433 protein-coding genes, 3 tRNA genes, 1 other RNA gene, 2 pseudogenes and 1 riboswitch (2 of these 440 only partly in view) are annotated in these 451,823 nt (G+C 63.3%); of the genes and pseudogenes, 177 read left to right on the forward strand and 262 right to left on the reverse strand.

Going from position 1 to position 451,823, the window contains the following annotated elements; all coding sequences use genetic code 11:
• Positions 1-212, reverse strand: the 5' portion of a protein-coding gene (locus MESCI2_RS0113655; protein WP_027037085.1) for a peroxiredoxin-like family protein. The gene continues 463 nt to the left of window position 1, outside the view; only the first 212 of its 675 coding nucleotides appear in the window; its start codon is at positions 210-212; its stop codon lies off the left edge, out of view.
• Positions 213-388: 176 nt separating this feature from the next.
• Between MESCI2_RS0113655 and MESCI2_RS01000000134665 the strand changes: the two genes are divergently transcribed.
• A complete protein-coding gene (locus MESCI2_RS01000000134665) occupies positions 389-1,207 on the forward strand; it encodes a recombinase family protein (protein ID WP_081738728.1) in 819 nt (272 codons plus the stop codon).
• A complete protein-coding gene (locus MESCI2_RS0113665; RefSeq protein WP_027037086.1) occupies positions 1,201-1,596 on the forward strand; it encodes a hypothetical protein in 396 nt (131 codons plus the stop codon). The genes MESCI2_RS01000000134665 and MESCI2_RS0113665 overlap by 7 nt, the downstream gene beginning before the upstream one ends.
• A gap of 156 nt (positions 1,597-1,752) precedes the next feature.
• Here the strand turns inward: MESCI2_RS0113665 and MESCI2_RS01000000134670 are convergent, their stop codons facing one another.
• The 3 genes from MESCI2_RS01000000134670 to MESCI2_RS0113685 form a co-directional block, all read right to left on the reverse strand.
• Positions 1,753-2,115 carry a hypothetical protein gene (locus MESCI2_RS01000000134670; protein ID WP_050596558.1) on the reverse strand — a complete coding sequence of 121 codons (363 nt, stop codon included), beginning with the start codon at positions 2,113-2,115 and terminating at the stop codon, positions 1,753-1,755.
• Between the two features lie 486 nt (positions 2,116-2,601).
• Complete coding sequence (locus tag MESCI2_RS0113680; protein WP_027037087.1) at positions 2,602-2,991, reverse strand: hypothetical protein; 390 nt, start codon at positions 2,989-2,991, stop codon at positions 2,602-2,604.
• 177 nt (positions 2,992-3,168) lie between these two features.
• Positions 3,169-4,365, reverse strand: coding sequence for a phospholipase D family protein (locus tag MESCI2_RS0113685; RefSeq protein WP_027037088.1), 1,197 nt, complete (start codon positions 4,363-4,365; stop codon positions 3,169-3,171).
• A 615-nt stretch (positions 4,366-4,980) separates the two neighbouring features.
• Here MESCI2_RS0113685 and MESCI2_RS0113690 point away from each other — a divergent pair.
• The 4 genes from MESCI2_RS0113690 (at position 4,981) to MESCI2_RS1000000136805 (ending at position 12,351) form a co-directional block, all read left to right on the forward strand.
• A complete protein-coding gene (locus tag MESCI2_RS0113690; RefSeq protein WP_245270331.1) occupies positions 4,981-5,844 on the forward strand; it encodes a DUF3800 domain-containing protein in 864 nt (287 codons plus the stop codon).
• 658 nt (positions 5,845-6,502) lie between these two features.
• A complete protein-coding gene (locus MESCI2_RS0113700) occupies positions 6,503-11,023 on the forward strand; it encodes a hypothetical protein (RefSeq protein WP_155936612.1) in 4,521 nt (1,506 codons plus the stop codon).
• 336 nt (positions 11,024-11,359) lie between these two features.
• Positions 11,360-11,716, forward strand: a complete 357-nt coding sequence (locus MESCI2_RS0113705; RefSeq protein WP_027037092.1) for a hypothetical protein — start codon at positions 11,360-11,362, stop codon at positions 11,714-11,716.
• 143 nt (positions 11,717-11,859) lie between these two features.
• Entirely contained in the window at positions 11,860-12,351 is a 492-nt protein-coding gene (locus MESCI2_RS1000000136805) for a very short patch repair endonuclease (protein ID WP_245270355.1), read from the forward strand.
• Here the strand turns inward: MESCI2_RS1000000136805 and MESCI2_RS0113715 are convergent.
• From MESCI2_RS0113715 to MESCI2_RS0113765, 11 genes are all read right to left on the reverse strand, one after another.
• On the reverse strand, positions 12,244-18,102 hold the full coding sequence (locus tag MESCI2_RS0113715; RefSeq protein ID WP_027037094.1) for a DEAD/DEAH box helicase: 5,859 nt from the start codon (positions 18,100-18,102) through the stop codon (positions 12,244-12,246). The two genes, MESCI2_RS1000000136805 and MESCI2_RS0113715, sit on opposite strands and share 108 nt — an antisense overlap.
• A gap of 3 nt (positions 18,103-18,105) precedes the next feature.
• The gene (locus MESCI2_RS0113720; protein WP_027037095.1) at positions 18,106-20,175 is read right to left on the reverse strand and encodes a hypothetical protein; all 2,070 of its coding nucleotides are present in this window, start codon (positions 20,173-20,175) and stop codon (positions 18,106-18,108) included.
• Entirely contained in the window at positions 20,175-22,616 is a 2,442-nt protein-coding gene (locus tag MESCI2_RS0113725) for a hypothetical protein (RefSeq protein WP_027037096.1), read from the reverse strand. The genes MESCI2_RS0113720 and MESCI2_RS0113725 overlap by 1 nt, the downstream gene beginning before the upstream one ends.
• A 25-nt stretch (positions 22,617-22,641) precedes the next feature.
• Positions 22,642-24,489, reverse strand: coding sequence for a DNA cytosine methyltransferase (locus MESCI2_RS01000000134680; protein WP_081738730.1), 1,848 nt, complete (start codon positions 24,487-24,489; stop codon positions 22,642-22,644).
• A gap of 248 nt (positions 24,490-24,737) precedes the next feature.
• Positions 24,738-26,024, reverse strand: coding sequence for an AlbA family DNA-binding domain-containing protein (locus tag MESCI2_RS1000000136810; protein ID WP_081738731.1), 1,287 nt, complete (start codon positions 26,022-26,024; stop codon positions 24,738-24,740).
• Between the two features lie 55 nt (positions 26,025-26,079).
• Entirely contained in the window at positions 26,080-27,234 is a 1,155-nt protein-coding gene (locus MESCI2_RS0113735) for a PIN domain-containing protein (protein WP_027037097.1), read from the reverse strand.
• Positions 27,235-27,503: 269 nt separating this feature from the next.
• Positions 27,504-28,004, reverse strand: coding sequence for a hypothetical protein (locus MESCI2_RS0113740; protein ID WP_155936613.1), 501 nt, complete (start codon positions 28,002-28,004; stop codon positions 27,504-27,506).
• A gap of 310 nt (positions 28,005-28,314) precedes the next feature.
• Positions 28,315-28,737 (reverse strand): hypothetical protein, encoded by a 423-nt coding sequence (locus tag MESCI2_RS0113750; RefSeq protein WP_027037099.1) that lies wholly within the window; start codon positions 28,735-28,737, stop codon positions 28,315-28,317.
• A 291-nt stretch (positions 28,738-29,028) separates the two neighbouring features.
• Positions 29,029-29,103 (reverse strand) — tRNA-Glu (locus MESCI2_RS0113755).
• A 90-nt stretch (positions 29,104-29,193) separates the two neighbouring features.
• The gene (locus MESCI2_RS0113760; RefSeq protein ID WP_027037100.1) at positions 29,194-29,601 is read right to left on the reverse strand and encodes a VOC family protein; all 408 of its coding nucleotides are present in this window, start codon (positions 29,599-29,601) and stop codon (positions 29,194-29,196) included.
• Positions 29,602-29,649: 48 nt separating this feature from the next.
• Positions 29,650-30,033 (reverse strand): fimbrial protein, encoded by a 384-nt coding sequence (locus MESCI2_RS0113765; protein WP_013529257.1) that lies wholly within the window; start codon positions 30,031-30,033, stop codon positions 29,650-29,652.
• Between the two features lie 29 nt (positions 30,034-30,062).
• Here MESCI2_RS0113765 and MESCI2_RS0113770 point away from each other — a divergent pair, with 29 nt between their 5' ends.
• Both MESCI2_RS0113770 and rpoH read left to right on the forward strand, forming a co-directional pair.
• A complete protein-coding gene (locus MESCI2_RS0113770) occupies positions 30,063-31,103 on the forward strand; it encodes an RluA family pseudouridine synthase (RefSeq protein ID WP_027037101.1) in 1,041 nt (346 codons plus the stop codon).
• A gap of 200 nt (positions 31,104-31,303) precedes the next feature.
• Positions 31,304-32,215: an RNA polymerase sigma factor RpoH gene (rpoH, locus tag MESCI2_RS0113775; protein WP_013529255.1), complete on the forward strand. Its 912-nt coding sequence runs from the start codon at positions 31,304-31,306 to the stop codon at positions 32,213-32,215.
• 88 nt (positions 32,216-32,303) lie between these two features.
• Here rpoH and MESCI2_RS0113780 read toward each other — a convergent pair whose 3' ends face one another.
• The 4 genes from MESCI2_RS0113780 to MESCI2_RS0113795 all read right to left on the reverse strand — a co-directional run bounded on the left by MESCI2_RS0113780 (position 32,304) and on the right by MESCI2_RS0113795 (position 34,854).
• Positions 32,304-33,176 carry an MBL fold metallo-hydrolase gene (locus MESCI2_RS0113780; protein ID WP_027037102.1) on the reverse strand — a complete coding sequence of 291 codons (873 nt, stop codon included), beginning with the start codon at positions 33,174-33,176 and terminating at the stop codon, positions 32,304-32,306.
• A 143-nt stretch (positions 33,177-33,319) separates the two neighbouring features.
• The gene (locus MESCI2_RS0113785) at positions 33,320-33,979 is read right to left on the reverse strand and encodes a peroxiredoxin (protein WP_027037103.1); all 660 of its coding nucleotides are present in this window, start codon (positions 33,977-33,979) and stop codon (positions 33,320-33,322) included.
• Positions 33,980-34,204: 225 nt separating this feature from the next.
• On the reverse strand, positions 34,205-34,570 hold the full coding sequence (locus tag MESCI2_RS0113790; protein ID WP_027037104.1) for a cell division protein ZapA: 366 nt from the start codon (positions 34,568-34,570) through the stop codon (positions 34,205-34,207).
• Between the two features lie 11 nt (positions 34,571-34,581).
• Positions 34,582-34,854, reverse strand: a complete 273-nt coding sequence (locus tag MESCI2_RS0113795; protein WP_013529251.1) for a DUF4164 domain-containing protein — start codon at positions 34,852-34,854, stop codon at positions 34,582-34,584.
• 263 nt (positions 34,855-35,117) lie between these two features.
• Here MESCI2_RS0113795 and tkt point away from each other — a divergent pair, with 263 nt between their 5' ends.
• The 7 genes from tkt (at position 35,118) to MESCI2_RS0113830 (ending at position 44,562) form a co-directional block, all read left to right on the forward strand.
• Positions 35,118-37,109 (forward strand): transketolase, encoded by a 1,992-nt coding sequence (tkt, locus tag MESCI2_RS0113800; RefSeq protein ID WP_027037105.1) that lies wholly within the window; start codon positions 35,118-35,120, stop codon positions 37,107-37,109.
• Between the two features lie 151 nt (positions 37,110-37,260).
• On the forward strand, positions 37,261-38,271 hold the full coding sequence (gene gap / locus MESCI2_RS0113805; RefSeq protein WP_023810967.1) for a type I glyceraldehyde-3-phosphate dehydrogenase: 1,011 nt from the start codon (positions 37,261-37,263) through the stop codon (positions 38,269-38,271).
• Positions 38,272-38,489: 218 nt separating this feature from the next.
• The gene (locus MESCI2_RS0113810) at positions 38,490-40,379 is read left to right on the forward strand and encodes a potassium/proton antiporter (protein ID WP_027037106.1); all 1,890 of its coding nucleotides are present in this window, start codon (positions 38,490-38,492) and stop codon (positions 40,377-40,379) included.
• A 144-nt stretch (positions 40,380-40,523) separates the two neighbouring features.
• Positions 40,524-41,720: a phosphoglycerate kinase gene (locus MESCI2_RS0113815; RefSeq protein ID WP_027037107.1), complete on the forward strand. Its 1,197-nt coding sequence runs from the start codon at positions 40,524-40,526 to the stop codon at positions 41,718-41,720.
• 134 nt (positions 41,721-41,854) lie between these two features.
• Positions 41,855-42,880 carry a class I fructose-bisphosphate aldolase gene (locus tag MESCI2_RS0113820; RefSeq protein ID WP_027037108.1) on the forward strand — a complete coding sequence of 342 codons (1,026 nt, stop codon included), beginning with the start codon at positions 41,855-41,857 and terminating at the stop codon, positions 42,878-42,880.
• A gap of 165 nt (positions 42,881-43,045) precedes the next feature.
• A complete protein-coding gene (locus MESCI2_RS0113825; RefSeq protein WP_027037109.1) occupies positions 43,046-43,786 on the forward strand; it encodes a DUF899 domain-containing protein in 741 nt (246 codons plus the stop codon).
• Positions 43,787-43,848: 62 nt separating this feature from the next.
• A complete protein-coding gene (locus tag MESCI2_RS0113830) occupies positions 43,849-44,562 on the forward strand; it encodes an SGNH/GDSL hydrolase family protein (RefSeq protein WP_027037110.1) in 714 nt (237 codons plus the stop codon).
• A 21-nt stretch (positions 44,563-44,583) separates the two neighbouring features.
• On the opposite strand, the gene MESCI2_RS01000000134685 is transcribed toward MESCI2_RS0113830, so the two are convergent.
• Both MESCI2_RS01000000134685 and MESCI2_RS0113840 read right to left on the reverse strand, forming a co-directional pair.
• Positions 44,584-44,745 (reverse strand): hypothetical protein, encoded by a 162-nt coding sequence (locus MESCI2_RS01000000134685; RefSeq protein ID WP_023810961.1) that lies wholly within the window; start codon positions 44,743-44,745, stop codon positions 44,584-44,586.
• Between the two features lie 116 nt (positions 44,746-44,861).
• Positions 44,862-45,809, reverse strand: a complete 948-nt coding sequence (locus tag MESCI2_RS0113840; protein ID WP_027037111.1) for a ring-cleaving dioxygenase — start codon at positions 45,807-45,809, stop codon at positions 44,862-44,864.
• A 313-nt stretch (positions 45,810-46,122) separates the two neighbouring features.
• Here MESCI2_RS0113840 and MESCI2_RS1000000136815 point away from each other — a divergent pair, with 313 nt between their 5' ends.
• The 4 genes from MESCI2_RS1000000136815 (at position 46,123) to MESCI2_RS0113860 (ending at position 48,295) form a co-directional block, all read left to right on the forward strand.
• Positions 46,123-46,290, forward strand: a complete 168-nt coding sequence (locus MESCI2_RS1000000136815) for a hypothetical protein (RefSeq protein WP_081738732.1) — start codon at positions 46,123-46,125, stop codon at positions 46,288-46,290.
• 84 nt (positions 46,291-46,374) lie between these two features.
• A complete protein-coding gene (locus MESCI2_RS0113850; protein ID WP_027037112.1) occupies positions 46,375-46,965 on the forward strand; it encodes a DJ-1/PfpI family protein in 591 nt (196 codons plus the stop codon).
• A 75-nt stretch (positions 46,966-47,040) separates the two neighbouring features.
• Positions 47,041-47,448 carry a hypothetical protein gene (locus MESCI2_RS0113855; RefSeq protein WP_027037113.1) on the forward strand — a complete coding sequence of 136 codons (408 nt, stop codon included), beginning with the start codon at positions 47,041-47,043 and terminating at the stop codon, positions 47,446-47,448.
• A 127-nt stretch (positions 47,449-47,575) separates the two neighbouring features.
• The gene (locus MESCI2_RS0113860; RefSeq protein ID WP_013529238.1) at positions 47,576-48,295 is read left to right on the forward strand and encodes a helix-turn-helix transcriptional regulator; all 720 of its coding nucleotides are present in this window, start codon (positions 47,576-47,578) and stop codon (positions 48,293-48,295) included.
• A gap of 62 nt (positions 48,296-48,357) precedes the next feature.
• Here the strand turns inward: MESCI2_RS0113860 and MESCI2_RS0113865 are convergent, their stop codons facing one another.
• From MESCI2_RS0113865 to MESCI2_RS01000000134695, 4 genes are all read right to left on the reverse strand, one after another.
• Positions 48,358-49,053, reverse strand: coding sequence for a DUF1013 domain-containing protein (locus MESCI2_RS0113865; RefSeq protein ID WP_027037114.1), 696 nt, complete (start codon positions 49,051-49,053; stop codon positions 48,358-48,360).
• 309 nt (positions 49,054-49,362) lie between these two features.
• Complete coding sequence (locus tag MESCI2_RS0113870) at positions 49,363-49,998, reverse strand: hypothetical protein (protein WP_027037115.1); 636 nt, start codon at positions 49,996-49,998, stop codon at positions 49,363-49,365.
• A 791-nt stretch (positions 49,999-50,789) separates the two neighbouring features.
• Positions 50,790-51,464: a hypothetical protein gene (locus MESCI2_RS0113880; RefSeq protein ID WP_430981665.1), complete on the reverse strand. Its 675-nt coding sequence runs from the start codon at positions 51,462-51,464 to the stop codon at positions 50,790-50,792.
• A gap of 10 nt (positions 51,465-51,474) precedes the next feature.
• Entirely contained in the window at positions 51,475-52,314 is an 840-nt protein-coding gene (locus tag MESCI2_RS01000000134695) for a YadA-like family protein (RefSeq protein ID WP_050596559.1), read from the reverse strand.
• Positions 52,315-52,982: 668 nt separating this feature from the next.
• Here MESCI2_RS01000000134695 and MESCI2_RS0113890 point away from each other — a divergent pair.
• A complete protein-coding gene (locus tag MESCI2_RS0113890; protein WP_027037117.1) occupies positions 52,983-54,119 on the forward strand; it encodes a helix-turn-helix transcriptional regulator in 1,137 nt (378 codons plus the stop codon).
• 131 nt (positions 54,120-54,250) lie between these two features.
• Complete coding sequence (locus MESCI2_RS0113895) at positions 54,251-54,868, forward strand: LysE family transporter (RefSeq protein WP_027037118.1); 618 nt, start codon at positions 54,251-54,253, stop codon at positions 54,866-54,868.
• Positions 54,869-54,892: 24 nt separating this feature from the next.
• On the opposite strand, the gene MESCI2_RS0113900 is transcribed toward MESCI2_RS0113895, so the two are convergent.
• The 3 genes from MESCI2_RS0113900 to MESCI2_RS0113915 form a co-directional block, all read right to left on the reverse strand.
• Positions 54,893-56,005, reverse strand: coding sequence for a helix-turn-helix transcriptional regulator (locus MESCI2_RS0113900; RefSeq protein WP_027037119.1), 1,113 nt, complete (start codon positions 56,003-56,005; stop codon positions 54,893-54,895).
• Positions 56,006-56,272: 267 nt separating this feature from the next.
• Positions 56,273-56,413 carry a DUF1127 domain-containing protein gene (locus tag MESCI2_RS1000000136820; protein WP_013529236.1) on the reverse strand — a complete coding sequence of 47 codons (141 nt, stop codon included), beginning with the start codon at positions 56,411-56,413 and terminating at the stop codon, positions 56,273-56,275.
• 160 nt (positions 56,414-56,573) lie between these two features.
• Positions 56,574-57,584: an NAD(P)H-quinone oxidoreductase gene (locus MESCI2_RS0113915; RefSeq protein ID WP_032900797.1), complete on the reverse strand. Its 1,011-nt coding sequence runs from the start codon at positions 57,582-57,584 to the stop codon at positions 56,574-56,576.
• 123 nt (positions 57,585-57,707) lie between these two features.
• On the opposite strand from MESCI2_RS0113915, the gene MESCI2_RS0113920 reads away from it, so the two are divergent.
• From MESCI2_RS0113920 to MESCI2_RS0113930, 3 genes are all read left to right on the forward strand, one after another.
• On the forward strand, positions 57,708-57,902 hold the full coding sequence (locus tag MESCI2_RS0113920; RefSeq protein WP_023810953.1) for a DUF1192 domain-containing protein: 195 nt from the start codon (positions 57,708-57,710) through the stop codon (positions 57,900-57,902).
• A gap of 89 nt (positions 57,903-57,991) precedes the next feature.
• Positions 57,992-59,239 (forward strand): MFS transporter, encoded by a 1,248-nt coding sequence (locus tag MESCI2_RS0113925; RefSeq protein ID WP_027037121.1) that lies wholly within the window; start codon positions 57,992-57,994, stop codon positions 59,237-59,239.
• A 32-nt stretch (positions 59,240-59,271) separates the two neighbouring features.
• Complete coding sequence (locus MESCI2_RS0113930) at positions 59,272-59,535, forward strand: ArsR/SmtB family transcription factor (RefSeq protein ID WP_013529232.1); 264 nt, start codon at positions 59,272-59,274, stop codon at positions 59,533-59,535.
• Positions 59,536-59,541: 6 nt separating this feature from the next.
• Here MESCI2_RS0113930 and MESCI2_RS0113935 read toward each other — a convergent pair whose 3' ends face one another.
• Complete coding sequence (locus MESCI2_RS0113935; protein WP_027037122.1) at positions 59,542-60,198, reverse strand: glutathione S-transferase family protein; 657 nt, start codon at positions 60,196-60,198, stop codon at positions 59,542-59,544.
• Positions 60,199-60,293: 95 nt separating this feature from the next.
• Positions 60,294-61,130: an alpha/beta fold hydrolase gene (locus MESCI2_RS0113940; protein ID WP_027037123.1), complete on the reverse strand. Its 837-nt coding sequence runs from the start codon at positions 61,128-61,130 to the stop codon at positions 60,294-60,296.
• 99 nt (positions 61,131-61,229) lie between these two features.
• Between MESCI2_RS0113940 and MESCI2_RS0113945 the strand changes: the two genes are divergently transcribed.
• From MESCI2_RS0113945 to MESCI2_RS0113955, 3 genes are all read left to right on the forward strand, one after another.
• A complete protein-coding gene (locus tag MESCI2_RS0113945) occupies positions 61,230-61,751 on the forward strand; it encodes a winged helix-turn-helix transcriptional regulator (protein ID WP_027037124.1) in 522 nt (173 codons plus the stop codon).
• Between the two features lie 77 nt (positions 61,752-61,828).
• Positions 61,829-62,062: a hypothetical protein gene (locus MESCI2_RS0113950; protein WP_027037125.1), complete on the forward strand. Its 234-nt coding sequence runs from the start codon at positions 61,829-61,831 to the stop codon at positions 62,060-62,062.
• Between the two features lie 152 nt (positions 62,063-62,214).
• Positions 62,215-62,646: a GlcG/HbpS family heme-binding protein gene (locus MESCI2_RS0113955; protein ID WP_027037126.1), complete on the forward strand. Its 432-nt coding sequence runs from the start codon at positions 62,215-62,217 to the stop codon at positions 62,644-62,646.
• A 140-nt stretch (positions 62,647-62,786) separates the two neighbouring features.
• Here the strand turns inward: MESCI2_RS0113955 and MESCI2_RS0113960 are convergent, their stop codons facing one another.
• The 3 genes from MESCI2_RS0113960 to MESCI2_RS0113970 all read right to left on the reverse strand — a co-directional run bounded on the left by MESCI2_RS0113960 (position 62,787) and on the right by MESCI2_RS0113970 (position 64,518).
• On the reverse strand, positions 62,787-63,188 hold the full coding sequence (locus MESCI2_RS0113960; protein WP_023810946.1) for a hypothetical protein: 402 nt from the start codon (positions 63,186-63,188) through the stop codon (positions 62,787-62,789).
• Positions 63,189-63,433: 245 nt separating this feature from the next.
• Positions 63,434-63,616 (reverse strand): 50S ribosomal protein L32, encoded by a 183-nt coding sequence (gene rpmF / locus MESCI2_RS0113965; RefSeq protein WP_008834724.1) that lies wholly within the window; start codon positions 63,614-63,616, stop codon positions 63,434-63,436.
• A 140-nt stretch (positions 63,617-63,756) separates the two neighbouring features.
• Complete coding sequence (locus MESCI2_RS0113970) at positions 63,757-64,518, reverse strand: transglycosylase domain-containing protein (RefSeq protein ID WP_027037127.1); 762 nt, start codon at positions 64,516-64,518, stop codon at positions 63,757-63,759.
• 222 nt (positions 64,519-64,740) lie between these two features.
• Here MESCI2_RS0113970 and MESCI2_RS0113975 point away from each other — a divergent pair, with 222 nt between their 5' ends.
• From MESCI2_RS0113975 to MESCI2_RS0113985, 3 genes are all read left to right on the forward strand, one after another.
• The gene (locus tag MESCI2_RS0113975; protein WP_027037128.1) at positions 64,741-65,658 is read left to right on the forward strand and encodes a polyprenyl synthetase family protein; all 918 of its coding nucleotides are present in this window, start codon (positions 64,741-64,743) and stop codon (positions 65,656-65,658) included.
• 160 nt (positions 65,659-65,818) lie between these two features.
• The gene (locus MESCI2_RS0113980; RefSeq protein ID WP_027037129.1) at positions 65,819-66,625 is read left to right on the forward strand and encodes a class I SAM-dependent methyltransferase; all 807 of its coding nucleotides are present in this window, start codon (positions 65,819-65,821) and stop codon (positions 66,623-66,625) included.
• A gap of 114 nt (positions 66,626-66,739) precedes the next feature.
• The gene (locus MESCI2_RS0113985) at positions 66,740-69,079 is read left to right on the forward strand and encodes a response regulator (protein WP_027037130.1); all 2,340 of its coding nucleotides are present in this window, start codon (positions 66,740-66,742) and stop codon (positions 69,077-69,079) included.
• 13 nt (positions 69,080-69,092) lie between these two features.
• Here MESCI2_RS0113985 and MESCI2_RS0113990 read toward each other — a convergent pair whose 3' ends face one another.
• From MESCI2_RS0113990 to MESCI2_RS0114010, 5 genes are all read right to left on the reverse strand, one after another.
• Entirely contained in the window at positions 69,093-69,575 is a 483-nt protein-coding gene (locus MESCI2_RS0113990; RefSeq protein ID WP_027037131.1) for a GNAT family N-acetyltransferase, read from the reverse strand.
• A gap of 51 nt (positions 69,576-69,626) precedes the next feature.
• Entirely contained in the window at positions 69,627-70,379 is a 753-nt protein-coding gene (locus MESCI2_RS0113995; RefSeq protein ID WP_032900798.1) for a Stf0 family sulfotransferase, read from the reverse strand.
• 117 nt (positions 70,380-70,496) lie between these two features.
• Positions 70,497-71,351: a lytic transglycosylase domain-containing protein gene (locus MESCI2_RS0114000; RefSeq protein WP_027037133.1), complete on the reverse strand. Its 855-nt coding sequence runs from the start codon at positions 71,349-71,351 to the stop codon at positions 70,497-70,499.
• Positions 71,352-71,356: 5 nt separating this feature from the next.
• Positions 71,357-72,610 carry a flavodoxin-dependent (E)-4-hydroxy-3-methylbut-2-enyl-diphosphate synthase gene (ispG, locus tag MESCI2_RS0114005; protein ID WP_027037134.1) on the reverse strand — a complete coding sequence of 418 codons (1,254 nt, stop codon included), beginning with the start codon at positions 72,608-72,610 and terminating at the stop codon, positions 71,357-71,359.
• Positions 72,611-72,941: 331 nt separating this feature from the next.
• The gene (locus MESCI2_RS0114010) at positions 72,942-73,121 is read right to left on the reverse strand and encodes a YdcH family protein (RefSeq protein ID WP_013529217.1); all 180 of its coding nucleotides are present in this window, start codon (positions 73,119-73,121) and stop codon (positions 72,942-72,944) included.
• Positions 73,122-73,360: 239 nt separating this feature from the next.
• On the opposite strand from MESCI2_RS0114010, the gene MESCI2_RS0114015 reads away from it, so the two are divergent.
• From MESCI2_RS0114015 to MESCI2_RS0114025, 3 genes are all read left to right on the forward strand, one after another.
• Positions 73,361-73,564, forward strand: a complete 204-nt coding sequence (locus MESCI2_RS0114015) for a YdcH family protein (protein ID WP_013529216.1) — start codon at positions 73,361-73,363, stop codon at positions 73,562-73,564.
• Positions 73,565-73,704: 140 nt separating this feature from the next.
• Positions 73,705-74,202, forward strand: a complete 498-nt coding sequence (gene purE, locus MESCI2_RS0114020) for a 5-(carboxyamino)imidazole ribonucleotide mutase (protein ID WP_027037135.1) — start codon at positions 73,705-73,707, stop codon at positions 74,200-74,202.
• Positions 74,199-75,278 (forward strand): 5-(carboxyamino)imidazole ribonucleotide synthase, encoded by a 1,080-nt coding sequence (locus MESCI2_RS0114025; RefSeq protein ID WP_027037136.1) that lies wholly within the window; start codon positions 74,199-74,201, stop codon positions 75,276-75,278. Before purE ends, MESCI2_RS0114025 begins: the two co-directional genes overlap by 4 nt.
• Before the next feature lie 6 nt (positions 75,279-75,284).
• On the opposite strand, the gene MESCI2_RS0114030 is transcribed toward MESCI2_RS0114025, so the two are convergent.
• On the reverse strand, positions 75,285-75,707 hold the full coding sequence (locus tag MESCI2_RS0114030) for a lysozyme inhibitor LprI family protein (protein WP_027037137.1): 423 nt from the start codon (positions 75,705-75,707) through the stop codon (positions 75,285-75,287).
• Between the two features lie 241 nt (positions 75,708-75,948).
• Here MESCI2_RS0114030 and ykgO point away from each other — a divergent pair, with 241 nt between their 5' ends.
• From ykgO to MESCI2_RS0114045, 3 genes are all read left to right on the forward strand, one after another.
• A complete protein-coding gene (ykgO, locus tag MESCI2_RS0114035; protein WP_006327841.1) occupies positions 75,949-76,074 on the forward strand; it encodes a type B 50S ribosomal protein L36 in 126 nt (41 codons plus the stop codon).
• A 111-nt stretch (positions 76,075-76,185) separates the two neighbouring features.
• A complete protein-coding gene (locus MESCI2_RS0114040) occupies positions 76,186-76,791 on the forward strand; it encodes a tetratricopeptide repeat protein (protein WP_027037138.1) in 606 nt (201 codons plus the stop codon).
• A gap of 191 nt (positions 76,792-76,982) precedes the next feature.
• Positions 76,983-78,047, forward strand: a complete 1,065-nt coding sequence (locus tag MESCI2_RS0114045) for an alpha/beta fold hydrolase (protein ID WP_027037139.1) — start codon at positions 76,983-76,985, stop codon at positions 78,045-78,047.
• A 43-nt stretch (positions 78,048-78,090) separates the two neighbouring features.
• Here the strand turns inward: MESCI2_RS0114045 and pyk are convergent, their stop codons facing one another.
• On the reverse strand, positions 78,091-79,527 hold the full coding sequence (gene pyk, locus MESCI2_RS0114050) for a pyruvate kinase (protein WP_013529204.1): 1,437 nt from the start codon (positions 79,525-79,527) through the stop codon (positions 78,091-78,093).
• Positions 79,524-80,012, reverse strand: a complete 489-nt coding sequence (locus tag MESCI2_RS0114055; protein WP_032900800.1) for a DUF1036 domain-containing protein — start codon at positions 80,010-80,012, stop codon at positions 79,524-79,526. Before MESCI2_RS0114055 ends, pyk begins: the two co-directional genes overlap by 4 nt.
• 245 nt (positions 80,013-80,257) lie before the next feature.
• On the opposite strand from MESCI2_RS0114055, the gene MESCI2_RS0114060 reads away from it, so the two are divergent.
• From MESCI2_RS0114060 to MESCI2_RS0114070, 3 genes are all read left to right on the forward strand, one after another.
• Positions 80,258-81,055 carry an N-formylglutamate amidohydrolase gene (locus MESCI2_RS0114060; RefSeq protein WP_027037141.1) on the forward strand — a complete coding sequence of 266 codons (798 nt, stop codon included), beginning with the start codon at positions 80,258-80,260 and terminating at the stop codon, positions 81,053-81,055.
• Positions 81,056-81,066: 11 nt separating this feature from the next.
• A complete protein-coding gene (locus tag MESCI2_RS0114065; RefSeq protein WP_027037142.1) occupies positions 81,067-81,375 on the forward strand; it encodes a DUF1244 domain-containing protein in 309 nt (102 codons plus the stop codon).
• Between the two features lie 117 nt (positions 81,376-81,492).
• A complete protein-coding gene (locus tag MESCI2_RS0114070; RefSeq protein WP_027037143.1) occupies positions 81,493-82,668 on the forward strand; it encodes an MFS transporter in 1,176 nt (391 codons plus the stop codon).
• On the opposite strand, the gene MESCI2_RS0114075 is transcribed toward MESCI2_RS0114070, so the two are convergent.
• Positions 82,632-83,540 carry a LysR family transcriptional regulator gene (locus tag MESCI2_RS0114075; RefSeq protein ID WP_027037144.1) on the reverse strand — a complete coding sequence of 303 codons (909 nt, stop codon included), beginning with the start codon at positions 83,538-83,540 and terminating at the stop codon, positions 82,632-82,634. The genes MESCI2_RS0114070 and MESCI2_RS0114075 overlap by 37 nt on opposite strands.
• A gap of 114 nt (positions 83,541-83,654) precedes the next feature.
• Between MESCI2_RS0114075 and MESCI2_RS0114080 the strand changes: the two genes are divergently transcribed.
• On the forward strand, positions 83,655-83,864 hold the full coding sequence (locus tag MESCI2_RS0114080) for a DUF680 domain-containing protein (protein ID WP_027037145.1): 210 nt from the start codon (positions 83,655-83,657) through the stop codon (positions 83,862-83,864).
• Positions 83,865-83,978: 114 nt separating this feature from the next.
• Complete coding sequence (locus tag MESCI2_RS0114085) at positions 83,979-84,938, forward strand: SDR family oxidoreductase (protein ID WP_027037146.1); 960 nt, start codon at positions 83,979-83,981, stop codon at positions 84,936-84,938.
• Between the two features lie 60 nt (positions 84,939-84,998).
• Here MESCI2_RS0114085 and MESCI2_RS1000000136825 read toward each other — a convergent pair whose 3' ends face one another.
• The 6 genes from MESCI2_RS1000000136825 to MESCI2_RS0114115 all read right to left on the reverse strand — a co-directional run bounded on the left by MESCI2_RS1000000136825 (position 84,999) and on the right by MESCI2_RS0114115 (position 93,185).
• Positions 84,999-85,157, reverse strand: a complete 159-nt coding sequence (locus MESCI2_RS1000000136825) for a DUF3309 family protein (protein ID WP_032900802.1) — start codon at positions 85,155-85,157, stop codon at positions 84,999-85,001.
• 92 nt (positions 85,158-85,249) lie between these two features.
• Positions 85,250-88,429 (reverse strand): efflux RND transporter permease subunit, encoded by a 3,180-nt coding sequence (locus MESCI2_RS0114095; RefSeq protein ID WP_027037147.1) that lies wholly within the window; start codon positions 88,427-88,429, stop codon positions 85,250-85,252.
• A gap of 86 nt (positions 88,430-88,515) precedes the next feature.
• Entirely contained in the window at positions 88,516-89,688 is a 1,173-nt protein-coding gene (locus MESCI2_RS0114100) for an efflux RND transporter periplasmic adaptor subunit (protein ID WP_081738762.1), read from the reverse strand.
• A gap of 154 nt (positions 89,689-89,842) precedes the next feature.
• On the reverse strand, positions 89,843-90,433 hold the full coding sequence (locus tag MESCI2_RS0114105; RefSeq protein WP_245270333.1) for a hypothetical protein: 591 nt from the start codon (positions 90,431-90,433) through the stop codon (positions 89,843-89,845).
• 14 nt (positions 90,434-90,447) lie between these two features.
• On the reverse strand, positions 90,448-92,721 hold the full coding sequence (locus MESCI2_RS0114110) for a xanthine dehydrogenase family protein molybdopterin-binding subunit (RefSeq protein ID WP_027037150.1): 2,274 nt from the start codon (positions 92,719-92,721) through the stop codon (positions 90,448-90,450).
• A 2-nt stretch (positions 92,722-92,723) separates the two neighbouring features.
• Positions 92,724-93,185, reverse strand: coding sequence for a (2Fe-2S)-binding protein (locus MESCI2_RS0114115; protein WP_027037151.1), 462 nt, complete (start codon positions 93,183-93,185; stop codon positions 92,724-92,726).
• 111 nt (positions 93,186-93,296) lie between these two features.
• Between MESCI2_RS0114115 and MESCI2_RS0114120 the strand changes: the two genes are divergently transcribed.
• Complete coding sequence (locus MESCI2_RS0114120; protein WP_027037152.1) at positions 93,297-93,896, forward strand: TetR/AcrR family transcriptional regulator; 600 nt, start codon at positions 93,297-93,299, stop codon at positions 93,894-93,896.
• A 23-nt stretch (positions 93,897-93,919) separates the two neighbouring features.
• Here the strand turns inward: MESCI2_RS0114120 and MESCI2_RS0114125 are convergent, their stop codons facing one another.
• The 3 genes from MESCI2_RS0114125 to MESCI2_RS0114135 form a co-directional block, all read right to left on the reverse strand.
• On the reverse strand, positions 93,920-95,050 hold the full coding sequence (locus MESCI2_RS0114125) for a patatin-like phospholipase family protein (RefSeq protein WP_027037153.1): 1,131 nt from the start codon (positions 95,048-95,050) through the stop codon (positions 93,920-93,922).
• A gap of 49 nt (positions 95,051-95,099) precedes the next feature.
• Positions 95,100-95,882, reverse strand: a complete 783-nt coding sequence (locus MESCI2_RS0114130; protein ID WP_027037154.1) for a 3-hydroxybutyrate dehydrogenase — start codon at positions 95,880-95,882, stop codon at positions 95,100-95,102.
• Between the two features lie 186 nt (positions 95,883-96,068).
• Entirely contained in the window at positions 96,069-97,157 is a 1,089-nt protein-coding gene (locus MESCI2_RS0114135) for a citrate synthase/methylcitrate synthase (RefSeq protein ID WP_027037155.1), read from the reverse strand.
• Positions 97,158-97,250: 93 nt separating this feature from the next.
• Between MESCI2_RS0114135 and MESCI2_RS0114140 the strand changes: the two genes are divergently transcribed.
• Positions 97,251-98,390 carry a citrate synthase gene (locus MESCI2_RS0114140; protein ID WP_027037156.1) on the forward strand — a complete coding sequence of 380 codons (1,140 nt, stop codon included), beginning with the start codon at positions 97,251-97,253 and terminating at the stop codon, positions 98,388-98,390.
• Between the two features lie 19 nt (positions 98,391-98,409).
• On the opposite strand, the gene phaR is transcribed toward MESCI2_RS0114140, so the two are convergent.
• On the reverse strand, positions 98,410-99,021 hold the full coding sequence (phaR, locus tag MESCI2_RS0114145; protein WP_027037157.1) for a polyhydroxyalkanoate synthesis repressor PhaR: 612 nt from the start codon (positions 99,019-99,021) through the stop codon (positions 98,410-98,412).
• A gap of 301 nt (positions 99,022-99,322) precedes the next feature.
• Between phaR and MESCI2_RS0114150 the strand changes: the two genes are divergently transcribed.
• The 6 genes from MESCI2_RS0114150 to MESCI2_RS0114175 all read left to right on the forward strand — a co-directional run bounded on the left by MESCI2_RS0114150 (position 99,323) and on the right by MESCI2_RS0114175 (position 107,433).
• A complete protein-coding gene (locus tag MESCI2_RS0114150; RefSeq protein WP_027037158.1) occupies positions 99,323-100,501 on the forward strand; it encodes an acetyl-CoA C-acetyltransferase in 1,179 nt (392 codons plus the stop codon).
• Positions 100,502-100,628: 127 nt separating this feature from the next.
• Complete coding sequence (phbB, locus tag MESCI2_RS0114155) at positions 100,629-101,354, forward strand: acetoacetyl-CoA reductase (RefSeq protein ID WP_027037159.1); 726 nt, start codon at positions 100,629-100,631, stop codon at positions 101,352-101,354.
• 731 nt (positions 101,355-102,085) lie between these two features.
• On the forward strand, positions 102,086-105,508 hold the full coding sequence (locus MESCI2_RS0114160; protein WP_027037160.1) for a helicase-related protein: 3,423 nt from the start codon (positions 102,086-102,088) through the stop codon (positions 105,506-105,508).
• Positions 105,509-105,524: 16 nt separating this feature from the next.
• Positions 105,525-105,911 (forward strand): RNA-binding S4 domain-containing protein, encoded by a 387-nt coding sequence (locus MESCI2_RS0114165; RefSeq protein WP_027037161.1) that lies wholly within the window; start codon positions 105,525-105,527, stop codon positions 105,909-105,911.
• Between the two features lie 234 nt (positions 105,912-106,145).
• Positions 106,146-106,484, forward strand: a complete 339-nt coding sequence (gene fdxA / locus MESCI2_RS0114170; RefSeq protein WP_013529180.1) for a ferredoxin FdxA — start codon at positions 106,146-106,148, stop codon at positions 106,482-106,484.
• 367 nt (positions 106,485-106,851) lie between these two features.
• Positions 106,852-107,433 carry a CarD family transcriptional regulator gene (locus MESCI2_RS0114175; RefSeq protein WP_013529179.1) on the forward strand — a complete coding sequence of 194 codons (582 nt, stop codon included), beginning with the start codon at positions 106,852-106,854 and terminating at the stop codon, positions 107,431-107,433.
• 74 nt (positions 107,434-107,507) lie between these two features.
• On the opposite strand, the gene MESCI2_RS0114180 is transcribed toward MESCI2_RS0114175, so the two are convergent.
• From MESCI2_RS0114180 to MESCI2_RS0114190, 3 genes are all read right to left on the reverse strand, one after another.
• Positions 107,508-108,281, reverse strand: a complete 774-nt coding sequence (locus tag MESCI2_RS0114180; RefSeq protein WP_027037162.1) for an amino acid ABC transporter ATP-binding protein — start codon at positions 108,279-108,281, stop codon at positions 107,508-107,510.
• Positions 108,278-108,958 carry an amino acid ABC transporter permease gene (locus tag MESCI2_RS0114185; protein WP_027037163.1) on the reverse strand — a complete coding sequence of 227 codons (681 nt, stop codon included), beginning with the start codon at positions 108,956-108,958 and terminating at the stop codon, positions 108,278-108,280. Before MESCI2_RS0114185 ends, MESCI2_RS0114180 begins: the two co-directional genes overlap by 4 nt.
• Before the next feature lie 139 nt (positions 108,959-109,097).
• Positions 109,098-109,871, reverse strand: a complete 774-nt coding sequence (locus tag MESCI2_RS0114190; RefSeq protein WP_027037164.1) for an amino acid ABC transporter substrate-binding protein — start codon at positions 109,869-109,871, stop codon at positions 109,098-109,100.
• Between the two features lie 323 nt (positions 109,872-110,194).
• Between MESCI2_RS0114190 and MESCI2_RS0114195 the strand changes: the two genes are divergently transcribed.
• On the forward strand, positions 110,195-111,058 hold the full coding sequence (locus MESCI2_RS0114195) for an RNA polymerase factor sigma-32 (protein ID WP_027037165.1): 864 nt from the start codon (positions 110,195-110,197) through the stop codon (positions 111,056-111,058).
• Positions 111,059-111,082: 24 nt separating this feature from the next.
• Here the strand turns inward: MESCI2_RS0114195 and MESCI2_RS0114200 are convergent, their stop codons facing one another.
• The 4 genes from MESCI2_RS0114200 to thiB all read right to left on the reverse strand — a co-directional run bounded on the left by MESCI2_RS0114200 (position 111,083) and on the right by thiB (position 116,450).
• The gene (locus MESCI2_RS0114200; protein ID WP_027037166.1) at positions 111,083-112,552 is read right to left on the reverse strand and encodes a M48 family metalloprotease; all 1,470 of its coding nucleotides are present in this window, start codon (positions 112,550-112,552) and stop codon (positions 111,083-111,085) included.
• Positions 112,553-112,810: 258 nt separating this feature from the next.
• A complete protein-coding gene (gene thiQ, locus MESCI2_RS0114205; protein ID WP_027037167.1) occupies positions 112,811-113,590 on the reverse strand; it encodes a thiamine ABC transporter ATP-binding protein in 780 nt (259 codons plus the stop codon).
• Positions 113,583-115,205, reverse strand: a complete 1,623-nt coding sequence (gene thiP, locus MESCI2_RS0114210; RefSeq protein WP_027037168.1) for a thiamine/thiamine pyrophosphate ABC transporter permease — start codon at positions 115,203-115,205, stop codon at positions 113,583-113,585. Before thiP ends, thiQ begins: the two co-directional genes overlap by 8 nt.
• A gap of 246 nt (positions 115,206-115,451) precedes the next feature.
• Positions 115,452-116,450, reverse strand: coding sequence for a thiamine ABC transporter substrate binding subunit (thiB, locus tag MESCI2_RS0114215; RefSeq protein WP_027037169.1), 999 nt, complete (start codon positions 116,448-116,450; stop codon positions 115,452-115,454).
• Positions 116,451-116,493: 43 nt separating this feature from the next.
• Positions 116,494-116,608: riboswitch (TPP riboswitch) on the reverse strand.
• 87 nt (positions 116,609-116,695) lie between these two features.
• Between thiB and MESCI2_RS0114220 the strand changes: the two genes are divergently transcribed.
• The 3 genes from MESCI2_RS0114220 to MESCI2_RS0114230 are packed head-to-tail and all read left to right on the forward strand — an operon-like array spanning position 116,696 to position 119,476.
• Positions 116,696-117,358: a thiamine diphosphokinase gene (locus MESCI2_RS0114220; RefSeq protein WP_027037170.1), complete on the forward strand. Its 663-nt coding sequence runs from the start codon at positions 116,696-116,698 to the stop codon at positions 117,356-117,358.
• 1 nt (position 117,359) lies between these two features.
• The gene (locus tag MESCI2_RS0114225) at positions 117,360-119,180 is read left to right on the forward strand and encodes an ABC-F family ATP-binding cassette domain-containing protein (protein ID WP_027037171.1); all 1,821 of its coding nucleotides are present in this window, start codon (positions 117,360-117,362) and stop codon (positions 119,178-119,180) included.
• A 59-nt stretch (positions 119,181-119,239) separates the two neighbouring features.
• The gene (locus MESCI2_RS0114230; RefSeq protein ID WP_027037172.1) at positions 119,240-119,476 is read left to right on the forward strand and encodes a type II toxin-antitoxin system CcdA family antitoxin; all 237 of its coding nucleotides are present in this window, start codon (positions 119,240-119,242) and stop codon (positions 119,474-119,476) included.
• 74 nt (positions 119,477-119,550) lie between these two features.
• On the opposite strand, the gene MESCI2_RS0114235 is transcribed toward MESCI2_RS0114230, so the two are convergent.
• Both MESCI2_RS0114235 and MESCI2_RS0114240 read right to left on the reverse strand, forming a co-directional pair.
• Positions 119,551-121,209, reverse strand: a complete 1,659-nt coding sequence (locus MESCI2_RS0114235) for a hypothetical protein (protein ID WP_027037173.1) — start codon at positions 121,207-121,209, stop codon at positions 119,551-119,553.
• Positions 121,210-121,283: 74 nt separating this feature from the next.
• Positions 121,284-122,582: an adenylosuccinate synthase gene (locus MESCI2_RS0114240; RefSeq protein ID WP_027037174.1), complete on the reverse strand. Its 1,299-nt coding sequence runs from the start codon at positions 122,580-122,582 to the stop codon at positions 121,284-121,286.
• A gap of 208 nt (positions 122,583-122,790) precedes the next feature.
• Between MESCI2_RS0114240 and MESCI2_RS0114245 the strand changes: the two genes are divergently transcribed.
• Positions 122,791-123,702, forward strand: coding sequence for a DMT family transporter (locus tag MESCI2_RS0114245; protein ID WP_027037175.1), 912 nt, complete (start codon positions 122,791-122,793; stop codon positions 123,700-123,702).
• Between the two features lie 56 nt (positions 123,703-123,758).
• Here the strand turns inward: MESCI2_RS0114245 and serA are convergent, their stop codons facing one another.
• The 5 genes from serA to glmM form a co-directional block, all read right to left on the reverse strand.
• Complete coding sequence (gene serA, locus MESCI2_RS0114250; protein WP_027037176.1) at positions 123,759-125,360, reverse strand: phosphoglycerate dehydrogenase; 1,602 nt, start codon at positions 125,358-125,360, stop codon at positions 123,759-123,761.
• A 67-nt stretch (positions 125,361-125,427) separates the two neighbouring features.
• Complete coding sequence (locus MESCI2_RS0114255) at positions 125,428-126,603, reverse strand: phosphoserine transaminase (protein WP_027037177.1); 1,176 nt, start codon at positions 126,601-126,603, stop codon at positions 125,428-125,430.
• A gap of 201 nt (positions 126,604-126,804) precedes the next feature.
• The gene (locus MESCI2_RS0114260) at positions 126,805-127,578 is read right to left on the reverse strand and encodes an outer membrane protein (protein ID WP_027037178.1); all 774 of its coding nucleotides are present in this window, start codon (positions 127,576-127,578) and stop codon (positions 126,805-126,807) included.
• A 212-nt stretch (positions 127,579-127,790) separates the two neighbouring features.
• Positions 127,791-128,624 carry an outer membrane protein gene (locus MESCI2_RS0114265; protein ID WP_027037179.1) on the reverse strand — a complete coding sequence of 278 codons (834 nt, stop codon included), beginning with the start codon at positions 128,622-128,624 and terminating at the stop codon, positions 127,791-127,793.
• A 251-nt stretch (positions 128,625-128,875) separates the two neighbouring features.
• Complete coding sequence (glmM, locus tag MESCI2_RS0114270) at positions 128,876-130,228, reverse strand: phosphoglucosamine mutase (protein ID WP_027037180.1); 1,353 nt, start codon at positions 130,226-130,228, stop codon at positions 128,876-128,878.
• Between the two features lie 368 nt (positions 130,229-130,596).
• On the opposite strand from glmM, the gene MESCI2_RS0114275 reads away from it, so the two are divergent.
• Together MESCI2_RS0114275 and MESCI2_RS0114280 are read left to right on the forward strand one after the other, a co-directional pair.
• Entirely contained in the window at positions 130,597-131,454 is an 858-nt protein-coding gene (locus MESCI2_RS0114275; protein WP_027037181.1) for a hypothetical protein, read from the forward strand.
• 243 nt (positions 131,455-131,697) lie between these two features.
• A complete protein-coding gene (locus MESCI2_RS0114280) occupies positions 131,698-132,150 on the forward strand; it encodes a hypothetical protein (RefSeq protein ID WP_027037182.1) in 453 nt (150 codons plus the stop codon).
• A gap of 245 nt (positions 132,151-132,395) precedes the next feature.
• On the opposite strand, the gene ftsH is transcribed toward MESCI2_RS0114280, so the two are convergent.
• The 9 genes from ftsH to ybgC all read right to left on the reverse strand — a co-directional run bounded on the left by ftsH (position 132,396) and on the right by ybgC (position 142,416).
• A complete protein-coding gene (gene ftsH / locus MESCI2_RS0114285) occupies positions 132,396-134,324 on the reverse strand; it encodes an ATP-dependent zinc metalloprotease FtsH (RefSeq protein ID WP_027037183.1) in 1,929 nt (642 codons plus the stop codon).
• A gap of 125 nt (positions 134,325-134,449) precedes the next feature.
• Positions 134,450-135,820 (reverse strand): tRNA lysidine(34) synthetase TilS, encoded by a 1,371-nt coding sequence (gene tilS / locus MESCI2_RS0114290; RefSeq protein WP_027037184.1) that lies wholly within the window; start codon positions 135,818-135,820, stop codon positions 134,450-134,452.
• Between the two features lie 57 nt (positions 135,821-135,877).
• Positions 135,878-136,987: a tol-pal system protein YbgF gene (gene ybgF, locus MESCI2_RS0114295; protein ID WP_027037185.1), complete on the reverse strand. Its 1,110-nt coding sequence runs from the start codon at positions 136,985-136,987 to the stop codon at positions 135,878-135,880.
• Positions 136,988-137,212: 225 nt separating this feature from the next.
• On the reverse strand, positions 137,213-137,719 hold the full coding sequence (gene pal / locus MESCI2_RS0114300; protein ID WP_013529149.1) for a peptidoglycan-associated lipoprotein Pal: 507 nt from the start codon (positions 137,717-137,719) through the stop codon (positions 137,213-137,215).
• A gap of 249 nt (positions 137,720-137,968) precedes the next feature.
• A complete protein-coding gene (gene tolB, locus MESCI2_RS0114305) occupies positions 137,969-139,279 on the reverse strand; it encodes a Tol-Pal system beta propeller repeat protein TolB (protein ID WP_027037186.1) in 1,311 nt (436 codons plus the stop codon).
• Positions 139,280-139,322: 43 nt separating this feature from the next.
• Positions 139,323-140,480: an energy transducer TonB family protein gene (locus MESCI2_RS0114310; protein WP_027037187.1), complete on the reverse strand. Its 1,158-nt coding sequence runs from the start codon at positions 140,478-140,480 to the stop codon at positions 139,323-139,325.
• Between the two features lie 7 nt (positions 140,481-140,487).
• The gene (tolR, locus tag MESCI2_RS0114315; protein WP_023811855.1) at positions 140,488-140,940 is read right to left on the reverse strand and encodes a protein TolR; all 453 of its coding nucleotides are present in this window, start codon (positions 140,938-140,940) and stop codon (positions 140,488-140,490) included.
• A 10-nt stretch (positions 140,941-140,950) separates the two neighbouring features.
• Positions 140,951-141,661 (reverse strand): protein TolQ, encoded by a 711-nt coding sequence (tolQ, locus tag MESCI2_RS0114320; RefSeq protein WP_023811854.1) that lies wholly within the window; start codon positions 141,659-141,661, stop codon positions 140,951-140,953.
• A gap of 272 nt (positions 141,662-141,933) precedes the next feature.
• Positions 141,934-142,416 (reverse strand): tol-pal system-associated acyl-CoA thioesterase, encoded by a 483-nt coding sequence (gene ybgC / locus MESCI2_RS0114325; protein ID WP_027037188.1) that lies wholly within the window; start codon positions 142,414-142,416, stop codon positions 141,934-141,936.
• Positions 142,417-142,472: 56 nt separating this feature from the next.
• Between ybgC and MESCI2_RS0114330 the strand changes: the two genes are divergently transcribed.
• Entirely contained in the window at positions 142,473-143,723 is a 1,251-nt protein-coding gene (locus tag MESCI2_RS0114330; RefSeq protein WP_027037189.1) for a glycoside hydrolase family 5 protein, read from the forward strand.
• Positions 143,724-143,825: 102 nt separating this feature from the next.
• Here the strand turns inward: MESCI2_RS0114330 and ruvB are convergent, their stop codons facing one another.
• From ruvB to MESCI2_RS0114365, 7 genes are all read right to left on the reverse strand, one after another.
• The gene (gene ruvB / locus MESCI2_RS0114335; protein WP_023811851.1) at positions 143,826-144,863 is read right to left on the reverse strand and encodes a Holliday junction branch migration DNA helicase RuvB; all 1,038 of its coding nucleotides are present in this window, start codon (positions 144,861-144,863) and stop codon (positions 143,826-143,828) included.
• A gap of 43 nt (positions 144,864-144,906) precedes the next feature.
• Positions 144,907-145,527, reverse strand: a complete 621-nt coding sequence (gene ruvA / locus MESCI2_RS0114340; protein ID WP_027037190.1) for a Holliday junction branch migration protein RuvA — start codon at positions 145,525-145,527, stop codon at positions 144,907-144,909.
• Positions 145,528-145,542: 15 nt separating this feature from the next.
• On the reverse strand, positions 145,543-145,956 hold the full coding sequence (locus tag MESCI2_RS0114345) for a type II toxin-antitoxin system VapC family toxin (protein WP_027037191.1): 414 nt from the start codon (positions 145,954-145,956) through the stop codon (positions 145,543-145,545).
• A gap of 2 nt (positions 145,957-145,958) precedes the next feature.
• Positions 145,959-146,210 carry an AbrB/MazE/SpoVT family DNA-binding domain-containing protein gene (locus MESCI2_RS0114350; RefSeq protein WP_027037192.1) on the reverse strand — a complete coding sequence of 84 codons (252 nt, stop codon included), beginning with the start codon at positions 146,208-146,210 and terminating at the stop codon, positions 145,959-145,961.
• 62 nt (positions 146,211-146,272) lie between these two features.
• On the reverse strand, positions 146,273-146,782 hold the full coding sequence (gene ruvC / locus MESCI2_RS0114355) for a crossover junction endodeoxyribonuclease RuvC (protein ID WP_027037193.1): 510 nt from the start codon (positions 146,780-146,782) through the stop codon (positions 146,273-146,275).
• 74 nt (positions 146,783-146,856) lie between these two features.
• A complete protein-coding gene (locus tag MESCI2_RS0114360; protein ID WP_027037194.1) occupies positions 146,857-147,390 on the reverse strand; it encodes a DUF1465 family protein in 534 nt (177 codons plus the stop codon).
• A gap of 410 nt (positions 147,391-147,800) precedes the next feature.
• Positions 147,801-148,181: a hypothetical protein gene (locus MESCI2_RS0114365; protein WP_027037195.1), complete on the reverse strand. Its 381-nt coding sequence runs from the start codon at positions 148,179-148,181 to the stop codon at positions 147,801-147,803.
• Between the two features lie 325 nt (positions 148,182-148,506).
• On the opposite strand from MESCI2_RS0114365, the gene MESCI2_RS0114370 reads away from it, so the two are divergent.
• On the forward strand, positions 148,507-149,058 hold the full coding sequence (locus MESCI2_RS0114370; protein ID WP_027037196.1) for a DUF2269 family protein: 552 nt from the start codon (positions 148,507-148,509) through the stop codon (positions 149,056-149,058).
• 33 nt (positions 149,059-149,091) lie between these two features.
• Here the strand turns inward: MESCI2_RS0114370 and MESCI2_RS0114375 are convergent, their stop codons facing one another.
• The 3 genes from MESCI2_RS0114375 to MESCI2_RS0114385 all read right to left on the reverse strand — a co-directional run bounded on the left by MESCI2_RS0114375 (position 149,092) and on the right by MESCI2_RS0114385 (position 151,252).
• On the reverse strand, positions 149,092-149,862 hold the full coding sequence (locus MESCI2_RS0114375; RefSeq protein ID WP_013529133.1) for a sulfite exporter TauE/SafE family protein: 771 nt from the start codon (positions 149,860-149,862) through the stop codon (positions 149,092-149,094).
• A 118-nt stretch (positions 149,863-149,980) separates the two neighbouring features.
• Positions 149,981-150,709 carry a class I SAM-dependent methyltransferase gene (locus MESCI2_RS0114380; protein ID WP_027037197.1) on the reverse strand — a complete coding sequence of 243 codons (729 nt, stop codon included), beginning with the start codon at positions 150,707-150,709 and terminating at the stop codon, positions 149,981-149,983.
• 63 nt (positions 150,710-150,772) lie between these two features.
• Positions 150,773-151,252 (reverse strand): Lrp/AsnC family transcriptional regulator, encoded by a 480-nt coding sequence (locus tag MESCI2_RS0114385; protein ID WP_027037198.1) that lies wholly within the window; start codon positions 151,250-151,252, stop codon positions 150,773-150,775.
• A 131-nt stretch (positions 151,253-151,383) separates the two neighbouring features.
• Between MESCI2_RS0114385 and MESCI2_RS0114390 the strand changes: the two genes are divergently transcribed.
• From MESCI2_RS0114390 to MESCI2_RS0114430, 9 genes are all read left to right on the forward strand, one after another.
• Positions 151,384-152,289: a DMT family transporter gene (locus MESCI2_RS0114390; protein ID WP_027037199.1), complete on the forward strand. Its 906-nt coding sequence runs from the start codon at positions 151,384-151,386 to the stop codon at positions 152,287-152,289.
• 134 nt (positions 152,290-152,423) lie between these two features.
• The gene (locus tag MESCI2_RS0114395) at positions 152,424-153,071 is read left to right on the forward strand and encodes a thiamine phosphate synthase (RefSeq protein WP_027037200.1); all 648 of its coding nucleotides are present in this window, start codon (positions 152,424-152,426) and stop codon (positions 153,069-153,071) included.
• Position 153,072: 1 nt separating this feature from the next.
• The gene (locus MESCI2_RS0114400; RefSeq protein ID WP_027037201.1) at positions 153,073-154,113 is read left to right on the forward strand and encodes a tetratricopeptide repeat protein; all 1,041 of its coding nucleotides are present in this window, start codon (positions 153,073-153,075) and stop codon (positions 154,111-154,113) included.
• A gap of 174 nt (positions 154,114-154,287) precedes the next feature.
• Positions 154,288-154,854, forward strand: a complete 567-nt coding sequence (gene efp / locus MESCI2_RS0114405; RefSeq protein ID WP_013529127.1) for an elongation factor P — start codon at positions 154,288-154,290, stop codon at positions 154,852-154,854.
• An 85-nt stretch (positions 154,855-154,939) separates the two neighbouring features.
• Entirely contained in the window at positions 154,940-155,740 is an 801-nt protein-coding gene (locus MESCI2_RS0114410) for an inositol monophosphatase family protein (RefSeq protein WP_027037202.1), read from the forward strand.
• A 123-nt stretch (positions 155,741-155,863) separates the two neighbouring features.
• Positions 155,864-156,550: a PAQR family membrane homeostasis protein TrhA gene (gene trhA / locus MESCI2_RS0114415; protein ID WP_027037203.1), complete on the forward strand. Its 687-nt coding sequence runs from the start codon at positions 155,864-155,866 to the stop codon at positions 156,548-156,550.
• A 301-nt stretch (positions 156,551-156,851) separates the two neighbouring features.
• Positions 156,852-157,877, forward strand: a complete 1,026-nt coding sequence (locus MESCI2_RS0114420) for a MotA/TolQ/ExbB proton channel family protein (RefSeq protein WP_027037204.1) — start codon at positions 156,852-156,854, stop codon at positions 157,875-157,877.
• A 1-nt stretch (position 157,878) separates the two neighbouring features.
• On the forward strand, positions 157,879-158,910 hold the full coding sequence (locus tag MESCI2_RS0114425; RefSeq protein WP_027037205.1) for a peptidoglycan -binding protein: 1,032 nt from the start codon (positions 157,879-157,881) through the stop codon (positions 158,908-158,910).
• Between the two features lie 237 nt (positions 158,911-159,147).
• The gene (locus tag MESCI2_RS0114430) at positions 159,148-159,579 is read left to right on the forward strand and encodes a hypothetical protein (protein ID WP_027037206.1); all 432 of its coding nucleotides are present in this window, start codon (positions 159,148-159,150) and stop codon (positions 159,577-159,579) included.
• A 60-nt stretch (positions 159,580-159,639) separates the two neighbouring features.
• On the opposite strand, the gene MESCI2_RS0114435 is transcribed toward MESCI2_RS0114430, so the two are convergent.
• The gene (locus tag MESCI2_RS0114435; RefSeq protein WP_027037207.1) at positions 159,640-159,993 is read right to left on the reverse strand and encodes a DUF1304 domain-containing protein; all 354 of its coding nucleotides are present in this window, start codon (positions 159,991-159,993) and stop codon (positions 159,640-159,642) included.
• 141 nt (positions 159,994-160,134) lie between these two features.
• Between MESCI2_RS0114435 and MESCI2_RS0114440 the strand changes: the two genes are divergently transcribed.
• On the forward strand, positions 160,135-161,622 hold the full coding sequence (locus MESCI2_RS0114440) for a carboxypeptidase M32 (RefSeq protein WP_027037208.1): 1,488 nt from the start codon (positions 160,135-160,137) through the stop codon (positions 161,620-161,622).
• A 37-nt stretch (positions 161,623-161,659) separates the two neighbouring features.
• On the opposite strand, the gene MESCI2_RS0114445 is transcribed toward MESCI2_RS0114440, so the two are convergent.
• Entirely contained in the window at positions 161,660-163,459 is a 1,800-nt protein-coding gene (locus tag MESCI2_RS0114445; RefSeq protein ID WP_027037209.1) for an ABC transporter transmembrane domain-containing protein, read from the reverse strand.
• Between the two features lie 206 nt (positions 163,460-163,665).
• Here MESCI2_RS0114445 and rpmE point away from each other — a divergent pair, with 206 nt between their 5' ends.
• Positions 163,666-163,887 (forward strand): 50S ribosomal protein L31, encoded by a 222-nt coding sequence (rpmE, locus tag MESCI2_RS0114450; protein WP_023811830.1) that lies wholly within the window; start codon positions 163,666-163,668, stop codon positions 163,885-163,887.
• Between the two features lie 128 nt (positions 163,888-164,015).
• Here the strand turns inward: rpmE and MESCI2_RS0114455 are convergent, their stop codons facing one another.
• Positions 164,016-164,657, reverse strand: coding sequence for a TetR/AcrR family transcriptional regulator (locus MESCI2_RS0114455; RefSeq protein ID WP_027037210.1), 642 nt, complete (start codon positions 164,655-164,657; stop codon positions 164,016-164,018).
• Positions 164,658-164,783: 126 nt separating this feature from the next.
• On the opposite strand from MESCI2_RS0114455, the gene MESCI2_RS0114460 reads away from it, so the two are divergent.
• Together MESCI2_RS0114460 and MESCI2_RS1000000136830 are read left to right on the forward strand one after the other, a co-directional pair.
• Positions 164,784-165,263, forward strand: coding sequence for a DUF1772 domain-containing protein (locus MESCI2_RS0114460; protein ID WP_027037211.1), 480 nt, complete (start codon positions 164,784-164,786; stop codon positions 165,261-165,263).
• Positions 165,264-165,284: 21 nt separating this feature from the next.
• Positions 165,285-165,434 carry a hypothetical protein gene (locus MESCI2_RS1000000136830; protein WP_023811827.1) on the forward strand — a complete coding sequence of 50 codons (150 nt, stop codon included), beginning with the start codon at positions 165,285-165,287 and terminating at the stop codon, positions 165,432-165,434.
• Between the two features lie 18 nt (positions 165,435-165,452).
• Here MESCI2_RS1000000136830 and MESCI2_RS0114470 read toward each other — a convergent pair whose 3' ends face one another.
• The 3 genes from MESCI2_RS0114470 to MESCI2_RS0114480 all read right to left on the reverse strand — a co-directional run bounded on the left by MESCI2_RS0114470 (position 165,453) and on the right by MESCI2_RS0114480 (position 167,046).
• Complete coding sequence (locus MESCI2_RS0114470) at positions 165,453-165,749, reverse strand: SelT/SelW/SelH family protein (protein ID WP_127411823.1); 297 nt, start codon at positions 165,747-165,749, stop codon at positions 165,453-165,455.
• 17 nt (positions 165,750-165,766) lie between these two features.
• The gene (locus MESCI2_RS0114475; RefSeq protein ID WP_023811824.1) at positions 165,767-166,516 is read right to left on the reverse strand and encodes a YebC/PmpR family DNA-binding transcriptional regulator; all 750 of its coding nucleotides are present in this window, start codon (positions 166,514-166,516) and stop codon (positions 165,767-165,769) included.
• A gap of 206 nt (positions 166,517-166,722) precedes the next feature.
• Positions 166,723-167,046 carry an ArsR/SmtB family transcription factor gene (locus tag MESCI2_RS0114480; protein WP_023811823.1) on the reverse strand — a complete coding sequence of 108 codons (324 nt, stop codon included), beginning with the start codon at positions 167,044-167,046 and terminating at the stop codon, positions 166,723-166,725.
• Positions 167,047-167,098: 52 nt separating this feature from the next.
• Here MESCI2_RS0114480 and MESCI2_RS0114485 point away from each other — a divergent pair, with 52 nt between their 5' ends.
• Genes MESCI2_RS0114485 through MESCI2_RS0114500 form a run of 4 tightly spaced genes read left to right on the forward strand, consistent with a single transcriptional unit; the run spans position 167,099 to position 168,911 of the window.
• A complete protein-coding gene (locus MESCI2_RS0114485; protein ID WP_027037213.1) occupies positions 167,099-167,581 on the forward strand; it encodes an SRPBCC domain-containing protein in 483 nt (160 codons plus the stop codon).
• Between the two features lie 28 nt (positions 167,582-167,609).
• Positions 167,610-168,002: a VOC family protein gene (locus tag MESCI2_RS0114490; protein ID WP_027037214.1), complete on the forward strand. Its 393-nt coding sequence runs from the start codon at positions 167,610-167,612 to the stop codon at positions 168,000-168,002.
• A 53-nt stretch (positions 168,003-168,055) separates the two neighbouring features.
• A complete protein-coding gene (locus MESCI2_RS0114495; protein ID WP_027037215.1) occupies positions 168,056-168,418 on the forward strand; it encodes a VOC family protein in 363 nt (120 codons plus the stop codon).
• Positions 168,419-168,443: 25 nt separating this feature from the next.
• On the forward strand, positions 168,444-168,911 hold the full coding sequence (locus tag MESCI2_RS0114500) for an SRPBCC family protein (protein ID WP_027037216.1): 468 nt from the start codon (positions 168,444-168,446) through the stop codon (positions 168,909-168,911).
• Between the two features lie 20 nt (positions 168,912-168,931).
• Here MESCI2_RS0114500 and MESCI2_RS0114505 read toward each other — a convergent pair whose 3' ends face one another.
• From MESCI2_RS0114505 to MESCI2_RS0114520, 5 genes are all read right to left on the reverse strand, one after another.
• Complete coding sequence (locus MESCI2_RS0114505) at positions 168,932-169,699, reverse strand: TerC family protein (RefSeq protein ID WP_027037217.1); 768 nt, start codon at positions 169,697-169,699, stop codon at positions 168,932-168,934.
• Positions 169,700-169,773: 74 nt separating this feature from the next.
• Positions 169,774-170,598 (reverse strand): TIGR00282 family metallophosphoesterase, encoded by an 825-nt coding sequence (locus MESCI2_RS0114510; RefSeq protein ID WP_027037218.1) that lies wholly within the window; start codon positions 170,596-170,598, stop codon positions 169,774-169,776.
• 69 nt (positions 170,599-170,667) lie between these two features.
• On the reverse strand, positions 170,668-171,255 hold the full coding sequence (locus MESCI2_RS0114515; RefSeq protein WP_027037219.1) for a 5-formyltetrahydrofolate cyclo-ligase: 588 nt from the start codon (positions 171,253-171,255) through the stop codon (positions 170,668-170,670).
• A 96-nt stretch (positions 171,256-171,351) separates the two neighbouring features.
• A non-coding RNA gene (gene ssrS / locus MESCI2_RS1000000136835) (6S RNA) lies at positions 171,352-171,507 on the reverse strand.
• 25 nt (positions 171,508-171,532) lie between these two features.
• On the reverse strand, positions 171,533-171,958 hold the full coding sequence (locus tag MESCI2_RS0114520) for a DUF4345 domain-containing protein (protein WP_027037220.1): 426 nt from the start codon (positions 171,956-171,958) through the stop codon (positions 171,533-171,535).
• Between the two features lie 148 nt (positions 171,959-172,106).
• Between MESCI2_RS0114520 and MESCI2_RS0114525 the strand changes: the two genes are divergently transcribed.
• From MESCI2_RS0114525 to msrB, 5 genes are all read left to right on the forward strand, one after another.
• Positions 172,107-172,946 carry an AAA family ATPase gene (locus tag MESCI2_RS0114525; RefSeq protein ID WP_027037221.1) on the forward strand — a complete coding sequence of 280 codons (840 nt, stop codon included), beginning with the start codon at positions 172,107-172,109 and terminating at the stop codon, positions 172,944-172,946.
• Between the two features lie 86 nt (positions 172,947-173,032).
• Complete coding sequence (locus MESCI2_RS0114530) at positions 173,033-173,479, forward strand: GNAT family N-acetyltransferase (protein ID WP_027037222.1); 447 nt, start codon at positions 173,033-173,035, stop codon at positions 173,477-173,479.
• Between the two features lie 7 nt (positions 173,480-173,486).
• A complete protein-coding gene (locus tag MESCI2_RS0114535; RefSeq protein ID WP_027037223.1) occupies positions 173,487-174,677 on the forward strand; it encodes a vWA domain-containing protein in 1,191 nt (396 codons plus the stop codon).
• 19 nt (positions 174,678-174,696) lie between these two features.
• Positions 174,697-175,494, forward strand: coding sequence for an MBL fold metallo-hydrolase (locus tag MESCI2_RS0114540; protein ID WP_027037224.1), 798 nt, complete (start codon positions 174,697-174,699; stop codon positions 175,492-175,494).
• Positions 175,495-175,692: 198 nt separating this feature from the next.
• Positions 175,693-176,097: a peptide-methionine (R)-S-oxide reductase MsrB gene (gene msrB, locus MESCI2_RS0114545; protein ID WP_027037225.1), complete on the forward strand. Its 405-nt coding sequence runs from the start codon at positions 175,693-175,695 to the stop codon at positions 176,095-176,097.
• 102 nt (positions 176,098-176,199) lie between these two features.
• Here the strand turns inward: msrB and MESCI2_RS0114550 are convergent, their stop codons facing one another.
• From MESCI2_RS0114550 to MESCI2_RS0114610, 13 genes are all read right to left on the reverse strand, one after another.
• The gene (locus MESCI2_RS0114550) at positions 176,200-176,511 is read right to left on the reverse strand and encodes a hypothetical protein (RefSeq protein WP_027037226.1); all 312 of its coding nucleotides are present in this window, start codon (positions 176,509-176,511) and stop codon (positions 176,200-176,202) included.
• 7 nt (positions 176,512-176,518) lie between these two features.
• Positions 176,519-176,959: a hypothetical protein gene (locus MESCI2_RS0114555; protein WP_027037227.1), complete on the reverse strand. Its 441-nt coding sequence runs from the start codon at positions 176,957-176,959 to the stop codon at positions 176,519-176,521.
• A 174-nt stretch (positions 176,960-177,133) separates the two neighbouring features.
• The gene (locus tag MESCI2_RS0114560; protein WP_013529099.1) at positions 177,134-177,394 is read right to left on the reverse strand and encodes a DUF2312 domain-containing protein; all 261 of its coding nucleotides are present in this window, start codon (positions 177,392-177,394) and stop codon (positions 177,134-177,136) included.
• A 157-nt stretch (positions 177,395-177,551) separates the two neighbouring features.
• A complete protein-coding gene (pyc, locus tag MESCI2_RS0114565) occupies positions 177,552-181,010 on the reverse strand; it encodes a pyruvate carboxylase (RefSeq protein WP_027037228.1) in 3,459 nt (1,152 codons plus the stop codon).
• Between the two features lie 291 nt (positions 181,011-181,301).
• On the reverse strand, positions 181,302-182,420 hold the full coding sequence (locus MESCI2_RS0114570) for a branched-chain amino acid ABC transporter substrate-binding protein (RefSeq protein ID WP_027037229.1): 1,119 nt from the start codon (positions 182,418-182,420) through the stop codon (positions 181,302-181,304).
• Between the two features lie 137 nt (positions 182,421-182,557).
• Positions 182,558-182,905: a DUF6867 family protein gene (locus tag MESCI2_RS0114575; RefSeq protein WP_023811804.1), complete on the reverse strand. Its 348-nt coding sequence runs from the start codon at positions 182,903-182,905 to the stop codon at positions 182,558-182,560.
• 112 nt (positions 182,906-183,017) lie between these two features.
• On the reverse strand, positions 183,018-183,746 hold the full coding sequence (locus MESCI2_RS0114580; RefSeq protein ID WP_027037230.1) for an ABC transporter ATP-binding protein: 729 nt from the start codon (positions 183,744-183,746) through the stop codon (positions 183,018-183,020).
• Complete coding sequence (locus MESCI2_RS0114585; RefSeq protein WP_027037231.1) at positions 183,746-185,314, reverse strand: ATP-binding cassette domain-containing protein; 1,569 nt, start codon at positions 185,312-185,314, stop codon at positions 183,746-183,748. Before MESCI2_RS0114585 ends, MESCI2_RS0114580 begins: the two co-directional genes overlap by 1 nt.
• The gene (gene livM / locus MESCI2_RS0114590; protein ID WP_027037232.1) at positions 185,314-186,909 is read right to left on the reverse strand and encodes a high-affinity branched-chain amino acid ABC transporter permease LivM; all 1,596 of its coding nucleotides are present in this window, start codon (positions 186,907-186,909) and stop codon (positions 185,314-185,316) included. The genes MESCI2_RS0114585 and livM overlap by 1 nt, the downstream gene beginning before the upstream one ends.
• A 4-nt stretch (positions 186,910-186,913) precedes the next feature.
• Complete coding sequence (locus MESCI2_RS0114595; protein WP_027037233.1) at positions 186,914-187,816, reverse strand: branched-chain amino acid ABC transporter permease; 903 nt, start codon at positions 187,814-187,816, stop codon at positions 186,914-186,916.
• Positions 187,817-188,150: 334 nt separating this feature from the next.
• Positions 188,151-189,152 (reverse strand): 4-hydroxyproline epimerase, encoded by a 1,002-nt coding sequence (locus MESCI2_RS0114600; RefSeq protein ID WP_027037234.1) that lies wholly within the window; start codon positions 189,150-189,152, stop codon positions 188,151-188,153.
• A gap of 31 nt (positions 189,153-189,183) precedes the next feature.
• The gene (locus MESCI2_RS0114605; RefSeq protein ID WP_027037235.1) at positions 189,184-190,434 is read right to left on the reverse strand and encodes an NAD(P)/FAD-dependent oxidoreductase; all 1,251 of its coding nucleotides are present in this window, start codon (positions 190,432-190,434) and stop codon (positions 189,184-189,186) included.
• 190 nt (positions 190,435-190,624) lie between these two features.
• Positions 190,625-191,518 carry a dihydrodipicolinate synthase family protein gene (locus MESCI2_RS0114610; RefSeq protein WP_027037236.1) on the reverse strand — a complete coding sequence of 298 codons (894 nt, stop codon included), beginning with the start codon at positions 191,516-191,518 and terminating at the stop codon, positions 190,625-190,627.
• 111 nt (positions 191,519-191,629) lie between these two features.
• Here MESCI2_RS0114610 and MESCI2_RS0114615 point away from each other — a divergent pair, with 111 nt between their 5' ends.
• Complete coding sequence (locus MESCI2_RS0114615; RefSeq protein WP_032900807.1) at positions 191,630-192,280, forward strand: GntR family transcriptional regulator; 651 nt, start codon at positions 191,630-191,632, stop codon at positions 192,278-192,280.
• An 84-nt stretch (positions 192,281-192,364) separates the two neighbouring features.
• On the opposite strand, the gene MESCI2_RS0114620 is transcribed toward MESCI2_RS0114615, so the two are convergent.
• Positions 192,365-193,861, reverse strand: coding sequence for a CoA-acylating methylmalonate-semialdehyde dehydrogenase (locus MESCI2_RS0114620; RefSeq protein ID WP_023811796.1), 1,497 nt, complete (start codon positions 193,859-193,861; stop codon positions 192,365-192,367).
• A gap of 391 nt (positions 193,862-194,252) precedes the next feature.
• Here MESCI2_RS0114620 and MESCI2_RS0114625 point away from each other — a divergent pair, with 391 nt between their 5' ends.
• The 3 genes from MESCI2_RS0114625 (at position 194,253) to MESCI2_RS0114635 (ending at position 197,829) form a co-directional block, all read left to right on the forward strand.
• Entirely contained in the window at positions 194,253-195,134 is an 882-nt protein-coding gene (locus MESCI2_RS0114625) for a LysR family transcriptional regulator (RefSeq protein WP_027037238.1), read from the forward strand.
• A gap of 98 nt (positions 195,135-195,232) precedes the next feature.
• On the forward strand, positions 195,233-195,676 hold the full coding sequence (locus tag MESCI2_RS0114630) for a hypothetical protein (RefSeq protein ID WP_027037239.1): 444 nt from the start codon (positions 195,233-195,235) through the stop codon (positions 195,674-195,676).
• Positions 195,673-197,829: a phospholipase D-like domain-containing protein gene (locus MESCI2_RS0114635; RefSeq protein WP_027037240.1), complete on the forward strand. Its 2,157-nt coding sequence runs from the start codon at positions 195,673-195,675 to the stop codon at positions 197,827-197,829. Before MESCI2_RS0114630 ends, MESCI2_RS0114635 begins: the two co-directional genes overlap by 4 nt.
• A 4-nt stretch (positions 197,830-197,833) precedes the next feature.
• Here the strand turns inward: MESCI2_RS0114635 and MESCI2_RS0114640 are convergent, their stop codons facing one another.
• The 10 genes from MESCI2_RS0114640 to rsfS all read right to left on the reverse strand — a co-directional run bounded on the left by MESCI2_RS0114640 (position 197,834) and on the right by rsfS (position 207,305).
• Positions 197,834-199,090, reverse strand: a complete 1,257-nt coding sequence (locus MESCI2_RS0114640) for a D-amino acid dehydrogenase (protein ID WP_027037241.1) — start codon at positions 199,088-199,090, stop codon at positions 197,834-197,836.
• A 119-nt stretch (positions 199,091-199,209) separates the two neighbouring features.
• On the reverse strand, positions 199,210-199,764 hold the full coding sequence (locus tag MESCI2_RS0114645; protein WP_081738738.1) for a nucleoside-diphosphate kinase: 555 nt from the start codon (positions 199,762-199,764) through the stop codon (positions 199,210-199,212).
• A gap of 2 nt (positions 199,765-199,766) precedes the next feature.
• The gene (rnk, locus tag MESCI2_RS0114650) at positions 199,767-200,189 is read right to left on the reverse strand and encodes a nucleoside diphosphate kinase regulator (RefSeq protein ID WP_027037243.1); all 423 of its coding nucleotides are present in this window, start codon (positions 200,187-200,189) and stop codon (positions 199,767-199,769) included.
• A 274-nt stretch (positions 200,190-200,463) separates the two neighbouring features.
• Positions 200,464-201,603, reverse strand: coding sequence for an alanine racemase (gene alr / locus MESCI2_RS0114660; RefSeq protein ID WP_027037244.1), 1,140 nt, complete (start codon positions 201,601-201,603; stop codon positions 200,464-200,466).
• A gap of 76 nt (positions 201,604-201,679) precedes the next feature.
• Positions 201,680-202,201 carry an RNA pyrophosphohydrolase gene (locus MESCI2_RS0114665; protein ID WP_027037245.1) on the reverse strand — a complete coding sequence of 174 codons (522 nt, stop codon included), beginning with the start codon at positions 202,199-202,201 and terminating at the stop codon, positions 201,680-201,682.
• 30 nt (positions 202,202-202,231) lie between these two features.
• Positions 202,232-203,410: a divergent polysaccharide deacetylase family protein gene (locus MESCI2_RS0114670; protein WP_027037246.1), complete on the reverse strand. Its 1,179-nt coding sequence runs from the start codon at positions 203,408-203,410 to the stop codon at positions 202,232-202,234.
• Between the two features lie 213 nt (positions 203,411-203,623).
• Positions 203,624-204,955: a S41 family peptidase gene (locus tag MESCI2_RS0114675; RefSeq protein WP_023811786.1), complete on the reverse strand. Its 1,332-nt coding sequence runs from the start codon at positions 204,953-204,955 to the stop codon at positions 203,624-203,626.
• The gene (locus MESCI2_RS0114680) at positions 204,956-206,293 is read right to left on the reverse strand and encodes a murein hydrolase activator EnvC family protein (RefSeq protein ID WP_027037247.1); all 1,338 of its coding nucleotides are present in this window, start codon (positions 206,291-206,293) and stop codon (positions 204,956-204,958) included. It abuts the gene before it with no gap.
• A gap of 124 nt (positions 206,294-206,417) precedes the next feature.
• Positions 206,418-206,900 carry a 23S rRNA (pseudouridine(1915)-N(3))-methyltransferase RlmH gene (rlmH, locus tag MESCI2_RS0114685; protein ID WP_027037248.1) on the reverse strand — a complete coding sequence of 161 codons (483 nt, stop codon included), beginning with the start codon at positions 206,898-206,900 and terminating at the stop codon, positions 206,418-206,420.
• A 27-nt stretch (positions 206,901-206,927) separates the two neighbouring features.
• On the reverse strand, positions 206,928-207,305 hold the full coding sequence (gene rsfS, locus MESCI2_RS0114690) for a ribosome silencing factor (protein ID WP_013529073.1): 378 nt from the start codon (positions 207,303-207,305) through the stop codon (positions 206,928-206,930).
• Between the two features lie 242 nt (positions 207,306-207,547).
• Between rsfS and MESCI2_RS0114695 the strand changes: the two genes are divergently transcribed.
• Positions 207,548-208,399: a mechanosensitive ion channel family protein gene (locus tag MESCI2_RS0114695; RefSeq protein ID WP_027037249.1), complete on the forward strand. Its 852-nt coding sequence runs from the start codon at positions 207,548-207,550 to the stop codon at positions 208,397-208,399.
• Between the two features lie 9 nt (positions 208,400-208,408).
• On the opposite strand, the gene MESCI2_RS0114700 is transcribed toward MESCI2_RS0114695, so the two are convergent.
• The 5 genes from MESCI2_RS0114700 to obgE form a co-directional block, all read right to left on the reverse strand.
• Entirely contained in the window at positions 208,409-209,692 is a 1,284-nt protein-coding gene (locus MESCI2_RS0114700; protein ID WP_027037250.1) for an MFS transporter, read from the reverse strand.
• A gap of 68 nt (positions 209,693-209,760) precedes the next feature.
• Positions 209,761-210,348 (reverse strand): nicotinate-nucleotide adenylyltransferase, encoded by a 588-nt coding sequence (locus tag MESCI2_RS0114705; protein WP_027037251.1) that lies wholly within the window; start codon positions 210,346-210,348, stop codon positions 209,761-209,763.
• A 72-nt stretch (positions 210,349-210,420) separates the two neighbouring features.
• Positions 210,421-211,707 (reverse strand): glutamate-5-semialdehyde dehydrogenase, encoded by a 1,287-nt coding sequence (locus MESCI2_RS0114710; protein WP_027037252.1) that lies wholly within the window; start codon positions 211,705-211,707, stop codon positions 210,421-210,423.
• A gap of 3 nt (positions 211,708-211,710) precedes the next feature.
• Positions 211,711-212,883: a glutamate 5-kinase gene (gene proB / locus MESCI2_RS0114715; protein WP_027037253.1), complete on the reverse strand. Its 1,173-nt coding sequence runs from the start codon at positions 212,881-212,883 to the stop codon at positions 211,711-211,713.
• A gap of 4 nt (positions 212,884-212,887) precedes the next feature.
• Positions 212,888-213,919 (reverse strand): GTPase ObgE, encoded by a 1,032-nt coding sequence (gene obgE / locus MESCI2_RS0114720; RefSeq protein ID WP_027037254.1) that lies wholly within the window; start codon positions 213,917-213,919, stop codon positions 212,888-212,890.
• 134 nt (positions 213,920-214,053) lie between these two features.
• On the opposite strand from obgE, the gene MESCI2_RS0114725 reads away from it, so the two are divergent.
• Positions 214,054-214,923 carry an endonuclease/exonuclease/phosphatase family protein gene (locus MESCI2_RS0114725; RefSeq protein WP_027037255.1) on the forward strand — a complete coding sequence of 290 codons (870 nt, stop codon included), beginning with the start codon at positions 214,054-214,056 and terminating at the stop codon, positions 214,921-214,923.
• Positions 214,924-215,134: 211 nt separating this feature from the next.
• Here the strand turns inward: MESCI2_RS0114725 and MESCI2_RS0114730 are convergent, their stop codons facing one another.
• From MESCI2_RS0114730 to MESCI2_RS0114740, 3 genes are all read right to left on the reverse strand, one after another.
• Positions 215,135-215,722: a GNAT family N-acetyltransferase gene (locus MESCI2_RS0114730; protein WP_027037256.1), complete on the reverse strand. Its 588-nt coding sequence runs from the start codon at positions 215,720-215,722 to the stop codon at positions 215,135-215,137.
• Between the two features lie 119 nt (positions 215,723-215,841).
• Positions 215,842-216,111: a 50S ribosomal protein L27 gene (gene rpmA / locus MESCI2_RS0114735; RefSeq protein WP_013529063.1), complete on the reverse strand. Its 270-nt coding sequence runs from the start codon at positions 216,109-216,111 to the stop codon at positions 215,842-215,844.
• Positions 216,112-216,208: 97 nt separating this feature from the next.
• Positions 216,209-216,889 (reverse strand): 50S ribosomal protein L21, encoded by a 681-nt coding sequence (locus MESCI2_RS0114740; protein ID WP_027037257.1) that lies wholly within the window; start codon positions 216,887-216,889, stop codon positions 216,209-216,211.
• A gap of 404 nt (positions 216,890-217,293) precedes the next feature.
• Between MESCI2_RS0114740 and MESCI2_RS0114745 the strand changes: the two genes are divergently transcribed.
• Positions 217,294-217,383 (forward strand) — tRNA-Ser (locus MESCI2_RS0114745).
• Between the two features lie 642 nt (positions 217,384-218,025).
• Here the strand turns inward: MESCI2_RS0114745 and MESCI2_RS0114760 are convergent.
• On the reverse strand, positions 218,026-218,625 hold the full coding sequence (locus MESCI2_RS0114760; protein ID WP_027037258.1) for an NADPH-dependent F420 reductase: 600 nt from the start codon (positions 218,623-218,625) through the stop codon (positions 218,026-218,028).
• Between the two features lie 74 nt (positions 218,626-218,699).
• Positions 218,700-219,431 (reverse strand): SDR family NAD(P)-dependent oxidoreductase, encoded by a 732-nt coding sequence (locus MESCI2_RS0114765; RefSeq protein ID WP_027037259.1) that lies wholly within the window; start codon positions 219,429-219,431, stop codon positions 218,700-218,702.
• 275 nt (positions 219,432-219,706) lie between these two features.
• Between MESCI2_RS0114765 and MESCI2_RS0114770 the strand changes: the two genes are divergently transcribed.
• The gene (locus MESCI2_RS0114770; RefSeq protein WP_027037260.1) at positions 219,707-220,603 is read left to right on the forward strand and encodes a LysR family transcriptional regulator; all 897 of its coding nucleotides are present in this window, start codon (positions 219,707-219,709) and stop codon (positions 220,601-220,603) included.
• A 275-nt stretch (positions 220,604-220,878) separates the two neighbouring features.
• Here MESCI2_RS0114770 and recQ read toward each other — a convergent pair whose 3' ends face one another.
• Positions 220,879-222,720, reverse strand: a complete 1,842-nt coding sequence (gene recQ, locus MESCI2_RS0114775; RefSeq protein ID WP_027037261.1) for a DNA helicase RecQ — start codon at positions 222,718-222,720, stop codon at positions 220,879-220,881.
• Positions 222,720-223,481 carry a sulfotransferase family protein gene (locus MESCI2_RS0114780; protein WP_027037262.1) on the reverse strand — a complete coding sequence of 254 codons (762 nt, stop codon included), beginning with the start codon at positions 223,479-223,481 and terminating at the stop codon, positions 222,720-222,722. The genes recQ and MESCI2_RS0114780 overlap by 1 nt, the downstream gene beginning before the upstream one ends.
• 345 nt (positions 223,482-223,826) lie before the next feature.
• Between MESCI2_RS0114780 and MESCI2_RS0114785 the strand changes: the two genes are divergently transcribed.
• Positions 223,827-225,248 (forward strand): coniferyl aldehyde dehydrogenase, encoded by a 1,422-nt coding sequence (locus MESCI2_RS0114785; RefSeq protein WP_027037263.1) that lies wholly within the window; start codon positions 223,827-223,829, stop codon positions 225,246-225,248.
• 188 nt (positions 225,249-225,436) lie between these two features.
• Here MESCI2_RS0114785 and MESCI2_RS0114790 read toward each other — a convergent pair whose 3' ends face one another.
• From MESCI2_RS0114790 to uxaC, 8 genes are all read right to left on the reverse strand, one after another.
• On the reverse strand, positions 225,437-225,775 hold the full coding sequence (locus MESCI2_RS0114790; protein ID WP_027037264.1) for a cupin domain-containing protein: 339 nt from the start codon (positions 225,773-225,775) through the stop codon (positions 225,437-225,439).
• Between the two features lie 112 nt (positions 225,776-225,887).
• On the reverse strand, positions 225,888-226,646 hold the full coding sequence (gene kduD / locus MESCI2_RS0114795) for a 2-dehydro-3-deoxy-D-gluconate 5-dehydrogenase KduD (RefSeq protein ID WP_027037265.1): 759 nt from the start codon (positions 226,644-226,646) through the stop codon (positions 225,888-225,890).
• Positions 226,643-227,494: a 5-dehydro-4-deoxy-D-glucuronate isomerase gene (kduI, locus tag MESCI2_RS0114800; RefSeq protein ID WP_027037266.1), complete on the reverse strand. Its 852-nt coding sequence runs from the start codon at positions 227,492-227,494 to the stop codon at positions 226,643-226,645. Before kduI ends, kduD begins: the two co-directional genes overlap by 4 nt.
• Before the next feature lie 22 nt (positions 227,495-227,516).
• Positions 227,517-228,290 (reverse strand): FadR/GntR family transcriptional regulator, encoded by a 774-nt coding sequence (locus MESCI2_RS0114805; protein WP_027037267.1) that lies wholly within the window; start codon positions 228,288-228,290, stop codon positions 227,517-227,519.
• Between the two features lie 103 nt (positions 228,291-228,393).
• Positions 228,394-229,674 (reverse strand): TRAP transporter large permease, encoded by a 1,281-nt coding sequence (locus MESCI2_RS0114810; RefSeq protein WP_027037268.1) that lies wholly within the window; start codon positions 229,672-229,674, stop codon positions 228,394-228,396.
• Complete coding sequence (locus MESCI2_RS0114815) at positions 229,674-230,201, reverse strand: TRAP transporter small permease (RefSeq protein WP_027037269.1); 528 nt, start codon at positions 230,199-230,201, stop codon at positions 229,674-229,676. Before MESCI2_RS0114815 ends, MESCI2_RS0114810 begins: the two co-directional genes overlap by 1 nt.
• Before the next feature lie 58 nt (positions 230,202-230,259).
• Complete coding sequence (locus MESCI2_RS0114820; protein WP_027037270.1) at positions 230,260-231,237, reverse strand: TRAP transporter substrate-binding protein; 978 nt, start codon at positions 231,235-231,237, stop codon at positions 230,260-230,262.
• 32 nt (positions 231,238-231,269) lie between these two features.
• Positions 231,270-232,676: a glucuronate isomerase gene (gene uxaC / locus MESCI2_RS0114825; protein ID WP_027037271.1), complete on the reverse strand. Its 1,407-nt coding sequence runs from the start codon at positions 232,674-232,676 to the stop codon at positions 231,270-231,272.
• Positions 232,677-232,825: 149 nt separating this feature from the next.
• Here uxaC and MESCI2_RS0114830 point away from each other — a divergent pair, with 149 nt between their 5' ends.
• Positions 232,826-234,361 (forward strand): mannitol dehydrogenase family protein, encoded by a 1,536-nt coding sequence (locus MESCI2_RS0114830; protein WP_027037272.1) that lies wholly within the window; start codon positions 232,826-232,828, stop codon positions 234,359-234,361.
• Positions 234,362-234,629: 268 nt separating this feature from the next.
• Here the strand turns inward: MESCI2_RS0114830 and MESCI2_RS0114835 are convergent, their stop codons facing one another.
• The 8 genes from MESCI2_RS0114835 to MESCI2_RS0114870 form a co-directional block, all read right to left on the reverse strand.
• Positions 234,630-235,037 (reverse strand): F0F1 ATP synthase subunit epsilon, encoded by a 408-nt coding sequence (locus MESCI2_RS0114835; protein WP_027037273.1) that lies wholly within the window; start codon positions 235,035-235,037, stop codon positions 234,630-234,632.
• Positions 235,038-235,139: 102 nt separating this feature from the next.
• Complete coding sequence (atpD, locus tag MESCI2_RS0114840) at positions 235,140-236,735, reverse strand: F0F1 ATP synthase subunit beta (RefSeq protein ID WP_027037274.1); 1,596 nt, start codon at positions 236,733-236,735, stop codon at positions 235,140-235,142.
• Positions 236,736-236,805: 70 nt separating this feature from the next.
• A complete protein-coding gene (locus tag MESCI2_RS0114845; RefSeq protein WP_027037275.1) occupies positions 236,806-237,690 on the reverse strand; it encodes a F0F1 ATP synthase subunit gamma in 885 nt (294 codons plus the stop codon).
• Positions 237,691-237,736: 46 nt separating this feature from the next.
• Positions 237,737-239,266, reverse strand: coding sequence for a F0F1 ATP synthase subunit alpha (gene atpA / locus MESCI2_RS0114850; RefSeq protein ID WP_023811756.1), 1,530 nt, complete (start codon positions 239,264-239,266; stop codon positions 237,737-237,739).
• Positions 239,266-239,826 carry a F0F1 ATP synthase subunit delta gene (locus MESCI2_RS0114855; protein ID WP_023762496.1) on the reverse strand — a complete coding sequence of 187 codons (561 nt, stop codon included), beginning with the start codon at positions 239,824-239,826 and terminating at the stop codon, positions 239,266-239,268. The genes atpA and MESCI2_RS0114855 overlap by 1 nt, the downstream gene beginning before the upstream one ends.
• 246 nt (positions 239,827-240,072) lie before the next feature.
• The gene (locus MESCI2_RS0114860; RefSeq protein ID WP_027037276.1) at positions 240,073-240,468 is read right to left on the reverse strand and encodes a DUF4345 family protein; all 396 of its coding nucleotides are present in this window, start codon (positions 240,466-240,468) and stop codon (positions 240,073-240,075) included.
• A gap of 94 nt (positions 240,469-240,562) precedes the next feature.
• A complete protein-coding gene (locus tag MESCI2_RS0114865) occupies positions 240,563-241,258 on the reverse strand; it encodes an aspartate/glutamate racemase family protein (RefSeq protein WP_027037277.1) in 696 nt (231 codons plus the stop codon).
• A gap of 54 nt (positions 241,259-241,312) precedes the next feature.
• Positions 241,313-243,496 carry a primosomal protein N' gene (locus MESCI2_RS0114870; protein ID WP_027037278.1) on the reverse strand — a complete coding sequence of 728 codons (2,184 nt, stop codon included), beginning with the start codon at positions 243,494-243,496 and terminating at the stop codon, positions 241,313-241,315.
• A 90-nt stretch (positions 243,497-243,586) separates the two neighbouring features.
• Here MESCI2_RS0114870 and fsa point away from each other — a divergent pair, with 90 nt between their 5' ends.
• A complete protein-coding gene (fsa, locus tag MESCI2_RS0114875) occupies positions 243,587-244,243 on the forward strand; it encodes a fructose-6-phosphate aldolase (RefSeq protein WP_027037279.1) in 657 nt (218 codons plus the stop codon).
• 805 nt (positions 244,244-245,048) lie between these two features.
• Here fsa and MESCI2_RS0114890 read toward each other — a convergent pair.
• The 3 genes from MESCI2_RS0114890 to leuS form a co-directional block, all read right to left on the reverse strand.
• Positions 245,049-247,724 carry a DNA translocase FtsK gene (locus MESCI2_RS0114890; RefSeq protein WP_027037281.1) on the reverse strand — a complete coding sequence of 892 codons (2,676 nt, stop codon included), beginning with the start codon at positions 247,722-247,724 and terminating at the stop codon, positions 245,049-245,051.
• A gap of 300 nt (positions 247,725-248,024) precedes the next feature.
• Positions 248,025-248,603 (reverse strand): LPS assembly lipoprotein LptE, encoded by a 579-nt coding sequence (gene lptE / locus MESCI2_RS0114895; protein WP_023811749.1) that lies wholly within the window; start codon positions 248,601-248,603, stop codon positions 248,025-248,027.
• Positions 248,590-251,214 (reverse strand): leucine--tRNA ligase, encoded by a 2,625-nt coding sequence (gene leuS, locus MESCI2_RS0114900; protein WP_027037282.1) that lies wholly within the window; start codon positions 251,212-251,214, stop codon positions 248,590-248,592. The genes lptE and leuS overlap by 14 nt, the downstream gene beginning before the upstream one ends.
• Before the next feature lie 155 nt (positions 251,215-251,369).
• On the opposite strand from leuS, the gene MESCI2_RS0114905 reads away from it, so the two are divergent.
• Entirely contained in the window at positions 251,370-252,032 is a 663-nt protein-coding gene (locus tag MESCI2_RS0114905) for a YggS family pyridoxal phosphate-dependent enzyme (protein ID WP_027037283.1), read from the forward strand.
• Positions 252,033-252,142: 110 nt separating this feature from the next.
• Entirely contained in the window at positions 252,143-253,192 is a 1,050-nt protein-coding gene (locus tag MESCI2_RS0114910) for an aldo/keto reductase (protein WP_027037284.1), read from the forward strand.
• 45 nt (positions 253,193-253,237) lie between these two features.
• Here MESCI2_RS0114910 and MESCI2_RS0114915 read toward each other — a convergent pair whose 3' ends face one another.
• The gene (locus tag MESCI2_RS0114915) at positions 253,238-254,146 is read right to left on the reverse strand and encodes a LysR substrate-binding domain-containing protein (RefSeq protein WP_027037285.1); all 909 of its coding nucleotides are present in this window, start codon (positions 254,144-254,146) and stop codon (positions 253,238-253,240) included.
• A 119-nt stretch (positions 254,147-254,265) separates the two neighbouring features.
• Between MESCI2_RS0114915 and MESCI2_RS0114920 the strand changes: the two genes are divergently transcribed.
• Both MESCI2_RS0114920 and MESCI2_RS0114925 read left to right on the forward strand, forming a co-directional pair.
• Entirely contained in the window at positions 254,266-255,447 is a 1,182-nt protein-coding gene (locus tag MESCI2_RS0114920; protein ID WP_027037286.1) for an MFS transporter, read from the forward strand.
• A 58-nt stretch (positions 255,448-255,505) separates the two neighbouring features.
• Positions 255,506-256,540, forward strand: coding sequence for an aldo/keto reductase (locus tag MESCI2_RS0114925; RefSeq protein ID WP_027037287.1), 1,035 nt, complete (start codon positions 255,506-255,508; stop codon positions 256,538-256,540).
• Between the two features lie 178 nt (positions 256,541-256,718).
• Here MESCI2_RS0114925 and MESCI2_RS0114930 read toward each other — a convergent pair whose 3' ends face one another.
• Positions 256,719-256,991 (reverse strand): usg protein, encoded by a 273-nt coding sequence (locus tag MESCI2_RS0114930; protein WP_013529022.1) that lies wholly within the window; start codon positions 256,989-256,991, stop codon positions 256,719-256,721.
• Positions 256,992-257,292: 301 nt separating this feature from the next.
• Here MESCI2_RS0114930 and acs point away from each other — a divergent pair, with 301 nt between their 5' ends.
• Positions 257,293-259,248: an acetate--CoA ligase gene (acs, locus tag MESCI2_RS0114935; RefSeq protein WP_027037288.1), complete on the forward strand. Its 1,956-nt coding sequence runs from the start codon at positions 257,293-257,295 to the stop codon at positions 259,246-259,248.
• Positions 259,248-259,991, forward strand: a complete 744-nt coding sequence (locus MESCI2_RS0114940; protein ID WP_027037289.1) for an MOSC domain-containing protein — start codon at positions 259,248-259,250, stop codon at positions 259,989-259,991. The genes acs and MESCI2_RS0114940 overlap by 1 nt, the downstream gene beginning before the upstream one ends.
• Here the strand turns inward: MESCI2_RS0114940 and MESCI2_RS0114945 are convergent, their stop codons facing one another.
• From MESCI2_RS0114945 to MESCI2_RS0114955, 3 genes are all read right to left on the reverse strand, one after another.
• Entirely contained in the window at positions 259,992-261,260 is a 1,269-nt protein-coding gene (locus MESCI2_RS0114945; protein ID WP_027037290.1) for an SAM-dependent methyltransferase, read from the reverse strand.
• Positions 261,261-261,619: 359 nt separating this feature from the next.
• Complete coding sequence (locus tag MESCI2_RS0114950) at positions 261,620-263,095, reverse strand: TadE/TadG family type IV pilus assembly protein (protein ID WP_027037291.1); 1,476 nt, start codon at positions 263,093-263,095, stop codon at positions 261,620-261,622.
• A 298-nt stretch (positions 263,096-263,393) separates the two neighbouring features.
• Positions 263,394-264,263 (reverse strand): transglutaminase-like domain-containing protein, encoded by an 870-nt coding sequence (locus tag MESCI2_RS0114955; RefSeq protein WP_027037292.1) that lies wholly within the window; start codon positions 264,261-264,263, stop codon positions 263,394-263,396.
• Between the two features lie 169 nt (positions 264,264-264,432).
• Here MESCI2_RS0114955 and MESCI2_RS0114960 point away from each other — a divergent pair, with 169 nt between their 5' ends.
• Both MESCI2_RS0114960 and MESCI2_RS0114965 read left to right on the forward strand, forming a co-directional pair.
• The gene (locus tag MESCI2_RS0114960; protein ID WP_027037293.1) at positions 264,433-265,098 is read left to right on the forward strand and encodes an HAD-IA family hydrolase; all 666 of its coding nucleotides are present in this window, start codon (positions 264,433-264,435) and stop codon (positions 265,096-265,098) included.
• A gap of 35 nt (positions 265,099-265,133) precedes the next feature.
• Positions 265,134-265,598, forward strand: a complete 465-nt coding sequence (locus tag MESCI2_RS0114965; RefSeq protein WP_032900811.1) for a WapI family immunity protein — start codon at positions 265,134-265,136, stop codon at positions 265,596-265,598.
• A gap of 57 nt (positions 265,599-265,655) precedes the next feature.
• Here MESCI2_RS0114965 and MESCI2_RS0114970 read toward each other — a convergent pair whose 3' ends face one another.
• Positions 265,656-265,877: a DUF1674 domain-containing protein gene (locus tag MESCI2_RS0114970; protein WP_027037295.1), complete on the reverse strand. Its 222-nt coding sequence runs from the start codon at positions 265,875-265,877 to the stop codon at positions 265,656-265,658.
• 105 nt (positions 265,878-265,982) lie between these two features.
• Between MESCI2_RS0114970 and htpX the strand changes: the two genes are divergently transcribed.
• The 4 genes from htpX (at position 265,983) to purH (ending at position 271,952) form a co-directional block, all read left to right on the forward strand.
• Entirely contained in the window at positions 265,983-266,999 is a 1,017-nt protein-coding gene (htpX, locus tag MESCI2_RS0114975; protein ID WP_027037296.1) for a zinc metalloprotease HtpX, read from the forward strand.
• A complete protein-coding gene (locus MESCI2_RS0114980) occupies positions 266,996-268,378 on the forward strand; it encodes an RsmB/NOP family class I SAM-dependent RNA methyltransferase (RefSeq protein WP_032900856.1) in 1,383 nt (460 codons plus the stop codon). The genes htpX and MESCI2_RS0114980 overlap by 4 nt, the downstream gene beginning before the upstream one ends.
• A 147-nt stretch (positions 268,379-268,525) precedes the next feature.
• The gene (locus MESCI2_RS0114985) at positions 268,526-270,250 is read left to right on the forward strand and encodes a heparinase II/III family protein (RefSeq protein ID WP_027037298.1); all 1,725 of its coding nucleotides are present in this window, start codon (positions 268,526-268,528) and stop codon (positions 270,248-270,250) included.
• 85 nt (positions 270,251-270,335) lie between these two features.
• Positions 270,336-271,952, forward strand: coding sequence for a bifunctional phosphoribosylaminoimidazolecarboxamide formyltransferase/IMP cyclohydrolase (gene purH / locus MESCI2_RS0114990; protein ID WP_027037299.1), 1,617 nt, complete (start codon positions 270,336-270,338; stop codon positions 271,950-271,952).
• Positions 271,953-272,105: 153 nt separating this feature from the next.
• Here purH and MESCI2_RS0114995 read toward each other — a convergent pair whose 3' ends face one another.
• Positions 272,106-273,482, reverse strand: coding sequence for an MFS transporter (locus MESCI2_RS0114995; protein WP_027037300.1), 1,377 nt, complete (start codon positions 273,480-273,482; stop codon positions 272,106-272,108).
• A 355-nt stretch (positions 273,483-273,837) separates the two neighbouring features.
• Between MESCI2_RS0114995 and MESCI2_RS0115000 the strand changes: the two genes are divergently transcribed.
• The gene (locus MESCI2_RS0115000) at positions 273,838-275,982 is read left to right on the forward strand and encodes a TonB-dependent siderophore receptor (protein WP_027037301.1); all 2,145 of its coding nucleotides are present in this window, start codon (positions 273,838-273,840) and stop codon (positions 275,980-275,982) included.
• A gap of 84 nt (positions 275,983-276,066) precedes the next feature.
• Here MESCI2_RS0115000 and MESCI2_RS0115005 read toward each other — a convergent pair whose 3' ends face one another.
• Complete coding sequence (locus tag MESCI2_RS0115005) at positions 276,067-280,857, reverse strand: NAD-glutamate dehydrogenase (RefSeq protein ID WP_027037302.1); 4,791 nt, start codon at positions 280,855-280,857, stop codon at positions 276,067-276,069.
• 136 nt (positions 280,858-280,993) lie between these two features.
• Here MESCI2_RS0115005 and MESCI2_RS0115010 point away from each other — a divergent pair, with 136 nt between their 5' ends.
• Positions 280,994-281,557, forward strand: coding sequence for a peroxidase-related enzyme (locus MESCI2_RS0115010; protein WP_027037303.1), 564 nt, complete (start codon positions 280,994-280,996; stop codon positions 281,555-281,557).
• Positions 281,558-281,588: 31 nt separating this feature from the next.
• Here MESCI2_RS0115010 and MESCI2_RS0115015 read toward each other — a convergent pair whose 3' ends face one another.
• Together MESCI2_RS0115015 and MESCI2_RS0115020 are read right to left on the reverse strand one after the other, a co-directional pair.
• Positions 281,589-282,659, reverse strand: a complete 1,071-nt coding sequence (locus MESCI2_RS0115015) for an ISAs1 family transposase (RefSeq protein WP_245270338.1) — start codon at positions 282,657-282,659, stop codon at positions 281,589-281,591.
• A gap of 183 nt (positions 282,660-282,842) precedes the next feature.
• Positions 282,843-283,454 (reverse strand): LysE family translocator, encoded by a 612-nt coding sequence (locus MESCI2_RS0115020; protein ID WP_027037305.1) that lies wholly within the window; start codon positions 283,452-283,454, stop codon positions 282,843-282,845.
• A 392-nt stretch (positions 283,455-283,846) separates the two neighbouring features.
• Between MESCI2_RS0115020 and MESCI2_RS0115025 the strand changes: the two genes are divergently transcribed.
• A complete protein-coding gene (locus MESCI2_RS0115025; RefSeq protein WP_027037306.1) occupies positions 283,847-284,473 on the forward strand; it encodes a DUF1062 domain-containing protein in 627 nt (208 codons plus the stop codon).
• A gap of 60 nt (positions 284,474-284,533) precedes the next feature.
• On the opposite strand, the gene typA is transcribed toward MESCI2_RS0115025, so the two are convergent.
• Entirely contained in the window at positions 284,534-286,363 is a 1,830-nt protein-coding gene (gene typA / locus MESCI2_RS0115030) for a translational GTPase TypA (RefSeq protein ID WP_027037307.1), read from the reverse strand.
• 197 nt (positions 286,364-286,560) lie between these two features.
• On the opposite strand from typA, the gene MESCI2_RS0115035 reads away from it, so the two are divergent.
• The gene (locus MESCI2_RS0115035; protein ID WP_245270339.1) at positions 286,561-286,839 is read left to right on the forward strand and encodes a hypothetical protein; all 279 of its coding nucleotides are present in this window, start codon (positions 286,561-286,563) and stop codon (positions 286,837-286,839) included.
• An 85-nt stretch (positions 286,840-286,924) separates the two neighbouring features.
• Here the strand turns inward: MESCI2_RS0115035 and MESCI2_RS01000000134710 are convergent.
• A pseudogene (locus tag MESCI2_RS01000000134710) lies at positions 286,925-288,483 on the reverse strand (alkaline phosphatase D family protein).
• Between the two features lie 278 nt (positions 288,484-288,761).
• Positions 288,762-290,045: an MFS transporter gene (locus MESCI2_RS0115045; RefSeq protein WP_027037309.1), complete on the reverse strand. Its 1,284-nt coding sequence runs from the start codon at positions 290,043-290,045 to the stop codon at positions 288,762-288,764.
• Positions 290,046-290,119: 74 nt separating this feature from the next.
• On the opposite strand from MESCI2_RS0115045, the gene MESCI2_RS0115050 reads away from it, so the two are divergent.
• The gene (locus MESCI2_RS0115050) at positions 290,120-290,737 is read left to right on the forward strand and encodes a TetR/AcrR family transcriptional regulator (RefSeq protein ID WP_027037310.1); all 618 of its coding nucleotides are present in this window, start codon (positions 290,120-290,122) and stop codon (positions 290,735-290,737) included.
• A 44-nt stretch (positions 290,738-290,781) separates the two neighbouring features.
• A complete protein-coding gene (locus tag MESCI2_RS0115055; protein ID WP_027037311.1) occupies positions 290,782-291,375 on the forward strand; it encodes a hypothetical protein in 594 nt (197 codons plus the stop codon).
• A 9-nt stretch (positions 291,376-291,384) separates the two neighbouring features.
• On the opposite strand, the gene ppa is transcribed toward MESCI2_RS0115055, so the two are convergent.
• The 6 genes and pseudogenes from ppa to MESCI2_RS0115085 all read right to left on the reverse strand — a co-directional run bounded on the left by ppa (position 291,385) and on the right by MESCI2_RS0115085 (position 295,676).
• On the reverse strand, positions 291,385-291,918 hold the full coding sequence (ppa, locus tag MESCI2_RS0115060; RefSeq protein WP_027037312.1) for an inorganic diphosphatase: 534 nt from the start codon (positions 291,916-291,918) through the stop codon (positions 291,385-291,387).
• Positions 291,919-292,029: 111 nt separating this feature from the next.
• A complete protein-coding gene (locus tag MESCI2_RS0115065; RefSeq protein ID WP_013528996.1) occupies positions 292,030-292,536 on the reverse strand; it encodes a GNAT family N-acetyltransferase in 507 nt (168 codons plus the stop codon).
• Between the two features lie 119 nt (positions 292,537-292,655).
• A complete protein-coding gene (locus MESCI2_RS0115070) occupies positions 292,656-293,294 on the reverse strand; it encodes a TPM domain-containing protein (protein ID WP_027037313.1) in 639 nt (212 codons plus the stop codon).
• A gap of 8 nt (positions 293,295-293,302) precedes the next feature.
• The gene (locus MESCI2_RS0115075; RefSeq protein WP_027037314.1) at positions 293,303-294,181 is read right to left on the reverse strand and encodes a TPM domain-containing protein; all 879 of its coding nucleotides are present in this window, start codon (positions 294,179-294,181) and stop codon (positions 293,303-293,305) included.
• 4 nt (positions 294,182-294,185) lie between these two features.
• Positions 294,186-294,986: pseudogene (locus tag MESCI2_RS0115080) on the reverse strand (TPM domain-containing protein).
• Between the two features lie 51 nt (positions 294,987-295,037).
• Positions 295,038-295,676 carry a LemA family protein gene (locus MESCI2_RS0115085; protein WP_027037316.1) on the reverse strand — a complete coding sequence of 213 codons (639 nt, stop codon included), beginning with the start codon at positions 295,674-295,676 and terminating at the stop codon, positions 295,038-295,040.
• 163 nt (positions 295,677-295,839) lie between these two features.
• Between MESCI2_RS0115085 and MESCI2_RS0115090 the strand changes: the two genes are divergently transcribed.
• The 6 genes from MESCI2_RS0115090 to MESCI2_RS0115115 all read left to right on the forward strand — a co-directional run bounded on the left by MESCI2_RS0115090 (position 295,840) and on the right by MESCI2_RS0115115 (position 301,132).
• On the forward strand, positions 295,840-296,091 hold the full coding sequence (locus MESCI2_RS0115090; protein WP_027037317.1) for a hypothetical protein: 252 nt from the start codon (positions 295,840-295,842) through the stop codon (positions 296,089-296,091).
• Positions 296,092-296,104: 13 nt separating this feature from the next.
• Positions 296,105-296,989, forward strand: a complete 885-nt coding sequence (gene pdxY / locus MESCI2_RS0115095; protein ID WP_027037318.1) for a pyridoxal kinase PdxY — start codon at positions 296,105-296,107, stop codon at positions 296,987-296,989.
• Positions 296,986-297,756, forward strand: a complete 771-nt coding sequence (locus MESCI2_RS0115100) for a DUF429 domain-containing protein (protein WP_027037319.1) — start codon at positions 296,986-296,988, stop codon at positions 297,754-297,756. The genes pdxY and MESCI2_RS0115100 overlap by 4 nt, the downstream gene beginning before the upstream one ends.
• 148 nt (positions 297,757-297,904) lie before the next feature.
• Positions 297,905-298,549 (forward strand): carbonic anhydrase, encoded by a 645-nt coding sequence (locus tag MESCI2_RS0115105; RefSeq protein ID WP_027037320.1) that lies wholly within the window; start codon positions 297,905-297,907, stop codon positions 298,547-298,549.
• On the forward strand, positions 298,546-298,980 hold the full coding sequence (locus MESCI2_RS0115110; RefSeq protein WP_027037321.1) for a hypothetical protein: 435 nt from the start codon (positions 298,546-298,548) through the stop codon (positions 298,978-298,980). The genes MESCI2_RS0115105 and MESCI2_RS0115110 overlap by 4 nt, the downstream gene beginning before the upstream one ends.
• 97 nt (positions 298,981-299,077) lie before the next feature.
• Positions 299,078-301,132, forward strand: coding sequence for a M3 family metallopeptidase (locus tag MESCI2_RS0115115; RefSeq protein WP_027037322.1), 2,055 nt, complete (start codon positions 299,078-299,080; stop codon positions 301,130-301,132).
• 147 nt (positions 301,133-301,279) lie between these two features.
• Here the strand turns inward: MESCI2_RS0115115 and MESCI2_RS0115120 are convergent, their stop codons facing one another.
• The 4 genes from MESCI2_RS0115120 to MESCI2_RS0115135 form a co-directional block, all read right to left on the reverse strand.
• Positions 301,280-302,773: a M81 family metallopeptidase gene (locus MESCI2_RS0115120; protein ID WP_027037323.1), complete on the reverse strand. Its 1,494-nt coding sequence runs from the start codon at positions 302,771-302,773 to the stop codon at positions 301,280-301,282.
• 24 nt (positions 302,774-302,797) lie between these two features.
• Positions 302,798-303,622, reverse strand: coding sequence for a carbohydrate ABC transporter permease (locus MESCI2_RS0115125; RefSeq protein WP_013528984.1), 825 nt, complete (start codon positions 303,620-303,622; stop codon positions 302,798-302,800).
• On the reverse strand, positions 303,619-304,488 hold the full coding sequence (locus MESCI2_RS0115130) for a carbohydrate ABC transporter permease (RefSeq protein ID WP_023811708.1): 870 nt from the start codon (positions 304,486-304,488) through the stop codon (positions 303,619-303,621). The genes MESCI2_RS0115125 and MESCI2_RS0115130 overlap by 4 nt, the downstream gene beginning before the upstream one ends.
• A gap of 510 nt (positions 304,489-304,998) precedes the next feature.
• The gene (locus MESCI2_RS0115135) at positions 304,999-306,231 is read right to left on the reverse strand and encodes an ABC transporter substrate-binding protein (RefSeq protein ID WP_027037324.1); all 1,233 of its coding nucleotides are present in this window, start codon (positions 306,229-306,231) and stop codon (positions 304,999-305,001) included.
• 180 nt (positions 306,232-306,411) lie between these two features.
• Here MESCI2_RS0115135 and MESCI2_RS0115140 point away from each other — a divergent pair, with 180 nt between their 5' ends.
• Genes MESCI2_RS0115140 through MESCI2_RS0115150 form a run of 3 tightly spaced genes read left to right on the forward strand, consistent with a single transcriptional unit; the run spans position 306,412 to position 309,162 of the window.
• Positions 306,412-307,200: an SDR family oxidoreductase gene (locus MESCI2_RS0115140; RefSeq protein ID WP_027037325.1), complete on the forward strand. Its 789-nt coding sequence runs from the start codon at positions 306,412-306,414 to the stop codon at positions 307,198-307,200.
• Positions 307,201-307,202: 2 nt separating this feature from the next.
• The gene (locus tag MESCI2_RS0115145) at positions 307,203-308,270 is read left to right on the forward strand and encodes an ABC transporter ATP-binding protein (RefSeq protein WP_027037326.1); all 1,068 of its coding nucleotides are present in this window, start codon (positions 307,203-307,205) and stop codon (positions 308,268-308,270) included.
• A 10-nt stretch (positions 308,271-308,280) separates the two neighbouring features.
• Positions 308,281-309,162, forward strand: coding sequence for a MurR/RpiR family transcriptional regulator (locus tag MESCI2_RS0115150; RefSeq protein ID WP_027037327.1), 882 nt, complete (start codon positions 308,281-308,283; stop codon positions 309,160-309,162).
• A 189-nt stretch (positions 309,163-309,351) separates the two neighbouring features.
• Here MESCI2_RS0115150 and MESCI2_RS0115155 read toward each other — a convergent pair whose 3' ends face one another.
• Together MESCI2_RS0115155 and MESCI2_RS0115160 are read right to left on the reverse strand one after the other, a co-directional pair.
• Complete coding sequence (locus MESCI2_RS0115155; RefSeq protein ID WP_027037328.1) at positions 309,352-309,669, reverse strand: DUF167 domain-containing protein; 318 nt, start codon at positions 309,667-309,669, stop codon at positions 309,352-309,354.
• Positions 309,670-309,682: 13 nt separating this feature from the next.
• Complete coding sequence (locus MESCI2_RS0115160; RefSeq protein WP_023811703.1) at positions 309,683-309,973, reverse strand: YggT family protein; 291 nt, start codon at positions 309,971-309,973, stop codon at positions 309,683-309,685.
• A gap of 256 nt (positions 309,974-310,229) precedes the next feature.
• Here MESCI2_RS0115160 and MESCI2_RS0115165 point away from each other — a divergent pair.
• The 6 genes from MESCI2_RS0115165 (at position 310,230) to MESCI2_RS0115195 (ending at position 313,914) form a co-directional block, all read left to right on the forward strand.
• Positions 310,230-310,305: transfer RNA gene (locus tag MESCI2_RS0115165), tRNA-Ala, on the forward strand.
• Between the two features lie 328 nt (positions 310,306-310,633).
• Positions 310,634-311,383, forward strand: a complete 750-nt coding sequence (locus tag MESCI2_RS0115170) for a helix-turn-helix domain-containing protein (RefSeq protein ID WP_027037329.1) — start codon at positions 310,634-310,636, stop codon at positions 311,381-311,383.
• Positions 311,384-311,912: 529 nt separating this feature from the next.
• Positions 311,913-312,875, forward strand: a complete 963-nt coding sequence (locus MESCI2_RS0115180) for a SagB/ThcOx family dehydrogenase (protein ID WP_245270340.1) — start codon at positions 311,913-311,915, stop codon at positions 312,873-312,875.
• 68 nt (positions 312,876-312,943) lie between these two features.
• The gene (locus MESCI2_RS0115185) at positions 312,944-313,198 is read left to right on the forward strand and encodes a hypothetical protein (RefSeq protein WP_013528973.1); all 255 of its coding nucleotides are present in this window, start codon (positions 312,944-312,946) and stop codon (positions 313,196-313,198) included.
• 4 nt (positions 313,199-313,202) lie between these two features.
• Positions 313,203-313,463: a hypothetical protein gene (locus MESCI2_RS0115190; RefSeq protein WP_027037331.1), complete on the forward strand. Its 261-nt coding sequence runs from the start codon at positions 313,203-313,205 to the stop codon at positions 313,461-313,463.
• Positions 313,464-313,593: 130 nt separating this feature from the next.
• Complete coding sequence (locus MESCI2_RS0115195; RefSeq protein WP_027037332.1) at positions 313,594-313,914, forward strand: hypothetical protein; 321 nt, start codon at positions 313,594-313,596, stop codon at positions 313,912-313,914.
• A 24-nt stretch (positions 313,915-313,938) separates the two neighbouring features.
• On the opposite strand, the gene MESCI2_RS0115200 is transcribed toward MESCI2_RS0115195, so the two are convergent.
• From MESCI2_RS0115200 to MESCI2_RS0115215, 4 genes are all read right to left on the reverse strand, one after another.
• On the reverse strand, positions 313,939-314,898 hold the full coding sequence (locus MESCI2_RS0115200; RefSeq protein ID WP_027037333.1) for a TonB family protein: 960 nt from the start codon (positions 314,896-314,898) through the stop codon (positions 313,939-313,941).
• Positions 314,895-315,362, reverse strand: coding sequence for a TonB system transport protein ExbD (gene exbD / locus MESCI2_RS0115205; protein ID WP_027037334.1), 468 nt, complete (start codon positions 315,360-315,362; stop codon positions 314,895-314,897). Before exbD ends, MESCI2_RS0115200 begins: the two co-directional genes overlap by 4 nt.
• Before the next feature lie 4 nt (positions 315,363-315,366).
• Positions 315,367-316,338 carry a tonB-system energizer ExbB gene (exbB, locus tag MESCI2_RS0115210; RefSeq protein WP_027037335.1) on the reverse strand — a complete coding sequence of 324 codons (972 nt, stop codon included), beginning with the start codon at positions 316,336-316,338 and terminating at the stop codon, positions 315,367-315,369.
• A 64-nt stretch (positions 316,339-316,402) separates the two neighbouring features.
• Entirely contained in the window at positions 316,403-317,194 is a 792-nt protein-coding gene (locus MESCI2_RS0115215) for an ATP-binding cassette domain-containing protein (protein ID WP_027037336.1), read from the reverse strand.
• Between the two features lie 179 nt (positions 317,195-317,373).
• Here MESCI2_RS0115215 and MESCI2_RS0115220 point away from each other — a divergent pair, with 179 nt between their 5' ends.
• The 5 genes from MESCI2_RS0115220 to MESCI2_RS0115240 all read left to right on the forward strand — a co-directional run bounded on the left by MESCI2_RS0115220 (position 317,374) and on the right by MESCI2_RS0115240 (position 324,994).
• The gene (locus MESCI2_RS0115220; RefSeq protein WP_027037337.1) at positions 317,374-319,563 is read left to right on the forward strand and encodes a TonB-dependent siderophore receptor; all 2,190 of its coding nucleotides are present in this window, start codon (positions 317,374-317,376) and stop codon (positions 319,561-319,563) included.
• A 25-nt stretch (positions 319,564-319,588) separates the two neighbouring features.
• Positions 319,589-320,449: an ABC transporter substrate-binding protein gene (locus MESCI2_RS0115225; RefSeq protein ID WP_027037338.1), complete on the forward strand. Its 861-nt coding sequence runs from the start codon at positions 319,589-319,591 to the stop codon at positions 320,447-320,449.
• Positions 320,450-320,460: 11 nt separating this feature from the next.
• Positions 320,461-322,449, forward strand: coding sequence for a Fe(3+)-hydroxamate ABC transporter permease FhuB (gene fhuB, locus MESCI2_RS0115230; RefSeq protein WP_245270341.1), 1,989 nt, complete (start codon positions 320,461-320,463; stop codon positions 322,447-322,449).
• 109 nt (positions 322,450-322,558) lie between these two features.
• Positions 322,559-324,283 (forward strand): ABC transporter ATP-binding protein, encoded by a 1,725-nt coding sequence (locus MESCI2_RS0115235; RefSeq protein ID WP_027037340.1) that lies wholly within the window; start codon positions 322,559-322,561, stop codon positions 324,281-324,283.
• A 36-nt stretch (positions 324,284-324,319) separates the two neighbouring features.
• Positions 324,320-324,994 (forward strand): cysteine hydrolase family protein, encoded by a 675-nt coding sequence (locus tag MESCI2_RS0115240; protein ID WP_027037341.1) that lies wholly within the window; start codon positions 324,320-324,322, stop codon positions 324,992-324,994.
• 234 nt (positions 324,995-325,228) lie between these two features.
• Here the strand turns inward: MESCI2_RS0115240 and MESCI2_RS0115245 are convergent, their stop codons facing one another.
• Both MESCI2_RS0115245 and MESCI2_RS1000000136855 read right to left on the reverse strand, forming a co-directional pair.
• Positions 325,229-326,170 (reverse strand): LLM class flavin-dependent oxidoreductase, encoded by a 942-nt coding sequence (locus tag MESCI2_RS0115245; RefSeq protein ID WP_027037342.1) that lies wholly within the window; start codon positions 326,168-326,170, stop codon positions 325,229-325,231.
• 140 nt (positions 326,171-326,310) lie between these two features.
• Positions 326,311-326,466, reverse strand: a complete 156-nt coding sequence (locus MESCI2_RS1000000136855; RefSeq protein WP_081738744.1) for a hypothetical protein — start codon at positions 326,464-326,466, stop codon at positions 326,311-326,313.
• A gap of 290 nt (positions 326,467-326,756) precedes the next feature.
• Between MESCI2_RS1000000136855 and MESCI2_RS0115255 the strand changes: the two genes are divergently transcribed.
• Positions 326,757-327,524 (forward strand): SDR family NAD(P)-dependent oxidoreductase, encoded by a 768-nt coding sequence (locus MESCI2_RS0115255; protein ID WP_024504731.1) that lies wholly within the window; start codon positions 326,757-326,759, stop codon positions 327,522-327,524.
• 211 nt (positions 327,525-327,735) lie between these two features.
• Here the strand turns inward: MESCI2_RS0115255 and MESCI2_RS0115260 are convergent, their stop codons facing one another.
• The 7 genes from MESCI2_RS0115260 to MESCI2_RS0115290 form a co-directional block, all read right to left on the reverse strand.
• Positions 327,736-328,680, reverse strand: coding sequence for an ABC transporter permease (locus tag MESCI2_RS0115260; RefSeq protein WP_027037343.1), 945 nt, complete (start codon positions 328,678-328,680; stop codon positions 327,736-327,738).
• The gene (locus MESCI2_RS0115265; protein WP_027037344.1) at positions 328,677-329,732 is read right to left on the reverse strand and encodes an ABC transporter permease; all 1,056 of its coding nucleotides are present in this window, start codon (positions 329,730-329,732) and stop codon (positions 328,677-328,679) included. The genes MESCI2_RS0115260 and MESCI2_RS0115265 overlap by 4 nt, the downstream gene beginning before the upstream one ends.
• Positions 329,732-331,243: an ABC transporter ATP-binding protein gene (locus MESCI2_RS0115270; protein ID WP_027037345.1), complete on the reverse strand. Its 1,512-nt coding sequence runs from the start codon at positions 331,241-331,243 to the stop codon at positions 329,732-329,734. Before MESCI2_RS0115270 ends, MESCI2_RS0115265 begins: the two co-directional genes overlap by 1 nt.
• Positions 331,244-331,515: 272 nt before the next feature.
• Positions 331,516-332,547 carry a BMP family protein gene (locus MESCI2_RS0115275; protein ID WP_027037346.1) on the reverse strand — a complete coding sequence of 344 codons (1,032 nt, stop codon included), beginning with the start codon at positions 332,545-332,547 and terminating at the stop codon, positions 331,516-331,518.
• A 153-nt stretch (positions 332,548-332,700) separates the two neighbouring features.
• Positions 332,701-333,906: a 3-oxoadipyl-CoA thiolase gene (pcaF, locus tag MESCI2_RS0115280; protein ID WP_027037347.1), complete on the reverse strand. Its 1,206-nt coding sequence runs from the start codon at positions 333,904-333,906 to the stop codon at positions 332,701-332,703.
• 1 nt (position 333,907) lies between these two features.
• Positions 333,908-334,708, reverse strand: a complete 801-nt coding sequence (locus MESCI2_RS0115285) for a CoA-transferase subunit beta (RefSeq protein WP_027037348.1) — start codon at positions 334,706-334,708, stop codon at positions 333,908-333,910.
• Positions 334,705-335,562, reverse strand: coding sequence for a CoA transferase subunit A (locus MESCI2_RS0115290; protein ID WP_027037349.1), 858 nt, complete (start codon positions 335,560-335,562; stop codon positions 334,705-334,707). The genes MESCI2_RS0115285 and MESCI2_RS0115290 overlap by 4 nt, the downstream gene beginning before the upstream one ends.
• 119 nt (positions 335,563-335,681) lie before the next feature.
• Here MESCI2_RS0115290 and MESCI2_RS0115295 point away from each other — a divergent pair, with 119 nt between their 5' ends.
• Positions 335,682-336,452, forward strand: coding sequence for an IclR family transcriptional regulator domain-containing protein (locus MESCI2_RS0115295; protein WP_027037350.1), 771 nt, complete (start codon positions 335,682-335,684; stop codon positions 336,450-336,452).
• A gap of 202 nt (positions 336,453-336,654) precedes the next feature.
• Here the strand turns inward: MESCI2_RS0115295 and MESCI2_RS0115300 are convergent, their stop codons facing one another.
• From MESCI2_RS0115300 to MESCI2_RS0115315, 4 genes are read right to left on the reverse strand one after another with little or no spacing between them, the layout of a single operon-like run.
• Positions 336,655-337,956, reverse strand: coding sequence for an NAD(P)/FAD-dependent oxidoreductase (locus MESCI2_RS0115300; protein ID WP_027037351.1), 1,302 nt, complete (start codon positions 337,954-337,956; stop codon positions 336,655-336,657).
• Positions 337,957-337,958: 2 nt separating this feature from the next.
• On the reverse strand, positions 337,959-339,338 hold the full coding sequence (locus MESCI2_RS0115305; RefSeq protein WP_027037352.1) for a glutamine synthetase family protein: 1,380 nt from the start codon (positions 339,336-339,338) through the stop codon (positions 337,959-337,961).
• A gap of 5 nt (positions 339,339-339,343) precedes the next feature.
• Positions 339,344-340,627 carry a glycosyltransferase gene (locus MESCI2_RS0115310; protein WP_027037353.1) on the reverse strand — a complete coding sequence of 428 codons (1,284 nt, stop codon included), beginning with the start codon at positions 340,625-340,627 and terminating at the stop codon, positions 339,344-339,346.
• Between the two features lie 10 nt (positions 340,628-340,637).
• Positions 340,638-341,798, reverse strand: coding sequence for a GntR family transcriptional regulator (locus tag MESCI2_RS0115315; protein WP_245270343.1), 1,161 nt, complete (start codon positions 341,796-341,798; stop codon positions 340,638-340,640).
• 18 nt (positions 341,799-341,816) lie between these two features.
• Here MESCI2_RS0115315 and MESCI2_RS0115320 point away from each other — a divergent pair, with 18 nt between their 5' ends.
• The 9 genes from MESCI2_RS0115320 (at position 341,817) to MESCI2_RS0115360 (ending at position 350,034) form a co-directional block, all read left to right on the forward strand.
• The gene (locus MESCI2_RS0115320; protein ID WP_027037355.1) at positions 341,817-342,881 is read left to right on the forward strand and encodes a polyamine ABC transporter substrate-binding protein; all 1,065 of its coding nucleotides are present in this window, start codon (positions 341,817-341,819) and stop codon (positions 342,879-342,881) included.
• A 375-nt stretch (positions 342,882-343,256) separates the two neighbouring features.
• Positions 343,257-344,099 carry an ABC transporter permease gene (locus MESCI2_RS0115325; protein WP_032900816.1) on the forward strand — a complete coding sequence of 281 codons (843 nt, stop codon included), beginning with the start codon at positions 343,257-343,259 and terminating at the stop codon, positions 344,097-344,099.
• A 183-nt stretch (positions 344,100-344,282) separates the two neighbouring features.
• Positions 344,283-345,074, forward strand: coding sequence for an ABC transporter permease (locus MESCI2_RS0115330; protein ID WP_027037357.1), 792 nt, complete (start codon positions 344,283-344,285; stop codon positions 345,072-345,074).
• Complete coding sequence (locus MESCI2_RS0115335; RefSeq protein WP_027037358.1) at positions 345,071-346,144, forward strand: ABC transporter ATP-binding protein; 1,074 nt, start codon at positions 345,071-345,073, stop codon at positions 346,142-346,144. The genes MESCI2_RS0115330 and MESCI2_RS0115335 overlap by 4 nt, the downstream gene beginning before the upstream one ends.
• Before the next feature lie 13 nt (positions 346,145-346,157).
• Positions 346,158-347,432: a glycosyltransferase gene (locus tag MESCI2_RS0115340; RefSeq protein ID WP_027037359.1), complete on the forward strand. Its 1,275-nt coding sequence runs from the start codon at positions 346,158-346,160 to the stop codon at positions 347,430-347,432.
• A complete protein-coding gene (locus MESCI2_RS0115345) occupies positions 347,429-347,779 on the forward strand; it encodes a cupin domain-containing protein (RefSeq protein ID WP_027037360.1) in 351 nt (116 codons plus the stop codon). The genes MESCI2_RS0115340 and MESCI2_RS0115345 overlap by 4 nt, the downstream gene beginning before the upstream one ends.
• A gap of 17 nt (positions 347,780-347,796) precedes the next feature.
• Positions 347,797-348,138 carry a cupin domain-containing protein gene (locus MESCI2_RS0115350; protein ID WP_027037361.1) on the forward strand — a complete coding sequence of 114 codons (342 nt, stop codon included), beginning with the start codon at positions 347,797-347,799 and terminating at the stop codon, positions 348,136-348,138.
• Positions 348,139-348,160: 22 nt separating this feature from the next.
• On the forward strand, positions 348,161-348,505 hold the full coding sequence (locus MESCI2_RS0115355; protein ID WP_027037362.1) for a cupin domain-containing protein: 345 nt from the start codon (positions 348,161-348,163) through the stop codon (positions 348,503-348,505).
• A gap of 20 nt (positions 348,506-348,525) precedes the next feature.
• Positions 348,526-350,034 (forward strand): aldehyde dehydrogenase family protein, encoded by a 1,509-nt coding sequence (locus tag MESCI2_RS0115360; protein ID WP_027037363.1) that lies wholly within the window; start codon positions 348,526-348,528, stop codon positions 350,032-350,034.
• Between the two features lie 144 nt (positions 350,035-350,178).
• On the opposite strand, the gene MESCI2_RS0115365 is transcribed toward MESCI2_RS0115360, so the two are convergent.
• The 6 genes from MESCI2_RS0115365 to MESCI2_RS0115390 form a co-directional block, all read right to left on the reverse strand.
• On the reverse strand, positions 350,179-350,955 hold the full coding sequence (locus MESCI2_RS0115365) for a hypothetical protein (protein ID WP_027037364.1): 777 nt from the start codon (positions 350,953-350,955) through the stop codon (positions 350,179-350,181).
• A gap of 302 nt (positions 350,956-351,257) precedes the next feature.
• Positions 351,258-352,019 carry an SDR family NAD(P)-dependent oxidoreductase gene (locus MESCI2_RS0115370; protein ID WP_027037365.1) on the reverse strand — a complete coding sequence of 254 codons (762 nt, stop codon included), beginning with the start codon at positions 352,017-352,019 and terminating at the stop codon, positions 351,258-351,260.
• A 10-nt stretch (positions 352,020-352,029) separates the two neighbouring features.
• Positions 352,030-352,842, reverse strand: coding sequence for an ABC transporter permease (locus MESCI2_RS0115375; RefSeq protein WP_027037366.1), 813 nt, complete (start codon positions 352,840-352,842; stop codon positions 352,030-352,032).
• Entirely contained in the window at positions 352,842-353,705 is an 864-nt protein-coding gene (locus MESCI2_RS0115380; protein ID WP_027037367.1) for an ABC transporter permease, read from the reverse strand. The genes MESCI2_RS0115375 and MESCI2_RS0115380 overlap by 1 nt, the downstream gene beginning before the upstream one ends.
• A gap of 73 nt (positions 353,706-353,778) precedes the next feature.
• Positions 353,779-354,942, reverse strand: coding sequence for an ABC transporter substrate-binding protein (locus tag MESCI2_RS0115385; RefSeq protein ID WP_027037368.1), 1,164 nt, complete (start codon positions 354,940-354,942; stop codon positions 353,779-353,781).
• Positions 354,923-356,059 (reverse strand): ABC transporter ATP-binding protein, encoded by a 1,137-nt coding sequence (locus MESCI2_RS0115390; RefSeq protein ID WP_032900819.1) that lies wholly within the window; start codon positions 356,057-356,059, stop codon positions 354,923-354,925. Before MESCI2_RS0115390 ends, MESCI2_RS0115385 begins: the two co-directional genes overlap by 20 nt.
• Positions 356,060-356,173: 114 nt before the next feature.
• Between MESCI2_RS0115390 and MESCI2_RS0115395 the strand changes: the two genes are divergently transcribed.
• Positions 356,174-356,980 (forward strand): helix-turn-helix transcriptional regulator, encoded by an 807-nt coding sequence (locus MESCI2_RS0115395; protein WP_027037370.1) that lies wholly within the window; start codon positions 356,174-356,176, stop codon positions 356,978-356,980.
• A gap of 326 nt (positions 356,981-357,306) precedes the next feature.
• On the opposite strand, the gene MESCI2_RS0115400 is transcribed toward MESCI2_RS0115395, so the two are convergent.
• From MESCI2_RS0115400 to MESCI2_RS0115440, 9 genes are all read right to left on the reverse strand, one after another.
• Positions 357,307-359,379, reverse strand: a complete 2,073-nt coding sequence (locus tag MESCI2_RS0115400) for a 3-hydroxyacyl-CoA dehydrogenase NAD-binding domain-containing protein (RefSeq protein ID WP_027037371.1) — start codon at positions 359,377-359,379, stop codon at positions 357,307-357,309.
• Positions 359,380-359,509: 130 nt separating this feature from the next.
• The gene (locus MESCI2_RS0115405; RefSeq protein ID WP_027037372.1) at positions 359,510-360,457 is read right to left on the reverse strand and encodes an ABC transporter permease; all 948 of its coding nucleotides are present in this window, start codon (positions 360,455-360,457) and stop codon (positions 359,510-359,512) included.
• A 2-nt stretch (positions 360,458-360,459) separates the two neighbouring features.
• Complete coding sequence (locus MESCI2_RS0115410) at positions 360,460-361,440, reverse strand: ABC transporter permease (RefSeq protein WP_027037373.1); 981 nt, start codon at positions 361,438-361,440, stop codon at positions 360,460-360,462.
• Between the two features lies 1 nt (position 361,441).
• Complete coding sequence (locus MESCI2_RS0115415; RefSeq protein ID WP_027037374.1) at positions 361,442-362,911, reverse strand: sugar ABC transporter ATP-binding protein; 1,470 nt, start codon at positions 362,909-362,911, stop codon at positions 361,442-361,444.
• A 49-nt stretch (positions 362,912-362,960) separates the two neighbouring features.
• On the reverse strand, positions 362,961-363,974 hold the full coding sequence (locus tag MESCI2_RS0115420; protein ID WP_027037375.1) for an ABC transporter substrate-binding protein: 1,014 nt from the start codon (positions 363,972-363,974) through the stop codon (positions 362,961-362,963).
• Between the two features lie 96 nt (positions 363,975-364,070).
• On the reverse strand, positions 364,071-364,964 hold the full coding sequence (locus tag MESCI2_RS0115425) for an SMP-30/gluconolactonase/LRE family protein (protein WP_245270345.1): 894 nt from the start codon (positions 364,962-364,964) through the stop codon (positions 364,071-364,073).
• Between the two features lie 192 nt (positions 364,965-365,156).
• Positions 365,157-366,125: a YihY/virulence factor BrkB family protein gene (locus tag MESCI2_RS0115430; protein WP_245270347.1), complete on the reverse strand. Its 969-nt coding sequence runs from the start codon at positions 366,123-366,125 to the stop codon at positions 365,157-365,159.
• A gap of 114 nt (positions 366,126-366,239) precedes the next feature.
• A complete protein-coding gene (locus MESCI2_RS0115435) occupies positions 366,240-366,962 on the reverse strand; it encodes a response regulator transcription factor (protein WP_027037378.1) in 723 nt (240 codons plus the stop codon).
• A complete protein-coding gene (locus MESCI2_RS0115440; RefSeq protein ID WP_027037379.1) occupies positions 366,962-368,233 on the reverse strand; it encodes a GAF domain-containing sensor histidine kinase in 1,272 nt (423 codons plus the stop codon). The genes MESCI2_RS0115435 and MESCI2_RS0115440 overlap by 1 nt, the downstream gene beginning before the upstream one ends.
• 329 nt (positions 368,234-368,562) lie before the next feature.
• Between MESCI2_RS0115440 and MESCI2_RS0115445 the strand changes: the two genes are divergently transcribed.
• The 8 genes from MESCI2_RS0115445 (at position 368,563) to MESCI2_RS0115480 (ending at position 377,852) form a co-directional block, all read left to right on the forward strand.
• The gene (locus MESCI2_RS0115445; RefSeq protein ID WP_027037380.1) at positions 368,563-370,983 is read left to right on the forward strand and encodes a glucan 1,4-alpha-glucosidase; all 2,421 of its coding nucleotides are present in this window, start codon (positions 368,563-368,565) and stop codon (positions 370,981-370,983) included.
• A gap of 64 nt (positions 370,984-371,047) precedes the next feature.
• Positions 371,048-372,061 (forward strand): phosphogluconate dehydrogenase (NAD(+)-dependent, decarboxylating), encoded by a 1,014-nt coding sequence (gnd, locus tag MESCI2_RS0115450; protein WP_027037381.1) that lies wholly within the window; start codon positions 371,048-371,050, stop codon positions 372,059-372,061.
• 22 nt (positions 372,062-372,083) lie between these two features.
• Positions 372,084-373,460 (forward strand): glucose-6-phosphate dehydrogenase, encoded by a 1,377-nt coding sequence (gene zwf / locus MESCI2_RS0115455; protein ID WP_023811218.1) that lies wholly within the window; start codon positions 372,084-372,086, stop codon positions 373,458-373,460.
• A 12-nt stretch (positions 373,461-373,472) separates the two neighbouring features.
• A complete protein-coding gene (locus MESCI2_RS0115460) occupies positions 373,473-374,192 on the forward strand; it encodes an ROK family protein (RefSeq protein ID WP_027037382.1) in 720 nt (239 codons plus the stop codon).
• 215 nt (positions 374,193-374,407) lie between these two features.
• The gene (locus MESCI2_RS0115465; protein ID WP_027037383.1) at positions 374,408-374,869 is read left to right on the forward strand and encodes a MucR family transcriptional regulator; all 462 of its coding nucleotides are present in this window, start codon (positions 374,408-374,410) and stop codon (positions 374,867-374,869) included.
• Positions 374,870-374,990: 121 nt separating this feature from the next.
• Positions 374,991-376,091 (forward strand): pyridoxal phosphate-dependent aminotransferase, encoded by a 1,101-nt coding sequence (locus MESCI2_RS0115470; RefSeq protein ID WP_027037384.1) that lies wholly within the window; start codon positions 374,991-374,993, stop codon positions 376,089-376,091.
• 162 nt (positions 376,092-376,253) lie between these two features.
• On the forward strand, positions 376,254-377,492 hold the full coding sequence (locus MESCI2_RS0115475) for an MFS transporter (RefSeq protein ID WP_027037385.1): 1,239 nt from the start codon (positions 376,254-376,256) through the stop codon (positions 377,490-377,492).
• A 51-nt stretch (positions 377,493-377,543) separates the two neighbouring features.
• Positions 377,544-377,852, forward strand: a complete 309-nt coding sequence (locus tag MESCI2_RS0115480) for an NIPSNAP family protein (protein ID WP_027037386.1) — start codon at positions 377,544-377,546, stop codon at positions 377,850-377,852.
• Positions 377,853-377,955: 103 nt separating this feature from the next.
• On the opposite strand, the gene MESCI2_RS0115485 is transcribed toward MESCI2_RS0115480, so the two are convergent.
• From MESCI2_RS0115485 to hemC, 6 genes are all read right to left on the reverse strand, one after another.
• Positions 377,956-378,669 carry a glutamine amidotransferase gene (locus MESCI2_RS0115485; RefSeq protein ID WP_027037387.1) on the reverse strand — a complete coding sequence of 238 codons (714 nt, stop codon included), beginning with the start codon at positions 378,667-378,669 and terminating at the stop codon, positions 377,956-377,958.
• Between the two features lie 15 nt (positions 378,670-378,684).
• Positions 378,685-379,164: a TerB family tellurite resistance protein gene (locus MESCI2_RS0115490; protein WP_023811225.1), complete on the reverse strand. Its 480-nt coding sequence runs from the start codon at positions 379,162-379,164 to the stop codon at positions 378,685-378,687.
• 36 nt (positions 379,165-379,200) lie between these two features.
• The gene (locus tag MESCI2_RS0115495; RefSeq protein ID WP_027037388.1) at positions 379,201-380,805 is read right to left on the reverse strand and encodes a heme biosynthesis protein HemY; all 1,605 of its coding nucleotides are present in this window, start codon (positions 380,803-380,805) and stop codon (positions 379,201-379,203) included.
• A gap of 10 nt (positions 380,806-380,815) precedes the next feature.
• Complete coding sequence (locus tag MESCI2_RS0115500) at positions 380,816-382,312, reverse strand: COG4223 family protein (RefSeq protein WP_027037389.1); 1,497 nt, start codon at positions 382,310-382,312, stop codon at positions 380,816-380,818.
• A gap of 110 nt (positions 382,313-382,422) precedes the next feature.
• Positions 382,423-383,139, reverse strand: a complete 717-nt coding sequence (locus MESCI2_RS0115505) for a uroporphyrinogen-III synthase (protein ID WP_027037390.1) — start codon at positions 383,137-383,139, stop codon at positions 382,423-382,425.
• A gap of 1 nt (position 383,140) precedes the next feature.
• Positions 383,141-384,067 (reverse strand): hydroxymethylbilane synthase, encoded by a 927-nt coding sequence (gene hemC, locus MESCI2_RS0115510; protein ID WP_027037391.1) that lies wholly within the window; start codon positions 384,065-384,067, stop codon positions 383,141-383,143.
• A gap of 101 nt (positions 384,068-384,168) precedes the next feature.
• Here hemC and tsaD point away from each other — a divergent pair, with 101 nt between their 5' ends.
• The 6 genes from tsaD to MESCI2_RS0115540 are packed head-to-tail and all read left to right on the forward strand — an operon-like array spanning position 384,169 to position 388,187.
• Entirely contained in the window at positions 384,169-385,254 is a 1,086-nt protein-coding gene (tsaD, locus tag MESCI2_RS0115515; RefSeq protein ID WP_197031555.1) for a tRNA (adenosine(37)-N6)-threonylcarbamoyltransferase complex transferase subunit TsaD, read from the forward strand.
• Complete coding sequence (locus tag MESCI2_RS0115520; RefSeq protein WP_050596563.1) at positions 385,251-386,273, forward strand: NAD(P)H-dependent glycerol-3-phosphate dehydrogenase; 1,023 nt, start codon at positions 385,251-385,253, stop codon at positions 386,271-386,273. The genes tsaD and MESCI2_RS0115520 overlap by 4 nt, the downstream gene beginning before the upstream one ends.
• Positions 386,274-386,306: 33 nt before the next feature.
• Complete coding sequence (locus MESCI2_RS0115525) at positions 386,307-386,603, forward strand: YciI-like protein (RefSeq protein WP_027037394.1); 297 nt, start codon at positions 386,307-386,309, stop codon at positions 386,601-386,603.
• A gap of 38 nt (positions 386,604-386,641) precedes the next feature.
• Positions 386,642-387,067, forward strand: a complete 426-nt coding sequence (locus tag MESCI2_RS0115530) for an EVE domain-containing protein (RefSeq protein ID WP_027037395.1) — start codon at positions 386,642-386,644, stop codon at positions 387,065-387,067.
• Positions 387,064-387,720: a class I SAM-dependent methyltransferase gene (locus tag MESCI2_RS0115535; RefSeq protein WP_027037396.1), complete on the forward strand. Its 657-nt coding sequence runs from the start codon at positions 387,064-387,066 to the stop codon at positions 387,718-387,720. Before MESCI2_RS0115530 ends, MESCI2_RS0115535 begins: the two co-directional genes overlap by 4 nt.
• A 50-nt stretch (positions 387,721-387,770) precedes the next feature.
• A complete protein-coding gene (locus tag MESCI2_RS0115540; RefSeq protein ID WP_027037397.1) occupies positions 387,771-388,187 on the forward strand; it encodes a DUF1761 domain-containing protein in 417 nt (138 codons plus the stop codon).
• Positions 388,188-388,307: 120 nt separating this feature from the next.
• On the opposite strand, the gene gcvA is transcribed toward MESCI2_RS0115540, so the two are convergent.
• Positions 388,308-389,243, reverse strand: coding sequence for a transcriptional regulator GcvA (gcvA, locus tag MESCI2_RS0115545; RefSeq protein ID WP_027037398.1), 936 nt, complete (start codon positions 389,241-389,243; stop codon positions 388,308-388,310).
• A gap of 130 nt (positions 389,244-389,373) precedes the next feature.
• Here gcvA and MESCI2_RS0115550 point away from each other — a divergent pair, with 130 nt between their 5' ends.
• Positions 389,374-389,640, forward strand: a complete 267-nt coding sequence (locus MESCI2_RS0115550; protein WP_027037399.1) for a hypothetical protein — start codon at positions 389,374-389,376, stop codon at positions 389,638-389,640.
• A 103-nt stretch (positions 389,641-389,743) separates the two neighbouring features.
• Here the strand turns inward: MESCI2_RS0115550 and MESCI2_RS0115555 are convergent, their stop codons facing one another.
• Positions 389,744-390,280 (reverse strand): L,D-transpeptidase family protein, encoded by a 537-nt coding sequence (locus MESCI2_RS0115555; RefSeq protein WP_197031556.1) that lies wholly within the window; start codon positions 390,278-390,280, stop codon positions 389,744-389,746.
• Positions 390,281-390,424: 144 nt separating this feature from the next.
• Here MESCI2_RS0115555 and MESCI2_RS0115560 point away from each other — a divergent pair, with 144 nt between their 5' ends.
• The 4 genes from MESCI2_RS0115560 (at position 390,425) to MESCI2_RS1000000136130 (ending at position 393,776) form a co-directional block, all read left to right on the forward strand.
• The gene (locus MESCI2_RS0115560; protein WP_013528898.1) at positions 390,425-391,108 is read left to right on the forward strand and encodes a response regulator transcription factor; all 684 of its coding nucleotides are present in this window, start codon (positions 390,425-390,427) and stop codon (positions 391,106-391,108) included.
• Between the two features lie 120 nt (positions 391,109-391,228).
• A complete protein-coding gene (locus tag MESCI2_RS0115565) occupies positions 391,229-391,684 on the forward strand; it encodes a cyclic nucleotide-binding domain-containing protein (protein ID WP_023811239.1) in 456 nt (151 codons plus the stop codon).
• Positions 391,685-391,841: 157 nt separating this feature from the next.
• Entirely contained in the window at positions 391,842-392,924 is a 1,083-nt protein-coding gene (locus MESCI2_RS0115570) for a glycosyltransferase family 9 protein (RefSeq protein WP_081738746.1), read from the forward strand.
• Between the two features lie 177 nt (positions 392,925-393,101).
• Positions 393,102-393,776 carry a hypothetical protein gene (locus MESCI2_RS1000000136130; protein ID WP_081738765.1) on the forward strand — a complete coding sequence of 225 codons (675 nt, stop codon included), beginning with the start codon at positions 393,102-393,104 and terminating at the stop codon, positions 393,774-393,776.
• A 129-nt stretch (positions 393,777-393,905) separates the two neighbouring features.
• On the opposite strand, the gene MESCI2_RS0115580 is transcribed toward MESCI2_RS1000000136130, so the two are convergent.
• The 7 genes from MESCI2_RS0115580 to tesB all read right to left on the reverse strand — a co-directional run bounded on the left by MESCI2_RS0115580 (position 393,906) and on the right by tesB (position 402,058).
• Positions 393,906-394,712 carry an exodeoxyribonuclease III gene (locus MESCI2_RS0115580; protein WP_027037402.1) on the reverse strand — a complete coding sequence of 269 codons (807 nt, stop codon included), beginning with the start codon at positions 394,710-394,712 and terminating at the stop codon, positions 393,906-393,908.
• A gap of 167 nt (positions 394,713-394,879) precedes the next feature.
• The gene (locus MESCI2_RS0115585) at positions 394,880-395,563 is read right to left on the reverse strand and encodes an outer-membrane lipoprotein carrier protein LolA (protein WP_027037403.1); all 684 of its coding nucleotides are present in this window, start codon (positions 395,561-395,563) and stop codon (positions 394,880-394,882) included.
• Between the two features lie 151 nt (positions 395,564-395,714).
• Entirely contained in the window at positions 395,715-398,378 is a 2,664-nt protein-coding gene (locus MESCI2_RS0115590) for a DNA translocase FtsK (protein WP_027037404.1), read from the reverse strand.
• A 260-nt stretch (positions 398,379-398,638) separates the two neighbouring features.
• A complete protein-coding gene (locus MESCI2_RS0115595) occupies positions 398,639-398,914 on the reverse strand; it encodes a hypothetical protein (RefSeq protein WP_027037405.1) in 276 nt (91 codons plus the stop codon).
• A gap of 325 nt (positions 398,915-399,239) precedes the next feature.
• The gene (locus MESCI2_RS0115600) at positions 399,240-400,595 is read right to left on the reverse strand and encodes an ammonium transporter (protein ID WP_081738747.1); all 1,356 of its coding nucleotides are present in this window, start codon (positions 400,593-400,595) and stop codon (positions 399,240-399,242) included.
• A 31-nt stretch (positions 400,596-400,626) separates the two neighbouring features.
• Positions 400,627-400,965, reverse strand: coding sequence for a P-II family nitrogen regulator (locus MESCI2_RS0115605; RefSeq protein ID WP_013528889.1), 339 nt, complete (start codon positions 400,963-400,965; stop codon positions 400,627-400,629).
• A 217-nt stretch (positions 400,966-401,182) separates the two neighbouring features.
• Complete coding sequence (tesB, locus tag MESCI2_RS0115610) at positions 401,183-402,058, reverse strand: acyl-CoA thioesterase II (protein ID WP_027037407.1); 876 nt, start codon at positions 402,056-402,058, stop codon at positions 401,183-401,185.
• 98 nt (positions 402,059-402,156) lie between these two features.
• On the opposite strand from tesB, the gene MESCI2_RS0115615 reads away from it, so the two are divergent.
• Positions 402,157-403,434, forward strand: a complete 1,278-nt coding sequence (locus MESCI2_RS0115615) for a ubiquinone biosynthesis hydroxylase (protein ID WP_027037408.1) — start codon at positions 402,157-402,159, stop codon at positions 403,432-403,434.
• Positions 403,435-403,672: 238 nt separating this feature from the next.
• On the opposite strand, the gene MESCI2_RS0115620 is transcribed toward MESCI2_RS0115615, so the two are convergent.
• The 3 genes from MESCI2_RS0115620 to MESCI2_RS0115630 all read right to left on the reverse strand — a co-directional run bounded on the left by MESCI2_RS0115620 (position 403,673) and on the right by MESCI2_RS0115630 (position 404,915).
• Positions 403,673-404,200 (reverse strand): hypothetical protein, encoded by a 528-nt coding sequence (locus MESCI2_RS0115620; protein WP_027037409.1) that lies wholly within the window; start codon positions 404,198-404,200, stop codon positions 403,673-403,675.
• 140 nt (positions 404,201-404,340) lie between these two features.
• Positions 404,341-404,697 carry a YciI family protein gene (locus tag MESCI2_RS0115625; protein WP_027037410.1) on the reverse strand — a complete coding sequence of 119 codons (357 nt, stop codon included), beginning with the start codon at positions 404,695-404,697 and terminating at the stop codon, positions 404,341-404,343.
• On the reverse strand, positions 404,694-404,915 hold the full coding sequence (locus tag MESCI2_RS0115630; protein ID WP_027037411.1) for a hypothetical protein: 222 nt from the start codon (positions 404,913-404,915) through the stop codon (positions 404,694-404,696). Before MESCI2_RS0115630 ends, MESCI2_RS0115625 begins: the two co-directional genes overlap by 4 nt.
• Before the next feature lie 219 nt (positions 404,916-405,134).
• Between MESCI2_RS0115630 and MESCI2_RS0115635 the strand changes: the two genes are divergently transcribed.
• The gene (locus tag MESCI2_RS0115635; protein WP_013528883.1) at positions 405,135-405,560 is read left to right on the forward strand and encodes an OsmC family protein; all 426 of its coding nucleotides are present in this window, start codon (positions 405,135-405,137) and stop codon (positions 405,558-405,560) included.
• 56 nt (positions 405,561-405,616) lie between these two features.
• Here MESCI2_RS0115635 and MESCI2_RS0115640 read toward each other — a convergent pair whose 3' ends face one another.
• The 6 genes from MESCI2_RS0115640 to MESCI2_RS0115670 all read right to left on the reverse strand — a co-directional run bounded on the left by MESCI2_RS0115640 (position 405,617) and on the right by MESCI2_RS0115670 (position 410,617).
• Positions 405,617-406,246 carry a YceH family protein gene (locus tag MESCI2_RS0115640; protein ID WP_027037412.1) on the reverse strand — a complete coding sequence of 210 codons (630 nt, stop codon included), beginning with the start codon at positions 406,244-406,246 and terminating at the stop codon, positions 405,617-405,619.
• A 237-nt stretch (positions 406,247-406,483) separates the two neighbouring features.
• Positions 406,484-407,263, reverse strand: a complete 780-nt coding sequence (locus MESCI2_RS0115650) for a succinate dehydrogenase iron-sulfur subunit (protein WP_013528877.1) — start codon at positions 407,261-407,263, stop codon at positions 406,484-406,486.
• Positions 407,264-407,272: 9 nt separating this feature from the next.
• Positions 407,273-409,108 (reverse strand): succinate dehydrogenase flavoprotein subunit, encoded by a 1,836-nt coding sequence (gene sdhA / locus MESCI2_RS0115655; protein ID WP_027037413.1) that lies wholly within the window; start codon positions 409,106-409,108, stop codon positions 407,273-407,275.
• A 1-nt stretch (position 409,109) separates the two neighbouring features.
• On the reverse strand, positions 409,110-409,505 hold the full coding sequence (sdhD, locus tag MESCI2_RS0115660; RefSeq protein ID WP_027037414.1) for a succinate dehydrogenase, hydrophobic membrane anchor protein: 396 nt from the start codon (positions 409,503-409,505) through the stop codon (positions 409,110-409,112).
• 2 nt (positions 409,506-409,507) lie between these two features.
• Positions 409,508-409,927, reverse strand: coding sequence for a succinate dehydrogenase, cytochrome b556 subunit (gene sdhC / locus MESCI2_RS0115665; protein ID WP_032900823.1), 420 nt, complete (start codon positions 409,925-409,927; stop codon positions 409,508-409,510).
• Between the two features lie 261 nt (positions 409,928-410,188).
• Positions 410,189-410,617, reverse strand: a complete 429-nt coding sequence (locus MESCI2_RS0115670) for a hypothetical protein (protein ID WP_027037416.1) — start codon at positions 410,615-410,617, stop codon at positions 410,189-410,191.
• Positions 410,618-410,879: 262 nt separating this feature from the next.
• On the opposite strand from MESCI2_RS0115670, the gene MESCI2_RS0115675 reads away from it, so the two are divergent.
• Complete coding sequence (locus MESCI2_RS0115675) at positions 410,880-411,242, forward strand: hypothetical protein (RefSeq protein WP_027037417.1); 363 nt, start codon at positions 410,880-410,882, stop codon at positions 411,240-411,242.
• Here MESCI2_RS0115675 and MESCI2_RS0115680 read toward each other — a convergent pair.
• A complete protein-coding gene (locus MESCI2_RS0115680; protein ID WP_027037418.1) occupies positions 411,226-412,434 on the reverse strand; it encodes a GGDEF domain-containing protein in 1,209 nt (402 codons plus the stop codon). The two genes, MESCI2_RS0115675 and MESCI2_RS0115680, sit on opposite strands and share 17 nt — an antisense overlap.
• A 76-nt stretch (positions 412,435-412,510) precedes the next feature.
• Positions 412,511-413,707 carry a GGDEF domain-containing protein gene (locus MESCI2_RS0115685; protein ID WP_027037419.1) on the reverse strand — a complete coding sequence of 399 codons (1,197 nt, stop codon included), beginning with the start codon at positions 413,705-413,707 and terminating at the stop codon, positions 412,511-412,513.
• A 157-nt stretch (positions 413,708-413,864) separates the two neighbouring features.
• Here MESCI2_RS0115685 and MESCI2_RS0115690 point away from each other — a divergent pair, with 157 nt between their 5' ends.
• Positions 413,865-414,182 (forward strand): hypothetical protein, encoded by a 318-nt coding sequence (locus MESCI2_RS0115690; protein WP_023811261.1) that lies wholly within the window; start codon positions 413,865-413,867, stop codon positions 414,180-414,182.
• A 39-nt stretch (positions 414,183-414,221) separates the two neighbouring features.
• Here the strand turns inward: MESCI2_RS0115690 and leuC are convergent, their stop codons facing one another.
• The 7 genes from leuC to rplS all read right to left on the reverse strand — a co-directional run bounded on the left by leuC (position 414,222) and on the right by rplS (position 420,354).
• Complete coding sequence (gene leuC, locus MESCI2_RS0115695; protein ID WP_027037420.1) at positions 414,222-415,631, reverse strand: 3-isopropylmalate dehydratase large subunit; 1,410 nt, start codon at positions 415,629-415,631, stop codon at positions 414,222-414,224.
• A 410-nt stretch (positions 415,632-416,041) separates the two neighbouring features.
• Positions 416,042-416,677, reverse strand: coding sequence for a class I SAM-dependent DNA methyltransferase (locus tag MESCI2_RS0115705; protein ID WP_027037421.1), 636 nt, complete (start codon positions 416,675-416,677; stop codon positions 416,042-416,044).
• Between the two features lie 55 nt (positions 416,678-416,732).
• The gene (locus tag MESCI2_RS0115710) at positions 416,733-417,542 is read right to left on the reverse strand and encodes an amino acid ABC transporter permease (RefSeq protein WP_027037422.1); all 810 of its coding nucleotides are present in this window, start codon (positions 417,540-417,542) and stop codon (positions 416,733-416,735) included.
• Positions 417,543-417,751: 209 nt separating this feature from the next.
• Positions 417,752-418,549, reverse strand: coding sequence for a transporter substrate-binding domain-containing protein (locus MESCI2_RS0115715; protein ID WP_027037423.1), 798 nt, complete (start codon positions 418,547-418,549; stop codon positions 417,752-417,754).
• A gap of 178 nt (positions 418,550-418,727) precedes the next feature.
• Complete coding sequence (locus MESCI2_RS0115720) at positions 418,728-419,237, reverse strand: MarR family winged helix-turn-helix transcriptional regulator (protein WP_027037424.1); 510 nt, start codon at positions 419,235-419,237, stop codon at positions 418,728-418,730.
• Positions 419,234-419,647 carry an organic hydroperoxide resistance protein gene (locus MESCI2_RS0115725; protein WP_027037425.1) on the reverse strand — a complete coding sequence of 138 codons (414 nt, stop codon included), beginning with the start codon at positions 419,645-419,647 and terminating at the stop codon, positions 419,234-419,236. Before MESCI2_RS0115725 ends, MESCI2_RS0115720 begins: the two co-directional genes overlap by 4 nt.
• Before the next feature lie 155 nt (positions 419,648-419,802).
• Complete coding sequence (gene rplS, locus MESCI2_RS0115730; protein ID WP_013528861.1) at positions 419,803-420,354, reverse strand: 50S ribosomal protein L19; 552 nt, start codon at positions 420,352-420,354, stop codon at positions 419,803-419,805.
• A 327-nt stretch (positions 420,355-420,681) separates the two neighbouring features.
• Here rplS and MESCI2_RS0115735 point away from each other — a divergent pair, with 327 nt between their 5' ends.
• Positions 420,682-421,434, forward strand: a complete 753-nt coding sequence (locus tag MESCI2_RS0115735; protein ID WP_027037426.1) for a sulfite exporter TauE/SafE family protein — start codon at positions 420,682-420,684, stop codon at positions 421,432-421,434.
• Positions 421,435-421,484: 50 nt separating this feature from the next.
• On the opposite strand, the gene MESCI2_RS0115740 is transcribed toward MESCI2_RS0115735, so the two are convergent.
• The 3 genes from MESCI2_RS0115740 to rimM form a co-directional block, all read right to left on the reverse strand.
• Entirely contained in the window at positions 421,485-421,952 is a 468-nt protein-coding gene (locus MESCI2_RS0115740; protein ID WP_027037427.1) for a hypothetical protein, read from the reverse strand.
• 81 nt (positions 421,953-422,033) lie between these two features.
• Positions 422,034-422,735: a tRNA (guanosine(37)-N1)-methyltransferase TrmD gene (trmD, locus tag MESCI2_RS0115745; RefSeq protein ID WP_027037428.1), complete on the reverse strand. Its 702-nt coding sequence runs from the start codon at positions 422,733-422,735 to the stop codon at positions 422,034-422,036.
• Positions 422,732-423,331 (reverse strand): ribosome maturation factor RimM, encoded by a 600-nt coding sequence (rimM, locus tag MESCI2_RS0115750; RefSeq protein ID WP_027037429.1) that lies wholly within the window; start codon positions 423,329-423,331, stop codon positions 422,732-422,734. Before rimM ends, trmD begins: the two co-directional genes overlap by 4 nt.
• A gap of 399 nt (positions 423,332-423,730) precedes the next feature.
• Between rimM and MESCI2_RS0115755 the strand changes: the two genes are divergently transcribed.
• Entirely contained in the window at positions 423,731-424,669 is a 939-nt protein-coding gene (locus MESCI2_RS0115755) for a tyrosine recombinase XerC (RefSeq protein ID WP_027037430.1), read from the forward strand.
• Between the two features lie 387 nt (positions 424,670-425,056).
• The gene (locus MESCI2_RS0115760) at positions 425,057-426,127 is read left to right on the forward strand and encodes a TraB/GumN family protein (protein ID WP_027037431.1); all 1,071 of its coding nucleotides are present in this window, start codon (positions 425,057-425,059) and stop codon (positions 426,125-426,127) included.
• Positions 426,128-426,137: 10 nt separating this feature from the next.
• Here MESCI2_RS0115760 and MESCI2_RS0115765 read toward each other — a convergent pair whose 3' ends face one another.
• The gene (locus MESCI2_RS0115765; protein WP_027037432.1) at positions 426,138-426,617 is read right to left on the reverse strand and encodes a DUF2867 domain-containing protein; all 480 of its coding nucleotides are present in this window, start codon (positions 426,615-426,617) and stop codon (positions 426,138-426,140) included.
• Positions 426,618-426,808: 191 nt separating this feature from the next.
• On the opposite strand from MESCI2_RS0115765, the gene MESCI2_RS1000000138465 reads away from it, so the two are divergent.
• Positions 426,809-427,159, forward strand: coding sequence for a hypothetical protein (locus tag MESCI2_RS1000000138465; RefSeq protein ID WP_081738752.1), 351 nt, complete (start codon positions 426,809-426,811; stop codon positions 427,157-427,159).
• 69 nt (positions 427,160-427,228) lie between these two features.
• On the opposite strand, the gene lpdA is transcribed toward MESCI2_RS1000000138465, so the two are convergent.
• The 12 genes from lpdA to MESCI2_RS0115830 form a co-directional block, all read right to left on the reverse strand.
• The gene (gene lpdA, locus MESCI2_RS0115770) at positions 427,229-428,659 is read right to left on the reverse strand and encodes a dihydrolipoyl dehydrogenase (RefSeq protein WP_155936618.1); all 1,431 of its coding nucleotides are present in this window, start codon (positions 428,657-428,659) and stop codon (positions 427,229-427,231) included.
• A gap of 60 nt (positions 428,660-428,719) precedes the next feature.
• Positions 428,720-429,475: an SDR family oxidoreductase gene (locus MESCI2_RS0115775; RefSeq protein ID WP_027037434.1), complete on the reverse strand. Its 756-nt coding sequence runs from the start codon at positions 429,473-429,475 to the stop codon at positions 428,720-428,722.
• Complete coding sequence (locus MESCI2_RS0115780; RefSeq protein WP_245270349.1) at positions 429,472-429,939, reverse strand: hypothetical protein; 468 nt, start codon at positions 429,937-429,939, stop codon at positions 429,472-429,474. Before MESCI2_RS0115780 ends, MESCI2_RS0115775 begins: the two co-directional genes overlap by 4 nt.
• Before the next feature lie 51 nt (positions 429,940-429,990).
• Positions 429,991-430,689, reverse strand: coding sequence for a DUF4241 domain-containing protein (locus MESCI2_RS0115785; RefSeq protein ID WP_027037436.1), 699 nt, complete (start codon positions 430,687-430,689; stop codon positions 429,991-429,993).
• Positions 430,690-430,784: 95 nt separating this feature from the next.
• Positions 430,785-432,065, reverse strand: a complete 1,281-nt coding sequence (odhB, locus tag MESCI2_RS0115790) for a 2-oxoglutarate dehydrogenase complex dihydrolipoyllysine-residue succinyltransferase (RefSeq protein WP_027037437.1) — start codon at positions 432,063-432,065, stop codon at positions 430,785-430,787.
• 47 nt (positions 432,066-432,112) lie between these two features.
• On the reverse strand, positions 432,113-435,100 hold the full coding sequence (locus MESCI2_RS0115795) for a 2-oxoglutarate dehydrogenase E1 component (protein ID WP_027037438.1): 2,988 nt from the start codon (positions 435,098-435,100) through the stop codon (positions 432,113-432,115).
• Positions 435,101-435,236: 136 nt separating this feature from the next.
• Positions 435,237-436,139, reverse strand: coding sequence for a succinate--CoA ligase subunit alpha (gene sucD, locus MESCI2_RS0115800; RefSeq protein WP_027037439.1), 903 nt, complete (start codon positions 436,137-436,139; stop codon positions 435,237-435,239).
• 41 nt (positions 436,140-436,180) lie between these two features.
• Entirely contained in the window at positions 436,181-436,552 is a 372-nt protein-coding gene (locus MESCI2_RS0115805) for a cupin domain-containing protein (RefSeq protein WP_027037440.1), read from the reverse strand.
• A 4-nt stretch (positions 436,553-436,556) separates the two neighbouring features.
• Positions 436,557-437,750 (reverse strand): ADP-forming succinate--CoA ligase subunit beta, encoded by a 1,194-nt coding sequence (gene sucC / locus MESCI2_RS0115810; RefSeq protein ID WP_027037441.1) that lies wholly within the window; start codon positions 437,748-437,750, stop codon positions 436,557-436,559.
• Between the two features lie 46 nt (positions 437,751-437,796).
• On the reverse strand, positions 437,797-438,765 hold the full coding sequence (gene mdh / locus MESCI2_RS0115815) for a malate dehydrogenase (protein ID WP_013528846.1): 969 nt from the start codon (positions 438,763-438,765) through the stop codon (positions 437,797-437,799).
• A 404-nt stretch (positions 438,766-439,169) separates the two neighbouring features.
• Positions 439,170-440,369, reverse strand: coding sequence for a cell division protein ZapE (gene zapE / locus MESCI2_RS0115825; protein ID WP_027037442.1), 1,200 nt, complete (start codon positions 440,367-440,369; stop codon positions 439,170-439,172).
• Positions 440,370-440,422: 53 nt separating this feature from the next.
• Entirely contained in the window at positions 440,423-440,962 is a 540-nt protein-coding gene (locus tag MESCI2_RS0115830; RefSeq protein WP_023811288.1) for a protease inhibitor Inh/omp19 family protein, read from the reverse strand.
• 262 nt (positions 440,963-441,224) lie between these two features.
• On the opposite strand from MESCI2_RS0115830, the gene MESCI2_RS0115835 reads away from it, so the two are divergent.
• The 8 genes from MESCI2_RS0115835 to MESCI2_RS0115870 all read left to right on the forward strand — a co-directional run bounded on the left by MESCI2_RS0115835 (position 441,225) and on the right by MESCI2_RS0115870 (position 448,608).
• Positions 441,225-442,244: an MBL fold metallo-hydrolase gene (locus tag MESCI2_RS0115835; RefSeq protein WP_027037443.1), complete on the forward strand. Its 1,020-nt coding sequence runs from the start codon at positions 441,225-441,227 to the stop codon at positions 442,242-442,244.
• An 83-nt stretch (positions 442,245-442,327) separates the two neighbouring features.
• Positions 442,328-442,489 (forward strand): DUF1328 family protein, encoded by a 162-nt coding sequence (locus MESCI2_RS1000000136890; protein WP_013528842.1) that lies wholly within the window; start codon positions 442,328-442,330, stop codon positions 442,487-442,489.
• A gap of 96 nt (positions 442,490-442,585) precedes the next feature.
• On the forward strand, positions 442,586-443,470 hold the full coding sequence (dapF, locus tag MESCI2_RS0115845; protein ID WP_027037444.1) for a diaminopimelate epimerase: 885 nt from the start codon (positions 442,586-442,588) through the stop codon (positions 443,468-443,470).
• Positions 443,470-444,783, forward strand: coding sequence for a tRNA (N(6)-L-threonylcarbamoyladenosine(37)-C(2))-methylthiotransferase MtaB (mtaB, locus tag MESCI2_RS0115850; protein ID WP_027037445.1), 1,314 nt, complete (start codon positions 443,470-443,472; stop codon positions 444,781-444,783). The genes dapF and mtaB overlap by 1 nt, the downstream gene beginning before the upstream one ends.
• Positions 444,784-444,795: 12 nt before the next feature.
• On the forward strand, positions 444,796-446,589 hold the full coding sequence (ftsY, locus tag MESCI2_RS0115855) for a signal recognition particle-docking protein FtsY (RefSeq protein WP_027037446.1): 1,794 nt from the start codon (positions 444,796-444,798) through the stop codon (positions 446,587-446,589).
• A 62-nt stretch (positions 446,590-446,651) separates the two neighbouring features.
• Positions 446,652-447,326, forward strand: a complete 675-nt coding sequence (locus MESCI2_RS0115860; protein ID WP_027037447.1) for a septation protein A — start codon at positions 446,652-446,654, stop codon at positions 447,324-447,326.
• Positions 447,327-447,420: 94 nt separating this feature from the next.
• A complete protein-coding gene (locus MESCI2_RS0115865) occupies positions 447,421-448,041 on the forward strand; it encodes a pyridoxamine 5'-phosphate oxidase family protein (RefSeq protein WP_027037448.1) in 621 nt (206 codons plus the stop codon).
• 36 nt (positions 448,042-448,077) lie between these two features.
• Positions 448,078-448,608, forward strand: coding sequence for an NADPH-dependent FMN reductase (locus MESCI2_RS0115870; RefSeq protein ID WP_027037449.1), 531 nt, complete (start codon positions 448,078-448,080; stop codon positions 448,606-448,608).
• A 25-nt stretch (positions 448,609-448,633) separates the two neighbouring features.
• Here the strand turns inward: MESCI2_RS0115870 and MESCI2_RS0115875 are convergent, their stop codons facing one another.
• Together MESCI2_RS0115875 and MESCI2_RS0115880 are read right to left on the reverse strand one after the other, a co-directional pair.
• Entirely contained in the window at positions 448,634-448,840 is a 207-nt protein-coding gene (locus MESCI2_RS0115875) for a tautomerase family protein (RefSeq protein WP_023811297.1), read from the reverse strand.
• A gap of 173 nt (positions 448,841-449,013) precedes the next feature.
• On the reverse strand, positions 449,014-449,934 hold the full coding sequence (locus tag MESCI2_RS0115880) for an SMP-30/gluconolactonase/LRE family protein (RefSeq protein WP_027037450.1): 921 nt from the start codon (positions 449,932-449,934) through the stop codon (positions 449,014-449,016).
• A 261-nt stretch (positions 449,935-450,195) separates the two neighbouring features.
• Between MESCI2_RS0115880 and MESCI2_RS1000000136895 the strand changes: the two genes are divergently transcribed.
• Positions 450,196-450,363: a hypothetical protein gene (locus MESCI2_RS1000000136895; RefSeq protein WP_081738754.1), complete on the forward strand. Its 168-nt coding sequence runs from the start codon at positions 450,196-450,198 to the stop codon at positions 450,361-450,363.
• Between the two features lie 156 nt (positions 450,364-450,519).
• On the opposite strand, the gene MESCI2_RS0115890 is transcribed toward MESCI2_RS1000000136895, so the two are convergent.
• The 3 genes from MESCI2_RS0115890 to ccmB all read right to left on the reverse strand — a co-directional run.
• Positions 450,520-451,098: a DsbE family thiol:disulfide interchange protein gene (locus MESCI2_RS0115890; protein ID WP_027037451.1), complete on the reverse strand. Its 579-nt coding sequence runs from the start codon at positions 451,096-451,098 to the stop codon at positions 450,520-450,522.
• A complete protein-coding gene (gene ccmD / locus MESCI2_RS0115895; RefSeq protein WP_027037452.1) occupies positions 451,095-451,262 on the reverse strand; it encodes a heme exporter protein CcmD in 168 nt (55 codons plus the stop codon). The genes MESCI2_RS0115890 and ccmD overlap by 4 nt, the downstream gene beginning before the upstream one ends.
• Before the next feature lie 134 nt (positions 451,263-451,396).
• Positions 451,397-451,823, reverse strand: partial view of a heme exporter protein CcmB gene (ccmB, locus tag MESCI2_RS0115900; RefSeq protein ID WP_027037453.1) — the 3' portion only. The gene runs 239 nt beyond the window's last position; 427 of the gene's 666 nt are visible here — the last part of the coding sequence; its start codon lies beyond the right edge, outside the window; the stop codon is at positions 451,397-451,399.

Here is a 451,823-nt window from a genome sequence, read left to right on the forward strand (position 1 = left end):
TTTGCGTTAAGGGCTGGTGTGAGCAGCGAAACCGTCGCGATATGACGCCTGCAAAAAGGACAATGGAGACCTCGATACAGCCCAACCAGGACTGGCCTCTCGCCGCGGAAATCGTCGATAGCTATGGTGCCCTCGCGAGTAATTGCGTCGAGTACGAAATTGGGCGCTCGTTCGCCCAGTTGCAGAGGGCCTACGTCGGCGCGGTCGGACATGCTTGATCCTCCTCGCGGGTCAATCCAGTAACGGAAGCGCAGTGCATTGTAGCACAGAGATGGCGGACGTTGGGGCGCTACCTTAGTGCCGGTACTTTCCGATTGATCTCCGGGCATTTTCACGCCAAGATTTGTCGAATGCTGAAGCAATTGATATGGAGAAGTGGTTCTAAGCCATGAAGGGTAAGGCTTTCAAGAAGGTTGTTGCGTATCTTCGCACCTCATCTGCAGCCAATGTGGGTGCTGACAAAGACAGCGAGAGCCGGCAGCGCGAGGCAGTCGAGGGCTACGCCCGATCCGCTGGCCTGGAGATTGTCGAGACATACTATGATGCGGCCGTCAGCGGCGCAGACCCGATCACCGCCCGGCCCGGGTTTTCGGCGATGTTGGAGCGTCTGCTGTCGAACGGCGTGCGTGCCATTTTAGTTGAGACGGCTTCACGGTTCGCACGAGACCTCATCGTTCAAGAGACGGGATACGAGATGCTCAAGGCGCGCGGCATCGATCTGATCGCCGTCGACAGCCCCGAGAGCTTCGTGACCGATACGCCGACCGCAAACTTGATCCGGCAGGTGCTGGGCGCTGTTGCCGAGTTTGAGAAAGCGATGCTCGTGGAAAAGCTGCGAGGGGCCCGCGAACGCAAGCGGATGGCGACCGGCCGAAAGGTTGGCGGCCGGAAGAACTATTCAGAAATCGACGGTGGACCGAAAATGATCGCGCTCGCAAAAAAGCTGCATCGTTACCCGGTCAATGGTCGGCAGCGGACCCTGTCTGATATCGCGGATGCCTTAGAAAACGAAGGTTTCGTGTCGAGCACCGGAAAGCGGTACACACCGACTGCCATCTCAAGGATGCTTGCCTCCAAAAGCAACAGGCTACCGGCTCGACATGGAGTTGATCCCGAACCATCGCCAACGCTCGCGCCGGATACGTCTGCCCGTCCAAATGCGGCCGACGTGCCCACAATGCGGACCGCGCTTGGCTCGCGATGGTAGCGGAGGACACCGTAGTGGAAATAGTGTTTCAGCGAGGCGACGATTGCTTGGAAGCGTTCAACAAGGATGCGACAATCGTGGCCGACGTCCTCGGCCTAGTGGTGACGCGGGCACCAGAGGACGACGCCGATATGGTCGGCATACCCATCCACGCACAAACCGAGAGCTTGGCGGCTCTTCACGCAGCCGGGCATAACCCACACCTGATCGCGAAGTCCGAGGCGCTCGACGAGGTCTGGCGGCGCACCCCTGCCGACTTTAAGGGCACAGTCGACAACCGGCAAACGTTGATGGTGTTTCGTCACGATGGCCCGACGCTAGTTCCGCTCGACGATCTCACGCCGGCCGAGATCGCGCGGCTGGTGCCGAGAAAGACTGTCGACTTGTAGCCCGGCCGCATGCAATGCGAGTGCCCCCGGCATCTGTCGGTGGCGGGGATGGGGGTGGCTTGTGGGGCCCCACAAATCTGCCCGACTTCAGAGCCCCGCGCACTCGCCCTGAAGTTCTTTCCGCCTGCAGCGATTCAGCCAATGGACGGTGGTGTCTCAGTTTGAAATTTGACCTGCTTGTCGATCGTAGGCCGTGACCAGCGCATGCCTGACAAGGGCGTTGATTAGGAACGGCAGCCCGAGCACGCTTGGCACAAACCACAACGCAAGGTGGGGAAGCTCGCGCCAGCCCGGTAAAAACTGCCCGTTGTCCACCAGGAATGCCGTCAGCATCAGGATATAAGAACCGCCCATGCCGGACAGGTGAAGACGAGGCCATTGCCGCCACTGGCGGCGGGCGGCGGTTCTACCGAAAAGCGCGGCAGAGAACGATAGCAGCCCGAGAATGAACAGGTGGTAGTTGTGCTCCCATCGCATCGCAGCAAGGACCGTCGCCGAGCTGCACAGGATCGCGGGCAACCAGAAATAGATTGCTCCGAAGTCGGAATGTCGGCCTCGACGCTTGCGGCTGAGGATGGGAACCGCGCCAGCAATTACGTGCTAATCCCGATCAAGATATGGAAGCCGACGATCCACAGAACGACCGGGTCAGTTGATGGAATCTGGATTCCTAGAATGACGGTCATGCCATCAATCACGCGTCAGGATTGCGTCTTTTTGTAGGGACCGCGCTTGACCTCCATGGTCGGCACGCCCGGCACCGCCCCCGCCGGGGTTCGTCGGCGGCGGAGGTAGGCGGTGGCTTGTGGGGCCTCTATAAGGCGTGTGCCCCTCGCTCTCAGAATGAGTGATCGCGTTGAAGGCAGGGATCATTACTGAACAGAAGCCGCTGCAAGGTGCGAAACCGCCGATCGTCACGACCGGTCTTCCGGCCCGACGGTACATGCCGCCCGGTTATCTGTGGGCGGGGGCGGGGTGGGTTCGGACGGTGTGTTTGCCAGCGCCTCAACGGGCGAGGGACATAGCGCCCAAGATCAATCCAAGTGCGCCAAGCGCGACAGACCACATGGCGAGCCATGCCGGAACATGCACGGCTGGATCAGGCACCGACAGATACCAGCGAACCCTGCCGCAGAATCCCACTCGTGTCAGCGTCAGATCAATGGAACCGCCCTCAACAGCGCCAAGGTCGGCGCGCTGGTCGATATCCAGCAGTATCTTGTCATCCTCGTCCTCGTGCCCGAGGACGCTCGCCAAAAACGACTGATCGCCGCTGGAGATCTTGAAGACAGTGAAGCGTTTCGCCCCGTCGCGTCGGCTGTAGTGAACCCGGACTCGACCTCGGCCGATATCATCGGACGGCGCCTTTCCAACTTTGAACTGGTAGCTCGCCATACTTTGGCCCTTGCTCCTATGCCGCCCAACGAGGTCCCGGGTAGTGTGTCAACTTCTCGTATGTGCTTCAAACGAGACATTCGCATTCTAAGCCTGGGCGACCGCTTGTGGCGACACGGGGCTCAACCATGAACGCAGTAGAAACAGTTGGCCAGACCATTCAGCGGCGCGGTCAGTTCAAGGCCGGTAGAACAGCACGTCAAGCATTGCAGCGCGCGCTTCCCACAGTTCTCCGTTAGTCCCGTCGGGCTTGTCCACGTTGTACCAGACCGAAAGCCGGATCGGCTCGACTACCCGTTCCCAGTAATTATCGAGGTCGAGCGTAGTGCGCGCGAACCCAAGTGCGTCAGCCGCCGCAACGATATTGGGCCTGCACACGCATAGGAAAGTATCAGGGCGTTTCATTGCCAGGAGTCTTGTGGCCGTGGGCACTCCGCCGGTCCGCGCCGAGCCTGCGAATGCTTGGCGAAATAGCACACAGAACCGCTCGTATTGGGGGCGCGTGACCTCGCCGCTGCGCGGAATACCGTCGATCGCCCGCGCGAGCGAGCGATCGTTGTTCTCGATCCGGTTCGCGAAATCCCCCATGCCGCGCATCGATCCGAACCATCCCCAGTCGCGGTCTAGTTCGGCATCGGTCTTCTGATACTTACCGATGATACCTGCCACCGCCTTTCGCCTGGGTGGCGAGAAGTTTGCAAACGAGAGCTTTTCCGCGAACCAGCGCCGCGCGATGCCAAGTAGCTCCAGGCTCTGGCCGACGTTGTGGGCGCGAGAAGCGCGCATGCGCCGCAAATAGTCCGCCCATTCCATCGTCAGCAACTCGGCATTCGCGGCGTCTGTCATCGTCGGTACCGGATTGCGCGGCGGCTTGGGCAATCCGGCCGCGCGCTTGCAGCTTGCGCGATAGGCGGCGGCGTAGGCTTTGGTCACCTCCTGCCCGTAGTTTGCGCTCGTCTCAGCAAACTGAAGGATGTCAACAAGCGCCCGCTCTTCGGCTGTCCCGATTATCGCGACCGCCGCCTCGTGGTTGTGGCCCAGCCCGCCGTGTGTGAAGTTGGCGCTGCCAATAATTGCTGCCGCCCACTTACCCCGTCGGAAGCCGTAGACTTTGGGATGATACGTGCCTCGGGGGAATTTGGTCGCAACATAGGCATTCGGCACTCCAACGAGCGCGTCAACGATATCAGGGTCTGTCTGGCTAAACGCGACGCCGAACGTCACGTTGCGAAACTTGGTGCGGTGCTCGAACAGCCGCTCTGAAAGGGGAGAGCACGCACCCCATGCGACCGCCCAGTGGAACTCGCTATACTCCTCGATGAAGCTCTGAAGGCGGCGCCGGAGTGCCTCTGTATTCAGGAACTCCACCTCCACCTATCTCTCCCACAGTCTGTTCGAGGGCACTCTTTCCAGGGCGCCGTTTCTTGCCGACTTAGCACGAACGTCCGCTTCATTCCTAACGGCCAATGCGATCATCCGAGGACAGCGATGAAACAGCCGCGCTTGGCGCAACTTGCTCGTTCTGCAGATGAGCTGACGGCAGCTTCCCGTCGACCTCGGCCATTGGCGATAACCAACTGTGAGCCTAGAGGGCCACTGCTTGAGATAGCTGCTGCCGGCACGGCCGGTCGCCGGCACCCGCCCGCCGGGGTTTGTCGGTGGCGGGGGTTGGGCGGACATGTGGAGCCCCTATCAGGCGCGCCCGGCCCCTGGTTCAGCTTCAGGACCCTCATAGCCGCCTGTTTCGCCCCTAAAAGTCCAAATCACTCTGAAGACGGAGTTCGGCCCCAACGGTGGCTTTCATTGTCCGCGTTGCGAATGGCAGCAACACGCCGCACAATAGCCGTTCGGCGCCCGCTTGCGCCTTCCCAAAAGGTGCCGTTAGTTCATCTTCACTGGACGAGCCGCTCATGGTGTCGGGATGGCCATAGCTGGGATGCCTCCATCGGGTTTTCCGGCCAATGCTCCAGAATGGCAAGGAGGCGTGCATTGACAGGAGGTGCCATTTACGTTGACGACTCGGGCAACCCCGGTGCCGAGTCCGGATCTGTCTTTCTACCCTCATCGCGCAAATCTTGGACCGCCGTCGTTGTGCCGTCGGTGATCTCCAGGACCGTGCAGACCGCCATGGAGATCTTCTTCCTTGCAGGCGTGCGTGATGAGTTCGGCGCTGAGGAACTGCACTTCACCGAGATTTACAGCGGCGCGGGTCCATGGAGATCGGTCAACGTTGACAGGCGCGCGAAGATGATTGCCATCATGGCTAATCTGATGGATCGGTACGGCCTCCCCATCGTGCACCAAACAGTCAGCGAACACACCCTGCTCGATCATGCAGATTTTCGGCGGTCCCTTGAGGGCCAGCGCGCCGGCGACTGGAACCTGAAGGACATCTCCCACTTCGGGCTCCTCCTCCTGTGTTCGCAGGTTTCGAAGCACATCCGCACCATGAAGTGCGATAGCCCCCAGGACTTCGAACTTCCTTTTCCGCTCTACGTCGACGAGGGAATCATGTCAGAGGGCGGCGAGCGCAAGCTTCCGAAGTGGTCGGACGTGATAAAGGGGCCGACGGTTTGCTTTTGCAGATCGACCGATGTGCCCGGCATACAGTTGGCGGACTTCGCCTCCTTCATCATCACCCGGTCGCAGTGGATCGCAGTCAAACGGAATCCGGGTCCGACGTTCAGCAGGGCCGACGAGCTAATCCTGCGCGCCGCGGCGGGCCTCAACATACTGAACCTGCCAGCGCGTTGGACGACGCCGGGCGAGCTCGGGCGGGAGAACTTTGAGGACTGGCTTTCAGCCGACCGGGTCGCAAAAGCCCTCCCGCCACGCCCTCCCGGCGGCAAATGACTGCAGCCGAGCCAGAGAATAGGGAGAGTGAAGCAGCGTTAAGGGCCTAGATCGCCGGCGGCACCGCACGTCGCCTAGTTCGTTTCGCAGGCACTTGCCAACCTGCGGAAGCGGACTCGTGGCTCGGAAGACGGTTCTGATCGCCGTTCCTATCCTCAAGCGTGAACGTTGGATGTGTACTCGACGCTCGCGAACGGGATCTCGTCGCCAGCGGAGTCGGGTCCCGCTGACAGCGCGAAGTCAAACCCTCATAGCATCCCCCCGAAGCAGGAAAAGAACGCTACCGCGTGCAGGTCCCGCATTACTTACCACCATTGCAACTACTTGAAATCGGCCGGCTGAGCGCCGTTCACGAATGAGAATGAATGTATCGGAACTTGCGCAAGAACGCCTGCTGCAGCGCTGGTGACATCGTGAGTGCAAGGCCGTAGTCCGCGACATAAGTGTCGATCAGATCCTGAAGGCGATCCCGGTTCACATATCGCCGCTGAAAGTCCATGGCGGAGCTGCCCGCGTTTCCCGCCCACATCCGGCGAGGCAAGTGAACCGGCCGGATGAGCCTGCGCGGCCCGTCGATACGCCCGCGCGGCAATCGCGATTGCATCGTCTCCCGGGTTTGCGATACCTGTTGGCTTGGAGAAGGGGCATCGGGGGACACGTGGCCGCAGTTGACACCAGTGACGACGAGGTCGCGGCCGGCCGCGCAGCGGCAGACCGACTGGCGCATGACTGGGACGATCGTGAATGGATCCCGGAGGCGCCGACCGCGGGGTGGGCTCGGGCGGCGATAAACCGTCTCGGGGAAATCATCGCTGCGCAGCCGTCGATCCTCCGCGCCAGCATGAAGGGTGCTGGCAGGGGCGCGAGCACTCTTAGCCCCCGCCCGTTTCAAGGCATCGTCGAGTGTCTTCAGAATGCTGACGACTTGGGGGCGAGCAGATTGTGCGTCGCCTACCGTTCGTTTCCCCGCCCCCAGCTGTTGATCGTCCACGATGGCTCAGCCGTCACTCTCGCGCATGTCGGCGCGATGCTGCTTCCGTGGCTGTCGACCAAGGAGGGCGACCCCGAAGCGTCCGGCCGCTTCGGAATCGGCCAGCGCACTCTGGGGTCGCTCGGTGGCCCGATCGCAATACAAGCCCCGCCGTTCCACTTCGTGATGGGAGACGATGGTCCAGAACCTTGCGATCCAGAGGCTGACGTAGTGGGAGTCTACGACGCGGCGCGACGGGACACGATGCTGGTGATCCCCCTCTTTGCCACAGTCACCAGCAAGAGCGTGGCCGAGGCGGTCCGCGAACTCGACGTCGACGCGCTGATCTTCCTCAAGAGCATCCGTTCGCTTCAATTCCGGCACCTTGATGATCCGTCCCAGGATCTGGAGTTTGCAGTCGACGTGACACCTGCCGGGAAAAGCACTGTTGCCTTCGTCGACGAGGAAGCGACGGTAGAATTGTCAGAGGTGCGCATCATCGCGTCTGCCGATGGGCCTGATGGTCGGTGCTACCGGCGGTATTCTTCCCGGCGCACAGTCGGGCGGGGTGAGAGGCGGATGAACAAGGCGACGGGCGAAACGACGCCGATCGGCATATGCGTGCCCACGGACGGTGTGCGGACGCTGCGCCTATACGACCGGATGCCTCTCCCTGTGTTCTCAGGACTGACTATTGGTCTGAACGCGCAGTTCGACCCGGATTCTGCCCGATCAATGCTCCAGGCCAACAAGTGGAACGAGGCGAGGTTCATCGACCTGAGTAAGCTCGTTGCCTGGGCGGCACTTCAGGCCTTTACCCTGGACACCGCCGCGGCGTGGAGCCACGTGCCACTCAAGGCCGAGGCAGATCAGGGTGAAGGGTGGACCCCGACCAGGATCAAGGAACTAGTCGCCTCCTGTCATGACGAGCTACGCGAGCGGCTTGCGGTCAGCACGGCCGCAGGCGCCACCGCGCTCTCGAATCTCGCCTATGAGGACAAGGAACTTGAGCCGCTGCTCACGGAGCCGGATGTTGAACGCCTTCGCCCGGACTGTGTGGCAATGCCGCGGGCCGGTCGCGACACCGATGGCCGGTGGCGCCGCGTGCTCGACGAGTTGGGCCAGTCCGAGGTTGTGGGTCTGGTTGACGCACTCAACGTTATCGATGGTGACGAGGGACGGAGTCCGGGGTGGTATGTCACCTTCGCGGCGCTCGCCGATGCCAATGGCTTGACGCGGGAGTTCGTCTTAAGACCGGGCATTCTGCTTGAAGACGGCACCGCAACCGTCCGGCCCCAGCAGACCGACACCTGGGTGCTGGTCAAGCGAGCGTCGCCGGACGCGTTGGCGACGCGTCTGAAACTCGCCCGCAGGATCCATCCTGCCTATATCGAGCCGGAATCGCCGGCCTCGGCATTCGTCGGCAAGCTGGAGAGCTTAGGCGTCCTGTTCAACGACCGGGACGCCGAGGCCGACGTATTCGCCATCCTCGGGCGGGGACCTGCTTCCGGCGCCGACGCCGCGATGACAGTGCGACTGGAGGATGGCGATCTCCTTGCCTTGCGGGACGCCTGGATCAAGCTGCCCCGCGATCGTCATTCCACTCTAGGCCCCCGGATTGGACGATGTGTGGGGCTTAAGGCGACTTGGTACGGTCCGGACGGTCGGCGTGAGAGCGGCTGGGCTCGGCCCGTCGAGATGTATCTGCCTGCCACAATTGACCGCGAGGTAGACAGCTTCGCGAAGGCCGCGGGGCGCACGCCCGGCTTGAAATGGGCCGACTCGGAATATGGCAGGTTGCTCAAGCACCAGGCGGGCCGTTCGGCCATCGGTGCGCAGCGGCTCCTAGCTGCGTGGGGGGTGGCGCGCGAGCCGCGCCTCGTCAAACCGACGGACGAGCGCGCGTTCTGGACCCGTGACACAACACCGGCAACCCCAGTGGGATCCATGCAGACCGCCGATCAGCTGCAGGCGATCCGCGCCGCCCATTGGAACACGCATCTGATCGAGGATCACTGGTCTCCAGACGCGGACGCTGTGGCGGCCGACATAGCCAAGGCACCCATCAAAACACGGCGGAAGCGCGGTGTTGCGTTGCTGGCCACATTGAGCCGCGGCTGGGAGAGACGATACTCCGAAGCCGCAACCGCTTTCCCGGCTTATGCTTACAATGGCTACTGGAACCGGAGCCCAGAGGTTCGCGCGACATGGCTCGCGCGCCTGTCCGACGTAAAGTGGATACCGGACGCGGGTAGCGGATTGCAGCGCCCCTCGGACCTGCAGCTGCAAGTTCCGGGAAATTCGCCGCGACCGAGCGAGCGATCAAACACGATCGCGAAATTCGACAGCCAGATCCAGCGTTCAGGCATTCTGGCCGCGCTCGGGGTGAAGGCGGGACCGACTCAGCGTGATCTGGTCGCCCGCCTCCAGGCGCTCCGCAAGGAACCCGTGTCGGCTGCCGTCAACGAGGAGGCGTCGGCAGTCTACCAACTACTGGCTGCCTCGCTGCGCGACCGGAGCGAGGGCGTGCCTGAAGGACGGATGTCGCCAGCGCAGCTGCGAAACGCCTTCCGGGCTGGGCCCGATGGCCCCGGTCTGCTGCTGGTCGGCAGGCAATGGAATTCGCCGGAGCAGGTTCTGAGGGGGCCTCCAATCTTTGGATCCCGCAGGGCGTTCGCGCCGCATGTCGATGGACTTGAGTCACTCTGGAAGGTGCTGGGTGTCAATCTGCCGTCGTTCGCTGACGCAATCGCGGTTCTCAAGGAGATGGCCACCGCCCCACCGACGCCAGGCGATCTAGGCATCGCAATCCGCGCAATCACCCTCATGGCGGGCGCCGTTGGCGACATGTCCAGCCAGTTTCGGACGGCGCTGCGGCGGCTGCCACTCTGGACCGGTCGGGAGTGGACAACCCAGCGCCCAGTCTACGCGCTAGAGGGCGAGGCGCTCTTGGCGAGCGCACCCGCTGACATGAGAATCTGGCGACCGGGCCTGACTTCCTTCACGGTGCTTGAGCCGCTTCTTGATTCGCTGGGTGTGGTGCGGCTGACCCCATCCGACTTCCGGGCCGCCTCGACACCCGCCTACGGTTTGGCGGAGGGGGAGGCGCTACGACCAACCTTCTCTGGCGCCGTCTCGCTGCTGAAGCAGGAATTGGTCCGTGCAGACCAGGCGCTGCTCGACTCGCTGACGGTCGACTGGGACGAGCTGCTTGCTGCGCCCGTGGTGATCGATCCCGAGCTGTCAATTGTAGCGGCGCTCGCATCAGGTCAGATCGCGTTGCCCGCCCGGGCGCATATGGGGCGAGAACCTTTGCGTCTCATCGTTAGGGATGCGAGGGATTTGGCCACGGCTGAGGGCGCTGGCGCCGCTGTCGCGTCTCTTTTCGCGGGCGACAGGCAGAAATCGGCCTGGGCCTGGGCGGCGGTGTGGCCGCGCGCTGCGACCGGCGAGCAGGCGGATGGCGCCGTGCTGCCGAAGACGCGAGCGGACCGCGGCGATGCGAAGGAGCGGCTCGAGAAGCTCGCAAAACAGGCTGCACAACGGAAGGGTAAGACGGCCAAGGGGGAGCCCAAAAAGGGCGAGCAGGCGAAGCCAGCCCGCAGCCTGCCGGTTCAGGTCCGCAAGCTGCGGGAGCTGGATGATCTGGAGCCATCGGTCGGCCTGATCGTGAACGAAGGGGCGAAGCCTTCCGGCGACTTGGTATTCGCCAAACGGCGCAAGGCCAAGGAGCGTACGTTCACCCCTAGGAACAGCAACGAGGAAAAAACCGGTAGCCCGCCAGCCCGCACCGTGCTGCCTCCGAGCACCGATCGAGAGAGGATGGCGCTCGACGCGGTCCGCCGGGCGCTGCGATTGGAATCGCAGCAGCTCAACGACCTGCGCGCGGCACGAGGTTTAGGTGTCGATGCGATCGACGAGCTGCGACAATGCTACGAGATCAAGATGAGCTCGAGCGCCGGGATGCCAACAGAGATCACACTGACTGCCAGCGAGGTCGACGCAGCGCGGCATGATCCGGACTTCTTTCTCGCGATCGTCAGCGGGCTGGAGGATGGCGCCGGTGAGCTCCGCGTTCGCTTCATCTTCGACCCGCTGGGTGCTCTCGACGTGAGGATACGAAGCGACCTGACGTTGACCGGTGTTGATAAGGCGGAGGCGCTGGAGTTCACGTTTCAAAAGCGGCGTCATGAGGACGTGAAGGTCTGAGACGTTAGTGGCCGCTCAGGAATGCTTGGGCTGTGCCGGATTCTGGTCGATTGGTGGCAGCCAGTTGGTAGAGTTTGCCCCAATAAGCCAGCGTGTGGGATCACCGCCGGCGCGACGGCAGATCATCGGCCGGTCGGGTTTTGTCGGTGGCGGGGGCTTCATCTCCCAGCGACTTCAATTTTCACAGGCCCAACCTGCCAGCCATAGGCGCGAGTGCAGCTGCGAACGGGTACGTTTTGTCAGCAGATAGTGGGATCCCGTTGCAGAGCACTTCTGCGGACCATTGCGCCGGTGCTATGCTGTGCCGGAACTCATCAGACGGCAAGGATATGAGGCATGCCCGGAGTCACCCGCCGAAAGCTTCTTGCCTTCACCGCCGTTGCGTCTGTCTTTGAACCGACGTTTGCAGAAGGACAAGGCACCTCACGCGAATTGCAGACGCTGATCGCAACCCATGAGACCGCCTATATCGCACTCCACAGGATTGTTCATCAAGCGGGCAGGAGCTCGCACGACCGCAAGAGGGCCGCCCGGATTGAAGAGCAAGCATTGCTGGCCATCTGCTCTTTCGTTGCGACTAGCCGGGGCGACCGCCAGGCCAAGGCCAATTACCTATTGACTGTTGAGGCAAAGGGCGAGCTCGACCTAGAGGAACACATGCAGGCTATCTTGCACGCGATGATGCGGGATTAATCGCGCCTCGACCAGTTCATCAACAGCGTAGAAAGGCCGCGGTGATGTCCGCGACAAAAGTACCAGCGCGAATATTCAGCCGGGCGAAGTCAGTAAGGTCAGTGGCTGACTTTAGCGAAGCTACGGCGGCCGTGCGTCGGCGCATGCAGCACACGGCTCGAAAGGACAATCCGTTCGAGAGATCGGTGAGGTCACTGTTACACGCTCAAGGGATTCGTTACCGGATCCATTTCCCACTGCCCGGCCTGAGGCGGACAAGCTGTGACATCGCCTTTCCCAGCCTGAAGATTGCCGTCTTTCTGGATGGGTGCTTCTGGCATGGGTGCGACCAGCACCGTCCTGTCGTGAAGAAGAACACGGATTTCTGGCTTGAGAAGATCGAACGCAACCATGCACGAGATTTGCGGGCGACGGCGCATCTGATTGACATTGGCTGGATAGTGCTCCGCTACTGGGAGCACGAGGCAGCGGAGAACATCGCCAAGGCAATTCTCTCGGCAGTCAGGCAGGTCAGGGATGCCGGCGCTTCATCGGGCGGCGTGTCGCGCCCTCTGGAGGACGTGCAAGGGCCGTCTGGAAAGTTCGAAGCTGTCGACTGCAACGAACGTACTGTCGAGGCCCAACTCCGCGAATAGCCGTTTCTGATCCCAAAGCGGATGAACTACCGCACCCCATCGGCTATGCCGGTCATCCAGAGAGAACGTGGGGATATCCGGCCTGCCGTCGATGGATGATATCCGGTTGCCGGGTATGAAGGTTCTAGTTTCTTTTGCAAGTCGATGGGCGTTCAACGACCAATCGCTGATCTCGAAGTCCTCGTTCTTTCCATCGAAGCCGCACTCGTAGGTTGGATCAACGAATGCGCGGAGGTAGGACAATCCCAGCCTCCAATCAAGCAGGCCGTGAATGTTCCTATTGTTGTAGCGTTGGAGGCATTTATAGCAGGAACTGCCGCATACGCTCATGTGATGCTCGTCTGATACGGTGTTACGAGGCCATTGCGCAGCATCATCAAGAACGCTTGCCAGCAGATCCGACACAGGGATCGTGCTATCCCCGAGGAGATGGCGGCAGAAGCCGGAACCGTTCGGAAGCGCATCTGATATCTGAAGATAAGGAAGAGACGGCCTTCCCGGAGAAGTCATGATGTTTGGTGCCAGTGCATCGAACTCTTCGGGTGCGATATCGAGATCGAATGCGGCTCGTTGCACGAGAATTTCCGTTGCGGAAATCGCAGCGGCCCGCACGCTCGTCCTTGACGGATCACGCCGATTCCTCATCGCCAGACCGACGTCCATGTCCAGCAAGCGGAGATTGCCGTTCAGTCGTATAGGGCCGATCTGAAGGGAGTTCGTGACCTTCGGAGACGCGAGGCAGGCGATGACCTTCGCGTCGCCCTGTCGATATCGGCTGCCCTGATCCTCCGCTATCACTTCCGAGCTGATAGCCTGCCCTGCGAGTTTCAGGCGAGGCTTGGCCTTGAACCACCAGATGTTGCGGGAAGCCGCGAGGTCAGTCGCAGCTTCCACCTCGAAGCCTGCGAAGTCCGTGTCATCGTTGACGCCGGGGTTAACCAGGAAGATTTCGGAGCGTTCCGCGAAGTTGACGGTGATGTTCTCGTCGGTCTTCTGCTGGGTGGGCTTCCCGAGGCTTGCGAGAGTGATGCGCTGGCCCATCTTCGACTGAAGGTTCTCGTCGGTCGGACGAAGTTCGCTCCGATAGGCCGTGGGTGTGATGCAGTGTATCCCGGTATCCTCCGGCATCTCCGTTCCGCAGAACTTGCATGGCATCGCCTGGGCAGATCCACGGTTCCACGCTCCGCATTCCTCGCAGAAGCGCAGATGGAAGTCATGCTTGAGCCAATGGCTGAGCGGCTGCATCGGCACACCGAAGTCCGTGCCGAACTCCTTCGGTTCCCGCAGCATCCCGGTGAATCCGATGCACCTGTGCCGTAGCTTTTCACGCGTCCTGACACTGCCTGGGGCGAAGTCGAAAATCGCCATGTCTTGGTCACGGTCGATGGTGTCCCAGTCCGCTTCGGACGTCCCCTTTTCTTTGACGAGGTCCACGTAGAGGTTCCGCGACCGGGTGGGCATGCCGTAGAGCGGGATCAGACCACGTTCCGCAAGCGCCGCCGCAAGGCCGATCGGCTGTAGACCGAACTCATCCTCTAGGTCATCGACCTCGGCGAGGATGCTGTCGACCCCGATCTCCTCGGTGATGTTCTGAAGTCCGCATCTCGATACCTCCGCAAGGATGACCGCCATCTGGTGACGGTGGCGGTCTGTGCGGGTCAGAGCGTCCTGCAGCCTGTCCCTCCAGCCCTTTTGGGCGTCGAAATACTCGTTGCAGTAGATGAACTCGCCATGAATGTCCCCGGGCACGAGGTTGTCACCGGCCCAGTCCATGCCACTCTCCTCCCGCATGAGGCGAAACGCGTCCACGAGCCAGAACTTCCTGAGCAGCCGAGACGGAATGTCCACAAGGCCTGTGGTAATGAAGGGCGGAGGCGGAGCGGATCCGGTGATCTCCACCGGATTGTGGAAGTAGTGGATGTCGTGGCTCTTACTTCGGCAGACGGTCAAAACGGTGGAGAAGGCCTGTCCACGGCGGCCGGCACGACCGACGCGCTGCTGGTAGTTGAACCTTTGCGGCGGCATGTTGCCTTGGTAAACGGCCTGAAGCGAGCCAATGTCGACGCCCACTTCCATCGTCGTCGTGACGGAGAGGAGATCGGCCGTGTCGAACAGCTTCCTCCATTCGAAATCCGTGTCGCTCTCGAAATCATTCTTGACGAACACCTGCTTGAACTGCTGGAGGCGCTCGGCCGGATCGCGGGTCTGGCCAGTAAGCTCCTCGCATTTCAAGCGGAACAGCGGCTCATTGTTGACGACGGCACGTATGACCCTTCGTCCAAGGAAGTTGCCTTCGGCGATCCGCCCTGCCGTATGGTCCTCGTCCCGCGTCAGCGTATCGCCGCAGCGGGTGCATCTACCGAAGCCCTCATGGAGATGGACCCGCCCGCACTGCTTGCAACGCCATGCCTTGTCGGAAGGCTTCGCGGTCCGGAAGTACAGCATGCTGATGTCGATCGTTCCGTCGCCCCTCTGCTGCTTCAGCATGGTCCTGAGCTTCTCAAGGAAGGCGTCGCATTCAGCTTCCGGATGCTGAAGTATCTTGGTCATAAGGCGCTTCAGACGGTTGTCGCCAGCCCCGAGCATGTCGTGGGCGCTTCTCCAGTCTTTTTTCGCTTCCGCCTGGAACTGGTTAGGCAAGATGCGGTAGGCATCGGCGAATATGCGAAGCATGGCGTCGTCACGGGATTTCTCTGAAGTATACTCTTCCGGCCCATAGAAGCTCGGCCAGCCGAGGCCTGTCTCCTCCAACGCGAAGTAGGTCTTGCTGAAGAGAAGGTCCGTGGCGTCTGGCGGCTGCTCGCCTTGGACCTTCTGCCTCGCTTTGCGCAGACGGTTCAGTTCCTCCTCGGGCAATTCCGACTTCCATGCGATGCGCCCGTCGCCTTTCCGTTCGAAATATTTGTACCACTCACGGCCATCAACCCTTGAGAGTGCGGTGTCGGCACCTTCGACTGGTGTCGAACCGAGCTTCATGAGCTCCGATAGTATCGGCCGGGCATCATTGCCCACATTGTCTCGCTCGAATTCGAACAGCTCCTTCAGGGGCACGCTGGGTGGATGGTCGCTGGCTGTCTTCCGCTTCTTGAGCGCTTTCATCCGCTCGCTGATCTCCACCGTATCCTTCTCTTCATCGAGGAGCCGGGCTATCTCACGCTTCAGCCGCTGGTATTCCTCTTCATGCTCATGTGTATACACGTAGTCCTTCGCGATCATGGTCGCAGCGGACACTAGAATCTCGCGGCGGAGATCACGCTGATGCTGGACTTCCACCTCTAGCGCCAGATTGGCTGCGTCCTCGCGACTGTCGGAGAAGGCCACCAGCTTTCCGTCGCCGCCTTGCGACTTCAGCGAAGCCACCAGTTCGGTCGCTAGGAGCTGGGAGGTCTTCCCAAAACCCGTCCTGAAGCTCCGGATAGGCGACTTGCGGCCTTCGCGCATCTTGGAGTTAGACTGGCGGTAGCGGCCAGAATAGTCGGTTCCGCATTTCGGACAGCAGAACGGCACCGCCGTTCCGGGATCGTCGGCCTTCCGGTTCTGCATCTTGTCTTCACCCGACCAGCGCAGGAGGAAACCCGGCACGTCGCCGGGGGTCTGGGTCTCCTGTACTATCCCCGTCTGTGGGTTGAGGCAGCCCTTGTCCCATTTGTATGGCGATCCGCTCCTGATTTCGGCTTCCGGCTTGGTGCGGCCCGGCCAGAAAAGAGCGAACTCGTTGTAGCTGGCATCTTCGAACCGAAGTGATGAGGCGGTCTCCGGCAGCTTCTCAAGTTCCTGCGGTGATGGCAGGAGGGACACGCGTCGGCCGCCGTTCTGGGTATCGCCGCGCTTTCCTCCTACCGCCAGATCGCCGCACGCTTCGCAATAGAGCATTTCGAACAGACGCCGTCTTCCCTCTCCCACGTGATCGTAGTCTTGCCCCCGTTCGATACTGGGGTCACCCCATATGAGTTCGCCGTCCTCACCAAGTCCCACCGAGGTGAACATGCCTTCAATGTTCCGGACGAAGCAGTGCATCCTGAAGCCGGGGAGATGCGCTACCGCTCTCCTCTCTGGCTTCATTTCATCAGGAATGATCGACTGCGGAAGGTCTGGGATTGCCCTGAGCGCGAGCAGGCCGCGAACGGCGGCGCGATCTTCGACATCGAATAATATGGTTCCGATCTCTCCCACTGCACGAGGTATCCTTCTGCCCTGAGCGTCCAGATCCTGCATGGCATATTCGAGCATGGCGGCGGCGGTGTTGGTCGCCTCAAGAAGCGCGGATGCGTCCGAGAGTGATGCCGATCCGGGAATGGTGCGGGCGGCGGCAAGGAGCTTTCCCTTTAATGCTCCAGGATCGTGCCTGTGGTCGAGATTTTCAAGCGCCGCAGTGAGTTCGACCAGGCTCTCCCGGGTGGGGGTGCGCTCCGGACGGGGAATGCTGATCGGTCGCCCCGTGACGACGCTGTCCTTCCAGACGGTATCGAGGTCGATGGCACCTGCTGTCCCTGCCGTGCCGAACATGTTCTTAAGGTAATCGATGCTCGCCTGCGCATTCTTCTCGTCCATCGGTAGCGATGCCGACGACGAAAGGATGCGGAGCTTGTGTGCATGCTCCGGATGTGTCAGGCCAAGGCGCTCGAGGAGGATCCGGATCAGTCCGGCCATCTCGGCTCCCGACGAGCCGCGGATCAGATGAAGCTCGTCCAAAACTAAATAGAAGCGTGCGTCGGAGTTGTTCAGCAGCCATTCCCGAGTTTGCGCCAGGATTGGAGCGTCCACTTCGCGCACGAGCATGGCGTTCAGTATCGACTGGTTGGTAACGAGGATGTCGGGTGGTGTCTCCTGGATATCCCAGCGGGAGATCAGTTCGCCGCCGTCCGTCCTCGGGAAGATATACCTCAGGTCGGGATTATTGCCATCGCCCGCGATCCGCTGCTGGATGCTGCGGTATCGCCGCATCTCGTCCTTGAGCTCCTTCTTGGACCGGGCTGTGCGATCCTTCCAGTATTTCTGGTCGTCCCGGCGGGGATGCTTCAGGAAGCCCGTGACAGGTGACTTTCCGGTGTATCGTCCGAAGAACAGCCTGTTGCCGTTGAAGTGCCGCTCCATGACATCCTGCGCTTCAGGCGAGTCTATCGCTTTGCGGAGGCGCACCATCTGGTCCTCAACGAGGGCGTTCAAGGGGTAGAGGATCAGTGCCCTGACGGCCTTCGGACGATCAGGATGCTCGTTGCGGCGATGAAAATTGAACCTTCCGCCCTTGTCGAGCCATGTGTCATCGACAGGCTGGCTTGGTGCCGGCCAGGATGTCGCCTCCTTGGCGAGCTGGGCGAGGATCGGAAGCATGAAGGATTCCGTTTTGCCCGAGCCCGTTCCCGATGTGGCGATGCCCGGCGCGCCGTCCGTGACGCCCTTCGTGAGCATGTCCACCTGGTGGTGATAGGGTTCGTATGCACCCTTGAGCGTCGCAGCCTTTTTGTCCCTCTCGAAAAGACCGGACAGGGCCAGTTCGACGAAAGCCCGCCGTTCGTTCATGCTGAACCCCGGAAGCTGCTTCTCGTCCTTGATCAGCGCCTCGAGGCCCATGCCCCACGTCTCATACCGGGGGACGGTTTCGAAGATGGGATCGAGAGCGAGCTGTCCTGGGCTTGAAAGAAGCTTTCGGCGCTTCTCCGAGACTATGGGGTCATCGATGCGATATGCCGTGTCCAGATAGGCCAGAAACTGTTCGATTATCCTTGTGAAGCCACCGATGGGATCGAACATGTTCTAGCCTCCAAGGTTCTGGAAGAAACGGGTGAGTTCGTGGTCGAAGGCGTCGCCTGCGGTCTTTGTCCATATTTGCTGACGGAGCAATACGGCCGCCACGTCTGCCAATTTCAGTTCGGGACCAACCGGAACCCTCGAAAGCATTTTCGTTCCGCGCACGAGGAATGCGGCGTCCACGTCAGCTGCGGTCAGTAGTTCCACCGCCTCCTCCTTGCGTTCGTTACCTCCATCTTGCAGAAGCGCCCAGTGTCCTGCGAACCGAACGACGCGGCCCGGCTTCTTGGCCTGCGATACCTGGATCGGGAAGAGGTATCGCAGCACCGAGTTGGGCACAGAGACCCGAAGGCCGTCGACGCCCGCACTTGCAACGAAGGCAAGATTCATCGGGAGCCTGCCAATCCGACGCATCTCGGCGAGCTGTGGCAGCCAGTATTCGCACGGGCCGCTCGTAATGCCGCAAAGCGCGACGGGTACCAGGATGTCCGATCTGCTTCTGGCATTTTCGATGGCTTTGGCCATACCGCCCGCCTCGTCACGCATGATGTCCTGCAGAGATACGTGGGTCGGATCGCAGAAGACGACGGCAGCGTCGTCGCCGCCGATGGCGTATGCGATGTCGGCAGCGGATGCCGCAGCGGTCTCGCCGACAAGAACAGGAACTTCCTCCGTAGAATAGAGCACGATGGCCATCAACTCGGACGGAGTGAGACCCGATGCCTTCGCGAGTTCCTGAATTGTCTTGAGTATATCTTGGGCGCCAGCAATCGGTGCGACGGGGGGCGGAGCATATATTGCGGAAGTGATGGAAACCTCCTCGCGTGAAGGGGCTTCACGCGTGACAGTCGAAATCATCTGTTCAACCTTCCTGATCTCGGTCCGCAGCTGTTCGAACTCCTCGCGGAGCTGTCGGGCGCTCTCAGATACATTCCGCCCGATCCCACGTGCCGCCTCCTCGATCTTCTCACGCAGAGCCTTTTCATGCTGTTCGCTGGCGTTGCGAAGGAGAATTTCGCGGTGCGCTGTAGTGGCGAGGCGCTGTTCGGCGTCGATAACCAGAGCGCGAAGTTCGACGAAACGGACTTCCTGTTCTTCCGCCTCCGCGACAAGCCGCTGCCTGATTTCTTCGCGGAGTCGTTCCTGCTCCGTCTGCTCGAAAGTAAGGATCCTGACCTGCCACTTGGGATCTCGGGCCATCATCTGGGGGATGGCATCAAGCAGAGACGGCCGGGTCGAGATTAGGCGGAGAGCTGCCGCGAGATCCTCCTTCTCCTGGTCGCCAACCGTTCCCGATATGCGCGCCTTCATGAGTTCCGACAGGTTCGCCTGGGAAGCTCCAGCTTCCCCGGATGCTGCAACTGCCGTGCGTGAGAGCCATTCCTCGGCGGATTTCAGGATTTCATCGTCCGACCTCATGTCCATATGGACAGGGGGCGACCAGCGCGGCTGCGGGTTGAATACAACCAAACCGTCCCCCAGCCTCACCCAGCTGGGCTTTGCATCAGTGGCCACTGTCGGTGCGGAGCGGATCGACGTCTGAGGTAGAAGTCCGTACAATTCGTTGGGGTGACGGATGAAGCCTGAGGTCATCCAGACGTTCATGCGCACCTCGATCGCATCGACCTTGCACCTTGTGGGGATGAAAAGCCTGCCCTGGCGCAGTTGTGTCACTATCTCCTCGTGGCTCATGTCGTGCGGACTGAAACCGACGGACAAACGTGAGGCAGTGGCGACGGAGACCGCATCCAGCGCCCCCGTGCCTGGCAGCCCCTGAAGTCGCGAGGAAAACTCGAACTGGGAACTTCCTTTAATGCTCATTGCGAGAGGTGAGGTCGTAGTGGCGAACAGCCCGACGGGTGCTTCCTGGTTTCTGGCGACGAACTTCGGTTCCTTCTTGACACCCGTCACCAGCCAGAACGAGTCCAAACCGCCCAGATGAATCTGGCCGTTCCTTATCTCTTTGGGAGGTCCGCTTCCGAGCCCCGTATCGCCGTCCTTCACCTCGATGACCATAGCCATGTCGTGTCCTGAAACCTGACGGACGCGGAACACGGTTTTAGCTGCTGCTGCCATTAACTTCTTTCTCCGGCGGCGATCCGTATTTTCCCCGACCGGGAATCGAAAATCGTCCGGTTTCTATTTGAAGCGGATGCGAGGAATCTTCCCACCCAGGGTGCCACTTCCACGCCTCTCTGTGCGATCGACACAACCTTGGACAAGGCCGACACGGTCGGCTCCTCCATGGGGTAGAGATAGCGCCACTGTCCGTACACGACACCAGAGCCTGCGTTGCACATGCTGCAGTCGGAAGCCCACCTAGCCCAGCTTGACGGGAGTGACACCCGAGGGAGAATCCCGGCCAAAGTCGAGCCGTCGTAGGCGAAGATATGCTTGCGCCTACGGGCATGGTGGGACAGGATCGCGAGTGTGGGCGACACGAAGTTCTGTCCAGGCTGCCCGGCGACCACGGACCGATAGAGGAAGGGGTTTCGGGTATCCGTGCGTTCAAGACGATAAAGGCCTTCCACCATGTCCCCGCCCTCTTGGGCGTCGAAGAAGCCACGCTCCTCGTTGAGACGTGCGGCGACGTGGTAGCCATGGACGCCCCCTGGAGCTCCGTGCGGGCGCTCCGCCTGCGATCTAGCGGCCGCCGCCGCGATTCCGGCATTTTCGACGAAAGCCCGAAGACGCGAAGGGTCTTTCGCCCGCACCAGATATCTTGGCAGAGACCACTTGGAGACCCCGTCCCAAACTTCCAGGGTCGCACCTTCCGCCTGCGCAGCCACCGTGATGCGGTCGATCACTGAGAGGGGGGTTGGCCCGCTGATGCGCACGGCATCGGCAGTGACCATCTCCCACGTCAAAGGGCGCTGCAATATCCGCCGCGCAGGGAAGCTCCGGAGGAGAGTGAAGTCGAACCATCCGGCATCGGCAAAGGAACGGAGAACGTCCCATTCCGGCGGATGGCTGCTGGAGAAGGAAAGGCCCTTTCTGACCATCTCGAACGCTTCTGCGAACGACAGCCCTCTCGCCGTCCGGGCATAGAGCGCCTCTCCGACCGTCACCATCTCGTCGCAGACTGGCATGCGGGCGCCAGACCAAGATTCGATGGCGCAGTTTGCAGAGGGAGCCGTTTCGCGGTTGAATTCGTCCTCGCTGATCTCGCGCGCCTCATCGAAGGCAAGTCGTCTGGTGTCAGCCACCTCATTGGCCCGTGCGACGAGAAGCACCTCCCGATTCTCGTTGCATAGGCATCCGACTGCGCTTCCGAAATAGACTCCTGGTGGGAAGGCAAGACCACTGTCGTCACGGATCATGTCAATGTCTGTGCTGTTCACCTTGACCGTTGTCATCGATTGGTTAGGCGTTGTCAGACGTGGCGAGAAAGGAGATCTTCCTAGTAGGGCGCTCCCTACGCGGATGCCGTCGTGCCATCCGAAAACGCGAGGCCCGGTCTCAGCAGCGATGGGTGCAGACGTCACCTGGCTACGAAACGACACCATGGACCACCGCAGGTTTATGGCACCGTAGGAATCGATCGTGCCTTCTTCGCACTCCGCCAGCTTCGAGGTGTGGATCAACATGACGTTGGATTCGAACGCGTTCGTTGCTCGATACCTCCCGAAGCCCATGTTCTCGAGAAGAACCACTCCCTTGCCAATCGCTTTCGAGATCGCCTTGGGGACGTACTTGATGACCTCCTCCGGCGCGCGGACTTGCTGGCGTTCCCCAAGGGGAGAAGCTCGGAACAGCTCGTAGTCGCCGAACTCTCCCTCCATGATCTCCAAATCTTCGAGAGCTGCCTGCTCGGCTACGATGGCATACCACGCGTGCCAGAACGGCGTTTCGGTGTAGTCGCGACCACCCCGCTTGCGCGCCCGGTCGAACAGATCGAAGTTGTATTCAAAGGACGGCATTTTCTCGGTGAGGAGATGGCGGGAGGTAGAGACTCTGTTCGAGACTATCTGAGGGTCAAGTAGGTGGTCAGGGTCGATGGCGTGCCGGAGCTTCCTGAACACTGCCCGGTCGCGCCACGTTGGAAACGCGATGCGCAACGTCCGGCCGATTTGGGCGTGAGGGTTGATGCCGGGCAGATCCAGTTGAATCTCATGCTGCTTTGCAAGATATTCTCTCAGATGCTCCCACATGGGATTCAGGCCACGCATGCTGGCGCCCCTGAACTTTTCCCCCGTCTGCTTCTCGAGCATTTCTCTAAAGTCGCGATCCCCACGCTGGCGTGTTCTTGTCGTCTGCATCCAGCAGAGGAACACCAGGATACGCACGTATTCTGGTTTCCTGCCTCGAATAGGCATGATATCGCCCGACAGATAGGCTCTGAGTAGGGGCATGTGGGGAAGCGCCGTGACGAATGCACACTGTGCTTCAGCGGCATCGAGCACTCCGAAAATCTCGAGAAGGTCTTCGTCGGACACGTAGACGCTGCCGATCGGCCCAAGGCTACCCGGCCCTAAGAAGTACCTCTCGAGACATATCTCCTCCACGCTGACAACCATCCCCCTGAAGAATTCCCCGTTTTACCTACTCTGATCGGGGCACGGCAGCTATGAGCGCAACCGATCCATCAGGCGAGCTATCGAGGTCCATTTTCTCAGCGAACAAATCTGGCGAAACATGCAACACCAAGTGTGGATCTCTATTGTCCGACCCCACAAGCATGTCGGACTCTTCGAAGGTCAGCCTTACAACCGATGCGATCCTAGAACCTTCACCAAAGCAAATATTACCGTCCTCCTCTTGCGTCATGATAGGAAGATTGGCTACCGGATGCTTGCTTAGCTTGTCGTGAATCAGTTTTATGCGCGCGCGCAGATACCGGACTGGCACATCGACTTTCAACGAATCTTTCCTGTTCGAAAGTATGGCAAGAAGCTGAACTATCGCCCTGTCGATAGCATCCACCTTATCTTCCCGCACCAACGGGATTGCAATAATTGCATTCGTCACGCCCTCGCGGAGTTGGTCTTCGTAAACCTTTACGACGTTTTGGTCGAAGAAGGTGTCGCGACTGACCCGCCACTCGTCCCGGCGCCTGTACCGCAGCGGCATGACACAGAGCCGGTAGCCGTTTGCTGTGACTGCGTCAGCTGCGATCGGTTCCCCCCAGCCCGCAGGCCAATATGTTCCGCCGCCGTATCCGTCTCTCGCGCGAAGAGAGTCGTTTTTTTTGTTCATAAACCGTTTGACCATCTTCGGCAGTTTTCTGCCGCTGGCCAGTGCAAGGCTGGTGATCCTCGCTCCGACACCCTCGGTTCCGTCGGCCAAGTGCCGTATAAGCTTGTCCATAAAAAAAGGAGGGACGGCGTTGCCTACCTGTCTGTACTGGGCACCACGCGGGCCAGCAAACTCAAAGGAATCCTGAAAGCCTTGCAGGCGAGCTCCCTCCCTTACGGTCAGAGCTCGGTCATGGTGCGGGTGAGTGAAGCATCCCGATGTTACATTCCCAAATCCAGCAGAAATCGTGTACGCAGGCGAAGCTTCGTGTAACCGCCCATAAAGGGTTGCATAGTCCGTCATACGGACGCGCCTGAACCGATCGGGAAGAAGCTCTGGTGGGATGTCTTTCCAAGATCCACCCTGAGGCACTTTCGATATTCGCTTGCGATTGATGTCCGCAAGTGTGTTGGCCCAATGATTACGGACAATACCCTTGCTATCTTGGACAAACTGCTTGAATTCTCCCTGCTGTGCGGGCATGTCGGGGCGCACAGTAACGTTGCCATCAGTTCTTACACGGCTCAGATCGCCAATAGCCTCGCCCACGGTCATATATGCCGGAAGGCCTTGCTCAGCTTCAGCAGAATGGGTGGGCGAAGGGAATGTCGATGGAATGGGATCGGCAGACGCAATCAGAATGAATCTATTCCTGAGCTGTGGCAATCCATAGTCCGCCATGTTCAGAACGTCGGCAAAAACGTTATAGCCTCTGTCTTCGAAGAGCTTAAACAGTTCCCTTACGATTACGAGGTTGCGCCCATACACGACGCCTGGAACGTTCTCCATTACAACGCGTCTGGGTCTGCGACCTGCTGCGGTAAACCCGTCCAGAAGTCGTATGAAGTGGACGAATAGAGCGTTTCGGGGATCATCAAGGTGGAAGACGCCCATCGTGCTGACAGCTTGGCAAGTCGGCCCAGCAAAAAACCAGTCAATCCTCTCCAGTGCCGCGCGATCGATGACGTCTGCTGCGGAGACGAGTGATACGTCACAGCAGTCAACGAGTGCTTTGGGGTGCGCCTTCTTGAAGGTCTGGGTGGCGTTCTTGTCTATGTCGAGTGCCCATTTGATCTCAAGATCGGGAATGGCAATCACGGCTCCCGCCGACATTCCGCCGCACCCAGAATAGAGATCGATTGCTGTTTGACCCATGATTCCCCCGAGATTTCTATAAATAACCGAGCCAAGGCGCTTTCATAGTATTATTCCTTAGGCCAAGTAACTCCATGCGAGCATCATACATGAAAGCAGTGGTTCGGCCGCCGAGCCTACAGGCGACGACCCAATCGATAGGCGCCGCCATCAGCAGCGGCGAGCGGCGGTTCGTTCGAAGAGAGCTGCTGCTGTCCGGGAACGTGACAGATGCGCTCGCCAGCGAACCATCCTTTCGGCAGGTGAACTTATTTTAGAAGATTTGGCCAATCGACGGAAATTGGATTGTCGGCTGCGATGCCGCAGTGGTTTAAGATGTCGCGCAGCAGTAAATTTACGACATCATCGAAGGTATCTCGGGGCCCAATTAATTGCTTGGGAAGGACAAGCTGCTCAAATTTCTCGCTGCTCCATCCCATTGCGCGCCCCCAACGTGGCGAGAGTTCAAGGTTTGACGATATGATCATTTGCAGTCCAAACTCAGCAGCATCTCGGGCGAATGAAGTGCGAAGATGATCCACCTGAGCGATAGTGCCTGCCATCAAGGCCACAACCCAATCCAAAAATAGCGAACCTGTACCCTGAAAAGTTTTTCCACGTCCGGGAGACTCCGCCACAAACACCGAAAATTCGACCACACCATCCGAGGTCAGCAGGCGCTCAACGTCACCCGGCTGACCGCGCAGCGAGCGAAGTCCGATTTCTGAACCTGAGGCAAATCGATCTGCCGGAAAGTGGATGGGATACGCCACCTCTGTGCCGCCCTGTCGAATTGCGAATGGACCGCCTGTCCACCAAAGCCGCTTTTGATTTTCTTTGTCGGTTAGGGCGCCGATGTTCCAACTATTCAATGGGATTGCGGTTACAGTCAGTCCAGTAAAATGCGTTTCACCTGTCCGATCGCTACTAGCAAGAGCATCGAACCTTCGACGGTGAGCACCCACTCGTGATCTAAATTTTCCTTCTATCGCGTCGCCTGTTCGAGCGAGTTCGAGGAACCTATCGCGTATTTCCCTCACGTCCATTTTGACACTTCGCTCGGCCCGGCGGATGTAGAAATGGCCGTCCGAAGCCAGCCGGTGTGGGCCACTTCCAGAACCACTAACACGTATGACGATGTAACCTTGACCTTCGCCGTCGGGCACTGGAATCGCTCGACCCTCAATTAACGGAAGCCGAGGCTCGATCACGTCTTCGCAGGCGTCCAGCAGGCGTCGTGCGAGATCCTCGCAATTTGGCAACGCCTTCAGCTGTCCGGCGCGCCGCGGTTCGTCATCAGTCTCATGCAGACCGATAATGAGTGTCCCGCCCTCAGCATTTGCGAATGCTATGAGCTCTGCTAGCAGCTTGTCTCGTGCGTAATCGCCTATTCGGTCGCCATGCGTAATCCAACGGTCTGCCGAGACTTCCTTAGATGATCTGAACGGCAGTTCACCTTTGAATTCAAGTTCGGCTGTTTCGCGAGCTCCAACCACACATAACTCTTCGAGATCTGCAATTGCGATTTTGGAAATTGGCGTTCGGAGGATCGACATGGCCGTTGGCTATCCAGTGATTGCGGTAAGGGGTGTGCTAACGCTCATCGACGCCTCAGTACTTTTCATGGGTCGGATCTTCACCTGGAAAGGGATCGACGTAGCCAAAGTCGACGACGATCCGGCGTGAGGTCACGCTGACGTCGAGGACGTCGAACTGATCGCCGACCATTTCTCGCGCCACGGAGATGGTGATTTCGAAAGGTACGTCTTCTTCCTGGTAGGACGATTGTGATCCCAACCCAACGTTATCGCCGTCGATTGAGTCGTGCGCGTAGAAATTGAATTCTGCCTCGAAACCGACCTTTGCGATGACCTTAACTGTAAAGGTCACCTGATCGGCGTCTTCCGCGATAACGACCGGCGGTTCCAGTTTGTCGACATCAATGTATTGGACGACGGCGCTCAGGGGCTCGTATTCATATTCGAGAGGGGCGTGGCCTTCGACGTCGAACAAGAGGCCGTCGAGATAATACTCGAATGCACTTTCAACTACGGCGATGAGGTCGGGGGCCGCGTTCGCCTTCCACATGGCGACCACCTTTTCGGCGACGTTGCGCCCAGGGTCGTTGAACCAAGAGAGGGCGACGTCGAGCTTGGGTACGACAACCAGATGGTCTGACTGTTCCGCGAAGACGGCCCAACTCTTGTCCGGACTGACGCAGACAATGAGGGTATGCCGTTCGGCGGCTACCTGTTCGAGGCTGAGCAAAGCGAAGGCATCTGGAAACTCATGCTTCTTGCCCTCGCGGGCCTCGAAAGGCGTGAGGATCTCGAAATAGCGACGAAGCACTTCGGCTGCGAGATCGCCCCTGCCGCTTGCCGGAACAATCTGGGCGCCGATCGACTCAAGATATACCTCCACCTGCTCGCGGGCGACATCGATTGCTTCAACGTCGAGATTCAGAGTGGTTGTCAATTGATCGAGGTTCTCGTCAAGCTTCCAGCGCCTGATGTGATGCTTGAGGGCGGTTTTAAGGGTGCGCTGGGTTTCGGCGGCGTCTCTAGCGATGTGGGCGGTAATCTCTTGGGCGACAATTTCTGAAAGCAGAAGCTTTACGCCGCCCTTCTTGAACTGATCGAGTCGAGCGAGCACTGCGTGATCGAGGCGGCATCCGTATGCATCAAAGACTGCCGTATCGACCGAAATGGCCGAGATTGATCCGTCGCCGATCCCCTCCTTAATTTGCTGTTCAGTGAACTTGGGCATGATGATTTATGTCGGTACGGCGAGCCCTGCGATGTCGAGATCGTCCTCTGAGAGAGCACTGGCGGATCGTTCGGCGGAAGTTTTCAAGACCTTTGCCTTAAACATTCGGCCATCGCTTCAGACACGATACTTTCGTGATATTTTGACGTACTTATTCTGTCACAGCGAATTGGCCGGAAATTTCGTTTCTGGCAACTTGAGCCTTCAACCACTCTGCCACCCATCCAACCTTAGCACCCGAAAAATGCGTCGGCCGCAACAGCCTTTCCTCATGGGTTCACAACCTTGCCTCGATATTTAGGGCAGAGCATTGTGAAAGCCGGCGCGGCGAAGATGCCGCCGGATGCACAGTTCTCGTCAACCGGCATTTTGAAGGTCATCTCCCCTAACCTGAGGGTGCCCTTACTACAATTTGCCACCGCACTAATTTCGTCGCCAAGGAGGGTCACCTTCGTTTCGCGAATGCACTTTTCCGGTGACGAGAAGCCACCTTGGTCCACATAGCCTTCATGGCACGCCTTAATGATGTCCGGTTCGCTAAACTTTGCTTTGGCCCGCGCATGTTGAGTGTTAATGCCCGTAAGCTCGATAACTGTCGCAGGCGGCTCGAGACAGCTTCGCTGCAGCTCGGCGCCTAATGCCGTGGCAGCAAGGGCCGAGAAGGCGCTGGCGAAGATGATGGCTCTAATTGAGAACATCTGTACCTGTGCCAACGGTGTAGAGAGCGACCCCCGACGCGGTTTAGGTTTGTTCAAGGTCTCGTCCGGCATGGTTCTTCCTCTTGGTACGACAGTGGTGGGCGGTTGTTCCTTACCGACGGCTTGCCCGAGCACCCGCTCAGCAGTTCGCTTATCTGCGTGTTGCAGGTACTGGCGGAGAGAGTGGATTCGACCCCACCGTACGCTTCCACGCACGTCAGTTTTCAAGACGGATGCTTTAACCACTCGGCCATCTCTTCATTCCGTTTTGCGCCCTAAAAATTGCGCCAGCGTTTCATGTTTAGTCCAACCAGCATTCCAAATTTCAAGACCGGTGACCTATACCGCTCGGCCTCCAGAGCGGCCGGCTCCCGTCCCAGGTCTATTCTTCTGCCGGGTCGGTCGTCTGCAAGCTAGCGCTCTGAACCCAGCGCGTGCGGTTCGTTTTGCGCTCGTGTATAGCTAGGAACAGAGCTCGTCCGTTGCCCAACAGAGCGAGTGCGTCGCTCGTAAAGCGTGGGGAAACGCGAAGCCACGCCGTCCAGCGTCGCTCGCCGTGGATCTTGTCGATGAGCCCCATGCCCGGTGGCGGCTTGTAAATAGGGATCTGCCTACCGCGGTATTGAAGATATTTGGGCGCGCAACGGTCATCGCGCTCCTGCACATCCTTGACCGTCGCACGAATGTCGCCTGAGCCCAAGTTGTCGCCATAGATTGTAACCTCATATGTTTCGCCCGCTCGTTCCTCCGGGTAGGTGGCTATTCCGGCGACCGTCAGTCGCGTTGGCAGCTTCGACACTCGCATCGCATCGCTCCACTCTGATGGCGAGATGCGTGCTTTCTTCGGGCTGCTTCTGGCGCTTCGTCTTGCGGGGCATCGGATCATCCGCCTAGCTGTTCATCGATGGAAGATGGCTTAGGGAACCATCCCCACCTTCCCATCCTAGCTCGGATCAGGCGACACGTTTGGGGTTTGCTGGCGAATGCTGCTGTGAATCGGCTGCCGCATTGCAGCTAAATCGGTCGCGGCAGCACTGCTTTTCGGGTCTCTTATCGGGACCGAAGTTCGATGGCAAAGGTAACTTATTGATTTTGTTGGTACGCCCAAGGGGAATCGAACCCCTGTTCCCGCCGTGAGAGGGCGGTGTCCTGACCGCTAGACGATGGGCGCGTTCAAGAACCGGCGATATAGGCTGAGCGCCGGGAAAAAGCAACTGGGGTTAGGCCGCTTTCCCTTGCCGAGAAAAAGCCGGCCGTCAGTCTATCGTTTCGGTTCGATCAGATCCCAGAGATTGCCATGCAGATCGGCGAAAACCGCCACCGTGCCATAGGGCTCGAAGCGCGGCGCTTCGCGAAACTCGACGCCCTTTTCCAGCATCGCCGCGTGGTCGCGGGCAAAGTCGTCGGTTTCCAGGAACAGGAAGACACGCCCGCCGGTCTGGTTGCCGATGCTCCGCCTTTGCGCCTCGTCGGACGCTTCGGCCAGAAGCAGCCTGGCGCCCTGCCCCTTGGCCGGCGCCACCGTGACCCAGCGCTTGCCACCGCCGAGATCGACATTTTCGGCGAGCAGAAAACCCAACCTCTCGACATACCAGGCAATCGCCTCGTCATAATTGGCGACGACCAGGGCGACCGTGGCGACGCGACGATGCTCGGCGAACCCGCTCATCCCTGACGCTTGCTCATTGGCCTGCTGCCGCTCATCGTTGCGGCTCGGTCACTTGTTGCGGATCGCAAAGCGGCCGATCAGGCGTCGCTCGGTGATGTCGTAGACGAAGATCGTGCGGCTGCCGTCGGCAAGCTCGGCGTCGATCGAGACACGATTGCCGGACAGCGACTGGCTGACCACCTTGGCCCCGACCGGCAGCACGATGTCGCCGCTGACCGGTTCGCCGGCGGGTGTCTGGATATCGCCGGCCAGCGGCGGGTTCGCCGGCGGTGCATTGCGCGCTTTGTAGACAAGGGCGCCGATCACCACCATAAGGGCGAGGAACAGCAGGCCGAGATTGATCCCGACGAAGCGGACGAGTTTCCTGCGCACCTTTTCGACCTCGGGGTCGAGCGGCTTATCCTGGTCTTCTTCGGCGATCGGGCTGGCCATGGCGAAACAGTTCCGGAACGGTTTTTTCAATGAGCGCTCATAGCGAAGAGGCCCCTGAATTGATAGAGGCGGAACCGACCGTACTGGTGGCAGGCGCGGATGCGGCCGGACTGCGCCTCGATCAGTGGCTGGCCGCAAGCCTTGGCCCGGACATGTCACGCAGCCGCGTGCAGATGCTGATCAGGCAGGGCGCGGTCTCGGTCGACGGCAAGCTTGTCTACGAGACCAAGCGCAAGATGGCGGCGGGCGAAAGCGTGTCGGTTACCATGCCGGAGCCGGAGCCGGCGGAGCCGCAGGGCGAGAACATCGCACTCGATGTGCTCTATGAGGACGACGAGCTGATCGTCATCAACAAGCCGGCGGGGCTTGTCGTTCATCCCGGTGCCGGCAACTGGACCGGCACGCTGGTCAACGCGCTGATCCATCATTGCGGCGACAGCCTTTCAGGCATCGGCGGCGTGCGCCGGCCGGGCATCGTGCACCGCCTCGACAAGGAGACCAGCGGCGTCATGGTCGTCGCCAAGACCGACCGCGCCCACAAGTCGCTGTCCGAAGCCTTCGCCGATCACGGCCTGACCGGCGACTTGGAGCGCGCCTACCTGGCGCTGGTCTGGGGTATACCGCAGAGGCCGACCGGAAGGGTCGACGCGCCGCTCGGCCGCGCCGCCGACCGCGTGCGCCGTGCCGTGGTGCCGGAAGGACGCGACGACGCCCGCCATGCGGTCACCCACTTTGCCGTGCAGGAGCGCTTCGGCGTCGATCAGCAGGAATTCGCCACCGCCAGCCTGGTCGAATGCCGGCTGGAGACCGGCCGCACCCACCAGATCCGTGTCCATATGGCGCATATCGGCCATCCGGTGGTCGGCGACCCCGATTATGGGCAGGCCTTCCGCACCAAGGCCAACCGGCTGCCCGAACCGCTGAAAAGTCAGGTCAAGGCATTTCCCCGGCAAGCTTTGCATGCCTGGCTCCTTGCATTTCGGCACCCCACTACCCATCTAACGATGAGGTTCGAGGCGCCGTTACCGAGGGACATGGAGGAACTCGTCGGCGGCTTTCGCAAACTCTGAACCCGTCACCGACAGCCATCAAAAAACCTGACTGACATTGTTCACTTCACCGTGACACACTGTTTCGTGTTGAACAAATGCCTGTCTTTTCTGGTTTTGTTCCTGTATAAGATCTGATGTCGCGGGCGAGCCTTTTGGTGCTCGCGTCACATGCCCGCCGCGTTTCGGGGGCATCACTCCAATAGAGAGGGGGCGCTATCATGGCCCAGTCACTACCCAGTATCGTTTCCGGCGAAGGCGGCCTCAGCCGCTACCTGGAAGAAATCCGCCGCTTTCCCATGCTGCAGCCGCAGGAAGAGTACATGCTCGCCAAGCGTTACGCCGAGCATGAAGACACTTCCGCTGCGCACAAGCTCGTCACCAGCCACCTCAGGCTCGTCGCCAAGATCGCCATGGGCTATCGCGGCTATGGCCTGCCGATCGGCGAAGTGATCTCGGAAGGCAATGTCGGCCTGATGCAGGCCGTCAAGAAATTCGAACCCGAGCGTGGCTTCCGCCTCGCGACCTATGCCATGTGGTGGATCAAGGCCTCGATCCAGGAGTACATCCTGCGCTCGTGGAGCCTGGTCAAGATGGGCACGACCGCCAACCAAAAGCGCCTGTTCTTCAACCTGCGCAAGGTGAAGGGCAAGATCCAGGCGCTCGACGACGGCGACTTGAAGCCCGACCAGATCGCCGAGATCGCCACCAGGCTGAACGTTTCCGAGGCCGAAGTGGTGTCGATGAACCGCCGCCTGTCGGGCGACGCCTCGCTCAATGCTCCGATCCGGGCGAGCGAAGGTGAGTCCGGTGAGTGGCAGGACTGGCTGGTCGACGACCACGAAAGCCAGGAAGAGATGCTGATCGAGCAGGACGAGCTGGAGAACCGGCGTGGCATGCTGTCGGGCGCTCTTGCCGTGCTCAACGAGCGCGAGCGGCGCATCTTCGAGGCCCGTCGCCTCGCCGAGGAGCCGCTGACGCTGGAAGAGCTGTCGTCCGAGTTCGACATCAGCCGCGAGCGCGTGCGCCAGATTGAGGTGCGCGCCTTCGAGAAGGTGCAGGATGCAGTCAAGGCCGCCGCCAAGCGCCAGACCCAGGCGCTGCGCACTATTGAGGCGCAGCCCGCGGCTTAAAGCCGGCTAAGGCAACAAAAATCAAGGCGGCGCCAGGGAACTGGCGCCGCCTTTTTTGTGGCGGACTGCGAGTTGGTGAAACAGCCTCTCAAAGCCCATCCAACGGAAACTTCAGGTACCGCCGGCCATTCGCTTCGGGTTCGGGCAGTCTCCCGCCATTCATGTTGACCTGCAGCGCATGCAGGATCAGCCGCGGCATCGGCAGCGTCCCGTCGCGCGCCTCGCGCAGGGTGATAAACTCGGCCTCGCTGCGGACAGCGGCGAGATGAATGTTGGTGGCCTTCTGTATGGCGACCGTGCTCTCCCACAAAGGCTCGCGGCCGCCGGCCTGATAGTCATGGCCAACGAAGACGCGCGTCTCGTCCGGCAGCGCCAGAATGTCCTGGATCGAGCGCCAAAGCCGCGCGGCGCTGCCTCCGGGAAAGTCCGTCCTCGCCGTGCCGCTGTCGGGCATGAACAGCGTATCGTGGACGAAGGCGGCATCACCGATCACATAGGTGATCGAGGCCAGCGTGTGGCCGGGCGAGAACAGCACCTTGGCCGGAAGTGTGCCCACCCGGAAGGTTTCGCCTTCCGCAAACAGCCTGTCCCACTGCGAACCGTCGGCGGGAAAATCCGGCCAGTTGTAGATCGCCTTCCACAGTTTCTGGACGTCGACGACCCTGTCACCGATCGCTGTCGGCGCGCCGGTCTTCTCTCTCAGATAGTGCGCCGCCGAGAAATGGTCGGCATGCGGATGGGTATCGAGTATCCATTCGACGCTCAGCCCCTGCTCGCTGACGAAGTCGAGCAGGACGTCAGCATTTGTCGTTGCCGTGGCGCCGGATTTCTCGTCGAAATCGAGGATCGGATCGATGATGGCGCAGCGTTTCGTCGCCTGGTCGGCGACGACATACTGAATGGCCCCGGTCGGCTTGTCATAGAAGCCGCTGACCTGCGGCCTGGCCAAAGCTAGGTCCAATTTCGGCTTCCCCAACTCTCGGTCGTCAGGAATGATTTTCTCTGACGACACCCGAGAGGAGCATGGTTGTCCGCTCGAGTGAGCCAGTCAAGTATCATTTCGCTCGCGGCGACGGGAAAGCCAAAAACTGTTCCGAGGAGCGGTCAGGCAGATGGTTGCTTGGTCTTCCGCAGATACGGCAGGATGGTCTCGTAAGCGCCGAAGCGCTTGATCGCGTCCTCGTTGGAGACGGCAGCGGTGATGATGACGTCCTCGCCCTGCTTCCAGTTTGCCGGCGTCGCTACCTGATGCTTGGCAGTCAGCTGCATGGAATCGACCGCGCGCAAGATCTCGTCGAAGTTGCGGCCCGTGGTCATCGGGTAGGTCAGCACCAGCTTGATCTTCTTGTCCGGTCCGATGACATAGACCGAGCGCACCGTTGCGTTGTCGGCGGGCGTGCGGCCCTCCGATGTCTCGCCGGCGCCGCCTGGCAGCATGTCGTAGAGCTTGGCGACCTTGAGGTCCTTGTCGCCGATCAACGGATAGTTCACCGAATGGCCGGTCGCCGTCTTGATGTCGGCCTGCCACTTGCCGTGGCTTTCGACCGGATCGACCGAAATGCCGATGATCTTGACGTTGCGCTTCTTGAACTCGCCTTCGAGCCCGGCCATCGTGCCAAGCTCGGTCGTGCAGACCGGCGTGAAATTCTTGGGGTGACTGAACAGGATCGCCCATCCGTCACCGATCCAGTCGTGGAATTTGATCGTCCCTTGCGTGGTCTCGGCGGTAAAATCCGGCGCAATGTCGTTGATACGAAGGCTCATGGTACATCTCCCCTGTAAACGGAACCCGTCGGCAGCGAGGAACGGCAAGCGGCAACTCATGCCGCCATCGAGCTGCCCCGCCCCGGCATCGTTGCATCTTAGCGCAAAAATCGTGACTGCAAGATAATATGAAACTCTTGTCGGCGGCAGGCGAGCATTTTTATGCTGCCGAATGCGCGGCGCGCGGATGAGAGCCTGTTGGGGCTGGACAGGAGCGATCCTGCCTCAGGTCTTGTTGACCGCCATTGTCACAGTCAGGTCTTCCATGCGCTGTGCCAGCGCGCCAAGCGCGTTGGTCAGCACGCTATCGCTCTTGTCGGCCTTGGTCAGAGCCTCGTCGCGGGTCTTGCGCAAGGTCAGCACTTCGCTTTCCATGCCCTTGACGCGTTTCTGCAACTCCGAGAGTTCATCCATCACCATGATGCCGGCCATCACCGTCAGCCGCTGATCGCCGATCTCGCCGAACGAGTCCTTCAGGTGCGAAACATAGCGGTCGAAGCGCTCGGCAAGGTCGATCAGATGCTCTTCCTGGCCCTCGTCGCAGGCCATGCGATACTGCTTGCCGTCGATTGAAACCGTGACCTGTGCCATCGGGCCAGCTCCTATCTGTCCAACACGGCGCGGATGGTTTCCATGGCGGTCACCAAACGTCGCGAGACTTCCTTGTTGGCATCTTCCAACCGTTCGGCACGCGCTTCGGAATTGTCGAGTTCCTGCGCCAGCCGCGAGCGATCGGCGTTCATCCGTTGCACCTCGGCCTCGGCTTCGGAGTAGTCGCGTTCATGCTCGAGCTTGGCCGCGACGGCATTTTCCAGCCCCTCGATGGCTTTGCCCAGCCTCGCGATGACTTCCTTGAGTGTGGCTTCCCCGGTCATGGCCTTCGTCCTGTGCCCTGCCCATCACCGAATCGTTCACGTTCAGAACGCGTTATCTCTGAAACATTAGGCACCGGGTGAAGGCAACGTCAACAAAGCTCTCGCGACTGTCCCCCGCTAACGCTAATGTAGGTCCGCCGCCGGCATCACAAGACCGGCAAATGTGCACCCGATTTGTTGACTAAAAGCCCGCGCCTGCTATGTGTCGCGCACCCTTTTCAAGGGCTCTCCCAAGCCCCCAAACCCCCACTTCTGGAGGAACCATGACGTCGCGTGAACAACATGACCGGATGGCCAATGCGATTCGCTTTCTTTCCATGGACGCCGTCGAGAAGGCAAATTCCGGTCACCCCGGCCTGCCCATGGGTTGCGCCGACATCGCCACGGTGCTGTTCACGAAGTTCCTGAAATATGATCCGAAGGCCCCCCATTGGCCCGACCGCGACCGTTTCATCCTGTCTGCCGGCCATGGCTCGATGCTGCTCTATTCGCTGCTGCATCTGACCGGTTACGAGGACATGACCCTCGACCAGATCAAGCACTTCCGTCAGTTGGGCTCGAAGACCGCCGGCCATCCCGAATACGGCCATGCCACCGGCATAGAGACGACGACCGGCCCGCTCGGCCAGGGTCTCGCCAATTCGGTCGGCTTCGCGCTCGGCGAGCGCATCATGAACGCAGCCTTCGGCAACGACCTCGTCGACCATTACACCTACGTCCTGGCCGGTGACGGCTGCCTGATGGAAGGTGTGTCCCAGGAAGCCATCGCGCTTGCCGGCCACCTCAAGCTCAACAAGCTGATCGTCTTCTGGGACAACAACAACATCTCGATCGACGGTCCGGTCTCGCTGTCCGACAACACCGACCAGGTCGCCCGCTTCCAGGCCTCCGGCTGGAACGCCAGCCACATCGACGGCACCGATCCGGAAGCCATCGCCTATGCCATCGAGGCCGCCCGCCATTCCGACAAGCCGACCATAATCGCCTGCAAGACGACCATCGGCTTCGGCGCACCGACCAAGGCCGGCACCAACAAGGCGCACGGCTCGCCGCTCGGCGCTGAAGAGATCGCCGGCGCGCGAAAGTTCTTCAACTGGGATTCGCCGCCCTTCGAGATTCCGGCCGACATCCTCGACGCCTGGCGCACCGCCGGCAAGGCCGGCGCCAAGCCTCGCACCGACTGGGAAGGCCGCCTGGCCAAGGCCGACGCCAAGCTGAAAGCCGAGTTCGAACGCCGCCTCAGTGGCAAGCTGCCATCCAATTTCGACGCCGTCATTGCCGACTACAAGAAGAAGCTTGTCGCCGACAAGCCGAAGGTCGCCACCCGTAAATCGTCCGAGATGGCGCTGGAGGTCATCAACGGCGCCGTGCCCGAGACCATCGGCGGTTCCGCCGACCTGACCGGCTCCAACAACACCAAGACCAGCCAGACCAAGAACATCACACCCGACGACTATGGCCAGCGCTATGTCCACTACGGCATCCGCGAGCATGGCATGGCCGCCGCGCTCAACGGCCTGACGCTGCATGGTGGCCTCATCGCCTATGGCGGCACCTTCATGTGCTTCTCCGACTACGCCCGTCCGTCGATGCGGCTTGCATCGCTGATGGGCATCCGCTCGATTTTCGTCATGACCCATGATTCCATCGGTCTGGGCGAAGACGGCCCGACCCACCAGCCGGTCGAGCATCTGGCCGCATTGCGCGCGATCCCCAACCACAATGTCTTCCGCCCGGCCGACGCGGTGGAAACCGCCGAATGCTGGCAGATCGCCCTGGAGTCGGAAAAGACGCCGTCGACCTTGGCGCTGACGCGCCAGAACCTGCCGACGGTGCGGACCGAATTCTCGGCCAAGAACCTGAGCAGCCAGGGTGCCTATGAGCTGGCTGCCGCCAGCGGCGAGGCCGCGGTGACGATCTTCGCCACCGGCTCCGAGGTCGAGATCGCGCTTGGCGCGCGCGAGCTGTTGGAAAAGCACGGTCATCCGACCCGCGTCGTCTCGGTTCCCTGCTTCGAACTGTTCGACCAGCAGAGCGACGACTACCGCAAGAAGACGATCGGCAATGCGCCTATCAAGATGGCGATCGAAGCCGGCATACGCCAGGGCTGGGATCACCTGATCGGTTCCGACGGCATCTTCGTCGGCATGACCGGCTTCGGCGCCTCGGGCACGATCGAGCAACTCTATCCGCATTTCGGCATTACCGCCGAAGCCGCGGCCAAGGCGGCGGAAGCACGCTTGCACGCCAAGTAAGATTCTGGGCCAGTTCGGCGAAAAACGGCTTCGCCGGGCTGGCCTAACTTAATCGATTTAAATCCACGCCACTGCGGCTGGATTCTTTCTGCTTCCGCCGCTATGAAACTGCGGACCCCTCGTCCGCCCTCCAACTCCCAGGGAGAGAATTATGACCGTCAGAGTTGCCATCAACGGATTTGGCCGCATCGGCCGCAACATCCTGCGCGCTATCCATGAATCCGGCCGCAAGGACATCGACGTCGTCGCCGTCAACGACCTCGGCCCGGTCGAGACCAATGCGCACCTGTTGCGCTATGACAGCGTGCACGGCCGCTTCCCGCATGAAGTTTCGGTTTCCGGCGACCAGATCACCGTCGGCAAGGAGACGTTCAAGGTCACCGCGATCAAGGATCCGACGCAGCTGCCGTGGAAGGAACTGGGCATCGACATCGCGCTCGAATGCACCGGCATCTTCACCGCCCGTGACAAGGCAGCGGCACATCTGACCGCCGGCGCCAAGCGCGTCATCGTTTCGGCCCCGGCCGAAGGCGCCGACCTCACCGTCGTCTACGGCATCAACCACGACCAGTTGACCAAGGACCATATCGTCATCTCGAATGCCTCCTGCACCACCAACTGCCTGGCGCCGCTGGCAGCCGTGCTGCACGAAACGGTCGGCATCGAAAAAGGCATGATGACGACGATCCACTCCTACACCGGCGACCAGCCGACGCTGGATACCATGCACAAGGATCTCTACCGCGCCCGCGCTGCCGCCCTGTCGCAGATCCCGACCTCGACCGGTGCCGCCAAGGCGATCGGGCTGGTGCTGCCCGACCTCAAGGGCAAGCTCGACGGCATCTCGATCCGCGTGCCGACCCCGAACGTCTCGGTCGTCGATTTCAAGTTCATCGCCAAGCGGTCGACCACGGTGCAGGAGATCAACGACGCGGTGATCGCCGCCTCCAACGGCAAGCTCAAGGGCATTCTCGGCGTCACCCATCACCCGAACGTGTCGATCGACTTCAACCACGATCCGCGCTCCTCGATCATGGCGCTCGACCAGACCAAAGTGATGGACGGCAACTTCGTGTCGGTGCTGTCCTGGTACGACAATGAATGGGGTTTCTCCAACCGCATGGGCGACACATCGGTCGCCTTCGGCAAGACCATCGCCTGATCACAAAATTCTCTTTTCGAGACTTGGAACGCCCGGCTTTGCCCGGGCGTTTTTCATGAGCGCAGCTTGCGCATTCCCAATTTGTGTCCTGCGCGCCAAAACATCCGAAAATCAGCGGCATAGGCCAAAAAACCACCCTGCCGCCTTGCACTGGTCACGTCTTCGCCCCACTCTCTCGCAAAGCAGGAGACAGACGAATTTGAGGGGCTGAATTCAGGATGGAGCATGCGATCTATCTCGTCACGCTGGTCGGCACAGCGCTTGTCGTCGCCGCCGCGTTTTCGAGCCTGATCGCCTTCCGCTTCGGCGCTCCTCTTCTGCTCCTGTTCCTGTGCATCGGCCTCGCCACCGGCACTGATGGTCTCGGCATCCAGTTCGACAACGCCCGCATCGCTTATTTTGCCGGCTCACTGGCGCTGGCCGTCATCCTGTTCGATTCCGGTTTCGGCACGCCGCTCAACGCCTTGCGGCAGGCAGCCGGCCCGGCGTTGTCGCTGGCGACCTTCGGCGTCATTCTGACCACCGGCCTGTTCGGCGCCGCCGCCCACTATCTGCTCGACCTCACCTGGCTGGAATCCTTCCTGCTCGGCGCCGCCGTCGCCTCCACCGATGCGGCCGCCGTGTTCTTCCTGCTGCGTGCCGGCGAGATCAATCTGCGCGAACGCGTGCGCTCGACGCTCGAGGTGGAATCCGGCACCAATGACCCTATCGCCATCTTCCTGACCATCACGCTGGTCGAGATCATCGCCGCTCATGCCAATCCCGAGACCAACGTCCTGGTCACCAGCCTTTTCCTCGGCTTCCTCCTCAACATGGGTCTTGGCGCTGTCGTCGGCGTGCTCGGCGGCCTCGCCATCGTGCGCCTCGTCGACCGGCTCAATCTCGACCATGGCCTGCTGCCGATCTTCGTGCTGACCTTGTCGTTGATGGTGTTTGCCGCCGCCGGCGCCATTGGCGGCTCGGGCTTCCTGGCGGTCTATATCGCCGGTCTCATCTCGGGCAATTCCGATATCCGCGCCGTCACCATCCTCAAGCGCTTCCAGGACGGCATGTCGTGGCTGGCGCAGATCATCATGTTCCTCATTCTCGGCCTGTTCGCGACGCCGTCGCAGTTCCCGGCGATCATGGTACCGGCGGTGCTGCTCGGCCTGTTCCTGATGTTCGTGGCGCGGCCGGTCGCCGTCTGGCTCTGCCTGATCCCGTTCCGCCTGCCCCGCCCCGAAGTCGCCTTCGTCTCCTGGGTCGGCCTGCGCGGCGCGGTGTCGATCCTGCTCGCCATCACCCCGCTGCTCGGCGGCCTGGAAAATGGCCGGGTCATCTTCAACACCGCCTTCATCATCGTTCTGGTATCGCTGGTCATCCAGGGCTGGACGGTCGGACCGCTGGCGCGCCGCCTCGGTTTGATCGTGCCGGCGCGGCTCGGCCCGCTCGACAAGGTCGAGCTTGAATTGCCGGGCTCCGCCCATCACGAGCTTCTTGCCTATCGCGTCGCACCCGGCAGCCCGGTGGCGCGCGGCGAGCGCATCCCACGCTGGGCGCGGCCCTCGCTGGTGCTGCGCGACGGCCGCTCGATGCGCTTCCAGGACATGGGCCGGCTCGCCGCCGGCGACCAGGTCTACATTTTCGTGCCGGACCGCTATCCGCGCCTGCTCGACAAGCTGTTCGCCAGCCGTGCCGTGGTCGATCCCGAGGATGCTGATTTTTTTGGCGCCTTCGCTGTCGACCCCGCGCGCTCCGCCGCCGAACTGGAGGCCGCCTATACGCCGGGCCTGACCGAAGCTGAGCAAAAACTCACCGTTGGAGCGCTGGTCACGGCGCGGCTCGGCGGCCATGCCGAATATGCCGACCGCGTCCTGCTCGGCCCGATAGAACTGATCGTCCGCGACGTCGACGACAAGGGCAAGATCATAGGCCTCGGTCTGTCGTTCGAGCCAACCGCGCCGGTGGCGCGGGTGCCGGTCTTCCTCAGCGCCGGCGAAATCGGCGACCGCGTCTCCGCCTTCATCCGCAACTGGCGCAAGCCGACCGAGACGCAGGAGGCCGAGGCGCGGGCGGACGGGAAACCGGCCCCGGAGCCAGCCCCGGAAAAGGCAGCAACCGAAAGCTGACAAACCCGCTATGGAGGGCCGCCATTCATCCGCCCGCCGGCGCAGGATCGTGCCCCCTTCAAAATTTCGCTTCGAGCGCGCCTAAGCCTTGCATCGTCGCCGATGCGGGGTATGGTCCCCCGGTTTTTCGCGAAAGGAACCCGCATGGCCGCCTTCAAGACACTCGACGATATCGGCAACATCAGCGGCAAGCGTGTGCTGGTGCGCGTCGACCTCAACGTGCCTGTCACTGAGGGCAAAGTCACCGACGCCACCCGCATCGAACGCATCGCGCCGACCATCGCCGAACTGTCCGGCAAGGGCGCCAAGGTCATCCTGCTCGCCCATTTCGGCCGGCCCAAGGATGGCCCCTCGCCCGAATTCTCGCTGGAGCCTATCGCCAAGGCGGCAGCCGACGTGCTCGGCCGCCCCGTCGGTTTCGCCTCGGACTGCGTCGGCGACACGGCCGGAAGCGCTGTCGCCGCCATGAACAAGGGCGACGTGCTGCTGCTCGAAAACACCCGCTTCTACAAGGCCGAGGAAAAGAATGACCCGGCTTTCACCGAAAAACTCGCCGCCAATGGCGATATCTTCGTCAACGACGCCTTCTCGGCCGCGCACCGCGCGCATTCTTCGACGGAAGGCCTGGCGCATCTGTTGCCGGCCTTTGCCGGCCGCACCATGCAGGCTGAGCTTGAGGCACTCGAGAAGGGACTGGGAAAACCGGTCCGTCCGGTCGTCGCCATTGTCGGCGGCGCCAAGGTCTCGACCAAGATCGACCTTTTGATGAACCTGGTGAAGAAGGTCGACGCACTCGTCATCGGCGGCGGCATGGCCAACACCTTTCTTGCCGCGCGCGGCACCGATGTCGGCAAATCGCTTTGCGAGCATGATCTGGCCTCAACCGCCAAGCAGATCATGATCGAGGCGGCCGAGGCCGGCTGCGCCATCATCCTGCCTGTCGACGGCGTCGTCGCCAGGGAGTTCAAGGCAGGCGCGGCCTGCGAGACCGTCGCCATATCGGATGTACCGGCCGACGGCATGATCCTCGATGTCGGCGCCAAAACCGTGACGACCATCGGCGAATGGATCGACCGCGCCGCGACACTGGTCTGGAACGGCCCGCTCGGCGCCTTCGAGATCGCGCCCTTCGATCATGCGACGGTGGCGGCGGCCAAGCATGCGGCGGCGCGCACCAAGGAAGGCAGGCTGGTCTCGGTTGCCGGCGGCGGCGACACGGTGGCGGCGCTCAACCATGCCGGCGTCGCCGACGACTTCACCTATGTCTCGACCGCCGGCGGCGCTTTCCTGGAATGGATGGAAGGCAAGCCACTGCCCGGCGTCGACGTGTTGAAGCGCTGAGGCTCCGAGGCGATCAACACTCGGAGAGCGAACAAGGCTGCCCGAGGCTTTCAATCGATTCGAGCTTTCCGATGCCATTCCTTTGGCGGTAGACTTCCGTTAAGCGCGGAACAACCGTTTCAGGAGAAGCAACAATGAGCGAACGTCTCGAAGACATTGCCGCTGCGATCGTCGCCGATGGCAAGGGCCTGCTGGCCGCCGACGAAAGTTCCGGCACCATCAAGAAGCGCTTCGACGTCATCGGCGTCGAATCGACCGCCGACAGCCGCCGCGATTACCGCGAGATGATGTTCCGCACCAGGGACGCGATGACCCGCTACATCTCCGGCGTCATCCTCTATGATGAGACGATCCGCCAGAAGGCCGCCGACGGCACACCGCTGGTCGACATCATCAAGGCGGCCGGCGCCATCCCCGGCATCAAAGTCGATGCCGGCGCCAAGCCACTGGCAGGCTTTCCCGGCGATACCATCACCGAAGGCCTCGACGGCCTGCGCGAGCGCCTTGCCGACTACTACAAGCTCGGCGCCCGCTTCGCCAAATGGCGCGCGGTGATCGATATCGATATCGCCAAGGGCGTGCCTTCGGGGACCTCGATCGGCTCCAACGCCCATGCGCTCGCCCGCTATGCCGCCCTTTGCCAGGAAGCCGGCATCGTGCCTATCGTCGAGCCGGAGGTGCTGATGGATGGCGCCCACGACATCGACACGTGCTACGAGATCTCGAAAGCAACGCTGATCAAACTTTATGACGAACTCCATGCAGCGCGCGTCGTGCTGGAAGGCACTATCCTGAAACCGAACATGGTGCTGGCCGGCAGGAAATCGGGCAAGGTGAGCAGCCCCGAAGAAGTCGCCGAAAAGACCATAAAACTATTCCGCGAAACCGTGCCGGCAGCGGTGCCGGGCATCGCCTTCCTCTCCGGCGGCCAGGAGGACGAGGAGGCGACCGCCAACCTCAACGCCATCAACGCCATCGGGCCGCACCCGTGGAAGCTGACCTTCTCCTATGGCCGCGCGCTGCAGGCCGCGCCACAGAAAGCCTGGAGCGGCAAGGCCTCGAACGTTGCCGCCGGTCAGGCCGCCTTCACCCATCGCGCCCACATGAACCATCTGGCAGCGCTCGGAAAATGGAAGGCGAGCCTGGAACAGGCCGCCTGACCACAGTCCTTTCTTCCTCCTTCGAACCCGGGCCGATGCGCCCGGGTTTTTTGTTTGTGACTTGCCGGGCTTGGGGCGGAGCCTCTCCGTCCTTATTTCCTCTCGGGCGATGTCGGGTTGTGCTCATCCCGAACGTCCTTGGAATGACACTTCAGGGAGAGGTTCATGCATCGCAACAAGATCGTTTCGCGCGAAGACTGGTTCCAGGCGCACAAGGCACACCTGGCCCGCGAGAAGGAACTGACGCGGTTGCGCGAGCGTGTTGCCGCTGAACGGCGTGAACTGCCCTGGCTGAAGATCAGGAAGGATTATGTCTTCGAGACCTGGCAAGGGCCGAAGAGACTGGCCGACCTGTTTGCCGGCAACAGCCAGCTGATCGTCTATCACTTCATGTTCGGGCCGGGCTGCGTCAATCATTGCGAGGGCTGCTCATTCCTTGCCGACCATATCGACGGCGCCAATCAGCATCTGCGGCATCACGACGTGTCGCTGGTCGTGGTTTCGCGCGCTCCACTGGCGGAACTTCTGCCTTACAAGCAGCGCATGGGCTGGAAGTTCGACTGGGTGTCCTCCTATGCCTCGGATTTCAACTTCGACATGCAGGTCTCCTTCACCGACAAGCAGATCGCCGCCGGCGACACCACCTACAATTTCGAGACCCGTCCACGGACATCGAAGGAGCTTCCCGGCACCAGCGTTTTCTACCGGGACGAGACCGGCGACATCTTCCTCACCTTCATGTCGCGCGCCCGCGGCGGCGAGGCGCAGATCGGCGCCTACGACTATCTCGACATGACGCCGAAGGGCCGCAACGAGAACGGCCCCTATCATGGACTGATGGATTGGGTGCGGCTGCACGATGAATATCAGGGCAAGCAAGCGGGGCAGGCGAGTTGCTGCGATTGAAGAGCGTTCCCGTCGGCCAAAACATGCGCTAAGGCTGCCGCTGATCGTTTAACGGTACTGCCATGCGCTTCCCGGCCCTCCTCACCTGGCTCGCCTTCCCGGTCTATATCTGGCAAGGCCTCGGCGTGCGACGCCGCACCACGCGCATGCTGCCGGCGCAAGGGCCGGTCATGCACGAGATATCAGGCAAGGCGCCTGATATCTCGCTTCTGGTGCTGGGCGATTCCTCCGCCGCTTCGGTCGGCATCGGCAATTCGGAAGACGGGCTTGCCGCGCAACTCGCCGTGCTGATTTCACAAAGTACCGGCCGCGCCGTGCGCTGGCGGGCGGCCGGTTTCAATTCGGCAACGTCAGGCCAGATACGCGACCATGTCCTGCCCAATCTGTCGGCCGAACCGTGGACGCATATCGTGCTGGCCATCGGCACCAACGACACCAAGAATTTTCACTCCGTGCCGCGCTTCAAGAAGGAGTTCGGCGGCCTGCTCTACGGCCTGCGCGCCAAATGGCCGGAAGCACGCGTGGTGTGGTCGCCGGTGCTGGAGTTCACCCGGGCGCCGGCCATGCCGCCGCTGCTCGGAAAGATCCTCGAGATACGCGCCACCGACATGAACCGGATGGGCGAACGCCTTTGCCTGGAGCGCGGCGCGGTGCCGGCGCCGCGCCTGCCGATCACCAATCCGGAAGCCGGCTTTGCCTCGGACGGCTTTCACGCCTCGGAAGCAGGCTACCGGGCCTGGGCCGAGCATCTGGTTGGCCCGGTGCTTGGCAATTGAGCGCCGACGACAAGTGCCGTCCTACGTCAAATGCCCGAGCACGGCCGCCAGGGAAATTGCGGCCATGGCGAGCAGTGCCAGCTTCCAGAAATCACCACGTCGCTTGAGGCCCGGCCAGCCAAGCGGCTTGATCAGCTGGATGACCATGAAACCGACGATGACAAGGGCGAGGAATTTCGTCATGCCGCCTTTGACCAGCAACGCGCCCGGCTGTCAAAGCACGTCGTTCATTGCCTGAGAAAGAACGGCGCCGCGATCCTGGGTCGGAACGCGGCGCCCGCCTGCGGCTGGCAAACGATCTACTTCAGCGGCTTGAGGCCAGCCTCGATCGAAGCGCGCTTCGGTTCGAGGAATGGCGGCAGGGCAAGACTTTCCCCCAGTGTTTCCAGCGGCTCGTCGGCGGTGAAGCCCGGCCCGTCGGTGGCGATCTCGAACAGGATGCCGTTCGGCTCGCGGAAATAGAGCGAGCGGAAGTAATAGCGCTCGACCTCGCCGCTCGACGGGAGGCGGAATTCGGCCAGCCGCGCCGTCCATTGATGCAGCGTTTCCTGGTCAGGCGCCCTGAAGGCAACATGGTGAACCGCACCGGCACCTTGCCGTGCCGGCGCCAGTCCCGGCTGCACCAGGACATGCAGCTCCGCCGCCGGCCCGCCCTCGCCCATTTCGAAGACGTGGACCTGGCCCTCCGGCGAGGCATAGTCGCGCGCCTTGCGCATGTTCATCACCGTGGTCACCACCGCCTCGGTGTTGGTGATGTCGGGAACGCTGATAACGATCGGCCCGAGCCCGCGTATCTGGTGCTCGGCCGGTACCGGGCTTTGCGCCCAGGGATGGCTGCCGCCCTTGCCGCCATCGCTGACCAGGCGCAGACGCTGGCCCTCGGGATCTTCGAAGTCCAGTGACGCATAACCGCCGATGTCGGCGATCTCTCCTGTTGCCAGGCCTTCGTCGGTCAAGTGTTGCTTCCACCAGGCAAGGCTCTCCTGGCTGCCGACCCTGAGGCTGGTCCGCACGATGCTGTGCGTGCCCCGCCGCTCGCGGCCGACCGGCCAGTCGAAGAAGGTAAGGTCGGTGCCCGGTGTCGCTTCGCCGTCGGCATAAAAGAGGTGGTAGGCCGAGGTGTCGTCCTGGTTTACGGTCTTCTTGACCAGCCGCAGACCCAGCACCTTCGTATAAAAATGAAGATTGCCAGGTGCATTGGCGGTGATGGCGGTGAGATGGTGGATACCTGTCAGTTGCAAGCTCATCGTCGTCTCCCTGCTGTTGGGGAAGAATTTTCTCCCTTCATATCAGACCTGCGGTCACCTCGCTGAAGGCCTCGTATTCCGACAGTCCGTCGCCGGAAGCTGAACAGCGGCGCCGAAAACAACGTCGTCGCCATGAACAATCGGAAGTCGCAAACCTGCCTTGAAGCACCGGTCGTTGCGGCGAAAAGCGATGCCTTGCCTGCGGGGCGCGCACCGGCCGCACCTATTGTCTCGCGCCCTGACATCCTCCTGACAGACTGCTGTCAGGAGGGGTATGCGATAGTGCCTCTACACAGAGAGAGGAGACTTAGCCATGAACGGTTACACCATTCTGCGCGGCATGCAGCACTATGTCGGCAAGATCCGCACGATACGCAACGAGATCCGCACCCAGCGGTTCATGAACTCGCTGCCGGCGGACATTCGCAAGGATATCGGTTGGCCGGACATGTATGCGGACCGCGGCCCTCGCGGCAATTAAAGCCAATTTTTCGACCCGGCGATTGGACGTGGGCGCGTCAACGCCCAGATAACAGGTCCGGTGCGTGAGGATGGGAGCGAGCTTATGCCCGAACAGAAGACGATCGGTTTCCTTTTCATCGAAGGTTTTGCCGACTGGGAGTATGGGCTGCTGGCGGCCTCGGCGGTCGAATGGTTCGGCGCCCGTGCCGTGTCGCTGACGCCTGATGGCAACCCAGTGGCCGGGATCAGCGGCTTTCGGCTGACGCCCGATCGATCGGCCGGGGCGGATGACAATGACGATCTCGACGCCATCGCCGTCATCGGCTCCGATGAGTGGGCCGGCAAGGCACCGCCGGATGTCGCCGATCTGCTCAATGCCGTTGCATCGCGCGGCGGCGTGGTCGGCGGTATCTGCGCGGGAACGCTGGCGCTGGCCCGCGCCGGCCTGTTCGAGAAGGCCAAGCATACCAGCAATGGCCGCGACTGGATCAATGGTCATGAGGCCGGCTATGCCGGCGACAGCCTCTATCAGGATGTGCCGCATGCCGTGGCCGACGGCAAAATTGTTTCCTCGCCCGGTTCGGCACCAGGCACCTTCGCACTCGCCTTTCTGAAGACGCTCTACCCCGAAAGAGGCAGCGATCTCGTGCAGATGCGAACGCTGTTCGCCAAGGAGTATGCTGAAGCCTCCTGACAGTATGCTGTCAGGAGGCGCGTGCAATGGTGCGAACCTCAGACACCCGTGCATCGGCGGTCGAAAGGACGATCGATGAAGAGTTGGAACGACAGACTGAACACGCCAGGCATCAACGGCGTCAAGCCGACGCCGCGCACGATGGCCGATGTCGTCGAGGGCCAGCCGATGTTGGTGCCGACAGCGCGCCAGGTCGATGATTTCATCCGCTCGATTCCCGAAGGCGTCGAGATGGATGTGCGTGCGCTGCGGACAGCACTTGCCGTCGAGCATGGCGCCGAAGTGACATGCCCGGTCACCATAGGCTATCATTTGCGCACTGTTGCCGAAGCCGCCAACGAGGATCTCCAGCGCGGCATGACGCTGAGTGACGTGGCACCGTTCTGGCGCGTGCTCGATGCGAAAACGCCGACGACGAAGAAACTGTCCTTTGGAGCGGAGTTCGTCGCCGCGCAGCGCAAGCGCGAAGGGCTGAAACCATGAGGCATGCCGCCCAAAAGTGTTCTGCGGTTTTGGGATAGCGGCATGTGCGAAAACACCATGCACGCCGCCCAAAGGTGGACGCCAGTTTTGGGCGACATGCATAGAGACAACGCCGAGGGACCATACGATGCGCCGCGCCGACAGGCTCTTCCAGATCGTGCAGCATCTGCGCGGTGGCCGACTGGTCACCGCCCAGAAGCTCGGCACGTGGCTCGAGGTTTCCGAGCGAACCATCTATCGCGACATTGCCGATCTGCAGTCGACCGGAGTGCCGATCGACGGCGAGGCCGGCGTTGGCTACATGATGAGGGAGGGGTTCGACCTTCCGCCGCTGATGTTCACGCGTGACGAGATCGTCGCGCTGGTCGCCGGCGCCCGCATGGTGCGTGCCTTTGGCGGTGCCGCCATGGCGCGCGCCGCCGACGAAGCGCTGGTCAAGATCGGCGCCGTCCTGCCCGATGCCGAAAAGGACCGCATTGCCCGCACCGAGATCCACACGCCGATGTGGGTGGTCAGCGACGCTGCCCGCGAGGCCATCGACCTGATCGAGCGCGCGGTCGAAAAGCGCCAGGTGCTGACCATCGACTATTCCGACGAGGCCGGCCGCGGCACCGCCCGCGATATCCGCCCGCTCGGCCTGTGGTTCTGGGGAAAGGTGTGGACGCTGGTCGCCTGGTGCGAGATGCGCGACGATTTCCGCGCCTTCCGCATCGATCGCATCGCCTCGGTGGTCATCGCCGGCCGCATCTTCAAGCCGGAGCGCGGCAAGCAGCTTGCCGACTTCTACCGCGCGGTGGAGCGCAGCGAGGATTATGGCATGGCGCCGGATCGCGCGGCGCGCAGCTGAAACCTGACGCAGCTACAAAAAAAGCCCGCTCGAAGCGGGCTTTCTTGGAATATCAGACAACCTTACTCGTCGTCGTCATTGTCCGTGTTCTTCGACTTCAAGGCCGAGAGCTTGGCGAACACGGCGTTGGCGTCGAGTTCGGCGTCCTCGTCCTTCGGCTTTTCGGGAGCCGGCACCAGCCGCTCGGTCAGGGCCGCCGGCAGCAGCGTGTCGCCGACCGGCTGCGCCTGTTCGCGGCCGCGGGAGGCGCGATTGACTTCCATGTCGAGGTCGATCTGCGAGGCGAGGCCCAACGTGACCGGATCCATCGGCTGCAGATTGGCCGAATTCCAGTGCTTGCGGTCACGGATCTGTTCGATCGTCGACTTGGTGGTGCCGACGAGACGCGAGATCTGCGCGTCCTTGAGCTCGGGGTGGTTGCGCACCAGCCACAGAATCGCGTTCGGCCGGTCCTGGCGCTTCGACAGCGGCGTGTAGCGCGGACCCTTGCGCTTGGATTCGGGCACCCGCACCTTGGGGTCCGAAAGCTTCAGGCGCTGGTTCGGGTCCTTCTCGGCACGGGCGATCTCGTCGCGGGTCAGCTGTCCGGTCATGATCGGGTCCATGCCCTTGATGCCTTGCGCCGCTTCGCCATCGGCGATTGCCTTGACCTCGAGCGGATGCAGTCCGCAGAACTGCGCGATCTGCTCGAAGGAAAGTGCGGTATTGTCGACCAGCCAGACGGCGGTCGCCTTGGGCATCAGCAGCGTATTGGCCATTTTTACAAATCCTTCTCGTTCGCCCGCGTTCCCGCGCGGGCGGTGGTTTAGAGCCACCAAAATGGGAAATTCGCGGTCTGTATAACCGCTCTCGGGTCGTTTCGCAACGTTTTTGGAGCAAAGACCGCACCGCGTGCGCTGCGCGCTCCCAAGACCGCCAGATCGCCCGGAGCGCGGCCGCCCCTGTTCGATGGACGGCGCAAAAATCGCGCATCAGCTTTCCGGCCTGTCGGTAATCGGCCCGACAGCTCCACCTTATCCCGGTTCGAAAGTCTCGAAACGGGGTGCCGGTCCAGTTGTCATCCAGGTTCAGTAAAACGGCGAATATGGCTCCAACTCCGCTCGCGTGAAGATGGAAATGGGGTGGTCAATTCGCGCGACAACGCCCGCCCCCAAATTGATGCCCGTCCCCTCGCAAACACTAAAGACTTTCGACCGCGTTCCGATCAGCACATGGACCGGTTTTCCTGCCTGGACGGGGTATGTACTGTTGTGAATGAAAAGGACCCCGCTCGCTTGTAGCGTGTCGTGCGCATTGCCGTTGCTGCTCGAAATTTCGACGTAGTCGCGACCTGCGAATGAATTGTTCGTCCAGATGCCGACAACTCCTTCCACCGAGAGCCAACCATTCGCCCAGCCTTCCGCATCGCGCGGATAGTTTTGTCTGAACAGGCGATAGGTCACGCGGTCCGATAGCCAGAAAACCGTCACGTAGCCGTCCATGTCCGGCACATAGGTGAACCAGATGCCGGTCTCGCTCGTTGCGCGCAGGCCATCCGAATCGTATGGATCCAGATTGTTGGCACTGACGAAATCCATTGAGAGCGGTACCGGATCGGTCACGGCATGATCGTAGAGTTGGGTGAGCGTCCACCGTCCACTATAGTTGAACCACTTGTCGAAGTAGGTTCCTCGATCGACCGTGTTCAGGTCGATCCTCTGCAATTCCCCCCGTTCGACCGGGCCAAAAGGAACGGGCCCCAGGTCCGGTATATCGAGGCGTGGTATCATAACCGTGCTGGTCGCTGGTCGTTGCGACAATCTGCCTAGATCGAGCAAGGATCCTGTTTTGCCAACCGCCGATCGCACGTTCCGTGCAATCAGGTCCGCCCGATAGTCTCGCCGATAGCTAGTCGTCATATGACGAGGGTCCGCCGCTTTGTGCCGCCAATGACCGCTTGCGGAAGCCGGACTGTTACAGCGGGGATACACATTCCCTTTGGCTAATTTACCGACGAGCGGGGCGGCAAGCCGCACGAAAACCGCCGGCCCGAGCTGCCTTTGCACAGCCGGCCATGTTGGCCCGGCGCGACATGCCGGCAGCAGCAAAGAGCCGGCTTTCGAGATTGATCTCAGGGATCAGGTTGTCGGCACCGAAGGTCCGCCTCTAGACCGCGCCAACTGGCCGATCCGACCATGACAGCGGTCTCGCCACGAAGTGCAGAAGGCACGATTAATCGACGAGTTGATTTGGCCTACCACCATCCATCTTGCTTTTGTGGATACGCTCCAGAATTGCGCGGGCAGCCTCGGCTCGTTCCTTCGGCCGCCCGGTCAGATGCTGGCCTCCCAGTGAAGCCGGCATCTCCATCTCGCAATCCCAGACCGTCCATGCGTTGGTCGGGTCGAGTATGCAAACGTACCTCTGGCGCCTTTTTCCATCGGTCAACTCAGGTGCTCCGACATCGGGGCGGAGGATAGGATTTGGCGGAACCAGTGCATGAACGCTCCACACGCTACGGCTTGACCGGTTTGGTTGCTTTCTTCGGCTGTACGGCCATCGACGGCCCCTCCGGCGGCGGGCCGGCGGCGTCCGGCTTCGACTGCTCTGCCACCGGCGTGTCGGGCGCTTGCGGGCCACCTGATGTCAGGTTGACGGACACGCCATAGATCTTCCACTGCCGGTCGGCCGGCTCGAACATAAGCTCGAAATTGACCTGCAAGGGTACCGACGGGAAGAAGCCCGCCATGTGCAGCATGCCGTTCGGCTCGATCTGCGGCAGCAAAGTCAGTTGCGGCTCGAGCACCGCGACGGCGCCGAAGTCGAGCGCCTGCTTGCGCTGGTTGGCGAAGATGTCGCCGAGCTGTGCGGCACTGTTGGCCTGGAAATTCGGCGAGCCGAGATCGCGCAGCACCGTGTAATTGCCGGTCTTGTTGGCCTGGTCGAGCGCCAAAAGCGCACTGCGGATCAGGATCAGCACGCCGTTGCGGTCAATGCCGGCGGGCCGCGCCGCCTTTTGCCCCACCCGCTTTTCCTTGGTTTGCGCATGCGCGGGCTGCGCAGGCACCGCGGCGGCCATCAGCGCGATGGCCAATGCGGCGAAAAAACCGCGGGCGCCCGAAGTCCGCCAACCGGGCGCCCGCCACTGCAACGGCACGGAATGCTGAAGCCCCAAACCCCGCATCATCATCCCGGCCGCGTCAGTTCAGTGTCCATGAGGCTCCGACGCTGACGCCGACGTCGCCACGGCCGGTGGTTGCCGAGACGGCGGCGTTCATGCGGAACTCCTCGCTGGTGTTGTAGCCAAGGCCGAGCGCCAGCCCCGATTGCCCTTTGAAATGACCGAAGCCGCCAGCCAGCGACAGCTTGCCGGGCCTGTCGTCGTAGCGCAGCCCCGCAGTCGCCAGCGCCAGCGCGGTGCCGGCACGCGCTTCCGTGCGGGTTTCGCTGATCTCGCCGCCAAGGTCCTGAAAGCCGGCCTCCAATGCGCCGACGCGCCCGTCGAGAGCCGCGATCTGCAGTGTGTTGTTGGTGATGCGCGTTTCATGATTGGCGATGAACAGCGTATTGTTGGCAATACGAATGTCGTGACTGGCGAGCTCGTCGGTGTTGGCCTGGATCTGCGTTGTGTGGCCGCTCACTGTGTTGTTCAGAGTGGCGATGCTGGAGCTATTCTGCGCAACAGCTTCGGGCAAACCTTCGAGCGCCGCCGCATTGAATGTGGACGCCGCCAGATTGCCGGCATCATCCGTTGTCATCAGATATTTGGTCGCGCCTTGCGCATCCTTGCTCGCCTGCGAGTTGATGCCGACCAGTGTGTAAGTATTGTTGCCATTGCCAATTGCGACCTGATTGTCGCGCGTCGTCACCACACCGGAGCCAAGCGCCATTGATCCCGTGAAGTTGGCTTCTGCGTTCGAGCCCAGCGAGGTTGCGTATGACGCATTGGACTTGGCCAGGAAACCAACCGCAGTCGACAGCACCAGGCCATTCACGCCTTGCCCGGCCTCTGCTCCAGTACCGATGGCTGTGTGATACATATTGGGGTCGATCTGATTGTCGAAACCCGCCTTTGCACCCGTACCAAACGCGGTACTTTGCCCGAAAGCGTCAGCATCGTATCCAACGGCTACGTCATACTTGGATGGCGTATCCGGGCTTCCAGCCGTGGCGAATACCCCGATCGCAACTGCCCGATCACCGTAGGCGACGGTGCCATCGCCACAGGCAAGGCTAGCGTCACCGTCGGCGGTTTCGTTCCCAGCCCCACATGTGACTGCAAACGCCCTGTCGGAGGCAAATGCCGAGATGGCCAAACCCAGTGCGCCGGCCAAAACAGAACTCCGGATCGAGGCGTATCTAAACTGATACGGCTCCATGCCTCCGGCGCTCAACTTCCCGCCGGCTCTACCAATCATTCTTGCCATCACGCGCGATACCCCATCGAATTCCCCAATCCGGCGGAGAGTGCAGACAAGGCGTCGAACCGAACAGTCGTCATATGACGACTGTTCGCCGCTTTGTGGGGTCGCTACGACCTTGCTGAACGAGGCTGTGACTCCAAAACAACAGATTAGTTACTTCTAATACTTCGCGGACTTGACCTGGAACCACCACAACTTGGCTGCACAGCGTCAGAACTTGCGCGAGATGATCCGCATGTTTAGGCTTTCTCCCCAACGACAATCCTTGAACGCCGGAAGGGTCAATGGCTGACGTCAGCATCGAAGCGGTCTCCGTAGTGGTCGGCAAGGTCTATGAGGCCGCTTACGATCAGGAGCGCTGGTTCGATGCGGTGACTGGCCTGCGCGATCTGTTCGGAGGCTCGCGCTCCTGCATCGTGCGCGTCAGCCCACAGACCTTTGACGCTGTTGCAACCGATTTCGATCCGGAGTTCACCTCGCCAAAGGGCATCGAAGCCCTGCTGCGCGATCCGCTCGCTGCCGCATCGGCCGCCTTGCCCCTTGGAGAGGTCAGTCGGTGGCCCCTGACGGAGGAGGTGGCGGCGTTCCGCCGCCGCGAACTCTGGCAGGACTGGCTGCGGCCGCGCGACATGTATCACGGCCTCGTCTCCAACCTGCTCTCGTCGAACGACTCGCACTGGATGCTCAGCATCGATCGCGGCCCAGGGCAGGAAGCCTTCGGCGCCGAAGACATCGACCTGTTGCGCAAGATCGTGCCGCACATGCGGCGCGCCGGACAGATCGGCCAGCAGTTGGAGAAAATGTCGGCCCTGGCGTCGGCGTTTTCGCATCTGCCTTTCAGTGTCTTTCTGGTCAACAGCCATCAGCGGATTGTACAGATGAACGAGGCCGCCGAAGCGATGCTGTCGCGGCCCGACAGTCCGTTACGATTGAGGGATGGCACAATCGCGGCCGCCAGTGCCGAGGATACGCAGGAGCTGGAGCGGCTTGTTGCCGACGCCTGCTCGCTGCATGACGGGGTCATACCGGGCGTCGGCGGTACACTGCTGGTGCCGTCCGATCGCCGGCAATCCGACCTGGCGCGACTGGTGCTGTCGGTGGCGCCGTTCGTCGATGCCCGTGCCTATGGCCTGGCGTCCGAACGTTGCGCGGTGGTCATGGTGACGGAGGTCGCCCGCCGTATTCCCGACGGCTTCGAGTTGCATGTCCGCGAGCTGTTCGACCTGACGCCGGCCGAAGCGCGGCTTGCAACGGAACTGGCGTCGGGACGCTCGCTGAAGGAGGTCGCGGCAGCGTCCAACATAACGGTAAAGACCGGCCGCACCTATCTCGAACGCATCTTCGCCAAGACCGAAACCCGCCAGCAAAGCGAACTGGTGGCGCTGCTCAAGAGCACCGAACCGCTCACCGGGCGCAGGTAGCAACCTGGTTTTTGGAACCCGACAGTCGGCATATGCCGACTGTCGGAGGCAAAGCATTCCGTGCAAGTTCCGCCCTCGATTGCAGCGCCCCGCCTTGCGGAGGCAGGCCGCTGCCGATGCGGGGAAAGTCGATGTTCGAAACCGGACACGCCGTGGTGGCGGGGTTGCTTCCATTCGCCATTTCCTATGCGCTGGTGGCAATGCTGCCCGGCGCCAACTTCGCCGTCGTTGCGCAAGCCGCGCTAACCGCTTCGCGCGCCACGGCTCTGTCGGCCGCCGCCGGTGTTGCCTTGGGCGCGAGTTCGCTGGCGGCCATCGTCGCGACCGGCGCGGGAGCGTTGCCGTCAGGGGGCTTTGCACACCAGATGGCCGCCAGCCTCTACGGTGCAATGCTGGTCTTCATCGGTTGGAATTCGATGCGGCGGGCGCTGTCGATCAAGGTTGGCTTCGACGTGCCCAAGCCCGTTCCAATCACGCGATATTTTCGGCTGGGCTTTGTCACGGCAGTGGCAAACCCTGCAACCGCATTGTTCTTCGCGTCCTCCACGCTGAATCTGGATGCGCGCGGGGCAACGCATCTACCCCTGGCTGTGCTGGTTTTTGCCATAGCCATTGCCTGGTTCGGGCTGCTCGGCCTTTGTATCTCCCAACCGGTTGCGCAGCGATTTTACAGTCGTTTTCGAAAGCATGCGGACATCGCGCTGGGAGGAACCCTGGTGGCGCTAGGCTTCTCCGCATTTGGACATTGAGCGGCGGCTGTAGCGGCCCTCTTCTCATCCGCGGCTGGGCAGTTCCGCGCTCTTCAGCAAAGCGACAAGCTGGCTTTGTTGCCGCGTCCCGGTCTTGGCGAAGATCCGTTCGAGATAGGTTCGGCTGGTTTTGACGGTGACGTTGGAGCTTGCCGCTGCCTCCTTCAACGGCCTCCCTTGCGCAAGGGAGGCCGCCAGCCGCGCCTCTGCGGGCGTCAGGTCGAACAGGCCGGCAAGCAGGCTTGGCGACGGCACGGTGGCGCTGGCGCTCATCGCCGTCGCTGCAACCAGAATGTCGGCACCGGAAAAGATCTCATGCGCGGCACGGCGCAGCGGCAGGAGATGAATGACCAGCGCCGGTTGGCCCTCCCTGGCTGGAATGGGGATGGAACGCACGACCCGATCTTGCAAATTGTGCGTAATGGCTTGTCGGAAAAGCTCATTCGCGGACACGTCGGCAAGTGCCATGCCGCCATGTGCGGCGGCGATGAAAACGGATGGCATGTTTTCCAGCAGCACATTGGCCGTCAGCACGCGTCCCGATGCGGTCATTACCGCGGCCGGCAGACCAAGGGCCTCGAGTGCGGAGACGCTCGCTTTGGCCTGCTCCATGCCCAACCGCGCCGACACCAGGCCGGCGCGCGCAAAGTGGGGACGAAGCTGATCGAGCCTGTCGATCGACGTCAGATCGTAGGTGCCATCCCGCGTCCAGCGTTGAAAGACAAATGTGACCAGTTCACCGCTCGGCATGGCAACCGCCGAACAGATATGAGCGCCGATACCCGCCGCCCTCAATTGTATCCGCACCGGATCATGCTCGAGTTCGTCGGCGGTCAGAAAATCTTCGACCTGCACGAAACTCGCCGGTTGCAGGCTGCACATGCGCTGAATCGCATCGGAGAATTTCCAGCTGTCGCCGGCGATGAATTCATCGAACAGGGAGCGGACGGTTTCAAGGGAATTGCCATGCCCGGGAAGCTCGTCACTCAACCGGCCGCGAACAGGGGAGCCGTCGCTGAACAGGAAGATCGCGCCGTCAGCCGAACTCGAAAGCTCGCTGGCCGCTTCGAGAGCACCCGCCCACAAATCTGGCACGAACGCGGCCTCGTAGATCCTGTCCGTAAGATCATCGAACATGAGAGCGCACAGCCTCTTTCAGAGTCAGCGTCTTGCCGGCTCGGATCGTCAACGCGCTCCCACACGCCAACCGATACCCGCAAGATCAAAATGCCATGCTGAAAGCTGAGGTCAACCTCAGATTGCTGTCGAGCCGCATGCAGTTGCCGACCCCAAAACGACAAAACCCGCCGGACTGGGTCCAGCGGGCTCGGAACCGCGACAAAAGTCGTCTGGTGCGGCTCTGGCTTCCACGGCTTGGTCCGCCGGAGCGGACTAGACGTGGCTTTAGATAGCCCTGCGGGCGATCTTTTCGATGTCGGCGCGGTTGATGCCGAGATCGCTGAGCTGCCGTGCGTTGAGACGGTTCAGTTCGCGGACGGTCTCGGTGTACATACGCCAGTTACGGAAAGCGCGGATCGGGTTCATGGTAGTCCTCCAGAATGATGTTCGTTTCGATGGTGCTCAAATAGGCGTCATCGATGAGGACTTGAATGGCTGATTTTGCATAGCAATGATGCAAATGCTGCATTGCAGCATTAAGCTTCTGTTCATCTCGTAGGCAGTGAGGCGCTGACCTCGCTCGCTGTCAGCCTACGTCGAGCACGATCTTGCCGATATGCTCGCCGTCTTCCATGCGCTCGTGCGCCCGCCAGGCTTCGCTGAGCGGGAAAATCATGTCCATGACAGGAGCAACCTTGCGCGTGCCGAGCAACGGCCACACCTGCGCTTCCAACGCTGCCGCGATCGCCGCCTTGAACTCGACGGTTCGCGGCCTCAGCGTCGACCCGGTGTGGACGAGCCGCTTGACCATGATTTTCGAAAAATCCGCGCTTGCGACAGCACCCGCCTGCACGGCGATCTGGACGATCCGTCCCTCGACCGCAGCGGCCTCATAGTTGCGCTGGACATAGTCGCCGCCGACCATGTCGAGGATGACGTTGGCGCCCTTGCCGCCCGTTGCCTCCTTCACCGCGGCGACGAAATCCGCCTCGCGATAGTTGATAGCCCGATCTGCGCCGAGCTTCAGGCAGGCGTCGCATTTCTCCTTGCTGCCGGCGGTGGTGATGACATAGGCGCCGAAGGCCGAGGCGAGCTGGATCGCCGTCGTGCCGATGCCCGACGAGCCGCCATGGACGAGCAGCGTCTCGCCTTTCTTGAGGCCGCCACGCTCGAACACATTGTGCCAGACGGTGAAGTAGTTTTCCGGCACAGCCGCGGCTTCGGTATGGGTGAAGCCGGCGGGCAACGGCAGCACGCTGCCGGCATGAACCTTGACATATTCGGCATAGCCGCCGCCTGGCGTCAGCGCGCAGACGCGGTCGCCGATGCGCCAGCGCGATATGTCGTCGCCAAGGGCGGCCACTTCGCCCGATGCCTCGAGGCCCGGCAGGTCCGATGCGCCGGGCGGTGGCGGATAGGCACCCTTGCGCTGCTGGATATCGGGCCGATTGACGCCGGCGGCATGCACCTTGATCAGGATCTCGCCGGGCCCGGGCTGCGGCACGTCGCGCGTTTCCGGCTTCAGCACCCGTGGACCGCCAGGCTCCGAGATCGCGATGGCCGTCATTCTTGCCGGAATCTTCTGTCCGCTCGCCATGAGATTTCCCGTCTTTCCTCGCCGTTGTCCGATCGGCTGTTTGCATCGACGCCCCTGCCCTATGTATGCTGATTGCCAAATCAGGCAAATGGCCAATCTGGTCTTGGCGGAGGAGGAGCGACGATGGCGATCTTCGACGACGAACCCAAGAAGAAGGCGCGCCCGCACGAGATCGGGCAGGACCTGTCCTTGCTTTCCGTCAGTGACTTGACCGAACGGATCGGCATCCTGCGCGACGAAATCGCCCGCCTGGAAGCCGAGCTCAAGGCCAAGGACACCACCAAATCGGCGGCCGAAGCACTGTTCCGCCGCGGATAGGCACTCGGGCGTAGAGCCCGCCGCCGAAAAGCCCGAATGCGACTGTCTTCAGACCCAGCGTCCCCGCCAAACCCGAGCCGGATCAAACAATGTTCGCAACCTACCGACCGATCCTCTCGCTGCTTCGCGGCACCGCTTTCCTGCTCGCGGCATCTGGATTGCATGGGCTGCTGCTGCCCCTGCGCGGTCAGCTGGAAGGCTTCTCGACCGCATCGCTTGGCCTGATGGGCACGGCCTGGGCCGGCGGCTTCGTCACCGGCTGCTTCTTCGCACCGCGCATCGTGCGCCGCGCCGGCCACGTGCGCGCCTTTGGCGCCTTTGCCGCATCCGGCGCCATCGTGGCGCTGCTGACCGGGCTGATCATCGACGAATATGTCTGGATCCTGCTGCGCGCCTTCACCGGCTTCACCATGGCCGGTGCCTTCATGGTCATCGAAAGCTGGCTGAACGAGAAGGCCACCAACGAGAACCGCGGCACCGTCTTCGGCCTCTACATGATGGTGACTTATGCCTCGATCATGGGCGGGCAGATGATCGTCGCCGGCGGCGACGTGAAGTCCGCGTCGCTGTTCATGATCACCGGCATCCTGTTTTGCCTGTCGCTCATTCCGACGGCGGTTTCCAGCGCTTCCCACCCCAAGCCGTTGCAGGACGTCTCGCTCGACGTCAAAGGCCTATATGCCAATTCGCCGGTGTCGGCGGTCGCTTGCGTGCTGATCGGCATCGCCAACGGCGCTTGGGGCACGCTTGGCGCGGTCTATGGCGCCCGCATCGGCATTTCCACGGCCGAGATCGCCCTGATGATGAGCCTTGTGGTCGTTGCCGGTGCGGCCATGCAGCTTCCGGCCGGGCGTCTGTCCGACAAGACCGACCGACGTTTCGTGCTGGCGGGGGCGGCTTTCGGCGGGGCCTTGTTCGCGCTCTTGATCTTCCTGTTCGAGCCACGCTCCGGCGTCTTCGTCATCGTCTTCACCGCAGCCTATGGCGCCTTCGCCTACACGCTCTATTCGATCGCCGTGGCGCATGCCAACGACCACGCGCGCTCGGAGGATTTCGTCAAGGTATCTGGCGGGCTGTTGCTGCTCTATGGCTTCGGCACGATGATCGGACCTTTGCTTGCCGCTGCCCTGATGGGCTGGATGCGCCCGGAAGGCCTGTTCCTGGCGACCGCCTTCGCGCATCTCTGCCTGGCCGGCTACACGCTGCTGCGCATCAGCCGCCGCGCACCGGTGCCGATCGGCGATCGTGACGCCTTCAAGACTCAGCCGGCCGACCGTTCGGTCACCCCGGAAGCATTGCGGCTTGATCCCAGAAGAAAAGCAGAAGCAGACGGTTGAGATTCGAAAGGCTTTGCCTCACTAATACAGGCATGATGTTTTCCGACGCCTTCATGGCGATTGCCGATCCCAACCGGCGCCATCTTCTGGAAGAACTTCGCCGCGGCCCGAAAACCGTCACCGAACTGGCCGCCGGCTTGCCAGTCTCGCGCCCAGCTGTGTCGCAGCATCTGAAAGTGCTGCTCGATGCCGGCCTGGTCCACGCCAAGCCGGAAGGAACAAGGCGCGTCTATACGGTGAGCGGCACCGGCTTCCTCAAACTCAACATCTGGCTCGATCAGTTCTGGGAAGCCTGACCCCGATCAACCGTTGTTGTAGGGGAAGAACTTGAAGTAGGGCTTCGCCTCCTCGATCACCCGGGCGAAGGCGGGGCGCTGCAGAAGGCGGTCGTGATAGCGCTTCACAGCCGGATACTTGTCGCCAAATGGCTCGACCTTGTTGGCATAGAACAACGCGGGGGACGCCGCGCAATCGGCCATGGTGAAGGTGTCGCCCATCGCCCAAATCTTCGACTGCATGTCTTGTTCGATGATGGCATAGGAATTGCGAAGCTGGTCGCGGGCCTGCTCGACGCCGAACGGGTCAGTCTTGTCCTGCGGCCGCAACCGGTCGCCGACGATCTTCTGCATCGGCTCCTGCACATAGAAATCATAGAAGCGGTCGGTCTGGCGAACTGCCAGCGTCAGGTCGATGTCGGCAGGAACGAGGTCCACCGGACCCGGATAATGCGCGGCCAGATATTCGACGACGATGGTCGATTCCAGCACCGTACGGTCGCGCGAATCGTCGCGCAGCGCCGGCATCTTGCCGGCCGGCGAAATCTTCAGGAAGGCCGCGCGCGACTGGATGTCGCCAAGGTCAACGATGACAGGCGTGAACGGCGTGGCGTTCTCGTAGAGCGCGATCAACGGCTTCCAGCAGAAGGAGGCCAGCGGATGGAAATGAAGTGTCAGGGACATTTTTTGCTCGTTTGTTTCGTAGATTGTCGGTGGCCGCTACCGTGCGGCACGCCTGTTGCGGTTGGCCTTGTCCGTCAAAGCCAGCCTATGCTGCCTCAACCGGCTTGGACATGCGCGATGATTGCTGCGGATATCTCGGCCCAATCGTCCGGATGCAGTTCATGGCCGCCGCCTCCGATGCGAATGAGTTTCGCGCCGCTGACCGCCTCGGCCAGCGCCTCGCCATGTTCGACCGGAAAGATCGGATCAGCCGTGCCGTGTATGACCAGCAGCGGCGCCGCGATCTCGTGCAGGCGGCCTTTCCAGGCGTCGCCGCCCTTGAGCATGAAATGGTTGGTCGCGCTCAGCAAGCCGCCGGACCGGTCGTAGTCTTGCTCGATGAAAGCCCGCATCCCCGCCGCGTCGAAGGGATGCGCGATGCTGGCGATCGCTCGCGCATCCCTGACGATGAAATCGATCACCTGGCCACGGTCCGACCAATCGACTTTGGCCCCCTCGGTCGAGTGCTCCATATAGGCCTCGGTGGTCCCGGGCAGATGCGAGGTATCCAACCCCACCGGCGAACTGCTGATCACAGTCAGAGAAACGACACGCGAGGGATGTTTCAACGCCACAAGCTGCGCGACCATGCCGCCCATCGACATGCCGACGACATGCGCCTTGTCGATGCCGTGCTCGTCCAGAACATGCATTGCGTCATCCGCCATGTCGTCGAATGTGTAGGGCGGCTCGCCCGGCGGATATTTGGTCGAGCGGCCGGTATCGCGATTGTCATAGCGGATGACGAACAGGCCGGCATCGGTCAGTTTCCGGCACAACGCCTCCGGCCACCACAGCATCGAAGCCATCGCTCCCATGATCAGCAACAGCGGCGGGTTCGCAGGATCGCCAAAGGCTTCAGATATGATCTTGGGGCGTTCGGTGGTCATCATGACGCAGTCTCCTCTCTGCAAAACTGATTGCATTTTGCAATCGGTTGCACGATAATAAAACCGATACGATAATGCAACCGGTTTTGGAGAAAAAAACTCATGAGCATGGATCGCCGGTCCGGGTGTCCGATCAACCTGTCACTGGAAGTCTTCGGCGATCGCTGGAGCCTGATCATCCTTCGCGACATGATCTTCGGCGGCAGGCGCCATTTTCGCGAGCTGCTCAACGGATCGATGGAAGGCATCGCCTCCAACATCCTTGCCGACCGGCTGAAGCGGCTGATGGAACTGGGCATGCTGACCAAGGCCGACGACCCCTCGCACAAGCAGAAGGCGATCTACAGCCTGACCGAGATGGCGATCACGCTGGTGCCGATCCTGGCCCATCTCGGCGCCTGGGGCCGCGTCTGGCTGCCGGTCAGCGACGAACTGTCGATCCGCGCCGAACTTCTGGAAAAGGGCGGACAGCCGATGTGGGACAAATTCATGGACGAGTTGCGCCACGAACATCTCGGCATGCCGCTCGATACAATGTCTGGCCCTTCTGTCCGCGCGACCTTGCAGGCCGCCTATGAAGCCCTGGTTGCCAGCAAGGCTCTCGCTGCCGACTCTGCCGCTTGACCAACTTATTTTCCCGCTTTGGGGCCGGCTCTGCTAGAAGAAGCGGAAAATCACAATTCACGGGATTGGATAAGGTCTTGGTTGAGAATTCTCGGGATGCTGCCCGCGCACGCGCCGACCTGCGCTTCAAGAAGCAGGAAGAGGCGGCAACCGTCCGCCAGAAGGCGATGGCCGAATACGTCGCCGAGAGCGACGCCCGCCAGGCCAAGACCAACAAGCTGCGGGCGCTGCGTCTCGCCAAGGAAGCCGAAGACCTCGCCAACGCGCCGGCGGAACCTGCCAAGAAGCCGGCCCGCGCCAAGAAAAAATGACCTGAAGCCGCACAAGCACCAACCCCTATCCGGGAGGCTGTGAAGGCCGCTTTCCATCCCACCTCTTCACGCGAAGCAATTTCAACCGAAACCGGGATTTTATCTCGCCCGTCGACGGTCGATGATCGACGCGTTTCAGACAGGAGACTGCCATGACCGCACTGCCGCTCGAAAAAGCCAGGCAAATCATCGATGCCGCCTTTGCCAAGGGCTCCGATCTCAAGCTCAGGCCGCTTGGCGTCTCGGTGCTCGACGCCGGTGGCCATCTGGTCGCCTTCCAGCGCCAGGACGGCGCCTCGTTCCTGCGCCCGCAAATGTCGGCCGGCAAGGCCTATGGTGCGCTCGCCATCGGCATGGGCTCGCGCAAAGTCGAGGCTTTCGCCAAGGAGCGCCCGCACCTCGTCGCCGGCATCTCGGACGTCTCGGGCGGACGCGTGCTGCCGGTCGTCGGCGGCGTGCTGATCCGCGACAAGGCCGGCGCCATCATCGGTGCCGTCGGCATTTCAGGCGACACGTCGGACAATGACGAAGCCGCGGCAATCGCCGGCATCGAGGCCGCCGGTTTCACCGCAGATCCGGGCTGAGCGTCGGGGAACTTCGTCATCCGGGGGTCCGCGCCGCGTCGCTACGCTCCTTGCTACGCCCCAGGATGACGACGTTATGGGCGTTTCCGCCAACTGTCAGCGCAAGCGCCCGTCAAACTTCCGCCTTCCGCGCTGGGGACCTAATTCAAATTGATATCCCGGCTGGCCGACCGCATCGACACAGCGAATCCGGCCAGCACGTCGAACAGCGCGATGACCATCAACGTGAAGAAGACGGAGTGGGCGGCGCCCTTCACCAGCAGGAACTCGACCAGGAACGCCACGAACACCAGCGTCGACAGAAGGTGGTCCATGATCGAGGCATTGGTCGTGCGCACCGACTTCGCCATTTCTAGGAACAAGAAGACCAGCCCGATCAGTATCATCAGGTCGCCCAGCGTCATCGAGAACACGCCGCCCGACATCATGCTGAATGAGAAGACCTCGCTTGCCCACGGATCGTCACCGCTGCCGAATATTCCCAGCAGTCCGAGATTGTAGAGCACGAAAGGCACGATCAGCAGCGGAATGGCACCGAACATCTGGCGTCTCCATGTGGGGGCAATCCTTTGTAGAATGCGCCACAGCCACGTCGTCAAGATGTTTCGCTATCAGCGTTGAACACGGTCGAAGACCGCACGCAACAACCGTGTCAGCCGGTTGCCCGGCTGGAGAACTGCAACGGTTGTCACCCATGCTTCGGGATGCGCGCTGCCCGGCCCCCAAACGCGAAAGGACCGGCCACCGGCCGGTCCTTTCGGAATTCAAACCTTTGGAAAGGCTGGTCTCAGCTTTCCTTGGGCGTCAACACCTGGCGACCGCGATACATGCCGGTCTTCAGGTCGATATGGTGCGGACGGCGCATTTCGCCGGAATTCTTGTCCTCGACATAGGTCGGGGCCTTGAGGGCGTCGGCCGAGCGGCGCATGCCGCGCTTGGACGGAGAGGTTTTACGTTTCGGAACGGCCATGGATATGCTCCACTACATGGTCAAAAGCCCCGCCCGCCCTCGTGAAAGGGCCATGTTGGGGCCTAAATCTGAGAAAGTCGGGTGCCTATACACGCCCTGTGCCGTTTTGGCCAGCACTGGCGCGAATTTTTTTGGATCGGCTAGCGGAGACAACCGACATAGGCGCCTGAGCGGCCGGCTCGCCGCTCGATCAGATTGGCAAGCCGCCTCAGGCCAGGCCCAGGCTTGGCCGGATTGCGGGCGATCGGATTTGGCAAGGAGACCGCAAGCAGGGCGGCCTGCCGTCGCGACAGCTGTTTTGCCGAAACGCCGAAATGGTGCTGTGCCGCAGCCTCGATGCCGTAGATGCCCGGCCCCCACTCGGCGATGTTGAGATAGATTTCCATGATGCGCCGTTTCGACATCACCGCATCGAAATAGACGGCCAGCGGCAGTTCGACTACCTTGCGCACCGAGCCCAGCGGCCGCGACCAGAGAAACAGGTTCTTGACCGTCTGCATGGTGATGGTCGACGCGCCGCGCGTCGCTTCGCCGGCCAGCGCGTCGTCGACGACGCCTCTCAGCTCGCCGAGATCGACGCCACGATGAAAGCAGAACTGCCCGTCCTCCGACATGATGACGGAATTGGCCAGCACCGGCGACACGTCATCGATCGACACCCAGCGGCGGTCGTAACCGGAGAAGGTCGCCAGGTCCTTCAGCATCAGCGTCGAGACAGGATGCACGAAGAACGGCAGGTACAGAAACGTCAGCACGACCGGAACCAAAGTCAGCACCGCGGCCACGACGATGCCGCGCCGGACCCAGCGCTTGAGACCACGGCGGTTTACGCCCCGCGATCTCGTCGCCATGTCCAGCTTTTCGGTTTCATAATCGACGATCGGTTCCGCCAAGCCGCCCAACCCGTGCCAGAGAGCTCGTTTTGAAACGCGCTCCTGTGAGTCATGTGACGGTGTTTTCGAGAACCGGAGCGGAGCGTACATTAGAGTACGCAAGCACCGGAAGCGCAGAAAACGCCCTCAGATGACCGCAGGAGTAGAGTTTCCAAACGGGCTCATACTGCTCCGGCATAATGGCGCTTGCCTTCTTGCGCAACGTCTGAGTGTCGGCTACCGGTCCCGGCCATGACGAATGACGACCAAATGGCGTTCGAAATGGCGCTCATCAGGCGGGCGGCCGCCGTCGAGGTGCTGCTGCGGCGGCTGCTCGACGACCGTGCGCTTTCGGGCGAGATCACGCGGCCTGAGCGGCTGATGGCCGCGATGCGGCATGGCGTGCTGAACGGTGGCAAGCGCCTGCGGCCTTTCCTGGTCATGGAAAGTGCGGCCCTGTTTTCCGCCGATGGCGAGGCGGCACTGCGTGTCGCCGCCGCACTTGAATGCGTGCATTGCTATTCGCTGATACATGACGATCTGCCCGCCATGGACGACGATGATCTGCGCCGTGGCCAGCCGACCGTGCACAGGGCCTTCGACGAGGCGACCGCTATCCTGGCTGGCGATGCCTTGCTGACGCTGGCCTTCGACATCATCGCCGGCGAGGCGACCGCCCTGCCGGCGGAGCGGCGGGCGGCCCTGGTGCTGGCGCTGGCCCGCGCCGCCGGGGCAGGCGGCATGGTCGGCGGCCAGAAGCTCGACCTCGAAGCCGAACAGACGCCGCCGGGCGAGGCCGGCATCATCCGGCTGCAGGCGATGAAGACCGGCGCGTTGATCCGTTTCGCCTGCGAGGCAGGTGCCCTCATCGCCGGCGCTCCGGCTGATGACCGCGAGCGGCTGGCCGAATTCGGCTCAGCGATCGGTCTTGCCTTCCAGCTTGCCGACGACCTGCTCGATTTGACCGCCGATGCCAGCCAGATGGGCAAGGCGACCGGCAAGGACGCCGCCGCCGGCAAGGCGACGCTGGTGGCGCTGCATGGTGCGAATTGGGCACGCGGCCAGCTTCACGGCCTCGTCCAACAGGCGCATGCGCTGCTTGAGCCCTTTGGCGACGATGCCCAATTGCTGAAAGAGGCGGCGACGTTCGTGGCGACCCGCACCAGTTGAGGTTGGCGCCAACCGGGATATCGAGCTGGCTAAGCTCGCTCGTCCTCCGCCGGTCAATTCAAAAATAGAACTTGAGCGGAAGCCTGCCGAGGCAGAGGATCGACATCGCTTTGCCATCCGCACGGCAGGCACGCGGTGCGGATAGAGTTGGAGGGGTGCCATGTCGACCACCGACAAGCTGTTCAGCGGTTCCATTGCCGAAGTCTACGACCGGGCGATGGTGCCGCTGATCTTCGAGCCATATGCGCGGGATCTGGCGGAGCGGGTGTCGAAGCTCGGGCCGCAATCGGTGCTCGAAGTGGCGGCGGGCACCGGTGTGGTGACACGTGCGCTCGCGGCAAAACTGCCGGCGCAAACGCGCATCGTGGTCACCGACCTCAATCAGCCCATGCTCGACCACGCACGCACGCGGATGGCGGACGATCCTCGCATCACCTGGCGGCAGGCCGATGCCCAGGCTCTGCCCTTCGAGGACGCAGAGTTCGACGCCGTAGTCTGCCAGTTTGGCGCGATGTTCTTCCCCGATCGGGTGGGCGCCTACGGGCAAGCGCGGCGGGTGATGCGGCCGGGCGGGCATTTCCTGTTCAACGTCTGGGGTGCCCTCGAAGACAACGAGTTCGCCGAGCAAGTGACGCGGGCACTCGGCCATTTTTTCCCGGCCGATCCGCCGCGCTTCATGGCGAGGACGCCGCATGGCTATCACGATGCGGACGTCATCCGCGCCGACCTTCATGCCGCCGGCTTCCATGACATCACCATAGAGCCGTTGGATGCCGTGAGTGCCGCTCCCTCGCCATATGAGGCGGCCGCGGCCTATTGCCAGGGCACACCCCTGCGGGCCGAGATCGAGGCGCGCGGCGGCTCGCTGGAGGAGGCGACGCGATACGTGGCGAATGCCCTTGGGAAACGGTTCGGGGAAGGCCCGGTGCGTGGCCGCATCCGCGCCCTCGTCGTGGAAGCGGCCTAGGCGTGCTTTCCATCCGGCGGCTCGCACGGCCTGCCTACCCGCACGAACGAAATTTTAATGTAAATGAAGCGTAATCCCGGCCATTAAAATGGTGCGTATGTGTTGGGGTTGCGCATGCCTGAATATTCGTCCTTCATCCGGTCGGTCCGGATCCGCTATATTTCAGGGTTGCTGATCTTCGCGCTGGCTTCCGCCGGTATCGTGATTGCGCTTGACCGCGTCAATTCCTTTCGCCGCGACATCGATGCGCTGAGCAGCAACCTCGTCATCTTCACCCGCGACCTGCGCAACGCGACCAGCTTTGCCGAGACGACCGGCACTGCCTGGCGGGCGGAGACACGCGATGCCCTGACCACATCGGCGCGCGGCCATTCGGAGCGCCTGACCGGCGAGATCGAGACGCTGACCGCCCAGCTTGCGGCGATCAAGCCGCGGCTGTCGATCAAGACCGTCAATGAACTCCAGTCCGCTTCCGTCAATGGCGATCTGTTCTGGTCGCCGCGCGACATGGTGCGCAATTTCAACCTGATGTCGGTGGCGCAGAAGGTCGACGAGTGGAGCTATCGCGAAATCCGCAACCAGAACGACCTGTTCGCCCAGCCGATGCTGGTCCGCGTCCGCACCGCCATGGACGATGAGCGTCATCTGGCCGATGCCTCCTCAGACAGGCTGTTGTTGTGGGCGAGCGGCATCCTGTTCGCGGCCCTTGCCATCGTCGCCTTCTGGATCTTCCGTCCGATGGAAGTGGCGATCCGCCGCGCCTTTGCCGAATCCGCCGAATCTCTGTTCAAGGCCGAGGCCGCCGACCGCGCCAAGTCGGAATTCCTGGCCAATATGAGCCACGAAATCCGCACGCCGATGAACGGCGTGCTCGGCATGGCCGAACTGCTGGCCAAGACCGATTTGACGGCGCGCCAGAAGACCTTCACCGACGTCATCGTCAAATCCGGCAACGCGCTGCTCACCATCATCAACGACATCCTCGATTTCTCCAAGATCAATGCCGGGCAACTCACTCTCGACCCCGCTCCCTTCCGCCTTTCCGAGGCGGTCGAGGATGTGGCGACACTGGTCTCGGCGCGCGTCGCCGAAAAGAACCTCGAACTGATCGTGCGCGTCGATCCGCGCCTGCCGGCCCATGTCGTCGGCGACGCCGGCCGCTTCCGGCAGATCATCACCAACCTGCTCGGCAACGCGGTGAAATTCACCGAGAAGGGTCATGTGCTGATCGATGTCGGCGGCGAGATCGTCAACGACGTGGTCCAGCTCAAGATCCGCGTCGAAGACACCGGCATCGGCATACCGGCCGAGAAATTGCAGAACGTGTTCGAGAAATTCGCACAGGTCGACGGCTCGTCCACCCGTCGCCATGAGGGCACCGGCTTGGGCCTCGCCATCGCCGCCCGCCTCGTCGACCTGATGGCAGGCAAGATCGGCGTCGAAAGCGAGATCGGCCGCGGCTCGGTGTTCTGGTTCGCTGTGCCGCTGCCCGCGCATCAGGCCGCGGCGCGCGACGAGATCGTACCGGTCGACGTCACCGGCGCGCGCGTGCTGGTCATCGACGACAATCCGGTCAACCGCGAGATCCTGCTCGAGCAGCTCAGAAGCTGGAGCTTCGACTGTGCCGCCGCCGAAAGCGGCGCCGTCGGTCTGGCCTTCCTCGACCGCGCCTTTCAGCTCGGCGCCGCCGTCGACTGCATCATCCTCGACTACCAGATGCCGGGCATGAACGGCGCCGACGTCGCCAGGGCCATTGCTTCCGACAGCCGGCTGTCCTCCATCCCGGTGGTGTTGCTGACCTCGGTCGACCAGGTCGATTTCGGCAAGATGATCATCGACTTCGGCATATCAGCACACCTGACCAAGCCGGCGCGCTCCGCGGTGCTGCTCGGCACCGTCATCTCGGTGATCCAGAAGGCCCGTTCGCAGGTCGGCAAGGCGCGGTTCGTCCGCGAACCGATCGTGCAGGCTCCCCCGGCAGCGCCGCCCGCCTTCACCGTCATCCGCGGCCCGGCAATGCCGGTCGCGGCAGCGCCGGAATCGACAACCACGCCGAACGGACCGATCGACATCCTCATTGCCGAGGACAATGACGTAAACCAGTTGGTGTTCGGCCAGATCCTCAACGGGTTGGGCTTGAGCTACCGCATCGCCGGCAACGGCCGCACGGCGGTCGAGATGTACCGGGCGCTGCGCCCCAAGCTGATCTTGATGGACGTCTCGATGCCCGAGATGAACGGCTACGAAGCGACGCGCGCCATCCGGGCCATGGAGACCTCGACGGGCACGCACATACCGATCATCGGCGTCACCGCGCATGCGCTGAAGGGCGATCGCGACAAGTGCATCGAGTCCGGCATGGACGACTATCTGCCGAAGCCGGTTTCGCCCGACCGCCTCGGCACCAAGATCGGCACCTGGCTCAGCGAGACGGTGGTGGCCAAGACGGCGTAGCCAGGATTGACCATCAACATCTACTTTTGATGGCCTTGCTCATGTTGACGCCGGTGACACGAAAGCCGGTTACCTCATAGACGTGTTTGGCGCGCTTGTTATCCTCGGCAACGCGCAACTTAATCTGTTCGAACCCCGTCTGCGCCAGTTCAGTTTCCAACGCATATAATGCCTGTTTGCCGAACCCTTTGCTCTGGTGTGCAGCGAGGATATAGAAGTCTTTGATGAATACGGAACGATTTTCTGGATCCGGTCGGTACCAAAAATAACCCACGACGCTCTCAGCTTCCGGCGTTTGTTTTAGGATACAGAGCAGGACCTCGCCGGGCGTATTGATGCCATGTGGCAGGTCGTCCGCGATTTCCTGCTTGGCCTGTGCTAAGGCCTGAGGGCCTGAAAGACCGTAGTTGGCCGAAATCTCGGTTGCATAATCGGTGATGAAATAATCGAGGTAAGCCGGATATTCGCTATCACACATGGGTCTGAATGAGATCATTGTATTTCCTGTTTCGAGCCCGTGTACCTTTGCCCGCAGCCATCGATACATTCAGGCGGCTGCATCCAGATGATAGCGGCGCATCCAGTCGAGGCTTGTCGCGTCAGCGAGCTTTGCAACGCCGGGCCTTACCTCATCGGCGTCGGGTGCTTGAACGCCCAAGGCTTCGCAAATGCCTAGCAATGTCGCTGCCGGGTTGGCGGCAAGACGCTCATAGCCAACCCGCAGCGGGATTATGCCTTGTGCTTCGAACCATATGTTCCAGACCGCATCATAGTTCTCGAGTTCCGTGACCTCACGTCTGATCCGCTCGAAATCATATTGGGGCTCTTTCGCAGGCGCGACCCTTTCGATCTCGGTGCCGTCGGGAGCGATATGCCAAAGACCGGTCTGCTCTGCCTTGATCAGGGAGACAGCCTGCGAAAGCTTATCCTCCCGCGAAAGGTGTATGTAGAGAATGCGCCCAAAGGCCTTTTCAAGGCGCGCTCTGTCCGATGCAAATTTTGGGAAAATCCGATCGAGGATTGCCGAAAGCTCATCCAGATTTTCGCGCATCAAGCGAAGGCCGAAAATGCCTGTCCCACCCTTGCCGGCGGTGATCGCCGCGTTGAGATAGGCAACGTTGAATTCGAGTTCGCTCATCGCATCGCGATCGGCCAGATTCCACTCTTCAGCCCACTCCGCCACGTCCTGGCGCCGATAGAATGAGTGCGGATCGCCGGCCGTCTTCGTGGACGCCAGGAGCTTGCACAGCAAAGTGCTTCCGGTCCTCGGCGTGCCGCAGATAATGTATCCATCGAACATGTTGCGGCCCCTGCTGCTCGCCAAAGGCAGGGCTGTCGCCCCTGTTAAAGTTGGTCGCCGCTATAGCTGAAATCTTTGCTGGATGTCGCCTAAAATGCTTTCCCAGCGGGCCAAAAATCACCGGTTGCGCACCACCACGCACGCCCCACCGACGCTTTGCAATTTCTGGCAGATGACGTTGGCATCGGCGCGGCGGTCGACACCGATCCTGACCGCGTAGATACCGCGCCGGCCGATTGGCGTGCGCACCCGGCTGACCACCGGATCGTGCCCGTTGAGCAGGGCCGGAAACCGGCTCCTCACCCTGAGCCACTGGCTGATCGCGACACTGCGGCGGAAGTTGCCGGCCACCTGGATGCCCCATGGTTTTATGTTGATCGAGGCCATCGCCACGGTTCGCGACATGATTACCGGCAGCCTGCGGCAAGCGACGGCAAAATCCATCTTTGCGTCGAGCGGTTCGACCTTTCCGGCATAGGCCCGGTCGGCGAATTTGTCGGCCGGCTCGCCCATGATGTCGAAGACATAGCTTTCGGTTTCCATCGGCAGAAAGCCGCCGGAGCTGAGCCAGCGCGACACACGGCTCTCACCGGCATTATAGGCGGCCGCCGCCAGGCCGAGATTGCCATAGCCGGTTTTCATTTCGGCGAGATATCTGGCCGAGGCCGGGATCGCCTGGTCGATGTCGAAGGAATTGGCGAGCCCGCGCATCTTGGCGGTGCCCGGCATGAACTGGGCGATGCCTTCGGCGCCGACCGGACTGACGGCGTTGGGATCGAAACGGCTCTCCTTCCAGATCAGCCGGGCGAAGAAATCCCGCGACAGGCCGTTCCGGTCGGCATGCGCCTGGATCAAGGTGCAGACCCTGTCGATCAGCCGCTGCTTGGCGGATTGCGGCGGATCGGCCTGAGCCAGCGTCGACCAGACCAGCCCACACAGCAGGATCAGCGCCACCCAAAGGAAACGCTGCATCTGTTCTACTCTGCCGCGGCCTTGCCGCCGCGACCGAACCTCTGCTCGATATAGTCGGCGACCATTTTCTCGAAATCCGCCGCGATCGACGGCCCGCGCAGGGTCGCCGCCTTCTTGCCGTCGACAAAGACGGGCGCGGTCGGCGTCTCGCCGGTGCCGGGCAGCGAAATGCCGATGTCGGCATGCTTGGATTCACCTGGGCCGTTGACGATGCAGCCCATCACCGCGACCTTGAGGTTCTCGACGCCGGGATATTTTTCACGCCATACCGGCATGTTCTTCCTGAGATCCGCCTGGATGTTCTGAGCAAGTTCCTGGAACACGGTCGAGGTCGTGCGGCCGCAGCCGGGACACGCGGCGACGATCGGCACGAACTGCCTGAAGCCCATGGTCTGCAGCAATTCCTGCGACACCTGCACCTCACGTGTGCGGTCGCCATTCGGCTCCGGCGTCAGCGAGATGCGGATGGTGTCGCCAATACCTTGCTGGAGCAGGATGCCCATGGCGGCCGACGAAGCGACGATGCCTTTAGAGCCCATGCCGGCTTCGGTAAGGCCGAGATGCAGCGCATGGTTGGAGCGGGTGGCGAGCTCGGTATAGACGGCGATCAGATCCTGCACGCCGCTGACCTTGGCCGACAGGATGATTTTCTCGCGGCCAAGGCCGATCTCTTCCGCCATCTCGGCCGACAGGATCGCCGACTGCACGATCGCCTCGCGCATCACCTCCTGCGCCGTCAGCGGAAAATCCTTGTCCTGGTTGTCGTCCATCAGCCGGGTCAAAAGCTCCTGGTCGAGCGAGCCCCAGTTGACACCGATGCGCACCGGCTTGTCATGCCTGATCGCCATCTCGACGATATCGGCGAACTGCCGGTCCTTCTTGTCCTTGAAGCCGACATTGCCGGGGTTGATCCGGTATTTGGCCAGCGCCTCGGCGCAGGCCGGGTGATCGGCCAAAAGCTTATGGCCGATATAGTGGAAATCGCCGACCAACGGCACGTTGATGCCGAGCCGCTGGAGCCGCTCATGAATGCGCGGTACGGCGGCGGCACTCTCGTCGCGATCGACGGTGATGCGCACGATCTCGGAGCCGGCCCGGTGCAGTGCTGCGACCTGCGCAACCGTCTGGTCGATATCGGCCGTGTCGGTATTGGTCATCGACTGGACGACAACAGGCGCGCCACCGCCAACGACCACGCCGCCGACATCGACGCCGACCGAGGTGCGGCGGGGGAAAGGAGAGGAAAAATATCCGGTCATGCCGGCAGCCTTTTGTCTCTGGAGCATCTTGTGTCCTGCATGGGCGCACAACGATGCCCCGGGCCGATGCGCTGAGGTCCGGGCATGAGGTGGAGGAGCAAAGATGGCTTGTCAATGGCGACAGGTCGCCACTGGCCGGAATCGGTCCGCCGCCAGAGGCCAGAAACAATCGATGATCTGGCGAAACGGGCGACGGCCGAAGCGGAAATTGAACCGGTGCAAGTTCAGCTTCGGCTGACAGACCGGCGCTGGAATCAAAACCCTCCACACCGGCGGCGGGGTGCCGCCGGGAAAAGAGGCCGCGGATATTGGCGGCTATGTCAGGAGGGCATCAATGCGTGGTCGGTTTGCCTCTTAGTTTTTCAATCTCGTCCTTGAGTGCCAGCTTGCGTCGCTTGAGATTCACGATTTCGAGGTCGTCGACCGATGGATGATTCATCGCGTCATCGATTTCACGTTCGATGTCGCCGTGTTTCCGCTGCAACTCATCAAGATGGGATGCAAGAGACATGATTGGTTCTCCCTTTCATGGTTTTCCTCGATTGCAACCGTCACGGCGCGTCCACCGCAGGTTCGCTTCTGTGACGGCACGGTGACAGTGTGTCACCTTCCGCGGGCGATGTCGAATGATCCGTGGTAGCATTCCACGACACCTTGAAATGTGATATGGGCTGCACGCCGGTGACAAAACACCCGGTCCCGCCCAATCAGGCCCAGCTTTGGGCGCCGCAGACGTGCAGACGGTAGAGAATGTCCGATCAGGAACAGGCCGATATTCGCCTCGAATTTTCCCGCCTGAAGCAGGAACACGCCGATTTCGATGCAGCCATCAACGCGATGATCGCCATGGCTTGCGATCCGCTGCAGATCCAGCGCATGAAGAAGAAGAAGCTGTTCCTCAAGGACCGGCTGATGGCGCTGGAAGACAAGATCATTCCCGACATCATTGCTTGAACGATGTGATGTACTGACGTCGCTCGAGGCGAGCCCGAGCTCGATGATTTCGTCGCCTGTCACCGCAGCAGCGGCCGCCTATCCTTGCGGCCTCGCGCGAATTCCGCTAAGGCGCGCCTTTGTCGCCGGGGAACACGGACTTGGACGATCAACGCGCCGACGTCGCCATCATCATGGGCAGCCAGTCCGACTGGGCGACGATGCGCCATGCGGCCGAAACGCTGGAAGCACTCGGCATCCCGCACAAGCGGCTGATCATCTCCGCGCATCGCACCCCAGACCGGCTCTATGATTTCGCCAAGGGCGCCAAGGCGGCCGGTTATCAGGTGATCATCGCCGGCGCCGGCGGTGCGGCGCACCTGCCCGGCATGACGGCGGCGATGACGCCGCTGCCGGTGTTCGGTGTGCCGGTGGAATCGAAAGCGCTTTCCGGACAGGATTCGCTGCTGTCCATTGTCCAGATGCCGGCCGGCATTCCCGTGGGCACGCTGGCCATAGGCAAGGCTGGCGCCACCAACGCAGCCCTTCTGGCCGCTGCCGTGCTGGCCCTGAACGATGACAGCCTTGCCGTCCGTCTGGACGCCTGGCGTGCCGCGCAGACCGCCAAGGTCGCGACCGAACCGACGGATACGCCGTGAGCCTGCCCGCCGGATCGACCATCGGCATCATTGGCGGCGGCCAGCTCGGCCGCATGCTGGCTGTTGCTGCCGCCCGCCTCGGCTACCGCACCGTGGTGCTGGAACCGCAAGCGGATTGCCCGGCCGCACAGGTCGCCAACCGGCAGATAACAGCCGCCTATGACGACCCGGCCGCTCTTGCCGAACTGGCAGGCTCGAGTTCCGTCGTCACCTACGAGTTCGAGAACGTCCCGGTTGCAGCGGCCAGCGCGCTGGCCGCCAAGGTTCCGGTCTATCCGGCGGCGCGTGCGCTGGAAGTGGCGCAGGACCGGGTGGACGAAAAAACATTCCTCAACGGCATCGGCATTGCCACCGCCGTTTTCCACGCCGTCGACAATGATGACGAGCTGACGGCGGCGCTGAAAGCATTCGACGGCAGCGGCATCCTGAAGACGCGCCGCATGGGCTATGACGGCAAGGGCCAGCGCGTCTTCCGCAACATGGAAGCCGGGGGCTTCGCCGGCACCTGCGAGGCGATGGGCAATGTGCCGCTGATCCTGGAGTCCTTCGTGCCGTTCGAGCGCGAGATATCGGTGATCGCGGCGCGTGGGCTGGACGGTGCGGTCGTCGCCTACGATCCAGCCGAGAATATCCATCGCAACGGCATTCTCCACACATCGACCTTGCCGGCCGCCATTATGCCGGAGACGGCGCAAGCCGCACGAACGGCCGTATCGAAGATCCTGTCGGCGCTGGACTATGTCGGTGTCATCGGCGTCGAGTTCTTCGTGCTGGCCGACGGCTCGCTGCTGGCCAACGAGATCGCGCCGCGCGTGCACAATTCCGGCCATTGGACGGAAGCCGCCTGTATCGTTTCGCAGTTCGAGCAGCATATCCGCGCCATTGCAGGCCTGCCGCTCGGCGGCCCGGACCGCCATTCCGACTGTGTGATGGAAAACCTGATCGGCGACGATGTGCTACGCGTCCCGGAGCTTCTCGCCGAGCCCGATCTGATGCTGCATCTCTACGGCAAGGCCGAAGCGCGGCCCGGCCGCAAGATGGGTCATTTCACTCGGATCAGCCGTCGCGCCTCATAAGGTTGCCTACTGCACGTCGTCGCTCTCGTCCTGCCCTGGATTGGCGCAACTCACATCACCTTCCTCGCAATTGGCCGCGGCAGCGAGCTGCTTGACGCGATCATTGGTCAATCTGGTCAGGCATTGCGAAACTTCCATCGAATGGATCGATCCGCCTTCGCTGGCGGCGGTGGAATGCGCGCACTCGGCATCGCGAAAAGCGATCCAGGCGCGTTGCGCCACCTGCAGCAATCTCTTGCCGCCGGCATCATCCGAGCTGGTGAGATCCTGATAGGCCTTGTTGAGCTTGGCGTCGGCCGCCTGATAGTCTTCGCCGGCACAGATGTTCATCATCTGCTGGCTGTCGTCGCTGCGGTCGCATTCCTGCGCGCGCGCAACCGAAGCTGCCGCCAGCAGGACAAGGCAGGCGGACAGGAACATTCGGCGCATGGTTCTCTCCAAATCACTTCACGGCGAGCGCATCATCCCAGCCGACCCAGGGCCGCGCAATGCCGCCAGACCGACATGGCGGATAATTGATGACAGGGACGATTCACAGCCGCTATGGAGCACGCTTGCGGTTGACAGGGACAAGGCTCCTCGTTTATGAGCCTCCCACAGTTCAAAGGCGCGTCTTCTGGCGCGCCTTAAAATTTCGACCCGGACCGGGTCCACACCGACAGGCAAGACCATGAAGATCAAGAATTCGCTCAAGGCGCTGAAGGCGCGTCACCGCGACAACCAGCTGGTTCGCCGCAAGGGCCGCGTCTACATCATCAACAAGACCGCCCCGCGCTACAAGGCACGCCAGGGCTGAGTTTTCGGGCAGGAGGCTGTTGCCTCCGCCCATTTGATGCTTGTTGCCGCCTGCCGGCCTTTCACGCCAAATTCAGTTTGACGTTCCGCCGCCCGGGACTAGAGTCCGGTGATGCGGATTCTTTTTGCATTTTTGACATCTCTGCTTGTTTCCGGCGTCATTTGTGGCCCGGCATGGGCGGATGATGCTGTCGCGCCGCCGGGCACTCAGGACGCGCCACCCGCCGCAACAACGAAACAAGCCCGCCTCGACCAGCTGTTCAGCGACCTGAAACGCGAACGCAACGAAAAGGCGGCCGAGCGCATCGCCGGCAGCATCTGGAGCGAGTGGTCGCAATCCGGCAGCGCCTCGATCGACCTGATGATGCAGTGGTCGCAGAAAGCTATCGAAGGCCAGAAATTCGACGTCGCGCTCGATTTCCTCGACCAGGTGGTCACCTTGCAGCCGACTTATGCCGAGGGCTGGAACCGGCGTGCCACCGTCCATTTCATGATGAAGAACTACGGCAAGTCGATGTCCGACATCGACCATACGCTGCAACTCGAACCACGCCACTTCGGTGCGCTGTCCGGCCTGGCGCAGATCATGGCGCTGACCGGCCACAAGCAATCGGCGCTCGAGGCCTGGCAAAAGGTGCTGGCCATCTATCCGATGATGCGCAGCGCCCAGGACCAAGTCGGCACGATTTCGGAGGAGCTTGCCGGCGAAGGCATTTGATGTCCTGAAGAGAGTAGGGGAATAGGGGAGTAAGGCAGTATGTAAGTGGTGCAGATTGCGCGTGGAACATATCCCCTACTCCCCTACTCCCCTACTCCCCTACTCCCCTACTCCCCTACTCCCCTACTCCCCTACTCCCCTACTCCCCTACTCCCCTACAACTTATCCCCCTTCACCCCCGTATCTCTCCCATGAACCTTATCTACGCCGCCCTTGCCTTCCTGATGGCGCTTGTCTTCGGCTTTGTCGGCGTCACCCGCGCCGGCTCATGGCTGATCGAGCGCCGCAATCCGCCGATCGGCGAGTTCGCCGACATCGACGGCGGCCGCATCCACTATGTCCATGTTCCGGCACCTGCGAACGCCGAGTTGCCGCCGATCGTCTTCATCCACGGCGCCAGCGCCAATCTAAGGGACCAGATGCTGCCGCTGCGTCCCTTGCTCGAAGGGCGCGCCGAAATGCTGTTCTTCGACCGGCCAGGCCACGGCTGGTCGGGTCGCGGCACCGACAACGAGAACCCGTCGGCGCAGGCCAACACCATTGCCGCGCTGATGGACCGTCTCGGTATGAAGAAGGCCATCATCGTCGGTCATTCCTTCGGCGGCGTGGTGACATCGGCCTTTGGCCGCGAGCATCCCGACAAGACACTCGGACTGGTCTTTCTCGCGCCGGCGACCCACCCATGGCCGGGCGGCGCAACCGCCTGGTACTACGATCTGACCACCATGCCGGTGCTCGGCTGGCTGTTTTCCGAGACGCTGACCTATCCGGCGGGAACCCTGCAGATGGCCGAAGCCACCACCTGCGTTTTCTCGCCCAACAAGGTGCCGGACAATTATCTCAGCTCGGCCTCCATCCCGCTGGTGCTGCGACCAACAGCCTTTCGTGCCAACGCCACCGATGTCGCCGGGCTCTATCGCTATGCCCTCGGCGCCGCACCGCGCTACAACGAGATCAAGGCGCCAACCGTGGTCATTTCAGGCGATCGCGACAAGGTGGTCTATGCCACGATCCATTCGGTCGGCCTGGCGCGCGACATTGCCGGTGCCGAACTCGTGTGGGTGCACAATCTCGGTCACAAGCCAGACTGGATCGCGCCCGACCTGACCGTCGGCGCCATCGAGAAGGTCGCCGGCAAAAGTATAGACCTGCAGGCGATGGCCAGGACCGTAGAGGCGCGCATCGCCGGCGACGCCTACGGCGCCGGCAGATGCGCCGATATCAAGGTACCGCAGGCCGAACTTGCGCCGACCTGAAGCGGGCCGCCTGAATCCGTTCAGGGCGACACGCTTCAGGAATCTAGCGGCTGACTTGCGTGTCCGACCCGATATAGGCGATGCGCAGCATGTTGGTCGAACCCGGTGTCCGCAGCGGCACGCCCGCGGTGATGATGACGCGGTCGCCCGGCTTGCCGAAGCCTTCGTCGAAGGCGATGCGGCAGGCGCGGTTGACCATGTCGTCGAGGTCGACGGCGTCGGGTGAGACGACGCAATGCGTGCCCCACAAAAGCGACAGCCGCCGCGCCGTGTTGAGGATCGGCGACAGCGCGATAACAGGCACTTGCGGCCGCTCGCGGGCGGCGCGCAGGCCTGTGGTGCCTGATGCGGTGTAGGTGATGATCGCCGACAGCTTCAGCGTTTCGGCGATCTCGCGCGCGGCCAGCGAAATGGCGTCGGCGCCGGTCGCCTCCGGTTCGGAGCGCTGGGCGTTGATGATGCCGGCATAGGTCGGATCGGTTTCGACCTTGGTGGCGATACGGTTCATCATTGCCACGGCCTCGACCGGATAGGCACCCGCCGCCGATTCCGCCGACAGCATGATGGCATCGGCGCCTTCGAAGACGGCGATCGAAACATCGGACACCTCGGCGCGGGTCGGCACCGGTGCCGTGATCATCGATTCCAGCATCTGCGTCGCAACCACCACCGGCTTGCCGGCGCGGCGTGCGGCGCGCGTGATCTGCTTCTGGATGCCGGGCACCGCCTCGAGCGGCATCTCGACGCCGAGATCGCCGCGGGCGACCATCAGCGCGTCGGACAGTTCGATGATTTCGGCCAGCCGGGCGACAGCCTGCGGCTTCTCGATCTTGGCCATGATCAGCGCCCGGCCGCGTGCGATCTTGCGCGCTTCGGCCAGATCCTCCGGCCGTTGCACGAAGGACAGCGCCACCCAGTCGACCCCTGTGGCCAGCACGGCATCGAGATCCTTGCGGTCCTTTTCGGTCAGCGCGCCGACCGGCAGGTCGGTGTCGGGCAGGCTGACGCCTTTCTTGTCGGAAATCGTGGTGCCGGCGACGACGGTGCAGACGATCGACTTGCCGTCGCTCTTCACCGCCTTCAGCTCGAGCTTGCCATCGTCGATCAGCAGGCGATGGCCGGCTTCGACCGAGCTCAGGATTTCCGGATGCGGCAGATAGACCCTGGTCGAGGTGCCGGGCTCGGGATTGTCGTCGAGAGTGAAGGTCTGGCCTTGCGTCAGCACTTCCTTGCCGTTGGCGAACTTGCCGACGCGCAGCTTTGGCCCTTGAAGATCGGCGAGGATGCCGATCGGCCGGCCAACGGCTTCCTCGACAGCGCGGATGCGTCCGACCAGCGTGCGCATCAGTTCATGGTCGGTATGGCTCATATTGATGCGGAACACATCGGCGCCCGCTTCGAACAGTTTCTTCAGCATCTCCTCCGAGGAGGAGGCCGGACCGATGGTGGCTAGGATCTTGACCTTGCGGCTACGTCTCATTGACTGTTTGTTCCCGGGGCGGCTGGAGCGCCTCCCGTTGTGGACTCATCGGTCAGCTGGACCATCCAGCTTGCCTGTTCGCCCGTGTCATATTCCTGGAATCCGGCGCGCTGGAAGCCCCGGGCGACGCAGTCGGTTACGCCTGCGATCTTGAACTCTTTTTCAGCCACGCACATGTTGATCGGGCCGTCCCAGCGTCCGCCGCGTTCGGCGTCTTCTGCATAAAGATAGTAAAACCTTGATGACAGCGGCCCTTCGATCAGCGTCTTGCAACTCGATCCCTCGATGTGCCACCAGCCTTCGGTGATCCAGCCGGCCTTGGCGCGATAGCCGATGCCGACACCGACCAGGTTCTGCGTGGCGTTGCAGACGCGGAAATCGGCACGCGCCGGCGACGCCACGACCATCGCCGCCAGGCCGATGGCAAGAGTGAGGAGCGGCATGGCAAAGGCAGAGCGTATGCGCTGCCCGCCAGCGGAACTCATCCGAAAACCCCTCAAAAACCACATCAGCATCTCTCTGCGCCCCTTTTCGGAAAAGTCCGGGCGCATGTCAACGCACCGTTTTGTCCAATTCCAATCGATTTAGAAAGGCTCCGGCGCACAATTCGCCGACTTGTGCCAGATTTCCCGGGAAACCTTGGCCAAACAACGGCATTGCGCAAGCGTCGTCTTCGTGGAATGACGATAGCACCCTCCCCGGAAGCCAGCGAACAGACCATTTCCCGCCAATGACCCGATCCACAGTTTTCGCGCCTTTCGACATCATCGAGGGCGACCGCAAGCGAGGCATCGTGCTGTTGGGCGATCATGCCCGTCGCGACCTGCCCGACGACTACGACAGCCTCGGTCTGCCCTCAACCGAGTTCGACCGCCACATCGCCTATGACATCGGCGTCGAGGCGGTGACACGCGAACTGGCTGCCCTGCTCGGCGTGCCGGCGGTGCTCGCCAATTTTTCGCGGCTGCTGATCGATCCCAATCGCGGCGAAGACGACCCGACGCTCATTCGCCAGCTTTACGACGGCACTGTCGTACCTGGGAATTACCCCATCGCTGCCGATGAGCGCGAGAGGCGGCTCGACGGGTTCTACCGGCCCTATCACGACGCCGTCGGCGCCATGATCGCCTCGGTCGCACAGGCTTCCGCGCAGACGCCCTTTATCTTCTCGGTACATTCCTTCACCCCTGCCATGCAAGGAATCCAGCGTCCTTGGCACGTCGGCATCCTGTGGGACCTCGACGACCGCGTGGCGCGGCCGTTGATAGACATGCTGGCGCAGGACAAGAACCTCATCGTCGGCGACAACGAACCCTATGACGGCGCGCTGCGCGGCGACACCATGTACAAGCACGCCATCGTCAACGGCTTCGCCCATGCGCTGATCGAGATCCGACAGGATCTGATATCGGACCAGAAGGGCGCGCTCGCCTGGGCCGAACGGCTGGCGCCGATCGTTGACGCGATCGACCGCCGTCCCGATATACATGTGGTGAAGATGTTCGGCTCGCGCACCGGGCCGCTATGACGGAGGTTTCGATGACCGAACTCAGCGACGAGCAGCAACGCGATTTCGAGGCGGCCGCCTTCCGCCGGCTGGTCGAGCATCTGCGCGAGCGCAACGATGTGCAGAACATCGACCTGATGAACCTCGCCGGCTTCTGCCGCAACTGCCTGTCGAACTGGTATCGCGAGGCGGCCAATGCCGAGGGCGTCGATCTCACCAAGGATCAGTCGCGCGAGATCGTCTACGGCATGCCTTATGGGGAATGGCAGGCGCTCAACCAAACCGAGGCCTCCGATGCCAAGAAGGCCGAATTCGAGGCAAGGCGCCCCCAGGACCATTAATGCCGCCTCCGCGATCGCTCGAGGTTATGGTCCAAAAATGCTTCCCGAAAGAGCCTTGACTGAAAATTGAATCGATCTAATTTGCCGCGCGAAGCCATTTTCAGCGGGATTCGCCTCATGAACGCGTCAACTGCCAAGCTGACTGCCATTCGCGGACGATGGGCGCTCGCGGCCATTTTCCTCGCCAACGGCTTCCTGACTGGCAGCTGGGCGCCGCAGATTCCGGTGTTCCTGACCCGGCTGGAGATTTCGAAGTTCACGCTCGGCCTGCTGATTCTCCTATTCGGGGTCGGTGCCGTCATGGCGATGACCTGGTGCGGCCATTTGATCTCCAGACATGGTTCGCGCACCGTACTTCGCTGGTTCGCCCTGTGCGGCAGCCTCGGTCTGATGGTCGTGGCGCTGGCGCCCAACGTACCGCTGGCGGCGGTTGCCATGGTCATCTTCGGCGGCTCGATCGGTGGCATGGACGTCGCCATGAATGCCAATGCCGTGGTGGTCGAACGGCGGCTCTCCCGCGCCGTCATGTCGTCCTCGCATGGCTTCTGGAGTCTCGGCGGCTTCGCCGGCGGCGGCCTCGGCGGCTTTGCCATCCAGCACTACGGCCACCTCGCCCACGCGGCGGCGGTAACGGTGTTTGCCTTCGCGGTGATCGCGGTGGCCGTTCGCCATCTCCTCACCGAAGACAGACCGCAGGCGGCCGAGCATCACAAATTCGCACTGCCGGCAAACCCGCTGGTTTATTTGATCGGACTGATGGCGCTGCTGGCGATGATCTCCGAAGGCGCGGTGCTCGACTGGGCAGCCCTGTACCTGCACCAGGAACTCGGCGCCGATCTTGCCGTTGCCGGCCTCGCCTACGCCGGATTTTCGGGCGTCATGGCGATTACGCGGTTCTTCGGCGACGGCATACGCAATCGCTTCGGCGCGGTGACGACGCTGCGCGTGTCGGCCCTGGTAGCAGCGGTCGGCATGCTGGTGGCTGGCCTGGCGCCCTCGCCCTGGCTCGCCATTGCAGCCTTTGCCTTTTGCGGCTTCGGCATCGCCAATATGGTGCCGATCATCTTTTCGGCCGGCGGCAATCAGGAAGGCATGTCTTCTGGCACCGGCATGAGCGTGGTCACCACTATCGGATACTGCGGCATACTGGTGGCGCCGTCGGCGATCGGCTTCGTTGCCGAGCATTCCAGCTTCGGCCCGATCTTCATCACCATGTCGGGACTGCTGATCATCGTGTTGCTGATGGCCGGGCTTGCTCACCGCGCCGAATTCGCGCCAGCACCCGCCGAATAGCGTTTCAGCTCCTCGTGGAGAAAATCCACCACCCGGCGGATGCGCACGCTGGTACGCACGTCGCGATGCATCGCCAGCCACACCGGCAGAACTGGCAGCGGCAGGTCAGGCAGCACCTTCTCAATCAAAGGATCCCTGTCGGCCAGCGGCTCCTGGCCGAGGCCAATGCCGTTTCCCGCCCGCACCGCTTCCCACAAAACGATCTGGTTGTCGGCCCTGAAGCGGAAGCTGCTCCGGGTGACGGGAATGCCATGCTGGGTAAAGCCCCTGATGATCTCGTCGCCGCGGTCGAAGCCGACCAGATCGTGGTCGACAAGATCGGCAGGCTTTAGCGGACGGCCGCGCCTGTCGAGATAGGATTTGGCGGCGCAGGCGCAGAGCGCGATATCGCAGACCTTGCGTGCCATCAGCTCGTTCTGCGCCGGCTTGACCATGCGGATGGCGATGTCGGCATCTCGACGCAGCAGGTTCTCGACCTGGTTGGAGGCGGCGATCTCGACCTCGATGCCGGGCTCCTCGATCCCCAGCCGCATCGTCATCTCAGGCAGGACATAGGCCGCCACCACCTCGCTGGCGGCGATGCGCACCGTGCCTTCGATGGCCTCGACCGAACCCAGCGCTAGGAGTGAGAAGGCGCTTGCCTGCTCGCTGACCGCCTTGCCGCGTTCGAACAGCGTGCTGCCGGCCTCCGTCAGTTCGTAGCCGTGCCGTCCTCGACGGAACAGCGTGACGCCCAGCGCCTGTTCCAACTCGCCGATGTGACGGCCAAGCGTCGGCTGGCTGGCCGAAAGCTTTCGCGCGGCGGCCGACAGGCTGCCGGATTCTGCCACGGCGACAAAGCTCTTGATCAGGTTCCAGTCGATTTCAGCCATTCATTTATGAATATCAGAACGCCATCTGTAGTCAATTTCCATTCGCATTCGGAGCGACCATATTCCGGCTGCAGACACCAACACGGACTGCAAACACCAACCAGGAGAACTCAGATGACCAAGATCGCTCTCACCGCCGCCGCCATCCTCATTTCCGTCAGCGCCGCTTTTGCCGGCAGCGACAAGTTTGGGTCGAACGACGCCAGCCAGCCGACTGTCACCAGCACCGACAACACGACCACCGCTTCGATCCACAACCCGGAGGCGGCCGTCCGGCAACCGGTCACGCAAGGCAGCAACCGCGACCTCTTCGGCAGCCGCTGATCTCGATCGCGCTTGTCGCTGATCCCAATCGCGCTTGTCGCTGATCTCGATCGCGCCCGCTGATCCGATCGCGCGTCCAGACCGACCACGCAAATCCAACCAGGAGTGCTTCCAATGACCAAGATCGCAATTCTCGGTGCCAGTGGCCGGCTCGGCCGCGTGGTCGCCAAGGCCTTCATCGACGCGAGCTACGAGGTTCGCGCAGTCACCCGCAACGGCAAGGTGTCGGCCGAACTCAAAGGCGCCACAGCCGTTGCCGGTGACGCGCTCGACCGCGAGGCCCTCATCCGCGCCACGCAAGGTGTCGATATCATCTTCAACGGCCTCAACCCGATCTACACCGACTGGGGCAAGTGCCTGCCGATGGCGCAGAATGTCATGGCTGCCTGCCATGCGAACGGCGCACTGCACCTCTTCCCCGGCACCGTTTACAATTACGGCTCACCGATGCCGGCGGTGATATCGGAAGACACACCCTTCCATCCGAGCACGCAAAAGGGCCGCATCCGCTGCGCCATGGAGGAATTGTTTCACCGCGAGGCCGACGCGCGCCGCGTCCGCACCATCATATTGCGGGCCGGCGATTTCTTCGGCGGCACCGGCAGTGGATCATGGTTCGACCTGATCGTTGCCGCCAAGATCAACAAAGGTATCTACACCGCGCCTGGCCCGGTCGACCTCGTACATGAATGGGCCTATCTGCCTGACTTCGCTGTGGGCTTCGTCGCGCTGGCGCGCAATCTGGACAAGCTCGGCTTCTATGAAGCGCTGAACTTTCCGGGCCACGCGGTTACCGATCTGCAGATCAAGGCCGCTGCCGAGAAGGCTATTGGTCGTCCGCTCAAGATGACTTCGATGCCTTGGTGGGTACTGCGCGCTGGCAGCCCGTTCGTAGCGATGTGGCGCGAGATCGTCTCCATGTCCTACCTGCGCTTCGAGCCGCATCAACTGGCTTCGATGCGGCTGGAAGGCATCGTCGGCGAGATTCCGCACACGCCGTTGGATCAGGGGGTTGCTGAAGCGCTCGGGGATATCGGCATTGCCACCGTGAATGGCCTTGCGAAAGCTGCCTGATTTCCACGATCACGGCCGCCGCCCCTCCGCACACTGAAGAACCTCCCACGAGAGGGAGCCTCAGAGCCGTCCCATCAACAGCAACACCATGAGCACCACCAGCACCACGCCGACAATACCCGACGGCCCATAACCCCAGGAGCGCGAATGCGGCCAGGCCGGCACCGCGCCGATGAGGATAAGGATCAGGACGATGATGACGATGGTGGTGATCGGCATGAGAACCCCGCAGTTCGACGTTTCGCCCAAGAACAATGCAAAAGGCCGCCCGGTTGTTCCGGACGGCCTTTTGCGGTCAAATCGGCATTGGTCTATTCGGCGGCTTTCGGAAAGGCGATACCCGGCTCTGCTCCGGCATCCTGCCCCTGCGCATCGGCTGAGGAAACCTCGCCCTTGCCGCGCCGGAACAGGCGGCTGATCAAGCCGCGCCGTGCGCCCGGCTTGACCTTGGCGCGGGTGAACACGATCAGCATCGACGGCGTCACCACCAGCGTCAGCACCGTGGCGAAGGACAGGCCGAAGACGATCGCCGAGGACAGCGAAATCCACCATTGCGTCGACGGCGCGTTGATCGTCGTCTCGTGATGGAAGATTTCCAGGCCGAGGCCGAAGGCGATCGGCAGCACGCCGAGAATGGCCGACACTGCGGTGAGCACGACCGGGCGGGCGCGTTCGCGGCAGGTCTGCAGCACCGCCTCGACCTTGTCCCAGCCTTCTTCGCGCAGCCGGTCATAGGTGTCGATCAGCACGATGTTGTTGTTCACCACCACGCCGGCCAGAGCGATGACGCCGATGCCCGACATGACGATGCCGAACGTCTCGCCTGTTATCAGCAGCCCGAGGAACACGCCGATCGTCGCCATGACCACGCAGGACAGCACCAGCCAGACGCTGGTGAACTTGTTGAACTGCGCCAAGAGCACCAAGAAGATCAGGAAGATCGCCGCCCCAAAGGCCTTGCTGAGGAAGGCGCTGGCTTCGGCGCTGTCCTCGTTCGAGCCGGCCAGCTTCCAGCGGATGCCGCTGCCGAGATCCATCTCGGCGACGGCCTTGGTGACCTGCTCCTGCACAGCCGCGACCTGGGCGCCGGCGGCGACGTTGGCCTGGACGACCACCGTACGCGCGCCGTCGATGCGGTTGAGGATGCCGACCGTCGGCTCGGGCTTGCGCACGACGAAATTCGAGATCGGCACCGACCCTTGCGAGGTCTGCACCCTGAGTTCGTCGAGCGTCGACAGCGTGCGCCGGTCCTCGGGCAGGCGCAGTCTTATGTCGACGGCGTCGTCGGCCCCGGCAGGCCGGTATTCCGAGAGCTTCAGCCCGTTGGTCACCAGTTGCACCACCGTGCCGACCGAGGTTGGGCTGATGCCGTACTGCGCCGCCTTGGCACGATCGACCTCGAGCGCCCAGTCGACACCGGGCGGCGGCAGGCCGTCGGAAATATCGATGACGCCGGGCACCTTGCCGATGCGCGCCGCAACCTCACGGGCTTTGTCGTCGAGCCCCTTGGGGTCTACGGCCGAAAGCCTGATCTGGATCGGCTTGCCGGTCGGCGGGCCGGCTTCCGGCACGCGCACCTCGACATCGACGCCGGGAATGCCGGCCATGACGCCGCGCAGATCGTCCAGGATGTGGTTCGCCGACTTGCGCTCGCGCCAGTCGATGAATTCGTACTGGATGACGCCGACGACGTCTTCGGGAACGTCCTGGCCGCCGCCTTGCGTCTTGCCGACGCGGGTGTAGACCGACTTCACGCCTGGCCAGCCGAGCAGCCTGTCTTCCGCGATCTTGGTCGCGGTATCCATTTCGGCCAGCGAAAGATTGCCGCGCGCATGCACGTAGAGCAGGCCGTAGTCCGGCTCGACATTCGGGAAGAACTCGACGCCGGCGCCGTATTTCGAATAGGCAAAGCCGACGCCGAACAAGAGCGCGACGGTCAGCACCAGCACGGTGATGGGGAAGCGCACCGCCTGCTTGACGATCGCCATGTACCAGCCGTCGCGATTGTCATCCTCATGATGCGGCGGCGCCTTGGCGAAGATCGCACCCAGCGTCGGCGCGAAGACAAGCGCATAGAGCATCGAGGCCGACAGGGTGACGATCAGCGTGATCGGCATGTACTTCATGAAGTCGCCGATGATGCCCGGCCAGAACAGCAGCGGCGAGAAGGCGGCGATGCGCGTCATCGTCGCGGCGATGACCGGACCGGCCATGCGCTTGGCGGCGAGCGCGAAGGCTTCCTCCTTCGGCATGCCTTCGCTCATCCGCCGTTCGGCGAACTCGGTGACGATGATGGCGTCGTCGACCAGCATGCCGACAGCCAGGATCAGGCTGAACAGCACGATCATGTTGATCGTGTAGCCCATCATCGCCAGCAGCAGGATGCCGATCAGGAAGGACGACGGGATGGCAAGGCCGATGAGCAGCGAGGCACGGCCGGACAGCGCGTAGAGGATGACGATGAACACCAGGATGACGGCGATCATCACATGGTTCTGCAGGTCGCCAAGCAACTGGTTGACGAACACCGACTTGTCCTGCGTGTAGGTGACGTTCATGCCCTCGGGCATCGACTTGACGAACTCGTCCGACACCGTCCGCACCTTGGCGATGGTGTCGATCAGGTTGGAGCCGATGCGCTTCTTGACTTCGATGGCGATGGCCGGCTTGCCGTTGAGACGGGTCACCGTCTCGGCATCCTTGAAGGTCGAGCGGATCGTCGCGATATCCTTGGCCTGCACCACGGCATTTGGGCCGGCGACCACCGGCAGTGCGGCGACGTCCTCCGGCGTTTCGATCAGCGACGGCACCTTGACGGCGTATTTGCCCTCCGAGCCTTCGATGTTGCCGGCGGCGACCAGGCTGTTGGAGTTGCCGACCGCACCAATCAACTGATCGAGCTGCAATCCATAGGAAGACAGCTTCATCGGATCGATGACGACCTCGACGAGATCGTCGCGCGCACCCTGCAGCGAGCCTTCGAGAACACCGGGAACCTCCTCGATACGGTCGCGTAGTTCGCGCGCGGCGGCGGTCAGCACGCGTTCGGGCAGATTTCCCGAAAGCGTGACGACGAGCACGGGAAATTCGGAAATGTTGACTTCGGTAACGACGGGTTCTTCCGCCGCCTGCGGCAGGTCGGCCTTGGCGTCCTGCACTTTGCTGCGCGTGTCCTGCAGCGCGGTGGCCAGATTGGTCTGCGGCTGGAACTCGACCAGCACGTAGCCGCCGCCCTGGAAGGCGGCCGAACGCATCTCCTTGAGGCCCTTCAGGCTTTTCAGCTTGCTTTCCATCGGCCGCAGCAGAAGCCGCTCCGAATCCTCGGGCGAAATGCCCTGGTAGATCAGGCTGACATACATCATCGGAATCGGAACGTCGGGCTCCGCTTCCTTTGGCGTCGCCTGATAGGCGACCCAGCCCGCCAGCAGAAGGAAGACGAGGACCGAAATGGTCAGGCGGGCATTGTTGATTGCGAGTCTGACGATATCCATGGCTAACGCCTGTTCTTGAATTTCCACGAGCTGCGTCGCAGCCGATTGTCCCCGCCCAGGGCTAGTCCGTCGCGACTTGCGCTACGCTACTGGGTGCCGGTCGTCGCCTCGCCGATCAGCTTCTTGATGGTCGCCTGGTCGGCCTCGACCGGGTTGACCAGGTCGCCTTCCCTCACCAGTTCCTGGCCGGCGACGATGATGCGGGCGTCGGCCGGGATGCCGCCGAGGACGAGGCCGGTCGGCGTGTCGTCGACGAGGTCGATGGGGAAGAACGCTACCTTGTTGTCCTTGCCCACGGCACGGATGCCGAGGTCGCCCTTGTCGCCGAGCGTCACAACCGAGCGCGGCAGCAGCACCGCGTCGGTGGGCTGTGCGTTGAGCGAGATTTCCGCCGTCATGCCGGCCGGCACCGAGCCGTCGGCATTGGGGACGGCAACCTCGACGCGGAAGGTGCGGGTCGCCGACGAGGCGTCGCGGCTGATGTAGCGTACGGTGCCTTGGACCGTCTGGCCGCTGACCAGCCGAATGGTGGCCTTGTCGCCGAGCTTGAGATAGCCGAGATCGCGCTCGCTGACTTCGCCGCGGGCAATCACCGGATCGAGCTTGAGGATGGTCGCCACCTCGCCGCCCTGCATGATGGAACTGCCAAGTTCCACCGGCACCCGGTCGATGACGCCGTCGAAAGGCGCCTTCACCTCGTTGCGGTCGAGTTCGGCCTGTGCCGTTTCCAGCAGCGACTGCGCCGAGGTCAGGTTCGAGCGCGCGGTGTCGAGCTGCAGCTTCGGCAAATTGCCTGATTTCATCAGCCGCAAGGCTGCGTCCAACTCGGCCTGGCGCTGCACCACCAACTGCTTGGCGTTGTCGACCATCGAGATCTTTTCTTCCGCCGCAAGCATCAGCACCAGATCCCCCGTCTTGACGTGATCGCCTTGCTTGACAGGCAGCTTGTCGATGACGCCGGCGACACGCGTCGCCAGCACCGCCCGCTTGTCGGCTTCGGTCAATCCTGAAATGCGGATGGCGCGCGCATAGGTCTTGCGTGGCGGCGTCACCACCGCGACGGTGCGCAGCGGTGCCTTCGGCTCGGCTTCCGCCGTCTTCGGCTTGCTCGCGTCCGGCGCCTTGGCCTGTTCGGCTTCGGCTGCCTTGGCTTTGTTGGCGGCTACGCTGCCGACCGACGAAAACTCGCCTGTCGCCATCCACGCCGCGAAACCAATGAGCACAACAACGGCTGCAAGCTTGTGAAACCTGATTCTCATCGTCGTTTTTTCCACTGCGGGTTCGGCCAGCGTCCTCATAACGCGGGCGCGTCGCCGATATGGGTGCGCGCCGGGCCGTGTTCAATTTGCCGTGATCGGCGAAGCGCGCTTCTACATCAAAGCCGCACCGCAATATAGTCCGAAAGTTGCAAGATCATTGCGCCACCGGGCAAGATGCGCCCGCCGCAGCCCAGTTTTCGATCGCTTGATAGGTCGCTTCGGCAGAGCCCGGAGCCGGTTCACGACCGGACCCCGGCGCCCAGCCCCAGGCGACCAATCTGTCGTCGCGAACATGCAGCGCGATATCCTTCAAGCTACGGTTACCATTGCGCAGGGGATCCTTGATCTGGGCGCAGATTTCGGCCGAGGATCTGCCGAACCAGGCCATCTCGGCCGGCGCCAGATGCCAGTTCTCGGCCCCGGGCGGACCGTGCAATGCATTGGAATTGCTGGAAAAATGGCAAGTCGTGCAACGCAGGCCCGGATTGCCGAAGCCCGACCCGTCAGCACCGCGCTGGACATTGAAGGCGTGAACGCGCGTACCGCCGTAGTGCGCACCCGACCATCGCGGCCTGTCGTCCGCGACATGACAGTCGGCGCAGCGCGGATGCGAGAACACCGCATAGACCTTGTCCCATTCGGACAGGCCTTTCACCGCGTCGACTGCCGCAGGCGCCGGCGTCTGGCTCTCTTGCGCGATCGCAAACGGCGCTGCGAGCACGAGCATGGCAGCAGGCGTCAGCATGATGAGGAGCCTCCTCATGCGAAGGCCACCGTTTTCGACAGCGGCAGCGTGCGGATGCGTTTTCCGGTGAGCGCGAAGATGGCGTTGGCGAGCGCCGGCGCCGCCGGCGGCGTGCCGATCTCGCCGACGCCGCCCATCTTGTGGAAATTCTCCAGAATGGCCACTTCGAAGACCGGGCACTGAAAGATCCGCATGGCATCGAAATCGTGGAAGTTCGACTGTTCGACCATGCCGTCGGCGAAGGTGATTTCCTGGCCCATCGCCGCCGAAAGACCATAGATGGCGGCCGAGATCAGCTGCGCCTCGATGATGCCGGGATCGAGCGCGGTGCCGACATCGGCGGCGATCCACACCTTCTCGATGCGGATGCCGGCCGGTGTGTCCGCCACCTGGACGATCTCGCCGACCCAGCTGCCGAAGGACAGCGTAAAGGCGATACCCCTGGCCTTGCCGGCGGGCAGCGCCTCGCCCCATTTCGCCATCGCGGCGACTTTCTCCACCACCTTCACCGCCGAGGGATAGGCGGCCATCAGTCTCTTGCGCATCTCGACCGGATCGATCTTTCCGGCAATGGCGATCTCGTCCATGAAACCCTCATGGAAGAAGCCGTTGACCGAACTGCCGACCGAGCGCCAGGAACCGACGGGGATGGAGACCGGCGCCGCGACACCGCTGACCCGGTAATTCGGGATGGTGTAGGGTTGGTCATAGGCGCCGTCGACAATGGTCTTGTCGGGACCGAGCGGCGATATCGAGGGAAACAGCCGGCGCAACGTGCCGGCGATCACCGATGGCGAGGCCATCTTCATGTCGACAGCCACCGGCATGCCGTCGTCGCCGAGCCGCGCCTGGAACTTGCCTATTGCGGCCGGTCGGTAGGCGTCGTGCCGCATGTCTTCTTCACGCGTCCAGGTCACCTTGACCGGACGCCCGCCCGTCTCCTTCGCCATCAGCGCGGCGCACAGCGCGTAATCAACCTCGACGCGTCGGCCGAAGCCGCCACCCATGAAGGTGGTATGCACGGTGATCTTGTCCTGCTCGATGCCGACCGCATTGGCGCAGAGCTGCCGCACCAGGGTCGGTGCCTGGTTGCCGCACCAGATGTCGAGCGCGCCGTCCTTGAGCTGCGCCGTGGCGTTCATCGGCTCCATCGTCGCATGCGCCAGATAAGGCACCGCATAGTCGGCCTCGACGATCCTTTCGCGCGGCGCATCGGCAAAAGCGGTGTCGACATCGCCATTGTCGCGCATCACCGACCCCTTGGTGGCAAGCGCCTGCTTCAGCGCATCTGAAATGGCGGCGCTGCTGAGCGGGTATTCGGGATCGGACCACTGGGCGTCGATCGCCTCGGCGGCCTTGAACGCCGCCCATGTGTTGTCAGCGATGATGCCGAAGCCGTGGCCGTAATTCGTCTCGAGCGGTACGATCTTGATCACGCCAGGCATTTTCTCGGCCTTGGTGAGGTTGGCCTTGACCGGCCTCGACCAGAAGCGCGGGCTCATTTTGACCGTGCCGTAGAGCATGTCCGGCAGCCGGACATCGATGCCGAAGATCGGCGCCCCGGTGACCTTGGCCAGCATGTCGATGCGCTTTTGCGGCCTTCCCAGCAGTTTCCAGTCGGCCCGGTCCTTGAGTTTGACTTCGGCCGGCGGCGCCATCGCGGCAGCGGCCGCGGCGACCGCGCCATAGGTCAGCGACTTGCCCGACGCCTTGTGCAGAATCGAACCGTCAGCCGTTTCCAGATCGGCGGCGGCGACACCCAGTTTTTGCGCCGCAGCCGCGATCAGCATCTGCCGGGCGGCAGCACCCGCTTGCCGCATCTTGTCAAAACCGTCGCGTGTCGAAGCCGAACCACCGGTGCCCTGCAGTGCAAGGAACTTGCCGACCACGCCGAGACCCGAGCGCACCGCTTGCGCCGTCATGCTCTCGTCGAAGAAGGCGAACGGACCGCCCTCTTGAAGGATCGCGGCGTTGTAATAGGCATGGGAGGCCGGCCCATGCTCGACCTTGACCCGGTCGAGGCCGACATCGAGCTCTTCGGCGACCATGGCGGCAAGCGTCGTCGAAATGCCTTGCCCCATCTCGGCGCGCGGCGCGACGATGGTGATGGTGTTGTCGGCGCCGATCTTCACATAGGGGTTGAACGTCGCCTCGCCCTTGCCGAGTTCGGCCTCGAGCGGGTTCGGAAAGGGCTTGCGATAGTAGTAATAGCCGACTGCAACGCCGCCCGCGACAGCGGCAGCGCCAATCAGAAACGTGCGGCGGGCGATCTTTCCGACACTGGCCATGGTCAGAGCCCCGCCGTCTTGAGCGCCGCGGCCTTCTTGATGGCCGAGCGGATCCTGGGATAGGTGCCGCAGCGGCAGAGATTGCCGCCCATGGCGTTGTCGATGTCGGCATCGCTCGGGTCGGCGACCTCGTCGAGCAGCGCCACCGCGCTCATGATTTGGCCGGCCTGGCAGTAGCCGCATTGCGCGACCTGTTCCTCCAGCCATGCCTGCTGCACCGGATGCAGTTTGCCCGCCGCGCCGATGCCTTCGATGGTGGTGACGGCGCCGCTGACCTGGCCAACGGGGAGCGAGCAGGAACGCACTGGCTGACCGTCGACATGCACCGTGCAGGCGCCGCAGGCGGCGATGCCGCAGCCGAATTTTGGCCCTGTCTTGCCAATGAGATCGCGAAGCGCCCACAGCAGCGGCATGTCCGGATCGGCGTCGATATCGAATGACTGACCGTCGACGGTGAGGCGCATGGGAATCCCCTTTGTTGCCCGAGGTGAATTGGCCAACTGGTCATTTACCTCGAACAGATTGACAAATTACGTCATTTTGTCAATAACGATTTTGCAGGATAGAATTGCTTCATGAATCGCATCGAAGACATCGCCGCCACAGACCCCAAACGCGTCCGTATCCTGGATGGCGCGATGAAGGTGTTTTTGGCCTATGGCTTCTCGCGCACCACCATGGACGATATCGCCCGTGCCGCAGACATGTCGCGCCCGGCGCTCTATCTCCTGTTCAAGAACAAGACCGACATTTTCCGCGCCATTGCCATGATGATCCTGTCGCGCTCGGTCGAGGCGGCAAAGGCTGCCCTGGCCGGCGACGGCCCTTTCACCGAGCGCATGGTGCGAGCCATCGATGAGGCATTTATCTCGATGATGAGCGCGGTCGTTGCCTCGCCGCACGGCGCCGAATTGCTGGACATGAAATCGAGCCTTGGCGATCTGGTGGGCTGCTGGCGCGGCGGGCTTGGCCAACATATCGCCGCCGCGATCGAAGGCGAAGCAGCCAGGAACGGCGTTGACCTGGCGGCCAGGAGCCTGTCGGCGCAACTGCTTGCCGACATGCTGCTCGATGGACTGGAGGGCATGAAGGCGCGGATCAGAGATCCGGAGGGGCAGCGGCAGGCGGCCGCTGCCCTGATCAGGGTGATCGACCTGACCTTGAAAGCTCGATGAAACCAGTTGTGCCGGGGTTCAGCTCAGGCCCGACGGCGAACCACCTCGGGGTTCTTGCGCACCGTGAGGAATTCCTTGACCCGCCGGCCAGGTGCCGGGCCACGCACCGGCTTGAAGCCGTCGTCGAGTTCGCCTGAGAGATCGAGCGTCGGTCGCTTGCCGACGGCGTCGTAATTCTCTTCCAGCCAGTCGCTGGCGGCGGTGCGGCCGAGATCACGCAGGTAGGTCAGGAACGCCCATTCGGCGTTGACCTTCGAGGACGCCGACAGGTCCTTGAATGCCTCGTCGGCATCGATGCGGTGCATGCGGATGTCGCGGTACTCGCCATGCGGCAGACGGCCGGCGGCGATCAGTTCCTTGACGAAGGCGATCGAGCGGAATTCGCGCAGCAGCCCGGCGTTGAAGGTGATCTCGTCGATGCGGTTCTGGATCTCGTTGGCGCTCCTCGGCGTTCCCTCCCGCACCACCGGGTTGATCTGCACCAGAAGCACGTCCTCGGTCGCCGCCGTCTTGAAGAACGGATAAAGCGCGGGATTACCGCCATAGCCGCCGTCCCAATAGGGCACGCCCTTGATCTCGACGGCGCGGAACAATTGCGGCAGGCAGGCCGAAGCCATCACCACGTCGAGGTCGATCTCGCCGTCGGAAAAGACGCGCAACTGTCCGGTCTCGACATTGGTCGCCGAGATGAACAGTTCCATCGACTTGCAGGCGCGGACATTGTCGAAATCGATCTCCTGCTGAACCACGTCGCGCAGCGGGTTGAGGCCGAGCGGATTGGCGACATAGGGCGAGAACACCCGCGACATGGTGTCGAAGAAAACGTAGCCCGGTGTGTTCTCGATCGACCAGTTGCCCCAGGCGACATCCCACGGCATGCGCTGCACCGGGCTGAACCGGCCCTTGGCCGCCACCGCACGCCAAAAATCGTCGAGTTTCTGCCGCGCGCCTTCGACACCGCCGCGCACATATCCGTCGGCCAGCGCCACCGCGTTCATGGCGCCGGCACTGGTGCCGGACACTGCTGATATCTCCAGCCGTCCGTCCTCCAGCAGCCGGTCGAGCACACCCCAGGAAAAGGCCCCGTGCGAGCCGCCGCCCTGGAGCGCTACGTTGATCTTCTTCGTCTCCTCCGCCTTGCCGTTTTTGGTCATGGCGTCGTCCTTGATCTGTCCCTTTGGGTGGATAAGAGAGTTTTGCGCCTCACGCGGCGGTCCAGCCGCCGTCGACCGAGAGATGCGTGCCGTTGACCTGCGCTGCCGCGTCCGAGCACAGGAACACCGCCGCTGCCGCGATCTGCTCCACCGTGACGAATTCCTTGGTCGGCTGCTTGTCCAGCATGACGTCGCGGATGACGGTCTCGCGATCCATGTTGTGGGCTTTCATCTGGTCGGGAATCTGCGCCTCGACCAGCGGCGTCAGCACATAGCCGGGGCAGATGGCGTTGCAGGTGATCTTTTCGCGCGCCAGTTCGAGCGCAACGGTCTTGGTCAATCCCATGATGCCGTGCTTGGCCGAGACATAGGCCGATTTGAACGGCGACGCGACCAGGCCGTGTGCCGAGGCGATATTGACGATCCGGCCGCCGCCGGCCTCTCTCATCAGCGGGATCGCTGCCGCGATGGTGTGGAACGCCGACGACAGGTTGATGGCGATGATGGCATCCCATTTCTCGATCGGGAACTCTTCCACCGGCGCGACATGCTGGATGCCGGCATTGTTGACCAGGATATCGACCGAGCCGAATGTCTCGGCCGCCTTGGCGATCAGCGCCCGGCATTCGGCCGGTTTCGACATGTCGGCCTTGATGTAGGCGGTCTTCACCTTGTGCTGTCTGGCGATCGCGTCAGTGATGGCGCGGTCGGCTTCCGTGTCGGAGAAGGAGTTGACGACGACATTGTGGCCTTCAGCCGCCAACGCCTGGGCGATGGCCAGGCCAATGCCCGATGTGGAGCCGGTGACGACTGCGGTTTTTCTGGCGGCCAAGGGCGGAATCCTCTGGTTACGGCAAGAGCGAGCATATGTTGCAGTGCAGCATATATGCTCAATGCGACGCAATAACAGCGGCCAGAATTTTCGGGGAGATGAAATTTTCGTCATGAGCGGCCGCACGGCCGCTCACCAGAAGGACATTGATCGGATCGCCCGTCGCTCGCCAGGCGCCAAAAGACCTCAGGCAACCAGGTCCGGCACCGGCCCGACATAACGCGACTGCGGCCGGATCAGCCGCCCGGTCGTCTGCTGTTCACGCGCATGCGCGATCCAGCCGGCCACGCGCCCGGCGGCAAAGACATTGCTGAAAGCTATTGGCGGAAAACCCGCCGCTTCCAGCAGCAGCGCGGTGTAGAACTCGACATTGGTCTGCAGCGAGCGCGACGGCTTGGCGATCCGCAGCACGTCGAGCGCTACCTGTTCCACTGTCTCCGCGAATGCCAGCCGGCGGCCGGTTTCGCCCTCGCCGCCGAGTTGCCGCACGACGGCCTTCAGCACATCGGCGCGCGGATCACGCACACGGTAGATGCGGTGCCCGAAGCCCATGATGCGCCTGCCGTGCGCGATCTCGTCGCGAAGCCAGCCGGCGGCATCGCCATGCGCCTGGATCGCATCCAGCATCTCGATCACCGGACCGGGCGCCCCGCCATGCAGCGGCCCCTTGAGCGCGCCGAGCCCGGCCAGCACGGAGGATGTCAGGCCGGCCTGCGTCGAGGCCACCACGCGAGTCGCAAAGGTCGATGCATTGAGACCATGGTCGCAGACGGTCACGAGATAGGTGTCGAGCGCCTTCGCCAGTGCTGGGGAGGCGGCGTTGCCGCTCAGCATCTTCAATATGTCGGCGGCATGATCGGCGCGGCTGTCCGGCGCGATCGGCTGCTCGCCGCGCTGCAGGCGCAGCAGCGCCGGCGTCAGCACGGCGGGCGCCGCGATCAGCAGCAAGGCATCGGTCAAGGTGTCGCCGTCCGGCAGCAGCGCCATGCCGGCGCGCATGGCGCTGTAGACATCGAGCGGTGCCAACAAGGGCAGCGTGGGCAAGAGCCGTTCGAACACGTCCGCACGCGCCTGGCCCAGCGCCCGCGTCAGTTGCGCATCATCGGGAAGGTCGTCGAAGAAGCCATCGAGCAGCAGCCCAACCACCTGGGCATAGTTCCAGCGGCCGGCCAACTCCGGCAGCGAATGACCCCGGATCGTCAGACGGCCGCCAAGACCATCCACGTCCGACAGTATTGTTTCCGCCGCCACCACGTCATCGAGCCCATTCGCCATAGCCTTGTCTCCTTGAAGCATTTCCGGATCGGAGATAGAGATGGGCAACGTTTCCATCAATCTTGATCAATAGAATCAACATCAGGGCTCGATATGTCCGAATGGTTGTCCCGGGAAGAGGCGCTGGAGAGGCTCAAGGTGCGGGCGCAGACGCTGTACGCCTATGTCAGCCGTGGGCGCATCGGCATGCGGCCCGACCGCGCCGATCCGCGCCGCAGCCAGTACCGCGCCGACGATGTCGCCGCACTGGCGACCCGCCGGGCGCGCGGCCGCAGCCCGTCAGTCATCGCCGAAAGCGCCATCGCCTGGGGTGAGCCCTCGATCGCAACGGCGATTTCGACGGTCTCGCACGGTCGGCTTATCTATCGCGGGCAGGACGCCGCAGTGCTCTCCGGGCACGCCACACTGGAAGAAGCCGCCGCCGTGCTCTGGGCTCTGCCGGAACCGGTGGCTTTCGAAGCACCGTCGCCGGATGCGCCCTATCAGGCTGGCCGGGCTGCGGCCTTTGCGCAACTTGCCGTGCTTGCCGGCCAGGGACGCCCATCGCTTGGGCGCAGCGCCGCCTCGCTGCATGCCGACGCCGCGCACGCGGTCGGCGTGCTGGCCGGCGCGCTGGGCGCACCGGCAGGATCAAATCCCATCCATCAGCGGCTTGCGCAGGACTGGTCGGTGGATGCCGGCGGCGCAGATGCGATCCGCCGCGCGCTTGTCCTGCTTGCCGATCATGAACTGAATGCGTCGACCTTCGCCGCGCGCGTCGCGGCCTCGACCGGCGCGCCGCTGGCCGCTTGCCTGCTGGCAGGGCTCGCGACACTGTCAGGCCCTCGCCATGGCGGCGCCGGCGAGGCGGTGATGCAACTGGCGGAGGATGCGGCGCGGCATGGCGCCGATGCGACGATCCGGCGCTGGCTCAGCCATGACCGGCCGCTGCCGGGGTTCGGTCATCAGCTCTATCCTGACGGCGATCCCCGAGGGGCAGCGCTTCTGTCGGTGATCGAGGTTGACGGCACACTGTCGTCGTTGCGCGACGCTGCCTTCGCGGCGACCGGCGCGCTTCCCAACATCGACTTTGGGCTGGCCGCGCTGACGCGCAGCCTTGGCTTGCCGCGCGACGCACCGTTTCGCCTGTTTGCGCTCGCACGCAGCGTCGGCTGGGCCGAGCACACGGTCGAACAGATAACAAGCGGAAGTAACATCAGGCCGCGCGGCCGCTATGAAGGCGCGCTGGTGTAAGATCGCAAGAGCAATAAGCTCACGACATCGTGTCGAGCTTGCGCTGCATGGCCGCGATCTGGTCCTTCAGTTCCTGAAGATCGTCGGGTTTTTCTGACGTTTCCTTCCTGGCCGGCTCGGGCGACGGCGCGGCGGCTGGCGCGGTGCCGGCGGGCGGGAACGGCGTGAACAGCCGCATCGCATTCTGGAACATTTCCATGTTGCGGCGTGTCTGTTCCTCCAGCGCCTTGATCGGCGTGGTGATCTTCATCATATCGAGCGGCGACTTGCCGATCGCCCCCTTCATCTGCTCGCGAAAGCGTTCCTGCTCCTTGGAAAAGGCAAGCATCGACTGTTCGAGGAAGCTCGGCACGATCATCTGCATCTGGTCGCCGTAATAAGCGATGAGCTGGCGCAGGAACGGGATTGGCAGCATGTTCTGCCCGTCCTTGTTCTCCAGTTCGAAGATGATCTGGGTCAGCACCGGATGCGTGATGTCGTCGCCGGTCTTGGCGTCCTGGACGGTGAACTCCTCGCCCTTCTTGACCATCTCGGCGAGGTCCTCGAGCGTCACATAGGTGCTGGTGCCGGTGTTGTAGAGGCGGCGATTGGCGTATTTCTTGATGATGATCGGATCGTCTTTAGCGGCCATCTACATCCTCCCGGGGACACCGGCGCGCCTCTGAGCAAGCCGCCGATAACGATTGTGCCTTTTTTTTGAGGATATGCGCAAAAGCTTCACAATTCCAAGCAGTTTGTGCAGTGCGGGATCACTAAATGCTGCATAGCAGGCAAAATATGCTGCGCAGCAATGGACGAATGGCCGCCATGGCAAGGCACGGCCTGCTTGCGGCGCATGGGCCCCATGCCCATTTCCGGTTTGACTTGGGGTTGGGAAAGGGCAAGAAAAGTCCCCAACGACAGAACAACACCCTTGAAGTCTGGAGAAGAAAATGTCCGCTTCCATCGTCATTGCCAGTGCGGCGCGCACACCGGTCGGCTCCTTCAACGGCGCCTTCGCCGCCACCCCGGCGCATGAACTCGGCGCCGTCGTCATCAGGGAATTGCTGTCGCGTGCCGGTGTCGAACCAGGCGAGGTCGATGAGGTCATCCTCGGCCAGGTGCTGACCGCCGCGCAAGGCCAGAACCCGGCCCGCCAGGCATCGATCAATGCCGGCCTGCCCAAGGAAACCACCGCCTGGGGCCTCAATCAGGTTTGCGGCTCGGGCCTGCGCGCCATTGCGCTCGGTATGCAGCAGATCGCCACCGGCGACGCCAAGGTGATCATCGCCGGCGGCCAGGAATCGATGTCGCTTTCGACGCATGCCCAGCACCTGCGCGCCGGCGTCAAGATGGGCGACTTCAAGCTGATCGACACCATGATCAAGGATGGGCTGTGGGATGCCTTCAACGGCTATCACATGGGCAACACCGCCGAAAACGTCGCGCGTCAGTTCCAGATTACCCGCGAAGACCAGGACCAGTTCGCGCTCGCCTCGCAGAACAAGGCCGAGGCCGCGCAGAAGGCCGGCAAGTTCAAGGACGAGATCGTCGCCGTCACCATCAAGGGCAAGAAGGGCGACACCATTGTCGACCAGGACGAATATATCCGCCACGGCGCCACGATCGACGCCATGACAAAGCTGAAACCGGCTTTCGATAAGGACGGCACGGTGACCGCCGCCAATGCATCCGGCATCAATGACGGCGCCGCCGGCGCGCTGCTGATGAGCGAAGCGGAAGCTGTGAGACGCGGCATCACCCCGCTGGCGCGCATCGTGTCCTGGGCGACCGCCGGCGTCGATCCGCAGATCATGGGCACCGGGCCTATTCCCGCCTCGCGCAAGGCCATGGAAAAGGCCGGCTGGTCGGTCGGCGATCTCGACCTGGTCGAGGCCAACGAAGCCTTCGCCGCGCAGGCCTGTGCCGTCAACAAGGACATGGGCTGGGATCCCTCGATCGTCAACGTCAATGGCGGCGCCATCGCCATCGGCCATCCGATCGGTGCGTCCGGCGCCCGCGTCTTCAACACGCTGGTCTTCGAAATGCGCCGGCGCGGCGCCAAGAAAGGCCTCGCCACCCTATGCATCGGCGGCGGCATGGGCGTCGCCATGTGCATCGAAGCACTCTGAAAAAGAAGTGAGTAGCGAATAGGGAGCAGCCAATAGGGAAGAATTGCGTCAGCGCGACGGGACGTAGATCCCTACTCGCTATTCGCTACTCCCTATTCGCTCTCCCGACCAAAGGGAGGGAACACGCATGACCAAGGTAGCAATCGTCACAGGCGGATCGCGCGGCATCGGCGCGGCGATCTCGATCGCATTGAAGACCGTCGGCTATTCGGTTGCGGCGAACTATGCCGGCAATGACGCCGCAGCGGCGAAATTCAAGGCCGAGACCGGCATTCCCGTCTACAAATGGTCGGTCGCCGACTATGATGCCTGCGCCGCCGGCATCCGCCAAGTCGAGGCCGATCTCGGCCCGGTCTCGGTGCTGGTCAACAATGCCGGCATCACCCGGGACGCCATGTTCCACAAGATCACGCGCGAGCAGTGGAAAGAGGTCATCGACACCAACCTGTCCGGCGTCTTCAACATGACGCATCCGCTGTGGAGCGGCATGCGCGACCGCAAGTTCGGCCGCGTCATCACCATCTCCTCGATCAACGGCCAGAAGGGCCAGGCCGGCCAGGTCAACTATTCCGCCGCCAAGGCCGGCGATATCGGTTTCAGCAAGGCTCTCGCTCAAGAGGGGGCTCGCGCCGGCATCACAGTCAACGTCATCTGTCCCGGCTACATCGCCACCGAGATGGTCAAGGCGATCGACGAGAAGGTGCTCAACGAGCGCATCATTCCGCAGATCCCTGTTGGCCGCCTCGGTGAGCCCGAAGAAATCGCGCGCTGCGTCGTCTTCCTCGCATCCGAAGATGCCGGCTTCATCACCGGTTCGACCATCACCGCCAATGGCGGCCAGTATTTCGCCTGACGACACGGCGGTGTAGGCGGAGAGATCGACGGGCCGGCACACCGGCCCGTTTTTCGTTGGCGGCATGGTCCCTTCGAAGGGACCGCAACGGCTGCTGACCCAATCCGGCACGCAGAGGTTAACAGCCGCCGGCCGCCCTGTGCAAAACCTGCTCCCAAGCCTGTGTATTCTCGGTGGATAAGCTGTTCACAACACAAGATATCGGGGTGAACAAAACGGGAAAATTCCGCCATCGCTGATTCGTCGCCGTTTCGTTCCGGCTTTGAGCTGAACGTTAACGACGACAGCCGGAATCGCCCGCCAATTGCTTAACGCAAATTAAGAAAGATCAACAATTTCATAATCTTGGTCGAGGCACGCCAAGGCACAGTGAACGTTTATCGGCAAAGGTTAACGGCAATGCCCTCTCAGCATGAAACGGGCCAGTTCAACGATTCAGCATGTGGTGCGTGTCGCGGCCACGAAATCCACATGTAGCCGTGAACAAAAGCTGAATCTGCGGGAGTCACTGATTCGTCGCCGATTCGTTCCAGACTCGTTCTATCCGTTAATCCGCAGCCGATTGAAAGCTTGACAAAATCACCTTCTGGCCGCCGGCGGAACATTCCGCTTTCGCTTCGCGTCCGAAATCCCTATGTGTCGCCTGTCATACGCGCCATTTGAGGCAGCGCTCCCGACAACCAGAGGCCAGAAGCCTTATTTCCAGGTCCCGGAAGCCTTATTCTAGGTTGATGAACATCCAGCCCAAACACACAGAGCCGCTGATCCTGTCGGGCCGCGACGTGACCGCCGTGCTTGGGCCGACCAACACCGGCAAGACCCATCTCGCCATCGAGCGCATGGTGGCGCATGAGAGTGGGATCATCGGCTTGCCGCTCAGGCTTCTGGCGCGCGAGGTCTACGCCCGCGTCTGCGAAAAGGTCGGCGCCCACAAGGTCGCGCTGATCACCGGCGAGGAAAAGATCCAGCCGCCGGGCGCCAGATATTCGGTCTGCACCGTCGAGGCCATGCCGCGCGAGACCGACGCCGCCTTTGTCGCCATCGACGAAGTGCAGCTCGCCGGCGACCTCGAGCGCGGCCACATCTTCACCGACCGCATCCTGCACCTGCGCGGCCGCCAGGAAACGCTGCTGCTGGGTGCCGCCACCATGCACGGTATCCTGCAGCGCCTGCTGAGGGGTGTCTCGGTGGTGACGCGGCCAAGGCTGTCGCATCTTGCCTATGCCGGCTCCAAGAAGCTGACCCGCCTGCCGCGGCGCACGGCAATCGTCGCCTTCTCTGCCGACGAGGTCTACGCCATCGCCGAGCTGATCCGCCGCCAGCAAGGCGGTGCCGCCGTCGTGCTCGGCGCGCTCTCGCCGCGCACCCGTAACGCCCAGGTGGCGCTGTTCCAGTCCGGCGATGTCGACTACCTCATCGCCACTGATGCCATCGGCATGGGTCTCAACCTCGACCTCGACCACGTCGCCTTCGCCCAGAACCGCAAGTTCGATGGCTTCCAGTATCGCAACCTGACGGCGGCCGAGCTTGGCCAGATCGCCGGCCGCGCCGGCCGGCATTTGCGCGATGGCACGTTCGGCGTCACCGGCCAGGTCGACCCGCTGGACGAAGAGCTGATCAAGAAGATCGAAGGCCACGACTTCGATCCGGTGAAGGTGCTGCAATGGCGCACCGCGCATTTCGACTTTGCCAGCCTCGATGCGCTGAAGCGTTCGATCGAGACCAACGCCCCGGTCGAGGGGCTGACGCGGGCATTGCCTGCCGTCGACGCTCAGGCGCTCGAGCATCTGTCGCGCGACGAGGACATCCGCGCACTCACCACCAATGCCAAGCGCGTGGCGCTGCTGTGGGAAGCCTGCGCGCTGCCCGACTACCGCAGGATCGCGCCGGCGCAGCATGCCGACCTCATCGCTTCCATTTACACGGACCTCGCACGCCACGGCCATGTCGACGAGAATTACATGGCCGAGCAGGTGCGCCGCGCCGACACCACCGAGGGCGACATTGACACGCTGTCGCATCGCATTGCGCAGATCCGCACCTGGACATTCGTGTCGAACCGGCCCGGCTGGCTGGCCGATCAGGCACACTGGCAGGAAAAGACGCGCGAAATCGAAGACAGATTGTCGGATGCGCTGCATGAGCGGTTGACGAAACGCTTCGTAGACCGCAGGACTTCCGTCCTCATGCGGCGCCTTAGAGAAAATACCATGCCTGAAGCCGAAATTAGTCCTACCGGAACCGTCCTTGTCGAAGGCCACCATGTCGGCGAGCTGCAAGGGTTCCGCTTCACCGCTGACCAGACCGCGGGCGGCGAAGACGCCAAGGCGGTGCGCACCGCTGCCCAGAAGGCGCTGGCCGCCGAGTTCGAATCGCGCGCCGAACGCTTCGGCGCCTCGGCCAATGGCGACATCGCGCTTGGCTCGGACGGCACGCTGCGCTGGATCGGCGCGCCGATCGGCACGCTTGTATCAGGCGAAGACGCGCTGAAGCCGCGGCTGGTGCTGCTGGCCGACGAACAACTGACCGGCCCGGCGCGCGACAAGGTCGCCGCGCGTGCCGAGCGTTTCGTCAATTTCCAGATCGAGTCGCTGCTGAAGCCGCTGGTCGACTTGAAAAGCGCCGACCAGATCTCCGGCATCGGCCGTGGCATCGCCTTCCAGCTGGTCGAGAATTTCGGCCTCATCAACCGCCGCGACATCGCCGAGGAGATGAAGTCGCTCGACCAGGAAGGCCGCGCCGCCCTTCGCCGGCTTGGCGTGCGCTTCGGCGCCTACCATGTCTTCGTGCCGGCGCTGATCAAGCCGGCGCCTGCCGGACTGGTGACGCTGCTGTGGGCGCTGAAGAATGACGGCAAGGACAAGCCGGGCTTTGGCGACGTGGTCCATGCGCTCGCCTCGGGTCGCACCTCGGTGGTCATCGACCCGGCCTTCGACAAGACCTTCTACAAGCTTGCCGGCTACCGCAATCTCGGCCGCCGCGCCGTGCGCATCGACATCCTGGAACGGCTGGCGGATCTGATCCGTCCGGCGACCAACTGGAAGCCCGGCCTCGGCCAGCGCCCGGACGGCGCCTATGATGGCCAGTCCTTCATGGTGACGCCGCCGATGATGTCGATCCTCGGCGCCACCGCCGACGACATGGAAGAGATCCTCAAAGGTCTCGGCTACCGTGCCGAGCCCAAGCCGGCCGTCGAGGTCAAGGCGCGGCTTGAAGCACAGGACAATGCCGCGCGCGAAGCAGTGATGGCGAAGCTTGCGGCGGAAGAGGCTGCACGAGCCGAGCAGGCCAAAGCGGCCGAAGCCACGGCAACGGATGCCGCAGCAGAGGCAGCCGTCGAAGGGTCGGAGCCGGCATCGGACGCAGTGGCTGTTTCGGAAACGGCGGCCGAAATCACCTCCGACGCCGCGGCGGAACCTGCTGCGCCTGCCGTGGAAGAACAAGCGGACGCTTCGGTCGAAACCATGCAAGATGAAGCGCCTGTTGCCGAGGCTGCTGCTGAACCGGCGCCGGTTGAACCACAGGCGGAGACTGAAGCTGCCGAGACTGAAGCCGCAGCGGCAGAAGAAGCTGCACCGGCCGAGCTGGTGTCAAATGCCGCGCCGGCAACGGACGCCGCGCCGGACGAACCTGCGGCGGTGACTGAAGCCGTCGGCGAACCCGCTCCAGAAGCCGAAGCGCCAAAACCCGTCCTGTTGTGGCGGCAGGGTCGTTTCGAGCAGCGCCCGCGCAACCGCGACGACAGCCGCAGGAACAATCGCCCACGCAACGGACAAGCGCGCGGCCGAAGCGATGCACCCGTGGATGCCGCCGGCGCACCGGCCGCAGCTGCACCCGGAGAACGTCCGGCCCATGAAGGACGGCGCGATGGTGCCGGCAAGCAGCGCTTCGACCGCTCGAAGTTCAAACCCAAGCCGCAGGCCGAAGGCGAACAGCGACGTGACGGCAGGCCGCAGGGCGAGCGTCCCGACCGCCGCGAAGGCCGTCCCGACTGGAAGGGTGGCAGGCCGGATGGCAAGGGTGGTCCCGATCGAAGCCCTGGGGGCGGCAAGCCTGCCTTCCAGCCCAAGCCGCGCGAGGAGCGCCCGGTGCGCTTCGACCCGGATTCGCCCTTCGCCAAGCTCGCCGCCCTGCGCGACCAGTTGAAGAAGTAGAACCCGGCTCGCTTCGATGGTTGCCGAAGGCCGCCAGCGCATCGACAAATGGCTGTTCTTCTCACGCGCCGTGAAATCGCGCTCGCTGGCGGCGAAACTGGTGGGCGCCGGCCGGGTCCGCATCAATCGCGACAAAGCAGCGCAGGCTTCCGATCAGGTCAAGCCAGGCGACGTCCTGACCATCACGCTCGAGCGGCGCATCTTCATCTGGAAGGTGCTCGGTGCCGGTACGCGGCGCGGCCCGGCCGAGGAAGCCCGCACGCTCTACGAGGATATGTCGCCACCGCCCGCACCGAAGGGCGAAGCCCCTCCCGATGCAATTCCGGGGCTGCGCGAGGCCGGCAGCGGCCGCCCGACCAAGAAGGAACGTCGCCAGACCGACCGATTGCTCGGCGAAGATTGATGCCTGGCGTCGAAAAACACGCAGTGGTTCTGGGACAACGGCACGCCTGAGGCGAAAACTGAGCCCGGCAAACAGGCGCTCCGCGGGACATGACTGACTTCCGCCGGGCCCGCAGTCTGGAATTCCATTCCGGAAACACCGGCACCGTCCGCAATGGCTACCCTTGCAAGCGGTCGACAAAGGCGTTACCTGACGGAAAAAGCCCAACAAAATGGGACGTCCCGGAGCCGACCGATGACCTATGTCGTGACCGACAATTGCATCAAATGCAAATACATGGACTGCATCGAAGTCTGTCCGGTCGACTGTTTCTACGAAGGCGAGAACATGCTCGTCATCCATCCCGACGAATGTATCGACTGCGGCGTTTGCGAGCCGGAATGCCCGGCCGACGCGATCAAGCCCGACACCGAACCCGGCCTCGACAAATGGCTGCAGGTCAACACAGAATACGCCGAGAAATGGCCCAACATCACCGCCAAGAAGGAACCGCCGGCCGACGCCAAATCCTTCGACGGCGAGGCCGGCAAGTTCGAGAAATACTTCTCGGCAGAGCCTGGCGAAGGCGATTGACAACACGGCCGCAAAGGCCGGTATTACGCTGGGTAAGAGGCACGTCACATTAACCGGCTTGACAGCCGGCGCCGACCTGTGGCCTTCGCGTATGCAGCAAAACCTTGATTCTTCCGACTTTTTGTGTTACATCAGCGAAACATGCCGGTGACACAACGTCGATTTATGGCGCAGACGCCCCAAATCACTGAAAGGTGAAAATCCCATTCGGACCAGAGCAATCTGGGCCAGGCGGTCGCGATGTTGCGGTTTGCCGGTCCGGCTTTTCCGATGGGTTCATCTGTTGTGCGGCTAACGATCGGCTTCCCCGATCGCGCGAGTTCGGACCGGCAGGACGCCGGTGCCACAACAAGGAGTTCAGTGCGCAATGGCAACGATCACCCCGCAGAAGAAGTCCACCGCTGCGCGTCACGGTTTCAAGACCGGCGAGTACATCGTCTACCCGGCGCACGGCGTCGGCCAGATCGTCTCGATCGACGAGCAGGAAGTTGCTGGACACAAGCTGGAACTGTTCGTCATCGACTTTTCGAAGGACAAGATGCGCCTGAAGGTGCCGGTCGCCAAGGCGACCTCCATCGGCATGCGCAAGCTGTCGGAAGAGGATTATGTCGAACGCGCGCTGAAGGTCGTGCAGGGCCGCGCCCGCGTCAAGCGCACCATGTGGTCGCGCCGTGCCCAGGAATATGATGCGAAGATCAATTCGGGCGACCTGATCTCGATCTCGGAAGTCGTGCGCGACCTCTACCGTGCCGACAACCAGCCGGAGCAGTCCTATTCCGAGCGCCAGCTCTATGAGGCGGCGCTCGACCGCATGGCCCGAGAGATCGCGGCCGTCAACCGCATGTCGGAAACCGAAGCCGTGCGCTTGATCGAGGTCAACCTCAACAAGGGCCCCAAGCGTGGCGCCAAGGCCGACAATGAAGAGGCCGAGCAGGAAGAAGCTGCCTGAACTTTTTCGCCTTTGAATTCATGAAAAACCCGGCCTCGCGCCGGGTTTTTTCGCTTTCTAGGACGTGACGGCAGTTACACCTCGCCGCCGCCTTCCTTCTCAGCCTCCTGCTTCAGCGTCGCAATGAACCGCTTCGTCCGTTGCTGCTCCGGATTGTTGAACAGCACCGCGGCCGGTCCCTTCTCGACGACGACACCGGCATCGAGGAACACCACTTCCTGGGCGATCTTGGAGGCGAGGCGCAGATCATGCGTCGCCATCACCATGGTCGTGCCTTCGCTGGCGAGCTTGCCAAGCACGTCGACCACCTCTTGCGCCAGTTCCGGGTCGAGCGCCGAGGTCGGCTCGTCACAGAGCAGCACTTTCGGCGACGGCGCCAAAGCGCGGGCGATCGCCACGCGCTGCTGCTGGCCGCCCGACAGCGTCGCCGGCCAGGCGTCGGCCTTGTGCGCCATCCCCACCTTCTCCAGCAGAGCCAGCGCCCGCTCGCGTGCCCTCTCAGGCGCCCATTTCAGCACCGTCACCAGGCCTTCCATGACATTCTCGATCGCGGTGCGATGCGGAAACAGCTGGAAGTTCTGGAACACCATGCCTGTCTGCAGCCGCAGGCGCTGGATATCCCTGGCCGGAACCCTGCCACCAGGATGGAATTCGAGCGTCTCATCGCCGATGCGCACCGTGCCCGAGGTCGGGATCTCCAGGAGGTTGATGCAGCGCAGCAGGGTGCTCTTTCCCCCGCCCGACGGGCCGACCAGCGCCGTGACGCTGCCTTCGGCAATGGTGACCGTCACGCCCTTCAAAACGAGATTGTCGCCGAAGCGCTTTTCGATGTTGCTGAGGCCGATCATGAGCGTGCCTCCAGGAAGCCGCCATAGCGGTTGAGCCGGGTTTCCAGCCGCGTCTGCAAGGCCGACAGCACCGAACTCAGCGCCAGATAGAGGAGCGCCGCCTCGACATAGAGGATCAGCGGCTCATAGGTGGTGGCGACGATGCGCTGCGCCGCCTGGAACATCTCCGGCACGGTGATGGCGGCGGCCAGCGACGTGTCCTTGACCAGCGAGATGAAGGTGTTGGAGAGCGGCGGCACCGCGACCCGGCCGGCTTGCGGCAGGATGGTGCGCCGCATCGCCTGGCCCCAGGTCATGCCGATCGAATAGGCGGCTTCCCACTGGCCTTTCGGCACCGAGCCTATGGCCGCGCGGATGATTTCCGACGTGTAGGCGCCGATGTTGAGCGTGAAGCCGATCAACGCCGCCGTGAAGGCGTCGAGAAGGATACCGACCGATGGCAGGCCGTAGAAGATCAGGAACAGCTGCACCAAAAGTGGCGTACCCCGGAAGATCCAGACATAGAAGCGCACAAGCGCGACCAGCGGCTTGGGGCCGAACAGCCGGGCAAGTGCTGCACCCAACCCAACGGCCAGCCCCAGGGCGAAGGACAACAGCGTCAGCGGCACGGTGAAGATCAGCGCCGCCCACAACAGCGAAGGCAGCGACTCCAGCATCAGTTGCAGCCAGTGCGGCACGTAAGACCCTCCAGATTGGTCGAAGCAGCTTGGTCAAGGCGAGAATGCGTCTGCCATATCACGACAAAAGCGGCGGGCCGTCAAAGACGGCTCGCCGCTCGATGTGTCTCATGGGCCGCGGAGCGGCCCGCCTCATGGATTACTTCGAAACGTCCTGGCCGAAATAGGTGTCGGCGATCTTCTTGTAGGTGCCGTCGGCCTTGATATCGGCCAGCGCCTTGTTGATCGCCGCGACCAGCTCCGGATCGCCCTTGCGCACGATGACGCCGGAATAGTCGGCGTTTTCCTCTTGCGCGGCGATCTTCACATTGGCGTCGGGCTTGTGCTTCTTGAAATCGAGGAACGACAGGCTGTCATTGATGGTGGCGTCGGCACGGCCGGTCAGAAGCAGCTGGATCGACTGGTCGAAGCCATCGGTGCCGACCAGTTCGGCGCCGTTCGTTTCGGCCAGCTTGCCGAAATTCGAGGTCAGCGACTGCGCCGACTTCTTGCCCTTGAGATCGGCGAAGCTCTTGATGTCGGTGTTGTCGCCGCGCACGATCAGCACCGCCTTGGAGGCGATGTAGGGATCGGAGAAGTCGTACTTGGCTTTGCGGGCATCGGTGATGCCGACCTGATTGACAACGGCGTCGTAGCGATTGGCGTCGAGACCGGCGATCAGCCCGTCCCACTTGCCTTCGAGGAATTCGGCCTTGACGCCGAGCTTGTCGGCGACCGCCTTGGCGATTTCGACGTCGAAGCCGACCAGCGCGCCCGAAGTGTCATGATAGGTGAATGGCGCATAAGTGCCTTCCGTGCCGACCTTGATGACCCCGGCCTGCTTGATCTGGTCGAGATTGGCACCGGCATGGCCTGCGGTGACAGCCAAGGCTTGCAGCGTTCCGGCGATGATGAGCGACTTGAGCCATTTCATTTTTCTGTGATCCCGTCCTTGGCCGGCTGACCGGCATATTTGTGAGCGCTGGAAACTGACAGATGCAAGCCGAAAAAATAAGGAACAGAATTTCAAAAACAACCTGTTTATGAAACCAGATTCTCTAAATGGCGCTCTCTGCTCGTCATCGCAGCCATCGCGAACCGTCCTAGGAATCCTTCAGGCAACACAATCCCGCCGCCACGGTCGCGGAACCTTTCCCGCGCATGGCAGTTCTGGCTGTTCTAGGGCACGACGCCGCCATTTCAACCCGGGCGCCAGCCAAGTTTGCAAAGTCATCCGCACCACCCAGGGAGCGCCTCATGATGGAAGACACGGCAGGACGGATCATGGTCCGCGCGGCAATGAAGGCTCCCTACCTCGAGCGTGACGAAGAGCATCGGCTTGCATTGCTCTGGAAAGAGGACAACGACCAGAACGCGCTGCACTCAATCACCGTCGCCCATATGCGGCTGGTCATTTCCATGGCCTCCAAATTCCGCCATTACGGCCTGCCGCTCGGCGACCTGGTCCAGGAGGGTCATGTCGGACTGCTCGAGGCCGCCGCCCGCTTCGAGCCGGAGCGCGAGGTGCGGTTCTCGACCTATGCGACGTGGTGGATCCGGGCCTCGATGCAGGACTACATCCTGCGCAACTGGTCGATCGTGCGTGGCGGCACCAGCTCGGCGCAGAAGGCGCTGTTCTTCAACCTGCGACGCCTGCGTGCGCGGCTGGCGAACGGCGCGGAGCCGCTGTCCAACGCCGCGCTCTATCGCGAGGTGTCAGAGGCGCTTGGCGTCTCGGAAGCCGATGTGGCGATGATGGATTCGCGGCTCTCGGCACCCGACTCCTCGCTCAACATGCCGATTGCCGACGATGCGGGTTCGACGGAGCGCATGGATTTCCTGGTCTCGGACGATCCGCTGCCCGACGAGATCGTCGGCGACAAGATCGATGTCGCGCGCCGCTCGCTCTGGCTGAGGGAAGCGCTTCGCGCGCTCAATGCACGCGAGCTGAGGATCATCGAGGAGCGCCGCCTGAACGATGAGGGCGCGACACTGGAAGCGCTCGGCGAAACCCTCGGCATCTCCAAGGAACGCGTCCGCCAGATCGAGGCCCGCGCCATGGAAAAGCTGAAGGTCGCGTTGGTGAAGCAGAATCCGGAGTTCATGGCGACTGCCGCCTGAACGGCGGCGGGCGTCCAGAGGCGCCTACTTGTCGGTGACGATCTTGACCTTGTCGCCGGCCGAAACCGCGGCACCAGGCGACAGCGCGTTGAGGACGCGGAACAGGTCGAGCTTGCGGTCGACGCCGACCATCTGGGCCGAAAGCGAACCCATCGTCTGCCCAGGCTGGACGGTGACGACGCGGATGTGCAGCGGCTTCAGCGCCGCCTTTTCGGCAGCGCTCAAGATGCGGAACGAGCCGCTGACCGAGCGGGCGATCGTGTCCAGCGACGTGCTGGCGGAAGGGGCCGCGGTCAGCAGCCGGTAGACCTGGCCGCCGGCGCGGATCACCGCAATGTCGAACTGCCAGCCTTCGGCGCCGGCATGCGCGGTCGCCGCCTCATTGCCGTTGATGGTTTCCTGCTTGACGCTGCCGTCGACGAGACCAGCCACCCAGCCGCTGCGGATATAGTCCGTCAGCGCCCGGTTCTTGTCGATGGAAACGCCATCGAAACGGATCGCTATGTCGCCGGGGCCGGTGGCCGTCACCGCTGCCGCCGAATTGTCGATGATGAAGCCGTCCGGCACCGTGAACGACACGCCAAGGCCCGGATGCAGGAAGGTTTCGCCGCGCACATAGCCTTCTTCCGGCGTGTCGCCATAGAGCAGGCCGTCTATGCCGGCGAGGAAGGAATCGCGGTCGCGCGTGCCGACGCCCGGCGCGCCGAACTGGCGGGCATGGCGCTGCGCCAGATCGATGCGCTGCGGCGTGTTGGGGTGCGTGGCCAGGAAGTCGAGGCTGGCGTCGGTGGCGCCGCTGATCGAGCGGAAATCGGTGTAGGCCGACATCGACTGCAGGAAGCGGCCGGCGGCGAACGGGTCGTAACCGGCCTCGCCGATCGACTTGATGCCGATGGCGTCGGCTTCCAGCTCCTGGTTGCGCGAGAATTGCGCCAGCCTCAGCTTGCCGCGGATCAGCGCCGCCTTGGCGGTCGGGCTGTCGCCGAGCACATCGGAAACCACCTTGGTCGCCAGGCCTTCCTCTGCCTCGAGCTGCTGGCGCTGCAAGCCGTGATTGGCGGTGACGTGGCCCATCTCATGCGCGATGACGGCGGCAAGCTCGGCCGAATCATTGGCCAGCGCCAGCAGGCCCCGCGTGATGTAGAGATAGCCGCCCGGCAGCGCGAAGGCGTTGACGTTGGGCGAATTCAAAATGGTGATGCGATAGGTCTGTGTCGGGTTGGCGGACACCACCGTCAAACTACCGACCACCTTGGCGACCATGCGCTCGAGCCTGGGATCGGAATATTCGCCGCCATAGGTCGCCAGGATGCGCGGATGCTGCGCCTTGGCCATTTCGGCAAGCTTGCTGTTGGCGCCGACATTGTCCACCGTGATCGGCTTGTCGGAAGGCTGGAAGCCGGATTCCTGAACGTCCGGCGGCGTGAACATCTGGCAGCTTGCCAACGCCACGGCAAAGCCGGCCAGCGCGAGAAAGCGCGCCAGCGGTTTCATTCCCAATGTGTTAGCGCCGATCGCCAGAACGGCTTCCTTTCGGGTCCCGGCACATGACAATGAAAATCGGGGGCGATCTTCGGAATGTTCACGTGCCATATCTCAAACTGCTGCAGTATCCGCTGCCCGTCCCGGGGGCGGGCAGCGGATACTGCAGGCAAATCACGGCCTGTGCCGGACCGGTAGGGCGGACCTAGCCACACTCCCCCGGTCATGGCAAGCAAACGCCACATCGCCTGAAGCCGGTTTGACCGTAAATTATGTCCGCTTCCGGGCAACATCGCGTGATGTGGAATAGCCGGCACCCGCGCCGATATAGCGCCGGAACGCCTCCGGACCAGCCCCGGCAAAGAAATCATCAGCCTTGCCGGTCGCGGCGACCAACCCATTGTCGACAAACACCATATGCTCGCCGATGCGGCGTGCATCGCCCGGCTGGTGGGTGACGAACAGCACTGTCATGGCGCGTTCGGCATGAACGGCGGCAACCAGATCCAGCATCTCGTCGCGCAAAGCGGGTCCGAGCGAAGCGAAGGGCTCGTCGAGCAGCAACACCGGTCGGTCGCGCACCAGCACGCGGGCCAGTGCGACGCGCTGGCGTTCGCCTCCGGAGAGCTCGCGCGGCAGGCGTTTCTCCTTGCCCGCGAGACCGGTGCGCACAAGCGCCTCGGCGACCGCGGCGCGGTCCGCCTCGGTCAGCCCCAGGGAGGGCGAGCGGCCGAGCCCGACATTCTGCTCGAGGGAAAGATGCGCGAAGAGATTGTTCTCCTGGAACACCATCGACACCGGCCGCGCCGAGGCCGGCTCGGCGCTGACATCGGCCCCGCCGATCAGCACGCGGCCCGATTGTGGGGTCTCGAAGCCGGCGACCAGATTGAGCAGCGTCGACTTGCCCGAACCGCTCGGACCCATGATGGCGGTGATCTTCGCCGTGGCGAACTCGACGTCGAAGACAAGTGGCACCTCACCATAACTGAACGACACCTTGTCCAGCCGCACCGATGCGCCCTTTTCAAGCCTGCTGGCCGCCTCACGCATCCCGGACCTTCTCCCTTCCCAGCCAGTTCGCCGCCACGATCAACGCGAGACAGACGACACCGAGCAGCAGTGCCAGGCCGGCGGCATCCTCGGTGCGGTAGCTGCCCATCCGAGCCAGAAGAAGGTAGGGCAATGTCTGCACGGAATCACTGCCGAACAGGGCAATGACACCGAGATCGCCGAGCGACAGCGCCATGGCGAAAGCGAAGGCCGTGGCCAGCGGGCGCCGCAGCGACGGCCAGTCGACCAGCATCAGCCGGTTCCAGCCCGCAATGCCGAGCTGTGCGCAGAGCCGTTCGTGACGCTCGCTCGCCGCATCATAGGCGGGACGCACGGCGCGCAGGGCGAACGGCATCGCCATTACCGCGTTGACGGTGACGACCATGCCCGGGGCGATGGCAAAGACATCGCCGACATGGCGCAGCAACAGGAACCAGCCGGCGCCGACGACGATCGGTGGCACGACAAGGACAAAGCCGGCGCCTGTATCGGCAGCGCGTTCGAGCAGTGTCTTTGCGCCGGCACTGCGGTTCAGCGCCAGTGCCCGCCGCGCCATGGTCAGCGCCAGCGACAGCATCACCGAGATCAGTGCCGACAGGAAGGCCAGCGCCGCGCTAGTCAGGGTCGCCTGCCGGACAGTGGCCTCGCTGGCCAAACGGCCGAGATCCGCACCCAACCCGGCCATCACGGTGGCCGCCATCGGCCCAACAACGAACAGCAGCGCAAGCAGGATCAGCACAGCGTTGAGCCAGGTCTCGCGCCCGCCGACTGAGAGATACCGGCGTTGCGCAACCGGCAAATTGGTGTCGCCGACCACATTGGCGCCTAGCCGCGTCAGGGCCAGCACCACGATAAAGGTCAAGGCGATCTGCAGCAGCGTCAGTGTAACGGCCCGCGCGGGATCGAAATCGAAGCGCAGTGCCTGGTAGATGCCGACCTCCAGCGTCGTCGCGGCCGGCCCGCCGCCGAGCGTCAGCACGATGGTGAAGGATGTGATGCAGAGCATGAACACCAGCCCGGCGACGCCGGGCAGTGCGGCGCGCAGCGTTGGCCATTCGATCAGCCGGAACGCCGGCCGCGCCGCCATGCCGAGTTGGCTCGCCAACCGCCATTGGTCGGCCGGTATGGTCTGCAGCGCCTCGAGGAACAGCCGCGTCGCCAGCGGCAGGTTGAAGAAGACATGGGCGATAAGAATACCGGACAGGCCATAGATGCCCGGCCAGCTTCCGCCGCCGATAACGGCAAGCACGCCGGCGAAATAGCCGGCACGGCCATAAAGCGCCAGAATGCCTAGCGCCGCGACGATGGCCGGCAGCGCCAACGGCACGGCGAAGATCTGCAGGATCAAGCCGCGGCCGAAGAAACGTGGATGCCGCGACAGAGCGCGTGCCACAAACAGCGCCGGAATGACCGAAAGCAGCGTCGACAGTGCCGCTTGCCAGAGCGTGAAGCGAATGACGCGAAGCAGATAGGGATCGAAGGCTGCCCAAGCGCCCGAGAAATCATGGGCGCCCTCGAAAAGCAGGCCAGCAAACGCGCCGCCGATCAGCAGCGCGATAGCGGCAAGCGCGATGATGCCGGCGGTGATGCGAGGGTCAGAGGCTGTGCGTTGCACGCCGGACCACCAATCTCCGGATCGCGGCACTTACAAAGGATTGCGTTCCTTCGCGCCCCCCTCTGTCCTGCCGGACATCTCCCCCACAAGGGGGGAGATTGGCAATTTCGACGCCTCGCTCACTCCAGCAACATTGGCGATGGGCGAAATCGCCGATGGCAGCCAATCTCCCCCCAAGTGGGGGAGATGCCCGGCAGGACAGAGGGGGGCGCCGTAGAGCACTCATCTTGCGATCATACGGCCAAATTATTTGCTCATCACCGCCAGCCATTCGTCGACCCAGGCCTTGCGGTTGGCCGCAACCTCCTCGGGGCTGAACAGCAAGGTCTTCGTTGGCTTGACCAGTTTGTCGAAGGCCGGATTGAGCGGCTTGTCGGTCTTGCCGGCCGGGAACATCCAGTTGGTCTCGGGGATGGCATCCTGGAATTTCGGCCCGGTCATGAAGGCGATGAACTTGGCCGCCAGCGGGTTTTTGGCCCCCGTCGTGGTGATACCCGCCACCTCGATCTGCAGATACTCGCCCTCCTCGAAGGAGGCCGCCTGGTAGCGCTCGGTGTTCTCGGCGACCATGTGGTATGCCGGCGACGTCGTGTAGGACAGCACCATCGGCGCCTCGCCCTTGGTGAACAGCCCATAGGCCTCGCTCCAGCCTGGCGTCACGGTCAGCACCTTCCCCTTGAGCTTGGCCCAGGCCTCCGGCGCCTTGTCGCCATAAACCGACTTGACCCACAGAAGCAGGCCGAGGCCCGGCGTCGAGGTGCGTGGATCCTGGATGACGATCTTGCCGTCGGCACTGCCTTCGACCAGCTCTTTCAGGCTTTTCGGCGGGTTCTTCAGCTTCTCGGTGTCGTAAACGACAGCGAAATAGCCGTAGTCGAAGGGGACAAAAGTATCGTCGCTCCAGCCACCCGGCACGTTGACATCGGTCACGCCGCCATGCGGCGCGAACAGACCTGATGCCTTGGCATCGGCGGTGAGATTGGTGTCGAGGCCAAGCACGATATCGGCCTTGGTCGATGCGCCTTCCAATCTGACGCGGTTGAGCAGCGCGACGCCGTCGGCGACCGAGACGAAGTCGACGTCGCAGCCGCATTCGGCCTCGAACGCCTTCTTCACCACGGGACCCGGACCCCAGTCGGCGGTGAAACTCTCATAGGTGTAGACGGTGAGCTTGTCCTTGGCCAAGGCCGGTCCGGACAACACCACGGTCATTGCTGAGACAAAAGCGTATAAAAGCGTGCGCATCGGCGCCTCCTTCGTTCGAATTGAAAGGAATTGAGGCGTCGGACTGTCCGAAACGTCTAATCCCTCCGCCGGTACAAACCGGATCAGGTTCAGCGGGTTGGCGAGACTGCCTCTCAGCCGGTCCGCGAAGATCGCGTCCGGCACCCCGTTAGAGCATTTCGACACATAGGCCCGGCCGATCCGCCATGCAAGCGGGAGTTTGCCGCCTTCCGTTTCCCGTGCCGGGCTGATAAGGGCCACACGATATGAGCACATTCACCATCCTGCTTGGCGGCGATCTCATCCGCACGCCACGGCTCGACCGTCAGGTCGAACGCTCCCGCGTCATCGCCGCCGACGCCGGCATCGGCCATGCGCGGCTGCTGGGTCTCGTGCCGGAACTGTGGGTGGGCGATTTCGATTCCGTGCCGGCCAACCTGCCGGACGACCTCGCTTCCGTGCCGCGCCGGACCTTCCCGCCGGAAAAGGACCAGACCGATGGCGAACTTGCCATTGCCGCGGCACTGGAACACGGCGCGACCCGCCTGGTGCTCGCCGGCGCCTTTGGCGGCAAGCGCGCCGACCACGCTTTCCTGCATCTGGCGCTTGCCTTGCGGCTGGCGGAGGCCGGGACTGATGTGCTTTTGACCAGCGGCGCCCAGGAAGGCGTCCCCCTGCTGCACGGAACGGCTGGCTTCGACTATGCCGACGGCACGCTGTTTTCGGTGCTCGGCTTTTCCGAGCTTGCCGGCCTGACCGTCACCGGCGCCAAATGGCCGCTCGCTCACGTCGAGGTAGCCTTCGGTTCGTCGCTGACCATTTCCAACGAGGTCAAGTCCGACAAGACCGGCGGGGGCCGCCTCGAAATCGCGCTCGGCCATGGCCGCGCGATGCTGCTCGCTCATCCCTATCCCTTACCTGAAAGCTGACATGGCCCCGCCCCTTCTCAATCTCGACGGGATAAAACTGACATTCGGCGGCACGCCGCTGCTCGATGGCGCCGCCTTGACCGCTTCGGCAGGCGACAAGATCGCATTGGTCGGCCGCAACGGATCCGGCAAGTCGACGCTGCTGAAGATCGCCGCCGGCCTGATCGAGCCGCAGGACGGCGAGGTGTTCCGCCAGCCTTCGGCGACCGTCCGCTATCTGCCGCAGATGCCCGACATGGAGGGTTTTGCCACTGTCCGCGCCTATGTCGAGGCCGGGCTTGGCCCCGCCGACGATCCCTACCGCGCCAGCTATCTGATGGAGCATCTCGGACTGTCGGGTGAGGAACGTCCGAACGACCTGTCGGGCGGCGAGGCGAGGCGCGCCGCCCTTGCCCGCGTCATGGCGCCCGAGCCCGATATCCTGCTGCTCGATGAGCCGACCAACCATCTCGACCTCTCGGTCATCGAATGGCTGGAAGAAGAACTCATCCGCACCTCCTCGGCACTGATCGTCATCTCGCACGACCGCCGCTTCCTCGAGCGCGTGTCGCGCGCCACCGTCTGGCTCGATCGCGGCCAGACGCGCAGGCTGGACAAGGGTTTTGGCCATTTCGAGGAATGGCGCGACCTGGTCCTGGAGGAAGAAGAGCGCGAGCAGCACAAGCTCGGCCGCCAGATCGTGCGTGAGGAGCACTGGCTGCGCTACGGCGTGACCGCGCGGCGCAAGCGCAACATGCGCCGCCTCGGCGAGTTGCAGACCATGCGCCAGCGTTTTCGCGGCCATCGCGGCGCCGAAGGGTCGGCGACCATGGTGGCGAGCGACGCCGCCGAATCCGGCAAGCTGGTGATCGAGGCCAAAAACATCGAGAAGAGCTTTGGCGATCTCACCGTGGTCAGGGGGTTTTCGACCCGCATCCAGCGCGGCGATCGCGTTGGCCTGGTCGGGCCGAACGGCGCCGGCAAGACCACGCTCTTGAAGATGCTGACCGGCGAGATGAAGCCGGACGCCGGTTCGGTGCGGCTCGGCACAAATCTGGAGATCGCAACGCTCGACCAGAAGCGCGAGGCGGTCGACCCGCAGGAGACGCTGGCGCAGTATCTCACCGACGGGCGCGGCGAGAACCTCGTCATCAATGGCGAGCAGCGTCACGTCGTCTCCTACATGAAGGATTTCCTGTTCAAGCCGGAGCAGGCGCGCACGCCGGTGCGCGAGTTGTCCGGCGGCGAGCGGGCGCGGCTCTTGCTGGCGCGCGTGCTGGCGCGGCCCGCAAACCTTCTGGTGCTGGATGAGCCGACCAACGATCTCGACATGGAGACGCTGGAACTGCTGCAGGAACTGGTCGCCGGTTTCGCCGGCACCGTCATCCTAGTCAGCCACGACCGCGATTTCCTCGACCGCACCGTGACCAGCCTGATCGCGCCGGATGGTGAAGGCCGCTGGATCGAATATGCCGGCGGCTACTCCGACATGCTGGCGCAGCGCGGCGGCACCCGGCTGGACGACCGCAAGGCGCGCGCGAAGGCCGAGACCGGCGAAGCGCCAGCACCCGGCAAAAGCGAGGCCACTGCGCCAAAGGGACCAGCGAAGAAACTGTCGTTCAAGCAGAAGTTCGCGCTGGAATCGCTGCCCAAGAAAATCGAGGCTGTGATGGCGTCGATCTCCAGGCTTGAGAACAACATCGCCGATCCCGCCTACTACGAGCGCGACCCTGCCTCCTTCCAGAAAACCATCGCCGCCCTCGACAAGGAGCGCGCCACACTGGCTGCGTTCGAGGAAGAGTGGCTGGAACTGGAGATGCTGCGCGAAGAGATGGAGGGGTAGTGGTGGCGCTCAGGTTTTATGCGTCTATTGTATCGGGCGCATAGAAGAAGGCGGACTCCATGCTCAAGCCGAAACCTCAGCGAAAGTCGATCAGCATATCGATCAGTTCACAGCTGATCGAAGAGGCCAAGACGCTGAATATCGATATCTCCGGCGCCGCCGAGGAAGGTATTATGAAAGCGATTGCGGCCGAAAAAACGCGTCGATGGCAAGGAGAAAACAAAGAAGCCATTGCGGGCTGGAATGACTATGTCAGACGCAACGGGCTCCCATTGGCCAAACATCGGCTGTTCTGATGCGGCGCCACGATCCCTTGCCAGCGCTCTGAGAAGCTTCTGAGAGGCACCAACATCTCGGCGAAATGGGCTTCTCAGCCAGCCGTCTTCGCTTGCCAGGCCTTGATCGCCTCGTCGAACACCTTCTCGCCGGGAATGCCCTTTTCCATGGTCAGCAATGCCCGCCGTCCGGTCTTGTAGACGACCGGCACGTCGATCCAGTCCTGGCCGCGCAGCAGGGTCATGTTGGCGTCTTCGTCGGCCTTGGTGTCGTTGAGCGCGACAAGGAAGAAGCCGTCGGCGATCTTGGCCGGAATGCCGATCAGCGGGCTGCCGGCATCCTGTTCCGAACTCTTCATGGCGACGCGCAGGATGTTGTCGACGCCGCCGCCCTCGAAACCGTCGGGCGTCAGGAAGATCATCTCGATAATATGGCTGGCCGGCAGCGTCTGGTCGGTGTTGCGGCGAATGGTCATGCGCAACTGGATGTCCTTGCCGGGAATGGTCGCCTCGGCGCGGATCGCCGGCTCCGGCGGCAGGTCGCCACCGGGCGATTCCTGCACCAGCGACCAGACGATGTTGCCGGGCTCGGCGGAGCCCTGGGCGGTGCTGGTGCGCTCCTCATAGAAGATCGCCTTCTGGCCGACCGGCAGAGCGGCTTCCGCAGGCGCGGTTGCCGGGGCGGGCGGCGCGGCGCCTGCCGGTGCTGGCGGCGTGGCGGCGGCATCGGCCGGCGCTGCCGGGGCGGCTCCGTTGGCAGGCGGGGTTGCGGGGGCGGCATCTGTCGCCGGAGGCGTAGTCGCGGCAGGCGTGCCGGCGGGCGGTGCGGAAATCGCCGGTGCGTTCGTGGCCGAGGGCGGGGTGGTCAGCGCCGCGACCGATTCGCCTTCGCCGATGCCGCTCTGGCCACCGGCCGGACCTGGGTCGACTTCACTGCCCTGCGGTGTCAGCCGCTGAGTGAATTTCGTGCTTTCGGCTTCCGTGCCGCCAGCCGCGGGCGCCGGCGGCGCTGCCGCGGCATCGGTTGCCGGCTTGGCCGGCGCCGGCTTCACAGGCTCGGTTTTCGCGACCTGGTTGCCGCCAAGCCCCAGCATCTTGCCGAAGGCGTCCTTGTTCAGCCAGATGCCATAGCCGCCGCCGGCTACGACCAGCAGTGCGACGACAGCGGCGATCAGCCCGCCATAGCTGCGCTTGCGCTCGGCGGGACGCAGGCGCTGGAAGGTGTCCGGTACCGGCCCTTCATTGTCTTCGTTGCTGGAAAAGACATCGGCCTCGTCGTCCGCCTCCCCGGCGTTCATGCCTGGAAGAGGCGTGTCGGCGCGAGCCGGCTGGACAGGCGCCGGCGTCGATCTTTGCCAGCTTGGCTCGACCTTGGCGGCAGGCGGCGGCGCGGGTTGATAGGGCTCGGGCTTGGCGACGGGCGGCGCGGGCCAGGCCGATTCCGCCTTCGCCGGCTGCCTTGTATGGCTTGGCTGGTTCTTGTTGCGATCGATCGACGAAAAGATGTGTTCCAGTTCCGCGAGCGGATCGGTTTCCGGTACGCTCTTGGCATAGTCCCGCTCGACGCTCGCGATCGCGTCTTCCAGCGAACGCGTCTGAGTGGCTACGGCTTCGGTGGCCAGCGGCGGCGAATATTCCGCAAGCTTCTTCGCCAGCATGGTACGAACGCTGGCATAGATGCGCGTACGCTTTTCCGGCGTCTCGTCGCCATGCTTGGCGAGCGCCTTTTTCAGAACAGCAACGAAATCTGCCATGCTTCAGTCGACCTGTATTTTGTTTCCGCGCCGGCCCCCGCAAATCAGCCGCGATGCCCGGAAGGCTTCAGAAACTAGTCTTGAAACGGATCGGTCACAAGTATCGTGTCGTCGCGTTCCGGGCTGGTGGAAAGGAGCGCGACCGGTGCGCCGATGAGCTCCTCGATGTAGCGGACATACTTGACCGCCTGGGCCGGCAGATCGTTCCAGCTGCGCGCGCCGGCAGTGGTGCCTTTCCAGCCCTCGAGCGTCTCGTAGACCGGTTCGACACGTGCCTGCGCGCCCTGGCTGGCCGGCAGATAATCGATCATCTCGCCGTCGAGACGATAACCGGTGCAGACCTTGATCTCGTCCAGCCCGTCAAGCACATCGAGCTTGGTCAGCGCGATGCCCTTGATGCCGTTGACAGCGACGGCCTGGCGCACCAGCACCGCGTCGAACCAGCCGCAGCGGCGCTTGCGACCGGTGACGACGCCGAACTCATGGCCGCGCGTGCCGAGGAATTCGCCGATCTCGTTCTTCTGCTCGGTCGGGAACGGACCTTCGCCGACGCGTGTCGTATAGGCCTTGGTGATGCCGAGCACATAGCCGATGGCGCCCGGGCCAACGCCGGAGCCGGCGGCAGCCTGTCCGGCCACCGTGTTCGACGAGGTAACGAACGGATAGGTGCCGTGGTCGATATCGAGCAGTGTGCCCTGCGCGCCCTCGAAAAGGATGCGCTCGCCAGCCCGGCGCTTGTCGTCGAGGATCTTCCAGACCCGGTCCATATAGGGCAGGATGTCGTCGGCGACCGAGGTCAGCTCCTGCATGATCGCGTCATGCGTGACTTCCGCGTGACCAAGCCCGCGACGCAGCGCATTGTGGTGCGTCAGCAACCTGTCGACTTTCAAGGGCAGTGTTTCCAAATCCGCCAAATCCATCACCCTGACCGCGCGCCGGCCCACCTTGTCCTCGTAGGCGGGGCCGATGCCACGACGGGTCGTGCCAATCTTCGTCCCGGAATTGGATGCGGCGTCCTCACGGAATCCGTCCAGCTCCCGATGCAGGGACAGGATAAGCGCTGTGTTTTCGGCTATTTTCAGGCGATCCGGCGCCACTTCGACACCTTGCGCCTTGAGCTTCGCCACTTCGGCGACGAAAGCGTGCGGGTCGAACACGACGCCATTGCCGATGATGGACAGCTTGCCCTGGCGCACGACGCCCGACGGAAGCAACGACAGCTTGTAGACCTTGCCGTCGACGACCAGCGTATGGCCGGCATTGTGGCCGCCCTGGAAACGCACCACGACATCGGCGCGCTCCGACAGCCAGTCGACGATCTTGCCCTTGCCTTCGTCACCCCACTGCGAGCCGACGACCACCACATTGGCCATGTTTCTTTTCCCTTGAGACGCCGCCAAGCGGCTTGAATATGGTTCGAAACGACAGGCCTCTATAACGTCAAGACCTCGCGAGCGCGACCTTTCTTTGCCGTCGAAAATGCCCTGAGGCACAACAATTTTCGGCTTTGACATCATTTACTTGGGCGAGCGGGGGCAATAGGCCGGCAAACACCGCAGCTCCGGCGACTGGAATCCCGCGATGCATCGAAGCGCCTATATATTCCTGCTGCTCACCACCTTGCTTTGGGGCGGAAATTCGGTGGCCGGCAAGCTGGCGGTCGATCACGTGTCGCCGATGACGCTGGTCTTCCTGCGCTGGGTGCTGGCCGTGGCGATCATGCTGCCCATCGGTTGGAACACCATCCAGAAGGACTGGCCGGTGGTCCGCAAGCACTGGTTCGTGCTGGTCGCCCTCGGTGCCAGCGGCTTCACCCTGTTCAACACCATCTTCTACACGGCGCTCAACTACACGACAGCGATCAATGTCTCGATCGAACAGGCGGCGATGCCGATCCTGATCATGACTGCCAATTTCGTCTTCTTCCGCCTGCGCGTGAACTGGGCGCAGATTGTCGGCGTCGTGCTGACCATCGCCGGCGTGATCCTCACCGCCTGCCACGGCGACCCGCGCCGGCTGTTGGCGCTGGAACTCAATTTCGGCGACGCCATCATGCTGGTCGCCGTCTTTCTCTACAGCGGCTATTCGGTCGGGCTGCGGCTGAAGCCGGTGATGCACTGGCAGAGCCTGATGCTGGCCCTGTCGGTTGCGGCACTCGTCACCTCGTTGCCGTTCTTCCTGTGGGAGGTTCTCGCCGGCAAGGTCATCATGCCCGACGCGCGCGGCTGGACTGTCATCGTCTATACGGCGATCGGCGCCTCGGTCGTTTCGCAGATCTTCTACATCAGGGGCAACGAACTGATCGGCGCCAACCGCGCCGGCCTGTTCATCAATCTGGTGCCGATCTTCGGCACGCTGCTGTCGGTGCTGATCGTCGGCGAGACGTTCCACCTCTATCAGGCACTGGCTTTGGTGCTCGTGCTGGGCGGCATCGGCCTTGCCGAATACAGCGGGCGCAAGACAGCGAACCTGCCATCGGCCGGGGCACGCTGAACGACAAAAAGGCGCGGAAGCGGCCCGCGCCCTTTATCTTTCACAACGAGTGGAGATCACATCGCGTTGACGTCGAACTGCAGCCTCTTGGCCGAGTCGATCGACTTGTGAGCCTTGATCTTTTCCAGCACCGACTCAGGGAACGGCGCGTCGAGATAGAGCAGCGCTATGGCATCGCCGCCCGGCCGGTTGCGGCCGAGCTGGAAGTTGGCGATGTTGACGCCATTCTCGCCGCAGACGGTGCCGAGCAGGCCGATGATGCCCGGCGCGTCCGCATTGGTAGTGTAGAGCATGTGCTGGCCGACCTCGGCATCGAGGTTGATGCCCTTGATCTGGATGAAGCGTGGCTTGCCATCCGAGAAGCATGTGCCGGCGATCGAGCGCGTCATGTGCTCGGTCTTCACCGTCAGCTTGATATAACCGTCGAACACGCCCGACTTGTCGCGCTTGACCTCGGCGACGATGATGCCGCGCTCCTTCACCATGATCGGCGCCGACACCATGTTGACGTCCGAGACCTGAGGCCGGATCAGCCCGGCGAGTGCGGCGCTGATCAGCGCACGCGTGTTCATCGTCGCGGTCGAGCCGTCGAACAGGATCTCCACCTCCTTGATCGGATCCTCGGTGACCTGGCCGACAAAGGCGCCGAGCACCTCGGCAAGCTTGACGAAGGGCTTTAGCCGCGGCGCCTCCTCGGCGGTGATCGACGGCATGTTGATGGCGTTGGAGACGGCGCCCTTGATCAGATAGTCGGCCATCTGCTCGGCAACCTGCAGCGCGACATTCTCCTGGGCCTCCGTCGTCGAGGCGCCGAGATGCGGCGTCGCCACCACATTCTCCATGCCGAACAGTTCGTTGTTCTCGGCCGGTTCGACCTCGAAGACGTCGACGCCGGCGCCGGCCACCTTGCCGCTTTTCAGCGCCGCGATCAGGTCGGCCTCGACGATCAGACCGCCGCGTGCGCAATTGATGATGCGCACGCCCTTCTTCATCTTGGCGATCGCCGCGGCATCGATGATGTTGCGTGTCTTGTCGGTCAGCGGCGTGTGCAGCGTGATGAAATCGGCGCGGGCGAACAGTTCGTCCAGCTCGACCTTGTCGACGCCAAGCTCCTCGGCACGGCTGTCCGACAGGAACGGGTCGAAGGCGATGACGTGCATCTTGAGGCCAACGCCGCGCGTCGCGACGATCGAACCGATGTTGCCGCAGCCGATGACGCCCAACGTCTTGCCGGTGATCTCGACGCCCATGAAGCGGTTCTTTTCCCATTTGCCGGCATGGGTCGAGGCGTTGGCTTCAGGGATCTGGCGCGCCAGCGCGAAGATCATCGCCACCGCATGTTCGGCTGTGGTAATCGAATTGCCGAAGGGCGTGTTCATCACGATGATGCCCTTGCGGCTTGCCGCCGGGATATCGACATTGTCGACGCCGATGCCGGCGCGGCCGATGACTTTGAGATTGGTAGCGGCGTTGATCAGCTTTTCGGTGACCTTGGTCGCCGAGCGGATGGCGAGGCCATCATACTGGCCAATCACTTCAGCGAGCTTTTCCTTGTCCTTGCCGAGATCGGGCAGATAGTCGACCTCGACGCCGCGATCCTTGAAGATTTGCACGGCGGTGGGGGAGAGTTTGTCTGAGACGAGAACGCGGGGCGCCATGGCGGCCTCCTTGAAATGGATTTGATCCTGATGGGAATGGGCGGCCCGAAGGCCGCCGCGAACGATCTCAGGCCGCCGCTTTGAGCGACGCCTTCTGCGCGGCGAAGGCCCAGTCGAGCCAAGGCAGCAGCGCTTCCAGATCCGACGTCTCGACCGTCGCGCCGCACCAGATGCGCAGGCCGGGCGGTGCGTCGCGATAGGCACCGATATCGTAGGCGACGCCTTCCTTGTCGAGCACCGACACCAGCCCCTTGGCGAAGGCCGCCTGCCCGTCGGCATCGAGCGCCGACACGTCCGGGTCGGTGAAGGACAAGCAGACGGACGTGTTCGACCGTGTCGCCGGCTGGCCGGCGAGATGACCGAGCCAGGAGGACTTGCCGACAAAGCGATCGAGGACGGCCGCATTGGCATCCGCCCTGGCGATCAGCGCGTCGAGGCCGCCGGTCGACTTCGCCCAGTTGAGCGCATCGAGGTAGTCCTCGACGCACAGCATCGAGGGCGTGTTGATGGTCTCGCCCTTGAAGATACCTTCGATCAGCTTGCCGCCCGAGGTCAGGCGGAAGATTTTCGGCAGCGGCCATGAGGGCTTGTAGGTTTCCAGCCGCTCGACGGCGCGAGGCGACAGGATCAGCATGCCGTGAGCGCCCTCGCCGCCCAGCACCTTCTGCCAGGAGAAAGTGACGACATCGAGCTTTTCGAAGTCGAGCCTCTGCGCGAATGCGGCGGAAGTCGCATCGCAGACGGTCAGGCCCCTGCGGTCCGCGGGAATGAAATCGCCGTTCGGCACGCGCACGCCCGACGTGGTGCCGTTCCAGGTGAAGACCACATCGCGGTCGAAATCGATCTTGGTGAGGTCGGGCAGTTCGCCGTAGCCGGCTTCGATCTTGCGCACGTCGGCGAGCTTTAACTGCTTGACCACGTCCGTGACCCAGCCGGAGCCAAAGCTCTCCCAGGCAACCATGTCGACGCCGCGCTCGCCGAGCAGCGACCACAGCGCCATCTCGACCGCACCGGTGTCCGACGCCGGCACGATGCCGATGCGATAACCCGCCGGGACCTGGAGAATGTCGCGCGTCAGCTCGATCGCCTGTTCGAGCTTGGCCTTGCCGATCTTGGCGCGGTGGGAACGGCCGAGCGCGGCAGCGTTCAGCGCCTCGACCGACCAGCCGGGGCGTTTTGCGCAGGGACCTGAGGAGAAATTGGGATTTGCCGGACGGAGTCCGGGCTTCGTATGCGTCGTCATCGTGGTCTATCCTTCCAGATAGTGGCCCCTCGTTGGGGAGGGGTGGCCCACGGACGGCGATATTCGTTCGGGCTTCAGGCGTCAAGAGGAAAGTTTTTGTCGCTGCCGGGATACCGGCGATCTGTGATCAGGATGTCGGGACTTCAAATGCAAACGACGGACCCGAAGATCCGCCGTCCCGATCTCTCGTGCTCGCCGCGCCTACCAGAGATCGTAGCGCAGCCCGAGCTTGACCTGATGGTTGCTGATACCTTTTTTGACCGGATAGGAATCGAGGCTCTCGGCCGTCACGTATTCGGCGTTGGGGGCGGAAAAATACTGATAGCCCAGGTCGACGGAAACGTTCTTCGATACCTGATAGGCGAGGCCCGCGTTCAGCGTGTAGGCCAGCGAGTACTGGGTCTTGCTGTCACTTACGGCGAAATCGTCCGTGTCGTCGCCATTGTCGGTGAAGTAGCTAGCCGAGAGGCTGCGCTTGCTGCGGACGACGCCGATACCGGCGCCGAGATAGGGCGTTATGCCGACATAGGTGCCAAGATCGACATAGCCGTTGAGTATGGCCGACAAGGCGTAGTTCTTCAGGGATGCCGATGCCACGGTTGCCGTGTCCGGCGCTACCACAGTCCCTGTGTCATCATAGCCGACGCCGATCTCATTGCCGGGCAGATAGCCGAGATTGAGGTCGGCGCGCAGATAGTCGTTGAAATGGTAGCCGAAGCCGATGCTGGCAAAGATCGGATCTTCCTTGTCGCTGAAGGCTGCGGTGTCGGTGGCGAAATCTTGATCCTTGAAGCTCTTCTGAGCCAGATAAGAGACATCGCCGCGCAGATACCAGCCGGAGCCGACCTCGACAGGAACGTAGTCGGGTGCCTGGTCGACATAGATCGGCGGATCGTAGTCGGCCGCGTGCACCGGCGTCAGCGGCAGGAGGGCTAGTGCACCGAGCGCCAGCGCCATACGCGATGTAAGTTTCATGGTCCCCGACTCCCGGATTTTGCGCCGCAAGCAATCGCAGCGGCCGCCATCGTTTCAAGGAGCATTGTTAACCATAGTGGTTAAGTGGCGGTTAAGGCTAACAGAGCGTTAGCGAATTCATTTCCGCTGTTGATACCAGGCGGCCCAAACGAAAAACCGCCCGGCTTGAGGCCGGACGGTTTTTCGAAGAATTCAAGTGATGTGAGATGGCGCTACTTGGTGTAGATCGGCTCGGGTTCGGGCTGGTAGGCAACGACCGGCGCGGCGCAACCGTTGCTGCCACCGAACTGATAGCGCAGGCCACCGCGCACTTCGTGCGTGTTGATGCCACGGTCGAAGCCGGGACCAGCACTGCTTGCGTCCCACTCGAACATGCGGCCACCCTGGATATGGGAGTAGCGGTAGCCGGCATCGAGGATGATCTTGTCGGTCAGGCAGTAGGAAGCGCCGGCCATCAGAGCGTAGGCGAAACGCCAGTTGGATGCTCCCGGATTGGTCTCGGTGGTGTTCGGGTCGTAGACAGTATCCCACTTGACGCGCGCACCGCCGATGCCAGCGCCAACATAGGGCGTGATACCATGCCAGGTGCCGATATCGACATAGGCATTGGCCAGCAGCAGCAAGGCGCTCATCTTCGACACTTCGGTCGACGTCGTCAGCAGATCCGAAGTGCCGCCGTTGAAGTTCGACTTGAACCAGTAGTCGGCGGTCAGATCGGTACGGAAGTGGTCGTTGATCTTGTAGCCGACGCCGGCACCAAGCGAGAAGCCGCCCTTGAGCTTGCCGAAATCGAAGCTTCTGGTGCCGGGCGTGACCACGCCGCAACAATCGACGGTATAAGTCGTATAGTCGATGCCGCGCACGGTCGACTTGTGATAGTCGATGTCGCCACGGATATACCAGCCGCCGACTTCCGCCGGCTGCTCGTAGACGGCCTGAGGCGGTGCCTCTTCGACCATCGGTTCCGGCAGGTCGGCCGCGAACAACGGTCCTGCCAGGCCCGCGAACAGTAAGGCGAGCAGGGCCTTTCGTGCTGTCTTGAACATGCTTGTCACCCCTGAAAAGCTCGGAACGGCGAACCCGCCCGAAATGCGATTGGCTTTCAGTCGTGGATAATGAATTGCAAAGGTTAAAAGGCATTTAACCCTGTTGCTTAACCACGAATCTCGAAACTTCTGGGACCGGTGCGAGATTTCCGAACAGCGAACAGACTGGCAGCCGACAAGAGAAAGCCCGCCGAAGGGCGGGCCTTGGACAGGTTCAGGCGACGACTCCCGCCGGGCGGGCGCTGTGGGGGTCAGGCGGCGCTGCGCGTTTCCGAGATGACTTCCACGATGCCGTTGACGACGGACTCGACCAGTTGCGGGTCGTCGCCTTCGGCCATCACGCGGATCAGCGGCTCTGTCCCGGATGGCCGGATAACCAGCCGTCCGGTCTTGCCGAGGCGGTTACGGGCGTCTTCGATGGCGGCCTTGACCGGCGCCTCCTCGAGCGGCTTGCCGCCGGAAATGTGGACGTTCTTCAGGAGTTGCGGCACGGGTTCGAATTTCTTCGATAGTTCGCTGACCGGCCGGCCCTGCCGCTTGATGCAGGCCAGCACCTGCAGCGCCGAAACCAGGCCGTCGCCGGTGGTCGAGAAATCCGACAGTACGATATGGCCCGACTGTTCGCCGCCGACATTCAGCCCATGCGCGCGCATATGCTCGACGACATAACGGTCGCCAACCTTGGTGCGGTGCAATTGCAGCTTCATGTCGCCAAGGAAGCGTTCGAGGCCGAGATTGGACATCACGGTTGAGACGACACCGCCCCCGGCAAGCCGCCCGCTCTGGTGCCAGGATTCGGCGATCAGCGCCATGATCTGGTCACCATCGACGATCGCGCCGTTTTCATCGACGATGACGACGCGATCGGCGTCGCCGTCGAGCGCGATGCCGATGTCGGCGCGCACTTCGTGCACCTTCTTTTGCAGGCCGGCCGGATGGGTCGAGCCGCATTCCTTGTTGATGTTGAAGCCGTTGGGCTCGACATTGATGGCGACGACTTCGGCGCCCAGTTCCCACAGCGCCTCGGGCGCCACCTTGTAGGCCGCGCCATTGGCGCAATCGACGACGATCCTCAGGCCCGCGAGCGACATCGAGCGCGGCAAGGTGCGCTTGGCGAATTCGATGTAGCGGTCATGCACGCCGTCGACGCGCTTGGCGCGGCCAAGCCCGTCGGAATCGGCGAGCGCCAGTTCGATATCCTTGTCGAGCATGCTTTCGATGCGCTCCTCGATTTCGTCGGAGAGCTTGTAGCCGTCGGGCCCGAACAGCTTGATGCCGTTGTCGTAATAGGGGTTGTGCGAGGCCGAGATCATGACGCCGATATCGGCGCGCAGCGAACGCACCAGCATGGCGACAGCCGGCGTCGGGATCGGGCCGAGCAGGAACACGTCCATGCCGGCGGCACAAAGACCGGCGACCATGGCATTCTCGATCATATAGCCGGAAAGCCTGGTGTCCTTGCCGAGCACGACGCGATGTCGATGGCTGCCCCGCTGGAAAGACAGTCCGGCGGCCATGCCGACCCGCATCGCGATTTCAGCGGTCATCGGAAACTTGTTGGCGCGTCCGCGAATGCCGTCCGTGCCGAAATAATTCCCTGCCATGCTAGTCAGCTTCCTCGACGTTTCTTCCCCGGCACGTCATGCCACAATTGGCCAGGGCGCTATGATCACATTGTGTGATTATACGTTACCAATCCTTAGAAAACCATTGTTGTGCACTGCACACAACGTGGCCGCAACCTTACATGCCCAGACTGCCATGCTGCAATATACAAGTCATGCGAGCCTTTCGGCGCGGATGCACCAGGAAAATCTTGCTCTGAACCAGGCAACGGACAACGATTTCATCACCTTATCGGGAGAAGCCGGTTTTCGGCGATATATACGCCACTTGGCATCTGGCGCAACCGACCGTTGAGCGTTATTGATTTGCAGGGACGTATCATGGGCTGTTGCAACGGAGAAACGCTATGCTCATCCACCGACTTGCCACTTTGACCGGCCTCGCCGTCGCGACCTTGTTCCTGGCCGCGCCAGCCAACGCACTGACGATGGCCGAGTGCAGCACGAAGTATAACGCCGCCAAGGATGCGGGGACACTTTCCGGCGCGACCTGGAACCAGTTCCGCAAGGCTCAGTGCGGCACCGACGCCGCGGCGACGACCGACGCCAAGCCGGCCGATACCAAGAAAGCAACCGACACCACGAAGGCTGCCGAGACGAAGCCGGCCAAGGCCGCCAAGGCTGCCGCCGCGGCCGACGACAGCACTGCGAAGGGCCTGACGGCGAAGGAATGCAGCACCAAGTACCAGGCGGCGAAGGCTGCCGGCACGCTGAACGGCATGAAGTGGAACGACTTCCGCAAGTCCGAATGCGCCGCCGGTGCATCCGCCGCTGCCGCCAAGCCGGCAACCACCAAGGCTGCCGCGGCTCCCGCAGACAATGGCGGCAAGGGTCTGTCCATGGCCGAATGCAGCACCAAGTATCAGGCTGCCAAGACGGCCAACACGCTAAAGGGCATGAAGTGGAATGACTTCCGCAAGGCCGAATGCGGCGCCGGCGCCTCGGATGACGACACGGTGCCAGCCGCCGACGAGGCGAGCTACACCAAGGAGCCGGCGAAGCCGACGACGGCTGCGCCCAAGGGCGTCAAGTTCCCGTCCGCGATCTCGGCGAAATACGCCAGCGAGACCCCCGGAAAAGGCCGCATGCACACCTGCCTCGACCAGTACTATGTCCTTAAGGACGCCAACGCGCTCGGCGGCCTGAAGTGGATCCAGAAGGGCGGCGGCTTCTACAGCCTGTGCAACGCCAAGCTGAAGAGCTGAGCGCTTAGCCATAGTCTCCAAACAAAGGCCCGCGCATCGCAAGATGCGCTGGCCTTTTTTTGTTGCGCGAAGACGCACACTGCCTTGCTCGCATCTGCATGTCGCCGGGCTGCCGGCATCATCAATTCGCCTACACTGCCCACCGCCAAGCTCATCGGCAGTCCGTAAAGATTCTGGTTGAACATATAGAGAACAAACCATATACAAAAAGACGTCAAACTTATTATCAACCAGGAGGGTCTTATGCACAGTTTGAAATTGGCGGTATTGGCTGCGACCGCATTTGTCGCTTGGAGCGTCGTCCCCGCAAGCGCACTGACGATGAAGGAATGCGGCGAGACCTATCGAACAGCCAAGGAAGGCGGCACTCTGAACGGCATGGACTGGACGGCTTTTCGCAAGGAGAAGTGCGCGACATCAGCAGCGGACAGTGTCAGCGAGGATACGGTCAAAACCGAGCCGCAGACGAAAAAGGAAATCAGCGCGGCGGTCGCCCCCACTGTAGCGCCCGCGGGGGTGACATTCCCGACCACGCTGGCCGCCGAGTTCAAGACCGAAAAGCCCGCGAAGGCGCGCATGAAGACCTGTCTGCAGGGCTACCATGGCAACAAGGACGCGGGCACGTTGAACGGCCTTCGCTGGATCCAGAAGGGCGGCGGTTATTATAGCATGTGCAATGCCAAGCTGAAGAGCTGAGCGACAAGACATCTGAAGAAGAGAAGGCCTGCGAACCGCAGGGTTCGCGGGCCTTTTTATTGCCTTCGAGGGCACGCCAGCGGCGACCTTGCCAATCTCCCCCGCAAGGGGGAGATTGGCTATCACCTAGCTTTCGCCAATCGTCACCGTCGCAGATGCGAGGTCGCGGGCAACTCCTCCCCAACGCCAAAAACAAAAAACGCCGCGGAGCAAGCCGCGGCGTTCGATGAAATCAGTGGTCAAGCTCAGCTCGATGGCTGCGGTTCCATGCCGCCTTCGGGCTCCGGCCCCTTCTTGCGCCGGCCGCCGGACTTCGGCACGGCAGAGCCACGGCTCGGCGGCGTGTCGTCGCCAAGGTCGCGCGCTGGCTTGTGGCCGGCGATCAACTGCTTGATCTCCTCGCCGGACAGCGTCTCGTATTCCAGCAGGCCCTGCGCCAGCGCGATCCATTCCTTCTTCTTCTTGGTCAGGATGGACTTCGCCGACGAATAGGCCTCGTCGATCAGGCGACGCACCTCGGCGTCGATGATCTGCGCGGTCTCTTCCGAGACGTTCTGTGTGCGCGCCACCGAGTGGCCGAGGAACACTTCTTCCTGGTTGTCGCCATAGGCGACATGGCCGAGCTTGTCGGAAAAGCCCCAGCGCGTGACCATGGCGCGCGCCAGCTTGGTCGCCTGCTCGATATCCGAAGAGGCACCCGAGGTGATGTTCTCCTTGCCGAACTTGAACTCCTCGGCGACACGGCCGCCCATCATGATGGCGAGGCGTGAGACCATGTATTTGTAGCTCATCGAATAGCGGTCGCCTTCCGGCAACTGCATGACCATGCCGAGCGCGCGGCCGCGCGGGATGATGGTGGCCTTGTGCAGCGGATCGGCCGACGGCACGTTGAGCGCGAGAATGGCGTGGCCGGCCTCATGGTAGGCGGTGAGCTCCTTCTCGGCCTGCGTCATGGCCGACGAGCGGCGCTCGGCGCCCATCATGATCTTGTCCTTGGCGTCCTCGAATTCCGCCATGGTGACCAGACGCTTGTTGCGCCGTGCCGCCATCAGCGCGGATTCGTTGACAAGGTTCATCAGGTCGGCGCCGGAAAAGCCCGGCGTACCGCGCGCGATCACCTTGAGATCGACATTGGGCGCCAGCGGCACGTTGCGCACATGCACCTTGAGGATCTTCTCGCGGCCGACGATGTCGGGGTTCGGCACCACGACCTGGCGGTCGAAGCGGCCTGGCCTGAGCAGTGCCGGATCGAGCACGTCGGGCCGGTTGGTGGCAGCGATCAGAATGATGCTTTCGTTGGACTCGAAGCCGTCCATCTCGACCAGCAGCTGGTTCAGCGTCTGCTCGCGTTCGTCATTGCCGCCGCCGAGGCCGGCGCCGCGATGACGGCCGACAGCGTCGATTTCGTCGATGAAGATGATGCAGGGCGCGTTCTTCTTGGCCTGGTCGAACATGTCGCGGACGCGGCTTGCACCGACGCCGACGAACATCTCGACGAAGTCAGAACCGGAAATGGTGAAGAACGGCACATTGGCTTCGCCGGCAACCGAGCGGGCGAGCAGCGTCTTGCCGGTTCCCGGAGGGCCGACGAGCAGCACGCCGCGCGGAATCTTGCCGCCGAGCCGCTGGAATTTCTGCGGATCGCGCAGGAACTCGACGATCTCTTCCAGATCTTCCTTGGCTTCGTCGACGCCGGCAACGTCCTGGAAGGTGACGCGGCCATGCGCTTCGGTGAGCAGCTTGGCTTTCGACTTGCCGAAGCCCATGGCGCGGCCGGAGCCGGACTGCATCTGGCGCATGAAGAATATCCAGACGCCGAGGATGAGGATCATCGGCAGCCACGAGATCAAATAGCCGAACAGCGAATTGGAACCGTCCGTTTCAGGCCGCGCATTGATGGTGACGTTCTTGTCCTGCAGCCGCGAGACCAGCGAAGGATCGCCGGGCGAATAGGTCTGGAAGCCGCTGGCATTGTCGGTGTACGTGCCGCTGATGCGGGCGCCCGCGATGGTCACCGTCTTGACCCGGCCCGCCGCGACATCCTGCAGGAACTGCGAATAAGGCACATCGCTGGAAGCCCCTCGCGTCTGCGGCGTCTGGAACAGATTGAACAGGGCTATGAGCAGGACCGCTATGATCGCCCAGAGCGCGAGGTTGCGATAGTTCGGATTCATCAATTGTCCCGTTGGCATCCGCGGGGCGGACACGCGTCATGAGAGGAAACTTGCGCCTAACATAGGGAGAGCGTCCCCCCTTGCCAAGCAGAACAGCACGTCTGGGTTAAGCTTTCGCGCAACCATCAGCCGGCACTGTGGCCGCTGAAAGGCAAGGGCGGCACCGGGGCCGCGCCAATCAGCCTGGCGACAGCCCGCGCCGGCGCCAGGTCGAAGGATGGCAGGAAGCGGTCGAAAGGGGTAACGACCGGCCGCACTTCCACCATCGCGGGCCTCAGTCCATATCCAGGCAAACCAAGGCATTCACCGGCCTGCCACAACGCCGGCTCGGCGGCGAGCGCGGCGCGCCTCAGGCTCGGCGGGGTTTTTCCATCGCCCGTCGCCAGCCGCTTCGCCGCTGCCGTGCCGAACGGGGCAATCAACAATGCGCCGCTGCTGTCGTTCAATGCGATGCGCCGGCGGCCATCCCACAGAATGCTGCCGGTGGCAGCGGCGGGGAGGCCGCGCGCCTCGCGGCGCACGAAGATGCCGGAGCGCCGGGAATCGATGACCGTCCGCGACAATGTGGCGCAAAGAAATCCAGCCCTCAGCCGACCGAACAGCGCCTCGCTGCGGGCCTGATCCGGCAGAAAGGCAATCCCGCCGGTCGTGGCCAGCAGGATGCGCAACGCATAGACAGCCGCTCGCTCGTCGCCTGTATTCAGCAAAAGCGGATCAAGGCGAATGAGCCCGCAGGCCGGCTGGGTCGCGAATTCGCCGATCAAGCTTGCGGCAGCGAGGCCGAGTTGACTGCGCGCACGACCCTCATGCGTGGCCAGCGCCAGCGCATCGTCGATGCGCCGCGCACCGTTGCCGTCGGCAAGGGCTGCCCGCATGCGCGGCCGCTCGAAGGCCGCGTCGACATTGGTCGGGTCATCGGCCCAGCCGACATTCTCACGCCGCAGGACGTCGCGTAGTGCCGCGCGCCGCAACCCGAGAAGCGGCCGCACGATCCACGCGCGCCAGTCATAGAGGGTGGCCGGTGCCATGCCGGCAAGTCCCCGGCCGGCCATGCCGGCATGGCCCTGGCCCTCGTCCCGCGCGTGCCGCATCAGCACCGTTTCCGCTTGGTCGTTGGCGGTATGGCCTGTGAGGATCATGCCGATGCCTTCGGCTTGTGCCGCCTCGGCCAGCAGCCGGTAGCGCGCCTCGCGAGCAGCGGCGGGCAGGCCGGTCGATGGCTTGGGGCCCGACCATGTCAGGATGCGGTGTGAAATTCCGAGTCTGGCGCACAGCTTCGCCACTGTTTGCGCTTCCGCAGCCGAACCGGACCGCAAACCGTGGTCGATCGTCACCGCCAGCAGCCTGGTTGCCGGCGCCGTACGGTCGAGATGGTGTTTGAGAAGAAGGAGCAGGGCGGTCGAGTCGCTGCCGCCGGACACGGCCGCAACAGCGCCGCTGGTAAAATCGATATGCGAAAAAGGGTTAGTCGAAAGGTCCGGCTCGGTGTCGAGCATAATGCATGTCGCCCAAAAGTGATCCCGGTTTCAGGACAACGACATGTATGACAAGGATCAGCAGGCAGCCAGAGCCTTCTCCTGCTTGACGCGTTCCTTGAGCGCGCTGGAAATATCGGGGTAGCGCTTGCCGACCTCGCTGAAAGTGGCGCAGGCAACGTCATGCTGCTTGAGGCCGACCAGCGACACGCCGAGCTTCAGCAACATGTCGGGAGCTTTCTTGGCCTTGGGGTAGTCCTTGCTGGCCGCAAGGAACGTCTCGGCCGCGTCGCGGTATTTCTGCTGGCCGAGCAATGACTCGCCCAGCCAGTAGTGCGCGTCCGCGGCCTTCGCATCCTTGGGAAAGCGGGCGATGTGGTCGCGAAAACCCTGCTCGGCGGTGCCGTAGTCGCCCGAGAGGATGAACTGGTAGGAGTTGCGGTAAAGCTCCTCCGGGTTGTTGGTGGCGGGCAACGCCGCGACCACCGTATCGGATTTGCCGGCCTTGGAGACGCCCCCGGCGACTGGCGCGGTGTCCTGCGCCGGCGCGGTCGATTGTGTGTTGCCGCCGGCATCGATGACATTGCCATTCTTGTCGACGGTAATGGTGCCGAAATTCTTTTCCGGCGCTCCCGTACCGGGAATAACCTTGCCGGGGTCGCCATCGGGAGATTCGACGATGACGTCCTCGACCGTCTTGCCGCCTGCCGACTGGTCGTTGGCGGGCGCGGCGCCGGCATCGGCCGGCGCCCGTATTGCCGGGGCCGCTGCCACGTCGTTGTCGGTGCCGGTGGTGGCGTCCGATTTCTTCTGCGCCGGCGGCTGTCCGCCTTGCGTGCCGCCACCTTCCAGCTGCTGGAAGCGGAATTCATTATCTTCCTGCTGCTTGCGGATCTGCTCCTGCATCTGCAGGACCTGGAAATTGAGTTCCTCGATCTTGCCGTTCATCTGCCGCAGCTGGTCTTCCAGGCTGGTGACAGCGGCAGGATCGGACTGCACCAGCTGAACCTGGTTCGGTTTCTCCTTTTGACCAAAAAAGCCCGGCAATTCGATACTGGGAAGATGGAAGGTAAAGCCGCTGTCGGTTGATTGCCCTGTGCCGCGCGCCCCGGTGCCGCTAGCCAGGGCGGTGATGCCTGATAGGAGCAGCAGCGCAAGCGTGCCGCTCAGAACCGATCTCAAATGCATGTGCCTCTCGCAGTGATTTCGTTAGCTTGTTCGCGCCTTCCAATCAGAATGGGACCAGCCAAGCGCCCTCGGCTCATAGCAGGAGCCGAGACTTCGGCCAAATTTTGTTTCGAGCGTCCGGATATGAAAAAGGCGGCCCAAGGGCCGCCTTTCGCACAGGTATGTTGCATTTTTACCGCTAGACGGCCGCGCGTTCTTTGACGCGCCGGTCGGCTGCGTGATGCCTCAGGAGCCAGCACCGCTGAGCGTGGTGACTGCGCGGCGATTCTGCGACCAGCAGGAGATGTCGTCGCAAACCGCGACCGGACGTTCCTTGCCGTAGGAAATGGTCTTGAGACGGCTGGCCGAGACGCCCTTGGCGACAAGGAAGTCGCGGGTGGCGGCGGCGCGGCGGGCGCCGAGCGCCAGATTGTATTCACGCGTTCCGCGTTCGTCGGCATGACCTTCGACGACGATGGCATACTGCTTGTACTGGTTCAGCCACTGCGCCTGGCGCGAGAGCGTCGTCTGCGCGTCGGCACGGATCGAGGTCGAGTCCGTATCGAAGAAGATGCGGTCGCCAATGTTGACGGTGAAGTCCTGCGCCGATCCGGGTGTTGCGGCACCGGCGCCGTTAAGGCCAAGATCGGCCGCGTTGTTCGGCGTCTTCTTCGAGGCGCAACCTGCGATGGCGAGCATCGCCACCAGCGCGATCATGACCGGGTTTCTGGTAAGTGCTGCGATACGGCCCATGCCGCCTCTCCTTCGTATTTCGAGTGATCTAATTTGAGTGATTTCGTTGATCACCCAGTAACCACGTTTGGGTTAACCGGCATTCAAGAAACACGGTTAAATTTTGGTTTAAGCTGCCCGTCCACAGCCGTTGGCCTGAAGCCACATTTCACGCGGACCCTAGGCGTAAATACGGCCAAAACGCGACCAAGGCATGGAAAAGGGGCCGAAAACGGCCCCTTTTCAGCATCTGTGGCAATTCAGCCGAACCTATTCAAGCAGCGGCGACCAGGCCGGGTCCGAAGCGAAGTTCGCCGTCGGGATCGATTGCTCGTTGCGTCCGGTCAGATCGACCGAAACCAGTTTGGGGCCACCGGCGGAATCGCGGAAGAACATCAGCACGCGGCCATTCGGCGCCCAGGTCGGTCCCTCCTGCTGGAAGCCGGAGGACAGGATGCGCTCGCCCGATCCATCGGTCTTCATGACGCCGATCTGGAATTCGCCGCCGGTCTGCTTGGTGAAGGCAATCAGGTCGCCGCGCGGCGACCATACCGGTGTCGAATAGACGCCGTCGCCGAAGGAGATGCGCGTCTGGCCCGAGCCGTCGGCGCCCATCACGTAGATCTGTGCGCGGCCGCCACGGTCGGAGGTGAACACCACCTTGCTGCCGTCGGGCGAATAGGACGGCGAGGTGTCGATGGCGGTCGAGTTGGTCAGCCGCGTTGTCGAGCGGCTGCGCAGGTCCATGGCGAAGATGTTGGAATTGCCGTCGTCGCGCAGCAGGCTCATGGTCACCTTCTGGCCGTCGGGCGAAAAGCGCGGCGCAAAGGTCATGCCGGGGAAATTGCCGACCAGTTCGCGCTGGCCGGTCTCGATCTGCAGCAGGTAGACCCGCGGCTGACCGCTCTCATAAGACATGTAGGTGATTTCCTGCCGGTTCGGCGAGAAACGCGGCGTCAGCACGATCGACCTGCCGTCCGAGAGATAGCGCACATTGGCGCCGTCCTGGTCCATGATGGCAAGGCGCTTCTTGCGCGCATTCTTGGCGCCAGATTCGTCGATGAAGACGACGCGGGTGTCGAAATAGCCTTTTTCGCCGGTCAGCCGCTCATAGATGGCGTCGGCGATGATATGGGCGACGCGGCGCTGATTGGCGTCGTTGGCGAAGAACTGCTCGCCAGCCATCTGCTGGCCGGCAAAGGTATCCCACAACCGGTACTGGGCGCGGATGCGGCCGTCGGCTTCCTTGCTGACGCTGCCGGTGACCAGCGCCTGCGCGTTGATCACCTTCCAGTCGTCGAAGCGCGGTGCTGCATCGGGGTTGGTGATCTTCTCGATAAAGGCGCTTTTGTCGATCGGAGCGAACAGACCCGAACGCTTCAAATCGGCGGTGACGATCTGCGAAATCTGCGCCCCAAGCGCGTCACCGCCCTGGAAATCCGTGATGGCGATCGGCAGCGGCTCGACGTTGCCCTTGTTGACGTTGAGCTCGACGAGCGCCAGCGCCGGCAACGTGCCTGCCGCGGTCATGCCCATCGCCATTGCTGCGACCATCAGGAGCGGCTTGAGGATTGATTTCATGTCTTCTCGCTTCTCGTACTGATTTTCGGATACGCGGGCCGCCTTAGAGGCCCAGCATCTCCCTTGGATCGAAGGTGACGCGGACGTCGGCCCAGATGTCCTGCTTGCCGGCGGGAACTTGCAGGCCAGTGACATCGCATTTTTGCACCGCACGAACGGCACTTTCGTCGAACTGACGGTTACCGCTCGACGTTTCGACCGCCGGGCGCCCGTCCAGTTTGCCGGACGCATCCAGGTTGAACCGCACCACGACGACGAAATTCTCGGAACCTTCAAGGCCGACAGGCAGGGTCCAGCAGCCGCCGAGCTGGCTTTCCAGGGCACCCATTTCGGACCTGGAAAGCTTCTGTCCCTGATCCTTATCACCGCCGAGCGACGCCTGCTGGGTCGAGCGCTTGGCGCCGCCGCCGGATGGCTTCTGCTTGTCGAGCAGCGCGGAGATCTCGTCGGCGTTGAATTGCTTGTCATCGGACTTCGGCTTCGACGACGCTTCCTTGACCGGCTTGTCGGCGTTCTTGCGCTCCGGCGCCTTGGCGCTTTCGGCCTGCGCCGGCTGCGGCTTCGGCCGTGCCTCCGGCGCGGGCGCCGAGTCGGGCAGCTGCGTCGCCTCGGCGGGGGGCTCCTGCGCTATGGCTTCGGCGACGGCGTCGGGCTTGACCTCGGGTGTCGGATCGATGGCGGCGGTCTTGTCCTGCGGCGGCGGGGTTGGCGCCGGCTTGGCCGGTGTCGGCTTGGGGTCGGGCTGCTTGACCGGCTCGGGCTTGACCTCTTCCTTGGGCGTCGGCGCCGGCGCCACTTCCGTTGCCGGGGTGGGCTTGGGCTTCTCCTGCGGCTTCGGCACGTCCTCGGGCTTCGGCTTTTCGATCGGGGTCGGCGCGGGCGGCGGAGCCGAGGTCATGTCGACGGGCTTCGGCTTGGCTTCCGGCGTTATCGGCTTGTCGGTGTCGACGCTGTTCTCGCCGACCTTCTGCGCATCAGGAACGACGTCCGGGCGCTGCGTCGGCACGGGTGCCGGCTTTTCATGCATCACGGCCTTCTTGTCGCCCTGCAACGTCTGCGCAATGGCTTCCATCGGCACGATATCGACAGCGACCGACTCGACGTCGGACGACGGAAGTGCCGCCGGCGCCGTCAGCGTGAACAGGCCGAAGGTCAGCGCCGCTGTATGCAAGATCACCGATGTGGTGAGGCCGGTCTTCATCGCGCGTCTATTGGTCCTGTTCCTGCAGTGAAACCAGGCCGATGTTCTTGTAGCCAGCGGCCGAAATGCGGGCCATCACCTTCATCGCCGTGCCATAGTCGGTGGACTTGTCGCCGCGGATGAAGATGCGCTCCTCATAGCCGGTCTTCGAGATCGCCTGCAGCTTGGCTACCAGCTCCTCGATCGGGATCTCGGTTTCCTGGAGATAGATCTGGCCGGCGGCGTTGATCGAGACGGTGATCGGCTGCGTGTCGGCATTCATCGCCTTGGCCTGCGTATCCGGCAGGTCGATCGGCACGCCGACCGTCAGCATTGGTGCGGCGACCATGAAGATGATCAGCAGCACCAGCATCACGTCGACCATCGGCGTGACGTTGATCTCGGACATCAGTGCATGGTGACGGCCGCGCCGCCTGTGGCCGCGTCCGCCGCGTCCTCCCATGCCCATGGACATACCCATCTGCTACTCCTCAGGCCTTGGGGGCCACTTTTTCATCGATTTGGCGCGAGAGTATGGCGGAGAACTCGTCGGAGAACCCTTCCATGCGCACGGCTATCTTGCTCGCGTCGGACGACAGCTTGTTGTAGGCGATGACGGCCGGAATGGCGGCGAGCAGGCCGATGGCCGTCGCCAGCAACGCTTCGGCAATGCCGGGCGCAACCACCGCGAGACTGGTGTTCTTGGAGCCGGCGATCGCCTGGAACGAGGTCATGATGCCGATGACGGTGCCGAACAGGCCGATGAAGGGTGCCGCCGAGCCGGTGGTGGCGAGGAAGCCGAGGCGGCCTTCCAGCTTTTCCATCTCGCGGGTCAGCGCCAGGTCCATCGCCTTGTCGATGCGGGTCTGCAGGCCGAGCGGCGTTTTGGCGCCCTTCTCGAAACTCTTCTTCCACTCGCGCATCGCAGCCACGAAAATGGCCCCCATGCCGGTTGTCTTGCGATCGGCGAGTGTGCGGTAAAGCTCTTCCAGCGACTGCCCGGACCAGAACACCTGTTCGAACCGGTTGAGCGCCAGCCGCATGCGGGCATAGGAAACCAGCTTGTCGACGATGATCGCCCAGGTCCAGACCGAGGCGCAGAGCAGGCCGATCATGACCAGCTTGACCACCCAGCTGGCCGAAACGAACAGCGACCAAACCGACAATTGCGCGCCCGGGTCGGCGAGTGCGATATTTTCCATCGTTACGTCCTTAAGATTTTCCGGGCGAAGCTGGCGGCTGGCCCCTGGCATCCCTTGTGGTCGGTTCGCACGAAGCTACCGGAACAACCCCAAACTGTGCCGTTCTCGGCCTTTTCAGGGCAAATATTGGTGAAAGGAAGGCGTTCGATAACGCCAATCTTCACCAATCTCTTCATGAACCGTTATGGTTAAGGATGGGTTAGTATATAAGGCGCGGCGCATTGCCACGCCCGGTACCAATGCGCAAGCCATCGCCGTTGATCGCAATGGGGCTAGTCAGCTGCGGGCAAGGCCTTGGGCATGAATGCGGCCACCCATTCTCTGGGAAAGCGCCTTGGGCGGCCATTCTCGCCGATGATCGCCGCTTCGACCTTGGCCTCGACCAGCACCTCATCGACGCGCTTGAGCTGCTGCGCCATGAAGATGCGCGCGCCGGAAATCTCCTCGGTGCGGGTGTCGACCGTCAGGATGTCGTCGATGCGGGCGGGGCCGCGAAAGTCGATCTCCATGCGGCGCACCACCCAGACTATTCTTTCGCCATGCTTGCCATCGGCAAGCTCTGTGTGGTGCACGCCGGTCAGCCGGAGATAGTCGGAGCGACCGCGTTCGAAGAATTCGAGATAGCGCGCATGGTAGACGACGCCGGAGAAATCGGTGTCGGCATAATAGACTCGCGCCATCAGCCGGTGGCCGAACGTGGTCAGCGCGCCGGAAAGCCCGGCCAGCAGCGTCGCCGATTCACCATGATCGCCCATTGCGCTTCCTTTTTCAGCCCCGACGAGGCACCAGTTCCCGCGGAACATAACATCGGATGGCACTGTTGACGGCGATGATCAAGAGTTTGACGGCGGCGCTGTTCGTGCTGGTGGGTTTGACGCTGTCTGGCCAGACCGCGACATTCTCGATGAAGCGCGGCCTCAATCTCGACCAGTGGGTAACATGGCCCGGTGAAGACCAGTGGGGCGACGCCAAGGCCATCCTGCCCTATCCGGAATGGCGGAAATTCCTTGGGGAGAACGACCTCAAGGCACTGAAGGACGCCGGCTTCGATTTCCTGCGCATGCCGGTCGATCCATCGCCCTTTCTGTCCGACCAGACCGTGACCTTCCGTGACGATCTCTATGCCAGCGTGCTGGACTCGGTGCGCATGATCAACCGCGCCGGCCTGAAGGTGATCGTCGACATGCACCTGATCCCGGCCGGCGGCAGCCGCAAGATCGGCATGGCTGAAGTGATGGACGACCCGCGGACCTTCGACGCCTATGTCGAGATGGTCCGCAAGATGGCCCGCACGCTGGCCAGCCAAGATCCCGCCCAGGTCGCCTTCGAGCCGATGAATGAACCGATCGTCGACTGCGACAGCGATGGCACCAGCCTGTGGCCGGACCGCCAGCGCAAACTGTTTGCCGCGGCGCGATCCTCGGCGACGAAACTGACCCTCGTGCTGACCGGCGCCTGCTATTCCGCCGCGAGCTCGCTGGAGAAGATCGACCCGAAGACGATCCCTGACGACAACGTCATCTGGGCGTTCCACTCCTATGATCCGTTCCTGCTCACCCATCAGGGCGCGACCTGGGCCGGCGACTTCATCCCCTATGTGACCGGCCTGCCCTATCCGTTGACCGCGGTGCCCAAGGCACAGCTCGACGTGACGCTCGACACCATCCGCGCCAGGATCAAGGCCGAGGCACCGTGGACAAGGCAGAGCGGCCTGCTTGCCTATCTCGACGAACAGGTCGCCAGCATGGACAGCCCCGACAAACTGCTCGGCTTGATGGATGCGCCGTTCGAAAAGGTCGAGGCATGGGCGAAGGCCAACGGCGTCAAGCCGGAAAACATCACGCTGGGCGAGTTCGGCGTGATCCGCCAGGAATACGGCAACGCCTATGTAATGCCCGCCGAATACCGGACCGCCTATGTCAGGGACATGATCGCGCGCGCCGAAGCGCACCGCTTCTCATGGTCGGTGTGGAGCTATGGCGGCGCTTTCGGCATCGTCGATGCCTTCAACGGCGACAAGGCCGAACCGGATGTGATGGACGCGATCCGCAGGCTGCACTGATCGCTCAGCCAAGATCGATCGAGAAGATTCCGGACGCATTCAAAAATAGTACGGACGCACTGCTGAGCCAATACCCGAGACGACGGGCGGCGCGCTGGAAAATTACTCTTCCTGGAACAGGTTGATCTGCTGCTGCGCCAGATCCTTCGGCGCGTCGAGGCCGAGATGCCGCCAGGCATTGGCCGTCAGCATGCGGCCGCGCGGTGTGCGCTGGATGAAGCCCTGCTGGATCAGATAGGGCTCGATGATATCCTCGATGGCGTCGCGCGGCTCTGACAGGCCGGCGGCGATCGTCTCGATGCCGACCGGCCCGCCGCCGAAATTGCGCGCGATCATGCTGAGATACCGCCGGTCGAGCGCGTCGAGGCCGAGCGCATCGACCTCCAGCCGGGTCAACGCCTCGTCGGCGATCTTGCGGTCGACATGGCCGTCGCCGGCGACCGAGGCGAAATCGCGCACGCGGCGCAAGAGCCGGCCGGCGATGCGTGGCGTGCCGCGCGCGCGCCGTGCGATCTCCAGGGCGCCATCGTCGCCGAGCGGCATCTGCAGGATGCGCGCGCCGCGCCGCACGATCTGCTCCAGTTCCTCGACCGTGTAGAAATTGAGCCGCACCGGAATGCCGAAACGATCGCGCAGCGGATTGGTGAGCAGGCCGAGCCGCGTGGTGGCGGCGACCAGCGTGAAGCGGGCAAGGTCGATCTTGACCGAGCGCGCCGCCGGGCCTTCGCCGATGATCAGGTCGAGCTGGAAATCCTCCATTGCTGGATAGAGGATCTCCTCCACCGCCGGGCTCAGCCGGTGGATTTCGTCGATGAACAGCACGTCGCCTTCTTCGAGATTGGTCAGCAGCGCGGCAAGATCGCCGGCCTTGGCGATGACCGGGCCGGAGGTCGAGCGGAAATTGACGCCGAGTTCGCGCGCCATGATCTGCGCCAGCGTCGTCTTGCCGAGACCCGGCGGCCCGACGAACAGCACATGGTCGAGCGCCTCGTTGCGGCCCTTGGCGGCCTCGATGAACACTTTGAGATTGGCCCGCACCGCCGCCTGGCCGACGAAATCGTCGAGCGTCTGTGGCCGCAAGGTCTGCTCGGCATCCTCGCCGCGTTTTTCCGGCGCAATCAGGCGGGGCGACAGGCTCATGACGCCTTCCTTGCATACGGCAAGGAGCTGAACAAGCGACGGTTCACCGCGCCAGTTCCTTCAGTCCAAAGCGGATCAGTTTCGGCGCATCGGCATCCTCGCCCGCCGTCTTCAGCGCTGCCGCCACTGCATTGGCGGCGGTGTCGCGCGAATAGCCGAGATTGACCAGCGCCGAGACCGCGTCGGTGATCGGCGCGGAGGCCACGCCGTCGCCGAGTTCCTGCTTCAGGCCGATGGTGCCCGAGGCGGTGCCGGCATAGGCCGGCGCCTTGTTCTTCAATTCGGTGACGATGCGCTCGGCCACCTTCTTGCCGACGCCGGGCGCGCGCGACACCATGGCGATGTCGCGCAGCGCAATCGCGTTGGCGAGGTCGGCCGGCGCCAGCGTCGACAGGATGGCCAGCGCCACCTTGGCGCCGACACCCGGCACATTGTTCATCAGCAGCCGGAACCACTCGCGCTCGAGCTGCGACTGGAAGCCATAGAGGCGCAGCATATCCTCGCGCACATAGGTCTCGATGAACAGCACCACCGCTTCGCCGGGCGAAGGCAGCGCCGCCAGCGTGCGCGCCGAGCAATAGGCGACGTAGCCGACGCCATGGATGTCGACGAGGCAATGATCCTCGTCGACCTCGTCGAGCGTGCCCTTGAGCTTGCCGATCATTGGACGCAGCCCCCGTTAGGGATGAGTATCGGGCGTGATGAGCTCGACATCTGGAAAGTACTTTCTGAAACCTGCGGGATCGCGAGTAAGAATGGGATAGCCTCGGATGGCAGCGTGAGCCCCAATCAGGAAGTCGGGCATCACCTTCTCTCGAGGTCCGCCCAACCGCCGATAGACCGAGAACGCTCTCGACGCAGCAAAGGCCGCTTCGAACGGGAGACTTTCGCGCCGGAACTCGTCTTCAGGCAAGGCATCATCGACATCGTCTATCGCCTCATAGCGCATCGAAAACTCGGCGTAGATAATCTGATTGATGACCAGGCTGCCTTGCTCGAGGGCAGACACCATTTTGGACCACGACCACTTTGACCAGACGGGATCGCGAACGGCGATATCGATAAGCACGTTGGTGTCGACAAGCGTCGCCAAGATCAGCGATCCCGCGTCAAAGCCATGACGTCATCGGCGTTCATCGATTGATCGCCGCTGCCCTCAAGCCGATCGAGCGCCGCGAGAAAACGATCCAGTCTTTCGCGGTCGGCCAACCGCCCCTTGTCATGCTTCGGCGTGATCGTGATCTTGCCGCCCTCGATGCCGAAGATGACTTCGCTGTTGGCGCCAATCCCAAATGTCTCCCGCAGATCCCGCGGAATGGTCACTTGGCCTTTGCTCGTCACGCGCATGCGAAACACCCTTTCTTACAAGTAAGGAATATTCCAACCCGGTGAACAAGTCAAGAACATCGCTAGCCAGCGAGCGCCATCCGGTAAGCCACGCTTTGCCGGTGATGCGCGTGGCAGATGGCGATGGCCAGCGCGTCGGCGGCATGTTCGGTGTCGAAGGTGGCTTTCGGCAACAGCACCTTCACCATCATGTGGATCTGCTTCTTGTCGCCATGGCCGACGCCGATCACCGCCTTCTTGACGGCGTTGGGCGCATATTCGGCAACGACGAGGCCCGCACGCGCCGGCACCAGCATGGCGATGCCGCGTGCCTGGCCGAGCTTTAGCGTCGCCACCGCGTCCTTGTTGACGAAGGTCTGTTCGACGGCTGCCTCGTGCGGCATGGCGATGTGCAGGATTTCGGCCAGCCCGTCATGCAGCTGGCAAAGCCGCGTTGCCAGCGCCGCCTTGTCGTCGGACTTCACCGTGCCGGAAGCAATGAAGCGCAGCGAATTGCCGAGGCTTTCGACGATGCCCCAGCCGGTGCGCCGAAGCCCGGGATCGATACCGATGATGCGAATCGCTTCCGCCATTTGCCGACTTTACCTCCGGCGGACAGCGATGCCAGCGAAATGTGAACAAACCGGAAACGGAGAGGTCGCCGAGCTTACCCGCGCGCGAAAGCCGTGTTCAGCAGGCTGATCTGGTCGGAAACCGGATTGAGGCGGCGAGCCACCGGTTGCATGTCGACTACGGCGCCCGAGCCATAGATCTCGTCGTCCATGCGGCGCACCAACGCTTGCAGGCGCAGCGAGCGGGTGACGAGGTCGAGGAAATCCTCGGGCAGTTCGGCCCAACCGGCGGCTTCGTCATGGGCGGAAGCTGTATCGAGGCGCACCTTGGACTTTTCCGACGCGACCTGGTCACGGGTCATCTCCCCGGAATTGGCGGCGCGCTGCAAAAGCAGCCAGGAGGCAACCTGCATCAGCCTGGTGGTCAGCCGCATCGATTCGGCGGCATAGAGCGTGGCCGCCAGCCTGGACAGCTTCTTCGCCTCGGCCCGGCCCTTGCCGTCAAGATATTCGGCAGCCTGTTCGACCAGGCCCATGCCTTCCTGGTAAAGCGGCTTGAAGGATTGCGAGAAAACCCGGCGTTCCGCCAGCTTGACGGTTTTCGCACTGCCCTTCGAAGGCTCGTTCATTGATACGCCCCTGCACTTGCAACCGGCCGATTCGGCTCCCTGCCGATACACCCGGAACCCTATCTGACTGAAGCTTGAAAATGCGCTTCGTCACCGGCGAAGGCAAGCACATGTTTAACAGAAGGTTAACGGCGAGCCGCCGTTGGGCGGCCCCGCTGAGATGCGGACAAAAAAGAGAAATGAAGACAAAAAAAGAGCCGCGGATAAGGCGGCTCTCAGGAGTTTAACAGGGAGGCGTCAAACAAAGTGGCTCCAACCACTCGGTAAGAATCCAGATCACTGGATGAACATAGTAAACACCTGTAAAGCTTAATGAAGCCTTAACGGCGCGGATGTTTTTTGACCGAACGCCGCCATACTGTGCCGTAACAGCACAGAGCGAACCTCGTTTCATAGCCTCTTAGCTCAGCTCAGGCCGTCTTCCAGACCGCCGGCAAGGCGATGAAGGCGAACAGCAGCATGGCTGCGTAGAAGCCCATCGAAGAGGCTGCCACCAGCGGTTCGATCGCGGCATTGCCGGCAAGCAGGAAATAGAGACCGATCAGCAGGCCGATGCCGCTGATTGCCGTCAGCCAGAAATGAACGGTGGCGAGCGTCTTTTGCCCGATTGCCGGAAACAGATGGTAGAAGAAGGCGAAGACCGCCGACATCAGCCATCCGGCCACCATCGTGTGGGCGTGGGTCGGCATCTGGCCGTGATCCTGGCTGATCGCCATGTACAGGCCGAGCGCCATGCCGCACAGCGAATAGATGATCGCCAGCGTGAAGAAATTCCGTGCTACCCCTTGCATAATGTCCCCTCGATTGCCTTTTCCCGTTTGCGGGAATGGGTTGATCGTCCGGCGATTGTTGTCGCCACCGGCTCCCGGCGTTAGCGCACTAGCATCGGCGATGTTTCCGGACGATGTCGCGCCAACCCCCTCCCGGCGATTCGTACATTAGCAGGAAATCAGATAGCGCGTTCGCTATCTCAGCCGCTTCTTCCTTGCGCTGAAACAGAGCCGATTTTTTCGCGACATCGTTCCGAAACAGGCGCCGCGCTAAACGCCCGCTCCTCTGACGGCGGCGCCATCCGCGCCGCCGCAAAACCTGACCGGAACACTGGAGGAGCAACCCATGGACTGGTACTCGATCGTCAAATTCCTTCACGTCACTACCGCCATTCTGTGGGTCGGCGGTGGCTTCGTGTTGTTCCTCCTCGGCGTGCTTGCCGAACGAGCGGGCAACATCGAGGAAAAACTGCAGGCGATGCGCGCCAGCGGCCAGCTGGGCGGCAAGTTCTTTGCGCCGATGTCGATGCTGACGCTGATTTTCGGCCTCATCATGTGCTGGTTCTGGGTCGGCTTCTCCGACCTGTGGATCCTGATCGGCCTGGCCGGCTACGCCACGACCTTTTCGATCGGCATGTTCATCTTCAAGCCGACCGGCGAGCGCATGGGCGAGATGATCGCCAAGGAGGGCGTCACGCCAGCCGTTCTTGCCATCGGCCTGCGCATGATGAGCGCGGCACGCTTCGACTATGCGGTGATGCTGGTCATCATTGCCGACATGGTACTCAAACCGACCGTGGATGACATCGGCATCCTCGCCGGCATGGTGCTGGTCGTCATGGTCGGCGCCACATTGGCCGTTGGCGGCAACCGTCGTCTGGTTCCAAGCGCTGCCTGACCCCTAATGACGGGCGGCGGCGCCGCGGCCTTTCTACATCAGGCCGACAATGCCATCCCACAGCAGCTTCAGCGCCACGACCGCGACGGTTGCATAGGTGAAGGGATAGAAGGTTTCCGGCCGCATGCGGCGAACCAGCCACGCCCCTGCGATGGTCGACAGCGGCGCCAGCGGCATCAGCACCGCCGATGCCGTCAGATTGGCGGTGTCGAACTGGCCGAGCGCGAAATAGGGAACCAGCTTCAGCGCATTGGTGGCGGCAAAGAAGATCGCGGCCGTGCCCGACAGAACCTTCGGATCGAGCCGGATCGGCAAGGCATAGACCTGGAAGGGCGGGCCGCCGACATGGGCAACGAAGCTGGTGAACCCGGCGACCGTGCCCCAGACGGCGGCGGCCACGCGGTTGGGCGCGGCCGCGTGATCGGCGCCATGGCGGAACTGCAGATAGAGCCAGCGCAGGACGAAGATGATGGCGACGGCGCCGACGATCAGCCGCACCGCCTCTTCGGTCACCAGTGCCGCCGTCAGCCAGCCGAGACCGATGCCGATGACGGCGCCCGGCATCATGTCGACCAGCATCTTGCGGTCGTAAACGCCCCACCACGTCCACACCGAAACGATGTCCATCAGGCACAGGATCGGCAACAGGATGGCCGCCGCCTGCACCGGCGGCATGGTCAGGGCCATCAGCGGCACGCCGACGAAGCCGACGGCGCCGCCGAAGCCGCCCTTGGACAGGCCGACCAGAATGACCGCCGGAATGGCAGCCGCATAGAACCACGGATCGAGAAGCAGGCCTGACATGGGAGGGGGACTGGTCCGGAGGGAAAGCGTGTCGGCGCTTGAATAGCCCAGAATGCCGAGCGGAGCGACAGCAAATATAAGCGTGGCTGCCGCACACCCGGCCGACGCCGGCCTGTACCTATCGGCGGGCCGAGACCAGCAGGAACATCGGCCGTTCAAGCTCTTCTGCCAGTTCGGGTTTGGCCGCGATTTGCTCTGCTGTCGGGCAGAATTCCTCGACATGGTCGATGGTGAAGCCGGATCGGATCAGAGTGTTGAGCGTGGTGCCGATCGTGCGGTGATGTTTCACCACGCCCTTGGCCAGCCAGTCGGTGCTGCGCGGCCCCTCCACCAGATACTGGTCGACAGGCCACGTCTTGCGGCCTTCGCTATCGATCACCCAGCCGGGTTTGGTCGGCGCCATGAAGATCGGATGTTCCGTCGAAAAGACGAAATGCCCGCCAGGCGACAGGGTTCGATGCACGGTTCCGAACAGACGCGGCACATCCTCGACATAGTGCAAGGCGAGCGAGCTGTAGACGAGATCGAAGCTGGCTTCCGGCAGGCCGAGCCGATCGAGATCGGCCGTCTCATAGCCTATGCCTGCATCCGGGCCGGCGGCCCTTGCCCGAGCAAGCATCTTCTCCGACAGGTCCAGGCCAAGCACCTGCGCCGCGCCATGCTCGCGGGCCCAGCGGCAGAACCAGCCGAAGCCGCAGCCGAGATCGACGACCCTCAAGCCGCCGACATCGGGCAGCATGGCGCGCAGCGCCGGCCACTCGGCGGCACCCTCCAGCCCTTCGACCGAACGGCCGAGCTGGCTGTAGCCTGCGAAGAAATCCTCACGATCGTATATATTCTGCGCCATGGTTCCGGCCTCGTTTGGGCCGGCACACTAACCAACCGGCCGCTGGCTTTCCACCCAACTCGATCAGGAGGCCTGCAAGACCTTTGCCCTATCCCGAGAGGCGGTTGCGTCGAGCGGCGGCGGCCGCCGCCGGATCGGCTGCGCCTTGATGATGGCGGTGCTTGTCTCCGCCTTGTCGGCGATGCGATCGAGAATCCCGTCGAGATCGCCGATCGAGCGCACGAACAGCCGAGCGACGAAACAGTCATCGCCCGTCACCTTGTCGCATTCGCTGAATTCGGGGATGTCCTCGATCAGCTTCTGGACGATGTGCAGCTTGCCCGGCAAAGGCCGGATGCGCACGATCGCCTGCAAGGTGTAGCCGAGCGCCAGCGGATCGATCTCGACAGTGAACGCCCGGATGACGCCGCGCTCCTCGAGCCGTCGCAGCCGCTCCGAAACGCTTGGCGACGACAGCCCGACCTGGGCGGCCAGCTCCTTCAACGAGGTACGCGCGTCCTTGACCAGGATTTCGAGGAGATTTCTGTCGAGATCGTCCAGCATTTTACATTTCCCGCTGATTTGGAACCATAGCCTAATATAATTAGGTAATTTACCCATACGCCCTTTCTCATCAGATGGAAAGCCGCGTTACCGCATGAGATTATCTGGCTCAACTGATATGGAGGTTTGTTGTGAACGAGACAGTACGCGGCACGGTGGAAATGTCAGCCGCAATGGCCATCCTGGGCACGATCGGATGGTTCGTCGTCCTGTCCGGCCAGCCGATCATGGATGTGGTGTTCTGGCGTTGCGCTTTCGGCGCGCTGACGCTGCTTATCATCTGTGCCGGGCTGGGATTGCTGCGCAACAGGCTGTCGCTACGCATAATCGGCATCGCCGCGCTCGGCGGCGTCGCTATCGTCGTCAACTGGCTGCTGCTGTTCAGCGCTTTCTCGCGCGCATCGATTTCGATCGCCACCGCTGTCTACAACACGCAGCCTTTCATGCTGGTCGGCTTCGGTGCGCTTTTCTTCGCCGAACGGCTGACCCTGACCAAGCTGACCTGGCTGGCCATCGCCTTCGCCGGCATGGTGCTGATCGTGCAGTCGGCTCCCGATGCCGGCGACGTCGGCACGGATTATTTCACCGGCATCGTCATGGCATTGGGCGCGGCTTTCTTCTGGGCCGTTGCCGCCATCGTCACCAAGAAGCTCAAGGGCACGCCGCCGCATCTGATCGCGCTGATCCAGGTCTGCGTCGGCGTCGTCATGCTGGCGCCTTTCGCCAATCTTGCAGAGCTTCCGGCCGATGCCTGGAGCTGGACCATGCTGGCGACGCTCGGCATCGTCCATACCGGCCTGATGTACATACTGATGTACGGCGCCATCCAGAAGCTGCCGACTCATCTGCAGGGATCGCTGTCCTTCATCTATCCCGTCGTCGCCATCCTGGTCGATGTCGTCGCCTTCGGCCATCGGCTGCATCTGAGCCAGGTCGTCGGCGCCACCGCCATCCTGATCGCCGCCGCCGGCATGAACCTCGGCTGGACGCTGTGGAAGGGCAAAACATCAGTCGCGAGCCCGCACTCGATCAAGTGAAGCGGCCCGCCGGCTGCCCGGCGGATCAAACTTCGCGATCCCGGCTGCCCGCCTGTTCAAGGCGGGCACTTTGCTCTATGCCGCAATCCAACCATCTTCGCCCGGCATAGGCGAAACGCGGGACCCGAAGAACCATGAATGAAGCAACGCCCCCCAATCGCTGTCGCATCGTGCTGATCGCGCCGCCCGGCGTGCCGGCGGCCCGTATTGTCGCGGCATTCGATGGCGGCGATGTCGCTTCGCTGATCCTGCCCGAGAACGGCATGGACGAAGCCTCCTTCCAGGCTTTCGCCGAACAGATCGTGCCGGCAGCGCAAGCCGCCGGCGTTGCTGTCATCATCGCCGGCGACACCCGCATAGCCGGCCGCGTCCAGGCCGACGGCATCCATGTCGAGGTCTCCAAGGCCGAACTTGCCGAGACGATCGAGCATTTCCAGGCAAAGATGATGGTCGGCACCGGCGGCGCCAAGACGCGTGACGACGCGCTCGAGCTTGGCGAGACACGGCCGGACTACATCTTCTTCGGCCGCTTCGGTTACGACAACAAGCCCGAACCGCACCCGCGCAATCTGTCGCTCGGCGCATGGTGGGCGGACATGATCCAGATCCCTTGCATCGTCATGGCCGGATCCGACATCGCCTCGGTCGAAGCCGTGGGCGCCACCGGCGCTGAATTCGTGGCGCTGTCGAGCGCCGTGTTCGCCGACGGCACCGATCCCCGGACAGCGGTCGCCACCGCCAACGCGCTGCTCGACGAGACCGCGCCGCGCTTCGAGGACTGAAATGTCCTCGGCGACGCTTCCCCTCCAGGCTCTGCTTGCGGTGCTGATGGTCCAGGCCGCAGCCGCGGAGACCATCCCCCTGCCGCAGCCCAAGCCGGAAATCGGCGTCCGCATCGACAAGCCGATCGACAAGCCATTGCCGCAGCCCGCCACCACGGCCGAGCCCGCGCCGCTGCCGTCGGCCGACGCCATCAATCCCGACCGTTTCGGCGCAAAACCCGCCGACGCGGCCTATGGCGCCTTCCAGCGCGGTCTCTACAAGACAGCTTACAATCTGGCATTGGTCCGGGCGCAAAACGGCGATCCGGCGGCGCAGACCTTGGTGGCCGAGATCCTGTCGCGGGGGCTCGGTGTGCCGGTCAATTCGGCGCAGGCGGCGAAATGGTACGCGCTGGCCGCCGAACAGGGTGTGCCGGAATCGCAGTTCCAGTATGCGCTGATGCTGCTCGACGGCCGCTATGTCAAAAAGGATGGAAAAGAGGCCTACGCCCTGATGCAGGCAGCCGCCGAAGCCGGCAACCGGCTGGCGCAGTTCAATTTCGCGCAGATGCTGGTCCAGCAGGACCCCGGCGACGCCGGCATGGCCAAGGCGGTCTCCTACTATGAGCGCGCCGCCGCGACCGGCCTCGCGGACGCGCAATATGCAATGTCGCAGATCTACGCCAACGGTGTCGGCGGCAAGCCTCGCGACGACGCCCAGGCAAGGCGCCTGCTGGCGCAGGCCGCAAGGCAGAACTACGACACCGCGCAGATCGATCTCGCCGCTTGGATGATCGAAGGCCGCGGCGGTGCGCGCGACTTGAAATCCGCCTTCGGCTGGATGAAGCAGGCGGCGGAAGGCGGCAATGTCGCCGCCCAGAACCGCCTGGCCAAGCTCTATATGCAAGGCATCGGCACCGATCCGGACCTTGTGCTTGCCGGTGCCTGGTACATCATTGCCCGCCGCGCCGGCCTCATCGATCCGCAGATGGACGACTTCCTGCAGGGGCTGGACGACGACCAGACCAAGCAGGCGCTGCAGAAGGCCAACCGGCTGCCTTGACGGCGGTTCGGACGGTCATTGCACATCCGACCTTGGCTCCCATTGCTTGGCGCCAACCTGCCCGCTCCCTTGCCTCTTCTGGCGATTTGTGGTCTTGGGAGCCCGAAATCGCTTTCCCCGCGAACATCCCTTACCGACGGCGTGGCCGTTGGCATCATTCCGGATCATCTCATCATGGCCAAGATCAATGGCAACGAAATCCGTCCCGGCTATGTCATCGAGCATGATGGCGGCCTTTGGGTGGCGGTCAGGACCAACACCGTCAAGCCCGGCAAGGGCGGCGCCTACAATCAGGTCGAACTGAAGAACCTCATCAACGGCACCAAGCTCAACGAGCGTTTCCGCTCGGCCGAGACCGTCGAACAGATCCGGCTCGACCTGAAGGATTTTTCCTTCCTCTACGCGCAGGAAGACGCACTGGTGTTCATGGACACCCAGAGCTATGAGCAACTGGAATTGAACAAGGATTTCGTCGGCGATCGCGCCGCCTTCCTGCAGGACGGCATGATGGTGACGGTCCAGCTCTACGAAGAGCGGCCGATCGGCATTTCGCTGCCCGACTATGTAACGCTGACCATCACCGAGGCCGATCCGGTGGTGAAGGGCCAGACCGCGGCATCGTCCTACAAGCCGGCGATCCTGGAGAACGGCATCCGCGTCCTGGTGCCGCCATTCATCGGCGCCGGCGAGCGCATCATCGTCGACACCAACGAAATCACTTACGTGCGCCGCGCCGACTGACGCATGTCGCCCAAAAGTGGCCCGGTTCCGGGTCACCGACATGCATCGAGGCGGAGTTTAAAGCGCAGCACCGGGAAAAAGCACTATGGCACGCTCAGCCCTTCTCAACGTCATGGTCCAGGCCGCAATGAAGGCCGGCCGCTCGCTGTCGCGCGACTTCGGCGAGGTGCAGAACCTGCAGGTCTCGATGAAAGGCCCCGGCGACTATGTCAGCCAGGCCGACCGCAAGGCCGAGGACATCGTCTTTGCCGAACTGTCCAAGGCACGGCCGGGCTATTCCTTCCTGATGGAAGAGCGCGGCGTGGTCGAAGGCGATGACGGCCAGCATCGCTGGATCGTCGACCCGCTCGACGGCACCACCAATTTCCTGCACGGCATTCCGCTCTTTGCCGTTTCGATCGCGCTGGAGCGCCAGGGCCAGATCGTCGCCGGCGTCATCTACAATCCGGCGATGGACGAACTCTACACCTGCGAACGCGGCGGCGGCGCCTTCATGAACGACCGCCGCTTGCGCGTCGCCGGCCGCATCAAGCTGGTCGACTCGGTCATCGGCTGCGGCATGCCGCATCTCGGCCGCGGCCACCACGGCAATTTCCTTGTCGAGCTGCGCAATGTCATGGCCGAGGTTTCCGGTGTCCGCCGGCTCGGCTCCGCATCGCTCGATCTCGCCTATGTCGCCGCCGGCCGCATGGATGGCTTCTGGGAAACCGGCCTATCTGCCTGGGACATCGCCGCCGGGCTGCTTTTGATCCGCGAGGCGGGCGGCTTCGTCTCCGACATGGATGGCGGCCAGGACATGCTCGACAACGGCTCGGTTGTCGCTGGCAACGAGATCATCCAACGCGCTTTGCTGAAGGTCGTGAAGAAGCCGCTCTCCTCTCGTTGACAGGCAAGCCGCGCTGACAGCCACGCCGCGCTGATGCGCCGCAGTCGCAAAACCGCAATGGAAGCTTGAAATACTGCCCGGCATGCGCCCAAATTGGAGGGCGCGGTGCAGGAACCCGGCTTAGTGAGAGACAACCAACCCTACCCCGACATCCCGTTCATCGGACGCTGGCACTATTCGCGCGCCGAGATGATCGCAGACGGTATCGTCCACGCGGTCGGCATCGTGCTGGCGATTGCGGCAGGGTCGGCACTGCTGGCGCTGGCGGCGTTTCGTGTCGGACCGGGCGAATACATCGCCGCCGCCTTCTACGTGGTTTCGCTGCTCACCGTGCTCTCGGTGTCGATGACCTACAATCTGTGGCCGGTGTCGTCGCCTGCAAAATGGGTGTTGCGGCGTTTCGACCACGCCGCGATCTATCTGCTGATCGCCGCGACCTATACGCCTTTCCTGGCGCAGCTCGAAGGCTCGCCGCTGGCGCGCTGGATGATCGTGCTGGTCTGGACCGCGGCAGTGCTGGGCATTGCCATCAAGGTGTTCTTTCCCGGCCGTTTCGACCGGCTTGCGATCGGCTTCTATCTCGCCATCGGCTGGAGCGGCATCATCCTGGTCAAGCCGCTTGTCCAGACGCTGCCGACGACATCGATAGCGCTCATCGTCGCCGGCGGCATCGTCTACTCCTGCGGCGTCATCTTCTTCGCCTGGAAGGGGCTGCGCTTCCACAACGCGCTGTGGCACGGTTTCGTCGTCACCGGCGCCGGCCTGCATCTGGCCGCCATGGTCGACTGTCTGGTCATCAATCGCCTCTGACACGGTACAGCAATATTGCCAGGACAATCGGGTGAATGAAAAATTCCCCGGTCGAGCCGAACAGGCGGTGATTTCCATTTTTGCGCAGCGAAAATGGCAAGGCCGAACGGCCGTCGGCGCTTATGCGCCGTAAGCCAAGGGCGCGGATGCGCCCGCCCGGCGCTTGAGGGGAGAAAAGGAAAGGGCAAGCGGGTTCACCCGATTGCCCTGGCAATATTGCCAAGCGCCATTCAATTTGGTCACAATTCCGTTTAGAGTCGCGGTTTACGTGATCGGCGGCGGCATCGGAAACGGGGCACGGATGGCTTTTCTCAGATCCTTCGGCATGGGCAGACGTTCTGATGTCCTGATCTACGACCCGCATAAATTATCGAGCCCGCAGGTCTTTCTGCTGACCATGGTGATCTTCCTGGTCATCGTCGCCTTCATCGCCGCCATCCTCACCCGACAGATCTCGACCGCCTTTGGCAGCAATCCCGGCCTCAATGGCCTGATCGTCGGCGTGCTGGTGGTCGGTATTCTTTTGGCCTTCGCCCAGGTCGGGCGACTGTTTCGCGAAGTGCGCTGGGTCAACTCCTTTCGTGCCGGCTCGGAGACGACAGAACCGGTGCTGCTGGCGCCGATGAAGGCGATGATCGGCCGCTCCTCGGCGACGGCCTTCTCGACCAGTTCGATGCGTACCATGCTCGATTCCATCGCCACCCGCCTCGACGAAAGCCGCGACACCTCGCGCTATCTCGTCGGCCTGCTGGTGTTCCTCGGCCTGCTCGGCACCTTCTGGGGACTGTTGAACACGATCGGCTCGATCCGCGAGACCATCGAATCGCTCGATCCCGGCACCGGTGACGCCGCCGCAGTGCTCGATTCCCTGAAGCAGGGGCTTTCGGCGCCGTTGGCCGGCATGGGCACGGCCTTCTCATCCTCGCTGTTCGGCCTCTCCGGCTCGCTGGTGCTCGGCTTCCTCGACCTGCAGGCCGGCCGCGCCCAGACGCGCTTCTACACCGAACTCGAGAACTGGCTTTCCTCGGTCACCGACCTGTCGTCGGACATCGTCGTCGCCGATCCGGCCAAGACCGAATCCTCAGACGAGATCCGGGTGCTGTCGGAACGGCTGCGCTCGATGCAGGAGAATGGCGGCGGCTCCAACCCGCGCGTCGCCACCGCCATGGCCAATCTCGCCGACGGCATTTCCGGCCTGGTCAAGAACATGCGCTCGGAACAGCAGATCATGCGCGACTGGGTCGAGGCCCAGTCCGACGAGCAGAAGGCGATGCGCAACACGCTGGAAAAGATCGCCGATGCCTTGAAGAAGCCCGGAGTGCACTGAAGTGGCACTCGCCAGGGGCCGGCGCACCGATCGCCGCATCGACTATTGGCCGGGCTTCGTCGACGCGCTGTCGACGCTGCTGCTGGCCATCATGTTCCTGCTCACGGTCTTCGTGCTGGCGCAGTTCCTGCTGGGACGCGAAATCTCCGGCAAGGATACGGCGCTCTCGCGCCTCAACTCGCAGATCAACGAGCTGACCCAGTTGCTGGCGCTGGAGCGCTCGACGGCGCAGGACAAGGATGATTCCCTGGCCAATCTGCAGGCGTCGCTGTCGGCCGCGCAAGCGGAAAAGAGCCGGCTCGAACAGTTGCTGGCGCAAGGCGCCGGTGCCGGCGACGCCGCCAACCAGCGTGCCACGGCGCTCGGCGGCGAACTCGACAGCCAGCGCCAGATCAGCCAGCAGGCGCTGAGCCAGGTCGAGATCCTCAACCAGCAGATCGCGGCACTGCGCAAGCAGATCGGCGCGCTCGAGGATGCGCTCAACGTCTCCGAAATCCGTGATCGCGATTCCAACACCAAGATCGCCGATCTCGGCCGTCGCCTCAACGTCGCGCTGGCGCAGCGCGTGCAGGAATTGAACCGATACCGCTCCGACTTCTTCGGCCGCTTGCGCGAAATCCTCGCCGACCGCGAGAACATCCGCATCGTCGGCGATCGCTTCGTCTTCCAGTCGGAAGTGCTGTTCCCGACCGGCTCCGAGGTGATCAACGATGCCGGCAAGGTCGAGATGAAGAAGCTCGCCGACGCCATCATCGAGCTGCAGAAGGAAATCCCGCCCGAGATCAACTGGGTGCTGCGCGTCGACGGCCACACCGACAACAAGCCGCTCTCCGGCGCCGGCCGCTACCGCGACAATTGGGAGCTGTCGACTGCGCGTTCGACCTCGGTGGTGAAATTCCTGATCGAAAACGGCGTGCCTGCCAACCGGCTCGTCGCCGCCGGCTTCGGTGAGTTCCAGCCGCTCGACCCCGCCGACACCGAAGAGGCGCGCAACAAGAACCGCCGCATTGAACTGAAGCTCACCGAACGTTGATCCGATATCACGCGAACTTGTTCGCCGGCTCAACTCTAGGGCGCAGATGGAGGCCGGCAAGGCCTGAAAAGATTATCTTTTTTTAATTACACATTGTAACAGGCCGGTCCTAGCTTGCCGTCCGGGCCGAGAACCGCCGGTGATGAATCCCCCTCATCGCGACGCGACGGAACCGGACGGCCCAAGGCCGAAGGCAGGCGGACAACGGCCGCCTTCCTCTACAAGAGGAGACGCGTGATGCGCTCTTTCAAGACCTCGCTTAGAACTGCGACACTCACGGCGCTCCTCATCGCCGTTCCGCTTGCCGGCGCCTATGCCGCGGGCCATCACAGTAAGGGCGCTCTCGACGCGACCGATCCGACCGATATGACTGGCCCGCGTGTCGAGGCGCTTATCGCACAGGTGCAGGGCGTCCGGCAGGGCATCGTGGACGCAAGACAGGCCAACAACATCACCCCGGCCGTGGCGGAACGCCTGGAAATGCGCACGGCCCACATCGGTCAAGCGGCAGAGAAAGTCGCCGCGTCCTATCATGGCAGGATACCGGCCGCGCAATACCATGACCTGTTGCGTCGTCTCGACAATGTCGACCAGCGGTTGATGGTCGATACCGGCAGTGGTTTCCTGATCGGCGACGGCGCCGACGGCGGCAATTACCCGAACGGTTGAAACGGTCCAAGAGGAAGGGACCGCCTGACGCCTTCGGGGGGCCTCCCGCGGGCGTCCTTTTTACCAGCCGAGCCACACCGCGATCAGGGCAGCCGCCGCCGGCACCGTCTGGATGAAGAGGATCTTGCGGCCGACCGTTGCCGCGCCATAGAGGCCGGCAATGGCCACGCAAGCCAGAAAGAAGACCTTGACCTGGAAACCGGCCGCACCAAGGTATAGCCCCCAGATGAGCCCGGCGGCGAGGAACCCGTTGTAGAGTCCCTGATTGGCGGCGAGCACTTTCGAGGCACTGGCGAATTCTGGCGTCAGGTTGAAAGCTTTCTGCCCGCGCGGCGTGTCCCACAGCACCATCTCCAGATAGACGATGTAGGCATGGATCAAGGCCACCAGCCCGACCAGGATGTTGCCGATCATTGTTTCCCCCTTACGTTGTCGCCGGCAGCATTTCATGCGCGGCCTCGCCTGCGCAAGATGCATCTGCCGGACGGCATCCGAGGGTTGCCAACGCATTTGCATTGATGTCTTTTCGCGCCGTCCCCGATCAAGGAAACCGCCATGTCCTTTCAGAAACTCGATGACCTCGGTCACAAGCTCGAAGCGCTCGAGCATGCGCTGGCCATCCTCGGCGCCGATGAGGCCACGCACATGGCCGTCGGCGGCGGCGAAAAGCGTGCCGAGGCGATGTCGGCACTGGCCGGCATGTATCACACCAGGGCAACGGCGCCGGAGATAGCAGACTGGATCGCCGCGGCCGAACAGGAAGCATTGGGTGAAGAGCAGCGCACCGCGGTCTCGGAACTGCGGCGCCAATATACCAACCTGACCTGCCTGCCGGTCGAATTCGTCGAACGCCAGACGACCGCGCGCATGCGTTGCGAGCAGCTGTGGCGTGGCCTGCGCGCCAAGAACGACTGGGCAGGCTTCCAGCCGGCGCTGGAGGGCGTCGTGGCGCTGGTGCGCGAGGAGGCGGCGCTGCGTGCCGATGTGCTCGGCCTAGCCCCCTATGACGCACTGATGGAGCAGTACGACCCCGGCAACCGCACCGCCGACATCACGCCAGTCTTCGCCGACCTGAAGGCTTTCCTGAAAGGCTTCGTGCCGGAGGCGCTGGCGATCCAGGACGCGCGGCTGCGCAAGCGCCCGCTGAAGCCGCTGTCGGGCACCTATGCGATCGACCGGCAGCGCGAGCTCGGCCTTGCCATGATGGCATCGGTCGGCTTCGACCTGACGCACGGGTCGCTGTCGGTGTCGCACCACCCTTTCTGCGGCGGCGTGCCGAGCGACGTGCGCATCACCACCCGCTACAAGACGTCCGACTTCCTGTCGGCGCTGATGGGCGTGCTGCACGAGACCGGCCATGCGCTCTACGAACAGAACCTGCCGAAGGCATGGTCGCACTGGCCGCTCGGCAAGGCGCGCGGCATGGCCGTGCATGAAAGCCAGAGCCTGTTCGTCGAAAAGCAGCTCGGCCGCAACCCGGCCTTCTGGCACTGGGCGCTGCCGGTGGTCGAAAAGCACCTCGGCGAAGCCTGGTCGCTCGACGATATCCTGCCGCATGTGCATCGCGTCGAGCGCGGCCTGATCCGGGTCGATGCCGACGAGGTGACCTATCCCCTGCATGTCATCCTGCGCTACGAACTGGAGCAGGAACTCGTCGCCGGCAAGCTTGAAGTGGCCGATCTGCCCGAAGCCTGGGACGCCAAGATGCGCGATTACCTCGGTCTTTCCACCATCGACAACCCCGCAGACGGGCCGATGCAGGACGTGCATTGGCCAGGGGCCGCCTTCGGCTACTTCCCCTCCTACACGCTGGGCGCGATGATGGCGGCCCAGCAATGGGCGGCACTGACGCGGGAACACCCAGCCGCCGATGAGGATCTCGCCAAAGGCAATTTCGAGGCGATCAACGAGTGGCGGCGCGAAAAAATCTGGTCGCAGGGATCACGCTGGTCGACGCCGGATCTGCTCGAACGCGCCACCGGCGAAAAGCTCAACGCTACCTATTTCGTGAACCATCTGAAGCAGCGATACGGAGCCGCGTAAGGACGGTCGGCACATCAGGAACGCAAGATGGTTCTGACTACTCCGCCGCGCCCCTGAAGGCGCTGGCGCCGGTTTCGAACTGCAGCTTGGCCAGCCGCGCATAGATGCCGCCCTTGGCGACAAGGCTCTGATGCGTGCCTTCCTCGACGATCGAGCCGCCATCCATGACCAAGATCCTGTCGGCCTTCAGCACCGTTGCCAGGCGGTGGGCGATGACGATCGTGGTGCGGCCCTGCATCAGCCGTTCCAGCGCCGTCTGCACCAGCGTCTCGCTTTCGGCGTCGAGCGCGGAGGTCGCCTCGTCGAGCAGCAGGATCGGCGCGTCGCGCAGGATGGCGCGGGCGATCGCAACCCGCTGGCGCTGGCCGCCTGACAGCGTCACGCCGCGCTCGCCGACCTGGCTGTCGTAGCCGTTCTCGAGCTTGAGGATGAATTCGTCGGCAAGCGCATCCTTCGCCGCCGTCTCGATTTCGGCCTTGCTGGCTCCCGGCCGGCCGAAACCGATATTGTCACGCGCGCTTGCCGCGAAGATGGTGACATCCTGCGGCACGATGGCGATGCGCTGGCGGACCGAAACGGGATCGGCTTCGCGCACGTCGACGCCGTCGATCAGGATCTTGCCTATTTCGGGATCGTAGAAGCGCAGGATCAGCGAAAAGACCGTGCTCTTGCCGGCCCCTGACGGTCCGACGATCGCCACCGTCTCGCCGGGCATGACCTGAAAGCTCAAGCCGTGCACGGCGGCACGGTCGGGCCTTGCCGGGTAGGAGAAGGAGACATTGTCGAAGACGATCGCACCCTTGGCGACGGCCGGCAGCGGCTTCGGATCGGCGGGAGCTTGGATCGCCGGCTTCTCGGCCAGGATCTCGGTCAGCCGTTCGGCGGCACCCGCCGCTTGCGCAAGCTCGCCCCAGACTTCCGACAACGCGCCCAACGCGCCGGCGGCGAACACCGAATAGAGCAGGAATTGGCCGAGCGTACCCGGCGATATCGAGCCTTCGAGCACGTCGCGCGAGCCGAACCACAGCACCGCCACGACGGACGAGAAGATGGTGAAAATGGCGAAGAAGGTAAGGAAGGAGCGCGCGAAGATCGAGGAGCGTGCCGCCTCGAAAGCGGCTTCCACCGCGGCCGAGAAATGCCCGGTGACCAGCCTCTCATTGGTAAAGGCCTGCAGCGTGCGCACCGCGCCTATCTGCTCGCTGGCATAGGCGGTGGCATCGGCCAGCGTATCCTGCGCCTGGCGTGATTTACGCCGCACCGAACGGCCGAAAGCGACCAGCGGCAGCACGATGACAGGAATGGCGGCAATGACCAGGCCCGACAGTTTCGGACTGGTGATGACCATCATCCCCACCGCGCCGAGACCAAGGATGACATTGCGCAGCGCCACCGAGGCCGTGGCTCCAACCGCCGACTTGACCTGCGTCGTGTCGGCGGCAAGCCGCGACACGATCTCGCCGGACTGGGCGGTGTCGAAGAAGGCAGGCGACAGCGTCGTCACATGGGCAAACACATCGCGCCGGATGTCGGCGACGACGCGCTCGCCCAGCGTGATGACGAAATAGTAGCGGCCGGCCGATGCCGCCGCCAGCAAGGCGGCCATCGCCACCAGGGCGGCGAAATATTCGGCAATGAAGGTAGTGCTGGACGACGAAAAACCATGATCGATCATGCGTCGCACCGCCAGCGGCAGCGCCAGCGTGGTTGCCGCCGCGATGACCAGCGAGATGATGGCGCCGACGACCAGTGTGCGATAGTGCGTGATGTAGGGGAACAGGCGCCGGAGCGGCTTGAGCGAACGCCGGCGCTCGTCTGCGCTGGTGATTTGCGCCATCCCGATGTTTCCTCCAGCCGCCCTTGGGGTCTGCGCCTCAATATGCGCTTGCCGCGGCCTTGTGATTCAATTCCGGCTGATGTATAGGCTCGCCGACCGTTTTAGAAGCCGTGGCTCCTCAATAGCTGCGGCTTCGAGTTTTAAAAAGAGGCGCATCGACGCAGGCTTAAGCCCGTCAGCCGCGCCGGCAAGCCAGGAACCGAGCCATGAAGAGCGCTATTCATCCCGACTACCACACCATCAAGGTCGTCATGACCGATGGCACCGAATACACGACCCGTTCGACCTGGGGCAAGGAAGGCGATACGATGAACCTCGATATCGACCCGACCACCCACCCGGCCTGGACCGGCGGCCAGCAGACCCTGCTCGACCGCGGCGGCCGCCTGTCGAAGTTCAAGAAGCGTTTCGAAGGTTTCGGCATCTAATTGCATGTCGCCCAAAAGTGCGAAGCGGTTTTGGGATAACGACTTGCATCAAGTAAGAACTTAAGCCAAACGACCTTTCGCAGATCAAAAACCCGCCTCCGTGGCGGGTTTTTTGTTGTGGCGCGGCGCTACTCGGCCAGCAATTCCCTCAGCGCCATGCGCTTGTAGGCGGCGACCAGCCTGTCGCCCTCCTGGCGCTCGACCGAGATCGCCAGCCGCATGGCGGCCTCGCCCATCTGCCAGACCAGAAACGCCGTGGTTTCCAGTGTCGCCGGATCGACCGCCGGCCGCAGCCGCCTCAGCACCGCGGTGAGGAATTCGGCGTTGGCGCGGCTGTCAGCGAGTTCGAGCTGGCGCAGCGCCTTGTCGGCTTGCGTGCCCGACCAGATGTCGCGGATCACCGGCTCGGCCAGGAACAGCCCGTAGTAGATATCGACCAGTTCCGAAAACGCCCGGCCCAGCCCTTCGGCATCGCTGACACCGGCGAGCGCGGCTGAGATGCAGGCCTGGCTTTCGGCGGTGTAGCGCTCGGCCAGCGCCCAGATGATCGCCCGCTTGTCGGGAAAGAACTGGTAGAGCGACCCGATCGACACCCCAGCGCGCTCCGCCACCTCACCCATGCGCATGGCATCGCTGCCTTGCTCGGCGATCAGCGCTGAGGCGGCCGCCAGCATGCGCTCGACCCGCTCGCGGCTGCGCTGCTGGCTCGGCGCCCGGCGCGCTGAAGCAAGCTGCTCCTGTGCGGAAACGAGGGCTGCCGCGTCTTCCATGACTGACTCCAAGTGCACCAAAATCGCTTGACTCACAAAATACGAGGATTTATCACGTTTTGCAAACATGAGGATTACTCACGTTTGGATACCAAGGAAACACAACGGGCATATGGAGCAACTGACATGATCGCGAAACTTCTTCCTACTCTCATCTTCATCGCCGCACTCGGCTCTGGCGTCGTCGGCGGCGTCTTCTTTGCTTTCTCCAGCTTCGTCATGCCGGGCCTCGCCCGCATGCCAGGCGCAAGCGGCATTGCCGCGATGAATTCGATCAATGTCACAGCTGTGACCCCGCTGTTCATGACAGCGCTGTTCGGCACGGCGCTCGTCTGCATTGTTGTCGCCATCGGCGCGGTGATCGGCTGGAGCCAGCCGGGCTCGCTCTGGCTGATTGCCGGCAGCCTGCTCTATCTCATCGGCATCGTGGTGGTGACGATGATCTTCAACGTTCCACTCAACGATGCGCTCGCCGCCGTCGACCCGGCCAGCAGCGAAGGTGCAAACCTATGGTCGCGCTACCTCAATGAATGGGTGATGTGGAACCATGTCCGCACCATCAGCGGCATAGCCGCGCTGGCATCCTTCTGGTTCGCCACGCGTTGACGACGATGGATGGAGCGACCGATGAAGGATCAATACGCAAATATGGCCTTCGGCATGGCCATCGGAGTTGGTGTCGGTGCCGCGATCGGCACCGCTCTGGATGACCTTCCGATGGGCGTCGCCGTGGGTATTGCGATTGGCGCCGCCTTCGGAGCGTGGCGACGCAAGTGACGGCAGCGCCGGCGGCCTCTACGCCTTTGTCTTCCGATCGGAATGGCCGAGATCGCGGTCCGGGTCGATGACATCACGGACCAGTTGCTTCAGTTTGGCCGCGTCCGGAAAGCCGCCGTCGCGCTTGCGGTCCCAGACAAGCGTGTCATTGCAGGAAATGGTGAAGATGCCGCCGGTGCCGGGCACCAGCGTCACCTCGCCCAGATCGGTGCCGAAGGTCGACAGCAGTTCCTGCGCCATCCAGCCGGCGCGCAGCAGCCACTGGCACTGCGTGCAGTAGGCGATGCGGATGGTGGGAAGCGCTTTTTCGCTCATGCCAGGCTGAGCTCCGCTCATGCCGCGCTGAGCTTGGCCATGGTCTCGTCGTCGACTTCGAAGTTGGCGTAGACGCTCTGCACGTCGTCGTCGTCCTCGAGCGTGGCGACCAGCTTCATCAGCGACTGTGCCCGCTCCTCGTCGACCGGAACGTTGTTTTGCGGCCGCCAGATCGGCTTCACCGATTCAGCCTCGCCGAGCGCGCCTTCCAGCGCCTTCGACACTTCGCCCATGTTCTCGAAGCCGCAATAGATGGTATGGCCTTCCTCGTCCGATTCTACATCATCGGCACCGGCTTCGATCGCCGCATCCATGATCTTGTCGGCGCTGCCGGCCGATGCCGGATAATAGATCTCGCCGGCACGATCCCACATGAAGGAAACCGAGCCCGTTTCGCCCATCGCGCCGCCGGCCTTGGTGAAGGCGGCGCGCACATTGGACGCCGAACGGTTGCGGTTGTCGGTCAGCGCCTCGACAATGACGGCGACGCCGCCCGGGCCATAGCCCTCATAGCGCACGGCTTCGTAGTTCTCGGCATCGCCCATCGAGGCCTTGTTGACGGCGCGTTGGATGTTGTCCTTCGGCATCGACACCGCCTTGGCGTTCTGGATCGCCAGCCGCAAGCGCGGGTTCATCGACGGATCGGGCGTCCCGCTCTTGGCGGCGACGGTGATTTCGCGCGCCAGCTTGGAAAACATTTTAGACCGCACCGCATCCTGGCGGCCCTTGCGGTGCATGATGTTCTTGAACTGTGAATGGCCAGCCATGGTGTCGTCTTCTCGGCTAGAGCATCCCGAAGCGAAGTGATCTCACCTCGTTTCCGCAATGCCCGAATTCAAAATTTCAGAGCGTCCCAGGTGCACCTCGTGGACGCACGGCGTTCTCTGTCGGAATGGCCGGCTTATAGATAAATCGGCTCAATTCGTCCAGCCGCACCGTGCACGGGACCCGCGACATGGGCTGCTGCAACCGTTCACGCCTCCAGATCGGATTTCAGCCGCTCGATGATGCTGAGCGCATGCCCGGCATACTGGCTGATCCAGCGGTCGTGGATCTGCTTGATCGGCAGCGCGTTGAGATGGTTCCAGCGCTCGCGGCCGTCGCGCCGCGCAACGATCAGGTCGGCCTCCTCCAGCACCTTGAGATGCAGCATGACGGTGCAGCGATCTATATCGGGAAAGGCCTCGCACAGCATGCCGGTCGTCTTCGGCGCGTCCTTCAGCTGGTCCAGTATTTCACGCCGGCGCGGGTGCGCCAGCGCCTTGAAAACATTGTCGTCTTGCGATCGGCTTGACATGTTATATTTCTATAACATATTGTCGAACCGATCAAGGGAAGGAGCTGTGGATATGTCACTTGGATTCAGTGTTTCCGGACGCATCGGCAAGCCGGTCGCCGACGTCTTCGACGCCGTCGTCAATCCGAAGAAACTGAGCGGCTATTTCACCACGATCGGCGGCGCCAGCGCCCCGCTGGAAGCCGGCGCCGGCGTTGTCTGGTGGGGCAAGGTGCCGGTCGAGGTCGACGAAGTGGTCAAGGACCGTCGCATCGTGCTGCGCTGGGATGCCACCGACGCCGACGGCAAGCCGGCCTACAAGACCCGCATCGAGATGAATTTCGAGCCGCTGGACGATGGCGGCACCTTCGTCACCATCGCCGAGAGCGGCTGGCAGGAAGGCGCGGTCGGCCTGAAGAAGTCCTACCTCAATTGCGAGGGCTGGTCGCAGATGCTGGCCTGCATGAAGGCCTATGTCGAATACGGCATCAATTTGCGCGACGGCTACTACCGCGCCGAGATGAAGGGCGAACCCGCCAACGAGACCAATATCTGAGCCACCATGGGGAGGATGGAGATCCGCGATGAAGAAAGTAACGCCATTCCTGATGTTCGAGGGCAAGGCCGAAGAGGCAATGACGCTCTATTGCGAGACCATTCCTGACAGCAGCGTCCTTGACGTCACAAATTACGGCCCCGGCGAAGATGGCCCGGACGGAACGGTCAAGCTGGCGCGCGTGTCGATCGCCGGCCTGGAAGTCATGGTCTTCAACAGCCCCGTGCACCACGCCTTCACGTTCACGCCATCGGTCTCGCTCTATGTGGACTGTTCCTCAGAAGAAGAGCTGAACCGAATTGTCGAGACGCTGGGCAAGGACGGCGCGTTCCTGATGCCACCGGACAATTACGGCTTCAGCCGCCGTTTCGCATGGCTCAACGACAGGTTCGGGGTCTCCTGGCAGATCAATCTCGCATAAACAGCCTGGGTAAAGCCGACCAACAACAACTGAACACGACAAGGGAGCCAACTATGACCGCGACAATCACCGGCGGCATCAACATCGCCATGAAGGTGCCGCCGCACCAGTATCAGGCGACGATCGCCTTCTACCGCGACGTCGTCGGCCTGAAGCCTTTCACGGACAAGGCACCGGCCATCGGCTTCGAGCTTGGCCCCAACCGTCTGTGGATCGATGAGGCACCGATGATGAGCCAGGCCGAGGTGTGGCTGGAGCTGTTCACCGACGATTTTTCGACGGCTGCGGATCATCTCGCCAAGGCTGGCGTTGTGCGTTGCGATGCCATCGAGCCCCTGGGCGAGGGCTTCCGCGGCGGCTGGATCACCAACCCCGCCAATATCATCCACATGCTGCGCGAACCGGACGCCTGGTGAGCGCCAAGCCACGAAGGAGCATCCGATGGACATCCAGGAAAAACCGACCGCCGAAGCCGGCATGTTGATCCGGCGGCCTGTCGCCGAAGTGTTCGAGGCCATCGTCGATCCGGCCATCACCACGAAATTCTGGTTCACCCACGCCAGCGACCGCCTGGACAGCGGCAAGCAGGTCCGCTGGGAGTGGCGCATGTACGGCGTCTCGACGACGGTCACCGTCAGCGAGATCGTCGTGAACAAAAAGATCGTCATGCAGTGGAGCGATCCGCCGACCACGGTGGTCTGGACCTTCACCGAAATGCCTGACGAGACGACCTTTCTCGAGGTTCGCAATTTCGGCTTCGCCGGCAATGGCGACCAGCAGATGAAAGAAGCCGTCGACTCAACCGGCGGCTTCACGCTCGTGCTGGCCGGCGCCAAGGCCTGGCTGGAACAGGGCCTGACACTTGGCCTGATGGGCGACCGTCACCCGAAGGGTGTGCCGGGGCATTAGGCTCGCCCGACAGACCAGCCTCAGTGGCCGCCGCCCGATTTCGCCTTCTTGCGCCGCCGCGCCAGCATGTTGAGTCCCTCGACCAGCGCCGAAAAGCCCATCGCTGCGTAGATGTAGCCCTTGGGCACATGGTAGCCCATGCCATCGGCGATCAGCGTCATGCCGATCATCAAAAGGAAGCCCAGTGCCAGCATGACGATGCTCGGGTTCTTGGCGATGAAATTGGCCAGCGGTCCGGCCGCCAGCATCATCACGCTCACCGCGACGATCACGGCGATGTACATGATCGCGATCTCGTCGGTCATGCCGACGGCGGTGATGATCGAATCGATGGAGAAGACCAGGTCGAGCAGCAGGATCTGGAAGATCGCACCAGCAAGGCTGATCTGCAGCGTCTCGCCCATCATCGTATCCTTGTGGTCGTCGGGGTCGACCGTGTGATGGATCTCCTTGGTCGCCTTCCAGACCAGGAACAGGCCGCCGGCGATCAGGATCAGGTCGCGCCAGGAAAAACCGTGGCCGAAGGCCGTGAACACCGGCGTGGTCAGCTGGACGATGATCGAAATGGTGGCCAGCAGCACCAGCCGCATGATCAGCGCCGCCGAGATGCCGAGCCGGCGGGCACGGGCTCGTTGTGCTTCCGGCAGCTTGTTGGTCAGGATCGAGATGAAGATCAGATTGTCGATGCCGAGCACGACCTCGAGCACAATCAGCGTCAGCAGCGCGACCCAGGCCGTCGGGTCGGAAACAAATTGAAAATGCGGCGCCAGGAATTCGATGAGCTGCATGGAGGTCGTCCCCTCTTTTAACGATCTAGAGCAGTGTCGCCGGCAGTTAGGTACTAAGCGTGCCTATATCAATGTCAGGACCAGAAGGACGGTGCGGTTTCCTCCAGTCGTGGCCCGCGACGAAACGGCGCGATCCGCTCGGTCAGCCCGGTGCGGTCGGAAATATCGACACCGACGCCGCACAATGTCGCCGGTCCGGTCGCCGCCTCGAAGCGGCCTTTCGGCACTTTCGACAGGAACCGGTTGAGCGGCTCCTCCTTGTCCATGCCGAGCGAGGAATCATAGTCGCCGCACATGCCGGCGTCGGAAATATAACCGGTGCCGCCGTTGAGGATCTGGTGATCGCCTGTCGGCTGGTGGGTGTGGGTGCCGACGACGAGGCTGGCACGGCCATCGACGAAATGAGCGAAGCACATCTTTTCCGAGGTCGCCTCGGCGTGAAAGTCGATAATCACGGCATCCGCCTGCTCGCCGAGCGGACAGGCGGCAAGCTCGCGTTCGCCGGCCTGGAAGGGATCGTCGAGCTCGGGATGCATGAACACCCGGCCCATGATGTTGGCGACCAGCACGCGCGCGCCGCTCCTGGCGATGTAGACCCCGGAGCCGCGCCCGGGCGTGCCTTTGGGAAAGTTCGAGGGGCGCAGGAAGCGCTCTTCGCGCGGCGCGAAGGCGAGCGCGTCGCGCTGGTCCCAGACATGGTTGCCGGTGGTGACGACATCGGCACCGGCCGCGATCGTCTCGCGAAAGATATCTTCGGTGATGCCGAAGCCGCCGGCGGCGTTCTCGCCATTGACGATGACGAAATCGAGCTTGAAGTCGGAGATCAGGCCAGGCAGCTGTTCCCACACCGCCGTGCGCCCTGTCTTTCCAACCATGTCACCGAGGAAGAGAAGTCTCATATGATCCCGCACCGAAGGTCAGCGAAAGCTGCATGACGCCAGTGAAGATCATGCGTCCCTTGTACTTATCTACAATTTTGGCGCGAAGCGGCGCAACCCGCTCTCGGTCAGTATTTCCGGAATGACGACGTCATGTTCCTCATCCGGCACCATTCCCACCTCCTGGCAGTCGAAGGCGATGCCGACCAGCCGCGGCGGCTGTCCCTTGTCGATCAGCTTGGCGATGGCGCGGTCGTAATAGCCGGCACCATAGCCGATGCGATGACCGCGCGCATCGAAGGCGGCGAGCGGCACCAGCATCACCGAGGGGTCGAGCACCTCGGCTTCCTCGTGCGGGCCGACCGTGCCGAAACCCATCTCGACCATCGGCGCGCCGCGCACCAGTTCGCGAAAGACGATCGTGGTTTTGTCGAGAATGGCCGGCAGGCAAAGCCGTGCGCCCTTTTCGCGCAAGGCAAACATCAGCGGCCGAACGTCGACTTCCGAGCGCATTGGCCAGAAGCCGGAAACGATCTGGCCCGGCTCGACATGGAGATGATCGCGTGCCGTCTCGGCCATTTCAAGCGCGACTTCCACCCGCCAGAATTCATCGAGCGCATCGCGGCGCCCGAGGGCCTCGCGGCGAAGCTGCTTTTTCAGGTCTTTGAGAGAGGTCATGCAGCCAGGGTAGAAAAGGTCAGATCTGGATGGAGTGTTGGGAGCGACGTTTTCCACCGCATCATCCACCGAAATGCGGGGACGCGTGGCAATAAGTGACGATCCACACAACCGGTGGAGAGAGCGATCCCGGGAACCTACAAAGTAGGTGGGCGCCGTGTGAGAAAACCCACGGGTCTTCCCAGGGACAGCTCCCTAAGGATCGTTAAGGCCCCGGGGAAAATGTTCTCCTGCCGGGAAGCACAGACCGTCCCGCCCAATATAGGCTGCCGGTCGACTAAGCGCCAGTGAGACGGGCATTCTCAGTGGCTTTATTCGCGACACGCCCCTGCCACCAGACCAGCGCAGGCACTGCCAGGAGTTCGACACAAAGGCCGGCGATGTGCCCAAGGGATGGCGCACCGACCCAGAGCAGCGAGAAAAGCCGCGCCAGACCGCCGGCAAACGTGCAGGCGGCAAGCAGCCGGAACCGCTCGGTCTTGGTCTCGATACCGGGAATACAGCTGTACCAGGCGAGACCGATGGCCAGGAAAAATCCGGACAGGAAGCGGAAATGGCTGTCGAGATCGACCGGCCAAGGCGCCGTGACATGCAGGAACTCCGGCCCCGACAGCACCCCTCCCATGCCGACCAGAACCGGCGTCGCCGCCAGCACGGCGACAACGATCTGTAGCGCCGTCTTGCCGAATGTCTGTTCTTTCACGCTGCCACCCTTCAGCCTGCTGAGCGGTCTTGCGTTATAGCAACGGACATTTCCGTCTCGGGTTTCAAGCCCTTTCGTCGCAGCCGGCTCACCCTTGCACAGGCGGAGCACCGTCCTTACGGTCGCGATGACCAACCGAGGAGCAAGAATGCGTTTTGAAGGCACGGCGGCCTATGTCGCCGACAAGGATCTGATGGTGGCTGTCAACGCGGCGATCGCGCTGGAACGGCCCTTGCTGGTCAAGGGCGAGCCCGGCACCGGCAAGACGGAACTCGCCCGCCAGGTGGCGGCGGCACTTGGCCTCGACCTGATCGAATGGCACGTCAAGTCGACGACGCGTGCGCAGCAGGGCCTGTACGAATATGATGCCGTCTCGCGCCTGCGCGACAGCCAGTTGGGCGACGAGCGCTTTAACGACATCAGGAACTACATCAAGCGCGGCAAACTCTGGGAGGCCTTCGCCGCCGGCAGGAAGGTCGTGCTCTTGATCGACGAGATCGACAAGGCCGACATAGAATTCCCAAACGATCTCCTGCAGGAACTCGATCGGATGGAGTTCTTCGTCTACGAGACCGGCGAAACCATCCGCGCCGCCGTCAGGCCGATCGTCATCATCACCTCCAACAACGAGAAGGAGTTGCCGGACGCGTTCCTGCGCCGCTGCTTCTTCCACTACATCCGCTTTCCCGACGTCGACACGTTGCACAAAATCGTCGATGTCCACTATCCCGGCATCAAGCAGAACCTGGTGCGCGCGGCGCTGACCCAGTTCTACGAAATCCGCGACGTGCCCGGCTTGAAGAAGAAGCCGTCGACCTCCGAGGCGCTCGACTGGATAAGGCTGCTGGTCGCCGACGACATCGCGCCGGAGGATTTGCGCGCCGATCCGAAGAACGCGTTGCCCAAGCTGCATGGCGCATTGCTGAAGAACGAGCAGGACGTGCATTTGTTCGAGCGGTTGGCGTTCATGGCACGAAGGCAGCAATAGGTCAGCAGCAGCGCTTTCCCTTCCGTGGACCGTTGCCCGAAGCTGAACAGGCAGGCAGCCTCGGCCAAACCTTCAGAGGAGATGACATGTCTGAGATTACCGTCCGCCCGCTCGCGCAGTCCGACCATGCCGACTGGCGGCGCCTGTGGACCGACTACCTCACCTTCTACGAAACCAAGCTTCCCGAAGAGGTCTACGCCGTCACCTGGAAGCGGCTATTCACGGAAGGTGAGTTCGAGCCGAAAGGCTTCATCGCCACATCAGACGGCAAGGCGGTCGGCCTCACCCACTATCTCTACCACCGCTCCGGCTGGTCGGAGCATAACAACTGCTATTTGCAGGACCTGTTCGCCGATCCAGACGTGCGCGGCAAAGGCATTGGTGCTGCGCTGATCAAGGCGGTGCAACAAGAAGCTGCGAAAATCGGCGTCAAGAATGTCTACTGGATGACGCACGAGACCAACACCACCGCTCGCAAGCTCTACGACCATGTCGCGCGCCGGACGGGCTTCATCGAGTACGATCTGCTGTAGATAGACCATGTTCATTCCCTTCTTCCTCGAACTGAAGGCAGCGCGCGTTCCCGTTTCGCTCAGGGAATATCTGTCGCTGCTGGAAGGGCTGGAAGCCGGGCTGGTCGACTACGACGTCGAAGGTTTTTATTACCTCGCCCGTGCGGCGCTGGTGAAGGACGAACGCCATATCGACCGCTTCGACCAGGTGTTCTCGCACGTCTTCAAGGGCATCGAAGCACTGGGCGGGCCGGATGCCGTCGATGTCGCCAACATCCCTGAGGAATGGCTGCGCCGGCTCGCCGAAAAGCACCTGACCGACGAAGAGAAAAAGCTGGTCGAGGCACTCGGCGGCTTCGAAAAGCTGATGGAGACCTTGAAGCAGCGGCTTGAGGAGCAGAAGGGTCGCCACCAGGGCGGCTCGAAATGGATCGGCACCGGTGGCACCTCACCGTTCGGCGCCTATGGCTACAATCCCGAAGGCGTGCGCATCGGCCAGCATGAAAGCCGCAACCGTCGCGCCGTGAAAGTCTGGGACAGGCGTGAGTTCAAAAACTTCGACGATGCGGTCGAGCTCGGCACCCGCAACATCAAGATCGCGCTGAAGCGCTTGCGCCGCTGGGTGCGCGAGGGCGCCGAGGAAGAGTTCGACCTGCCCGGCACCATCCACGCCACGGCCGAACACGGCTATCTCGACGTGCAGACGCGGCCAGAGCGGCGCAACGCGGTGAAGCTTTTGATGTTCTTCGATGTCGGCGGCTCGATGGACGACCACATCAAGAGCGTCGAGGAGCTGTTTTCGGCCGCCCGCGCCGAATTCCGCCAACTCGAATATTTCTATTTCCACAACTGCCTCTATGAGGGTGTGTGGAAGGACAATCGCCGCCGGCATGCCGAGGTGATTCCGACCTTCGACCTGCTCCACAAATATGGGCCGGACTACAAGGTGATCGTTGTCGGCGACGCCTCGATGAGCCCTTACGAGATCGCTCACCCCGGCGGCTCGGTCGAGCACTGGAATCCGGAGGCAGGCAGCGTCTGGCTCGGCCGTCTGCTGCAGCAATGGCCGAACGCGGTATGGCTGAACCCCGAAAACCCCGGGAACTGGGGCTACACCCATTCGATTGCGATGATCCGCGACATCTTTGGCGGCCGCATGTTCCCGCTGACTTTGGCCGGGCTTGAAGGCGCGACCAAGCAGCTTTCAAGAAAGCACTGAAAGACCGACAGGAGATCCGATGACCTGCTTCCTCTGCCTGCAATGCGGCGTCCAGTTCGCGGCAACAGAGACGCCGCCGGAGCACTGCCCGATCTGCGAGGACGAGCGGCAATATGTGCGCTGGGAGGGCCAGGCGTGGATCACGCCGGAGCAACTCGCTGACGGACACCGGCTTGTGATGAAGGACGACGCCGGCGTGCTCGCCTTCGGCATCGAGCCACGCTTCGCCATCGGCCAGCGGGCGCTGCTGGCGCAGACGCCGCACGGCAACGTGCTGTGGGACTGCGTTTCGATGGTCAGCGAGGAGGCGGTGGCCGAGATCAACCGCCGCGGCGGCCTGGCGGCGATCGCCATTTCGCACTGCCACTATTATTCGGTGATGGCCTGTTGGAGCGAGGCGTTTGGCGGCGTGCCGATCTATCTCCACGCCGACGACCGCCAATGGATCATGCAACCGCACAAGGCGATCGTCAGCTGGGAAGGCGAGACGCTGGCCATAAACACTTCGCTGACGCTCATCCGCTGCGGTGGCCACTTTGCCGGCGGTCAGGTGCTGCACTGGAAACGCGATGACGGCGACGTCTTGCTGGCCGGCGATATCCTGCAGGTGACGCCGACGCGCCGCCATGTCAGCTTCATGTACAGTTATCCGAACTACATTCCGCTCAACGCAGCGGCCGTGCGCCGCATCGCGGCGTCACTGGAGCCATTCGCTTTCGACCATATCTACGGCGCGTGGTGGAACCAGAATGTCATCGGGGGCGCAAAAGCGGCGTTGGCTGCTTCGGTCGATCGCTATCTCAGGGCGATCGCATAAAGATCACGATCGAAAAATGCGGGCAAATCGCGTAACAAATGCCTATCTTGGTGCGAATATGAGGCTGCAATCCGCGCATGACCCCGAACCTCTGGTTCGGAAAGGATCATGCGCAAAACCAAAGTACCACAGCGTCCTTTGCGCGTCCGATGGACGCGCGGCGCTGTAGGAGCGAGCCGGCAAGGCTGAGGAGATCACATGGACACCCACACCTACCCTGTAACCCGCACCGACGCCGAATGGCGCGCCCGGCTGACGCCGGAGCAATATGCCGTCATGCGCGGCCACGGCACCGAGCGGCCGGGAAGCTGCGCTTTGCTCTACGAGAAGCGCGCCGGCACCTTTTCCTGCGTCGGCTGCGACCAGCCTTTGTTTGAATCCAAGCTGAAGTTCGAGAGCGGCACCGGCTGGCCGAGCTTCAACGACCCGGTGCCGGGCTCGGTCGAAAACACCGTCGACCGCAGCTACGGCATGGTTCGCACCGAATGCCATTGCGCCCGCTGCGGCAGCCATCTCGGCCATGTCTTCGAGGACGGCCCGCCGCCGACCGGCCTGCGCTATTGCATCAACGGCGTGGCACTGAAATTCGAGCCGTCGGCTTGAACCGAAATTCGATTGAATGAATGAGAAGGGCGGCTGCGGCTGCCCTTTTTCATTTGCTCAACCGGAAGCCGGCCAACGCGATGGGCGCCCGTGTCCGCGCTGTCAGACCACGACCGTCAGGATCAGCCATAATGTGGCGCCGAGCGTCATCAGCGACGCCTTGGCGCCACTGGCCTTTTCCGTGGTTCGCCATACGGCAAAGGTCAGAAAGATGTTGTAGGGCACCGGTGCGAAATGCACCGCCAGAACCAGTGCGAGCGGCAGCTTCAGTCCGAGCAGGATGATCGCGGCCACCAGAGATGCGACGTTGAGCGCCGTGCCGACAAGAACAAGGTCGCGCCAGAACAGCCGGTCGAGCGGCACCTGGCCTTGCCAGCGTGAACGGAAAAAGGAGCCGATACCCTCTGGCAACACCGGATGTCTATCCCTGCCTCAGGACTTCGGTTACCGCGCGCTCGAAGCGCGAACATTCGGTCACCAGCCAGTCGGCCATGGCTGGCCAGTTGTCCTCGGCATAGCAGTTCACCCGCCACATCGAATTGATGCCGAGACCCCCGCAACTCTGTTCCGGCCTGAGCTTCAGCCTGGCTTCGATATCAGGCTGGAACGGCTTCAACCGCGACCAGGCTTGCGTGGCGCCGAACTTCTCGTTGCGGCCGAAGAAGACGCCGACCTGGCTCTGCGCCGGCGCGACATACATGGAAAGGACCAAGGCGAAGTCGGGCAGCCCGCGCTGCCAGAACCAGGGTCCGCGCCTCGCCATCAGAGCCCTTTCTTCCGGATGCCGCTCGGCGAACAGCGTCCAGAAGCCGCGCTGGCGGAATTCAGAGGCGCGGCGGGCGCCGAAGTCGAATTCGCTCATAGCTCGATGCTCGCTCCGGCATCATGCTCGGCCCGAGACTGTTTCGAAATTCGCTCTGGCGAGTCATATGGTGGTGGTTTCGAGAACCGGAGCGGAGCGTACTTAAAGTACGCGAGCACCGGAAGCGCAGAAAACGCCATCAGATGGCCGCCGGAGTAGAATTTCCAGACAGTCCTACACCATGCCGAGTGCGGCCTTATACAGATCGAGGATGGTTTCCTCTTCCTGACGCTCGGCCTGGTCCTTCTTGCGCAGCCGGATGATCGTGCGCATCGCCTTGGTGTCGAAGCCGGTTCCCTTGGCCTCGGCGAACACTTCCTTGATGTCGTCGGAAATCGTCTTCTTCTCTTCCTCAAGCCGCTCTATGCGCTCGATGAAGGCACGCAGCTGGCCGGCGGCAACAGTCTGGCTGGTATCGGTGATATCGTCGGCCATTTTTTTCTCCAAAAGAATCGGCTCCGCGACTCGCGGACGACTGCGACAAAATTTGAGCCGGTTCGATGCCCGACCGGCGGCGGCGGGTCAAGCCGTTATCGACCAAGCCACAAGGGGCTGCCGCCAGAAGCCGACAGCCAGTCCGTTTTGCGAACTCTTAATTGAAAGCGATCAGCAGATCCTTGGCATCGATCTGGTCGCCTGCCTTGACCAGCACCTCGCCGACCGTGCCGTCGCGCTCGGCATGCAGCGCCGTCTCCATCTTCATCGCTTCGATGGAAAGCAGCACGTCACCGGCCTTCACAGCCTGGCCGGTAGCCACCGAAAGCGCCGAGACGACGCCCGGCATCGGCGCGCCGACATGCGCCTCGTTGCCGGGCTCGGCCTTGCGGCGAGCCTTGGCGGCGGACGCGCCATGCGCCCGGTCGGGCACCTTGACACGACGCGGCTGGCCATTGAGCTCGAAGAACACTGTGACCATGCCCTTCTCGTCGACATCGCCGATGGCCAGGCAGCGCACCACCAGCGTCTTGCCCTTCTCTATGTCGACGAAGATCTCGTCTTCCGGCTTCATGCCGTAGAAATAGGTCGGCGTCGGCAGGACGCTGACCGGCCCATAGGTTTCCTGGGCACCGGCGAAATCCGTAAACACCTTCGGATACATCAGCCACGAGGCGAATTCGAACTCCGACAGCTTGCGCTCGAGCTTCTCCTCGATTTCCTTGCGGTTGGCCTTGAGGTCGGCTGGCTTGAGCAGCGAGCCGGGCCGCACCGTGATCGGCTTGTCGCCCTTAAGCGCCTTCCTCTGCAGCGCCGCCGGCCACCCGCCTGGCGACTGGCCGAGATCGCCGCGCAGCATCGAGACGACCGAATCCGGGAAGGCGATGTCCTTGTCCGGGTTTTCGACATCGGCAACGGTGAGATCCTGACTGACCATCATCAATGCCATGTCACCGACGACCTTGGAGGACGGCGTCACCTTGACGATGTCGCCGAACATCAGATTGACGTCGTGATAGGTCTGCGCCACCTCGTGCCAGCGCGTCTCCAGTCCGAGCGAGCGCGCCTGTTCCTTCAGATTGGTGAACTGCCCGCCCGGCATCTCATGCAGATAGACTTCCGAGGCCGGCCCCTTGAGGTCGCTTTCGAAGGCGGCGTACTGGTTGCGCACCGCTTCCCAGTAGAACGAGATCTTCCTGATCCATTGCGGGTCGAGACCGGGGTCGCGTTCAGTGCCCTTCAGCGCCTCGACGAGCGAGCCAAGGCATGGCTGCGAGGTGTTGCCGGAGAAGGCATCCATCGCCGCGTCTATGGCATCGACGCCGCTTTCCACCGCCGCCAGCACCGTCGCCGCCGACAGGCCCGACGTGTCGTGGGTGTGGAAATGGATCGGCAGGTCGGTCGCCTCGCGCAGCGCCTTGAACAGCACGCGTGCCGCCGCCGGCTTCAGCAGGCCGGCCATGTCCTTGACGGCGATGATGTGGGCGCCGGCCGCCTGCAATTCCCTGGCCAGGCCGACATAATATTTGAGGTCGTATTTCGCCCGCGCCGGATCGAGGATGTCGCCGGTGTAGCAGATCGCCGCTTCGATCAGCTTGCCCTCGGCGCCGACCGCATCCATGGCGACGCGCATGTTGTCGACCCAGTTCAGGCAATCGAAGACCCGGAACAGGTCGATGCCGCCGCTTGCTGCCTGCTTGACGAAATGCTGCACGACATTGTCGGGATAGTTGGTGTAGCCGACGCCATTGGCGCCGCGCAGCAGCATCTGCAGCAACAGATTGGGCGCTGCCTCACGCACCAGCGACAGCCGCTCCCACGGATCCTCGGTGAGGAAGCGCATGGCGACGTCGAAGGTGGCGCCGCCCCAGCATTCCAGCGACAGAAGCTGCGGCAGGGCACGCGCATAGGTGCCGGCGATGCCGGCAATGTCATGCGTGCGCATGCGGGTGGCGAGCAGCGACTGATGGCCATCGCGCATCGTCGTGTCGGTGACCAGCACCTCTTTCTGGTCACGCATCCAGGCGGCGAATTTCTCCGGTCCGAGCACATCGAGCTTCTGCTTGCTGCCGCCGGGCACATTGCCGTTGAGGTAGGGCACCACGGGTGCGGCCGCATCGGCCTTCGGCTGCGGCCGGCCGCGCGTCTCGGGATGACCGTTGACGCTGACATCAGCGAGATAGTTGATGAGCTTGGTGGCGCGGTCCTGGCGCTTGACCTGCTGGAACAGCTCCGGCGTCGTGTCGATGAACTTGGTCGTATAGGAATTATCTGCGAAGCTCGGATGGTTGATGATCGCTTCGAGGAAGGTCAAGTTGGTGGCGACGCCGCGGATGCGGAATTCACGCAGCGCCCGGTTCATGCGGGCGATGGTCTCGGCCGGCGTCGGCGCCCATGCCGTCACCTTCTCCAGCAGCGGATCGTAGAAACGGGTGATAACCGCGCCGGAATAGGCGGTGCCGCCATCGAGACGGATGCCGAAGCCTGTTGCGCCGCGATAGGCGGTGATGCGGCCATAGTCCGGGATGAAATTGTGCTCGGGATCTTCGGTGGTGATGCGGCACTGCAGCGCATGGCCGTTCAGCCTTATGTCCTTTTGTGCCGGCACGCCCGATTCCGGCGTGCCGATGGCAAAGCCGTCGAGGATATGGATCTGCGCCTTGACGATGTCGATGCCGGTCACCTGCTCGGTGACGGTGTGCTCGACCTGGATGCGCGGATTGACCTCGATGAAGTAGAATTTGCCGGTATCGGCGTCCTGCAGGAACTCGACCGTGCCGGCGCCGATATAACTGGTCTCGCGGGCGATCTTCAGCGCATGGCCGCAAAGCTCCTCGCGCTGCGACATTTCGAGATAGGGCGCCGGCGCCCGCTCGACGACCTTCTGGTTGCGGCGCTGGATCGAACAGTCGCGCTCGAACAGGTGCACGGCATTGCCATGGGTGTCGCCCAGCACCTGCACCTCGACATGGCGAGCGCGTTCGATCAGCTTTTCGAGATAGACCTCGTCCTTGCCGAAGGCGGCTTTCGCCTCACGCTTGCCTTCGGTGACTTCACGGGCAAGGTCGGCTTCGGCGCGGATGGCGCGCATGCCCCGGCCGCCGCCGCCCCATGATGCCTTCAGCATCACGGGATAGCCGATTACCTTGGCCAGTTTCTTGACCGCCTCCATGTCATCCGGCAACGGATCGGTGGCGGGGATCACCGGCACCCCGACCTCGATGGCGAGATTGCGCGCCGCCACCTTGTTGCCGAGCCGCCGCATCGTGTCCGGCTTCGGCCCGATGAAGGTAATGCCGGCTTCGGCACAGGCGTCGGCGAATTCGGGACTTTCCGACAACAATCCGTAGCCGGGATGAATAGCATCGGCACCCGACAGCCTGGCGACGCGGATCACCTCCTCGATCGACAAATAGCTTTCGATCGGCCCCATGTCCCTGGTCAGATGCGGCCCGCGTCCGACCTGGTAGCTCTCGTCGGCCTTGAAGCGATGCAGGGAGTATTTGTCTTCTTCGGCCCAGATCGCCACGGTTTTGAGGCCGAGTTCGTTGGCCGCGCGGAAGACGCGAATGGCGATTTCGGACCGGTTGGCGACGAGGATCTTCGTGATAGCCAAGGACTGGGCTCCAGCAACGGAAGGAAGAGAAATCGGCGCAATGATTAGCGTGAAAATGCTGCAGTGCAAACGAAATTGACACGCATTTAAACCGATTGAAATGGAATCATTGCGCCAGAGGCCCCTCGCATTCATTCAAACAGCTGGAAAAAGCGCCGGCTTTGCGGTTAACGCGCGATCATTTCCCGGCTAAGGACCCGGCTGCATCGGCCGCCGCCTGAACATGATGGCAAAAGAAAATGCCCGGCGCGAGGCGCCGGGCATCCGTAAATGGTCTGGAGACTGACGAGCTTACATCTTCTGGATGTAGGTGTACTTGCCGTCGTCGCCCTTCTTCCATTCGTACATGACGTAGCCGGGCAACGTCGGGTCGCCCTTGGCGTCATAGGACAGGTCGCCGAGCACGGTCTTGAACGGGCCGTTTTCATGCAGCGCCTTGGCAACCGCCTGCGGATCGTTCGACTTGGCAGCGGTGGCTGCCGCGGCGATCGCCTGCATGGCTGCGTAGGAGTAGAGCGTGTAGGCTTCCGGCTCGAAACCCTGCGCGCGGAACTTCTCGACGAGTTCCTTGTTGGCGGGGATCAGGCGCGGATCCGGACCGAACGTGTTGAGCGTGCCCGCAACCGCGTCGCCCGCGATCGAAGCCAACTCGTTCGACACGATGCCGTCGCCGGAAACCAGCGTCGCCTTGAGGCCCTGGTCCGCCGCCTGACGGATGATCAGGCCGGCTTCGGTGTGCAGGCCGCCCCAATAGATAATCGAAACGCCGGCTTCCTTCATCTTGGCGATCAGCGCCGAGAAGTCCTTGTCGCCGACATTGATGCCTTCATACATGACTTCCGTCAGGCCCTTGGCATTCATCGCCTTCTTGGTTTCGTCGGCAAGGCCCTGACCGTAGGTGGTCTTGTCGTGCACGACTGCGATCTTGGCATCCTTGAAGTTGGCGGCCAGATAAGCACCGGCGATGCTGCCCTGCTGGTCATCGCGTCCGCAGGTGCGGAACACGTTCCACAGGCCGCGTTCGGTGAACTGCGGGTTGGTCGCGGCAGGCGTCACTTCGACGATGCCGTTTTCCGCATAGACTTCCGAGGCCGGGATCGAGACGCCGGAGTTGAAGTGACCGACCACGAACTTGACGCCGTCGCCGACGAACTTGTTGGCGACCGAGATGCCCTGCTTCGGATCGGAAACGTCGTCGCCGACTTCGAGCTTGATCTGCTCGCCATTGATACCGCCAGCCGCATTGATGTCGGCGACAGCAGCTTCCGCACCCTTCTGCAACTGCGCGCCGAAGGCGGCATTCGGACCGGTGATCGGGCCAGCGACGCCGACCATTACGTCAGCCCACGCGGCACCACCGAACGCGACAAGCGCGGTCAGGGCGACGGCGGACAAAAGTGACTTTTTCATTTAAACGCTCCCATTAACGGAGTGGGCGTGGATGAAGCTTTCATGCGATGCCCACCCTTATCGCAGAAAGCATAGTTTGCCGATTTTCAGGCACTTGTCACGCCGATTCAATTTCGAGGCGGCGTTAATGATGAACGTCAACCTTTCGGTTTCCAGCTCAGGAGTGAAGCTCTTTCGTAGAGCCAATTATACTGTGTCACCATCTGGTTGGTGCGCGTGTATTGATAGCCGACGAAGCCGAGGATCATCAGCACGATGGTGTCGACGACATAATAGTGCAGCGAGAACATGGTGCCGCCGAACAGCGCGTGATGGATGAAGCGGATCGCGATGCCGAGGCCCAGCATATAGGCGAACAGCTGGATGAAGCTGCGCCACGTCTGAGCACTGGCCTTGCCCGTCATCCACGCCGCCCAGCCGCCCAGCAGACAGGTGACGAAGAAGAACTGCCAGATCGAGGGTTCCTCATAAAGAATGCCCTGCATGGTGAAGTCTCCTTAGCATGATCCCGAAAAGTTGCGGACTTTTCGGACAAAGATCATGCGACAAACAAACAATCTGGAGCGGAATGGCGAATGCACGCATTCCGCTCCGAACTCAGTGGTGCCCGCCTTCGAGATAGGCGGCGCGCACTTCCGGATTGGCGAGCAGTTCCTTGCCGGTGCCGCTCATCGTCACATTGCCGTTGACCATGACGTAGCCGCGCGTGGCGAGCTTGAGCGCACCGAAGGCGTTCTGCTCGACCAGGAATACCGTCAGCCCCTGAGTGCGGTTCAGTTCGCGGATGGCGTCGAAGATCTGCTTGACGATCAGCGGCGCAAGACCCAGCGACGGCTCGTCGAGCAAAAGCAGCTTCGGTCGCGCCATCAGCGCGCGTCCGATCGACAGCATCTGCTGCTCACCGCCCGACAGCGTGCCGCCGCGCTGGGTGATGCGCTCTTTCAATCGCGGGAACAGCGTGAACACCTTCTCGACGTCCTCGTCATAGTGCTTGAGGTTGTCGAGGCTGGCGCCCATCTGCAGGTTTTCCATCACCGTCATGCGCGGAAAGATCCGCCGGCCCTCGGGCGACTGGGCAATGCGCATGCGCGCGATCTCGTGCGTCGGCATCTGGGTGATGTCGGTGCCGGCAAAGGTGATGGTGCCGGCGCGAGCCCGCGGCGCGCCGAAAATGGTCATCATCAGCGTCGACTTGCCGGCGCCGTTGGCGCCGATCAGTGCCACGATCTCACCTTGGTTGACGGTGACATCGACGCCGTTCAGCGCCCGGATGTTGCCGTAATAGGTCTGCACGCCCTTGATATCGAGCAGCGTTGTCGCGGCCATCACTTGCCCCCTCCACGCTTGCCCGCCACGGGCTTGGCAGCGGTCTTGCTCGCGGTCTTTCCGGAGGCTGCCTTTGCAGTCTTTGCGGAAGCATGGCTTGTCGCCACCTTGCCCGCGTCGACGCGGCGCGAGAATTCCGTGTCCTTGCCCTGGCCGAGCAGCCTGGCCTGTTTGACCCATTCCTCGCGCGCGATACGTCCGTCAAAGGCGAGATAGGCTTCGGCGGCCTCGACGTCGGCCTTTTTCCAGGCGCCGATCTGGTCGAAGTGGAAGATGCCGTGATCGTTGAGCTTCTTCTCGTTGACCGTGCCGATGCCCTTGATGCGGGTCAAATTGTCGGCCTTGCCGCCGCGAGGCGCCGCCAGCCGGTTGGAGATCTCTCCAGCCTTTGCCGGGGCCTTGACCGCCGGCTTGGCCGACGCGGTGGACTTCGCCGCCGTGCCGGTTGCCGCCTTTGAAGCCGCTTTCGGAGCAGGCTTTGCCTTCGCCGCCGGCACGGCTGCCAGCGAGGCTGCCTTGTTTGCCGCGGCGAGCGACCTGGCGTCGACCTGACCGGCCTTTGACGCTCCCTTGGCCACCGTAACCCGCTCGCCCGAACTATGGCCGACCGTGTCGGTCACCGGCCCAGCGAGATAGGACGACGATGTTCCCGGACCATGCGCGGCATCCGGCCCTGTATCGAGCTGTTCGATGACATCTTCGTCACCGACTTCGGTGAGGACCGCCTCGACTTCTTCGTCGTCGACGCCGAGATAGGCGGCGATGACGCGCGGATCGGTGCGCACCGACTGCGGACTGCCATCGGAAATCTTGCGGCCATACTCCAGCACCACGACATGGTCGGAGATCTGCATGACCACCGACATGTCGTGCTCGATCAACAGGATCGAGGTGCCGGATGTGTTCTTGATGTCGATCAGCAGATCGTTGAGCGCCGCCGATTCCTTCGGATTGAGGCCGGCCGCCGGCTCATCGAGGCACAGAAGCTCGGGTCCCGTGCACATGGCGCGAGCGATCTCGAGACGGCGCTGCGCGCCATAGGGCAGGTCGCCGGCCGGGTCGTCGGCACGGTCGACAAGATCGGCCTTTTCCAGCCAATGCTTGGCGAGTTCCACTGAATCCGCCGAGGCCTTGCGATAGCCGCTGAAGCCGAACAGGCCGAGGACCGTGTAGCCCGATGCCTTCATCAGTTTGTTGTGCTGGGCGACCAGCAGGTTCTCCAGCAGGGTCATGCCGGAGAACAGGCGGATGTTCTGGAAGGTGCGCGCCACCTTGGCGCGCGCCGGGATCTCATGGTTGGGCAGCCGCTCGAGCAGGAAGGTCGAACCATCGTTCCGGTTGAGCGTGATCATGCCTTCCGAGGGCTTGTAAAAGCCGGTGATGCAGTTGAACACCGTGGTCTTGCCGGCGCCGTTGGGGCCGATCAGCGCGGTGATCTCGCCGCGCTTGGCGGCGAAAGACAGATCGCCGATGGCCACTAGGCCACCGAACTTCATCGACAGGTGATCGACCTGAAGGATAGCGTCGTTCATGCCCGAAGTGGCTTTCTGAACAGGGTTCGCATTCATCAGCCGTGTCCTTCCTTGGTGAAGGAGCTTGAGACAGCCTTTCGCTCCTTGAGGAAGGCGGTTGGTTCGCGACTGCCGACGAAGCCGCGCGGCTTCCACAGCATGACGATGACCATGGCCATGCCGAACAGAAGCATGCGGTAGAGTTCCGGTGTGAAGTCCGGCCCGAAGACCTGCTTGAGGAAGTCGAGTTCGCGCAACGCCTCGGTGCCGCCGATCATCACCATTGCGGCGACCGCGATGCCGACCAACGAGCCCATGCCACCGAGAACGACGATGGCCAGGATGATGGCCGATTCCAGGAAGACGAAGGATTCCGGGCTGACGAAGCCCTGCCGTGCAGCGAAGAACGCGCCGGCGAAGCCGCCGAACATCGCACCCGTGGCGAAGGCTGTAAGCTTCGTGGTGGTGGTGTTGATGCCGAGCGAGCGGCAGGCGATCTCGTCCTCCCGCAACGCTTCCCAGGCACGGCCGACCGGCATGCGCCGCAGCCGGATGGTGACGAAGGCCGTCAGCAGCGCCAGCGCCAGGATCAGGTAGTAGAGGAAGATCTTGTAGTAGGCGCTCGAGGTCGCGAGATGCAGCACCTTGGCGATGTAATTGGGGTCCGACACGTTGAAGGTCATCAGGCCGAAGAAGGTGACCTTCGGGATGCCGGAAATACCGGCCGAACCGTTGGTGACCTCACGCCAGTTGATCAGCACCAGGCGGATGATCTCACCGAACGCCAAGGTGACGATCGCCAGATAGTCGCCGCGCAGGCGCAGCACCGGGAAGCCGAGCAGCACGCCCCAGAAGGCGGCCATGGCGCCGGCGGCCGGCAAAAGGATCCAGAACGACAGGCCGTACTGCGTGCCGAGCAGCGCATAGGCATAGGCGCCGACCGCGTAGAAGGCGACATAACCGAGGTCGAGCAGGCCGGCGAGGCCGACGACGATGTTCAGGCCCCAGGCCAGCATCACATAGATCAGGATCTGGATGCCGAAATTGTCGACCCATTTCAGCGAACCTTGCAGCCCGCCGACGAACGACCAGGACATCAGCGACAGGATCGCCACCACCAGGATCGGATAGAGGATCAGCGCGGCAATGCCGAGTTTGGTGAAGTTGGCATGGATGAAGCCGCGGAAATAATAGATCACGCAGGCCAGCACATAGATGACCGCCAGGGCGCGCAGGAATTGCAGATAGCCTGCCGGCTCCGCTCCCACCCATCCGACGAGAGAGCTGTTGACCGCAAACAACAACACTGCCGCGACCAGGGCCACGATGAACGCCGGCAACTGGAAGAAGCGTGACGCCACGCTGGCCGGCAGCAGGCCGGTGGCGACGTCGGTGATCTTCTGGTTGGCCAGGAAGGGCTGGCCATAAGCGACATAGAGGAAGCGCCCGATGGCCGTGGCGATCACCACCACGGCAAGCAGGCCCCAGCGCGTCGTCAGGACCAGTTCATTGGAAATGTTCTGGCCGGTCTTCAGGCCGATGAACAGCACGAACAGGCCAAACGATATGGCAGCGGCATAAAGCGCCTCACGCAACGCGCGCTGCATGGGGGTGGCGACGATGTCGCGCTCCGGAGATACGTTGACGGCCATGGTCTCAGACCTTTTCGACTTCTGGCCGGCCCAATATGCCGGAAGGCAGGAAGATCAGCACAATGGCCAGGATCGAGAACGCCGCGACGTCCTTGTAGTCGATTGAGAAATAGGCCGACCACATGCTCTCGATGAAGCCGATTAGCAGCCCGCCGACCACCGCGCCCGGCAGCGAACCGATGCCGCCCAGCACCGCCGCCGTGAAGGCTTTCACGCCCGGCGTGAAGCCATCCGAGAAGGCAATGACGCCGTAATACATCAGGAACAAAGTGCCCGCGACCGCGGCAAGGGCCGCACCCATGATGAAGGTGATCGAGATGGTACGGTCGACATCGATGCCGAGCAGCGCCGCCATCTTGCGGTCCTGCTCACAGGCCCGTTGCGCTCGCCCGAGTGAGGTCTTGTTGACCAGATACCAGAACAGCGCCAGCAGCAGCGCCGTGACGACGACGATGATGATCTGCTTCAGCGACACGCTGATGCCGTTGATGTTGTAAACCTGGCTGACCATCGGCGGGATCGGCTTGTTGCGGGGACCCTGCGTCACCTGGACGAAGTTTGACAGCGCGATCGACATGCCGATGGCAGTGATCAGCGGCGCCAGTCGGAACGAACCGCGCAGCGGCCGGTAGGCCACCTTCTCAATAGTCCAGTTGTAGAGGCTGGTGAGCAGCATCGCCACGATCATCATGACCAGCAGCGCCACCACAACGGGCACCGAATAGAACAGCGCGCCCAGTGCGAGAAAGACGATCAGTGCCGTGAAGGCACCCACCATGAAGATGTCGCCATGGGCGAAATTGATCATGCCGATGATGCCGTAGACCATCGTGTAGCCGATCGCGATCAGCCCATAGATCGATCCCAGCGTCAGCCCGTTGATAAGCTGCTGGACAAAGTACTGCATGTGTACATGGCTCCCCTGGAATGTCGCCCATGCAGACGCATTCCTTTTCGTATTTCCCCTAGTCGTAAAGTTTCGAGCCCGGATTGCAACGTCCTTTTTCAATCGTCATGCGTGTTTTCGAAGCACGCTGTCCGATTGCCCGTTTTCCATCATCCGACCCCTGGACTATCGCGGACCCTATCATTGGCATAACGCAATGTCTTTGACGATTCGACCGCATCATGCGCTCCGTTTCGAAGAAATCGCCGTCAAAATTAGGTGATGAAAGGAATCCTTGCGTTTCTGGCACGATCCATTTTTCAAGCCGTTGCTTTCCGCAAGGTCAGGATTCCCATCACTTGACAACAAATCCGTGCGCGAACGGGTCGCGGTCGTCGATGAAGATGGTGTTCAGTCCGGTCATCCGCGCCCAGCCGCCGATCGAGGGGATGATGGCCGGTTTGCCGGCCACGCTGACATCCTTTTCGACCTTGCCCTTGAACAGCGAACCGATGATCGATTCATGCACGAAGCCGTCGCCGGCCTTGAGTTTGCCCTTGGCATGAAGCTGCGCCATGCGCGCCGAGGTGCCGGTGCCGCAGGGCGAGCGGTCGATCGCCTTGTCGCCGTAGAACACGGCATTGCGGGCATCCGCTCCATCCACCGTCGGCGCACCGGTCCACAGCATGTGCGACAGCCGGTTGATGCCCGGGTTTTCCGGATGCACGAAGGAATATTTCTCATTGAGCCGCTGGCGCACCACCGGGCTCCAGGCGATGAAGTCGCCAGCCGAATAATCGGCCATGTCGCGATAGTTCTTCTGCGGTTCGACGATGGCGTAGAAGTTGCCGCCATAGGCGACGTCGACGGTGATTTCACCGAGCCCGGGGCATTCGACCGTCAACCCTTCGGCATGGAGGAAGGACGGCACATTGGTGATGCGCACCTCCTCGACATAATCGCCAACCTGCTTGTATTCCGCGATGACCAGCCCGGCCGGCGTGTCGAGCCGAAGCACGCCCGGCGTCTTCGGCTTGATCAGACCGTGCTCGATCGCCATCGTCACCGTGCCGATGGTGCCATGGCCGCACATCGGCAGGCAGCCGGAGGTTTCGATGAACAGGATGGCGATGTCGCAATCCTCGCGCGTCGGCGGATAGAGGATCGAGCCGGACATCACGTCGTGGCCGCGCGGCTCGAACATCAGGCCGGTGCGGATCCAGTCATACTCGGCCAGGAAATGCGCACGCCGTTCCATCATCGTCGCGCCCTGCAACAGCGGGCCGCCGCCGGCGACCAGCCGCACCGGATTGCCGCAGGTGTGGCCGTCTATGCAGAAGAAGGATTTCTTGGCCATGACGCTCCTCGAAAAACAAAACCCGAAAAAATCAAAATCGTTGCGGACTGAAGGGGGCCAGATCGATCGGTGGAGTCTGCCCCAGGACAAGATCCCGGATCAACCGACCGGTGGCCGCCGCCTGGGTCAGGCCGAGATGGCCATGGCCGAAGGCATAGACCACCGACCGCCTTCCCGGCGCGCCGCCGATGACCGGCACTGAATCCGGCAGCGAGGGACGAAACCCCATCCATTCGCGCCCGCCCGAGGGATCGAGCCCCGGCAGGAATTTCTGCGCCTTCTGCAGCAGCGCCTTCGACCTGGCATAGTTGGGCGGCCGCTCGATGCCGCCGAGTTCGACGGCGCCGCCGACGCGCAGACCCGTTGCGAGCGGCGTGACGACGAAACCATGGCCGGAGAAGATCAGCATCCGCTTCGCGTCGAAGGCACTCGTCGGCAACGTGGTGTTGTAGCCGCGCTCGGTTTCCAGCGGAATGCGATCGCCGAGCTGCTTCGCCAGCAGATGCGACCATGCACCGGCGGCGACGACGAGGTGTCGCGCCTGCCTTGTGGTGCCGTCTGCCAAGGTCAGCGTCGCACCATTCTTATCCGCCGCGACTTGGCTGATCCGGGCCAGCTCAAAGCGGGCGCCCTTGGCCTGCGCATAGGCCCACACCGCCTTGCCCAGCAGTTTCGGGTCGGCGACCGTCTTCCATCCCGGCACGAACGTGCCTTTGATGAAGCGCGGCGACAGCCCCGGCTGCAAGGCGGCCAGTTCCTCGCCCTCGACATGGCGGAAACCGATGCCGAAACGCTCACGCGCCGCCCAGCCGGGCAGCCCGGCCTGGAACTCGGCTTCGCTTTCGTAGAGCTCGAGCGAGCCATCCTCGCGCAGCATCGACCGCGTACCGGAGCGATCGAGCAAGCCCATCCACTCCGCCTCGGCGAGCTTCATCATGCCCGCCTGAGCGGCAAGGCTCGCCTCGTATTTTCCCGGCGCACCGGCGCGCCAGAAGCGAATCAGCCAGGGCAGAAGCCTAGGCAGATAGGCGGGCGGGATGCTGAGCGGGCCGAGCGGATCGGCCAGCCATTTCGGCAGCTGCCGCATCATGCCCTTGTGGGCCAGCGGCAGCACGTCGGAGAAGGCGAAGGCGGCGGCATTGCCGGAGCTCGTCTCCTCGCAAATGCCGGTGCGGTCGAAGATCGTGACCCTGCGTCCGGCCTCGGCGAGAGAAGCGGCTGCACAGATGCCGATGATGCCGCCACCGATGATGGCGATGTCGATTGCAGCATCCTTGTTCATGGCCGCGCGCCGCACTGCATGTCCCGACCGTCGTTTCGACCCTTGCAGCTAGCCCCCTCATCCGACCCTTCGGGCCACCTTCTCCCCGTTGGGGAGAAGAGGCTGACGCCGCCGTTGGCGACCTCTTCTCCCCTCGGGGAGAAGGTGGCCGCGTAGCGGTCGGATGAGGGGGCCTGTGGCATTGCGATCCTCAGAACTGCGGCAGCTTCGGCCGAACCGCGAGCGCATCCTTGACGATCTTCTCGACGGCCTTGCGGCGCTCGCCCGACAGCGGCTGGCGCGGCATGCGAACGCGGTCATTTGTGTCGATCGCGAACACTTCGGCAAGCTTGATGTTTTGGACCAGATAGGTCGAGACGTCGAGATCGAGCAGCGGCCGGAACCAGCGGTAGATGGCGAGCGCCTCCTCGCGGCGGCCCTGCTTCATCAGCTGGAATATGGCGACGGTCTCGCGCGGGAAGGCTGTGACCAGTCCCGCGACCCAGCCGATGGCGCCGACCGACAGCGCCTCGAAGGCCAGATTGTCGACGCCGGTGAACAGGTCGTAGCGAGTGCCCAGGCGATTGATGATCTCGGTCGAACGACGGATGTCGTCGGAGGATTCCTTGATCGCGACAAAGCGCTTGTCCGACGCCAGCTCCTCCATCTGGTCGACGCTGACGTCGACGCGGTAAGCAAGCCGGTTGGAGTAGATCATGACCGGCAGGTCGCCCGCCTGCGCGACCGCGCGCAGCGCCGCGACCGTCTCTTCCGCATTGGTGTGGTAGATCGGGCTCGGCACGACCATGAGGCCATTGGCGCCTTCTTTGGCGGCGCGCTTGGCGATGCTGGCCGCCTCGCGTGTGCCGGCCTCGTTGACGGTCAGCAGCACGGGCTTCTTGCCGGCGACCTTCTGCGCGGTCTTCAGCACTTCGATCTTTTCGTCGGGCGACAGCATCGGCCCTTCGCCGAGCGATCCGCAGACGATGATGCCGTCGCAGCCGGCCTCCATCTGCAGGCTGAAGCAGCGCTCCATCTCGGCATGATCGAGACGATCATCCGCGGTGAATTTGGTCGTGACGGCAGGAAAAACTCCGGTCCACATGATCATCTCTCCATCTGATATATCAGCGGTATATCTATTAACAAACCCGCTGTCAATGCGGATTCCGTTATGATATATTCAAGATATATCAGGAGAGCGCATTTGATATCCATGGCAGCAAACACCTCGGCGGAGCCGGCCGCGACCAGGGCATACCATGTGCTCGAGCACATGATCGTCACGCTCGAACTGGCCCCGGCAAGCTTCGTCACCGAGGGCGCCCTGATCGACAGGCTCGGGCTTGGCAGGACACCGGTGCGCGAGGCGATCCAGCGGCTGGCCTGGGAAGGGCTGCTCGACGTCAGGCCGCGCGCCGGCATCGCCATCGCCCCGCTCCATCCCGGCGACTGGTTGCGTGTGCTCGATGCGCGTCGAGGCGTCGAGGTGGTGCTCGCCCGCTCGGCCGCCCGCTTCGTCACCCGCGAAGCCGCCGACCTGTTTCACGAAGCAGCGCTTGCCATGCAGAAGGCGGTGATCTCGGGTAATGTGCTTGCCTTCATCCAGGCCGACAAGGCACTCGACGAAGCGCTGGCGCTGGCTGCCGACAATCCCTTCGCCGCCCGTCTGGCCGCCCCCTTGCAGACCCACAGCCGCCGCTTCTGGTTCCGCTACAAGGCCGAGACCGGTCTTGCCGAATCCGCCGAGCACCATGTCGCGCTGATCCGCTCGATCCTTGCTGGCGACGAGGAGGCCGCGGCCAAGGATGCCAAACGCCTGATGGCGCTGCTACGCGGCCACGCCGAGGTTGCCGCAACGCGCTAGGCAGAAACAGAAAGGGCGCGACAAAAGCCGCGCCCTCAAATCCGGGACTATTTCTCCTGATGTCAGTTCATCGTCGGCCCGATGTCAGTTCATCGTCGGGATGACGAACTCGGCGCCATCCTTGATGCCGGACGGCCAGCGCGAGGTCACCGTCTTGGTCTTGGTGTAGAAGCGGAACGCGTCCGGGCCGTGCTGGTTGAGGTCGCCGAAGGAAGATGCCTTCCAACCGCCGAAGGTGTAGTAGGCGATCGGCACCGGGATCGGGACGTTGATGCCGACCATGCCGACCTGGACACGGCTTGCGAAGTCGCGCGCGGCATCGCCGTCGCGGGTGAAGATGGCGACGCCATTGCCCATCTCGTGGTCGTTGGCGAGCTTGATCGCGCTCTCATAGGTCGGCGCGCGCACCACCGAGAGCACCGGCCCGAAGATCTCTTCCTTGTAGATACGCATATCGGCGGTCACATTGTCGAACAGGCAGCCGCCCATATAGTAGCCGTCTTCATAGCCCTGCATGGAGAAGCCGCGGCCGTCGACGACCAGCTTGGCGCCTTCCTTGACGCCGGTGTCGACATAGCCCTTGACCCGCTCCAGGGCCTGCGCCGTCACCAGCGGGCCGAAATCGGCGGAAGAGTCGGTCGAAGGACCGACCTTCAGGCTTTCGACGCGCGGGATCAGCTTTTCCATCAGCCGGTTGGCGGTGTCGTTGCCGACAGGCACGGCGACCGAGATCGCCATGCAGCGTTCGCCGGCCGAGCCGTAGCCGGCACCGATCAGCGCGTCGACGGTCTGGTCCATGTCGGCATCGGGCATGATGATCATGTGGTTCTTGGCGCCGCCGAAGCACTGCACGCGTTTGCCGGCGGCCGTGCCGCGCGAATAGATGTAATGGGCGATTGGCGTCGAGCCGACAAAGCCGATGGCCTTGATGTCGGGATCGTCGAGGATGGCGTCGACGACGTCCTTGTCGCCATTGACGACGTTGAGGATGCCCGCCGGCAGGCCGGCCTCGAGGAACAGTTCGGCGATGCGCATCGGTACGCCCGGATCGCGCTCCGAAGGCTTCAGGATGAAGGCGTTGCCGCAAGCGATGGCCGGCGCGATCTTCCAAAGCGGGATCATTGCCGGGAAGTTGAACGGCGTGATGCCGGCGACGACGCCGAGAGGCTGGCGCATCGAGTAGACGTCGATGCCGGGGCCGGCGCCGTCGGTGAATTCGCCCTTCATCATATGCGGCGCGCCGATGCAGACCTCGACCACTTCGAGGCCGCGCTGGATGTCGCCCTTGGCATCGGCGATCGTCTTGCCGTGCTCGCGCGCCAGGATGTCGGCCAGTTCGTCATAGTCGCGGGCGACCAGTTCGAGAAACTTCATCAGCACGCGCACGCGGCGCTGCGGGTTGGTTGCGGCCCATTTCGGCTGCGCAGCCTTGGCATTCTCGACAGCCGCGCGCAGTTCCGCCTGCGAAGCCAGCGCCACCGTGCCGCGCACGGAGCCGTCCATCGGCTGCATGACATCCTGCTTGCGGCCGCTGGTCCCGGCGACATGCTTGCCGCCGATGAAATGACCATAATCGATCATGATTTCTCTCCCTTGTTCGTGATGCTGCATTGTCCGCCTTTGGCCGGCGGATGGCAACGCGACGGAGAACGCAACCGTTGTGCGGAGAATAGATAACGATTGACGAGCGAGCATCAATTCCCGCAAATGATGTTATCCCGAGACGACGCCCGAGGATTGACAGGTTGAGTTCCTTCGCGCCCCCCCTCTGTCCTGCCGGACATCTCCCCAGCCTTCACCCTCCCCCTTGTGGGGAGGGTCGGCGAGCGGTCGGAGCGAAGCGGAGATCGTTCGACGGGGTGGGGGTCTGGCGCCAGCGTCACCCCCACCCCGCTCCGCTACTCGGATCGATCTACCGGGGCGAGCCACGGGTCTCGCCCGTCCTTCGGACCCCCACAAGGGGGAGGGTAAGATGAACTGGGATGATGTCCGCATCTTCCTTGCCGTGGCGCGCGCCGGCCAGATCCTTGGCGCGGCCAAACGGCTGGAGCTCAACCACGCCACCGTCTCGCGCCGCATCGCCGCACTCGAGGAAGCGCTGCGCACGAAACTTTTCCGTCGGCTGACCACCGGCAGCGAGCTGACGCCCGCCGGCGAGCGTTTTCTCGACATTGCCGAGCGCATGGAGGGCGACATGATCGCCGCGCGCTCGACCATTTCAGGCGAAGGCGACGACGTTTCCGGCACGGTGCGCATTGGCGCGCCCGACGGTTTTGGCGTCGCCTTCCTGGCCAAGCGCCTCGGCGAACTGACCGCCCTGCACCGCGAACTGACGATCCAGCTTGTGCCGGTGCCGCGCTCCTTCTCGCTGTCGCGCCGCGAGGCCGACATCGCCATCACCGTCGAGCGGCCGACCGAAGGCCGGCTGGTGGCGGGAAAGCTGGTCGACTACTCGCTCGGCCTGTTTGCCTCGCGCGCCTACGCCGATGCCAATGGCTTGCCCAACACCGCCGCCGAGCTCGGCCAGCACACGCTGATCGGCTACGTGCCGGACCTCATCGTCAGTCCCTCGCTCGACTATGCCGCCGAATTCAGCACGGACTGGCGCACCAGCTTCGCCATCTCCTCGGCGCTCGGCCAGGCCGAGGCGGTGCGCTCGGGCGCCGGCATCGGCATCCTGCACACCTTCGTCGCCCGCTCGATGCCGGAATTGGTATCCGTCGATGTGGTCGCGCCGATCCGCCGTGCCTACTGGCTGGTCTATCACGAATCGGTCAGGCCGCTGCGCCGCGTCCAGATCGTCGCCAGCTTCATCACCAAGATGGTGGAGCGGGAGCGGAGCCTATTTGTTTAGCCGTGCCGCCTTTTCCTTGCCACAAAACCGGCCAGAGTGGCATCAGACGTGCAGCCGCCGCGTAGAGACGATCCCTTAGAAAGCTGGCGCGGATAGACATGCGAGCCGTTCTTGCCATCCTGCCGCTGCTTTTCGTTTCCGCTTGCGCCAATCCGTGGACGAAGGTCCCGGAAGCCGAACTGCCCAAGCCGATCCGCTACGCCATGGCGCGGCCTTCGCCTTTCGTCTTCGGCAATTATTGCGGCCCTGGCACCCGCACCGGCGATCTATCGGCCCGGCCGGCCGACCGCCTCGATGCGGTCTGCCAGGCGCATGATGCCTGCTACATCGCCCGCCACAACCATTGCGACTGCGACGGCACCCTGGTCGCCTCGACGAAAGCGATCCGTGACGACAAGACAGCGCCACGCAAAATGCGCGGCGAGGCCGAACTGCTGATCGCCACCTTCGCCATTCCCGTCTGCAAGGTCTTCCCGCAAGGCTTCATGCCGCCGCGCGATCCCGCGCAATTGAGCGCCCTGAAGGCCGGAGCCGCCGGGTGAAGGGTCGCGCATCCATTGCCATCGTTCTGTTCGGGCTGGCTGTTCTTGCCGGCTGTGCCGGCGCTGGCCGCAATGCCTGCGATCTCCTGCAAGGCCAGAGCGCTTGCGCGCGACCCGCGCTCTCGGCCGAGACAGCTGGGCCGCGGATCGCCGGTTCGCAGTTTTTCGGTGACGCCGGCACCAGCGACTACGAAAAACGGTTCCTGGCGCTGCTCGCCCACCACCAGCTTGGCGCCATGGACCGCGCCAACGGCACCGGCCCTTTCGGCCACGACCGCCATGAAATCGCCAACAGCGATTTCCAGGCGACCTACCGGACGCTGCAGCAACTGGCCGGGCCGGTTGCTGAAACGCATCTGCCGCCGGCCGGCGCCAACAGCGGCGAGGGTCATTTCGACGGACGCTGGCGGGTGTCGCGGCAGACGCTCTACATCGATGCGGCGGCGCGGCGTTCGGCGCCCAGGGTGTTCGATTTCTCCGGCCTGCAGGCGCGCAGCGTCGAGATCGTGCTGCGTCAGGCCGGCAAGCAACCGGCCGACATCGAAGGCACCTGCGACGGCACGCTGGCGATCCGTACCGGCGGCGGTTCACGCACCATCGCCGCGGGCACCGCATTCCGTTTTCGCCTGACCGGCGAGGATGACACGGTCAGCCTGTTTCCAAGTGACGGTCTGAACCGCTGCACGGCAAGGATCCGCTCCAGCCTCGCCCCGGCCGGCGCGCCGCTCACCATCCGGCGCGAAGAGGCCGCCGATCCGGCTCTCGCCGCCTTCGACAGTCGCTACGAGCGTTGCCCGACGCCAGACCCAACCGGCCTCGATCCTCTCAGCCGCGCCTTCTATGCCAGCCGTTGGCTGTCGCAGACCTGTGCCTTGCCGATCGGAAAGCCGCGCCTGCTGCGCAAGTCGCGCGATGGCTTCAACGCCAAGGTCGAGGCGTTGATGGGAGCGCCGCTGTCCGACAGCGCCATCGACAAGGGCGACCCGGAGCTGCCGCTCGACTTCTCCAAGGCGCCAAGGCTGAAGCTGATCTACCTGTCGTCCCTGGAGTTCAAGGCCGACTTCTCCGGCCGCATCATCGAACGGCTGATCCGTCATCATGCGGCCCTCGGCACCAAGGTGCGCATCCTGGTCACCGACGTGCTGGAGCGCGACAAGGACGACGCCATGCTGCATCGGCTGGCGGCCGAATTCCCCAATGTCGAGCTGCGGGAATATCGCTGGCGGGCGGACCATGGCGCGCCGATCGACGAGCAGATCTCACAATTGCACAAGGTTCATCACGTCAAGATGCTGGCGACGCTTGCCGACGATCCCGGGCGCTCACGCGCCATCATCGGCGGCCGCAACATCCATGATGGCTTCCTGTTCCACCAGCCGATCGATCTGTCGCGCTATCCAGACCTTGAGCAATACGGCAAGACCGACGGGCTCTCACTGAACTACTATTCGAACTGGAGCGACTTCGACATCGAGTTCGCCGATCCGGCCACGGTCGAAACGCTGGCTGCGCATCTTTCGACAGTGTGGCTGCGCGACGCCGACACCAATCTGGCGCGCCCCTTCTCCATTCCGGTCCGGTCCGACGGCGCCCGCCCGTCAGGCACGGCACGACACTTCATTTCGGTGCCTTACGAGGATGGCCATGCGCTGGAGGATTATTTCGTCGAGCTGGTCGACGCCGCCCAGCACCATATCCAGATCGTCAATCCCTATCTCAACCTGACACCGAAACTTGGCCTCGCCTTCGACCGGGCGCTCGCGCGCGGCGTCAGGATCGACATTGTCGGCCGCATCGATCTCAAGGGCGATATCGGCGGCAAGTTTCTCACCGCCCTCAACAAGCTGTTTGTCGAGAAATATGGCGACCGCATCAACATCCGCGAGTTCAAGGCGCCTGACGTGGTGCTGCATTCCAAGATCATGATGATCGACGAAAGGCTGGTCGCCATCTCGTCGGTCAATCTCAACAACCGCAGCTTCTTCCACGACAGTGAGAACGGCATGATGGTGCTCGATCCGGCCTTCTACACCAGGATGAAGCCGATCTATGACGACTATGTCGCCCACTCCAATCCGGTCGCCACCAATGTGACGATCCCGTGGGCCTACCGGCTGCTTTTCGACGAGGACTGGGTCCGGCAGGCGTTCTGACCCTCTACCGCAGATAGCGCTCCTGCGCGAGGTCGCGGACGTCGATGTCAGGCACCCGGCTGGAGATGATGTCGGCCAGCACCTTGCCCGAGCCGCAGGCCATGGTCCAGCCAAGCGTGCCGTGGCCGGTGTTGAGATAGAGATTGGAGAGCTCGGTGCGGCCGATCAGCGGCGGACCATCCGGCGTCATCGGCCGCAGCCCGCACCAGAACGTCGCGTCCCGCATCGCGCCGGCGCCCGGAAAGAGATCGCCGACCGAGTGTTCCAGCGTGCGCCGCCGCGATTCGTGCAGCCTGAGGTCGAAGCCGGAAATCTCGGCCGTGCCGCCAACCCGGATGCGGTTCCCAAGCCGGGTGATCGCCACCTTGTAGGTCTCGTCCATCACCGTCGACACAGGTGCCGCGGCGGCGTCCTTGATCGGCACGGTGATCGAATAGCCCTTGACCGGATAGACCGGGATCGGCCGCTTCACCCGGCGCATGAAACCCGCCGAATAACTGCCCATCGCCATCACATAGGCGTCGGCGGTCTTCCAGCCCTTGCTGGTGCTGAGATTGGCGATGCGGTTGCGGCTTCGGATGACGCGCCACACCGTCACGTCGTATTCGAACTTGACGCCGCGCGCCACGCAAAGCTCGGCCAGCCGGTCGGTGAACATCTTGCAGTCGCCGGTCTCGTCGTGCGGCAACCTGAGGCCGCCGACGAACTTTTCGCGCACCCCGGCCAGGCCCGGCTCGGCCGCGATGCAGCCGTCCTGGTCGAGGATCTCGTAAGGCACGCCATACTTCTTCAGCACCTCGACATCGCCGCCGGTGCCGTCGAGCTGCTTTTGCGTGCGGAACAGCTGCAGCGTGCCCTGGGTGCGCTCGTCATAGGCGATGCCGGTCGCTTCGCGCAGCGCCTTCAGCGTGTCGCGGCTGTATTCGGCGAGCGGCACCATGCGCGCCTTGTTGATCGCATAGCGCTCGGCCGTGCAGTTGCGCAGCATCTTGATCAGCCATGTCCACATGTGCGGGTCGAAGGCCGGCCGCACCACCAGCGGGCCATGCTTCATCAGCAGCCATTTGATCGCCTTCAGCGGAATGCCGGGTCCGGCCCAGGGCGAGGCGTAGCCGGGCGAAATCTCGCCGGCATTGGCGAAGCTGGTTTCCAGCGCCGGGCCTTTCTGGCGGTCGAGAACCGTCACCTCGTGACCGGCCTCGGCAAGAAAGTACGCCGTGGTCACTCCGATGACGCCGCCGCCCAGCACCATGATCTTCATCGTTCACTCCTTGCCGCCGCACGTCCTTGAGGACGCCTCGACGCGGCCGCATTTCCGATTTGCGCACGATCCCCGGCGAAAATCGATGCCGACTTTCGGGATCGTGCAGTGTTGCCTGTTCACGCCGCCGTGGGACCGGGGTCGTCATCCCCTGTCTGCCGCATTCCGGCCCTTTCGCCAAGGGGCCGCCAATCGGCTGCGGCGCTGTAGACGAGGGTGAGCCCATGCGGCCGTCGCGCCTCGTCTTGGGATTTCTCCCTGACGGCACGCCGCGCGGCCTCCGGCTGGTAGAGCACGGTCGCGATCAGGACCGACTCCCGCCTGCCGTCGGCCTGTTCGATCCATGCAGTCCGGCCCTCGGCCATGCCGAGCATGCAAAGCCCCCGCCTTGTCATGATCGACAGGCTGGAGCCGACCGGACCGCGCACCTCGTTCTGCACCAGGGTCCGGGTCTGGGCAGGGCCGGCATCGACACGAAACACCAGCCTGCTGTTCATCGTCACGATATCGGATCCGACCGAATCGATCGCGACGACCTCGGCTTTGGAAAGCTTGTCTTCAAGCATTGGAACAATCGGATCCGCGAAAGCCCGCCGACGCTCCAACATGATCTCGAGGACGGCGAAGTCCTTCGTCGTCAGCCGGAAATTCGCGCCTGTCATCGCCGTCTCCATGATCAGGACCCTTCCCGCCCGCAGGCCAGCGCATCGACCGCTTCGATGGTCGCCGACAGTTCCCGGCCGCCACGGCTGCTCCAGCACACTGTCTGCCCGATCGACGCGCCGATAAGCGCCGTCCCCATCGGCGTCAGCACCGAGATCCTGTTTTCACTGATGTCTGCTTCGCCGGGATAGACCAGTGTGACGCGCTGGGTGTGGCCGCCATCGTTGCGGATTGTCACCGTCGAACCCATCCGCACCACGTTGGCCGGCATGGAAGCCGCTGCCGTCACGAAGGCACGGTCCATCTCCGAAAGCAGTTCTTCGGCCGTCTCGGGCACGCGGTCGAGCGACGCCCGCGCCAGGCCCGTCAGCCTGTGGTGGTCGGCATCGCTGACCAGAAGCCGGCTCGGTGGACGCAATCCTGTTGCATGTTGCATGGCAAACCTCATGAGTTGGCGCATCGAACAGACGCGCGCCTGCCGCCGCACAAACGGTGGCTTGATGAAAGCCGGCAGCCGCGAAGCTGTCTGGCTCGGGAATGATGATGTCAGGTAGAAAATGCCCCGGTTCGGACGGACGCCAAAAGGCGGCCGCGCCGGGGCTACGATCCCGCGATCGGGCAGACCCTGAACAAGGTTCTGATATAAGCTGGGTTGCTCATGCAAGGAGCCTTGCCGACAGGCGTCCGCTTGTCAAGCGCGGCCAAACCGCTCAACCGCCGACATAGCGCCGATGGAAGCGCGGGCCGAGGCTTGTCAGGATCTCGTAGCCGATGGTGCCGGCATGGCCGGCAGCGTCATCGACACTTTGCGAGGGACCGAGCAATTCGACGAGATCACCCTCGCGCAGCCTGCCGGCCGGCAGGGCGGAAATGTCGAGAATGATCGAATCCATCGACACCCGCCCGAGGAAAGGCAGGCGCGTGCCCTCGAACCACGCAGCCGACGCGGCCCGGCGCTGCCAGCCATCCGCGTAGCCGAACGAAATCGTCGCCAGCCTGAGCGGGCCTTGCGCTTGATAGGTGTGGCCATAGCCGACGCCGGCGCCTTTTTCGACGCTTCGCGTCTGTGCCACCTTTGCCTGCAACCGCACCACCGGCAGCATCGGATTGGGCTTTGCCGGCGTCGGATTGATGCCGTAGAGCGCGGCACCGGGGCGGGCGAGATCGTAGTGAAAGCGCTCCCCAAGAAAGATGCCGGAGGAATTGGTCAGCGAGGCCGGTACCGCCGGCAGCATCTTGCGCAGCTGCTCGAATGCCAGCCGCTGCAGCTCATTGGCCGGGTGCTCCGGCTCGTCGGCGCAGGCCAGATGACTCATCACGAACCGGATGTCGATGCCGTCGAAGGCCTGCGGATCGGCGGCAACGCGCTCGACATCCCGGGGCGCCATGCCGAGCCGCGACATGCCGCTGTCGACCTGGATCGCGGCCGGCAGTTTTCGGCCGGCGCGGCGAGCCGCCACACGCCAAGCCGCCAGTTGCTCAGGGCTGTTTATAACAGCGCAAAGGTTTGCTGCCACGGCGTCCGGCTCGGCACCGGGGGGAATGCCGTTCAACACGAAAATGGCAGGGCCCGGACCAAGCGAGCGGCGCAGGGCGACGCCTTCGCCCAGAAGCGCAACGAAGAAGATATCGCAGCCTTCGCGCAGCAGCGCCGCTGCGACCTGGCCGGCGCCCACGCCGTAGCCGTCGGCCTTGAGCACACCTGCGCAGGCAACATCGCCCAACCGCGCTTTCAGCCGCCGGTAGTTTTCGCGGATTGCACCGAGATCGATGGTGAGGATGGCCCCAGCCGCCACTTCGCTTGTGGTGGCGACCTCTTCTGGCGGCGACTTTTGGGGGGCGTCGTTCATGGCGACCCTTCGCGTGGTAGTGGAGACATCAATAGAACCGCCGGGCCGGCGCGGCAACCGCGGTTGTTGTATAGCGCTATTGCACCAGATGCCGGAACGCCGCCACCACGTCCTCATAGACATGGCGCTTGAACGGCACGATCAGGTCGGGAAGGTCCCGCATAGGCCGCCATGCCCATTTGTCGAACTCGGCGGTGTGGCCGCCCGGCGGCGGGTTGATCTGGATCTCGCTGACATCGCCGTGGAAGCGAAAGGCGAACCATTTCTGCGTCTGGCCGCGATACCGGCCCTTGAAGGCGATGCCGACGAGGTGGTCCGGCAAATCATAGTTGATCCAGTCCGGTGCCTCGGCCAGCAGCGAGACGCCCCGCATGCCGGTCTCCTCATAGAGTTCACGCTCGGCCGCTTGCAACGGCTCCTCGCCGTCGTCGATGCCGCCCTGCGGCATCTGCCAGAGCTGTGTCGTGCCGGCGAATTCGCTGTCCGGTTCGGCGATGCGATGCCCGACCCAGACCATGCCATCGGCGTTGAGGATCATCAGCCCGACACAGGGACGATAAGGCAATTTTTCGCGGTCGATTTTTTTTGTCTTTGGCATCAGTCAGTCTTTCCAGCCGTCTTCCGATGGCTAGCCTTTTTGCGGATCTATAGCCACCGCTGAAATCGGCACGATCTCGATGCCGCGCTTCTTGGCCTCGACCACCCAGGACGACACGGTATCGACCGTTAGGTCGAAGGCCGAACCGATGCCGACGGCAGTGCCTTTGGCCCGCGCGGTCGCCTCCAGGCTGTCGAGCTTCTTCAGGATTTCGCCGCGATCCTGCACGGCATCTATCGCCATGTCGCCGGCGACGAAGGGCACGCCGTCCTTCAGCGCCAGGTCCGGCGCCAGGCTGCGCGCCGACGAGCCGTCATCGATATAGGCGAGGCCGCGTTTGCCGAGCTCGGCCATGAACGGCTCCATCGCCGCGGGATCGGCGGAAAAGCGGGCGCCCATATAGTTCATGACGCCGGTATAGTTGGTCGTCCGCGACAGCGCCCAGTGCAGGCTCTTCAGGTTCTCATCCGCGCTCGCCGCCACCGTCAGCGTGTTGCGTCCCGGATTTACCTTCGGATAATCGAACGGTTCGAGCGGCACCTGCATGACGATCTCGTGGCCGCTCTGCCTGGCTGCCTGCATCCACCGGCCGATGCTGTTGCCTTGCGGCGCGAAGGCCAGCGTCACTTCCGCCGGCAGCTTGGCGATGGCCGCCTGGGTGCCGGTCTGCGAAACCGAAAGCCCGCCGATGACGATCGCCACGCGTGCGCCGCGCCCGCCCGACCAGGGCCGCGCATAGACGTCGAACGGCCGCCTGCCATCGGCGGCGCGCACCGGCAACGGCCCGGTCTCGCTGGCCTCGATCAACGCCTTGTCTGGAATATGCGCGATCTTCAGGTTCTGGCCGATGGTCGACGGATCGCGAATGACGATCGCTGCCTTGGGCGGCCCATCGCCCTCCTCCGTCTGCACATGGATGATCTGCGGCCCACCTGATCTGGCCGGCGCCTCCGGCTTCGGTGCCGCCGGCGCCAATGCGGACGGCGCGGCGGCAGGCTCGGCCGCCGCGGTCACTTTCGGCGTTGAAACGGCAACCTCTTGCGGCTTTCGAAACGGCTTTTCCCTGAGCGCGATCGCGCCGGAGACGCCTGCCACCGCCAGCACGGCCACTGTCGCCATGATCGCACCGCCGCTGAGCTTGCCGGCGGCGCGCGGCGGCCGGACTGCCTGTCCGAGCGGGCGTTCGATGTCCTTGCCGATATCAGCCAAGCCTAATCCCCGGGCGCATGGCTCCGAAGGCGAAGCCGCTTCGAAAAGACAGGCGCGAAATCATCAATCCCGGCGCACCCCGCGCCATGTCTTGGGAGCTTTGCCTCGCCCCCCCGAATCAAACTGCCGGAACCTTTCGGTCCCGGCAGCATCGCATTGCTTCCATCCGGCTCAAACAGAAAGATGGAGCGGCGCGTGCGCCGCTCCAAATCCTTACTGGTTGAGAACCGCCTTTTGCGGATTGGGCGGGAAGGCCGGATCGGTCTTCTGGCCGCGCAGCAGCTGCTCGGCATAGATGAGCTGCAGATCGTCCTTCGGATCCGGCGGCACATAGGCCGCCGAGCCCGAACCGGTCGTGCTCTCATCGGCGCCCTTGATATGGCCCTTGAGGTCGGATTCGCCGCGCGTCAGGTCCCTGCCCTGCAGTTCCGGCGGCAGCGGCTGGTCGACCTTGATGTCGGGCGTGATGCCCTTGCCCTGGATCGACTTGCCGGACGGCGTGTAATAGAGCGCCGTCGTCAGCCTGAGCGCACCATTCTCGCCGAGCGGAATGATGGTCTGCACCGAACCCTTGCCGAAGGACTGCGTGCCGACCACCGTGACGCGGCGCAGGTCCTGCAGCGCGCCGGCGACGATTTCCGACGCACTGGCCGAACCGCCATTGACCAGGACAATCATCGGCTTGCCGTTGATGTCGTCGACCTGCTTGGGCTTGGCGTCGAAGCGGGTGACGTCCTTGGGGTCGCGGCCGCGCGTCGAGACGATTTCGCCGCGGTTGAGGAAGGCATCGGACACGCTCACCGCCTGGTCGAGCAGGCCACCTGGATTGAGGCGGAGATCCAGAACGTAGCCCTTCAGCTTGTCGTCGGGAATCTGCTTCTTGATGGTGTCGATGGCGTTCTCGAGGTCGTCATAGGTCTTTTCGGTGAAGGAGGTGATCTTCATGTAGCCGATGTCGTTCTCGACCCGGAACTTGACCGCCTTGACCTTGATGATGTCGCGCACGACCGTCAGTTCGATCGGCTTGTCGGCGCCCTGGCGCAGGATGGTCAGCTTGATCGGCGTGTTGACCAGGCCGCGCATCTTGTCGACCGCGTCGTTGAGGGTCAGGCCGCGAACCTCTTCGCCGTCGATCTTGGCGATGTAGTCGCCGGCCAGCACGCCTGCCTTGGCGGCCGGCGTGTCGTCGATCGGCGTGATCACCTTGACCAGATCGTTCTCCATGGTGACCTCGATGCCGAGGCCGCCGAACTCGCCCTTGGTCTGGACGCGCATATCCTGCGCCTGCTCGGCATTCATGTAGGAGGAATGCGGGTCAAGCGAGGCCAGCATGCCGTTGATGGCATTCTCGACCAGCGACTTGTCGTCGGGCGGTGTCACATACTGCGCCCGCACCCGCTCGAAGATATCGCCGAAGATTGCCAGTTGCTTGTAGGTTTCCGACCCTGCAGCGTTCGCCGCCGAGCCGGGTGCGCCATAGACCAGGCTCATGGCGGACGCGCCCATCAGCGCACCGGCAAACAGAAGCGACAGTTTCCGCATTATTCACGTCCTTCCAGAAAAACGGTCCGCCCACCATGGGGCCGGATCGACGGGTTTTCCATCCTTGCGGAACTCGACATAGAGTTCCGGCGTGGCATTTCCATTCTTCGAAACCGAGGTGCTCGCCACCCGGGCCTCTCCCATCGCACCGATCGGCTCTCCTGCAAGCACTGATTGACCGGTCGCGACGCTGATTCTGCTCATCCCCGCCAAAACGACATGATAGCCGTCGCCTGCGTTCAGGATCAAGAGTTGACCATAAGAGCGAAACGGCCCCGCATAAAGCACATTTCCATCCGCCGGCGCGGTAACGATGGCTCCCGATTGTGTCGCAACCATGTCGCCAAGCATCACCGCACCGTTACCGTCATCGGCGCCGAATCGCCGCTTGATACGGCCGGTCACCGGCAGCGCGATCTGTCCCTGAAGGGCCGAAAAGGGCACCGCGGCGGCAAGTTGGTTGCTTTCGGGAACGGGCAGCGACGCCAGTTCCGCCGGCACCGATGTGTTGTCGCCGCCCGCCGTCTTCTGCTCGGCGGCCTTGGCCGCATCGGCGGCCTTGCGGCTCTTGTCGGCCTGCGCTTCGAGCGACGCGATCAACTCCTTCAGGCTGCCGGCCTTGGCCGCCAGCGCTTCGGATCGCTGCTTTTCGGCGGCCATTTGCGTCTGCGTGTCGGCTTCGAGCTTCTGCTTGGCCTCCAGCAGCATGCCGAGCCGCTTCTTTTCCGCCGTCTGGTCGCCGACCGCCGCCGTCAGCCGCGCCCGTTCGGCCTCGATCGACGCCGTGATCCTGGTCTGTTCCTTGAGATCCGCAAGCAGGCTATCGGTCTGCTGGCGCAGTTCCGGCACCACCGCGCCGAGCAGGATGGCGCTGCGCACCGACGACAGCGCGTCCTCGGGCTTGACCAGGATCGCCGGCGGCGGGTTGAGGCCCATGCGCTGCAGCGCGCCCAGCACTTCGGCCAGAACGTCGCGCCGCGCCATCAGCGAGGCGCGGAGCTTCTGCTCCTGGCCTTTCAGCCCTTCCAGCCTGGCGCCGATGTCTTCGATGTCCTGCCCGAGCTTCTGCTCGGTCATCGCCGACTGGATCAATGCGGCGGTGATCGAGGCATGATCCTTCTTGATCGTCGCGATGTCGGCGGAGAGCTTGGCCAATCGTTCCGACGACAGCGTGATCTCCTTCGAGACCCGTTCGTATTCGGCGCGGCTCTGATCCGGATCGGGAGCCATGTCGAGCGTGTTTTCCGCCCGTCCCGTATGCAGCGACAGCACAAGCACCGCTGCCGCGATGCCGCAGCGCGCGCGCCAGGAGCCCGTTCTTGATTTTCTGTCTTCAGACATTGAAGCCCGACTCTATGCGTGGCTTCGTTAACGAACAATCAACCATGTTCCAAACGACCCGCTCGATGCAATGTTACGTCGGCATTGGGGCGGAAATCCGGGTGTGTCGCACCAATTCACCGGTTTACGAGCGATGGTAGGGATGTCCCGAAAGGATGGTGGCCACCCGATAGAGCTGCTCTCCCAGCATCACGCGCACCAGTTGATGCGGCCATGTCAGCAAGCCGAACGACATCACCAGTTCGGCCTGGTCGCGCAGCGACTGATCGTGGCCGTCGGCGCCGCCGATGGCGATGACCAGCGCCTTGCGGCCACCGTCACGCAGCAGGCCGAGGCGCCCGGCGAAATCTTCCGAGGAAAAGCTTTTGCCGCGTTCGTCCAGCAGGATCAAAGCGGTGCCGGGCTGCAACTGCGTCTGCAGTTTCTGGCCTTCCTCACGCCGGCGCTCGTTGGCGGTCTGGCTGCGCCCCTCGGCAATCTCGGCAATGCCGCCAAATTCAAGCCCCACGGCCGGACCGCTCTTGGCGAAGCGCTCGAAATAGCGGTCGGCAAGCAGCTTTTCGGGGCCGGCTTTCATCCGGCCCACGGCATGAACTGATATCTTCATCCTCGCCTTGTAAGCCGCGCGAACGACTTAGTGGAGCGTTTCTTCCTCGAGGTCCGGCGCCTGCCACATCTTTTCGAGATTGTAGAATTCGCGGACTTCGGGGCGGAAGACATGGACGATGATGTCGCCAGAATCGATCAGGACCCAGTCGGCGCCGGACAGCCCCTCGACGCGCGCGGTGCCGAGACCGGCATCCTTGATCGCTTTGAGAAGATGATCGGCGACAGCCGCGACATGACGGTGCGATCGGCCCGAAGCGACGACCATGTAGTCGCCTAGGCTCGATTTCCCCTGGATGTCGATGGAGACAATGTTTTCGGCCTTGGAGTCTTCCAGACTGGCAAGGACTGTCTTGATGGCGCGGGACACGGCGTCGTCTACGCTGATCCTGGCCGGCGAAGGCATGATATCGGCCTTCTTCCGCAGTGCTGTTCTCAGTGTATTTCCTTTCGCAGCAAGAACAACCAAATCACCCCTTGAAGCAGGTGACACCACTTAGATAGGCAGAGTTCCCTGACAGTTTCAAGACGGGACCCTGCCTCGCACGAACGTATTGTCGCTGCTGTGGTTCCGCCGCACACCGGAAAAGATCGGAACCCTCGCCGTCGGCATGGGTTATCGGCTCACCGACCAACCGGATTTCCCTTATGCCGATCGACCCGCAAAACGCCTTCCTCAGCGTCCAGGCTGGCCTTGCCCAACTGAGCACGCTGATTGTTTCGTATTCCTTCTCGGCCATCGGTGCCGTTATCCTCTTGATTGTCGGCTATATCGTCGCCGGCCTTGCCGAACGTTCGATCTTTGCCGGTCTCGGCCATATCCATGGTTTCGACGCGACGTTGCGGCATTTCTTCTCCAAGATCGTCCGCTACGCCATCCTGATCCTCGTCACCATCATGGTGCTCGGCCAGTTCGGCGTGCAGACGGCCTCGATAATTGCCGCGATCGGTGCCATTGGCCTCGCCATCGGCCTGGCGTTGCAAGGCACGCTGCAGAACATCGCCGCAGGCATCATGCTTCTGGCGCTGCGGCCGTTTCGCATCGGCGAGTCCGTCGAGGTCGGTTCGATTGCCGGTACGATCGAGGAGATCGGCCTGTTCGCGACCAGGCTCAGGACGGCCGACGGGGTCTACATATTGGCGCCCAACTCGACGCTGTGGAACCAGCCGGTGCGCAACTTTTCGCGCAACGGCGTGCGCCGCAGCGACATCGCGCTCAGCATCGGCTCCTGGAACGACATCGACAGGGCGCAGAAAACCTTGCTTGCCATTGCCGCGGCCGAACGGCGAGTGAAACGTGAGCCGGCACCGATCGCTTTCGTCTCGACATTGGGCGACAGCACTGTTTCGATTGCCTTGCGCTATTGGACATCGTCGGCGGACTTCTTCGCCACCCAGACCGATCTCACCAAGCGCGCCAAACAGGAATTCGATAGCGAAGGCATATCGATCCCGCTGCCGCCGCCGGAAGCGCCCCAACCCGAAGCCCGCCGGCAATAATCGGTTGGCTCAGTGCCGGCCCTCATCGTCCGGTGCGAAGGCAAGTTCGACCGGCAAAGGCGCCTGCGCCGTCATCGGTGCGAAACTGCCGGTTTCACCGACCGGGACCGCACGCGTCGTGAACACACGCAAAAGCACGAACAGGCAGAAGGCTGCGGCGATGAGAACAGCCACATAGATGAAAGCCTGCGTGCCGAAGACGGCCGACAGCGCCGTCACAATGCCGGGCACGACGAAACCCGACAGCGACCAGGCAAACAGAAGCGAACTGGACAGCGCCACCATGTCGTCCTTGCCGGCGCGGTCGGCGGCATGTGCGCTGGCCAGCGAATAGATCGATTCCGAGGCGCCGTCCCACACGATGTAGATCACCACCAGCGCGGCCAACGTGCCGCCATCGAACCCGAGCGCAAACAGGCCGGCAACCATGGCGAGCGCGGATGCGGCGATCAGCACATAGCGGCGGTCGGTTCGGTCGGAAATCCAGCCAAGCGGGATCTGCAGGATCAGCGTGCCGAGAGGCATCGCCGAAAGCAGCAGCGCCACATCGGCCTGGCTGTAGCCCTTGGCCGTGGCGTGGATCGGCGCGAAGCCCGCAATCGACATCGACAGGCCGCCGACGGCAAGCATGCCGGCGACGCCGACCGGTGAAACCCGCCAGGCACGGCGCAGCGCCACCGAGGCCGCCTGCGGTGCCGGCGGCTGGGCAAGTCGGGTCATCCCGACGGGAAGGATCGATAGCGCCGTGAAGGCGATGCCGATCAGCGGCGCATCCGCTGTCCTGATATCGACCAGCGCCAGCGTCGCGTAGCCGACGCCGAGCCCGGCGACATAGGCAACGTAGAAGAAAGCCATCACCCGGCCGCGGATGGCGTTGGCAACGGCATCGTTGAGCCAGCTCTGCGCGACGATGAACAGGCCGCAGATGGCAAAGCCGTAGAGCGCGCGGGCGGCAATCCACAGCAGCGGATGGACCCCGGCGCCGACAGCGGCGTTGGCCAGTGCGATCAGCGCCGATAGCACCATGAAGGCACGGGCATGGCCGACCCTTCGCACCAGCGGTCCGGTCAGGATGCAGCCGGCGAGGCCGCCGGCCGAAAGTCCGGTGATGATCAGCCCGGCCCAGGTCGGATCGAAACCCTCGGCGCCGAGCCGGACCGGGATATAGGCAAACATCAGCCCGTTGCCGACGGCAATCAGCGCCATCGACACGATGACGCTGGCAATCGCGATCAGCGGTGTGGGCTCGGCGCCCTGCTCGGCTTCGCTGCGGGTTTTCCTGGGAATCGACATGCCTGCTCAGGATTGCCCATGAAACGGGCAAAGGGAGCGATAAAAGCGACATAACCGGGCGGCCGGGCTCACCCCTTCGCCAGCTTGCGGATCGCGCTCGACGACAGCGACGAGCGCGGGCCGTGGATGAAGGTCCAGGCCGGCGCCTTCATGCGAGCAAGCCGCGGCGCATCGCCCTCGTCGATGCGGGCATAGTCGAAGGTCTTGGCGACGACCGAGGACAGGAACGACAGCGTCGCGCCCGGGCGGTCGATGACGGCGATCGGGAAGGTCATGACGATCTCGCGCCAGCGCTGCCAGCGATGGAAATCGCGCAAACTATCCGCACCCATGATCCAGACGAACTCGACCCCGGGATTGCGCGCCTTGACCAGGGCCAGCGTGTCGGCGGTGTAGCGGACATGATAGGCGGCTTCAAAAGCGGTGACCTTGATCTTCGGGTTCTTGGCGATCTGCTCCGACAACTGCAGCCGTTCGCCCAGCGGCGCCAACTCCCTGGTGTTCTTCAGCGGATTGCCCGGCGTCACCATCCACCACAGCTGGTCGAGCGCCAGGCGTCTGAGCGCAATCTCTGCGACCAGCGCATGGCCGGCATGCGGCGGATTGAACGAGCCGCCGAACAAGCCGACAGCGAGGCCTTTTTCGGCGTGCGGCATCTTCAGGTAACGGGAGGGTACCGCCGGTTCGGAAGATGCCAGCATTGCCTCAGGCTCTGACGACGAAAAGCTTCAAGGTCTCACCTGTCCCGAGCCGCGCACGCGGTATTTGAACGAAGTCAGCTGCTCGACGCCGACCGGTCCGCGCGCATGCATCTTGCCGGTGGCGATGCCGATCTCGGCGCCCATGCCGAACTCGCCGCCATCGGCGAACTGCGTCGAGGCGTTGTGAAGCAGGATCGCCGAATCTATCTCGTTGAAGAATTTTTCGACGGTTTGCGCATCCTCGGCGACGATCGCTTCGGTGTGATGTGAGGAGAAATTCTCGATGTGGTCGATCGCACCACCGATACCGTCGACCAGTTTTACCGCGATGATGGCATCGAGATATTCGGTGATCCAGTCGGCATCGGTCGCCGGTTTGGCGTCGAAAAACACTTTCAGCACCTCGGCATCGGCATGGATTTCGCAGCCGGCCGCGCGCAGTGCGTCGAGGATCGGCACCAGATGCGTGGAGGCAACCGCCCGGTCGACCAGCAGCGTCTCGGCGGCACCGCAGACGCCGGTGCGCCGCATCTTGGCGTTGACGGCGATCCTGACAGCCATGTCGAGATCGGCGGAACGGTCGATGTAGAGATGGCAGATGCCTTCGAGATGCGCGAAGACCGGCACCCGCGCCTCGTTCTGCACACGCCCGACGAGGCTTTTGCCGCCGCGCGGGATAATGACGTCAAGCGTACCGCCTAAGCCTTTCAGCATCTCGCCGACGGCGGCGCGGTCGGTGGTCGGTACCAGCTGGATGGCGTCTTCGGGCAGGCCGGCTTGCTTCAGCCCTTCGACCAGGCAGGCATGGATTGCGACGGAGGAATTGAGCGAATCCGAGCCGCCGCGCAGGATCACCGGATTGCCGGCCTTGAGGCACAGCGCACCGGCATCGGCGGTTACGTTCGGGCGGCTCTCATAGATGACGCCGACGACGCCGAGCGGCGTGCGCACGCGCTCGATATGCAGGCCGTTCGGCCTGTCCCATTGCGCCATCACATCGCCGACCGGATCGCGCAGGGCAGCGATTTCCCTGATGCCGTCGGCCATGGCGCGAATGCGCGCCGGATCGAGCTTCAGCCGGTCCATCAAGGAGGCGGAAAGCCCGGATTCATGACCATTCGAAACATCGATGGCGTTGGCGTCGAGAATGTCCCGCTCACGGGCGACGATCGCCTCGGCCATGGCGAGGAGTGAAGCATTCTTGGCGGCGGTCGCGGCGATGGCCAGCGGTCGGGCGGCAGCGCGGGCGCGCCGGCCGATATCGGCCATCGTTGCTACAGTATCATCCCCGGATTTTTCATGCAGTTTCAGCATGGCTCATCCTCCGCTTATATCGCCACCGGCCTCTACGTGGTCACCGGCCCTGACTTGGTCATCAGAATGGCTCACCACAAGGTCGTCGCGGTGGATCATCGCCGAACGCGCCTCGTAGCCGAGCACTGTTTCGATCTCGGCCGTCTTCAGGCCAGCGATCCTTACGGCATCGGCGGCATCGTAGGCAACCAGCCCGCGCGCGATCTCGCGGCCCTCGGGCGACAGGATCGCCACCGTGTCGCCGCGCGAGAAATTGCCGCTGACCAGCTTGACGCCGGCCGGCAGCAAAGACTTGCCCGACAGCAGCGCGCCGATGGCGCCGGCATCGACCGTCAGCCGGCCGGCCGGTTCGAGCTGGCCGGCGATCCAGGTCTTGTAGCCCTTGACCGGGTTGCTGCTCGGCCGAAAGAAAGTAGCGCGCTCGCCGCGTTCGATCGCCATCAGCGGCGACAGCCGCGTGCCCGACGTGATGATCATCGCGGTGCCGGCTGCGGTGGCGATCTTGCCGGCATCGAGCTTCGTGCGCATGCCGCCGCGCGACAGCTCGGAAGCGGCCGCACCCGCCATCGCCTCGATATCTGGCGTGATACGGTCGACCACCGGAATGAATTTAGCCTGGGGGTCACGCGCCGGCGGCGCCGTATAGAGCCCGTCGATGTCTGAGAGCAGCACCAAAAGATCGGCGCCCATCATGGTGGCGACGCGAGCCGCCAGCCGGTCATTATCGCCGTAGCGGATTTCGGAAGTCGCCACCGTATCGTTCTCGTTGATGACCGGCACCGCCTTCATCTTCAAAAGCGTCGAGATCGTCGCCCGCGCATTGAGATAGCGGCGGCGCTCCTCGGTGTCGCCGAGCGTCAGCAGGATCTGGCCCGATTTCAGGCTGCCCTTGCCGAGCGCGTCCGACCAGGCGCCGGCCAATGCGATCTGTCCCACGGCTGCCGCGGCCTGGCTTTCCTCGAGCTTCAAGGCCCGCTTGCCGAGGCCAAGGATCGTGCGGCCAAGCGCGATGGCGCCGGACGAGACGACGAGGATTTCCGCGCCGCCCTGGGCCAGCCCGGCAATGTCGTCGGCGAGCGAAGCCAGCCAGTCGCGCTTCAGGCCCGTCGTGCGGTCGACGAGCAGCGCCGAGCCGATCTTGACGGTGATGCGCCGATATTTTCTCAGCGACTGCATCGTCCTATCTGTCCCAGCGCGTCTCGACCGGAGCCGCAGTCGCGGCGCGGGCTTCGCCCACCACCGACATCAGCGCCCGCAACACCGCCTCGACACCCTCGCCGGTGACCGCCGACAACAGCATCGGCGCGCGGCCGGCGGCGCGCTTCAGCGAGGCGACCTTCTTCTTGCGCGCATCGGCGTCGAGCGTGTCGACCTGGGACAGCGCCACGATCTCGACCTTGTCGGTCAGGCCGTTGCCATAGGCTTCGAGCTCCGCGCGCACGGTCTTGTAGGCCTTGCCCGGATTTTCCTCCTGCGCCGAAACCAGATGCAGCAGCACACGCGTGCGCTCGACATGGCCAAGGAAGCGGTCACCGATGCCGACGCCCTCATGGGCGCCTTCGATGAGGCCCGGAATATCGGCAATGACGAATTCGCGCGCATCGATGCGGGCGACGCCGAGGCCGGGATGCAGCGTCGTGAACGGATAGTCGGCGATCTTCGGCTTGGCCGCGGTGACGGCGGCCAGGAATGTCGACTTGCCGGCATTGGGCAGCCCGACCAGCCCGGCATCGGCGATCAGCTTCAGCCGCAGCCAGATGTTGAGCTCTTCGCCCGGCAGGCCCGGGTTGGCGCGGCGCGGCGCCTGGTTTGTCGAGGTCTTGAAATGCTGGTTGCCGAAGCCGCCATTGCCGCCCTTGGCCAGCAGAAAGCGCTGGCCGACCACGGTCAGGTCGCAGATCAGCGTCTCGTTGTCTTCTTCGAACACCTGCGTTCCCGCCGGCACTTTCAGCGTGACGTCGGCGCCTTTGGCGCCGGTCATGTTGCGGCCCATGCCGTGGACGCCGGTCTTGGCCTTGAAATGCTGCTGGTAGCGGTAGTCGATCAGCGTGTTCAGCCCGTTGACTGCCTCCAACCAGACATCGCCGCCACGGCCGCCATCGCCGCCATCCGGTCCGCCGAACTCGATGAATTTTTCGCGCCGGAACGACACAGAACCGGCGCCACCGTCACCGGAGCGGATGTAGACCTTGGCTTGATCAAGAAATTTCATGGGATTGTACAGTTTCTACTAGTGGCCTTGCGGCATTGCTCTAAACCTTGAGCCTTGCTCTAAACCAAGGCGCGGCGAAGGGCGAGGCCGTTTTGTGACAATGGCCGCGCGGGATCGGCCGGAGAGATGCCGGAATGAAGCTTGTAACCTACAACATCCAGTACGGCATCGGCCTCGACGGGCAGTACGATGTCGGGCGCATCGCTGATGCCGTGCGCGGCGCCGACGTGATCGCTTTGCAGGAGGTGACCCGCAACAATCCCCGGAATGGCGGCCGCGACATGGTCGCCGAGATCGGCGAGGCGCTGCCCGACTACTTCGCCGTCTATGGCAGCAATTTCGAGGCCAATATCGGTTCGCACATCGACAATGGCCGCGCCGTCACGAAAACCTTCCAGCTCGGCAACATGGTGCTGTCTAAGACGCCCATTCATCTGTCGCGCAACCTGCTTTTGCCGCGCAGCCGCAGCTTCGAGATGATGAACTTCCAGCGCGGCGCGCTGGAAGCGCTGATCGAGACGCCGCTTGGTTTCATCCGCTTCTATTCCATCCATCTCGATCACCGCAGCCCCGTCGAACGCGCCAGCCAGATCCAGTTCCTGCGCCAACGCATGCTGAACTATGCGCTCGAAGGCGGCGCACTGTCCGGCGTCGCCGAGATCGGCCTGCCGGAACTGCCGCATCCCGAAGCCTTTGTCGGCATGGGCGATTTCAACATGTTGGCCGGCTCACCCGAATATGTCGAACTCGCCGGCCGGCCGGATCATGAATTCGGCATGCCGCTGACCGCCGACTTTGCCGTCGATGCCGCCTTGCGCCTGAACGCCACCGGCGACGATCTCATCAGCTGGGTCGACCCGAAACAACCCACCGATCCCAGCCGCCACAAGCGCATCGACTATATCTTCACCAGCGCTTCGCTCGCCAGATCCCTGCAGCGCCTGTGGGTCGACCGAAAGGCAGTCGGTTCGGACCATCTGCCGGTCTGGGTCGAACTGGGCTGAGCTTAAGCCGCCTACCCAATCGCGTATGAGAAAGGCCCCCTCATCCGACCGCTGCGCGGCCACCTTCTCCCCGATGGGGAGAAGAGGCTGACGTCAACGCGGGCGACCTCCTCTCCCCTCGGGGAGAGGTCGGATTGCGCCGAATTGCCTTCGCAATTCGGTCGGCAATCCGGGTGAGGGGGGTCTTCATTCAGGCTCGCCCCAGGGCACATCAAAAATGCACCCAGTTCCGCAGGCTGGTCCAGGTCTTCCTGTCGAGCCGGTAGCGCTCGACCGGCACCTGGCCGGCGACAATCGAATTCAGCATGCCCTGGCCGGCATACTGGAACCCGCACTTGTGGATGACGCGGCGCGAGGCCGGATTGATGACCCGCGTCGAGGCATGCAGAACCTGGATCGACGTCCTCTGGAAGGCGAGATCGACCAGCGCGTGCGCCGCCTCGGTCGCATAGCCCTTTTTCCAGTACGGCTCGCCGATCCAGTAACCGAGCTCCAGCCCGCGATCGGTGGTGTTGAGGCCGGCGCAACCGACAAACGTGTCGGTGCCGGCCAGCGTCAGGGCATAGGCGATGCCGGCCCGGCGCGACTTGGTCATGGCCAGGAAAGAGCGCGCCTCGGCCTCGCCATAAGGGTGCGGCATGCGGGCCAGCATTTCGGCGACATGACGGTTGTCGGCCAGCTCGACCAGCTGCGCGATGTCGCCTTCGTGGGGCGCCCGCATCTCCAGTCGCTCAGTGACCAGCACCGGGCAGTCTATCGCGTAACTTTCGTCTTCTGAGTCTTCCGCTTCGGCAACCATGTGAAGTCCTCCAGGCACAAGAAAAAGGGGAGATGGAAACCCATCTCCCCTGATCCATTTCCTGGCTTTGCCAGACACCGGTTCCCGAGATGGGCGCCGGTGTTCTAGTGCGGAACCGGCTACTCCGCGGCTTTGGCAATCGGGTTGACCGATACGTAGGTTCGGCCGTTGGCTTTTTTGTTGAACGTCACGGCGCCGGTCTCGAGCGCAAAAAGCGTATGGTCCGTGCCCATGCCGACATTGACGCCGGGATGCCACGTGGTGCCGCGTTGACGAATGATGATGTTGCCCGGGATGACGGCTTCGCCGCCGAACTTCTTCACGCCCAGACGCTTGGAATGCGAGTCGCGACCGTTGCGCGACGAGCCGCCAGCTTTCTTGTGTGCCATCTAACTAACTCCGTTGCGCCGCAAGGCGCCTAAAAGGCCTTATGAACGCGTTCGCGTTCCGTTTCAAGTCCGATCCGGCGACCCAGTCGCCAGAAAATTACTTCGCCGCCAATTCCTTGGCCTGCTCGCGCCAGTCCTTGATCTGGTCGGCGCTGAAGGACATGTGCTCGTCGATCTTGGCGACATCCTTGTCGGTCAGCTTGGCGAGCTGCGCGAAGGTGATGATGCCCTGCTCGGCGAGATCCTTGGCGGCGACCGGGCCGATGCCCTTGATCACGGTCAGATCGTCTGGCTCACCTTTCGGCGCCTTGAACAGCGGCGCTGCCGCGGTCTCGGCTGCCTTTGTCTCGGCTGCCTTGGCCTTGGGCTCCTTCTTCGGCGCGGCTTCCGCCTGCACCTCGGTGGCGGCCTCGGCCTTCACCTTCTTCGGTGCCTTGACCGCTGCCGTCTTCGTCGGCTTGGCGCCACCCAGCAGGATCTCGGAGATCCGCACGGTGGTCAAAAGCTGGCGATGGCCGATCTTGCGGCGCGAATTCTGCCGGCGGCGCTTCTTGAAGGCGATGACGGTGCGGTTCTTGCCCTGCTCGACGACTTCGGCGGTGACCACCGCGCCGTCGACGAACGGCGCGCCGAACGTGACATTCTCGCCTTCGCCATGTGCGAGGACGTGGCCGATCTCGACCATATCGCCGACATTGGCTTCGAGTTTTTCGATCTTCAGGAGATCGTTGGCGGCAACGCGATACTGCTTGCCACCCGTTTTAATGACTGCGAACATTTTTTGCCTTTCGCTGTTCGGTCGGCCTTGATGAACCGCCTGAGGCAGTTCAGCCGTCTTTTTGTCAGTCTGCGGGTTCAAAAAACAAGCGGCGCGGAAGAACCCTCCACGCCGATTGCGCGCTGTCCCTAACCGAAGGTTGAGTGCGAGTCAAGGCAAACAGCTGTTGTCGGGACTGTTGTTGGGAGCCGAAGGACCGAGCGTGTCAGCACGACTGCACGGCGTCACCGTCGTCGAGGCAAGGATGCGTGACTGGTCACCGATCTACCCAGGCGTCGCCGCAGCTGAACCGTCGCGAATCCGCTGCTTGCCCGGCAAGCCAAATAACTGACGGATTGGCCTTGTAACCTGCCCGTTCAGCCGTTATCTAGTGCGCCGCGCCGGCAACGGCCGACCATGACCGCGGAGAGGTGGCAGAGTGGTCGAATGCACCGCACTCGAAATGCGGCATGGGTGCAAGCCCATCGGGGGTTCGAATCCCTCCCTCTCCGCCATTTAGTCCAAAACCTGACATCTCCCGGGCCGCCTGCCGCATATCGCCCAGGCAACATGACAGAGCCGTCCGAGCCGGGGCACTTTGGCTTTCACGGAGGCCGTAAAGCTTCGGCAGGCCCATTCGGCATCCCCGCACATGGCTTCCTGTCCGCAAGCGCAGCCATGCCGCTGTGAATTTACCAGCCGGTTTAGCCCAAATGGGGGAAGAGGCCCGGCCCGAGATCTCGTAACGGTTGGTTCGCCCAACCCAGTTAGGAGACCACGCTGCGCAAAGCCTCTCTCGCCATCATAGCTTTCTTCAGCCTTTCCACTGTCGCATCGGCATGCGTGTCGATGGACGGCAACGTTGTCGTGAACAACTGCAATTATCGCGTCATGGGAAATTACAGAGGCTCGGATGGCAGTTGGGGTGGCTTCGGCCCCATCCGCGCCGGCGGTCGTGAGGCAACTTCCAAAAGACGCGACGCCGGCTGGGACATCAGCTTTTGCAACTACGATTCATGGGTGGCAGGCACATGTCAGCCGAAGGATCCCAGGCAGATGTAAGCCGCTTCAAGCGCGCCACTTTGCGCGCTCGGCTCGTTGCTGACGATGTGGCCGGCGTCGAACACCTGCCACTCTGACGCTGCACGATAAATCCGTTACTGCTCCTTCTTGAACAGGTCCTGGAAGATCAGTTGGCCCCAAGTGCGGCCGCGTGCGTGCACCAGTGCGCCACCCTCGTTGAGCTTTCCCAGCTTGACCGGTGCGAACCCGAGTTGTCTGGCCAAGGCCGCCACGGGAGCGATCGCGTCCTCGTCGTCACCAGACAGAAAGACGACCCGGTGCCCTCCCTCGACGATCGGATCGGCAGCCAGGGTGGCCGCAATCAGGTGATTGAAGCCTTTGACGAGCTTGGCGCCGGTGAACGCCTTCGCGACGAAGGCGGAGGACGGCAGACCGTCCAGCTCTTCAGGCACGGGAAACACGTTCGTCGCGTCGATGATCGTCTTGCCTTCCCAGCTTGGCAGCGCCTTCGCGACATCTGGGTGCGACTCGAAGCGGACCGCCAGAAAGACGATGTCAGCCTTGATCGCTTCCGCCAGCGTTTTGGGGATAATCGTGGGTCCGATCGCGGCCGCATCGGCTGCAAAGCTTTCCGGGTCGCGCGTGGCTGCAACCGACACTTCGATGCCTTTGCGGGCAAATGCTTTGGCGAGAGCCTGGCCGATCTTGCCGAAGCCAACAATTGCATAGCTCATGTATATTCTCCTTCAGTTTACCAGGCCCTGCGGGCTCGGGATATCGAATGGAATGAACGGCGGGGCGTAGCGGGTCAGATTTGCGCCAAGCCCCCGTCGACGGCCTCGCTGGCGGTCATGAAGCTGCTGTCGGGCGACGCGAGAAACGCAGCCGCCGCCCCGATCTCCGCTGGATCGGCCATACGCTGAAGCGGATTCATCGAGGCGAAGACCTTCAAGCCCTCCTCGCCTATCGCTGCCTTCGCGAGTTCGGTCGCCGTCGGCCCAGGCGACAGCACGTTTACCCGGATGCCGGTGCCTTTCAAGTCTTCCGCCCAGGTCCGCGCGAGGTTGCGCACGGCCGCCTTGCTCGCGCTATAGACGCTGAATGCGGGCGCGCCCGTGGTGCCGGCGCTCGATCCGGTCAGGATAATCGAACCGCCTTCGCCCATCAGCGGCAGCGCCTTCTGGACCGTGAAGATCGTACCCTTCACATTGGTGTTGAAGGTTTCGTCAATATGCTCGGCGGTGAGCTTGCCGAGCGGAAGCAGGCTTCCCACCCCGGCGTTGGCGAAGATGATGTCGAGGCTTCCGCGCTCGGCCTTCACCGCCGCGTAGAGCCGATCGAGGTCGGCCTCATCCGAGACCGAGCCCTTCACCGCTCGGACATTGGGCCCGAGCTCGGCTACAGCGGCGTCTAGCGCTTCCTGCCGGCGGCCGAAGATGAAGACGAAGGCGCCCTCCTCGATGAAGCGCTTCGCTGCGGCGCGGCCGATGCCGGTGGCGCCGCCCGTTATAACCGCAACCTTACCGTCTAGCTTGCCCATGATTTATCCTTCCAGGTTCTGTCTTTGGTCGTTCGGGGATGCCCCGAGAACCTCTAGATGGGCCTGTCGGGGTCAGGTGGTGAGTGCGGAAGCGCGCACATCGGTGGTGCAAAATCGATCCGCTTTCAGGGCTGACGCCAGCCGCGACGATCCGTGTCCGCCATTCGGAATTGCGCCGCCCCTGTCGACATAAGCCATGATGTCCCGCCCCTACTGCTGTAGGATGTGCTAGATACAGGCTTTGGAAGGCGCACCGCGCGGTGCCGGATTGCACCATGATCGACTGGGATGACGTTCGCTACTTTCTAGCCGTCGCACGCGGAGGCTCGGTGCGGGCTGCCGGCGCGCAGCTCGGGGTGAATCACTCGACCGTACTGCGACGCATCGCCCAGCTCGAGGAACGCCTCGGGGCGCAGATGTTCGAAAAGTTGCCCTCGGGCTACCGTCTGACGGCTGCGGGCGAGGAGGTCCTCGAGCTTGCGAACCAGATGGAAGCGTCGTCGCACCAGCTGGAGACGCGCGTCTTCGGGCGCGACCAGGGCGTGCGCGGGCTTCTGCGGGTGACGCTGGCACCGCCCCTCGCGGCACACCTGCTCATGCCGGACTTCGCCGATTTCGCGCACCTGCATCGCGACATCGAGATGGAAATCCTGTCGTCCGGCGAGCTGGCAAATCTGACCAACCGAGACGCCGATGTCGCGATCCGCGTCGTCTACGACCGCAAAACCCTGCCGCTCAATCTTCACGGCCTGAAGGGACCGGAGGTGTTCGGCGGCATCTACATGTCCCGCGATCGCCTCGCCGCGTGGCGTGCGGGCGCGCCTGATCCCATCCGGTGGATCGTCATAAGCGTTCATGGAATTCCAGAGTGGGCCCGCGAGGGCGAGGTTCGCACCACAGGGGTGCCGTTCAGGACCACCGACGGCGAGGCGCAGATCGTTGCGGTACGGCAAGGGATCGGGATCACGACACTGCCGTGCTTCATCGGAGATGCCGACCCCCTGCTGGTGAGAGTTCCGGGCACCGACCTGCACATGTACGGAACGCTCTGGCTTCTCACCCAGGGTGAGACACGCAAGACCAAGCGCGTGCGGCTCTTCACTGAGTTCGTATCCCGCAGGCTCGCCGCCTACGCTCCGCTTCTCACGGGACTGTCCATATCGCACGACTGAAGCCCGGCGGGTCGCCTGCGACGCTTGAGGTGGACAGGCGCCTGCAAGTGGACAGCGGCACCTATTGCGGTTGCAGATGCTCAGCCATGAAGTCGATGAACGCCTCGGTCTAAACCTGATCTGTCGACTGGCCGGCCAGAGAACATTGAACTGATCGGTCTCGTCGGGGGGCCGGTGGTGAGGCATGGGCGGCGACGGAGCAGGAGGTCTCGGAACGGATGCCCCCTCCGAAGATCCCTCCGCTTCAGGGCACGTGACCAGTCGCTGATCTGACCTCAGGCCGAGCCATCGGATTGGTGCGCGGCGATTGCGGCGAGAAAAACCTGGCCGAACTCCTTCAGCTTTGCCGCCCCAACGCCATTCACTTCAGCGAAGGCGTCCATGTCGTGCGGGCGGCGCTCGGCCATGTTGATCAGCGTGCGATCGGAGAACACCACATAGGCCGGCACCTGGCGATCCTTGGCGAGGCGCAGGCGCAGGGATTTGAGCGTGGCCAACAGCGAAGCATCAATGCTTCCCATATCCGCGCCCGAACCCTCGGCCGCCCGCATCTTGCGCAAGGCGCGGCTGCGCACCTCGACGCGATAGTGGAACGGCATCTCGCCACGGCCAAGCGCATGGCCTTTTTCGGCGATAGCGAGGCCGCCATGACCGGCCGGATCCGGCATCAGGAACCCGCCTGCGACGAGCTGCCGGATCAGCGACAGCCAGAAATCCTTCTTGTGCGCCAGACCGCTGCCGAAACTCGTGAGCCTCTGGTGGTTCCTGGCAAGCACCTTCTCGGTTTCATGGCCGAGCAAGATGTCGATGACATGGCCGGCACCAAAACGCTCACCGCTCTGCGCGATCGCCGTCAGGATGATCCGCGCCTCCGCTCCGCCGTCGGCGCGCGGTGCCTGGTCGAGGCAGGTGTCGCAATTGCCGCAAGGCTGCGCTTCCTCGCCGAAATAGCCGAGCAGCACCTGGCGGCGGCACTGCGCCGTCTCGCAATAGCCGATCAGCGTGTCGAGCCGGCCATGCGAGCGCCTCTTGTGCTCGGGCGGCGCATCCTCGTCGTCGATGAACATCCGGCGCATCCGGATATCGCCAAGGCCGAACAGCATATGCGCCTCGGCGTCCCGCCCATCGCGGCCGGCACGGCCGATCTCCTGGTAGTAGGCCTCCAAACTGCCCGGCATGTCGGTGTGGAAGACATAGGCGACGTCAGGCTTGTCGATGCCCATGCCGAAGGCGATGGTCGCCACCATGACGACACCGGACAAGGTCATGAAGCTGTTCTGGTTGGCGTCACGCGCCTCCTTGCTCATGCCGGCATGATAGGCGAGCGCGGTGACGCCGTTCTTCTCGAGGAAGGCCGCCATCTCCTCCGTCTTCTTGCGCGACAGGCAATAGACGATGCCGCTGCGGCCGGGATGACGCTCGACGAAGCGCAGCAATTGGCGCTTGCTGTCCTGCTTGGCCTCGATGGCAAGCTTGATGTTCGGCCGGTCGAAGCCCAGCACCAGGGTCTCGACGCGCTCGGCAAACAGCCGGGCTTCGATGTCGGTGCGCGTGCCTTCGTCCGCCGTCGCCGTCAGCGCGATGATCGGCACGTTGGGAAAGATGCCGCGCAGACGCGACAGGTCCTCGTACTCGCGCCGGAACGCCGGCCCCCATTGCGAGATGCAATGCGCCTCGTCGACGGCGATCAGGCTGATATCGAGCCTGGCCAGCGCCTCGAGCATGCGCTCGGTCATCAGCCGCTCCGGCGCGAGATAGAGCAGGCGCGTCTGGCCCGAGGCGACGCGACGCCATGCGGCGATATTGGCATCGCGGTCGATCGAGGAATTGATCGTGTCGGCCGCCACGCCGGCAAGCCGCAAGGCGGCGACCTGATCCTGCATCAGCGCCACCAGCGGCGAAACGACAATGGTGAGCCCACCCAGGACCAGTGCCGGGACCTGGTAGCAGAGCGATTTGCCTGCACCTGTCGGCATGACGGCCAGCACATGACGCCCGGCCAGCAGCGCGTCCATGACATCGGCCTGGCCTGGACGAAAATCATCGAAGCCGAACACGTCCTTCAGCACGCGCCGCTTGGGATCTCGCTGTTCTGTCGCGAGGGCCGGTGCCTGCATCACCGCGCGTCCACGGTCGGCGTGCTTATTGGCATGTCATAGCCGAACTCGGCGCAGAAACGCTGGACGCGGACGAGAAATGCCAGGGGCAGGCCGCCGAGATAGGTCCTGAATTCTTCATTCCGTTCCCATTTTCTCAACGAAGCCACCCGGATCGGATTGTCTGGATCCTCGCTGAAACGAATGCGCGGTGTCAGTCCGAACGACTGCGCGATTCTGTCCTGCTGCGCATCGGGCGCGCCGATCATGTCTTCGTAGCGGACGAAAAGGATCTGCCGGTGCGGTTGTGCCTTCTTCAGCCGGATCAGCGCGTCGTATTCGGCCAGCCAGCGTTGCGGCGTGACGTGGAACCGACGCTCGTTGCGTGTTTGCGGATGCGAACTTGTCAGCGTGTCGAATGGATGGCGCACGCAATAGATCAAGCCGATGGAGGGAGGGAGCTTCGCCAGATGCGCAAACCCGCGCGCATCGCGCTTGACGACGAGGTTCGATTCCGGCCGGTCCAATACGTCCAACATTGTGTATCGCGCTTCGGGCGGATGGACGAAAATGTCCTCGAAACACCTCATCAGCCGCTGTGTCAGCGTCGTCCCGCTGCGCGCGCAGCCCGAAATGAAAATTCTGTTGGCGGGCGCCGCGCGTGCGTATGTACGTCTTTGCATGCGCTGTTTCAGAGACAGCGGCACGAACCGCAGAAACTCTCGCACAACCCTTCGCGCGGCCGGTCCATACGCAGCCTCAAGCCTGTAAGCGCCCTTCATCCGCAATTCCGCTGGGCCGCCCGGCGCGAAACGCGCCGCTTGGGGTCCATGGCCAAGATACTCGTCGCCGATATCAGCATCAGGCAGACACCGGACTGGAATTTCGTGGACTGGTGAGGATGTGGAAACCGGTCAAGACGACTCTCTGCGTGACGCTTTGGAGTAGCGCAGCCGTCATCCAACCACAACGCCCCTTTGCAGGAACCTTCGTCGATGCGGCCATCGGCGCGCCCCGCCGGATGCCGTGCACATCCGAAAACGGCTTCCCCTAGGACACCTGCACCCCCGCTGGATTCCGCCACGCATCACGATGTAAGCTCGGCCCGGCAAGTCAGGGAGGGCGCAATGCTGCAGACCAGACAGGATGTTCTCGGCGAGCGGTTTCACCTGCAGCGCGCCGCCTTCGAGGCGCAGCCTTTCCCCAACTTTGGCGTCCGCAAGGATCGCCTCACACGCCTGCTCGCGCTGACCGAGCGGCACGAGGCCGATATCTGTGCGGCCATCGACACCGACTTTGGCGGCCGTTCCGCGCATGAGACGCGGCTTGCGGAACTGTTCGTCGTACGTGCCGGCATCCGCCACGCGCTGTCGCATCTCAGGGGCTGGATGCGCGAGCGTCGCGTCGCCACCACCATGCCGTTCCTGCCCGGCAGAAATCGCCTCGTCCCGCAGCCGCTCGGCGTCGTCGGCATCGTGTCGCCCTGGAATTATCCTTTCCAGCTCGCCGTCGCGCCGGTCACCGCGGCACTCGCGGCCGGCAACCGCGTGCTCATCAAACCTTCCGAATTGACGCCGGCATTCTCAGTGCTGCTGGCCAAACTGGTTGCCGAGCATTTCGCACCCGATGAGCTCAGCGTCATCAGCGGCGACGCGGAGATGGGAAAGGCCTTCGTGTCGATGCCTTTCGATCATTTGCTGTTCACCGGCTCGACCGCGGTCGGACGCCAGGTCGCGATCGCCGCGGCAGCCAACCTGACCCCGGTCACGCTCGAACTCGGCGGCAAGTCGCCGGCAATCTTCGATCCGTCCTGCGACCTCGACGCGGCGGTATCCAGCATTGCCTACGGCAAGCTGTTGAATGCCGGGCAGACCTGTATCGCGCCGGATTATCTGCTGGTGCCGAAGGGACAGGCAGACACGGTCGCTGCCAAGCTCGTAACGGCGATCGCGAAGCTCTACCCGACCCTGCGCGACAACCCCGATTATACCGCCATCATCAGCGAGCGGCACCACCAGCGCCTGCGCGACATGATCACTGAAGCGCGTGACGCCGGCGCCGATGTCACGGAAATCAACCCGGCCGGCGAGCAACTTGCCGCCACGGGCCGGAAGTTGCTACCGACCCTGGTCCGCAATGCCGGGGCGCACCTGCGGCTGATGCGCGAAGAGATCTTTGGGCCGGTGCTGCCCATCGTAGAATACACCGGGATCGACGAGGCGATCGCCCATGTGAACGGGGCGGACCGCCCGCTGGCGCTCTACTGGTTCGGCCGCGACAGCGGCAACCGTCAACGCATCCTGCACGAGACAATTGCCGGCGGCGTCACCATCAACGACTGCATGCTGCATCTGGTCCAGGAAAACCAGCCCTTCGGCGGCGTCGGCGCCAGCGGCATGGGCGCCTACCACGGCGAATGGGGATTTCGGACCTTCAGCAAGGAGAAACCGGTTTTCATGCAGTCGCGGCTGAGCGCGGGAAGCCTGCTGCGCCCGCCCTACGGCAAAACGTTCGAACGGCTTTTCAGCCTCCTGCGTCACATCACCTGACCGAGCGAGCAAGCCTCCGGTTCGTTGTGCCACGTAGCCCCGACGCATTAAGACTATCTTCACCACGGTGCGGCAGGGTCCTCATCCTGCGGTGATGTCTTGAGTACCGCGGCGCCACAAGCGCCCAGGCAACAGACCCGCGCCTCTTCTAGGGTGCGGGTCATTCCCTGCTCGATCTCTTACCCTCGCTAGGCGAGGAAATCGGCCCGGTGCGGCGTAAAGCTGTCGACCAGCCGCCCCGCTTCGAGCGCCTTGACACCGTGCACCAGGCCCGACGGCACGATGAAACTCCCGCCAGCCGCGAGGATCTCGCTCCGGCCGTCGATGGTCACCTCGAAGCGGCCTTCGGCGACGTAGCTTGCCTGGACATGCGGGTGCGAATGCAGGGCGCCGATGCCACCCTTGTCGAAGCCGAATTCGACCAGCATCAACTCGTTGGTGTGCAGGAGAACGCGCCGCCTGTTGCCGTCCGGCGTCGCCGTCCAGGCGCCTTCGCCGGCATGCGCGAAAATCTTCGGCTTCGTCATCGTTGTCTCCTCAGAGTAATTCCAGGAAAAGTGTGAAACGGTTTTCCGTCCGGAATTGCGTTAAAACAATGAGATAGCGCGGTTCAGCGTTTCCGCGAAACGACGAACCACGCTAGCGCGCCAGCCAGCCGCCATCCACCGGCACCACCGCGCCATGCATATAGTTGGACGCCGGCGCCAGCAGGAAGACGGCGGCGTCGCCAATGTCGCCCGCCTCGCCCCAGCGGCCGGCCGGGATACGCGCCAGAATGGCGGCGCTGCGGTCGGGATCGGCGCGCAACGGCTGCGTGTTGTTGGTTTCGATATAGCCCGGCGCGATGGCGTTGACGTTGATGCCCTTTGCCGCCCATTCGCAGGCGAGCAGCCGGGTGATGCCGAGCACACCGTGCTTCGAGGCGGTGTAGGACGCGACGCGGATGCCACCTTGGAAACTCAGCACCGAGGCAATGTTGACGATCTTGCCTTTCCGTTCAGCGGCCAAGACACGCCTGGCAAAGCTTTGGCAGAGCAAAAAAACCGTCTTCAGATTGACATCCATGACGTCGTCCCAATCGGCCTCACTGAGATCGACGGCATCGGCGCGGCGGATGATGCCGGCATTGTTGACCAGCCCGTCGAGCGCGCCGCTTTCGTTCCAGAGGCGGTCGAGCAGCGGACCGGCGGCCGCCGTGTCGGCAAGGTCGGCGCCCACCGCCTCGAACTGCCCGCCGACCGCGGCAACCTTTTCTGCCGTGTCGTGCATCGACGAGCGGCCGACGCCGACCACCGCACCCCCGGCGCGTGCGATCGATACGGCGATGCCCTGGCCGATGCCCGTGTTGGCGCCCGTGACCAGGATACGTTTTCCGGCAAGGCTGAAGGGGTCGCTCACCGCAGATCGCCCAACGCCACCGGGTCGACATCGGTATAGTCGACATTGTCGCCGGCCATCGCCCAGATGAAAGCGTAGTTCGACGTGCCGGCGCCGGAGTGGATCGACCAGCCCGGCGACAGCACCGCTTCCTCGTTGCCCATCACGATATGGCGCGTTTCGTCCGGCTCTCCCATGAAGTGGAAGACGCGCGCCGTCTCGGCCAGGTCGAAATAGAGATAGGCCTCCATGCGCCGGTCATGCACATGGCAAGGCATGGTGTTCCAGATGGAGCCGGGTGCCAGCTGGGTCATGCCGACCACCAACTGGCACGTCTTCACGCCATCGGCATGGATGAACTGGAAGATCGAACGTTCGTTGCAGGCATCCTTGCTACCGAGATCGAGGCGTTTGGCGTCACTGAGGCGGATCAGCCGACTTGGATGAGCCTGATGCGCAGGCGCGCTGAGCAGATAGAATTTAGCCGGCGCGGTCTTGTCCACCGAGGCGAAGGACACGTCGGTGGTGCCCATGCCGAGATAGAGCATGTCGCGCGCCTGCAATTCGAAGGACTGGCCGCCGGCCTTGATGACACCTGCGCCACCGATATTGACGGCGATCAGTTCGCGCCGATCGAGAAAGTTCTTGGTGCCGGTCGGCTTGATCGCTTCCAGTTGAAGCGGTGCGCCGGTCGGCATGGCGCCGCCGACGATCATGCGGTCGTAATGTGTGTAGGTCAGGCTGATGCGGCCGGGCTGGAACAGGCCGTCAATGTGGAAATTGTGGCGCAGCTCATCGGTTCCCATCGCTGCGGCGGCGGCCGGGTCGATGGCAAAGCGCGATGTATAGTCGATATGGCTCTGGTTCATTGTCGTCCTGACTTGAAACGGGTCATTCGCCGGCAGTGGCCTTGACCGAACTGGCATAGAAAGCCTGACGCGCATGCAGGCGTTCGCGGTAACGCAGCTGGCTGGCGGTGAGATGCGCGCGCATCGCCTCGCGCGCGGCCTCGGCATCGCCTGATGTAATGGCGTTGAGGATCACCAGATGCTCGCGCTGCAGCCCGCGCTGGTAGCTGTCGGATTGCACCAATTCGGTCGACCAGGGCGAGGTCACGTCGCACGGAATGGCGCGCCGGCCGAGCACGTCGAGCATCTCGACATAGAACGGGTTGCTGGTGGCGCTGGCGATGGCGCGATGGAAGGCGAGGTCGGCCGGGCCGGTCGGCTCGCTGGCAAGCAGCAGCCGCTCGAATTCGAAGAAGGCTTCCTGGATCGCTGCCTCCTGCGCGGCGTTGCGACGGATGGCGGCGATCCCGGCCGATTCGATCTCGATCGCGAGGCGCACCTCGAGCACGTTGAGCGCGATCGAATCCTTGGCTCCCATATCGGCGGCCAGCGCGCCGAACATCGTCGAGATGTGCTCGGTGACGAAGACACCGGCACCTTGGCGCGGCTCGACCAGCCCGTCGGCGGCAAGCTTGGCCAGCGCCTCGCGGATGACGGTGCGGCTGACGCCGAAGGTTTCGGTCAGCTGGCCTTCGGTCGGCAATTTATGGCCAGGCAGGATCTCACCCGCCTGCAACTGCTTGCGGATCGTTGCGACCACGATTTCCGACAGTTTGGGTTTTCTCTCGACCCTGAGGTCGGCGGATGCAGCGGACACGTGATGGTCTCCTAAAGCAATTCCAGGAAAAGTATGAAACGGCTTTCCGTTCGGAATTGCGTCAAAACAAAGGGTTAGAGCAGTTCACCGTTTTCGTGAACCGCTAGTGGAACAGGCGCGGCAGCCACAATGAAATTTCCGGTATGTAGGTGACTAGCATCAGCACGACGAAAGCCGCGCCATAGAATGGCCAGATCGAACGCATCGCCGTCCAGATCGGGATACGGCCGATGGCGCAGCTGACGAACAGCACTGCCCCCACCGGCGGTGTGCACAGGCCAATGCCGAGATTGAGAATGAGGATCACGCCGAAATGCACCGGATCGACGCCATAGGCCATGACCACTGGCAGGAAGATCGGCGTGGTGATGATGATCAGCGGCGACATGTCCATGAACGTGCCGAGGATGAGCAGCACGACGTTGATTAACAGCAGGATGACCAGCTTGTTGTCGGATACGGACTGCAGGAAGGCGACCAGCGCGGCCGGCACCCTGAGATAGGCGAGCAGCCAGCCAAAGGCGGCGGCGCAGCCGATGATCATCAGCACCATCGCCGTGGTGCGCACGGCAGCGGTGGTGGCGGTGACGAAGTCGTTCCAGCTCATTGAACGGTAGATGATCAGCGTCACCAGGAAGGCGTAGACGATGGCGATGCAGGAGCTTTCGGTGGCGGTGAAGACGCCGGATCGAACGCCACCGAAGATGATGCCGATCAGGATCAGCCCGGGAATTGCGGCAACGAGCAATTGCAGCGCCCTGCCGAAGCCGGCGAACGGCTCGGTCGGATAGCCGCGGCGGCTGGCGACCCAAAAGGCCGTGACCATCAGAGATAACGCAAGCAGCAGGCCGGGTATGATACCGGCGGTGAACAGATCGGCGATCGAGATCCGGCCGCCAGCCGAAATCGAATAGATGATCATGTTGTGCGAAGGCGGTATCAGCAGCGCGATGATGGCGCCGACCGACGTGATGTTGACAGCATAGTCGACGCCGTAGCCGCGCGCCTTCATCTGCGGGATCATCAGCCCGCCGACCGCCGAGGCATCGGCCACCGCCGAGCCGGAAATACCACCGAACATGGTCGAAGCGGCGATGTTGACCTGGCCGAGCCCGCCTCGCAGGTGGCCGACCAACGCCCCTGCGAGCGCCACAAGGCGGGCGGCAATGCCACCGCGCACCATCAGGTCACCGGCGAAGATGAAGAACGGGATGGCCATCAGCGAAAACACGCTGACGCCGGAGTTGAGGCGCTGGAACACCACCAGCGGCGGCAGGCCCAGCACCAGAACCGTCGCGAAGCTGGCGACGCCGAGGCAGAATGCGATCGGTGTTCCGATGATGAGAAGAAAGACGAAGGTGCCGAACAGAACCGTCAGTGCCATCACAGACCCTCCTCGCCCGTGGCGTATTGATCGGCATCGACTGGCAGTCCGGCAAACCGCCCGGCAAGCCGTTCTAGCGAAAACAGGCAGACAAGCGCGCCGCCCAGGATGACCGGCAGGAAACTGACGCCGCCCGGGAAAGCGAGAGACGGCATCACCGTGTTCCAGGTCAGCCGGGTGAGCTGGGCGCCGTAGACGATCATGCCGAGACCGAAGGCGAGCACGACGACATCCGAAATGCTGCGCAGTACCGCCTTTGCGGCGGGCGGCAGGAAATAGAGCAGCACATCGAAGCCCAGATGCGTGCGTTCGCGGACACCGACCGCCGCACCCAAAAAGATGAACCATCCCATCAAAAGCACGGAGAAGGGTTCCGTCCAGCTTGGCGAACTGTTGAGCACATAGCGTGAGAACACCTGCCAGAAGATGATCACCGTCATCAGCGTCAGCCCGATACCGCTGACCCACAGCGCAAGCCGCGCCAGCCGCGACAGCAGGCGTTCTATCGCCAGCCAGAATGGTTTCATATGCGCGCCTCCCCTGAATGGTGGCGCGCAAGAGCGCGCTACCATTGCCGCAATCGAATTACTTGGTGGCCTGAATGCGTGCTGCGAGGTCCTTGAGTTCGGGCGTCGACAGGTACTTGTCGTAGACCGGCTTCATGGCATCGATCAGCGGCTGCTTGTCGATCTCGCTGACCTTGACTCCGGCCTTCTCGACGATGTCGCGGGATTTCTTCTCCTGGGCGTCCCACAATTCGCGCATCTTGACGACGCTGTCCTTGGCCGCTTGCCGGACGATCGCCTGATCTTCCGGTGTGAGCTTGTCCCAGCTCGCCTTCGACATCACCAGAACCTCTGGCACGATCTGATGCTGGTCGAGCGTGTAATGCTTGGCGACCTCGAAATGCTTGGCGGATTCGAAGCTCGGCCAGTTGTTTTCGGCTCCGTCGATGACGCCTGTCTGCAAAGCCGAATAAACTTCGCCATAGGCCATCGGCGTGGCGTTGGCGCCCAGCGCATTGACCATGTCGACGAACACGTCGGACTGGATGACGCGGAACTTCATGCCTTTCAGGTCGGAGATCGAGGCGATGTCCTTCTTGGTGTTGTAGAAGGAGCGGGCGCCGGAATCGTAGAAGGCAAGGCCAACCAGATTATGCACCTCGAAGGCTTTGAGTATCTGCTCGCCGATCGGCCCGTCCATGACATGGCGCATATGCTCGACCGAGCGGAACATGTAGGGCAGCGACGGCACCGCCGTCTCCGGCACGATGCCGTTGAAAGGACCCATCGAGACGCGGTTGAGGTCGAGCACGCCCGCCTGGGTCTGCTCGATCGTGTCCTTTTCCTCGCCGAGCTGCGCCGAGTGATAAACCTCGACCGAGTAGGCACCCTTGGTCCGCTCCTTGATCAGCTCGCCCATATATTTGACCGCGTCGACGGTCGGGTAGCCGTCCGGATGCGTGTCGGCCGAGCGCAGGACGGTTTCGGCGTTGGCAATGCCGATCAGCAGTGAGCCGAAGGCGAATGTGGCTGCCGTCAATTTCGAAAGATGCAACATGACTTCCTCCCTTTAAAATCATGGCGCCCGGTTCAGAGCCGGTACGCCTTCTTCGCAAGCGTGTAGGCAAGCTCCCGCGCCAGCTCATGCGCCTCGTCCTCGCGTAGCCTATGCTCGGCGACGAGACGCGCCAGGAACGCGCAGTCGACCCGCCGCGCCACATCGTGACGCGCCGGGATCGATGGAAAGGCGCGGGTGTCGTCGTTGAAACCGACGGTGTTGTAGAAGCCGGCCGTCTCGGTGGTCATCTCGCGGAAGCGCCGCATGCCTTCCGGGCTGTCGTGGAACCACCAGGCCGGCCCGAGCTTCAGCGCCGGATAGACGCCGGCGAGCGGCGCCAGCTCGCGCGCATAGCTGGTTTCGTCGAGCGTGAAGAGGATGACGGTGAGGTCGCGTTCCAGGCCGACGCAGTCGAGCAGCGGCTTCAGCGCCGTCACATAGTCGGTCCGGGTCGGGATATCGAAACCCTTGTCGCGACCGAATTTCTGGAAGATCGCCGGCGAATGATTGCGCCAGGAGCCGGGATGGATCTGCAGCACCAGCCCGTCGTCGAGGCTCATCTTGGCCATCTCGGTCAGCATCTGGGCGCGGAACAGTTTTCGCTCACGCTCATCGTCGGAACCACGGCGAACCCGATTGAACAGTTCTTGCGCCGCCGCATCCGAAAGATTGGCGGTCTCGGCCGTCGGATGGCCATGATCCGACGAAGTCGCGCCGAAGCTTTTGAAGAAGGCGCGCCGCTGGCGATGCGCGTCGAGATAGCCGGCCCAGCTGCCGGTGTCGCAGCCGGTGATCTCGCCGAGCCGGTCGAGATTGGTTGAAAACCCTTCGAAATCAGGATCGACGACCGCATCCGGCCGATAGGCGGTGATAACACGGCCCTGCCAGCCGCTGTCGCGGATCATCTGGTGCCATTGGAGATCGTCGAGTGCGCCTTCCGTGGTCGCGATGACCTCGATGTTGAAGCGCTCGAACAGGGCGCGCGGGCGGAAATTCTCCCACTGCAGCAGCGTTGCGATGGTGTCGTAGTGGCGGTCGGCGGTCGCGGCGGTCAGCGGTTCGTCGATGCCGAACAGATCGGCAAGCACATGATCGAACCACAGCCGGGTCGGTGTGCCCCGAAACAGGTAATAGTGCTCGGCAAAGCGCCGCCAGATCGTCCGGCCGTCGGTTTCGACAGGTGCGCCGTCGAGCGTCGCCACGCCGAGATCCTCAAGGCGAACGCCTTGGCTGAACAGCATGCGGAAGATGTAATGATCCGGGACGATGAGCAGTTGCGCCGGATCCGGGAAAGGCTCGTTCAGCGCATACCAACGTGGATCGGTGTGGCCATGCGGGCTGACCAGGGGCAGGTCCTTGATCCCGCCATAGAGATCGCGGGCAACCGAGCGCGAATGCGCATCGGCGGGAAACAGCAGATCCGCATCGGTCAGTGCCACGGCAATCCTCCCAGGGCTGCTATCGGTAGGGGCGGCAAGAAATTATGTCAACATACAAAAATTAGATTGTTGTATGATGACTTTTCGGCCCATTGTGCGGTGGGAAATCGAATGGTACGCCGCTTTGCCGATCCCTGCCGAGGCCACTCATGTCATCCGACCAGACCAGTCGCACCACGACGACCGAACGCCTTTCCTCGAAGACGGTGCGCACACTGCCGGCTTCGATCGCGACGCCTTCATATGACCGCAGCCGCGTCGTCCCGGGCATCGTGCATCTCGGCGTCGGCGCCTTCCATCGCGCCCATCAGGCAGCCTATGTCGACGATTGCCTGGCGGCAGGCGAGGCGGATTGGGGCATAACAGGCGTTTCGCTGCGCAGCACTGACACGCGCGACGCTCTCACGCCGCAGGGCGGGCTCTACACGCTGGCGATCAGAAGCAGTGGAACCGAAAAACTTCAGGTCATCGGTTCGATCGGTGCGATGCTGGTGGCGCCGGAGGATCCCGGCGCGGTGCTGGCCACGCTGACCGATCCGCGAACCCGCATCGTCACGCTGACGATCACCGAAAAGGCCTATCTGAGGGCGGCGGGCGGCGGACTGGACGCCGGCCATCCCGATATCGGCCATGATCTGGCCAATCCGCAGATGCCCAAGACGGCGCATGGTTTCCTGACCGAGGCGCTTGCCCGGCGACGCGCCGCCGGCACGCCACCCTTTACGGTGCTGTGCTGCGACAACCTGCCGGCCAACGGCGCCACGCTGCATCGGCTGCTGACCGAATTCGCCGCATTGCGCGATGCCCGGCCTGGCGTGAAGAGCGACGCCGGAATCGCCGGCCACATCGCCCATCAGGTCGCCTTTCCTTCAAGCATGGTCGACCGCATCGTGCCGGCAACCACCGATGCCGATCGGGCGCGGATCGCTGAAGAACTCGGCGTCGAGGACGCCTGGCCCGTGATGACCGAGCCGTTCTGCCAATGGGTGGTCGAGGATAAGTTCCCGACTGGCCGGCCCGCGTGGGAACAATTCGGCGTCACCATGGTTCGCGACGTCGGCCCGTTCGAGGACATGAAGCTCAGGCTGCTCAACGGCTCGCATTCGGCCATCGCCTATCTAGGCCTGCTCAGCGGTCATGCCACCGTCGACCGCGCCTTCGCCGACCCGGCGATCCGGCAATTCGTCGATGCCTTGTGGGCCGAAGCCATCCCCACCCTGCCCGAGGATGCCGGACTGGACACCAGCGCCTATACCGCGGAACTCGCGGAGCGGTTTTCCAACACTGCACTTGCCCATCGCACGGCGCAGATCGCCAATGACGGCAGCCAGAAATTGCCGCAGCGTATCATCGCGTCCGCCATCGAATGCCTCGAAGCCGGTACTGAACTGGTCCATCTAACCCTGGTGGTGGCTGCCTGGATCGCCGCTTGCGCCGCGCGAGGAAAAACCTTGCCGGCGGGGCATTTCACCGACCCGCTCGACGCGGCGTTGACGGCACTTTTGAGTGAGCAGCTGCCGGCCAACGAAACCGTAACCGCGGTGTTCGACCTCGCCGGCTTCGCTGGGGATCACGCCGAGCGCCAGACGTTGATCGAACTCGTGGCTGTCCATCTCGTCCACCTGCGGCGCGATGGTCCGGTTCTGGCCTTCGCAGCGCTCGGCATACAGAGCGAGCAATCCTGAGCTATGAGCTGACGGTTATACGCCGGCGGGACAGCGCCCCCCTCTGTCCTGCCGGACATCTCCCCCACAAGGGGGGAGATCGGCCGTCACCACGGCTTTCGCAAAATCTCTAACGTTGCAGGACGAGCGCCGACATCCGAGCTGCCAATCTCCCCCTCGTGGGGGAGATGTCCGGCAAGACAGAGGGGGGCGCGACGGATCGCGACAGAACGCCCGTCCTGCGCTCTACCAATGTGAGGGCATGAATTACAGAGTCTGCGCTCCGGCCTCAAGCCGGCAGGATGGCGCCTTCCAGCGTCGTGAGCTGGCTAAGGAACTGTTCCGCCTTGCTGCGGGCCTCGTCGTCCTTGGCATCAGTGGCGTCTTCCTTGGCTTCCTGGATGCGGCGCGCGAGATCGGCGCGGTCGACATCCTTCACGGCCACGGCCGATTCCGCCAGTAGCGTGCAGCCGGACGGAACGATGTCGGCAAAGCCGCCGAACACCACATAGCGCTCTTCGCCACCCGCCGCGGTCTTCACCGTGACGACGCCCGGCTTGATCGTGGTCATGACCGGGGCGTGATGCGCCATCACGGTCATCTCGCCTTCGGCGCCCGGAATGACGACCGATTCGACCTGCTCGGAAACAAGCAGGCGCTCCGGCGAGACCAGTTCGAACTTGAAAGCTTCAGCCATGATCAAATTAGCGAATAGCGAATAGTGAATAGCGAATAGTCTGAAGAAGAATTCGCCGGCCCATATTCCCTATTCGCTACTCCCTATTCACTATTCGCTTGATTACGCCGCTTCAGCCGCGAGGCGCTGTGCCTTCTCGACCGCTTCCTCGATGCCGCCAACCATGTAGAAGGCAGCTTCCGGAAGGTGATCGTAGTCGCCGTTGCAAAGGCCCTTGAAGCCCTTGATGGTGTCGGCGAGGTCGACCAGCTTGCCCGGCGCGCCGGTGAACACTTCGGCGACGAAGAACGGCTGCGACAGGAAGCGCTCGATCTTGCGGGCGCGGGCCACGGTCTGCTTGTCCTCTTCCGACAATTCGTCCATGCCCAGGATGGCGATGATGTCCTGCAGCGACTTGTAGCGCTGGAGGATCGACTGCACCTGGCGAGCGACGCCATAGTGCTCGTCGCCGACGACCAGCGGGTCGAGCATGCGCGAGGTCGAATCCAGCGGATCGACGGCCGGATAGATGCCCTTTTCGGCGATGGCGCGGTTCAGCGTCGTCGTCGCGTCAAGGTGGGCGAACGAAGTCGCAGGCGCCGGATCGGTCAAGTCGTCGGCCGGCACGTAGATGGCCTGCACCGAGGTGATCGAACCTTTGGTGGTGGTGGTGATGCGTTCCTGCAGCGCGCCCATGTCGGTGGCGAGCGTCGGCTGATAGCCCACGGCCGACGGGATACGGCCGAGCAGAGCCGACACTTCTGAACCAGCCTGCGTGAAGCGGAAGATGTTGTCGACGAAGAACAGCACGTCCTGGCCCTGGTCGCGGAAATATTCCGCAACCGTCAGGCCGGTCAGGCCGACGCGCGCGCGCGCGCCCGGCGGCTCGTTCATCTGGCCATAGACGAGTGCGGCCTTGGAGCCTTCGCCGCCGCCCTTCTTGTTGACGCCGGATTCGATGAACTCGTGATACAGATCGTTGCCTTCGCGGGTGCGCTCGCCGACGCCGGCGAACACCGAATAGCCGCCATGCGCCTTGGCGATGTTGTTGATCAGTTCCTGGATCAGCACGGTCTTGCCGACGCCGGCGCCGCCGAACAGGCCGATCTTGCCGCCCTTGGCGTAGGGAGCCAGCAGGTCGAGCACCTTGATGCCGGTGATCAGGATCTGCGCTTCCGTCGACTGCTCGACATAGGTCGGAGCCGGCTGGTGGATGGAGCGCATTTCGGTCGCGTCGACCGGGCCTTCTTCGTCGACCGGCTCGCCGATGACATTGATGATGCGGCCGAGCATGCCCGGGCCGACCGGCACGGTGATCGGCGCGCCGGTGTCACGCACTTCCTGGCCGCGAACCAGACCTTCGGTCGAGTCCATGGCGATGCAGCGCACGGTGTTTTCACCCAGATGCTGGGCAACTTCGAGCACCAGGCGGTTGCCGACATTGGTCGTCTCGAGCGCGTTCAGGATCGCCGGCAGGTGATCGCCGAACTGCACGTCGACAACGGCGCCGATGACCTGGCGGACCTTGCCGGCAACGCCCGTTGCCTTGGTGGCCACTGCCGATGTCTTGGCAGCGGCGGCCTTCGCCGGTGCTGCCGCCTTGGCCGGGGCAGCCTTCGCGGCGGCTGCTGGAGCCTTTGCCGCCGCCTTCGCGGGGGCTGCGGTTTTCGCGGCTGCGGCCTTGGGGGCTGCCTTCTGGGGGGTCGCTGCTTTCGCCATCGTCTTTACCCTTTTTCGTCCTTTGTTTCTCACGCGGTCCGGTCGCGGGTCGATGACCCGCGGACCGCGCCTAGAGCGCCTCGGCGCCCGAAATGATTTCGATCAGTTCCTTGGTGATCTGCGCCTGCCGCTGGCGATTGTAGGTGATCGACAGCTTGTTGATCATGTCGCCGGCGTTGCGCGTCGCATTGTCCATGGCGCTCATCTTGGCGCCCATTTCGCCGGCCACATTTTCGAGCAGCGCCCGGAAAACCTGCACGGAGATGTTGCGCGGAATGAGGTCGGAGAGGATTTCGCCCGGCTCCGGCTCATATTCGTAGACGGCGTTGCCGCCATCGATCGCCTCGGCCGGAGCCGAAGCAACGCCGGCCGGAATGATCTGCTGCGCGGTCGGGATCTGGCTGATCACCGACTTGAACTGCGAATAGAACAGCGTGCAGATGTCGAAGCCGCCTTCGTTGAAGAGGTGGATGACCTTCTTGGCGATGGCATCGGCATTGACGAAGCCGAGTGTCTTGACCTCGCGCAGGTCGACTCGGTCGATGATCATCGATGCATAGTCGCGGCGCAGGATGTCGAAACCCTTCTTGCCGACGCAGATGATCTTGACCTGCTTGCCCTCCGCCAAAAGCTTGCGGATATGGTCGCGGGCAAGGCGGGCGATCTGCGAATTGAAGCCGCCGCACAGGCCGCGCTCGGCGGTGCAGACGACGAGCAGATGCACGTCATCCTTGCCGGTGCCGGTCATCAGCGCCGGGGCATCGCCGCCGCCGCCGATGGCCTGGGTGATGTTGGCCAGCACGGAACCCATGCGCTCCGAATAGGGGCGCGCCGCTTCCGCAGCCTCTTGCGCACGGCGCAGCTTCGCCGCGGCGACCATCTGCATCGCCTTGGTGATCTTCTGCGTCGCCTTGACCGAGGCGATACGGTTACGAAGGTCTTTTAATGAAGGCATGCTTCAAACCTGATCCCGTCTTGTCTCATCCCGACTGGCAATTCGCTCAGGCGAAGGTCTTGGCGAAAGCATCGATCTCGGCCTTCAGCTTGGCGCGCAGATCGTCCGACAGCGCCTTTTCCTTGCGGATGGCATCGAGGACGTCCTTGCCTGCCGAACGCATGTGGCTGAGCAGGCCATGCTCGAACTTGCCGACCTGGTTGACCGGCAGCTTGTCGAGATATCCGTTGACGCCGGCGAAGATCACCGCGACCTGCTCTTCCGTCTTCAGCGGCGAGAACTGTGGCTGCTTCAGGAGTTCGGTGAGGCGCGATCCGCGGTTGAGCAGGCGCTGCGTGGCGGCATCGAGATCCGAGCCGAACTGCGCGAAGGCAGCCATTTCGCGGTACTGCGCGAGCTCGCCCTTGATCGAGCCGGCAACCTGCTTCATCGCCTTGATCTGCGCGGCCGAGCCGACGCGGCTGACCGACAGACCGACGTTCACCGCAGGACGAATGCCCTGGAAGAACAGGTTGGTTTCAAGGAAGATCTGGCCATCGGTGATCGAGATCACGTTGGTCGGGATGTAGGCCGACACGTCGTTGGCCTGCGTCTCGATGATCGGCAGGGCGGTCAGCGACCCACCGCCCAGATCGTCGTTGAGCTTGGCGGCGCGCTCGAGTAGGCGCGAGTGCAGATAGAAGACGTCGCCCGGATAGGCTTCGCGGCCCGGAGGGCGGCGCAGCAGCAGCGACATCTGGCGGTAGGCGACGGCCTGCTTCGACAGATCGTCATAGCTGATCAGCGCGTGCATGCCATTGTCGCGGAAATATTCGCCCATGGTGGCGCCGGCGAACGGCGCCAGGAACTGCATCGGCGCCGGATCGGAAGCGGTGGCGGCGACGATGATCGAGTATTCGAGCGCGCCGCGCTCTTCCAGCACCTTGACGAACTGCGCGACGGTCGAGCGCTTCTGGCCGACGGCGACGTAGACGCAGTAGAGCTTTTCCTTCTCGGGGCCGTTGTCGTGCACCGACTTCTGGTTGAGCATCGTGTCGAGGATGATGGCGGTCTTGCCGGTCTGGCGATCGCCGATGACCAGCTCGCGCTGGCCGCGGCCGACCGGGATCAGCGCATCGATGGCCTTGAGGCCGGTCGACATCGGCTCGTTCACCGACTTGCGCGGAATGATGCCGGGCGCCTTGACGTCGACGCGCTTGCGCTCGACTGCCTTGATCGGACCCTTGCCGTCGATCGGATTGCCGAGCGCATCGACGACGCGGCCGAGCAGGCCGGGGCCGACGGGGACGTCGACGATGGCGCCGGTGCGCTTGACGATGTCGCCTTCCTTGATGTCGCGGTCGGCGCCGAAGATGACGACGCCGACATTGTCGGCTTCGAGGTTGAGCGCCATGCCGCGGATGCCGCCGGGGAATTCGACCATCTCGCCGGCCTGGACATTGTCGAGGCCATAGACACGGGCGATACCGTCACCGACGGACAGCACCTGTCCGACTTCGGAGACCTCGGCCTCCTTGCCGAAATTCTTGATCTGGTCTTTCAGAATTGCGGAAATTTCCGCGGCGCGGATGTCCATCAGCCGACCTCTTTCAGTGCAAGCTTGAGCGAATTGAGTTTGGTTTTGAGCGACGTATCGATCTGGCGCGAGCCCATCTTGACCACCAGCCCGCCGAGCAGCGACGGATCGACGGTGACGGAGATAGCCACGTCCTTGCCGGCAACGCTCTTCAGCGCCGCCTTGAGTTCGGTCTGCTGGGCAGCCGTCAGCTCGTGAGCCGACGTGACTTCAGCAGCGGTCTCGCCACGATGTTCGGCTGATATCTGGCGGAACGCCCTGATCATGCCGGGAATGGCGAACAGCCGGCGGTTACGGGCGACGACGCGCAGGAAATTACCAGTGAGGCCGGCAATCCCGGCCTTGTCGGCGATTGCCGCGATGGCCTTCGCCTGGTCCTCGCTGGAGAACACCGGGCTGTTGATCAGCCGGGTGAGATCAGCGCTGCCCGCGAGCATGGCTTCGAAGCTGTTGAGGTCGGCTTCGACCTTGGCCACGGAATTTGCCTGCAGGGCGAGTTCGAACAGCGAACCCGCATAGCGTTCTGCGACACCCGAGATTGGCGATGACGATTGAGCCACGGACCGTCTTTTCTCTTGTCTGACAGGCCGTAGATTGTTGGCGCGAGCAAAAACTCTGGCTAAATCTTTGACCTTACTGCATTTTTTCAAGCACGGAGACGCGGCTTCCGCTATCCCCGGCCGAAAGTCGATTGCCGTCTAGCACAGGCATTTTAAGACCGCAATGCGTCGTTCCGCATGGTTTTCAGGCACTATTGTCGCATCCGGCAAAAGTCACCCGTCTTCCATCGCGGAATACCCAACGATTCAAGGCAGAAAGCCGAAGGCAAAGGCGAGCGGCAACGCCGCCAGGACCAATTCCAGCACAATGGAAACCCAATTGAAAGGCGTGTTGGCGCCATCAGACATCATCGACAGCAGCCGGCCGAAGGCGGTGAACAGCCAGGAAAAGCCGAGCGCCATGTAGATCAGCGGCTGCGCCAGCAGGATACAGCACAGGCCGACGCCGAGATAGAAGCCCGACATCCTGCCGCGCCCCTCGGCGATCGCCGCAGCCTTCTCTGGCTTGACCTGCAGGCGCAGGGCACGGAAGGCGAGGCCAGGTGCCAGAAAAAACAAAAGACCGAGCAGCACGGTGACGACGGCGCTCGACCAGGCCAGCCATTCGCCCTGGCTCGTCGGCCATGGAAGCGCAAAATCCATCTTGTCCCCTCGAAATGCCTGTTTTGAAATTCCGGGCATTCTAACGGAGGAAAGCCCCCGCGCCAGATGGGCCACGCACTTTAGGCGGCGCGCATCAACCGAGCGCGAATGCCACGGCCGCCTCGGCATGGATGCGCGTCGTGTCGAAAACCGGGATGTCGAAATCCTGCTGGCCGATAAGCATGGTGATCTCGGTGCAGCCCATGATGACGCTGTCGGCCGCCTCTTCGCGGCGCAGGCGCTCGGTCTCGGCGATATAGGCCGCCTTTGAAGTCTCCTTGACGATGCCCTGGCACAACTCGTCGTAGATGACGCGATGGACCATGTCGCGCCCGGCGCCATCGGGCACGACAGGGTTCAAGCCAAATCTGTCGGCGAGCCGGCCCTTGTAGAAATCCTGCTCCATGGTGAAGCGCGTCGCCAGCAGCGCCGGGCGCTGCATGCCAGCGCGCTTGACCGCCACCGCGGTGGCATCGGCGATGTGGATCAGCGGGATCGACACCGACGCCTGCACTTGGTCGGCCAGTTTGTGCATGGTGTTGGTACACAAAAGCAGACCCTCCGCGCCCCCGGCCTCGAGCTTGCGTGCGGCTTCGACTAGAAGCACACCGGCGCCATCCCAGTCACCATGATGCTGCCGCTCGGCGATCTCTGCAAAATCGAAAGACCACAGCAGGAGTTTGGCAGAATGCAAGCCGCCCAGCCGCTCGCGCACAATCTCGTTGAGCAGGCGATAGTAGATGGCGGTCGATTCCCAGCTCATGCCGCCGAGAAGGCCAAGGGTTTTCATATGAGTTTCCACATCTCGCTGGCTTGCGGGCAACCTATCGCTGAAAGCGCGACCTTACAAAAAGCTCTGCGGATCGATATCCACCTGCACCCTGACCGAGCCGCGCTGCTTCGGCCCGTTGGCAAGCATCGCGCGAATAAAACCTTGCATGTCGGCGCGCCGTTCGCCCTGGATCAGCAGGCGGAAGCGGTGGCGGCCGCCGAGCAGGGACAGCGGCGCCTCCGCCGGCCCCAGCACGAACAGATCGGTCGCCTCGGGCGCGGCGCGGCGCAGGCCGCGTGCATGGCCCTCGGCTTCTGCTCGTGTCACCGCGCTGACGATGACGCCGGCGAGCCGGCCGAAAGGCGGCAGGGCAGCCCGTTCGCGCTCGGCAATCTCGCGCTCGTAAAAAGCCTCGGCGTCGCCGGAGACGATTGCCCGCATCACCGGATGCTCGGGCTGAAAAGTCTGCAGCAGGCCAAGGCTCTTCTTGCCGGTGCGGCCGGCGCGGCCGGTGACCTGGCTGAGCAGCTGGAACGTCCGCTCCGCGGCGCGCGGATCGCCATTGGCAAGTCCGAGATCGGCATCGACGACGCCGACCAAAGTCATGTTGGGAAAATTGTGGCCCTTGGCGACGAGCTGCGTGCCGATGACGATGTCGGCCTGGCCATCGGCGATCGCCTCCAGCTCCAGCCGCAGCCGCCGCACGCCGCCCATCAGGTCCGACGACAAAACGATGGTGCGCGCGTCGGGAAAATGCGTAACGACCTCTTCGGCGATCCGCTCGACGCCCGGTCCGCAGGCGACCAGATGATCCAGCGTGCCGCATTCCGGGCAGGCCTCGGGGCGGCGCTCATTGTGCCCGCAATGATGGCAGACCAGTTGGCCGCGAAACCGGTGCTCGACCAGCCAGGCCGAGCAGACAGGGCAGCCGAAGCGGTGGCCGCAGACCCGGCACAACGTCAGCGGCGCATAGCCACGCCGGTTGAGGAACAGCAGCGATTGCTCCTTCCTCTCCAGCGTCTGGCGCATCTGGTCGAGCAGCACCGGCGACAGGAAGCCGCCGCGCGCCGGCGGCGCGCGCCGCATGTCGATGGTCTTCAGGTGAGGCAGCGCCGCCTCTGCGAAGCGGGCGGAGAGCACCGCCCTGTTGTAGCGGCCCTGGCTGGCATTGACCCGGCTTTCGACCGACGGCGTCGCCGACGCCAGCACGACCGGGAAGCTGCCGATATGGCCGCGCACCACCGCCATGTCGCGCGCATTGTAGAAGACCCGGTCTTCCTGCTTGTAGGCGGGGTCGTGCTCCTCGTCGACGACGATCAGGCCGAGCTCCTTGAACGGCAGGAACAGCGCCGAGCGCGCGCCGGCGACGACACGCACGCCGCCCTCCGCCACTTGCCGCCAGACTTTTTCGCGCATCCGCGGCGGCAGGTCGGAATGCCATTCGCCCGGCTTGGCGCCGAAGCGCTGCTGGAAGCGCTCGAGAAAAGCGTGCGTCAGCGCGATTTCCGGCAGCAGGATCAGCACCTGCCTGCCCTGGTCGAGCGCAGCCGCCACCGCCTCGAAATAGACCTCGGTCTTACCGGATCCGGTGACGCCGTCGAGCAGCGCGACGTTGAACACGCCGGCTGCGACATTGGCGCGCAGCATCTGCGCCGCGGCGCTCTGGTCCGGCATCAGTTCCGGAATGGCGTAGCCGGGATCGGGCACGGCCACCACCGGGCGCGGCGGGATCATCACCGTCTCGAACACGCCTTGCGCCCGCAGGCCGTCGATCACCGTCGACGACACGCCGGCGGCGTGGGCGAGGCCGGAGCGCGTCCAGGCGAGCCCGCCTTCGGCCGTCTCCAGCACGCGCTGCCTGGCGCCCGTCATCCTGTCGGGTGCGAGAAGCGTGCGCTGCAGCCCCTCGATCCACGGTTCGGGGTCGAAAGCCTCCGGTGCCCTGAGCAGCATGCGCGCAACCATGCCTGGAGGCGACAACGTGTATTGCGCCACCCAGTCGACGAAACGGCGCATCGCGCGGTCGATCGGCGGGCAGTCGAAGACCTGTTCGATGGAGCGCAGCTTTTTCGCGTCGACTTTCTCGACGGCGCCATCCCAGACGATGCCGGCGACCTGGCGCGGCCCGAGCGGCACGCGCACGATCGAGCCCGGCACCACGCGCATGCCGGCCGGCACGGCATAGGTGTAGGGGCGTTCGGCGGGCATCGGCACCAGCACCGGTGCGGCTGCGACAAAGGGCGAATCTTCGATCATGAGGCGTGACCTTGCCCTGACTTTGGTCTAGATCAAAGGCCGACCCCGAATGTGCATGGCATGCACATGAAAATCTTCAGGAGACCCGCCATGAAATTTTTTGTCGACACCGCCGACGTCAAGGATATCCGTGAGCTGAACGATCTGGGGCTGCTCGACGGCGTCACCACCAATCCGTCGCTGATCCTCAAATCCGGCGGCAAGATCGCCGATGTCACCAAAGAGATCTGCGACATCGTCAAGGGTCCGGTCTCGGCTGAAGTCACCGCCACCGAATATTCCGAGATGATGCAGCAGGCCAAGGTTCTGGCCAAGATCGCCGACAATGTCTGCATCAAGGTGCCGCTGACGCTGGACGGCCTCAAGGCCTGCAAGACGATCCGCACCGAGATGAACCGCCTGGTCAACGTCACCCTGTGCTTTTCGGCCAACCAGGCGCTTCTGGCGGCCAAGGCCGGCGCCTCGTTCATCTCGCCCTTCGTCGGCCGCATCGACGACATCGGCATCGACGGCATGGAGCTGATCCAGGAGATCAGGCAGATCTACGACAATTACGATTTCCAGACCGAGATCCTCGTCGCTTCGGTGCGCACCGTGAACCACGTCAAGCAGGCGGCCCTCATCGGCGCCGATGTCGTGACCGCGCCGCCGGCGACCCTGAAGGCGCTGGTCAAGCACCCGCTGACCGACAAGGGCCTGGAACAGTTCCTCGCCGACTGGGCCAAGACCGGCCAGAAGATCGGCTGAGCGATCCGATATCCGATACGAGAAAAAGGCCGGGCAACCGGCCTTTTTTCATGCGCTTCGAATTGGAGAGGTCTCCGTTTTCGCGGGCTTTGCACTGGCTCTGTTGGCTTTATTGCACCGCAGCTGAAATCAAGAGCGACAAGTTCAAATCAGGATATTTGATCGAGTTCCCCAGCTCGACGCACTGCTGAAGCATACCCTGTGGCATCTCGCTAGAGAGATGCTCTTCGACGCACTTAAAAATCGATGATTTGGTCGAAGCCTTTATAAAGGCGCTGGCTGTAGATTCGATGTTTAGCTACTTGGGTCGAACATGAGCCTTCTAATCTCAATCGCTTTTTCTGTTCTTGCATCAATAGGACTCGCTTTCGCGAAGGCATTTTCAATCTATGGCCTCATTCGGGACAAACGTTATTCGTGGGTGAGTTTCATAGTGATTGCGGTCGTGTGGCTTGGCGCAACGGTGCTGAGTGCCAACCGGACGTGTGGTCAATGGGGGTGTAGCTGGGGCCTTCACTTCGGTTGGATACTCGCCCTGTTGCCTCAAGGCTTCGTGACGAATATTGCGTTAGGTGAGAAGCTATTTGTGATTGCATTTCTTACATATTTGGGACTGTGCATCTATTTCTTCGGGCATGTCATTGGCTGGTTATCCTATGTGGCCGTCAGCATTGGAAAGGCGGTCGCTAACCGGGGACACACACGCTAGACTAGTGGAGATGCTTCAGGTCTAGGCTGGGATAGGTGGTGGAATTAACAAGCTTGACCCGCCCCTGAAGCAGGATCCCATGACGGCTAGGTCCGCTCAATCCGCGCCGTCATCCTCAGGCGCGCTCGCCGGCTGGCGCCGGCCCATGATGATTTCGCGTTTGCCGACATGGTTGGGTGTGCCGACCAAGCCTTCCTTTTCCATGCGCTCGACCAGGGATGCGGCGCGGTTGTAGCCGATGCCGAGGCGGCGCTGGATGTAGGACGTCGAACACTTCTTGTCGCGCACCACCACCTTGACCGCCTCGTCGTAGATGGCGTCGCTGTCTTCGGCTGCAACGGATCCCTTGTCGAAGACCGCGCCCTGATCTTCTTCGATTTCGTCCTCATCCTCGTCGGCCGTTACGGTTTCCAGATATTCAGGGCGGCCCTGCGCCTTGAGATGCGCGACCACATGCTCGACCTCCGCGTCGGAAACAAACGGCCCGTGCACGCGCGAAATGCGCCCGCCGCCCATCATGTGCAGCATGTCGCCCTGGCCAAGCAGCTGTTCGGCGCCCTGCTCGCCCAGGATGGTGCGGCTGTCGATCTTGGATGTCACCTGGAAGGAAATCCGGGTCGGGAAATTGGCCTTGATCGTGCCCGTGATGACATCGACGGAGGGGCGCTGCGTTGCCATGATCAGGTGAATGCCGGCAGCGCGCGCCATCTGCGCCAGACGCTGGATGGCGCCTTCGATCTCCTTGCCGGCAACCATCATCAGGTCAGCCATCTCATCGACGATGACGACGATGTAGGGCATCGGCGCGAGGTCGATTTCCTGCTGTTCGAAAAGCGGTTCGCCGGTGCCCTTTTCGAAGCCGGTCTGCACGGTCATGACGACGGTTTCGCCCTTGTCGCGGGCTTGAGCGGCACGCTCGTTGTAGCCGTCGATGTTGCGCACACCGAGCCGCGCCATCTTGCGATACCGGTCCTCCATTTCGCGCACCGCCCATTTGAGCGCGGTGACGGCTTTCTTGGGATCCGTGACGACGGGCGTCAGAAGGTGCGGGATGCCGTCATAGACGGAGAGTTCGAGCATCTTGGGATCGACCATGATCAGCCGGCATTCCTCCGGCTTCAGCCGGTAGAGCAACGACAGGATCATGGTGTTGATGGCGACCGACTTGCCGGAGCCGGTGGTTCCGGCCACGAGCAAATGCGGCATCTTCGCCAGCTCGGCGATGACGGGCTCACCGCCAATCGTCTTGCCGAGACAAAGCGCCAGCTTGCAGCTGGTCTTGCGGAAGCCCTCCGATTCGATCAGCTCACGGAAATAGACGGTTTCGCGCGTCTCGTTCGGGAGCTCGATGCCGATGACGTTGCGGCCGGGCACGACGGCGACGCGCGCCGAAATCGCCGACATGGAGCGGGCGATATCGTCGGCAAGCCCGATGACGCGGGAGGATTTGACGCCCGGCGCCGGTTCGAACTCATAGAGCGTGACGACAGGGCCGGGACGAACATGAATGATCTCGCCGCGCACGCCGAAGTCTTCGAGCACGCTTTCCAGGAGATCCGCGTTCTGCTCGAGCCGCTCCTGCGACATGTAGAAGCCTTGTCCCTCCGGCGGCTGCTGCAAGAGCTCTTCCGAGGGAAGCTCATAGGGATCGCCCGCGGTCGACAGCACGACCTTTCCAGCCCCAGGCAAGCGCGCGGAGCGGGCGGCAACGGCCCGTGCAGAGACCTTCATACTTGGCGCGGCCGAAGCGGAAACGGCGTCGCTTTTGGCGGCTGGGATTGCGACAGGCTGGACCGGCGACGGCGCATTGCTCGCCGGCACGTCAGGTTGGGCGACGGCCTGGTTCGAATTGGCCGGCCAAACATCCGGCAACGGCTTCAAGGCCTGGCCCGGAAGGCAGTCGATGACGCGAAACAACGCGGTGGCATCGGTCCCTGGGCGGATGTCGATCGGCATAGTGGTGACTGGCGCCACGGCCAGCGGCGCAGGCGACGCTGGACCGGTCTGCCGGGCCGGCGACGAAACGTCGACCAGATAGGGTGCCATGGCCTCGAAGAAGGCATGATCCGAAAGATACGGCCAGCGCAGCCTTTCGGTTTTGATCGGGGCGCCCGGAGCAACGGACGCGCGCGCGGATGCCCGTCCCGTTGCGATCGTCCTCGGCGGCACCGGCGCAACCGCTGGCACCTTCTCCCTGGCGCGCGCCGTAGGGACAAAAGCAGCAGCCGGCGGCAGTGGCCCTTGTGTGGCGCGGCCGGCCAGCGGCGGGGAAGCAGGGCTTTTCACCGAAGCCGGCAATGCCAGCAGCGAAGGCGCGGAGGACGCCCCGCCGATCATGGATTGCGCAACGGCTTGCTCTGCCGGGCGCGTCGCGGCGTGTTCGACAACACGCTCGTGCTGCGGACGATGCTTCCTGGCCTCATAGTCCGGCGTGCGTGTAAAACGCACGTTGGGTGCAAGGAAGAAATATTCCTGCCAGGCGGGGCTCTCGATATCGCCGGTTTCGGAAGGCGTATCGTCCGAGCTACCCCTCGGCTCCATATAGGGCCGCTTGTTGCCGCCGAGGTCGACCACCGGCGCGGAATAGCCGGCCTGGCGTGTGGCGGACTGCCGGCCGGCCGGCTCCTTGCGAGCCGGGCGATCAAGGTCGCCTGCCGCGGAAGAACCTCGCTGGCCGCCCCTGTCGCCGATGCTCTCCAAGCGCTTCCCCTCGGGATCATCAGGCGATGCGGCCGTCGACAAATTGACCCGGGAAAAACGCTTGGCTTCCATTCTCAAGACTCACTTTGAAATGTCTGCCGAGCAATAGGGAGCGAGTGGTTAACAGTTGCTTCCCGGATGGGTCGCCGACGATCCTGAGCGCCAAAATCTTCGCGAGCGACGCGGCACGATCGTCGCCTCGCCGCACCCACCGCGGAGGCGCGATCTACTCGCTGTGCCGCAGCAGGCCGATGGATATCCTCGGACAATCCCTGTTCGGGAATCTGGCTCTGTTCGGGATCTGGTCATGATCCCGCGATCACCCCATCATGCCTGGGGCGCCGGACCGTTTCCATGAAGCGATGAGGTGCGCTAGCCGGTCTTGCCGTGCCGGACAAGGTCCTGGGCAATGGACAGTTGCAGCGCTTCCGCCAACTCTCGCGCAGCGCGATTCTCGGCGTCGATCTGCGCCCGGTATGCGGCGAATTCCTGACGCGGCCTGTCGAAGGACGAGGTGATCGAACGCTTGCCGGATGCGATCACCACGCCGGTCTTCGCATCGGCCAGCGTATAGCTGCCTGTCAGCGTCACGGAACCGGCGGTCGGTTCGTCTTCATCCGTTCCGACCTGCACAAGTGCCGCGGACTCGACCGCTTCGGTCACGCCGAGATTGAGCGAATAGGCCGGCGAGGCCGGCTCGCCGGCGCCTCGTCCAAACCCGAAAATGAGATTGTTGCGCACCTGTTGGCCGTAACGCGTATTGACCGGCTTGATGCCGATCAACGCCAGTTCGGCACTGGCACTGGCCTGCGAACCCGATAGTGGCGCGCTCGAATAGAGCGGCCGCACCGTGCAGGCCGAGACAAGCGCGAGCGAACCTATCAGGCCGGCAAGCGCGATGCGGCGCAGCAAATGGCTCAACTCTGTCTTTTCCCGATCAGGCAACGACATTGACGATCCTCTGCGGCACGATGATCACCTTGCGCGGAGCCTTACCTTCAAGTGCTTTCTGCACGAAGTCGAGAGCCAATACCGCTTTTTCGACCGCACCTTGGTCCGCGTCGCGGGCAATTGTCAAATCCCCCCGCTTCTTGCCGTTGACCTGTACCGGATAGGTGACTTCGTTGTCGACGACCAGCGCCGGATCGAAGACCGGCCAGGGCCGTTCGGCAACGAGATCGGTGCCGCCAAGCGTTGCCCAGCACTCTTCGGCCAGATGCGGCATGACCGGCGCAATCAGATGCACGAGAATCTCCACCGCCTGCCGGCAGGCGCCTTTCAGCGCTGCATCGGCCTTGCCTTCGGCCACCTCGTTGAGCGGCGTGGTGAGCGCGTTGGCCAGTTCGTAGATGCGGGCGATGGCGCGGTTGAAGGCGAGCTTCTCGATATCCTCTCCGACCGCCTTGAGGATCTTGTGCGCGGCCTTGGAAACGACCGCGGCCTCGCCGCTGCTGGCCGCTAAGGGCTCGATACCGGCCAGTGTTTCGGCCGCCGTCGACACCAGGCGCCAGATGCGCTGGATGAAGCGATGCGCACCGGCGGCGCCATCGTCGGTCCATTCGACATCGCGCTCGGGAGGAGAATCCGACAGCATGAACCAGCGCGCCGTATCGGCGCCGTAGCCATCGGTGATGTCTTCCGGGCTCACCGTGTTCTTCTTCGATTTCGACATCTTTTCCAGCGGACCGATGGCGACGGCCTCGCCGGTGGCGATGTCGATGGCGCTGCGCTTGCCGTCGACATCCTCCAGCCGAACTTCGGTGGGCGCCAGCCAGCGGCCATTCGATGCCGAGCCGACACGATAGGTTTCGTGCACCACCATGCCTTGCGTGAACAGGCCCTTGAATGGCTCGGCCAGATCGACATGACCGGCCTCGCGCATGGCGCGGGTGAAGAAGCGCGAATAGAGCAGATGCAGGATCGCGTGCTCGATCCCGCCAATATACTGGTCGACCGGCAGCCATTCGTTGGCCGCCTTGGGATCGGTCGGTTCATGCGCCCACGGCGCGGTGAAGCGGGCAAAGTACCACGACGAATCGACGAACGTGTCCATCGTGTCGGTTTCACGCCGTGCATCCCTGCCGCATTGCGGACATTTCACATGGCGCCATGTCGGATGCCGGTCGAGCGGATTGCCCGGGCGATCGAAATCGACATCGTCGGGCAGCTTCACCGGCAGGTCCGCCTTCGGCACCGGCACCACGCCGCAAGCCTCGCAATGGATCATCGGGATAGGGCAGCCCCAGTAGCGCTGGCGCGAAATGCCCCAGTCGCGCAGGCGGAAATTCACCTTGCGCTCGGCCATCGGCCGGTTGCCGATGGTCTTCTGCTCCAGCAGTTTGGCGACTTCGTCGAAAGCCTGATCCGGCTTCATGCCGTCGAGAAAGCGCGAATTGATCATCACGCCGTCATCGACATAGGCTTCATCGATGATCTGGAACGTCGCCGGATTCTCGCCTTCAGGCATCACCACCGGAATCACCGGCAGGCCGTATTTGTTGGCGAAGTCGAGGTCGCGCTGGTCGCCGGACGGGCAGCCGAAAATGGCGCCGGTGCCGTATTCCATCAAAACGAAATTGGCGACATAGACAGGCAGCGTCCAGTTGTCGTCGAACGGATGGACGACGCGGATGCCGGTGTCGAAACCCTTCTTCTCAGCCGTCTCCAGCGCCGCCACCGAGGTGCCCATATGGCCGATATCCTCGATGAACTTCGCCAGCGCCGGATTATGCGCAGCGGCCTTCTTGGCCAACGGATGATCAGCGGCGACAGCCATGAAGGAAGCGCCGAAGATGGTGTCGGGCCTTGTCGTATAGACTTCCAGCTCATGCTCGCCATCAGAGGCGTCGGCCAGAGGCCAGCGGATCAGCAGGCCTTCCGAGCGGCCGATCCAGTTCTGCTGCATCAGCTTCACTTTTTCCGGCCATTCGTCGAGGCCGTCGAGCGAATCCAGCAGATCCTGGGCGAAGTCGGTGATCTTGAAGAACCACTGCGTCAGTTCGCGCTGTTCGACCAGCGCGCCCGAGCGCCAGCCGCGCCCGTCGATGACCTGCTCGTTGGCGAGCACGGTCATGTCCTCCGGATCCCAGTTGACCTTGGAGGATTTGCGCGTCACCAGCCCCTTCTCGACGAAGTCGAGGAACAGCATCTGCTGGCGGTGATAATAGTCGACGTCACAGGTGGCGAATTCGCGCGCCCAGTCCAGAGACAGCCCCATGACCTTGAGCTGCTCGCGCATGGTGGCGATGTTCTGGTAGGTCCACTCCTTGGGATGGACCTTGTTCTGCATCGCCGCGTTTTCGGCCGGCATGCCGAAGGCGTCCCAGCCCATCGGGTGCAGCACGTTGAAACCCTTGGCCCGCTTGTAGCGCGCCACCACGTCGCCCATCGTGTAATTGCGGGTATGACCGATATGGATGCGCCCCGACGGATAGGGGAACATCTCCAGCACGTAGTATTTCGGGCGCGGATCGTCATTGTGCGCTTCGAACAGCTTCTTGGCGTCCCAGGCCTTCTGCCATTTGGGCTCTGACGCGCGCGGATTGTATCGTTCGGTTGCCATGGGACGTTTTTCACTTAAAAGCATGCGCGAACTGCGGGCGACGGCTCGGCAGTTCAGGGAATGTGGTCCGGGTGTTCACCATGGTTTGGCAAACCCGTCAACCATATGGGTATCGCGTCTGACAAAAACGCCGGTCAAAACAGCAGGATTTGCATATGGGCGATGCCGTTCAGCAGTTTTTCGCGGTCAAGGCGAAGATCGCCGCCGCCGAGCGCGAGGCAGGTCGCGAAACTGGTGCCGTGACATTAGTCGCGGTCTCCAAGACCTTTGACGCTGCCGATATAGTTCCGGTCATCGAGGCCGGCCAGCGCGTCTTCGGCGAGAACCGGGTGCAGGAGGCGCAAGGCAAATGGCCTGATCTGAAGGACGCATTTCCCGACATCGAACTGCATCTGATCGGCCCGTTGCAATCCAACAAGGCTCGGGAAGCGGTGGCGCTGTTCGACGTCATCGAGACGGTCGATCGCCAGAAGATCGCCGCAGAACTCGCCAAGGAGATCGCCAAACAGGGCCGCGCGCCAAAACTCTATGTCCAGGTCAACACCGGCTCCGAGCCGCAGAAGGCCGGCATCGAGCCCCGCGACGCCGTGGCCTTCGTCGCCCGCTGCCGCGAGGTGCATGGCCTCGCCATCGACGGCCTGATGTGCATCCCGCCGGCCGACGAGAATCCCGGTCCGCATTTTGCGCTGTTGGAAAAGCTCGGCAAGGAAGCCAACGTCGCCAAACTCTCGATGGGCATGTCCGGCGACTACGAAACAGCAATCGCCTTTGGCGCCACCAGCGTGCGGGTGGGATCGGCGATCTTCGGCACTCGCTGAGACGCAACGGCCTTTGGGCCAATCCGACAGGCTCGTTGCTCCAGGGCTGGAAACGAAACGTACCGTTCCTATTTGCTTTGCGTCATCACAAACTCTCTGGAGCCGCCACCATGCGTTACAACCAGCTTGGAAATACGGGGATGTTCGTCTCTGAACTGTGCCTCGGCACAATGACCTTCGGCGCCGCCGGCCAGAATGCCCAATGGGGCCTGATCGCCAGCCTCGACCAGAAGGGCGTCAATGAGATCGTCGCCCATTCGCTGGCCGCCGGCGTCAATTTCTTCGACACCGCAGACGTCTACTCCTTCGGCGAGTCCGAGCGCCTGCTTGGCCAATCGCTCAGGGATCTCAAGGTCAACAGGCAGAATGTGGTCATCGCCACCAAAGCCCACGGCGCCATGGGCGACGGCCCGAACCAGCGCGGCTCGTCACGCGGCCACATCATGGACTCGGTCGATGCCAGCCTGGAGCGGCTGCAGCTCGACCATATCGATCTCTACCAGCTGCACGGCACCGACGCGGTGACGCCGATCGACGAAACGCTGCGGGCGCTCGACGATCTCGTTGCCAGCGGCAAGGTTCGCTATGTCGGCGTCTCCAACTGGGCGGCATGGCGCATCGCCAAGGCGCTTGGCATCGCCGAGCGCAAGGGCTTTGCCCGTTTCGAGACCGTGCAGTCCTATTATTCGATCGCCGGCCGCGACCTCGAGCGCGAGATCGTGCCGCTGCTCAACGAAGAGAAGCTCGGCCTGATGGTGTGGTCGCCGATGGCCGGCGGCCTGCTCTCCGGCAAGTACGGCCCCGGTGCACCCGGCAATGGCGAAGGCCGCCGCGCGTCCTTCAACTTCCCGCCGGTCAACGAAGACCGCGCCTGGGCGGCCGTTGCCGTCATGCGCGAAATCGCCAAAAAGCACGATGTCAGCGTCGCCACGGTGGCGCTCGGTTATGTCCTGGCCAAGCCCTTCGTGATGAGCGCCATCATCGGCGCCAGCCGCATGGAGCAGCTGGAGCAGAACCTTGCCGCCACTGAAGTGAAGCTCGACAGCGACGATCTGCTTCGTCTCGACGAGGTCAGCGTCCTGCCGTCCGAATATCCCGGCTGGATGCTGGAGCGCCAGGCAGCGGGCCGCCGCCCGGCGCCGTTCACGCCGAAAGCATAAATATAGCCCACGCTGACATCCCGGGAGCCCGTGGCTCCCGGGATGTCAGCTCAGCCGAACGCTCTCGCCCAGAAAATCGAGAAAGGTGCGCACCCGCGCCGGCAGATGCCGGCCCTGGCCGACATAGACGGCGTGGGTGGGCTCCTCGTCGCCCGGATTGAATGCCTCCAGTAGCGACACCAGCCGACCGGCGGCGATATCGGCCGCCACATGCCAGCGGGCCAGCCGGGCGATGCCCGCGCCCGCCAGCGCCATCAGCCGCATCGCCTCGCCATCGCTGACCAGCGTGTTGCCGGTGATCGGAGCCATGATGGCGCGGCCGTCCGCGTCGAGGAACGGCCAGCCATCGAGATGCCTGACGAACCCGAAGCCCATGCGGTTGTGCCCGTCGAGATCCGCTGGCGTCAGCGGCGTGCCGTGCGCCTCCAGATAGGAAGGTGCTGCAACGACGACCACCGGGCTTTGCCCGAGCTTGCGCGCCACCAGCCGTGACTCACTCAGCGGCCCGGCACGTATGGCGACATCGGCGCGTTCCGCCATCAGGTCGATGACGCTGTCGGTCAGCACCAGATCGACTGAGATCTCGGGGTAGCGTTCGAGGAACCGAGGCAGAAGCGGGATCAGCCGGTGCACCCCGAAGGGCACGTAGCTGTTGACGCGCAAGCGCCCGCGCGGTGAAGCACCCGCCGCTGCCTCCTGCTCGGCCGCCGCCATGTCGGCGAGGATGCGCAGGCCGCTGTCGTAGAACGCGGTACCTTCCGGCGTCAATTGCAGCTTTCGCGTCGAACGGCTGACCAGCCGCGCACCAAGCCGGGCCTCCAGCCGCGCGATCAGCTTGCTCACCGCTGAAGGCGTCATGCGCAACGCGCGTGCCGCGGAGGAGAAACTGCCGTCCTCGACGACGCGCACGAACACTTCGATCTCGCCGGAGCGATTGATGTCGGGCCTGGCCATTTGTGAATCTATTTCACAGAAAATGTGCCCAAGGCAAGTCTGGTTCACAATGCAGGGAAGCACGATCTCAGGGGTCGGGGCGCGGGACGGCGCTCTTCGCCATCGAAGTGGAAAACGCCATGCCTCTTGCTCTTTACGCGCTTGCCGCCGGTGCCTTCGGCATCGGCGTCACCGAATTCGTCATCATGGGTCTGCTGCTCGATGTCAGCAAGGATCTCGGCGTTTCGATCACGGCCGCCGGCCAACTCATTTCGGGCTATGCGCTTGGCGTCGTCATCGGCGCGCCCCTGCTGACCATCGCCACCGGCAACTGGCCGCGCAAGACCGTGCTTCTGGCACTGATGGCGATCTTCACGCTTGGCAATCTCGCCTGTGCGCTGGCGCCCGACTACTGGACGCTGATGGGCGCCCGCATTATCACCGCCTTCGCCCACGGCACATTCTTCGGCGTCGGCTCTGTCGTCGCCACCGGACTGGTCGCACCCAACAGGAAGGCCTCGGCGATTGCGCTGATGTTCACCGGCCTGACCATCGCCAACATCCTCGGCGTGCCCTTCGGCACCTGGCTCGGCCAGGCCTTTGGGTGGCGGGCGACCTTCTGGGCGGTGACAGTGGTCGGTGTGGCGGCCTTTGCCGTCATCCTGGCCCTGGTGCCACGCAGCCACACGGCGCCCGAAAAGAGCGACCTGCGCGCCGACCTCGCCGTTTTGCGCCGCACCCCCGTCCTGCTCGGTCTCGCCACCACAGTGCTCGGCTATGCCGGTGTCTTCGCCGTCTTCACTTATATCGCTCCGTTGCTGACCGAGATCAGCGGCTTCAAAGAAGCGGCCGTGTCGCCGATCCTGCTCGTCTTCGGTGGCGGCCTCATTGCCGGCAATTTGCTTGGCGGCAGGGTCGCCGACCGCTGGCTGGTGCCGGCCGTGCTCGGCAGTCTCGTGGTGCTGGCCCTGGTGCTTGCCACCATGACCTTCGCCATCCACAGCCAGGTGATGGCCGTGATCTATGTCGGCCTGCTCGGTGCCGCCGCCTTTGCTACCGTGGCGCCGCTGCAGATGTGGGTGCTGGAGAAGGCGCAAGGTGCGGGCCAGAGCCTCGCCTCATCCTTCAACATCGCTGCTTTCAATCTCGGCAACGCCGCAGGCGCCTGGCTTGGCGGTGCGGTGATTGCCCATGGTCTTGGTCTGGGTGCACTGACCTGGGTCGCTGCCCTGCTGCCGCTCGCGGCGCTCGGCGTGGCCGGACTGGCGCTGCGTCTCGATCGCACCGTCACGCTCGGCGCACCTGCCTCCATACGGTCGTGACCGTCCTCTGCAAACCCGCTTTCGACACCCTTCATTCCACACCCTCAGGAGTAAAAAGATGGATTATCGACGTCTCGGTGCATCGGGCCTGAAAGTGCCCGCACTCTCATTCGGCGCGGGAACCTTTGGCGGTTCCGGCCCGCTGTTCGGCGCCTGGGGCAACAGCGACGCCAGGGAAGCGCGGCGGCTGGTCGACATCTGCCTGGAGGCCGGCGTCAATTTGTTCGACACCGCCGACGTCTATTCGAACGGCGCCTCGGAAGAGGTGCTTGGCGAAGCGATAAAAGGCCGCCGCGATGCCGTCCTGATATCGACCAAGACCGCGCTGCCGATGGGCGACGGACCGGCTGACTATGGCTCTTCCCGGTCGCGGTTGATCAAGTCGGTGGACGCCGCGCTGAAGCGTCTCGGCACTGACTATATCGACCTGTTGCAACTGCATGCTTTCGACGCCGGCACGCCGATCGAGGAGGTTCTGTCGACGCTGGACGAACTCGTGCGCGCCGGCAAGCTGCGCTATGTCGGCGTCTCCAATTTCTCCGGCTGGCAAGTGATGAAGTCGTTGGCGCAAGCCGACAAGCACGGTTATCCGCGCTATGTCGCGCACCAGGTCTACTACTCGCTGGTCGGCCGCGATTATGAATGGGAGCTGATGCCGCTCGGCCTCGACCAGGGCGTCGGCGCGCTGGTGTGGAGCCCGCTTGGCTGGGGCCGCCTGACCGGCAAGATCCGCCGTGGCCAGCCCTTGCCGGAACAGAGCCGGCTGCACGACACGGCAAGCTTCGGACCGCCGGTCGAGGACGAGCATCTCTACCGGGTGATGGATGCGCTTGACGCGGTGGCGCTGGAGACCGGCAAGACCGTGCCGCAGATCGCCATCAACTGGCTCCTGCAGCGCCCAACCGTGTCGTCGGTCATCATCGGCGCCCGCAACGAGGAACAGCTTCGCCAGAACCTCGGCGCCGTCGGCTGGACCTTGACGCCGGAGCAGATCAAAAAACTCGACGCGGCGAGCGAGGTCACCGCGCCCTACCCGTATTTCCCCTATTACCGCCAGGAAGGTTTCGCCCGGCTCAACCCGCCAGCGGTGTGATTAAGTCGCGGTCCTACGTTCCGGGACCGCCATAGATATTGGAAGTAGCCGAAGCCCTCAACTTCGTCATCCACGGGCGGAGCAGCCGCGAAGCGGCGTCGCGAAGACCCGTGGATGACGAAGCGATTGATGTTTCCGCCAATCACTGGCGGTCGATAAAAATGCCTGCGACGTGCCCTCAATGCAGCACGAACTCACCATCCACCTTGCGCCATTCATTCGGCGCGATCAGCTTCTGGTGGGTGTAGCTGATCGAATGCAGCGGCCCGTCCAGCTTGGCCTTCCAGAATTCGATGAACTTGATCAGCACCGGAAACTTCGGCGCCAGATCGTAGTCCTGCCAGATGAAGCTCTGCAGCAGATGCGGGTGATCGGGAAAGTGATAAAGAATCTTGGCCGTGGTCAAGCCATAGCCTTTGAGCATCAAGTCCATTTCGGCATGGTCGCGCATTACGGTCCCCAGGTTGATTCGCCTGTCCTCCCACGGCTGATTGTGCGCGCCGCTAATTAATCGTCTATTGATTTTTTCTCATCTGAACCGGCTTTAGCATGCAAAAACATGCAGTTAGCAGCGCACCTCTTCGAGTGCTGACAGCCTTGGAGAAGCCACCTGCGGCATCCCGCCGCGCGAATCCAACGTCTAATGTTGCCGTAACGGCGGAACTGGTAATAATGCCGCCGAATTCGCGGCCGTGCCGCTGCGATCCCGCCGGCATTTCAAGCCGGCGATTGGTTCGGGAGGAAAGTCAGGAATGTCCGAGGTTCATGTCCATCGCGTCCAGCCGGCGTGGAAGAAAAACGCGCTGATCGACAATGACACCTACCTGAAATGGTATGCCGACAGCATCAAGAATCCGGACAAGTTCTGGGGCAAGCACGGCAAGCGCATTGACTGGTTCAAGCCCTTCAGCAAGGTCAAGAACACCTCCTTCGACGGCAAGGTCTCGATCAAATGGTTCGAGGACGGACTGACCAACGTTTCCTACAACTGCATCGACCGGCACCTGAAGAAGCGCGGCAACCAGACCGCCATCATCTGGGAAGGCGACAATCCCTACGACGACAAGAAGATCACCTATAACGAGCTCTACGAGCATGTCTGCCGGCTCGCCAATGTGATGAAGAAACACGGCGTCAAGAAAGGCGATCGTGTCACCATCTACATGCCGATGATCCCGGAAGCCGCCTATGCGATGCTGGCCTGCACGCGTATCGGCGCCGTCCATTCGATCGTGTTCGGCGGTTTCTCGCCGGATGCGCTGGCCGGCCGCATCGACGACTGCAAGTCGACCTTCGTCATCACGGCTGATGAAGGCCTGCGCGGCGGCAAGCCGATCCCTTTGAAGGAAAACACCGACAAGGCGATCGAGATCGCCGCGAAGGCCGGGACGAAAGTCGAAAAGGTGGTGGTCGTGCGCCGCACGGGCGGCAAGACCGGCTGGGTTTCGGGTCGCGACGTCTGGTACCACGACGAGGTCGCGACGGTGAAAGCCGAATGCAAGCCCGAGAAGATGAAGGCCGAGGACCCGCTGTTCATCCTCTACACATCGGGCTCGACCGGCAAGCCCAAGGGCGTGCTGCACACCACCGCCGGCTATCTCGTCTACGTTTCGATGACGCACCAATATGTCTTCGACTACCATGACGGTGACATCTACTGGTGCACCGCCGATGTCGGCTGGGTCACCGGCCACAGCTACATCGTCTACGGCCCGCTCGCCAACGGCGCCACCACGCTGATGTTCGAAGGCGTACCGAACTATCCGTCGCAGTCGCGCTTCTGGGAAGTCATCGACAAGCACAAGGTCAACATCTTCTACACCGCGCCGACGGCGCTGCGCGCGCTGATGGGCGCCGGCGACGCGCATGTCGCCAAGACATCGCGCAAGTCGCTGCGCGTACTGGGTTCGGTCGGCGAGCCGATCAATCCGGAAGCCTGGGAGTGGTATTTCAACATCGTCGGCAACGGCAAGGTGCCGATCGTCGACACCTGGTGGCAGACCGAGACCGGCGGCATCCTGATCACGCCGCTGCCCGGCGCCACCGACCTCAAGGCGGGTTCGGCGACGCGGCCCTTCTTCGGCGTCAAGCCGCAGCTGGTCGACGGCGAGGGCAAGGTGCTGGAAGGGGCGGCCGACGGCAATCTGTGCATCACCGATTCCTGGCCGGGCCAGATGCGCACCGTCTATGGCGACCACGATCGCTTCGTGCAGACCTATTTTTCGACCTACAAGGGCAAGTACTTCACCGGTGACGGCTGCCGCCGTGACGCCGACGGCTATTACTGGATCACCGGCCGCGTCGACGACGTCATCAACGTCTCCGGCCATCGCATGGGCACGGCCGAGGTCGAATCCGCACTGGTCAGCCACGACAAGGTTTCGGAAGCCGCCGTCGTCGGCTATCCGCACGACATCAAGGGCCAGGGTATCTACTGCTACGTCACGCTGATGGCCGGCGAGCAGCCGAGCGAGGATCTGCGCAAGGAGCTTGTTACCCATGTCCGCAAGGAGATCGGCGCCATCGCCTCGCCCGACAAGATCCAGTTCGCGCCCGGCCTGCCCAAGACGCGTTCCGGCAAGATCATGCGCCGCATCCTGCGCAAGATTGCCGAGGACGATTTTTCAGCGCTCGGCGATACCTCGACGCTCGCCGATCCGGCCGTCGTCGATGATTTGGTCGCCAACCGGCAAAACAAGAAGAGCTGATGCAGGCAGCGCTTGGCATTGTCAGTGAGCTTTGGCGCTATCCGGCGAGTTCGCTTGCCGGCGAGCGTCGCGAAACAATCTCGGTCGACATCGAGAGCATTAAGGGCGACCGCATGTTCGGCCTTGTCGACGCGTCCGACAATGAGATCGCGCGACCGGACCGCGACGCGAAATGGCATAAGGTGCCGCGCATTCGCACCCGGCTGTCGCCGGCCCGCGAACTTGAGATCGCCATCCCGGGCGGCGGCTGGCTGGCCGCGCCAGGTATCGAGAGCGATCGCGCAGTGTCGGCCTATCTCGGCTTCGAGGCCTCGATCCGGCCGTTTCGCCGCGAGAGTGCCGGGCCTGACTATTCCGGCCCGCTGACCGCGGAGCGCTACCGCAAGGCGCCGATCCATCTGTTGACCACCGCCTCGCTGGCACGCCTGAAAGCGCTGCATCCGGAAGGCACCGCCGACCCACGCCGCTTCCGCCCCAACATCGTCGTCGACATGGCGGCCATCGAAGGGTCGTTTCCCGAAACGGAATGGATCGGCCGCAAGCTTGCCGTCGGCGATCTCCTGCTGACCATCTCGGAACCCTGCCGCCGCTGCGGTTTCACCATCATTGCCCAGGATGGCTTCGACCAAGATCCGGCGATCCTGCGCAATCTGGTTCGCCATAACTCCCACAATCTCGGCGTCTATTGCACGGTAGACCGGCCGGCGCGGGTCGAAGTCGGCGACGCGATGCGCTTCCTGTAGCTATCGATACAGATCCGCCCGCGTCGGCGGCAGGCCGCTCGGGCCGCGTGCGCGCTTGGTGACGACGGTCTGGAAAATCTGTGCCGAGGCGCGTTCGAAGGTGATCGAACAGCCGGTCAGGTAGAGCAGCCATAGCCGCGCCCTGGCCTCGCCCACCTCGGCGATAGCCTCGTCGAAGCGTGCATGCAGGCGCTCGGCCCACAGGCGACAGGTGCGGGCGTAATGCTCGCGCAGATTCTCGACATCGTAGACGAGAAAACCGTGCGCCTCCAGATTGCCTGTCGTCATGCCGATCGTGTCGAGTTCACCGCCGGGGAAAATGTATTTGAGCAGCGCCTTGTACTCCGGCCCCTTGCGCAGGGTCTTCTTGATGTCGCCCTTGCTGCGCCTGGTGATGGCGTGGTGCAGATAGATGCCGCCGGGCTTCAGCAGGCGGTGGACGGTTGAGAAATAAGTCGCGTGGTTGGCGAGGCCGAGATGCTCGAACATCCCGATCGACGAGATCTTGTCGAAGCTGCCGGTGAGTTCGGCATAGGATTTGATCTCGATGGTGATGCGGTCTTCCAGCCCTTCGGCACGGATGCGTTCGCGGGCAAGATCGGTCTGCGCCTGCGACAGCGAGACGCCGTGGCCAATGATGCCATAATTCTTCGCCGCATGGATCAGCATGGCGCCCCAGCCACAGCCGATGTCGAGCAGCCTTTCGCCCGGTTTCAGCCGGAGTTTGCGGCAGATGTGGTCGAGTTTGTCGGCCTGCGCCTGGTCGATGCTGTTGGCGAAATCCTTGAAGTAGCCGCAGCTGTAGACCATGCGCTCGTCGAGGAAGAGCCGGTAGAAGGCGTTCGAAATGTCGTAGTGATGCTGGATCGCCTCCTGGCTCGAACCGCTGACATAGGGATTGCGCCCCGACAGATCGGTCCGCGCGCTCATCTGCTTGCGTGCCAAAAGCACGGAAGACAGGTCGCGCAGGATCGCCATTTTCGGCAGCGACTTGAGCTTGGTTCTGAGCTTGCCTTGCGACGGCAGGGCGTAGAAGTCGAAAATCGTCCCGTCTTCGATATTGATCGTCTTGGAAATCCACATCTCGATCAGCGTCGACAGGGACGGTCGCTTCACCACCTGCCAGACGATGTCCTGGTCGTTGATGGTGAGCACCGGACCCGTGGCGGGGCCGATCCGCTCTCCGGTCCATAGCCTGACGGCAAATCCCGGTTTCAATGTTTCGATCACCGTTCGAACGATGCGAGCGGCCTTTTCGGCTGCCTCCATGCGATTCCTCCGAATGCCGGCCCCCGGAGCGGAAGTTTGCCCGGCCTGCCTGGCAATCGCAAGCCGGGCCGCACCAGGCCCGCCCGTTGGTTAATTTCAGACCTGCACCTTGTCTTTTGCTGCAATGCACCCCATCATGAGTATGTGTTCAACAAATCGAAAGGAGGTGATCCGATGTCGAGTGATTTCGTTTTCCAGAACGTGGCCTCAGCGGATTGCACTTTCGGGAAGCAGTCTTCCCGTTAAGGCGCGAAATGCGCGGCGGGTGACCTGATAGGTCGCCGCCATGGCCGCGCCACGGACGGAAACACGGAAGGCCGCCGGCTTCGAAAGAAGCGGCGGCCTTTTCCGTTTGCGGACTACTGGATCAATGCGACCTTTTCGGTGTTGCGAATGATTTCCTGAAAGGCGTCGTCCAATTCGGCTCCGGTGGACACGTCGAAGAAATGCCTCTTGGCGGCGGAGGTATCCTTCGACGAACAGTCCTTCAGCACCGCCTTTGCCTGGTCCCGCTCGGTTGCCGACATGTCCTTGTCGTCCAGATCGAAGCCGATGGTGAAAATCTCGATGCCGTCATTTTTCATGTTGTCGCACAGCGTTTCGGCGTTGCTGCGCGCAAGGTTGCCCTGGCTGTTGTACCTGTCCCCAGCCCCGGCGAAGGCGGTATTGAACTGGCCATCGGTCATCAGGATCGCGACCTTGGCGATCTTCTTCGGATCGGCATCCGAGGCGCCTTTGCCGAGACCGGCATTCCTGATTGCAGTGCGCCATTGCGGCGACAGCATATAATAGGTCCACTGAATGGCGATCGCGCCGGCCGTGTAGCCATCGGCCTGGAAGTCCTCGATCGATTCAAGCAATGCATCGGAGTCGGCGGTCAGCGGGATCACCTCCGCACCAGGGCACCTGTTCATATCTCCGCCGAGATGATCGTCCCGGTTGACCAGGGCATAGTATTTCTTGCCGTTGCTGTCGGTGCGTACAGTGTCTGGGCCGTCGGTGCTCATATCCGCGTTGCCGTTCTCGTCCTTGCGCTCCGTGGCGCAATTGTCGGGGCGTGGCATCCCCGCTCCGACAATGGAGATATAGTCGCTGAAGGACGGCAGCAGATTTTTGCCCGTCTTGGCGACGAGAAGCGGACTGCCGGCGACGGGTGGGAGGTCAGAGCTGCCTTGCTTCTCGGCATAGATGTTTTCCGCCAGCTTGCCGGCGTTGACGCCAGACGCGTAAGGCACAATCGCGACGCGGATGCGGGGGTTCTGCGGATCCTGCTTCTGCAGCATCGTCAGAACAGCATTTTTTGCAGCAGCTTTCAGATCGCCGATCTTGTCGACCTTGCCGCGCTTGGCCATCGATCCCGTTATGTCGAGCATCATCGCCACTTCGACGGTCTTGTCCGAATAGAGCGCCGTTGTGGAAGCGGTGACGCGTTTCATGTCGCCCGTGCCAAAAATGGGGAAATACAGCCCGACATCGACATGGGCGTCGGCCTGGACCGTCTTGGCGGTCCTGTTGACAGTTAGCTTGTCGAGCACGATCTGGTTGGCCTGCAGGATGCCTGCCGTGCTGTTGGCGTCGAGAAAAGCCTGCACCGATGTGTTGGCATCGGCTTCCTTGATGGCGCCGGTCGTCAGGTCGCGTGCCGTCGATGTGACCGCGGCGTCGACCACGCTCTGGAGGCTCGATCTGGCATTGTAGAGCTGCGATACGTTGACCGAGAAGCCTACAGCCAGCGCCAAGACCGAGGCGCTGAGGCCGAACAGGACTGCGAAATTTCCACCGCGGTCCCTGGCGAACCCGCCGACCGCGTGAACAAGACCCCCGTAATTCCGCATCCTACAACCTCCACTCGCCTCGGCCTCGTCGCCGCGGAAAGGGCAATGCAGGATTCCAGCCGGATGACGCCGCCGCGCGTCGGAGAGCTGGTCGCTCAGCAACAACTCATTGTTTTTGTTTGGTTTCGAGCTTCATGAAGGTGAATGATTGGTAAACAGAAAGACACGGCTGTGGCTTTGTTTATAAACCACTTACCATCATCTGACTCCAGGATCGCGGTACGCCCGATGACGTCCTGTTGCGGCACAGGGCTTGTGTGCCGAAGCGAACCAGTTGTCCCGAGATTGCAGGACGTGTTTACGCCAGCATCTGCGCGCTGACCGTCCTGTCGATGCCGCGATAGGGCGGGTTGAACAGATTGCCTTCCTGTTCGTAGGTCCACACCTTGAACAGGCTGAGCCGGTGGGGGCCGAAACTGTGCAGCAGCGGCACGTCGGTGGCGTCGCGGCCGCGAGCGATGACGATACGGCCGATTCTCGGCGTGTTGTGGCGAGGATCGAACGTGTACCATTTGCCGTCGAGGAACACTTCCAGCCACGCCGAGAAGTCCATCGGCGCCGGATCGGCCGGCACGCCGATATCGCCGAGATAGCCGTTCACATAGCGTGCCGGAATATTCATGCAGCGGCAAAGCGTGATCGCCAGATGGGCGAAGTCGCGGCAGACCCCGACGCGCTCCTCATGCGCCTGAGCTGCGGTGCGGGTCGAGCGCGCATAGCCATAGCCGAACGACAGCCGATTGTGGACATAGTCGACGATCGCCTGCACGCGCGCCCAGCCGGACGGGATGTCGCCGAAGAGCTGCCAGGCCAGGCTGCTCAGATGATCCGTCTCGCAATAGCGGCTGCCCAGGAGATAACCGAGAACTTCGTCCGGCAGGTCCGCCACCGGCACTTCCCTGGCCAGCGTGTTTACCTCGTCCGTCTCGCCGCTGTCCTCGACGACCGCGTCATACAGGATGCGAAAACCACCGGCGGGCGCTGTGAAGCGGCGGCAGGCATTGCCATGCAGATCGTGGTACAGGCTTGTCGGGACCGCGGGCGAGGTCAGCACCCGCGTCTGCCGCTTGATGTCGGCCTGCCTGTCCCGATGGATCTCGAGCACTGAAATCACCGGCGTCGCGGCTACGCATTCAATGGCGATTTCGTAGCCGAGCCGGATCAGCATCGTTGGTCCCCCTTCGATCGTTGTTGTGAAAAGCAGTCTTTCCCAAACGCCCGGAGGATACCGTGGTTCCCTGGGCCGATCGAAAAGCACACCCCCGTGTCTTCCCCTGCCGCGGTCGAGACGTTAGGTTCGGCAACCCGACCAGCGCTCCCCGGACTCAAGGAAAATCATGCACTCAGGCAGAAAATTCGCGGCCTTCCTCTTCGACATGGACGGCACGCTCATCAATTCCATCGCCTCGGCGGAACGGGTGTGGAGCGATTGGGCACGGCGCCAGGGCCTCGACGTCGCCGCCTTCCTGCCGACGATCCATGGCGTGCGCGCGATCGAGACCATCACCAACCTGGCACTGCCGGGCGTTGACCCGGCACATGAGGCTGATCTGCTGCTGAAGGCCGAGGCGGCCGATCTCGATGGCATTATCCAGATCGCCGGCGCCGTGGCATTTCTCGATTCGCTGCCGCCCGAACGCTGGGCAATCGTAACCTCCGCCCCGCGTGAGCTGGCGCTGTTGCGCATGAAGGCCGCCGGCATCCCCGTCCCGGCCATCATCGTCGCGGCGGAAAATGTCTCCCGCGGCAAGCCGGCGCCCGATTGCTTCCGGCTTGGCGCGGAACGGCTCGGCTTCGACGCGCGCGATTGCCTCGTCTTCGAGGATGCTCCAGCTGGCATAGCGGCAGCCGAAGCGGCGGGCGCCGCGGTCATGGTGATCAGCGCCACCCACGCGCATCCGCTGCAAACGCCGCATGCCGCGATCGCAGGCTACGACATGGTCGGCATCACCGTCGACGAGCGTGGCTGGATCGCGCTCGAGCCCCAGCGCAACGCCGCTTGAGCAGCGGAGTCACGGGGACCGGGAGCGGAGTTCAAATGGACGAGGGACATCCAAAAGCTGTCGAACCAGACATCAAACTAACGGGTCTTTCGCTTTGGGCCATGGCGCGCGAGTTCCCAGATAGCGACGACTACTGGGATGGCAACTGGATCCATATACTAGCACGCGTGGATGCTTCGGGGGCACAAGTTGAAGTCCAGGGACCATATATCCGCAGCGACGAACTCAAAAAATTTTACGACCAACTGGCGACTCTTTATCGGGACTTGCGAGGGAGCGCTGAGTTGCAATGCATGGAGCCTGCGCTGCGTGCCAAGGTAACGTGCAGCTCAAGAGGGCAGATTGAGGTCATCGTCGACATCACTCCCGATCACCTTTCCCAGTCGCACCATTTTGTCTTCGGCATCGATCAAAGCCATCTGGGCGCGACACTTGCCGGCTGCCGGCGAGTGTTGGAACTTTTCCCGGTCAAGAATGTGCCACACCGTCGTACAGAGTAATTGCGCAGACGCGCGGCGCGAGGATCATTGGAGCGAGGTTGGCTTCAAGGGCCGTTCTTAAAAGTCGCTGGTCAGGCCCTTCACCTCCCAGTCGCCATAGCGGCCGGGCTCCTTGCCGCCGCGGCCGCCGATTTCCTTCGGCGCCGAGGCTTCCTTTTCCAGGTACTTTACACGCCTTGCTTCGGCTTCCGCGAGCGCACGTCTGGCTTCCGGCGTCAGCGCCTTCGGCTCGAAATCATGGGCAAGCTCGGCATCGGTTTTACTGGCTTCGTCGTTCATGCGATATTTCCAGCGGATTGAAACGGGAACTGGTGTTTCCCATCATATAGCGATGAGACCAAGCGGATCGACCCCCTTTCGCTATCACCTGGACAGGAGCAGACGATGAACACCATCCGCACCGCCATGCTTCTTGCCGCGATGACCGCGCTGTTCATGGGCGTCGGCTTTTTGATCGGCGGAACCGGCGGCATGATGATCGCCTTCCTGTTCGCCGCCGGCACAAACCTGTTCAGCTACTGGAATGCCGACAAGATGGTGCTGTCGATGAACCGTGCCGTCGAGGTCGACGAAAGGAACGCGCCTGAATATTACGCCATCGTCCAGGCAATGGCCAAACAGGCCGGCCTGCCGATGCCGAAGACCTATCTGATCGACAACCCGCAGCCGAACGCCTTTGCCACCGGCCGCAATCCGCAGAACGCGGCGGTGGCTGCCTCCACCGGCCTGTTGCAGGCGCTGACGCCTGAAGAGGTCGCAGCGGTCATGGCGCACGAACTCGCCCATGTGCAGCACCGCGACACGCTGACCATGACGATTGTCGCCACCTTTGCCGGCGCCATTTCGATGCTCGGCAATTTCGCCTTCTTTTTCAGTGGCAACCGCGACAACAATCCGTTCGGCTTTATCGGCGTGCTGGCGGCGATGATCGTGGCGCCTTTTGCCGCGATGGTCGTGCAGATGGCGGTCAGCCGCACCCGCGAATACGAGGCCGACCGGCGTGGCGCCGAAATCTGTGGACACCCGCTCTGGCTGGCATCGGCGCTTGACAAGATCGCCCGCGGCGCCGAACGCATCCGCAACCCCGATGCCGAGCGCAATCCCGCGACCGCGCATCTCTTCATCATCAATCCTCTTCATGGCGAGCGCATGGACAGCCTGTTTTCCNCCCNCCCCGCCACTGAGAACCGCATCGCAGCCTTGCAGGCGATGGCGCAGCAGATGCAAGGCGAAACCCGGGCCGCCCCGCGCCAGGCATCGACGCCACGGCAGGCAGATCAACCGAGGCCATCCGGCCCGTGGGGCGAGGCAGCGCAGCCCGAGCAGCCGGCGGAGCCCGCCAAGCCCAAATCCTACCCATGGGGTCGCAATCCGACCGGGCCTAAGGGCCGGTGGTCGTGAGCGTGGCGGACAGAGGACGCACAGTTTCAGGTGATCAGGAACACAGGGACGGCGGTGACTTCGTTGCCGGCCTTGCCGCGCGCAAGGCGGCGGCGCGCCTGCTTGCCGCCGTCATCGACGCCAGGACGCCGCTTGACGGGCTGACCGATCACGAGAATGGCCACCCGCAATACAAGGCGCTCGACTTGCGCGATCGCGGCCTTGTCCGCGCCATCCTGGTCACCGCGCTGCGCTACCGCATGACCATATCGGGGCTGCTGGCGCGGCGCCTGGAAAAGCCGCTGCCGCCCAATGCCACCGCTTTGTCGCACATATTGCATGTGGCCGCAGCCCAGATCCTGTTCCTCGATATTCCCGACAGCGCCGCCGTCGACATTGCGGTGACCCATGCCAAGTCCGATCCGCGCACGGTGCGCTTCTCCGGCCTCGTCAATGGCGTTCTGCGCACACTGGCACGTGCCAAGGAAACGGAATTGCCTGCCGCCCTTGCCGCCACCGACGAAGCGCCAAAGTGGTTTTCCGATCGGCTGAAGACCACCTACGGCAACGAGAAGGCCAGACAGATCCTCGAAGTACATCGCGTTGAGGCGCCGGTCGACTTCTCGATCAAGGCCGATCCCGCACTGTGGGCCGAAAAACTCGGCGGCATCGTCCTGCCGACCGGCACGGTGCGGGTCGAGAATCTTGTCGGTCCTGTCACTGAATTGCCTGGCTTTGCCGAGGGCGCCTGGTGGGTCCAGGACGCCGCAGCCAGCCTGCCCGCCCGGCTGTTCGGCGATGTCACGGGATTGCGGGTTGCCGATCTCTGCGCCGCGCCCGGCGGCAAGACCGCGCAGCTGATCGTTGCCGGCGCGAAGGTCACCGCCGTCGACACGTCAAAAAACCGGCTCGTGCGGCTGACGCAGAATCTCGACCGCCTCGGCCTGTCGGCCGAAATCGTCCAGGCCGACCTGCTCAAATATGAGCCGGAAGAACTGTTCGATGCGATTCTCCTCGACGCACCCTGCTCGTCGACCGGCACGGTGCGGCGGCACCCCGACGTGCCATGGACCAAGACTTCTGCCGATGTCGAAAAACTGGCCGACCTACAACGCAGGCTGCTCGCCCGCGCCGTGACGCTGGTGAAACCCGGCGGCAGGATCGTCTTTTCCAACTGTTCGCTCGATCCGCTCGAAGGCGAGGATCTCTATCGCGCCTTTCTGGCCGGCACGCCTGAAATCACCAACGATCCGTTGCGGCAAGGCGAGATCGCCGGCATCGACCCATTCCTCACGCCGCAAGGCACGCTGCGCACCACGCCCGCCGACCTGGACCTCGGCATGCCGGAGCGCTCGGGCCTCGACGGCTTCTTCGCCGCTCGCATGCGGCGAGCCGGCTAGGCACTGAACTGCCCGGTTTACTGACTTTTTTGGGTAGGATCGGGGGCAAAACCAGGTGAACCGGCCCGGGCTCGTGGAATTCGCCTTCGCACGAATCGTGCAATCATGTAGACTCGGCGCCGGGGTAGAGGACGATCAGGAGGGGTTTTGGCACTTGCTGCCAGCAGCACGACGCGTCTGTGGACGCTTGTCGCGAAGGAGTTCTGGCGCAAAACGCGCCGGCGCCTGCGCGCCGGGCCTGTCTATCGCTGGCGCTATTCCGGCCGCACGCCGGAACGTGTGCTGATCGCACCGCCGGACCTGCGCCTCGCCGACCCGCAGATCGCACTCGAGATCTATTACGGCCGCTATCCTCTGTCGGGGCATCTGGTCGAGACCGGCGGCAAGTCGCCTTTCCAGATCAACGTGCCCAATCACGGCTGGCAGAAGACGCTGCACGGCTTTCGCTGGCTGCGCCATATGCGCGCCGCCGGCACCGAGCTTGCCGCCGCCAATGCCCGCGCCCTGGTCTCCGACTGGATCACCATGCATGGCAGCCATATTTCCGGCATCGCCTGGGAGCCCGGCACGACGGCCAAGCGCATCATCGCCTGGTTGCAGCACTCCTCCGTCGTGCTGCAGGGCGCCGAATTCCCTTTCTACCGCGCCTTCCTGAAATCGGTTGCCATCCAGATCCGCTACCTCCGGTCGATGGCGCGCGAAATGCCCGACGGCAAGGACAGGCTGCGGGCCCGCATCGCGCTCGCCTTCGCTGCCTTGTCCCTGCCGGCGCCGGCATCGGCGCTGCGTGGCGCGACCCGCAACCTTGCCGAGGAACTCGACCGCCAGATCCTCGCCGATGGCGGGCACATTTCGCGCAATCCGATGGTCGTCCTGGAAATCCTCGCCGACCTTCTGCCGCTGCGCCAGACCTATGCCAACCAGGCGGAAACGCCGCCGCAGGCGCTGATCGGCGCCATCGACCGCATGCTGCCGGCGCTGCGCTTCTTTCGCCATCAGGATGGCAGCCTCGCCCGCTTCAACGGCATGGGCGCCACCATCCACGACCGCATCGCCACCATTCTGCGCCACGACGACACCGCCGGCGCGCCGCTGCTGCATGCGCCGCATTCCGGCTATGAGCGCCTGTCGATGGGCGGCACCACGGTCATCGCCGACACCGGCCCGCCGCCGCCGGTCGATGTGTCCAACGCCGCACACGCCAGCTGCCTTGCCTTCGAACTGTCGTCCGGCCGCCAGCACTACATCGTCAATGCCGGCATCGACACCTATGGCGCGGCTGAATTCCGGCCGCTGGCGCGTGCCACCGCCGCGCACTCGACCGCCACCATCAACGACACCTCGTCGGCGCGCTTCAGCCATTCGTTGCGCGTCAACGACCTGCTCGGTTCGCCGCTGATCGGCGGCCCGCAGCATGTGCAGTGCAAGCGCACCGACCAGAAGGGTGTTCAGGGCTTCATTGCCCGCCATGACGGCTATGTCCCGCGCTTCGGCTTCCTGCATGAGCGCGAGCTGAAGCTGTCGTCGAACGGCAATGTGCTGGCCGGCCGCGACCGCTTCCAGCGGCCCGGCAATGCGGCGATCCGCAACAATGGCCGCGACTTCGTCACCGTCCGCTTCCACGTCCACCCCGACGTCAACCTTTTGCAGGACGAGCATGATCGCCTGGTGCTGGCTGCTGATCAGGCCGACACCTGGGTGTTCACAGCAGCCGAAGTGGTGCCGGAGGTCGAGGAATCGATCTATTTCGCCGGGCTTGGCGGCCCGCGCCGCAGCCGCCAGATCGTGCTTGCCTTCAAGGCCTCGGAAGTCGCCGAAGTCCACTGGCAGCTGACCCGCACCAGCATCGCCGGTTATCCGGAAAACAACTGACCTACCTGACCGCCGGTTTGATTTCCGGGCGGCATGTGCTACGGGCGCGGCATCCATCACACCAGTCGTGAAAGGCCGCCAGCCCATGGCCGTCGCCGCCAAGAACATTCCCGCACCAGACCTTGTTCCCGTGCGTCGCGCCCTGCTCTCCGTTTTCGACAAGACCGGCCTCATCGATTTCGCCAAAGCGCTGGCAGCAGCCGGTGTCGAGCTGGTCTCGACCGGCGGCACGGCAAAGGCGATCGCTGACGCGGGCCTTCCGGTGCGCGACGTCTCCGAGCTCACCGGTTTCCCCGAGATCATGGACGGCCGCGTCAAGACCCTGCATCCCGGCGTGCATGGCGCGCTGCTTGGCGTGCGCGACGATCCGGAGCATTCCGCGGCAATGCGCAAATACGGCATCGAGCCTATCGATCTCGTCGTCTCCAATCTCTATCCGTTCGAGGAGGTCCGCCGCTCCGGCGCCGACTACGCGTCGATCGTCGAGAACATCGACATTGGCGGCCCGGCGATGATCCGCGCCTCGGCCAAGAACCACGCCTATGTCGCCATCGTCACCGACCCCGGCGATTACGCCCCGGTGCTGAATGCGCTGGAGATGAACATCGGCTCGCTGTCGCTGGATTTCCGCAAGAAGCTGGCGGCCAAGGCCTTTGCCCGCACCGCCAGCTATGACGCGGCGATCTCCGGCTGGTTCGCCGAAGCGCTCGAGATCGAACACCCGACATGGCGCGCCTTTGGCGGCAGGCTGGTCGAGGTGATGCGCTATGGCGAGAACCCGCATCAGAGCGCCGGCTTCTACGTCAACGGCGACAAGCGGCCGGGCGTCGCCACGGCGCGTCAGCTGCAGGGCAAGCAGCTGTCCTACAACAACATCAACGACACCGACGCCGCCTTCGAACTGGTCGGCGAGTTCGACCCCGACCTTTCCGCCGCCGTCGCCATCATCAAGCACGCCAATCCGTGCGGCGTTGCCGAAGGCGCCTCGCTGAAAGCCGCCTACGCCAAGGCGCTGGCCTGCGACCCGGTCTCGGCCTTCGGCGGCATCATCGCCGTGAACCGCATCCTCGACGCCGAGGCGGCCGAAGAGATCGTCAAGACCTTCACCGAGGTGATTATCGCGCCCGGCGCCACCGATGAGGCAGCGGCCATCGTGGCGGCGAAGAAGAATTTGCGCCTGCTGGTCACCGGTGGGCTGCCGGACCCGCGCACGCCGGGCACGACGGTCAAATCCGTCGCCGGCGGCCTGCTCATCCAGGGCCGGGACAACGCCGTCGTCGACGACCTCGAACTGAAAGTGGTGACCACGCGGGCGCCGACGCCGGCCGAAATGGCCGACCTGAAATTCGCCTTCCGCATCGCCAAGCACGTCAAGTCCAACGCCATCGTCTATGTCAGGGACGGCGCCACCGTCGGCATCGGCGCCGGCCAGATGAGCCGGGTCGACTCCTCGCGCATTGCCGCCCGCAAGGCACTCGACGCCGCCGAGGCCGCCGGCCTTGCCGAACCGCTGACCAAGGGCTCGGTCGTCGCCTCCGACGCCTTCTTCCCCTTCGCCGACGGATTGCTGTCGGCGATCGCCGCCGGCGCCACCGCCGTCATCCAGCCGGGCGGTTCGATGAACGACAAGGACGTCATCGCCGCCGCCGACGAGCACGGCATCGCCATGGTGTTTACGGGCGTCAGGCATTTCAGGCATTGAGCGCCGACACAGAGGCGTTCTGAGAATTCGCTCCGCTGAGTCGGATGGCGTGGGTTTCGAGAACCGGAGCGGAGCGGACATTCAAGTCCGTGAGCACCGGAAGCGCAGAAACCTGCGTCAGGCGGCCAGCGGAGTAGAATTATCGAACGTCTCTCATTCCACCGGCCGGTCCGCCGGATAGGGCGTCTTGACCAGGATCGCCATGCCGATCCCGAGGAACAGCACGATCACCGCCATGCCGAGCCGCGCCGAGCCGCTGGCCAGGGTGACGGACGCGACCATGAATGGCGCCAGGAAACTGGTCGCCCGCCCGGCCAGCGCATAAATGCCGAAATAGCGGCCGGATTCTGCCGCCGTGACGCTGCGCGCCATGTAGGATCGCGACGACGCCTGCACCGGCCCGAAAGCCACACCGATCAACAGGCCGAAGAAGATGTAGGCCTTTTCCGCTGCCGTGCCGAACAGGCCGCCGCTGTCCGGTCCAGGCATCATCCAGAGGCCGAACAAAGTATAGCCCGGTCCGGTCGAGACGATGCCGATCGTGGCGATGCTGAGCAGGACCAGCGAGATCATGACGATGGTTTTTGAGCCAAGCGCCGTGTCGAGACGGGCTGCAACCAGGCAGCCGAAGATGGCGACGACGTTGAGAATGATGCCGAAAATACCGATTTCGGTGATCGACCAGTGGAACATCGCTGCTGCGAAAGTGCCACCCAACGCCAGCAGCGCGTTGACGCCGTCCTGATAGATCATGCGGGCGACCAGGAAGCGGAAGATACCGCTGCGCTTGCGCACCTCGCCCAATGTCACTTTCAGCTCCGCCAGCCCCTCTCGCACAGCCGGACCGATCGGCAGGCCCTTGATGGCGTCGGGGGTGAAAAAGAACATCGGCAGGATGAACAGGAAGTACCAGCCAGCCGACAGTGGCCCGGTGGCTCGTGCGTCCTCGCCGAGCTTCGGGTCGAGGCCGAACAGCGGCTCGATACCGATGATCGTCTTGCCGGTCTCCGGCGAGCCGGCCAGGCAGGCGACGACGAAGATCAGCGCGATCATGCCGCCGAGATAGCCAAGGCCCCAGGCCATGTTGGAGATCCTGCCGATCTCGCTCTTCGGCACCAGGCGCGGCATCATCGAATCGTTGAACACGGTCGAAAACTCCGCCGCCACCGACGCCAGGGAGAAGAAGAACACGACCATGAAAAGGTTCGAACCGGGGGCCGCGAACCAAAGCATGCAAAGGCAGGTGATCTTGACCGCGGCAAAGAATGCGATCCACGGCTTGCGCGGTCCGGTCTGGTCGGCGATCGAGCCGAGTATCGGCGACAGCACGGCGATGACAAGGCCGGCCGCAGCAATGCCGTAGCCCCAGGCCGCCTGGCCGGTTTCCGGATCGCTCGCCATCCGCGACACGAAGTAAGGCCCGAAGATAAAGGTGGTGACGACGGTGAAGAACGGCTGCGCCGCCCAGTCGAACAACATCCATCCCCAGATGCCGCGCCCGGACGCACGCTGCACTGTCTCTACCGTCATCATGATCCCCCGGGGCACCGTTCCGTATCGGGCGCCATGTCTGCATGTTTCATGCGCTCATGCAATGAACGAAGCTTGGTGCCGTCCTCTACCCCTGCCGGGCGTTTGTTATTCGAAAACCCAGCATTTGGCTTTCGTCCGCGACGCGGGGCCAAGCCCTTATTTTTCTCGTGGGGGGAGTCGGACCGAAGGTCTGGCGCCGTCCTCCACCCCCTGCTTCGCGGCGATTGCCGCCGGCGCGGATTTCCTGATTATTAAGTTGACTATTTTTGTCCGCTTTGACTTATTGCGCTCGCGCAGGACCGGAAAGGTGACCGGTCGAACTGCTCGCTATTGGTCTGACAGGGAATAACAGATGACGATTGATCGACAGGCATTGTTGCGCACTCAGGCAAAGCGATTGATTGCGAGCAGTGCCTTGATAACGGCATCTTTTGGGGTGGTGGGGGCCGCCCAGGCCCAGGACGTTTCGCCGGACGATGCAACTCAACTGGAAACGATCGTCGTCACCGGCAAGTCGGACCGCCTTGTCGGGCCCGATCAAACGATCGTCGCCAAGGATACGGCGACCGCCACCAAGACCGATACGCCGATCGTCGACGTTCCCGCCTCGGTTTCAGTGGTAACCCAGAAGGAACTGGAGGCGCGCCATGTCGAAAGCCTGCAGCAGGCCGTGGCCTATACATCCAGCGTCCTCACCGACGAGTTCGGCAACGATGACCGATACGACTATATTCGTATCCGCGGTTTCGACCAGACATCGCTCGGCACTTATCGCGATGGTCTCACGGCGCGCATCCCCGCCTGGTTCACGGCCAGCCGTCTCGAACCTTACGGGCTTCAGCGCGTGGAGGTCCTGAAGGGATCGACATCGACGCTTTTTGGTCTCAACGGTCCTGGCGGACTGGTCAATGCCATCACCAAGCGGCCGCTGGACCAGAAGCAGGGGGAGATTTACACGTCCTATGGTGACGGCACCAAGGAGGTTGGCGTTGATTTTGGCGGGCCGATCGACCCCGATGGCGTGTGGACATATCGGCTCACCGGACTGGCCAAGGATGGCGATCAAGGGTTGGATTATTCCAACGACGATCGGCTTTACATCGCGCCAGCGTTGACCATCAAGCCCGAGGAAGGAACGTCGCTCACCATCCTGACCGACTATTACAAGCGAGATGGCACTGGCGCACGCGGCACCCCGGCTGGTGGCAATATCGACATCGGCACATTCCTGGGCGAGCCGGATTTCAACCGCTTCAACACCGAGCAGGTCGATATCGGCTACCAGTTCGAGCACGAGTTCAACGAGAATCTCACCTTCCGCTCCAACGCCCGCTACACGCATTTGAGCCTCGACTACGCCGAGGTCTACGGCGCGTCGCTTGACCCCACGGCGGACCGCACGGCATTTTCGGTCGAGGGCCTGTCCAACCGCTATGCCTTCGACAATCAGTTGCAATACGATACGGGCTGGGACGGGATCGACAGCAAGACGCTCGTCGGCGTCGACTACGCCAACGACAACACCCGTGAAAACATCCTCTTGGGCACCGCCGGCCCCATCGACATCGACAATCCGACCTATTGCGGTCTGTCCTGCATCAATCTCGGCCCCTACGTGAACTGGCGGGTCAAGCAGCAGGCGGTCGGTGTCTATGCCCAGGAGCAATTGACCTTTGACGACCGCTGGATCGCCACCCTGGGCGGGCGCTGGGACCGCGTCCATACGACAGCGGACTATCTCGACTCGGGAACGCAGGACGACGACACCGCATCCGCCTTCACCAAGCGCGCCGGCCTGACCTACAAGTTCACCCCGAACCTCGCGGTCTACGCCAACTATTCGGAAAGCTTCCAGCCGCTCGTGGCGCCGAGCGCCAACGGATATGCGGTCTCGGGTTCGCTGAAGCCTCAAGAAGGCAAGCAGTATGAGGCAGGCATCAAGTACAAGCCCGACGGCTTCGACGGCCTGTTCACGGCCGCGGTCTTCGACCTTACCCAAACCAATGTTCCGACCTATGTCACGCCTGTTGTCCAGCAGCAGATCGGCAAGGTTGGCGTCCGCGGCATCGAACTCGAGGGCAAGGCCGCCATCGCGGAAAATCTGAACCTGACGCTTGCCTATTCCTACTGGGATGCCGAAATCCTGGAAGACGGCATTGGCGGGAATGCCGGCAATCGGCCGCAGCGTGTCCCTCGCCACCTGGCTTCGGCCTGGGTCGATTATACGCTTCCCGAGGAAGGACGGCGTGGCGACCTGACCATCGGCGGCGGCGTGCGCTATATCGGGCAAACCTACGGAGATGACGCGAACACGGTTTCGATTGGCGGCTACGCACTGGTGGATGCGGCGATCAGCTACAAGATGACCAAGGACGTGACGTTGGCCTTGAATGCAACGAACCTGTTCGACCGGAAGTATTTGACAACCAGCTATTACGGGACCGAATTCTACGGCGACCGGCTGAAAATCGTCGGCACGCTCAAACATTCCTGGTGAGCTTGCTGAACGCTGGTTTCGAAGCCGATGGCATTCGAAAAGGGCCACACGCATCCAATGATGCGTGTGGTGATCGTCGACGGTTCACATCCCCGTCAGGTCTGTCATCAGCCCCGACGCCACCGACAGCCGCGACACGGTGATCTCGCCGCCCTCGGTCAGCGCCTGCAGCCGCTCGCGGATGCGCGCCACCCGCTCGCCGCCGGCGTCCAGCCAGGCCGCCACCGGGTCCGCCGTCCCGGTGTGGCCTGTCAGTGCCGCCACCGCTATACCGCGCCGTGCCGCGCCGATCGTGTCGGTGGCGCGCGACAGTGCCAGCTGATCATAGTAGTCCGAAGGTGTGATCGAGCGGGCGGCGTCCTCGACACGCGGGATGCGGAAGGCATCGCTGACGGCGAAGAACGCCTTGGCCGCGGCGACGATGTCGGCGCCGGCGGTGCGCGCCGTCAGCGCGATGTCGGGGATGAGTTCCGCCACCTCGCTCAGCGCCAGTTGCCCGGCCAGCCCTTCCGGCGCGCCGCTCTTGAACAGCCCGTGCCGCTTCTCCTCGATGCGCTCGCGCGAGAAAGCCGGCAGCAGCGAAACGAGCTTGGGTTCCAGCGCCTTGCGTGCTTCCTGCAACTCGGCGATGCGCTGGCCGAGGGGTGCCGTGCCGGCATCGTTCTTGAGATACCAGCCGCTGGTCACGTAGATCAGCCGGCTGACCATCTGATAGAGATCGAGTTGCACCTGGCCGTCGATCTGGTTGTCGAGCGCGTCGATCTCGCGATAGAGCGCCGGCAAGGCAAAACCGTCGCGCACCATCGCGAAGGTCCGCACCACGTCGGCGGCGGAGCGCCCCGTGGCTTCCTGCAGCCGGTTGACGAAGGACGGGCCGCCGCGATTGACCAGATCGTTGGCGACGACGCGCGTGATGATCTCGCGGCGCAGCCTGTGGCCGTGGATCTCTGCGGCGTATTTCTTCGCCATCCGGTCGGGGAAATAGCCCATCAGGTCGCGGTCGAAATGCGCGTCGTCAGGCACGTCGCTGGCGACGATGTCGGAAAACAGCACGATCTTGGCATAGGCGAGCAGCACGCCGAGTTCGGCTCTGGTCAGCGGTTCGCCACGCGCTTCGCGCTCGGCGAGCGCTGCCGGCGATGGCAGCGTCTCCACCGCGCGGTCGAGCAGGCCACGCGCCTCCAGCGCCGTCATGAAGCGGCTCTGATGCGCGATGTCGGCGAGGCCGCGCTTGCGGGCGATCGAAAGCGCCAGCGTCTGCTGGTAGTTGTTGGACAGCACCAGCGAGCCGACCTCGTCGGTCATCTCGGCCAGCAGCTTGTTGCGCGCCGGGCGCGTCAACGATCCCTTGCGCATGGCGGACGCCAGCGCGATCTTGATGTTGACCTCGACGTCGGAGCAGTTGACGCCGCCCGAATTGTCGATGGCGTCGGAATTGCAGCGGCCGCCATTCAAGCCGAACTCGATGCGCGCCCGCTGCGTGACGCCGAGATTGGCGCCCTCGCCAATCACTTTCGCCCGGACATCGAGCGCGGTGATGCGGATGGCATCGTTGGCGCGGTCGCCGACCTCGGCGTTGGTCTCGGTCGATGCCCGCAAATACGTGCCGATGCCGCCGAACCACAGAAGATCGACCGGCGCCTTGAGGATGGCGGTCATGATCTCGACCGGCGTGGCGGTGGTCTTGGCTAGGCCGATCGCCGCCGCCGACGCCGCCGGCAAGGTGATCGATTTCTGGTTGCGCGAGACGATGATGCCGCCTTCCGACAGTTTCGTCTTGTCGTAGTCCTGCCAGCTCGAACGGGCGAGAGCGAACATGCGCTCGCGCTCGGCCATCGAGGCTGCCATGTCGGGATCGGGGTCGATGAAGATGTCGCGATGGTCGAAGGCGGCGATCAGCCGGGTTTTCGGCGACAAAAGCATGCCGTTGCCGAACACGTCGCCCGACATGTCGCCAACCCCGACGACGCTGAAGGACGAGGTCTGGATATCGCGGTTGATCTCGCGGAAATGCCGCTTGACCGCTTCCCAGGCGCCCTTGGCGGTGATGCCCATCTTTTTGTGGTCATAGCCGGCCGAGCCGCCGCTGGCGAAGGCGTCGTCGAGCCAGAAGCCGTGCTTCTCCGAGATCGCGTTGGCGGTGTCGGAGAAGGTCGCCGTGCCCTTGTCGGCGGCAACGACGAAATACGGATCGTCCGGGTCGCGTCTGATGACGCCGGCCGGCGGGATGACACCGTCGAGACCGATATTGTCGGTGATCGACAGCAGGCTGGAGACGAAATTCTTGTAGGCCGAGGTGCCGGCCTCGAAGATCGTGTCGCGACCGGCGCTCATTGGCAGCTTCTTCGGATAGAAGCCGCCCTTGGCGCCGACCGGCACGATGACGGCATTCTTGACCTGCTGTGCCTTGACCAGGCCGAGCACCTCGGTGCGGTAGTCCTGGGCGCGGTCGGACCAGCGCAGGCCACCGCGCGCCACCGGGCCGAAGCGCAGATGCAGGCCTTCGACCTCGGAACCGTAGACGAAAATCTCCCGCCACGGCCGCGGCGCCGGCAAGCCCTCGACCGCGTGCGAGTCCAGCTTGATCGCCAGCGATTGGCCCTTTTCTTTCGTATCGGCAACGAAATGATTGGTGCGCAGCGAGGCTTCGATCAGATTGAGATAGCGCCGGAAGATCGTGTCGTCGTCGATGTTGGGAACGTCTTCCAGCGCATCCTTGATCTTGGCCTTGAGATGCTTTGCCGCCACCACGCCTTCGCTCTCGGCCGTCGGGCCAAGCCGGGCGATGAACAGCCCATGCAGGCCACGCGCTATGTCGGGATAGCGGTTGAGCGCGGCGGCGATGAAATCCTGGCTTTGCGGAATGCCCACCTGCTGCAAATAGCGGCCATAGGCGCGCAGGATGGTGATCTCGCCAGACCACAGGCCGGCGGTCTGGGCGAGGCCATTGTAGCCGTCATTGTCGACGTCGCCGCGCCAGACGGAGAGGAAAGCGTCCTCGAACAGCGCGCCGCCATCGGTCAGGTCGATCGGCTTGCCGTAGCTGTTCTCCAGTTCCATGTCGTGGATGAAGACTAAGCTGGACTGGTCGTCGCCGACCTCGAAGGTGCGTTCGCTGATGACTCGGAAGCCGATGTTTTCCAGCACCGGCACGCGGCGCGACAGCGCCACCGGGCTGCCATGGTGATAGATCTTCAGCGCCGCCTGGTGCGGCTTCTGCTCGGCATGGCGATAATAGTCGATGGCGATCGGATTGCCGGCGCTGATCTTGGCTATGCGCCCGGCGTCGGCTAGCGCCACAGCCGCGCTGAACGAATCGCGGTAGCTTTCCGGCAGCCGCGCGGCGATCGCCTTCAAAGCCTGGTCGCCGCCACTGGCCTCGGCCGCATCGGAAAGGGCGTCCTCCCAGGTGCGCACGATGTCGCGGATCGCCGCCTCGATCGTCGCTTGCTCGACCTTCGGCGTCTTGCCGCCTGAGCGGCCGATGATGAAGTGCACGCGCGCCAGCCCGCCCTCGGGGAAGGCCGGGTAATAGGCCGACAGCCGGCCTTCGAACACGGTCTTCAGATACGAGCCGATCTTCTCGCGCACCACGCTGTCGTAACGGTCGCGCGGCACGAAGACGAGGATCGAGACGAAACGGTCGAACTGGTCGGCGCGCACCAGCGCCCGCACGCGCGGCCGCTCGACCAGGCCCAGAATGGCGGCGGCGTGCTTCCTCAGGATCGGCACCGGCACCTGGAACAGCTCGTCGCGCGGATAGCTTTCCAGCACGTTGATCAGCGCCTTGCCGGAGTGATCGTGCCGGTCGAAGCCGGACTTGGCGATGATGGTTTCGGCCTTGGACCTGAGATACGGGATCTTCATCACCGAGCGCGTGTAGGCGGTCGAGGTGAACAGGCCGACGATGCGCAATTCGCCCGCAAGCGTGCCCTTGGCGGTGTAGGTCTTGACCCCGATATAGTCGAGATAGATGCGACGGTGCACGGAAGATTTGGCATTGGCCTTGGTGACGATCAGCGGCTCCGGCCCATGCAGGAAAGCGCGGATCTCCGGCGTCGTCGTCACCGCTTCGGTGCCGCGCCTGAGCACCAGCACGTCGGGGTCGGACAGGATGCCGAGGCCAGGCTTTTCAGCGCGCTCCAGCGTGCCGCTTTCCTCGCCGCCGGTGTATTTGAACTCGCGCATGCCAAGGAAGGTGAAATTGTCGTCGCGCAGCCACTCCAGGAAGGCGAGGGCCTCGGCAACGCTCTTCTTGTCGAGCGGCACGGCCGTATAGCGGAATTCCGAGATCGCCTGATCGAGGCGGGCCAGCATCGGCCTCCAGTCGTGAACGGCGGCATGAACCTGGCCAAGGATCTTGCGCAGCCGCTCGCTCAATCCGCTCGCCTGCTCGGATGTCAGCCGCGGGATGTGGACATGGATGACGCTAAGCCGGTCGTGGCTGCCATCGTCCTTGGCGAAATTGCCGTCGCCGAGGATTTCTTCCACGCCGCCCTTGCCGTGGCGAACCACAATAACCGGATGGGTGACCAGGGTCGGTTCGCCCGATGTCTCGGTGATCTCGCCGAGGATGGAATCGAACAGGAACGGCATGTTGTCGTTGACGACCGTGACAACCGTCATCGGGCGGCCGTCTCGCACAACGCCCGAATCGGCATCGACGGCGACGACGCACTCGCCTTTCCTGTGAATGGCGACTGCCTGGCCGGCGAGATCGGCAGCCCGCTCCAGGTCGGCCACATCGTAGGGAGCAATGTCTTCAGCTGGCGCGCGGGCGAGCAGATAGTCTGCAAGCCTGGCTGGCCTTTCCTCCGCTTTGATCGCTGCCGTGGCTTTTTTCTTCGGCTTGCTCGCGGATTTCACGCTGGCCATGACGCTATTTCCTCCCGTCGAATGCTTTTACGACTATCGTAGCAGATGACCGGTATTTGGCGACAAAGGTTTGACGGCTTGCCAAGAATTATCGGAATTCGGTGACAAGGCACCGCTCGATGAGGAGAAATGACCCATGACCGGCAAAATCAGCGCGCTTGACCTTGGCCAGGGGGAGCTGAGCGAGGCGACAAAAACCTATTTCGCCAAATGCGAGGAGAAGCTCGGCCTCGTCCCCAACGTGCTCAAGGCCTATGCCTTCGACGACAAGAAGCTGCGCGCCTTCACCGACATGTACAATGATTTGATGCTGGCTGAGTCCGGCCTGTCGAAGCTGGAGCGCGAGATGATCGCGGTCGCCGTCTCCTCGATCAACCATTGCTATTATTGCCTGACCGCGCACGGCGCGGCGGTGCGCCAGCTCTCCGGCGACCCGGCGCTCGGCGAAATGATGGTGATGAATTTCCGCGCCGCCGATCTTTCGCCCAGGCAGACGGCAATGCTCGAATTCGCCGTCAAGCTGACGCAAGAGCCGGCCAAGATCGTCGAGGCCGACCGGGCCGCGCTGCGTCAGGCCGGCTTCACCGATCGCGACATCTGGGACATCGCCTCGACCGCTGCCTTCTTCAACATGTCGAACCGCGTGGCCGCGGCAATCGACATGCGCCCGAACGACGAATACCACGCCATGGCACGGTGAATTTGCTTCCTTCTCCCCGTTTACGGCAGGGCTATCGCATATGAGCGATTGCCTGGATGAGATAGTCGTCATTCCAGGCGCATTTCTTGATGCGGTGGCTAATGGGGACTTTGTCGATGTCGGCGGCCTGAAGGATATTTCTGGCAATGCGGTTGATGAGGGCGGTGTTGGCGGGAGCATTGTCCTTGCGGGCACGGCTGAGGTCCTCGTGCAGATGAACGTCAAGCATCCAGTGGAGTGCGTTCTCGATCTGCCAATGGGCTCTGGTGAGATCGATCGCCTGTTGCGGCGACAGCAACGATGAGGCCATGAACAGGCGCGTCAGCGGCTTGGCCTGATCGCGCCGGCTGGTGATGCGGATGAGGGCCTTGTGCCCAGGCATCATCGGCTCGGGCGCCGCCACGACCTCTGCCTGCCGCCATTCGCTGCGGCCATGGCTGGTTTCGGTCTGCTCAGTGATGGCGGGAGTGGTCTGGGCCATATGTTGTTTGGCCCGAGCCAACCAATGCCGGCGGTTTCCCTTGAGCGCGAGCAGATAGTCGCCGCCGCGCCGAATGATGGCCTGAGCCATGCGCGTGTGGCAGTGGAGTGCATCAGCCGTGACCAATCGGCCAGTAACATCAATGAGTTCGACGACTTTGAGGGCAGCCTCGACTTCATTCTCTCCATCGCCGGGCGTAGCCGCCGCCAGACATAGCCGTGTCTGGCTTGCAAAGGCCGACACCGTCAGGGGTGGGCTGGCCGCAAGGCCTTTCTCATAGGCCCGTCGCAGCGCCTTGCCATCAAGCGCGACCACACCCTGGCGTGCCTGGGCAAAGCCTGCGGCAAAGGCGGCGAACGCACGTCCGAAGGCCTCCGGATCGAGCAGGCGCAACAGCCGCGAGAAGGTGTCGTGGCTGGGTACCTCCTCATAGTCGATCAAGCGCGACAGCGCCTGTTTGCGTTCTTGCGCGAACAACGAAAACTCCGTCGCGCTGGTCGCGCCACATAGGCTCGCTGCGATCATCATCACGATCAAGTCGCCAAGCCGGTGCGTGGCGTTGGCAGCGCGCGGATCAGGGACCGCACCGAAATAGTTCTCAAGGCTGGAAATGGCAGTCACTCCTCGGTCGACTGCCTTCCCAAAGAATCCCTTCTCAAACCAACTTCAAGCCAAAAATCTCATATGCGATTCCCCTGCCGTTTACGGGGAGAAGATGCGTGTGTGAATCGAGGGCCAACTTTGCGCTGCCCCTCACCCGACCCTTCGGGCCACCCTCTCCCCGTAAACGGGGCGAGGGGAAGATCAGCGAGCAGCGATCGCCGCGGCCGCGCCGGCCATGGTCGTGGCACTGACACGGTTGGCGATCTTCATGGCGCGTTTGCTCTTCAAAAGCCTGCGCGCCTGTGATGCGGCGAGCACCCAGGCGAGATCGATGGCGACCAGCACCACGGCCATGGTCGCCGTCAGCTCGACCCAGCCGACAATGCTGACCGAAGCGAGGTCGATGATGGTCGGCAGCAGCGCCAGATAGAACATCATGATCTTGGGATTGCCTAGCGTCACCGCCATGCCGGCGAAGAACAGTTTTATCGCCGAATCCTCGCGCGGCATCTCGCCCTCTTTTGCATCGACAGGCGCGGTCCACATCTTCCAGGCGAGGTAAGCGAGATAGGCGACGCCGACCCATTTCACCACGACGAAGGCGAAATGGAAGGTCTGCGCCACGACAGCCAGGCCGAACACCGCCAGTGACAGCCAGATGCCCTCGCCGATCCACATGGCGAGCAGGAACGGGAACACGTCGCGAAACCCTTTCGAGATAACGCGCGCAACGAGCGCCGCGATCGAGGGGCCGGGCGAACCGGCGGCAACGAACAAAGCGGCGGCGAAGATCAGGAGCGAGGTGGGGTGCATAACCGGGTCTCTGTTGAAAACCTTCGATTTCGGATATTAGCGCAAGTGGCTCGGCTGCGGTAGCACCGACAAAAGACCCTTGTCGGTCCAGCATGTCGCGGCTAGAAAGGCCGCCGCGAAACAATTTTGAGCGTCACTTTGCCTACGTAACCGCCGGTCTCGTCAACTCCCCCGACACACTGCATGACACCGCATTCGCGGTGTCTGTTTTCATTTCATGTGTTCTTCTGGGCGGCGGTTCGAGACCGGTTTGGCACTGCTGAACCGTTGTCGCGCGCTGCCGCCCGTGACATCCGATTTCCGATCATAGCAAGCGACCGCCACGCCGCGCCCGCATGGGCATCTCGACATCGCCGACCTGATGAACTTCCCGACGGGAAGGGCTTATCGGCATGTCTGGACTGCTGCGTATCCATTGGGCAATCGCGCCCAAAACCCCGCCTCGACCGCTCATCAACTGCAACCGCTGCGGCACCGTGAAGGCCTATTGCAGCAGCGGGAAATTCCGCGTCAACGCCAATGGCAAACGCATCGACGTGTGGCTGATCTATCGCTGCATCGACTGCGACAACTCCTGGAATTTCGGCATTTTCGAGCGCTGCAACCGCCGCGACATCGACCCGGCGCTGCTGGCGGCACTCGAAAGCAACGATCCTGCACTCGCTCACCGTCATGCCTTCGATGTAATCGCGTTGCGCAACCGGATCGGGCGCGTCGAGGAATTCCCCGATGTCAGCGTTCACAAGCGCAGGCTCGTCGAGACAAGGGAAACCGCGACCGCTCTCGAACTCCAGCTCGGGCTCGAAATGCCGACATCGCTGCGACTCGACCGGCTGCTCGCCGGCGAACTCGGCATCTCGCGATCACGGCTTCAGGCGCTGGAGGAGAAGCGGCTGCTCATCGTTGACCCGGATGGAGCAAAGGCCCTGCGCAAGCCGGCCCGCGCGGGGATCACGATCCGCATCGATCTGGCCGGCGAGGCCGATCGGCAGGCCATCATCGCGGCTGCCGGTGGATGAACGAAAGAGGGGCGGAACACTGGTTGCTCCGCCCCTCTCGATTGTCAGAAGATAGAGAGCTTACGCCGCGCCGACCACCTTGGACGACTTCTCGAACCGCTTGCGCTCATTCGGATCGAGATAGAGCTTGCGCAGCCGAATGGTCTTCGGCGTCACTTCGACCAGCTCGTCGTCCTGGATCCAGGCCAGCGCGCGTTCCAGCGTCATGCGGATCGGCGGCGTCAGCTTGACCGCCTCGTCCTTGCCGGCGGCGCGGATGTTGGTCAGCTTCTTGCCCTTGAGCACGTTCACTTCAAGATCGTTGTCGCGGCTATGGATGCCGATGATCATGCCCTGATACACCTTGACGCCCGGATCGATGACCATCGGGCCGCGATCTTCCAGGTTCCACATGGCATAGGCGACCGATTCGCCCTGTTCGTTGGAAATCAGCACGCCATTGGTGCGGCCCGGCAGCTCGCCCTTGTAGGGCTCGTAGGCATGGAAAAGCCGGTTCATCACGGCGGTGCCGCGCGTGTCGGTCAAAAGCTCCGACTGGTAGCCGATCAGGCCACGGGTGGGCGCGTGGAAGACGATGCGCTGGCGATTGCCGCCGGATGGGCGCAGTTCGACCATCTCGGCCTTGCGCTCGGACATCTTCTGCACGACGACGCCGGCATGCTCCTCGTCGACGTCGATGACGACTTCTTCGACCGGCTCGAGCAGGTCGCCATTTTCGGCCTTCTGCATGACGACGCGCGGACGCGACACGGCAATCTCGAAACCCTCACGCCGCATCGTCTCGATCAGCACGGCCAGCTGCAATTCGCCGCGGCCGGAGACGAAGAACGAATCCTTGTCAGGCGATTCCTCGATCTTCAGCGCGACATTGCCTTCGGCTTCGCGCAGCAGGCGGTCGCGGATGACGCGGCTGGTCACCTTGTCGCCTTCGGTGCCGGCCAGCGGACTGTCGTTGACCAGGAACGACATCGTCACGGTCGGCGGATCGATCGGCTGCGCATGCAGCGGCTCGCTCACGCTCAGGTCGCAGAACGTGTCGGCGACGGTGCCCTTCGACAGGCCGGCAATGGCGACGATGTCGCCCGCCTGCGCTTCTTCGATCGGCTGGCGCTCAAGGCCGCGGAAGGCCAGGATCTTCGAAATACGGCCGGTTTCGATCTGGGTACCGTCATGGTGCAGCACCTTGACCGGCTGGTTGGCCTTCAGCGTGCCACTCTCGATGCGGCCGGTGATGATGCGGCCGAGGAACGGATTGGCTTCCAGGATGGTGCCGATCATGCGGAACGGGCCGGGATGAACGGTCGGCTCCGGCACATGCTTGATGACGAGGTCGAACAGCGGCCCCAGCTGCTGGTCCTTCGGTCCCTCCGGATTTTCCGAAACCCAGCCATCGCGGCCTGAACCGTACAGAATCGGGAAGTCGAGCTGCTCGTCGGTGGCGTCGAGCGCCGCGAAAAGGTCGAACACCTCGTTGACCACCTCGACGTGACGGGCGTCCGGACGGTCGATCTTGTTGATGACGACGATCGGCTTCAGGCCGACCTTGAGCGCCTTGCCGACGACGAACTTGGTCTGCGGCATCGGCCCTTCGGCGGCATCGACCAGCACGATGGCTGAGTCCACCATCGACAGGATGCGTTCGACCTCGCCGCCGAAATCGGCGTGGCCGGGGGTGTCGACGATGTTGATGCGGGTATCCTTCCAGTCGACCGAAGTCGCCTTGGCCAGGATGGTGATGCCGCGTTCCTTTTCGAGGTCGTTGGAATCCATGGCGCGCTCGGCGACGCGCTGATTGTCTCGGAAGGAGCCGGACTGCTTCAAAAGCTGGTCGACCAGGGTGGTCTTTCCATGGTCGACGTGCGCGATGATCGCGATATTACGGATTTTCATGTTCTGGTCTCGGAAGCGTTGCAGGCAGCAGGCCAAAAGGCGCTGCCTCTTTCGGTTGCGCGGCTCATACAGGGTTTTTCGCAGTTGCGAAAGAGGAGGCGCGTCACCAAATACTCATCAAATCTTAAGCATCTGCGTGTGAGATGATTTTGTTAACCAAGGCGGGAACCCTTCGGGGCCCAGACAGTTCGAACGTCATGACCGATAAACTCAACCGATTTTGGCCGCTCATCGCCTCCGTTGCCTTCGCCGTCCTGCTGGCGGCCAACGCTGCGCAGTCGGCCGCGACGATGAAGGAATCACGACCTGCCTTGCCGTCAGAGGCACAGGCCGAGCAGATTTTCGCCGACGCGCCCGACGGCGTCGACCCGGTGGTGACCGGCCCGGTCAGCGCCGCCTTCAAGCAGAGGCAGGTCAGCGCCAACTGCGACAGCGCCGTCTGGCCGAATATCCCCATGGTCTGCTACCCGGACTAGTCGGCGCTTCACCCCCGCCCTGTCTCGCCAGCTTCGCTTTGCGAAGCCGCCGCGCCGGCCCACAAGCCGAGGGTGAGAAGTGCGCTTATGCCGACCGCACCGGGTCGAGCGTCACCTTGTAGAGTTCGTTGTCGTCGCGATCCATCAGCCGCACAGTCATCTGCTCGCTGGCGCCTGAAATATCGACCAGCCCGAAGAATTGCAGCCCGGCCGAGGGCGGCAGGTTCTGCCCCTGTTCGGCGGTCGGCGCCTTGATGAACTTCAGCTCCGGACCGAACGTCATGTCGAAATCGTTCGGCCCGAACGTTCCGGCATGGATCGGACCCGAAACGAATTCCCAGAACGGATTGAACTCCTGGAACTGCGCCTTGTCCGGGTTGTAATAATGCGCGGCCGTGTAATGCACATCTGCGGTGAGCCAGACGGTGTTGGTGATGCCGGCATTCTTTATGAAGCGCAGCAGGTCGGCGATCTCGAGCTCGCGCCCTTTTGGCAAGCCATTGTCGCCATTGCTGAACGCTTCGGCGCCAACCTTGTTGGTGCCGTCGTCCCAGACGACGAGGCCGAGCGGCATGTCGGCGGCGATGATTTTCCAGGTCGCCTTCGAATTCGCCAGTTCGCGCTTCAGCCATTTCGTCTGCTGCTCGCCCAGCATGCGCGATTGCGGCGTCATCTCATCCTGCATGTCGGGACCATTGGGGCCGCGATAGGAGCGCATGTCGAGGAAGAACACGTCGAGCAGCGGCCCATAAGCGATCTTGCGATAGACGCGGCCGGGCTCGGAAGGTTCGTAGCGGATCGTCGTCATCTCGTGGAAAGCCCGCGCCGCGCGGGCCGCCAGCACGTGGATGGATTTTTCCGTATAGCGGTTGTCGGCGCTGAGATCCTTCGAATCCGACCAGTTGTTCAGCACTTCATGGTCGTCCCACTGGTAGAAAGTCGGGCAGATGGCGCTCAGGCCGAGCACGTTCCTGTCCATCATGTTGTATTTCCACTGGTCCCGGTACTCTTCCAGCGTCTCGGCGACCTTGCGCTTGCCGTCGATCAGCACGACGTTCTTCCACTTGCCGCCGCCGGGCAGGTCGACCTCGTCCTTCATGGCGCCGTCGGCATAGATGGTGTCGCCCGAATGCAGGAAGAAGTCGGGCGTGTGCTTGCCGATCGTGGCGTAGGTCTTCATGCCGGTCTCATCGATGCCCCAGCCCTGGCCGGCGGTGTCGCCCGACCAGGCAAAGCGGATGTCACGCTTCGAGGCCGGCGCCGTCCTGAAGCGCCCGGTGATCGGCTCGGAAACGGCGTTGATGTCGGCGAGATCGGCTGCCGTCATCCGATAGAAGATGTCCTGATCGGAAGCGAGGTCGGTGAGCAGCCGCTTGACCGTGTAGTCGCTGGCCGGCGACGTATCGAGCGGCGCCAGGCGCGTCGCATTGGCGAAATTTCCGTCGACGACACCTCGAACATGACGCGCGACGGGCGGTCGGTGCGCGTCCACACCATGCCGCTGATTGCGTCGACATCGCCGGACTGGACTCCATGGGTGAAGGCCGGCCGCTGATTGGCGCGCGAATAGTAGGGCAGCGCCAGGCCCGAAACGCCGGCCAGGCCAACGGCGCCGGCGGAAGTGACGAAAGCGCGGCGGGTCATCGAAAGCTTGTTCACGGCTGTCACCTGGATGGCTTGAACGGTGCCACCAAAATCCAGCGTCAATGTTTCAGGCGCATCTCGGGATGATGAAGGTTTGATAACAATGAACAGGGTAATCTCCCCCCTCGAGGGGGAGATGTCGCCGAAGGCGACAGAGGGGGTCGCCGCGCGTGGAGCGCTAACCTCCTTCTATCGCAAGAGGCCGAGCCCAGTCGGACCGACCCCCTCTGGCCGCTTCGCGGCCATCTCCCCCTCGAGGGGGGAGATTAGCGTCGCGCTCAGGCCGTTTGCGGCTCCGGATCGAATGCCGGCTTGCTGGTGTTGATCAGCAGCGAGATACAGGCGGCGGCGATTGCCGTCATGCCGGCGATCAGGAAGGCCAGTTCGTAATTGCCCTGCAACTCGCGCATGGTGCCGCCAAAGGCGGCGGCTGTGGCCGCACCGATCTGGTGCCCGGCGACGATCCAGCCGAACACGATCGGCCCGCTGCGATCGCCGAACGCCTCGTTGGCGAGCCGCAGCGTCGGCGGCACGGTGGCGATCCAGTCGAGACCATAGAGCACGGCGAAGATGATCAGGCTGGTGGCCGAGAAGCCGGAATAGGGCAGATAGATCAGAGACAGGCCACGGATGCCGTAATAGACGCCGAGCAGCTTGCGCGGGTCGTAGCGGTCGGTGAGCCAGCCCGACAACGTCGTACCGATCAGGTCGAAAATTCCCATCATCGACAGCAGGCCGGCGGCCTGCACTTCGCCGATGCCCATGTCGCCGCAGAACGCGATCAGATGCGTGCCGACCAGCCCGTTGGTGGTGAAGCCGCAGACGAAGAAGGTGGCGAACAGATACCAGAACACCCGCGTTCCGGCGGCACGGCGCAGCGTCGAGAACGTATGCGCCAGAAAATTGCCCTGTGACGCAGGCGGAGTGGGCGGCACGTCGTCGGCCTCGGCGCCATAGCGCACCATGCCGATCGATGCCGGCCGCTCCGGCACCAGCAGCCAGACCAGCGGTATCAGGGCAGCGGTCGCGATCGCCACCGCAATGACGACCGGCTGCCAGCCGCCCGACTGCGCCAGCGCGGCGATCAGCGGCAGGAACACCAGCATGCCCGAGGCGCTGGAGGCCGACATCAATCCCATGACAAGCCCGCGATTGGTCTTGAACCACCGGTTGACGATGGTCGCGCCGAGCACGCTGGCGACAGCACCGGAACCAATGCCCGAGAACACGCCCCAGGTGATGAACAGATGCCACGGCTTGGTCATCAGCAGGCTGAGCGCAGTGGAGCCTGACATCACCACCAGCGAGGCCAGCAATGTGCGGCGCAGCCCGATGCGCTCCATCAGGGCCGCGGCAAATGGCCCCGTCAGGCCGTAAAGCAGGATGCCGACACCGGCGGCCAGCGAGATGACGTCGCGCCGCCAGCCGAAACTGGTCTCCAGCGGCAGCATCATGACAGAGGGTGCGGAGCGCAGGCCAGCCGCGACCAGCAGGCTAAGGAAGATCACGCCGACCACGACGAAAGCGTAGCGCTGGCCAAAGGGGCGGGATTGAGCTATCATGTTACTGACCGGTACGTTGCAGGGTAGGAACATGTATACGTACCGATCGGTAACATTGTCAATCGAGCCACACGATGCCAACCGACAAAAATATTGATCTGACCATCAGCGAGGGTCATGCATTCGCTCCGCCGAAGGCCGCCAAGAAGATCCTCGATGTGGCCTATGACCTGTTCTACCGGCGCGGCATCAGGGCGATCGGCGTCGACGAGATCGTCAAACGTGCCGGCGTCACCAAGCCCAGCCTCTATCGCAGCTTTCCGTCCAAGGATGAGCTGGCCGCCTCCTATCTCAGGCAGTACGATCTTGAATATTGGGAGCGTTTCGACGAGGCGGTAGCCGCTCATCCCGGCGACCCGCGCGCACAGATCAAGGCTTTCCTGACCCGCATCGGCAAGCGCACGCAAGTGGCGGACTATCGCGGCTGCGGCATGACCAACGCGGCGGTCGAATATCCCGACCACAGCCATCCGGCCCGCGTGGTCAGCGAGGCCAACAAGCAGGAATTGCGCCGCCGGCTGCGCGGGATGGCGGTTGCGATGGGCGCGCAAGATCCGGACACGCTCGGCGACGGCCTGCTGCTGCTGATCGAGGGCGCCTATATCAGCGGCCAGTTGTTCGGGCTCGGCGGTCCGGCGCAAGCGGTCGCCCGCAACGCCGACCTGCTGATCGAAGCCAGCTTGAAGAAATAGCATTTAGCGATACGCTGCGGTGGCCTGCAACGGAGATGCCCGCGATGCGTAGCCTGCTGATTCCGCTCACCCTCGCCGGCTTCTGCCAAGCTGCACACGCCGACGGCATCTCCAGCGCCTACACCGATCTCGACTCGAAGCAGGATTGCGTGACCTACGCGCAGGCCGAGGAAGGCGACGGCGACTGGGCCGAACTCGCCTGTTCGGGCTATCGCGGCTATCCCGTGCTGATCGCCTATGACGACGCGCGTGAATCGCTGTTCTACGGCTTTCCGCCCGGCGGCGACATGACGACGGTCTGGGAGAGCTTTTCCGGTTTCAATTCGTCGGGAGCCAAGATCGAATGGCGCATCGAGACCAGGGGCGACACGGCAGTGCCCTATGCCGCCATCCATCGCCGCTCGATCAGCAATCCCGAGGACGAGAAAAAGCCGACCGAGGTGCTGCTCGTCGCCAAGGTCGGCCAGATGGACGCCCGCGACGGCTGCACCGTCGGCCTGGTGCTGGCCACCGGCAATTCCACCGCCAACGATCAGGCGCGCAAGCTTGCCGACGACAAGGCACGCACCTTCGCCTGCGGCAAGGATAGGCGCACCGTCATCGGCAATGTGCCGGCTTTCGGCCGGGTGGACAATTGACCGGCCGAGCTACTTGCTCGTCTTGGCCCGCTCGATCGCGTCGACGATCATCTTCTTGGCATATTTGGAATCGTGCCAACCTTCGATCTTGACCCATTTGCCGGGCTCGAGATCCTTGTAGTGCTCGAAGAAGTGCTGCACCTGCTGGCGCGTGATGTCGGGCAGCTGGGTGTATTCGGTGACGTTCTCGTAGCGCAGCGTCAGTTTCGGTGACGGCACGGCGATGATCTTCTCATCCTGGCCGGCATTGTCTTCCATGATCAGCACGCCGATCGGCCGCACGTTGATGACGCAGCCCGGCACCAGGGCGCGCGTGTTGCAGACCAGCACGTCGATCGGATCGCCGTCGCCCGACAGCGTGTGCGGCACGAAGCCGTAATTGCCGGGGTAGCGCATCGAGGTGTGCAGGAAGCGGTCGACGAACAGCGTGCCGGCCTCCTTGTCCATCTCGTACTTGATCGGCTCGCCGCCGATCGGCACCTCGATGATGACGTTGACGTCCTCAGGCGGATTCTTTCCGCTGGCTATGGCTTCAATGCGCATGGCTTAAATCCCTCTCTCGATGGACGATCGATAGCGGGCGACGCGTCATGGTGCAATGCGGCGAATGGTGCTGGGTGCGGATGGAACGCCAATTGCCGAAAGGCCGGGCTGTCATTCCCAGACGAAGGCGACCTTCTTCAGCGCCTTCTGCTCGAAGATCTCGACGCCTTCCGCAACATCGCGGCCACCGGCGCCGGCATAGAAGGCAAGCGCGTTCTGGTTGTCCTCCAGCGCCCACACGACCATGCCTTTCAGCCCGTGATCGGCCAGCCGCGCCTTGGCTGCCGAAAACAGGCGGCTGCCGAGCCCGATGCCCTGATATTCCGGCCGCAGGTACAATTCGTAGATTTCGCCTTGCTGCCGCAGTTCACGGGCGCGGTTCTTGCCGATCGTCGCATAGCCGGCGATCTTGCCGCCGATTTCGACGACCAGAACGGTGGCGGCGCGGCGAATCGCATTCGCCCACCAGTCGGCGCCTCGGCGGTTGATCATCGATGTCAGGGTGCGGTGCGGAATGATGCCGGAATAGGCGCCGCGCCAGGCTTCCAGATGCACCTCGGCGATGGCACTGGCATCGCGCGGGTCGGCTTTCCGGATGTCGATCGTCAGCGTATTCATGATTTGTTAACCATAAACCCGCATCGCCCGATTGCAAGAGTCCGGGCGGCCCGCCGGCTGCTTTCTCACAGGCGATCATCGCCCCTGGTGAGAGGCCTTCGACGCCTCTGTGGAAAGGCTCAAATCTCTACGAGATGGTCGTCCAGCTCGTTGCTGTCGCCCACTGTGACCGGGAAATGCTCGGCCAGCACCGCACTAACCTGCTCGATCGCCTTGACGAAGCCGTCGGCAAGCCGGTCGTCGCCGGCATGCGCGGTAAGGTCGCGCACGACACCGTCCCAGACATGCTGGCCGACCTTGGCGTCGATGCCCGAATCGGCAACCACTTCGGCATAGCGTTCAGCGATCGAGACGAAGACCAGCACGCCGGTGCGCGCCGTGGTGCGGTGGACGTTGCGGGCAAGGAACTGCTTGATCGCGTTGGCGTGCGCCGCCTGGTAGCGCAGCCGCCTCGGCACCAGATGGATGCGCATGCCGGGCAGCGCCCACAACAAGGCCAGCACGCAGGCAAGCGCCAGGAGCTGGGCGAGGACGAAATGCGGCAGCCGGATCGACAGCCACCAGGCCTCCAGACCGTAGCCGACAGCCAGGCTGACGATCAGCATGTACACGGTTGCCATGAAGGCGGCCGGGAAGAAATAGCCGTCGCTGGCATGCGCCACGACACAGTAGATCTCGCCGTCGGTTTTCTCCTCGGCGGCGCGGATCGCGGTTGCGATACGCTCATGATCCTGCGGGCTGATTGGTCGTGTTGCCATGATCTGTCTCACCAGCTTCCTGAAGAACCGCCACCACCCGACGAGCCGCCGCCACCGGAAAACCCGCCACCGCCGCTTGACCCCGAGGACCAGCCACTGCCCGAACCCGAAGACCAGCCGCTGCCTGACGACGAACCGGTTGTCCAGCCACTGCCCGAGTACCCGCTCGGCCCGCGGCCATAACGAAACGTCATGCCCAGCCATTTGTACACGCCCGGCGACAGCTTCGTGCCGAACATCGGCGGCAGGAACGCCATCGCCATCCCCCCGAAAAACATCGTCGCCCACAGGATCAGGAACACGGCAAAGATCGGATCGATGGACGTGCTGTCATCGGCGGGATTGCGCTTGCCTCGCGCTTCCAGCTCCTCCGGATTGCCTTCCAGCACCATGACCATGTCATCGACGGCTTTGCCGATGCCGCCGGAGAAGTCGCCGGCGCGGAAGGCCGGCACCATGTCATTTTCGATGATGAGCTTGGTATGCAGGTCGGTCAGCGTCCCTTCCAGCCCATAACCGACCTCGATGCGCATCTTACGGTCGTTCGGGGCAACCAGCAGGAGCACGCCATTGTTCTCGCCCGCCTGGCCAAGTTTCCAGAAGCGGAACAGCCGGTTGGCGTAGGGCTCGATCTCCTCGCCATCGAGGCTGGGGATCGTCGCCACGACGATCTGGTCGGAACCTTTTGTCTCGAAGTCGGCGAGTTTTTGGGTCAGCGCCGCCCTGGTCGCGGCATCGATGATGCCGGCATTGTCGACGACACGGCCGGTCAGCGCCGGCAGGTCGGCGGCGTAGCACATGACGCACGAGAACAGCACGGCCACAGCCATCAGGACAGCCGAGGCGAAGCGGTCGGGTCTAGATAGGCTGATGCTGGGTATCGTCATGCCATCACCAGCTTCCCGACGAGCCGCCGCCGCCCGACGAACCGCCGCCGCCGGAAAAGCCGCCACCGCTGCTTGACCCCGAAGACCAGCCGCCGCCGGAACTCCCCGACGACCAGCCGCCACTGGAAGACCGCCGGCTTGGCTCGAAGGTCATGCCGAGCCAGCGGTAGCGGCCGGGACCGAGCTTCTGGCCGAAGATCGGCGGCAAGATGGAGACAGCAAGACTGCCGACCATAATGGTTATCCAGATGCCGATGAACACGGTGAAGAACAGGTCGTCGGACTCGAAGGGCGCCTGCTGGTTGCGCTCGCCGCGCGCCTCCAGCTCCTCCGGATTTCCTTCCAGCACCATGACCATGTCGTCTACGGCTTTGCTGATGCCGCCGGAGAAGTCCCCGGCGCGGAAGGCCGGCACCATGTCGTTTTCGATGATCAGCTTGGTGTGCAGGTCGGTCAGCGTGCCCTCCAGACCATAACCGACCTCGATGCGCATCTTNCGGTCGTTNGGGGCNACCAGCAGNAGCACGCCNTTNTTNTCNNNCGCCTGGCCNAGNTTCCAGAAGCGGAACAGCCGGTTGGCGTAGGGCTCGATCTCCTCGCCATCGAGGCTCGGGATCGTCGCCACGACGATCTGGTCGGAACCTTTTGTCTCGAAGTCGGCGAGTTTTTGGGTCAGCGCCGCCCTGGTCGCGGCATCGATGATGCCGGCATTGTCGACGACACGGCCGGTCAGCGCCGGGAGATCGGCCGCGAGGGCCGAGAACGGCGGCACAAGGACGAGGAGGACGACTGCGACAAGACGAATGACGCGCCGCCTCTCACCGGCCAGCAAGATCACGACGTTCAGCTCCGACGATCACCCGCCCTGCTTCGTGCCGAAATCGACCTTCGGCGGCTGCATCTTGTCTTCGTCGACGGTGAAATTGGCGAAGGGCTCGTTGCCGCGGAACCAGAAGGTCGCCCACAGCACCGAGGGGAACGTCCTCAGCGTCAGATTGTAGTCCCTGACCGCCTGGATGTAGTCGCGCCGCGACACCGCGATGCGGTTCTCGGTGCCTTCGAGCTGGGCTTGCAGCGCCAGGAAATTCTGGTTGGCCTTGAGGTCGGGATAGGCTTCCGAGACCGCGATCAGCCGCGACAGCGCGCTGGTCAGTCCCGCCTGGGCATCCTGGAACTTCTTGAGGGCTTCGGGATCCTTCAGCGTTTCCGGTGTTATCGTGATCTGCGTTGCCTTGGCGCGCGCCTCGACCACCGCGTCGAGCGTATCCTTTTCGTGCGAGGCATAGCCCTTGACCGTCTCGACCAGGTTGGGGATGAGGTCGGCGCGGCGCTGATACTGGTTCAGCACCTCGCTCCATGCCGCCCTGGCGTTTTCTTCCGCCGTCGGGATGGTGTTGTAGCCGCAGCCTGCAAGCAGCGGCAACACGATCGCCATCATCAGGAAGGCGGGCAGCGTGCGGAACGTGGACGGCGAGGCAAGGCGCTGGGCAAACATGATGAGGTCCCTCGGTAGAAGTTGCATGGCAAGCATTACCACAATCAGCGCGCAAGAAAACCGCCCGCGCCGGCAGCCCCTCGCCTGGCATGTCCAATGCCACTGCAAGGGTCTGTGATTGGCCGTGCGAACGCGATAAGGTCCGGCCAAACGGGACATCATCATGGCGGAGCGCCAGGACAGCGAGAAGGAATCGCGCCGTATCCTCGAGGGCATTGCGCGCGAGACGGATCCGGCCGGCAACTCGTTTGTAGCGCGGGCCGCGAAAGGCATGCACGATCATGTCACGGCGGCCGATACCGATCGTGCCGATCCGATCGAAGTCTGGGGCACCCGCTTTGGCCGCACGCTCGGCCTGCTGCTGGCGCTGGGCCTGATGGTCTGGCTCGTGCTTTACGTCATCCGGGGCAGTTAGGAATCAAACGACAATGAGCGCCGAACAAATCGACGCGCCGCGTGCGGTCATCGTCATTTCCAGCCATGTCGCGCGCGGCTCGGTCGGCAACCGTGCCGCAGTCTTTGCGCTGGAGACCCTGGGTTTCCCGGTCTGGGCAGTGCCGACCGTCATCCTGCCCTGGCATCCCGGCCATGGGCGCGCGACGCGCATCGTGCCGCCGCTCGACCAGTTCAAGGCGTTGATGGCCGATCTCGAGCGGGCGCCATGGCTGGGTGAGGTCGGCGCCGTGCTGTCCGGCTATCTCGGCGAGGCCGGCCAGGCCGACGCCGTCGCCTCGCTGGTCGCTGCGGTGAAAGCAAGGACGCCGGACGCGGTCTATATCTGCGATCCGGTGATGGGCGATTCGGGCGGCCTCTATGTGCCCGAGCCAACCGCCATCGCCATGCGCGACCGGCTGATGCCGATCGCCGATATCGCCACCCCCAACCGCTACGAACTGGAATGGATGGCCGGCGCCGCGTTGCCGGACCTGAAATCGGTGATCGCGGCGGCGCTCCACGCCGGACCATCGACCATGCTGGTCACCTCGGCGCCGTCGATGATGACGGGCGGCACCGGCAATCTCCTGCTCGATAGCAGCCAGGCGCTGCTCGCCGAACATCGCCTGATCGACAAGCCACCGAATGGCCTGGGCGATCTGACGGCGGCCGTCTACCTGGCACGCATCCTGTCCGGCCAGCCGGCGATCAAGGCGCTGCAATCGACGACGGCGGCGGTCTACGAGATCCTGGCGCGCACCGCCAAGCGCGGCGGCGACGAACTGCAGCTTGAAACCGATGCCCCGAGCCTGTCGCATCCGATGGCGATGGTCCAGCTTCGCCACCTCACGCATCCGGGGCGGGGCCGCCGGGCGTGACGTCGACTGAGGCCGTGCTTGTCGGCGTCGATGGCTGCAAGGCCGGCTGGATCGCCGTCGGCCGCGCTTCCGGCATGGCCCCGTCGGTCGGTGTCTTCGCAACCTTCACCGCCCTGCTCGCATCCCTTCCCGAAAACGCTGTCATCGCTGTCGACATGCCGATCGGCCTGCCCGAATTTTCGGGCAGGGGCGGGCGCGGCCCGGAAGCGCTGGCGCGGCCGCTGCTTGGGGCACGCCAATCCAGCGTCTTCTCGATCCCCTCCCGCGCCGCGCTCTATGCCGACACCAACGGCTTCACCACCATCGAAGCTTGGTATGCCGCGCACATCAGGGCAAGCGAGGTGGCCCTGACCACATCCGATCCGCCGCGCGGCGTCTCGATCCAGGCCTTCGGCATTTTTGCCAAGATCCGCGAGATCGACGCCCTGCTGATCGCGCGACCCGATTTGCGTGGCCGCGTGTTCGAATCGCATCCGGAAGTCGCTTTCTGCCGCTTGAACGGCGATCAGGCCATGCAGCTGCCGAAAAAGATCAAGGGCAGCATCAATCCGGCCGGCATGGCGGAACGCAAGGCGCTGCTCTGCCGGCACGGCTATGAGACAGACTTTCTCGACCAGCCGCCGCCGCGCGGCGCAGCCGCCGATGATTTCCTCGACGCGGCCGCGATGATGCTGATCGCCGGTCGCATCGCCAGCGGTGAGGCACGGCCGCTGCCCGACCCGCCGGGCCGCGACAGCTTTGGCATTCCTGTTGCCATCTGGGCGTAACGCTGTTGGCCAAGGTTGCGCTTGATGCATGGCATTTCTAGCCAGCCCTCATAATTCTGCATTGCTCGCGACCGGCTTTTGCCGCTAGAGCCTCTCTAGACTGCAACGAGCTGCCGCATCCAACCCGGAAAGGCTCCAGACGCCGCCCATGTCCCATCTTCCCGAACATCTTCTCGCCGGCTATCGCAATTTCATGAATGGCCGCTATCTCACAGAGAGCGGGCGCTATCGCGATCTCGCTCGCGAAGGCCAGGCGCCGGAGACGATGATCGTCGCCTGCTGCGATTCGCGTTCGGCGCCCGAAGCGATCTTCGACGCCGGGCCCGGCGAACTCTTCGTGCTGCGCAATGTCGGCAATCTGGTGCCGCCCTATGCTCCCGACGGCGAGTTCCATTCGACCTCGGCGGCGCTTGAATTCGCCGTGCAGAGCCTCAAGGTCAAGAACATCGTCGTCATGGGCCATGGCCGCTGTGGCGGCATCCGTGCCGCGCTCGACAGCAATTCCGCGCCGCTTTCGCCGGGCGACTTCATCGGCAAGTGGATGAGCCTGATCGCGCCGGCGGCCGAAACCGTCTCCTCCAGCACCTTCATGACCGCGTCGGAGCGCCAGACCGCGCTGGAGCGCATCTCGATCCGCTATTCCATCGCCAACCTCAGAACCTTTCCCTGCGTCTCGATTCTCGAGGGCAAGGGGCGACTGTCGCTGCATGGGGCCTGGTTCGACATCTCGACCGGTGAACTCTGGACGATGAACAAGGAGACCGGCGATTTCGAACGGCCGGAGCTGGGATGAAGGCAACGGCGCGCAAGGTGCTGAACATCAGGTCGACCGCTTTGACGGCGGCCGCGCTGCTGATCGCGATTATTGCCGCCCGCGCCGATGATCGCGCCCTCATCAGCCGCTGGTATTCGGCGCTGCTGGTTGCCGACCGCACCGAACTGTCCGACCTGCTCGCCGACGATGTCCGCATCAAGCTGGACGACCTCGGCATCGTGCAAAGCAAGCAGGAATTCATCGCTTCGATCGACCAATGGAAAGGTGCCGTTGCGGGTGCTGCGATCCGGCACCGGATCGAGAAGAGCGAAGATGGCGTCACCACGGTGGTCGCCTGCTACGATTTCCCCAACAACGACATGCTGATGCAGGAAACCTTCGCGGTCACCGACAACCGCATCACCGCCAGTTCGCAAGCGGCGATCGCCGAGAACTGCGACGGCTTCTGAGGCCGATATCGGCCAAATCCGCATATTGCGGGTCCGCCGGCCGCGCCCTACATCGGGTACGACCCACCTGCCTGCCCCCACCAACGAAAGACTGTCCATGCCTTCCACGAAAGCCGTCGACCTCGCAGCCCATCCGCTGACCGCGTGGCAGGGGCCGCTCGGCCTGCCCGATTTCACGCGCATTGGCGACGGCGACTTCTCCCCGGTCTTCGACGCGGCGCTGAAGGCGCACGAGGTCGAGATCGAAGCGATCGCCGGTAACAAGGATGCGCCGACCATCGAGAACACGCTTGCCGCGCTGGAACTCGGCGGCGAAGCGCTCGACCGCGTCTCGTCGATCTTCTGGTGCCGCGCCGGCGCCTACACCAATGAGACGATCCAGGCGCTGGAGCGCGACATCTCGCCGAAAATGTCCAGGCATTTCTCGGCGATTTCGATGAATGAGCGGCTGTTTGCCCGCATCGACGATCTCTACCAGCGCCGTGAGAGCCTGAAGCTCGACGCAGAGACCCTGCGGGTGCTGGAAAAGACCTGGAAGGGCTTCGTCCGTTCCGGCGCCAAGCTCGATGCCGACGGCAAGAAGCGGCTGGCAAGCATCAGTGAGGAATTGTCCTCGCTCGGCACGGCTTTCGGCCAGAATGTTCTGGCCGACGAGCGCGACTGGGCACTGTTCCTCGATGAAGCCGACCTCACCGGCCTGCCGGACTTCGTGAAAAGCTCCATGGCCGAGGCCGCCGAAATGCGTGGCCAGAAGGGCCGCTATGCCGTCACCCTGTCGCGCTCGATCTATGAGCCGTTCTCGACCTTCTCCGAACGCCGCGATCTGCGCGAGATCGCCTTCCGCGCCTTCACCATGCGCGGGCAGAATGGCGGCGCCACCGACAACACGAACGTGGTGCGCGACATGCTGCGCCTGCGCGCCGAAAAGGCAAAGCTGCTCGGCTATGCCTCTTTCGCCGCGCTGAAGCTCGATGACACCATGGCCAAGACGCCGAAGGCCGTGCACGCGCTGCTCGATCCGGTGTGGGAAAAAGCGCTTGAAAAGGCAGCAAGCGACCAGATCGAATTGCAGCGGTTGGCGACGGAGGCCGGCAGCAACGAAAAATTCGCCGCCTGGGACTGGCGCTTCTACCAGGAAAAGCTGCGCGCGGAAAAATTCGCCTTCGACGAGGCGGAACTGAAACCCTATCTGCAGCTCGACCGGATCATCGACGCCTGCTTCGACGTGGCGACACGGCTGTTCGGCATCACCTTCGAGGAGAAGAAGGGCATCGCGGCCTGGCACCCCGACGCCCGCGTCTTCGTGGTGAAAAATGCCGATGGCAGCGAGCGCGGCCTGTTCCTCGCCGACTATTTCGCGCGGCCGTCAAAGCGCTCTGGCGCCTGGATGAGCGCGTTGCAGTCCGGCTATAGGCTCGGCCACGGTGCGAGCCCGGTCATCTACAACATCATGAACTTCGCCAAGCCGCCGGCCGGCGAGCCGGCGCTGCTGTCGGTCGACGAGGCGAAAACGCTGTTCCACGAGTTCGGCCATGCGCTGCACGGCATGCTGACCGACGTCACCTGGCCCTCTGTTTCGGGCACTTCGGTCAGCCGCGATTTCGTCGAACTGCCTTCGCAGCTCTACGAGCATTGGCTGACCGTGCCGGCGGTGCTGGAAAAGCACGCGCTGCACGTGAAGACCGGCAAGCCGATGCCCAAGGCGCTGCTCGACAAGATGCTGGCCGCGCGGACTTTTGGCGCTGGCTTCGCCACGGTCGAATTCACCGCCTCCGCCTTGATGGACATGGCCTATCACGCGCGGGCGGATGCGCCTGAAGCGCCGCTTCGTTTCGAAACCGAAACGCTTGCAGAGCTGCATATGCCGGACACCATAGCCATGCGTCACCGCACCCCGCATTTCGGCCATGTCTTCTCAGGGGAAGGCTACTCGGCCGGCTACTATTCCTACATGTGGTCGGAAGTGCTCGATGCCGACGCTTTCGCCGCCTTCGAGGAAACCGGCGACCCCTTCAACCCGGCGCTCGCCGAGCGGCTGCGCAAGAACATCTACGCCGCCGGCGGTTCGAAGGACCCGGAAGAACTCTACACCGCCTTCCGCGGCAAGATGCCGTCGCCGGAAGCGATGATGGCCAAGCGCGGACTGGTGTAGCGCGGGATAATCTCCCCCCTCGAGGGGGAGATGTCGCCGAAGGCGACAGAGGGGGTCGCCGCACGTAAAGCACCGACCTCTTCGAAGCAGAACAGGCCGAGTCCAGTCGGACCGACCCCCTCTGGCCGCTTCGCGGCCATCTCCCCCTCAAGGGGGGAGATTACCAGCATCCTTCCAAGGATCCGTCACCCTTGGCCACACCGGCCGCGTCAGCTTCTTGTAATCCGTCACCGCCGGATTGCTGGGATACGAACTCGGCGCCGAGACATAGATGATCTCGGCGGCGATCGGTTCGAAGCCGGCGTAGAAATGATTGGTCGACTTGATCAGCAGCATGTCCTTGGCCATCGGATCGACGCCGATGTTGGAAAAGATATCCGGCTCGAAGGTCTGTGTGCGATTGGTGTTGAGGATGATGTCGACCTCGGTGCCTTCGAGGCGGACCAGCGCCGTCGGCCCCAGCGTCACCCGGCTTGGCCCGAAACTCTGCCAGCCCTCCGCAACCGCCTTCAGCACGCGCACGCGCGCATCGATCGGCTCGCCGGCCTGCGGCCCGGCCTTGCCGCCGAAGCGCAGGTCGATGACCGCGCCCTCGCCCGCCGCCAGGCAGAAGGTGACCGCGATCGGATCCCAGATCGTCGCCACGGCGAACCTGTCCAGGCCACGCGCCAGCATCTGGCGCAGCACGAGGGTGCCGTCGCCTGGCACACCGCCGCCGGGATTGTCCCAGATATCGGCGATGACCACCGGCTTGCCGGGATTCTCGGCGCGCACGGCCAGCGCCCGGTCGATGCCGTCGGCGGCGCTCAGCATCGTCATCGCCGTCTTTTCGCGCAGCGCATAGAGTTCCCGCCCGAGCCGTTCCGCCAGCGCGTCGCCCTTGGCCTTGTCATTGTCGGTGACGACCAGGATGCGCGTGCCCATCTCGGCCACGTCGGCCGCCATGAAGCCGTGGATGACCGAGACCGACAGCACGCCGTCCTTGCCGTGCAACGCCTTGATGCGGTCTACGAAGGAGCGCATCGGTTCGCGGCTGGTCGGCAGCACCTGGATCATGCGGCAATCGAAGCTCGAAATGACCGGCTTGATCTCGCCCCTCGCCGCCGCAAGCCCAAGCTCGACGACGTGTTCGCCGCGCTCATAAAAATCGGTGTGCGGAAATTCGAGGAAGTAGGCGAGGATGTCGGAGGCCGCCACGCGCTTCGGTGTCAGATGGCTGTGCGGATCGAGTTCCACGGCGATCACCACCTGCGGCCCGACCATTGCGCGAACCCGTTCGAGCAGGTCGCCTTCGCAGTCGTCATAGCCTTGCGCCACCATGGCGCCATGCAGACCGAGGATGACGGCATCGACCGGCAGCGCTGCCTTGAGCTGGTCAAGGATCTCGTCGCGCAGCGCCTCATAGGTCTGCCGCTGCACCAGGCCGCCCGGCTCCGCCCAGGTTGCGGTGCCCTCGATGACATCGAGGCCTTCGGCCACGGCTCGCCGGCGAAGCGCCACCATCGGCGAGGAGCACAGCGTCGGCGTTTCCGGATGCTTGCCGGGGCCGGCATAGAAGGCCATCTCGAACGAAGCCCTATCGGTCGGCACCGGCGAGAAGGTGTTGGTTTCCGTCGCCAGCGAGGCGGTGAAAATGCGCATGAAAGCTCCGTCCGTGAATAGGCGCTATTTGACCGCCCCGAGTGCCAGGCCTCTAACGAGGTAGCGCTGCAGCCAGATGAACAGGATGGCCACCGGCAAGGTCGCCAGCAGCGTCGCGGCCATGACGTGATGCCATTCGATGGTGTAGCGGCCGGCGACCAGCGAGAAGACCTGGATCGGCAGTGTGTAGCTTTCCTGGCTGCGCAGCATGGTGAGCGCCACGACGAATTCGTTCCAGGCGTTGATGAAGGTGAAGATCGCCGTCACCGCGATCGCCGGCAGGCACAGCGGCAGGAACACCTTGCGCAAGGTCAGCCAGCGACCGGCGCCTTCCATCCAAGCGGCTTCCTCGAGATCGCGCGGGATGGTGTCGAAATAGCTCTGCAGCATCCACACCGTGAAGGCGACGTTGAAGGCCATGTAGATGAAGCCGAGCGCCGTCGTGCTTTCGACCAGGCCCCAGGCGGCCATCAGCCGGAACAGGCCGAGCACCAGCACGATCGGCGAGATCATCTGCGAAATCAGCAGGAACTGGCGCAAGGCGCCGTAGCCGGCAAAGCGGAAGCGCGACATCGCATAGGCCGCCGGAACCGAGATCAGGATGGCGCCGACGGTGGCGATTACAGACACGTAGAGCGAATTGAGCAGCGCCTGGCCGAAGCCGGTTGCCACCCACATATCGGAGAAGTTGGACCAGCGGAATTCGCTTGGCCACCAGGTCGGCGACAGCACTTCCTGTCTCGGCTTGACCGCAGTCAGGAACATCACGGCGAAGGGAAAGAGCGTCACCACGATCAGCGGCGCCAGCAGCAGCCAGGCGATGATGGAGCGCTTCAGCTTGCTCGTCATGTGCGTTGCTCCCGCATCGCCAGCCGCACATAGATCATGGTGAAGACCAGCAATATGGCAAACATCACCAGCGACACCGCCGATGCTTCGCCCAGCTTGCCGATGCGGAAGGCCAGCTTGTAGAGATGGGTGACCAGGATATCGGTCGAGTTGGCCGGGCCGCCCTGCGTCATCACCCAGATGATCGGGAAAGAATTGAAGACGTAGATGGTGTTGAGCACGATGGCGATGTTGATGAACGGTTTCAGGAGCGGAAAGGTGATTTCGCGGAACTGCTGCAGCGGCGTCGCCCCTTCGAGCGCCGCCGCCTCGTAGAGGTCGTCCGGGATCGACGACAGACCGCCGAGGAAGATCGTCGTCGTGAACGGCACCGTCACCAGGATGCCGATCAGCACCTGCATCGGAAAGGCGGTTTCGGCGCTCGCCAGCCATTGGATGTTGTGATCGATGAGCCCGAGGCCTATCAGCGCCGAATTGAGCATGCCGCTTTCGCCGCTCAGCGCCCAGCGCCAGACCACCGCGGTCATGGTCAGCGACACCGCCCAGGGCAGCATGATGATGACGCGGGCGATGCCGCGGCCATAGAAATCGGTGTTGAGGATCATCGCCACCGGGATCGACAAGAGAAGCGCACCGCCGACCACCATCACCGTCCATTGGCCGGTGCGCCAAAGCGCGGCCGTGAAATCGGGATCGGCAGCGAGTGCCGCGAAATTGGCGAAGTCGTTGAAGTCGCGAAGCTGGCCGAAGCGGCTGACCTCATGCGTCGAGATCTGGATCAGGTCCCAGACCGGCCAGAAGATGACCACCGCCGCCAGAAACAGGCTGGGCAAGGTCAGGAGATAGGGCAAGAAACGGTTTTGCATCGGCTGGCTTTGTACCGTGTTGCGGGTGGAGATTGGATTGCGCTGGCTTAAGAGATTGACTTGATCTCGCCTCATTCCTCTCAAGGCACCGCTTCAGGATTCCTTGCAAACCGTCGGCGCGCCCCTCACCTGCCCGCCCGCCCTCCGAAGCAGTTGCGGAACGGGCCGTTCCTCTCCCCGCCAGGCTCGTTTCCTCTCCCTCCGGAGGGGGGAGAGGTGGCTCGGCGAAGCCGAGACGGAGTGGGGGAACCACCGGGCAATCGCCGCGAACGGACATAGGAAGGGCGCTGAAGTATCGCCTCACCTGTGCTCAAGGATCGNCCCCCACTCCGTCGAGCTTCGCTCGACACCTCTCCCCCGATCGACGGGGGAGAGGAAACGAGCCTCGCTGGGGCGAAGCTGACATCGACGAACTATCTTTCCGCTCAAGTCTGCTAGCTGCTCAAGTCTGCAAGATGTGGCGCGCCCCGCCTGAGTCTGGGGCGCGCCACGGGCGCAGGGAGATACGCCCTATTTCTTCAGCACCGCGTTGGCCTTCGCCGCCGCTTCCTTCAAGCCTGCCTCGGGATCGCCGCCGAGATAGATTTTCTGCATGGCGTCCGACGTGATCTGGGCGACCTCTTCCCAGCCCGGGATGACCGGCGCAAAGCGGGCGTCGGGCAGCAGCGCCGTGAACGCCGCCAGATCGGCATTGTTGACGTAGTAGTCCATCTTGGCCTCTTCCTTGTTCACCGGCAGGAAGCCTTCGCCTTGCGTGAACTTGGCGCGCTGCTCCGTGGTGAACAGGAAATCGAGCAGTTTCCAGGCCTCGTCCTTGTTCTTGGAGTTCTTGAACATGATGATGGAATCGGTGACGCCATAAGTGCCGCGCGCGCCGGTCGGGCCGGCCGGAATGGCTGCCACGCCGTATTTCAGGTTCGGCGCCTCGTCCTTGATCTGGTTGGACAGGAAGGGTGCCGTGATCATCATGCCGACCTTGCCCTGCTTGAACAGGTTCTGCACGTCTTCGCGGTTGTTGGAGGTGACGCCGGGTTCCGTCAGGCCTTCGTCGATCATCGACTTGTAGAGCTTGGCGGCCTCAAGCGCACCTGGCGTGCTCAGGCCCGAAGTGCCGTCCTTGTTGAGGATTTCGGTACCTTGGGACCACATCGCATAATAGTAATAGACGTCGGTCTCGATCTCCTTGCCCTGCAGGCCGAAGCCGAACGTGCCGGACCCCAACGCCTTGATCTTGCGCGCATCTTCCTGCAGCTCGGTCCAGCTTGCCGGCGGTTTGGCGATGCCGGCCTTCTCGAACAGCTCCTTGTTGTAGTACATGGCGCGGGCCGAGGCCGCGATCGGCAGGCCGTAGGTCTTGCCGTCCATGATCGAGGGCGACAGGAAGGTGTCGATGAAGCGGTCCTTGAAGTCGGGCTTGATGTAGCCGTCGAGCGGCTCGGCGACATCCTGCTGGACGAAGTCGATCAGCCAGCGTGTGCCGATGATCGACAGATCGGCATTGGTGCCGGCGGTGATGTCGGTGGTCAGCTTCTGCAGCAGCACATCCCACGGCACCACTTCGAACTTGACTGATATGCCGGGGTTCGCCGCCTCGAATTCCTTCTTGACGTCGGCGAAATAGGGAGCAGTCTTGGCGCTGTACTCGGCCACGGTGACCCGCACCTCGCCAGCATCCGCCTGCGCCGCAATTGCCAGCATGCTCATTCCGGCCATCAGGCCGGCAGTCCATTTTGCAAGGCTCATTTGATCTCTCCCATTTTGATTTTGCGCCTGCGCGCCTCTTCGTGCCGGAGCAGAAGATTATGTGACTTTCCTACATTATCGATGATTTGAAGGCTTGCAAGCGGATTATTCTGTTGCTTAATTACATTTACAGGCCTAGGCCTTATGCGATCTGTCAGAACTCCCGGAGGATGACGCACGGTGGTTTCGCAATCCGAGTTCGAAGGCAGGGCCGAGTTCGAGGGCAAGACCGTCGTGGTGACGGGTGCTGGCGGCGGCCTCGGCACGGCCATCGTGGCGCTGATGGCACAAAGGGGCGCCAGGGTCGTCGGCTGCGACCAGTCAAGCGAGGCGTTGAAGAGCCAGCACCTTGCCTCTCGCCACGTCTTCGATCTTCTCGACAAGGCATCGATAGCGACGGCGATCGCCGCGATCCTCGACCGGGATGGCGTGCCCGACATTCTCGTCAACAATGCCGGCTGGACGCGCGCCGAAACGATCTCGGCGCTCAATCCCGGCAGGATAGAGCAGGAACTCGACCTCAACCTGACCGGCGTGATGAACTTCGCCGACCCGCTGGTCAAGGCGATGGCTGGCCGCGGCTCGGGCAGCGTCGTCTTCATCTCCTCGGTCAACGCCATCGCGCATTTCGGCAACCCCGCCTATGCCGCGGCCAAGGCCGGCATCAACGCCTATGCCAAGGCGATCGCCGTCGAACTCGGCCGCAGCGGCCTGCGCGCCAATGTCGTCTGCCCCGGATCGATCCGCACCGCCGCCTGGGACCACCGCCTTGCCAAGGATCCCGAAATCCTCGGCAAATTGCAGCGGCTCTATCCGCTCGGCCGCATCGTCAACGCAGCGGAAGTGGCGGAAGCCGTCGCCTTCCTTGCGTCCGATCGCGCATCGGGAATAACAGGTGTGGTGATGCCCGTGGACGCGGGACTGACCGCCGGTTGCCTGCCCTTCATCGACGACATATTGGGAGCGTGAGCATGACCGACGTCGAGTTCCGCGACCTGTCGAAATCCTTCGGCCAGCACAAGATACTCGAAAACATCAGCCTCGATATCAAAAGCGGCGAGTTCGTCGTCCTGGTCGGCCCGTCCGGCTGCGGCAAGTCGACCTTGCTGCGCATGCTCGCCGGCCTGGAGACGATCACCTCCGGCGATCTGTTGATCGGCGGCGTGCGCGCCAATGCGCTGCCGCCGCAGCAGCGCAACATCGCCATGGTGTTCCAGTCCTATGCGCTGTTTCCGCACCTGAAGGCGTCAGACAATATCGGCTTTGGCCCGAAGATACGCGGCGAGGCGCGCACGGTGGTCGATGAGAAGGTCAAGAAGGCGTCCGGCGTCCTTAATCTCTTCTCCTATCTCGACCGCTATCCCCGCCAGCTGTCAGGCGGCCAGCGCCAGCGCGTCGCCATGGGCCGCGCCATCGTGCGCGAACCGTCTGTGTTTCTGTTCGACGAGCCGCTGTCCAATCTCGACGCACAATTGCGCGTGCAGATGCGCGTCGAGATCAAGGCGCTGCACCAGCGGCTGAAATCGACGATCGTCTATGTCACCCACGACCAGATCGAGGCCATGACGATGGCCGACCGCATCGTCGTGATGGACCGCGGCAGGATCCAGCAGGTCGGGGCGCCGCTGGAGCTCTATGACAGGCCGGCCAACAAGTTCGTCGCCTCCTTCCTCGGCTCGCCGTCGATGAGCTTTGTGTCCGGTTCGCTCAAGACGACACCCGGGAAAACCTGGTTCGAATCGGCCGGTGGCGGGCGGCTTGCGCTTGCCGGCAAACAGGTGCCGGCGGACAGCGCGGTGGAGGCTGGCATCCGGCCCGAGCATTTTGTCATCGGCGAGGCTGTCGACGCGATGGCGATCAGGGTGGATGTCGTCGAGCCCACCGGCTCCGAAACACATGTCTATGGCGCTATCGGTGCTGATACGGTACGCGCCGTGTTCCGTGACAGGGTGCCGGTCAGGCCGGGAGACCTGCTGCCGGTCTCGGTCGACCCCGGCAACATCCATCTGTTCGACAAGGCAACGGGCCTGCCTCTATGAAAATAGCAGCATGAAGACACCGGCCGACATCATCACCCGCCTGCAGCTGATGTCGCAGGACGGAACGAAGTCGGATCGCAAGCTGGCCGGCTTCGTACTTGCCGATCTCGATTTCGTTTCCAAGGCGGCCATTTCGGAAATTGCCTTGCGCGTCGGTGTCAGCGAGCCGACGGTGACGCGGTTCTGCCGCAACCTCGGCTGCGAGGGCCTGCGCGACTTCAAATTTTATCTGGCGCAAGCCATCGCCATCGGCGGCCAGTATCTGTCGCCGGAGCCGTTGAGCCGCGATGCCCGCGAACAGCGCATCGCTTCAGCCATCACCGAAGCGGCAATATCGGCCATCCAGCGCGCCAGCGAAAACCTCGACATGACGACGCTGGTCGCAGTCGCCGCGCGCATCGCTGTTTCCGGTAACGTGCTGTGCATCGGCTCCGGTGGCATTTCGTCCATGATGGCGACCGAAATGCAGAACCGGCTGTTCAGGCTTGGCGTGTCGGTGCTGGCGCAGATCGACGGACAATTGCAACGCATGTACGCCGCCGTTGCCACGCCTGACACCACCCTGATCGCCTTCTCCGTCTCCGGCTATGCGCGATCGGTCATCGATGCGGTGCAGGTCGCCCAGCAATATGGCGCCACCACGATCGCCATCACCCCGCCGGACTCCGCACTCGCCAAGGTCGCCGACACCGTCATTCAGTTCCAGTCGCTCGAGGACGGCAACATCTACAAGCCGACATCGTCGCGCTATGCGCTGCTGTCGATCGTCGACATGATCGTCACCTCGGTCGCCGAGACGCGCGGACCAAGGGTTTTGGAGAATCTGCGCCGCATCAAGCAGAGCGTGAACACGTTGAAAGTCGACGATCCGCGTTTGCCATTGGGGGACTGAAGGGGTCATCGCGCCGGACAAAAAGCGCCCTCACCCGGATTGCCAACCGAATTGCAAAGAGGCATTTCGGGGCAATCCGACCTCTCCCCGAGGGGAGAGGAGTGCGCAGCGTCGACCCAAGTCTCTTCTCCCCAGCGGGGAGAAGGTGGCCGCGCAGCGGCCGGATGAGGGGGGCACGGCCTAGCAGAATTAGGCTCTATGGCAGAGCGTCTCAACAGCCTTGGCCAACATTGCCGGATCGCCTGAAATGCGCACGGTCTTCAGCCGCGCGGTGCCGCCGGCGACAACCGAGACGGCGGACCCAGGCACGCCCAGAGCCTTGGCAAGCAGCTTTTCGAGTGCATGATTGGCGGCGCCGTTTTCCGGCACGGCGCGGACGCGCGCTTTCAGATGGCTTCGCCCGTCCGCCATGGTCTCGAAGCCTTCGAGCCTGTCCAGCCCAGCCTTTGGCGTCAGCCGGACAAACAGCTCGGCGCCGTTTTCGCGCAGGCGAAACGGCGTGCTCATGCCGTCATCCTGCTCACAGGATCAGAGGCGCCACCGTGGTGAGCAGAAACTGCCGCAGGAAGAACAGGATCAGAAGCAGGATGATCGGCGAGATATCGATGCCGCCAAGGTCCGGCATGAAACGGCGGATCGGCCGCAACGCCGGCTCGGTCAGCCGGTAGAGCATGTTGCCGATGGAACCGACGAACTGGTTCTTCGAGTTGACGACGTTGAAGGCATAGAGCCAGGAAAAGATCGCCGAGGCGATGATGATCCACCAGTAGAGGTCAAGCGCCATGACGATTGTCTGAATGAGGGCGAGCATGCCGGTCTCCAATTGTTGCCGACATGTAGCCATTGCACGCGAAACCGGCAAGGGCCGCCTTTCTGTGGGGCGCCAATGCCGGGTCAATCGGACCTGTAGGGCATGTCGCCGACACTGCAACGAACGCGCGACTACACAAAACCGGCAAGGCCGCCTTCCGCCGGCGCCAGCTTCACGCTTGACGGCACTGGATTTCGGCAAACCTCCGCCTTGACAGGAAACCGCGGCGCCCGATAAATGCGCCCATCCGCTGGACGGGGCTGTAGCTCAGCTGGGAGAGCGCGTCGTTCGCAATGACGAGGTCAGGAGTTCGATCCTCCTCAGCTCCACCAGCGGAATAATTCCCCACTCTCCGCGCCAGATGCAGTCCGCGACGCTCGTCCCGGCTTGCCCCCGCGGTTGGCATTTGCCGTGCCCGCGCGCCTTAGAAGGCCGCGGGCCGCACCGCCTGTTTCGCAATATCCGGCAATACTTTTGTCAATTGGACTTATAGCGGAAGCGCTCATCGATTGTTTCCGTTTTTTTTGCAAACCGCCCCACTAAATTGAGATTACCAAATCAGTTTTCTGTGCGTTGTGACCAGGGCGTTTCGGCGGGGGCGACCGGAGACGCTATATGGATTTCGAGTCGAAATGAAAAATCGCCCGCGGAAGCAAAGACTTGTCAATTCGCGAGAATCTCGCTGCAAATCTTAGACGGCTGTGCAAGGACCATGCCTCCGTAAGTGCGGTATGCCGTGAGCTGCACATCAATCGCACGCAGTTCGAACGCTACCTGCAAGGGCAGACCGTTCCCAATAAGGCCACCGCCAAGCTGATATGCGATTACTTTCGGATCGACGAGGCCGAACTGTACCAGGATCCCGGCGCACCCGAGCCAGCGATGCGCGGCCTGCCGCCGGTTTCCGAGAGCCTGTTCAACCAGATGATCCGCCCTCCCAGTCCTTCGATCGCGGGCGGCACCTATTTCACCTATTTTTCGATCCCGGGCCGCCTCGATCTCCTGGTGCGCTCGGTGACCTTCGTGCGGCGCGAAGCCGAACTGGTCACCTTCCGAAGGGTGACCGGATGGTCGGAGCGCCGGGGATCGACCTGGGCACGAGCGCGCGGCAATCACTATGGCGTGGCGATCTCGCGGCTGAACTGGATCTATTTCAGCGGCATCAATCGCCGCCAGACCGGAGAGCCCTCGCTGATCTCCGTGCAGTGGGCCCCCATCTCCGAACCGGTGCTGATGGGCAAGGCCATGCTTCTGACGGAGGCCGGCCCGGCATTCGTGTCCGTCATCATGCGGCGCGACATTGCCAACATCCACCCAAGGGATGCCATCAGCATGGCGCATGTCATCAGTCTCGACGATCCGGGCATCGACCAACTGGTTGTCAGCCTCACCCGGGACGGGTTGGGCTAATCCCTCGGATCGCCGTCCCTTACGCCAAATAAGAATAAGCATACGCCGATAAAGCGTACGCCAACGATTGTCTACTCTGTATCTGAATAAAATCGATATTTTACACTTTAATGCCAGGAAAGATAATCCACACGTCCGTCTTCAGCTCGTGGTTTTACTATAATTTTAACAAACCATTAACTCTTCCGACCTTACCTTTCTTCACGCGGATCCCGTTCTGGGGGTCTTTCAACGGATCCCAAATGGGGGTCAGGAAAGGGATAAAAATGGCCAAGAAAGTGATCAATGCTCCGAAGCTGGCGATTGCCGCCGGCACGCAGACCGTCTTCTTTTCGCAGGGCATGCACTACAACAAGCGCTGAAGCCGTTCTGCGCCGACGAGCGGTTCGCTTGTCGGCGCCTCGGCTCCGCAGATGGCATCAGCTTTATGAAAATGCGCTCTTCGAAAACGCTTGTTTTCTATCCCGGACCGAACAAGGTCACGGCATGCAACTTCCTGACCAGGAGCGTGTTTGAATGCAGCCCTGAGATGGTCGGCCTTCTCGCATCGTGGGACAAATGGGCATCGACGGCGGACATTGCCCGCGCCCATGGATGGTCGAAGTCCGAGTTGAAGGCTGTCGTTCCCCAGTTGCTCGATTTTTCCGCCCTGGTCACCGCCGGATCGCCTCTCGCCGAGCAGGAAGAACAGTTTTCAGGACAATGGAGTTGGGGGCTTCCAACGGCGCTGATGCATTTCTGCGTCCAGGACAGCGAATACATGACCATCGAGCAAGCGGAAGAGCGGCAGATAGAACGCGCCGGCCATACGCCGCAGCCGGACCTCCTGCTCAAGAATTCCGCCGGCGCCATCCAGCTGCCGAATGCACTGGAAGACAACGAACTTCTTAGCTTGATGGCGCGGCGCCGCACCAACCGCACGGCGGCTCAGCCCACAATCACAGCCAAACAGCTTTCCGATTGCCTGTTCGCAGGGCTCGGCATCATCGGCGAGACCGCCAATTGCGTTGGCACCCTGCCGCTTGGCATGACCCCTTCCGGCGGCGCGCGGAATCCCTACGAGGCCTATGTGGTCGCGCTCGGCGTCGATTGCCTCGAGCCCGGTGTCTATCACTATTCCGCCGCCGATCACGACCTTGGCAGGATTTCCGCGAACCATCTGCCGAAGATCTCCGAACTGGTCGGCGGACAGGAGTGGGCTGATAGCATGCCGTGCCTGATCCTGCTTTGCGCCAGGCTCGATCGCACGATGTGGAAATATGAGGACGCCAACGCCTATCGTGTCGTGCTGATCGAGGCCGGCCATATCGGCCAGAACATCATGCTGGCGGCGACCAATCATGGCCTGTCGGCATGTCCGACAGCCGCGCTCAATCATTCCGCCATCAAGCGGCTGCTTGGTCTCGACAGTCTCACCGACGCACCGATCTATGCCTTGACCCTCTCGACCCCGGAAAGAGACCCGTCCACCGCGAGCCAATCCATCAATTAGTCGACCAACAATGTGCAGTCCCGCCAGTAACGCGTTCCCCAGGGTATAACCAGAGACAGGAGCAGCACGTGCCAAATCAATCCTTACGCCAGTCGGAAATCGATAGTCTTCAATATATTTCGTCGATGACCAATGAGCTCGTGCAAATGGCCGAAGCAAGCCGTTTTCCGATGATCTCCTATCTGCTGGGCATGGCCTATGCAGAGGCCTTCGACGTTCTTCGCGGCGCACGGCCGGCCAGGCATGCGCAGCTCAGCGGCAACCCGCTGCACCCCAAGGCGCAGGCAAAAGACAATCGTGCCGCCCAGCCACGCAGAGCGTAGCGACATGCAATCGTCAGCCGCATGCGCGGTGGCCGGCTCGACCTCCGGCCCTAACCGCTGGGAGACGCTGTGCGCGTTGCAAAGCCTGCTGCCGCTGCTGAAGAAGGCCGCGACGGATCTGCACCGCGCCGACATGGTCTACTGGCTCGAGCAGGCCGATGCCGAGGTCGCCAACATCATCAGGGGCCACCCCTCCGATGCAACCGCGATCCCGGCCCTGATTGCATCCTGCCCGCAGGACCGCCATCCGGTCGCTCAGGCTTGATGCAAGTCGCCCGCCCAAACGCCACGCGCTTAGTGGTTCAGCGCCGCTGAACCCGCTCTGATCACCAGTTTTTCGGGCAATTCCAGACCGGAGCCTATTGCGCGCCTGGAATGCCAAGGGGGACCTGCACATGAACATGATAGCCAACATCAGAGCCGTCGATGCCAGGGAAAGCATTTTCAGCCGGCTCGACGTCTTGATCGCCAGGCGACCGCCATCGCCTGACGCCGCGCGAGTCGAGGCCCGTCAACTCGTCTCGATGGCGATTGCCGACAGCTGCCAGGCCGACAATCTCTGGGGTACAGTGGACGCCTTCCACGCGCATTTCGACTTCATGATGCAGACCATCGAGATCAACGGAGCCGATGACCCGAGCCTCGGGCTGTTGCGCACGAAATGCCGTTTCTACCTTGAACAGGTCGAGGCCCTGAGCCTGTCACTGACCTATTGACAGGCCGGCCGATCAAGTTCGGTCCTAGTTGCGCAGGCTGAACACGAACGGCGCTGTTCGGCTCAGACGCGAGCCGAGTTCCGGTGGCGGTTTCGGCACCGTGGCGCCTTGCAGCACGGCGAGCGCCGCACGGTCCAGATCCGCATCCCCGGAGGAACGAGAGAGCCTGGCGGACAGGACCCGGCCGGACGAGTCGACCGTGAAGGCGACATACGGCCTGCCTTCCACGCCTCGGGCCTTGGCAGAGCTGGGATAGCGCGTGTGCCGCTTGATCCAGGCGCCCAGACGGGAGTCCCATTTGCTGGAGTCGCCGGAGCGCGACGTCGATTCCGCCGCCTTCGGCGCCGCGGTCCTGGTCGCGGGCCGTGCGTCGGCGCTGGCGACGGTTGCCGTCTTCGGCGGAGCCGCCTTCTCCTTCTTAAGCCGCGGCTTGGGCTTCTCGACAGGCTTCTTCGCCTTGGCCGCGGCCGGTTTCTTGTCTTTGACAATTTCGACAGGTTTCGGCTGCGGCAAGGGAATGACGACGTCTGGCGTGACAGCCTCGACAACATCCGGGACGGCCTCATCCGGCGGCGGCTGATCGACCTGTTCGGCCGTTTCGGCCTGGGTGGGTTCGGCCTGGGTGGGTTCTGTCTCGTCTGGCGCGACCGCTTCCGGCGGCTCGACAACCGGCTCCGTCTTTTCGACCGGTTCTTCAGGTGTCGGTTCGGTCGTCGGTGTCGGTTCGGTCTGGTCTGGCGCCACCGCGTCCAGCGCGGCGACCTGTTCTTCCACGGCCGGCATCACCACCATCGGTGCCATCTCGATCATCTGCGCGGGGGGTGGACCGCCATCCGTTTCGGTGACCATTGTGAGGTTCTGCACTGCATAGGCGACCGCGACATGGGCTCCAAGGACCAGCGCGGCAGCACCGGCCCACAAGCCAAGGTCGCGCCAACCGAAGCGCGACAGCTGGACCGAGGGCACGGCGACCGCTTGCGTCATGGCGCCGCCGCACCAGTGGCTGCGGGCGCCGGGGCATTGGACGCGGGAGCCGTCTCCAGGCCGACCAGCGCGATCTTCAGATAGCCGGCACCGCGCAACAGGTTCATCGCCTCCATCAGGTCGCCATAGGCGACCGCCTTGTCGGCGCGCAGGAAGATGCGCGTCTGCTTGTCGCCCTTGGTCTTGCCGTCCAGCGTCGCGGTGAAAGCCGGGCGCGGCACGCTGTCATTGCCGATCGCCAGTGTCAGATCGTCCTTCAGCGTCAGGAACAGCGGTGTCTCGGGCCTCGGTGCGGGCGTTGCCGTCGAACCCGGCAGGTCGACATTGACATCCACCGTGGCCAGCGGCGCCGCGACCATGAAGATGATCAACAGCACCAGGATGACATCGATAAATGGGGTGACGTTGATCTCGTGGCTTTCCTCGAGATCGTCATCCATGGTCTGTCGGATTCTGCTTCCCATGGCGCTACTCCGCCGCCGGTGGCGTTGCCGGCGCGACGGTGCGGAAGTCGAGGTCGCGGCTGACCAGCCGTTCGACCCCGGCCGAGGCATCGGCGAGGATCTGCCGATAGCCGGCTATCGAGCGTGCAAAGACGTTGTAGATGACGACAGCCGGTATGGCCGCGACCAGGCCCATCGCGGTGGCCAGCAGCGCTTCGGCGATGCCCGGTGCGACCACGGCGAGATTGGTGGTCTGCGCCTGCGAGATGCCGATGAAGGCGTTCATGATGCCCCAGACCGTGCCGAACAGGCCGACGAAGGGTGCGGTCGAGCCGATCGTCGCCAGTACGCCAGTGCCGCGCGACATGCGCCGCGCCGCCGCTGCCTCGATGCGCGACAGGCGCGACGTGACCCGTTCCTTGAGGCCATCGCCCGAGACATGATCGAGCGCACCGGCTGAGAGTGCGGTCTCCTCCTCGGCCGCCCGCACCAGCAGCGCGCCGGGACCGCCGCTGCGGTCGAGGGTACGGCTGGCCTGCTTCAGCGTGGCGGCCTCGCCGATCGCCCGCACGGCGCGACGGATGCGCAGCTTGCCACCCAAAAGCTCCAGCGACTTGGCCAACCATATCGTCCAGGTGACGAGGGAGGCAAAGGCCAGCCCGATCATCACCGCCTTGACGACGATGTCGGCCGCCATGAACATGCCCCATGGCGACAGGTCATGCGGCAAGGTCAGCTCCATCGCCGTCGAAGGTCCGGCCTCGGCCGGCGCGGCCGTGTTCGGCTGGGTGCCTGGCTGCGAAGGCGCCATCATGGCCGGCGGAGCGCCTGCCGGTGCGGCGGGAGCCGGCGCAATCGGCGCTGGGGCTGCGGGAGCAGCCGGGGTGGGGGCTTCGATTGCCGGCGCGGCACCGGTGGGTTGCTCCTGGGCCATCGCGCTGCCGGCCGACAGGATGACGGATGCGACCAACGCCGCCAACAAACCACTTCTCGACAACAGCTTCTTCCTTGTTCTCACAGCGGCCGCCGCCTTCTATTTCCCGCCGCCGCATCAGATCTCGTCACTGCACATAGCCGACAAGCTGGCCGGTGACGGGATGCACGAACACGCCCATCTCCACGCCGAAAATGCCTTTCAGCACATCGCTGCGCATGATTTCGCCGGGCGTGCCGCGCGTCAGCAGCTTGCCGTCCTTCAGCGCGATCAGCTCGTCGCAGTAGCGCGCAGCCATGTTGGGATCGTGCAGCACGACGACAACGCATAGGTCGCGTTTGCGACTGAGCTCCTTGACCAGCCCGAGCACCTCGACCTGATGGGCGATGTCGAGTGCCGAGATCGGCTCGTCGAGCAGCATGACGCCGGCGTTCTGCGCCACCAGCATGGCGAGCCAGGCGCGCTGGCGCTCGCCGCCCGACAATTCGTCCACCAGCCGGTCCGCGAACCCGTCCATGTCGGTCAGGGCCAGCGCCTCGTCGACATGCTGCCTGTCCTCGGCGCGGAAACGGCCAAGCGCGCCATGCCAGGGATAGCGCCCCAACGTCGCCAGTTCGCGCACGGTCAGGCCGGTCGCCGCCGGTGTCGTCTGCGGCAGATAGGCAAGCGCGCGGGCAAATTCGCGGGCGCCCCATTGCGGCAGCGGACGCCTGGCGAAGGTGATGGCGCCTGAACTCGCCGGCTGTTGGCGCGCCATGAGCTTGATCAGCGTCGACTTGCCCGAACCATTGTGGCCGATCAGCCCATAGACCCGCGAGCGCTGCAGTTCGAGCGAAACCGGACCGAGCAGCGTCCGCTCACCGACGGCAAAGCGCACCGCGTCGATATGGAAGGCAGTCTGGGCATCAATTCCAGCCATGCTCATGGCTTTTCTCCAGTGCGGCCGCCCGCATTTCCAGATTCCGGCTTTCGACGGATCATGCCCGGTTGACTATGAAACATGACCTTACTAGTCAACATTGAAGATGACTGCAACGATCAACAAATCGTCGCGACCGGCAATATCGGCACGAAATTTGGAAACAGGGGGCGCACAGGATGATTTCGGGACATGGACCGATTTGGCAGAACCGGATAGCGTGCAAGCGCCTGCTGATCGCAACGGTGTCGCTGCCGGCCCTGCTTGGCTGCGGCCATGCCCTGGCCCAAGAGACGGTCACCACCACCCTCGACCCGATCAACGTCCAGGAACGTGTCGAAAGCGCCTTCGGGCCGGTCAAGGGCTACGTAGCCACCAAGGGCTCCACCGGCACCAAGACCGACACGCCGCTGATCGAGACGCCGCAATCGATATCGGTCATCACCCGAGACCAGATGGAAGCGCAGGCCGTCGACAGCCTGAACAGCGCGTTGCGCTACACGCCCGGCGCCACCGGCAATCTCTACGGCACCGACAATCGCGGCCTCGGCCTGCAGTTGCGCGGCATTTCAAACGCCAACGGCGTCTTCTACAAGGACGGCCTGCAGCTCAAGGAAAGCAATTTCACCCTGTTCACCGCGCTCGATTCCTATGGCGCCGAACGCTACGAAGTGCTGCGTGGACCAGCATCGGTGCTCTACGGCCAGGCAAGCCCCGGCGGCATCATCAACTATGTCAGCAAACGGCCAACCGAGGAAAACCTGCGCGAGGTCGAATTCGGTGGCGGCAGCTTCAATCGCTATGAAGGCAAGTTCGACTTTAGCGGTGCCGTGAACGCCGACAAGTCGCTGCTGTTTCGCCTCACCGGCGCCGCTCACATGGGCGACACGCAGACCGATTTCGTCAAGGACGATCGCATCTTCATCGCCCCGGCGATCACCTGGCAGCCCGATGCCGACACCAGCCTGACCATCCTCGCCAACTACCAGCGCGACCGCTCCGGATGGGCGATGCAATATCTGCCGGCATACGGCACGATCACGCCGGGCAAGGATGGCAAGTTCTTGCCCAACGGCATGTTCGTCGGTGAGCCCGGCTTCGACAGCTACAACAACGACCAGGCGTCGATCGGCTACGAATTCGATCATCGTTTCAACGAGACCTGGCAGGTCCGCCAGCATGCCCGCTACGTCCATCTCACCCATACCGAGGAGGGCATCTTCGGCGGCGGTCTTCTGAACGATGACGGCGACTATTCCCGTTATGCCGATGCCGGCGGCACCAAGCTCAGCGGTGTGACCATCGACAACCAGGCACAGGCCGATTTCGACACTGGACCGCTCGCCCATACGCTGCTGATGGGTCTCGACTACAAGCGCTACACCTATCGCGACTATGCGTCCGAAGGGGCTGTCGACAACCTCAACATCTTCGATCCGGTCTATGGCAGCCCGGTGACCGGTTTGACGCCCTACACCGATACCGACACTACCCAGCAGCAGGTCGGACTTTATGCGCAGGACCAGGTCAAGCTGGGCAACTGGCGGCTGACGCTGGGTGGCCGCCAGGACTGGTCGGATTCGAAGGTCTACGACAATCTGGCCGGCGGCTACATTCCCGAGCAGAAGGACAACGCCTTCACCAGCCGGGCGGGGCTCGTCTACCTCGCCGACAACGGGCTTGCGCCCTATGTCAGCTATTCCGAATCGTTCCAGCCAGTGGCGGGCGCCGACAGCGACGGCAATCTGTTCGTGCCCGAGGCCGGCAGGCAGTACGAGGTCGGCCTGAAGTATCAACCGATCGGCTGGAACTCGTTCATCACCGCCTCGGCCTTCGACCTGACGCGGCAGAATGTCGTGCGCTATGGCGGCACCGGTCGCCCCGACGACATCTTCCAGACCGGCGAGATCCGTTCGCGTGGCATCGAGCTGGAAGCAGTGGCGAGTCTCGATGCGGGGATCGATCTGAGAGCGGCTTACACCTATCTCGACACCAAGATCACCAGCCCGACGAGTGTCAACGATGACGGCTCCAGCAACGAGGGCAACACACCCTTCGGCGTACCGACGCATTCCGCGTCGCTGTGGGCGAATTATACCCTCGGCACCGGCCGCCTGGAGGGCCTGGGGCTGGGCGCCGGCGTCCGCTATGTCGGCTCGACCTATGGCGACGACGCCAACACCTTCAAGGTTCCATCGGTCGTGCTCGCCGATGCGGCGGTCCATTACACCTGGCAGAATGCCACACTCAGCCTCAATGTCAGCAATCTGTTCGACAAACGCTATGTCGCCTCCTGTTTCTCCTCGGGCTTCGGCTGCTTCTATGGCGAGGGCCGCAGGATCAACGGCGCGGTGAAATACACATGGTAGAAGCAGTGTGGCGGGCCGGCCCAAAATGGCGGCGCTGACACGGCGCCAGTGTCTTGCCGGCCTCGCCGCGACCGGTCTCGCTTTGCCCGGCGGCACGGCACGCGCGGCACCTGCCCGCGTCGTCTGCCTGGAATGGACATCGGCCGAAATGGTGGTCTCGCTCGGCCTGTCGCCGCTCGCCGTCGGCGACATCAGGGGTTATGACGACTGGGTCCAGGGCCCGGCACTGCCGCAGGCCACCATCGACCTGGGATCGCGCAGCGAACCCAATCTCGAGCTGCTTCGGGAATTGCGGCCCGACCTGATCGTCGGCGCCTATGGCTATGGCTTGGACGAGAACAGCTTCACCAGATTGGCGCCGACCTTCAACGTGCCGTTCTACAGCGGCAAGGCTCCACCTTACGCGCAGGCGCAGCAGGTGACGCTGCAGCTTGGCGACATGCTTGGCCGCAGGACGGAAGCGGAAAACCTTGTCGGGCGCATCGAAGCCTCGATCGCCCAAGCGCGTGCCAGGCTGGAGCGGGCGGTGCAAAAACCGGTCTGCGTCGTCAGCTTGTTCGATGATCGGCATGTCCGCGTCTACGGCGCCGGCAGCCTGCTGCAGGATGTCCTCGACCGGCTCGGCCTCGTCAACGCCTGGACCGGCGCCACCAATGAATGGGGCTTCTCCACGGTCGGCATCGAGGAATTGGTCGCCGTCGGCGAGCCACAACTGATCTCGCTCGATCCGATCCCGCCGCACGTCAGGATCAGGATTGCCCGCAGCTCGCTCTGGGCCAATCTGCCCTGCGTCCGGAACGGCCAGGTGCGGACCATTCCGCCGGTCTGGCCGTTCGGCGGTCTCACTGCTGCCGCGCGTTTCGCCGAATTCGTGGCAGCGGCATGATTTCCCAGGCAATGTCCCTGCCGCGACAGCGCGACGGCATCGGCGCGCTCATCCTGCTGGTGGCCGTGCCCGCAGGCCTGGCGCTGATGCTGACCGTCTTCGATCTCATCCATATTCTGCCGACGCACCTGTGGTGGCAGGCGCTCACCGCCCCCGATACATCCGATCCAGTGCAGTTGCTGTATCGCCATGCCTTCCTGCCGCGTGTTGCCGTCGGCGTGCTGGCCGGCGCGGCACTCGGTCTCGCCGGTGTCGTCATGCAGCATGTGCTGCGCAACCCGCTGGCCGAGCCGACCACGATCGGCACCAATGCCGGAGCGAGCCTCGCTTTGGCGGCCGCCACCCTCTACGCACCATGGCTGCTGGAAGGCGGCCGCGAAGGCGTGGCGCTGGCTGGCGGCGCTCTCGCCACATCAGCCGTTTTCGCACTGGCGCGCGGGCGCAGCTTTTCGCCAGTGTCGATCATCATCGCCGGCCTCGTCGTCAGCCTCACTTTCGGCTCCGCCGGCGCGCTGCTGATGGCGCTCAACCGCGAATACACCGAGGAGCTGTTCATCTGGCAGAGCGGCTCGCTGGTGCAGAATGGCGACGCGGCGGTCGTTGTTCTGGCGCCGTGGCTGCTGGCCGGCATCTGCGCCGCGTTCCTGCTCTGGCGACCGCTCCGCCTGCTCGATCTCAGCGACGACGGCGCGGCATCGCTCGGCACCCGGCCGGCCGTCATCCGTCTTGCCGGCATGGCAGTCGCCGTCTCGCTTAGCGCGCTGGTCGTCGCCGAAATCGGCGTCATCGGTTTCGTGGCGCTCGCCGCCCCGGCGCTGGCGCGGCTGGCCGGAGCGCGCACGCTTGGCCGCCGCCTGGTCTGGTCGCCGCTGGTCGGCGGCGCCCTGCTCTGGCTCACCGACCGTCTGGTGCAGCATCTGCCGTTCGCCGGCGAAATTCCCGCCGGCACCGCGACCGCTTTACTCGGCGCGCCGCTGCTGCTGTTCCTGTTGCCGCGAATGCGAACCACCCCCGAAAGGCAGGCCGACATGGTGTCGTCGATACGCCTGCCGACAAACGGCCTGCCGTTGATCGCGGGCCTGCTGGCGCTCATCCTCGCGGTTGTCCTCGCCATCGGCTTTGGCCGTGGCGTAGGCGGTTGGCACTGGATCGCATCCGCGGATTTGACCGAGCTGCTTGCCCTGCGCGCGCCTCGCGTCGTCGTCGCCCTGTCGGCGGGCGTCCTGCTCGCCGTCGCCGGCACGCTGATGCAACGCATGACCGGCAACCCGATGGCCGCACCCGAGGTCCTGGGCATTTCCGGCGGCGCCTCTTTCGGCGTGCTGGCGCTGCTGCTGCTCAGCGACGGCTTCGACCGCGCGGCAATGCTCGGCGCCGCCCTCGCCGGCGCCTTGCTGGCGCTGACGATCGTTGTTCTGGCCGGGCGGCGCAATGCCCTGTCGCCGGAACGGCTGCTGCTTGCCGGCGTCGCCGTGGCGACCGTCGCGTCCGCCTTCGCCGCGCTGCTTCTGGCCAGCGGCGATCCGCGCATGGACTTCCTGCTCACCTGGCTGTCGGGATCGACCTATCGCGCAACGCCAACGGATGCCTTCACCGCCGCAACGGTCGCGGTCACCGTCCTCGCGCTGGCGCCGCTGACCGCGCGCTGGCTCGATATACTGCCGCTCGGCGAAACCGCCGCGCGTGGCCTTGGCCTGCGGCTTGGCCGGGTTCGCGCCACATTGCTTGCGCTCACCGCATTGGCCACCGCAACCGCGACATTGGTCATCGGCCCGCTGAGCTTCGTCGGCCTGATGGCGCCGCATCTCGCACGCATGCTCGGCTTCCGCCGCGCCGTGCCGCAGCTTCTGGCTTCGGCCATGACAGGCGGGCTGATCCTCGTTGCCGCCGACTGGGCAGGGCGGACGCTGATCTTTCCCTGGCAAGTGCCTGCCGGCCTCATCGCCGCCTTCGTCGGCGGCCCCTATTTCATGGCGCTGATGTGGAAAGACAGGCAATGAAGTCCGTCCTGGCATATTGCCGCCCTTGCGCTGTCGATTGTAAGCAGCGCCCATCGATGGCGGCCGGCGCCCTCGCCGCGTCCATCAAGACAGCTTGCGGTTCACCTCGATGATCAGACGTTTCCTTTCCTACTACGCGCCCTGGAAGGGGCTGTTCGCGCTCGACTTCTCCTGCGCGGTGCTGGCCGGCCTGCTTGAACTCGGCTTTCCCATGGCGGTCCGCACCTTCGTCGACCAGCTGCTGCCGCAGCAGGATTGGACGCTGATCATCATCGCGTCTGCCGGGCTGCTGGTGATCTACCTGCTCAACACCGTGCTGATGGCGGTCGTCACCTATTGGGGTCACATGCTCGGCATCAACATCGAGACCGAGATGCGGCGCAAGAGTTTCGACCATCTGCAGAAGCTGTCGTTCCGCTTCTACGACAACCACAAGACCGGCCATCTCGTCGGCCGTGTCACCAAGGACCTCGAGGAGATCGGCGAGATCGCCCATCACGGCCCCGAGGACCTGTTCATCGCCATCATGACCTTCGCCGGCGCCTTCGTGCTGATGTTCACGGTCAACATGCACCTGGCGCTGATCACGGCGGTGATCGTGCCGCTGATCGCCTGGGTGACGATGCGCTATGGCGACCGCATGGAGCGCAACTGGCAGGCGCTCTACCGGCGTGTCGGCGATTTCAACGTCCGCATCGAAGAGAATGTCGGCGGCATGCGCGTCGTCCAGGCCTTCGCCAATGAGGAGCATGAGCGCACGCTGTTCGCGCATGACAACCAGCGCTACCGCCAGACCAAGCTCGACGCCTACCGCATCATGTCGGCCAGCAACTCCCTGAACTATATGGGCATCAGGCTGATCCAGCTCGTGGTCATGATCGCCGGCAGCTATCTCGTCATTACCGGGGGATTGAGCAATGGCGGCTTCGTCGGCTTCCTGCTTTTGGTCGGCGTCTTCGTGCGGCCGATCGAGAAGATCAATTCGGTGATCGAAACCTATCCCAAGGGCATTGCCGGCTTCCGGCGCTACACCGAGCTGCTCGACACCGAACCCGACATCGCCGACCGCCCAGATGCCGTGACTGTGGGCGGCCTCAAGGGCGACATCGAATACCGCGGTGTGAGCTTCGGCTATGGCGACGGCAAGCCGGTGCTGAAAGATATCGATCTCACCATCCACGCCGGCGAAACCATCGCCTTCGTCGGCCCGTCCGGCGCCGGCAAGACCACCATCTGTTCGCTGCTGCCGCGTTTCTACGAGGTCAGCGCCGGCGCGATCAGCATCGACGGCATCGATATCAGGGACATGACGCTCGCTTCGCTACGCGGCCAGATCGGCATCGTCCAGCAGGACGTGTTCCTGTTCGGGGGCTCGATCCGCGAGAACATCGCCTATGGCCGCCTCGGCGCCTCCGACGAGGCCATCACCGACGCCGCACGGCGGGCGCAACTCGACGGCATGATATCGGGCCTGCCGGCCGGCTATGACACGATCATCGGCGAGCGCGGCGTTAAACTGTCCGGCGGCCAGAAACAGCGGCTGGCGATCGCCCGCATGTTCCTCAAGAACCCGCCGATCCTGATCCTCGACGAGGCGACGTCGGCGCTTGACACCGAGACCGAGCGCGAAATCCAGAAATCGCTGGCCGAACTTGCCGAGGGCCGCACCACGCTCATCATCGCGCATCGGCTGGCAACGATCCGGGGTGCCGACCGCATCGTCGTCGTGTCGGAGTCGGGCGTCGTCGAACAGGGTTCGCACAGCGAACTGCTCCGCGCCGGCGGCATCTATCGGCGCTTGCACGACGCGCAGCATCTGGTGTCGTCGCGCTGATCCACTATGGTGGTGGCCCAAAGCAGGGAGCCCCCGATGATCAAGGCAACGCCCTTCGACTTTCCCTATGACGGCAGGCTGGTGGCCGAAAACACCGCGCTTGTTGTCATCGACCTGCAGCAGGATTTCCTGTCGACGACGGGCTACTTCGCCAGGCAGGGCTATGACCCGTCGCCTCTGAGGGCGATCCTGCCGACGGTGAGCCGGCTGATCGCGGCCGCGCGCAAGGCCGGCGTCAGGGTCATCCACACGAGGCAGGGCTATCGGGCCGACATGGCCGATATGACGCCTTACGAAAAATGGCGCCGCAAGCGTGCCGGTCTCGAGGGCACCGATATCCTGCTGCGCTCGGGCAAGGGATTCCAGATCGTTCCGGAGATCGACGTGGCACCGCACGACATCATCGTCGACAAGACCTGCAACAGTGCCTTCACCTACACGGATTTCGAACACGTGCTGCGCGCACAAGGCATCACGCATCTCATGTTTTCCGGATGCACGACGGATGTCTGCGTGCACACCACGCTGCGCGAAGCCTGCGACCGCAACTTTCAATGCCTGACGATTTCCGATGCCTGCGCCAGCGGCGACAGACAAGCCCATGAAGGCGCGCTTCACATGGTGACGGTGGAGGACGGCGTCTTCGGCGTGCTGACAGATTCGAGCGCTGTCATTGAAGGCCTGTCGCGGCTGTCGGGCATGGCGAGTTAGAGCGCCAAGATCAATGCCGGCGGGACAGCACCCCCCTCTGGCCTGCCGGACATCTCCCCCGCAAGGAGGGAGATTGGCTGTCATCTCGGCTTTCACTAATCGCACCGTGGCAAGACGAGCGCTGCGGGTGAAGCTGTCGATCTCCCCCCTTGCGGGGGAGATGTCCGACAGGACAGAGGGGGGTGTGAAGCATCTCGGCGTTACCGGAATAGCTTTCATTCCGTAGGCCAGAACTCAACCCGTTGCGCGCGTCTCCAATCCTGCACGAGACGCATATGCCCCAGGCTGGAATGCCTCGTGTTCGCGACGCGCCAGCGAATTGCGCAGCAGGGCGATCGTTTCCCGGCCGAGCGTTGCGATCTCGCGTGGCGTGTCGACGCCGACAATCATGAATTCATCGATCCCGAGAGCCGCATAGGCAAGCAGCGACAGGGCGGCCTGGGCTGGCGGCCCGGCAACATCGACCGCCTTGTGGCCGGAGGCGGAAGCACCCTGGTGAATCCCGACCGGAAGCGCGAAGCGCAGCTTGCCGGCCCGGCCATGTTCGGGGGCGGAGCGGCGTACCCGCTCCATCAATTGCCTGATCTCGTCGATCGAGCCCGGCGCCAATTCAAAGACATCGGCATGCCGGCCGGCAACTTTGAGTGCCGTTCCGGACTGCCCGCCCATGCGGATGACCAGGTCGGCGCCGTGCGGTCCCTTGCGCGGCACATAGCCGCCCTTGATGCTGTAGAACGTTCCTTCGTGGTCGAAGGGCCGGTCGTTCGACCACAGCCGCTTCAGCAGCACCAGATATTCGTCTATGCGCTGCCAGATGACGGTGTGCCCGACCGGCCGTGTTTCGGCGTCGGCATCGCTCAGCGGCTCGCTGATCATTCTCAGCGCCAGGCGCCCGCCGCTTTTCCTGTCGATCGACGCCAGTTGGCGGGCCGCCACGGTCGGTTCGACCACACCCGCCCAATGGGTGAGCACGACTTCCAGCGACGAGGTGCGGTCGAGCACCTGGGCCGCAAGATCCATGTTGGTCAGCAGTCCGGCCGAATCGTCGACGACGATCTTGCGGAAGCCGCCATCCTCGATCAGCCCGAGCTTGGTCGCGGTCTCGGCAAAGTCGTAGAAAAAGGGAACCGCGGCGTCGGCGGTCTTGCCGGGAATATGCGTGAACTCGATCGGCATTGCCATGTCCTCCGTTTCTGGAAGCGCTGATGCGGTGAAATTCGAATTACAGCCGCGCGAAAGCACGCCGATGATTCGGTTCATTCAACTCCGATTGCCTGTAAGCGGTGGGGGCAGCTAACCCCGGTCGATCTGACGACTCAGGGAATAAGACCCAGAACAACGGCCCCGGTGAACACGAACGCAAGGGCAAAGACGAGATAGGCGAAAGCCCCGGCATAGGCCGGGCGAAAGGCCTGGGCATTGGCCGCCCGCTGACCGCTCCGATCCGTCTGGGCGTTCTGGATATAGGACATATCGACCTCCGTCTCGGCGATTAATCTATAAAACTGGTAGACTTTGTCGATTGCTATTTTTTGGCCAAAGATAGAATAATTTTCTCCTGTGACGCTGAAAATTGGTAGGCACTTGCTTAGAGCGCGCGCTCGGACGGCCGATCCATATGGCGCGTCCGTTTTCGCTTCTGGGTCCGAATGGACCTATGGCCTGGCCCTCGCTGCACTGAATTCGTGGATTGGCCGCCCGGCGCGGGCGCGGTAGCATCGCCCAACCAACCAAGCGAAATCGTCACACAGGGGGCAGAAGAATGGGCACAAGACTGGCCGGCAAGGTCGCCATCATTTCGGGCGGCGCGACGGGAATGGGCGGAGCGGCCTCGGAATTGTTCGCCGCCGAAGGCGCCAAGGTGGCGATCATCGACCGCAACGGCGAGGCGGCCGCCGCCACGGCGGCGACAATCAGGGCGCGCGGCCATGTCGCCGAGCATTTTGTCGCCGACGTCTCCGACGAGGCACAAGTCGAAGCGGCCGTGAAGGGTGCTATCGAAAAACTCGGGCCCATCACCGTGCTGTTCAACCACGCCGGCACCATCGTCATCAAACCCTTCCTGGAGACGACGGTCCAGGAATGGGACTGGCTGCATGCCGTCAATGTGCGCTCGATGTTCCTCATGACGCGCGCCGTGCTGCCCGGCATGATTGCGGCCGGCGGCGGCTCGATCGTCTGCACCTCGTCGATCTCGGCGGTGGCGGCGACTCCTAATGAAGTGCTCTACGACACCACCAAGGGCGCCTGCCACATGTTCGCCCGCGCCATCGCCGTCGAGTTCCGCGACCGCAACATCCGCTGCAACGCGGTCTGCCCCGGCTTCATCCGCACGCCGCACGGCCTGCGCGAGGTTGCCGACCTCGGCAGGCTCGGCGTCGACGTCTCGGACGCAGCACTGGCCGCGCAGCAGGGCCGCATCGGCGAGCCGGAAGAGGTGGCGAGGGCAGCGCTCTACCTGGCCAGCGACGAGTCGAGCTTCGTCAACGGCACGCATCTGTTCGTCGATAATGGTTTTACGGCGATGTGAAACGCTCAAAGGAGGCGCGAACTTGGCAGGATGCGGGTTCCTCGCCCCCACGAAGATGGGGGAGAGGTGGCTCGGCGAAGCCGAGACGGAGAGGGGGAATGGCTCGACCTTGCCGTGCTTCGGCGACAACTCGCCACCGTCGCAGGCCCCTCTCCGACCGCTTCGCGGCCACCTCTCCCCCGCTTTGCGGGGGCGAGGAACCCAAGCTTTGCTACCGCTCTTCCCTTCGAAACGGCTTGAGCAGCGCCGAGGGCGCCACCGCATTGCGCGACATCACCGCCATGGCGACGATGGTGAAGATGAAGGGCAGCATCAGGAACGCCTCGTAGGGGATGTGTCCGAGCCCGCTGGCCTGCATGCGCAGTTGCAAGGCATCGACGAAGGCGAACAGCAGCGCGGCACCCGCCGAGCGCCACGGATCCCAGCGGCCGAACACGACCAGCGCGATCGCCACCCAGCCGCGCCCCGACACCACGCCGAAGGTGAAGGCGTTGAACTGCGCCATCGACAGGAAGGCGCCGGCAAGCCCCATCAGCGCACCGCCGAGGATGACCGCCTGGAAGCGCGTGGCGATGACGCTGACACCGGCCGAATCGGCGGCGCGCGGGTTTTCGCCGACCATGCGCACCGACAGGCCCCATGGCGTGCGGTAGAGCACGAAGGCGGCCACCGGGATGGCCAGGATCGCCATGTAGACCAGCGCAAACTGGTTGAACACCGCCGGCCCGAGCACCGGAATGTCGGAGAGGATCGGGATCGGCAGTGTCTGAAAACCCTTGATGTTCGGCGGCACCGACTGCTGGCCGAAGATCAGCCGGTAGAGGAAATAGGCGAGGCCCGACGAGAACAACGTCACGCCGATGCCGCAGACATGCTGGCTGAGGCCGAGCACCACCGTGAACAGCGCATGCAGCGCGCCCATCAGCATGCCGGTCAGCACTGCCGCCAGCACGCCGAGCCACAGGCTGCCGCTGAGGCTGGCAGCGGTGAAGCCGGTCATCGCCGACAACAGCATGATGCCTTCGATGCCGAGATTGAGCACGCCGGCCCGCTCGGAAAACATTTCGCCGAGCGTCGCAAAAGCCAGCGGCGTGGCGATGCGGATGATCGCGGCCAGGAAGCCGACCTGAAAGATCTGTTCGAACACCGCGCTCATCGGGCAACCCCGACGCGGCGTATGCGATAGGCGGTGAACAGCAGCGCCACCAGCATGGCAAGCAGCGCCGTCCCCTGGATGACATCGCTGAGGAAGGCCGGTACGCCGGTCGCCCGCGACATCGCCTCGGCGCCGGTCATCACGGCGGCTAGGAAGATCGCCGCCGGCACCACGCCGAGCGGATTGAGCCGCGCCAGCATGGCAACGACGATGCCGGAATAGCCGTAGCCCGGCGAGATGTCGCTCATCACCTGAAAGTGCACGCCGCCGACCTCGCTGACGCCGGCCAACCCAGCCAGCGCACCGGACAGCAGCGCCGTCGAGATCAGCACGCGCTCGACATGGATGCCGCCATATCTGGCGGCTTCCGGATTTTCGCCGGTGACCCTGATCCTGAAGCCGAGCGTCGTGCGCACGATCAGGAACCAGATCAGCGGCGCCGCGATCAGCGCCGCGACGACGCCGAGATGCAGCCTTGTGCCTTCGAGCAGCACCGGGAAATTGGCCGAATCCTCGATCGGCGGCGAGATCGGATAGCCGCTGAAGGAGTCCTTCCACGGTCCTTCGATCAGCGCCATCAGCGCGTAATAGATGACCGAGTTGAGCAGCAGCGAACTGACGACATCGTCGACCTTGAATTTTACCCTGAGCGTCGCCGGCACCAGCGCGACTGCGGCTCCCGCTGCGGCGCCGGCCACCGCCATCAAGACCATGGCGAGCGGCCCCGGCATTGGGATGGCGCCGACAAAGCAGCTGGCCACCGCGCCGGCAAGCAATTGCCCTTCGGCGCCGATGTTCCAGAATTTTGCCCGGAAGGCGACCGCGACCGCCAGTCCGGTGAAGATCATAGGCGTGGCGCGCACCATCGTTTCGGTGATCGCGTAGCTGTCGCCCAGCGATGCCGTGAACATCACGCCATAGGCTTCGAGCACGCCGGCGCCGGCCAGCGCAATCAGGCCGCTACACAAGATGAGCGTTGCTCCGATCGCCAGCAATGGCAGAGCGAAGTTGAACCAGGTCGGCGTCGAGCTGCGGACCTCCAGGCGAAACATCAGCTGTGGCCCTCCGCCCCGGTCATCATCAGGCCGAGCCGCGCGATCGTCGCATCGGCGCTGTCCAGCGTGCCGACGATGCGGCCCTCATACATCACCGCGATGCGGTCGCAGAGCACCAGCAGCTCTTCTAGATCCTCGCCGATGACGACAATGCCGCAGCCCTTGGTCCGCATGTCGAGGAATTTTTCGTGGATGAAGCGGGCGGCACCGATGTCGAGTCCTCGCGTTGGCTGCGAGACAACGAGCACCTTCGGATCGAAGGCAAGCTCGCGTGCCAACAACGCCTTCTGCAGATTGCCGCCGGACAATGCGCCGGCCCGGGTCATCGGCCCGGGGCACCTGATATCATAGGCCTTGATCTGCTCTTCCGCAAAGGCGCGGATCGCATCCGGCTTGAGCAGGCCCTTGCTGCTGAACGCTGCGGTGCCGATTCGCGGCAGCACCATCGAATCGGCGAGCGGCAGATTAGTCACCAGCCCTGTGGTCATGCGGTCTTCCGGGATACGTCCGAGCCCGAGCGCCTGCACCTCGCGCGGCGAAAACCGTGAGACCTTTTGGCCGGCAATCGTCATCCGTCCGGCATCGGGCGCCCGCACGCCGGAGATCACCTCCGCCAGCGCCCGCTGGCCATTGCCCGACACTCCGGCAATGCCGAGGATTTCGCCGGCACGAACGACAAGCGATATGTCGCGCAGCGCCGTGCCCGAATGATGCGAGGTTGAGATACCTTCGAGTGTCAGCACTGCCACACCCGGCGCCGATGGTCCCCGCGCCGGCGGCACGATCTCATGGCCGCACATCAGTTGCGCCATTGCGGACGACGTCGTGTTGGCGGGATCGTCGACCCGGCCGGCAACGCGGCCATGCCGCAGCACCGTGCAGCGATGCGTCAGCGCCCGCACCTCGTTGAGCTTGTGCGAGATGAAGATGATGCCGAGACCTTGCGCCGCCATAGAACGCAACGCCGAAAACAGCCCGTCGACCTCGCTTGGCGCCAGCACCGCCGTCGGCTCGTCGAGGATCAGCAGCCTGGCGCCACGAAACAGCGCCTTGACGATTTCGAGCCGCTGCTGCTCGCCGACCGACAGCGCCGAGACCGGCAGGTCCGGGTCAAGCGCCAGTCCATGCTGGCGGCCGATCTCGGCCAGCCGCGCCAGCCCGCCGGCGCGGTCGATCCGTCCTGTCTTGCCGGGGATGCCGATCAAAAGGTTTTCCAGCACAGTCAGCCGCGGCGCGAGGTGAAAATGCTGGTGCACCATGCCGATGCCGGCGGCCAGCGCATCGGCGGAACTGGTGATCCTGACCGGCTTGCCCTGGATGAGTATCTCTCCGGCGTCGGGCGCATAGGCGCCGAACAGCACATTCATCAGCGTCGTCTTGCCGGCGCCGTTCTCGCCGAGCAACCCCAGGATTTCGCCTGGCGCGACGCTGAGATCGACGGCCTCGTTCGCCTTGACGGCGCCGAAGCTCTTGGTGATGCCGCGCATTTCGATGAGGGGGGCGGGCAAGGGTGCTCCTCGGAGAGATGGCGCGGTTCTTTCACGCTCCCCCTTGTGGGGTGAGAAGTGTCCGCGCAGCGGGCGAAAAGCCAATTGCTTGGCTTTTCGAACTTCGAACGCCCTGAGCCTGCGAAGGGCCGGGCTGACAACTGGCGAGCCTGCCGGGTCCCCGCTGCTTCGCAGCGTCCCAGCGTTCGCTTGGCCTTTCATCGTGCCACTGGCACGATGAATTCGCCTGCGGCGAACCGGTCGCTCACCCCCACAAGGGGGAGGGTGAAAGATCAATCCGAAACCGGCGTATTCTCGTCCACATCCACCCGGAAATTGCCTTCCAGAATCTCCGCCTTCTTCTTTTCGACCAGGTCCTTGACGTCCGCCGGCAGCGTCTTGTCGAACTTGTGGTAGGGCGCCAGATGCGAGCCGCCCTTGGCCATGCGCGAGAAATCGCCATAGTCCTGCGCGGTGAAGACGCCGGCCCTGACCAGCTTGATCGCCTGCTCGACCGTCGGATACATGTCCCAGACCGGGCCGGTGATCACCGTGTCGGGGCCGAGGCTCGACTGGTCGGACATGTTGGAGATGGCAAGGATCTTCTTGTCCACCGCCGCTTCGATGACGCCGAAGCGCTCGGCATAGATGACGTCGACACCGGCGTCGATCTGCGCGACAGCCGCTTCCTTGGCCTTGGGCGGATCGAAGAACGAGCCGATAAAGGCGACCTTCTTCTTGATGTTGGGGTTGACCTCCCTGGCGCCGGCGAAGAAGGCGTTGACCAGCCGGTTGACTTCCGGAATGCCCATCGCCGCGACGGCGCCGATCGTGCCCGACTTCGACATCTTGCCGGCGATCAGCCCGGAGAGATAGGCCGGCTCGTGGATCCAGTTGTCGAAGACGCCGAAATTGGGTTCCGCCGGCCCGGCACCGGAGCCGAACAGCCAGGCGGTCTTCGGGAATTGCTTGGCGGTGCGGCGCGATTCACGCTCGGCGGCGAAGGCATCGCCAAGCACCAGCTCATAGCCGCCTTGCGCATATTCGCGCATGACGCGGCTGAAATCGGCGGTCTGCACCTTCTCGGACCATTTGTATTCGATGCCGAGTTCCTTCTCGGCCCTCTGCAAGGCGACATGGATCTGGTTGTCCCACGGCTCCTCGATCGGCGTGGCGAAGATCGCCGCCACCTTCAGCTTCTTGTCCGCCGCGAAGGCTGCGCCTGGCAATATCGCTGCCGCCAAACCGAGCGCGCCCAGCTCCAGCACATTGCGTCGCGAAAGCCCTTCGCGTTTTATCTGCGATTTATTGTTCCGGTTTTCCATTGCATTCCCCTCTGTTCGACAGCCGTGTCGAGCCGGCTGTTCGTGAAAATGTCAGACAGGGAAGTATGGAACGACGCCAGACTTTTGTCCACGTGGTCAAATTTGAACCGCGCACCGGATTCTTGATCTTAGCCGGCCGAGAGTGGGTGCCGGTCAGGCCCGTTCGAGCGCGATCGCGATGCCCTGGCCGACGCCGATGCACATGGTTGCCAGCGCATAGCGGCCACCACGCTCGCGCAGCTCCAGCGCCGCAGTGCCGGATATGCGGGCACCCGACATGCCCAAGGGATGGCCAAGCGCGATGGCGCCGCCATTCGGGTTGACGTGTTCCGCATCCTCGGCAATGCCGAGCTGGCGCAATACGGCGATGCCTTGCGAGGCAAAGGCTTCGTTGAGCTCGATGACATCGAACTGTTTTGGTGTCAGCCCAAGCCGCGCGCAGAGTTTTTGCGTCGCCGGCACTGGGCCGATGCCCATGATGCGCGGCGCCACCCCCGCGGCGGCCCCGCCGAGAATGCGGGCGATCGGCGTCAGCCCATACTTTTTCACCGCTGCTTCCGAGGCAACGATCAGCGCCGCCGCCCCGTCATTGACGCCGGAGGCATTGCCTGCCGTCACCGTGCCGCCTTGCCGGAACGGCGTCGGCAGCTTGGCCAGCGCCTCGACCGTTGAGCCCGCGCGCGGATGCTCGTCCTTCGAGATCACCACCGCATCGCCCTTGCGCTGCGGGATGGTCACTGGGGTGATCTCCTTCGCCAGCCTTCCATTGGCTTGTGCCGCGACAGTCTTGTCCTGGCTGCGCACGGCAAAGGCGTCCTGGTCGGTCCGCGACACCGAAAAATCCTCGGCGACGTTCTCGCCGGTCTCCGGCATCGAATCGACGCCATACTGCTTCTTCATCAGCGGGTTGACGAAGCGCCAGCCTATGGTGGTGTCGTAAATCTCGGCATTGCGCGAGAACGCCGTGTCGGCCTTGGGCATGACGAAGGGTGCGCGGCTCATCGATTCGACGCCGCCCGCGACCATCAGCTCCGCCTCGCCGGCCTTGATGGCGCGCGCTGCGATGGTCAGCGCATCCATGCCGGAGCCGCACAGGCGGTTGACGGTCGAGCCCGGCATCTCCTTCGGCAAGCCTGCCAGCAGCAGCGCCATGCGCGCCACGTTGCGGTTGTCCTCGCCGGCCTGGTTGGCGCAGCCGTAGACGACATCGTCGACAGCCTGCCAGTCGATGCCGGCATTGCGCTCCACCAATGCCCTCAGCGGTATCGCGCCAAGATCGTCTGATCGTACCGAAGACAGCGAGCCGCCAAAGCGGCCGATCGGCGTGCGGATGTAATCGCAGATATAGGCCTCGGCCATGTCATGCAGCCTTTGCTTTTCCGGTTCCCTCATGCGCCGCCTTGGTGCGGGCCTGCAGGTCGCGCAATGTCTTGAGTTCGAGTTCGCTTGGCGCCGGCGTTTCGTCAAGCGCCTCGGCGAACTTAACCACCCAGCCACAGGTGTCCTGCACCTGCTGGCGCGTGACGCCGGGATGCAGCGACACGACCGTGAATTCCTTGCTCACCGGATCCGGCTTCCAGATGGCGAGGTCGGTGATCAGCAAGGTCGGGCCTGCAGTGTCGATGCCAAGCCGTTTTCGATGGTCACCACCCTCGCCATGGCCGAAGGAGGTGAAGAAGTCGATCTTCTCGACCATGCCGCGCTTGGTCTGCGCCATGGTGATGTAGATCTCCTTCGACGACGTCGCGATCTCCGGCGCGCCGCCGCCGCCCGGCAGCCTGGTCTTAGGATGGAAATAGTCGCCGATAACCGTGGTGTTGATGTTGCCGAACTTGTCGAGTTGGGCCGCACCGAGGAAGCCGATCGAGATGCGGCCGCCCTGAAGCCAGTAGCGGAACATCTCCGGCACCGCGACGGTGGTGATGGCGGTCTCGCACAATTCACCATCGCCGATCGACAACGGCAGCACATCGGGCGCGGTGCCGATCGTGCCGCTCTCGTAAATCAGGGTGATGTCAGGCGCATGCGTCAGCCGCGCCACATTGCAGGCGGCTGACGGCGCGCCGATGCCGACGAAGCAGACATCGTCATTGCGCAGCGCGCGACTGGCGGCGATGGTCATCATCTCGTTGGGGGTGAAGCCCAAAGAATTGTCGCTCATGCCGCTTTCCTCAAATGCTCGACACGGGCCTCGAAATCGCCGGCACTCTTCTCGATGACATTGGCCTGCATCCACGCCTGGAATTTGTCGCGGTCGGCGGCGATCTCGTCCCATTCCAGATAGGCGGCATTGTCGCGCGCATAATAGCCATGCGCGTAAGACGGATGCGAGCCGCCGGGCACCACCGATATCGCCGCGATCGTCCAGCGCGGCAGCACGGTCAGATTGGGATGAAGATCGTCGAAATTGTCGACCACTTCCTCGACCGTCACCACCGCGCGCCTGGCCGCCAGCACGGCTTCCTTCTGGATGCCGATGATGCCTTCGATTAGCACATTGCCTTTCCGATCGGCCTTCTGCGCATGGATGAAAGTTACGTCAGGCCGGATCGAGGGGACAGCCGCCAGCACCTCGCCGGTGAACGGACAGGTCACCGACTTGATGTTCGGATTGACCGCTGCCAGCCCAGCACCGCGATAGCCGCGAAACACCGCGCAGGGCAGGCCGGCAGCACCCGCTTCATAGGCATTGGCCATGCCGGCATGGCTGTGCTCCTCGATTTCGAGTGAGCGCGGAAAACCGTTCTCGATGGCATCACGGGCGCGCCGCAGCAGGCCGACGCCGGGATTGCCGACATAGGAGAAGATGATTTTCTTCGCCATGCCCATGCCGATCATCTGGTCGTAGATCAGGTCCGGCGTCATGCGGATCAGTGTCAGGTCGCGAAACCCCTGGCGGATCGCCTCATGCGCAGCCGCCGTCGGGATCAGATGGGTGAAGCCCTCGAAGGCGACCGTGTCGCCACTGTTCAGGTTCTCCGAAACAGCCTGTTTGAGCGGCAGGAACTTGACCATCGCATCGGCTCCGGATTCAGAAAGTTCGTATTGCGAACACATGTTTTGTATGCGATACTTTCTACGCTGGGCGAGGTGTAGAGTCAATCCGGACGCCGATGCCGCTCCGCGGAGACAAGATGAACGAAGAGGCTGTTTCCCGTGATCATGTCGGCTCGCTTGAACGCGGCCTTGCCGTCATGGAGATCCTGGCCCGCCAGCCCTCCGGGATGACGCTGACCGAAATGGCCGAGGCGGCGGGCCTGACCCGCGCCGGTGCCCGCCGTTTTCTGCTGACGCTTGTCGCCACCGGCTATGCGACACAGGTTGGTCGCCTGTTTTCGCTTTCGCCGCGCCTGCTGACGGTTGCCCGCACCTGGCTCGGCGGCGCCTCGCTATGGGCCTTCGCCGCGCCCATCATGCAGGCTGTGGCAGCACAACTAAACGAGGCTTGCTCGGCGGCGATCCTATCGGGTGAGGATGTCGTCTATGTCGCCCGCATTCCCGGCCGCCGCATCCTCAGCGTGTCGCTCGACGTCGGCACCAGGCTGCCGGCCTACTGCACCTCGATGGGACGCATCCTGCTTGCCGGCCTGACATCAGGCGAACTCGAGACATTCCTCGGTCAGGCGACCATCGAGAGGCGGACGCCGAAGACGATCACCGATATCACACTGCTGGCCGGCGCCGTCGGCAAGGCGAAGGCCGACGGCTTTGCCATCGTCGATGAGGAACTGGAGCTCGGCCTGCGCTCGATCGCCGTGCCGATCCGCGACCGGGCGGAGCGCACGGTCGCGGCCATCAACGTCTCGACCCAGTCGGCGCGATTTTCGGTCGCGGAGATGGAGCGGGAGATCCTGCCCGCGCTGCTGGAGGCCAGGCAGCGCATCGAGGATTTTTTCGTGGTTTAGCAGTCACACATGAGCAAGTGCCCCTCACCCGGATTGCCAACCGAATTGCAAAGGGCAATTCGGGACAATCCGACCTCTCCCCGAGGGGAGAGGAGATCGCCAGCGTTGATGACAGCCTCTTCTCCCCTCGGGGAGAAGGTGGCCGCGAAGCGGCCGGATGTGGGGGCCTCTCATACGCGATGGCCCATCTGACGAACGCTCCTCAATGCTTGATCCGATCCCGCATCGCGTACCAAAGCATGCCCAGCACATAGAGCGGACCGCGCAGTGCCGTCCCACCCGGGAACGGCATCGGCGTCAGCGTCGAGAACAAATCTAGCCGCGAGGCGTCACCTGTGATCGCTTCGGCCAGCAGCTTGCCAGACAGCGTCGACAGGATGACGCCCTTGCCGGAATAGCCATGCGCGAAATAGACCTCGCCATAGTGCCCGACATGCGGCAGCCTGGATGTCGTCACCGACACCAGCCCGCCCCAGGCGTGATCAATGCGACAGCCCTGAAGTTGCGGGAAGGTCTTCTCCATGTGCGGCCGCACGAAGCCGGCGATGTCGGCCGGCGGTGACGGCGTGTAGCGTTCGCCACCGCCGAACAGCAGCCGACCATCGGCTGACATGCGATAGTAATTGACGACGAAGCGCGTGTCGGACACCGCGACATTGGCCGGGATGACATTGCGCTTGCCCTCCAGCGGCTCGGTGGCAACGATGTAGTTGCCGACCGGCATGATGCGGCTGTTGACGCGCGGCTCCAGCCCATGGAGCAGAGCGTCACCCGCCAGCACGACATGTCTGGCGCGCACCGAACCGTTTGCCGTCGAGACCCGGATCGAAGGCTCGCGCTCCAGTTTCACGGCCACCGAATTCTCATGGATGGTGACGCCCGCAGCAACCGCGGCGCGGGCAAGGCCGAGCGTGTAGTTCAGCGGATGCATGTGGCCGCCGAGCGGCTCATACATCGCGCCATGATATGATGTGTCGACCTTGGCTCGGGCTTCAGCCGCCGACAGCATTTCGGCATGCGGAAATTTCATCACCGTGGCCAGACACTCGGCCTCTTCCTCGAGATCCCTGAGGTCGGAGCCGTTGACCGCACCGACCAGGTGGCCGGTCAGCCTGAGATCGCAATCGATGGCATGGCGCTCGATGATGTCGAGCACCAGCCCGCGCGCCTCGAAGGCAAGATCGAACAGCGCCTTTGCCCGCTCGGGCCCGTAGAGCTTGACCAGTCCCTTGGCGCCCTTGCGCAGGCCGGGGATCATCTGGCCGCCATTGCGCCCCGAGGCGCCCCAGCCGATCTTGCCGCCTTCGAGAAGCACCACCTTCAGCCCGCGCTCGGCTGCGTGAAGGGCGGCCGACAGGCCGGTGCAGCCTCCGCCGACGACCACCAGGTCGGCTTCGGCATCGCCGACAAGCGCCGGATGGTTCGGCGCCGGATTGGCGGTGGCGACATAATGGGATTTGCCGATATCGAGGCCCGAATTGAACCCCGTTGAACTGGAAGCCATGATCACACCTTCAGCAGAAGGTGGTCGCGTTCCCAGCTCGTCACCACGCCCTGGAACAGATCGAGCTCCACGCTCTTGACGCGCAGATAGGTCTGGAAGAAATCCTCGCCGAGCAGTTCCCGCACCGGCTCACATGCCTCGAAACGGTCCAGCGACTCCTCCATGGTTTTCGGCAGCGTGCTCTTGATCTTGTAGGCATTGCCCGACGCTTCGGCCGAGCGCGCCAGTCTCTGTTCGACGCCGAGATAGCCGGCGAGAAGCGAGCCGGCGATCGCCAGGTAAGGATTGGAATCAGCACCCGGCAACCGGTTCTCCACCCGCCGCGCGGAGCGGCCGCCGGCCGGCACGCGCAACCCGCAGGAGCGGTTGTCGTGCGACCACTCGATGTTGGCCGGCGCACTGTGGTTCGGCCTTATGCGGCGGAACGAGTTCACGTTCGGCGCAAACAGCGGCATGATTTCCGGGACATATTTCTGCAGGCCGCCGATGAAGTGGCCGAACATTGCGGTGTCGGCATCGTCGCTGCCGGCAAACAGCGTCCTGCCGGCCTCGTCGATGACCGACATGTGCAGATGCATCGAGCTTCCCGCCTGCGCGGCGATCGGCTTGGCCATGAAGGTCGCGTGCATGCCGCTCTGCTGCGCGGCCTGGCGCGTCAGCCGCTTGAACAGCAGCACCTTGTCGGCCAGCGGCAGCGCATCGCCATGCAGGAAGTTGATTTCCAGCTGCGCCGTACCCGATTCATGGATCAGCGTGTCGAGCGGCAGGCCGGCCGCCGCCGCATAGTCGTAGATGCGCCGGATCACCGGCTCGAACTCCTCGAGCGCGGCCATGTCATAGGGATGCTGCACGGTCTCGGCTCGACCATTGGCGCCGACCGGCGCGGTCAGCGGCTGATCCGGATCGGGATTGGGCGCGGTGAGATAGAACTCCAACTCGGGTGCTACCACCGCCCGCCAGCCGCGCCTGGCGTAGAGATCGAGCACGGCCCTGAGCACATGCCGCGGCGAGGCCATCCAGGGCCGGCCGTCCATATGGAACGCATCGGCGAAGACATAGGCCTTGCCGGGAGCGGCGCCGGGCGCCAGGCAGAGCGTCGAGACGTCAGGCACCATGCGCATGTCGGGGTCCGAATAGGCAAAGCCCTCGTCGACCGAACCGGAATAGCGGCCGTCGATGCTGACCAGGAAGGCGCTGCTCGGCAGGTAGAGCGCGCGGTCTTCAAGCGCCTGGAGGAATTTGGCCGTCGGCAAGGCCTTGCCGCGCAGGACGCCGTTCATATCGGGCACCAGGCACTCGACTTCGTTGATCCCGTGGCGGGCCAGCCAGGCCTTGGCATCGCTGCCGCTGGAGAGTGAGATGTTCGTATCGTTGTCAGGCATTTCGTTTATGTCCGTATCAGGGAGAGTATGGCTTGCGCGGCCACATCCGTTCCCGGTTTCAGCGCCATTTGGGCTGCATTGTCCTTCAGGCGGGCGCGCATGGCGTCATCGGCCAACAGGCCGAGAATGGCTTTCTCCAATACCCCTTCGGTCCATGCATCACGGCCGATATGGTCACCGACGCCCGTCTCTCCGGCGCGGCGGGCATTGTCGTGTCCGTCCCAGCAATAGGGCATGATCAGCGACGGCACGCCGAAGCGCAGCGCCTCGCAAAAGCTGTTGTTGCCGCCGTGATGGATGAACAGGTCCGACTTCGCCACCACCGATGGCTGCGGAAACCAGGCGTCGAGATAGACATTGTCCGGCACCGCGCGGTAGGCGTCGCGCAGGCCGCCGACATTGACGATGAAGCGCGCCGGCAGCCTGTCGAACACCGACAGCATCCGCTCGATCAGCCCGACATCCATGGCGCCGAGGCTGCCGAAGCTGACATAGACCAGCGGCCCGCCATTGCGCGGAAAAACCGGCACCTCGAATGGCCCTTCCGAGCGCACGCAGCCTTCGAGATAGACGAAGCGCATGGGGTCGAGCGGCTCGGCGCGCTCGCGACGCACGATCGACGGCGTCAGCAGCAGATTGAGGTCGGGCGACGTCTCGAGGAACTGACCTTTTGGCAGCGGCGCCAGGCCGGCATCCGCCCGAAAGCGGTTGAAGCGGTCATGCGCCGGTGCTGAGGCACTGAGATAGCGGGCCTCGAACGCCGCGCGTTGCGGGTCATCCGCGCCAAGCCCCGATAGGTAGGGCGGCACATTGGTGTCCGGCAGCTCGGTCTCGGCGCAGGAGACGACACGCACCCAGGGACAGCCGGCGGCGGCGATCGCCGGGAACATGATGACATTGTCGAGCACCACCGCATCCGGCTTCAGCCGCGCCAGCAATTGGCGCAGCGGCGCCTCGGCATTGACCGCGGTGTCGACGATCGCCTGCCAGGTCGGCGCGACATAGGTTTCCAGCTGGTCGACCGGGCTCAGCCTAAAATGCGGCAGGTGCCTGCGCACGAAGGCCTGCCAGTAGCTCTGGCGTTCGCTGTCGCTCAGCGGCTCGTCGGTCGGCAGCTGGTATTCCTGGAAACCATAGTCGGCAAAGACGCCGGAAAAGCCGGCATGGCAGATGAAGACCGGCCGGGCTCCCTTGGCACGCAATGCCTGGGCGATGCCGACGCAATTCAACGCCGCGCCGAAACTGGCTTCGGGGAACAGCGCGATGGTCGGGCTGGCTTTACGCGTCAATTAATCCTCGTCAATCCGGCCGGCTGATCATGCCGAACAGCGCGGGCGCCCCGCGGCTAGCCGCTTGCGGTCGCTGGTTGCGGGAAAGCCGCAGGTGGATGCGAAGCAGATCGGCCGCCACCTCATACTGCAGGCTTTCAAGATGGTCGAGTATAACAAGGTGTTCGCGCAGCGATTGCCGCAAGCGGAAGACGTTGACGCCGGTATAGATGCCCGGCAGCCGGCGCAGCCTGAGATGATCGGCGAGCGCGTCGGCAACGAAGCGGTTGGCGCAGCCTTCGGCGAGCATGCCGTGAAAATCGATGTCCAGCCGCTGGAACTCGCGTGTGTCGAAGGCCGCGTCCGGCAGCGCCACCAGCGCCTCCATACTCTGGCGCAACGTCGCCGCCCGCGCGCCGTCCAGCCGGAAGCCCGGCGTCAGGATGGCCGCGGGCTCCAGCAGCAGACGGAACTCATAGCTGTCGCCTTGCGCCTCTGGATCGTCGGGGGTGCGCCGAAACAGCCAGGACTGGCCAGGCGCTCGGTCCAACAAATTCTCTTCGGTCAGTTTGTTAAGTGCTTTTAGTACCGTCTTGCGCTCAGCGCTGTAGCGCCGCATCAGCCCCGCGACGGTCACCGTCTGGTCCAGCCGCCGTGCCGACCGGTCGCGCAGGATCGCCTCGGCCAGCTCATCCTCCTCCGTGGCGGGTAATTCCGTGGCGACTGAAGCCTGCGCGGTGAGGTCGATCGCCAAGTGATAGCCGGAATCCGCCTCCCAGCGTACGACGCCCCGCTCCGCAAGCAGGCCGAGAGCGGCCCGCACCGGCGTGCGCGAGACATTGCACAGCGAGGCGATCTGCTGTTCCGGCAAGCGTGCGCCGGGCTCGAAACCGCGCTGCCGCGCCACATCCAGGATGCGTTGCGCCAGATCGAGATGGTTGGTGCGAGGTCGTCGGGCCGCGGCTTGCATGGCTGGTCCAGTGGAAAACGAGATGACCGTATCGATTTGACCGATCGCCAGCACGGACGCAATCGGCCAGATTCCACGATCGCCTACCAAATTATGGATTGACGTACTTTTTTCTGCAATAGTACTGTCACGACAATCGGCGAGAAAAAGACCGAGGGAACGGGATCGAGGCAGCGGCAAAGGTCGCAAGCGTTGGTCCGGCGAATGCAATTCGACGATCAACCGGAATGGGAGTCTGTCATGACCGCTACCAGCCTGCGGCGCCGTGCGCTGAAAACATCTTCGATCGCACTTGGCCTGGCCTTGGCGCTGTCCGCGCCGGCGATGGCTGCCGACCTCGTCATTTCCAACTGGGACGGCTACATGGCATCAGACGCCATGGCCGCCTTCAAGACCGCCACTGGCGTGTCGGGCGAAGTGGTGGTGCACGCCACCAATGAAGAGATCATGGGCAAGCTCATCGCCGCCGGCGGCAAGGGCTATGACGTGGTCTTCGTTTCTTCGCCCTTCGCCGAGGTGCTGAACAAGCTCGGCCTGACCGAGCCGATCGACCACGCCAAGATCCCGAACCTGGCCAATCTCTATCCAGAGGCAACCAAGCTACCGCACGATGTCGGCAATGCATTCTCCGTGCCCTACACCTGGGGCACCACCGGCCTCTGCTACCGCTCGGACCTGGTCAAGACAGCGCCGACCAGCTGGAGCGACCTGCTCGCCCCTTCCGAGGACCTCAAGGGCAAGACCACCATGCTGGCGACCGACCGCTGGCTGCTGGCCGCCGGCCAGCTCGGCAAGGGCTATTCGGTCAACGAAACCGACCCGGCCAAGATGGCCGAGGTCAAGGACCGGCTGATCTCGGCCAAGAAAACCCTGCTCGCCTATGACGACACCACCTTCTATTCCAAGCTGGTGTCCGGCGAGGCGCTGATGGTGCAGGCATGGGACGGCTGGTGCAATTACGGCATCGCCGAAAAGCCCGAGATCAAATACGTCATTCCCAAGGAAGGCTCCGACCTCTGGGTTGACACGATGGTGGTGATGAAGGCCTCCGCCAGCAAGGATGCCGCCTTCCAGTTCATCAACTTCATGCTCGACGCCAAGAACCACGCCTGGGCGGCGCAGAACATCGACTACAAGGTGCCGAACAAGCCGGCCATGGAAAGCCTGCCGGCTGATTTCCTGGCCAAATTCCCCAACATGGCGATGCCTGTGGCCGACCTCGTCAAGTTCGAGCAGTTGCGTGACGTCGGCGACGCCCAGCGCGACTATTCGAAGATCGTCAGCGAGATCAAGGCGGCGCAGTAGAGACTGTTCCAACAGCATCTTGGAATCAAGCTTGCGTTCCGTGTCGCCCCCCTCTGGCCTGCCGGCCATCTGCCCCTTAGCGGGGGAGATTCGCTGGGTTGTGGCCTGTCGCCAATCTCCAGCGCAGCACCCCCTCATCCGGCCGTTTCGCGGCCACCTTCTCCCCGTGGGGGAGAAGAGGAAAGCGCCGGCGCCAGCGACCCCCTCTCCCCTCGGGGAGAGGTCGGATTGCCCCGAATTGCCCTTCGCAATTCGGTTGGCAATCCGGGTGAGGGGGCAACTGCCCGAACATCATTTCGATGTCCTTGAAGAGACTGGCAGGGCAGAGGGGGGCACTCCTCCGTGAAGTACGCCCCCTCCCGCTCCTCCCTCCTGATGGCCCCGGCCCTGGCCTGGCTCGCGGCCTTGATGGTGGTGCCGTGCGCGCTGGTGCTGGCGCTCGCCTTCTTCCGGCGCGGCATCTATGGCGGCATCGAATACACCTTCACGCTGGAGAATTTCGGCCTGGTCTTCGACCCGCTCTATGCCGGCATTTTCCTCAACTCCGCGCGCATCGCCGGCACCGCGACGCTGGTCGCGGTGGTGATCGGCTATGCCGCCGCCTACGCCATCGCAGCCGCCCCGCGCCGGTGGCAGCCGGTATTCCTGTTCTTCGCCGTGCTGCCGTTCTGGTCCAACTACCTGATCCGCACCTATGCCTGGATCGTGCTGCTCAACCGCGAAGGCCTGATCACCCAGCTGCTGCGCTGGTTCGGCTACACCGGCGAGCCACCATCGATGCTCTATACGGAAGGCGCGGTTATTGCCGGTCTGGTCTACAACTACCTCCCCTTCGTCATCCTTGCCTGCTACGCGCCGCTGTCCCGCCTCAACCCGGAACTGGCCGAAGCCTCGCGTGACCTCGGCGCTTCGGCAGCCACCACATTCCGGCGTGTCATCCTGCCGCTGACCGTGCCCGGCATTGCCGCCGGTGCGGTGTTCGTCTTCGTGCTGTCTATCGGCAATTTCGTCACGCCCGCGCTGCTCGGCGGCGGCCGCTTCCAGATGATCGGCAACCTCGTCTACGACCAGTTCCTGACCGCCAATGACTGGCCGTTCGGCGCCGCGCTTGCCATGGCGCTGATCGCCATCATGTTGCTGGTGCTTATGGCGCAGGCGCTGGCTGCCAATCGCGCCTCGGGTCACGCCTCGCAGGCCGGCGGAGACACCGATGGCTGAGCGCTCCTTCTTTCCCTTCTCCCCGTTCGCGGGGAGAAGATGCCCCGAAGGGGCGGATGAGGGGCGGCGCCACCCTTTGCGATGCTCAGCGCTGCCCCTCATCTGCCTACCGGCATCTTCTCCCCGTAAACGGGGAGAAGGACGCTGGCCGCTTGCTCGCCACTCTACTTTCAGGCGGCAGCGATGAACCAATCTCTTACCCGCACTTTCGGCATGCGGACGATCCTCGTTCTCGTCTTCGCCTTCCTCTACATCCCGATCGCCGTGCTGGTGGCGCTGTCCTTCAACGAAGGCGGGTTGCCGACGGCATGGTCGGGCTTTTCACTGAAATGGTATGTCTCGCTGGCCTCGAACAGCGCCATTCTCTCCGCCGCGCTCAACACGCTGATCGTGGCGCTGGTCTCGACCGCGATCGCCACTCTGCTCGGCACGCTGCTGGCGATCGGCATCGAGATGCGTCGGCAGTACGGCAAGGGCCTCGAAGCGCTGATCTTCGCGCCGATGATTATCCCGGACATCGTGCTGGCGATCGCGCTGCTGTCGTTCTTCTCCATGCTCAACCTGACCATGGGCCTGCACACCATCATCTTTGCCCATGTCGTCTTCAACCTCGCCTTCGTCTGCTCGGTGGTGCGTGCGCGGCTGAAGAGCTTCGACTGGTCGATCGTCGAGGCCTCCGCCGATCTCGGCGCCTCCGCGCTCACCACCTTCAGGCGGGTGACATTGCCGGTCATCGCGCCGGCGGTCATCGCCGGTGCGCTGCTCGCCTTCACGCTCTCGGTCGACGAGTTCATCATTGCCTTCTTCACCGCCGGCGCCGGCCGCGCTTCGACGACGCTGCCGATGCAGATCTACGCGATGATCCGCTTCGGCATCACGCCGGAGATCAATGCGCTGGCGACCATCGTCATGGCGGTCTCGATCACCGCGCTGACCCTGTCGCAGCGGCTCAACCGTGGGATCATAGGCCAATGAGCGAACCGCGCACGCTGCTGGCCATCGACAAGGTGTCGAAGAATTTCGGCCGGGTGACGGCCGTCGACGGCATCTCGCTCGACATAAGGGAGAACGAGTTCTTCGCGCTGCTCGGACCGTCCGGCTGCGGCAAGACCACGCTGCTGCGCATGCTGGCCGGTTTCGAGACGCCCAATGACGGGCGCATCCTGCTCGACGGACGCGACATCGCCAAGATCCCGCCCAACAAGCGGCCGGTCAATCTGATGTTCCAATCCTATGCGCTGTTTCCGCATATGAGCGTCCGCGCCAATGTCTCCTACGGCCTGGAGATGGAGCGCTTGCCGGCGCCAGAAATCCGCTCCCGCGTGGACGCCATTCTGGCGACGACCGAACTCGCCCCCTTCGCCGACCGCAAGCCGGAGCAACTGTCGGGCGGCCAGAAGCAGCGCGTGGCGCTCGCCCGTGCGCTGGTCAAGCGGCCACGGCTGCTGCTGCTCGACGAGCCGCTCGGCGCGCTCGACAAGAAGCTGCGCGGCGCCATGCAACTGGAATTGAAGCGCCTGCAGCATGAGGTCGGCATCACCTTCGTCATCGTCACCCACGACCAGGAAGAATCGCTTGTGATGGCCGACCGCATGGCGGTGCTCAAGGACGGCAAGCTGCTGCAATGCGACACCCCGCACGCGATCTATGAGCATCCGGCCGACCGTTTCGTCGCCGACTTCATCGGCGTGATGAATTTTGTGCCGGGCAAGGCCGCCACCGATGGGGTTGTCGCCGCGAATGGCGCGCGAATATCCGGCAAGGTTCCAGCAACGCTCTCGCCCGGCGCATCCGCTGTCGCGTCGGTGCGGCCGGAGCGCATCCGGCTGTTCCCGGAAGCTCAGACCGTCAACCGCACCACCGGCACGGTCGAGGCGCTGGCCTATCAGGGGCTCGACCTGCAGCTGCATGTCCGCACGCCCCTGTCGCCAAAACCATTCCTGGTGCGCGTCACCGCGGATGCTGCCGATCGCCGGCCGGTTTTGTCAGGCGACCGGGTCGAACTCGGCTGGGATGCCGCCGATGTCAGAATTTTCGCAGAATGACAGGAGAAGCCTGATGGCGCAGAAGACGATCGCGTTTTTTCCAGAAGCGGCCTACGGCCCGGCGCTCAATTCCGTCGGCATCGCCCAGGCGGTCGAGGCGCGCGGCCACAAAGCCGTTTTCCTGTCCGACCCCGGCTTCGTCGATGTCTACAAGGGCTACGGCTTCGAGGCGCACCCAGTAAACCTGTCCGAGCCGATGCCGCCCGAGCAGATGGCGAAATTCTGGGAGGACTTCATCAACGGCCACATCCCGAACTTCCGCAAATCGCCCTATGATCAGGTCGACAATTACGTCAAGGATTGCTGGACGGCGATCGTCGACAGCGCCAAATGGGCGCAGAAGGACCTGCCGGGTGTTCTCTCGACCATCAAGCCCGATGTGATCTGCGTCGACAACGTCATCCTGTTCCCGGCCATCAAGCAGTACGGCAAGCCGTGGGTGCGCGTCATCTCGTGTTCGGAAAACGAGATCGAGGACGAAGACATCCCGCCGCATCTGTCGGGCTGCGGCGAGAACGACCATGCCGGCCACCAGCGCTACCGCGATCACTTCAACGCCGTCATCAAGCCGATCCATGACGACTTCAACGCCTTCCTCACCGCCAACGGCGAGGCGCCCTATCCGATCGGCCAGTTCTTCGAGGCTTCGCCCTATTTGAACCTGCTGCTCTACCCCGAAGCGGCAAAGTTCAAGCGCCGCCATCCGCTCGACTCGGCGAAATTCCAGTATCTGGAAGGCTGCGTGCGGCAGGAGAAACCCTACGCGGTGCCGACATTCGCCAAAAACAATGACGGGCCGCTGCTCTATGTCTCCTTCGGCAGCCTCGGCGCCGGCGATGTCGACCTGTTGAAGCGCATCATCGCGACGCTGGGCAAGACGCGTTACCGCGCTCTGGTCAATGTCGGCGGCTACAAGGACCAGTACACGGACGTCCCCGGCAACGTCATCGTCGAGAGCTGGTTCCCGCAACCTTCGGTCATCCCGCAGGTCGATGCGGTGATCCACCATGGCGGCAACAACTCGTTCACCGAGTGCCTCTATTTCGGCAAGCCGGCCATCATCATGCCCTATGTCTGGGACGGCCATGACAACGCCACCCGCGTCGAGGAAACCGGCCACGGCTTCGGCATGCCGCGCTACGACTGGACCGATGCCGAGCTGATTGCCAAGATCGAAACCTGCCTGACCGACCCGGCGATGAAAGCCAAGCTGGCGAAGACATCGGCGCAGATGCGCGCGCAGAATGGGCCGGAGAAAGCAGCCGGGTTGTTGGAGACGCTGCTATGACCTGCTCCGCCCCACATCTCCACCAGGCCACCACCCGCACCGACCTCGTCGACTGGGGCGTCCAGCCGGACGCTCTGGAAGGCGCTTCGCACTCGACCGGCAAACTCGTGCACAAGGGCCCGAACAACCAGCCGGAATCCGGCATCTGGGTGTGCACGCCAGGCCGCTGGCGCCTCTCGATCCCGCGCGACGAATTGTGCCATTTCGTCGCCGGCCGCGCGACGTACCGGTCGGATGTCGGTGAGGTGATAGAAGTCTCCAAGGGAACCGTGGTCATGTTCCCGGCCGGCTGGGCGGGTGAATGCACCGTGCATGAGACCATGCGCAACATCTACATGCTGGCGTGACCACGGAGCTTGATGACATGTCGACACCGCACTGGCCGAAGGCTTCGGCCGTGGAATTGGAAGACTGGGGCGCGAGCAGCAACACGCTCGCCGGTTCGCCGCGCGCTTCGGGCAAGATCCTGGCGCAGAACCCCGACGGATCGAGCGAATGCGGCCTGTGGGCGTGCACGCCGGGCACGCGCAAGGTCACCTTTGCCGCCGACGAGTTCTGCCATTTCCTCTCAGGCCGTGGCAGCTATGTCCATGACGACGGCGAAGAGATCCCGGTCGAGGCCGGCACGCTGGTGTTCTTTCCCGCCGGCTGGACCGGCATCTCCATTATCACGCAAACGCTGACCAAGGCTTTCATGTGCCGCTGAGCCCCATTTCAAGGAAATCGATATGACCACACCCATCATGAAATCCCCGCTCGCCATTACCGACCTCGTCGACTGGGGCGTCATCCCGACAATGATCGAGGGCGTGTCCCACACCTCGGGCAAGCTGCTGCACAAGGGGCCGGAAGGCCGCTCCGAATGCGGGCTGTGGGTCTGCACACCAGGCAAATGGCATTGCCATGTCACCCGCGACGAGTTCTGCCACTTCCTCGAAGGCCGCTGCACCTATGTGCATGAATCCGGCGAGGTGATCGTGATCGAGCCGGACACGGCGGCCTTCTTCCCGCAGGACTGGAAAGGCGTCTGCACCGTCCATGAGACCATCAAGAAGGTCTACATGATCCGCTGAGCGGATCTGAGAGGATGCCTATGGATTTCTCCCCTGACCGACCGGCTTTCTTCGTCAACCCGGACTACCGGCCGATGGCCGGCACAAACAAACCGGTGATCGATCCGGCGACGCTGGAAACCGTCGGGGCGATCGCTGCGGCCACCGACGGTGAGATCGATGCCGCGCTCACGGCGGCGACCAGGGCGCAGGCCGCCTGGAAGAAGCTCGACGCCAAGAGCCGGGCAAAACACCTGCATGCCGTCGCCAACGCCATCGAGGCGGCCGACTTCACCCGCTGCGCCGAGCTGATGGTGCGCGAGATGGGCAAGCCCTATCCCGAAGCGATCGGCGAGATCGCCAACTGCGCGCCGATCTTCCGCTACTATGCCGAGATGGCGCGCGACGATGCCGGCAAGATCGCCGGCACGACGCAGGCAGGTTCGTTCCAGTACGCCCGCTACGAGCCCTATGGCGTCTCCGTCCACATCATGCCCTACAACTTCCCGATTCTGCTGATGTGCTGGACGGTCGCCGCATCGCTCGCCGCCGGCAATGCCTGCATCATCAAGCCGGCCGAGGCGACGACGCTGTCGACGCTGGACTACATGACCGTGTTCCGCTCGCTGCCGGAAGGCCTGGTCTCCTGCCTGCCCGGCGACGCGGCGACGGCGCAGGCGCTGATCGCGTCGGACCGCACCCATGCGGTCGCCTTCACCGGCTCGGTCGCCGCCGGCAAGGCGGTGGCGGTGGCCTGCGCCGAACGCATGAAGCCGTGCGTCATCGAGGCCGGCGGCAGTGACCCGCTGATCATAAGCAAGCATGCCCCGCTTGAGATCGCGGCGGCCGGCAGCGTCACCGCCGCCTTCCATCTCACCGGCCAGGTCTGCACTTCGGCCGAGCGCTTCTTCGTCGTCGATGCCGTGCATGACCGTTTCGTCGAACTGTTCGCCGAAAGGACACGCGCGCTGCGCATCGGCAACGGCATGGACAAGACCGAGATCGGCCCGCTGGTCAGCGAAAGCGCGCGGACCAAGGTGATGCGCTTGGTCGACGATGCGATCGCCCATGGCGCCGTCGCAGTCACCGGCGGGCGCATCCCGCCAGCGCATAACACCGGCTGGTTCTACGAACCGACGATCCTGACCGGCGTCACCCCGGACATGGCGATCGTACGCGAAGAATGCTTTGGACCGGTCGCCGCCATCTGCCGGGTCAAGGATTTCGACGAGGCGATCCGGCTTGCCAATGACAGCCCGTTCGGGCTCGGCGCCTCTGTCTTCACCACCGATCTGGCCGAAGCCCACGAGGCGGCTGAACGGCTCGAAGCCGGAATGGTCTGGGTCAACAACCCGCTGATCGACAATGATGCCCTGCCCTTCGGCGGCTGGAAGGCCTCGGGCCTCGGCCGCGAACTCGGACGCCAGGGGCTCGACGCCTTCCGCCGCTCCAAGATGGTGATCATCGACCACAAGCCTGCAATCCAGGACTGGTGGTATCCCTACCCCGACAGCTGGTTTCGCGAGACCGGCGGCCGCAAGCACGTCTGAGTGTTTCGAACCTCGCCAGCTCCGGATAGCCAGTTCGGTGGCTATCCTGGGATAGCCAGTCCATGGCCGGGAAAGAGCAATGCCGCCGGGCGGGCCCGGCGGCATCTTTCTTTGATTGGCTACCGCCGTTTCGACGGCAAGTCGTTACGGCGTCGTTTCTGCTTCCATCGCGGCAGCCGTCTGGTCGATCTTGTTGGCAAGGACACCTTGGGCCCAGGACGTGACCGCGGCATCGACGGGCTTGTTGGCCATATCCGCCAGTGCCGCGTCGAGCGATGCATCATCGGTGCCGACCTCTGCCGCGGCAGCCGCCTCATTGGCGGCGGTGACCTCAGTCTGCTGAGCAGCGATTTCGGCCTGCAGATCCGTAATCTTCCCGGGCAACGCTGCCTGATCTTCGGGCGTCATGGCTGCAACCTGCTCGGGCGTCAGCGATGTCAGCGCGCTCAACTGCGAATTCAGCGCATCCAGCTTCTCTTGGGCCGCTTCAGCGACTGCCTGAGCGACCTTGGCTTTGGCGGACTGCGTCACGAAGGCCTGGATGGCAGCGAACTTCTTGCTCTTCGAGTTCATATAGGCGTTGATGTTGCGCTGAAGCGAGTTCAGCCGGCCGAGCTTGGCGTGGATGTTCTTCTCCTTGGGAACCGACGAGACCTTTGTGGTCTTGTCGACCGTGCTGTCGTCCGCTTTGGCCTTGGCCCGGCCCGGGGCCGACGAAGACTTGCCGTGCGAAGCGCCGCTCTTGCCATTGCTGCCGTTGTGGCCGTTGCCGCCCCCATTGCCATTGCCGCCAGCATTGCCACCGCCGTTGCCGTGCCCGTTGCCACCACCGTGGCCATTGCCGCCGGCTCCGGCGAGCGCCGGAGATGCCAGGAGCGTCAATGCGGCAAGCGCAGCGAACAGAGTTTTCCGGTTTGTCATGGTAATCTCCTCGGGAATCGTCCCCCTTGGCCCGACCGCTAAGCGACCGTCCTATGAGGAATTGCTAATAGTGCAGAGTAAACTTTAGACAAATGCTGTCTCAATACGCGATCTGGCACCCAGTCAGAAACCTAACCGCCTGATATAAAACACAAATTACCGCTCTTGGACGGCCATGGCACTGAAGTCCCATGCCGGCAGGACTATAGTCCTGCCGATCAGCAGCGGCATGGGTGAAAGTCTTTGCGTGGTATATCAGACAAGCTTTGAAAACAGGGGCATTGATAGCGAAAGCAAAAGGCTCAGCCGATGCTTTCACCGCCGTCGATTACGAGCGCCTGGCCGGTCATGAAGGATGAACGGTCGGAGACGAGGAACAGGATCGCTTCGGCGATCTCATCGGCGCTGGCCCAGCGCCCCATCGGGATTTTGGTGCGGACATAGGTTTCGATCGCCTCGCGCCCGCCCATCTGGGCAATGAACGGTTCGTTGAACGGCGTATCGACCCAACCCGGACAGAGCGCGTTGACGCGGACATTGTGCCGGGCATAGTCGAGCGACATCTGCCGCGTCATCGCCACCACCGCATGTTTGGAGGTGGCGTAGGCGATCATCTCACGGTCGTAGAACACGCCCGAATTGGAGGCGGTGTTCAGGATGACGCCGCCGCCTCGTGCGACCATCGAGGGCATGACCTGCCTTGCCGCCAGGAACTGCGCCCGCACATTGACCCGCCACGAGGCATCCATGCCGCCGACCTCCACTTCGGTCAGCGTGCCGCCGACCTGGATGCCGGCGTGATTGTGCAGGATGTCGATGCGCCCATGCCTGTCGAGCGTGCCGGCAATGAGGTGCTCGATCGCCCCATCGTCCGCGACATCGGTGGCGATAGCCTCGGCCTGCCCGCCCATTGCCCGGATGTCCAAAGCCGTTGCTTCGCCCGCGGCCTCATCCCTGTCGGCGATGACGACCACCGCACCTTCGCTGGCCATGATCAGGGCGCCGGCGCGCCCGATGCCGGAGCCGGCGCCTGTCACCACGGCGATGCGGTCTTTGAGGATCATGATGCGGCTTTCAGTTCGACGGCTTGCGCTCGCGCAACTGCCATTGGGCAAGCACCACGAGCAGCACGGAGGCGACCAGCACGATCGTCGCGATGGCGTTGATCTCCGGCGTCACGCCGCGCCGGATGGACGCGAAGACATAGATCGGCAGCGTCGTCTGCGCCCCGGCGACGAAGAAGGCGATGATGAAATCGTCGAAGGAAAAGGTGAAGGCGAGCAGGAAGCCGGCAACGACGGCCGGCATGATCTGCGGCAGCACGATCGAGCGGAACGTCGTCAACGGCGTCGCGTAGAGATCGCTCGAGGCCTCGACCAGATTGCGGTCGAGGCTGCCGAGCCGCGTGCCGACGATCATCGTCACCAGCGCCATCGAAAACAGCCCGTGCGCCGCGATGATTGAGCCGTAGCCGAGCGCCAGGCGCGGCGGCTGGTCGTCGGGCCAGATCGAGGCGAGGAACGGATTGACGACGCCAAAGAGCTGGACGAGCGCGACCAGCGTCGAAATGCCGATGACGACACCCGGAACGACGATCGCGGCGCCCAGAAGTGCGTCGAAGACCGCGCGTGTTCTGATGCCGACGCGGGCCAGGCCGAGTGCTGCCGCCGTGCCGCACAACGCCGCCAGCAAGGCGCTGGTGGTGGCGATGAACAGGCTGTTCTTCAGCGCTTCGACCAGGAACGGGTTCGCCAGCGCCTTGCCGTACCATTGCACCGAAAAGCCGGTGAACTCGCTGGCATGGTGGCCGGCGTTGAAGGAGAACAGCACGACCAGTGCGATCGGCAGATAGAGGAAGGTGAAGACGGCAATGACGAAAGCGCGCATCAGATCAGATCCACCCGGCGCGCGCCCGAAACCCGGGTCGAAATGCGGTTGGCGGCAATCAGCACCACCACCGAGACCAGCACCAGCGTGATGGCGATGGCCGATCCGAACGGCCAGTTGCGCGACTGCAGGAAAAGGTCGACCAGCGCATTGCCGATGAAGAACACCTTGCCGCCGCCGAGCAGCGTCGGGATCAGATATTCGCCGAGCAGCAGGATCATGACCAGCGAGAAGCCGGTCATCACGCCTGGCAGCGACAGTTTCAGGGTCACGCCGAGGAAGGTCGAAAGCGGCGTCGCACCGAGATCGGCGGAGGCTTCCAGCAGCCTTCGGTCGAGCCGCTCGAGGCTGACATAGATCGGCAGGATCATCAGCGGCAGGTAGCCATAGACGATGCCGAGCAGCACCGCGCCCGGCGTGTTGATCAGCCTGACGTCCTCGAAGCCGATATAGGCCAGCAGAGCCGGGATGCCGCGCCCGCCCAGCACATACATCCAGGCATAGGTCCGCATCAGAAGGCTGGTCCAGAATGGGATGACGACCAGCGCCAGCAGGATCAGCCGCCAGCGCTGCGGCGCGCGCAGGGCGAGGTAATAGGCAACGGGATAAGCGACGAGAAGACAGGCGAGCGCCCCCACCGGCGCCAGCACCATCGTGTTCCAGAAGGCGGTCGCCCGCGCCGGGAGATTGGCATATTGCGCGAAAGTGAAGGCTGCCTGGTAGCCGCCTTCCGGCGCCCGTTCGCCGACACTGAACACGGCGATGGCTATGAACGGCAGCACCAGAAACACCACCAGCCACGCGGTCGCCGGACCGAGCAGCAAGGCGGTCAGAAGATTCCTGCGAAGACGGCTGCCGTGCATGGAGAGATTGCCCCGGTGCCGGCGGGCAAAACCCGCCGGTCAAGTTATCTGAGTCGAATTAGGCCCGCCTGGCTCAGGCCGACTTGAAGCGCGCCATCAGCTCGGCACGGCCCGGATCGGTCAGCGTTGCCGCCGCGCCGAATTCCAGCGGCGTCAATAGGTCGGCCGCCGGATAGAGGATCGGATTGTCGAGCACTTCCTTGGGCAGCAGCTTGTTGACCCGCGCGTCGGTCGACGGCGCACCATTGGCCAAATGCTCCTTCACCGCCACCTGCGGGTTCATCAGGTAGTTGAGCAGGGCGTAGCCGGCCGGCTTGTTCGGCGCGTCCTTCGGAATGGCGTAGAAGTCGGTCCAGATCTCACCGCCTTCCTTGCCCAGCACATAGGCGATCTCGGGAATGTCGCGATGCAGCTGCGCGCCGTCGTTCGTCCAGCACATCGTCATCCAGGCGTCGCCGGCGCGCATGCCCGGCTGGTAGTCGGAGGAGACCGCGAACAGATGCGGCTTGACCTTGAGCAACAGTTCCTCCGCCTTGGCGAGCTCGTCTTGCTTCAACGAGTTGAACGAATAGCCGTAATATTTCAGCGCATTGCCGATCGTGGTCAGCTGGTAGTCATGCACCATGGTGCGGCTGTCGCCTTCCGCCATGGCGGTGTCCCAGAACTCCTTCCAGCTCGTCATCGGCTTGGTCAGCTTCTTGGTGTTGACGGCAAAGCCGGTGGTGCCCCAGTTCTTCGGCACCGCATAGGTCACCCCTTCGATCGTGCCCTCCGAGGTGAAGCGCGGATCCTCCTGCGAACCGTCGAAATTCGGCAATTTCGCCATCTCCAGCGGCTCGATGATGCCGAGCTTCTTGTAGGTCGAGATCGTGTAGTTGGTCGGCACGAACAGGCTCCAGCCCGAAGCGCCGGCCTGCAATTTGGCCAGCATCTCCTCGTTGGAGCCGAAGACGTTGACCTCGACGGCGACGCCGGTGTCCTTCTTGAAATTCTCGAAAGTCGCCGGGTCATGATAGTTCGGCCAGGTGGCGATCGACATGCGGTCGCCAAGGCTTTCCGCGGCAAAGGCCGGTGTCGGCATGATGCCGATCTCGCGCGCCATCACCGCCGTGGCAATGCCAAGGCCGGTGAGGCCGAGAAAGTCGCGGCGGCCGATCGAACCGCGCTTCAAACGCATCAGCTGGTCAACGAAATTCTCGGGGCTTATCGGCAGTCCGTCACGATATGATTTCGACATGTTTATCTACCCTCTGGTTGGCCCCGTTGTTCTTGGTCTCCGCAAACGCCAGCGGCGTTCCGGAGGCAAAGCCGATGGCGACGGGTTCACCCGGCTTGAAGAGATTGCCGTGGCCGATCAGATGATCGGCCTTGGCCAGCAGCGTTCCGATGCCCTTGACCTCGATCGCGTATTCCGCCGTCGAGCCGAGGAAGATCCGGTTGCGGACGATGCCCTTGAATGGGCTGTCCGTCCGAGCGCCGAGACTGAGCGATTCAGGACGCAGGCTGACTGAAACGGCCTCGCCCTGCTGCAAAGCTGTTCGCTTGCGCGCCGCAATGACCGTGCCGTCGGCTAGCGCCACCTCCACCAGATCGCCGGAATGCCCGGCAACGGTGCCGCTCAGAAGATTGGTCTTGCCGACGAAGTCGGCGACGAACAGGTCGGCCGGCTCGTCATAGATCTCGCTCGGCTGCCCGAGCTGGACGATGCGGCCGCCATTCATGACGCAGACGAAATCGCTCATCGACAGCGCTTCCTCCTGATCGTGGGTTACGAGCACGAAGGTGATGCCGATCTCGCGCTGCAGGTTCTGCAGCTCGATCTGCATGTCAGTGCGCAGCTTCTTGTCGAGCGCCGCCAGCGGCTCGTCGAGCAAGAGCACTGCCGGCTTGTTGACCAGGGCGCGGGCCAGCGCCACACGCTGCTGCTGGCCGCCCGACAGTTCGTGGATCTTGCGGCGGCCATAGCCGGCGAGCCGCACCATTTCGAGCGCCTCGCCCGCCCTTGAGGCGATCTCGCGCGATGACAGCCTTGGCCGCGCCTGGCGCAGCCCGTAGGCGACGTTGTCCTCGACATCGAGATGCGGAAACAGCGCATATTGCTGGAACACCATGTTGACCGGCCGCCGGTAGGGCGGCGTGCCGGCCATGTCCTGGCCCCGAATGAACACCTGGCCTTCGCTCGGCTGTTCGAAGCCGCCGATCATGCGCAGGCAGGTTGTCTTGCCGCAACCGGATGGCCCGAGCAGGGCGACAAAGGCGGAGGGTGGGATAGCGAGATCGATGCCGCTGACCGCGGTCACCGCGCCATAGCGCTTGGTGACGCCGCGAAACTCGATGTCGGGCACTGCGGTCAAGGCTGATGGCTCCAGCAACAGGGCAATATCGGGACGCTACCAGAGCCAATGGCGGCTAGTATATACCTCTGAGGTGGTATATCTGGTCTATTTTCTCGTTTAAGGGGGTATAAATTGTCCCGCAGCGACGAATACAGCCAGCTCGCCACGCTCGTCGCAGCGACGCGGGAGACCAGCGGCGACCTCTTTGGCCAGGCGCTGGTCGATTGGCTGCGGCAGCACCTCAGCTTCGACCACTGCGTGGTGTTCGGCTATCGCGGCGCGGCGCGCCCGCCGCTGCTGTTCGAAACCTTCTCGCCGGCCGAAAGCCACGTCTTCGTCGCGCTCTATCAGGAGGGACCCTATCTGCTCGACCCGTTCCACCACGCGGCGGTCGAGCGCAAGGAAGGTTTCTGGCGCATGCGCGAACTGGCGCCGGACCGCTTCTATGCCAGCGAGTATTTCCGCTCCTACTACAGCCAGACCAGGCTGGCCGAGGAGGTCGGCTTCTTCGTGCCACTGCCGGGCAAGGATGCGCTGGTGCTCTCACTGATGCGGCTGCGCGCCTCAGGCCCGTTCGGCACCGCCGATGCCAGATTGCTGCGCGACATGGCGCCGGCGGTGATCAGCTTCGCCAGGCTGCGCTGGCCCACCCTTCCGGCCGACGAACCGGCAGAGGCGAAGCGAGACGAGACGACCCCTCCGGTCAACGAGTTCGACCGCGCCCACATTTGGCAGAGCCTGTCGCTGACGCCGCGCGAAAAGCATGTCGTCGACCTGGTGCTGCAAGGGCATTCGACGGAGTCGATCGCCAGGGCCATGCGCATCGTGCCGGGAACCGTGAAGGTCCATCGCCGCAACATCTACCGCAAGCTCAAGATCAAGTCGCAGGCCGGTCTGTTCGCGCGCTTCGTCGAGATCATCGACGCGCGGATAAGATAGATTCTCCAGCCCTGCTACTGCTTGCCGGGCAAATGCTTCTGGTTCGAAGGCCTATCACCCCTTTTCCGGGCGTTGGCGCCGCCCCTCACCTGCCTGCCGGCATCCTCTCCCCGTATAGTGACGGGGAGAGGGGTGCTCGTCGCCGATTTCGCCAATCGTCAGCGTCGCAAGAGGAGCGCCAAGGTTGCGGCCAGCCCCCTTCTCCCCGTCACTATACGGGGAGAAGTGCCCGGCAGGGCGATGAGGGGCGGCGCCAACCTCCACAATTGATCGTCTCCGCCACAAGTTGGAAACTGTCGCCTTGACCGCTTGCCCATGGCCCTCGATCAGGCCGCCGAGCCGGCTTCCCACGACCCGGTCTCAGCCATCCGCTTCAGCAACGGCGCCGGCTTGAACACATCCTTGCCCGTCCGCTGATGCCAGTATTCGAGCCGCTCGATGATCCTGGCCGGGCCTTCAAGGCCAGCCCAGAACATCGGTCCGCCCTTGCCGATGGGAAAGCCGTAGCCATTGACCCAGACGACATCGATGTCGGACGCGCGGGCCGCTATGCCTTCCTCAAGGATCTTGGCGCCCTCGTTGATCAGGGGGTAAAGCGTGCGCTCTATGATTTCCTCCGCACTGATTGCACGCGGCGCGATGCCGTTCTCGGCGGCCTTGTCGAGGATCAGCGCTTCAACCTCGGGATCCGGCACTGGCGTGCGCGCGCCAGCCTCGTAGAGATAAAAACCCCGGCCGGTCTTCTGGCCGAAACGTCCTTGCTCGCACAGCGTGTCGGCGATCACGGCCGACAGGCCACGCGCCTTGCGGTTGCGCCAGCCAATATCGAGACCGGCCAGATCGCCCATCTGGAACGGTCCCATCGGCCAGCCGAAATCGGTGAATACCTGGTCGATCTGGCTGGGCGTCGCGCCTTCCAGAAGAAGCGCTTCCGATTCCGAGCCGCGCGCGGCCAGCATGCGGTTGCCGACGAAGCCGTGACAGACGCCGACGACGACGGCCACCTTGCCGATCCGCCGCGCTAGGTCGACTGACGTCGCCAGCGCATCCGGCGCGGTCTTGTCGGCGCGCACGATCTCCAAGAGCTTCATGACATTGGCCGGCGAGAAGAAATGCAGGCCGAGCACGTCCTGCGGCCGCGAGGTCGAGGCGGCGATTTCGTTGATGTCGAGATAGGAGGTGTTGGTGGCCAGGATCGCGCCCGGTTTGGCCACGGCTTCGAGCTTGCCGAACACCTCCTTCTTGACCGCCATGTCCTCGAACACCGCCTCGACGATCAGGTCGCAATCGGCGAGATCGGCATAGTCGGTGGAGGCCTTGAACAGGGCGAGCCGCTCGCGCTTGGCATCGTCGCTGAGCGAACGGCGCGTGACGGAGACCGAGTAGTTCCTGTCGATCGTCGCCAAGCCGCGTTGCAAGGCCTCGTGATTGGTTTCCAGCAACGTCACGGAGTAGCCGCCATTGGCGAAAGCCATGGCGATGCCGCCGCCCATCGTGCCGGCGCCGATAATGCCGACGCGGGCGATCCTGCGCTTGACGATGTCTTTTCCGGGAAGCTTTGTCGCCTCACGTTCGGCGAAGAACAAATGCCGCTGCGCCCGCGATTGGTCGCTGGCGACCAGCTTGACGAATAGCGCACGCTCCGCCGCCAGCGCCGCATCGAAGGGCAGCGTGACGGCATTGCGCACCGACTGCGCGCAGGCGATCGGCGCCTCGAGCCCGCGCGCTTTCCTGGCAAGATCCGCAGCCTCGGCGTCGAAAGCCGCCAGGTCGGTCTCCTTGAGTCCCTGATTGCGATCACGCACCGGCGTGAAGGGGCCACCCTTGCGGGCTATTTCCCCAGCGAAGTTCACGGCATGCGTGGTCAGATCGCCTTCGAAGACGGCGTCGACGAGACCGGCTTCATGCGCCTCGGTCGCGCCGATCGGCGTGCCGGAGACGATCATCCTGAGCGCCTTCGTCGCGCCGACAAGGCGCGGCAGCCGCACCGTGCCGCCGCCGCCCGGCAACAGGCCGAGCTTGACTTCCGGCAGGCCGAGCTTGGCGCCGGCATCGGCAACGCGGAAATGGCAACCGAGCGCCAGTTCCAGGCCGCCACCGAGCGCGGTGCCGTGGATGGCGGCTAGCGTTGGCTTGGCGATGGTTTCCAGCGTCGCCACGATGGCGCGCAGTTCGGGCTGCTGCATCGGCTTGCCGAACTCGGTGATGTCGGCGCCGGCGACAAAGGTCCGGCCGGCGCATGCAATGACGATGGCGGCAACCGCTGCATCGTCGCGCAATTCGACCAGCGCCTGCATCAGCGGTTCGCGGACATGGAAGCTCAGCGCGTTGACCGGCGGATTGTCGATGGTGACGACGGCGACGTCGCCGTCACGGCTGACCTTCACAAAATCGGACACGCAAACCTCCCAGCGCTATTCAGCGGCCGTGGCCGCGCGAACGGGATTTACAGCGCTATGACGCCGATTGGAACCGGATGTCGGCCTGGCACAATGATTACAGGCCTCTCTGGGATGACGAAGGTGTAGATTAGCGCGGCGCCTTCTGCCCGCCCGCCGCCGTGATCACCCCGACAATGATCAGTCCCGTCAGCAGCAATCGCACCCCGGCACTCACCCCAAACGTGTTGAGCATGGTCAAAAGCAGCACCAGGAACAGCGCCGCGCCCCAGACGCCGGGCACGTTGGCCTTGCCGCCGGCGACCGACGTGCCGCCGATGACGACGACGGCGATCGAGGCCAGCAGATATTCATTGCCGATATCGACATTGGCGCCGCGGAAATAGCCGGCGAGCAGCGCGCCGTCGATGCCGCCGAGCGCGCCCGATAGCGTGTAGGTGAGGAAGCGGATGCGGCCGACATTGACGCCGGCGAGCCAGGCGGCGCGGATATTCTGGCCGATCGCCAGCACCGAGCGGCCATAGATCATACGCTGCAGCGCGATGGCCGCACCGATGGTGAACAGCACGGTGAGGATTGCCAGCACCGGAACGCCCAGTATCTGCCAGTTGGCGAAATCGGCGAAGCCCGGCGGCGGCTTGATCTGCAGCCCGCGCCCATAGCTGATGTCGATCGACTGGATGATGAAGCTGGCCGACAGAGTGGCGATGATCGGGGGAATGCGTAGCGCCCAGATCAGCAGGTAGTTGACAGCGCCGACCGTAGCGCCGCAGGCGAGCGCCGCCAGCAGCCCGACCGCGATCATGGAATCGTTGCCGTCCATAACTTTCATCGCAACGGCACTGGCAAGGCCGATATTGGCTGGCAGCGACAGGTCGACATTGCCCGGGCCGAGCGTGATGACGAACATCTGGCCGACGCCGACAATGACGGTGAACACCGCCAGCGACAGGGCCGCCGTCACCATGCCGCCGGCGCCATAACCGCCGGTGAAGGCGATTGTCGCCAGCCACACCAGAAGCGCGCCAATGAACGACCAGATCCAGGGTTTGGCGAGCAGTGGTTTCAACGCGGCCATTGCTACCTCTCCCTGCGGCTGATCAGGACGCGGGCCGCCAGTACGATGATCAGGATGGCGCCGTTGGCGGCAACCTGCCAGTCGGGCGGGATGTGCATGAAGGTGAGCAGCGGCGAGGCCGCCAGCGCCAGCGTCAGCGCGCCGATCACAGCACCTATCGGCGACACCCGGCCGCCGACGAATTCGCCGCCGCCGAGGATGACGCCGGCGATCGCCAGCAGCGTGTAGCCATTGCCGATATTGGCATCGGCCGAGGTGGTGATGCCGATCAGCGCCATGCCCGACAGCACGCCGAACAGGCCGGCCAGCGCAAACAGCACGATCTTGGTTCGGAGCAACGACCAGCCGGCGCGGCCAAGCGCCGCCGGATTGCCGCCGGACCCGCGCAGGATCACGCCATAGGAGGTGCGCATCAGGCCGAAATGAACGATGAGGCCGATCAGCAGCGCGGCGACGATCGGGAAAGGAATGAAAGGCGGCTTGAAGGCCATCAACCCGAGCAGCCAGTCCGGCGCCTTGCCGCCCGGTTTGGGCAAAACGAGAATCGCCAGCCCCTGCCAGACGAAGCTCATGCCCAGCGTCACCACGATGGAAGGCAAATTGCGCAGATGGATCAGCGCGCCGAGCAGCGCATAGACACCGATCGATCCGAGCAGGATGACGGCGCCGATGAGCGGCGCGTCCTTCAGCCAGGTCGCCGTGACGCAGCCGACGAAGCCGACGAAGGTGCCGATCGACAGGTCGAGCTCGTTTCCGGCGATAACGAACATCTGCGCGATGGTCGCCAGCGCGATCGGGATCGCCAGGTTGAGCATCAGGCTGAAGCCGAAATAGCTGATGGCGCGCGGGTTGAGCCAGGCGATGGCGAGCAGCACCAGCGCCAGCGACAGCGCCGGCAGCAGCCCGCGCAACAGACGGGCACGGGCCAGCGCGCCACGCTCGGCGGACGTCCTGGCAGCGGTGTCGAGGCTGGCGGCCGTCATCTCAGGCCGCATCGCCGAAGGAGGACTGGATGATCTTCTCTTCGGTCAACTCGTCGCGGCGCAGATTGGCGACGATGCGGCCGTTCTTGAAGACATAGATGTGGTCGCAATTGTCGAGCTCTTCGGTTTCCGTGGTGTACCAGAGGAAGGTGCGGCCTCGGGCAGCCTCTTCGCGCACGAGGTCATAGACCTCCAGTTTGGTGCCGATGTCGACGCCGCGCATCGGGTCGTCCATCAGCACGATCTGCGCGTCAGAGCCGAGCGCACGCGCAAACAGCGCCTTCTGCTGGTTGCCGCCCGACAGCGAGAAAATGTTGTTGTTCATGTCAGGCGTGCGGATGCCGATCTTCTTCTGCCAGAATGCAGCGAGCTCGGCCTCGCGCTGCGGCGAGATCAGCAGCCCGCTGCGCAGCCGCGCCAGCGAGCGGATGCCGATGTTCTCGGCAATCGACCATTGCGGAAAGATGCCGTCCGACTGGCGGTCGCCGGCGACCAGCGCCACCGGTGCGGTCACCTCGATACCGGCCCGGGCGCGCGATGCAGCAGTGAAGATCGCCAGCAGCAGATCGGTCTGGCCGTGTCCCGCCAGACCGGCAAGGCCGATGATCTCACCGGCGCAGGCGACAAGGTCGGTGCCGTCCTTCTGCGCGGCGGGCCGCGCCCGGACCCGCAGCGGACTGGCGGCGGGCTTGGCGGCAGCGATTTGCGCCGCGATCTTCTGGCGCGCTTCCGCGCCGCCCATCGCCGTCACCAGCCGGTCGCGGTCGAAGGCGCTGGCGGCGTCAGCGACAACCACCTTGCCGTCGCGCATCACCACGATGCGGTCGGCGTTGCGCAGCACCTCGCCCAGCACATGCGAGATCAGGATGCAGCTTTTGCCGCCGGCAACGAAACGGCGCATGAAGGCCAGCAATTGGCCCGCCGTATGCGCGTCGAGCGACGAGGTCGGCTCGTCGAGGATGACGAGGTCGAGACGATCCTGGGTGACGGTGAAGGCCCGCGCCACCTCCACCATCTGGCGTCGGCCGATCGACAGGTCGCCGACAATGTCGGACGCCGAGATGCTGTGGCCCGGAAAGATCTCGTCGAGCTTGGCGGCGATCAGCTCGGCCGCCTTGCGCCGCCAGCCGAAGCCACGCAGCGAAGCGTGGTTGATGCGCGTGTTCTCGGCGACGCTGAGATTGGGGCATAGCGACAGTTCCTGGAAGACGCAGCGTATGCCGAGTTGCTGCGCGCGCGACACCGAGTAATTGTCCTCGGTGTCGCCATGCACGCCGATCTGCCCGCTGTCGGGCACCAGCGTGCCCGCCACCATGTGCATCAGTGTCGATTTGCCGGCGCCATTATGGCCGACAAGACCGACGCATTCGCCGGGGCCGACATGGAAATCCACGCCGCCCAGTGCGCGAACGGCGCCGAAATGCTTTTCGGCGCCGTTCAGTCTGATGATGTCAGCGTTCCCTTCAGGCATGCTCAACGATACTCGCTTGGCTGTACGGACGGCAACGCTTGGCCGACATTCACTTGATGTTGGCTTTGATGGCCGCGATCGCGTCTTCCTGCGTGTATTCGTGGCTGGCGACGCCGCCCTTGGGGATCTTCGGCAGCTCGGCCTCGAAATCGTCCTGTGTGAAGGCCAGATACGGCACCAGCAGATCGTGCGGAATGTCGGTGCGGCCGTCGAGCACCTGCTGTGCCACCCAGAAGGCGAGCGACGACACGCCGGGCGCGATCGAAGCCGACCAGGTCTGGTAGCCGTCCTTGTCCTTCTGCTCCTTCCACCACTGCAGCTCGTCCTGGCGGTTGCCCATGATGATGGTCGGGCGCGGCTTGCCGGCAGCGGCGAAGGCCTGGGCCGCGCCGTAACCATCACCGCCCTGATCGACGACGCCGACGATGTCGGGCAGCGACGGCAGGATGGTCGCCACCGCCTTCTGCGCCGTCGTCTGGTCCCAGTCGCCGGTCACCGAACCGACGATCTTGAACTCGGGATGGGCGGCGACGCCTTCGAGGATGCCGGCATGGATGGCATCGTCGATCGAGGTCCCGGCAAGGCCGCGGATTTCAAGCAGATTGCCGCCCTTGGGCTGGAACTTGGCCATCTGCTCGATTTCCTGCTTGCCCATGTCCTTGAAGTCGACGACGACGCGATAGGCGCAAGGCTCGGTCACGGTGCCGTCGAAGGAGACGACGACAATGCCGGCATCGCAGGCCTGTTTGATGGCGCCGTTGAGCGCATCCGGCGAGGCCGCGTTGATGACGATCGCGTCATAGCCCTGCAGGATCAGGTTCTGCACCTGCGCCGCCTGCGTCGGCACTTCCTTGTCGGCGGTGGTGAAGATGTCGGCCGCGCCGACCACCTTGTCGGCGACCGCCTTCTTGGTGACGATGCCATAGCTGTCGAGCATCGCCTGCCGCCAGGAATTGCCGGCATAATTGTTGGAAAAAGCGATCTTCTTGCCGCTGGTGTCGGCCAGCGCCGTGCCCGAGGCGAGCATTGCCGCCAAGGCTCCCAGAACGAACAGTTTCTTCATGTCGTTATCCTCCCAGATGTGTTGACTGCTGCATTCCCACCGGCTTTGACCCCGGCCTCACTCCCAACTCTGATTTGAGCACGGATTGTCGCGAGCTCAAAACAGTCTCAATCCCGGCACGCGAACCCTGAGCCGGTACAGCGACGTCGACGCGGTAATGTAGAGGCTTTGCAAATCGTCGTCACCGAAGGTGAAATTCGCGCAATCTTCCGGCGTCCGGATGACGCCAAGAATGGCGCCCGACGCGTCGAAAATGTGGATGCCGCCGGGTCCGGTGCAGTAAAGGTTGCCGCGGCTGTCGATCTTCATGCCGTCGGGCGCTCCCGGTCCCTCGCCCTCGGTTACTGCCCACACCGCGCCGCCATTGAGGTCGCCATTGGCTTCGACACCGAACACCCTGATGTGCCCGCGTTCGGTGTCGTTGATGAACAGCCGCGACTCGTCCAGCGAAAAGCAAAGCCCGTTCGGCTGCCCGAAATCGTCGGCCAGCAATGTCAGCCGGGCGCCGTCGCCATCGATGCGGTAGATGCCCTGGAACGGCAGGTCCTGCGGGCGTGGCACGCCATAGAATTCCTTCCGGCCATAGCCCGGATCGGTGAAGTAGATAGATCCGCCGGTGGCGACGACGATGTCGTTCGGGCTGTTGAGCTGCTTGCCCTGGTGGTGCGTGGCAAGCACCGCCGCGCTGCCGTTGGGCTCGGCGCGGGTCACGCGGCTTGTTGCGTGCTCGCAGGTGACCAGCCGCCCCTGGCGGTCCAGCGTGTTGCCATTGGCCTTGTGGCTCGGCTCGCGGAACAGCTCGATCTCGCCTTCGGCACTGCGGCGATACATCCGGCTTTCCGGAATGTCGGAGAAGACCAGCCATTTCTCGTAGGGATGCCAGACCGGCCCTTCGAGAAAGCCGAAGCCGCTCGCCAGCGTCTCGATGGTCGCATTGCCGACGACGTCGTCGAAGCCGGAATGGCGCGCACGCGCCGACACCGACATCATCGGCTCCCGGCGCGAACAGCCGTGCTACTCCGCATGGTGACGAATGGCATGAGCGCTTCCCGATACAGTCTTCTTGTTGGGGCAGAGCGTAGGCGCCGTACCGACGAGCCGATACGGGTCAAAGCGCACGGCCGACTGTGCGTTTGCACAGTCGGCCGTGCCTATCGAGCACGGGATAGCGACGACGTCAGATCAGGGCCGGCGACCACTCCGCAAAAGCGCGGTCAAGGTTGCGCTCGCGCACGCCACAGCCACGAGCACGACCACGCCTGCAGCGTTGGACTCCTGCTGTGTTCGAGCCGAGTCGTGCTGCGCGGGTAAAGGGCTGTGAACCAAGGTTTTCAGATCGGACCGGCTGCCGTGCCGAACGGAATAGGCCCGCGTGAACTCGGCACCGAGAAGGAAAATTTCCGACGAGTAGTAAACCCAGAGCAGTATGACGAGCAGGCCGCCGGCGGCGCCATACGAAGACGCAATCGCGCTGGTGCCGATATACCAGCCGATGAGCGATTTTCCCAATGTGAACAGGGCCGCGGTCCCGACAGCGCCAATTGCGACATCGCGCCATTCCAGCGTTCGGTCGGGTAAAACCTTGTAGATGGCGGCAAACATCACGGAGATAAGTGCAAACGAAACGACGCCGTTGATCCCGCTGAGTATGATCGTTCCGAACGGCAGATGGGCGTTGATGAAAGCGCCCAGTGCCGAAATCGCGGCGCTTGCGATGAGAGAGACCAGCAACAGGAACCCGAGTGCGGCCACCAGCCCCAGACTGGCGGCCCGCGCCCGCACCAGACGCGACAGGGAGTTGCCTTGCGGTTCGATCTTCCAGATTGTGTTCAACGACTGCTGCATTTCGCCGAAGACGCCAGACGCGGCCACCAGCAAGGTGATCAGCCCTATGATTGCGGCCCAGGTGCCGTACAGCCTGCCGGATGCATTTTCCAGGGCCGTCTTGAGGAGATCGGCGCTTTCCGGTCCCATCAGCCCTGATATCTGCGCGGACAAGGCCAATTGTGCGGCATCGTGGCCGAAGACGAGACCAGCAATCGCCACCACGATCAGCAAGATCGGCGCCAGTGAGGTGGCGGCATAAAAGGCCATCGCCGCACCATGGCTAAGCGCATTGTCGTCGATGAAACCGACGACGCTTTCGCGCACCAGGTGCCATAAATCTGCAAATAAGGGTCGCACTTCGAGTCCACAGGCATTGAGTTGGCGTTCACTAGCAATGCGCCGGACCTTCCGATGTTCCGGCTTGGGGCCGCCGCTGTTTCAGTGCTCTGCCAACCAGTCATCGAGCCGGTCCTGTTCGCGGCGCAGTGCGTCGATGTTGATCAGGCCGCGCGCCATGGCGAGATAGATCGCCCGCGTCCGCGAGTTGAACACGGAAGCATCGCCGGCGCCGTCCTCCGCTGGCATGATGCCGAGCTTGTCATAGACATGCTTGATGCGGCTCTGCGCACCACGGATCGACAGGCCGCGACGTGCCGCGATCGCCCGGTCGGTGAGGCCGAGCGCGATGTCGATCAGGCTCTCATATTCGCCGTCGGTGATGCCCTCGAACTTGTCCTGCACGCGGTGCTGGATGCCGCGGATCTCGCGGTCGATGATGCAGTGGCCATCGCGGAAAACCCCGCGCAAGGCGGACCGCATGCCCTCCTCCGTCGCTGACTTCAACACATAGCCATAGACCGAGCCGGGCGGCACGATGCGCGCCACGCCGCGTACATAGGCTTCGTCGGCGAAATTCGACCAGAACAGGATGTGTGTGCCGGCGCGGCGGTTCCAGATCGCCTTGGCAACTTCGATTCCCGTCGCCTTCGGCATCTGCAAATCGAGCACGACATGCAATGGCTCGCGCTCAGTCGCCAGGTTGATGGCGTCCTCGCCGTCGCTCGCTTCGATCACCTCGACGTCGCCGGGCCACAACTGCTCCACCGTCCGCCGCGCGAAGCTACGGTGCAGCCCGTCATTCTCGGCGATCATCACAAGCATCACATGGCCTCCGATACGGCGAACTCGCCAGGAACTGCTGCAGCCGCCAATTCTCGCGACGGCTGGCGGTCGATCTCGACGACGACACGTGTGCCGCCGTTCTTGCGGCCGGCCTGGCCGATGCGCAGCCGCGCCCCGATAAGGGCTGCCCGCGTGTGCATATGGCCGATGCCGCCATATGCGGCCGGGTCGACGGCGCCGCAGCCCTGGCCGTCATCCGTCACGATCACCCGCAGCACGCTCGCGGTCGACGCCAGCAGCACGTCGATGCGGTGCGGCGCGGCATGGCGAACGGCATTGTTGATCGCTTCCTGCACGATCCGGTAGAGCGCGGTGCGGACAGGCTCCGGCAAACTGTCGGCGCCGCCGTCGCTGGTGTCGGCGATGCGCACGGCGATCGGCGGCTTGGCCTTGCTGACACTGCGGTTGAGATGCGCTTCGACCGCATCGCGCAGGCCGAACAGTTCAAGCACGCTCGGCCGCATGGCGTCGACGATGTGGCGCAGTTCCGTCAGGCAGCCGGCGACCTCCTGCTCGAGGTCAGCAAGCTGCGCGGCCCGCGCCACGCCCTGGCCGCGCAAGGCCGAAAGCTGGCGCGCGATGCGGGCGAGATCGGCAAGCGTCTGGTCGTGCAGGTCCATCGCCATGCGGCGGCGTTCGCGCTCCATGCCCTCGGTCAATTGCGAGGCGCCGACCCGCAGCAGTTCGACGCGGTTGCGCGCCTCGCTCTCGGCCAGCATGGCGCGGCGCGCCTCCTCGGTCTGGATCAGCGCGAAGATATAGGGCGCGATCAGATCGGCGCATTGCTGGGCGACCGCGACATCGGCAAGCGTGTAGCAGCCGATTTCGTGCCGACTGATATTGAGCGCGCCGATGACGCTACCGCGCGCCCTGAGCGGCACGATGATGCGGCTGCGCAGCTTGGCCGCGAAAATCGGCTCGTCGAAAGCGCCGGCAAAATGAAAACGGTCGTCGACAAGCGCGTTGTCCGACAACAGGTAAGGCGTCTTGCCCCACAACACGAAGCGAATCGGACTGCCTTCCACCGGATGCTGGGCGAGCTCGCTCCAGCTGGTGTGGAAACCGGCTTCGTAGCAGGCATGCATGCGCCCATCGTGAGACAGCACAGCCAGATCGATATGGTCGTGCGGAATGAGCGTGCCGATCTCGATGGCGGTCGCGCGGAACGCCGTGCCGGGATCGATATGGCCGGCAAGCGCCCGCGATATCGCCAGCAGCCGGTCGATCAGGACCAGGGACACTTCCGCCATTGCTTTCACGATCCTCCCGTGCCGCGAAATAGTGGACGCATGCCGCCGCCGCTGTCAACGACGGAGCCGTTGCCATAGGAATTTTTTCTTGACTCCCTGCCCTCAGCTATGATACATTTTTGCCTATGGTGCTGATTTGCGCCAGTGACCCGCCGCACAGGCGGGTTTTTCGTTTGATGCTCCGTCAGCCATGCGCAGGCGAAGGCTCCGAAGAAACCCGTCAGCCCGAATTCGTTGCCCTGCCATTGGCCCGCCCGATCAACTTGCGGTGCAATGATTGTAAAGGGTTCGCGTCCTGGTCTAGGGAGGAGTCTAGGAGACCGAACAGAATGCCAGTGACGCAAAACGTTGCTCCGGGCGCCCCGGGAATCCCGGCGCGCTGGACATCAAGCGCCAAGAGTGGCGTCGGAACGTCGCTTTCGCCGGCCGGCCGGATCTGGTTCACGATCAGCCACGGCATCCTCAACGAAATCTACTATCCGCGCGTCGACAGCGCCTGCACCCGCGACCTCGGCCTGATCGTCACCGGCCCTGGCGGCTATTTCTCGGAAGAGAAACGCGATGCCGCGCATACGATCGAACCGTTCGAGGACGGCGTGCCCGCCTACAGGCTGGTCAACACGGCTGATGACGGCGCCTGGCGGATCGAAAAGCGCATCCTCGCCGACCCGGCGCGCCCCGCACTGCTGCAGGAAATCACCTTCACGGCGCAGAAAGGGATGCCCGGCGACTACCGCGTCTACGCGCTTCTGGCGCCGCATCTGGTCAATGCCGGCATGGGCAACACCGCCTGGGTCGGCGAGCACGAGGGAAAGCCCGTGCTGTTCGCCTCGGGGCGCGGCTCTTGCCTGGCTCTGGCCTCGTCGCTGCCCTGGCGAACCGGTTCGGCCGGCTATGTCGGCTTTTCCGACGGCTGGCAGCAACTCCACAACACAGGTGAGCTCGACGCGGCATACCAGCGGGCCGAGGACGGCAATGTCGCGCTGACGGGCGAGATCGGCTTTTCCGCCACCGAGACCAAGGCCTTGCTGGCGCTGGGGTTTGGAGCGACGCCTGAGGAGGCCGCGCAACATGCTTTCGCCAGCCTGAAGCAGGGTTTTGAACCCGCGGCGAAATCCTACCTCCAGAACTGGCGCAATTGGCAAAAGGGCTTGCTGCCGCTGGACGACCGGCGCGCGGTGCCCGGGATCAACTTCTATCGCGTCTCGACGGCGGTACTGGCGACGCACCGGTCGATCGCGACGCCGGGCGCCGCGGTCGCCAGCCTGTCGATCCCGTGGGGCTTCAACAAGGGTGATGACGACCTCGGCGGCTACCATCTGGTCTGGCCGCGCGATCTGGTCGAGACGGCCGGCGGCTTTCTTGCTGCCGGCGATGCTGCCTCGGCCCTGCAAATCCTCGATTACCTCGGCTCCATCCAGCAACCGGACGGCCATTGGCCGCAGAACGCCTGGCTCGACGGATCGGCCTATTGGCCCGGCATCCAGATGGACGAATGCGCCTTTCCGCTGCTGCTGGCCGATGCCTTGCACCGCGCCGGCCATTTGCCGCGCGCCAGGCTCATGGCCTTCCTACCGATGATCGAGAACGCCGCCGGCTATGTCGTGCGCAACGGGCCGGTCACCGGCGAGGACCGCTGGGAAGAGGATGCAGGCTACAGCCCGTTCACGCTGGCGGTCGAAATCGCCGCACTGCTTGCCGCGGCAGACCTGCTCGACGCCTGCGGCAAGACAGACGCCGCGACCTATCTGCGCGAGACGTCAGACGTCTGGAACGACCAGGTCGAGCGCTGGACCTACGTCACCGGCACGGCGATCTGCAGTCAAGTCGGCGTCGACGGCTACTATGTCCGCATCGCGCCGCCCGACAGCGCCGAGGCCGGCTCGCCGAAGGACGGCTATGTTCCGATCAAGAACCGGCCGCCCGGCGACACGGATCGGCCCGCCAAGGAGATCATCAGCCCGGATGCACTGGCACTTGTCCGCTTCGGCCTGCGGGCGGCTGACGACCCGCGCATCGTCAACACGGTCAAGGTCATCGACGCGCAGTTGCGCTGCGATCTGCCGCAAGGGCCGCTCTGGTACCGCTACAACGGCGATGGCTACGGCGAGCATGAAGATGGCGCACCTTTCGATGGCACCGGCCAGGGTCGCCCCTGGCCGCTGCTGGCCGGCGAACGCGCCCACTATGAGTTGGCAGCGGGGCGCAAGGAAAGCGCGGCCAGCCTGCTGGCGACGCTTGAAAGGTCCGCGGGCCCAGGCGGCCTGTTGCCGGAGCAGGTCTGGGACGGCGCCGATATGCCGGAGCGCGAACTGCTGCACGGCCGCCCCTCGGGCAGCGCCATGCCGCTGGTCTGGGCCCATTCGGAGCATATCAAGCTGTTGCGCTCGCTGCGCGACGGCGCGGTCTTCGACATGCCGCCGCAAGGCGTCAAGCGCTATATCGAGGACAAGACCGTATCCCTGTTCAGAACCTGGCGGTTCAACAACAAGATCCGCACGGTCCCAGCCGGCAAGACGTTGCGCGTCGAAGTGTTGGACCCGGCTACAGTCCACTGGAGCACCGACAACTGGGCGACCGCCCATGACAGCCATACGGTAGAGAACGCCTTCGGCATCCATCTTGCCGATCTGCCTGCGGCAAGCCTCCCCGAGGGAAGCACGCTGCTCTTCACTTTTTTCTGGCCCGGGACCGGCGATTGGGAGAATGTCGACTTCTCCGTCATATCGGGCGACCAAGATGGCCAGTAGATCATAGCCAGTAGACCTTCCCTCGATAAACCCCATAAATCTCCTAGGAAACAGGGACGAAACCATGCAGATCGGAATGATGGGACTGGGCCGGATGGGCGCCAACATGGTCCGGCGCCTGATGCGCGACGGCCACGAATGCGTCGTCTACGACATCAACCCGGCCAGCGTCGCGGCCCTGGTGACCGACGGCGCGTCAGGGGCGGCCTCGCTGGAAGAATTCGTCGGCAAGCTGGCCAAGCCGCGCTGCGTGTGGCTGATGCTGCCGGCCGCGATCACCGGCAGGATCATCGACCAGGTGGCGGCCTTGATGGAGCCCGGCGACATCGTCATCGACGGCGGCAATTCCTATTACCACGACGCCGTCGACCAGGCGGCGAAACTGGCCGGCAAGGGTATCCATCTTGTCGATGTCGGCACCAGTGGCGGCGTCTGGGGCCTGGACCGTGGCTACTGCCTGATGATCGGCGGCCCCGACGTGGCGGTGCAGCACCTCGATTCGATCTTCGCCACGCTGGCGCCGGGCGCCGATGCCGGCTCCAATCCGCCTGGGGATGCCGGCACCGCGCCCTTCGGCTATCTGCATTGCGGACCGAGCGGCGCCGGCCACTTCGTCAAGATGGTGCACAACGGCATCGAATATGGCGTCATGGCCGCCTATGCCGAAGGCATGAACATCCTGAAGTCGGCCAATGCCGGCAAGCGGCAACGGACGGCGGACGCCGAGACCAGTCCGCTGGAAAACCCGCAATACTACCAGTTCGACATCGACCTTCCCCAGGTGGCCGAGGTCTGGCGGCATGGCAGCGTTATCGGCTCCTGGCTGCTCGACCTGACGGCCGGCGCCTTGAAAAGCGATCCGGGCCTGGTGAATTTCGGCGGCCGCGTCTCGGATTCCGGCGAAGGCCGCTGGACGCTGAAGGCGGCGATCGACACCGGCGTGCCGGCTCCGGTGCTGTCCTCGGCGCTGTTCGACCGCTTCTCCTCGCAGGGCGAATCCGAATTCGCCGACAAGCTGCTCTCCGCCATGCGCTATGCCTTTGGCGGCCATGTCGAGAAGCCGAAGGCCGGCAAGTGACGACAGCGGGGGAGACGCGCGCATGAGCCAGGAACGGTCCGACACGCTGGTGCTCTTCGGGGCAACCGGCGACCTTGCCCACAAGAAGATATTTCCAGCCCTTTACCAGATGGTCGCCAAGGGCACGCTTACCGAACCGGTGATCGGCGTCGCCTTCGATGCCTGGGACCTCAAGCAATTGCAGGCGCGCGCCCGCGACGGCATCGTCAATGCGCTCGGCAAGATCGACGAAAAGGCGTTCGCCAAATTTGCCTCGCTGCTGCGCTATGTCAGCGGCGACTACCGCGACGGAGCGACGTTCGAGAAACTGAAGAGCGCGCTCGGCACCGCACAGCGGCCGCTGCACTACATGGCGGTGCCGCCGACCATGTTCGAGACCGTCGTCCAGGGGCTGGAGCAATCAGGCACCGCGCATGGCGCGCGGCTGATGGTGGAAAAACCCTTCGGCCACGACCTGCAATCGGCGCGCTGGCTGAACCGCGTCCTGCATCTGGTGTTCGACGAACAGTCGATCTTCCGTATCGACCATTATCTGGGCAAGGAAGCGATCCAGAACCTGCTTTATTTCCGCTTCGCCAATTCCTTCCTGGAGCCGATCTGGAACCGCAACTACGTCGAGAGCGTGCAGATCACCATGGCCGAGGATTTCGGCGTCGAGGGACGTGGCCGCTTCTATGACGATGTCGGCTGCATCAGGGACGTCATCGAGAACCATCTGCTCAACATCCTGTTGCTGCTTGCCATGGAGCCGCCTGTCGGCCGCTCCGCCGATGATCTGATCGATGAGAAGGTGCAGGTGCTGCGCGCGATCAGGACGCTGACCAAAGACGATGTCGTGCGCGGCCAGTTCACCGGCTATCTCGCCGAACCGGGCGTGGCGCCGAACTCGCCGGTCGAGACCTTCGCGGCGGTGCGTTTCTTCGTCGACACCTGGCGCTGGCAGGACGTGCCGTTCTTCATCCGCGCCGGCAAGAACATGCCGGTGCATGTCACCGAAGTGGTGGTGCGGCTGAAGCGGCCGCCGCTCGATGTCTTCGACCCGATCAAGCCCGCCGACCAGAACTACGTCCGCTTCCGCATCGATCCGCAGGTGGTGATCGCCATCGGCGCACAGCGCAAGGCGCCGGGCGACGACATGATCGGCGAGCAGGTCGAACTGACGGCGCTCGACGACAGCAAAAGCGACATGCCGCCCTACGAGCGGTTGATCGGTGATGCCATGAACGGCAACGGTCAGCTGTTCACCCGCCAGGACGCCAGCGAACTGGCCTGGCGCATCGTCGGCCCGGTGCTTGGCGACACCACGCCGCCGCACCTCTACGAGCCGCTCACATGGGGACCCGCGGACGTCATGGCCGGGTTCGGACCGCCCAATGGCTGGATCGATCCGGTGAAGTGAGAGGACCACACGATGGCCAAGGCAGTGAAGCAACCGGCATCGGGCACCGAGACGCCGGATACTGAAAAGATCGTGCTCACGATCGACATCGGCGGCTCGCACGTCAAGATCCTCACCAGCGCCGGCGGCGCGGAGCGCCGCGCCGATTCGGGGCCGGGCCTGACGCCGCAGCAGATGATCGATACGGTCAACAAGCTCGCCGAAGGCCTGTCCTACGACGTCGTCTCGATGGGCTATCCCGGGCCGGTCAACCACAACAGGCCGCTCGCCGACCCCGCCAATCTCGGCAAGGGCTGGGCTGGATTCGACTTCGCGGCTGCGTTCGGCAAACCGGTGAAAGTGGTCAATGACGCGCTGATGCAGGCCATCGGCAGCTACGAGGGCGGGCGCATGCTGTTCCTCGGGCTCGGCACCGGTCTCGGTGCGGCGATGATTGCCGACAACGTCGCCCAACCGATGGAACTCGCGCATCTGCCCTACAGGAAGGGCAGAAGTTTCGAGGATTATGTCGGCGAACGCGGCCTGGAAAAGCGCGGCAAGAAGAAATGGCGCAAATACGTCTTCGACGTCGTCGACCGGCTCCGTGCCGCCATGCAGCCGGACTATGTCGTGATTGGCGGCGGCAACGTCGACAAGCTCGATGAATTGCCCGCCGACTCCAGGCGCGGCGACAACACACGCGCCTTCGAAGGCGGGTTTCGTTTGTGGCGCGACAAGGCGCTGATAGTCTGATACTGTTATTGTTTAATATAGTTGTTCAAAATAACGTGTGATCTGCCATCAAGTCGTTGCAATACGCAGATTTGCCGACTAGGAATTCCGCGCTACAACAACGTCATTCGTTCCGTGGACGCACGAAGGACGCCATAGCATTTTGATTTCGCGCATGATCCTTTCCGGAAGTCGAATCCGATTTTCAGGTCATTCGCTGTAGACGGAGAAATAGAGTGACCGACGATAGCAACAGTGCCCGTAAAGACATCGATCTGCTCGAACTGACCGCCCACATCGTGTCCGCTTACGTCGAGAAGAACCGCCTGCCCGTCTCCGGCCTGGCCGACCTCATCGCAAGCGTCAGCGCCTCGATAAGCGGGCTCGGCAAGCCTGCGGTCCCGGTGGCTGCCCCGCTGGTCCCGGCGGTCAATCCCAAGAAGTCGGTGACGCCCGATTTCATCATCTGCCTCGAGGACGGCAAGAAGTTCAAATCGCTGAAGCGTCACCTGGGCGTGCATTTCGGCCTGACGCCGGACGCCTATCGCGCCAAATGGGGCTTGCCGTCGGACTATCCGATGGTCGCCCCCAACTACGCGGCCTCGCGTTCGCTGCTGGCGAAGTCGATCGGCCTCGGCCGCAAGGCTGCCCCCGTGAAGGCACCCGCCAAGGGCAGGAAGGCCAAGGCCTCGGCCTGAACGTTCAGTCCTGAGCCAACAGTTAGGACGACTGGAACAGAAGCCTGCCGGCGAATCCGCCTTGGCAGGCTTCATGTTTTTGTGGCTTGGATGGACCGGGCAAGGTCTTTGGGGGGAAGCCATGAACTACACCAGGATGGTGATCGAGAAAGAGGCGCCGGAAGAATACGGCTACGACCGTATCCGCTACAATCTTTCGGAGAGTTCGATCGCCGACCAGAAGCTCTCCGACATCGGCCTGTCGCTGCCTGATCTCACGCTTTTCTATGGCGAGCATCGCGGCGACAAGCAATTGCGTGCACTGATATCGGCGCAGGATGCCGGCATTTCGCCGGATGATGTCCTGGTCACCGCCGGAGCCGCGGGCGCGCTGTTCATCATCTCGACCTCGCTCTTGTCGGCCAATGACCATCTCGTCGTCATCAGGCCCAACTACGCCACCAACATCGAAACCCCAAGGGCGATCGGCTGCGCCATCAGCTTTGTCGACCTGGCCTTCGAGGAAGGCTTCGCCATCGATGTCGAACGCGTCAAGGCGGCGCTGCGGCCGGACACGAAGCTGATCAGCGTCACCTGCCCGCACAACCCGACCGGCACGATGATGAGCCGAGCCGAGCTCGATGCCCTGGTGGCGCTTGCCGAAAGCAACAACTGCCATCTGCTCGTCGACGAAACCTATCGCGACCTCTCCTACGGCCGGCGCCTGCCGACGGCTGCCTCGCTGAGCCCGAAGGCGATCAGCGTCTCGTCATTGTCCAAGGCCTTCGGCATTCCCGGCATCCGCATCGGCTGGCTGATCACCAGGGACGCTGGGCTTCAGGAGAAATTCCTCGCCGCCAAGGAGCAGATCGGCATTTGCGGCAGCGTCATAGACGAAGGCATTGCGCGGGGCATGCTCGAACGCCGGGACGCCTTCCTGGCGACGCTGCTGCCCGAAATGGCGGGGCGTCGCGACATTGTCCAGGCCTGGATCGACCGCGAACCACTGGTCGACTGGGTGCCGCCCGAAGGCGGCGTCGTAGGCTTCCCGCGCCTCAATGTCGAACCCGGCTTCGACCTCGACCGGTTCTATACGGACCTGCTGGAAAACCATGGCACCTATGTCGGACCCGGCCACTGGTTCGAGATGGAGAAGCGCTTCTTCCGCGTCGGCTTCGGCTGGCCGACGGAAGCCGAATTGCGCGGCGGCCTCGACGCCATCTCCGCTGCGCTGCGGCAGTAACTACCGCGTGCCGGCGATGGAACGGGCTGAAAATTCCTTGATCCAGCACTGATTTTGACGCATATCCGCTGCGAACTGAGCTAAAAGTTCCGCCAGCCGGACCAGCGCCCATCGTGGAAGTGCCCCGCCAGCTGACGTCACTGCAACGGGGCCTCTTAAATCATGACAGCAGAACAGATATCGCCGGACCAGCGCTATGCCGCGTTCCGCCATCGCTCCTTCCTGAGCTATTGGGCGGCGCGTTTCCTCACCACATTCGCCACCATGATCGTGTCTGTCGCGGTCGGCTGGCAGATCTATGATTTGACGCGTGATCCCTTCGATCTCGGCATTGTCGGCATCGTCCAGTTCCTGCCGTCGCTGCTCCTGGTGCTGGTCACCGGCGTCGTCGCCGATCGCTTCGGCCGCCGGCTGATCATGGCACTGGCGACGGTAGTCGAGGCCGGCTGTGCCCTTGTTCTCCTGTACTTCACGCTGCGTGGCCTCGTCAGCCCGCTGCCAATCTTCGTTGTGCTGGCGCTGTTCGGCATGGCGCGCGCCTTTTACGGACCGGCCTCGTCGTCGCTATTCGCGAATCTGGTACCGCCGGAGGATTTCGGCAACGCGATTGCCTGGAACTCATCCGCCTGGCAGACGGCGACTATCGTCGGCCCGGTTGCCGGCGGCCTTCTCTACGGAGTCTCGGCCGAGATCGCATATGCCGTCGCCGCTGTGTTGATGCTTGTGGCCGGCCTGCTGATCTTCACCATCCCCAAGCCCGCGCAGCAGGGCACCACCGACAAGCCGACGATGGAAACGCTGTTTGCCGGCTTTCGCTACATCTGGAGCGAGAAGATCGTGCTCGGCGCCATCTCACTCGACCTCTTTGCCGTGCTCCTCTCCGGCGCGTCGGCGCTGCTGCCGGTCTATGCCCGCGACATTCTGGAACTCGGCCCATGGGGCCTCGGCCTGCTGCGCTCGGCGCCCGGCATCGGTGCCATCTGCGTCGCGGTCTGGCTTGCCGGCCACCCGCTGCGGGACAATGCCGGCAAGATCATGCTCGGTTTCGTCGCCGCGTTTGGCGCCTTCACGGTGCTGTTCGGTCTGTCGACCATCACCTGGCTGTCGATCGTCGCCCTCGCTGGCCTCGGCGCCACCGACATGTTCAGCGTCTACATCAGGGAAACGCTGATCCAGCTGTGGACGCCCGACGAGGTGCGCGGCCGCGTCAACGCCGTCAACCAGGTCTTTGTCGGCGCCTCCAACGAGGTCGGCGAATTCCGCGCCGGCACGATGGCCGCGCTGATCGGCACGGTGCCGGCCGTGGTGATCGGCGGCATCGGCGCGATCGCCGTTGCCGGACTGTGGGCTTACCTCTTCCCGCAATTGCGAAAAGTTCGCCACCTCAACGGGCGAAACTGATCTTCCCACGGTTGACAGCCGACATGCCTCGCCCATGCCACAGGAGCTCTCATGATCACTTGCTACCTGAAATATGTCATTGACCCCTACAAGCTTGCCGAATTCGAAGACTATGGCCGTCGCTGGATAGCTCTGGTCAATCGCCTCGGCGGAAACCATCACGGCTATTTCCTTCCGAGCGAGGGGGCGAGCAATATCGCTTTTGCCATGTTCAGCTTCCCGAGCCTCGCCGACTACGAGGTCTATCGTAAGCGTATGGCTGCCGACCCTGAATGCCAGGAAGTGTTTGAAATGGAAAAACGCAATCGCAGCATTCTCAGCTACGAGCGCAGCTTCCTGCGGCCGGTGCTCGAACCTTGATGCATGTCGCCTAGAAGTGGCCCCGGTTTTGGGAGACCGACATGCATAAAGACAAAGACCTAAAGCGCGGCGCCTGAATCCGTTCAAACGCGACGCGCTTTAGCTATCTGCTCGGCTTGCCGAAAATCATCCGCAGGAACTCGTCCAGCCAGCGCTTGAGATGCATGTCCCAGATCAGCCTGCCGCCGAGATGATCGCGGCCGGGCTGGGCACCGGGCAATTCGAAGCGATGCGCGCCGCGCACCACCCAGCGCTGCATCATCACCCTGGTCAGTTCGCCATGGAACTGGATGCCCCAGGCATTGTCGCCGTAACGGAAGGCTTGGTTGGGATAGGTTTCGGCCGTGGCCAGCAGCGTCGCGTCCCTGGGCAGCGAAAAACCCTCGCGGTGGAACTGGTAGACCATTTCCGGCCAGTGCATCAGTTGCTTGCCGGCTTCGGTCGCTTTCAGCGGATACCAGCCAACCTCGACCAGCCCTTCACCGTGACCCTCGACCTTGCCGCCGAGACAGTTGACCAGCATCTGCGCGCCGAGACAGATGCCGAGACATGGCCGGTTCTCCCTCAGCGGTATTTCCAGCCAGTTGGTTTCGCGGCGAACGAACTCGTCCTCGTCATTGGCGCTCATCGGGCCGCCGAACACCACCGTGCCGGCGTGGTCGTCCAGTGTTTCGGGCAAGGCGTCGCCAAGCGGCGGCCGGCGGATATCGAGGTCGAACCCTTCTTCCAGCAACATGTGGCCGACACGCCCCGGGCTCGAACTCTCCTGATGCAGCACGATCAGTATCTTTGGCTTCGAACTCGTTTGGCGCGGCATGGGAAGGCGAAGATCCTATTCGTCGCTCGATGTTCCGGTGGCGCCGGGCGCGTGCGCCGCTGCCTTGCGGCGCGCCTCGACGCGATCATGGCGTTCGACGCCGATCAGCTCGGCGACGCGCCAGACGGTGTTGTCCTCGAGCTCGTGCAACTCGCCGTCAGCATAGACGATTTCCCACATCAGGCCGATGAAGGCCTTGCGCGCATCGGCATCGAGATGGCGCTTCAGGACGCTGGTGAAGGCATAGAGATCGATCGCCTCATTGTCGGCCCGCTCGCCGGCGGCGGCGAGCGCTTCAAGTTCGGCGCCACTGATCGAATAGCTCTCCGCCAGCACCGCCTTGAACCGCTCCCACTCGACATCCTGGCGCACGCCATCGGCATTCATCACATGGTAGAGCAGCGCCGAGGCGGCGATGCGCGGATCGTCCGTACTGGCACGCGTGCCGGCGCCGGCCGGCAAATCCCTGAGAAACGACAGAACGCGTTCAAACATAGGTCCATACCCCAACGGCCTGACGGCCTGCCCAACTCAAAACAACCGAAACCGGCGCGGCGATTTCTCCGCTTCCTCGTCCGGATCGACGCCCGGATCGTCCGGCAACCGCGCAAGCTCCTCGGCCGGCTCGACGCCCTCGGCATCGCTCGGCACCGCGGCGAAGGCCGCTGCCGTGATCGGCCTGACATGATCTTCTTCGCGACTTTCAGCTTGCTTGCCCGCCGACGTCTCGCCACCGGCGTCATCGATCACCCCGGCCGGCCTTTTTTCGCTCGTCGGCTTTGGCAATGCTTCGATGACCGGCGCCGCACTGGCTGGCATGTCATCATGGCTGTCGATCAACTGGCCAAGACGCTCCATCGGCGCACGCCACTCGAAGGCGTCGAGCCGGCCGGTGATCGGCGACACTGGCGCCCAGCGTTCCGACACCACGCCGTCTGCGACCCAGGCCGGATCGCGCGGCGCCCGCACCGCCCTGGACAAAAGCTGCCGCACCTTGCCCTGATCGCCGGTTTCGGCCTCCTCGATGTCTGCGAGCAGCAGATAGGCGCCCTCGCGGCGGTCCATCCGGATCGCCGCCTCGGCCTCCCGGCGGGCGGTCGGGAAATCCTGCGCGTCGAGCGCGGCGCGCGCCACCGTCATCGACGATTCGGCGTGGTTCTTCTTCATTTCCTGCAGCTTCTTCGCCCGGTTGAGGCGGTCGAGCACGGCGTCGCCCGGCCTTGCATGGGTATAGAGCTCGGCGACCTCCGGATGCGGCTCGGCCTTCCAGGCCGCCTCGAGTATCTTCGAGCCCTTGCGCACATCGTTCTGCTTGAACAATGCGGCCGCGGCGGCAACGGCGGCGGGGGCGAAGTCGGGCCTAAGCTTGTTGGCCTCGATCGCCGCCGTCCTGGCGGCGGCGGGATCGCTGTCGGCAAGCGCCTGCGCCTTGGCGGTCAACAGCACGGCGCGGCGGCGGTTGGCGGCATCGCGTTCGATCTGCCGTGTCGATTTCTGCGCGTCGACCAGTTTCAGGGCGCCGTCCCAGTCGCCGCGCGCGGTCAGCTCTTCCAGCGTCGATTCCGCCGCCCAGGCCAGCTGCGGCGCCATCACCGCGGCACGGCCGGCATAATGCCTGGCGGCGTTGCGGTCGCCGAGCCGTTCGGCTTCCAGATAAAGCCCGCGCAAACCCAGCAGCCGCATCTCGGGATCGTCGAGCATGCTCTCGAACTTCTGCCGTGCGCCTTCATGATCGCCTTCGAGCAGCGACGCCTGCGCTTCCAGCAGGTGGATCAGCGGCTCCTGGTCGGAACGGATCAGCTTGGCGGCTTCCTTGGTCTTCTTGCGGGCCAGCGCGCCATCACCGGCGCCGGCGGCAATCATTCCGGTCGACAGCGCCTGATAGCCACGGTCGCGGCGGCGGACACGGAAATAGCGCGAGATGGTGTAGGGGCTGTTCCACAGCGACTTGAGCAGCCACCACAGGATCATCACTGCGGCGACCACGGCAACGACGGCCACCGCCGCCACCATCAGGCTGACCTGGTATTGATAGCCGTTGAAAGTGACGACCATGTCGCCCGGCCGGTCGGCCAGCCAGGCAAAGCCCAGCCCGAGCGCGAAAACGACGATGAGGAAGGCGAGCAGGCGGATCATTGTGTTGCCCTCATGCCTTCATCGCGCCCGAGATCAGCGCATCAACCTGGGTTTCGACCTCGATGCGTGACTTCAGTTTCCCGGCAAAGTCGGCACCAGCGGCCTTGGCGGCCTCGGGCAGCGTTTCATACTCGCTGAGTGCCTTGGCGTAGTCGCCCTGGTTGACCGCCGCCTCCATGCGCGCGACGGTTTCCGGTGCGCCGGCGCCTTCGACGGCGCCGATCGGCCTGACCTTGACCAGCGATTCGGCGCTCGACAGAAGGCTCTGAACGAAGCCGGCATTCTCATCGACAGGCGTCGCGGCTGTGATCATGGCATTGGCGGCGGCATCAGCCTGCGATGTGATCTCGGCGCGGGTTGGAACGCCCTTCTCAGCATAGGGGCGCAGTGCCGCAAGCTGCGGCGCATCGGGCGAAATCGCTGCGAGGGTTTCGAGTTCGGCCGAAAACGGCCCGCCACGCTCCAGCGCCGCCTTCAAGGCCGACGCCGCGATGGCAAGCGCGATCTTCGGCTGCCCCGCCGCCGCCTCGACCTTGCCGGACAGCTGCGACACGGACTGCTCCAGCGCCGTCAGCCGGCCCTCCTGCGCGGTCGTAGCCTCGCCGGCCGACTTCACCAGCGCGTCGAGGCCTGCCAGTTTCTCGTTAAGCGGACCGAGATCGACCGGTGCCGAGCTGCCGGCCTTGCCGAGCGCGGCGACCGCCGTCTCGATCTGCGCGACCTTGTCGCCCAGTGCGGCGACCCCGGCCGCGTCGCCTGCTCCACCTTTCTCGACAGCCGATTTCAGCGCCGCCACATCGGCCTTGACCTGTTCAAGGCCCGAGGACAGGCCGACCATCTTCGCCGCTCCATCGCCGTTGCCGCCGGCGTCCTTCAAACCGGCGATTTCGGTCTTCAGCGAGGCGATGTCACCGTTGACACTGTCGAGCGAGACGCCGGCACCGGAACCCGGCGCGCCGAGCAGGCCGGCAAATTGCAGCCCGCCGGCGCCGACCAGCGCGATGACGCCGCCGATGATGCCTGCGGCGATGCCGTTGAGGCCGCCACGCTTTTCAGGGGCTGGCGCCATTTTCTCGTCCCGTGTCTCGGTTTTTGCCTTGTTGCCGTCGGTCTGCGTGCGCTTCGCCGATGCGTCGTCGAAACTGTAGTCGAAGGTTTTGGTTTTTCCGGCCGGCTCGTCGGACGATCCGGGCTCGTCGGACGATCCGGGATAGGGGAGTTCAGCCTCGCTGCCGGTCTTTGTTGCTGCTGCCTGTGGCTGCTCCGGTTCGGCCCGTGCATCGGCATGCTCCCAGGGCTCGAGATCGGTCTGGTCGGCATGAACCGGCTCTTCGGGAATCTCGGGCTGCGAAGCGTTCGCTGCTTCCTCGGCCTTCGCCTCGTCTGTCTGAGCCTCCTGCGTGGCGGCGTCCTCGTCGGCGATGCGTGAGACGGCGCCCGGCTCGAGATCGATGGTCACCGGCTCGCGGCGGCTTTTCGAGTGTCGCATCTTCGGCGTCTTGACCATGCCTGGGCTCCGCACAATTCGCTTCGTCTCAACGCCTGGCGGCGCATGATGGTTCAGAAAGGGTCTAGCACATCACCAAGCGGTGAAAAGGGGCGGTGTGATGACGCGGCTCAGCGCGGCGCCTGCAAAAGCGCCAGCAGTGCCTCCTCGTCAGGCTGCGCGGCAATGCGGATTCTTTCGCTGGCGGCATCGTCGAACGCTGCGGCGATGCGCGTGGAAAGCGCAAAAACCCATGTTTTTTCGAAGAGAACGCGCAGAGCGGGCCGTTTTGCCAAGGTCTGCATCGCCGAGGCCGCCTTGGCTGAGTAGAGCAATATCGCGTCGGCAGGTTGCCCTGACAGGCGTTCGAGGATGACTTCGTCCGAATACCCCACTGCCAGCGTGTCATAGGTCTCGACCGCATGGACCCGAACGCCCGCTGTCTTGAGCCTCTGTTCGAACGCCGGAAAACGCACGCGCCCGCAGAGATAGACAATCGTCTTTCCAGAAAAATCGGCAGCGAGACTGTCGGCCAGCGCCGCCGCATCGCCCGCGCCTTCACGGACCGAAAAAAAACCCGCTTGACGCGCCGCTTGCGCCGTCCTTTTGCCGACCGCATGACAAGGCAAGGCGGCAAGCGTCGCGATGACTTCTTCCGGCGCATGGCGCATGGCATTGGCGCTTGTGACGGCCACCGCGACGGCATCGTCAGGGATGAGTGCGGCGGCGACAGGCAACGCCTTTGTTTCGGTCAGGGGCAAAAGAACCGGCTGAAAACCCGTCTCCTCAAGCCGATGCGCAGTGCGCGAAGCACCCGGTTCCGGCCTGGTCACCAGGACGCGAAGCATTTCAGAGCCAGCCGTCGAAGAACTTTTCGCCGGCCTTGGCGCGCACGCTCCGGGCCGCTTCACCGCCGATGCGGGCGGCGTCTTGCGCCGGTCCCTGCAGCTCGACCGTGTGCGACTGCGTGCCGTCGGGCGAGATGATCAGCCCGGCAAAAGACAGTTTTCCGGCCTCGATCGTCCCATAGCCGGCGATCGGCGTGCGGCAGGAGCCATCGAGCGCCGCCAGGAAGGCACGCTCGCAGGCCAGCGCCTGGCCGGTCGGCACATCATGGACGGCTGCCAGCATCTTTTCGACATCGCGGTCGCCGATACGGGTTTCGATGCCGATCGCGCCTTGCCCCGGAGCCGGCGGGAAGACATCGAGCGGTATCAGATCGGTGACGACATGCTCGAGCCCCAGCCGCTTCAGCCCGGCATAGGCCAGGATCGTGCCGGCGGCGACGCCTTCGTCGAGCTTGCGCAGCCGCGTCTGCACATTGCCGCGGAACATCACCACGTCGAGATCCGGCCGCATCCGGCGGATCAGCGCTTGCCGCCGCAGCGACGACGAGCCGACTTTCGCCCCGCGCGGCAGTTCGGCGATCGTCTTCGCCGCCTTGCCGACAAAGGCGTCGCGTGCATCCTCGCGCGGCAGGAAGGCCGAGAGTTCGAGACCATCGGGCAGTTGCGTCGGCATGTCCTTCGACGAATGCACGGCGATGTCGATCCGGCCCGCCAGCAGCGCCTCCTCGATCTCCTTGGTGAACAGGCCCTTGCCGCCGGCTTCCGACAGCGGCCGGTCCTGGATCCGGTCGCCGCTGGTCGAAATGACGACGACCTCGAACGCTTCTGCCGGCATGTCATGCGCCGCCATCAGCCGCGCCTGCGTTTCATGCGCCTGTGCCAGCGCCAGCGGGCTGCCGCGTGTTCCGATTCTCAAGATTGTTTGCATGGCGCGCAGTCCGTGATAACCCCCCGGCAAGCGAGGCTTTTCCGGGGTTCTCCTAACGGGGAAAGCCCCATGATACAATCTTTAGGGACAGCGACGAATTGATCCGCGTGCTGGGCATAGAGACGAGTTGTGACGAGACCGCCGCCAGCGTGGTGGCCATCGACGGCGACGCCGCGCCAAAAATCCTGTCCAACATCGTGCTCAGCCAGATCGAGGAGCATGCCGCGTTCGGCGGTGTCGTGCCGGAAATCGCCGCGCGCGCCCATGTCGAGGCGCTGGACGGCATCATCGAGGCGGCGCTTGCCGATTCGGGCACAGCACTCGCCGATATCGACGCGATTGCCGCCACCGCCGGCCCCGGCCTTGTCGGCGGGCTGATCGTCGGGCTGATGACCGCCAAGGCAATCGCCGCGGCGGCGAACAAACCGCTGATCGCCATCAATCACCTCGAAGGCCATGCGCTGACCGCAAGGCTGACCGACGGGCTCGACTTTCCCTATCTCTTGCTGCTGGTCTCCGGCGGCCATACGCAAATCGTCGCCGTGCGGGGAGTCGGCGATTACCAGCGCTGGGCAACGACCATCGACGACGCGCTCGGCGAAGCCTTCGACAAGACGGCCAAGATGCTCGGCCTGCCCTATCCCGGCGGACCGAATGTCGAAAAGGCGGCACAGGCCGGCAATGCCTCGCGCTTTGCCTTTCCGCGTCCGATGAAGGGCTCGGCCCAGCCCGACTTCTCCTTCTCCGGCCTAAAGACCGCCGTGCGCCAGGCGGCGAGCGCCATTGCGCCGCTGAGCGACCAGGACGTCGCCGACGTCTGTGCCTCCTTCCAGGCGGCGGTCGCCGATGCGCTGGCCGACCGCGTTTCTCGCGCGCTGTCGCGCTTTCGCAAGACATTTCCCGGCACGAAAGACCCGGCCCTCGTCGTTGCCGGTGGTGTCGCCGCCAACCGCGCGATCAAGACCATGCTGGAGCGGCTCTGTGCCGAGACCGGCTTCACCTTCATTGCACCACCGCTGAAGCTTTGCACCGACAATGCGGCGATGATCGCCTGGGCCGGCATCGAGCGGCTGCGCGCCGGCATGGCGCAGGAGAACGGCTTCGATTTCGTGCCGCGCTCGCGCTGGCCGCTGGATAGCATATCGGCGCCGATGGTCGGCTCCGGCCGGCGCGGAGCCAAGGCATGAACGAGCGGGCAATGAACGGCAACGACACCGCGCCAACCGGCTGGCGCGTTGCCGTGCTCGGCGGCGGGGCCTGGGGCACTGCCTTGGCTTTGGCCATGCTGCGCGCCGGGCATTTCGTCCGCCTTTACGCGCGCGACCCGGAGACCGTGGCCGCGATCGACCGCGGCGAAAATCCACGCTATCTGCCGGGCATTACGCTCCAGCCCGGCATCGTGGCGACGAGCAACATCCAGGCCGCGCTCGACGGTGCCGATTGCGTGCTGGCGGTGACGCCGGCGCAGTCGCTGCGGACTACGCTGGCGGCAGCGAAGGACCATATGCCGGCCGGTATCCCGCTGGTTCTGTGTGCCAAGGGCATCGAAAGCGAGACCGGCGCCTTGCTGTCGGCGATCGTCGAAGAAATCCTGCCGCTCAATCCGGTTGCCGCTCTGTCGGGTCCGAGCTTCGCCACCGACGTCGCCCGCGGCCTGCCGACGGCCGTTGTGGTCGCCGCCCGCGACGAGGCATTGGCCGCCGATCTCGCCGCCCGCTTTTCCGCTGAAAACCTGCGCTGCTATTCGAACGACGACCTGATCGGCGTCGAGATCGGCGGCGCCTTGAAGAACGTCTTCGCCATTGCCGCAGGTGCTGTCACTGGCGCGGGTCTCGGCGCCAGCGCCCAGGCCGCCATGGTGACGCGCGGCTTTGTCGAATTGCGCCGCATCGGCGCCGCCTTCGGCGCCAGGCCCGAAACGCTGATGGGGCTTTCCGGCCTTGGCGACCTGCTGCTGACCTGCTCGTCCACCCAGTCGCGCAATTTCGCCTATGGGTTGGCGCTCGGGCAAGGCAAGCCGCTTGCCGGATTGCCGCTCGCCGAAGGCGTGCCGACGGCGGCGATCGCTGCCCGCATCGCCACCGAGCGCAACATCGACGCGCCGATCATTGCCGCCGTCGCCGCCATACTGGAGGGTGCCATCACCGTCCGGCAGGCTGTGACGGCCTTGATGACCCGGCCGCTGAAGACCGAAACCAACGATTGATCCCCACGACTTTGAACGATCAGGAGAAAAAAGATGCTGTTTGCTGTGATTTGCAAGGACAAGCCCGGAAGCCTGCAGGTGCGCCTCGACACGCGGCCCGAGCATATCGCCTTTCTCGAAGGGTTGAACGGCGACAAGAAGCTGGCATTCGCCGGTCCGTTCCTTGACACCGAAGGCAAGCCCAATGGCAGCCTCGTGGTCGTCGAAGCGCCCGACCTGGCAGGTGCGCAGGCTCTGTCGGCGGCCGACCCCTACGCCAAGGCCGGGCTGTTCGAAAGCGTCGAAATCCGCCCGTGGAACTGGACGTTCAACAAGCCGGCGGCTAGTTAAATCCCGGTCGCCCGCGCGACTCCAAGGAGGAGAAAGACATGAACTACTGGCTGTTCAAATCCGAGCCATTCAAGTTCTCCTTCGAGATGCTGAAGGCCAAGGGCAAGGCCGGCACGCAATGGGACGGCGTGCGCAACTACGCCGCGCGCAACAACATGAAGGCGATGCAGATCGGCGATCTCGGCTTCTTCTACCATTCCAACGAAGGGCTGAACGTCGTCGGCATCGCTGAAGTCTGCGCGCTTGCCCATCCCGACACCACCTCGGACGATCCGCGCTGGGAATGCGTCGACATCCGCGCCGTAAGGGATGTGCCGAACCCGCCGACGCTGGAGCAGGTCAAGGCCAATCCGAAGCTTGCCGACATGGCGCTGGTGCGGCTGGGCCGGCTTTCCGTGCAGCCGGTGACGACGGCCGAGTGGAAGGAAGTCTGCCGCATGGGCGGCTTGACGCCGGCTCCGTGACGGCGCTGACGCCCAACAGCGCCAGGCAATTCATTCTTGACAACACGGCGCTGATGGCGCCGCCGCACGTGCCGGAGATCCTGCTTCATCTTGCCGACGAAGCGCATGATTTGTGGCAGCGGACCGAGGATGAGCTGGTCGAGATCGGCCTGCCGCCGCCTTTCTGGGCCTTTGCCTGGGCCGGCGGCCAGGGCCTTGCCCGCTATGTCCTGGACAATCCCGGCACGGTGCGGGGCAAGCGCGTGCTCGACTTCGCTTCCGGCTCCGGTCTTGTCGCCATCGCCGCCGCCAAGGCAGGTGCCGCCAAGGTGATCGCAACCGACATCGATCCGTTCTGTGCCACCGCGATCCGGCTCAACAGCGAGATCAACGGTGTCGGGACCGAATTCCTCGGCACGGATTGCATCGGCACCGATGCAGGTTGGGACGTGGTCCTGGCCGGTGATGTTTTCTACGACAAATCTTTCGCGGACCGGCTGATGCCATGGTTCGCAACGCTGAAGGCGCGCGGCGCCGAAATCCTCGTCGGCGATCCCGGACGGTCGTATCTGCCGAAGGCAGGGCTGGAGCCGCTTTCTGTGTATGAAGTGGCCGTCACGCGGGCGCTGGAGGATGCGCTGGTCAAGCGCACGACGGTCTGGCGGTTCGCTTGACGCGATCGCCGAACAGGCGTTCCATCACATCCAGATCAGAGGGGGAGCTCATGGATTTTTCAGCAGTGAACTGGCTGGCGGTGGTCGCCGCCGCGATCGTCGCATGGCTGTTCGGCGCCGCCTGGTACATGGGCCTGAGCAAGGCGTGGCTGAAGGCCGCCAAGCTCGATCCGGCGACGATGAAGAAATCGCCGCTGCCCTTTGTCATCAGCTTCATCGCCGAACTGGTCATGGCCACCATCATGGCCCTGGTCGTCGGCGCGATGACCGGCGGCGAGCCGACATGGATTGCCGGACTTGTCTTCGGCTTCGTGCTCTGGCTGGGTTTCGTCGCCACGACGCTCTCGGTCAACCATCGCTACGAGAATTTCGGCTGGGACCTGACCCTCATCGACGGCGGCCACTGGCTCGGCGTGCTGCTGATCATCGGCGCCGTGATCGGCTGGTTCGGCGCTGCGGCAAGCTGAATCAAGGGCAGTAGGGCAGTAAGGCAGTAGGGGAATAAGGGGCAGACGGCACCGACGCCTATCCCTACTGCCCTACTGCCCTACTGCCCTACTGCCCTACTGCCCTACTGCCCTACTGCCCTACTGCCCTTTATCCGTGGTCCGCGTCTTGGCGACTTCCTCGAGCATCCATTCGCGAAAGGCGACGATGCGCGGATCGTCGCCGGTATTTTCGGGATAGACCAGGAAATAGGCGAACTCGGGCGCCACCCGCAGGCCGAGTTCGAAAGGCTGCACCAGCCTGCCCTGGGAAAGGTCGTTCGCCACCATGGCAAAATCGGCGAGCGCAACGGCATTGCCGTCGAGCGCTGCCTGGACGGCATCCGTGGAATTTCCGAACACGACGGTCCGGCTGTCGTCGAAATCAGTGATGCCGGCCGCCGCCATCCACATCCGCCAGTTCGGCCACGTCACGCCTTGCCGCGACCATTCGATATGCGCAAGCGTGTGGTTGAAGAGGTCGCGCGGCTCGCGCAGCGGCGGACCGGACGTCAAGAGGCTCGGGCTGCACACCGGAATGAGGATGTTGTCGAACAGCCGGTGGGTGCGAAGACCCGGATATTTGCCGGCGCCAAAACGGATGCCGACATCGATGTCATCGAGTTCGAAATCCCGCACTTCATAGGCAATGTCGAATCGCAATTCGATGTCGGGGTGATGCTTGCGAAAATCGTCGACGCGTCGCATCAGCCATTTTGACGCGAACTGCGCGTCGAGGGTTACCTTCAAAAGGGCGGTGCCGCGCGTCAGCTTTTGCGCCCGCGAAACAGCCCGGCCCAGCAGGTCGAGCGCGTCGGCCGAGGCGTCGAACAGCACCGTCCCCGCCTCGGTGAGCCGGATGGTGCGGCTGGTGCGTGTGAACAGCACCAGCCCGAGCTGATCCTCGATTTCCTTGATCTGATGGCTGACGGCGGCCGGCGTCAAGCCGAGCTCGTCGGCGGCACGGGTGAAATTAAGGTGCCGGGCCGCTGCTTCCAGTGTCCTCAAGGCACGAGTCCCGGGCAGAAGACGAGCCATCCTATCCTCAAATAAAACTTGATGATCCAGAGAAAACTACTCGTTTCTCGTAGGGATTTCAATCTGGCATCATCCATCCATCGAAACATCATCAAGCCGGATTTGATATCCGGGGAGAACGGAGCACACCATGTCCATCATCGTTTTGAATTCGTCGACACCCCGTCCAAACTGGCTGGCCGAAACCCTCGACTGGCTGCGTCACGCCCGGGTCGCGATACGCCTCGCCCGCCGCGATAGTGACTACCAGAACGTCGAGGATCTCTCCGACCGCCAACTGCGCGATATCGGCGGCGAGCGCCGTGACGTCGCTCGCGCAATGGACAGAGAACTTGGCCGGCTGGGCCTGCTCGACATCGGCTGGCAGAAACCTGGTCGTAAGGGAATAGGGGAATAGGGGAATAGGGGAATAGGGGAATAGGGGAATAGAAAAATTAAGGGTGCGCCGAGCTTGTCCCTACTCCCCTACTCCCCTACTCCCCTACTCCCCTACTATCTTACTATCTTACCACCCTCACCACCGTCCGGTCCGACAGCAGCGGCAGCAGTCGCGCCATGGTTTGCGCCGTGACGGCCACACAGCCTTGCGTCGGCGTGAAGCCGGGGCGCGCCAGATGGAAGAAGATGGCGCTGCCGCGCCCGCGCCGGCGTGGCGCCAGGTTCCAGTCGAGCACCAGGCAGGCGTCATAGAGCCGGTCGTCGCGCCGCATGCGTTCGTGGCTGGCGCCATAGGGGATCTTGACCGGCCTGTTGTAATTGCGGTCGTCGGGCACTTCGCACCAGCCCAGATCAGGTCCGATCGGCGTCATCGCCAGACGGGTCTTGCGGCCACTGGAGAACTGGTCTCCCCGGAAATATCCTGACAGGATCCGCATCGAGGCCAGCGGCGTGGCGCCGTCGCCTTCGCGCTTGCCGGCCGAGATGCCTCCGCGCCCCAACGCACAGGCAAACACCGTTTTTCCGGCCTGCAGCAGGCCCTGGCTTGGATGCCCAGGCCTCGCCCGCACGGTCAGCACACGCAGCCCTTTTCGCAAAATTGCGCCGGCTGCATTGCGATCGTGTTTTTTCTTGTATGATCGTGCCACGGAACAAATCACTGTGAACGGCTGTTGCGCCGGTCAGCTTCCGCATAAACAGGCAGCGGTCAACTGAATTTTCTTTTCAAAACAACGGATTGATCCATGACTTCACGCACCATACTGATCGTCGACGACGATGACGACCTGCGCGGCACACTGGTCGAGCAATTATCCCTTTACGAGGAATTCGACGTGCTGCAGGAATCGACTGCGGCAAAAGGTGTCGCCGCAGCGCGCGGCGGCCTCATCGATCTGCTCATCATGGACGTCGGGCTGCCCGACATGGATGGCCGCGAAGCGGTGAAGATCCTGCGCAAGGGCGGCTACAAGGCGCCCATCATCATGCTGACCGGCCACGACACCGATTCGGATACGATTCTTGGCCTCGAGGCCGGCGCCAACGACTATGTGACGAAGCCGTTCCGCTTCGCCGTGCTGCTGGCACGCATTCGGGCGCAGTTGCGCCAGCATGAGCAGAGCGAGGACGCCACCTTCTCGGTCGGGCCCTATACTTTCAAGCCCAGCCAGAAACTGCTGCTCGACCCGCGCGGCGGCAAGGTGCGGCTGACGGAGAAGGAAGCCTCGATCATCAAATATCTCTATCGCGCCGACCAGAAGGTGGTGACGCGCGACGTGCTGCTCGAGGAGGTGTGGGGCTACAATTCCGGCGTCACCACGCACACGCTGGAAACCCATGTCTACCGGCTGCGCCAGAAGATCGAGCGCGATCCTTCCAATGCGGAAATTCTTGTGACAGAAAGCGGCGGCTACAAGCTGGTTCCTTAAACATTTCATTATCCAATGAGCGGTCGGGCGGGGCCGCTTTCGGGTACGATCCAGTTGGAGGGTGGTTTGGATCGAACTCGCAGAGGAGGAGTCGGACTGTCGGTTCGGGGACATAGCTAGATGGCGCTGGATGACGACATCCGCGTCCTGTCCGCCGTGAGGCTCTTCGAGGGCTTCACGCAGGAACAATTGCGCCTGCTCGCCTTTGGCGCCGAGAACACCAGGCTGATTGCCAACCACAAGCTTTACCGCGAGGACGACGAGGCCGATTCCGCCTATATCGTCGTCAGCGGGCGCATCGTGCTCTACCGGGAGCAGGGTGGTGAACGCATCCCGATTGGCACGGCAGGCCCCGGCACGATCCTGAGCGAACTGGCATTGATCGCCGACACCAACCGGTTGACCAGCGCCTCGGCCGAGATCGATTCGGAAGTGATGCGGCTCAGCCGCAAGATGTTCCGCCGCATCCTGGAGGAATATCCCGAGATCGCGGTCAAGCTCCACCAGCGCATCTCGGAGGAATTTCAGGCGATGATCCGCCGCATCGAGGAACTGGCGCCGCGCTTCTCCGGCTGAGGCAGCCCGCCTGCGAAGCTGCTGGCTTCGCCGCCGAAGGCAGCCCGGATCCAGGGGCAAGGCTCCGTTGACAGGCAAGAGGTGAAATCCTAAAGCACCTCGAAGGCGGCCGGCGCAGCAGGCGCCATCACCACCAGGCTCCTGGGGGGAGCTAGCCATGCCATCAGGGCAGTACGAGACGATTATCTTGTATTCCCGCAATGACGCGTTCGGCGACGGACTGATCCGGATTCCGGCTTTGCGCGCCGCCAGAACGGCATTCCCCGATAGTTTCATCGTCTACGGAACCACCCGGTCGTCGTCCCTTGAACATAGCCTCAATCGCCATGCCGGCCATTTGGTCGATGCGATCAATGTGCGGACGCCCCTGGCGCGCCTGATCGCCGGTCACCGCAAGGGCAAGGGGAGATTGGCCGTTGTCGATTTCCGCATCTCGGCGCGTTGGCTGCTTCAAGCCTCGGCATCACTGCTCGGCCGCGGCATCGCCTATGAAGCAAACTTTCCGGCTTTCGCCCTTTCCTGGCGCCTGGGCCAAAGACCTGAAGCACGACCCGAGCACAATGCCTGGCGCTACCACCGCCTCATCGAACGTCTTGCCGGCAAGCGGCTGCCTTTCGATCATCGGCTGGAGCCTGGCCCGGCCGCACGAGCGGCGGCCAGGAGCCTTGCGGACGGCAAGCATGCTCCGTTGATCCTTATCGCGGCGCACGGCAGCGCCAGCAAGCGCATGTCGGCGGATCAGGTTGCAGCGATCGCCGGCAGCCTGATCGCCGACGGGGCGAACCTTCTCTATGTGAAAACCCCCGGCGATGGTCCCGATATGGCTGAACTGGCTCAGCGCGTGCCGAAGCTGCGGCTTGTCGATTCCGCCGCGATCGAAGGTGTCGATATCGGTGACATCTTGCTGGCGCTCGGCGAGTTTGCCGATCTTTACATCGGCGCCGAAGGCGGTACCGCACATCTCATGGCAACCGTGATGACGCCGATGGTTATCCTCAATGGCGGCGCCAACATGGCCCGTTGGAGGCCGCTTTCGAACTGCGTGGACGTGATCGCGACCCGCCATGCCAGCCCGACCGGCCTGGTCGCCGATGTCCCGGCGCCGACAATAATCGAAGCGGCGCTACGGATGCTGTCGACACGCCGCCGGGACCATCCCCATCTGCCGGATCTCGCAGGCCCGTCAGCGCAGCAATTTCGCGACAACGACATGCATGACGACTTGAAGCGCGCCGTTTGAATTTGAATTCATCTGGTCGCGCTTCGAAGCGTGTCGGGATTCAGGTCGGCCATTTGCAGGCCGGCCTCACCTGAACACCGACGCCATGGTACAATGGCCGTCCACTGGCTTCGGCATAGGTCAGCACTCGTAATCTTTCGAATGGAGTTCCTCTCAGGCCTCAATGAGAATAGACAAATGCCAGAGAACAACGCGTCGCGCACCAAGCATGGCGGCGAATGGACGATAGCCTGGCGCTTGGTCATACTGGCGGCGACGGCGATTAACGTCGCGATGCTCTTGGCCGCGCTGTCCATCGCGCAAATTCGTGGTCTGGACGCCTGGATCTTTTATCGAGATCCATCTGCAGCCGCCGAAGTCGGCTTCTATACGGGGTGGATTTCGTCCCTGGGTGCTTCGCTATGGATCGGCGCCGGCGCCGCGACCCTGTTTGCTGGCCTGCTCACGCACCGATGGGATTGCACGTTTCTCGGCGGCCTTACCCTGCTCCTGGGCCTCGACGACCTGTTGTTGATCTATGAGGACGTGCTGCCCATTGTAGGGATACCAGAGATCGTTCCGATGATTGCCTACGCCGCCGCTGGGTTGTTCTGGTTCTTTCGGCTGCAACGAAAGACATTCGACGGCACGATCGTCTTTGTGGCCGCAGGCTTCCTGCTCGCGCTGTCGGCATCCATCGACCAGCTCGGAGATCTGTTTCCCACCCCTGGTTCTGCGGCCGCCATCGCCGAAGACGTCGTCAAAGAGCTTGGCATCTTCCTTTGGGCGGCAGGTGCCGTTGGGTACGCGGCGATGGTGACACGATTGGGCCGTCCGTGGGTGGATCCAGCCGGTCCCAACTCTACAGACTGACTGCCGCACACGGGCATTTTCGACCAGACTAGAGCATTCACCGTTTCACGGAAACGGCGAGCTGCTCTAACTCTTTGTTTTGACGCAATTCTAGACGGAAAACCGCTTCACACTTTTCCTAGAATTGCTCTAGTCCAGATCGAACCGCGCGATGACAGGCACATGGTCCGACGGGCGCTCCCAGCCGCGCGCCAGACGCAGGATCTCGTAGCCGGAAAAGCTGGGCACCAGGTTTGGCGACGACCAGACATGGTCGAGGCGGCGGCCGCGATTGGAGGCTTCCCAATCCTGCGCGCGATAGCTCCACCAGGTGTAGAGCTTCTGCTCATCCGGCACGTTGAGCCGCATCAGGTCGACCCAGTTGCCGGCGCGGCGCATCGCCTCGAAATTTTCCGTCTCGATCGGCGTGTGGCTGACCACGTTGAGCAATTGCTTGTGCGACCAGACATCATGTTCGAGCGGGGCGATGTTGAGGTCGCCGACCAGCACCGAGCCGGACACCTCGTCATGTTCTGCCCGGATGGCATTCATCTCGGCGACGAAGTCTAGCTTGTGCTTGAACTTCCTGTTGATGACGGGATCCGGTTCGTCGCCGCCCGCCGGGACGTAGAAATTGTGCAGCAGGATCGCCTTGCCGCCGGCCCGCACCCTCACCGAGAGGTGCCGGCTATCCTCGATTTCGCAAAAGCGTCGCTTTTCGACCAATTCGATCGGCCGCCGCGCCACGGTTGCTACGCCGTGGTAGCCCTTCTGGCCATGGAAGGCGATGTGCTCGTAGCCGAGCTTGCGGAAGGCCTTTTCGGGAAACAGTTCGTCGGGAACCTTGGTTTCCTGCAGGCACAGCACGTCGGGCGCATGCTCGACGAGCAGGCGCTCGACGATCGGCATGCGCAGGCGAACGGAATTGATGTTCCAGGTGGCGATGGAGAAGGGCATTGGCAATCCAGGACAGCGTGCGGCCGACCAGAACCGATGGGTTCCGGCGGGGAAGACGCCTTTTGACGGAGTCAGTCCGGGAAATTGCCAGCCGCGGGCCGCAAAGACAAGCCGGGCAACGCCCGACGAGGCGCGGCCCGGTGCTTTCCACAGCTATAACGACCGGGTTAGCGCGCCTTGTTGGTGTTGAGCTCGCGGTTCGCCGTGTAGTCGATGGCGAAAGTATCCGGCGCGAAGCTGACGCCTTCCTTGGTGTTGAAGATCATCACCGTCGTATCCTTGCCCTGCGCGTCGGTGATCGTCCACTGCCGCAAATCGAAGGTTTTCGGATCGAACATCATGGTGATCTTCGAATTGCCGAACACCGATTTGTCGGCGAGCTGGATGGTGGTGAGGTCATCCTCCTGCTTGACACTTTTGACGCGGTCGCCGGAGAGATCGATCCTGGTGTCGAGCAGCAGCTTCAGAGGCGTCTTCGACAACGGATAGAGATCGGACGTGTTGAGCTTCTTGTTCAGGATGACCACCGACTTGCCGTCTGAAATCACCCGGAAATTCGAAGAGCCGTCATAGTTGAAGCGGATCTTGCCCGGCCGTTCGAGGAAGAACTTGCCGCCGGTCTGCTCGCCCTTGGGGCCGAACTGCACGAATTCGCCGCTCATCGATTTGACCGACGAAAAATGGTCGGCGATCTTCTGTGCCGCAGCCGGCACAGCCGCCTGCGCCGAAGCCAGCACCTGGAAGCCGGGCACCGCGTTGAAGGCTGCCGCCCCCGCAACCGCCAGGCCGAGGCCCAGCAACTGACGCCGGGATGGAGCAAATGTGCTGAGCGCTGAAAGATCGTTTTTCATGTCGGTCACTCTCATCTGAGTCCTGAGTTGTTCTGTGCTTGGACCCCCAGTTAGGCTGAAATTTGGCGGGTCAGGCGTCCCTTGGTCGCTTTAACGCCTTGAAAGGTTCAAGGTTGCCGGACCGGGATCTCACAAGGGTCAGGCTTTCCAGTCAGAACTTGTCGTCTTCGGTCGGCACCAGGATCTCGCGCTTGCCGGCATGGTTGGCCGGGCCGACGATCCCTTCCTTCTCCATCTTCTCGATGATCGAGGCAGCGCGGTTATAGCCGATGCCCAGCCGGCGCTGGATATAGCTTGTCGAGGCCTTGCCGTCGCGCAGCACCACGGAGACCGCCTGATCGTAAGGATCGTCGGAATCCTCGAAATTGCTGTTGCCGCCACCGCCACCGGACCCACCCTTGCCCGACGGTTCGTCGTCGTCCTCGCCATCATCCTCGGTGATGGCGTCGAGATATTCGGGCACGCCCTGCAGCTTCAGATGTGCAACGATCTTCTCGACCTCTTCGTCGGCGACGAACGGGCCGTGCACGCGCTGGATACGGCCGCCGCCGGCCATGTAGAGCATATCACCCATGCCGAGCAGCTGCTCGGCGCCCTGCTCGCCCAGAATGGTGCGGCTGTCGATCTTGGACGTCACCTGGAAGGAGATGCGGGTCGGGAAATTGGCCTTGATGGTGCCGGTGATGACGTCGACCGACGGCCGCTGCGTCGCCATGATGACATGGATGCCGGCGGCGCGCGCCATCTGCGCCAGGCGTTGCACGGCACCTTCGATGTCCTTGCCGGCGACCATCATCAGGTCGGCCATCTCGTCGATGATGACGACGATATAGGGCATCGGCTCGAGATCGAGGTTCTCGGTCTCGTAGATCGCCTCGCCGGTCTGGCGGTCGAAGCCGGTCTGCACGGTGCGCGAGATCTTTTCGCCCTTCTTGTCCGCCTGGCTGACGCGGGCGTTGAAGCCGTCGATGTTGCGGACGCCGACCTTGGACATCTTGCGGTAGCGGTCCTCCATCTCGCGCACGGTCCATTTCAGCGCCACCACGGCCTTCTTCGGATCGGTGACGACGGGCGTGAGCAGATGCGGGATGCCGTCATAGACCGACAGTTCCAGCATTTTCGGATCGATCATGATCAGCCGGCAATCCTGTGGCGTCAGCCGGTAGAGCAGCGACAGGATCATGGTGTTGATGGCGACCGATTTGCCCGAGCCGGTGGTGCCGGCGACCAGCACGTGCGGCATCTTGGCGATGTCGACGATGACCGCCTCGCCATTGATGGTCTTGCCCAGCGCCAGCGCCAGCTTGGCCTTCGTCGTCTCGAAATCGCGGCTGGCGAGAATCTCGCGCAGATATACGGTCTCGCGCTTGGCGTTCGGCAGTTCGATGCCGATGGCGTTGCGGCCTGGCACCACCGCGACGCGGCAGGCGATGGCGCTCATCGAGCGGGCGATATCGTCGGACAGGCCGATGACGCGTGACGATTTGATGCCGGGGGCCGGCTCGAGCTCATAGAGCGTGACCACCGGACCCGGACGCACGGCGATGATCTCGCCCTTGACGCCGAAATCCTCCAGCACCCCTTCGAGCAGGCGCGCGTTCTGTTCCAGCGCGTCCTTGGACAGGCTGGCGTCGCGCACCACGTTCTTCGGCTCGGAGAGGAAGTGCAGCGACGGCATTTCGAACTTTTCCGAGCCGATCAGCGAGGTCTGCGCCTCGCGCTGCACGCGGGCGCCGGGCACGGGGCGCGCCGCAGGCGCCTCGACGCGGGTGGCTGCGTCGGAGCGGAACGGCTGCACCTTGGCGGTCGGCGCCGCGCGCCGCTGGATGGCGGGCTCGTCCTGCTCGAAATCCATGTCGTCGTCGGCTTCGAAGATATCGGCATCGTCGGGGTCGAGCGAGACGCTGCGGTCATTGACCATGGCTGCGAAGAATTCGGGTTCGACGCGGGCGCGGCCATCCTGGCTCATCCGCTGCTCGGCGAACTCGGCCGATTCGACCCGTTCGGCGGCGCGCCGCCAGGCGGTGGAGCGCTGCTCCATTTCCGGCTCGTACTCGTCCCGCTCCTGCCTGCGGCGCACGGCGCGGCGGTGCATCCACGCGCGCAGCGACAGCCACCAATGGGTGATGGCGCCAAGCGCCAGGATGCCCTCGTCGCCTTCGTCCTCATCATTGTCGAACAACAGGTCGTCCTCGCGCGCATCGGCAGCGGGCTCGTCCTCCATGACGGCGAAGCCGTTCTTGCGACCGATCAGCGCCGAGCCATGGGCGAAGAGCCACAGCGCGGGCGCCGACAGCAGGATGGCGATGATGCTGGCGATCAGCCCGGTCGGATAGCCGCCGATGACGACGCCGGGGATCTTCAGCACCATGTCGCCGAACACGCCGCCGAGGCCGGTGGGCAGCGGCCAGGTCTTGGGCGGCACGACGCAGCCGACCATCGCCGCGGCCAACAGCGCGAAGCCGAACCAGGACAGCCCGCGCTTGGGCAGCCTGTCGACGCCGCGCGCGGAAAACAGCAGGAATCCCCAGATGACCGTCGGAACCAGGGCGGCGACGGCGGCGAGGCCGAAGAACTGCATGGCGAGGTCGGAGAACACGGCACCCGCATAGCCCATGGCATTGGTGACGGTGTTGTTCGTCGCGTGGGAGAAACTCGGATCGGCGACATTCCAGGTGGCAAGGCTGGCAACGCCAAAGGCGGCCAGCGCGAACAGGCCGACGCCGACCAGCCGCCCGACCTGTCGCCGCGCGAACGCCTGGATGCCGTGCCCCGTATCGGTCAGCGCGAGCGGTGCTGAAGCCCCTGAACGCATGCTCTTCCCCGTCTGTCATGGTCTCGCCGGGTGCGTGGCGCACTCCTGCAGATTCGGGTCTCAGACTATCGGTGGGAAGGTTAAGGGCGCATTAACTATAAGAGGTTGAGACGCTCAAACCTCATTGCCGCCGGTTGAGCCGTATGAAGCAATGACGGACGATGGGCCGATGGAGCTTCCGTCGAACGAAACAATGGCGGGCTGCGGCCCGCCATTGGTCGTCCGGAACAGAGATCGGGCCTCGGCCCGATCGCGGTAAATCAGTTGGCGCCGCCGAGCGCCTGCACATTGGCGCAGAATTCCGCATGCGGCTTGCTCATCGCCGCATCCTGGCATTCCTTCTTCATCGCTTCCTGCTTTTCCATCGGCATGGCCATGAAAGCTGTCTTGAAATCCGCCATCGGCTTCATGGTTTTCATGCCGGAATCCGTGAAGAACGGCGCCATGTTGTCGGGCTCATCCAGAGCACCGGCAAATGCCATGCCGCCGATCATGGAAAGAGCAAGCGCTCCCAGACAGATGTTCTTGAGGTTCATGAGATGGTTTCCTTCCCTGTTGTTTGGCACGAGCGTCGGAACGACGATCGTCCCCAGGGTTCGGAACCAGAGCGGTCGTTGTTTCCTCAAAAAGCTTGATCACGCGAACGTGATTGCGTGAAGCCGGGCATTGCCGGAACGGCTTGCCAAAAAAAGAGGCCCGGATGCGATCCGGGCCTCAATGCGTGAACTCCTTTCGGGAGCGTCACGACGGGATTTTTTCAAAGCAATTCCGGGAGAACCGTGCAGCGTTTCCGTTCGGGATTGCGTGGAGATAAGGGGCCGGCGGGAGGAGGGTTCCGCCGGCCCCGAGGCTAAGCTGGCCTTATGGCACCACTTCGCCATGCTGGGAGATGTCGAGGCCTTCGACCTCTTCCTGGGTCGTCGGACGCAGGCCGACCAGCGCCTTGACGATGTAGAGGAGCACGAAGGTGGCAATGCCCGTCCACACGATGGTGACGGCAACGCCGTAGATCTGCTTGCCGAGCGAAGCACCTGCGCCGAGGCTGTTGATCGCCGGGTCGGCGAGCACGCCGGTGAGCAGAGCGCCGATCACACCGCCGACGCCATGCACGCCGAAGGCATCGAGCGAGTCGTCATAGCCGAACATGTGCTTGACCTTGACCGCCGAGAGGTAGCAGACGACGCCCGCCACGATGCCGACGATGAAGGCACCGGTCGGGTTGACGAAGCCGGAAGCCGGCGTCACGGCGACCAGGCCGGCAACCGCACCCGAGATGATGCCGAGCACGGAAGGCTTCTTGGCGACGATCCATTCGGCGAACATCCAGGCCAGTGCCGCCGCGGCGGTGGCAACCTGGGTGTTGAGCATGGCGGCGCCAGCAAGACCGTCGGCTGCCAGTTCCGAACCGGCGTTGAAGCCGAACCAGCCAACCCACAGCAGCGAAGCGCCGATCACCGAATAGACCAGGTTATGCGGCGCCATGTTGGTGGTGCCGTAGCCTTCGCGCTTGCCGAGAACCACCGCACAGACCAGACCGGCGACACCGGCGTTGATGTGAACGACCGTACCGCCGGCAAAGTCGAGCACGCCCGCCGATCCGAGGAAGCCGCCACCCCAGACCCAATGCGCGATCGGCACGTAGACGACCAGCAGCCACAATGCCGTGAAGATCAGCAGCGCCGAGAACTTCATGCGTTCGGCGAAGGCGCCGGCAATGAGCGCCGGGGTGATGATGGCGAACGTCATCTGGAACATCGAGAACACGAATTCAGGAATGTTGGCGACGCCCGGCAGCCACAGCGAGGCCGTGGTGATGCCGTGATGGAAGAACTTGGAGGTGCCGCCGAGATAGCTGTTCATGCCGCCGCCATCGGAGAAGGCCAGCGAATAGCCGAACATAAACCACAGCACCGTCACCAGACAGGTGATGGCGAAGCTCTGCATAACGGTGGCAAGCACGTTCTTCTTGCGCACCATGCCGCCGTAGAACAGCGCCAGGCCCGGAATGGTCATCATCAGCACCAGCGCCGTCGAGGTCAGCATCCAGGCGGTGTTGCCGGTGTCGAGCACCGGGGTCGGGGCAGCAGCCGGCGCCGCAGCGGCCGCGGCAGGAGCCGCTTCCTGCGCGAAGGCGGCGACCGTGCCCAATGCTGCGAGAGTAAGCGTACCCAAAAGGGCGGCTCGTCCCGTCGTCTTCAAGGTGGAAGGAATATTCATTGAACTCTCCATTGGAATACGTGATCGCCGCTCAGAGCGCGTCGGTGTCTGTTTCGCCGGTGCGGATGCGCACCGCCTGATCGATGCCGAAAACGAAGATCTTGCCGTCGCCGATCTGGCCGGTCTTGGCGGCTGCGGTGATGGCTTCGACGGCCTTGTCGACCATGTCGGCACTGACCGCGACTTCGATCTTGATCTTCGGCAGGAAGCTGACCGCGTATTCCGCCCCGCGATAGATCTCCGTATGCCCTTTCTGACGCCCGTAGCCTTTGACTTCGGTGACGGTCAGGCCCTGGATGCCGACGGCGGTAAGCGCTTCGCGTACCTCGTCGAGCTTGAACGGCTTGATGATTGCCATCACGATTTTCATAAGGTTTCACCCTTTGCTGTTGCGGTCCCCCGCGTTTGCACACCTTCACCGATCCCAAAGAGCCGGAGAGTGCCCACAAGGATTCAAGCTCCGTGCCAAGTGCCGAAGCAGGGCATTAACCCGTTGTAAATAAAGGGATTTGGAAGCGCACCAACGCAACCTGTTCATAGCTGCGGCGATGCATCTGCTTAAAAATTAGGCAAATTTTGAAAAATGCCTACTCTGCAGGCGATCGCTTGAGCCGGATCAGCCCTTCCTGCGCAACCGAGGCAATCAGCGTGCCGTCGCGGGCAAACAGCGACCCGCGCGTAAAGCCGCGCGAGCCCTGTGTCGACGGGCTGTCCTGCGTGTAGAGCATCCAGTCGTCGAGCGCATGACTGCGATGGAACCACATGGCGTGGTCGAGGCTCGCCGCCTGGATATCGCGGTCGAAAATGGCGCGGCCATGCGCGAAGGTCGATGTGTCGAGCAGCGTCATGTCGGAAAGATAGGCGAGCACCGCCGCCTGGATGGCGCGGTCCGCCGGTACCGGACCGGTGGTGCGGATCCAGATGTTCTGCTTTGGCTCCAGTTTTTCGCGGCTGGTGTAATGCTTGAGCATCACCGGCTTCATTTCGATCGGCCGGTCCCGCTCCCAGTAGCGTTTGATGCCATCGGGCACCGCCTCGCCGAACTTGCCCAGCAATTCGCGTTGCGACAGCAATGTGTCCGGCGCCGGAACGTCCTGCGGCATCGGCACCTGGTGCTCCAGGCCGACCTCATCCTGCTGGAACGAAGCTTCGAGCGAAAAGATCGCCTGGCCGTGCTGGACCGCCACCACGCGCCGCGTGGTGAAGGAGCCGCCGTCGCGAATACGGTCGACCTCGTAGACGATCGGCACCTTGGTGTCGCCGGGCCGCATGAAATAGCCGTGCAGCGAATGCACGTACCGATCGCGATCCACTGTCCGCTGCGCCGCCACCAGCGCCTGGGCGATGGTCTGGCCGCCGAACACGCGCTGCCAGTCGAGCAGCGGGCTGCGACCACGATACAGATTGTGTTCCAGCTTCTCGAGGTCGAGAATGCCGAGAAGCTCGTCCATGGCTGCCGTCATATTTCGCGCCCTCGCCGCAGAAGTGTTATGGCGGTTTCCGACAGGACGGACAGGCAGTCAAGGGCGCAAGACCCGGCCGGCGCGCAGGAGCGAAGATGATGGAACGCAAGGCGGACACAAAGACCGGGGCAAATGTGAAAACAAGATCTGGGCTCGATGTCCTGGTCGCCGGCGCCGGCTATGTCGGCCTGGCCGCCGCCGTATCGCTGAAGCAGGCGCGACCGGGTCTCGCCATCGCTCTCGTCGATGCCGCACCTGCCGGCGCCTGGCAAAGGGATGGCCGCGCCTCGGCCATTGCCGCCGCCGCCTGCCGCATGCTTGACCAGCTCGGTGTGTGGGCCGAGATCGCACCGCAAGCGCAGGCGATCACCGAGATGATCATCACCGATTCGCGCACCGCCGATCCGGTGCGTCCGGTCTTCCTGACCTTCGACGGCGAAGTGGCGCCGGGCGAGCCTTTTGCGCATATGGTCGCCAACAGGGTGCTGAACGGCGCCTTGCGGGCCAGCGCCGAAAAGCTCGGCATCGACATCATCGAAGGCGTCGCCGTGCAGGGTTTCGAACCCAACGGCAGTGGTATCACCGTGCATCTTGCCGACGGCGCGACGCTGAAGGCCCGGCTGCTGGTCGCCGCCGACGGCGTCAACTCGAAGCTGCGCGACATGGCCGGCATCAAGACGGTGAAGTGGGAATATGGCCAGTCCGGCATCGTCTGCACCGTGGCCCATGAACGCCCGCATAACGGTCGCGCCGAAGAGCATTTCCTGCCGGCCGGCCCCTTCGCCACATTGCCGCTCAAGCCCGGTGAGGACGGCACCAACCGCTCGTCGATCGTCTGGGTCGAGCGCTCGCCCGATGCCGAAAGGCTGGTGGCCGGTGACGATCTCCTCTTCGAACACGAACTCGAGCAGCGTTTTGGCCTGAAGCTTGGCGAGATCCGCGTTGCCGACAAGCCGCGCGCCTGGCCGCTCGGCTTGACCATTGCGCGTGCCTTCGTCGCACCCCGCATCGCGCTCGCCGGCGATGCCGCCCACGGCATCCACCCGATCGCCGGCCAGGGCCTCAATCTCGGTTTCAAGGATGTTGCCGCGCTTGCCGAGGTGATCGTCGAGGCCGACCGGCTCGGCCAGGACATCGGCGCGCTCGACGTCCTCGAACGCTACCAGCAGTGGCGCCGCTTCGACACGGTGCAGATGGGCATCACCACGGACGCGCTGAACCGGCTGTTTTCCAACGATATCGGCCCGCTGCGAACCGTCCGCGACATCGGCCTCGGCCTCGTCGAACGCATGCCGCGCCTGAAGGATTTTTTTATCCGGCAGGCGTCGGGACTGTCCGCCAGCACGCCGCGATTGTTGAAGGGCGAGGCGATCTGAGCGGGTCACAGCATCCCCAACGTCGTCATCCTTGGGCGTAGCGACGCGAAGCGGAGCGAAGACCCAAGGATCCATGCCGCGACCTCGCCTAAGAATGCAGCGGAGAAGAATTCTGCACCGGGGTGACGCGTTTGAGTCGCGGCATGGATCCCGGGGTCTGCGCCGCGTCGCTTCGCTCCTTGCTCGGCCCCAGATGACGAAAGCGATGGGCGTTTTCGCCAATCGCCAAAGTATGCGATCAGTTGACCTCAAAACCCAGCTTTTGCCGCAGCCGCAATATCCTCTGGTCGGATATTTCCAGGCTTTTCTCGCCGCCTTGGGCAACGCGGTTGACCATCTGCAGCAGATCGTTTCGCTCGGCGACATCCAGACGTTCGCGCAGGAACGGCGCCAGTCTGTCGATGACAATGGTGGTGTCGTCGACTTGCGCCGCCGCCCATTTGGCATAGATCACCGCCTCGTCGGTCTTCTTCTTGTCGGCGATCTCGGAAATCACCGAACGGATGACAGCCTCGCGCTGCGGCAGGATGGGCCCATCCTCGGATACGATTGATGTGATCAGCGTAGCCGCCGCTACGACCGGATCATCGATCGCCGTCAGCGGCGACAGCGCCGCCTGCTTGCGCAGCTTCTTGCGACGAATATTGCCCTGCACGCGCCCGACGACGTCCGCAACCTCGCGAGCCGCGTCGTTCATCGCCTTCATCCGGTACCACCAGAACGCCGCCGCGCCCATCACGCCAAGGATAGCAATCAGGAAAGGCATGTCGAAATCCCCAAGAACCCCGGCGACGATAGGAGAACTCTCGCCTTGCTTCAACACGCAAAAGTTGCGCACGAAATGAACCAGGACGATCGTTCAGTCGAACGCCTTGGTTTCCACGTGGCTGTAGCACGTGGCGGAGGCTATGACCCCGGCACATCGTAGATCGCCCGCACCTCGATGGTGCCTATTTCGGCCAGCGGGATCTCGCCGGCGACCTCCAGCGCCTGGTCGAGATTGTCGGCCTCGATCATGACGAAGCCGAGCAACTGCTCCTTGGTTTCGGCGAACGGGCCGTCGGTGATCAGTCGCTTGCCCTGGCGTCGCCGCACCGTCTTCGACGTCTTCACCGATTGCAGCGCCTGCGCGACGATCAGCATCCCACGCTGATCCAATGACCGGTCATGAGCCATCGAATCGGCATCGAGCTTGGCCAGACGCTCCGGCGTCATGGCATGGAGCTCGTTTTCCTCGCCATAGACCAGACAGACATATTTCATTTCCATCTCCCTTGCTGTGACGAACCATAGGCGATCACGGTATCGGTTGAGTCCTTGCCGGCAGCGACATGGTCGAGAAGGCTGACCGCAATGCCGATGATGGCAATTGCCGCAAGCAACCGGCCGAAGCCGGAGGGCGGCACCTGCAGCGGGTCGCTTTCCCCGAGATCAGCCCTTCGGCCGGTGCTTGTCCAATGGGCAGAAAACAGATTGTTCATGCGAACCTCCATCGGCCACGAGAATCCGTGGCCGCCCGCAGGACGGTCGGGGCCGATGCAAGTCGACATTTTTGCACGCACATTCTTTAAAAAGATTCGATGAGACCCGCCGTCGACGCATGCGCGCGCAAAACAGCGCGGTGGCCTTCCCTCGCGCCCGCGCTATAGTTGGGAGGAACGCCGCTTGGCCGGCGCCACCGCTGCAATAAGGAGAAATTCATGGATCGCACCGCAAACGCCGTCTGGAAAGGCAATCTGAAAGAGGGTACGGGCACGCTCGACACCCAGAGCGGAACCCTGAAGGGCACGCCCTATTCGTTCAAGGCGCGCTTCGAGGACGAGAGCGGCAAATCCGGCACCAACCCTGAAGAACTGATCGCCGCCGCGCACGCCGGCTGCTTTGCCATGCAGTTCTCGCATTTCCTGGCCGAGAACGGCACGCCTGCCACCGAACTCGACGCCAAGGCCGTGGTGACGCTGGTTCCCGGCACGGGGATCACCGGCAGCGCCCTCACCGTGGTCGGCAAGGTGCCGGGCATCGATGCGGCGAAATTCAAGGAATTGGCGGAAAAGGCCAAGGCCGGATGCCCGGTCTCGAAGGCGCTCGGCGCCATAAACGTGTCGCTGGACGCCAAGCTCGGCTGAGAACGCTGCATCCGGTGTGAAGACCCGGCGCGAACGCTCAGGCGCGCGCCGGGGACCTATGCTCCCAGCGCGTCCAGCCGGGCGCGCAGTGTGGCGACTTCCTGCTCCAACGCCTCCAACCGCGCCTCCAGGTCGGAAGCAGGCAGGATCGATGCACTTCGCTGCGCTGAAAGGACGGTAACGTCCACCGGGCCACTCAGCAGATGCACGTAGCGGTCCTCGCGCTGGCCCGGTCCGCGCGGGATTTCCTGGATGAGTGGCGGCCGACGGCCGATCAGCATGTCGAGCTCGGCGCGCAGATCTTCGATCGACGAGAACCGCGCCATGCGCTCGGTGCGCGCCGACAATTCATGGACCGTCTGCGGCCCGCGCAGCAACAGCAGGCCGATCAAAGCGGTCTGCGGCGTGGTCAGCGAGAAGCGCTGCGCCATCTGGTGCTCGTAGCGCTCGACACGCGAGCCGAACATCTGCCGCACCAGTCCCTTTTGTTCGAGCAGCTTCAGCCCCCGGTGCACCTCGGTCTGCTCCAGCGCCATCACCGGCTCGCGCGCCGTCTTCTGGTTGGCGGCGGCCAGTGCCGCGTTGAGCGTCAGCGGATAGACATCCGGCGTCAGCTCCTTCTTCTCGATCAGGCAGCCGAGAATGCGGGCTTCGATGGGGGAAAGGATGGGAAGGTCATCGCTCATTGGACTAAAATCCTTTCTGAGGCCGGCGGGACAGCGCCCCTCTCTGTCCTGCCGGACATCTCCCCCACGTGGGGGGAGATCGGCAGCTTCGCCGACAGCGCGTCGTCCTTCAACCCTAAGAGATTGGCGAAAGCCGCAATGACAGCCAATCTCCCCACCCGTGGGGGAGATGTCCGGCAGGACAGAGGGGGGCGCTACGGATCGCTACATCCGAGGTTTGCAGCAAATCCGCTCCGCCTAAACCCTTCTCTCCACCATCATCTTCTTGATCTCGGCGATCGCCTTGGCCGGGTTGAGGCCTTTGGGGCAGGTCTGCGCGCAGTTCATGATGGTGTGGCAGCGATAGAGCCGGAACGGGTCTTCGAGGTTGTCGAGCCGCTCACCGGTGGCCTCGTCGCGGCTATCGATCAGCCAGCGATAGGCCTGCAGAAGCGTTGCCGGGCCGAGATAGCGGTCGCCGTTCCACCAGTAGCTCGGGCACGAGGTCGAGCAGCAGGCGCACAAAATGCACTCGTAGAGCCCGTCGAGCTTCTCGCGGTCCTCATGGCTTTGCAGCCACTCCTTGGCCGGCTCCGGCGATACCGTCTTCAGCCAGGGCTGGATCGAGGCGTGCTGGGCGTAGAAGTTGGTGAGATCGGGCACCAGGTCTTTGACCACCTGCATATGCGGCAGCGGGTAGACTTTTACCGCGCCGGAAATGTCGTCGCAGCCCTTGGTGCAGGCGAGCGTGTTGGAACCGTCGATGTTCATGGCGCAGGAGCCGCAAATGCCTTCGCGGCAGGAACGCCGCAAGGTCAGCGTCGGGTCGATCTTGTTCTTGATCCACAGCAGCGCGTCGAGCACCATTGGACCGCAATCGTCCATGTCGACGAAATAGGTGTCGATGCGCGGGTTCTCGTCATCGTCCGGCGACCAGCGGTAGATGCGGTATTCCCGCAGATTGGTGGCGCCCTCCGGCTTCGGCCAGGTCTTCCCCGGCTTGATCTGCGAATTCTTGGGGAGCGTGAGTTCAACCATGTTCGATCCTCAATACACTCTGGCCTTGGGCGCGATCTTGGCGAGGCTGATGCCGCCGTCCTTTTCAGCCAGCTGCGGCTCGGTGTGCACCGGCCGGTAGGAGAGTGCCACCTTGCCGTCTTCGCTCAGCCTGGCCAACGTATGCTTGCGCCAGACCGCGTCGTCGCGCGCCGAAAAGTCCTCGCGTGCGTGCGCGCCACGGCTCTCCTTGCGCGCCTCGGCGCTGTAGACCGTGGTAATGGCATTGGCCATCAGGTTTTCCAGCTCCAGCGTCTCGACCAGATCGGAATTCCAGATCATCGAGCGGTCGGACACTTTGATGTCCTTCAACTCGCCCCAGATCTGCGAAATGCGCTTGCAGCCGTTTTCGAGGGACTCCTGCGTGCGGAATACGGCCGCGTCTTCCTGCATCGCCTTCTGCATCTTTTCACGCAAGCTGGCCGTCGGCGTCGAGCCATTGGCGTGGCGCAGCCGGTCGAAGCGGTCCATGATCTTTTCGACCGAAGCTTCGTTGGGCGAAGGGATCGCCGACTTGCGGTCGATGACCTGGCCGGCGCGGATCGCGGCCGCGCGGCCGAACACCACAAGATCGATCAGCGAATTCGAACCGAGCCGATTGGCACCATGCACTGAGGCGCAGCCGGCTTCGCCGACAGCCATCAATCCGGGCGACACCTGGTCGGGATTGAGCGCCGTCGGATTGAGCACCTCGCCCCAGTAATTGGTCGGCACGCCGCCCATATTGTAGTGGACCGTGGGCAGAACCGGGATCGGCTCCTTGGTCAGGTCGACGCCGGCAAAGATCTTGGCCGATTCCGAAATGCCCGGCAGGCGCTCATGCAGGACGGCGGGATCGAGATGGTCGAGATGCAGGAAGATGTGGTCCTTGTTCTTGCCGACGCCGCGGCCCTCGCGGATTTCCAGCGTCATGCAGCGCGAGACGACGTCGCGCGAGGCAAGGTCCTTGGCTGACGGCGCATAGCGCTCCATGAAGCGCTCGCCCTCGGAATTGACGAGATAGCCGCCCTCGCCGCGCGCGCCTTCGGTGATCAGGCAGCCGGCGCCATAGATGCCGGTCGGGTGGAATTGCACGAACTCCATGTCCTGCAGCGGGAAGCCGGCGCGTGCAGCCATGCCGCCGCCGTCGCCGGTGCAGGTGTGCGCCGAGGTGGCCGAGAAATAGGTGCGGCCATAGCCGCCGGTCGCCAGCACCACCATCTTGGCCGAGAAGCGGTGGATGGTGCCGTCATCCAGGTTCCAGGCGACGACACCGGTGCAGGTGCCGTCCGGCTCCATGATCAGGTCGAGCGCGAAATACTCGATGAAGAACTGCGCGTTGTTTTTCAGCGACTGGCCGTAGAGCGTGTGCAGGATGGCGTGGCCGGTGCGGTCGGCGGCGGCACAGGTGCGCTGCACCGGCGGGCCTTCGCCATAGTTCATCATGTGGCCGCCGAACGGCCGCTGGTAGATCTTGCCCTCTTCGGTGCGCGAAAACGGCACGCCGTAATGTTCGAGCTCGTAGACCGCGGCCGGCGCTTCGCGCACCAGATATTCCATGGCGTCGACATCGCCCAGCCAGTCCGAGCCCTTGACGGTGTCGTACATGTGCCATTGCCAGGAATCGGGACCCATGTTGGACAGAGAGGCGGCAATGCCGCCTTGCGCCGCCACCGTGTGCGAGCGGGTCGGGAACACCTTGCTGATGCAGGCGGTGCGCAGGCCCTGTTCGGCCATGCCGAGCGTGGCGCGCAGGCCGGCGCCGCCGGCGCCAACAACCACCACGTCGAACTTGTGGTCGACAAAGGTATAGCCTGCCGTGTTGGCTTGTTTCGCGTCCTTGGCCAACTCAGCCTCCGAATGCCAGCTTGAGCAGGGCGAAGATCGAGGCGACGCCGACCGCTATGGTGAAAAATGTATTGAGCGCGATCAGCGCCAGCTTCATGCCTTCGCCATGCACGTAATCCTCGATGATCACCTGCATGCCGAGCCGCATATGGACAAGCCCGGAGATGAGCACCAGGGCCATCACCAGCGCCACGAACGGGTTGGCAAGGGCTGCCCGCACATGCTCGTGGTCGGCGCCGTTGAGCGCGATCAGGAACCCGACGAAGAACAGGATCAGCGGGATGTTGGCGATCGCGGTCAGGCGTTGGCGCCAGAAATGCCCGGTGCCCTCGCGGGCGGAGCCGAGGCCGCGGACCTTCGCCAGCGGCGTGCGCATGTCGGTGTTTTTGCCGCTCATGGTCAGGCTCCCCGCGCCATATAGCCGGCGATCCAGATCAGCAGCGTGAGCAGGATCGAGCCGGCCAGCGTCGCCCAGGCGATTTTCGAGGCGGTATGCTTCTCGAGGCCGGCGCCGGTGTCCCAGACCAGATGGCGCACGCCACCCAGCATATGGTGCATCAGCGCCCAAGTGTAGCCGAACAGGATGAGCCGGCCGAGCCAGGTGCCGAAGGCCCAATTGGCCCAATCGAAGGTCGCCTGCGAGCTGGCCGCCGCCATCAGCCACAGGGCGACCAGCAGCGTGCCGAAATACAACGCGCCACCGGTGATGCGGTGAATGATCGACATCGTCATGGTGATCGGCGGCCGGTACACGGTGAGGTGCGGCGAAATCGGCCGTTCACGTCTGGCAAATTCGCGGGTGGCTGGTGATTTGCTCATGGCTCCCCCAGTTCGGCGTCACTCTGGAGCCTCAGGTGGAAATGCGGCATTGCCGCTTCCGGTTGCGACTTCGGACAGCCGGTTTCTAATGCTCTTTTTGCACCGCGTCAAAGCCAGAAAACCGTTTCGAAAACGTAATTTAGTCTGACTAAAAGGCGGGCTTGGGCTTCAATCGATTAGGCCGGGGAGGCCCGAAGCCGGCTCGATATCGCTGCAGTGCAACATGTCTGGCCCAAGGGCCCAGCCGTGTTGAGATCAGCGCTAGCGTTTGCAGGTCTGCGGCGTCGACCCCTTCTTCATCACCAGCGCCTCGCGTCCGTCGATCACGATTGCGTCATGGGTGGCCGCCTGGTAGCGGCTGCTCTGGTTGGCGGGCGACGCCGCAAACTCCTCGGTCGCGCCGTCGGACCCGACCACACGCAACGACGTGCCTAGATTTTGGATGGAAATCACACCGTTGTTGCCGCATCTGTAGGTGGCCGTGCCTATGCCGGATCGCGGCGCAGTAAGGTCGGTGATGATCTTGGTTGCAGCTGTCGGAGGCGCCGCGGCTGTGACGGACTGCTGAGCCGACGCAGGTGAGACGACGACGGTATTGACCGCCTTCGGCGCGCTGTCCTGCGGCACACAGGCTGCAACGATAACGAGCAACGGGAAAACGGACGCCCAATTCGGCCGGCGTAGCGACATATGCTGTCCTCCCGCGCGGCAAACCAGCCGCGATGCTTTGCCAAGATCAAGGTCATCCCGACGCCGAGACGGACACCGGCGCGATGGTGCGGCCAAGCATGGCCGAATGATGGCCACCGGGTTTTCCATGCAGTCGGATATTAACGGATATTAACCATGTTTGCCGAGACATCGCCGCCAAACGCGCCAGCCTCTTAACAAAGGTTAAGAAAACGTTAATTTCTGATTCGAGGAGGCTTTCCCTCAAGACATGGAGGACGCCATGCGTTCGAATTCAGGCAGACCGCGCCTTGCGGCGCTCATCGTGGCGGCCTCGGTCGTCGGCCTTGCAGCGCCAGCGCTTGCCGGCGCGCGGCATCAGGATCGCGTCTACGCCGATACCTTCGGCAATCTCGTCATCGACAGCGCCGCCGGCTACAAGCGCATCATCGTCGGCCAAGGCAGGCTGGCCAAGCAGCTCTCCGACTACACCAGCGCCGGCCAGCCCAAGGTGATCTACGAGAACGAAGCCGACGAAATCAGCGGTTATAGCGATTGCTACCGGCCGCCAGTGCTGGTGAAGGGCCGCTCCTATATGTACGGTCTCTCCGACGGCGAGATGCCCGAGCTCAGCCCCTGCCGCTAGCCTCGATACCGGCTGACGACCAGTTGCCGGCCGGCCCGGCCGAAACGCGCACGCAATCGCGCCCGGCATTCTTCGCCTGATAGAGCGCCTGGTCGGCGCGCCGCATCAGATCGGCAAAGTCTTCGCTCGGATGAAGTTCGGCGACGCCGAAGCTCGCGGTGCAGCGGTTGTCCGCCGGCAGCCCGTCGATGGGCAGCGCGCCGAAAGCACTGCGCGTGCCCTCGGCGAACAGCCGCGCCGCGGCAAGGTTGGTTCCCGGCAGGATGATGGCGAACTCCTCGCCGCCGATGCGGCCGGCAACGTGATGCGCGGCGGCGGCTTCGCGCAGGAAGCCTGCAAAAATCTCGATTACCCGGTCGCCGGACGCGTGGCCGAAACTGTCGTTGACGCTCTTGAAATGATCGAGATCGGCGATGACCAGCGCGACCGGCACGCCTTGCCGCATCGCGCCAAGCACCGCCAGCTCGGCATGGCGGGTGAAGCCGCCGCGGTTGAGCAGGCGCGAAAGCGTGTCCGTCTCCGATTTGGACGTCACTTCGGCGAGCACGTCGCGAACCAGGATGGCCAGCATCAGCAGCGCCAGCGCCAGCGCAAAGACAGTGCCGAGCGATTGCGACACCAGCGCGTAGTTGCTTTGCAGATAGGCTTGCGGATTGGCGCCCCAGCCGCCAAGCGCATGCGCGATGAACGGCTTGGAGGCAAACTGCAGGCCGCTCGCCGCCAGCACGGCCATCAACATGCGATCGAGACGGGCAAGCTTTTGCCTCGATGACGAGACGATGGCCAGCCCGATGAACTGCATGACCGCATAGGGAAGTTGGTAGGCCATGATGCGGATCAGCGACTGCCGGGGCAGGTCCTGCACGAAATACACAGCTATGGTGGCGGCCAACAGGAACAACAGCATCGGCTTCCAGGGCGGCGCCACGCCGTATTTGCGGGCAAGCCCGCCATTGAACGCAATGGTGGCGGCAAGGAAAACCGCGAAGGCGGCCACGACCGGGAGCCGCGCGTCGGCAAAAGCGGGAATGGAGAATTCGATGGCCGAATAGGCCATGCCCAGCAGATAGCCAAATGCCAGCCAGCGCGCCGGCGCCCGGCCGACATCATGGAAGGCGACCGCCATGAAGGATGCCGCCAGCAGGCCGGCAACCGACAAATTGATCAACAGGATGAAGTTGGCGCCGCTCATGTTCTCCCGCACCCGCGCCGATAGCTAACCATCGACGGGCGAAGAAGACGTTAACGCCATCCCGTCCGGCCAGGATTCAGCCGGTCTTGAGCGGCTCCGGCAGGAACGCCGTTTCCGGCCGCTCATAGGACAGGCGTACGCTGTCGCGGCCGTTCTTCTTGGCTTTGTAGAGCGCATCGTCGGCACGGCGCATCAGCGGCTCCAGCGCCTCGTCACCGCTGCGCGCCGCCACGCCGAAGCTTGCCGTCACCTTCGTTCCCTGGGGAAGCCCGTCGACATGGCCGGCTGAATAGACGGTGCGCACCGCTTCGGCGAACAGCCGCGCCGCGGCAAGATCGCTGAGTGGCAGCAGCACCGCGAATTCCTCGCCGCCGATACGCCCGGCAACACCACGCGCGCCGGCCGCCGACCGAAGCTTGGCGGCAAAGTCGGCGATCACGCGATCGCCCGCCCCATGCCCATGCACATCGTTGAGCGCCTTGAAATGATCGAGGTCGGCCAGCACCAGCGCGACCGGGAACCGGGCCGAGGCGCAGTGCTGCAAGAGCAGCATGCCGCGTTCCTCGAAGCCACGCCGGTTGAGCAGGCCCGACAGGGGATCGGTATAGGTCTCGGTCTTCAACGCCTTCAACACGTCGAGTGCGGCGGCGGAAAACAGGCACAGCGCGATGAGCAGCGAGAGCAGCGCGTGCGACAGCAGCGCCGTCGTCCAATAGGACGAGCCATAGAACCCGTCATAGCTGGCGAAGGGCCCATGCGCGATGACGACGGCAAGGGTGCGCACGAAGAAATTGGCGCCCGACAGCAGCGACAGCACGAACAGGATTTTTTCGGTCGGGCCGTTGTTGCGCACCGGGCGCAGTTCGGCGGCAACCAGAAGGCTGATACCGCCGAAAGCGAAATTCATCGCCAGGATGCGCCAGGTGAGATCCGGCGCGACGAACAGGAACCAGCACAACGACGCCAGCCCCCCGCCGGCCAGCACGCCGATGCCCACATAGGGCACCTTGCGGCCATAGCGGTGGACGATGGCGCCGGCCAGGCAGCAGCCGGCGATGGTGAAGCAGATGTTCGACACCAGCTTGGTCAGCGGCATGCCGATGGGCAAGGTGAAGTACTGGAGCAGGAAGCCGACCGCAGAGAGACTGTAACTGAGCGCCAGCACGGCCAGATAGGGACGGTGACGCTGATACGACCACAGCACGAGGAACGCCGCGCCGAGCGCCAGCGCGATCGTCGGGTTGAGCAGCGCTATGAGCAGACCCGTGTCCAAACGACTGGTATTTCCCACTTACGTCAGGGAAGAGCTTAGAGGGCAAGCGCAAACAAGCGGTTAAGCGAAAGCGGCAAGCAGGACCGCCGTCTCAAAATAATGTCAGGGAACCGCAGTCTCCGGTCAGCGTTCCTCCGTTCACAATCTGGAGCGACCCATGGCCGACACGATCACACTGACCGACCACGATGCGATCCGCTCGTGGGCTGCCGGGCGCGCCGGCTTTCCCGCAATCGTCGACATATCGCCCGAAGCGGGGACGCAGCCCATGTTGAGACTGGTCTTCGGCCAGCACGCCTATCAGGATCAGGACCAGCCTGAACGGCCCCTCAATGCGGGAGGCTATGAACTCGTCGAATGGGACGAATGGTTCAAGCTCTTCGAGGAACAACAGCTTGCGCTTGTGGTCGCGGCCGAACAGCCGGGACGCCGCGAGGAGTTCCACGAACTCGTCCGCCGTGACGGGAAGCTTTGAACCCGAGCCCACGCGGCTCGGGTTCTGTTCAAATCCGGGTTACTTCCACTCGCGGATGTCGACGAAGTGGCCGGCGATCGCCGCGGCGGCCGCCATCGCCGGCGACACCAGATGGGTGCGGCCCTTGAAACCCTGCCGGCCCTCGAAATTGCGGTTCGAGGTCGAGGCGCAGCGTTCATGCGGCTTCAGCCGGTCGTCGTTCATGGCCAGGCACATCGAACAGCCCGGCTCGCGCCAGTCGAAACCGGCGGCGAGGAAGATCTTGTCGAGGCCTTCGGCTTCCGCCTGTTCCTTGACCAGGCCGGAGCCCGGCACGATCATCGCATCGACATGCGCGCTGACCGTCTTGCCTTCGACCACCTTGGCGACGGCGCGCAGATCCTCGATGCGGCCGTTGGTGCATGAACCGATGAAGACGCGGTCGAGCGTGATGTCGGTGATCTTGGTGCCCGGCGTCAGACCCATATAGTCGAGCGCGCGCTGCTTTGAGGTGCGCTTGTTCTCATCGGTGATGTCGGCCGGGTTCGGCACGATGCCTTGCACCGACACGACATCCTCGGGCGACGAGCCCCAGGAGACGATCGGCGGCAGCTTGGCCGCGTCGAGCACGATCACCTTGTCGAAATGCGCGCCTTCGTCGGACTGCAGCGTCTTCCAGTATTCGAGTGCCGCATCCCAGGACGCGCCCTTCGGCGCGCGCGGCTTGTCCTTGACATAGGCGAAGGTCGTCTCGTCGGCGGCGATCAGGCCGGCGCGCGCGCCGCCTTCGATCGACATGTTGCAGATCGTCATGCGACCTTCCATCGACAGCGCACGGATCGCTTCGCCGGCATATTCGATGACATAGCCGGTGCCGCCGGCGGTGCCGATCTCGCCGATGATGGCCAGGATGATGTCCTTGGCGGTGACGCCCTCCGGCAACTGGCCGTCGACACGCACCAGCATGTTCTTGGCCTTGCGCTGGATCAGCGTCTGCGTCGCCAGCACATGCTCGACCTCGGACGTGCCGATGCCATGCGCCAGCGCGCCGAAAGCGCCATGCGTCGAGGTGTGGCTGTCGCCGCAGACGATGGTCATGCCGGGCAGAGTAAAGCCCTGCTCGGGTCCGATGATGTGGACGATACCCTGGCGGATATCGTTCTCGGAATAATATTCGACGCCGAAATCCCTGGCGTTCTTGGCCAGCGCCTCGACCTGGATGCGGCTTTCTTCGTTCTTGATGCCGAACTTGCGCTCGGGCGAGGTCGAGACATTGTGATCGACCACGGCCAGCGTCTTTTCCGGATGCCGGACTTTACGGCCGGTCATGCGCAGGCCTTCGAAGGCCTGCGGGCTGGTCACTTCATGGACCAGGTGGCGGTCGATGTAGAGCAGGCAGGTGCCGTCGTCCTGGCGGTCGACGACATGGTCGTCGAAAATCTTGTCGTAGAGGGTGCGCGGTGCGCTCATGTGCGTAAATCCGTCGATATGAGAATGGGAAAGAGCAGGTGCCGGACCTCCGGCCCGGCGAAACGACCCCGGCGGGTCGGCCTAGGGTAGTCGGCTGGTCAGCGCCCCGGACACGCGCGCGGAGAAGCGCGACGGCAGGCGTTTTCTGTCCTGCAGCACGAACCCCTTGTAGGCCGGATCGCCAAAAAGCTCTTCCATGGCGTGGCTCATATCAATGTTTTGGGTTTTCGGCAATTGCGGCGTTCAGCGCCTTTACCTTCTCCCCTTGTGGGAGAAGGTGGATCGGCGCGCAGCGCCGAGACGGATGAGGGGTGCTCCAGCGAAGTGAGGCGGTGCCAAGCTGGAACACCCCTCATCCGACCTCGCTTCGCGAGGCCACCTTCTCCCACAAGGGGAGAAGGGAAGTGGAGTCACATCACTTCAAACACAAACGTCTTCACCAGCGCGTCAGGCTCGGCGATCGCATAGCAGCGGAACCACGGGCTTTCCTCGATCGGCCGCCATTTCCCAGCCTGCTCCAGCTCATCGAACACCGCTTGGAAACCGCCGCTCTCAAACACCTGGTCACGCACGGTGAAGATGGCATGGCCGCCCTTGCGGGTGATGCGCACCAGCTCGTGCAGGCCGGATGCCGGCGCATGGCTGATGGTGAACACGCCGGTGGAGAAGAAGGCGCGGAAGTGGGCGTCAGGCCATGGCAGCGTTTCGCCCAGCATTGCCTGCTTCAGCTCGCTGTAGGCATTGCGGCTGCCGGCGATCTTCAGCATATCGTGCGAGAGGTCGAGCCCCGCAATGTCGCGGTAACCGAGCGCCTTCAGCGAAGGTCCCGACAGGCCGGTGCCGCAGCCGGCATCGAGCAAGGGGCCATCGCCCGCCGGCACATGGCGCGCCACCCAGGCGGTGATCAGGAAAGGCAGGAGGTAGCCGAGCGAGGTGGTCTCGCTGTCATAGGTCGCGGCCCACGCGGCATAGGCCTCCTCAAGCGCTTCCGGCGTGTCGGCCGTATAGACGGAATCCAGAGCCGCATTGGCTTTGTCGACGATCATGGGAACCTCCTGAAGGGGAATGCTCGGGGATCGTAGCGCTGCCTTGGCCGAAAAACTATTCCTCGTACTGGCGGCGCAGCCGCCGCTCCAGCGCCCTGAGCGCCAGCGACAGCCCGACGGTCAGGATGAGATAGATGTAGGCCGTTATCGAATAGGTCTCGAAGAAGCGGAAGGAGCCGGCGGCGTAGACCTTGCCCATCTGCGTGATGTCGGCAACGCCGAGCACCGAGACCAGCGAGGAATCCTTGACCAAAGCGACGAAATCATTGCCGAGCGGCGGCAGGATGGTGCGGATTGCCTGTGGGAACACGATCAGCCGGAAACGCTGCGCGCGTGTCAGCCCAAGCGCCTTCGCCGCTTCGATCTGGCCCTTCTCCACCGCCTGGATGCCGGCCCGGAAAACCTCCGAGATGAAAGCCGAATAGCCGATGGTCAGCGCCATGATGGCGCGCCAGAGCAGCGACACGTCGCGCACCAAAAGCTCGCCGAACAGGCCGGCGCTTTGCAGCGGCGCGGTCAGCGCGTTCCAGGCCGCGACGAAGGCCGGCGCGCCGGCAAAGGCGATCCAGAACAACAGCACCAGGATCGGCACGCCGCGGACGATCTCGACATAGAAGCGCGCGATCTGGCGCAGCCAGCGCGAGCCGGACATTCCCATCAGCGCGATGCCAAGACCCATGGCCGAAGCCAGCACGAAGGCAATCACGGTGACGAAGATGGTGACGCCGATGCCCTTGGCGACCGTGGCGAACACCTGAGTATAGAGGTTGCTGGTGGCGACGAAGACGGCCACCGCGATGGCGAGGTTTACGGCAACGACAAGCCACCAGGGAAAGTCGGCTTTGGAGGAAGAAGCGGGAGGCATCAAAAGGATTGCGCCAAGGCACCCCCCTCTGGCCTGCCGGCCATCTCCCCCGCAAGGAGAGAGATTGGCAGCTCCAATGGCCGCGCCCTTTCTTCAATGCTGGAGCTACGCGAAGGCAGGGCGGACAGCTGATCTCCCCCCTTGCGGGGGAGATGCCCGGCAGGGCAGAGGGGGGTGTTCAAGCGCCGTGTCTGCGTGAGGTTCAGCGACTACTGCCCCATCTTGTAATCAAGAAACCATTTCTTGTTCAGCGCATCGAGCGTTCCATCCGCCTTCAACGCCGCAATCGCCGCGTTGACCGGCTTCACCAGGTCGGAACCCTTCGGGAAGATAAACCCAAAATCCTCGGTGCCGAGCGGTCCGCCGATCAGCTTCAGCTTACCCTCGGAGGCATCGACATAGCCTTTGCCGGCGGTGCCATCGGTCAAAACGACATCGACGTCGCCGGATTTCAGCGCCTGCACCGTCGCGCCGAAGGTCTCGAACAGTTTGATGCGCGGGTTCTGCTCATTGCCGTCGAGCACGCTGTAGACGGCGGTGTAGAAGGGCGTGGTGCCGGCCTGCGCGCCGATCAGCCCGTCCTTGAAGGCGCCGAAGGTCTTGGCGTCGGTGAAGCGGCTCTCATCGCCGCGCACCAGCATGAACTGTTCCGAGCGCATATAGGGGTCGGAGAAATCGACCTTCTCCTTGCGGTCGTCCTTGATGGTGATGCCCGTCATGCCGATGTTGTACTGGTTGTCGGAAACCGCCTGGATCATCGCGTCCCAGGAGGTGTTCTGGTATTCGACGGCAAAATTCAGCCGCTTGGCGATCTCGTTCATCGCGTCATATTCCCAGCCGATCTGCTTGCCGGTCTTGGCATCGATGAACTGCAGCGGCGGATAGGCGTTTTCGGTCACCACCACCACCTTTTTGCCGCCGAGGTCGGGCAGCGCCTGCGCAAAGGCGGCAACGGGCACCAGGACGAGGGCAAGCAGGCCTGCCAGCAGCAGTTTCGATTTGGTCATGACACACTCCCCGGAAATTGACGGACCCAGGCACGGCCGGGCTTGCAGGAAAATCCGGCGCCGACTTTAGCTTTCCGCAGGCGTCATGCAAGACGGTCCGCTGCGTCAGCGCGCGCGAAAAGGGATTCCGATGCCTTCATTTCCGGGATTCAGGAAACGAACGGTGTCGCGGCAGCGATCAGCTCCGCTTCGCGGTGCCGGCATCCGCCCTGCGCAAGCCGGAGACGAACCGTGTCAGGGTGCGGTGCAGGGATTGTAACTCGTCGGAATCCAGCGGCAGGTTGCAAAGCATCGCCGCCGGCACACTTTTGGCCTGCTCACGCAAGGCTTGGCCCTTCGCTGTCGGCTCGACCAGAACCCGGCGCTCGTCGGCCGGGTCGCGCCGGCGTGTGACCAGGCCACCCGCCTCCAGCCGCTTGAGCAGCGGCGTCAGCGTCGCCGAATCCAGCCCCAGCGCTTCGCCAAGCGTGCCAACCGTGCTTGGAGCCCGTTCCCAAAGCGCCAACATGGCCAGATATTGCGGATAGGTCAGGCCGAGCGGATCGAGCAGCGGGCGGTAGAGCTTCGTCATCAGCCCGCTTGCCGAATAGAGCGCGAAGCACAGCTGCTGGTCGAGCCGCGGAACGTGAAACGTCCCGGCGGCCTCCGCCGGGACGTCGCTGGTGCTCTTTGTCGTCTTTTCCGTCATGCCGCCTTTACCGAAAGCGCTACGTCGACATTGCCGCTGATGGCGTTGGAATAGGGGCAGATCTTGTGCGCCTCCGATACAAGCGCTTCCGCCGCCGCCTGATCAAGGCCTTTCGTTTCCGCCGCGAGCGCGACGCCGAGCTTGAAGCCTTCGCCATTGGGAAGCAGGCTGACGGTGGAGGTTACCCCGGCATCCGTCAGCGACAGCTTCTGTTTGCGCGCGACGAAGCGGATGGCGCTTTCGAAGCAGGCGGCATAGCCGATTGCGAACAGTTGCTCGGGATTGGTGGCGCCCCCCGGCCCGCCGAGCTCCTTGGGCATTGCCAGATCGACCTTGAGCAGACCGTCGCTGGTCTCGCCATGGCCGGCGCGGCCGCCGGTGACGTGAGCCTGTGTGGTGTAGAGTGCCATATCAAATCTCCAATTATCTTGTGCACGATTATTTAGTACACAAGATAATATGCCGTCAACAACCGGATCCTGTTTCTGGCGCCGAAAACGTTCACAGTCTGGTGAAACGAAAAAGGCGGCCGAAGCCGCCTTTTTGAATGGGATTTCCGAAAACCTTATTCGGCGGGGGTCGCTTCCGCGGCGGCCTTGGCTGCTGCTTCGGCTTCGGCGGCGGCCTTCTTCTCGGCGGCGTCCTGGGCTGCCTTCTCGACGGCCAGGGCCTCGGCTGCTGCCACCTTCTCGGCCTCGATGCGGGCCTTCTCGGCGTTCAGCGCATCGCGCTCCTCATCGTTCAGCTTGCGGGCGCGCACGCCGGTGTTTTCCGAAATACGGGCCGATTTGCCGCGACGATCGCGCAGGTAGTAGAGCTTGGCGCGACGCACCTTGCCGCGGCGAACGATCTCGACGCCTTCAACCATCGGCGAGTAGACCGGGAACACGCGCTCGACGCCTTCGCCGTAGGAAATCTTGCGAACCGTGAAGTTCTCCTGGAAGCCGGCGCCGGCGCGGGCGATGACGACGCCCTCATAGGCCTGGACGCGGGTGCGGGTGCCTTCGGTCACGCGGACCTGGACGCGCACGGTGTCGCCGGGCTGGAATTCGGGAAGCTTGCGCTTGGCTTCGATCTTGGCGGCCTGTTCGGCCTCGAGCTGACGGAGAATATCCATCTCAAAAGTCCACTTCTTGTTCTTCCGACAGTCAGAGCGTCCGACACTCGCCGTGCAGTTCCATTGACCGCTTGGCTATGCCTTTTGTCTCCAAGACATTTGTCTTTGAAACATCCAGCAGGGGCGACTACACCGTCATTGTTGACGGGTCCGGCAGATTCTTTCTGGCCGGTACGGGCGGGCCATACAGCTATTTCGCCGCTTTGTCACGCCTTGGGCGCGCATTTTCTGCTCGCATGGCACCATCGTAATCCTGCCGTGCCGGGTTGCGCCGGTCGTTCAGGCTTTCTAAGCCTGAAATAACACAGTTTTGAGCGGCCGCAATTCATGTCTGTCTTCGATGCCATCCTGCTCTTTCTGGCGGGCTTTCTGTCAGGCGCCGCCAATGCGGTCGCCGGTGGTGGCACCTTCATCACCTTCGGCGCCATGACGTTGGTCGGCCTGCCGCCGATCGTCGCCAACGCCACCTCCTCGGTGACCCAATTTCCAGGCTACATCACTTCGACCCTCGCCTACTCGGCCGATATCAGGCATTTCTGGCGCGGCGCGCTGCTGCTGTGCCTGATCTCGGCCGTGGGCGCTCTGGCCGGCGCGCTGATCCTTTTGGCACTCGACAATCCGTCGTTTCGCGCTCTGGTGCCGTGGCTGCTGCTGGCCGCGACGGGCCTGTTCGCCGCCGGCCCCTGGCTGAAGCCGGTGCCGAAGCCCGGCAATGAAGCGGCGGTGGGCTCGCTCGCCGGCTCCCTGGCGCAGTTTCTCACCGCCATCTATGGCGGCTTCTTCGGTGCCGGCATGGGCGTGATGATGCTGGCGACGCTCGGCCTGACGCAAGCCGGCGACTATCACCGGCTGAACGCGTTGAAGAACATGCTGGCCATGGTCATCGCCGCTGTCGCGATCGTCGTCTTCGTCTCGGGCGGCGTCGTCGCCTGGCCGCAGGCGATCATCATGATCCCGGGCGGAGCGCTCGGCGGCTATGCCGGCGTCTGGATCGCCAAGCGCGTGCCGCAAAACGCGGTGCGCGGCTTCGTCGTCGCCGTCGGGCTGTTTCTAGCCTTCTACTATTTCACGAAAGGCTGAGCCGGGCTAAACTGCGGCGAACGCGTGCTGGTCGCTCTCCGCGCAATCGACTAACCAACACAAGTAAGAACGGGATTGGTCATCTGCTTTTGCCAATCCGGCCCGAGAGCGGCTTTTGCAGAAAGCGCACTCTCTGATCCAGGGTCTCCATCGTGGAACATCTTGATTGCGAATGATTGCCCGTGATGTCCAATAACCATTGGCATACCTGGCTGATAAGTTGTGGTCGCATTCACCATCGATCCGCTGACGACGGCCGTCGTGTTGTAGGTACCCGGACCTTGTACAACGGCAATGTTACTCTCGGAGGCACCGTTGAAAATCACATAGCTGTCGAAGCCGGCTTTGAGCGTGGCTATCGCAGCCTCCTTTGCCGCAACCTTCGATGCGCCGATGCCCCCACAAGCGGGCGCCGCGCTCGACTGAACTATAGCCGTATCGCGCGACGTCTGAACCGTGCTTGCCGAAGCGCAGCCCGCCAATACAGACATAGCCAAATAAACGAAGCTCTTTTGCATGAATCCCCCCAAATGCTTAGGGAGACTAGCGCTCAATTCTCACAGAATTCGAGGCAGTCAAATAGGAGAATGGTCTCTTCTTCAAACACTACTGGTCCTGCCACCTCTCAAAAGATCCGGACGCCGCTCCTTCGTCAGCCTCTCGGACTCCGCCCGACGCCATGCAGCGATCTTCTTGTGGTTGCCGGAAACCAGCACCTCGGGTATCTCGCGGCCTTCGAACTCCTGCGGCCGCGTATAGTGCGGATGTTCGAGCAGGCCGTTCTCAAAGCTCTCCTCCTCGCCCGACACCGCGTTGCCCATCACGCCGGGCAACAGCCGCACCACCGCGTCGAGCAGCACAAGGGCGGCCGGCTCACCACCCGAAAGGATGAAATCACCGATGGAGACTTCCTCCAATCCCCGCGCGTCGATCACCCGCTGGTCGACGCCTTCGAAGCGGCCGCACAGGATGACGGCGCCCGGCCCGGCGGCCAGTTCGCGCACGCGCGCCTGGGTCAGCGGCTTGCCGCGCGGGCTCATCAGCAGCCGAGGCCGCGCATCGCCTTCCGGCGAAGCATGGTCGATGGCTTTCGCCAGCACGTCGGCGCGCATCACCATGCCGGCGCCGCCGCCGGCGGGCGTGTCGTCGACGGTGCGGTGGCGGTCGGTGGCGAAGTCACGGATCTGGATCGCCTCCAGCGACCACGTCCCGGCCTCGAGCGCCCGGCCGGCCAACGACAGGCCGAGCGCGCCGGGAAACATTTCGGGGTAAAGCGTCAGCACGCAAGCCGAAAAACTCACCGGTTGCCCCCGGCATCGCTCGGTCCGCGCGGCCTGCCCTTCGGATCGAAGTCTTCCTCGCGCGGGCCATCGCCATCCTCGTCGTCGACCAGCCCGGCTGCCGCCGGATCGACTCGGACAAAACCCTCGGCGATCGACACTTGCGGTACGGCGGCCTGTGTGAACGGGATCAGCAGGCCCTTGCGCCCGCCCAGCGTCACGTCGAGAATGTCGCCGCCACCGAAATTGTGCACCGCGACCACCTTGCCAAGCACGGCACCCGTATCGTCGCGGACTTCGAGGCCGACAAGGTCGGCATGATAGAATTCGTCTTCCTCGCCATCGTCCGGCAGCATCGAACGGTCGACGAACAACTCCGTGCCGGCCAGCGCCTCGGCCGCGTTGCGGTCGGCAATGCCCTTGAAGCGGACCACGACGACGGTGTTGGCGGGCCTGATGTCGATGATCTGGAAGGCGCGCCCGTCCCTGGCGTAGAGCGGCCCGTAATCGGCCAGCGCCAGCGGTTCACCGGTGAAGGTCTTCACCCGCAATTCGCCCTTGATGCCATGGGCGGCGCCGATCACGGCCATCTGGACAGGGTTCTGGGGCTTGCTCATGGCGCTTTTACCTTCGTCATCCACGGGCGGAGCAGGCGCGAAGCGACTGCGCAGACCCGAGGATCCATTCCGTTACGGCGACCAAAAAGCACGGCAGTTCAGAAAGGGTCACGAGTCTCGTTCCTGCCAACTCTCTATTTGCAAACACTTCGCGTGGTCTCCACCGCAAAGCTATCAGACTTGTAACGCAGCAACGCTCGCAGGTCACGGCATGGATCCTGGGGTCTCCGCGACGTCGCTTCGCTCCTGCTCCGCCCCAGGATGACGAAGGGGCGGGCATTTCAGCCAATCACCAAGGTAGTCACCTGCCACCAATCGATGGTCTCCTAACCTCAGCCGGCTGTCATTTCAATGACGGCTCTTCACCGCTTCCTAACCCGAATACCCGAAAATGCCGCCATGCAGGAATTCCTCATCCCCGCCAAACCCGATCTCCAGGCGGCACGCGAAAGCTGGCTGAAGATGCTCGCGCGAGAACGTCGGCTGTCACCTGAGACGGTGGAAGCCTATGAGCGCGACACGCGCCAGTTCCTGCATTTCCTCACCGGCCATTGCGGCGGCTCACCCGGCATTTCGGACATCGCCGATCTGCGCCCGGCCGACCTGCGCGGCTTTCTCGCGGCGCGGCGCAACGCCGGTGCCGGTGCCCGCACGCTGGGCCGGGGTCTCGCCGGCATCCGCTCGCTGCTGCGTTTCCTCGAGCGGCACGGCCTCGCCAATGCGGCCGGGGCGGCAGCACTGCGCGCGCCGCGCCAGCCCAAATCGCTGCCCAAGCCTCTGACAGCGAGCGATGCCAAGCATGTCGTTTCCATCGAAGGCCAACTGGCGGAAGAACCCTGGATCGCTGCCCGCAACGCCGCCGTGCTGACACTGCTCTACGGCTCTGGCCTGCGCATTTCCGAGGCGCTCGGCCTGGCCGGTGCCGATCTGGCGTCGGCGGCCGACACGGTGCTGCGCGTCACCGGCAAGGGCGGCAAGACGCGCCTGGTGCCGGTGCTGCCGGTGGCGCTCAGGGCGATCGCCGAATATCGCCGGCTCTGCCCCTACCATCTCGACCCCAAGGGCCTGTTGTTTCGCGGCGCCCGCGGCGGTCCGCTCAACCCGGCCATCGTCCAGCGCGACATGGCCAAGCTGCGCTCGGCGCTCAACCTGCCCGATACCGCGACGCCGCATGCGCTGCGCCATTCCTTCGCCACGCATCTGCTCGGCCGCGGCGGCGATTTGCGCACCATCCAGGAACTGCTCGGCCACGCCAGCCTGTCGACGACGCAAATCTACACCGGCGTCGACACCGCTAGGCTGCTCGAGATTTACGAATCAGCCCATCCACGGGCATGAACGCCAGTAACGTCGCACCGTATCGGTGGGCTATTATAAACGTTCACCATTGGCCGAAAGCCTCCCCAACGTCGTCATCCCTGGGCGAAGCAGGAGCGAAGCTCCGTCGCGGAGACCCTGGGATCCATGCCGCGACCTTTGCCATGGAGTGCAGCGGAGCGGAATTCTGCACTGTTGCGGCGTTCCAGAGTCCCGGCATGGATCCTCGGGTCTGCGCCGCGTCGCTGCGCTCCTTGCTCCGCCCGTGGATGACGAAGAAATGGGCGTTTCCGCTAATCGTTGAGGCATGAGCCCCCATCGACGTCAGCTGAGGGCGATAGCCAGTCCAAGACAATTTCTCAGCACAGGTTAACCGTTTTGCCGCTTTTCGGTTCTAGGAATGGGGCCATGAAACGCGTCATCGCCATCGCCGACCGTGCAGCTTCCGTGTCGCTGAAGCTGCTCGTCGCGTTCAATGTTCTGTTCTTCCTGGCCTTCCTCGCCGCGCTGCTGTTCGCCGTCGGCAAGGCGCATGCCGAAATCCCGACCTGCACCGGCGCCGACATGCTGTCGGCCTTGCAGAAGAACGATCCGGCCACCTACCGCAAGATCGAAGCGGAAGCCGCCGCGACGCCGAACGGCAAGGGCCTGTTGTGGAAACTGGAAAAGCCCGGCGAGAAGCCGTCCTTCCTGTTCGGCACCATGCATATGACCGACCCGCGCGTCACCACGCTGCCTCCCGACGCGCAGAAAGCCTATGACGCCGCCGGCACCATCGTCATCGAAACCACCGACGTGCTCGACAAGCAGAAGATGATGGTCGCGATGCTCAAGGAGCCGGACCTGATGATGTTCACCGATTCGACGACGCTGGCGTCGTTGCTGTCGCCCGATGATGCGGCGGCCATGAACACCGCGCTCGACGCACGCGGCATTCCGCCGGCAACGGTTGCCAAGATGAAGCCGTGGATGCTCTCGGCCATGATGGCACTGCCGGCCTGCGAGCTGGCCCGCCAATCAGGCGGCGCCCCGGTGCTCGATGTCAGGCTGGCGGAAGGTGCGAAGGCTTCCGGCAAGCCGGTGGAAGGATTGGAGACGGCTGAAAGCCAGCTGCGCGCCATGGCCTCGCTGCCACTGGCGTTTCACATGAAGGGCCTCGTCGACACGCTGAAGCTCGGCGACAAGATCAACGACATCAACGAAACCATGATCGTGCTCTACCAGCGCGGCGACACCGGCATGTTCTGGCCGCTGTTTCGTGCCGCCATGCCAGACCAACAGGACGACCCCGCGGGCTATGCGGCGTTCGAGGAAACCATGATCACCAGCCGCAACAAGGTGATGGTCGAGCATGCCGAACCGATCCTTGCCAGGGGCAACGTCTTCATGGCGGTCGGCGCCCTCCACCTCCCCGGCCCCGAAGGCCTCGTCGAGGATTTCCGCAAGGCCGGTTACACCGTCACGCCTGTTGGACTTTAGCGGCTTCAGTCTACTTCGCCAGGATCTGGGCCAGCATCGCCGGAACGACAATCCGGTGAAACGGCATGATGATCGCGAGATAGGCGCGCCCGAGCAGATTGTGCGTCTTGACGATCGTAGATGCGGCCACTTCCTGTCGGCCCATGCCAAGATCCCTGACTTCGACCAGGACACGGAAATCGAGATGCCGGTCGTCGAGGCCAAGCACGACCTTGCCGGGAGATTGGCTGATAAGCGGAAAGATCCCGATCTTGCCGCCCGGCAACACGGCAGGTTCCAGGCCCGTCTTCAGCCGGAATGGCCTGACGGCAAGATTGCGCAGCGCTATGAGCCTTTCAACCCAGCGCGGCGTTTGCCCCAAAGCCCGTTCGGCGGCGCCGAGAGCGGTCAATGAAAGACCTTCGGTGACCAGCACATAACGGTCGGCGAACCGGGCTCCGGCGAGAGCATCGCAGTGATTCGGGACAAGCTGTGCTAACGGATTTGTCACGGCAAAATCCTCCGATTCTACCTTAACAGACGCAAATTCGGCGCGCTGCGTGGCGAAACGACGCCATTCCGGCTGCGGAAAGGCGGGATTGTCCTTGTTTTTGGCGTTTTCCAACCCTAGCGTGAAACCAGTTCAATGATTGCGCGTTGTATGGTGTTGATTGATATTTTTCATCCACGGAGGACACTTTTATGGCGAACGCACCGAATCCAAACGACCCGTTCAATCCCAACACCACCAACACCACCATCAAGCAGAGTGGTGGCGGCGGTAGTGGCTGGCTGATTGCGCTGGTCGTCGTTATTCTGGCGGTTGTCGCGTATTATGTTTTTGGAAGAAGCGGTGAGCACCCGGCACCCGCCGAGCCACCGGCGGCCAGCACACCGGCCCCTGCACCGGCACCGGCGGAACCGATGAAGCCGGCCGAACCGGCTCCCGCGGCACCTGCTCCTGCTCCGGCAGCGCCAGCACCAGCGGAACCTGCACCGGCCCCAGCGCCCGCACCGGCTCCAGCGCCGGCTCCTGCCGCACCGGCCAACTGATCGGTTCGATATCAAATACGAACGGCCCGCTGAAAAGCGGGCCGTTTTGTTCTGTCGCTCGTTTGTCGCCTAGATATGAATGGGCTTGAAGAACGTGGCCAGTGCCGCCTCCTTGACTGCTTCCGACATCGTCGGATGCGCGTGGCAGGTACGGGCGAGATCCTCCGACGAGCCGCCGAACTCCATCAGCACCGCCGCCTCGTGGATCATCTCGCCGGCGCCGAAGCCGACGATATGCACGCCGAGCACGCGGTCGCTTTGCTTGTCGGCGAGGATCTTCACAAAACCGTCGGTGTGCAGCATGGCGCGCGCCCGGCCATTGGCGCTGAACGGGAACTTTCCCACCTTGTAGTCGATGCCGGCCTTCTTCAGCTCTTCTTCGGTCTTGCCGACCGAGGCGATTTCCGGGCTGGTGTAGACGACGCTCGGAATGACGTCATAGTTCACGTGGCCGGCCTGGCCGGCAATGGTTTCCGCCACCGCCACGCCCTCGTCCTCGGCCTTGTGCGCCAGCATTGGCCCGGCGATGACATCGCCGATGGCATAGATGCCGGGGACATTGGTCTTGAGATGGCCATCGGTCTTGACCCGGCCGCGCTCGTCGACCTCGACGCCGGCTTCCCCGAGCCCGAGACTGTCGGCATAGGCGCGGCGGCCGGTGGCGATCAGCACGGCATCGGCCTCGATCGTCTCGGCGGCGCCGCCCTTGACCGGCTCGAAGGTGACGGTCGCACCCTTCTTGGCCTTGGCGACACCGGTGACCTTGGCGCCGAGCTTGAACTCGAAACCCTGTTTCGACAAAAGCCGCTGGAACTGCTTGGAGACCTCGCCGTCCATGCCGCCCAGGATGGTGTCAAGGAATTCGACCACGGTGACCTTGGCGCCGAGCCGCGCCCACACCGAGCCGAGCTCGAGCCCGATGACACCGCCGCCGACCACCACCAGATGGCCGGGAACCTTGTCCAGCGACAGCGCTCCGGTCGACGACACGATCACCTTCTCGTCGATATCGACCTTGACGCCGGGAATGCCGGCGACATCCGAGCCGGTGGCGATGACGATGTTCCTGGTCTCGATCTCCTCGACCTTGCCGTCCTCGGAAGTGACCGACACCTTGCCGGCGGCGATCACCTTGCCGGTGCCGCGGAAACTGTCGATCTTGTTCTTCTTGAACAGGAAGGCGACGCCGTTGACGTTGGACGACACCGTCGCGTCCTTGTGGGCCATCATCTTCTTCAGGTTCAGCTTCGGCGCCGATATCTCGACGCCGAGCGTGTCGAAGGAATGGCCGGCCTCGGCGAACATTTCGGAGGCGTGGAGCAGTGCCTTGGACGGGATGCAGCCGATGTTGAGGCAGGTGCCGCCGAAGGTCGCGCTCTTCTCGATCACCGCGGTCTTCAGCCCGAGCTGCGCCGCCTTGATGGCGCAGACATAGCCGCCCGGTCCCGATCCGATGATAACGACGTCATAAGCCATGATACTGTCCTTCTGTTTGAGCATGATGCCGAAAAGTGTGACGCGGTTTTCGGATAACACCATGCTCGATCTGCTTGAGAGCGCTCAGCGGCCGCCGCTTACATTCAGGATCGCGCCTGTCGTGTAGGACGCGGCGTCGGAGAGAAGATAGAGAACCGCGCCCGCGACTTCATCAGCCTTGCCCGCTCTTTTCATCGGCAGCAGGTCGCGAAACCGCTCCACCCGGTCAGGCTGCCCGCCGGAAGCGTGGATGTCGGTGTCGATGATGCCCGGCCGCACCGCATTGACGCGGATACCCTCCAGCGCCACCTCACGGGCAAGCCCGATGGTGAAGGTGTCGATGGCGCCCTTGGAGGCGGCATAGTCGACATATTCGCCCGGCGAGCCCAGCACCGCCGCAGCCGACGAGATGTTGACGATGGATCCGCCCGACCCGCCATGACGGGTCGACATGCGCTTCACCGCCTCGCGGGCGCAGAGGAACGAGCCGACGACATTGATGCGCATCATGCGCTCCAGCCGCGAAACATCCATCTCGTCGACGCGCGCCTTGACGTCGACGATGCCGGCATTGTTGACGAGGGCATCGAGCCGGCCATAGGCGCGGTCGACAGCTTCGAACATGGCTACGATATCGGCCTCGCTGCCGACATCGCCCTTGACGGCAAAGGCCTCGCCACCGGCAGCCTCGATCTCGGCGACCAGTGCCTCGGCGGCATCCTGATTCGCAGCGTAATTGACCGCGACCCGATAACCGGCCTTGGACCCGAACCGGCAGATCGCAGCGCCGATGCCGCGGCTGCCGCCGGTGACCAGCAGCACCTTTTTCGTCCCGCTCATTCCTGGCATCCCTTCAAGGCAAACACATCCCCCGGCACTTTCGAAAACCCGCCGCCGCCATAGGCGCTGGACTGGCGCAACGCGGGCCCGAGATCCGGCAGGATCAAAGTCTTCGGCGCCTCGACCCCTTCGGCCGGCAGCAGCCCGATGTTGCCCTTGTCATCCGCCGTGTAGATGACGCCATGCCAGGGCGTGCAGGCCGCAAGCTCCTCGCCGGTGACGTCGCCCTCGGGGCATTTGTACATCAGCGCGCCGTTCGGCCGTGACACGCCCTCGTTCCACATGACGATACCGTTCAGCACCACATCGTTGTCGAGGATCATGCGGAAGCTGTTGGTGACGGTCGCCGAGGTGCCGGTCGGCGTGAAATCGATCTCGCTGCCGCCCTGGGCGTCGCCATAGACAGCGAGCTCGATCGGGCAGGCAGCATGTGCAGCAGAGTCGGTGAACAACACGGCCAGCATCCCGGCTGCACATCGGATAGTGGGCGATAGGACGCTTTGCATCAGCGCGACCTACTTGCTCTCGCGGCCATCGGCGTGTTCCAGCACGCCGAAATCGGTCAGCAGCAACAACGGCTCGCCGGCTGCGTCCAGTCCCCAGAATGACGGATAAAATCCATCACCCCAGCCGCTCCAGAACATGGCAATGTTGAGCGGGTTGCCCGCAACCGGACGGTGCATGACGAACCTGTCCTGGTTGGGTGCGAATTCGGCTGCCAGCACGTCGTCATAATAATTCTCATCGGCCTTGAGCTTGTCCTGCTCGGCCGACATCAGCGCCATCGCCGTCTTGTCCATGAACGAGCCAAGGCCGGCATCGACGGGATAGCCGAACATTTCGTCGTCCTTCAGCGTCGACACATCCTGGTCTGGCAAGGTCGCCAGTTCCCAGCGAACCGGCATACCAGGGCGGAGCCGAAGGAACGCTGCTGCCACACGTCCCTGGGCCTCGAACAGAGAAACCGGATAACTTCCAGGTTTGACCTTGCGGCTCAATGCTGGCCAGTCATCGCCTGTGACCAGAGGATCGCAGGCCATAATCTCGCCCGTCGGCAATTCGAGTTGGCCGATCGGGGTGACCGTTATCTTCCGCTCCGCCAATTGCACGTCACTAAGGGCAAAGATGCCGAGGTTGCTGCTCACCTTTGCCGGATTCCATCCGGCGGCGATTGCCAGCGAAGGAACAGCAGTGGACAAGCCAAGCCAGAAAATACTGCGCCGAAAAGTCCGCTGCGCGCCGCCCGCGGCCCGGCCCAGTTTGAACCCGAACCGTTCTAGCCAGCCGCTCACGGGGCGGTTGGCCTTGCTCACAGATCGAGCACCAGCCGTTCCGGATCCTCCAGGCTTTCCTTGACGCGGACCAGGAAGGTCACCGCTTCCTTGCCGTCGACGATGCGGTGATCGTAGCTCAGCGCCAGGTACATCATCGGCCGGATCACGATCTGGCCGCCGACCACCACGGGCCGGTCCTGGATCTTGTGCATGCCCAGAATGCCCGACTGCGGCGCGTTGAGGATCGGCGTCGACATCAGCGACCCGTAAACGCCGCCGTTGGAAATGGTGAACGTCCCGCCTTGCATGTCGGCGACCGACAGCTTGCCGTCGCGCGCGGCGATGCCCAGCCGGCCGATATCCTTTTCGATCTCGGCGATCGACATCTGGTCGGCATTGCGCACCACCGGCACGACAAGACCCTTCTCGGTGCCGACGGCGACGCCGATATGGGCATAATTCTTGAAGATGATGTCGGTGGCATCGATCTCGGCGTTGACAGAGGGGATTTCCTTCAGCGCGTGGGTGACGGCCTTGGTGAAGAAGCCCATGAAACCGAGCTTCACGCCGTGCTTCTTTTCGAACACGTCCTTGTACTTGGTGCGCAGCGCCATCACCGCTGACATGTCGACCTCGTTGAAGGTGGTCAGCATAGCGGCGGTCGACTGCGCTTCCTTGAGGCGGCGCGCGATGGTCTGGCGCAGCTTGGTCATGCGCACGCGCTCCTCGCGCGACGCATCGTCGCCCGAGGACGGCGCACGTACGGCAACCGGTGCAGGTGCCGCCTTCGGCGTCTCTGCCGGCTGCGACGGCGCGCCCTTGGAGATGGCGTCGAGCACGTCGCCTTTCAGCACCTGGCCACGCTTTCCCGAACCGGAGATCTGGTCGACCGAGAGATTGCTTTCGGCGATCAGTTTCGCCGCGGCCGGTGCCGGTGGCATGGTGCGCGGCTCGACCGGGCCGGCATCGCCGGCGATGTTGGCGGTCTCGGCCGCTGCCTGCTTGCCGGTCGATGCCGCATCCGACGACGAGGCCTGCGACACCGCTTGCGGCTTGGTCGCTGGTGCAGCGGCCGCGCCACCTGCCGAAATCGACCCCAGCAGCGCGCCGACACCGACTGTCTCACCTTCCTTGACGGTGATCTCCCCCAGAGTGCCTGCGGCGGCGGCGGGCACCTCCACCGTCACCTTGTCGGTCTCGAGCTCGACCAGCGGTTCATCGGCGGCGATTGTATCGCCAACCTTCTTGAACCATTTGCCGACGGTCGCTTCAGTGACGGATTCGCCGAGAGTGGGAACGCGGATTTCGGTAGCCATTGTGCCTGTCCGTTTTCTTTCGGTTCTGTTATTCGCCCAGATCTTCTCTATTCACCAAGCGCGTCTTCGAGCAAGGCGGCGAGCTGGGCGAGATGCTTCGACATCAGTCCGGTCGCCGGCGAGGCGGCGGCCGGACGGCCGGTGTAGCGCACCCGCTGATGCTTGGCGTCGATATGCGCCAGCACCCATTCCAGATACGGGTCGATGAACGACCAGGCGCCCATGTTCTTGGGCTCCTCCTGGCACCACACCATCTCGGCATTGCGGAACCGCGACAGTTCGGTGATCAGCGCCTTGGCCGGAAACGGATAAAGCTGCTCGACGCGCAGCAGATAGATGTCGTTGATGCCGCGCTTCTCGCGCTCCTCATAGAGGTCGTAATAGACCTTGCCCGAACACAGCACGACGCGGCGGATCTTGGAATCCTTGACCAGCTTGATCGCTTGTCCGGAAAGCAGCTGCGCATCGTCCCACAGCAACCGGTGGAATGAGCTTTCGCCCGAGATTTCCGGCAGCGTCGACACTGCCCGCTTGTGGCGCAGCAGCGACTTCGGCGTCATCAGGATCAGCGGCTTGCGGAAGTCGCGCTTCAGCTGCCGGCGCAATATGTGGAAGTAGTTGGCCGGCGTCGTGCAGTTGGCCACTTGCATGTTGTCTTCGGCGCAAAGCTGCAGGAAGCGTTCGAGCCGGGCCGAGGAATGTTCCGGGCCCTGGCCTTCATAGCCGTGCGGCAACAGGCACACGAGGCCCGACATTCTGAGCCACTTGCGTTCGCCCGACGAGATAAACTGGTCGAACACCACCTGGGCGCCGTTGGCGAAGTCGCCGAACTGCGCTTCCCACAAGGTCAGCGCCTTGGGCTCGGCCAGACTGTAGCCATATTCGAAGCCCAGCACCGCCTCTTCCGACAGCATCGAGTTGATGACTTCGTAGCCGGCTTGAGCCGCCGACAGATTGTTGAGCGGGATGTAGCGGGTCTCGTCACGCTGGTCGTAAAGGACCGAATGGCGCTGCGAGAAGGTGCCGCGTTCGGAATCCTGCCCCGACAGGCGGATCGGATTGCCGTCGAGCAGGATGGCGCCGAAGGCCAGCGCCTCGGCCGTCGACCAGTCGATGCCTTCGCCCGACTCGATCGCCTGGCGGCGGTTTTCGAGGAAGCGGATGATCGTCTTGTGCGCCTCGAAATCCTTCGGCACCTCGGTCAGCTTCTTGCCGATTTCCTTCAGCGTCTTGACCGGCACGGCGGTCTTGCCGCGCCTTTGTTCGTCCTGGTTGTCGGCGGTGCGCAGGCCCGACCAGGCGCCGTCGAGCCAGTCGGCCTTGTTGGGCTTGTAGTGCTGTCCGACTTCCCATTCGGATTCGAGATGCGCGCGCCAGTCGGCCTTGAGCTGGTCTAGCTCGGCCTGGGTGAGGTGACCCTCGGCGATCAGCCGGTCGCCATAGATCTGCACCGTCGTCTTGTGGGTGCGGATGTTGCGATACATGATCGGCTGGGTGAAGGCCGGTTCGTCGCCCTCATTGTGGCCGAAGCGGCGGTAGCAGAACATGTCGACCACAACGGGCTTGTGGAACTTCATGCGGAATTCGATGGCCACCTTGGTAGCATGCACCACGGCTTCCGGATCGTCGCCATTGACGTGGAAGATCGGCGCTTCGATCATCTTGGCGACGTCGGACGGGTACGGCGACGAGCGCGAGAAGCGCGGATTGGTGGTGAAGCCGATCTGGTTGTTGATGATGAAATGCAGCGTGCCGGCGACGCGGTGGCCGCGCAGGCCGGACAGGCCGAGGATTTCGGCGATCACGCCCTGGCCGGCGAAGGCGGCGTCGCCATGCAGCAGCAGCGGCAGCACCTTGGCGCGCTCTTCCAACGGCACGATTTCCTCGCGGCTGCGGCCGAACAGATAATCCTGCTTGGCGCGCGCCTTGCCCATCACCACCGGATCGACGATTTCCAGATGCGAGGGATTGGCGGTCAGGGACAGATGCACCTTGTTGCCGTCGAATTCGCGGTCCGACGAAGCGCCCAGATGGTACTTGACGTCGCCCGAACCCTCGACCTCGTCAGGTGCGGCCGAGCCGCCCTTGAACTCATGGAAGATGGCACGGTGCGGCTTGGCCATCACCTGGGAAAGCACGTTCAGCCGGCCGCGATGCGCCATGCCGAGCACGATCTCCTTCATGCCGAGCTGGCCGCCGCGCTTGACGATCTGCTCCAGCGCCGGGATCAGCGCTTCACTGCCATCAAGGCCGAAGCGCTTGGTGCCCTTGTACTTGACGTCGATGAACTGCTCGAAGCCTTCGGCCTCGACCAGCTTCTGCAGGATCGCCTTCTTGCCGGTGGCGGTAAAGGTGATCTCCTTGTCGGCACCCTCGATGCGCGCCTGGATCCAGGCCTTTTCCTCAGGGTCCGAAATATGCATGAACTCGACGCCGAGCGTCGAGCAATAGGTGCGGGTCAGGATTTCCAGCATCTGCCGGATGGTGCCGAATTCAAGCCCGAGCACATTGTCGAGGAAGATCGGACGGTCATAGTCGGCAGCGGTGAAGCCGTAATTTTCCGGCGACAGCTCGTTGTAGTCCTCGAGCGGCTTGGCGATGCCGAGCGGATCGAGGTTGGCGTGCAGATGGCCGCGCATGCGGTAGGCGCGGATCATCATGATGGCGCGCACCGAATCGCGCGTCGCCTGGTGCACGTCGGCATCGGACAGGACGACGCCGTTGGTGACCGCCTTGTCCTTGACCTTCTTTTCGATCGTCTTCTCGACGATGCCCCAATTGCCGTCGAGCGCCGACACCAGTTCGCCATTGGCCTGCAGCGGCCAGGAGGGCTTGGCCCAGGAGGCGCCCTTGGCGTTCCTGCGCACATCGCCGGCATCGTCCTTCAGCCCGGCGAAGAACTCCTGCCATTCGGGATTGACCGAGGCTGGATCGTCCTCATAGGCGGCATAGAGCGCGTCTATGTAGTCGGCGTTGCCGCCATAGAGGAATGAGGTGAGCGAAAACTGGTCGTTGGCCTGATCTTGTCTTGCCATTTTTGTCCGCGGAGCCTGGCTCCGTCTCCTGTTTTTGGAGGGGAGTAGGGGAATAAGGGAATAGGGAAGTAGGGCTTTTTGCCGCTGCTATTTTCCCTACTGCCCTACTGCCCTACTCCCTTACTCCCCTATTCCCTTACCCTTTGATCGCCTCGACCAAGGTTGTGCCCAGCCTTGCCGGCGAAGGCGAAACTTTTATCCCGGCCGATTCCATCGCCGCGATCTTGTCTTCGGCGCCGCCCTTGCCGCCGGAGATGACCGCGCCCGCGTGACCCATGGTGCGGCCGGCCGGCGCCGTGCGCCCGGCGATGAAGCCGGCCATCGGCTTTTTGCGGCCGCGCTTGGCTTCGTCCTTGAGGAACTGCGCGGCGTCTTCCTCGGCCGAACCGCCGATCTCGCCGATCATGATGATCGACTTGGTCTCGTCGTCGGCGAGGAACATCTCGAGCACGTCGATGAACTCGGTGCCCTTGACGGGGTCGCCGCCAATGCCGACGGCGGTGGTCTGGCCGAGGCCGACATTGGTGGTCTGGAACACGGCCTCATAGGTAAGTGTTCCCGAGCGCGAAACAACGCCGACCGAGCCCTTGCGGAAGATGTTTCCGGGCATGATGCCGATCTTGCATTCGTTGGGCGTCAGCACCCCCGGGCAGTTCGGCCCGATCAGCCGCGACGTCGAGCGGTCGAGCCTGGCCTTGACCCTGATCATGTCCATCACCGGGATGCCTTCGGTGATGCAGATGATCAGCGGGATCTCGGCCTCGATCGCTTCGAGGATGGCCTCGGCGGCACCCGCCGGCGGCACATAGACGACGGACGCATTGGCACCGGTCTTTTCCTTGCCCTCGGCGACCGTGGCGAAGATCGGCAGGCTTTCGCCCTTCGCGCCGGTCCACGTCTCGCCACCCTTCTTGGGATGGATGCCACCGACCATTTTCGTGCCGTGATAAGCCAGCGCCTGCTCAGTGTGGAACGTGCCGGTCTTGCCGGTCAGGCCCTGCACCAGCACCTTGGTGTTCTTGTCGACGAGGATGGACATGGGAGCCCTTTTCTAAAAACCGTTGATCGAGGAAAACATGGTCAGAGCCGCTTCAGATCAGCGACCGTGAGGTCGCTCTTGGCATTGCCGGTGTTGAGCGTCGTTGCCGGCTCGAACATCAGCACCACGGGCTCAACGGTCAGCGAACGCGGCCGGTGTTCGACGCCGCGCGGCACGACGATGAAATCGCCCTCGCCGAGTTCGACCGGGCCGTCGCGGAAATCGATGGCGATACGCCCACGCAGCACGAGGAAGGCTTCGTCCTCATTGTCATGCGCATGCCAGTCGAACATCTCGCCGAACTTGGCGACCTTAGCCTGACTGTCGTTGACGTCGCCGGCGATATGCGGATCGAAAACCTTGGTGATGGTCCGATCCGCCGCCTCGACGAGGTTTATCTTGCGCGGAGGCATCCGCTCAGCCCTTCACCGCCGCCACGATCTTCTTGGCTGCGTCGTCGAGATCATCGGCCGACACCACGTTGAGGCCGCTATCGTTGATGATCTTCTTGCCGAGCTCGGCGTTGGTGCCTTCCAGGCGCACCACCAGCGGCACTTCCAGGCCGACTTCCTTGACCGCGGCAATGACGCCCTCGGCAATGATGTCGCATTTCATGATGCCGCCGAAGATGTTGATCAGGATGCCCTTGACCGCCGGATCCCTGGTGATGATCTTGAACGCCGCCGTCACCTTCTCCTTCGACGCGCCGCCGCCGACATCGAGGAAGTTGGCGGGCTCGGCGCCATAGAGCTTGATGATGTCCATCGTCGCCATGGCAAGCCCGGCGCCGTTGACCATGCAGCCTATATTGCCGTCGAGCGCGACATAGGCGAGGTCGTATTTCGACGCCTCGATCTCCTTCTCGTCCTCTTCGGTGGTGTCGCGTAGTTCGAGCACATCGGGGTGACGGAACAGCGCGTTGTTGTCGAACGACACTTTTGCGTCGAGCACGCGCAGCCGGCCGTTTTTCATGACGATCAGCGGGTTGACCTCGAGCAGGCTCATGTCCTTCTCGACGAAGGCCTTGTAGAGGATCGGGAACAGCGTATCGCCGTCCTTGGCCGCATCGCCGTCGAGCTTGAGCGCGCCATTGAGCGCCTTCAGGTCGGCTGCGGTGACGCCCTTTTCCGGATCGATGGCGACGGTGATGATCTTTTCGGGCGTGTCATGGGCAACCGCCTCGATGTCCATGCCGCCTTCGGTCGAGACGACGAAGGCAATGCGGCCGACCGAACGGTCGACCAGGATGGACAGATAGAGCTCGCGTTCAATGTCGGCACCGTCCTCGATGTAGAGGCGGTTGACCTGCTTGCCGGCCGGGCCGGTCTGCTTGGTCACCAGCGTGTTGCCAAGCATCTCGTTGGCGTTGGCGACGACATCGGCCACCGACTTGGCCAGCCGCACGCCGCCCTTGGCGTCCGGGCCGAGCTCGGTGAATTTGCCCTTGCCGCGGCCGCCAGCATGGATCTGGCTCTTCACCACATAGAGCGGACCGGGCAGCGCCTTGGCGGCGGCTTCCGCTTCATCAGCCTTGAACACTGGCACGCCTTCGGCCACCGGTGCGCCGAACGACTTCAGCAGCGCCTTGCCCTGATACTCATGGATGTTCATCTGGATTGTCTCCGGATCGACTGCGGGGGGTTCACTTACTGGAGATTCATTTGGAGGCGAGTTGCGGCGCGATCTTGACGCAGGCCTCGGTCAGGCCCTGCACGGTCGCCACAGAGGAGTCGAACATCTTCTGCTCGCTCTTGTTGAGCTCGATCTCGATGATACGCTCGACGCCGCCGGCGCCGATCACCACGGGAACGCCGACATAGGTGTTCTTGACGCCATACTGGCCGGAGAGATACGCCGCGCAGGGCAGCACGCGCTTCTTGTCCTTGAGATAGGCTTCAGCCATCGAGATCGCCGAAGCGGCCGGCGCGTAATAGGCCGAACCGGTCTTGAGCAGGCCGACGATCTCGGCGCCGCCGTCGCGGGTGCGCTGCACGATCTGGTCGAGCTTCTCCTTCGAGGTCCAGCCCATCTTGATGAGGTCGGGCAGCGGAATGCCTGACACCGTCGAATAGCGGATCATCGGCACCATGGAATCGCCGTGGCCGCCGAGCACGAAGGCGGTGACGTCCTCGACCGAGACCTTGAATTCCTCCGCCAGGAAATAGCGGAAGCGCGCGCTGTCGAGCACGCCGGCCATACCGACGACATGGCTGTTGGGCAGGCCTGAGAACTTCTGCAGCGCCCAGACCATGGCGTCGAGCGGGTTTGTGATGCAGATGACGAAGGCCTTCGGCGCATACTTCTTCAGCCCGGCGCCGACCTGTTCCATGACCTTGAGGTTGATGCCCAAGAGGTCGTCGCGGCTCATGCCGGGCTTGCGCGGCACGCCGGCGGTGACGATGCAGACGTCGGCGCCTTCGATGCCGGCATAGTCGTTGATGCCGGTGAGCCTGGAGTCGAAGCCATCGACAGGCGACGACTGCGCGATATCGAGCCCCTTGCCCTGCGGGATACCTTCAGCAATATCGAACAGCACCACGTCGCCGAGGTCCTTGAGGCCGATCATGTGAGCGAGCGTGCCGCCGATCATGCCAGAGCCGATAAGCGCTATCTTGTTGCGTGCCATGTGAGGATGTTTTCCCTTTGTCGGTGACGACGTCTCAAATCTCTGCTGACTTGATGGCGGCGTCGAAGAAGAGGCCGGAATGCTGCGGGGAACCGCGAATTTTCGCCGCACCCAATAGCCCCGGCACGGAAAAAATTCAAACGATTATTTTGGTGTCAGTGTTTTCAATCGGTTAGATCATTTGGGATTTACGTAAACGTCAAAGTTTGTAAGCCGACTTGGGAAGAAATAGCCGAGGAAGATGGAAATCGTAAGGCTGGATGCGGTAATGACGCCCTTGTGATGGCGGTCGCCAAGGATGTGTTCGACGAGCAGGTCAGGCCGGATCGCTGGCTTGACAACACAGAGCCCTTGATCGTGCTGGCGAGATAGAGGCGCTCGAAGGAACGGTACGGATCCGATTTCTAGGCCTGCGCCTGCTGTGCCTCTGGCGCCGGCTTCCCTTTCTGCCGCTCCGCCCAATCCTCCAGCCAGTCGCGGCTTTGCATCTCGATCAGCCGCGATGCGGTGCGCTCGAACTCGAAGACTTCCACGCCGCGCTTGGCTGCATAAAGCGCTTGCGGCGGCGCTTCCGCGCTCACCACCAGCCGCACATGATGGTCGTAGAGCGTGTCGATCAGAAGGATGAAGCGCTTGGCCTCGTTGCGCTTGCCTTCGCCGAGCACCGGGACGTGGTCGATGAAAATGGTTGAGAAGCGCCCGGCGATCGCCAGGAAATCGCGCGCGCCAAGCGGCTTCTCGCAGAGATCGGCGAAGGAGAACCGCGCCGCATCGCCCGCCGCACGCGGCACGATCACCTGCCGTCCTTTGAGGGCAATCGATGTCTCGGCGGTCGGCGCGCTCCGCGTCATGGCTTGCCAGGCCTCGTCGAGTAGCTGGTCCGCCGCCGCATCGGCTGGCGTCACATAGACCGGTGTCCGGGCGAGCTTTTCCAGCCGGTAGTCCTTGTCGGCATCGAGCGCCAGCACCTGTGTGTGCCGCTCCAGTATGCGGATGAAGGGCAGGAAAAGCTGGCGGTTCAGCCCGTCGCTGTAGAGGTTCTCCGGCGCCACATTCGAGGTGGCGACCAGCACCACGCCGCTGGCAAACAGCGCCGAAAACAACCTGGACAGGATCATCGCGTCGGCAATGTCGGTGACCGAGAACTCGTCGAAGCACAGCACCCAGGCTTGCTCGGCAAGCGCCTTGGCCACCGGCGGGATCGGGTCGTCTTCCCTGACGTCGCCATTCTTGCGCGCCTGCCGGTGCTTCTGGATACGGTCCTGCACGTCGGCCATGAAGTCGTTGAAGTGGACGCGGCGCTTGCGCCGCACCGGCAGCAAGTCGAAGAACATGTCCATCAGCATGGTCTTGCCGCGACCGACGCCGCCATGGATGTAGAGGCCTTTGACGGCCTCATGCGTCTCGCGCTTGCGGGCGAACAGCCAGCCCAGCGCGCTCGACTTATGCGCCAGCCGCTTGGCCGAAATCTCATCGGTCAGCCGGTCGAGCGCCGCAACGATCCGTTCCTGCGCCGGATCGCGGTCGATCGTACCGGTTTCCACCAGATGGTCGTAGCGCTGCCTGACGGTCGCATGGGTCTGGAGGCCGTCACGCAGATGCATCGGTCACGTCGTTCTGGAGCAATTCCGGGAACCGGAATTGCGTAAAACAAAAACTATCTCGTAAGCGAAATCGGCTGGCCGTTGGAAGTCTGGCCGTCGAATTTCGAGCCGCCCGAGGAATAGAGCCGCGCCAGCGCACCGCCGCTCTCGTCATAGAGCGTCAGCTGTTTGCCGGCGACGTTCCACGACTTGATGCCGTCCATCGGCGCCGGGCAATGCAGCGGCCCGGCGCGGAAGCCGGCGCCGAATTTGGTCTGCGGTGTCGCCACCTTGCAGCTCTGGCCCGCAACGCTGGCGTTCCAGACACCGGCAACGCTGGCGGCGGTCACGTCCGAAGCGCCGGCCGGCGCCGAGCCGTCCGAAGGCAGCGCGGCGACCTGCGTGTTCGCCGGAGCGGTCGGGAATTGCGAAGGGTCGGTGGTGCCTGGCGATGCCGGCGGCGGCAGTTGGTTCGCCGTCACCTTGCCGGCGGGCGCGGCCTCCAGCGGTGCCGGCTGCTGGTCATCCATCGAGGAAAAACGTGAGGTCGAACAGCCGCTCGCAACGAGCGCCGCCAGCGATACGGCCACCAGACCGGTTTTCGAAAAAGTCATTCCAACCTCCGTCGGATCCGGCTGGGGGGAAGCCGTCCGCACAATCTCACCCCCACCAAGATGGAGAAGGTGGCGAAATTTCAACCCGATATGGTTAAAATACAGTTTGCAGCAAGAATTGTTGCAAATTTATCGCAATCGCGACGGCTGACCGCTTGTCGTGCGTCGCTTGGGAGTTCCGGTCAACACTTCGTCGGTGGACGCTTGCGCGAACCGCCTTAGCGCCTATGTCTGGAAAACGAAACCCTGCTGGAGCCGCAAATTGGCCGCGAGAAAAACTGCCGCCAATCGCTATTACAGCGGCCCGCCCAGCGACCATTTCGACGGCGCATTGTTCTTCAATCCCGACGGCCAGCCACCCGGCCGTTTCGCCGACCTGCTGAAATGGCAGTTGAATGGCCAGCGCTCGAAATGGCCGGCGAGCGATGCAAGCCCATTTCCGCAGGCGAAACCGACGGCTCGGGTCGAGGGCGCTGCGCTGGAAGTGACCATGGTTGGTCATTCCACCTTGCTGGTCCAGACGGCCGGTCTGAACATTCTTACCGATCCGGTGTGGTCGCTGCGCGCGTCGCCGCTTTCCTTCGCCGGACCAAAACGCATCAATGCGCCAGGCATCGCCTTTGCCGACCTGCCGCCGATCGACTTCGTGCTGGTCAGCCACAACCACTATGACCATCTCGACCTCGCCACGTTGAAGCGGCTGAAGGCCGGCCACAACCCGCTGGTGCTCACCCCGCTCGGCAACGATACCCTGATCGGCCATGCGGTTCCCGGCATGCGGCTGTCGGCGCATGACTGGGGTGACAGGGTCGAAATCGGCAATGGAGTCGCCGTCCATGTCGAACCGGTGCATCACTGGTCGGCGCGCGGCGCCCGCGACCGGCGCATGGCGCTGTGGGCCGGCTTCGTCGTCGAAACGCCTGACAGCAAGCTCTATTTCGCTGGCGACACCGGCTTCCACAATGGCATCAACTACCGGCTGATGGCCGACAAACATGGCGGTTTTCGCTTCGCTATCCTGCCGATCGGCGCCTATGAGCCGCGCTGGTTCATGGCGCCGCAGCACCAGAATCCGGAGGAGGCGGTGCAAGGCATGAGGCTGTGCAATGCCGCCCATGCCGCCGGCTGCCACTGGGGCACTTTCCAGCTCACCGACGAACCGATCGACGAGCCGGCGCGAAAATTGACCGAAGCGCTTGACGATCAAGGCATCCCACGGCAGCGCTTTCGCGCCTTGCGGCCCGGTGAGGTCTGGGACGTGCCTGAGCACATAGCGCCCTGATCCGCATCGGTTTCGACGGAACCCCAGCGCGGCAACCGCGTTTTCAAGTGGTTGAAAAATCTGTCGGTTTGCGAGGCATTGCCATGCTCAAATGGATCATCATTCTCCTGATCGTCGCCGCCGCAGCCAGCCTGCTCGGCATGCCGGCGCTGGCAGGTGCCGCCGCCACCGGTGCGCGCATCCTTATCGGCATCGTTCTGATCATCTTCCTGCTGGTGGTACTGGGCATTTTCGCCGTCACGTAAGTCCGGCGCTTTCGCCGTGACCAAGCGGCTGCGCACTGGTAATTCCTGCCCGTTTCCGCCATATAGCGCCAAACGGACACGGAATTTTTCGGAGCAATGGCCAGCACTGCCCCTTTCGCCAAGATGAACGGCATCGGCAACGAGATCATCGTTGCTGATATGCGTGGCCGTGCCGATCGGGTGGCGGCGGCGGCGGCGATTGCGCTGAACGCCGATTCTGCGACCAGCTTCGACCAGATCATGGCGATCCACGATGCCAGGACGCCGGGCACCGCCTTTTTCATCGACATATTGAACTCCGACGGAACCGGCGCGCAGGCCTGCGGCAATGGCATGCGCTGCGTCGTCCAGGCGCTCGCCGCCGAGACCGGCCAGAAGACCTTCACCTTCGAAACCGTGGCGGGCATCCTCAATGCGCGCGAACATGCCGATGGTTCGATCTCGGTCGACATGGGCACGCCGCGCTTCGGCTGGCAGGACATTCCGCTGGCCGAGGAATTCCGCGACACCCGCATGATCGAGCTGCAGATCGGCCCGATCGACGCGCCGGTGCTGCATTCACCCTCGGTCGTCTCGATGGGTAACCCGCACGCCATCTTCTGGGTCGACCGCGACGTCTGGTCCTATGAGCTCGACCGCTTCGGCCCGCTGCTCGAGAACCACCCGATGTTCCCCGAACGCGCCAACATAACCATCGCTCAGGTTACTTCGCCCGAAATCATGATCATCCGCACATGGGAGCGCGGCGCCGGCCTGACCAAGGCCTGTGGCTCGGCCTCCTGCGCGGCAGTGGTCGCAGCCGCCCGCACCAACCGGACCGGCCGCAGCGTCAGTCTGCTGACGCCAGGCGGCGGTACGCTGCATGTCGAATGGCGCGACGATGACCACGTGGTCCTGACGGGCGCTGCCGAATGGGAATTTTCCGGCAGCTTCGACCCGTCGATAGGGACATGGGCCCGCGACACCGAAAGCGCGGCCTGATGTCCGCTCTGCCCAAGAGCCCGATATCCCCGGGGATCGATGTCGTCACCTTCGGCTGCCGGCTGAACACCTATGAATCGCAGGTGATGCGGCGCGAGGCTGAAAGTGCCGGCCTGGGCGCGCTGGACGGCGGCGCCGTGATCTTCAACACCTGCGCTGTCACCGGCGAGGCAGTGCGCCAGGCCAAGCAGGCGATCCGCAGGGCGCGCCGCGACAACCCGCAGGCCCGCATCATCGTCACCGGCTGCGCCGCACAGACCGAGCCTGAAAAATTCGCCGCCATGGACGAGGTCGATCTCGTGCTTGGCAATGAGGAGAAGCTGAAGGCCAACTCTTATCGCGCGCTGCCGGATTTCGGCGTCAACGACACCGAGAAGGCGCGCGTCAACGATATCTTTTCGGTGCGTGAGACCGCAGGTCACATGGTCGACGCCATCGAGGGCCGGGCACGCGCTTTCGTCCAGGTGCAGAACGGCTGCGACCACCGCTGCACCTTTTGCATCATTCCCTACGGCCGCGGCAATTCGCGCTCGGTGCCGATGGGAGCCGTGGTCGAGCAGGTCAAGCGGCTCGCCGGCAACGGCTATGCCGAGATCGTTCTGACCGGCGTCGACATGACCAGTTTTGGGGCCGACCTTCCGGGCGCGCCGAAGCTTGGCAAATTGGTGAAAACGATCCTGAAACAGGTGCCCGATGTGAAGCGCCTGCGGCTGTCCTCCATCGATTCGATCGAGGCCGACGACGTTTTGCTCGACGCCATCGCCACGGAGCCACGGTTGATGCCGCATCTGCATCTGTCGCTGCAATCGGGCGACGACATGATCCTGAAGCGGATGAAGCGAAGGCATCTACGCGATCAGTCGATCCGCTTCTGCGAGGATATGCGCAAGCTGCGCCCCGGCATCGTCTTCGGCGCCGACATCATCGCCGGCTTCCCGACCGAGACCGACGAAATGTTCGAGAACTCGGAGAAAATCGTCGAGGAGTGTGGCCTGACCCATCTCCACGTCTTCCCCTTCAGCCCACGCAAAGGCACGCCCGCCGCGCGCATGCCGCAGCTGCGCCGCGAGGTGGTCAAGCAGCGCGCCGCCCGGCTGCGCGCCGCCGGTGAAGCTGCCTATGTCAGGCATCTGTCGTCGCTCACCGGTACGCGTCAGTCGATCCTGATCGAACGCGACGGCCTTGGCCGCACCGAGGGTTTTACGCTTGCCGCACTCGGCACGGGCGCACCGGGTGAGATCGTCGAGGCTGAGATATCAGGCCACGATGGTAGCAGGCTGATCGCGGCGCCCCTTGCCGCCCGCGCCGCCTGAGAAACGCAAAGCATGGCTGGTTTTTTCAAGAAGATATTTTCGTTCGGCAAGAAAGAGATTGTCGAGGAGCGGATCGACGAGACCGCCCCGCTGCCGCCGATCAAATGGGAAGCACTCGATGCTCTGAAGCCGGCGGCCGAACAGGTCGTTCCGGAGTTCTTGAAGCGCGACGAGCCGCGGCCCGAGGCGGAAACGGCGCCGGCGCCGGCCGAGCCGGAGGTAATTCCTGCGCCGCAGCCGGCGCCTGTCGAGGAGCCGGTGCCCGAGCCGGAGCCAACCATCCCGCCAGCACCGGAGCCGACTGTTCCCTCCGAGCCGGAACCGCTACCGGAGCCCGAGCCACAAGAAGAACCAGCGCCCGAGACGCCAGCCGAGCCGCCGGCGCCCGAGGAGATACCAACACCTCCCGCCGTTCCGGAGCCTGCTCCCGAACCGCAGCCGCAAGAAGTCCCTGCTCCGGCGCCGGCCGAGCCGGAGATCGTTCCGTCGCGGCCGGAAAAGCAGCCGGAGCCGACCCCGGTCGAAGTGCCGACGCCTATCGAGGTTCCGGCAGAAACACCAGCGCCGATCGAGGTGCCGACACCGGCGCCGTCTCCTCTTCAGCCGTCTTCAGAGGTCGACGCCGCCCCTCATCCGCCTGCCGGCACCTTCTCCACGTATAGTGACGGGGGGAAGGGCGAAGTTTCAGCGCCGACGCCCGAAGCCCCGACTGCCGAAATCGCACCTCCCATTCGCCAGCTTGCGCCGATCGAATCGCAGCCGGTCATTGCGGAAATCGCGCCCGAGCCGCAACCCGCGCCGGAGCCGAAAGCCGCCCCCGGCAAGGTGACCGTCACCAAGAAGGTCGAGCAGAAGGCCGAGCCGCAGAAGGCGCCCGAATTGGCACCGAGGCGCTCCTGGTTCCAGCGCATGAAGGACGGGCTTGCCCGCTCCTCCAAGGAACTCACCGGCAACATTGCCGGCGTCTTCACCAAGCGCAAGCTGGACGAAGAGACTTTGCAGGACCTCGAGGATGTGCTGATCCGCGCCGATCTCGGCATGGAGACGGCCTTGCGCGTTACCGATGCGCTGGCCGCCAGCCGCTACGGCAAGGACGTCTCCGACACCGAGGTCCGCGCCATCATGGCGGCCGAGGTGGAAAAGGTGCTGACCCATGTCGCCATGCCGCTGGAGCTCGACCTTTCACACAAGCCCCATGTCATCCTGGTGGTCGGCGTCAACGGCACCGGCAAGACCACCACGATCGGTAAGCTCGCCGCCAAGCTGACCGATGGCGGCCTGTCGGTGATGCTCGCCGCCGGCGACACCTTCCGCGCCGCGGCGATCGAGCAATTGAAGATCTGGGGCGAGCGGACGAAATCGCCGGTGATCGCCTCCAAGCTCGGCGCCGATGCCGCGGGACTGGCCTATGACGCCTTCGAACGGGCAAAGGAAGCCGGTTCCGACGTGCTGATCATCGACACCGCCGGCCGCCTGCAGAACAAGACCGAACTGATGGCCGAACTCGAGAAGATCGTCCGCGTGCTCGGCAAGCTCGATCCGGAAGCACCGCACACCGTGCTGCAGACGGTCGACGCCACCACCGGCCAGAACGCGCTCAACCAGGTCGAGATCTTCCGCAATATCGCCGGCGTCAACGGCCTGGTGATGACCAAGCTGGACGGCACGGCGCGCGGCGGTATTCTGGTGGCGATCGCGGCAAAGCACAAATTGCCGGTCTATTTCATCGGCGTCGGCGAACAGGTCGACGACCTCGAACCTTTCTCGGCAAGCGAATTCGCCAGGGCGATCGCTGGAGTGGCCTAACAAGCATGTCCCAAAAAGGTGCAGCCTTTTTGGATTCGGATCATGCACAAGAAAGAGATTCCATGAACCCACCCATTCTCGAACGCGATCCGTCGGACCCGCAGAAGCAGAAGAAGGAAGGCGTCAATCCGCTGCTCAAGCTGGTGCTGGAGCTGGGTCCGTTGATGGTGTTCTTCTTCGCCAATGCGCGCGGCGGATGGCTGGTGCAGAAATTCCCTGTTCTGGCCGAGTTCGGCGGGCCGATTTTCGTCGCCACCGGGCTGTTCATGGCCGCCACGGCAATCGCCCTGATCGCCTCGTGGCTGCTCACCCGCACCTTGCCGATCATGCCGATGGTGTCGGGCGTCGTCGTCTTCATCTTCGGCGCGCTGACGCTCTATCTGCAGGACGACATCTTCATCAAGATGAAGCCGACCATCGTCAACACGCTGTTCGGAGGCGTGCTGCTCGGCGGCCTCTACTTCGGCAAGTCGCTGCTTGGCTATGTCTTCGATTCGGCCTTCAGCCTCGACGCCGAAGGCTGGCGGAAACTGACCTTCCGCTGGGGCCTGTTCTTCCTGTTCCTGGCCATCGTCAATGAGGTGGTGTGGCGCAATTTTTCCACCGATGCCTGGGTTACTTTCAAGGTCTGGGGCATCATGCCGATCACGCTTCTGTTCACCTTCAGCCAGATGCCGCTGATCCTGCGTCATTCACTCGAGGACAAGGCCGGCAAAGAAGAGAAGGCCGGGAAATAGAGCAGTTCCAGGAGAGTGTCCGGAGCTGCGTCAAAACAAAGGGAAACAGCGGTTCTGCGTTCGTGAGACAATGAACCGTTTTGGGGAGAGGGACATGGATTTCATCACCACGCGCGACCAGTTGAGGACGATCTACAAGACGCCACGGCCGACCGATGGTTCTATCCGCAAGGAGCTGAAAAAACTTGACGGCCATTGCCGCTCCTTCATCGGCAAGAGCCCGTTCGTGCTGATCGGCTCGTCCGACGGTGCCGGCAATGCCGATGTGACGCCGAAGGGCGACAAACCGGGCTTTGCCACCGTTCTCGACGACACCACCATCGCCATTCCCGACCGGCCCGGCAACAACCGGCTCGACACGCTGGAGAACATTCTCCTCAATCCCTCGGTCGGGCTGCTCTTCCTCATTCCCGGCATGAACGAGACGCTGCGCGTCAACGGCGATGCCCGCATCACCGTCGACGCAAATTTTCGCGAACGGCTCGCCGTCGACGGCAGGGAGCCGCAAAGCGTTGTCGTGGTCAGCGTCAAGGCCGCCTACATGCACTGCGCAAAAGCCTTCATGCGCTCGGACCTGTGGAAGCCGGAAACCTGGTACGACCGCGCGACGCTGCCGACGCTCGGCCAGATCATGCGCGATCAACTGGCGGTTGCCGATTCTGCCGAGGCGACCGATCGATGGCTCGACGAGGAGTACAAGAAGACGATGTGGTAGGTTTTTCGACCCACGATTCGTCCTGACTGGTCCATCTTGCTGAACATTCTTGCCATTTCCGGAAGCCTGCGCGCGGCTTCCACCAATTCGGCGCTGCTCGCAGCACTGGCGCGCAACACACCGCCCGGCTGCCGCGTCACCGTCCATGACGGGCTTGGCGGTCTGCCGATCTTCAATCCCGACGATGAAGGCGAGCGGACACCGCTCGAAGCCTCCAAGCTGATCGATGCCGTCACCCGAGCCGACGGCGTGATCGTCTCCTGTCCGGAATATGCCCATGGCGTGCCGGGCGGGCTGAAGAACGGGCTCGACTGGCTGGTCTCGCGCGACGCCGCCGTCGCCAAGCCGGCCATGCTGGTGCACGCCTCGCCGCGCTCGCTGTTCGCTCGCGCCGCCCTGGTCGAGATCATGCGCACCATGTCGTTCGCGCTTTGCGACGATGTGCTGGAGATTGCACTGCTCGGCAAGAAGCCGCCGGAGGTGGCGGGCATCCTCGACGAGCCGGCGAACCGGCAGGCGATGCATGATGCGCTGAATGCCTTCGCGGAGTTTATCCGCTCGCGTTGAGCGGCGGCCATCCCACACCTTCGAGCTAGCCCTTTCGCAGCGTCTCCACATCAGTCTTGCCAACGTACCAATCGCGCGCGTTGACCTCTTCAAAAACCACCCAGACATCGTCGTTGCTCAGCCCGGTGGCGTCCATGATGGCTGCAGTGACCTTCTTGGCGATATCCGCCTTCTTGCCCGCCGGATCGGCTGATATCACTTCCTTGACGATGCGGATGTTGACGAATGGCATTTTGTCCTCCCCTTCGATTTGTTGACTGTCGCTAGACTGTTTCGAAATTCGCTCTGGCGAGTCATATGGTGGTGGTTTCGAGAACCGGAGCGGAGCGGACATTTGGGTCCGTGAGCACCGGAAGCGCAGAAAACGCCATCAGATGGCCGCCAGAGTAGAATTTCCAAACAGTCTCAGTAAGTCTTGGCGCCGTTGACCATCAGCCGCACCATGTAGAGCGACGTGGTGCCGGCGATGTAGAGGCAATTCAGCTTGTTGCCGCCGAACACGCAATTGGCGGTGACTTCCGGTACCTTGACCTTGCCGATCAGCGTGCCGTCCGGATCGTAGCAATGGATGCCGTCGGCGGCACTCGTCCAGATGCGGCCGTCCTCGTCGAGCCTGAAGCCGTCGAACAGGCCGGCCGTGCAGTCGGCGAAGATTTTCTCGCCCGAAACTTTCTTGCCGCCCTTGCCGACATTGAACACCCGCATATGCGCCGGATTCTGCGCGCCATGCGTGCGGCCGGTATCGACGACATAAAGCTTGCTCTCGTCGAGCGAGAAGGCCAGGCCGTTGGGCCTGACCATGTCGGTGATGACGGCTTCGACCTCGCCGGTGCCGGGATCGACCCGGTAGACATGGCAGGCGCCGATTTCGCTCTCGGCCCTGTCGCCCTCATAGTCGGTGTCGATGCCGTAGCTCGGATCGGTGAACCAGATCGAGCCGTCGGACTTCACCACCGCGTCGTTGGGCGAATTCAGCCGCTTGCCCTTCCATTTGGCCGCGATCGTGGTGACCGAGCCGTCGAACTCGGTGCGGCTGACGCGGCGGCCTGAATGCTCGCAGGTGATCAGCCGGCCCTGCCGGTCGACGCTGTTGCCGTTCGAATTGCCGGACGGCTGCCGGAAGACGCTGACATTGCCGTCGGTCTCGTCATAGCGCAGCATGCGATTGTTGGGGATGTCGGACCAGACGACATAGCGGCCGGCGGCGAACCAGGCTGGCCCCTCCGCCCACTGGCATCCTGTGAACAGCTTCTCGACCTGCGCGTTGCCGTTGAACAGGCGCGCGAAGCGCGGATCGAGAATTTCATAATAGTCTGCGGCCGCCATGCTTTTCCTCCCGGCATCAATGACAGGGATCAAGCCAGCCGTAGGGACAGAAGGCAATGTGGGTACGCACAGTGTCCCACAAAAGATCGCTTGCCGGCTCTGCGCATGACGTTAGCGCCGCATTAACCGGCTATGCGTCCAGCGCAATGGTGCATTGCAACATCTTCTTTTTGCAATGCACCATTACTATGTCATGCTTCGTATCGATCAAGGGAGGAAGAAAACCGCCGCCGAAATGCGGCGCCAAAAAGGAACCTTGCTATGATCCTCGACAGTCTCATGACCCGCGCTCGCAACAGCATTGCCAAGCGCAAGCACTACAACCGCCTTGTCGCCGAAATCGACAGCTTTTCCAGCCGCGATCTGGCCGACATGCGCGCCGACCGCTCGGAAATGCTCTACCAGGTCCACAAGCAGATCTACGGCTGATCTCAAATCCGATAAGACGCACGCCAAGGTGCGTTGAGATTCAGGTCAGGCCGAGACGAAAACGGTGGTTTCCGAGAACCGGAGCGGAGCGTACTTAAGTACGTGAGCACCGGAAGCGCAGGAAGCCGCCGTTTGCAGGCCGGCATCACCTGAATATCAACGTGCCGTCAGCGCCTTTTCGATCTGTGGCAGTAAGAGATCCCTCGCCGTCTCGGGCGTCAGCGGGCCGACATGTTTGTAGGCGATCTTGCCATCCTTGCCGATGACGAAGGTTTCCGGCACACCGTAGACGCCCCAGTCGATCGCCGCGCGGCCCGCTTCGTCGACCCCTATCGCCTGGAACGGATTGCCGAGATCGCCGAGGAACCGGCGTGCGTTTTCCGGCCGGTCCTTGTAGTTCAGCGCCGCCATGGTGAAACGCTTGTCCTGCGACAGCGCCAAAAGCACCGGGTGCTCTTCGCGGCATGGCGCGCACCACGACGCAAAGACGTTGACCAATGTGACCTTGCCGGCGAAGGTTTTCGAATCGAGCCCCGGCAGGTTTGAGCCCTCCAGCGCCGGCAGGCTGGTTTGCGGCGCAGGCAGGCCGATCAGGGCCGACGGCACTTCCGAAGCATCGCGTCCCGACAGCAGCTGCGACAGGAACAGTCCGGCCAGGCCGAGGAAGATCAACAGCGGCAACAGCACGAACAGGCGACGCGTGCGTGGCGGCGGCGTTTCCGTTTCGGTGCTCATGGCTTGGCGACCTTGTCGGAGCGCCGCCGCACTCCGGCCGCTTCCAGTTCGGCGAGTTCGCGCTTGCGTGCCCGCTGGTCGAGCAGGATCCACCCGATCAGCCCGATCAGCACCACAGCGGTGATGCCGTAGGCGGCGGTCACGTAAAGTGCATGCGCGCTCATGCGGCAGGCTCCGCTGACGTGCGGCCTTCCAAACCGATCATGTCGTCCAGTCTAGACATGCTTTTCCCTTAGCCTCGCTCGGTCGGCTTCGCAATCGGTCGCCGCGCCGCAGCCTTCGCGCTCATGCGTCCGCTTCAATCCGTGCCATGCTGCAGCGCCAGCGCCGCCGAGACCGGACCCAGCACGCCAAGAAACAAGGTCAGCGCGGCAAGAATGAGGAAGGGCTGCAGAAACGGATCGGGATTGGCCGTCGCCCCATAGCTTGCCGAAACGCCGAAGATCAGCACCGGAATGGTCAGTGGCAGCACCAGCACCGAGATCAGCAGCCCGCCACGCGGCAGCGCCACCGCCACCGCCGCACCGGCAGCACCGATGAAGGTGATTGCCGGCGTGCCGACCAAAAGGGTCAGCGCCGTGGCGCCGATGCCGAGCGGCTCCATGTTCATGAACAGCCCGAGCAGGGGGGCAGCGACCACTAGCGGCAGCACGCTGCCCGCCCAATGCGCCAGGCATTTCACCAGCACCGTCAAGGCCAGCATGTGGCGATCATTGCCAAGCACC

The sequence above is a fragment of the Mesorhizobium ciceri WSM4083 genome, from assembly GCF_000519305.1.
Taxonomy (GTDB): Bacteria; Pseudomonadota; Alphaproteobacteria; order Rhizobiales; family Rhizobiaceae; genus Mesorhizobium; species Mesorhizobium ciceri_B.

Coding starts and splice junctions, on each gene's coding strand:
- MESCI2_RS0115290 (WP_027037349.1), bottom strand. CDS start 335,562: ATGGTCAAGTTCCTGCCGCTCAAACAGGCTGTTTCGGAGAACCTGAAC.
- MESCI2_RS0115150 (WP_027037327.1), top strand. CDS start 308,281: ATGAAGACACCGGCCGACATCATCACCCGCCTGCAGCTGATGTCGCAG.
- rpmF (WP_008834724.1), bottom strand. CDS start 63,616: ATGGCCGTTCCGAAACGTAAAACCTCTCCGTCCAAGCGCGGCATGCGC.
- MESCI2_RS0114060 (WP_027037141.1), top strand. CDS start 80,258: ATGACCCGATCCACAGTTTTCGCGCCTTTCGACATCATCGAGGGCGAC.
- MESCI2_RS0115115 (WP_027037322.1), top strand. CDS start 299,078: ATGCCTTCCACGAAAGCCGTCGACCTCGCAGCCCATCCGCTGACCGCG.
- MESCI2_RS0114010 (WP_013529217.1), bottom strand. CDS start 73,121: ATGTCTCTTGCATCCCATCTTGATGAGTTGCAGCGGAAACACGGCGAC.
- MESCI2_RS0114930 (WP_013529022.1), bottom strand. CDS start 256,991: ATGCGCGACCATGCCGAAATGGACTTGATGCTCAAAGGCTATGGCTTG.
- MESCI2_RS0114540 (WP_027037224.1), top strand. CDS start 174,697: ATGACCTGCTTCCTCTGCCTGCAATGCGGCGTCCAGTTCGCGGCAACA.
- MESCI2_RS0113955 (WP_027037126.1), top strand. CDS start 62,215: ATGACCGCACTGCCGCTCGAAAAAGCCAGGCAAATCATCGATGCCGCC.
- MESCI2_RS0114440 (WP_027037208.1), top strand. CDS start 160,135: ATGTCCTTTCAGAAACTCGATGACCTCGGTCACAAGCTCGAAGCGCTC.
- MESCI2_RS0115505 (WP_027037390.1), bottom strand. CDS start 383,139: ATGCTTCGCGTCCTGGTGACCAGGCCGGAACCGGGTGCTTCGCGCACT.
- leuC (WP_027037420.1), bottom strand. CDS start 415,631: ATGAGCGCACCGCGCACCCTCTACGACAAGATTTTCGACGACCATGTC.
- MESCI2_RS0114500 (WP_027037216.1), top strand. CDS start 168,444: ATGGACATCCAGGAAAAACCGACCGCCGAAGCCGGCATGTTGATCCGG.
- MESCI2_RS0114910 (WP_027037284.1), top strand. CDS start 252,143: ATGCGTTACAACCAGCTTGGAAATACGGGGATGTTCGTCTCTGAACTG.
- ykgO (WP_006327841.1), top strand. CDS start 75,949: ATGAAGATCAAGAATTCGCTCAAGGCGCTGAAGGCGCGTCACCGCGAC.
- MESCI2_RS0115710 (WP_027037422.1), bottom strand. CDS start 417,542: ATGCCTCCCGCTTCTTCCTCCAAAGCCGACTTTCCCTGGTGGCTTGTC.
- MESCI2_RS0113825 (WP_027037109.1), top strand. CDS start 43,046: ATGCATCGCAACAAGATCGTTTCGCGCGAAGACTGGTTCCAGGCGCAC.
- MESCI2_RS0115335 (WP_027037358.1), top strand. CDS start 345,071: ATGAGCGAACCGCGCACGCTGCTGGCCATCGACAAGGTGTCGAAGAAT.
- MESCI2_RS0114240 (WP_027037174.1), bottom strand. CDS start 122,582: ATGGCCAATGTGGTGGTCGTCGGCTCGCAGTGGGGTGACGAAGGCAAG.
- MESCI2_RS0115480 (WP_027037386.1), top strand. CDS start 377,544: ATGATCACTTGCTACCTGAAATATGTCATTGACCCCTACAAGCTTGCC.
- MESCI2_RS0114870 (WP_027037278.1), bottom strand. CDS start 243,496: ATGATCGAAGATTCGCCCTTTGTCGCAGCCGCACCGGTGCTGGTGCCG.
- MESCI2_RS0114080 (WP_027037145.1), top strand. CDS start 83,655: ATGACCAAGATCGCTCTCACCGCCGCCGCCATCCTCATTTCCGTCAGC.
- MESCI2_RS0114395 (WP_027037200.1), top strand. CDS start 152,424: ATGAATGAAGCAACGCCCCCCAATCGCTGTCGCATCGTGCTGATCGCG.
- MESCI2_RS0114810 (WP_027037268.1), bottom strand. CDS start 229,674: ATGGCACTGACGGTTCTGTTCGGCACCTTCGTCTTTCTTCTCATCATC.
- MESCI2_RS0114075 (WP_027037144.1), bottom strand. CDS start 83,540: ATGGCTGAAATCGACTGGAACCTGATCAAGAGCTTTGTCGCCGTGGCA.
- MESCI2_RS0114045 (WP_027037139.1), top strand. CDS start 76,983: ATGAACCTTATCTACGCCGCCCTTGCCTTCCTGATGGCGCTTGTCTTC.
- MESCI2_RS0114820 (WP_027037270.1), bottom strand. CDS start 231,237: ATGTTGCATCTTTCGAAATTGACGGCAGCCACATTCGCCTTCGGCTCA.
- MESCI2_RS0115410 (WP_027037373.1), bottom strand. CDS start 361,440: ATGACGGCCGCCAGCCTCGACACCGCTGCCAGGACGTCCGCCGAGCGT.
- MESCI2_RS0115495 (WP_027037388.1), bottom strand. CDS start 380,805: ATGATCCGCCTGCTCGCCTTCCTCATCGTCGTTTTCGCGCTCGGGCTG.
- MESCI2_RS1000000136825 (WP_032900802.1), bottom strand. CDS start 85,157: ATGCCGATCACCACCATCGTCATCATCGTCCTGATCCTTATCCTCATC.
- MESCI2_RS0115160 (WP_023811703.1), bottom strand. CDS start 309,973: ATGCTCGCCCTCATTCAGACAATCGTCATGGCGCTTGACCTCTACTGG.
- MESCI2_RS0115195 (WP_027037332.1), top strand. CDS start 313,594: ATGAACATGATAGCCAACATCAGAGCCGTCGATGCCAGGGAAAGCATT.
- MESCI2_RS0115550 (WP_027037399.1), top strand. CDS start 389,374: ATGTCCATCATCGTTTTGAATTCGTCGACACCCCGTCCAAACTGGCTG.
- MESCI2_RS0114165 (WP_027037161.1), top strand. CDS start 105,525: ATGGTTGCCGAAGGCCGCCAGCGCATCGACAAATGGCTGTTCTTCTCA.
- tilS (WP_027037184.1), bottom strand. CDS start 135,820: ATGCTCGACACCGAGCCGGACCTTTCGACTAACCCTTTTTCGCATATC.
- MESCI2_RS0114455 (WP_027037210.1), bottom strand. CDS start 164,657: ATGGAAGACGCGGCAGCCCTCGTTTCCGCACAGGAGCAGCTTGCTTCA.
- MESCI2_RS0114740 (WP_027037257.1), bottom strand. CDS start 216,889: ATGTTCGCAGTCATTAAAACGGGTGGCAAGCAGTATCGCGTTGCCGCC.
- MESCI2_RS0114570 (WP_027037229.1), bottom strand. CDS start 182,420: ATGAAAAAGTCACTTTTGTCCGCCGTCGCCCTGACCGCGCTTGTCGCG.
- MESCI2_RS0113935 (WP_027037122.1), bottom strand. CDS start 60,198: ATGTCCCTGACACTTCATTTCCATCCGCTGGCCTCCTTCTGCTGGAAG.
- MESCI2_RS0114995 (WP_027037300.1), bottom strand. CDS start 273,482: ATGACGGTAGAGACAGTGCAGCGTGCGTCCGGGCGCGGCATCTGGGGA.
- MESCI2_RS0113925 (WP_027037121.1), top strand. CDS start 57,992: ATGTTCGCAACCTACCGACCGATCCTCTCGCTGCTTCGCGGCACCGCT.
- MESCI2_RS0114115 (WP_027037151.1), bottom strand. CDS start 93,185: ATGCGCCTCACCGTCGACGGTCAGTCATTCGATATCGACGCCGATCCG.
- MESCI2_RS0115245 (WP_027037342.1), bottom strand. CDS start 326,170: ATGCCGATCGAGTTCACGCATATTCCCGGCAAGACCGCCGACGCCGCG.
- MESCI2_RS0115540 (WP_027037397.1), top strand. CDS start 387,771: ATGGATTTTTCAGCAGTGAACTGGCTGGCGGTGGTCGCCGCCGCGATC.
- MESCI2_RS0114385 (WP_027037198.1), bottom strand. CDS start 151,252: ATGCTGGACGATCTCGACAGAAATCTCCTCGAAATCCTGGTCAAGGAC.
- MESCI2_RS0114845 (WP_027037275.1), bottom strand. CDS start 237,690: ATGCCTTCATTAAAAGACCTTCGTAACCGTATCGCCTCGGTCAAGGCG.
- MESCI2_RS0113930 (WP_013529232.1), top strand. CDS start 59,272: ATGATGTTTTCCGACGCCTTCATGGCGATTGCCGATCCCAACCGGCGC.
- MESCI2_RS0114835 (WP_027037273.1), bottom strand. CDS start 235,037: ATGGCTGAAGCTTTCAAGTTCGAACTGGTCTCGCCGGAGCGCCTGCTT.
- MESCI2_RS0114780 (WP_027037262.1), bottom strand. CDS start 223,481: ATGAAGGGCGCTTACAGGCTTGAGGCTGCGTATGGACCGGCCGCGCGA.
- glmM (WP_027037180.1), bottom strand. CDS start 130,228: ATGGCAGGGAATTATTTCGGCACGGACGGCATTCGCGGACGCGCCAAC.
- MESCI2_RS0115485 (WP_027037387.1), bottom strand. CDS start 378,669: ATGCCGCGCCAAACGAGTTCGAAGCCAAAGATACTGATCGTGCTGCAT.
- MESCI2_RS0115580 (WP_027037402.1), bottom strand. CDS start 394,712: ATGCCCTTCTCCATCGCCACCTGGAACATCAATTCCGTTCGCCTGCGC.
- MESCI2_RS0115350 (WP_027037361.1), top strand. CDS start 347,797: ATGTCGACACCGCACTGGCCGAAGGCTTCGGCCGTGGAATTGGAAGAC.
- MESCI2_RS1000000136820 (WP_013529236.1), bottom strand. CDS start 56,413: ATGAACCCGATCCGCGCTTTCCGTAACTGGCGTATGTACACCGAGACC.
- MESCI2_RS0114865 (WP_027037277.1), bottom strand. CDS start 241,258: ATGAAAACCCTTGGCCTTCTCGGCGGCATGAGCTGGGAATCGACCGCC.
- MESCI2_RS0113915 (WP_032900797.1), bottom strand. CDS start 57,584: ATGGCGAGCGGACAGAAGATTCCGGCAAGAATGACGGCCATCGCGATC.
- MESCI2_RS0114505 (WP_027037217.1), bottom strand. CDS start 169,699: ATGCAGCTCATCGAATTCCTGGCGCCGCATTTTCAATTTGTTTCCGAC.
- livM (WP_027037232.1), bottom strand. CDS start 186,909: ATGGCCGTCAACGTATCTCCGGAGCGCGACATCGTCGCCACCCCCATG.
- MESCI2_RS0115235 (WP_027037340.1), top strand. CDS start 322,559: ATGATCAGACGTTTCCTTTCCTACTACGCGCCCTGGAAGGGGCTGTTC.
- sdhD (WP_027037414.1), bottom strand. CDS start 409,505: ATGAGCGGCAAAAACACCGACATGCGCACGCCGCTGGCGAAGGTCCGC.
- MESCI2_RS0113750 (WP_027037099.1), bottom strand. CDS start 28,737: ATGCGAGTGTCGAAGCTGCCAACGCGACTGACGGTCGCCGGAATAGCC.
- MESCI2_RS0114140 (WP_027037156.1), top strand. CDS start 97,251: ATGTCCGAATGGTTGTCCCGGGAAGAGGCGCTGGAGAGGCTCAAGGTG.
- MESCI2_RS0114525 (WP_027037221.1), top strand. CDS start 172,107: ATGCGTTTTGAAGGCACGGCGGCCTATGTCGCCGACAAGGATCTGATG.
- MESCI2_RS0115605 (WP_013528889.1), bottom strand. CDS start 400,965: ATGAAAATCGTGATGGCAATCATCAAGCCGTTCAAGCTCGACGAGGTA.
- MESCI2_RS0115880 (WP_027037450.1), bottom strand. CDS start 449,934: ATGGCGGCCGCAGACTATTATGAAATTCTCGATCCGCGCTTCGCGCGC.
- MESCI2_RS0113815 (WP_027037107.1), top strand. CDS start 40,524: ATGGCCGCCTTCAAGACACTCGACGATATCGGCAACATCAGCGGCAAG.
- MESCI2_RS0114515 (WP_027037219.1), bottom strand. CDS start 171,255: ATGACCTCTCTCAAAGACCTGAAAAAGCAGCTTCGCCGCGAGGCCCTC.
- MESCI2_RS0114770 (WP_027037260.1), top strand. CDS start 219,707: ATGATCGACTGGGATGACGTTCGCTACTTTCTAGCCGTCGCACGCGGA.
- MESCI2_RS0113975 (WP_027037128.1), top strand. CDS start 64,741: ATGACGAATGACGACCAAATGGCGTTCGAAATGGCGCTCATCAGGCGG.
- kduI (WP_027037266.1), bottom strand. CDS start 227,494: ATGAACCAGAGCCATATCGACTATACATCGCGCTTTGCCATCGACCCG.
- MESCI2_RS1000000136830 (WP_023811827.1), top strand. CDS start 165,285: ATGAAGGATCAATACGCAAATATGGCCTTCGGCATGGCCATCGGAGTT.
- MESCI2_RS0113980 (WP_027037129.1), top strand. CDS start 65,819: ATGTCGACCACCGACAAGCTGTTCAGCGGTTCCATTGCCGAAGTCTAC.
- MESCI2_RS0114480 (WP_023811823.1), bottom strand. CDS start 167,046: ATGTCAAGCCGATCGCAAGACGACAATGTTTTCAAGGCGCTGGCGCAC.
- MESCI2_RS0115050 (WP_027037310.1), top strand. CDS start 290,120: ATGCCAACCGACAAAAATATTGATCTGACCATCAGCGAGGGTCATGCA.
- MESCI2_RS0114560 (WP_013529099.1), bottom strand. CDS start 177,394: ATGGCCGACGATATCACCGATACCAGCCAGACTGTTGCCGCCGGCCAG.
- MESCI2_RS0115380 (WP_027037367.1), bottom strand. CDS start 353,705: ATGCACGGCAGCCGTCTTCGCAGGAATCTTCTGACCGCCTTGCTGCTC.
- ispG (WP_027037134.1), bottom strand. CDS start 72,610: ATGACCGGATATTTTTCCTCTCCTTTCCCCCGCCGCACCTCGGTCGGC.
- MESCI2_RS0115570 (WP_081738746.1), top strand. CDS start 391,842: ATGCCATCAGGGCAGTACGAGACGATTATCTTGTATTCCCGCAATGAC.
- MESCI2_RS0115475 (WP_027037385.1), top strand. CDS start 376,254: ATGACAGCAGAACAGATATCGCCGGACCAGCGCTATGCCGCGTTCCGC.
- MESCI2_RS0114695 (WP_027037249.1), top strand. CDS start 207,548: ATGCCGATCGACCCGCAAAACGCCTTCCTCAGCGTCCAGGCTGGCCTT.
- MESCI2_RS0114220 (WP_027037170.1), top strand. CDS start 116,696: ATGAGCACATTCACCATCCTGCTTGGCGGCGATCTCATCCGCACGCCA.
- fsa (WP_027037279.1), top strand. CDS start 243,587: ATGAAATTTTTTGTCGACACCGCCGACGTCAAGGATATCCGTGAGCTG.
- MESCI2_RS0114535 (WP_027037223.1), top strand. CDS start 173,487: ATGTTCATTCCCTTCTTCCTCGAACTGAAGGCAGCGCGCGTTCCCGTT.
- MESCI2_RS0113795 (WP_013529251.1), bottom strand. CDS start 34,854: ATGACCGGGGAAGCCACACTCAAGGAAGTCATCGCGAGGCTGGGCAAA.
- MESCI2_RS0114460 (WP_027037211.1), top strand. CDS start 164,784: ATGATCGCGAAACTTCTTCCTACTCTCATCTTCATCGCCGCACTCGGC.
- MESCI2_RS0115795 (WP_027037438.1), bottom strand. CDS start 435,100: ATGGCAAGACAAGATCAGGCCAACGACCAGTTTTCGCTCACCTCATTC.
- MESCI2_RS0115145 (WP_027037326.1), top strand. CDS start 307,203: ATGACCGACGTCGAGTTCCGCGACCTGTCGAAATCCTTCGGCCAGCAC.
- MESCI2_RS0115045 (WP_027037309.1), bottom strand. CDS start 290,045: ATGATAGCTCAATCCCGCCCCTTTGGCCAGCGCTACGCTTTCGTCGTG.
- MESCI2_RS0114940 (WP_027037289.1), top strand. CDS start 259,248: ATGCAGGCAGCGCTTGGCATTGTCAGTGAGCTTTGGCGCTATCCGGCG.
- fhuB (WP_245270341.1), top strand. CDS start 320,461: ATGTCCCTGCCGCGACAGCGCGACGGCATCGGCGCGCTCATCCTGCTG.
- MESCI2_RS0114485 (WP_027037213.1), top strand. CDS start 167,099: ATGTCACTTGGATTCAGTGTTTCCGGACGCATCGGCAAGCCGGTCGCC.
- MESCI2_RS0113785 (WP_027037103.1), bottom strand. CDS start 33,979: ATGAGCCTTCGTATCAACGACATTGCGCCGGATTTTACCGCCGAGACC.
- ybgF (WP_027037185.1), bottom strand. CDS start 136,987: ATGCATTTGAGATCGGTTCTGAGCGGCACGCTTGCGCTGCTGCTCCTA.
- MESCI2_RS0115110 (WP_027037321.1), top strand. CDS start 298,546: ATGAAGGCAACGGCGCGCAAGGTGCTGAACATCAGGTCGACCGCTTTG.
- MESCI2_RS0115385 (WP_027037368.1), bottom strand. CDS start 354,942: ATGTCGAAATCATATCGTGACGGACTGCCGATAAGCCCCGAGAATTTC.
- MESCI2_RS0114490 (WP_027037214.1), top strand. CDS start 167,610: ATGAAGAAAGTAACGCCATTCCTGATGTTCGAGGGCAAGGCCGAAGAG.
- tesB (WP_027037407.1), bottom strand. CDS start 402,058: ATGACGGCAGCCATGGACGAGCTTCTCGGCATTCTCGACCTCGAGAAG.
- MESCI2_RS0115775 (WP_027037434.1), bottom strand. CDS start 429,475: ATGAGCGGGACGAAAAAGGTGCTGCTGGTCACCGGCGGCAGCCGCGGC.
- MESCI2_RS0115460 (WP_027037382.1), top strand. CDS start 373,473: ATGGCCAAGGCAGTGAAGCAACCGGCATCGGGCACCGAGACGCCGGAT.
- MESCI2_RS0113890 (WP_027037117.1), top strand. CDS start 52,983: ATGGCTGACGTCAGCATCGAAGCGGTCTCCGTAGTGGTCGGCAAGGTC.
- MESCI2_RS0114915 (WP_027037285.1), bottom strand. CDS start 254,146: ATGGCCAGGCCCGACATCAATCGCTCCGGCGAGATCGAAGTGTTCGTG.
- MESCI2_RS0113880 (WP_430981665.1), bottom strand. CDS start 51,464: ATGATGATGCGGGGTTTGGGGCTTCAGCATTCCGTGCCGTTGCAGTGG.
- MESCI2_RS01000000134665 (WP_081738728.1), top strand. CDS start 389: ATGAAGGGTAAGGCTTTCAAGAAGGTTGTTGCGTATCTTCGCACCTCA.
- MESCI2_RS0114255 (WP_027037177.1), bottom strand. CDS start 126,603: ATGACGACGCATACGAAGCCCGGACTCCGTCCGGCAAATCCCAATTTC.
- rpoH (WP_013529255.1), top strand. CDS start 31,304: ATGGCCCAGTCACTACCCAGTATCGTTTCCGGCGAAGGCGGCCTCAGC.
- MESCI2_RS0115760 (WP_027037431.1), top strand. CDS start 425,057: ATGAAACGCGTCATCGCCATCGCCGACCGTGCAGCTTCCGTGTCGCTG.
- MESCI2_RS0114105 (WP_245270333.1), bottom strand. CDS start 90,433: ATGCTGACGCCTGCTGCCATGCTCGTGCTCGCAGCGCCGTTTGCGATC.
- MESCI2_RS0115490 (WP_023811225.1), bottom strand. CDS start 379,164: ATGTTTGAACGCGTTCTGTCGTTTCTCAGGGATTTGCCGGCCGGCGCC.
- MESCI2_RS0114260 (WP_027037178.1), bottom strand. CDS start 127,578: ATGAAACTTACATCGCGTATGGCGCTGGCGCTCGGTGCACTAGCCCTC.
- MESCI2_RS0114370 (WP_027037196.1), top strand. CDS start 148,507: ATGGACTGGTACTCGATCGTCAAATTCCTTCACGTCACTACCGCCATT.
- MESCI2_RS0115670 (WP_027037416.1), bottom strand. CDS start 410,617: ATGTCGCTACGCCGGCCGAATTGGGCGTCCGTTTTCCCGTTGCTCGTT.
- serA (WP_027037176.1), bottom strand. CDS start 125,360: ATGGCGCCCCGCGTTCTCGTCTCAGACAAACTCTCCCCCACCGCCGTG.
- MESCI2_RS0113770 (WP_027037101.1), top strand. CDS start 30,063: ATGAGCGCTCATAGCGAAGAGGCCCCTGAATTGATAGAGGCGGAACCG.
- MESCI2_RS1000000136890 (WP_013528842.1), top strand. CDS start 442,328: ATGCTCAAATGGATCATCATTCTCCTGATCGTCGCCGCCGCAGCCAGC.
- MESCI2_RS0115340 (WP_027037359.1), top strand. CDS start 346,158: ATGGCGCAGAAGACGATCGCGTTTTTTCCAGAAGCGGCCTACGGCCCG.
- rnk (WP_027037243.1), bottom strand. CDS start 200,189: ATGCAACATGCAACAGGATTGCGTCCACCGAGCCGGCTTCTGGTCAGC.
- MESCI2_RS0115130 (WP_023811708.1), bottom strand. CDS start 304,488: ATGCAAAACCGTTTCTTGCCCTATCTCCTGACCTTGCCCAGCCTGTTT.
- MESCI2_RS0114905 (WP_027037283.1), top strand. CDS start 251,370: ATGGGCGATGCCGTTCAGCAGTTTTTCGCGGTCAAGGCGAAGATCGCC.
- rplS (WP_013528861.1), bottom strand. CDS start 420,354: ATGGATATTCTCCGTCAGCTCGAGGCCGAACAGGCCGCCAAGATCGAA.
- MESCI2_RS0115585 (WP_027037403.1), bottom strand. CDS start 395,563: ATGAAAAACGATCTTTCAGCGCTCAGCACATTTGCTCCATCCCGGCGT.
- thiB (WP_027037169.1), bottom strand. CDS start 116,450: ATGCGCACGCTTTTATACGCTTTTGTCTCAGCAATGACCGTGGTGTTG.
- MESCI2_RS0113765 (WP_013529257.1), bottom strand. CDS start 30,033: ATGGCCAGCCCGATCGCCGAAGAAGACCAGGATAAGCCGCTCGACCCC.
- MESCI2_RS0114380 (WP_027037197.1), bottom strand. CDS start 150,709: ATGGCGCAGAATATATACGATCGTGAGGATTTCTTCGCAGGCTACAGC.
- MESCI2_RS0114110 (WP_027037150.1), bottom strand. CDS start 92,721: ATGGCCAGTGTCGGAAAGATCGCCCGCCGCACGTTTCTGATTGGCGCT.
- MESCI2_RS0114705 (WP_027037251.1), bottom strand. CDS start 210,348: ATGCCGCACGCCGAAAAAGGCCTCGCTGTCGGCTTGTTCGGCGGCTCG.
- MESCI2_RS0115360 (WP_027037363.1), top strand. CDS start 348,526: ATGGATTTCTCCCCTGACCGACCGGCTTTCTTCGTCAACCCGGACTAC.
- dapF (WP_027037444.1), top strand. CDS start 442,586: ATGGCCAGCACTGCCCCTTTCGCCAAGATGAACGGCATCGGCAACGAG.
- MESCI2_RS0113665 (WP_027037086.1), top strand. CDS start 1,201: ATGGTAGCGGAGGACACCGTAGTGGAAATAGTGTTTCAGCGAGGCGAC.
- MESCI2_RS0114420 (WP_027037204.1), top strand. CDS start 156,852: ATGGCTTTTCTCAGATCCTTCGGCATGGGCAGACGTTCTGATGTCCTG.
- MESCI2_RS0115415 (WP_027037374.1), bottom strand. CDS start 362,911: ATGCCTGAAGGGAACGCTGACATCATCAGACTGAACGGCGCCGAAAAG.
- MESCI2_RS0114135 (WP_027037155.1), bottom strand. CDS start 97,157: ATGGCGAATGGGCTCGATGACGTGGTGGCGGCGGAAACAATACTGTCG.
- ybgC (WP_027037188.1), bottom strand. CDS start 142,416: ATGGGCGATCATGGTGAATCGGCGACGCTGCTGGCCGGGCTTTCCGGC.
- MESCI2_RS0115650 (WP_013528877.1), bottom strand. CDS start 407,263: ATGGTTGAACTCACGCTCCCCAAGAATTCGCAGATCAAGCCGGGGAAG.
- MESCI2_RS0115625 (WP_027037410.1), bottom strand. CDS start 404,697: ATGAAATATGTCTGTCTGGTCTATGGCGAGGAAAACGAGCTCCATGCC.
- MESCI2_RS0114925 (WP_027037287.1), top strand. CDS start 255,506: ATGGATTATCGACGTCTCGGTGCATCGGGCCTGAAAGTGCCCGCACTC.
- phaR (WP_027037157.1), bottom strand. CDS start 99,021: ATGGCCGCTAAAGACGATCCGATCATCATCAAGAAATACGCCAATCGC.
- MESCI2_RS0115705 (WP_027037421.1), bottom strand. CDS start 416,677: ATGATCGTCGACAAAGCCAATGCGGCTCTGGATTCCGTCTATACGGCC.
- MESCI2_RS0115240 (WP_027037341.1), top strand. CDS start 324,320: ATGATCAAGGCAACGCCCTTCGACTTTCCCTATGACGGCAGGCTGGTG.
- MESCI2_RS0115220 (WP_027037337.1), top strand. CDS start 317,374: ATGATTTCGGGACATGGACCGATTTGGCAGAACCGGATAGCGTGCAAG.
- MESCI2_RS0115405 (WP_027037372.1), bottom strand. CDS start 360,457: ATGGCCGCGTTGAAACCACTGCTCGCCAAACCCTGGATCTGGTCGTTC.
- MESCI2_RS0115345 (WP_027037360.1), top strand. CDS start 347,429: ATGACCTGCTCCGCCCCACATCTCCACCAGGCCACCACCCGCACCGAC.
- MESCI2_RS0115075 (WP_027037314.1), bottom strand. CDS start 294,181: ATGACGATACCCAGCATCAGCCTATCTAGACCCGACCGCTTCGCCTCG.
- pyk (WP_013529204.1), bottom strand. CDS start 79,527: ATGAGACGTAGCCGCAAGGTCAAGATCCTAGCCACCATCGGTCCGGCC.
- MESCI2_RS0115125 (WP_013528984.1), bottom strand. CDS start 303,622: ATGACGAGCAAGCTGAAGCGCTCCATCATCGCCTGGCTGCTGCTGGCG.
- MESCI2_RS0113895 (WP_027037118.1), top strand. CDS start 54,251: ATGTTCGAAACCGGACACGCCGTGGTGGCGGGGTTGCTTCCATTCGCC.
- gap (WP_023810967.1), top strand. CDS start 37,261: ATGACCGTCAGAGTTGCCATCAACGGATTTGGCCGCATCGGCCGCAAC.
- tolQ (WP_023811854.1), bottom strand. CDS start 141,661: ATGGAAAATATCGCACTCGCCGACCCGGGCGCGCAATTGTCGGTTTGG.
- MESCI2_RS0115630 (WP_027037411.1), bottom strand. CDS start 404,915: ATGAACAATCTGTTTTCTGCCCATTGGACAAGCACCGGCCGAAGGGCT.
- ftsY (WP_027037446.1), top strand. CDS start 444,796: ATGGCTGGTTTTTTCAAGAAGATATTTTCGTTCGGCAAGAAAGAGATT.
- MESCI2_RS0113830 (WP_027037110.1), top strand. CDS start 43,849: ATGCGCTTCCCGGCCCTCCTCACCTGGCTCGCCTTCCCGGTCTATATC.
- MESCI2_RS0113740 (WP_155936613.1), bottom strand. CDS start 28,004: ATGCCGGACGAGACCTTGAACAAACCTAAACCGCGTCGGGGGTCGCTC.
- MESCI2_RS0114435 (WP_027037207.1), bottom strand. CDS start 159,993: ATGATCGGCAACATCCTGGTCGGGCTGGTGGCCTTGATCCATGCCTAC.
- MESCI2_RS0115425 (WP_245270345.1), bottom strand. CDS start 364,964: ATGATGTCGGTGTCGGCGCGTGCGCGCCATTCCGGCTTCGACGACGTC.
- MESCI2_RS0115635 (WP_013528883.1), top strand. CDS start 405,135: ATGGATCGCACCGCAAACGCCGTCTGGAAAGGCAATCTGAAAGAGGGT.
- MESCI2_RS0115355 (WP_027037362.1), top strand. CDS start 348,161: ATGACCACACCCATCATGAAATCCCCGCTCGCCATTACCGACCTCGTC.
- MESCI2_RS0114710 (WP_027037252.1), bottom strand. CDS start 211,707: ATGCTGAAACTGCATGAAAAATCCGGGGATGATACTGTAGCAACGATG.
- MESCI2_RS0114070 (WP_027037143.1), top strand. CDS start 81,493: ATGAACGCGTCAACTGCCAAGCTGACTGCCATTCGCGGACGATGGGCG.
- phbB (WP_027037159.1), top strand. CDS start 100,629: ATGACCAAGGTAGCAATCGTCACAGGCGGATCGCGCGGCATCGGCGCG.
- MESCI2_RS0114830 (WP_027037272.1), top strand. CDS start 232,826: ATGTCATCCGACCAGACCAGTCGCACCACGACGACCGAACGCCTTTCC.
- MESCI2_RS0114000 (WP_027037133.1), bottom strand. CDS start 71,351: ATGCAGCGTTTCCTTTGGGTGGCGCTGATCCTGCTGTGTGGGCTGGTC.
- MESCI2_RS0114245 (WP_027037175.1), top strand. CDS start 122,791: ATGCATCGAAGCGCCTATATATTCCTGCTGCTCACCACCTTGCTTTGG.
- MESCI2_RS0115755 (WP_027037430.1), top strand. CDS start 423,731: ATGCAGGAATTCCTCATCCCCGCCAAACCCGATCTCCAGGCGGCACGC.
- MESCI2_RS0115035 (WP_245270339.1), top strand. CDS start 286,561: ATGACCGATAAACTCAACCGATTTTGGCCGCTCATCGCCTCCGTTGCC.
- MESCI2_RS0114410 (WP_027037202.1), top strand. CDS start 154,940: ATGGCACGCTCAGCCCTTCTCAACGTCATGGTCCAGGCCGCAATGAAG.
- MESCI2_RS0115590 (WP_027037404.1), bottom strand. CDS start 398,378: ATGCGTTCAGGGGCTTCAGCACCGCTCGCGCTGACCGATACGGGGCAC.
- rsfS (WP_013529073.1), bottom strand. CDS start 207,305: ATGCCTTCGCCGGCCAGGATCAGCGTAGACGACGCCGTGTCCCGCGCC.
- MESCI2_RS0113760 (WP_027037100.1), bottom strand. CDS start 29,601: ATGAGCGGGTTCGCCGAGCATCGTCGCGTCGCCACGGTCGCCCTGGTC.
- MESCI2_RS0114230 (WP_027037172.1), top strand. CDS start 119,240: ATGCTCAAGCCGAAACCTCAGCGAAAGTCGATCAGCATATCGATCAGT.
- MESCI2_RS0114360 (WP_027037194.1), bottom strand. CDS start 147,390: ATGAACGAGCCTTCGAAGGGCAGTGCGAAAACCGTCAAGCTGGCGGAA.
- ccmD (WP_027037452.1), bottom strand. CDS start 451,262: ATGAGCGCGCATGCACTTTACGTGACCGCCGCCTACGGCATCACCGCT.
- rimM (WP_027037429.1), bottom strand. CDS start 423,331: ATGAGCAAGCCCCAGAACCCTGTCCAGATGGCCGTGATCGGCGCCGCC.
- MESCI2_RS0114375 (WP_013529133.1), bottom strand. CDS start 149,862: ATGTCAGGCCTGCTTCTCGATCCGTGGTTCTATGCGGCTGCCATTCCG.
- MESCI2_RS0113990 (WP_027037131.1), bottom strand. CDS start 69,575: ATGATCTCATTCAGACCCATGTGTGATAGCGAATATCCGGCTTACCTC.
- MESCI2_RS0115305 (WP_027037352.1), bottom strand. CDS start 339,338: ATGCCTGACAACGATACGAACATCTCACTCTCCAGCGGCAGCGATGCC.
- MESCI2_RS0113715 (WP_027037094.1), bottom strand. CDS start 18,102: ATGTTCGATCCCATCGGTGGCTTCACAAGGATAATCGAACAGTTTCTG.
- MESCI2_RS0114920 (WP_027037286.1), top strand. CDS start 254,266: ATGCCTCTTGCTCTTTACGCGCTTGCCGCCGGTGCCTTCGGCATCGGC.
- MESCI2_RS0115055 (WP_027037311.1), top strand. CDS start 290,782: ATGCGTAGCCTGCTGATTCCGCTCACCCTCGCCGGCTTCTGCCAAGCT.
- MESCI2_RS1000000138465 (WP_081738752.1), top strand. CDS start 426,809: ATGGCGAACGCACCGAATCCAAACGACCCGTTCAATCCCAACACCACC.
- MESCI2_RS0113900 (WP_027037119.1), bottom strand. CDS start 56,005: ATGTTCGATGATCTTACGGACAGGATCTACGAGGCCGCGTTCGTGCCA.
- MESCI2_RS0114790 (WP_027037264.1), bottom strand. CDS start 225,775: ATGACGAAGCCGAAGATTTTCGCGCATGCCGGCGAAGGCGCCTGGACG.
- MESCI2_RS0115420 (WP_027037375.1), bottom strand. CDS start 363,974: ATGAAGAAACTGTTCGTTCTGGGAGCCTTGGCGGCAATGCTCGCCTCG.
- MESCI2_RS0115255 (WP_024504731.1), top strand. CDS start 326,757: ATGGGCACAAGACTGGCCGGCAAGGTCGCCATCATTTCGGGCGGCGCG.
- MESCI2_RS0115275 (WP_027037346.1), bottom strand. CDS start 332,547: ATGGAAAACCGGAACAATAAATCGCAGATAAAACGCGAAGGGCTTTCG.
- MESCI2_RS0115215 (WP_027037336.1), bottom strand. CDS start 317,194: ATGGCTGGAATTGATGCCCAGACTGCCTTCCATATCGACGCGGTGCGC.
- sucD (WP_027037439.1), bottom strand. CDS start 436,139: ATGTCCATCCTCGTCGACAAGAACACCAAGGTGCTGGTGCAGGGCCTG.
- MESCI2_RS0115725 (WP_027037425.1), bottom strand. CDS start 419,647: ATGGCACTCTACACCACACAGGCTCACGTCACCGGCGGCCGCGCCGGC.
- MESCI2_RS1000000136815 (WP_081738732.1), top strand. CDS start 46,123: ATGAACGGTTACACCATTCTGCGCGGCATGCAGCACTATGTCGGCAAG.
- MESCI2_RS0114600 (WP_027037234.1), bottom strand. CDS start 189,152: ATGGCCAAGAAATCCTTCTTCTGCATAGACGGCCACACCTGCGGCAAT.
- MESCI2_RS0115190 (WP_027037331.1), top strand. CDS start 313,203: ATGCAATCGTCAGCCGCATGCGCGGTGGCCGGCTCGACCTCCGGCCCT.
- MESCI2_RS0113790 (WP_027037104.1), bottom strand. CDS start 34,570: ATGGCACAGGTCACGGTTTCAATCGACGGCAAGCAGTATCGCATGGCC.
- MESCI2_RS0114175 (WP_013529179.1), top strand. CDS start 106,852: ATGGCAACGATCACCCCGCAGAAGAAGTCCACCGCTGCGCGTCACGGT.
- MESCI2_RS0114765 (WP_027037259.1), bottom strand. CDS start 219,431: ATGGGCAAGCTAGACGGTAAGGTTGCGGTTATAACGGGCGGCGCCACC.
- MESCI2_RS0115680 (WP_027037418.1), bottom strand. CDS start 412,434: ATGAGCGGCGCCAACTTCATCCTGTTGATCAATTTGTCGGTTGCCGGC.
- MESCI2_RS0115300 (WP_027037351.1), bottom strand. CDS start 337,956: ATGGCTTCCAGTTCAACGGGGTTCAATTCGGGCCTCGATATCGGCAAA.
- MESCI2_RS0113945 (WP_027037124.1), top strand. CDS start 61,230: ATGAGCATGGATCGCCGGTCCGGGTGTCCGATCAACCTGTCACTGGAA.
- MESCI2_RS0115285 (WP_027037348.1), bottom strand. CDS start 334,708: ATGAGCGACAATTCTTTGGGCTTCACCCCCAACGAGATGATGACCATC.
- MESCI2_RS0114330 (WP_027037189.1), top strand. CDS start 142,473: ATGGCACTGTTGACGGCGATGATCAAGAGTTTGACGGCGGCGCTGTTC.
- MESCI2_RS0115470 (WP_027037384.1), top strand. CDS start 374,991: ATGAACTACACCAGGATGGTGATCGAGAAAGAGGCGCCGGAAGAATAC.
- MESCI2_RS0113680 (WP_027037087.1), bottom strand. CDS start 2,991: ATGGCGAGCTACCAGTTCAAAGTTGGAAAGGCGCCGTCCGATGATATC.
- MESCI2_RS0115890 (WP_027037451.1), bottom strand. CDS start 451,098: ATGAGCACCGAAACGGAAACGCCGCCGCCACGCACGCGTCGCCTGTTC.
- MESCI2_RS0115860 (WP_027037447.1), top strand. CDS start 446,652: ATGAACCCACCCATTCTCGAACGCGATCCGTCGGACCCGCAGAAGCAG.
- MESCI2_RS0114430 (WP_027037206.1), top strand. CDS start 159,148: ATGCGCTCTTTCAAGACCTCGCTTAGAACTGCGACACTCACGGCGCTC.
- MESCI2_RS0115105 (WP_027037320.1), top strand. CDS start 297,905: ATGTCCCATCTTCCCGAACATCTTCTCGCCGGCTATCGCAATTTCATG.
- MESCI2_RS0115370 (WP_027037365.1), bottom strand. CDS start 352,019: ATGATCCTCAAAGACCGCATCGCCGTGGTGACAGGCGCCGGCTCCGGC.
- MESCI2_RS0115445 (WP_027037380.1), top strand. CDS start 368,563: ATGCCAGTGACGCAAAACGTTGCTCCGGGCGCCCCGGGAATCCCGGCG.
- MESCI2_RS1000000136895 (WP_081738754.1), top strand. CDS start 450,196: ATGATCCTCGACAGTCTCATGACCCGCGCTCGCAACAGCATTGCCAAG.
- MESCI2_RS0115600 (WP_081738747.1), bottom strand. CDS start 400,595: ATGAATATTCCTTCCACCTTGAAGACGACGGGACGAGCCGCCCTTTTG.
- MESCI2_RS0113985 (WP_027037130.1), top strand. CDS start 66,740: ATGCCTGAATATTCGTCCTTCATCCGGTCGGTCCGGATCCGCTATATT.
- MESCI2_RS0114625 (WP_027037238.1), top strand. CDS start 194,253: ATGAACTGGGATGATGTCCGCATCTTCCTTGCCGTGGCGCGCGCCGGC.
- MESCI2_RS0114620 (WP_023811796.1), bottom strand. CDS start 193,861: ATGATCGATTATGGTCATTTCATCGGCGGCAAGCATGTCGCCGGGACC.
- MESCI2_RS0115090 (WP_027037317.1), top strand. CDS start 295,840: ATGGCGGAGCGCCAGGACAGCGAGAAGGAATCGCGCCGTATCCTCGAG.
- ruvA (WP_027037190.1), bottom strand. CDS start 145,527: ATGATCGGCAAGCTCAAGGGCACGCTCGACGAGGTCGACGAGGATCAT.
- MESCI2_RS0115525 (WP_027037394.1), top strand. CDS start 386,307: ATGCTGTTTGCTGTGATTTGCAAGGACAAGCCCGGAAGCCTGCAGGTG.
- ppa (WP_027037312.1), bottom strand. CDS start 291,918: ATGCGCATTGAAGCCATAGCCAGCGGAAAGAATCCGCCTGAGGACGTC.
- MESCI2_RS0114495 (WP_027037215.1), top strand. CDS start 168,056: ATGACCGCGACAATCACCGGCGGCATCAACATCGCCATGAAGGTGCCG.
- MESCI2_RS0113725 (WP_027037096.1), bottom strand. CDS start 22,616: ATGGTTGTCAGCGTGGAGGAGATATGTCTCGAGAGGTACTTCTTAGGG.
- MESCI2_RS0115520 (WP_050596563.1), top strand. CDS start 385,251: ATGAACGAGCGGGCAATGAACGGCAACGACACCGCGCCAACCGGCTGG.
- MESCI2_RS0114700 (WP_027037250.1), bottom strand. CDS start 209,692: ATGTCGATTCCCAGGAAAACCCGCAGCGAAGCCGAGCAGGGCGCCGAG.
- exbD (WP_027037334.1), bottom strand. CDS start 315,362: ATGGGAAGCAGAATCCGACAGACCATGGATGACGATCTCGAGGAAAGC.
- MESCI2_RS0115740 (WP_027037427.1), bottom strand. CDS start 421,952: ATGCAAAAGAGCTTCGTTTATTTGGCTATGTCTGTATTGGCGGGCTGC.
- lpdA (WP_155936618.1), bottom strand. CDS start 428,659: ATGCTCAAACAGAAGGACAGTATCATGGCTTATGACGTCGTTATCATC.
- MESCI2_RS0114785 (WP_027037263.1), top strand. CDS start 223,827: ATGCTGCAGACCAGACAGGATGTTCTCGGCGAGCGGTTTCACCTGCAG.
- MESCI2_RS0113850 (WP_027037112.1), top strand. CDS start 46,375: ATGCCCGAACAGAAGACGATCGGTTTCCTTTTCATCGAAGGTTTTGCC.
- odhB (WP_027037437.1), bottom strand. CDS start 432,065: ATGGCTACCGAAATCCGCGTTCCCACTCTCGGCGAATCCGTCACTGAA.
- MESCI2_RS0113920 (WP_023810953.1), top strand. CDS start 57,708: ATGGCGATCTTCGACGACGAACCCAAGAAGAAGGCGCGCCCGCACGAG.
- MESCI2_RS0114530 (WP_027037222.1), top strand. CDS start 173,033: ATGTCTGAGATTACCGTCCGCCCGCTCGCGCAGTCCGACCATGCCGAC.
- MESCI2_RS0114125 (WP_027037153.1), bottom strand. CDS start 95,050: ATGACCAAAAACGGCAAGGCGGAGGAGACGAAGAAGATCAACGTAGCG.
- MESCI2_RS0114860 (WP_027037276.1), bottom strand. CDS start 240,468: ATGGATTTTGCGCTTCCATGGCCGACGAGCCAGGGCGAATGGCTGGCC.
- MESCI2_RS0114605 (WP_027037235.1), bottom strand. CDS start 190,434: ATGAACAAGGATGCTGCAATCGACATCGCCATCATCGGTGGCGGCATC.
- MESCI2_RS0113860 (WP_013529238.1), top strand. CDS start 47,576: ATGCGCCGCGCCGACAGGCTCTTCCAGATCGTGCAGCATCTGCGCGGT.
- MESCI2_RS0114760 (WP_027037258.1), bottom strand. CDS start 218,625: ATGAGCTATGCAATTGTTGGCTTCGGCAAGATCGGCCAGGCTCTCGCC.
- MESCI2_RS0114280 (WP_027037182.1), top strand. CDS start 131,698: ATGCACAGTTTGAAATTGGCGGTATTGGCTGCGACCGCATTTGTCGCT.
- MESCI2_RS0113940 (WP_027037123.1), bottom strand. CDS start 61,130: ATGATGACCACCGAACGCCCCAAGATCATATCTGAAGCCTTTGGCGAT.
- MESCI2_RS0114475 (WP_023811824.1), bottom strand. CDS start 166,516: ATGGCTGGCCATTCACAGTTCAAGAACATCATGCACCGCAAGGGCCGC.
- MESCI2_RS0113820 (WP_027037108.1), top strand. CDS start 41,855: ATGAGCGAACGTCTCGAAGACATTGCCGCTGCGATCGTCGCCGATGGC.
- mtaB (WP_027037445.1), top strand. CDS start 443,470: ATGTCCGCTCTGCCCAAGAGCCCGATATCCCCGGGGATCGATGTCGTC.
- MESCI2_RS0115715 (WP_027037423.1), bottom strand. CDS start 418,549: ATGACCAAATCGAAACTGCTGCTGGCAGGCCTGCTTGCCCTCGTCCTG.
- MESCI2_RS0114195 (WP_027037165.1), top strand. CDS start 110,195: ATGATGGAAGACACGGCAGGACGGATCATGGTCCGCGCGGCAATGAAG.
- MESCI2_RS1000000136810 (WP_081738731.1), bottom strand. CDS start 26,024: ATGTCGATCCTCCGAACGCCAATTTCCAAAATCGCAATTGCAGATCTC.
- MESCI2_RS0115265 (WP_027037344.1), bottom strand. CDS start 329,732: ATGTTTCGCCTGGAGGTCCGCAGCTCGACGCCGACCTGGTTCAACTTC.
- MESCI2_RS0114265 (WP_027037179.1), bottom strand. CDS start 128,624: ATGTTCAAGACAGCACGAAAGGCCCTGCTCGCCTTACTGTTCGCGGGC.
- zapE (WP_027037442.1), bottom strand. CDS start 440,369: ATGCATCTGCGTGACGGCCTCCAGACCCATGCGACCGTCAGGCAGCGC.
- MESCI2_RS0115325 (WP_032900816.1), top strand. CDS start 343,257: ATGGCCCCGGCCCTGGCCTGGCTCGCGGCCTTGATGGTGGTGCCGTGC.
- MESCI2_RS0114030 (WP_027037137.1), bottom strand. CDS start 75,707: ATGCGCCGAATGTTCCTGTCCGCCTGCCTTGTCCTGCTGGCGGCAGCT.
- MESCI2_RS0114365 (WP_027037195.1), bottom strand. CDS start 148,181: ATGCAAGGGGTAGCACGGAATTTCTTCACGCTGGCGATCATCTATTCG.
- MESCI2_RS0114445 (WP_027037209.1), bottom strand. CDS start 163,459: ATGGCGCAAATCACCAGCGCAGACGAGCGCCGGCGTTCGCTCAAGCCG.
- typA (WP_027037307.1), bottom strand. CDS start 286,363: ATGAAAATCCGTAATATCGCGATCATCGCGCACGTCGACCATGGAAAG.
- lptE (WP_023811749.1), bottom strand. CDS start 248,603: ATGTCGTTGCCTGATCGGGAAAAGACAGAGTTGAGCCATTTGCTGCGC.
- MESCI2_RS0114225 (WP_027037171.1), top strand. CDS start 117,360: ATGGCCCCGCCCCTTCTCAATCTCGACGGGATAAAACTGACATTCGGC.
- MESCI2_RS0114400 (WP_027037201.1), top strand. CDS start 153,073: ATGTCCTCGGCGACGCTTCCCCTCCAGGCTCTGCTTGCGGTGCTGATG.
- MESCI2_RS0114610 (WP_027037236.1), bottom strand. CDS start 191,518: ATGTGGACCGGAGTTTTTCCTGCCGTCACGACCAAATTCACCGCGGAT.
- tolR (WP_023811855.1), bottom strand. CDS start 140,940: ATGGGTATGTCCATGGGCATGGGAGGACGCGGCGGACGCGGCCACAGG.
- MESCI2_RS01000000134680 (WP_081738730.1), bottom strand. CDS start 24,489: ATGGGTCAAACAGCAATCGATCTCTATTCTGGGTGCGGCGGAATGTCG.
- MESCI2_RS0115025 (WP_027037306.1), top strand. CDS start 283,847: ATGTCTGGACTGCTGCGTATCCATTGGGCAATCGCGCCCAAAACCCCG.
- MESCI2_RS0113840 (WP_027037111.1), bottom strand. CDS start 45,809: ATGAGCTTGCAACTGACAGGTATCCACCATCTCACCGCCATCACCGCC.
- sucC (WP_027037441.1), bottom strand. CDS start 437,750: ATGAACATCCATGAGTATCAGGGCAAGGCGCTGCTGAAGTCGTTCGGC.
- MESCI2_RS0113720 (WP_027037095.1), bottom strand. CDS start 20,175: ATGGCAGCAGCAGCTAAAACCGTGTTCCGCGTCCGTCAGGTTTCAGGA.
- pcaF (WP_027037347.1), bottom strand. CDS start 333,906: ATGGCCGAGGCCTATATCTGCGATTACATCCGCACGCCGATCGGCCGC.
- MESCI2_RS0114235 (WP_027037173.1), bottom strand. CDS start 121,209: ATGGCAGATTTCGTTGCTGTTCTGAAAAAGGCGCTCGCCAAGCATGGC.
- MESCI2_RS0114160 (WP_027037160.1), top strand. CDS start 102,086: ATGAACATCCAGCCCAAACACACAGAGCCGCTGATCCTGTCGGGCCGC.
- MESCI2_RS0114040 (WP_027037138.1), top strand. CDS start 76,186: ATGCGGATTCTTTTTGCATTTTTGACATCTCTGCTTGTTTCCGGCGTC.
- rlmH (WP_027037248.1), bottom strand. CDS start 206,900: ATGAAGATATCAGTTCATGCCGTGGGCCGGATGAAAGCCGGCCCCGAA.
- MESCI2_RS0114960 (WP_027037293.1), top strand. CDS start 264,433: ATGCACTCAGGCAGAAAATTCGCGGCCTTCCTCTTCGACATGGACGGC.
- MESCI2_RS0114575 (WP_023811804.1), bottom strand. CDS start 182,905: ATGCAGGGCATTCTTTATGAGGAACCCTCGATCTGGCAGTTCTTCTTC.
- MESCI2_RS0114120 (WP_027037152.1), top strand. CDS start 93,297: ATGAATCGCATCGAAGACATCGCCGCCACAGACCCCAAACGCGTCCGT.
- MESCI2_RS0115560 (WP_013528898.1), top strand. CDS start 390,425: ATGACTTCACGCACCATACTGATCGTCGACGACGATGACGACCTGCGC.
- MESCI2_RS0114200 (WP_027037166.1), bottom strand. CDS start 112,552: ATGAAACCGCTGGCGCGCTTTCTCGCGCTGGCCGGCTTTGCCGTGGCG.
- ruvB (WP_023811851.1), bottom strand. CDS start 144,863: ATGAGCCTGTCGCCCCGCCTGATTGCGCCGGAAAAACGCGGCGAGGAT.
- MESCI2_RS0113735 (WP_027037097.1), bottom strand. CDS start 27,234: ATGCCCAAGTTCACTGAACAGCAAATTAAGGAGGGGATCGGCGACGGA.
- atpD (WP_027037274.1), bottom strand. CDS start 236,735: ATGGCGAAAGCAGCGACCCCCCAGAAGGCAGCCCCCAAGGCCGCAGCC.
- MESCI2_RS1000000136855 (WP_081738744.1), bottom strand. CDS start 326,466: ATGTCCTATATCCAGAACGCCCAGACGGATCGGAGCGGTCAGCGGGCG.
- MESCI2_RS0113865 (WP_027037114.1), bottom strand. CDS start 49,053: ATGGCCAATACGCTGCTGATGCCCAAGGCGACCGCCGTCTGGCTGGTC.
- MESCI2_RS0114680 (WP_027037247.1), bottom strand. CDS start 206,293: ATGTCTGAAGACAGAAAATCAAGAACGGGCTCCTGGCGCGCGCGCTGC.
- MESCI2_RS0115435 (WP_027037378.1), bottom strand. CDS start 366,962: ATGCTTGTGATGATCGCCGAGAATGACGGGCTGCACCGTAGCTTCGCG.
- obgE (WP_027037254.1), bottom strand. CDS start 213,919: ATGAAATTTCTTGATCAAGCCAAGGTCTACATCCGCTCCGGTGACGGT.
- MESCI2_RS0114055 (WP_032900800.1), bottom strand. CDS start 80,012: ATGAGTTCCGCTGGCGGGCAGCGCATACGCTCTGCCTTTGCCATGCCG.
- MESCI2_RS0115085 (WP_027037316.1), bottom strand. CDS start 295,676: ATGTTTGCCCAGCGCCTTGCCTCGCCGTCCACGTTCCGCACGCTGCCC.
- MESCI2_RS0115070 (WP_027037313.1), bottom strand. CDS start 293,294: ATGGCAACACGACCAATCAGCCCGCAGGATCATGAGCGTATCGCAACC.
- MESCI2_RS0114955 (WP_027037292.1), bottom strand. CDS start 264,263: ATGCTGATCCGGCTCGGCTACGAAATCGCCATTGAATGCGTAGCCGCG.
- MESCI2_RS0115865 (WP_027037448.1), top strand. CDS start 447,421: ATGGATTTCATCACCACGCGCGACCAGTTGAGGACGATCTACAAGACG.
- MESCI2_RS0115010 (WP_027037303.1), top strand. CDS start 280,994: ATGACCGGCAAAATCAGCGCGCTTGACCTTGGCCAGGGGGAGCTGAGC.
- MESCI2_RS0114815 (WP_027037269.1), bottom strand. CDS start 230,201: ATGAAACCATTCTGGCTGGCGATAGAACGCCTGCTGTCGCGGCTGGCG.
- MESCI2_RS1000000136130 (WP_081738765.1), top strand. CDS start 393,102: ATGCCAGAGAACAACGCGTCGCGCACCAAGCATGGCGGCGAATGGACG.
- gcvA (WP_027037398.1), bottom strand. CDS start 389,243: ATGGCTCGTCTTCTGCCCGGGACTCGTGCCTTGAGGACACTGGAAGCA.
- MESCI2_RS0115735 (WP_027037426.1), top strand. CDS start 420,682: ATGTCTGTCTTCGATGCCATCCTGCTCTTTCTGGCGGGCTTTCTGTCA.
- MESCI2_RS0115330 (WP_027037357.1), top strand. CDS start 344,283: ATGAACCAATCTCTTACCCGCACTTTCGGCATGCGGACGATCCTCGTT.
- MESCI2_RS0115000 (WP_027037301.1), top strand. CDS start 273,838: ATGACGATTGATCGACAGGCATTGTTGCGCACTCAGGCAAAGCGATTG.
- MESCI2_RS0115780 (WP_245270349.1), bottom strand. CDS start 429,939: ATGCTGGCCGTGTTGTTCACCGACTCTGCTGCACATGCTGCCTGCCCG.
- MESCI2_RS0114645 (WP_081738738.1), bottom strand. CDS start 199,764: ATGGAGACGGCGATGACAGGCGCGAATTTCCGGCTGACGACGAAGGAC.
- MESCI2_RS0114890 (WP_027037281.1), bottom strand. CDS start 247,724: ATGGAAGCCAAGCGTTTTTCCCGGGTCAATTTGTCGACGGCCGCATCG.
- MESCI2_RS0114665 (WP_027037245.1), bottom strand. CDS start 202,201: ATGCCAAAGACAAAAAAAATCGACCGCGAAAAATTGCCTTATCGTCCC.
- MESCI2_RS0114970 (WP_027037295.1), bottom strand. CDS start 265,877: ATGAACGACGAAGCCAGTAAAACCGATGCCGAGCTTGCCCATGATTTC.
- MESCI2_RS1000000136805 (WP_245270355.1), top strand. CDS start 11,860: ATGCAGCACACGGCTCGAAAGGACAATCCGTTCGAGAGATCGGTGAGG.
- MESCI2_RS0115595 (WP_027037405.1), bottom strand. CDS start 398,914: ATGAACCTCAAGAACATCTGTCTGGGAGCGCTTGCTCTTTCCATGATC.
- MESCI2_RS0114595 (WP_027037233.1), bottom strand. CDS start 187,816: ATGCAGTACTTTGTCCAGCAGCTTATCAACGGGCTGACGCTGGGATCG.
- MESCI2_RS01000000134685 (WP_023810961.1), bottom strand. CDS start 44,745: ATGACGAAATTCCTCGCCCTTGTCATCGTCGGTTTCATGGTCATCCAG.
- MESCI2_RS0114965 (WP_032900811.1), top strand. CDS start 265,134: ATGGACGAGGGACATCCAAAAGCTGTCGAACCAGACATCAAACTAACG.
- MESCI2_RS01000000134695 (WP_050596559.1), bottom strand. CDS start 52,314: ATGTATCACACAGCCATCGGTACTGGAGCAGAGGCCGGGCAAGGCGTG.
- MESCI2_RS0114510 (WP_027037218.1), bottom strand. CDS start 170,598: ATGAGACTTCTCTTCCTCGGTGACATGGTTGGAAAGACAGGGCGCACG.
- MESCI2_RS0115875 (WP_023811297.1), bottom strand. CDS start 448,840: ATGCCATTCGTCAACATCCGCATCGTCAAGGAAGTGATATCAGCCGAT.
- MESCI2_RS0115295 (WP_027037350.1), top strand. CDS start 335,682: ATGAACGAAGAGGCTGTTTCCCGTGATCATGTCGGCTCGCTTGAACGC.
- MESCI2_RS0113810 (WP_027037106.1), top strand. CDS start 38,490: ATGGAGCATGCGATCTATCTCGTCACGCTGGTCGGCACAGCGCTTGTC.
- rpmE (WP_023811830.1), top strand. CDS start 163,666: ATGAAGAGCGCTATTCATCCCGACTACCACACCATCAAGGTCGTCATG.
- thiQ (WP_027037167.1), bottom strand. CDS start 113,590: ATGCGTGAGGCGGCCAGCAGGCTTGAAAAGGGCGCATCGGTGCGGCTG.
- atpA (WP_023811756.1), bottom strand. CDS start 239,266: ATGGACATCCGCGCCGCGGAAATTTCCGCAATTCTGAAAGACCAGATC.
- sdhC (WP_032900823.1), bottom strand. CDS start 409,927: ATGAGCAAATCACCAGCCACCCGCGAATTTGCCAGACGTGAACGGCCG.
- MESCI2_RS0115440 (WP_027037379.1), bottom strand. CDS start 368,233: ATGGCGGAAGTGTCCCTGGTCCTGATCGACCGGCTGCTGGCGATATCG.
- MESCI2_RS0115375 (WP_027037366.1), bottom strand. CDS start 352,842: ATGCGCGCTTTCGTCATTGCCGTCTTCACCTTCCTCTATCTGCCGATC.
- acs (WP_027037288.1), top strand. CDS start 257,293: ATGTCCGAGGTTCATGTCCATCGCGTCCAGCCGGCGTGGAAGAAAAAC.
- rpmA (WP_013529063.1), bottom strand. CDS start 216,111: ATGGCACACAAGAAAGCTGGCGGCTCGTCGCGCAACGGTCGCGACTCG.
- MESCI2_RS0114585 (WP_027037231.1), bottom strand. CDS start 185,314: ATGAATGCGAACCCTGTTCAGAAAGCCACTTCGGGCATGAACGACGCT.
- efp (WP_013529127.1), top strand. CDS start 154,288: ATGGCCAAGATCAATGGCAACGAAATCCGTCCCGGCTATGTCATCGAG.
- MESCI2_RS0115690 (WP_023811261.1), top strand. CDS start 413,865: ATGGCCGACACGATCACACTGACCGACCACGATGCGATCCGCTCGTGG.
- alr (WP_027037244.1), bottom strand. CDS start 201,603: ATGAACGACGCCCCCCAAAAGTCGCCGCCAGAAGAGGTCGCCACCACA.
- MESCI2_RS0114630 (WP_027037239.1), top strand. CDS start 195,233: ATGCGAGCCGTTCTTGCCATCCTGCCGCTGCTTTTCGTTTCCGCTTGC.
- MESCI2_RS0114950 (WP_027037291.1), bottom strand. CDS start 263,095: ATGCGGAATTACGGGGGTCTTGTTCACGCGGTCGGCGGGTTCGCCAGG.
- MESCI2_RS0113855 (WP_027037113.1), top strand. CDS start 47,041: ATGAAGAGTTGGAACGACAGACTGAACACGCCAGGCATCAACGGCGTC.
- leuS (WP_027037282.1), bottom strand. CDS start 251,214: ATGGCAACCGAACGATACAATCCGCGCGCGTCAGAGCCCAAATGGCAG.
- MESCI2_RS0115135 (WP_027037324.1), bottom strand. CDS start 306,231: ATGAGCCTTGCAAAATGGACTGCCGGCCTGATGGCCGGAATGAGCATG.
- recQ (WP_027037261.1), bottom strand. CDS start 222,720: ATGCAGGCACCGGCCCTCGCGACAGAACAGCGAGATCCCAAGCGGCGC.
- MESCI2_RS0115675 (WP_027037417.1), top strand. CDS start 410,880: ATGCGTTCGAATTCAGGCAGACCGCGCCTTGCGGCGCTCATCGTGGCG.
- MESCI2_RS0115020 (WP_027037305.1), bottom strand. CDS start 283,454: ATGCACCCCACCTCGCTCCTGATCTTCGCCGCCGCTTTGTTCGTTGCC.
- MESCI2_RS0115500 (WP_027037389.1), bottom strand. CDS start 382,312: ATGGTCAAGACGCCGAAGATGCGACACTCGAAAAGCCGCCGCGAGCCG.
- MESCI2_RS0114275 (WP_027037181.1), top strand. CDS start 130,597: ATGCTCATCCACCGACTTGCCACTTTGACCGGCCTCGCCGTCGCGACC.
- MESCI2_RS0113705 (WP_027037092.1), top strand. CDS start 11,360: ATGCCCGGAGTCACCCGCCGAAAGCTTCTTGCCTTCACCGCCGTTGCG.
- MESCI2_RS0114615 (WP_032900807.1), top strand. CDS start 191,630: ATGGCAGCAAACACCTCGGCGGAGCCGGCCGCGACCAGGGCATACCAT.
- MESCI2_RS0113995 (WP_032900798.1), bottom strand. CDS start 70,379: ATGTTCGATGGATACATTATCTGCGGCACGCCGAGGACCGGAAGCACT.
- MESCI2_RS0113960 (WP_023810946.1), bottom strand. CDS start 63,188: ATGTTCGGTGCCATTCCGCTGCTGATCGTGCCTTTCGTGCTCTACAAT.
- MESCI2_RS0114580 (WP_027037230.1), bottom strand. CDS start 183,746: ATGGCCGCGACAACGCTGCTCGATATCAAGGGCGTGCAGACCTATTAC.
- MESCI2_RS0114150 (WP_027037158.1), top strand. CDS start 99,323: ATGTCCGCTTCCATCGTCATTGCCAGTGCGGCGCGCACACCGGTCGGC.
- MESCI2_RS0115640 (WP_027037412.1), bottom strand. CDS start 406,246: ATGAGCGATGACCTTCCCATCCTTTCCCCCATCGAAGCCCGCATTCTC.
- zwf (WP_023811218.1), top strand. CDS start 372,084: ATGAGCCAGGAACGGTCCGACACGCTGGTGCTCTTCGGGGCAACCGGC.
- MESCI2_RS0114730 (WP_027037256.1), bottom strand. CDS start 215,722: ATGGTTGCCGAAGCGGAAGACTCAGAAGACGAAAGTTACGCGATAGAC.
- gnd (WP_027037381.1), top strand. CDS start 371,048: ATGCAGATCGGAATGATGGGACTGGGCCGGATGGGCGCCAACATGGTC.
- MESCI2_RS0115120 (WP_027037323.1), bottom strand. CDS start 302,773: ATGCGCATTTTCACCGCCTCGCTGGCGACGGAAACCAACACCTTCTCG.
- MESCI2_RS0115005 (WP_027037302.1), bottom strand. CDS start 280,857: ATGGCCAGCGTGAAATCCGCGAGCAAGCCGAAGAAAAAAGCCACGGCA.
- MESCI2_RS0114555 (WP_027037227.1), bottom strand. CDS start 176,959: ATGAGCGAATTCGACTTCGGCGCCCGCCGCGCCTCTGAATTCCGCCAG.
- ftsH (WP_027037183.1), bottom strand. CDS start 134,324: ATGAATCCGAACTATCGCAACCTCGCGCTCTGGGCGATCATAGCGGTC.
- MESCI2_RS0114180 (WP_027037162.1), bottom strand. CDS start 108,281: ATGATCGGCCTCAGCAACATCGAAAAGCGCTTCGGCGACAATCTCGTT.
- ruvC (WP_027037193.1), bottom strand. CDS start 146,782: ATGGCGGAAGCGATTCGCATCATCGGTATCGATCCCGGGCTTCGGCGC.
- MESCI2_RS0114945 (WP_027037290.1), bottom strand. CDS start 261,260: ATGGAGGCAGCCGAAAAGGCCGCTCGCATCGTTCGAACGGTGATCGAA.
- MESCI2_RS0114190 (WP_027037164.1), bottom strand. CDS start 109,871: ATGAAATGGCTCAAGTCGCTCATCATCGCCGGAACGCTGCAAGCCTTG.
- MESCI2_RS0114310 (WP_027037187.1), bottom strand. CDS start 140,480: ATGAAGACCGGCCTCACCACATCGGTGATCTTGCATACAGCGGCGCTG.
- mdh (WP_013528846.1), bottom strand. CDS start 438,765: ATGGCACGCAACAAGATAGCGCTTATCGGCTCTGGCATGATCGGCGGC.
- MESCI2_RS0115320 (WP_027037355.1), top strand. CDS start 341,817: ATGACCGCTACCAGCCTGCGGCGCCGTGCGCTGAAAACATCTTCGATC.
- MESCI2_RS0114350 (WP_027037192.1), bottom strand. CDS start 146,210: ATGCGCGTGACGAGCAAAGGCCAAGTGACCATTCCGCGGGATCTGCGG.
- MESCI2_RS0115180 (WP_245270340.1), top strand. CDS start 311,913: ATGGTCGGCCTTCTCGCATCGTGGGACAAATGGGCATCGACGGCGGAC.
- MESCI2_RS0114015 (WP_013529216.1), top strand. CDS start 73,361: ATGTCCGATCAGGAACAGGCCGATATTCGCCTCGAATTTTCCCGCCTG.
- MESCI2_RS0114095 (WP_027037147.1), bottom strand. CDS start 88,429: ATGGATATCGTCAGACTCGCAATCAACAATGCCCGCCTGACCATTTCG.
- pdxY (WP_027037318.1), top strand. CDS start 296,105: ATGAGCGCCGAACAAATCGACGCGCCGCGTGCGGTCATCGTCATTTCC.
- msrB (WP_027037225.1), top strand. CDS start 175,693: ATGGACACCCACACCTACCCTGTAACCCGCACCGACGCCGAATGGCGC.
- MESCI2_RS0114065 (WP_027037142.1), top strand. CDS start 81,067: ATGACCGAACTCAGCGACGAGCAGCAACGCGATTTCGAGGCGGCCGCC.
- MESCI2_RS0115530 (WP_027037395.1), top strand. CDS start 386,642: ATGAACTACTGGCTGTTCAAATCCGAGCCATTCAAGTTCTCCTTCGAG.
- proB (WP_027037253.1), bottom strand. CDS start 212,883: ATGCAGTCGCTGAGAAAATATCGGCGCATCACCGTCAAGATCGGCTCG.
- MESCI2_RS0114640 (WP_027037241.1), bottom strand. CDS start 199,090: ATGAAGATCATGGTGCTGGGCGGCGGCGTCATCGGAGTGACCACGGCG.
- MESCI2_RS0115805 (WP_027037440.1), bottom strand. CDS start 436,552: ATGCCTCCGCGCAAGATAAACCTCGTCGAGGCGGCGGATCGGACCATC.
- MESCI2_RS0115620 (WP_027037409.1), bottom strand. CDS start 404,200: ATGCCTTTCCTGATTGCTATCCTTGGCGTGATGGGCGCGGCGGCGTTC.
- MESCI2_RS0115365 (WP_027037364.1), bottom strand. CDS start 350,955: ATGACAAACCGGAAAACTCTGTTCGCTGCGCTTGCCGCATTGACGCTC.
- MESCI2_RS0115830 (WP_023811288.1), bottom strand. CDS start 440,962: ATGACTTTTTCGAAAACCGGTCTGGTGGCCGTATCGCTGGCGGCGCTC.
- MESCI2_RS0114085 (WP_027037146.1), top strand. CDS start 83,979: ATGACCAAGATCGCAATTCTCGGTGCCAGTGGCCGGCTCGGCCGCGTG.
- fdxA (WP_013529180.1), top strand. CDS start 106,146: ATGACCTATGTCGTGACCGACAATTGCATCAAATGCAAATACATGGAC.
- tkt (WP_027037105.1), top strand. CDS start 35,118: ATGACGTCGCGTGAACAACATGACCGGATGGCCAATGCGATTCGCTTT.
- MESCI2_RS0114100 (WP_081738762.1), bottom strand. CDS start 89,688: ATGAGAATCAGGTTTCACAAGCTTGCAGCCGTTGTTGTGCTCATTGGT.
- MESCI2_RS0114725 (WP_027037255.1), top strand. CDS start 214,054: ATGAAGCTTGTAACCTACAACATCCAGTACGGCATCGGCCTCGACGGG.
- MESCI2_RS0115720 (WP_027037424.1), bottom strand. CDS start 419,237: ATGACGGAAAAGACGACAAAGAGCACCAGCGACGTCCCGGCGGAGGCC.
- MESCI2_RS0115155 (WP_027037328.1), bottom strand. CDS start 309,669: ATGAGCACGCCGTTTCGCCTGCGCGAAAACGGCGCCGAGCTGTTTGTC.
- hemC (WP_027037391.1), bottom strand. CDS start 384,067: ATGCAAACAATCTTGAGAATCGGAACACGCGGCAGCCCGCTGGCGCTG.
- MESCI2_RS0114470 (WP_127411823.1), bottom strand. CDS start 165,749: ATGAGCGAAAAAGCGCTTCCCACCATCCGCATCGCCTACTGCACGCAG.
- MESCI2_RS0115065 (WP_013528996.1), bottom strand. CDS start 292,536: ATGAATACGCTGACGATCGACATCCGGAAAGCCGACCCGCGCGATGCC.
- purH (WP_027037299.1), top strand. CDS start 270,336: ATGGCCGTCGCCGCCAAGAACATTCCCGCACCAGACCTTGTTCCCGTG.
- tolB (WP_027037186.1), bottom strand. CDS start 139,279: ATGAAATCAATCCTCAAGCCGCTCCTGATGGTCGCAGCAATGGCGATG.
- MESCI2_RS0115200 (WP_027037333.1), bottom strand. CDS start 314,898: ATGACGCAAGCGGTCGCCGTGCCCTCGGTCCAGCTGTCGCGCTTCGGT.
- pal (WP_013529149.1), bottom strand. CDS start 137,719: ATGGGCCGTATCGCAGCACTTACCAGAAACCCGGTCATGATCGCGCTG.
- MESCI2_RS0115225 (WP_027037338.1), top strand. CDS start 319,589: ATGGCGGCGCTGACACGGCGCCAGTGTCTTGCCGGCCTCGCCGCGACC.
- MESCI2_RS0115565 (WP_023811239.1), top strand. CDS start 391,229: ATGGCGCTGGATGACGACATCCGCGTCCTGTCCGCCGTGAGGCTCTTC.
- MESCI2_RS0115260 (WP_027037343.1), bottom strand. CDS start 328,680: ATGAGCGCGGTGTTCGAACAGATCTTTCAGGTCGGCTTCCTGGCCGCG.
- MESCI2_RS0115615 (WP_027037408.1), top strand. CDS start 402,157: ATGGAACGCAAGGCGGACACAAAGACCGGGGCAAATGTGAAAACAAGA.